Here is a 456,893-nt window from a genome sequence, read left to right on the forward strand (position 1 = left end):
ACGGAATCAACTATAAGCAAGTAGAATTGGTTGACGATAAGCCTGACCTGGAGGGCATGGCCAGAGTGGTCCGGGAGGACCCCGCCGTGAAGGTGGTCATGATCCAGCGCTCCAAGGGCTACGCCACCCGGGCATCCCTGTCCGTGGCGGAAATCGGGGAGATGTGCCGTGTCATCAAGGCCGCTAACCCCAACGTGGACATCCTGGTCGACAACTGCTACGGCGAGTTCGTGGAAACCCTGGAGCCCACCCAGGTGGGAGCCGACCTGGTCGTAGGCTCCCTCATCAAGAATCCAGGCGGCGGTCTGGCCCCCACCGGTGGCTACATGGCCGGGCGGAAGGACCTCATCGAAAAGGCCTCCTACCGCATGACCATCCCCGGTATCGGTCGGGAGTGTGGCTCTACCCTGGGCAACAACCGCCTGCTCTATCAAGGCCTTTTCCTTGCCCCCCATACTACTGCTCAGGCGGTAAAGACGGCGGTCTTTGCCGCCCGAATCATGGAGCTGCTGGGCTATGAGGCCGAACCCTCCTCCCAAGCGGTCCGGCACGACATCATCCAGATGATCCATCTTGGCAACCCCGAAGCGGTGAAACGCTTCTGCCGCGGCATCCAGAAGGGTGCTCCGGTGGACTCCTACGTGACGCCGGAGCCCTGGGACATGCCCGGATACGACTCCCAGGTCATCATGGCCGCGGGCGCCTTCATTCAGGGGTCTTCCATCGAGCTATCCGCCGACGCTCCCATGCGGGAGCCTTACACCGTCTATCTTCAGGGCGGCCTAACCTATGAGAGCGGCAAGGCCGGCGTACTCCTGGCAGTAGAGGAGCTTTTGCAGGACTGATACGAGCCATGGCCCGCATAGAGTTGCCATAGGAGGTGACTGCTATGCGGGCTTGGCATGGTCGGCCATTTCGCTACCGCCGTCTCCGACGGAAGGGGAGAGACCTTTGGCTGGCCGGACTTTTCGGCGTCCTGCTGGCTATGGGATTCATTTTCAGCCTGGAACTGCGGCTCCGACCGGTGGTGGAGACTATGGCAAAGGCCAAGGTGAGCAATGCTGTTACTCAATTGCTGGATGGTGCCGTCACGGCTGAGATTCAGTCCAGGGAGATCAGCTACAGCGACCTCATCACTGTGGAAAAGGACGATACCGGCCGTATTACCGCCCTCACCAGTAATATGGCAGCGCTAAATGACCTGCGCACCAGCATTCTGAGTGACGCAGTGGCGGCGATCGGCCAGATCAATACCCAGAGTCTGTCCATCCCGGTAGGTAACCTGACAGGGATCAACTTTTTTTCCGGGCGGGGCTTTGAACTGCCCGTGGATGTGATGACTGTGGGTTCCGCCCACGCTGTGTTTCAGAGCCAGTTCTCCGACGCGGGTATCAACCAAACGCGGCATCAGATCCTGCTGGAGGTGACCGTCTCCGTGGATATCTTGCTCCCCGGAGGCGACCTGCCCGCTGAGATCAGCGCTCAGGTCCCCGTGGCCGAAACCATTATTGTGGGCAGTGTCCCGGATACCTATGTGGAGCTTCCGACCCTTCAGGATAGCGAGGGATCGTAAGTTTTTTTTAAAAAAGAGTCCTCTCCCATGTGTTAGAATGAGAAAAAACGTGGGAGGGAACAATGTGATGTGGTCTCTTTTGGAAGAAGCGGCAGGCGATGTACTCCGCTACGTGGTCCAGATGCTGCCCTGCGCTTTTGTGGGTGCTATCCTGTTTTTTGTTTTGTTTCCCATTCGCCGCCGCCATCTGGCGCAGATTGGCTTAAAGAGTCCAGCTCTGCGGGAGGGAACGCTTCTGATTTTTGTCCTCTTCTGCGCCGGGCTGGCTGCCTTGACTGTCTTTCCCTCCAATCTGTGGAGTTACGTGCTGGAACCCGACCGCTGGCCGGAGGGGACCACCTTCTGGAGTTTCTATCCCACTATGGAGGACCTAATGTCCCGACTCCAGCACCTTCCGGAGGAGCTGCCACGACTACTGACCCCTTTTCCCGGGGGCATCGCTTACCACTTTCACAGCTATTGGAGTGCCTTTCTTTTCCTGGGGAATGTTGGGATGTTCCTGCCCATCGGCTTTTTCACCGCCCTGCTCTGGCGGCGTGGGAATCTGTGGCGCTCCACACTGGTTGGCTTTCTGGCCTCTCTGAGCATCGAGACCATCCAACTGTTCATCGACCGGGGCACGGATCTGGATGACTTGATCCTCAACACGGTGGGCGCCGCTGTCGGCTACCTTCTGTACTGGCTTCTGCGTGCCGCCGTCCCCGGTTTTACCGCAAAATTCACTTGTGTAAAGGTGTGATCCTTTCGTGGATGAGATCCAAGAAATCCAGGACCTGCGCCGTGAGCTGGAGCAGGCCAACTATGAATACTACGTATTGGACAACCCCGCCATGAGCGATTACGACTTCGACCACAAACTCCGTCGTTTGGAGGAGCTGGAGGCCGCCCATCCAGAGCTGGCCAGTCCGGATTCTCCCACACAGCGGGTGGGAGGTACGGTGGCCGAGGGCTTTGACGAAGTGGTCCACCGGGTGCCTCTGGAGAGCCTTCAGGATGTCTTCTCCCTGGAGGAGTTGGGTGAATTCGACCAGCGGGTGCGGGAAGCCCTGCCCGACGGGGTAGAATACGACGTGGAACCCAAGGTGGACGGCCTGTCTGTGGCTCTGGAATATGAAAACGGCGTTTTTGTCCGTGGCGCTACCCGGGGCGATGGCCTTGTGGGAGAGGATGTGACAGAGAACCTCAAAACCATCCGTTCTATCCCTCTGCGCCTGCCGGAGACTCTGCCTTCGCTCATCGTGCGTGGCGAGGTCTTCATGCCCAAACAGGTCTTTGAAGACCTGAACGCTGAAGCGGAGCTTCAGGGGAAGCCGCTCTTTGCCAATCCACGGAACGCCGCTGCCGGTTCCCTGCGCCAGCACGATCCCAAGATTGCCGCACAGCGCCGGCTGGATATCCGGGTTTTTAATGTCCAATGGGCGGAAGGGCGCACCTTTACCACCCACAGTGAGTCCCTGGACTATCTGGTGAGCCAGCACTTCAAGGTTATTCCTCATGAGAGCTGTTCTGATATCGCTGGTGTGGGAGAACTCATTCGTCGTATGGGCGATGAGCGCGAGGGGTATCCTTTTGATATCGATGGAGCGGTCGTAAAGGTCAACAATCTTTCGGACCGTGAACGCTTGGGGTCCACCGCCAAATTCCCCCGGTGGGCCGCTGCTTTCAAATATCCTCCGGAGCAGAAGGAAAGCGTGGTGGAGGACATCGTGGTTCAGGTGGGCCGGACGGGTGTCCTTACGCCCAAGGCGGTTGTAAAGCCAGTCCGCCTTGCAGGTACCACCGTCACCAACGCCACACTCCACAACCAGGATTTCATCACGGAGAAGGATATCCGCATCGGTGATACGGTGCTGGTCCAAAAGGCGGGGGAGATCATTCCGGAGATCGTCTCTGTGATCAAAGAGAAGCGCCCAGATGGCACTGAGCCCTATTTCCTGCCTAAGACCTGTCCGGTCTGCGGCGCGCCGGTGGAACGGGATGAGGATGGCGCCCACATCCGCTGCACCGGTGCGGAGTGCCCCGCCCAGCGTCTGCGCCATTTGGTCCACTTCGCCAGCCGGGACGCCATGGATATCGAGCACCTAGGTCCTGCTGTGGTGGAGGCGCTAGTGGGGGCCGGTCTGGTGAAGGGTCCCGGCGACCTCTACCATCTGAAGGTGGAGGACGTGGAACAGCTGGAGCGCATGGGCAAGAAGAGCGCTGAGAATCTGATCGCCGCCATTGAAAAATCCAAATCCGCCGGCCTGGGACGCCTGCTTTTTGCTTTCGGCATCCGTCAGGTGGGGCAGAAGGCGGGAAAGGTGCTGGCCGCCCGGTTTGGCACTTTGGACGCCCTCATGGCCGCCGATGCTGAGACCCTCACCGCTGTGCCTGATATCGGTGTCATCACGGCCCAGAGTCTGCTGGAGTGGTTCCAGAGCCCCCAGAGCCGCCACCTCATCGAAACCCTCCGGGAGGCTGGTGTGTCTTTTGACAGCACCGAGGCGCCGGTAGGGGAGGCCCTGGCAGGCAAGACCTTTGTCCTCACTGGCACGCTGGAGCACCTGGGCCGGAAGGAGGCCACGGAGTTCATTGAGGCTCAGGGGGGAAAGGTGTCCGGCTCTGTGTCCAAGAAGACCAGCTACGTGGTGGCGGGCGAGGCCGCCGGCTCCAAGCTCCAAAAGGCCGCCGAGCTGGGCATTCCCGTGCTCACAGAGGCTGAACTTCTGAGCCTGCTGGAGGGGAACTCTACCTAACGCAGTCACAGCCCTATGGGGCGTGTCTCGGTTGAGACACGCCCCATGCATTTTTTCTATTTTGAACCAAAGGGGCGTTTTATATGATCGTGTTCCTGTGCGTGGACAAAAAGAATGGGATGGCCTTTCATCAGCGCCGGCAGAGCCTTGACCGGGTGGTGAGGGCGGATGTTTTGACCATGGCTGCCGGAAAACCGATCTGGATGACTCCCTATTCAGCCCGGCAGTTTGCCGAACAGGAGGCTGTACCCCGGGTGTCCGAGGCCCCCCTGCGTGAGGCCGAGGAGGGAGCCCTCTGTTTTGTGGAGTTTCCACCTCTGGTCCCCAGCCTGGAACGAATCGAGAAGCTAGTGCTCTACCGGTGGGACAGGGTCTATCCCGCCGACCAATGGCTGGATCTGGACCTGGACTCAGCATTCCGGCTGGTTTCCAGCTGCGATTTCTCCGGCCACTCCCATGAAAAAATCACGAAAGAGGTTTACCAGCGATGAAACGAATCCAAGCCCTCCTGATAACAATAACACTGTTTTGTACATTACTGCTCAGTGGGTGTGAAGGAATATTACCTTCCAGTTCTTCGGCGTCTTACTCCCTGGATGACCTTCCCGCTTACAGCGGCGAACCCTACGTGACAATCAATGACAACGAGCCCTTCTTCACTCAGGAGGATATGACCACCAACTCCTATGAGACTTACAGCGATTTGGACGCACTGGGCCGCTGCGGTGTGGCCTGGGCCAATGTGGGGATCGACCTGATGCCCACGGAAGACCGAGGGAGCATCGGCCAGGTGAAGCCCTCCGGCTGGCAGACCGTCAAGTATGACGTTGTGGATGGGAAATACCTTTACAACCGTTGCCACCTCATTGGTTTCCAGCTCACCGGTGAGAACGCCAATGTAAAGAACCTCATTACCGGCACCCGCTATCTGAACGTGGACGGTATGCTGCCCTTCGAGAACCAGGTGGCCGACTACGTCAAGGAAACCGAAAACCATGTGCTCTATCGGGTGACCCCTATCTTTCAGGAGGATGAACTGGTGGCACGGGGCGTCCTCATGGAGGGCCTAAGTGTGGAGGACGGGGGCGAGGGCATCTGCTTCTGCGTCTACGCCTACAACGTTCAGCCTGGGATTGTCATCGATTACGCCACCGGTGACAGCTGGCTGGAGGAGGATGACCAGCCTCAGGAGACCACGAACGCAAGTGTGGGCACTGCCTATGTCATCAATACCAACTCCGGAAAGTTCCATTTGCCCACCTGCTCCAGCGTGGAGGATATATCCCCCAGTAATCGTCAGGACTATGTTGGAGACCGGCAGGAGCTTCTGGATCAGGGATACACTCCCTGTGGCATTTGCAAGCCCTAAGGGATTGTAATTGGGAGGAAGTTTATGAGAGATATTGTAACGTCATTTGGAGCCTGGGTACAGGAGACTTGTGAGGAGGACCCTGATAAGGCAAGGCGCTGGCTGGCCAGGGGTTACCGGGCCAAAGAGCTGCAGATCCGCCATGATCCCCGACTGAAAGACAGCCCCGCCGCTCGGATGGTGGCGGCTCAGACCATGCGGGCCATGGCGCTGCCTTTGGTTCACTCGGAGCGCTCCGCTATGGCCAGCCTGTTCCTGCCCTGCGAGCCCTTGCAGGTCATGGGGCTCTATCCATACTCCTGTGAGGGCTTGGGCTGCTTTCTGTCTGGCACCCAGGCCGAGCAGTCCTTTTTGCAGTACGCCGAGAGCCAGGGCCTGCCGGACACCTTCTGCTCCTACCACCGGATCTTCATCGGTGCAGCGGAGAAGGGGCTCATGCCAAAGCCCCGGTTCATTTTGAATACCACCCTGGCCTGCGATGCCAACATGCTTACCTTCCGTCGTCTGGCGGAGTACTTCCAGGTCCCACAGTTCGTGGTGGACGTGCCCTACGAGACCGACGAACAGGCAGTGGACTATGTAGCGGACCAGCTCCGGGAGATGGTCCGCTTCATGGAGAAGGAGACAGGCCAGCATCTGAAGGAAGAGGAGCTTCGGGCCGCCGTGGCCCGGAGCCAGCGGAGCATGGAGCAGTTTGACCGCTACATGACCCTCCGTGCGGACAAGCTGCTGATTGGAGAGCTCACCGGCGAGATGTTTTCTGCCTTTGCCCTCCACACTCTGCTGGGTACCCCGGAGACTGAGGCCTATACTCGCCGGTGCATCCAGGAGGCGGAGAAGGCGCCTTCTGCGGAAGGGGTACGGCTGGTGTGGATGCACACCACTCCCTTCTGGGTACAGCCCCTGCGCCAAGTCACCGACTACAACCGTCAGGTTCAGGTGGTAGCTTGTGACATGTGCTTTGAAGGCCTGCTGAGGGGGCCCATGGACGACGATCCCTACCGGGCCATGGCTCAACGTGTGGTCTATTCCGCCTTCAATGGCCCTGTGGAGCGGCGCATCCAGCGGGGCATCAATGCCGCTCGTCAGGTAAAGGCGGATGGTGCCGTATGGTTCTGTCACTGGGGCTGTAAGCACACCCTGGGCGGTGCTCAGCTGGCCAAACGGCGCTTTGAGGACGCCGGCATCCCTTGCCTGGTACTGGACGGAGATGGCTGTGACCGCAGCCACGGCGGCGAGGGGCAGCTTGCCACTCGTATGGAGGCCTTTGTTGAGATGTTCAAAGCAGGGGGGAGGTCTAAGGAATGAGCACCACATATTATATCTGTAAATATACCCCGGTGGAGCTGCTGGAGGCTTTGGGAGGCACCTGTCAGGTTTTGGATGAGATGCCGGACAATTTTTCTCTCAGTGACCAGATGGGACATCCCAACCTGTGCGGCTTCGGCAAGTCGGTGCTGGAGGCCTGCCTCTCCGGGCAGGTGAAGGAGCTGGTGCTGGTCAACTGCTGTGACACCATCCGCAGCGTCTACGACATTCTGGCAGCCAGGGGCGAGATGGACTTCCTGTTCCTGCTGGACATGCTCCATACCAGCGGCTCCAGAGCCGTCGCTCGCACAAAAGCAGAGTTGCTGCGGCTGGCAGAGACCTATGCTGCTTACAAAGGGACGACCTTTGATCCCAACCGTTTCCTGGCCGCCTTCCACCCGTCGGAGCGACCGGAGGGTCCTTATCTCAGTGTCATGGGCGGCAGGGTAGGGGACAAGCTTTTTCAGACCATGACGGAGTCCATGCCTCTGCCGGTGTGCAACGACACCTGTGTCCATGACCGCTTTGTGCCGCCGCCAGAGGGGGATGAAACGGATCTGGAGGCGCTCATGGAGCCCTATGCCCAGGCTCTGCTGGAACAGGTCCCCTGCATGCGTATGACCGATGTGACCGGTCGGGAGAGTTTGCGGCGGTCATCCGATCTACATGGCATCATCTATCACACGGTGAAGTTTTGTGATTACTACGGGTTCGAGTACTCCAAGCTCCGCAAAGACTGCGGCGTTCCGCTGCTGAAGCTGGAGTCTGACTATACCGTACAGAGCAGTGGGCAGCTTCGCACCCGGCTGGAGGCCTTTGCAGAAAGCCTGTCACCGGAGACCACACTGACCAGGAAGGGGAGAGGACAAGTGAAGAAGGGATATTTTGCGGGGATCGACAGCGGGTCCACCAGTACGGATGTGGCCATTCTAGACCAGGACAAGCACCTGGTGGCCCAGGTCATCCTGCCCACCGGCGCCGGCGCCGCGGCGGGCGCAGAGCGGGCCATGGAGGCAGCCCTGGCCCAGGCCGTACTGAAGCCGGAGGACATCACTGCCACCGTCACCACCGGCTACGGTCGTTCGGCCATCCAGCTGGGCGACAAGTCCATCACCGAGATCACCTGTCATGCCAAGGGGGCCTTCTTCCTGGACCCCACGGTGCGCACCATCATCGATATCGGCGGTCAGGACAGCAAGGTCATCCGGGTGGACGAGACCGGCAATGTGGTGAATTTCATCATGAATGACAAGTGTGCTGCCGGAACGGGTCGTTTTCTGGAACTCATGGCTCGAACTCTGGAGCTCTCACTGGATGAGATGAGCACTGCTGGCCTGAGCTGGAAAGAGGACATCGCCATCTCCAGCATGTGCACCGTCTTCGCTGAGTCTGAGGTAGTCTCCCTCATCGCCCAGAACAAGAGTACTGCCGACATCATCCACGGTCTCAACGAGGCGGTGGCGGCCAAGACCTGTGCCCTGTGCAAGCGGCTGGGCGGGGAGCCCACCTATATGATGACGGGAGGCGTCTCCAAAAACAAGGGTGTGGCGGAGGCCATCCAGCGCCGTTTAGGAGCGCCGCTGCACATTTCCGATGAGGCTCAGCTCAACGGCGCTCTGGGCGCAGCACTGTTTGCTTTGGAACTGGCATAACAACATAAAGCAGGCGGCGCGGAGTATTTCCGCGCCGCCTGTGATATTTTTCAGCGATCGAAGGCGGGATTGGTAAAATAGACGTTCTTCTGATCCATTTTCTCCTTGGCCAGGCGGACCGCCTCGCCGAAGCGTACAAGATGGACATAAATTTCCCTTAGATTCTCCATTCGATTTTGATGGAATCACTGGTGGCGTAGATGACTCGGATGAGCTGATCCACGGTCTGGCGCTTGTCATCGAAGCTCAGCTCTTCCCACATGGTCAGGTGGTTGCAGATCTCAGTGTAGTCAGCTTCTTTATGAAGCTTCAGCTCAGAGATACGTTTCATCAGTTCCTGCTTCTTGCCATCCAGTTCTCGCACCCGTTCGCTGATGTAGCGGAAGAGGACATCATCGGCTCCGGCTATACGGTTCATCAGAGAGGAGATCTCGTCGTCAACCTGTGCCAACTCCACATTCAGTGTGGTCAATTCAGGGTTAAGGATATTCCCTTTACGCTTCCTCAGTGCCTTGAACTGCGCCAGCTTCTTGAGCATCTCATCATAGATAAGCTGTTCGAATTCATCCGAGTAGATCGTGCCAGGACCTTCGCAGGCTCTGGAGTTCAGCTTGTTAGAGCAGAGGAAGTATCTGGAGCGTGTAGTAGAGTAGTGTTTGTCTACCAGCGCATAACCACAGACACCGCATTTGATCTTTCCAGCCAGCCATGTGTTCTTGGCTTTCTGGTAGGGTTTGATTTGTTTTGCTTCCAGACACTTTGCCCTGCACTTTAGCCATAAGTCAGAAGGGATGATACCCTCGTGAGGTGCCAACACCAGATGGTTGCCCTCCAGATTCATCTGCTTGCGGCCAGTGGAGTCCTGCCCCTTATAGTAATAGCAGCCGTTTGTTCCGATGAAGTCGCTGGGGGCGTTTGCCATGATCGCGCCCTGGTCACGATAGAACTCGTAGACTGAAAGGTCTGCTCGAACATAGATGGGGTTTCTAAGCACATCTGCCAGCCGTGTGCGCCCCCACGGTTTACCGTTCTTCAGGATACCGTGTTCCTGAAAATACCGGATGATATCGCCGTAAGAACATTCGGGCTTGGAGTAGAGTTCGTAAATCAGTTTGACCTGTTCAGCTTCATCGGGTTTGATTTCATACATGGATGTTTTGATACCCTCGATAGTCGTAGGCACCAACTGAAATCCATACGGCACTCTGCCGCCCATATAGAAGCTCTTTTGACTGCGGGAGAAATATGCGTCTGTGACTCGCTTCTGAATCGTTTCGCGTTCCAGCTGTGCGAACACAATGCAGATGTTGAGCATGGCTCGGCCCATAGGGGAGGAGGTATCAAATTTTTCGGTGGTGGATACGAACTCAACTTTGTACTTTTCAAAGCGCTCCATCATCGTGGAGAAGTCCAGAATCGAGCGGCTGATGCGGTCCAGCTTATAGACAACTACTTTGCTGATGATTCCATTTTCGATATCATTCATCATTTCCGCAAAGGCAGGGCGGTCTGTGTTTTTGCCGCTGTAGCCCCTGTCGGTATATACTTTGTATGCTTCACCTCGCATCTCATATTTGCAGAACTCAATTTGGCTTTCGATAGAAATACTGTCGGCTCTGTCAACGGATTGTCTCGTGTAGATTGCGTTCATTTGGTAGCTCCTTTCACATAGAAAAGAGCTGCTGACAGGTACATCATACCGCAGCAGCTCCTAAATAGCTATTACTTTCATGTTGATTTGCATATTTAATAAAAACCTCAAACAGCCCTTCCTCGATGCACCGCCGCTGTTCAATGCGTTCCTCATCAGAAAGCTGCGGGGAGAGGTTTTCGATGGTGATGGTGCTTTTTCTGCCGGAAACAATATGTGCGTCACTGTCGTAAGTGAAGGGTCGGACAATAATAGCTATCACCTCCAAGGTTATTACATTCTATTTTTGAAAAACCTGTCCTATGCAAAACAGGCGAGCCGACACGTATCGGCTCGCCTGTTCATCGTTACGTCAGAGTTTGTTGCCAAGTCTGTTCCTCTTCATGGTCATCAGCTTTATGACCGAGGGCGATTTTCTTTTCATGCTCTTTGCGGAGCGCTTTGCTGTCTGCATGGTGGCGCATGGTAGTGCTGTCCATTACCGGTTCAGCATGCGGATCACGTTCCAGAGAGGTAACCGTCAAATCTCCCTGCGCATAAAAAGGCCGCCATCTCAGTGCCTGTGCATTGAGATGGCGGCCTGCAGTTCTATTATGATTTAGGACTTCTGCATTCCTGGGGTGCGTTCACCGGGAGGAAAGATTCGGCCCAGGCTTCATCCGTCTGGCTCATGTCAGGCGCGTTGTGCAGGAGCCAAACCAGATAGCGGTAGGGATCCAGGTCGTTCTCCTTTGCGGTCTCAATCAGGCTGTAGATCACAGCGCTGGACTGGGCGCCGGCCGGGGTGTTGGAAAAGAGCCAGTTCTTCCGGCCCATGACGAATGGCTTAATGCTGCGCTCGGCACGGTTGTTGGAGAGTTCCAGCCTGCCGTCCTCCAGATAGCGCACCAGGTAGGGCCACTGCTCCCGCAGATAGTGCAGTGCCTTGCCCAAGGCGGACTTGGGCGCCGTCTTGGCGCTGGTCTCATTTGCCCATGCCAACAGAGCGTCCAGAACCGGTTTCTCCAGTTCCAGCCGCTTGGTATAGCGCTCTTCCGGCGTCAGTTCCACGAGAGCCTGCTCCAACTGAAACAGCCTGGTGCAGTAACACTCGCCGGTGGCCGCCAGAGATTCCTGCCGTTTCTCTTTGGGCAGCGTTTGCAGCGCCTCGTCAAATTTTCGCCTAGCATGAGCCCAGCAGCCAACCACCCGGATGTTCTCGGGCAGCTTGTGGTAGCCCTGGTAGCCGTCCGCGTGCAGCCAGCCGGAAAAGTCCTTGAGGAAGGCCGCCGCGTGCTCCGCCTTCCGGCTGGTCTGGTACTCATACAGGACAATGGGATACTCGGCGCAGCCGCTGGTCCGGTAGACCCACATGTAGGACTTGCTTGTAGAAGTCCTGCCCGGTTCCTTCAGCACCTGCAGCGTGGTCTCATCCCCGTGCAGCACGGTTTCCCGGCACAGCTTCCGGTGCAGGGCGTCATACACCGGCCGCAGCCAGGTGTCCGAGGCCTGCAGGATCCAGTTGGCCATCGTCTGCCGGGACAGCTTCAGCCCCTGCCGCTGGAACTCCTGCTCCAGACGGTACAGCGGCGCGTACATGACGAATTTCTGCGTCATGATATGGGCTACCGCCTCTGGTGAGGCGAAGCTGCCTGGGCAGAGCGTCGGCTGTTTGGGTGTTTTCCGGAGATTGCCTTCGCCTGTTTCCGCCTCGCACTGCTTGCAGGCGTAGGTGTAGTACACATCCTCCCGGATCCAGAACCGGGCCGGCTCCATCTTCAGGCTCCGGTGCACCTCTTTCCCAATCTCCTCCATCACGGCACCGCAGGTATCACAGGTGCGCTCTTCTTCGCAAAGGCGGTGCTCCACCACTTCCGTAGGGGTTCCCTCCGGCACGATATCCAGTACATTGCCGCTGTGCCGCTTGCGGGCATGGGCCTTCACCGCCACCTGTTCCGCTGTGGCATTTTTCGTCCCATAGGCGTAGGCCTCCGCCTCATTTGCCATGAGAGACAGTTGGTCCATTAGGCCCTCCTGGAGCCGCTCTGAGGATGTGCCAAACTGCCGTTTTTTTGCAAGACCAAGCTGCTCCAGAAGCCATTGGTTCTGGAGCTTCAATTCTTCATATTCCGCCCGTGAGATGGTCACCATTTCCGGGGTGCTTGCGGCAGTGTTCTTCTCGTTTTCCATGAGAAAATGATACCATAAAACAGGTTAAAAAGCCAGCATTTTCAATGCTTTCCGGTATCAGATCACGCTCAGGCCGCTCACTGCTTTGTTTGCCTTCGGCTGCTCTGTCTTCAGCCCCTCCATCAGCCAGCGGTACTGTTGAGGTGTTAAGGCCTGCACTTCCTTCGTACTCCGAGGCCATTGGAAACTGCCGCTCTCCAGACGCTTATACAGCAGCAGAAAGCCGTCTCCTTCCCAGTAAAGCGCCTTGAGCCGGTCCCGCCGCCGCCCGCAGAAGAGAAACAGCGCCCGCTGAAACGGGTCCATCTGGAACTGGCTCTTTACCAGGTTTGCCAGCCCGTCAATGCCCCGCCGCAGGTCTGTGTATCCGCAGGCGATGTACACCGGACAGCTGCAACTAAAATCGTTCAGCATATGTGCAGCATCTCAACCAATATTTTCAGCTGCTCCATCCCACACGACGGATAGATATCCATTCTCACATTCCCGACATACAGCGTAGCGGAATGTTCTGCTTCGTTGCGGCATTCCTGCCTTGGAATCGGCACTTTTGCAAAGGCAACCCTGTCCTGTCCTTCCTGCTGTGCCATGCTGCCAGCAACAGACAGTACTTCTCGCTCCCAGCGATAATATGTAGTTGGTGTGATTCCCTGTTGCCTGCACCATTCCCGAACCGATCGCCCGCTGCTCCGGCATTCCTTGATTGCTGAAGCCCATTCCTGTAACTGTGCCTGGTGTTTCAACTCGATAGATGTCACTGCAAGACCCCCCGTACAAAATAGTGCTGGAACGTTCCGCTACGTTCCAGCACTATTATCTCATACATGTCTATCCGCCCGCTCCTTTGACGGTTACCTACAAGCTCCGGGACCTGGGCCAGGCCCTGGGCTTCAATGTGGGCTGGTCTGCGGAGAAGGGCGTGTATATCGAGACGAAATAACTCCGCCGCGGCTGACTGGCCCATCAGATACTTTATTTATAAAATATGGGCTCCTGATATAAAGAAACGGGGTATTTTGCCGATCATATAAACAGAGAGGGGGGATTGGACCATGCCGGAGACAGACAGAGAGGACCGGAGGGTGCAGGAGGTCATGGAGCTGACCAGCGCCATGATGAATCGCTACTATCATAGCAACGATGTGGAGTTTGTGATCGCCCAGATGGACGAGGATATCGTTTGGCTGGGGACGGCAGAGCATGAGTTCGCAGTGGGGAGAGAGATCGTGTCCGGTATTTTCCGGCGATTTGCGGGTCAGGTCCCCAAGTGCAATATCTCGGAGGAGGAGTACCACGTGCTCCGTATGGGGCCGGATGCCTACCTGTGCAGCGGCCGTATGTGGATCGTAACCGACGCCTCCACCGGGATTAGGCCTTGTTTGAAAAATAAAAGTTGCACAAGAAACCAAGTTATGCGAAGCTATGAGCATGAAACGATATGAATTAACAAAAGAACAATGGGAACGAATCAAGCCGCTGCTGCCACCGGAAGAAACGGGAAAGCGGGGTCGTCCCCGGAAGGATAACCGGATCATGCTCAACGGAATGCTCTGGATCGTCCGGAGCGGTGCGCAGTGGCGTGAGCTGCCGGAGACCTATGGTCCTTGGCAGTCTATATACGCAAGATTCGCCAAATGGCGGAATGAGGGCACTCTGGAAGCGGTATTCCACACACTGTCTGCGGACGCGGATATGGAGAACCTGAGCATGGACTCCACTTGCGTAAAGGTGCATGAAAGCGCAAATGGCGGGGAAAAAAACGGCGGATAAGGCGGTTGGCCGTACCAAAGGCGGGTGGAACACAAAGCTCCACGCTGTCGTAGACGGTCTGGGAAACCCGGTGGAGTTCCTTCTCTCCGCTGGAAATGACCACGATTCGGTTCACGCTGTTGAACTGCTGAAAAAGGTCAGAATCGGCGGGAGTGCCGTGCTGGCAGACCGGGCCTATGGTGCCCGGACGATTCGGGAATATATCTCAGCGCACGGGGCCAGCTATGTGATCCCGCCGCAAAGCAACGTTTCCGATCCCTGGCCGGTTGACTGGCATCTGTATAAAGAACGCCATCTGGTGGAGTGTTTTTTCCAGAAAATCAAGTGGTTTCGCAGAATCGCCACCAGATATGACAAGTCGGATGCTTCCTTCCTAGCCTTTGTGTATGGAGGGATGCCAGTGCGCTGTAAACCAATCAAACTGCAAATAAAAAAAGGCATATCGAATCTCATCGTTTTTACGACAAAATTCGATATGCCTAACACAAACGGATTCCCCGGGGCCGGGTCTGTCAAATAGCAAAAGAAAAGAGGATTTTCTTTTCCGTTTCAGCGGACGGTCTAGAAAATCCTCTTTTCTATGCCACGGGTTATACAGTTGTTTTGATTCAAAAAGAATTGCGCACCGAGATCACTCTTTCTATAAAACTTTTAATATATCATATAGTTGAAGTCGAAAGAATGATAACACAGTCGGAAGGTCGAAATTTGCTGACAAATGGAAAGAAAACAGTGCTTTTACTGAAATTGGGTTTAATTCATATTGCGTTTCCTACGTTCCTACGCTAAAATGATGGTAGGCAGAACAACAGGAGGAGGTTTGAGCGACATGAAATATCTTCTGTACCGATCCCCTGGAAGCATAGAGAAGGATGTGACAAAACACGAACTGGTGGCTGTGGAATTTGGTACAGACATCTATGAAGTCACGGAGGCTCTGGTCGAAGCAGCGGCTCAAGATCTGTCTGGCATGCCGGAATACGAGGGGTGCCAGACTGCTGCCTATGCTCCAGAACTGTTAAAGCCGTTCCGCAAGGTGAAACGCTACGACTACGAGATGACGGGTATTGTCTATCCCGCACACGGGGATGAAAATATCTTGATTGACTATGGAATTGTAGAAAAAGCAGAATAAAACACAAAAAGGGAAACCCGGATTTGGTCCAGGTTTCCCTTTGCTCATTGTGTCATAAACGTAACCGTCAAAAGAGCAGGCGGATAGACATGTATGAGATAATAGTGCTGGAACGTAGCGGAACGTTCCAGCACTATTTTGTACGGGGGGTCTTGCAGTGACATCTATCGAGTTGAAACACCAGGCACAGTTACAGGAATGGGCTTCAGCAATCAAGGAATGCCGGAGCAGCGGGCGATCGGTTCGGGAATGGTGCAGGCAACAGGGAATCACACCAACTACATATTATCGCTGGGAGCGAGAAGTACTGTCTGTTGCTGGCAGCATGGCACAGCAGGAAGGACAGGACAGGGTTGCCTTTGCAAAAGTGCCGATTCCAAGGCAGGAATGCCGCAACGAAGCAGAACATTCCGCTACGCTGTATGTCGGGAATGTGAGAATGGATATCTATCCGTCGTGTGGGATGGAGCAGCTGAAAATATTGGTTGAGATGCTGCACATATGCTGAACGATTTTAGTTGCAGCTGTCCGGTGTACATCGCCTGCGGATACACAGACCTGCGGCGGGGCATTGATGGACTGGCCACTCTGGTAAAGAGCCAGTTCCAGATGGACCCGTTTCAGCGGGCGCTGTTTCTCTTCTGCGGGCGGCGGCGGGACCGGCTCAAGGCGCTGTACTGGGAGGGAGACGGCTTTCTGCTGCTGTATAAGCGCCTGGAGAGCGGCAGTTTTCAATGGCCTCGGAGCACGGAGGAAGTGCAGGCCTTAACACCTCAACAGTACCGCTGGCTGATGGAGGGGCTGAAGACAGAGCAGCCGAAGGCAAACAAAGCAGTGAGCGGCCTGAGCGCAATATAATACCGGAAAGCATTGAAAATGCTGGCTTTTTAACCTGTTTTATGGTATCATTTTCTCATGGAAAACAAGAAGAACACTGCCGCAAGCACCCCGGAAATGGTGACCATCTCACGGGCGGAATATGAAGAATTGAAGCTCCAGAACCAATGGCTTCTGGAGCAGCTTGGTCTTGCAAAAAAACGGCAGTTTGGCACATCCTCAGAGCGGCTCCAGGAGGGCCTAATGGACCAACTGTCTCTCATGGCAAATGAGGCGGAGGCCTACGCCTATGGGACGAAAAATGCCACAGCGGAACAGGTGGCGGTGAAGGCCCATGCCCGCAAGCGGCACAGCGGCAATGTACTGGATATCGTGCCGGAGGGAACCCCCACGGAAGTGGTGGAGCACCGTCTTTGCGAAGAAGAGCACACCTGTGATACCTGCGGTGCCGTGATGGAGGAGATTGGGAAAGAGGTGCACCGGAGCCTGAAGATGGAGCCGGCCCGGTTCTGGATCCGGGAGGATGTGTACTACACCTACGCCTGCAAGCAGTGCGAGGCGGAAACAGGCGAAGGCAATCTCCGGAAAACACCCAAACAGCCGACGCTCTGCCCAGGCAGCTTCGCCTCACCAGAGGCGGTAGCCCATATCATGACGCAGAAATTCGTCATGTACGCGCCGCTGTACCGTCTGGAGCAGGAGTTCCAGCGGCAGGGGCTGAAGCTGTCCCGGCAGACGATGGCCAACTGGATCCTGCAGGCCTCGGACACCTGGCTGCGGCCGGTGTATGACGCCCTGCACCGGAAGCTGTGCCGGGAAACCGTGCTGCACGGGGATGAGACCACGCTGCAGGTGCTGAAGGAGCCGGGCAGGACTTCTACAAGCAAGTCCTATATGTGGGTCTACCGGACCAGCGGCTGCGCCGAGTATCCCATTGTCCTGTATGAGTACCAGACCAGCCGGAAGGCGGAGCACGCGGCGGCCTTCCTCAAGGACTTTTCCGGCTGGCTGCACGCGGACGGCTACCAGGGCTACCACAAGCTGCCGGAGAACATCCGGGTGGTGGGCTGCTGGGCTCATGCCAGGCGAAAATTTGACGAGGCGCTGCAAACGCTGCCCAAAGAGAAACGGCAGGAATCTCTGGCGGCCACCGGCGAGTGTTACTGCACCAGGCTGTTTCAGTTGGAGCAGGCTCTCGTGGAACTGACGCCGGAAGAGCGCTATACCAAGCGGCTGGAACTGGAGAAACCGGTTCTGGACGCTCTGTTGGCATGGGCAAATGAGACCAGCGCCAAGACGGCGCCCAAGTCCGCCTTGGGCAAGGCGCTGCACTATCTGCGGGAGCAGTGGCCCTATCTGGTACGCTATCTGGAGGACGGCAGGCTGGAACTCTCCAACAACCGTGCCGAGCGCAGCATTAAGCCATTCGTCATGGGCCGGAAGAACTGGCTCTTTTCCAACACCCCGGCCGGCGCCCAGTCCAGCGCTGTGATCTACAGCCTGATTGAGACCGCAAAGGAGAACGACCTGGATCCCTACCGCTACCTGGTTTGGCTCCTTAACCATGCACCTGGCCTGAGCCGGACGGATGAAGTCTGGGCGGAATCTTTCCTCCCGGTGAACGCACCCCAGGAATGCAGAAGTCCTAAATCATAATAGAACTGCAGGCCGCCATCTCAATGCACAGGCACTGAGATGGCGGCCTTTTTATGCGCAGGGAGATTTGACGGTTACTGAACCCCGTCGGAATACTCCAACGGGGTTCGTTTCGCACTATCTGGCAGAATTTTCAGTCATTACAGAATCAATTGAAGAATCTGCTCCATATTCTTTTTCCCGAATGAAATTTTATCGTCATTTATCACCAGACAAGGGACACTCATAACATTATAGCGCTCTTTCAAGTTTTCAAAATGACGAATGTCGTATACATGAGCGGTGATATGCGGATTTTCCGCGGCAATGTGCTGAGCTGCCACCACCAGATCCGGACACATGGTACACGACAGTGTAACAAGGAGCTTCATGTTCACGGTGCTTGTGATCGAAGCGATTTGGCGCTTTGTATCGCTGTCGATTGCCTGCCCGGGACCTGCGGCATTATACAGGCCAAGCACAAAAGAAGTAAACTCGTGCCCACTTGGGACCCCGTGGAAGGCCAGACCCATTTCTGTTCCATCGGCTCTGCACACGGTAACACATGGAGCATTGTCGCTGGATGCGCTGCGTTCCGCAACAGAAGCCGTAAGTTTGTCGGACAACTCTGCCAAGGCAGTGATGAACTGTTCCAGTTCTTGCGACACCGTGCGGTCATCCAGATACAGCTTCAGCAGCAGGGGGCTTTCCATCCGGTCAAAAACCGTATCCAGCTGCTGACGCATCTCAGCGGTGAAAAGCTCCCCGGATCCATCTGCTTCCTGTGTGTCAACTGTGACAGCTGTTTCGCTTTGCTTTGACGCTGGTACGTTGGCGCGTAGGCCGGTCTTGCGCTGCATGGCTGCCACATATTTTTCCAACTCCGTTGCGGCCAAAGCGCCGTCACTGGTAGCCGTGACCACCTGCCGCAGTGGCTTAATGCACACGTCCCCGGCTGCGTATACGCCGTCCACACTGGTTTTCTGGGCGGCATCGGTCACGATATAGCTCTGTTCGTTCAGTTCCACCGTACCTTTCAGCATTTCGGTGTCAGGCGCATATCCGGCCAAGACGAAAACGCCAAAGGTCTCGCCGGCGGGGCTTTTCACTTCCGTCACTTCTCCGGTGGCGGTATTTTTATACCGGGCATAGTGAAGCCCGTTTTTACCGGCCACTTCCTCCAGAACCGTGTTGGTCAGAACGGTGATTTTTTCGTGATTTTTTGCCTGATCCGCAACAGACGCGGCGCAAGAAAAGTCATTTTTGCGGATGAGTATCGTTACATGACGTGCAAATTTGGTCAGAAAAACACTTTCTTCTGCTGCGGCATAGCCGCCGCCCACCACATAGATGTCCTTTCCGGTAAAGAACTCGCCGTCACAGGTGGCACAGTAGGCAACGCCCCGGCCTTTGAGTTCCTCTTCCCCCTTGAACCCAACCGTTCTGGGATGGGCACCGGTGGCCAGCAGTACCCCGAAACAGCGGTAGTCGCCCCGGTTGGTGTGCACCGTCTTGATGTCCCCGGAAAGGTCAAAGACGGTCGCTTCCGCCAGCATAAACTCTGCGCCAAATGCTGCTGCCTGCTTCTGCATCGTATCCGTAAGTGCCTGGCCGCTGGTCCGCTCAATGCCGGGATAATTGACTACCTCGTTGGTAATGGAGATCTGGCCGCCAAACTGCAGCTTTTCCAAAACAAGCACCCGGTATTTCGCCCGGGCAAGGTAAAGGGCGGCAGTTAAACCCGCAGGGCCGCCGCCGACCACGATCACATCATATAAGTTTTCCATCAAAGCTGACCGACTAGATCGAGACTGGGCTTCAGGGTTTCCGCGCCGGGCGTCCAGTTGGCAGGACAGACCTGATCGCCATGGGCGTGGACGAACTGACAGGCCTGAACCTTTCGCAGCAGTTCTTCGGCGTTTCTGCCCACGTTACCGGCCGTTACCTCGTAGCCCACGATTTTGCCCTCGGGGTTGATGATAAAGGTGCCCCGCTCGGCCAGACCATCGGACTCAATCAGCACCTCGAAGTCTCTGGAGATACTGTGGGTGGGGTCAGCCAGCATGGGGTAATTGATCTTCTTGATCCGATCGGACGCATCGTGCCATGCTTTGTGGACAAAATGGGTGTCTGTGGACACGGAGTAAACCTCACAGCCGATGGCCCGGAACTGCTCGTACTTGTCCGCCAGGTCCTCCAGCTCTGTAGGGCAGACGAAGGTGAAGTCAGCGGGATAGAAGAAAAATACGCTCCACTTGCCGAGAATATCTTCCTTAGATACAAATTTAAAATCGTTCTCGTGGAACGCGTAGGTGCGAAAATCGGATATTTCCTTGTTGATCATAGACATAGCTTAATTCCTCCAAAGATCGTGTTGGTTGCAGAATGCGTAGACCGCCCGGACTTCATCGCCCTCACAGAGGGCAAACTTTGCTTTGGGCTTGTCATCCGGATCCAGATGGGCATACTGAATACCATGTTCGGATTCCAGACAGATCCACTCGATATAGTGTTCCCGGATCATGGGATGCTCCACCGCCCCCACTGTGACATGAACGGTATTACCGTCCATCTCGTAAACAGGGATATGCTTCTCACCGGAAGCTTCCGTTGTGCCGGGTATCATTTCATGCATTTTTTCACCACAACACATAATTGGAACGCCGACATCCCGTATCATGGCAACGATATTGCCGCAATGCTTGCAGATATAAAATGTTTGCTTCATGTCATTTCCTCCTTCTAAAGAAAGTATGTCCGGAAAAACGCAAATAATGTACTCACATCAGGGCATACTACCGTAAAAGGAGTGAAAAAATGGAGCAAAGCAACGCATACAAAAAGGGGTTCATTCCATACGCATTGGCTGCTTTCTTGATTGGTATCGTGGGCGGTTTTTCTACGGTACTTGGTCCGTCCTTTGTGCAGGATATTGGAATTGCCTACAATAACACCACATGGACAGCACTGGCTCAGGCCATGTCCACCGCCGCCTGCGCTCCTATTTTGGGAAAGGTGGGAGATGTTATCGGGCGCAAGACCACACTTCTTGCTGGGATCGCTGTGTTTACATTGGGAAATATTCTGTCGGCACTGTCAAACTCCCTTGTATTTATGATGGTGGCCCGGTTCGTGGTTGGCATCGGCACTGCCGCCATGACGCCCGTGATCATGGCTTATATTGTCACAGAGTTTCCGCAAAATCAGGCAGCGAAGGGGTTTTCCTTGTATATGCTGATCTCCAGCGCGTCCGTTATTCTTGGGCCGACACTGGGCGGTCTTATTATCGCTGCCTATGGCTGGCGTGCTATGCTGTGGGTATGTGTGGCCATCTGCACCATCACTTTTATCGCCTGTGCATTGACGATCGGGAAGCAGGACTCCCAGAGACGGCCATTGCAAAACTTTGATGGGGGCGGTGCAGTGCTGGTACTGATCTTCTTTAGTCTGGTACTGTGCATTCCGCCCTTCGGACAGAACTTTGGCTGGATATCAAAAGCATTCTTGGGTGTGCTGATTGCTGCCATCATCAGCTTGGCGGGTTTGATCACAGCCGAAAGAAAAGCAAAGAATCCCATCCTGCCCGGCAGATTTATGTTACGAAGCGCTTTTGTGCTCAGCGTCCTTGCGCTGTTTCTGACACAGGGACTGATGCAGGCAAACATGACCAACACCATCGTTTTCGTAAATTATACGCAGCCGGACAACACCGCGGTCTCCGGCTATGCCATCTCTGTGATGTATGTGGGAATGTCGCTGGGTGCCGTGCTTTTGGGGCCGCTGGCAGACCGGTTTGAACCAAAGCGCGTACTGATCGGCTCACTGCTACTGACAGGCATCGGCTGCGGGATCTTATTTTTCTTCTCGGAAGCAACCTCCATCCTGCTGCTGATGGCATCTTTGGGTATTCTCGGTTTTGGCCTGGGTGGAAACGGAACGATATTCATGAAAGTAGCACTGTCCGGGCTGTCTCCACAGGAAGCCGGTGCAGGCACCGGAACCTACGGGCTGTTCCGGGATCTGGCTGCGCCCTTTGGCGTGGCGGTATTCGTCCCGTTGTTTACCAATCAGATCACCGGTCTGATCGCAGGCGGGGCAACCGGGGCGGATGCCGCCGTCCAATCCATTCACTCCTTGGCAATTGCGGAGCTGATATGCATCGCTTCCGGCATCGCTGCCGTATTCTTTTTGCCTAAGATTCGTAGCAGAGGAGAAACGATATGAGATTAAAAAACAAGATCGTATTAGTCACCGCATCCACCCGGGGTATCGGCCTTGCCTGTGCGAAGGCCTGCGCAAAGGAAGGTGCCATTGTTTATATGGCGGCCAGAAATCTGGAACGGGCACAAAAAATCGCAGATGATCTGAACGCGCAAGGCTGCAATGTGCAATGCGTATTCAACAATGCGATGCAACCGGAAACCTTTCTTTCTATGGTGGAAGATGTGGTGAACGATGCGGGCGGTATCGACGTGCTGGTCAACAATTTCGGCACCTCCAACCCCGGTAAGGATCTGGATTTTTCAAATACCGAACCTTCTGCATTTTTGGATACCATCAACCTGAACCTGCGAAGCGTCTTTATGGCCAGTCAGGCTGCGGCAAAGCATATGGCAGCAAAGCAAGGCGGCAGCATTATCAACATTTCCTCAGTAGGCGGCATCGTCCCGGACATTTCTCAGGTGGCTTACGGAACCAGCAAGGCGGCGATCAACTATCTGACCAAGCTGATCGCAGTCCATGAAGCAAAAAATAAAATTCGTTGTAATGCGGTGTTGCCGGGAATGACTGCAACAGAAGCAGTGGAGAAAAACCTGACAGAGGAATTCCGGAGCCTGTTTTTGCGGCATATTCCCCTTGGCCGGATGGGACTGCCGAAGGAAATCGCGGCGGCGGTAGTGTATCTGGCAAGTGACGAAGCCGCCTATATCACCGGCCAGATCCTGACCGTGTCCGGCGGCTTCGGTCTGGCGACCCCGGTGTATGGGGACCTGTCCGACAAAAAGCTCCGGCGGTAAATCAGACAGCTGTTGCCGTGGTTTATTCTTTGATTAGGCATAGCACCGCCTGCGGTGCCCTTGCGAAGAAACAGTTGACGAACAGGCCGAACAGAGTTACCATTGACCCACAGATACCACTCGAGCCTCGCCGGGCGTTCCGGCGAGGCTCGCTGCATGACCACAACACCCACCACAGACGCTTCCGGGATACGCGGAACATTGTGGTTAGGAGAGGTCTAAAGATGAAATGAAAGTGAGAAAAAACCACTTAAAATAGTTAAAAACCAGTATAAATCACACGCTCTGGCTCGTTCGCGTCCGAGAGGTCGTGGGTTCGAATCCCAGTAACCGTCAAATCTCCCTGCGCATAAAAAGGCCGCCATCTCAGTACCTGTGCATTGAGATGGCGGCCTGCAGTTCTAATATGATTTAGGACTTCTGCATTCCTGGGGCGCGTTCACCGGGAGGAAAGATTCCGCCCAGACTTCATCCGTCCGGCTCAGGCCAGGTGCATGGTTAAGGAGCCAAACCAGGTAGCGGTAGGGATCCAGGTCGTTCTCCTTTGCGGTCTCAATCAGGCTGTAGATCACAGCGCTGGACTGGGCGCCGGCCGGGGTGTTGGAAAAGAGCCAGTTCTTCCGGCCCATGACGAATGGCTTAATGCTGCGCTCGGCACGGTTGTTGGAGAGTTCCAGCCTGCCGTCCTCCAGATAGCGTACCAGATAGGGCCACTGCTCCCGCAGATAGTGCAGCGCCTTGCCCAAGGCGGACTTGGGCGCCGTCTTGGCGCTGGTCTCATTTGCCCATGCCAACAGAGCGTCCAGAACCGGTTTCTCCAGTTCCAGCCGCTTGGTATAGCGCTCTTCCGGCGTCAGTTCCACGAGAGCCTGCTCCAACTGAAACAGCCTGGTGCAGTAACACTCGCCGGTGGCCGCCAGAGATTCCTGCCGTTTCTCTTTGGGCAGCGTTTGCAGCGCCTCGTCAAATTTTCGCCTGGCATGAGCCCAGCAGCCCACCACCCGGATGTTCTCCGGCAGCTTGTGGTAGCCCTGGTAGCCGTCCGCGTGCAGCCAGCCGGAAAAGTCCTTGAGGAAGGCCGCCGCGTGCTCCGCCTTCCGGCTGGTCTGGTACTCATACAGGACAATGGGATACTCGGCGCAGCCGCTGGTCCGGTAGACCCACATATAGGACTTGCTTGTAGAAGTCCTGCCCGGTTCCTTCAGCACCTGCAGCGTGGTCTCATCCCCGTGCAGCACGGTTTCCCGGCACAGCTGCCGGTGCAGGGCGTCATACACCGGCCGCAGCCAGGTGTCCGAGGCCTGCAGGATCCAGTTGGCCATCGTCTGCCGGGACAGCTTCAGCCCCTGCCGCTGGAACTCCTGCTCCAGACGGTACAGTGGCGCGTACATGACAAACTTCTGCGTCATGATATGGGCTACCGCCTCTGGTGAGGCGAAGCTGCCTGGGCAGAGCGTCGGCTGTTTGGGTGTTTTCCGGAGATTGCCTTCGCCTGTTTCCGCCTCGCACTGCTTGCAGGCGTAGGTGTAGTACACATCCTCCCGGATCCAGAACCGGGCCGGCTCCATCTTCAGGCTCCGGTGCACCTCTTTCCCAATCTCCTCCATCACGGCACCGCAGGTATCACAGGTGCGCTCTTCTTCGCAAAGGCGGTGCTCCACCACTTCCGTAGGGGTTCCCTCCGGCACGATATCCAGTACATTGCCGCTGTGCCGCTTGCGGGCATGGGCCTTCACCGCCACCTGTTCCGCTGTGGCATTTTTCGTCCCATAGGCGTAGGCCTCCGCCTCATTTGCCATGAGAGACAGTTGGTCCATTAGGCCCTCCTGGAGCCGCTCTGAGGATGTGCCAAACTGCCGTTTTTTTGCAAGACCAAGCTGCTCCAGAAGCCATTGGTTCTGGAGCTTCAATTCTTCATATTCCGCCCGTGAGATGGTCACCATTTCCGGGGTGCTTGCGGCAGTCTTCTTCTCGTTTTCCATGAGAAAATGATACCACAAAACGGGACAAAAAACCAGTGTTTTCAATGCTTTCCGGTATTATATTGCGCTCAGACCGCTCACTGCTTTGTTTGCCTTCGGCTGCTCTGTCTTCAGCCCCTCCATCAGCCAGCGGTACTGTTGAGGTGTTAAGGCCTGCACTTCCTCCGTGCTCCGAGGCCATTGAAAACTGCCGCTCTCCAGGCGCTTATACAGCAGTAAAAAGCCGTCTCCCTCCCAGTACAGCGCCTTGAGCCGGTCCCGCCGCCGCCCGCAGAAGAGAAACAGCGCCCGCTGAAACGGGTCCATCTGGAACTGGCTCTTTACCAGAGTGGCCAGTCCATCAATGCCCCGCCGCAGGTCTGTGTATCCGCAGGCGATGTACACCGGACAGCTGCAACTAAAATCGTTCAGCATGACTTTGCTGCCCGGAGGATCGCCAGCAGTGTGGCCTCATCCGCTCCCCCATAGACCTGGATCCGCACACCGCTTACCTCCATAGCGGCTACGATATGCCCGGAGAGCTGGGAACGCTCCATGATTGGCGCCTCTGCAAAGGTTACCTCCTGGACTTCTTTCAGGGCCTGGAACACCTTCCTCTGCCAGGAGAAATAGGTGGATACCGCGATTCCATTCTCCTGGCACCATTGGCCTACCGACAGCCCACTGCTCCGGCAGGCCTCCACACGCCGGCTCCATTCCACCAACCGCTGTTGTTGATTGGCTCTCTGTAAACTTGCTGCCTTCTCCATGTCTGCACCTCACTATCTTGGAGTCTGGGACACTCTCTGGTACTACTTGGTACTACCATGCACTTCCTCAGACTCTTATAGTTTGGCAGAGGCATTTTACCCTGACAAGCCGCCGACTGTTTTTACGCTTACCCAGAGAGTGTCCAAGCTGTACCACATCGTCCACAAGACAAACAGCACCACGGGGATCAACAGCAGAGCCGGAGACAGGCGCGGAAACTCCAGACTGGGCAGGCTGATCCTGGGCAGAGAAAAACGCTTCTCTTTCTGCTTCCCAGCCTGTTCGGCCATCTGCTCCAGATGCTTCACCGCTTTCAGCAGTTCGTCCATCTGTGCCTTTGTCGGGAGCTGCGCCAGCAACTCGCTGGCCTTCTTCATCAGCCCAGTCTGCTTCTCCGCATGGTACCCCAGTGTGTAGAGATAGTCTATCAGTTCCTCCCATTCCTCTTTCGTGGGATGCACTTCGGGAGGAGTCCGCTCGTGCATCGTCGGCTGCGGTGTGCTCTGCACAGTCTGCGCGGGACGGTTCTTCTCTAACAGCTCGTCCATGGATAATCTCTTGTCTGATCCTGAATTCATATTCCATATTCTCCTTCAGATATTTGTCACCGAACAGCAGGCGGTCACGGCACTGCCAGCCGCTGGGTGTAGTGTAGGTGATGTTCCGCCGGGACTTCTCCCAGCGTATTTTGTAGCCCTCGCTCTCCATCAGTGCAATGAATTCATCACGGTTGGAGGCGTGGCGCATGCAGTCATTGATGACATTCATGAGATGCAGCTTCTTGCTCCGACCACGAGCCGCCGTGTGATATTCCCCGACGGTCATAGTCTTTGATTTCCGCTTCTGCTCCCTGGGTTGAAACACAGGGAGATGATCGCCATAGTCACCACTGCTTTCGTTCCAGGATCAACCGGACTGCTGCGCAGAGTTCAGAGAACGTCTGACGCACACTTTCCAGATCGATCACGGTCACTCGTCCCATATGCGCCAGGGTGACGAGATGGTTCAGATTTCTGCCGATGGACTTCAGATCCTTCAGCACATCTTTCAGTCCATCAATGACCACGACTTGCTTACCCGAACAGCAGGCGGTCACATAATCACTCATGGACATACCGGACTGCTTCGCCAGTTCTTTGATGGCCTCCCGGTCTTCAGATGCCATGCGTGTGCTGAATTTGGTATCCTTTTTCATATTGTTTCCTCCAGTCTTTTGTAAAAATGGGGTGTGGGGCAACGCCCCACAAACAGGCGGAAGGCAGGGCAGCGGCGTTGTCGCAGACCAGACAAACGCGATGCTGGCCGTCGTCGGCACAAGCTGCATATCACTCGTTTCCGCCGCCGACGGCGAAAACTCGCTCATTCCGCTGCGCCTCCTCTTCATTCGCAACCCACTTTGTTGGGCTTGCGAATGATTTTACGGGAGTTTTCTTGAGGGGTGATGTCTCCGCCGAACCCCTGCGTTTTGCACTTCGGACACAAGCGGCCCAAAACGGCGTTTCTTTTCTCCTTCGGGAGTTCACTCGCCATGGCTGGAAGCCTCCAGCAAATCGCCGCACAGCGCCCCGACAGGGTCAACAGGGTCGACCGCTGGGGCAGCCTGTGCATCGTCACTATCGGCACGGTGCAGCTCGATAAGCCGCTTTCCGTTGCTGCGGCGCACCACACCGGAAATGCCGATTTTGCTTAGTGCGTCAAGGTTTTGCAGGATCAGCCGGGATACTTTCTTGGGAGTGATGCGCTCCATGCCAGCAGGGTCGATCTTCTCAGACAGCTCCGTGGGAGTTCCGATAAATTCTGTGCGGCCGCGCATCAGTTCAGAGATGAGATAGACGATGCGGTCGCCCAGCAGCTCCGGCTGTGTTCTGCTGTCTGCTACCATCTCCCACACGTTTTCGCCGTTGCGCTCCAGTGTAAGTTCCCGGTACTCAATGTCACGACCGATGCAGGATAGCTTCGCCTTGCCGCTGCCGCGCCGTTCCTCCACCAGTGTAAAACTGGAATCCACCGCACCGCTGATGTCCGTGGTACCGGAGATGCGGCTGAACACATCGTCAGCAGTCTCCTTACGCAGGTGGTGGATGAGCAGGATGGCGATGCCGTGAGCATCTGCGATCCGTTTCAGCGCAGAGAGGTCACAGTAGTCATTGGCGTAGGTGTTGTCGTAGTTGGTACCACGGATCATCTGCAGCGTGTCGATGATGACCAGTACCGTGTCGGGGTGTTCGGTGAGGAAGGTGCAGAGCTGCTCCTCCAGTCCCTTACCCAGGATGTCACTCTGGGTAGTGAAGTGGACATTGGCGGGAGCGTCCTCCGTGATCTCAAACAGGCGGTTCTGGATGCGGAGGGTAGAATCTTCCAGACAGAGGTAGAGGGTAGTGCCCTGCTTCACCGGCATCCCCCAGACGGGTTCGTCCTTCGCCACCATGACGGAGAGCCACAGCGCCAGCCAGGACTTGCCCACCTTGGGAGAACCCGCGAGGATGTGCAGTCCCTGTGACAGCAGCGTGTCCACCACGAAGTTCAGCGGCTTGAGCGGAAGGCTCATCAGGCTCTCGCCGTCGATGGTTTGCAGCGGTGTTGGTTTGTTCATAAACGAAACCTCCTTTTCAAATTTTGAATACAAAAGCTCCTGCATCAAAAAAGGTGGGAGCAGTATTCATTTTGCATTTGAAAAGGTTTGTGATATACTCAAAACGGACGGAGGTGTGTATGCTGATGGTAAAATATACGATCTATGAACTCTCGGCCAGAGCGGTCATGAGTTATGCCGGAGAGGAAAATAGAATTTATACGTTTCGGTTGAATCGCACTGCTACCGAGCACTGCAAGGTGACCGGAGCAAAGCACGAGCAGGACGACTGCGCGATGTTTTTTCAGCTCATGTGTCAAATCCACGGAGACCGTTACCGGTTGCCGACGGATGCGCATATTACCGACTTTACGGACGTTATTTTTTACATGGACTTCTCCGGCATTTTTGATCGCCGAGGTACGAATCAGACACAAAAAACCCGCCGCGAGAAAGCCAGAGATATGTTTCGACCCGAAGGAGTTACGCTGGATTTTGGCAGCGGGCCTCACCGTTATGTCAGCTTTGAGCGTTCCGCCAGCATGAGCAGAAGCTCAAGGCTCTCGTTTATCCGGGCAGATCTGTATGAGCCCATGCGCCGACGCATCATGCTGGATATGACCATGGAGCGCTGCCAGCTCAGTAAGCTCTATGCCTACAACGGCCTGCTATTTTCCGGCGGAACACGGGTGGACAGCATTCATATCGACAAGCCCCACCGTGTCATTGTGATCGATAATCCGACGAAGATCATGGAAAGAGTTCCCGTCATCACGGTTCGGGAAGGGAACAAGCCTGGAAAATATCACAGAGTAGAAACACTGGAGGATGTGAAGGTTACTTGCTTTGACGGCGTCGGACTGATCTCGAAGGAGTACGCTGAGACAGTGGACAAGGCCTGCTGCGGCAGGCACAGCCATACGTCGTTTCAGATCCGTATGCCCTACATCAAAGGGATGCTGCATCAGGTAGACTTCAAGGATTTTTTGAGGCGCTCCGGTACACAGATCATTCAGGATATATGGGGTGTAAATCACGCAGTCAAGGATGTGGACATCATCCTTACCCGCAGTCAGTTCAAAGCTTATGATTGGCTGCGGGAAAACGGTATGACCTGGAAAGACTACTGGAAGACATTCCGGAAATATCGTCATGCCCTGTATATCACCAATGTGAGCAAGGAAGAGCCTGGGAAGCTCATTGAATTGAACTATCAATTTCTGTCTACGGTTTCTATTCAGCCGGAGGAGTTCCGGCCTGCGGATCTTCCTGATGGCTGGAGTTTCAGCCCAGAGGAGGATGAGCGGAAGTGGCTGACCAAGGCAACCGAGAGGGCTTACTATGATTTCTGCGCCAACGAGGCTTTCCGTCGTGAGTATTTTCTGAAAGGCGTTGATCAGCCGCGCAGGAGCCGAGCACATATGCTTGCCCGGGTACTGCGCAAAAATCCGCTGTTTATTCATGAACCGATTTATGCCGACGCTTTGGACGCGCAAGCGAAAAAGATTTTAAAAGGCTACGCTGTGGGGCATCTTCTGGTTCCGGGAGATAACCGTTTTCTGTCTGGAGATCTGCTGGAACTTCTGCGGCAGCTTATGGTTCCGCGTGTGTTTCAGATGCCGTCTGAGCGTGCTTTCTGTGATGCTGTCAACGCTGATATGTTTGCGGAGGACAGCTTCTATGCTCCCGGCGCTGTCTATGAATGTGACGAAAGCTGCACTCTGCTTCGCAATCCTCACATCGCACGTAATGAGGAGCTTCAGCTTTCCGTGTACCCAACAGATGACGAGCTCCGCGCTCACTACCTCGGTCATCTGACGGATGTTGTTATGGTGTCCGCAGACACGCTGTCGGCAGAGCGTCTGGGAGGAGCTGACTATGACGGTGATCTGATCAAAACCATTGCTGATCCGATTCTGAACCGATGTGTTAAGCGGAACTACGAGTATGACGCATACCAGAAGCTTTCCAACAATACCAATTTGCCGCTGCTGAAGATCCCGTCCCTGTCAGCGCCGCAGTCCAATGCTGGAGACTGGAGGGCGAGATTCTGCACCGTAGAGAACACCTTCGCCGCCCGCATTGGTCAAATCTGCAACGCCGCTATGGACCGCAGTGTCATTGCATACAGTGAGAGCGCCGCCCCGGAAGAACGGAAGAAGTACCGCCGGGAAATCGAAACGCTGGCTATTCTCAGTGGGCTGGAGATCAATGCCTCTAAAAGCGGTATTCGGCCTGATCTGGATGCGTATATTGGCGGAAAGCGGGTAAAGCGCAGTGCGTTCCTCCAGTATAAATATCTGGCAGAACAGTTTGAGGAGACTCGGCGGGCCTGGTATGAACCGAGCCACAAGGAAAAACTGGACGCTTTCTTTGAAAAGACGGACTGGAGTAAGGTGGATTCGCATATTGAGCGGTTACCGTATTTGGCACGGCAGCTGGAGCAGAACACACCGAGAATCAAGGCTAAGCCTGCAAAGGACAGTGAGTTGTTTCGCTTTGCACAGGAACGCGGCTGGAAAAATCAGCTGGATAAGCAAGTCCTTTCTTCTGTTTCTGAGCTGCTGAAGGACTATGAACACTGTTTATCCCGCATTCGGGCCTGCCGTATCCCAGTGAAAGACAAGCAGAGAAAGATTGACATTGACCGCATTCTCTATGCCAGAGGACAGGAGGAGCTGTATGATTCCGACGAGCTGTACGCTATTTTCCAGCAGCTGCCACCGGAGCACATAGCTGTACTGCGGGAGGCCATCTCTGCCTGCCAGTGGTATTTCATGACACCTGATGAGAGGGAGGCATTTTTGATAGAGCATCTCCCGGAGGCAGTTGACTACTATGACCTGATGACGGATTTCCGGCACAGTGGTTTTCGTATTTTGGGTGATCTGGTCTGCGATGTGGATGATGAAAATAGAGGAAGAGAGCGAAAGAAGCTGATTCGAAAGGAAGACTCGCCATATTTTACAGCCATGATGGAAGCATATATGAAAAATCCATTTTCAGGAGACGAACGCGCGGTGGTTTCCAAAGTGTGCCGAAAATATTTGGACAGGCTTGTTCGCCCCGGCATTGCCGTGCGGTATGTAGTGGCACTTTGCAAGCGAAAGCTGCTCTGGGACCTACTGCCGGACCACATTGAAGAGAATATACTGGAGGTGCCCTATGCTGAATGAGTGGAAGGAGTTTTCAGATTATACCGGTACGGTTCGCTATACTGCTGCCAACAAGCAGGATAGCACCTATCTGGGCCGGTTCACTTTTGACACGCTGATGGATTTTGAGGGCTTGACCCGGGTACTGACCATCCTTTCCAGAGGATTCCTATTCCATGAACCGGATGGAAGTTTAGCAACAGAGCCACGTGGGCGGATCGAATATGCGCACCGGGGTCTATGTGCCTGGTGCAGTGTTCCGGACAAAGAAAAAGCCACGCCTAAAGCGGCGTGGCAGTTCAAAACAGATTTCAGAGATCTTCACGGAGAGTTTCCTCTGTTGGTGGATGAAGAAGGCAGCGGCTGGTTTCACCGCCATGTACATGGGGTGATCGCCTTTGTGAAAGACAACCCCGGAGCCGTATACAGCGGAACTCCACAGAAGTGCGCCAAACTGGAGAGGGGATTTGACGATGCCTGGCGGGATAAGGTCACGCAAATGCAGATGCCGGTGTTCTCGCCCACGACAAAAGGGCAGTGGGGTCTGCGATTTAAAGATATTCTTGCCAATGCGTTGGAACAGGGTCCTCTGTGCTGTACAGACGTGGAACTTCCGGACGAGCTGATAGACCGCCTCCGTGCAGCAACGCCAAAGGAGGTTCCCTTGCATATGGTCGTCACCGTGGTAGCTTATTATCTGGCCAACAAGCCGGATGATTCCGAATGGGTGGTTCTGCCGGTGGCAAACTTTGATGCCTATTTTGGGACAACCAGTTTCGGGCGTAAGATTCTAAAGAAGATTCCGCCGGAGATCATGGAACGCTCAGATACGGGGTTTGGTATATGCCGTTATCGTATTGCGAATGCGTTCAGATAAAATCACCATGGTGATTTTATCATTTTGCTTGCATGAGAGCACATGGCATACTATGATTTTATGGTTTATTGAATATATATGGAGAACTGGCGGTGATGCGCACAGGGACTTGTCAGAGGTGTGGGAGAATGTTTCAGAAAGAGACCGTGCTGAGAAAACTTCAAAAAATTCTGTCTGGAAAGGGCAATAAGCTGTTTGACAATCAGGTTTTCTTTTATAACGCGATTTTCGGCATGACCAATTCGGAGGCATTCCCGGAGGAACTGATCGCGTACATGGAGACGGCGGAGCGAGATGGACCGAGAGAGCGCGGAAGACAGGATATCGAGGCGTTTTTCAAGGGCGGACTGGATAACAGCTCCAGTAATATCGGCAAGCATATCAATGACGATCCCGGCATGGGCATCCCCAAATTCCACTGTGTTCATTACGCCCAGGCAGAGCATAAACGGGAGATCTGCAAGCGCCTTGCGGCAGTGCTCCGGTACAGTGCGAACCGCCATGGGACTGATCTGGGCGAGCTGTTTCTCCGCCTAAAGGGGGAGCTCTCCTGCGCGTCGGGAATTTTAGCTCAGGCTGAAACGGCGGACGGCATGCTGTTGGCCACCATCCTGTATGAGATCGTGCAGACCTATTTGGGGGAGCGGCGCAGTCCCGAGGAGTCCGTGGAGGAGACGGCGTTTGGAAAGGTCAACATGAAGCGGCAGGTGGAGGAGTATTACCTGACCTGCGACTGCTATGAGGCCACCAGTATTGATTTCTTCTTCGCCCTGCGGCGGATGGCCGGGCAGAATGTGATCGCCTCCAGCAATCTGGCGGGCTTCTATTATGTGGGCATGGAATTCGTGGTAAAAAACGAAGCCGGCGGCCCAAATGGAACGTATGTAGTGGAGCGCAATCTGGAACAGGCGGCCCATTACTTCAAGCGGGCGGCGTCCAGTCAGCCGCCTTATGCCCCTGCCCTGTATTCCTATGGTTATATGCTCCTGCACGACGAGACAGGGGAGCTGTCCGCGGAACAGCGGATGGAGGAGTCTGAGCGGTATTACCGGTTGGCGGCGGCGCAGAAGTTCCACCACGCGGTGAGCGGCTTGGGTGACCTGGCGCTGCTGCGGGCGGACCGGCTGCGGAAACAGCCCGGGGCGGAAGCGCGTTCCGAAGAGATCGTGACGGAACTTGCCGCCGCCATCAGCTACTTTGACCAGGCGGAGCGGATGGGTTCCTTTTGGGGCCCCATCAAAGCGGCGCAGTTTCTGGATAACCCTGCCTACGAGCCGTACCGGGAGCAGGCTCTGGCAAAGGCCGGCCTGACCGGAGAGCAGACGGCCCGGACCAGGTGGAAGCAGGCGGTAGCCATGGGCAATGTGTTTGCCATGGATGAACTTGCCATGCTGGACCTGCGGCTGGGGTACATAGAGGAGGCCCGGGAGATGCTGGAGCAGGCGGCAGGGATGAATTATCCCAACGCGTCCTACCATCTGGCCCGGCATTTCTATGGAGCGGACGGAATCCGTCCGGACGATCAGAAATACCGCCGTTATCTGGAAAAGGCCTCCCATGACGGGAGCGCCAGGGCAAGTCTCGTCCTGGGTAAGCTGGCACTGGCGGCGCATGGCGCGGCGAAAACAACGGAGGAAAAGCTCAATCAGCAAAAGCTGGCCTCCGCCTGGTTCCAAAAGGCGGAGGAACAAAATTTTGCCTGTTTTGAGAAGGATGTCTATGAACAATTGCGGCAGTACAAATAAACGGGAGCTTTTCCGGCTGGTGATGCGGCTCTCGCTTCCTTCCATGTGGGCCCAGGTCTCCTCGGTGGTCATGCAGTACATCGACGCGGCCATGCTGGGACATCTGAATGCCGATGCCGCGGCTGCCGCTGGCGTTGTGGCGAGTGTGACTTGGCTGTTTGGTGGACTGTGCGCCACTCTGACCACAGGCTTCACCGTACAGGCTGCCCAGGCCAGCGGTGGAGGAGAACAGGCGCGCACCAGAGGCATTATGCGTCACGGCCTTTGGGTAGCCTTCTGTGTTGGGATGTGTATGGCTTTGCTGGGCTTGTGGCTCAGCATCCGCCTTCCTGTCTGGCTGGGGGCGGAGGCGTCCATTCACGGGTCTGCCGCCCGGTATTTCCAGATCTATACCATCTCCATGCCCTTTGTTCAGCTGAACGGTTACGCGGCAGGGATGCTGCAAAGCAGCGGGAATATGCGTGTGCCGGGGATGCTGACTGCCGGGATGTACGGGATGGATGTTCTGTTCAACTTTCTGCTGATTTTCCCTACCAGACGGCTGGAATTGTTCCACTTACCGTTGACCGTTCCCGGCGCGGGACTGGGCGTGGAGGGCGCCGCGTTGGGAACAGCCTTGTCCGAGATCCTGACCGGGCTGCTGATGCTGTATATGCTCCTGGCCCGGGAACCCGGCATGAAGCTGCGCCGGGGCGAGCCCTTTTTTGCCCCTGGGTTTCGGGAGGTCCTGGGCCGGGCCTTTCGGCTTGGCTCTCCTATCGCGTTGGAACAGGTGGTCATGCGCTTTGCCCAGACAACGGTGGTTGGGATGATCGCCCCTCTTGGAAATGTGGCCATGGCGGCCCATTCTCTGGCCATCACAGCGGAGAGCTTCTGTTATATGCCCGCCTATGGCATCGGCCTTGCCCAGGTTGCGATCACCGGGCGGGAGATTGGCGCGGGCGATAAAAAAAGGGCCAGACAAATGGGTTGGGCTGGGATCGGCTTTGCAGCCATGGTAACCATCGCTCTGTCCGTGGTACTGTTCTTGTTCGCCCCACAGCTCATGCGGACGCTGACGCCGGATTCGGAACTGATCCTGTTGGGCACGAAGATCCTCCGGATCGAGGCCTTTGCAGAACTGATGTACGGCACCCAGCTGGTGTGCGCCGGTATCCTGCAAGGCAGGGGAGACACCCTTGTTTCCAGCACACTGATGCTGGGGAGCCTGTGGCTGGTACGGGTGCCCCTGTCCATGCTGCTTATCCGCCCGCTGGGACTGGTTGGAGCCTGGCTGGCCATGAGCATTGAGCTGAACGTACGAGGCATCTTGTTTCTGCTCCGTTTCCAGTTTTCCAAACGCTGATTTCACCATGGTAAGATGAGCCGCGGCCCGCCAAGGCTCACAGGAGATATGGTAGACTATCCATATTATGGGTAGTCTACTTTTTTGTTTGCCAGATCAACTGAGAACGGAGAGACAGATATGAGCTTGAAATTTTTGGATGTCATCAACTATGAGGGAGGAAACGACGTTCTGGTGTGGAAGCACCCCTGTGAGGACTTCAACACCGGTTCCCACCTGATCGTACATGAGTCCCAGGAGGCTCTCTTTATGTGCAACGGCCAGGTACTGGATACCTTCGGCCCGGGCCGGCACGACCTGAAAACGGAGAATATCCCCCTGCTGCGCCGCCTGCTGAATATCCCCACCGGGGGTGTGTCGCCCTTTCACTGCGAAGTCTACTACATCAACAAGTCCATCCCCATGGATCTGAAGTGGGGGACGCCCGACCAGGTCATCGCCATGGACCCCCAGTTCCATATCCTGATCCACGCCGGCGCCAACGGCGGCATGGGCGTCCAGATCGGGGACAGCAAGCAATTCCTGGTGAGCTTTAACGGCACCAACCGGGAATTTACCACGGAATCCCTGACCAGCTACTTCCGGGAGATGATCGTCACCCGGGTCAAATCACAATTGACCACGCTGCTCAGCCAGGTGAGTTTTACCATCGCCAATGCCCACCTGAATGAGATCTCCGCCGCCATGCAGGAGGTGCTTGGGGAGGAGATGGCTGAATTCGGCGTGAAGCTGGTGAAATTCTTCGTCTCCGGCATCCGTCTGGCTGATGAAGACTATCAGAAGATCCAGTCCGCCCTGTCCGACGCCAGCGCTCTGGGCATTTCCTCCATGGCGGAAAAGCAGCGCATGGATCTGCTGGGCTATAACTGGACAGATGAAAGAATGGCGGAGATCGCCAAGGAGTACGCCCAAAACCCCGGCAGCGCCAATAATGTGGGCGGCATGATGGCTCAGATGCCCCTGGCTTTCGGATTTGGCCAGATGCTCCGGGGAGCCGCCAAGCCTCTGATGGATCAGGCGTTCTCCCAGCCGCCCAAAGCCTTCGGTGGCCAGCAGAGCGCCCCGGCGGCGCCCGCATCCCCCTTCACGCCGCCGCCCTATCCCTTCGGTGCGGCCCCCAGCCCGCTGAAAGCCAAGGCGGCGGAGCCTGCTCCCGCCCCTGCGGCGACCGCCACCCCTGCCCAGGAGGACCCGGTAGCCGTGCTGCAAAAATTAAAGACCATGCTGGACGCGGGACTGATCCCTCAGGAGGTCTACGACAAGAAAATTCAGGAAGTGCTCAGCCGGATGTGAGGAAGGAGCGAGATATGGGATATAAGATCGGATTTTCCATCGGGTATGGGATCGTATTTCTGGCCTACGAGGCCATTGTGTTTTTGCTGACAGGCTTCACTCGGCCGGGGGCCTGGCTGGGCCTTGCATGCACGGTTCTGGTGCTGGGACTGTCTCTCGCCGCTGTCTGGAAGGACGCCTTCCAGGCCGGGATCGCCCATCTGCCAATGGCCCTGGGTGTGGTATTGACCATCTTTTTTGTGCTTCAGCTGGCGGCGGGCGTCATCGTCACCTTCCTGCCGCTCAAATGGGGCGCTATTGTGGAGATCGTGCTGGTGGCGGCCTGTCTGCTCTGCGGCGGCGGGACGGTGCTGGGCGGCAGAATGATTGCGGAACGGGAGCGGGAAAACCGCGCCAAGAGAGCCGCGCGAAATGAGGAGGAAGAAAGATGAAGTGTAAAGCCTGCGGATACGAGGGGGAGACCTTTCCCCATACCCCCATGGGAAAATACTGCTGCCCCCAGTGCGGGGCAGAGCAGACAGGAGCTGCGCTGCCAATGGAGGATGACTATGCGGAGCAGCTCCGAAAGGTCCGGCAGGCGGCCGTTGCCGAGCAGGAGCGACAGGCGCAGGAGGTGCGGATGAAGGCGGAAAAAGCGTCGCAGGATCGCCGGGAAGCGGAGGCGCTGCGCCGCCAGAAAGAGCAGAAGGTGAGGAAGCGTATCCGCAGGGAAAGACTTCTCGCCTGCATCGTGCCGGTGGCCATCATCATTTTTACCATTGTGCTTCTGCGGGATCCAGCGGCAAAAGGAGCCGGTTTTCTCGGTTTTGTAGTCATCATCGCCTGCATCAGTGCGATCATCGGAGCCTTGACGAGAAAGAAATAAACGAAAGGATGCGAAGTATGGAAAAATTACAATGCAGTGTGTGCGGCGGCGCTCTGGTGATGAGCGACGACGGAGAAAAGGCGGTCTGCGAAAGCTGCGGCATGAGCTTCAAGAAGGAAACCGTCAAGAAAATGATCATGGAGCTGTCCGGCCCGGTAAAGGTGGAGGGCATCCAGAACAGCGACTCTCTGGCCGACCGGGCGGAGACCTTCCTGCGGCTGGGAGAGACGGAAAAGGCTCATGCTGCTTTCCGGCAGATGACCGATGAGTATCCTGCCGACTACCGGGGCTGGTGGGGCCTGACCCGGCTGATGGACTGGGAAAAGTACTTCTATGACAGCGGCACAGGCAAGGCTGACATGCCGCTGGTGTGCAAGCGGGCACTGGAGTTCGCGCTGGAGGAGGCAAAAAAGGAGATCCAGGACTATTTTTCTGAAAAAGTCTCCACGGTAAAAACCCAGACCGATCAGCGTCATCGTGATGAGCAGGCGGCTGCGGAAGAAAAGCGTCGCAATGAGCAGGCGGCCGAAGAAGAATATCAGAAAAAACTCAGGACCTACGAAAACGCGCTGGAAGAGGTCCGCAGTGCCTTTGACAAGGCGCATGACCAGTTCCGTGCAGAGGAAGAAGTGACAAAGGCTCACCGCCGAGAACTTGATGCGTATTTGGAGAACATATCTCCCGGCGTCGCGCATCCGATCCGAAAGGGAAATCTGATTGCTCTGGTGATCGGCTGTGTCTTCGCAGGGATCGCTTTGTTTGGCGTTGGCGTCACCTCGGGGATGGAGCTTCTTATGACGATCTCTTTTGTAGCGCTCCCTCTTGGTCTGCTGATCTTCCGCATCTGTCGGTGCAGCAGGACTTCAAATCGCATCGATGCGTTGAAACAGGCTATCGCACAGAGCGAGCAAAAGCAGGACACATTCAGAGCGCAGAGAGACAAGGCGGGCGTCGAATTGGAGGCCCTGCGCCGCAACGCGCCTGTCCGCTGAAAAACAATGTGAGGTGTCGGTCCTTATCCGGTTCCCGAAAATGAAAGGAGAGTAAGATCATGAGCGATTTCAGATGCCCTTATTATTACTACGAGAACGGTGAGTGGAAATGTCTCCACTGCTCCGGCAATTCCACGCTGCATGATTTCGACACATACTGCACAAGCGAAAGTCGTTGTCGTGAATGCCCCTACTACAATCGTTAAAAAAGAGAGGTGCGAAGCATATGACATTGGAAGAAGCCATTCATCTGGCAAATAATGGCGATCAGGAGGCCATGTTCCAGCTGGGCCAGTATTACTGGAAACAGGAAAAACAGTATCAGGAAGCTCAAAACTGGTATCTGAAGGGTGCGGAAGCCGGAGATGTCCGCTGTATGGCTCTGGCAGCCCTGAGCGGCAACGTTCTGGCCCATGCCCTGCGGAAAACAGTGGGCGCGCCTGCCGCGGCGGAGTGTGTGCGGGATCTGGAGACCTGCCTGTCCTGGGCGGCGCAGGCTCGTGCCAACGGCGGAAAATGTGACTCCGCCAGTATCGAGACTGAACTGGGTGTGTGCTGTTTTTTGGCTGCACTGAATGAGGAGAATGAGGAGCGTTCCACCGCGTATCTGCTGCGGGCAAGAGAACTGCTGCGGGCCAACCATCCCGCGCAGGACCCCGAGGCCCGCCTCTATCTGGCGTTTGCACTGGACAGGTGCTCCCGATTGGACGGCGGCATGCGTGACTTGGATTCACGACTGTATGTGGATCTGCTGACCGACATCTGTGAGAACCACCGCACAGAGGTAAAGGACGGCGCCGTGGCCTGCTATTATTTGGGCGCGGCGTACCTGATGGGCAACGGCTGCAAAAAGGACGATAACAAGGCCTATCAGTGGATGGCCACAGCCCAGCAGATGGGCTTTGACTGTCAGGAAATGCTCAGAGGCTTTAAGAAAAAGCTGATGGGCGGTTATGTATACAAAGGATAACAGGGAACGGCCCGACATATCGGCGGGCCGTTTCAAAATCATAAGAAGAAAAGAGTAAGGAGGCGGCGGTATGCCCCTGTTTCAAGGAACCGAGCTGGAGGATGGCCGCTATCTGGGCCTGACCGTCCGGGAGGTGACGGCCCTGCCCCATATGGATGTGTTCGGCCCGGACTCCGGGCGGATGGGACAGGTCTTTGAGGGTCTGCTGGGAGACCTGGCCCGGCTGTGCGGGGAGTCTGCGGCGCTGGAGCTTCTCTGGCTGTCCCAGCCGGTGAGCGGACAGAAGTTTCCCGCCCGGGTACGGCTGTTCCTGCTGCTGCGGAAGCTGTCCGTCACGGCAGCGCAGGCAGAGCGGGAGATGGACGCCTTCCTGTCCGCCATGGAGGCGGTGCTCACCCAGAAGGGCTGCTCCCTGTCCGGGGGAGAGCCGTTGACGGGCCTGCTGGTACAGTCGGAGGGGCAGCTCCACGCTCTTGTGCGGCAGGAGAAGGTTCCCATGAGCTTATTCGCACAATTTCCCTATTACCACTATGACACCCTGCAGGGCTGCGCGTTGGACTTCGCATCCCTTCTGACGGTCCTGTGCGGCGCGCCGGGTGCGGCGCTGTCCGTGCAGGTCATCCCTGCGGCCCTGTCCCCGGAGGAACAGTTCGCCACCGAGCAGATGCGCCAGATGCTTTCTCAGGCGGTCAGCGGAATGCCCGGGCAAACCCCCGTCATGGGGGACGACACCGCCCGCAGGCCGCTGGAAACCTACACCTATTACGCCCAGGACAGCGGCCCCCGCTTTCTGATGAACCTGCTGGTAGGCGGGCAGCCCGCCGCCTGTGCCACCCTGCTGGCCCGGGTCCAGAGCGCCCTGCGGGGGGTGTCCCTGGCAGACACCGACCTGACGGGAGCCTTCTCCCTGGGGCGGGACCTGCTGTTCTCCCCATGGAACATCAGCAGCGCCCTTATCTACCAGTACCGGGACGGGGCGCTGTGGCAGAATTTGCAGGGCATGGAGGCCCTCATGCGGCTGCCGTATCTCTACACGGAGGGGGAGACGGCGAAGCTGATACAGATCCCCGTGGACGACGGCAGCCTGCCCGGCATCGTCAGTAACCGGGTGGATCTGTCCGGGGCGCTGTTTGACACGGCGGTGCTGGCGGTGGACAATATCGTCTTCGGTCACCTGGCGGGAGATGAGCGGGTGCGCATCGGCGCGCCGCTGAAAGCCTTCACCCGCCACGGCCTTATCGTGGGCACCCCCGGCACCGGCAAGACCACCTTCTCCGTGGATATGCTTTTGCAGTTCTATGAGAAGGGCATCCCCTTCCTGGCCATTGAGCCCACGAAAACCGAATACCGGGCAATGATCGATACCATCCCGGATCTGCAGATCTTCACCCCCGGCAACAGCGGTGTATCCCCCTACCTCTGCAATCCCTTCCAGCCGCCCCGGAACATCACGGTAGAGAAGTACATCCCCAGTTTGGTCAGCGCCTTTCAGGCGGCGTTTTCCATGCCTTCGCCCCTGGATATGATTTTCCTGTCCGCTGTCCGGGCGGCCTATACGAAATACGGCTGGAAGAACAGCAGCAGGGCAGGAGACCCGGATGTGCAGCCCTTCGGCCTGTATGAGTTCATCCTCTGCTTCAAGGAGCTGGTGGCCAACTCCGGATACAGCGGCGAGGTTCGCAGTAATTTGCAGTCCGGTGGTACGCTGCGGCTGATGAATCTGCTGGAACAGAACGCCAGTATTTATGATACCATTCACACCATTCCGCTGGATGATCTGCTGTCCAAGCCAACCGTGCTGGAGCTGAATGCCATTGAAAACCAGGAGCAGAAAGCACTGATTATGGCACTTATGCTGATCTCCATCTGCACCCACACCAAGCAGAACCAAAAGGGCGACGGAGAGCTGAAAAACATCATCCTCATTGACGAGGCCCATGTACTGCTGGGGGGCAAGTCCCGGTCCGACGGTGCGGGCGGGCAGGACACCACAGTGCGTGCCCTGCAAAACATGATTGCGGAGATCCGCTCCTACGGCACGGGCATCCTCATTGCCGACCAGTCGCCCACGGCGGTCAGCCGGCCTATCGTGGCCAATACGGATATCAAAGTGTCCTTCCGTCTGGTGCAGGGGGAGGAGAAGGCGGCTCTGGCGGACAGTACCGGCATGGAGGAGACCCAGCGGCAGCATCTGGGCCGTCTGGGCGTGGGAGAGGCCTTCGTCTATTACAGCCGCCTGGACACGCCCCAGTTAGTGAAGACCACCGACAGCCGGGCGGCCAAAGGTATCCGCCTGTCTGTCCCAGACGAGGAGATTGCCGGACGCATGACCTATTGGACCCATTATGGGGATCAGCTCAAGCCCTACCGGGAATGCGAACTCTGTCCCCAGTGCGCCGGCGGCTGCGATCTTGTGCTTCGGGACCGGGCGGACTACTACGCCGCTCGGGTCCTGCAGGAAAACGGCGTCAAAATGAAGGACCGCAGCACCGCGGCACAGTATGCAATCCTGTTGCACAAACCCCTGGCCCTCTGGGAGGGGACGCCGGAGCTGGACTTTGAACGGCTGTGCTTCTGCGCCCGCTTACGGCTTCTGCGGAAGACAGCGTTGGAAAAAGGCTTTGTATTTACCCCGCGGGAAATGGAGACTATTCTGCTTCCCCGGGAGAAGGGAGAATAACATATGTGCGATGAATTCGGAAGCAGCATGGATGTCTCCGGCGATTTGAGTACAGATAATGATGTTTCCTGCGAGGAGAGCGGCATCGATTTTGAATCGGAGGGCATCTTCGACGCGCCCCAGGAAGATATACAGACGGATATCTCCGACGGAGCTGGGGATGACGTGTATGAGGCCAGCAGTCTGGATGAGATCGAGATCCTGGAGGAGAGCGGCGACACCCACACCATTGCGGAGCGGATGGAGGAGCTGTACGGAGAGAACCCTGTGGAGGAGCTGACTCCCGCCCAGGAGGGCCTGAGGGAGTTTGAGGAGAGCGCATCCGAACGGCTGGATGAGATCCAAGAGCATAAAGAGGCTCTGGAGGACCTGAAGTCTGCCTTGCTGGCGGGCGACGCAACCGCTCTGGAGATGTTTGGACTGGAAACGCCGGATACCTCCGAAGAGGAGGGGCACCAGAAGGTGCTGACCCGGTAAGCAGATATATTCAAAAAAAGGGTTCTGAGCTTTGCGCGTTGCAAAGCTCAGAACCCTTTTCATATGTCAGCAGCTCTTGCTTGTCCCGTTCCATCTTGTACGCTTTGTTTCGCCGAAGCGTTGGAAATGGACGATCTCCCGCTCACGAAGGAAACGGATGACATCGTTGACATCGGGGTCGTCGCTGAGGCGCAGGATATTATCGTAAGTGACCCGGGCCTTCTGCTCGGCAGCCATGTTTTCAGTGAGATCGGCGATGACATCGCCCTTCACGCCGATACTGGCAGCATTCCAGGGGGCACCGGAGGCAGCAGTGGGGTAGATGCCCGTGGTATGGTCTACGAAATAGGGGGCGAAGGAGGGGCATTTCCTGACCTCCTCGTCGGTGAGCTCACGAGTGAGCTGATGGACAATGGCGCCGATCATCTCCAGATGGCCCAGCTCCTCAGTGCCGATATCGGTGAGGAGGGCTTTGAGTTCCGGATAGGGCATGGCGTAGCGCTGACTCAGGTAGCGCAGGGAAGCCCCCAGTTCTCCATCCGGACCACCGTACTGGCTGATGATAAAGGAGGCCAGCTTAGGATTTGGATTTTTGATATGCACAGGATATTGCAGCTTTTTTTCATAGGAAAACATGTCAGCCTCTCCCTTCGTCCGAATTCCAAGGCCACGGATCCTTTGGCCAGGTGTAGGTCTTGCTGGCTGCGGCATCGCTCCGCATCACAGGACCGTTGGCGGCGGCGTAAGCGGCACGGGCCTCCTGCTCCATAGCGGTATACTTTTGGAAGAGAGCAAAGGCTTCCCCATCAGAGGGATGGGTATCCAGATAAAGGGCCAGCTCCTGGACCACAAACTCCAGAGCCTGGAGCTGGGTGAGAGGGCTCTCGGCTACGGCGGCAGCGGTCTTTTTTGCCCGGAAGGGAAGGTCCAGACCGGGGTAGAGGGTGCCGCTGCTCAGAGCTTCCATCTGCTCATAACGCTTGGCACCGGTCTGCTGGAACGGCACATAGGGTACTGCCAGGGGCGCACAGGACGGCAGAATGCCGCAGGCATCCCCGCAGGGGATGGGTTCAGTTCCATGTTCAGGATACACGGGATGTTCCTCCTAACTGGATTTTGGCGGCTCCCGCTTTGACGGGAAAACCAGCCATCCCATCCTATGCGCCGGAGATGCACTTGGCCCCTGTTTACTTTTTCAGACCGCCTATGGTATAATGGGGGCCGCTGAATCAGGCGATATAAAAAACCACTTAGGAGAGAGAGATTTGAAGCGTGAAAATGACCTGGGCAGAGACCCCATTCGTTCCCTGGTGCTTCGGGTGGCCCTGCCCTCTATGCTGGCCCAGTTCGTCAGCGTCTTTTACAGCATCGTGGATCGAATGTACATCGGAAATATCCCGGAGATCGGCGACACTGCATTAGCCGGCGTGGGCATCTGTGGCCCTATTGTCACACTGATCGGCGCCTTTGCCTTCCTGGTAGGAGTGGGAGGTGCTCCCCTCATGAGCATCAAGCTGGGTGAAGGTGATCGGGATGCCGCAGAGCGGATCCTGGCCAACTGCTTCCTGATGCTCCTGATTCTCTCGGTAGTACTCACCGGTGTTTCCTTGCTCATTCGGGAAAAACTGTTGATGTGGTTCGGTGCCAGCACTATCACCTTTCCCTATGCAGACGCCTATATTACCATCTATCTCATGGGGACGGTCTTTGCCCTCATGTCCTCAGGACTCAACCAGTTCATTGTCTGCCAGGGTTTTGCCAATGCAGGAATGCGCTCTGTCCTGCTGGGCGCTGTACTCAACATCATTCTGGACCCCATCTTCATCTTCCTGTTGGATATGGGGGTCAGTGGAGCCGCTCTGGCCACAGTGCTTTCCCAAATGGCCTCATGCATTTATGTACTTCTTTTCCTCTTCGGCCACCGTCCGCCGGTACGTATTACGTTCGGTGGATACCGCTTCAAGACAGTCCGGTCTGTCCTGACCGTTGGTCTGACCTCCTTTATCATTATTGCTATGGATAATGTGATGATCATTGCCATGAACACCCTGCTCCAACGCTATGGAGGAGCAGGTGAGGGGGATATGCTGGTCACCTGCGCCACCATCATGCAGAGTTTTATGCTGATGATCACGATGCCTTTGAGCGGTATCACCGGAGGAACGCAGAGTATTTTGGGGTTTAACTATGGCGCAAACCGTCCTGACCGGGTATTAGGGGCACAAAAGTATATTGCCTTGCTTTGCGTCACCTTTACTACAATCTTCTTTTTGGTCGCCCAACTGATCCCGCAGTCCTTTGTCCTCATTTTTACCCGAGATCCCGACTACGTGGCCACCGCGTCTCAAGCCATCCGTATCTTTACCCTGGGTATCATTCCTATGGGACTCCAGTACACCATTGTGGACGGTTTCACTGGCATGGGCGTGGTGCGTGCCTCGCTGCCTCTGTCTTTCTGGCGGAAGGGAATCTACTTTGTGAGCCTTTTCGTGCTGCCCGCCCTCTTCGGTGCCCAGGCCGTCTTTTTCTCCGGACCTATCGCCGACTTTGGCGGTGCTGCTGTCTCAGTACTGGTGTACCTGCTGACCATCAAACGCATTCTGGGCCAGCGCGCCGCTGCCGTCGCCGTGAAGCCCGCCTGACGCATGCCTTCACTCTTCCAGGCATAAACTGCCGGGAGGGGGTGACCTTTTATGAGGACCGGAAATAAAAGCCCGTGCAAATGGAAGAAAAGCGTAGCCATCGGCGTAGTGGCGCTTTTGGTGGTCGGTACCAGTTTGTGCCTTCTGTGGCGGACACCATCCGTCATACCCACGCTGGCCGGTCCGTCCCAGCTCCAGGGTGCCACAGTGGTCATCGATGCCGGACACGGCGGAGAAGATGGAGGTGCCGTTTCACCTTCCGGCACTGTGGAGAGTGGCATCAACCTGGAGATCGCCCTGCGGTTGGATGCTGTTCTGGGGCTTTACGGCACAGACACTGTGTTGTTGCGCACCGAGGACGTATCCCTCCACGATCCGGATGCCCAGACCCTGCGGGAGAAAAAGGCCTCTGATCTGCGCAATCGAACAGAGCGGGTGGAGGCTATCCCCAATGCTCTGCTGGTGAGTATCCACCAAAATACCTATACCGGCAGCGGCCGCTATCATGGTGCACAGGTCTTTTATGCCGATGCGGAAAGCAGTGAGGCCCTGGCCCGACATGCCCAGGAGATCCTGCGCCAAGCCCTGGACCCTCAAAATACCAGACAGGCCGCCAAACTTCCAGGTGCTGTCTACCTGATGGACCATATCACCTGTCCCGCTATTCTGGTGGAATGTGGATTTTTGTCCAATCCTGAGGAAGACGCGCTGCTGCGCACCGCTGGATACCAGACCAAGCTGGCCGCTGCTCTGGCCAGTGCTCTTTTGTCACCCATCCCTGAGGAGGGGACATAGAAAGGGAAGTGGACCAATTTTGAAGTCGAAAACCGTTTTTTACTGTACGGAATGTGGAAATGAGACCCCAAAATGGGTAGGGAAGTGTCCTGCCTGCGGTAGTTGGAACACCGTGGTGGAGCAGCCCGCAGAGCCAAAGAAGCGCTCCGCTTCGGCCCAGGCCAGAAGTGTCGTCCGGGGTGTGCCGCTGAACCGCCCAAAGCCCATCCGGGAGGTGGAGACCACCGACGAGCTCCGGTTCCAGACCGGCCTGAGCGAGCTGGACCGGGTGCTGGGCGGGGGAGCGGTCCAGGGCTCTCTGGTGCTGGTGGGCGGCGCTCCCGGCATCGGCAAGTCCACCCTGATGCTCCAGATCTGCCAGAGTCTGTGCCAGAGCTCCAAGGTGCTCTACGTTTCCGGCGAGGAGTCGGAGCGGCAAATCAAGCTCCGGGCCGATCGCCTGGGCGTGGAAAGCGACGAACTCTACCTGCTGGCCGAGACCGACCTGGAGGATATCATGGAATCGGTGGCTGAGCTGCGGCCCGATGTGCTCATCGTGGACTCCATCCAGACCATGTACCACGGGGAGAACACCAGCGCCCCGGGCAGTGTTGCCCAGGTGAAGGAGTGTACCATGGCCCTCATGCAGCTGGCAAAAGGGCAGGGGATCACCGTTTTCGTCATTGGACATGTGAACAAAGAGGGCTCTATCGCCGGTCCCAAGGTGCTCGAGCACATGGTGGACTGCGTGCTCTACTTCGAAGGGGAGCCCCACATGTCCTACCGTATCCTGCGGGCGGCAAAAAATCGTTTTGGTGCTACCAATGAGATTGGCGTCTTTGAGATGGCTGACAGCGGTCTCACACAGGTTCCTAACCCGTCGGAGACTCTGCTGGCTGGGCGGCCACTGGACACCCCGGGGACGTGTGTCACTTGCGTCATGGAGGGCGTACGGCCTATTCTGGCCGAGGTCCAGGCTCTGCTGGCGCCCAGCGGCTACGGCAACGCCCGTCGGACCAGCAACGGCTTTGACTACAACCGAGCCATGCTGCTCCTGGCAGTATTGGAAAAGCGGGGCGGACTCATGATCAGTGGCTGTGACGCCTATATCAACGTCATCGGCGGCCTGAGTCTGGACGAGCCCGCCGCCGATCTGGCGGCCATCATCGCCATGGCGTCCAGCTTCCGGGACAAGAGTGTGCCGGGCAGTCTGGCGGCCATTGGTGAGGTGGGTTTGACCGGCGAGCTACGATCTGTGAGCGCTCTGGGTCAGCGGCTCAGCGAAGTACGCCGACTGGGATTCACGCAATGTCTGATCCCGGCCAGGAACAGCGCACGGTTCCAAGAGCCGGACGGTCTGCAGCTCATCCGGGTAAAAAACATCCGGGAAGCTCTGGCAGCTGTTTTGGCCTGAGACAAGCGTCAAAATGTATTTAATATAATTTATATAGTTGTAACGTACGAAACAACCAATTACAAAATCGCAGTATCAGGCCCAGGAGGCCGAAAAGTCTCCTGGGCCATTTAACGAAAGGGGGGTCTATTCTCTACTCAACAAAATAAAAATTTTGTTGAGTTGGAGGGAGGCTATGGACCGAAATGACGATAAATTGGATGCGCCCAAGCTGCTGCGGGACTTTCTGGTCTACCATGAGACCATCCAGGGACATTCCAAGAAAACTGCGGATGAATACTACCTGGACCTGCGCAATTTCTTCCGCTACATCAAACTGGAGCGCGGCTTGGCGCCCCGGACCGCCGAGCTGGACCAGATCTCCATCGACGACCTGGATCTGGACCTGGCTCGCTCTGTGACCCTCAGCGACGTGTACAGCTATATGAGCTACCTCAGCCGTGACCGGGTCAAGCACGCCAATAGCCCCTCCTCCGGTTACGGTCTGGAGCCATCCGCCCGGGCTCGGAAGATCGCCGCCATCCGCTCCTTTTATAAATATCTTTCCAGCAAGGCCAAGCTCATCAGCGAAAATCCCATGCAGGACCTGGATGCTCCCAGGCTGAAGAAATCCTTGCCTCGCTACCTGACTCTGGACGAGAGTATCCAGCTTCTGGAAGCCGTGGACGAGCCCAACCGGGCTCGGGATTATTGTATCTTGACGCTGTTTCTCAACTGCGGCCTGCGGATCTCAGAGCTGGTGGGGCTCAACCTCACCGACGTGCGTGAAGAGCAGCTGCGGGTGCTGGGCAAAGGCAATAAGGAGCGGATGATCTTCCTCAATGGCGCCTGTCGGGCAGCTCTGGACGATTGGCTGGCCGAGCGCAGCCAGAGTGCTGCAGTGGATCGGAATGCTCTCTTCCTGACCCGCCGCCACACCCGTATGACTACCGATGCCGTTCACTACATGGTCAAGCAGCGACTGAAAAAAGCCGGACTGGACGCGTCCCTTTACTCAAGCCACAAGCTCCGCCACACGGCGGCCACTCTGATGCTTCAAAACGGCGTGGATGTGCGTACCCTCCAGGAGGTCCTTGGCCACGAGAACCTGAACACAACCCAGATCTATACCCACGTGGACAACGCTGAACTGCGCATGGCGGCCAGCGCCACACCACTGTCCAAGGTTCGGAGGAAAAAACAGAATCAGTCTGGCGGTCAGGGCATGAGCGAGCCAGGTGGAGGCGCAAACTCTGGCGGATAGGCGCCTAAAATGTGGAGATACCGGATTTCTTCAAAAAAATAGGTGCTCAGCGGTCGGAAGTCGGCATCATAGCTGTGAGCGGCCACCAGGATGTTCTCCAAAGTGGGTGGATTACCCACCTCCACTACCACCGGAGTGTGGCCGAAAGTGGTACCTCGAAAGCGCAGCTGGACAAAATCTGCAGGCTCGATGCCGTCGATCGTGGTCTCCACCCCGAAGGGTCCCCTGCTCTCCTCCTGCCGGGTAATGAAATTGTAGAAATAAGGGACACCTGTCCAGGATGGCGATTTCTGGTTGGCATCGATGTAGTACCACCCATAGGTGGGCGTGAGATTCATAATGCCGGTACCGGCATACAGGCACTGGGAGGCAAAGTTGGTACAATCTCCTCCCAGATTTTCATAATCATAATAGGCCGGGTTCCGGCTGTACGCCCAACGGTGGGCATATCTGAGGGCGGCCTCCCGATCGTATGGGAGTACAGGCAGAGGCATGACATCTCACCCTTTCAAATTGCTGCACCATCCTATGCGCCTTCTAATGTTTAGGCCACAACAAAGGAGAATGAGAACATGATGCGCTATGAAGCAGTGATATTTGACCTGGACGGTACCCTGCTGGACACCTTGGGCGATCTGGCAGCCAGTACCAATCGGGCCCTGGACCACTTCGGTCTGCCCCAGCGCTCCCTGGAGGAGGTCCGGCAGTTTGTTGGCAACGGCGTGGAAAAGCTCATCCGTCGTGCGGTCCCGACAGGCACCAGTGAAACACGAATTCTGGATTGCCTGGACTGGTTCAAGAAGGACTACATGTTACATATGAGGGATCAAACCGCCCCCTATGTTGGCATCCTTTCGTTGCTCAGAGCCCTGCGGGACAATGGCTGTAAAGTAGCAGTGGTATCCAATAAATTTGACGGTGCGGTGAAGGAGCTCTGTCTGGAGCATTTTGGGGACCTCCTCCCTGTCGCCATCGGTGAACGTCCCGGTGCACAGAAAAAACCCGCCCGGGACCTGGTGGACCTGTGCATCGCTGAGTTGGACGTCAGTCCAGACCAGTGCGTCTATGTGGGAGACTCTGACGTGGACATCCAGACGGCAGCCAATGCTGGTCTCCCCTGCCTGTCGGTGTCTTGGGGTTTCCGGAGTCGGGATTTCCTGCTGGAAAACGGCGCTACCGTCATCGTGGACACTCCGGAAGCGCTGTTCGACCAGCTACATACCTCACCCACAAGAAAGAGCGAAGAAAGTCTCGCCTGTCTTTTTTCCGTGCCCCTGTCGTTCTCGACGCACCTGACTAAGTGGGAGGATAGCCAGCTTCCAGATAAATATGACCACAATGCCTTCAAATATGTGGGGCAGCCTTCGGTGGAGGAATTCCAAAAAGCCATGACATACCAGAGAGAAAAGGGAGCAAACTTTGTAAAATTAGAGGGCCGTCTCCCCCTGGAGAATCCCTTTGGGATGGAGGAGGACGTCTCTCTGACCATGGTGCTCAGTGCCGAGACTGACCACCACGCCTGGAAAACGGCTCCCGATGTAGTGCTGAGGGCTCCCGACACCCCTCAATTGGAATCGCTGGAGCGAAAGCATTACGGCGCGTTGTACGGCGAAAGTTTTACAGTACGGAATGTCCGACGGCTACACGAACGGGTGTGCTACCATGGTGCATACCTGGATGGTGCGCTGGTGGGTGTCTGCTTCACTTATTCTACAGATGGATATACGTGTATCGACGGTCTCCTCGTAGACCGAGAGCACCGGCACCGGTTTATTGCGACCACCCTGCTCCAGGACGTTGTGGAAACCGCCCGCAAGCGCGGCAACCAGGTCTTTCTCCATGCAGATGCCTATGATACACCCAAAGATATGTATGCAGCTATGGGCTTCGCAGTGGAAGACAGACTATACGAATACCTTTATCATTTCTGATATAGGATCCCGCGTATAAAAAACGGGCAGCAGATATCATCTGCTGCCCGTTTTTTCTTGATTCTTCATCGAACGAGACGCCGGATCTCCTCCTCCGGCATGCTCCAGGAAAGGAATTCCATCAGAGTCTCCTTGGGATGTGCTTCCTCCGGCTGAGATGCGGAAGCATCCTCCCGGGCCTCCGCCGTCCCATAGCGGTAGGTGGACCAGTTGGGATTGAGCCAATGGCCGTTGCCGACGGCAGTGATATAGAGCTCCTCCAAAAGGAAATCCATGGCTGTGAGGAGGGTCCGTTGATCCATCTGAGCAAGCTCCCGCAATTCGCCGGTCTCCAGTCCGCCTGGAACGCCCTGCAGAAGTCCATAGAGACGTTCCGCCGGCTCCGGCATCGGCCTCTGGTATCTGCACTGCTTGAGCAGGTGGTAGACCCTGGGCGATAGATAGACCGTGCGCTTCCGGTAGACCTTGCTCAGAAAGAGCTCCTTCTTCTCGATCAGCTCCACGGCGTCGGCCCAGGAACAGCCGATATCCTCCAGGCAGCGCAGATTGGCATCGGTGTTGCAGGCCAAAATGCCTGTAGCGTCCAGATATGCTTTCAGTTGGGCCGCGCTCATGGCGTCCTCCTCCTTGTTCGGTAGTAAAGAAAGGGGGAGGCGCAGCGCGCCTCCCTCCTTTTACGTTTGAAAGATGGATCAGGCCTTGCCGTCACAGCCCAGCACGTCCACGATCTTGTGGGCCACCAGAGCCTTGATGTTGGCACGGGCGGGCTTGAGGTACTCACGGGGATCGAACTTGTCGGGATGCTCGTTGAAGAACTGACGGATGGTACCAGTCATGGCCAGGCGCAGATCGGAGTCGATGTTGATCTTACACACGGACATGGAGGCAGCCTTGCGGAGCTGCTCCTCAGGGATACCGACGGCATCAGGCATCTTGCCGCCATTCTCGTTGATCATCTTCACATAGTCCTGAGGCACGCTGGAAGAGCCATGGAGCACGATGGGGAAGCCAGGCAGACGCTTGGAAACCTCCTCCAGCACATCGAAGCGCAGCGGAGGGGGAACCAGAACGCCCTTCTCATTGCGGGTGCACTGGTCAGCGGTGAACTTGTAGGCGCCGTGGCTGGTGCCGATGGCGATGGCCAGGGAGTCGCAGCCGGTCTTGGAGACGAACTCCTCGACCTCCTCGGGGCGGGTATAGGAAGCAGCGTGGGCAGCCACCTTGACCTCGTCCTCTATGCCGGCCAGGGTGCCCAGCTCGGCCTCCACAACCACGCCGTGATCGTGGGCGTACTCGACCACCTTCTTGGTGATCTCGATGTTCTCCTCAAAGGGCTTGGAGGAGGCATCGATCATAACAGAGGTGAAACCACCATCGATGCAGGACTTACAGGTCTCGAAGTCGGGACCGTGGTCCAGGTGGAGCACGATGGGGATATTGGGGCACTCGATCACGGCGGCCTCCACCAGCTTCACCAGATAGGTGTGGTTGGCGTAGGCACGGGCGCCCTTGGAAACCTGGAGGATCAGGGGGGCGTTCAGGTCGCGGGCGGCCTCAGTGATGCCCTGCACGATCTCCATGTTGTTAACGTTGAACGCGCCGATGGCATAACCACCGTTGTAGGCCTTCTCGAACATTTCCTTAGAAGTGACCAGAGGCATACGTCTCATCTCCTTAAATTATTCTTCAGGGAAAGAGGAAGCACTCCCCTTCTCTTTTCATCATTGATTTTACCAGCAATAGTTGATAAATGCAAGAGGGTATGATATGATATTCGAGCAGAGATCGCTTTCACATGAAAGTTTTTTCAAGAAAGCAGATAAAATTCATGATTGGAGGACCAAACATGAGCGAACTTAGAGGAGCATGTATCATCGGTCAGTCCGGCGGTCCCACGTCGGTCATCAACGCCAGCGCCCAGGGTGCCATCCAGGCTGCCCTGAAGGCAGACTGCATCACCCGGGTGCTGGGCGCCGCCCACGGCATCAAGGGTGTTTTGGATGACAAGCTTTACGACATGGGTCAGGAGGATCCCGCTGAGCTGGAGCTGCTCCAGAACACCCCCTCCTCCGCCCTGGGTTCCTGCCGCTATAAGCTGGCTGACCCCGACAAGGACGACACCGACTATCAGCGCATCCTGGAGATCTTTAAAAAGTACGACGTCCGCTACTTCTTCTACAACGGCGGCAATGACTCCATGGACACCTGCAACAAGATCTCCAAGTATATGCAGAAGGTTGGCTATGAGTGCCGCATCATGGGCATTCCCAAGACCATCGACAACGACCTCAACGGCACCGACCACTGCCCCGGCTTTGCCAGCGCCGCCAAGTATATCGCTACCTCCTGCGCCGAGGTGTGGCAGGACGCCCACGTCTATGACACCGGCATGGTGACCGTGATCGAGATCATGGGCCGTCACGCTGGCTGGCTGGCTGGCTCTGCCGCTCTGGCCTCTCTCACCGGCTGTGGTCCTGACCTCCTCTACCTGCCCGAGGTGGACTTTGACATGGACCAGTTTGTCAAGGATGTCACCGATATCTACAACAAGACCGGTAAATGCCTGGTGGCTGTGTCCGAGGGCATTCACTATGCCGACGGCCGCTTCGTTTCTGAGGCCGAGACCTCTGCCACTGACGGCTTTGGCCACGCCCAGCTGGGCGGCCTGGCTGTGAAGCTGGCCGACATCATCAAGCAGAAGACCGGTGCCAAGGTCCGCGGCATCGAGCTCTCCCTCCTCCAGCGGTGCGGTGCTCACCTGGCTTCCCACGTGGATGTGGAAGAGGCCAAGATGGCCGGCCGTGTGGCCGTGGAGTCCGCTGTTGCCGGCAACACCGACAAGATGGTGGCCTTCTCCTGCACCCGTGAGGGCGGCAAGTACACCTGTGAGCCTGTCCTCCAGCCTCTGGACATCGTGGCCAACTTCGAGAAGAAGGTGCCCCGCGAGTGGATTAACGCAGCCGGCAACGGTGTGGAGCAGCCCTTCATCGACTACGCTCTGCCCCTCATTCAGGGTGAGCCTGACCGTCCCAAGGAGAACGCTCTCCCCCGTTTTGCCCGCCTGAAGAAGGTCCTTACCACTGATATGTAATCGGAATTGGAAAATGGCGCTCTGCATGATGCAGAGCGCCATTTTTATTTTTTATAAGTTTGCATCGTCACACCAGAGAAGCCGGTATTTCCCTGCTGCTTGAACCTCGTAGAGGGCCTCGGCATCGGTGTCCAGAAGCTCCCTGTGGTCTACCTCTCCCTCATAGCCAACACATGTGCCACATGAGGAACTCAGCACCCGAGGAACGGGCATCATCTGTGCCTCACATCCGGCCTTTCGGAGTCGCTTCCAGCTCACCTGCGCACTGAGGTGGGTGTAAAAGGTTGCTATATAGGTATTCATGATTTCCGCGTGAGCACCAGGGTATATTCGTCGTCATCAGCCGGCCGGACCTCTACCTCATAACCATTGTTACCGGCGAACCGGGTGACGTTCTCCACAGAACAGGGGTTATCCAACAGCACTTCCAGTTCCTGAGGAGCACCATCTTTCACCGCCTTCTGAACCATGACCACCGGCATAGGGCAGGCATACCCTCTGGCATCGATCATACTTTCTCCTCCTTATGCAGATTGACAAACGAAATGACTCCCAGCAGCACCAGACAAACCACCACACCGATGCGTCCGGCCGTTCCGACCCCGCCGGTGACAAGTACGTTGTCAGCCATAGCATCAGCATTGCCGGCCATTCCGAAGTTGTGAGACAGAGCAGCGCCCACTATCATTCCCAGGACGGTGACGGCGCTGTCGCCGTTGCCCTCCCCTGCCAGAATGAGCTGCCTCAGAGGGCAGCCGCCCAACAGGATAGAGCCCCAGCCGGCGGCCGTCATGCCCAGAAAGCTCCAGAGATAGTCGTGATGGGCCACTGGTTGAACCGCTAGCCCCGGCTGGAAGGCACCCCGCAGGAGATTCCCCACTAACACCACCAAAAAAATGGCGACAAAGCCACTGAGCAGGTGGAAATCCCGGAAAAGCACCATGTCACGGATGCCGCCGGCCATACACAGGCGGCTCTTCTGTGCCAGAGCGCCACAGACCAGTCCAGCACACAGGGCGATAGCCCAAAAGGCGTGACTTGCACCAGGGCCCTCCTGAGAGAACTTCAGCAGTCCAGGGGCAATCAGCAGCAGGAGCAGCAGACCAACCATAAAGCCGGGCAGAACAAAGCCCTCCGCTTTCTTAACTTTATAGGCCCGTCCCAGAGAGAAGCCTTTTTTCAGGCAGACAACACCGACCAGAATGCCGGCCACAAAGCCAATGAGACCCGCGATGGCGGTCACATCACCGCCACCCAGCCGCAGAACCATCCGTAAAGGGCATCCTAGAAAAGCCAACGCGCCCACCATGACAATACCGCCCAGCAAAAAACGCAGGGCGGGCGTGGAACCAGCCCTGGCCTTGAATTCGCCGCCGGCCAAGGCCATGATGGTGGCTCCCATCACCAGACCAATGATCTCGGGACGAATGTACTGGACCTTTGCCGCACTGTGGAGTCCCAATGCACCGGAGATGTCCCGGAGAAAGCAGGCAATACAGAAGCCCATGTTACCTGGATTGCCCAGCATGGTCAGCACCAGAGCCGCCAGACCCACCACAGCGCCGGTGCAGATCACCAGCCAGTTGATTTTTTTCATACGTTCCTCACTCTCTTCGCAATTCTTTTTTGAGAATAACGCTAAATTCATTATAACGACTGTATTTGAAAATAGCCAATCGTTTTTTATGCGAAGAAGTGGTATTTTCATCGTTAAAATCGATTATTTCAGACGCTCCCAAGCTCCTTCCCGAATGAAGCGGCAAAAGCGCTCTTCCAGATCCGTAAGAATATGATCCTGGCAGATCACCAGATACAGATTGCGGCAGCAGCTCTCTTCCTCCAGTTCAAAGGAGAGTAGACTCCCCTGCTCCAGCCGAGCCCGCGCTGCCAGCGCAGAGCAGACCGATACACCGAGACCATCGGCCACAGCGCCCAAAATGGCATCCGGCTGATCGATCTGTGCCACCACATAGAGGGACCCCAGGTCCATCCCGATCTGCTCCAGATAGGCGTCAAAGCGTTGTTGGGTACCAGAACCGGCTTCCCGGCACAGTATGGGTTCCCCCAGCAATTCTCTTCCAAGCACTCCTTGCTCCTGCATGGTGCGAAATCGAGGCGTATTTGCGGTAATGAGTACCAGTTTGTCCTGGAGCACCGGCTCGTAGAGAAAATGCTCCGGGTCCAGAGCCGCACCGGCAAAACCAAGACCCACACTTCCCTCTTCCAGCAGCCTGTGGACCTGGTCACTGTCCCCTTTCCGGAGTCGGAATCTGCATCCCGGATGTTGCCTAGAAAAGTCTGCCATCAGTCCGGGAAGCAGGCACTGGGCTGGTACCGTTGAAGCCGCCATGTGAAGAGTCTCCCCATCTGCACGAGGCCGGACAATTCCCTCCAGGGTACGGCAGCGGTTCAGGATTTCACGTGCAACTGGAAGTGCCGCCTCTCCCTGCCATGTGAGACAGACCTGGCGACGGGAACTGCGCTGGAAAAGTGGTCCTCCCAAGGTGCGCTCCAATGCCTGGATATGAGCACTGACGGTAGATTGGGTCAGGTAAAGCACCTGAGCGGCCCGGGTGAAGCTGCCCAGTCTGGCCACAGTGACAAAGACCTCAAGCTGCTTGAGACTGAACTCCAACATGGCAACCATCTCTCCTTCCAAACAAAAAACGGCGGATAGGACCTGTCCGGTCCCATCCGCCGCCGTGTCATCCGATGTTGTCTCGGTCCCGGAAGCTCACTCTACCCCAGTGAGTGTACGCATGACGGTATAGGTCTGCTCATCCAGTCCCTTTTTCATCTTTAGGGCTTCGGTGATATCATAATCGACATAAGTATCGCCCTGGACACAGACAACACGGTTGGTCTTGCCCTCGGCCAGCAGGCGGACAGCCTCATAGCCCATGTAGGTGGCCGCTACCCGGTCCCGGGCAGTGGGCGCACCGCCACGCTGCACGTGGCCCAGCACCGTCACCCTGGTATCCAGCGCTGTGGCCTCGGTGATTTTCTTGGCCACATCATAGGCACTGCCCACACCCTCAGCCACGATGACCATAAAATGGGTCCGACCGCCCAGCCGGGCAGTGCGGATAGGTTCGATGACATCCCGCTCAAAGTCGATCTCACGCTCCGGTACCAGCACACAGGTAGCCCCACAAGCCACACCTACATACATGGCAAGGTGTCCGGCATGGCGGCCCATAACCTCCACCACCGAGCACCGCTCATGGGACTGCATGGTGTCCCGGAGCTTATCGATGGAGTCCAATGCAGTATTGCAGGCGGTGTCAAAGCCGATGGTGTAGGTAGAGCAGGCAATGTCATTGTCGATGGTGCCGGGCACACCCACCACGGCCACGCCACGGCGGGAGAGCTCCAGAAGTCCACGGAAGGTACCGTCGCCGCCGATACCTACGACACCTTCCAGGCCAAGGAGTTTGCAGGTAGCCACAGCCTTTTCCTGACCTGCCTCTCCACGGAAGTCCTCGCTGCGGGCCGAGTAGAGCATGGTGCCGCCCCGGCGGCTCAGACCACTGACGCTCTCGAAATCCAGGGGTACGAAATCTCCATGGACCAGGCCGTTATAGCCCCGGCGAATGCCGATGCACTCGATGCCCATATGGATAGAGGTACGGACTACGGAACGGATGACGGCGTTCATGCCGGGGGCATCGCCGCCACTGGTGAAGACGCCGATCCGGCGCACTGCATTAGCCATAAGAGTATTCCCCTTTCTAATCAAACCTTCAATTCCACATCACTGCCCTGAAGCGCTTCTGGATACTTGGCCAGAACAGGAGCGATTTCCTGCTGAAGGAACTCCGTCACCTGCTCCGGGCACCGTCCAATGTAGCGCTCCGGCTCCAGGTGGGCGGTGAGCTCCTCACGGCTCATGTTGAAGAGGGGATCCTCCGCAATGAGGTCAATGAGGTTATTGGTAAGGCCAAGATCCTTTACATTCTTTCCGGCCTCCTGAGAGAGGACACGGATACGCTCATGGAGCTGCTGGCGGTCACCGCCGCGCTTCACCGCATCCATCATGATGTTCTCGCTGGCCATAAAGGGCAGCTCTTCCATGATGTGCCGGCGGATCACCTTCTCGTGGACCACCAGTCCGGCACAGACATTTTCATAGATATTGAGAATGGCATCCACCGCAAGGAAAGCCTCCGGGATGGAGATGCGCTTGTTGGCGGAATCGTCCAGGGTACGCTCGAACCACTGGGTGGCAGAAGTGATAGCAGGGTTCTGGGCGTCCACCATCACATATCTGGCCAGGGAGCAGATCCGCTCACAGCGCATGGGATTGCGCTTGTAGGGCATGGCGGAAGAGCCGATCTGGTTCTTCTCAAAGGGCTCCTCCACCTCCTTGAGGTGGCACAGCAGTCGCATGTCGGTGGCGAACTTGCTTGCAGACTGGGCAATACCGGAGAGGGTGGCCAGCACATTGGCGTCCATCTTCCGGGAATAGGTCTGTCCACTCACGGGCGCAACAGCTGTAAAGCCCATTTCCTTTGCAATCTTTTCCTCCAGCAGCTTGACCTTCTCGTGGTCGCCGTCAAAAAGCTCCAGAAAACTGGCCTGGGTGCCGGTGGTGCCCTTGGAGCCCAAAAGCTTCAGGGTGGAGATGCGATACTCTACCTCTTCCAGATCCATGAGCAGGTCATTCATCCACAGAGAGGCCCGCTTCCCTACCGTCACCAGCTGCGCCGGCTGAAAGTGTGTAAATCCAAGTGTAGGCAATGCTTTATACTTGTCAGCAAAAGCGGACAGAGTGTGAAGGACCCGCACCAGTTTGTTCCGGATGAGGAGGAGTCCCTCACGCATAAGGATGACATCAGTGTTGTCTCCCACATAGCAGCTGGTGGCACCAAGGTGGATAATAGGCATGGCCTTGGGACACTGGGCACCGTAGGCATGGACATGTGCCATGACATCGTGACGGAGCTTCTTCTCCTCGACAGCAGCCACATCATAGTTGATGTCGTTGATATGGCTCTCCAGTTCGGCCACCTGCCCCGCTGTCACAGGCAGCCCCAGTTCCATTTCGGCCCGGGCAAGCGCCACCCAGAGACGGCGCCAAGTGGTGAATTTCTTGTCGGCGGAGAAAAGGTAAAGCATTTCATCACTGGCATAGCGGGAAGAAAGGGGACTTTCGTAGCGATTTGTCTGGCCCATGGGCCATCCCTCCGATCGTAATTCTCGTTTGTGTGCCCATCAGGGGCGGAATACTGGTGTCACTCTGCCAGGAATTTTTCCAGCCGATCCAATCCAGCGTCGATATTCTCCATCGAGGTGGCATAGGACCAGCGAACAAAGTCAGGCGCACCGAAGCCGGTACAGGGCACTGTGGCAACCAGACCGTACTTGAGGAAGGCGTCGGCAAAGTCGTCGGCATCGTGGATGGTCACGCCATGAATGGTCTTGCCAAGAAGTTCCTTCAGATTCATCATCACATAGAAGGCACCCTCCGGCTTGAGACAGCTCACACCGGGAATGGCATTCATGCGCTCTACCAAGTGGTTTCGGCGCTGTTCAAAGGCCTTGCGCATCTCCTCCACTTTCTCCTGAGGGCCACCCAGAGCCACAGCGGCCGCCTTCTGGGCGATGGAACAAGGAGCGCCGGTAGAATGGCTGAGGTAGTTGGACATGACCTTGGAAATGTGATCGGGAGCCGCGGCGTAGCCGACACGCCAGCCAGTCATGGCGTAGGACTTAGAGACGCCATTGATGATGATGGTCCGCTCCTTTACATCCTCTCCCAAAGCGGCAATGCTGGTAAAAGTTTGTCCATCGTACACAAGGCGATAGTAGATTTCATCGGCGACAATGTAAAGGTCCTTTTCCACACACACGTCAGCCAGAGCGCGAAGCTCCTCCCTGCTGTACACCATGCCGGTGGGATTGGAGGGGTTATTGAGGATGATTGCTTTGGTCTTCGGGGTGACGGCAGCCGCAAGCTGCTCCGGCGTGATTTTGAAACCAGCGGACTCCTCTGCGGTAATGATGACGGGGACCGCACCCAGCATGCGAACCATCTCAAAATAGGTCACCCAGAAGGGCGCCGGGATGATGACCTCGTCGCCCGGATCCACCAGCGCATGGAGCGCACCGTAGAGAGCATGCTTAGCGCCGCTGGCCATCACGATCTGAGCCGGGACATAATCCAGGCCGCAGTCTTCTTTCAAACGGATGCAGGCCGCCTTGCGCAGCTCAAGGATACCGGCAGTGGGAGTATAACAGGTGAAATTGTCCCGAATGGCGGCGTAACCCGCCTCTTTGATGTTATCCGGCGTGTGGAAATCGGGCTCTCCAGCGCCGAATCCAATCACATCGATACCGTCGGCCTTCATCTGTTTGAACATGGCATCGATGGCCAGTGTAGTGGAGGCCCGTACGGTAGATGCGATCTGTGACAATTCTTTCATGACTGACTCCTCCCAATCCAGTTGCATCTCAACTGGAAACATTATAAAGTGACCGCTTTGGAATTGCAAGGGCTCTGGGAAAAAAGGCCACACATGGCGCAGGCGCCCGCCGTCCGAAAAGCGGACGTGGGCGCCATAATGGGTACGTTTTAGGAACGCCGACGCCCCTCGGTATTCTTCCGATAGATGAGATAAAGACCCTGGAGAAGTAAGTCGGCGTTATATGTAATGGAGTGTTTACAGTAACGGAGTATCTCCGGCGCACTGTCACCAGTGGCCACCACGGTGGCAGCGGGCTGTCCATGCTCCTCGATGCGGGCGATCATCCCATCGATCATACTGGCGTTGCCGTAGATTACTCCGGAGCGCATGGCATCCACAGTATTGTGTCCGAAAATGGACGCAGGGGGCTCCACTGAGATGTGCGGCAGAGCTGCTGCCCGCTCGGAGAGGGCATCCAAAGCCACCAGCACTCCGGGAAAGATCATGCAGCCCTCATAGGTACGATCATGGAGATAGGACATGGTCACTGCCGTGCCCATATCGATAATGATGATAGGGGTTGGGTATTGGTCAATGGCAGCTACAGAGCAGGCCACAATGTCGGAACCCAACTGGTTGTGGAGATCCGATTTGATATTGAGCCCCGTTTTGATGCCAGGCCCCATAAGCATAGGTGCCTTTCCGGTGAGCAGCTCCACCGCACCGGACATATGAGCCGTCACAGACGGCACTACGCTGGAAATGACTGCCCCGGAAACCTCTTTCAAATCGGCGTGGTAGAGTGTAAAGAGGTTCATCAAACTGATGGCGCACTGGTCCCGGGTGGGATTACGGCTGGTGGTAAGGCCAGAGCGAAAACAAAGCTTTCCATTCTGATTAAAAAGCCCCACGTTGGTGGTAGAGTTATCAATATCAATGGTAAGTACCACAGCAGCCACTTCCCTTCTCCGTGATTACTCAGAATTCTAGCAGAAATGCGGGTGAGATGCAAGGAAATTTACTGCAAGGCCAGTTCCACAGAACGTCTGGCACGGATTATGGTGGTACCAAGAAGCGGGATTTGGGGCATGAGTCCGATGGTCTTCATGGCATTTCCTCCTTCATGGGAAACGGCGGGACGCTAATCTGCGCCCCGCCGTCAGATATTCAGATGTGTTCCCGGATGAGTCGGCCCATCTCTTTGGTGCCAATGGGCGTTACGCCGGGTTCCGCAATATCGGGGGTTCGCCAGCCCTCGGCCAGCACCGCGTCTACCGCCGCCTCGATGGCATTGGCCTCCTCGGCACGCTGGAAAGAGTAGCGGAACATCATGGCCACGGACAGGATGGTGGCAATAGGGTTGGCCTTGTCCTGACCGGCGATGTCGGGGGCGGAGCCGTGGATGGGCTCATAGAGGCCGGGAGCAGTGTCGCCAATAGAGGCGGAGGGCAGCAGGCCGATGGAGCCGGTCACCATGCTGGCCTCGTCGGAGAGGATGTCACCGAACATGTTCTCGGTGACCACCACATCGAACTGGCCGGGGTCCCGGACCAGCTGCATGGCGCAGTTGTCCACCAGTACGTCCTCATACTGGACGTCGGAGTACTCATCCGCCAGGCGGTGCATGACGCTCCGCCACAGACGGCTGGTCTCCAACACGTTGGCCTTGTCCACGCTGGAGACCTTCTTCCGGCGCAGGCGGGCCAATTCGAAGGCACGACGGCCGATGCGCTCGATCTCCTTCTCGGAGTAGGCCATGAGATCGGTGGCCTCCAGGCCCCGGTCCTCGGTCTGGTACTTGTCCCGCTTGCCGAAGTAGATGCCGCCGGTGAGCTCGCGGACCATCATGAGGTCGATCCCCTTCTCAGCGGTCTCCTTCTTCAGAGGGCAGGCATCGGCCATAGCGGGCCGGAGGGCGGCGGGACGCAGATTGGCGTAGAGGCCTAGATCCTTCCGGATGGCCAGCAGGGCGGTCTCGGGCCGCTGCTCGGCGGGCTTGTCAGAGCCCCACTTGGGGCCGCCCACGGCACCCAGCAGCACGGCGTCACAGGCTTTGCACTTCTCGGCGGTGCCGTCGGGGTAGCTCTTCCCCACCGCGTCGGTGGCGCAGCCGCCCAGGAGCACGTCCACAAACTCAAAGGTGTGGCCGAACTTCTTGCCCACGGCCTCCATGACGCCCACAGCCTCATTCACGACTTCGGGGCCGATGCCATCGCCCTTGATGAGTGCGATCTTATAATTCATTTCGCCACACCTCTCACCTTCAGAGAATTGAGGAGGCCACCGGCCTCAATAATACCATCCACGAAAGCCGGGAAGGGCGCGGCCTGGAAGGTCTTGCCCTGGGTCTCATCGGAGATGACACCAGTCTTGAAGTCCACAGTGACGGCGTCGCCGGGCTGGATGGACTCAGCGGCCTCGGGGCACTCCAGTATGGGGAAGCCGATGTTGATGGAGTTGCGGTAGAAGATGCGGGCAAAGCTCTTGGCGATGACGCACTTCACACCGCAGGACTTCAGGGCCAGGGGGGCGTGCTCCCGGGAGGAGCCGCAGCCGAAGTTGGCGCCGGCCACCACGATGTCACCGGGCTCCACGGTGGAGGCAAACTTCTCGTCGATGTCCTCCATGCAGTGGGAGGCCAGGGCTTTGGGATCGGGGTTATTGAGGTGACGGGCGGGAATGATAACGTCGGTATCCACGTTGTCACCGTATTTATAGATCTTCATTGCCTTTCTCCTCCCTTACAGCTTTTCCGGGTCGGCGATGCAGCCGGCCACAGCGGAGGCCGCCGCCACGGCGGGGCTGGCCAAAATAATTTCGGAGTCGGTGGGCCCCATACGTCCCACGAAGTTGCGGTTGGTAGTGGACACCGCCCGCTCGCCGTTGGAGAGGACACCCATGTGGCCGCCCAGGCAGGGACCGCAGGTGGGAGTGGAGACGGCGCAGCCGGCCTCGATGAAGGTCTGAATGAGGCCCTGGGCCATGGCGTCCATCATGATCTGCTGGGTGGCCGGCAGGACGATGCAGCGTACGCCCTTGGCCACCTCCCGCCCCTTGAGGATGTCGGCGGCCTCCTGGAGGTCCTTGAGCCGGCCGTTGGTGCAGGAGCCGATTACCACCTGCTGGATGGGCAGGCCGGCTACTTCATCCACCGTCCGGGTGTTGGAGGGCAAGTGCGGCAGGGCCACAGTAGGACGCAGGGTAGAGAGGTCGATGACCACCTCCTGGTCGTAGACGGCGTCGGCGTCGGGTTCCACCGCCTCCCAGGGGCGGTCCACCCGGCCCTTGAGGTACTCCCGGGTCTGGTCGTCCACGGGGAAGATGCCGTTCTTGGCGCCGGCCTCGATGGCCATGTTGGCAATGGTGAAGCGGTCGTCCATGGTGAGCTCCGCTACCCCCTCCCCGGCAAACTCCAGGGACTTATAGAGGGCGCCGTCCACGCCGATCTGACCGATAAGGTGGAGGATCACGTCCTTACCGCTTACATAGGGGGCAAATTTTCCGGTGAGTGTGACCTTGATGGCGGAGGGTACCTTGAACCAGGCGAGGCCGGTAGCCATACCGGCGGCCATGTCGGTGGAACCCACGCCGGTGGAGAAGGCGCCGAGGGCGCCATAAGTACAGGTGTGGGAGTCGGCACCGATGATGGCCTCACCGGGGGCAGCCAGTCCCTTCTCCGGGATGAGGGCGTGCTCCACACCCATCTGTCCCACATCGTAAAAGTGGGTGATGTCGAACCGCTGGGCGAAGGCTCTGGCCTTGGCACAAAGCTGAGCGGACTTGATGTCCTTACAGGGGACGGAGTGGTCCAGGACAATGGCGATCTTGTCCTTGTCAAAGACCTGAGTGAGTCCCGCCTTGTCAAACTCGGTAATAGCTACCGGAGTGGTGATATCGTTGCCCAGCACCAGATCCAGCTTAGCCTCAATGAGCTGTCCGGCCTCCACGGACGCAAGGCCCGCGTGTTTTGCCAGGATCTTCTGGGTCATGGTCATACCCATGTTTGGTCCCTCCTGTTTGTTTGATTGGCTTTATTATGGCAGAGGGCTTGCAGAAAGAATGCAAACCATGATACAATGCTGTTAAAAGGCAGGAAGGCGGGACGTCATATGACAGAGCAGCGGGAAAACACTCCTTGGGCGTCTTTGGCTCAGGGACAGCCTCCCAGGATCTATGCCCCGGGACAGCTCATCTACCTTCAGGGCACCGAGGCGGATACCTTTTATTATCTTCTCTCCGGCAGCGCCCGGAGCTATATCAGCTCAGAGACGGGAGATGAGCGGGTGCTCACCACCCATCGCTCGGGGGATCTGATGGGCGAGGCCGCTTTTTTCGATGGCTGTCCCCGTGTGTCCTCCGCCGTGGCCGTGACTGAATGCAAGGTAGTTTCCATCGACCGTGAGCGATTGGACCAGGTTCTCCGGAGCCACCCGGAGCTTGCTCTCCCCATGCTCCAGTACCTTGCCCGGACGGTGCGCCTCCTCTCCGACCACGTGGACGGCATGTCCTTCCGTCCAGCGGATCAGCGTGTGGCCCGGTATCTCCTCTCCATCCCGCCGGAGGCCGGTGGGGCTCTGCGCTGCACGCATGAGGAGATCGGCGCCGCCGTGGGGGTAAGTCGGGTAACCGTGAGCCGGGTACTGGGGGAGTTTACCCGGAAGGGGTGGCTCAAGACCGGGTATCGGGCCCTCTACGTTACCGACGATGACGCCCTCAGGGCCTTTGCCTTTCGCGATTGACGGGCGTTTTCCTCTTGACAATCGGCCATTCTTGTTTTAATCTGTATAGAGGAAAAGCTGTGCTCTGCACAGAACAGACTGAAACGATTGGAGACTTGGACCATGAATAGAATCAAGACCATCGAGACCCGCGACCTCTGCAAGAGCGTGACCACTGGCGGCTGCGGCGAGTGCCAGACTTCTTGCCAGTCCGCCTGCAAGACCAGCTGCGGCGTGGCCAACCAGCCCTGCGAGAACAACGAGCAGTAAGCAGACGTCAAACCTGAGTGCCGCCTTGCAGTGAGGCGGCACTTTTTTTGCCATGGTCCGGTCTGAGGCTCCGTTTCAAAGAGACAATCATCCTGTGGAGGGATCAAGATTTATGGTACATCAATACAAGCTGGACGGCTACAACATCGTCCTGGACACCTGCAGCGGTTCGGTCCATCTGGTGGACGAGGTGGCGTATGACATCATCGCCCTCTACCCCGACCACACCCCCGACGAGATCTGCCAGCGTATCCTGGCCGACTACCCCGACCGTCCCGACGTCACCGAGGAGGAGGTCCGCGCCTGCATCGATGACGTGACGGCACTGAAGGAGGAGCACAAGCTCTTCACCCCTGACACCTACGCCCCCATGGCCGCCGACTACAAGAACCACTCCAACGTCATCAAGGCTCTGTGCCTCCATGTGGCCCACACCTGCAACCTGAGCTGCTCCTACTGCTTCGCCAGCCAGGGCAAATACCAGGGCGAGCGGGCCCTCATGTCCTTTGAGGTGGGCAAGCAGGCTCTGGATTTCCTGGTGGCTCACTCCGGCACTCGCCGGAACCTGGAGGTGGATTTCTTCGGCGGCGAACCCCTGATGAACTGGCAGGTTGTGAAGGATTTGGTGGCCTACGCCCGGAGCCTAGAGCCCATCCACAACAAGAACTTCCGGTTCACTCTCACCACCAACGGCGTGCTCCTGAACGACGAGGTCATCGACTTCTGCAACAAGGAGATGCACAACGTGGTCCTCTCCCTGGACGGGCGCAAAGAGGTCCACGACCGATTCCGGAAGGACTATGCCGGCAACGGCAGCTACGACACCATCGTGCCCAAGTTCCAGCATTTCGTGGAGCGCCGGGGTGACAAGAGCTACTACATCCGGGGTACCTACACCCACCACAACACCGATTTCGTAAATGACATCCTCCACATGGCCGACCTGGGCTTCACTGAGCTGAGCATGGAGCCGGTGGTGTGCTCCCCCGACGATCCCTGCGCCCTCACCCAGGAGGACCTGCCCGTGCTCTTTGAGCAGTATGAAACTCTGGCCCGGGAGATGCTCCGCCGCCAGCGCGAGGGCCGTCCTTTCACCTTCTACCACTACATTCTGGACCTCAAGCACGGTCCCTGCATCTACAAGCGCATCTCCGGCTGCGGCAGCGGCACTGAGTACATGGCTGTCACCCCCTGGGGTGAGCTCTTCCCCTGCCACCAGTTCGTAGGCGACCCAAAGTACTCCCTGGGCAATATCTGGGACGGAGTGACCAACACCGCCGTTCAGGACGAGTTCCGCAACTGCAACGCCTACGCCCGGCCCGAGTGCGCTGACTGCTGGGCCCGGCTCTACTGCTCCGGCGGCTGCGCCGCCAACAGCTATCACGCCTCCGGCAGCATCCGGGGCATCTACCCCTACGGCTGTGAGCTCTTCAAAAAGCGGATGGAGTGCGCCATCATGCTCCAGGTGGCCCAGAGCCAGGATGGTCAGCCATGAACACCCCCATCTGTGACTTCGTGCGCGGCTACGCCTCTGCCCACCCTGCCCGGCTCCACATGCCCGGGCACAAGGGAAAGGGACCTCTGGGCTGCGAGGCTCTGGACATCACCGAGGTGGCTGGTGCCGACGACCTCTCCCATCCGGAGGGCGTTATCCTGGAGAGTGAGAACAACGCCTCCGCCCTCTTTGGGACCCGCCACACCTTTTACAGCGCCGGCGGCTCCTCCCAGTGCGTGAAGGCCATGCTCCACTTGGCCCTCCTCCACCGGGCGTCCAATGCTTCTCGGACAGTGCTGGCTGGTCGGAACGCCCACAAGGCCTTTCTCCACGGCTGCGCCCTCCTGGATCTGGAGCCAGAATGGCTCCTCCCTGAGGGTGAGAGTCCCCTATGCGCCTGTCCCCTCTCCCCAGCCGGCCTGGACCGAGCGCTGGCGGAGCAGCCCGCACCCCCTCTGGCGGTTTACGTCACCTCCCCCGACTACCTGGGCGGCATGCTGGACATCGCCGGTCTGGCCGAGGTCTGTCACCGACACGGCGTCCCCCTGTTAGTGGACAATGCCCACGGGGCCTATCTCCGGTTCCTCTCCCCCTCCCGCCACCCCATGGACCTGGGCGCCGACCTGTGCTGCGACTCCGCCCACAAGACCTTGCCGGTGCTCACCGGCGGCGCCTACCTCCATGTCTCTCCCACCGCCCTGGCGCCTTACGAGCACGAGGCCCGACAGGCCATGGCCCTCTTCGGCTCCTCCAGCCCCTCCTATCTCATCCTCCAGTCCCTGGACGCCTGCAATCGCCGTCTGGCTGACGACTATGGTGCTCAGATGGAGCGGGTGGTCCTCCATCTGGATGCGCTGAAGGCCAAACTCTCCGCCCAGGGTGTCCCGGTACGCCCCGGAGAACCCCTGAAGCTGGTGGTGGACGGCTGGGTGACGGGGCTCTCCGGCTACGAGCTGGCAGACCTGCTGCGTCGGAGCGGTGTGGAACCGGAGTACTCCGACCCGGATGAGGTGGTGCTCATGTACTCTGCCGACGCTGTTGAATCCGATTTTCAGCGGGTAGAGACAGCTTTTTCAGGTATCCGTCCCGGTCTCAGGCGGTCCCCTGCCGCTCTCCCTGACCCTGGCGAGCGGGTTCTCTCGCCAAGAGCAGCCATGTTGTCGCCCTGGGAAGAGATCCCCGTACGGGAAGCCGCAGGCCGGATCTGTGCCGGAGCGGCGGTGTCCTGTCCCCCGGCCATCCCCATCGCCGTCAGCGGTGAGCGTATTACGGCAGAGGCTGCTGCCCTCATGACAGAGTTGGATTTTGAGACAGTCTCTGTGGTACGAGAAGCTGTTTAATATGAAAAAATGCCGCGGACCAGCCGGTCCGCGGCATTTTTTATAGGATGATGCAGATGAGCCCACCGGAGCCCTCGTTGATGATGCGCTGGAGAGTCTCCTGGAGCTTGCTCCTGGCATCCTCCGGCATTCGTTTGAGCTTGGTGTTCAGATCCTCGCTGACCAGTTCGTGGAAGGAGCGTCCAAAGATGTTGGACTGCCAGATGGCCTTGGTATCCCCTTCGAACTCCTGGAGCAGGTAGTGGACCATCTCCTCCGACTGTTTCTCATTCCCAACGATGGGAGAGACCTCCGTCTCGATGTCAGCCCGAATCATATGGATGGAGGGGGCGGAGGCCTTGAGGCGGACTCCATAGCGCCCGCCCTGCCGGACGATCTCCGGCTCCTCCAGTTTCAGCTCATCGGTGGTCGGCACCACAATGCCGTAGCCGGTCTCCCTGACCTCCCGGAGGGCGTCAGCCACCTTATCATAGGACCGTTTGACTTCTGAGAGCTGGGTGAGCAGGCCAATGAGGTCACCGTCATCCTGGATGGAGAAGCCGGACTGGGCGGACAGGGTCTCATAAAAGAGGCTGCGGGGCAGCTCCAGGTCGGCGGCGGCCAGACCGGTGCCAAGCTCTACCGAGGTGACCTGGGCCCGGCTCACCCCTTCGCTGCTGCCGATGGCCGAGATCACACCGTCCACATCCCGGATACGCCGCAGCCCGCCGGCCTGCTCCCGGATGGCGGCGTAAAGACCGCTCTTGATGGGGTGATCTCCTGGCAGGGCGTCCACCCAGGCAGGGAGGTTCAGGTCCAGCTCTCGGAGCGGGAACTCGAAGAGCACCGCTCTGATAATGTTCGTCACGTCGTCCTGGCTCAGTTCGAGGCAGTTCACTGCCATACATGTCACGTCGTACCGGCCCGCGATGTCGTTCCGGATCGCCTTGGCACGCTCAGAGTTGGGAAAAGCCGAGTTGAGGAGGACCAGGAAAGGTTTTCCCAGCTCTTTGAGCTCGGTGATGACCCGCTCCTCTGCTTCCAGATAGTCCTCACGCTGAATATCTGTCACACTGCCGTCAGTGGTCACCACCACGGCGATGGTGGAGTGCTCCGAGATCACCTTTCGGGTCCCGATCTCCGCCGCCTCCGTCATGGGGATGGGGTGGTCGAACCAAGGGGTGGTCACCATCCGGGGCTGGTCATCCTCGGTCTGACCCACAGCGCCGGGCACCATATAGCCCACGCAGTCCACCAGCCGCACCGACATTCGGGTACCGCCCTCCATGGTGAGCTCCACAGCTTCCTCTGGGACAAACTTGGGTTCGGCGGTCATCACAGTCCGGCCGGAGCCACTCTGGGGCAACTCATCCCGGGCACGCTCCTTGCGGTAGACGTTTTCGATGTTGGGCAGCACCAACGTCTCCATAAACCGTTTGATGAAGGTCGACTTGCCCGTCCGCACCGGACCCACTACGCCGATGTAAATGTCGCCCTCGGTGCGCCGGGCGATGTCCTCATAGATATTCCGATCTTCCAATGGAGACGCCTCCTTTTACCGCTTCTTGGGGATGAGCAGGACCCGCCCCGCCGTGAGGGTATCCTCCCCCAGGCTATTGGCCTGAACGATATCCTCCATGGTGGTGCCGTAAGCTTTGGCGATATCCCAGAGCCGTTCACCCTCCTCCACGGCCCTCAGCACGATAGAGGGACGGGCAGACGGGTCTCTGGGCGCATCCTCGTCCAGGCGGACCTGGGCTACACCAGTGATCTGTCTGGGCAGTAGGGACAAATACCGGAACTCCAGAGGACAGCGCAGCTCAACACCACCCCCCGCCGGTGCTGCCGCGCCTTCACCCGAACAGACACAGCGGCAGCTGCACATCGCGCCAGCTGAAAGCTCCATCGGACACATGGCAGTTATGGTACGCGTGACCGCTTCCAGCATTCCCTCCTCGGAGAGATAAACCACTGTGGCCGATAGCTCCGCTTTCAGCCGCCCCTGCTCTCCATCACGTTCCGCCTCCACCTGCCCCACATGAATATGGACGTCACAGACCTCCCGCACCGGGGATGTCGTCTCCAACAGCTCACGGGCGGTGATCCGCCGTTCCCCGTGCTCCAGCGGCCGGGCCAATGCATAGCCCCGTCGCTGGACCGACAGGTCGTAGGCCGTACTGTAAATGTCGGACAAAAGAGTTACCTGGCGCTCCTCACGGACGACCGCCTGGGCCAGCATACCAAGGGATACCGACATCATTCTTCCCTCGTTTCCGTCGAGGGTACAATCGATCCCGGTAAGTACTACCGACAATGTACAGTCGGCCTCCTCCCCCGCACCACTTACCTCCATGATCTGAGAAAATGGCAGGGTAAAGTCAGCGCCGCACAGCCCGCCGCCCGGCTCCCGGTACACCAGCCGTAAGCCGGCTTCTCCTTTAAAAATAAGCTTGTTGCCGATGAGCTTAGATTCTCCGCACACCAAATCTACCCGGCTCTTTAGTATTTCCGCTGCCGGTGGACGCGTCGCTGACAAGCTCAGGTCGTCCGAAAATGTGAAGGATTTCTCCTCTACACCTATGATAAAGCATGCGGTTTGAGCCTCTTCCAAAGTCTGAATCCCATTTTGCTCCTGACCGTCCACACCGTCGCAGAAGCTAGGGGTCTGTGGGACGTAAGCCTGCACCGCTATAGCCAGACTCACACGTACCAGAACCTTTCTGGGGTTAAGGCTTCGGGCATCCGCCCACATCACCCGAGGCTCGGCCGACAATCGACACTGTCGGGTGAGCCCCGGTGCCTCGGCGGTGCAGGTGAAGGGGATGCTGACGGTGATCCGCCGCACCCCCTCACCGCTCTCCGCCTCATAGAGAACGGCGCACCGGGCTGTCCCGGTCACCTCCGCTTTGCCATCCTGGGCCTCCTTGGTCCCCAGACACACCGCCGCCTCCGTGTCCACGATGCGCAGGATATCCGGACAGGCGTCTGGGACAATGCTCTCCAGTGTCTCCTCCTGGAAGAGCGTGGTATCCAATACGGTATCGTAGCAGTTGAGTTGGGTGGTCTTCAGTTCCAGCTCCATAGCGTTCCTCTCCTTGTAACGTTTCTACAAGGAGCATATGTACAAGGGTCTGGAGCTATGCCATTTTTTAGCGCAGGCCGAAAAGAGCCTTCAACACACCCCTGAGGTACTTGGGAGACCTAACCACGACGATCTTCATAAAAAACGCCTCCTTCCACGTAAACTGGCATCGCTGTTACCAGTATACGCAGAAGGAGGCGTAATGTGTATCTCAGCCTTTTCCGTGCTTTTCCAGCTCCCACTCCCGCAGATCCTTGACCTGCTCCCACAGCCTGACATAGCTGGCATGTCGACTGGGTACAATCTTCCCTTCATTAAGGGCTGCAAGAACTGCACAGCCTTTTTCCTTTACATGGGAGCACCCCACAAACTGACACTCACCCAGGTAGGGGCGAAATTCCCGAAATGCCCGTTCCAGCTCCTCCCTCCGCAGCAGCTCCATGCGTTCCGTGTCAAAGGATGAGAAGCCGGGGGTATCGGCCACCACAGCATCCGGACCAAGGCGGTACAGCTCCACGTGCCGGGTGGTATGGCGGCCACGTCCCAGCTTTTCACTGACCTCTCCTACCTGAAGCTGAAAGCCGGGTGAGAGAGCATTCAGGATGCTGGACTTGCCCACGCCAGAATTTCCTGTAAAGGCAGATACCTTACCAGATATTGCAGCTCTAAGCTCCTCGATACCTTCCCCTGTCTCAGCACTGACTCGGAGCGTAGGGAAACCAGCGGCAGTGTATATCTCATAGAGCTCTTCAGCGGGCTCAAGGTCGCACTTGTTGATGCAAATGAGACAACCACAGCCTTCCTTGCTGTCAGCAATGGCAGCTACCCGGTCGATGAGGAATGGATCCGTGACTGGGATAGCTCCTGAGGCAATGATGACCAGTTGATCAATGTTGGCCACAGCAGGCCGTTGAAATTCATTTTTCCGGGGTAGTATCTCGTCCAGTGCACCGGTACCCTCGGGAAGACGGGTAAACTTCACCCGGTCACCTACCAGAGGGGTGATTTTCTGATGGCGGAACTTGCCTCTTGCCCGACAGGAGATCAGCTCTCCGCTGCCGTCATCCACATAGTAGAAACCGCTGAGGGCCTTGCGGATCAGTCCGGTTCCTTCACTCATCCCAGTTTCACATCCCCGGTATCAAAGTCAACCTCAATGCTGTAATCCCTCTCACCGTTTATATAAATGTCAAACTTCTGTTTTCCTTTTCCGGTGATATTGAAGACAACACTTTGGACCACCAATGGGACCTGCTTGCTCTGGTCATAGCCGGAGCCACGAACCTGCACTGTCACGATCTCATCCGGATCACCATCAGGCAGCGTGACCGAGTGCTGTACTGTTTTCACATCGGGGTCGGAACTGGGAGCTGGCGATTCACTGGGCACAGGAGTCTCCGTAGCTGGACTCTCGGTATTGTTCTCACCGCTGGAAGTGCTGGAGCCACTGCTCACCTGGAGGGTAACTGTCTCTCCCTCATTCACCTGGGTACCAGTGGGAATGCTTTGAATGAGTACCGTATCCTTAGGCTCATCACTATCAATATAGACGGCTTTTACCACCAGTCCCAGGCCATTCTCCCCTTCCAGGAGCTCCCTTGCCTTATCGAGAGTCATACCATCAACCGAAAGCATGGTACGCTGGACCACCTTGGGCCCCTGGCTGACGATAATCTCAACCACGGTATCAGGCTGAATGGCGCTATCGGCCAAAGGCACCGTACGAATGACATAGTTTTCAGTGATCTCATCAGAAGTCTCATATGTCATGGTGATGTTGGCCTTGGAGATTCCCAGATCCAAAAGGGCCTGCTGCGCCTCCAGATAATCCTTATTCACCAAGTCAGGCATATAGATGGGCTCTTCACCGGCACTGGTCGTTACAGTGATAGTAAGGTCCTCTCCAGTGACCTGCTGCTTCGCTTCGGGATCCTGAGAGACAATCTTTCCCGGCTCCAGGCTGCTGGACACAGAGCCACCTTCCACAATCTCAAATATCCCCTGGACTTTGGGATCAGCCATAGCCTCCTCCACCGTCATACCGTAAAGATTGGGTACAGTGTGCCGGTCATCAGACTGGAAGCTGTTGCTGAAGAACACTACCCACAGCAATACGCCGATTCCAATAATGAAGACCAGGATAGAGGCCACAGCCAGGGGGACCGACATGTTGGCTTTCTGCCGGTTTCTTGGGCGTTCGGAAGAAGATACCCGTTCCCCGCGCTCTGCCTCTTCCCGACTTCGCCGGCGCATGGAGCCAGTGTCACTGCTCCTGCGTCGACTCCCCGTTCCAATCACCTGGGTGGGCTCATCAGCTACATCCGGTGTGGCAAAGAGCTTGGCTGGGTCATACTCCAAATCGATGCTCGGATCCTTCCGGAACTCTTCCAGATCATAGAGCATATCATCGGCGTTGCGATAGCGGTTCTCCACCTTGGGCGCCATAGCCTTCATGGTGATGGCCTCCAGGGCCTCCGGGATGTCAGGATTGAGCTCCCGCGGCGCCAGAGGGATCGAGTTGATATGCTGGATGGCCACCGATACCGGGGTATCCCCTTCAAAAGGCAACCGGCCGGTCAGCATCTCATAGAGCACCACACCAGCAGAGTAGATATCACTGCGACCGTCGATACGGCTCCCTCTGGCCTGCTCTGGAGAAATATAATGGACGGAACCCAGGGCCTCCTGCGTCAAGGTGCTCTGAGCGGCAGAGGCCAGCCGGGCGATGCCAAAATCGGTGACCTTGATGCTCCCATCGCGGAGAACCATAATATTCTGTGGTTTGATATCCCGGTGAATGATGCCACGTCCGTGGGCATGGGAGAGCGCCTTCATGATCTGGGTGATGAAGTGGAGGGACTCCTTCCAGCTCAGAGGGCCCCCTTTTCGCTGCATATACTGCTTGAGGGTAATGCCGTCAATGAGTTCCATGACGATGTATTCTACCTGCTCAGAACGGCTTACATCGTACACCGCCATAATGTTGGGGTGAGAGAGCATGGCTACGGCCTGGGACTCATCGTGGAACCGGCGGCGGAACTCCGCGTCCTTTGCCAGATCATCCTTGAGGATCTTAATCGCCACCAGCCGGTTGAGTCGGTGGTCACGACCCTTAAACACCACCGCCATACCGCCGGTACCGATCCGCTCCAGGATCTCATATCGGTTATCCAGCAATTTCCCTATGTATTGATCCATAATGGGGGTATCCTCCTTGTTACATCTGAAGCAGGACCGCAGTCACATTGTCCGGTGCGCCTCTGGACAATGCAATGTCCAGCAGTCTCCGGCAGCAGTCCTCCGCAGGGCCGCCGTGGAGGACCTCATAGAGAAGTTCCTGATCGGAGACCATGTTGCTCAAGCCGTCGGAGCAGAGGAGCAGAGCGTCACCCGGCTCCATCGGCTGGCGGAAGAGATCGGCACGAAGCTTAGATTCTGCACCCAGAGCCCTGGTAATGAGGTTCTTCTGGGGATGTTGCCTGGCCTGTTCCGGGGTGATCTGCCCCCGGGCCACCAGATCCTCCACCACTGAGTGATCGCGGGTCACCTTGGTGATCCCATCCGGCTGCACCAGGTAGCACCGGCTGTCGCCAATGTTCAGGATGTAAGCCTGACTGCCGATGACCAGCGCGGCCACCATGGTGGTGCCCATGCCACGGCAGTCGGCATCCACGCTGGCCCGGAAATGAACGGCGCCATTGGCCTGTTCCGCCGCGAAATGGAGGAGGGCCTCAGGCTCGTTCCGCCATTGCTCAGGTGGCTGGGCCTTGGCGGTCTCCAAAAAGGTCTCCACCGCCAGCTGGCTGGCCACATTACCAGCCTTGGCACCGCCCATGCCATCACAGACGATGCCAAGTGCCATATCCTCTGCCAGGAGCTCAATGTGGTAGTCGTCCTGGTTTTGATGCCGGACCACGCCCACATCTGTGATGCCCCATATGTTCATATCGAATCAGTCCTTTCGCCCATCCGGCCGGACCTTGTCCGCCGGCGACTCAGATCCCTCGCCCATAGCCTTCCGCCGCAGCTGGCCGCAGGAGGCATCGATGTCGCCCCCCAGCTTTCTGCGCACCGTTACGGTAATCCCCTGACGCTCCAAACGGCGCTGGAACTCCGCCACACGGCGACTGGGCTTCAGGGGGCTCTCCTTCACCTCGTTGAGAGGAATGAGATTCACATGTCCCGGCGTTCCCTTCAGGTGCTGCGCCAAAAAATCAGCCTGCGCATCGCTATCGTTGACCCCGTCGATCATAGCGTACTCATAAGAGATACGCCGACCGGTGGTCTCGAAATACCGGCGGCAGGTGTCGAAGAGCTTTTCTACTCCAATGCCCCGGTTCACCGGCATAATCTTGCTCCGGGTCTCGTCGTCCGGTGCGTGAAGAGAAACCGATAGAGTTAATTGTAACCGATGCTCCGCCAGTTTGTCAATTTTCTCCGTAAGGCCACAGGTGGACAGAGAGATATGGCGCATACCGATGTTGAGCCCATCCGGGTGATTCACCAGTTCCAGGAAGCGCAGTACGGTATCAAAATTGTCCAGCGGCTCGCCGATGCCCATGAGGACGATATTGGAAATGGAAACACCCGCGTCAAGCTGGGTGAACAGGACCTGATCAATCATCTCAGACGGTGTTAAGTCTCTTACCTTGCCCCCTAGTGTAGAAGCACAGAAGGCACAGCCCATCCGACAGCCTACCTGAGAGGAGATACATACAGTATTCCCGTGGTGGTAGCGCATCAAAACCGTCTCGATGCAATTTCCATCCAAGAGCCGCCAGAGGTATTTGATGGTACCGTCCTGGGCGGAGACTTGTTTGCGGGCCACTTCCGGATGAGTGATGACACACTGGGCACTCAGCCGCTCTCGCAAAGGCTTGGAGAGATTGGTCATCTCTTCAAAGGAAGTCGCCCCCCGGTGGAGCCAGGTAAAGATCTGCTTGGCCCGGAAACCGGGCTCCCCCTGCTCCTTGAGCCAGACACCCAGTTCCTCCTGAGTCATGGATTTGATGTCGATCATGTTATGCTCCCCCGCCGCCCTTTCGGCGGCATCAGTCCATATTTTGAGGTGGTCAGACGTTATCCGCCCTTCTCCTCAGCTTCGCGAAGAAAAATCCATCGGTGCCATGCCGCTGGGGCCACAGAGTGACCATGCCATCCGGTATCTCTCCCACTGGTCCCGGGAGGGTAAAGTTCTCCAGAGTGTACTCCGGATGGCGGTCCAGGAAGGCGGTCACAATGTTCTCATTCTCCGATATCTGTAAAGTACATGTGCAGTACAGTAATACGCCCCCAGGCTTTACATAGGTGGAGACGTTCTCTAAAATGGCTGCCTGCACGGCGGGGAGCCCGGCCAGGGGCGCCGGGTCCTTATAACGGATATCCGGCTTCTTCCGAATGATACCCAATCCGGAGCAGGGCACATCGGCCATCACCAGGTCAAAGGCCTCCTCCCACTCGACCCGGTGGGCCTTGCCGTCCTGGACAGCAGAAATAAGGCAGGTAATTCCCAGCCGTCTGGCACCGGCATCAATAAGACTCTTTTTGTGGGCATGGATGTCGCAGGAGATCAGTTTGCCCTGATTCCCCATCGCAATGGCGGCGGCAAAGGATTTACCGCCGGGAGCGGCACAGGCGTCAAGCACCGACATTCCGGGCTTGGGGTCCGCCGCCAATACCGCCAGCCGGGCACCGGCGTCCTGAATGTAAATGCGGCCCTCCCGGAAAGCTGTGAGGTTCTCCAGATCGCCGCCACCGGTGAGGGTCAGACAGTCGGGCAGCCAGGGATGGGGCTCTACTTGGGCGCCCTCCTCCCGCAGAGAGACCAGTACCTCCTCAGAAGTTCCCCGGAGACGGTTGACCTGGGCCACCGTAGGCGGCTCGCCGTTGTCCAGGGCCAGGAGACGCTCCGTCTCCACCGGACCCAACGCCTCCAAAAAGGCTTTTACCAACCACTCAGGGTGGCTGTAACGCACGGAGAGATAGGAGACCGGGTCCTCCTCCGGAATAGTGGGGAGACGATCGATGTTACGGGCCATGGAGCGGAGGATGCCGTTCACCAGGCCCGGGCTCCTGGAGTTCTTGCTGTGCCGCTTCACCAGGTCCACCGACTCGTTGACGGCGGCGCTTACCGGCACCCGGGTGAGGAAGGCCATCTGATAGGCCCCCAGCCGCAGGGCGTTAAGGACTTTGTTTTCCATTCGCTCTGGCTTCACTGTAGAAAACTTCCCGATATAGAAGTCCAACAGCAGCCGGTTCTGGAGCACGCCAAAGCACAGCCGGGTGGCCAGTGCGGCATCCCGGCTGTCCAAGCCGGCGGCCCGAATATTCTTTTTCAGCGACAGATCCGACCAGGCGCCCTGCCGATTACAGGCGGACAGGGTCAGCAGCGCCACCTCCCGGGCATTGCCGGCCATAGGATCACACCCTCTCTCCTACTCTACTTACAGCTTTTCTCCCACTGTCAGGGGATGGCCGCGGAGAAAATCCGCTGCCGCCATCCGCTTCTTCCCATCGGGCTGAAGCTCCTTGATCCGCAGCAAGGTCCCGTTTCCGCAGGCCATAACGATACCTGTATTCCCCGCCTCTGCAACTGTACCGGGAGTTAGATTCGTTGTATCGTCAATAATGTCAGTTGAAAATACTTTACATCTAATCCCACCAAATTCCGCCGTGGCACACGGCCAGGGCAACAGCCCTCGGACCTGGTCATGGAGCGCCTGCGCTCCCTTGGACCAGTCCATAGGGGAAAGCTCTCGGCTGAGCATGGGGGCGTAGGTGGAGACCGCAGCATCCTGCGGTGTCCGGGGTGCCTGCCCACTGGCCAGCAGGTCCACAGCCTCCACCAGCAACTTGCCTCCCAGTTCCGCTAAGCGGCCAAAGAGCTCGGGGGCCGTCTCATTGGGGCCAATGGCGGTCTCTCCCTGAAGAATCATATCGCCGGCATCCAGCTCCGGCGCCATATGCATAATGGTGACACCGGTGGTCTTCTCCCCATTCAGGATGGCCCAGTTGATGGGTGCCGCTCCGCGGTATTTGGGCAGCAGTGAGGAGTGGACATTGATGCAGCCATAGGCGGGATAGTCCAAAATGTCAGAGGGCAGGATGCGACCGTAGGCCGCTACCACGATGAGCTCCGGAGCAAGGTCCCGGATATAGCCCATAGCCTCCCCATCCTTCATCTTTAGGGGCTGGAATACCGGGATATCATGTGCAATGGCATATTCCTTTACAGGGCTTGCCTGGAGCTTCATTCCCCGGTTTTTAGGCTTGTCGGGCTGGGTGAAGACACCGCACACCTCATGATCGGCCTCCAGGAGGGCGGCCAGTGAGGCCACGGCAAAATCAGGGGTGCCCATGAAGAGGATGCGCACGGTCAGTCCTCCTCCTCGTACATCTCGTCCAGTTCCTTCTGGGTATAGAGCCGGTCGGTGAGCTCGGTGAAAATGTGGCCTTCCAGATGGTCCAGCTCATGGCAGAAGCAGCGGGCCACGATGGCCTCCCCCTCTGCCTCAAACCAGTTGCCGTTCCGATCCTGGGCCTTGACCCGGACCCTCATGGGCCGCTCCACGGTCCCCCACTTGCCGGGAACGCTGAGGCAACCCTCCCAACCATCCTGGATCTCCTCGGAACGCCAGATGATCTCCGGGTTCACCAGTTCCAGCATCTGCTCCTGAGCATCCACCACGATAACGCACCGGCGAAGGATGCCCACCTGCGGGGCGGCCAGACCAGCGCCGCCAGCATCATCCAGGGTCTCTTTGAGGTCATCCAGCAGGTCCCAAAGCCGCTGGTCAAAGTTGGTGACCGGACGGCAGACCTTGTGGAGTGCGGGGTCCTTGTCGGTCAGTATCTTTCTCAGTGCCATAGTCGTATCCTCCTAATCATATGGGTTCACATCGGCAAACACCGAAACACCTCGGATCTCACGGTCATCGGCGGCGGCCTGGAGCAGGCCGGCAATGAGCTGGCGGACCTCCTTGGTATTTTGGCAGAGCAGGGTCAGCCGATAACGGTAACGGTTGTTTACCTTGGCCACCGCCGCCGGAGCAGGCCCCAGCAGGCGTGGCCGCGTATCATAGTCACTCCAGGCCGCTGCCCAGCTCTCCAGGCTGCGGCGGAGCCTTTGGCATTTTCTGAGCACGGCGGACTCGTCGGCACCCGAAGCGGTGAGGACAAAGACATCCCGGAAGGGCGGGTAGTCCATGAGCCGCCGCAGGTCGATTTCCTGAGCGTAGAAGCGGTCGTAGTCCTGTACAGCGGCGCAGCGAATCACGTCGTTGTCGGGCGTGTAGGTCTGGATCACCGCCCGGCCGGTCTTTTCTCCCCGGCCCGCCCGGCCCACTACCTGGGTGAGAAGGGAAAAGGTCCGCTCTGAGGCCCGAAAGCTTTCCACATACAGGGCCAAGTCTGCAGCCACCACCCCCACCAGGGTCACATTCTCGAAGTCCAGGCCCTTGGCCACCATCTGAGTGCCCACCAGAATGGGCACCTTTTTTCGCTGAAAGCGGTCCAGTAGTTTCTGGTGTCCATCGGCAGCCGACACAGTATCAGCGTCCATCCGTAGGATCTCCACCCCAGGAAAAAGCTCCTCCAGTTCGCTCTGTACCTTCTGGGTCCCGGCGCCGATAAAGTTCAGGGCGCCGCCGCACACCGGACAGGCCTCAGGCAGGGGCTCGGAGTGGCCACAGTAGTGGCACATGAGCCGGTGGTTTGCCGAGTGGTAGGTAAGATGGACCGAACACCGGGGACATACCGGCACTTCGCCACACTCTCCGCAGGACACCATACGGCTGGCTCCACGGCGGTTGAGAAACAGAATGGACTGTTCCCCCCGCTCCAGGTTGGCCTCCAGCTCACGGCGCAGCAGAGTGCCAATGCTGGTACCATTGCCTGAGCGGAGCTCCTCTTTCATATCGGAAATATAAACGGCAGGCAAAGCCCGCTCATTGTAGCGTTTGGTCAGAGTTACCAGGTGGTAGACCCCGGTCTTTGCCAGATACATGGTCTCCACCGATGGGGTGGCCGATCCCAGCACCAGCAGTCCACCCACCTTGGCACAGCGGTATTTGGCGATTTCACGGGCGTGATACCGGGGGGTGTTTTCCGATTTATAGCTGCCCTCCTGCTCCTCATCCAGAATAATGAGGCCCAGGTTCTCCAAAGGGGCAAATACAGCGGAGCGGGTGCCTAGGGCCACCCGGGCCAGTCCGGAGCGCAGACGCTTCCACTCGTCATAACGCTCCCCAGCCCGGAGAGAGCTGTGGAGCACGGCCACATCGCTGCCGAAATGGGCAGTAAAGATTCGCAGGAGCTGCGGGGTGAGCGCAATCTCAGGGACTAGGACCATAGCAGTCTGGCCCCGATCCAGAGCTGCCCGGATGAGGCGGAGATAAACCTGGGTCTTTCCACTGCCCGTCACACCATAGAGAAGGGCAACAGCGGGCTTTGGTGACCGGCACAGGCCGTCCAGTGTCTGGAAGGCCATCTCCTGCTCCTCGTTGAGCACCGGTGGAGGCGCTGTAGGACCATCTGCCTCTTCGTGTCCTCCACGAAAGACCTCCCGCTCCTCCAGCGTGACCAGTCCGCTCTTGACCAGAGACTTGATGGTAGGTGTGGAGGCGCCGGTGAAATAGCAGATCTCCTTGACGCTGGCGCTGCCCACGGTGCTCAGAAGCTCCACCACAGCGTACCGTAGCGGGGCGCTCCGTCGCCTGGGAGTCACATGGGCTAGGGCCTCCTCTGCCGGCACAGCCAGAGAGGCCACCTTTTCCCGTTTGTCTCCCACCCCCCTCTGGGCGCTGGTCTCCAGGGTGAGCGCACCCTGCTCGGTGAGCAGTTTCAGCGCAGGAGCAGGGTCTGCCGCACCTAGGGCGGCGTGGATCTGCCCCACCTCAGCGGAGCCACCGCAAGCCCAGATAAGATCCAGGATCTGCACGGCCCGGCGGGAGCGCCCCGCTGCGGTATAAGATGCCTCACGGTCCACGCCGGAGGCAATGTGATAGCTATCGCGGATGGAGAACCACAGCCCCGCCGGCAGCATGGCCCGGGCGGCATCGTACACAGTACAGAAATACCGCTCCCGCATCCACAGGCACAGCTTCAGGCCCTGTCCGTCTAGGACGGGGGCATCATCCAGAACGGAAAACACCTCTTTGAGACGCTTTCCCTCCTGCAGTTCGCCAGACAGGGCCAGTACGATGCCCTCGGTGCGCTTATTTCCACGACCGAAGGGTACCAGTACCCGGACGCCGGGAACCGCCCGGCCTTCCAGCTCTGCCGGGACCAGATAGTCGTAGGGCCTGTCGATGGCATAGGCGGCCGCCGCCAGGGCTATTTTCGAGATGACCGCCCCATCCACCGCTGCTCTCTCCTTCCGTCACAGAAAAGGCAAGCGCCGGGGGCTGTTCGCCCGTCCGGCACTTCCGTCACGTCTGGGGATGCGTCCGGCACCCCCGGACACAGATCAAACCTGGGGCTGAGTGGGCAGGCTCAGATCCACCTTGCCCTCAGCGATCTCACGGATCGCGATGCTCACAGGCTTATCGTTGAGCGGGTAGCCACCCTCTTCGGCATCGGCGGCGATCTGACGGGCCCGGTGGGCCACCACATTCACCAGTTGATAGCGGCTGGGCACCTGCGCGAGCAGGTCCTTCATAGCAGGATAAAGCATCATAACAGATCCAACTCCTTCGTTTACTGCATAGAATATCCGGAACGGTGTCCGGTATGGACACTGGGCAAGAGATCCTCAGATCCCCTCCACCAGGTGCATGCGATTTCGGGTCCGGCAGTCCTCCGCCATCAGGATGGCGATGATCTCGGCAGCGGCTTCAGAGACCTTGTCATTGACCACCAGATAGTCATAATTGGGGATTTGGGCGTATTCCTCCCGGGCCTTGGTGAGGCGACCGGCGATGACCTCTTCGCTGTCGGTGTTGCGTCCCCGCAGACGGCGGGAGAGCTCCTCAAAGGAGGGGGGGATAATAAAGATGAGCACCGCCTCAGGGCATTTTGCCCGAACCTTGGCCGCGCCCTGGACCTCAATGTCGAGCAGCACGTCGATCCCAGCGTCCAGCTTCTCCTGGATGACCTTCATGGAAGTGCCATAATAGTTGCCCACGTACTCCGCGTGTTCCAGCAGTTCACCTCGGGCGATCATGCCCTCGAACTCTGCCCGGTCCACGAAGTTATAGTTGACACCGTCTGCCTCTCCCACCCGGGGCTTACGGGTGGTGAAGGAGACGGAAAAATAGATATCCTGCCGCTGACCCAACAGTTCGGCGATCACCGTGCTCTTTCCCACACCAGAGGGCCCGGAGAGAACGATCAGTTCGCCGCGTGCCTTTTTCTTGAGTGCCATCAGTCCTCTGCCTCCTCTTCCTCATCCTCCGCCGCCGGCTCACCGCCGGCGAAGCGCCCAGCCACCTTCTCTGGCTGAATGGCCGAGAGTACGATGTGGTCGCTGTCCATGACCAGCACAGCCCGGGTCCGCCGGCCAAAGGTGGCGTCAATGAGGACACCTCGCTCTCTGGCCTCCTGAACCATGCGCTTGATGGGTGCGGACTCCGGACTCACCACCGCGATGAGTCGGCCCGCCGAAACCATATTGCCAAAGCCAATATTGATGAGCTTCATGCTGCCGCTTCCTCTCACTCGATGTTCTGGACCTGCTCCCGGATCTTTTCGATCTCCGCCTTGATGTCGATGACATGGCGGGCAATCTCCAGATCGTTGCACTTGGAGCCAATGGTGTTGGCTTCCCGGTTGAACTCCTGGATGAGGAAGTCCAGCTTCCGGCCAATGGGACCGCCCTGGCTCAGCATGGTCCGGAGCTGGGAGAGGTGGCTGCGCAGGCGGACGGTCTCCTCATCCACCGCTACCTTGTCGGCAAAAATGGCCGCCTCAGTGAGGATGCGGCTCTCGTCCAGCTGCTGATTTTGAAGGACTTCTCGCATTTTGGCCTCCAGACGGGCCCGGTATTCGGCTACCGTCTTGGGGCTTTGCACCTCCACCTGTCCGGTGAGGGTCTCAATGGTATCGGCCCGGGAGAGGATATCGGCGGAGAGCCGTTCCCCTTCCCGTTCCCGCATAACAGCAAAGTCGGCCAGTGCCTGGTCCAGCACCGCACAGATGTCGGCGGCAGCCTCCTCCACATTCTCCGGTGCTTTCTCCGTCTGGAGCACATCGGGGAACCGGGCCATCAGCGCCAAGTCGGGCAGCCCCAAGAGTTGATAGGTGTCTTTAAGCTCCTTCAAAGCGGCTGCATAGCCAGCCGCCACCGGATGGTTCACCTTGACGGTGACCACATCAGCACCCGCGCTGTCCATGGTAACAAAGACGTCTACCTTTCCCCGGGAAATGGCGTCCTGGACGCGGCTTTTCATGGCGTCCTCGGCAAAGATATAGGCTCTGGGCATCTTGATGTTGCAGTCCAAATATCGGTTGTTCACCGAACGGACTTCCACAACGATGGAACGGCCGTGGAGCACGGCTTCCCCCCTGCCATAGCCAGTCATACTGCGGACCAAGGGTGGTCTCCCCTTTCTTCTCTCTTACTAATTCCAATCAGATGCCCTGGCCCCGGCGCATGGGACGGTCTACCCGGGCAACGTAAAAAGCAATAAGTTTGCTGAAACCATAATCATAAACCAGGAACACCACGTTCCCGATGGGATAGAGGAGCCAGCCAAGCTCTTCCGCCTGAGGTATGCCCCACAGGAAGATGCCCCGAAGTCCAAACCACAGCACGGTGAGGGCAACGTTGAAAAAGGCAAGCTTCACCACCAACTCCAAGGGCAGCTTCCACAAGCGCTCAGCAGCCCATTTTACCAGTGGATAGAGTCCGAAAAAGATCAGGTAAAGCAACCCACAGCCCTTACTGGGCAACAGGATCAGGGCCAGCACTGAGGTGCCTGCCCAACACAGCCCTCCCGCTGCTGGTCCGGCGGAGATGACGGCAGCGGCGGGCATCAGTCCAGCTACGGCCACCAGGCCAATTCGTCCCCAGGGCGCCATGGCGGCCGCCCAAAGCACTACCAGGGAGAGGGCCGTCAGCATGGCCGCCAGGGCCAGCTTTCCGGCATACGGTGTCCGTCCTCTCATCTCAGTTTCCACACCCGCCACACAGGCAGTTGAGACACAGGAGGGTGGTACAACAGTCGCAGGAATCCATACCGCCTGAGGTGTAACCGTAAGGCCGGTAGGCCTGTCCGCCCTGACGCATCATGTTGTAGGCCTGCCGGTACTCCAGATTACCCGGGTCCATGTTGCAGGCCATCTGATACTGCTGCATGGCCTCGTCCAGCCACCCCTTCCGGTAGGCAATAGAGCCCATGAGGAAGTGCCACTCGGCATCCTGTCCCGGCACCGACTGAAGCAGCTGCTCCGCCTGAGCCAAGTTACCCAGATTGATGGCTTGACGGGCCCGGGCATACACCGAGGAGCCGCCGGACTGGCTCTGCCGCTGGTAGCCGCCCTGCTGCTGATAGGCGCCCTGGTACCCGCCGCTGCTCCGGCCGGAGCGCTGCTTGGTAATTGCGTCATAGGCCTCGTTGATGGCTTTCATCTTCTCCTCGGCCAGATCGGCCAGCGGGTTGTTCTGATAGTTATCCGGATGATACTTCCGGGCCAACTCCCGGTAGGCCCGCTTGATCTCTTCGTCGCTGGCATCCGGGCTGACGCCCAGAACGCTGTATGGATCATTCATAGCTTGTTCTCCCTGTTTTCTTTCTTGCGCCGTCTCCACTGTCCGGTGAAGACAGCCTCCTCTACCATGGGCAACCCCAGGCACAGAATATTCATGATGACGCCGTTCCACGGGCCGACGTCCGTGAAGTGATAGGCAGATACCGCCAAATTCAGCGAATGCCGCAAGGTAAGCCGCACTTCCTCCTGATGTGCCTCCGGCCCATCCGGGAAACGCAGGAGCAGCGGATTATAGCTTCCCGATTTTCGATCTTCATCCAAATCATCCCAGGCATCTACAAGATAGATCCAGCGTCCTACATGGTAGAGCATCTGGCCCAGAGCCCGATCCCGAACTTCCTCGCCAGTAGTCGGAGCAGCTCCCGCCAAAATACGGGCAAAGGTGTCCGCTGTCCGATCCAGGGAAGGCGTCTTATCTTTCTCAAGCGCGTGAAGCTCCTCCAAGCAGGCCACCGTCTGCCGGTCAAAATCCGGTCGCCGCAGAGCGGCCTTCCGATAGGCCCGACGAAGCAGCAGGCTCAACAGCCGGGCAGGTAATCCCCGAAAAATGCCCCGGTCAGCTACACTGTCACGCAGCTTCCAGTAAGTGAGGATGATACTCTCATCGGCCGCCGTATCCAGTCCTGGCCGAGACGGGCAGACCTGTTTCCCTCTAAATGGACAGGCTACACACCGCCGACGCTCCAACCCCACTTTTTCCCCTGGCTGGGCCAACACCATAGCCAGGAAGGCGAAGTCATAGTTGAGAAGCAGTCTTGGGAAAAAGCCGTACCTCCGTCCCAGGGTGTGACACAGGCCGCAGTAAATACCTTGGTAGGCATCCAGCTCCCGGACCTTCAACTCCCCCCTGAGGGGGACCACATAGCCAAACATCAGCCCTCTTTGTGAGCCACAATGCGGAACTGGATTGATTTGCGGCGTTTGACCCGGCGGTCCAGTGCCACGATGAGCAGCACACTGACAGCAAAGGCGGCAGCACCGGCAAGAATACACCATCCCTGGGTGAGACCAAATGCCTGTGCCAGCAGGTAACCGGCCACCAGCAGGACCATAGGCACCAGGTAGACAAAGGCAATGATCCCCATAAGTTGGGCGTTCTCCGTCTCCACCACTACCAATTCACCTGTACGCGCTCCGACGGTATTTTCAGCCAAAGCGGTGACAGTGGGCTGAGCCGCAGTCATACAGCCACCGCACTCGGCGCAATTATGGGCGCAGGCACCCTGCCGGACCACTGCTACCACAGCGGTTCCGTTCGGAAATGTTTGTTTTATTTGTGCAGTTTGTCTCATGGTAAAAGATTCTCCTATTGTGACTGGATATTGACCACGACGATGTACCCATTGCTGCCGGGGCTGATGACGCCACAGCGGCTGTCACCGTCTAAATAAATTTTGGGTGTAAATGGGAATTGGGCTTGCCGCAGATTCTGGCCCTCCAGATCCACCACAACCCGGATCTGATAGCCCTCCACGGTCTCCAGCGCATCAGCGGGCCCCCGCACCTTCACCTGCAGAGACTGTGTGACCGCATCGGCTGTAAAGCCATCCGGGGTATTGATGATATCGATATTGGAGGTCTCAACCGTTTTCGTCTCTAAGCCTTTGATCGTAACAGTCACAGTGGCCTGCGTAATGCCGCTGTCGTTGCTCAGCTCAGTAGACAGCTCAATGGGGAACACAAAGACCTGCTCCTCCTGGACGACCTGGGACAGGTCGATCTTACCCACTGTGATGGTTTTGCCCTCCAGGTAGGAGACGTCGGCCTCATCGCCGGAGACCTGAATGGTGGCGGGCTGAATATCCACTGTCACATAGCGTTCAAAATTGTCTTCCGTAATGCCTCCACCATAGACGTACTCCACACTTAAGGGAACCTCCATGGTCTTGACCACCGGCATGACTACGCTCACTGTGTTCACATTGGTGGTGAGATCGTCGTCGTCCACCACCTCGCCATCGGCGGTCATGAGCTGGAAGCCCAACTCACCGGTATAGGTCTTGGTCAGGTTGTCGCCTGTGATGGTGACCTGAGCATACTCTACCTGGTTCACCAAAGTCTCAGGCCCCTGGACCTTGATGGTGCCCGGCGTGACCTCCACCGGGTTGGCGCGGTAGTTGTTGTCCTCGTCCACGGTGCCCTTGAAAACGCCACGGACCTCAACCGTCTTGGACATAAGTCTGGTAACCGTGACCTGGATGGTTTTACCCTCCTGGTCCATCACCCGCACACCGGTAGAAGTCAGAGAAGTGAACTCCGGTGTGATCGTACAATTTAGGTCATAGGTACCGGGCTCGGTAATCTCCGCCACATTGATGGTGGCGCTGAAATATTCACTTGGATTGGAGGCCATGCTCACCAACAGGCTTCGATTCCCGCTGACTCTGGCATTTACGGTGAGCTTGGTATTGGGATCGATCATCAGGCCCTTGGCGTTTAAGGCCTCCTCACCCACCACCGTAACAGGGATGTTGCGCACGGTGGACTCACCCACGTCGGTCACGCTGGCCGTCACATAGGCCCACAGGCCAAGGGCGATGAGGATGGACAGGATGATATTGAAGATTTTACTTTCCGTGAACTTCTTCCCCATCGTTTTTGTCACCTTTTTTCGACTTGAATAGGGCGGAGAGCTTGTTGGAAGAGCCGGTGGTCTCCTCCTTGGGCAGCAGTTCGTTGCGCAGCAGACGCTCCAGGGTTTCCGGGGCCAGGTGCCGCTTGAGCATGCCGTTGACTGCCACAGAGATGGAGCCGGTCTCTTCCGAAACGATGGCCACCACAGCATCGGAGTTCTCACTCATGCCGATGCCGGCCCGGTGGCGCATGCCCAGGTCCCGGGACAGGTTGATGTTCCCGGACAAAGGAAGCACACAGCCCGCCCCTACGATATGTCCGTTCCGGACGATAACAGCGCCGTCATGCAGGGGTGCCTTATTCCAGAACAGGTTCTTGAGCAGCTCTGCTGCCACAGTAGAGTCCAGGGCGGTACCCGTTTTGATGATGTCATCCAGAGGCACCTTCCGCTCAAAGACCATCAGGGCGCCTACCTTGTCCCGAGAGAGAGAGGCATAGGCCTGGACAGTCTGGGAAATGGCCTCTTCCACTTCAGGAGGCGCCTCCTCCCTGCTGAACATATCACCCAGAGTGGTACTGCCCAGCTGTTCCAGGAACCGGCGGATCTCCGGCTGAAACACTACAATGAGGGCCAACATTCCCATCTCCACCATATGGGAGAGGAAGAAGTGAATGACCCGCAGATTGAGCACAGAGGACGATGACAGCACCAGAGCAGCCAGCAGCAGTAAGATAGCCTTCGCCACTTGCGCTGCACGGCTCCGCCGAACCAACATAAGGAGCCGGTAAATGACTACCGCGATGATGGTCACATCCACGATATCGAATATGGAAATGTTAAAGGTCAGGATGTACTGATACATCCTCTGTAAAATATCTGCCATTTCCATTATCTCCCACATCAAAATATGGCCCTGGGGCGGACGCAACAGCCTCCCGCCCATTTCAAGTATTATACTGTATTCACTGTCAAATGGCAAGGACCACGCCCATTAAATTTCCCTGAACTTCCCTCAAAAATGGACGAAAAAAAGCGTGCGAGGGCGCGCGGCGGAGAAACCGCGGTCCTCGCACGGTGGGTACGCTCAAAACACCCGGAGACGGCCCACGGCCCGTACCAGGGCGGAGACCTCTCCAGGCGTATTGAAGGCGGAGAAACTGGCCCGCACGGTCCCGGTCTCCAGGGTACCGGCAGTGCGGTGGGCCAGAGGTGCGCAGTGGAGACCGGACCGGACCGCGATCCCCTGTTTGGCAAGCCGGGCCCCCACCTCTTCGCAATCCATGCCCTCCACCCGGAAGGAGACCACGCCAGCCTGATTCGACAGCCGTGGCGCGGCGTAGACAGTGACGCCCTCCAAACGGCTCAGTGCATGGGCACATTGGGCAGCCAGACCACGCTCATGCGCCAGAATGTGCACCGGACCCTTGCGCGCTACAAAACGCAATCCCTCCAGCAGCCCGGCGGCACCTGGGACGTTGTGGGTTCCGGGCTCCAGCCGGTCGGGCAGGAAATCAGGCATCTCCTGAAGCATGGAGAGAGACCCTGTTCCCCCTTCCATCAAAGGTCTCGCCGACTGTGCGCACAGCAGAAGACCAGTCCCCTGTGGGCCGTAGAGGCCCTTATGCCCCGGCATGGCGATAAAGGCGGCTCCAGACTCCTCCAACGAAACGGGAAGTGTGCCGGCAGACTGGGAGGCGTCCAGAATGAGCGGAATTCCCCGCTCACGGCACAGAGCGGCGATCGTTTCCACCGGCAGCACATATCCAAAGACATTGGAGACATGGGTACAGAGGACGCAGGATACCTCCGGAGTCAGCAGCGACTGGAATCGCTCAACCATAGCATCTGGCTGGAACAGTGGAGCATCTGCCACCTTCACCGTCACATTTGGGATGGCAGCCAGTGGGCGTGTGACAGCATTGTGCTCATATCCGGAGATGAGCACCGTATCTCCTGGGGCAACCAAAGTCTTAATGGCCAGGTTGAGGCCATGGGTGGCGTTCATGGTGAGCACCACTTGGTCCGGTTCTGGTACGTAAAAAAGCCGGGCGGCGGTCTCCCGGCAAGTGAAAATGGTATCGGCCGCCGCCATGGCAGCGGGATAGCCGCCCCGACCGGGACTGGCCATGTGGCTCATGGCATTTGCCGCCGCTCTGGCCACCGCCGGCGGCTTTTGAAGGGTGGTGGCAGCGGAATCCAGGTAGATCATGGCCCCACCTGGCGGTAACTGCCATCCGATTCCGCGATATAGACTCCCTTGGGCCGCAGCTCTGCCCGGTTGAGCAGCACCAGTGCCTGGGCCAGCCGGCGCTCTGATACCTTCACCGCATAACCGCAGCCCTCTCCTACAATGGATTTGGGCGCCCGAAGGACCACGCCAGTGATCCCTCCCCGCTCCAGCACGGCCGCCGTCCGCTGGGCGTAGGTCAGCGAGCGGCAGACGATGAGATAATAGACCATAGGCATTACGCTCCTCTCTGGAGCATTCTATGTCTGTCAGCTCACAGAGGACACTATACAAAAAGGGCCGGAGCCTCCTGTCATAAGGCTCCGGTCCCTTGTCTTTGTTTATACCCGCTCCAGCAGGGTCACGGCGTGGGCTGCCATGCCCTGACCGGTGCCAGTGAAGCCCAATCCCTCCTCAGTGGTGGCCTTCACGTTTACTCGCTCCTGGGGAACCCCAAGATGGAGGGCAAGGTTTTGACGCATCTGGGGGATATGTCCGGCCAGCTTGGGTCGCTGGGCCACAATGGTGACGTCCACGTTACACACCTGCCAGCCCTCCTCCCGCAATCGGCCGCACACCCGGTCCAGCAGTACCAGACTGGAGATCCCGGCAAATGCCGGGTCATTGTCAGGGAAGAGCTTTCCGATGTCCCCCAGTCCGGCCGCACCCAACAGGGCGTCCATCACTGCGTGAGTGAGGACATCGGCGTCAGAGTGACCTAACAGCCCTTCCTCCCACGGGATGTCTACTCCGCCCAGAATGAGCCTGCGTCCCGCTGTCAGTCGGTGGACATCATAGCCGTGCCCAATCCGCAGCTCTGCCACTACACTTCTCCCCTTCCCATCAAAATACCCAACCCCAGGTCCAAGTCCGTAGGGGTAGTCAGCTTTAAATTGGCCCGGTCTCCCTTGGTGAGGGAGATTCGCATGCCCAGGCGCTCCACAGCGGCGCAGTCGTCAGTGAGAGTGACACCGTCTTCTGCCGCCTTTTGGAGCGCCGCCTTTAAAAGAGATGCCTCAAAGACCTGGGGCGTTTGAATCGCAAAGAGGATCTCTCGGTCCAGGGTCTCCTCCACCACACCGTCTTTCGCGCGCTTGACTGTATCGGTCACCGGCACCGCCGGCGCCGCCGCGCCGCACTCTGCCGCCTTCCGGACGACTTCCTCCAGAAGCTCCTGGGTGACAAAAGGCCGGGCACCGTCATGGACAGCGATGAGCTCGGCCTCCGGGCTGGCCGACCGGATACCGGCGAGCACCGACAAAGTGCGGGTAGCGCCTCCGGTCACCACCTTGGTAACCTTCTCCAGACCAAAATCCCGGCACAAACGGCTTACCGGTACCACCAGGTCCTCACGGGTCACCACCACGATCTCATGGATCAGGTTACAGGCCTCCAGCGCCTGGAGGGTCCGAACCAGCACCGGCCGGTCCCCCAGCTCCAAAAGCATTTTGTCCTGGCCCTCCATGCGGGTGGAGGAACCGGCGGCAGGTACCACAGCGGTACAGAACGGCGCAGCCGGACGTCGCTTCCTCAGTGCGCCAAAGATTGGCATGATGGGAACACTCCTTTCCAATGGGGCGATGGGTCTCCTTCCACCGCAAAAAGGAGCCTTTCGGCTCCTTTTTAATCTGTCGGGCAGTCAGCTAAGCGCGGTGTTGATGCGCTTCTCCACGTCCTCATAACTGGCATCTTGTGAGAGAACCAACTCAGATATCAGGATCTGCTTGGCGGAGTGGAGCATCTTCCGTTCCCCTGTAGAGAGTCCCCGATCCTCGTCCCGAAGCATCAGGCCCTTCACCACCCGGGCCACCTCCAGCAGGTCTCCGCTCTTGATCCGAAGCATGTTCTCCCGATAGCGGCGATTCCAGTTCTGGGTCATGTCCACCTCAATGTTTGGCATGGCCGCAAGAATACGGTCGGCTGCGTCCCGATCCACTACGGGCCGCACCCCAATCTCCTCCGTGTGCTCGGTGGGTATCATGACCAGCATGCCCCCCACTGGCAGCTTGAGGATGTAGTAGTCCCGCACCACGCCGTTGACCTTTTTGCTGACGATGCTGTCGATCACGCCGGCACCATGCATCGGATGGACGATCTTATCTCCTATCTGAAACATGATAACCACCTCCTTGACTTGAGAAAAATAACTTGACAAACCTACAAATCAAGTTTATTATAAACCATTTATCACTGTTTCGCAAGTAAAAAGCACCGTATCTTCCGCAAAACAGGCGTCAAATCTCAGTCAAAGATGTGAAAAGCGGCAAAAAAGGACCTGTCTCTTCTGGAGACAGGTCCTTTTTTCATCTTGATGAGTAAACAGAGGATTACTCCTCGTCCTCCACGGGAGCAGAATCCTCCAGCAGGGCACGGATGGACAGGGAGACCTTCTTGTTCTCCATGTCGATATCGGTGATCTTCACATCCACCATATCACCCTCGGCCAGCACGTCGCCGGGCTTGTCGATGCGGTGATCAGCGATCTGGGAAATGTGGATCAGGCCGTCCACGCCAGGAACGATCTCGGCAAAGGCGCCGAAGGTCATCAGCTTGACCACCTTCACGTTGGCCACGTCACCCACGCTGTACTTGTCGGTGAACACAGTCCAGGGATCCTGGCTCCGATCCTTCATGCCCAGGGAGATCTTCTTCTTCTCGGGGTCAAAGGAAATGACATACACGTCCACAGGGTCGCCCACGCTGACGACCTCGGAGGGGTGCTTGATGCGGCTCCAGGAGAGCTCGGAGATGTGGACCATGCCGTCCACGCCGCCGATGTCCACAAAAGCGCCGTAAGAGGTCAGAGACTTCACAACGCCGTTGTAGTGCTTGCCGTTCTCAATCTCAGCCCAGACCTTGGCGGCCTTCTCGGCGCGCTCAGCCTGCTCCACGGCACGGATGGAACCCACCACGCGGCGGCGGGCACGGTTGACCTCGGTGATCTTCATGCGGACCTTCTGCTTCAGCAGAGCGGTCATGGCAGCGTCACGGGGCAGACCGGTCTGAGAGGCGGGGATGAACACGCGCACGCCCTTGACAGAAGCCACAACGCCGCCCTTGTTCTCCTCGGTGATGACGCCTTCCACCACGGTGCCGGCCTCGCGGGCGGCCTCCACGTCATCCCAGCTCTTCACGGTGTCCAGACGCTTCTTGGACAGGGTGACCACGCCCTCAGCGTCGTTGACGCGCATGACGTAGGTCTCAATCTCATCGCCCACCTTGACCATGTCCTCCACCTTCACGGTGGGATCGTCGGTCAGCTCGGATACAGGAATGTAGCCAGCGTGCTTGGTGCCCAGATCCACATAGATCTCAGTGGGCGTGATCTCAGTGACGACACCGGTGACCTTCTCTCCTGTATTTAAAGTTTTGATCGATTTCTCCAGCAGATCAGCGAAGGATTCCTCGATCTCCATGATTTCGTCGCTCATTTTGTCATAGACCTCCTTTATAATCCACCCGGGCGTTGATGCTCCCGCGGTGATGCCGATCGAAGCCGCCCCTGCGAAAGAGGCCGGTTCCAATTCCTCCGCCCCCTCAATGGCGACCACCCGGGGGCAAAGAGCGCGACACAGCTCCGAAAGCCGCTTTGTATTGGAGCTTTTGCGGTCTCCGATGATGATCATCGCATCGCAACGGGCTGCCAATTCCTGGGCTTCCGTCTGCCGTATATACGTAGCGTTACATATTGTATCAAAAATTTCAGCGTTTGTACACTCTTTTTTTGCTGTTTCTATGGCTTGATCCCAAATTTTACGGGTCGATGTGGTCTGAGAGACCAATGTGAGCGGCATTTCCCGCCGTTCCGGGCACTCAGCGAGCCATGCAGACAGGGCCTCACCATCGGGCAGCACCACCGGATGACGGCACCAGCCGGCAATCGCCACGATCTCGGGGTGATCGGGAGTGCCGATGATGACCGGCTGTCGTCCCGCCGCCTCGGCCTCAGCCACCAGACGATGGATGCGCTGAACATTGGGGCAGGCAGTATCTATGATCCGGCATCCCTTCTGCTCCAGCGCGTCATGGACCCACTTGGCCTCGCCGTGAGAGCGAAGAATGACCGACGTTCCGTCAGGAACCTCCTCCACCGCGCGAACCAAGACAGCGCCCTCCTGCTCCAGTTTCGACACCACATGGTCGTTGTGGATCACCGGACCCAGCAGCACAGCGCCTCCTGCCCGAGTGGTCTGCTCTGCCATCTCAACCGCACGCTTTACGCCATAGCAGAAGCCGGCGGACTTGGCCAGTTCGATCCTCATACCGCCCGCTCCCCCAGCTTGTGGATACGCTCCATGAGGTCAGCAGTGATGGCGTCATACTCCTCCGCCGTCCCCTTCCGGCTGGATACCTGGGGCATATAGGGCTCCCCAATGACCACGGTGGTCTTTCGGAACCAGGGCTTGCGCTCCGGCACGTATACGGGAAGGATGGGCACACCGCACCGGACGGCCAGCATAGCGGCACCATTTTTGGCCTCGCCCTGCTCTCCCCTGCTCTCGTGGATCCGATGTCCCTCCGGGTAGAGGAGCACCTTCTCCCCTTCCTTTAAATACTTCATGGCCTGTTTGATGGCACCCACGTCGGACTTCCCCCGCTCTACGCCGAAAACTCCAACATGGCGGAGAATCCAACCAATGAAGGGAACTCGCAGCAGCTCTGCCTTCGCCATGGGGCGCAGCTGGTTCTTATGCCGGAAGGCAAAGGCCAGAAACAAGGGGTCGGACATGGCAGTGTGGTTTCCGCACACAAGCACGCCTCCCTCAGGGATGTTCTCCCGACCAATGGCGCGGCCCGGATGCGCCAGATTGAAAAACGGAAAGACGATCATGTAAATCACATTGTAAAATGTTCTCATGCGTTAAGCTCCCCTCTGACGGCGTCCAGCAGTGCCTGAAGGCTCTCCGCCAGATCAAGCTCGGTGGTATCCACCAAGACGGCATCCTCTGCCTGACGGAGGGGCGCCGCCGCCCGGGTGGTGTCACGCCGGTCCCGCTCCACGATCTCCGCCAGGACGGTCTCCAGGTCCTGAGGTGTCCCCCGCTGGGCAAGCTCGTCACAGCGGCGGCGGGCCCGTGCCTCAGGAGAGGCAGTGAGGAAAATCTTGACATCGGCCTGGGGCAGCACCACAGTCCCGATATCCCGGCCATCCATGATGACGTCGTGCTGCCGTGCCAGCTCTCGCTGGGTCTCCATGAGGAAGTCGCGCACCGCCTGGATGGCCGATACAGATGATGCCGCCCGCGAGACCTCAGGGCGGCGAATATCCTCGGTCACGTCCCGGCCGCACAGGTACATGTGCTGAAGGCCGTCGCTGCTGTTATACGCCAGACGGATGTCGGCCTGGGGCAGCAGTGCCTGCACCGCTGCCGGGTCTGCCGGGTCCACCCCCCGTTCCAGAGCCAGCAACGCTAGGGTCCGGTAAATGGCGCCGGTGTCTACGTAAAGAAAGCCAAGGGCTTTGGCCGCCTGCCGGGCCAGGGTGCTTTTCCCCGCTCCGGAGGGGCCATCAATGGCTACGCTCTTATGTCCCATGTCTCTGCCTCCTAATTTTCGGCTCCGTCATTGGAACCCCTCCACCGCCGCCTGCCCGGCCGCACGGCCGGTGCACCAGGCGATCTGAAGGTTAAAGCCGCCGGTATAGGCGTCCACGTCCAGCAGCTCACCAGCAAGGTAAAGCCCTTGCACCAGCTTGGAACCCATAGTTTTGGGATCTACCTCGGATACTTTGACACCGCCGCTGGTAACAATGGCATCCTCCACCGGTCGGGGTCCCGCCACCGGGAAGGACAATCCCTTTAGCGTCTCCAACAGACGACGGCGCTGAACCTTAGTAACGGCGTTGGCAGGCAAATTCGAAGGGATATCCGCCCGCTTGGCCAGCACCGGAATCAGCAGTCGGGGCGCCAGGGTCTCCAGCACATTGTGAAAAGCCCGGTTGGGCTGTCCGGTGAGCTCCCGCACCAGACGGTCATCCAGAGCGACTTCATCCAGGGCGGGCTTCAGATCGATGATCACCGTATACTGGTCCTTTTCAAAGTCTCTCATATGGGCACTGGCACTGAGAATCAGGGGGCCAGAGAGGCCAAAGTGGGTGAAAAGCATTTCCCCTTGCTCCCTAAAAATCACCTTGCCCTTTTTGTTTTTGACCTTCACCACCACATTTCGCAGGGAGAGACCCTGCATGCTGGGGCACTCCTCCCCCTCCACCACCAATGGAATCAGGGACGCCTTGGGAGGAAGGATGGTGTGACCCAAGGCGGCTGCCATGGTATAACCGTCCCCCGTGGAACCGGTAAGCGGATAGGATGCTCCGCCAGTGGCCAAAATCACGGCACCGCCGGCATAGCTGCCCCGCTCCCCCTTTACTCCACTGACTGCCCCATGATCGGTGAGGATCTCCCGTGCCCGGTCCTGAATCAAATCCACGCCGGACCGGCGCAGGGCGAAAAAGAGAGCATCCACCACGTCGGCAGCCTTGTCAGACACCGGGAAGACGCGATTGCCCCGCTCGGTTTTCAACGGCACCCCAAGGTCGGTGAAGAAGGCCTTGACCTCAGCGGGCGGAAATCGGGTAACGGCGCTGGTGAGGAACTTCCCATTCCGGGGCACGTTGGAGAGCACTTCCGCTGGAGTGCAATCGTTGGTCAAGTTGCACCGGCCTTTGCCGGTGATATAGAGCTTCCGCCCCACCTTCTGGTTGCGCTCCAGCAGCGTAACGGACGCACCCATCCGGGCAGCAGTCAGCGCCGCGAGCATGCCCGCGGCGCCGCCCCCTATCACAATGATACGCTTTTCTTTCTGCGTCAAATCAGTTCTCTTCCTCTACTTGTTCATATACGCCATACTCTGACCAGATCTGCTCCAGAGTGGCGAAGGTCTGGGCTACATCAGCATTTTTCCGCCGCCCCACCGCCACAATGAGGGCGTTGATCAGGCTCAGCGGCGCCACCAGAGAGTCCACGAAGGAGGCCATATCGCTCTTGGCCAGGAGCGTAGCAGTCGCCATCTCCGCCAGAGGCGAGGTCTCCGAATCGGTGAGCGCTACCACGTTGGCCCCACGGTCCCGGGCGAAGCGCATGGCCTGCACCGTCCGGCTGGAGTACCTAGGAAAACTGATACCGATGACCACGTCCTCCCGGCTGACCCTCAGCAGCTGCTCAAAGGTCTCGCTCACCGATGTGGTCCGAATCAGAACGACATCGTCAAAAATCAGATTGAAATAAAAGCCTAGGAAATCCGCCAGGGCCGCTGCCGAACGGGCGCCAACGATATAAATCCGTCGGGCGTCCAGGATGGCGTCCACCGCCCGGTTAAAGCCGGTCCTGTCCGCCTCTTCCAGAGTGAGTCTGATCTTTTCAATATCCGACTGCATCACGGTAGAGAGAATATCGTGGTCCCCAATGCGGTCGTTGGCCACCTCAATTCGTTGGATGGAAGTGAGCTTGCTGCGGATCATCTCCTGCAGGGCCTTTTGCATACTGGGGTAGCCGTCGTAGCCCAATTCAGCGGCAAAGCGTACAACGGTGGACTCACTGACATTGACCGTCTTACCCAGACGGCTGGCCGTCATAAAAGCGGCCTTGTCATAGGAGTCCAATATAAAACGGGCAATGAGCTTTTGCCCTTTTGAAAAGCTCGGCATCCGATTCTGGATGGCGGTCAGAACATCCCTTGACATATAGGGGTACCCTCACATTTCCTCCCCGGTTTGCTCCGGGCTACTGTTCGGACCTATGCGGTCCGGCACTGCGGGTGTACGCCGTCTTCCGGCAAAGACCCAACAGATATTATCATAACGGGAAACGGGAGGAAAATCAAGCATGATCTGCAAGATGTGACCTTTTCTCCTGCATGCTCACAGAGACTTGAGAATGGCGACCTCTTCATCGGTGAGATAGCGCCACTTCCCCAGCTTGAGTCCGCCTAGCTGGACCTGGCCTTCCCGGACCCTCCGAAGCGCCTTCACGGTCAGTCCTACCTGCTGACACATCCGGCGGATCTGCCGATTTTTTCCCTCATGAATCTGGAAGGAGAGCAGATTGGGACCCAACCGGTCCACCTTGGCCGGCGCCAGAGCCACACCGTCTAATTCCATGGGACCGTTGAGCACCGGCAGCGCAGCCTCAATATCCCCAGTGACCATCACTAAGTACTGCTTGTCCACCTCATGGCTGGGGTGGATGAGCCTGTGGGTGAGCGCCCCGTCGTTGGTGAGGAGGAGCAGTCCCTCCGAATCCAGGTCCAACCGGCCCACCGGCCACACCCGGACCCCGCAGTCGGTCACAAGCTGGGCCACCGTGGGACGTCCCTCCTCGTCGGAGAGGGTAGTCACATAGCCTCTTGGCTTGTTGAGCATGAGATAAACCGGCTCCGCTGCCGGACCTACCTCCACCCCGTCCAGGGCCACCCGGTCCCGGGTCAGATCGGCTTTGTCACCCAGCTTGGCGGTCTGGCCGTTGACGGTGACCCGCCCGGCCTCGATATAGTCTTCCGCTGTCCGCCGGGAGCAGAGTCCGGCGGCGGAGAGCAGCTTTTGCAGGCGTTCCTCCATGAGGGCACCTCTTTCTTCAGATGTACGGGCGGGCTACCCCGCCCAGGGAAACAGTGACCACAGCCGCTCCAGAGGACCGGCCTCAGGTGCCTGATCGGAATGGACTCCGGCGGCACACACCAGAGAGGTCTCCCCAATGATCGCCCCGTCCAGAGTAAATACCAGGGCACCCACCGGCACATCGTCGGCCACCGGTGTCTGGAGACCATCGGGCAGCTTCAGCTCAGCCTGGACCTGCTCGGACTCCGTCAGCGGATACCACACCTCCTCCGACGTTTGCACCGGGACTGCTGGCACCAGGGACCCGGAGGTCTTCACCAGTCCCACCGTTTTACCAGCACTGGCCAGTAAGCACCGGGGATAGGTCTCAAAGCCATACTCAAAGAGGGCAGCGTGATCCTCCCAGTCGTTTGGGTCGTTGAGCGTGACGCACAGCAGCAACTGGCCGTCCCGCCGGGCGGCTGACACCAGCGTACGCCCAGAGGATCGGGTATACCCTGTCTTCATGCCCACGCATTCAGGATAGAGACTCAGCAGCTTGTTATGGTTGACAAAGGTTCGTGTTCCTATGGTGGCCGACTTGGTGGAGACTATTTTGGCCACCAGCTCGTTGTCCATGCAGGCCGCCGCCAAAACAGCCATGTCGGCAGCCGTGGAATAATGATTCTCGTCATCTAAACCATTGGGATTGGCAAACCGGGTGTCCGCCATCCCAAGAGCCTGGGTCTTTTCGTTCATCCGGGCCACGAAGGGCTCCACATTCCCGGCGCAGTACCGCGCCAAGGCCAGAGCGGCGTCGTTTCCCGACTGGAGCAACAGGCCATAGAAGAGAGCCTCCACCGTGACGTTCTCCCCTACCTTCAGATACATGGAGGAGCCCTCCGTGAGGGTGTCCTCCCGCAGGATCTCCACCTTGGCGCTCAGGTCGGTAACCGACTCCGCCGCCACCAGAGCCGTCATGAGCTTGGTGGTACTGGCAATGCCCCGGCGGGTATGGGCGTCTTTTTCATAAAGGACCCGGCCGCTCTCGGCATCCACCAGAATGGCGGAGGACGCCGATGTGACCGGCTCCGCCGCCTGGGCGGCGGGACAGAGCAGCAAAAAAGCCAGCAAAAGGGCGGCAAAGCGCTTCAAGGGGCATCACCTCAACAGATAGATGCCGTTAGTATGCCTGCCGCGCCCCTGGATTATCCCGCTCCCCGTTCCGGTCAGTCACAGACGTGAGGACTGGTTACTCTGCGAATTCCTTCTTTTCTTTGTCCTGCTTCTCGATGAAGCCTGTGACCTTGTCGAACATCTCCGGCACCAGCTCCACCACCCGGTCCACTGCGTTGCCGGCGGGAGGTGCCACAGGCAGCAGCTTCACAGAGTCCCCTTTGATAATCAGGAAGGCTACCGGAGCAATGTTGACACCGGCGCCGCTGCCGCCGCCGAAGGAGTTATCAGCGTCGGGCTTCTGGTTTTTAGTGGTGAAATCGCTGCCGCCGGAGGCAAAGCCGAAGGACAGCCGGGACACCGGGATGAGGGTCACGCCGTCGTCGGTGTGGATGGGAGTGCCCACGATGGTGTTGACATCCACCATCTCCCGGATCTTCTGCATAGTGGTGGACATAAGTTCACTGATGGGATGGTTCTTTTCCATACGGTACCGCCCTTTCTGTTGTGTGTTTGGCCGTTTTTTCCGTCTCATTCTGCCGCCGCCAGCGGAGTAGCACACCCAGCGCCTGCCACCCGAAGCGCAGCGCGAAGGTCACACCCTGCCCCACGGTCAGGGACAGGGCCACCTTGGCCTGCACCTCTGAGTGGGCCCGCTGAAAGTCTGCCGCCGTTCGGATGTCGCGCTGGCGGATATGGAAATTCTGCTCCAAAAGGGGTAGGACCATACCGATGATGGCATTGGCGCTGCCAAAGGCCACCGCCACAGAGGCCGGATCGCTGCCGGCCAACAGGATGTGGGCCTCCAGCAGGTCCACAGAGATCTTTCGCCGAAGGCTGCCTGCCGCCCGCAGGGCCACTGGCATCAGCTCCCAGAGGAGGGACAGCTTCTCACCGGTGTCCGGTTCCGGCTCCTCCTGCTTCTTCTGCGGCTTTTGCTTTGCAGGCTTTTTCTCCTTCTTTTTCCTCTGTTTCAAAGGATAGACCTGCAACGCTGCCGGGCCCGTCCGTAGGCGGACTGTGAGCTGCCGGTCATCATATTCCGCCCTCACTCCGACCCGGATCAGGGACACCAGGAACAAGGCGACCAAGATGCATGCCAGGACCACCCAGATCACACGGCCTCAGCCTCCCTCCCCGGCACCCATCTCAACCCGGGCCAGGGTCTCAGCGGCCGAGCGCAGCTCCTCCTCGGTGGGTTCCTCGCCCTCTTCACGAAGATCACGCAGCTTTTCCAGCGCCGCCTGCATATCCATACTCAGCTGACCCTCCTCCGGCGCGGCGGCGGGGAGCTCCGGGAGCTCGTCCAGGCTGCTCAGGCCAAAGGAGCGCAGAAAGGTGGGCGTGGTGCGGTAGAGGATGGGCCGGCCGGGCACAGCCAAGCGGCCACACTCTTCGATGAGTTCCCTGTCCAACAGCAGACCAACGGTGTAGGCGCTGTCCACACCCCGGACCTGGTCTACGTAGGCACGGGTGGTGGGCTGGTAGTATGCGATGATGGCCAGTACCTCCAGGGCGGGGGGGGACAGCTTGGGCGGGCGCCGACTCTCAAAGGTCTTTCGAATGAGGTCGGCATGCTCCGGCGCCGAACAGAGCTGATAGCTGGTGTCCAGACGCACCAGCCGGATACCCCGCCGGTGGTAGCTGTAATCATCCATAAGTTTCTGGGCCACTGCGTCCGCCGTGGCCCGGTCGATCTCCAGAGCAAGGCATAACCGCTCCACACCCACCGGCTCACCGGCTGCGAATAGGATTCCCTCCATGGCCGATTCGATCTCTTTCAAATCTGTCAAAGGCTCCTCCTCCTTCCGTGCGTCAGTAGGCATCGGTGGAGAACTCCATCTGGGTCTCCCCTTCCCCGGTACAGGTCACTGTGCAATCGGTGTCGGTACCTGCCAGACGAATACGCCGTGCCTTGCACAGCTCCAGCACGGCGATAAAGGTGGCCACCACCTCCGAGCGGCTTCGGTTACCCTGGAACAGGGCACGGAACCGGGTAACACCAAAGCGAACCAGCCGCTGGATCAGTTCGGCGGCCTTGTCCGACACCGGATAGGGCTCCCGCCCCACAATGCCGTCAAAAGCGCTCACCGGAGGCGGCAGCAAAGTGCCCATCCGCTCCCGCACCGCCAGCATGGCCCGGCGCAGATCGTCCTTATCGTGGACATAGCAATAGGTACGGTCAGTGGGCATAGCCTCCGGCCCCTTGGTGATGTAGTCCCTGCCCAGCTCGAACCGGTCGGAGAGCTCCGGTACCACCGCCTTGATTTTTAGATAGTCCTCGTGGCGTTGGTGGGCTTCCAGAGAGCCGATGAGCTGTTCCATCTCAGAGAGGGCCTCCTCATCGTGGATGGAGAGAAGCATCCGGGACTTGATGAAAACCAGCTGGGCCGCCATGGTGACGAACTCACTGGCCACCTCCAGGTCCAGCTCCTTCCGCCGGTCCATCCAGGCCAGATACTGATCCAGGATCACGGAGATCTGGATATCCTTAATCTCCATCTTGTTCTTGCTCAGCAGAGCCAGGATGAGGTCCAGCGGTCCGGTGAAGTCCTCCAGGTCCTCCGCCTTGGCCTTCACCACTTTTTCCAGATGATAGATGGGTCCGTCCAACGGCGTCTTCTTCCTTTCGTCTTATGTGAGCAGATAGTAGGGCCAGGCCGCTCCCTGGAGCAGCAGGTCCAGTACCCAGGTCCGCGCGGCACTCAGAGGAGCGCTGAACACCCCCAGCCAGAGCAAGACCATAAGGAGGAGCATCCCCCACCGCTCATAGCGCATGAGCTGATAGTAGGCCCGGTCGGGCAAAAAGGCGCCCAACACTTTGGAGCCGTCCAGCGGTGGGAACGGGATCAGGTTGAAAATGCCCAGGCCCACATTGAGCACGGCCAGCGTCTCGCAGAAGCCGATGATCCCCTCCAGAAGGACGGAACCGGGATGATAAAAGGCCAGCAATACCGCCCGGAGCAGCAATGCCAGATAGGCCATGACCAGATTGGATACCGGTCCCGCCAGTGCGGTGATGGCCATGCCCAGCTTTGGCTTTCGGAAATACCGCGGGTCCACCGGCACCGGCTTGGCCCAGCCGAACCCAGCCACCAGCATCATGAGGGCGCCGAAGGGGTCGATGTGCCGCAAGGGATTCAGGGAAAGCCGGTGGAGCCGCTTGGCGGTGGGGTCCCCCAAAGCACAGGCCGCCAGGCCGTGGCAGGTCTCGTGGACGGTGAGGCACAGCAGGATAGCCGCCACCGACAGCAGTAGGTCTATGAGTCCGGCCCAGTCCATATGTTGCGCAAAATCGGAAAAGTTACCCAAACTCCGGGCCTCCTTTTGTGTGGTCCGGGGGCAGGAGCTTTCCCCGCAGTGCGGTGAGCTCTTCCTCCGTCAAGCCGATCGCCTGGAGATAGCCTGAGACAGAGCCATACTTCTCCTCCAGCAGATCCAGGCAGTCGCTCAGATATTCCGCCTTGGATGCGCCGGCAAAGGCAGAGAGTGTGGGGACTTTGGTCTTGATCTGCCGAATGATGTCAGCCAGATAGGTCTCTGACACCTGGTAGTCGGCCAGCAGATCGGCCCGCTCCACACCGGCAAGACCCAGCAGCAAGGCGGCCATCAGGCCGGTGCGATCCTTTCCCGCCGTGCAGTGGAAAAGGACACCGGCTGGAGCGCAAGCCACGGTCCGCAGAGCCCTGGCCACCAGGTCAGAGCCGTCCAGCATCCGAAAATAGCCCTGCCCCACATCCGTCTCCAGATTGGGCATACCATCTCCCTCTGACAGGAGCGGACAGTGGAAGTAGTAAAAGCCAGGCTGGGAAGCAAGCTGGTCGGGCTTGCGCCTGGTCTCCGCCTCGCTGCGCAGGTCCACCACCGTTGTGATGTCCCGGTCCAGAAGCCACCGGAGATCCTCCTCTGTCAGGTGCTCTGGGTTATCCCCCCGAAGGAGCTTCTCCCAGAGCGTCTCCCCGCCCCCGGAGACGGGATAGCCACCCAGGTCCCGCAGGTTGTACATTCGTCCAAGCGGAATGTGCCGCAGCATATCTCCGCCCCCTTTCGTACGTTCGACATTATATCAGTTTGTGCCCAAAAGCACAAGGCGCAGCTGGTCACACCACCCGGCTGCGCAGGGTACCAATGCCCTGGATCTCCACCTCTACGGTGTCACCGGGCACCATGGGACCGATGCCGGCTGGCGTGCCGGTAGCCACCAGATCACCAGGCTCCAGAGTCATGGAGGCAGTGATAAAGGCCAGCATCTCGGGGATCTTGGTCATAAACAGAGACGTCCGGGACGACTGGACTGTTTTGCCGTTGAGGCGGGTCTCCAGCAGCAGGTTGGTGGGGTCCACCTCGTCGGTAACCACCGGCCCAACCGGCGCAAAGCCATCCATGCACTTACCTCGGGTCCACTGGCCGTCTCCCTTCTGGATATCCCGAGCGGTGACATCATTCAGGCAGGTGAAACCCAGAATGTAATTCCACACCTCATTGGGCTTTAAGTTCTTGGCCTCTTTCTTGATCATAATGGCAAGCTCGCCCTCATAGTCCAGACGAGTGACAAAATCCGGGGCGTGGACCTCTCCCTCTGGGTCATTGACGCAGTTGGGGGTCTTGATAAAGAGGATGGGCTGCTCGGGCACACCCTCCCCCATCTCCTCAGCGTGGTCCTTGTAGTTCTTGCCCACACACACAATCTTCCCCGGCTCACAGGGCGCCAGGAGCCGACATTTCTCCAGCTCCCAGGTCTTGCCGTCATAGTACTCAGTATCCCCGGCATACGGGGGGCATTTCAGGGTGTGGACCGTCTCTCCGTCCAGCACCCCCCAGCGGACCTTGCCCAGCCGCTCCACGCGGACATATCTCATCGGAATCCCTCCCCAATGTGTTCGGCCAGCTCACCCAGCAGAGCGTCCCGGCCTTCCCCCTTCTCAGCTGAGAAGGGAATTACCTTTACAGATTCGTCCAGCTCCAGTGTGTCACGGATCCGCTGGAGATTGGGCTCAATCTCGCTTTTCTTCAGCTTGTCCAGCTTGTTGGCCACCACCACAAAGGGACGGCCGGTCTCTTTGAACCAGTTGCCCATGGTGCAGTCGTCCGCCGTTGGCTTGTGCCGGGCATCCACCAGCATGCACCCCAGGGTCATGAGGCTGGGATCATCAAACCAGGCCTGGATGAGCCGACCCCACCGTGCCTTCTCCGCCTGGGAGACCTTGGCATAGCCGTAGCCTGGCAGGTCTACAAGGTAGAATTTCCCATCGATCTTAAAATAGTTGATGTGGGTGGTCTTCCCCGGCGCACTGCCCACCCGGGCAAAGTTCTTGCGGCCCAGGAGGCGGTTGATTACCGAGGATTTGCCCACATTGGAGCGGCCGGAAAAGACGATCTGAGGCAGCCCGTCCCGGGGAAAGTCCTCTTTTTTCGCCGCGGAGCGGACAAATTCCGCCATTTGTAAATTGATCATGGCTCCTCCCCCATTACTGCTTCAAATCCAGGGAGCGCACCGTCCCCTGGGCGGGCTCAGATACGGCCTCCAGATTGGGCAGGGCCTGGGTCCCGTCCGTCTCCAGCACCACCGAGAGCACCTGGTCCACCTGCTCCACCGGTATGAACTTCAGCGCTGCCCGAACGGTCTGGTCGATCTCCTCCAGGTCACCCACATTGTCGGCGGGGATGAGCACCGTCTTCATGCCGTTGCGCAGGGCGGCCATGGTTTTCTCCCGCAGGCCGCCAATAGGCAGTACTCTGCCTCGTAAAGTAACTTCACCTGTCATTGCTACATCCTGCCGCACCGGCGTATTGGTGAGGGCGGAGACCATAGCGGTGGTGATGGTAATGCCCGCCGAGGGCCCATCCTTTGGCACAGCTCCTTCCGGGAAGTGGACATGGATGTCTTTGGTCTTGTAGAAATCCTCGTCAATGCCCAGGCACTGGGCCCTGCTGCGGATATAGCTCAGGGCCGCCTTGGCGGACTCCTTCATCACATCGCCCAGATTGCCGGTGAGCTCCACCTTACCCGTACCTGGCACCACATTGACCTCTACCTGGAGCATTTCGCCGCCCACCTGAGTCCAGGCCAAACCGTTGACCACACCCACCAGGCTTTCGGTCTCCCGGCGGTCCGGATGGTAGGGCTTTGGGCCCAAAAATCCTTCCAGATCAGAGGCTGTCAAGGAGATTTGCTTCGCATCTCCGGAGACGATCTCCATGGCGGCTTTCCGACAAAGAGCACCGATCCGCCGCTCCAGAACCCGGACGCCGGACTCTCTGGTGTAACCAGTGATGAGGGCCCGGATGGCGTCGTCGGTGAGCTTAAGCTGGGACTTCTTCAGACCGTGGCGCTTGCGCTCCTTGGGCAGCAAATGCTCCTTGGCGATCTGGAGCTTCTCCTCATCGGTATAGCTGGAGAGCTCAATGACCTCCATCCGGTCCAGCAGCGGCCTGGGGATGGTATCGGTGGTGTTGGCGGTGGTGATGAAGAATACCTCAGAGAGATCGAAGGGCACCTCCAGGAAGTTGTCCCGGAATGTACTGTTCTGCTCCCCGTCCAGCACCTCCAACAGAGCAGAGGCCGGATCGCCGTGGATATCAGAGGCCAACTTGTCAATCTCATCCAGCAGCAGCAGTGGGTTACAGCTCCCCGCCCGGCGGATACCATCGATGATGCGGCCAGGCATAGCGCCCACATAGGTCTTCCGGTGACCCCGGATCTCGGCCTCATCGTGGACACCGCCCAGAGAGATCCGCGTCAGCTTCCGGCCGGTGGCACGGGCCACCGACATAGCGATGGAGGTCTTTCCCACACCCGGCGGTCCCACCAGGCAAATCACCTGTCCTTTGAGCTCAGGTGCCAGCTGCCGCACGGCCAGAAACTCCAGGATGCGCTCCTTCACCTTCTGAAGACCATAGTGGTCGGCGTCCAGCGCCTTCCGGGCCGCTGCCACATCGGTGCGCTCCCTGGTATGCTTGTTCCAGGGCAGGTCCAATAGCACATCCAGATAGTTCCGGATGACGGTGGCCTCGGCGGAGCCAAAGGGCTGTTTGGCCAGCCGTGAGAGTTCCTTCTCCGCCTTTTTGGCCGCCTCCTCCGGAAGGTGGGCTTTCTCAATGCGGGCACGGTACTCGTCCTGCTCGCTGTCGCCGTCCTCGCTCTCCCCCAGCTCTTGCCGGAGGACCTTGAGTTGCTCACGCAGGACATAGTCTCGCTGATTGTCGGACAACTGCTCCCGGACCTTGGACTGAACCTCCTGCTCCAACTCCAGGATAGAGACCTCCCGGCTCAGGGCATGGGCCAGCTTGGTAAGTCGCCGCACAGGCTGGAGCTCCTCCAGGATGGCCTGCTTATCTGAAGCCCGCATGGCGATGTTCTGGGCGATATAATCGGCGATATAGCCGGGGTCCTCACTGGAGAGCACGCTGATGAGCACATCCCCGGTCATGCGGGGAGAGAGCTCGGCGTAGCGTTCAAAGAGCTCGTAAGTACTGCGGATGAGAGCCTCGGTCTTGGGAGTGTTACGGGTGTGCTCAGGCGCTGGAAGCACCTCCACCTCTCCCTGGAGGAAGGGTGTTGTCTTGCCCAGACTCACCAGCCGCCCCCGGGAGGAGCCCTCCACCATGACGCGCACGTTGTCTCCCGGCAGACGGAGAATCTGCTTGACGTTAGAGACGGTGCCAACGGTATAAAGGTCCTTCTCCCCCGGCTCCTCCACAGTAAGGTCACGCTGGGCCACCAGAAAGATGGGCAGGCCCTCAGTCATGGCCTCATCCAGGGCCTTGATGGAGGCACCCCGACCCACATCAAAGTGGAGAAGCATATTGGGGAAAATGGTCAGGCCCCGGAGCGCCAGCACCGGCATGGTGGTAATGGTATTGGGTTCAATGGTCATCATGGATCACTTCCTAAAAACAAGCAGGACGGGAGACTTGCCCCCGTCCTGCTCTTTCGCTTTTTTAAGATACGTTGCTCTGGGTCCTCAGACCTCCGTGCTCAGCCCGGAGAGCCGCGCCGCCCAGACGGGGACGGGCGGGCCGGTCCGGATCTCGGATCAGCTCCGGCTGCGCCCGGTCAGTGACACAGGCCGGGGTGATGATTACTTTGGCGATGGTGCTGTCGGAAGGCACGTCGTACATGACCTGAGTCATAACCTCCTCCAGCACTGCCCGGAGCCCTCGGGCACCGATACCACGCTCGATGGCCTTCTCGGCCACGGCGGTAAGGGCCTCCGGCTGGAACTCCAGCTCCACCTCGTCATACTCCAGCAGCTTCTTATACTGCTTCACAAGAGCGTTCTTGGGCTCAGTGAGAATACGCACCAGCTGCTCCTTCCCCAGGGATTGGAGGGCAGTAATGACGGGCAGACGTCCCACCAGCTCGGGGATGATGCCGAATTTCAGAAGATCATGGGGCTGGATCTCCCGCAGAAGCGCCGAGATATCCCGCTCCTTCTTGCTCTCGATCTCGGCACCAAAGCCAATGGACTTCTTGTCCAGGCGCTGCTCGATGATCTTATCGATGCCGTCAAAGGCACCGCCGCAGATGAAGAGGATATTTTTGGTGTCGATCTGGATGAACTCCTGATGGGGGTGTTTACGGCCGCCCTGAGGGGGCACGTTGGCCACGGTACCTTCCAAGATCTTCAGCAGAGCCTGCTGGACACCCTCGCCAGATACGTCCCGGGTGATGGAGGTATTCTCGCTCTTCCGGGCGATCTTGTCAATCTCATCCACGTAGATGATGCCCCGCTGAGCCAGCTCAATGTCGTAGTCAGCGGCCTGGACCAGACGAAGAAGAATATTCTCCACGTCGTCGCCTACATAGCCAGCCTCGGTAAGGGTGGTGGCATCGGCAATGGCAAAGGGCACCTTCAGGATCCGGGCCAGAGTCTGGGCAAAGAGGGTCTTGCCGCAGCCTGTGGGACCCATGAGGAGGATATTGCTCTTCTGGAGCTCCACATCGTCCCCACCGCCAAAATAGATGCGCTTATAGTGGTTGTAGACCGCCACGGAAAGCGCTACCTTGGCCGCCTCCTGACCGATGATATACTCGTCCAGCACATCCCGGATCTCACGGGGCGTGGGGATCACATCCGGGATGTCGGCCCGATCCTCGATCGGCTCGTCGCCCGCTTCGTCCAGAATGCTCATGCACAGCTGGACACACTCATTGCAGATATAAGCCCCAGGTCCGGCGATGATCCGGGCCACCTGCTCCTGGTGCTTCCCGCAGAAGGAGCAACGGACCGACCGTTTGTCGTCGTTTTTAGGCATGGGTTTCACCTCTTTGTTTGGGCCCAATGGCCCAGGGTCAGGCATGGCGGCGCCATGCCCCGAAACGCGGTCAAGAGGAGCGAAGGCCTCGGTCTCCGCTCCCCTTTCCACTCCGTCCTGGTCCGGCAAGGCCGTCCGGGACAGTATTCATCACTTTCTGGTGATGACCTTGTCGATAAGGCCGTAAGACACGGCCTCGTCGGCGGACATAAAGTTGTCGCGCTCACAATCGGCGGTGACCACCTCGATGGGCTTGCCGGTGTTCTCGGACAGGATGTGGTTCATCCGCTTCTTGATAATCTCCAGCCGTTTGAGGTGGATGGCCATGTCCGTGATCTGGCCCTGGGTGCCAGCCGAAGGCTGGTGGATCATAATCTCCGCGTTGGGCAGGGCAAAGCGCTTGCCCTTGGCGCCGGAGGAGAGCAGGAAGGCACCCATGCTGGCGGCCATGCCGATACAGATGGTGGACACATCGCACTTGACGTACTGCATGGTGTCATAGATGGCCATGCCGTCGGTAACGGAACCGCCGGGGCTGTTGATGTAGAACTGGATATCCTTGTCCGGGTCCTGTGCCTCCAGGTAGAGGAGCTGGGCCACAACCAGGCTGGCGGTGGTGGCATTAACCTCCTCACCCAGGAAGACGATCCGGTCGTTGAGCAGCCGGGAGAAGATGTCGTAGGAACGCTCTCCCCGGTTGGTCTGCTCCACCACGTAGGGTACAAGGCTGGATTGGAACATAGCGATAAAATCTCCTTTTTCCGCTGGCCCTTTCCGGGCCGAAAACAGTGTACGCTGGAAAGTATGCCCAAATAGAGGGTGGTTATTCCTTACTCGGCAGACTCCTCGGTCTTGTCAGGGGTACCCTTCTTGGCACGGGGGGCACGCTTCTTGGGAGCGGCCTCACCCTCAGCGGCAGGCTCCTCCTCCTTGGCGGCCTTCTTCTTGGTGGTCTTCTGGGGCTTCTCAGCCTTAGCCTCGGCCTTCACCAGCTCCATAGCCTTCCGGCGCAGGAGGGTAGCCTTCACGTCCTCAGCGTCGGCAGCGGCCTTGACCTGGTCCACCTCCATGCCGTACTGCTCGGCCAGAGCCTTATACTCGGCCTCCAGCTCCTCATCAGTGACGGTCATGTTCTCGGCAGCGGCCACGGCATCCAGCGCCATCTCGATCTTAATCTGATGCTCGGCTGCAGCCTTGGCCTGCTCACGCATGGCGTCCAGAGTCTGGCCGGTCATCTGCAGGTACTGCTGGAAGGGCAGGCCCTGGCGCTCAAAGCGGTCGGCGTACTCCTGGAGCACCTGATCGCCGCGGAAGTCAATCATGGCCTGGGGCAGCTCAACCTTCAGCTCGCCAATCAGGGCGTCGGTGACGGCATCCTCGAAAGCGTGCTGAGCGGCGTGCTCACGGCGCTCACGCAGCTTGTTTTCCAGGTCCTTCTTGAACTCCTCCAGGGTGTCGAACTCGGACACGTCCTTGGCGAACTCATCGTCCACCACGGGAGCCTGGGGCTCCTTCACCTCGTGGACCTTCACCTTGAAGACCACGGCCTTGCCGGCCAGCTCGGGAGTGTACTCCTCGGGGAAGGTGACGTCCAGGTCCTTCTCGTCGCCGGGCTTCATGCCCACAACGCCCTCTTCAAAGCCGGGGATGAAGGAGTGGGAGCCCAGCTCCAGGGCATGGTTCTCACCCTTGCCGCCCTCGAAGGGCACGCCGTCCTTGAAACCCTCGAAGTCAATGAGGACGGTGTCGCCCTCCTTGGCCTCGCGCTCCACGTTCACCAGACGGGTGGCCCGCTGGATGTAGGGCTTGAGCTCGTTCTCCACGTCCTCGGCGGTGATCTCCACCTCTTCCTTGGAAGCGGTCAGGCCCTTGTAGTTGCCGATCTCAAAGGGAGGACGGACAGTGACCAGAGCCTTAAAGGTGAAGCCATCCTTGCCAACCTCCAGGACCTCCACCTTGGGATAGGCCACGGGGTCCAGGCCCTCCTGCTCCACAGCCTGAGCATAAGCGGTAGGATAGAGCTCGTCGATGGCGTCCTGGTAGAACACGCCGGAGCCATACATGCCCTCAATGATCTTCCGGGGGGCATGGCCCTTCCGGAAGCCGGGGACAGCAATGCTCTTCCGGTTCTTGCGATAGACCTTGTCCACCGCGGCCTCAAACTCCTCGGCGCCCACCTCGATGACCAGCTCGACGGCGCTGTTCTCCTGATTTTCTTTACTCTTGACGTTCATCTACTTACTTCCTCCTGAATGTGTAATATCAGAATCCTATCTATAGTACCAAATCTTTTTGGACTTTTCCACTCTTTTTTTCAAAATCGGAAAAATTCTTCTCTGCTCCTTTACGGAAGCACCAGTTTGGGCACGAAGCGCAGGTAGTCAGCGGCCACCAAACGGTAGTCCACTCCATTGCGTTCTCCTTCAATGGCCAGCCGGTGACTTCCGCCGTGAAGGTGGCCGTAAAAGCATCGCTCCACTCCGTAACGCTCCAGCAGTGCCAGAATCTCAGGGCAGGTATAGCCCTGGTAGAGGGGCGGATAATGGAGAAAACACAGCTTGGGTCTCTCCCCCGCTGCCTTCAGCGATGCCTCCAGGCGGATCAACTCCCGATTAAAGACCTTCTCATTGTGCCCCTGCTGGTCCTCCTCATAGAACCATCCGCGGGTACCGCACAGGGCAACGTTCCCGTAGAAGTGACAGTTATTGTGAAGGATGTCCAGGGTCTGAAAACCGTTTTCGGCAAAAAACTTCTTCATCTTTGAGGCGGTGGTCCACCAGTAGTCATGATTACCCTTCAGCAGAAGCTTTCGCCGGCCTGGCAGGGCGTCCAGCCATGCAAAGTCTGGTTTGGCCTGCTCCAGGCTCATCCCCCAGGAGATGTCCCCGCACAGGACCACCGTGTCCTCCTCTCCTACCACACCGAAGCCGGCGGAGAGCTTTTCTACATATCCCTCCCAGGTGCCGCCAAAGACGTCCATAGGCTTGTTTGCCCCCAGAGAGAGATGGGGGTCGCCCAAGGCGAATAGGGCCATGGGGCCACCTCCTTCTTTCTTACTGGAGCATCTCCAGCACGCGGTCGGACATATTCTCCTTCTCGGTGACCTGCTGGAACCGAATTTCCTTCCCTTTCAGGTTTGCAAGAGGGGCGGGAACCGGCTCGCCGGTAACCTTGGAGAGCTGGTCCAGGATATCAGTGCCGGCGGCCAGATCAGTGACCCCAAGAGCACCCAGCACATTGTCACAGAACTTGAAGGGGCTGGCGGTGGAGACCACCACGGTGGGCGTATCATCCCCGGTCTCCCGCCGGTACTCCTCCAGCACATGGAAGGCCACAGCCGTGTGGGTATCGATGAGGTAGTTCTTTTCCTTCCATATTTTGGCGATCATGGCCTGGGTCTCAGCGTCGCCGCAGCACCCGGCGGCAAAGTTCTTGTCCAACTGCTTTTTCACCTTCTCGCTGACCTCGTAGCGGCCTTCGGTGGCCAGCGCGGACATGTACTCCTTCACAGCAACGTCATCCCGCTCCGTAAACTCGAAGAGCATCCGCTCCAGATTGGAAGAGATCAGGATGTCCATGGAGGGAGACATGGTATTGTAGAAGGGCCGGTTCCGGTCATACACGCCGGTCTTGATGAAGTCCGTGAGAACGTTGTTCTGGTTGGAGGCACAGATGAGCTTGTGGATGGGCACCCCCATCTGCTTGGCGTAGTAGGCCGAGAGGATGTTGCCGAAATTGCCCGTGGGCACACAGACGTTGATAGGATCGCCCTTCTGGACCTTGCCCTCCTTGAGGAGATCACAATAGGCCGAGATGTAATAGACGATCTGCGGCAGAATGCGTCCCCAGTTGATGGAGTTGGCCGAGGAGAAGAAATAGCCGCGGCCAGCCAGGGTATCCCGAAGCGCTGCATCAGAGAAGAGCCGTTTCACGCCGGTCTGAGCATCGTCAAAGTTGCCCACCACGGCGCACACGCCTACATTCTCGCCCTCCTGGGTCTGCATCTGGAGCTGCTGGATGTCAGAGACACCGTCCTTGGGATAGAACACCAGAATACGGGTCCGGTCCACATCCTTGAAGCCCTCCAGAGCGGCCTTACCAGTATCTCCCGAAGTGGCCACCAGGATACACACGGTCTTCTGCTCCTCATTCTTGCTCAGAGAAGCCGAGAGCAGGTGAGGTAGCATCTGAAGTGCCATATCCTTAAAGGCACAGGTGGGCCCGTGCCAGAGCTCCAGGCAGTAAGTCTTGTCATCCAACTGCCGCACCGGCGCCACCGCTTTGGTGTCGAACTTATCGGGACCGTAGGCCCGGGTGGCGTAAGCGGAGAGTTCGGAGGCCGTGAAATCGTCCAGATAAGAACCCATCACAAAGACCGCACGTTGCTGATAGGACATGTCGGTCATAGTTTTGAGCCCGTTTGGCGAGAGCTTGGGCAGCACTTCCGGTGTCAGCAGACCGCCGTCCAGGGCAAGCCCCTGGGCAATCGCCTGGGCCGCGCTGCATTTCTGATTTTTGTTTCTTGTGCTTACATACTGCATACTTCGTTCACGACCCTCATCAAATTAGAATAAAAAACCTTCTCCAGCAAGGTTTCACTGTAATTGCGCCGAAGTAGGTGCTCATAGAGCTTTTCCATATCCTGAATGCCATTCATGCCCTGGGGCATGCTGGTGATTCCGTCCCAGTCACCACCCATAGACACGTTGTTCTCCCCGCCAAGGGCAAGGAAGTGCTCCAGGTGAGAGACCACCGTGTCAAAATCCGGGCCGTCTCCCAGGAAGCCGGTGTACATATTGAGGCCGGCCACTCCATTGGTGTTTATTATGGCAGTAAATTGCTCATCGGTCAAGTTCCTCGGATGAGGAAATACGGCCCGAGAATTGGAATGGGTGGCCACCACCGGCCGGTGGGTGATCTCCATCACGTCCCGGAAACCTGGATCGGACAGATGGGACACGTCCACCAGCATCCCCAGCTCCCCCATAGTCTTCACAAAGGCCCTCCCCTGCTCAGACAGGCCCCGGTCCGGCTCCTCGGCATTGGTACCAGAGAGCGCGTTGGGGTGATTCCAGGTGATGTTTACAATACGGACGCCCATCCGATGGGCCATTCGAAGCTTCTCCAGATCACAATCCAGTAGCTCCGCGCCTTCCGCAGACAAAAATGCTGCCGTCTTCCCGGCTGCAAAGGCTGCCTCGGCCTCCGCCCCGGTCCGACAGAAGGTCACCAAATCGGCATTGGCATCTATCTCACTCCGGAAGAGGGCGTATTCCTCCAAAAAGACCTCCCACAGGGACCGGCCAGGCATGTCCTCCGGTGAGCCAAAGGTGGCAAAGAACTGGGCCCAGCGGCCCTTGCCCCGCCGACGCTCCAGGTCCAGGTGACCGGTCTGGCGGCGAAGTCCGCCGCCCTCCAGGTAACATTTTAATATGGTATCACAGTGTCCGTCAAACAGATCCATGGCTAAAACGCATCCTCTATGTAATTGATCTCCGGCTTCCTGGTAGCCATTCCCTCCGGGGCGTAGACCTCCGCCACATCGAACCGGGGCTGGAGTTCCGTTGGGTGCTCCAGCAAATAAAGCTGAGCCGCCGTCCGCACCCGTTCCTGTTTTCCGCGGTCCACGAAGGCCCTGGCCGGTGCAAACACAGCGTTTTTGCGAAGCTTCACTTCTGTAAAGGCAACATACTTGTCATTTACTGCAATCAGGTCGATCTCACCGAACCGGCACTGCCAACCGGCAGCAACCACCCGCCATCCCCGAGCACGCAGCCATTCCGCCGTCTGGGTCTCTCCCCAGCGGCCCAGCAGCCGCCGGTCTCCCCCCATCACGGTGTCTCACCGCTGGCATAGAACTTTTTGAGAAAGCTCTTCCGGTGGATGGGGCAGGGACCATACTGCCGCAGCAGTTCATAGTGGCGCTTGGTGGGATAGCCCTTGTGGCGTTCAAACTCGTATTCCGGGTACACCTTGGCCATCTCCTCCATATACCGGTCCCGGCTTACCTTGGCCAGGACAGAGGCCGCCGCAATGTTGGCGCTAAGGCTGTCTCCCTTAATAACAGTGCGGTGTGGATAGGAGATTCCCTTGTCACGATTTCCGTCGATGAGGGCGAAATCAGCCGCCGGGTCCAGAGCCCGGATGGCCCGGTCCATAGCCAGTAGGCGGGCGGATAAGATGTTGATCTCGTCGATGGTGGTTGCATCCACAGAGGTCACCGCCCAGGCCACCGCCCTCTCGCGGATCTCGTCGAAGAGCCGGTCCCGCTGCTTGGGGGTCAGCTTTTTGGAGTCGTTGAGGCCCTCCGGGACCCAGCCCCAGGGCAGAATTACCGCTGCAGCGTATACATCTCCGGCCAGAGGGCCGGCCCCTGCCTCGTCGGCGCCGCAGATCATCAGGGCACCGTCCAGACGGCACTGGCTTTCAATTGCCCAGAGGTCACTCTGCTCCATCTGCTTCATTTGCTCCGACTCCTTCCGGCGCCTCAAGTGTAAAGCGTCCAAGCTTGCCGCCGCGGAACTCATCCAGCAGCACTCTCGCCATACGGTTGAGGTCTACCTCGCCCCCGGAAATGAGGAACCCGCGCTTCCGGCCGGCTGCCTCTAGCAGCTCCCAGCCAGGCGTACCCGGCTCCGGCGTCAGCTTATAGCGGTCGCTCAGGGCCTGAGGGTACCGGGCGGCCAGCTCCTCCATCAGGGTGAAGCCTAGCTCCTCCACATCCATGATGTCGTCTTTGATGGCGCCGGTGTAGGCCAGACGGCGTCCTACCTCCTGGTCTTCAAACTTGGGCCAGAGGATGCCGGGGGTATCCAGCAGGTCCAGACCGGCATCCACCGCCACCCACTGTTTGCCCCGAGTGACACCGGGCCGGTCCTGCGCCTTGGCCGACTTGCGCTTGGCTACCTTATTGATAAAGGTGGACTTGCCCACATTTGGCACTCCCACCACCATCACTCGGACGGGACGGCCTACCTGGCCCTTCTCACGCCACCGGGCGATCTGTTCCTTCAGGGCCTCCTTGGCTACGTTGGAGAACTGATCTACGCCCTTCCCCGTCTTGCTGTCGGTCTCCAGCACAGCACAGCCTCGGTCCCGGAACCATTTGCCCCAGGCTTTGTTCAAAACCGGGTCGGCCTGATCCGCCCGGTTGAGGACGATGAGTCTCGGCTTGCTCCCCACCAGCTCATCGATATCCGGGTTCCGGCTGGACCGGGGAATACGGGCGTCAATGACCTCAGCCACCAGGTCCACCAGCTTCAGATCCGCCTCGATCATCCGGCGGGTCTTGGTCATATGGCCGGGATACCATTGGATGTTCACGCCCTCCCACTCCTTTCCTCCGTGGTCTTGCGCTTTCGCGCCATATTAGTATTCATTATACAACACTTATGGGTGAAATGAAAAGAGTCCTGTCACCTTTTTGAAAAAGGATACAAAAAAGGAGCGGCGAACCGCTCCTTTTCCGTAAGGATTTTCTTACAGCTTCTCCTTGATCTTGGCGCTCTTGCCCACGCGGTCACGCAGGTAGTAGAGCTTGGCCCGGCGCACCTTACCGGTACGGACGGTCTCGATCTTCTCAATGACGGGAGAGTGGAGGGGGAAGACCTTCTCCACGCCAACGCCGTAGGAGACACGGCGAACGGTAAAGGTCTCGGCGATGCCACCGTGCTTTTTGGCGATCACAGTGCCCTCGAAGACCTGGATACGCTCACGGTTGCCTTCCTTAACCTTGATGTGCACCCGGACGGTGTCGCCCACTTCCACCTTGGGGGGCTCGGCCTTCAGGTACTTCTCATTGAAATTCTGCATGAGATCCATTTTTACTTCCTCCTGTTTATAGGCGTTCGTACCGGTTTCACGCCGCTCCTTCCTCTGGAGCGACACCGCAGAGGACCACCCTTTATTAAAGCCAAAATATGATACCACGGAATATAGAAAAATGCAAGCCTATTTTCCCATTTTTCTTTCTCTGAACTGGCAGAGCAGCAGCCAGCATCCCATAATGGCCAATGTGGCACCTCCACCCTGTGTCAGAAGGCTGATCCCTCCTGCCAGCAGTCCGGCACCCAGGGCCAGTGAACAGGCCCTCACTCCTGCCGCCGCAGTATCGTGAGGCAGGAACCCCGCCAAAATCAGCAGCAGCGCCCGTCCGCCGTCCAGAGGCCACACCGGCAGCAGATTGAACCAGCCCAGGCACAGACTTAGGCCAGCCAGGAGCCACCCCTCCTCCCGACCTTCTCCCAGCTGCAGTGCCGCCAGGGCCAGCAGCAAACTGGCGCCCGGACCAGCTAGGATGGACAACAGTTCCCCGGAATAGGTCAGCGGATATCGCCGGTCCAAATCCATCTCTCCCCCAGAGATTGTCAGCCGTAATTCCTTTACAGCGCCTCCCTGGAGACGGACAGCGGTGTAATGCCCCAACTCGTGAACAGCGGCGGCCAAGGCCGCCCATGGGAGCACACTCTCCCCGTCCAGAAAAGCCAGGGCCGCTGCCAGCAGCAGAAAACCGGGGCTCAATCTGACATGCCTTACCACTTCCACGGCCTACTCCGTCTCAATATAATCTGACGGGTCCACCAGCTCTCCGTTCACCTTCACCTCGAAGTGGAGGTGGGCGCCGGTGACCTCCCCGGTATCTCCCACCTCAGCCACCTTCTCCCCCGCCGCCACCTGCTGTCCCGGCTGGACACACAGGCGGCTGCAGTGGGCATAGAAGCTGGTAACACCGTTTGCGTGCTGGATCTGAAGGTACAGCCCATAGGCCGGACTCTCGCCGATGTAATCCACTACTCCAGCGGCAAAGGCCTTGATATCCGTCCCGTAGTTGGCGGCCAGGTCCAGGCCGTTGTGGAATTTCTCGCCCCCCTCAATGGGATGCTCCCGCAGCCCAAAACCAGAGGAGACCGGCGCCATTACCGGCGCGACGGTCTCCCCCACTCCCAACGGATCTGCTGGCTGGGTCTCCGCCTCCTCCGGGGCGGGCGTTTCCTCGACTTGGACGGGCTGCGCAGTCTCTTGGAGAGGCGGCGGCGTCTCTGCTTCTATCGGCCAGCGCAGCGTACCGGCACTCTCAGCCAGCCGCTCCGCCTCACGGACATAAAGAGGATTGTCACGTCTGGTGAAGGTGTAGGGACTCCACCCCTCCTCCATACCAAGCATCGACTTCCACACCTGAGCCACCACCTCGCTGCTGCTCTCCCCCCGGTCCACCGCGCGGCCCAGGTCGGCAAACACGGCCTTGAAGTCAGTGTCAGCCTGTATGATCTGGAGGAGCTCGCTTCGTACCTCCTCCATGCCGCCGGGAACAGCATCCCGGCCCAGGAAGACCGCCAGAAAGAGTACCGCACATACACACAGCTGAAATAGCCGCCGCTTTTCGCGGGGTGCCAGGGACACGCTTCGTCTGTCCCGCCGTCCGCTGCCTGTACTCCGCCGCCGTCCAGCCGTCCGCCGGGCTGTGGTCTCCCAACGCCGTGCGCTCTCCATACCTGACGCCCCCCATCCTCACGGTTTCATCCCATCCTATTCGGACGGGCTGTGAGATATGACGGGCGCCGGTCCTCAGCGCTTCTTTTTCTCTATGGCTCTGTCCATGGCATGGCGCACCGGCGCTGACCGTTCCCGACGGTTGTTTTTGGCCAGCACGGCAGCGATCTGCCCACTCACCTGCTCCATCTCCTGGCGGAACACCGTGGCCGACAGCCGTAGGGCACCGTGACCCAGGATGATGAGCTGTTCCGCGCCGTCCGAGGTGGCCACTCGGACCCTGTGACGCTTACCCAGTTCAAAGGTGGTTTTCTCGATATAGGCGTCCGCCGTTTCGGCCTCTTTGGTGTAGACTACATAAATATTGTGGTAACGGGTGACTTCTCCCAGGTTCCCCGGCACCTTGTAGGCGTCAAAGACCAGGATGACCTCACACTTGCGGAATCCCTGGTAGTTGCTCAAAAGGTCCATGAGCATTTTTCGGGCGGCGTCCAGGTTGTCCTTGGCCACCTCTTTGAGCTCTTCCCAGGCAAAAATGATATTGTAGCCATCCACCAACAGATATTCCGGTCCCCGGTTTTGTTCCATGAGTCGGTATTTTTCCCCGTCCAGACTGGTACGGGCAGGCTTAGGCGCAGGCCGAAATGCCTCCCGCTCTACCTTGCCGTAGGTCCGCTCATAGATGGCCTGGAGCTCCTTGTCCTCCTCCAGTGAGCCCGCCCAGCTCCGCCGGCTCCCGCCGGCAGGCGTAGGGTCCGGCGCCACCTCCTCCGCCGGTGCAAGATCGATCCCACTGCTTACGTGGGCCATCTCGGGTACCTTGTCCCACTTTACCACATACCCCGCACCGTGGGAACAGAATACCGAGTCAGCGGGATTCTCCAGATCCCGGTCCGGGTCGTAGCCCAGCGCCTCCACCACGCTGTCCTGATTCCGGCAGGGCTCATAGCCCCGGAAGACGCAGTTCAGTCTGCCCTGGCCCCTGGTGTAAGCCGTCACCTCCCTGGCATAGTCCCCCAGCTCGGCCACCGGAGCAGTTCCAGTAAGCACCGTTTCGGTTCCCAGGGTCTCAGGCGGGTCTACCCGTCCCCCCATACGCTGGAGGTCGGACATAGCCCGGCCCACATATTCCCCAGGAATTTCAAGGCGGAAGTCATACCAAGGCTCCAGGAGGACACTCTGGGCCTCCATGAGTCCCTGGCGTACTGCCCGGTAAGTGGCCTGCCGGAAGTCGCCTCCCTCGGTGTGCTTCTCGTGAGCACGGCCCGCCGTCAGGATGATGCTCATGTCAGTGATGGGCGAGCCGGTGAGCACGCCCAGGTGGGCCTTCTCCTCCAGATGGGTGAGGATCAGCCGCTGCCAGCGCCCCTCCAGTACGTCCTCTGGGCAGGCGGTGCCAAACCGCAGGCCGCTCCCAGGCGGCAGCGGTTCCAGAAGTAAGTGGACCTCAGCATAGTGGCGCAAGGGTTCATAGTGCCCCACCCCCTCCACCGGGGCAGCAATGGTCTCCCGGTAGACGATACTCCCCGGCCCGAAGGAGACCTCCAGGCCAAACCGCTCCAGAGCCAGCCGCCGGAGGACCTCCAGCTGGATCTGGCCCATAAGCTGGATGTGAATCTCCCGAAGCTGCTCATTCCACACCAGGTGGAGCTGAGGGTCCTCCTCTTCTAGCTGTCGCAGCTTCATCATGGCAGTATAAGGGTCCTGGCCCTCGGGCAGCAATACCTGACACGAGAGGACTGGTTCCAGGGCTGGGTCCTCCCCCGGCGGCTCAAATCCCAGGCCCTCGCCTGGCTTTGTCTGGCTCAGACCGGTGACTGCACACACCGTTCCCGGCTCTGCCCGCTCCACCGTCTGGAACTTCTCCCCGGAGTAAATGCGGATCTGATCCGCCTTCTCCTCCCAAACCTTTTCGTCCGGCAGGCCAGGACGGCGGTTGGTCAGCAGGTCCTTTACCTTCAGCGTCCCACCAGTAACCTTTAAATAGGTCAGCCGGTTTCCTTGAGTGTCCCGGGCAATTTTAAAAATTCGCGCTCCGAATTCAGCCGGTGCCGGCTTCTGACGGGTATAACGGTCCAGACAGTCCAGCAGCCGGTCCACCCCCTCCAGCTTCAGGGCTGAGCCGAAGCAGCAGGGAAAGAGCTTGCGTTCCGCTACTAGGCTGGCCAGTACGTCATCAGACAGAGTCCCGCTCTCCAAATAGGCCTCCATGACGGACTCATCACACATGGCGGCTTCCTCCAGCCAGTCCGTATCGATGCCATCTCCTACATCAACACACCCGTCATCCAGTTTGCCCTTCAGATCACGGATGAGTGCAGTCCGGTCCGCTCCTGCCAGGTCCATCTTGTTCACGAAGAGGAAAACCGGTACATTGTAGCGCTTCAGGAGCCTCCACAATGTCATGGTATGGCCCTGGACCCCGTCTGTACCGCTGATGACCAGGATGGCGTAGTCCAGTACCCTCATGGTCCGCTCCGCTTCGCTGGAGAAGTCTACGTGCCCCGGCGTATCCAATAGTGTGATGGTAGTCTCCCCCAGCGGCAGGATGGCCTGCTTGGAAAAGATGGTGATGCCCCGCTCCCGCTCGATGGGGTCGGTGTCCAGAAAAGCGTCCTGGTGATCCACCCGGCCCAAACGACGGAGCGACCCGCTCCGGTAGAGCAAGCCTTCCGACAGGGTGGTTTTGCCTGCATCCACATGGGCCAGAATGCCGACGGCCAGTTTTTTCATAAGCACTTCTTCCTCTTTATCTGCCAGTTTCCCTTCTGAATATAAAGAGAGGGCGCCGGAGCCGATGTCCGGTCTCCGCCGCCCCCATTCAGCTTTTCTTAGTGTACCACGCTCCGAACCTGGAATCAACCCGAAGCCCTTTCCCCTCCCTCCAGCGCCGCTTTCAGCTTCTCCAAAGCCTTCTTTTCGATGCGGGATACATAGGACCGTGAGATTCCGCTTTCCACAGCGATCTCTCTCTGCGTCCTTGGAGCATGACCGTTCAGACCATATCGCTGGATAATAATGCTCTTTTCCCGTTCTGTGAGGCATTGCTCAACGCACCGACGCACCTGGGCCTGGGCATCCCGGTTATCCAGCTCTTCCAACATATCGTCATCCACACTAAGCACGTCCATTAGGGAGAGGGACCCGCCATCACCATCCCCCTCCAGGCTGTCCGACAGTGATACCTCACCCTGGAGCTTCCTCTGAGCCCTGAAATGCATGAGGATCTCATTCGCTATCCTCTCCCAACGGATACATAGGTTGGTCAATGGGCGGCAAATCCGCCTCTCCATCCTCCGCAAAGAGGTAAACATAGGCGTTTTTGCCGTCCCAGACCACCTTTTTGACGATGGTCCGCAGCAGGCGTCGCTTTTCTTCCAGCGTTGCCGAATCCACCGCATTGGCGAACGACTCTATCATTTCCTGATGGAAGGCAAACTCCTGATGCAGCATCCGGCTCTGCTCGGTGAGGGCTTCCAGCTCGGCAAGGCGCAGCTGCTGGGTCTCGCTCTCGCGATGGAGCTCGTCGATCTGCTCCATGACATATTTGGCTGAGGTCTCGCTGGCAACGGACAGGGATTCCACCAGCCGCTTGATGCGGTCTTCCGTTTCTGCGTGCTTTTCTTTCAACAGCGCCAGCTCTGCGTCGTAGCCCTCCTTGCTGCCGCTGATGACTTTTTTCGTCTGCGCCAGCAAATTGGCAAGGGTTTCCTTGTCGGCGGACAGCTTGCGGATCTCCTCGATGATCTTGGCGTCCAGCGTGTTGCCGTTGCAGTTTTTCATGCCGCAGACCGTACCGTGGCTGCGCTCCTTGGTGGAGCACATATAGGTGTAGATCAGCTCGTCCTCTGCATTCCTGCGGTTGGTCAGCTTTGGGCGCATATAGTCGCCGCATTCGCTGCACCGCAGCAGGCCGGACAGCAGCGCCACGTTGCTGCGTGGTCTGCGGTAGCTCTTGGATTTGTTGACGTCCAGCATGGCCTGCACCTGCACCCAATCGCTGCCTGCGATAATGCCGGGATGCTTCCCCACCGCCACGATCCATTCCCCCATGGGACGGATCTGGTTTGCCTTGCCGGGGCGCTGGAGCGTGCGGTTGTACGCCATGACTCCGTGCTCGCCGTCGAACTCCGAGCGCTCGGCAAACAGGTCAACATTGTTTTCTTTCAGATACTGATACGCCGTCTCGTCGGCAATCATGTAGACCGGGTTTGTGAGAATGCCCCGGATGGCAAAGCGGGTGAACTGCTTGCCGCGTTTCGTGACGCAACGGTGCTCCAGCAGATACTGGTCGGTCTTGCTGAGGGAGCCGGTCTCCATGAAAACCGAGAAAATCGTCTTGACCAGCTGGATTTCCTCCGGAATAGGTTTGAGCTTGCAGGCTTTCTTCACCTTGCCGTCCACCGTCACGCTGGACAGGCTCTCCGAGGCGTAGCCCGTGGGCGTTGTGCCGCCCAGCCAGCGCCCGGTCTTGGACAGCTCGTGCATATTGTCCCGGATGCGCTCGGCAATGGTCTCCCGCTCCAGCTGGGAGAACACGGACGCAATGTACATCATCGCCCGGCCCATTGGAGAGGACGTGTCGAACTGCTCCCGGATGGAGATGAAGTCAATGTGCCGGTCGCCCAGATCCTCGATGAGCTTGGCAAAATCGCCGATGTTGCGGCTGATGCGGTCGAGGCGGTAGACCACGATGGCGGCAAATTCAATCTTCTGCGAGTCCTTCATCATCTTCTTGAACTGCGGGCGCTCCAGATTGCCGCCGGAAAAGCCCTCGTCCTCGTAGACCAGCACATTTTCTGCCGCTTCCTCGCCAAAGTGCATGGCGATGTACTGGCGGCACAGCTCGATCTGGTTCTCGATGCTCTCGCCCTTGCCGGTGAATTTGGACTTGCGGGAGTAGATGACATATTGCTTCGGCGTATCTTTCGTTTTCATGGCAGCACCTCGCGCTATTCGTTAGGTTGGTAGATATATTATAACGGATTGGAATCCGTTTGAAAAGGTACCCAAGGGAAGAATCTGAAAATTTCTGCGGGAGGCAGAGGTTTTCGCGCGCTGATCGTGCCAGTTCGGAGTGCATCGCTCATGTGCATCGAGAAAATGATTGATGGAATGAGCGATGGGTGCTATTTAGAACATTATTGTTTTCGTCATCGACTGCATTCGTACAGTCGCGCCGCACGATTTTTGCGCATTGCTACTTGTCATACGTCAAGTCAATTCCGGCGAACTTGTTTATAGCATATCGGATAAACAAGTTGCGATTCAATAAGTAAAAGGCAGCCTCCGGTTGGTTTCAATCAGAGGCTGCCTGAGTTTTTATTGAACTGTTGTTATGCAAGGCTTCGCAGATATTCTTCCACGTTCTGATACTGAATGCCCTCAACCACTTGGCTTTCCCCGCGATAGAGGACGAACTTTCCGGTGATCGGGCCGTAGCGGTGCTTGGTCTGGGCGCATTTTTGCTCGTCGATCAGATGGCGGTACTGCTGCGGAACAGCTTCCTCGCTGTGCTTGATCTCGAAAATCCGGCAGGAGCCTGCCTCCGGGTCAAACACCACCATGTCAAATTCTCCCACAGGAAATTGCAGGACAAATACCTGCTTCTTGGGGTTCGCCAGCTTGGTTTCCAGCAGGACGATGTCTTCCAGCATCCGCCCTTTGATCTCGGTCAGGATGCGCTGCTGCACGGCGGTGCGCTCCGCCAAAGACAGGGCACTGAACGTTTCATCCAACAGCAAACTGCGGATCAGCGCGTCCGCCTGCGCATAGCGGAGACCCGGCTGCGCGATCACCGTGCGGCTGGATTTCATGCTGACATCCGGCAGGTGCAGCACATCGATCTCCCGCGTTAAGTCCAGCAAGTCCAGATACTCCTTGATCTCCGCTGCGTGAACATCGTCCAGCGCCACGGTCTGCTCTGCCCTGTTGCGGATCTCCAGCAGCTTCCGCAGGCTGTCGGTGACAAGCGCAAGGTCGATGCGGTCGAGGATGTCCGTCGGGTTCTTCCGATCCCGGCGCAGGTTGCTGGCGGAAATGCCAAGGTCGTGGGACTTCCAATCCTGCGACAGCACCTCCAGCGTGAAGCGGTGGTTGATGTCCTCCACGACCCGGTTGATGGCGCTGGTCAGCTCGCCCTTCTCGTATAAATCCCGCAGATGGCGGAAGTGCCCCTCGTACTGATAGCAGCGCAGGGAGTGCTGGATGTTGCGGGCGATGGCGGTGTCCACATATTCGTCGGTGCTTTCCTTGCTGGCAAAGGTGGAGGTCTCGTTGTAGTGGACGCCGCCGAGACTCATGGTGCCGCCGTAGCGGATATACTCGTCGATGCCGCGAACACCGAGGACAGATTCAAACTCGCGGTAAGGGATGAATGTGGTGTGCAGCAGGATGCAGCGGTCATAGAGCTGCTCGTCCTCGGTAAAGAGAAAGCCCAGCGAGTCCGTGCCGGAGAGCACGATTTTCATGCCGCAGGCCGCAAACACATCAGAAAACAGCGCTGCGCCCTCGATGAAATCCTCCATCAGCGTCACCTCGTCGAGGAACACATAGCGAAAGCTCTGCGCTTCCAACTGCTTGAGGTCGCGGTTTACATCTGCCAGCGTGTCTTTTGCAGTGATCTGAATGAACGCTGCCTTGGCAAGCTCTGCCTCGTTCATCTCCGCAAAAATCTGGCGGATCATGGTGGTTTTCCCCGTCCGGCGCAGGCCGTAGAGGATGAATACCTTATCCTGCGGCTTTCCGTAGACAAAGTCGTGCAGCTGCCGGAAACACTCGCGCCTGCGATAGCCGCGAACAGACGCCGCGAAGGAACGCAGCGCCTCGCCGGTACGGACATTGGTGGTAAACGCGGAAGGGTTTGCAGATTTCGCCTTGGGCAGCTGCTTTTTCAGCGCTTTCAGCTCCTGTTCCAGCGCCTTCCGCCGCTCGATTTGGGCGCGGAAATTCTCCAATTCGTCAGCAGGAATATACTTCTCCCGCCGCTTCTTGTTCTCTGTCCAACGGTGGTAAAAATACTCCTTGCCGTTGACAGTCTTCTTCGTAACAGAGCCAGCAGGCAAAGTTGCAATCTGCTGTTCCAGCTCCGCCACGCGGGTTTGCATCTCAGATAAGTCCATAGCGCACCTCCTGTGAGATACTATTCTATGCAGAATTATACCCCATTATACCCTCGAAATCAAGGGTATAATGGGGTATAATTCTGTATATTTACTCAGATGCTTTTTTCTATCTTAACATTAGACGCGGATGACTTATTATCATTTCGAGCATCAATCAAAATAATATCATCATTTTCTGAAAGACCCAAATCATTCAAAATTGAGATAACTTTTAGCTCTTCTTCAGCGCTAAAATACATAATAACTTTGATTGCACGTTTGCTATCTGAGGCTACTTTATAGATTTCAACCTGCTTCGCCAAATTATTCTTCAATTTGCTGTTTGATGCTAGCTTGAACTCAACGAGCGTAGAGTTATTTGCCCCGTACGAAACTTTATAATCTACCGGGCCTCTTCCATTGTTAACTTCTCGATTGACATCTAAAGGTGTTCCAAACCAAACAAGACGGTAAATTACTTGAAGGTCGGCTTCACGTTTTATAGGCTTTCCATCACTGTAAAACAGTCGATAACCATCCTGATCTTCTATTACATGCTTCAGAAAGTGAACACGTTTCTTCGCTTCATCATGCGCATCAGGAATAGTATTGTAGAAATCTGTGCTCTTATTTAACAAGGATATCAGTTGCGCTACTTGCTCATTAAACAGGATCTCCACCTCGCGCACTTTTTCTTTACTGACTGAGGTTGCCTGTGATTCATTCTCTTCTTTGAAGCGAATGTAGTAGTCGATCAACTCCGGATGCAGTCGAACGAGTTCTTCTGCTTTGTGATTTTTTTCTGTTTGGCTCAATTCTTTTTTCTTTTTTGATAAAGTATCTGTAAAATATGTATTGAGTTCAAAGCGAAGAGCTTCATCAGAAATAGATGGAGCTATCTGCTGCAAATTGCGTATCATATCGCTTCTATTAATAAACGTGTCATCGCGGGTCAGCATCGCCTTTGGTGTCAGCAACACATAGTCTCCATTAAAATTGGGAAGATAATATGATTTAGATGCCCAGCTTGTCGTCTTCCAATTGAAATACACTTTTTGAACAGAAAATTCTGCGCATTGACTTTCTTTCAGGTAGGTCTTGGCGAAAGCTTCTGTATATTCAAGTAAATACTGCTTTGCAAAATTTGCTGTAAAATCGCTAATCTTGTCACGGCCAACTCTCGGACTGATGAGACACAGCTTCTCCATATGGAGTCCTTTAGTTACAGTCCGACATCCGAAGCCTTTGAATATTGAACCAAGTCCCGCATGTAGCCCAACGGCAAAGTCGTTTCCCATTCCACATCCGGAATTGCCAGATAGGCTGAAGCCCAACCATGTTTGTTTAACTTCTGAAAATGAAAACCACGCCTTGCGCATACCAGCCGTTAGCACAGCGGACTTCTCAGTTTGCACCTGCAAAAACAGCAAATAACTAATCATCTCTTGATGAATTCTCTGAAATTCGATGCGTTCACTGTTAAACAGAAGAAAAGGGTCAATGAATAGCGGAAGATCATTAATCAAAGATATATTTACTGCGCCATAGCTTTCGATGATATCTTCGTCAATATCAAAGAAATCCGAAAAGTATACTCCAACATTACTCAACACGATCCCTCCCCCGTTTATTCATCGGTAGTCTTTTTGCGAATAGTATTTCGCTTTGTAATTATTGTAGCCCAAATTCCTCCCTCAGAAGATTTACCAAAAATTCTGCGGTCGCTCTATCAAATTGGAATGATTGGCTAGGCCTTGTTTGAAAAATAAAAGTTACACAAGAAACCAAGTTATGCGAAGTTATGAGCATGAAACGATATGAATTAACAAAAGAACAATGGGAACGAATCAAGCCGCTGCTGCCACCGGAAGAAACGGGAAAGCGGGGTCGTCCCCGGAAGGATAACCGGATCATGCTCAACGGAATGCTCTGGATCGTCCGGAGCGGTGCGCAGTGGCGTGAGCTGCCGGCGACCTATGGTCCTTGGCAGTCTATATACGCAAGATTCGCCAAATGGCGGAATGAGGGCACTCTGGAAGCGGTATTCCACACACTGTCTGCGGACGCGGATATGGAGAACCTGAGCATGGACTCCACTTGCGTAAAGGTGCATGAAAGCGCAAATGGCGGGGAAAAAAACGGCGGATAAGGCGGTTGGCCGTACCAAAGGCGGGTGGAACACAAAGCTCCACGCTGTCGTAGACGGTCTGGGAAACCCGGTGGAGTTCCTTCTCTCCGCTGGAAATGACCACGATTCGGTTCACGCTGTTGAACTGCTGAAAAAGGTCAGAATCGGCGGGAGTGCCGTGCTGGCAGACAGGGCCTATGGTGCCCGGACGATTCGGAAATATATCTCAGCGCACGGGGCCAGCTATGTGATCCCGCCGCAAAGCAACGTTTCCGATCCCTGGCCGGTTGACTGGCATCTGTATAAAGAACGCCATCTGGTGGAGTGTTTTTTCCAGAAAATCAAGTGGTTTCGCAGAATCGCCACCAGATATGACAAGTCGGATGCTTCCTTCCTAGCCTTTGTGTATCTTGCCTCCATCGCTATTTTGTTGCTTTAGCACAATCTCCGCCTTTTTTCAAACAAGCCCTAATCTTCTCTGGATTCTCACGACCAATGCGGCCATAAGTGTCGATCTGCACATATTTTTCACCATCCGCTTCAAAAGTCGTATAAGTCGTGTAGACTTTATCGTGAATTGTGTTGCGGTATTTTTCGATTCTCTTAATACTATCCAAACTAATCTGTGCCATACTTAAAATCCTCCACTCTAACTTTTAATTTCAGCAGCTAACTTTGACAGTCGGTTTTCTCGAACTTTCTTTTTTAACTCGCATTCCCAGACAGTGATTACCTTCCAGCCCAGAGCTTCTAATTCTTTGCGGTTTTGATTGTCCCGTTCAACATTTCTAAGAATTTTGGGTCTCCAGTAATCCTGATTGGACGAGGGCCAAACAAATCGAGGACAATCATGCTTATGCCAGAAGCAACCGTTCACAAAGATTACAGTTTTATATTTGGGGAGAACTATATCAGGACATCCCGGCAGCTTCTTCACATTCTTACGATAACGGAATCCCTCTGCAAAAAGATACTTTCGTACAATTTCTTCAGGTTTCGAATTCGTACTGCGGATGTGAGACATGTTCATACTTCGGGCTTCCTTACTATGGTTATCCGCCATTCTGTTCACCTTCCGGTAAATTGTCTTTCAAAACTTTGGCCAACTTCTTGGCAATCGACTTAGCCATAATCGGCGGAACCGCATTGCCTACCTGCTGATACTGTTTGTCCTTTGAGCCGCAGAATACAAAACTATCTGGGAAAGTTTGCAGACGCGCTGCTTCTCTAACACTGATAGCTCGATCCTGTGTCGGATGTATCCACATAGATTTGCGGACATTCACCACTGTCCCACTGGGTTCGTCGTAGTTTAATCTAAGATAAATCGTATTCTGAGTCCGCGATGCGTCCGTATATGTATTGGTTTTCATCGAATCATCTAAAGCGTGGAAATTTTCTCCCTGTTTGAGCGCCTTAAAACGCTGCATCGCTGTATCGGTTGTTTTTGTAACCATATGGTTTTTTAGTATTTTGGAATCTCGAAGTGAAGAAGCCAATTCACCCAGGTTCTCTTTTGGCTGCAGAACAATACCATCTTTGTCGTCTTCAAGCTCAACGACCGGCTTGACATCTTCCAGATCGCTGATGGCATCGCGCACGGTTCGATATTCATCTGCATCAAAACGTCCTTTAGGAAGGGCTATTTTAGAGGAAATACGGCGTTTAATGCCTATCACAACAAAGCGCATTCGTTTCTGAGGCGCGCCGTAATCTGCAGCGCAAAGGACATCTTTATCCAAAACATAGTCATTTTCAGGTGCCTGCAATACGCTCTCCAGATAATCGTAAACAGCAAAAGAGCGAATCACGGCTGCGATTCCATCTTCGACAGAGTAGGCATCCACAACTATGTGATTTTCGTGTATCTCCTGTGCCTTGCTGAGCATACGTTGGATCAGAATCGCTGGTTCAATCCTGCTTTTGAGCGCAGACGCATCCAACTCACCAGAATAGTATTCTGAGATCGCTTGAAATGCTTCCGCAGAGACACTGGCGATATGATTACTATCATGCAATTTCGCATAGTCAGCAGCCGCAGCACAAAGCTTCTTTTTGTGCTTTTCAAGTGCAGATTTCATTTTTTCAAGATTCTTCGCGGCCTTATAGATAACGTTCAGCTCAAAGTAATGCTGTTCCGGCCAAAGATACTGCTGAATCTTCTGCTGATCTTTAACAATCTCCAGTGCGCCGTCAAATACATACGCCTGATCCAGCAAGTGAAGATATGTGGATTTAACAGGAATCTTGTATTTTGCGACAGTTTCAACATCACTCTCTTCCATATAAAATCGGTGAACATCAGATTTCAGCATGCTGACATTTTCCATAACGAATGCTTTTGGTTTGAGTTCGAGAACAGCCCTGATATACTGTTTTACCAGCATATTATTCTGACTGATAGCATGGTTCTTTTGGCGATTCGCATTAGAAAAGCCTTGACAGGGCGGGCCGCCGATGACCACGTCTATATCCCCATATTTTTCCTTAATCTCGTCATAATTTGCAGCGCAGACATCTCCATGTACTTCAACGCCGGGATGATTCAGGCGATATGTTTCCTGCATATAAGGACTGTTCTCAAACGCTACCTTGATATCATATTTTCTCGTCTGCATAAAGCCGAGGCTCAGGCCTCCTGCTCCTGCAAACAAGTCCACAACTTTGTACACAACACATTCCTCTTTCTCTTGTTAAAGGTTAAAACCCTCGGATAATGCTCGATCAAGGAGCGCAAGGAGTCGTTGACTCTGGTATCCACTCGGCATTTTGTTAGGGATTTGGCATGCATATTTCAGCGCCACATTTTCATCGGGCGATGCCATGCGTTTCTGCATCGCAAACGCAGACAGCTTTTTCCATTGATCTGCAGAATATTGAAGTACTTTAACCTGTGCCTCCGTTTCGGAAAGCACTTTTTGGTCTTTCCTCGCTTCTTTTTCTGCTGCCCTCACTTCAGTTTTTCCAATCAATACACTAGAAAATTCTGCTGGCAGAATTAGATTAATTTCTTGAACACTGTTCCAGCATCCCTCGCGCTTGCACCACTGCGTGACATTGATTGTAGGTCTATTTGGATCAGTTATCCTATAGAAGACCTGCTCAGCTATCTGTTCCAAAGCTTTTGTAACGCTTTCTGGAACGCTTTGGCGCTGCCAAATACTCTGCAAATCCAACTCCATATTTTTGAACTGCTTCCGAATTAACTGATGAAGCAGTGCCAATGAATAAGTAACGATGTTCGCTCGGTAGCCTTGTTCATACCACTCCTGCCTCGGTATCAACGCTTCGAGATGCTTAAATAAGATAACCAGCGCCACACTTTCTGTAAAGTATCGCTCATTAAACTGCGAATCGTTGGCCGTCCAAGCTTCATCAATCAACTCAGCAAACTTCATAAAGTTTGTCTGAGCACCCTTGCTGACGATGTGGGGCATTTCACTCCACGTGTTGCGTACTTTAGCCAAATCCGTTTTAGTGATGACTTTGCTCTTGGGATTTTGCAGCAGGAATTGCCGCTTCTTGGCCGGTGTAAGGCGCATCTGAGCCTGCAGAAATTGGCCCTTGGCACGCTCATAAAACCATTTTGTTTCATACTGCGCACCAGATTCTGCAGGAGCAAAAATTCTCCGGGAATGCTGCTCCATGCGTATGTGGAATGGATGAGTAGAGAAGAAATCTGCATCTGTAACTTTGTTTTGGCTATTTGAAGACCGAGATATATTTCGCACCAACTCTGTTGAACGGTCCATGTCGCTTTCATCAATCTCAGTCAGTTTCATCTGTACGTAGATGCCTTCTAAATCAGCTTTATCCTTATGACGGGTATTAGAAAGGGATGCTGTCGTCTGGCCGCCGTTAATAATCTGAAAGTCTCTTGCCCCGACAATGTGTGTTCCACCTGCTGTGCGCTCAAGCTGGACATCCATTGCGGTTGCAGATACGCCATTGTTATACGCAAAAAACATTGAGGGGCATTTCAAAATAGTTTCCCTGATTTTTTTATTTACGGCGACCTTTGTAGAAAGAAATGACCGAACATTGCCCTCCAACAATTGACTGCCATACTTATCATAAATATCTGCAAGAACCTTTCCCGGAATAATGCAAAGATAGCTGTTATATTCTGCCGTCGCAGCGCTGCTGGCCTCCAGGCAAGGGATGCCTTCGGGGATATATTCTCGAAAATCAATCTCAATATTTTGACGCCCCAGATCAGAGCAGCATACACGAAACACACGGTCGATGTCCCAGATTTGACATTCAGCAGGAATGCCTCCAATATCGAGATTGTCAAGATTCTTCAGCGTATCGCTGACATCTGCATCTGTGAAAATGAGAAGTCTGTATTTTCGAATTCTCTCTTTTTCCAACCGAAGCAGATCTACCAAATCTGCACATGGAGTACTCATCTCGATCTCTCTATACAAATTCGTGTTTAGGGCCTGATCCACAAACACGGCTAAGCGTTGAAAATTCGTTGAAGATACAACCTTACCCATCGTCCGTTCTTCCACGCCGTCATAATCCGCAATGATTAAATTCATCGTATAGTCGAATTCGTCAAAAACGTACCCATCTACACGATAGATTTTTCTCTTGGATGTTGTACTTGTATAGAAAGCAGGAGTGAAGTCCGGTAAGACTTCCGCTTCAACAAGATACTGCGCCATAGAGTCAACAAAGGCTGCGCAGGAACCCTCACCAGTGGCAGCAGCCTCTGCTTTTACATTTTCGAGAAAATCCTTTCTGAATTCCTGCGCATCCATGTTAACCCTCCACCCGCCAGTCTTCAATACTGGCCAGACTAATTGAATATTGTACCTCGATAATCTGCGGAACGACATTATCTGATGTCAGCCTTGGGAAATCCGCGTCTACGCGGAAATGCATTTCCCCCGAGCATACATATTTTTGCTCCCTATACTCAGGAAGATCGATAAAGCCATAGCGCATCAGCTTGCTTTCCAAAAGGGAATAGGCGTCATCGTTTTCATGCACCCGTCTGAAAGTGTGATCTACCTGCTCTCCAAGTGACACTGCGCCGCTGTGTTCTGGTGCACACTTATCAATAAGCATCACAACCAATTCTCCAGGATCGGTATTTGCAAGCTGCTCCAAAGAAGAAATTTTCACAGAATCTGCAGATACACCCACAGATTTCACCTCATGCCAGTTGTCTGCGTACACAAAGTCTTGATCAGCACCATCCGGGCCGACCCATCCTTGAACCGCCGGCAGAATTGGATATCCGGCATCAATCACTTCGCACAGATAGATAAGCTCGCCAAGCAATCCTTTGCGGTTACTCTCATCCATCAGGCTTTTTCTTTGATGCTCAAGCAGTTTGTTCCATTGCTTAAAGCGCCGCACTGTTAAATTCAAAGCAGAAATCTCATTATCTGCTGTTTGAGAATAAGAGATCAAATCCGCGCACAGCAATTCAAAAACGCTGTCCTGTTCATTGCGCATAAGCACAAAGGAAAGAGTCCATCGTCCGTCTGTGCGGCGGCCCTTGGTTACAACAATTGATTTGGAAGACGGCAGAAGTTCCGGCTCATTCTGTGAAATAATCACCAAGGCTTTCTGGTCAATCTCCTTGTAGCCAACGTGCCATTCAAGGGCGTGTTTCACCTCAATCTGTATGTATCCTCCGTCATAGTAGTTGAAGGCATTCCACTTCTCATGAAGATATTCAGCAGTAATTTTCATTCGTCTTCTTCCTCGTCAGGATCCATCCAGTTTTTCAGTTCAACCATGTTCACCATGTAATTCGCAGTACGGATACCGGCACCAGTATCAGGGAAACCAACGCCAAGCGCAAATAAATAGGGAGGAACTTCTCTGTTGGTAGATTCGACTTTATCCAAATCTGTTTCAATGATGTGCAGCATCAGCAACGGGCTTCGCTCTCGAATCAAATAGGCACTGTCAGACATATGCTTGTCCCCATTTTGTTCTTTGAAGCGTTTCCTTGCTGTTTCGATCTGTTCTTTGGTTAATCCAACTCTTGTGCAGCCGCCGGAACCCACCTTTACTTTAGTTCCGCTGATTCGAATCATTTTGTCGTCAGCTATCACAGAACGGCGCTCAGTTGCCTTAATCGGGAGTACTTCGCTGCCGCATTTGAGACCAGGCCCATATTCCGAACCTTCACCGTCTGTAATAAGGGCAACATCCCAAGTCTCATTGTCCATTTTTTCATCGATATACTCAGCAAGTGCTCTGCCTTGGAAGGCCAGGTGCCACGGGTGCGTTTCAAAGTCAAGAAGCAGCTGTACAACCAACTCTTTGTTTACGCCGCGCCAATAATATGGCTTCACAGAGAAGTCACGGGTCCCGGCGCTGCCTAAATGATCCACAAATTCTTTGAATGCAGCTTCATTCGCTTTCAGTATTTCAGGATTGGCCTTGAGCTTGGGCGTTTCAAGCAGCTTTCCCGATACAGTTACCGGGCGGCTTACCTGTGTTGCCGAGCGCATTTTGTTGCGAGCTGTTGCAATAAGTGAGTTCGGATCCTGACGCACTTTCAGGCCAAACTCCATCGGTGTTTGGTTGGCGAGCTTCATCTTTGCAATTTCATCTTTAAGCTCATTGGCCGCTCTGGTGATGTACCCATACCAGTCAATAGCTTCTTCTGCCATCCAAATTCTGAAAAGGTCCTCGTAGTTTGGACGATAACCAAACCAGCGTCCCATCTGCAGCAGCGTATCATACATTTGAGATTTGCGATAGAAATAGCTGACTCCCAGCCCCTCCAGTGTCAGGCCTCTGGACAAGCTGTTGCCGCCAACTGCAATAACGCGCAGGCCATCTTCTTTGTGGTTGAAATAATCCAGACTTGTTGCCCCAGTTCTTTGGTTAACTGCGCGCACTGCAATAGGGGCGATAGCGCGGTTTAAGTAATTGGAGCAAATGTCATCCCAATTTGTCTTGCTAATCTTTTCTAATTGGTGTTTCATCCACACTTTATGCAGATAACGCAGAGATGCAATTTGCTCGCGCTTTTCATCATCCAAAGCAGCATAATTCTGCACATCGGACTTTACTTGAACAAGCCATTCATTTACAGCTTCTGCAATTCGGTTCTGCACATCTGTAAAACGACTGACATGAATCATCATGGAGCGGTGCTCGGTATAATCGCCGCGCAGATCACGAATTGCATTAAACAGCAGAAAGTATGCAATTGCTTCATACATGCTGGGCGGCAGCGCATCCACTTCCAATGTCTTTTTGTGTGTAAAAGGGAAAAATAGATCCATTTCTTCGCGCCGCAACGGAATCAATACATCAGAAAACTTCTCTGTTGCGTCTCCGAAGATCTTATCAGCTCCAATGTAGTTCGTAGGCGGTGCCAGCGAGTAGATAAAATCTCTGGGAAATAGGTCATCGCCAATCATCTCATCTTCTGTTTCAGGGTTGATAAAAATATTGGCAAAGGGTGTCGCAGTAATTCCCAGATAGGAAGCCTGATTAAACTCGTGCAGTAGCTGGCGAATGCAGGCATTGATAGCGGCTGGGCTGTCATCCTCACTCTTTGTATTAACAGATGCATTATCTGCCTCGTCATCAATCAAGAGCATGGGCAGCATTATTTTCCCTGTGGTGTTATCACGACTATTGGAGAGCCATTTAATCAAATTGTTCAATATCCGCTTGTTTTTCTTTACGACTAAGACAATCGGATCTGAAACGCTTTGAAGGTTCAAATCATTGCTTTTCAGCACATTGATGTCAAAATCCTTAGTCACAGAGGTAAAGGCTGCGATACGCTTCTGTACGCCGTACCTGCCTACACCAACAGGCTGGTTTTTGATTCCCTGTTCAGCCTTTGGATCCAGATAATACTCACTCTTCCGGCCAGAGAACTCTGCATCCAAGCGAGACTGAGTCTGCTGGCGCAGATTTTCCATCATTCCTGCAAGAACAATAATAATTCTGTATCCAGTATCAGCAGCTTTGTTGCTGATTGCGGTGTAATTTGCGGTTTTGCCGGATTGGACATCGCCTAACACCAATCCGCGGCGCTGAAAAGGTTCTTTACTTTGCGGATCTCCGAGCAGATCGACGATCTCGTCAGAAACCTTATCCAGCGTTGCGGTAACCCTTGGATTCCAATGTTTAATTTCCTCCAGATATTTTTTATATCGATTCCAGAAGAAAAAGTCCAAATCTGCTCTTCTGGAAGGAAGCCATGATTTATGAGGTGTATTTCGATCATTGATGTACACGCCGACATCCATCTGTATAACAATCGACGCACGCAGACGGACAAGAATTTCTGCAAATTCCTCGTCCGTTACTGGAAGTGTGCTCAGCGTTGCACGCATGCTTTGTGCAAGCGTAAGAAATTCTTCCTCTGTAGGCGGAACTTCCTTGTACCGAGTACTAACCGCTGCGGAAATGAGATTTTCCAGCATTTCAATATTAGGGTTTAACATTGCCGTCCTCCTTTGCTTTTAGAGCGCGAATCACATCCGGATATCCGCAGAAAGGATCAGTATGCTCTATCTTTTCAAGCATTTCACGCCGCATAATGCTGCTGGGCAGAACGGACAGCATCTGTTCCAGCGTTTTGAACATCTCCTGCTCGCCCATATCCGCATCATTCTCAATCTTTTCGTCATTATTAAGATCAATGTAAAGTTGATTCAGAGGGATTCCTCGTTCTATGTATTTCAGTAATGTTTCAAGTTTGCCTCGAATTTCCGGAGCTTCGGCAACGATCTGATCTACCAACACATGGTCTCGGTTGATTTCATATACGATGCCGTTTTCCGGCGTTTTTAATCGGGTCCACATATGCTCAACCGAATCCGAAGTTTCCTTTTTCCCTCTGAACGTCCATGTCCGCTTACTTTTATCTGCAATACGATCAATTACAGTCTGAAGGCTATTCCTCACCTCGGCAGGTGGAATTGCATGAGATTTCTTAATATCCAGAGTCCACAAATCGTCCAAGTCATTTGGAATATCGACCATAACACGAGCCAGCTTTGAAAGATCACCCTGCCGCATCATACGGAACCACGTTCCCCAAATTAGAAGCCGCTTGTTTCGATATACATAAAAGCCCTGCCGTTTGCGAATTCCATCTTTGCCGCCAAGTTGGTTCTTTTCCTCTTCAGTCATTTTAGAAATATGAGGCAGAATATATGGCGTTACTAGAATGCGTTTCCCTCGAATCACCAGCGTTTCTGTGTCCATGGCTTGCGTGCTCTTCTTTATCAAAAACGGATCTGCCGCTTTAAGCTTTACTCCATTGAAAAGTATTTCTAGCTTTTTTATTCCGGATTCCCCGGATAAGTACCTGTGAAATACCAGTTCAAGGTGCTGCCTTACCTCGTCCATTTTTCGGCCAAGCGATTTTTCATAATCTACTTCACCCATCAGCAAACGGTCGAGGTTCTGCCATACAACCAATGTACCGCTATCCTGCTCATACAAATCAGAAATATGAGGAACTGAGGCAAAGTCTTCTTTATCAAGGATCAACAGTGACCATGCACCTGTTTTAATAACGTAATCAAGATCCCAGCGCCGTCCAATTACCTGATCTCCCTGTTTGCTGATTACGGTCAAAACACGGCACTGAGACAAAGAGGCAGTCTTCAGGCCTAAGCCATATCGTCCCAAGTCAGACGAGTCTCGTGTCTCAGTCGGACTCTTACTCCCATACTGCATAGCGATATTCATTTGAGCATCATCCATACCGGTACCATTATCCAGAATTGAGACATATGCATCGCCTACCGGAAAGAATGACAGCTGAGCTTTCCCAGCTTTTGCAGCAATACTGTTGTCAATAATATCTGCAATTGCAGCTTCTAAGCTATAGCCAATTGCTCGTGTTGATTCCATTAAAACAGGGGCAAACGGAGGCGTCTCTCTTACCTGCATATCGTCCTTCCTCTCTGCAATCACATTAACGGCGGCGAAATACTCCTATATAACAATTATCGCATGCAGTGTGTCCTAAAAACCGGACTCAGTCTTTCAAATTGGCTTCCGGCATAAATTCCATAATATCTCCTATATCCACATTCAAAGTAGAGCAAATCTTACTAAGCACGGACAGTGTGACTTCCTCATCCCGCCGCAGCCGGGTCATGGTGTTTGGCGCGATGCCTGCCGCTTTGCGCAGATCGGCTTTGCTCATCTTCTTATCGACGAGCAGCTTCCAAAGTTTGTTATACGAAATAGCCATTCCTGTTCGACCTCCGGCTACAAATATTGCTTTTATTATACATCCTTCTCGATCACAAGGCAAGAGAGCTTCGCATCGTGCTGCGAAACTCTCTAATTTCAAAAACAGCTTGCGTGCAAGACTCTCACACATAGATTGTTCGTATATCTTGGCAGCACTTTCGCTTCTTATTTTCCGCTCAAAGTCAGCATCATAAGGGCTTGGGATTATCCCAAAATTGCCGCGTGTCCGGACAGCGGCTGTGCTTGCTATTCTCTCAAATCCCAATTCTCTCCGTCCCAACGCCGCTCTTTCTCTCCGCCGAAATCTGTGCTATACTGTAAGAAAATCAGCGGAAGGAGGGCTTCCTTATGGCACTCAAACGGGTATTTGCCGGGTTTTACAAGCGATACGACGGAAAGCCCATCTTCGTTGTCCGGGTGCTCAAGGACATCGATACCGGCGAGTCCATCGTGTTCTGCAAGGATGCCAGCTTTGCCAAAGAAGACAACGAGCATTACTACCTCATACGGTACACCTCCTTCTGCGAGCAGGTCGAAGTCGATGGTGTGCTGCGGGATAAATACGTCCGCCAGACCCGGCGCGAGATCGACGAAGGCACCGTCCGCGAAGTGTATGAGGACGGCTTTCCGGAGCCCAAAAGCAAGCCATTCACTTATGTTGATGACGAGTACGTGGAGCACGCCATCCGTTGCAGCAGAACCTACTATGAATACGCCAAGGACATCTGTGAAAACTACCGGATGGATCTGCGGCGGTACAAGCTGATCCGGGAGCGCAAGCAGTATATCGGCGTGGCTGGCCGCAAGGAATACCGGGCCATGTGCGAAGATTTGGCCTTTATCCAGCAATCCCTTAAAACGGTGCTCAACAACTACGCCGATCTCTTCCGGAAACGTTTTTCCGAGGGGCTGTCCATCCGCAAAGCAGCAGATGCCATGCAGCAAAATCGCGGCGTGATCGAGCGGCGGCAGGCCGCACTCTATCGGGCGTTTGCCCAGCTTTTGCAGCAGCGGGACGAGGCAGACGGTGTCTGTCGGCTGATGCAAAAAACTGAATACGATCAAAGGGATAAAGAGGATTTGCTCGAATAATTGATGCAAATCCAAGCGCTTGTCGTAGTGGCAGGCGCTTCTTTTTTGCCTCCGTTATGACAAAATCGTGACACTCCGATTCATTCTGTCCGTTGAATAGTGAAAGGACATTTTGGAGCAAAAGCGCAGACCTCGCTCCTTCGACCTAAAAAATTTTTCGGACAAAACCGGAAAATGTGTCCGTTGGTTATATGGAGAGCCTTCTGCGTGACCAAAAAAATTTTCAAGTCACCTGACAAACGGCCAAGAATTGTCCGTGGGATGATGAAAGGAAAACCAATCCATCCAAGCCGCCCTTCAAACAAAGATTTCAAAATTGAAAGGAGAACCACTATGATCACTTACTACAACCACACCCACATGACCGCTGTACCCACCCGCCTCCTGCTGGATACGAACCTATCCGCAGAAGCCAAGCTCACCGGCGCGCTCTTGTACACCTTCGAGGACGGCGGTCTGAGTGCTCAGGAACTTGCAGATGCTCTGACCCTTCCGCCCGAAAAAGTTGCTCCGGTTTTTGCTGAACTTACCGGCAATGGCTATCTGGAAATTCTGGAAGAAAACGGTGCCTTCGGGCTGCACCTGAAGGGGTGATTCTCATGCCGGACCGCGCACGACCCATCCGCAAGGAAATCTGCCTGAACGAGCAGGAGTTAAATCTCGTACAGCACAAGATGCGCCAGTTGGGAACACACAACTTCGGCGCGTATGCCCGCAAGATGCTCATCGACGGATACATCATCAAGGTAGACTACACCGAGCAGAAAAAGCTGGCTGCTGCCGTCAGCAGAGTCGCCACGAACATCAACCAGATTTGCCGCCGCATCAACAGCACCGGGCGCTGCTATGAAGACGATGTTGCCGAGCTGAAAGCACGGCAGGCCGAAATCTGGGAACTGTTGAAGATACGGCAAAAGGATGAGCTTTGACCACAACGGGATTTTCCATACGTGGGTTTTCCGTCACCGGTTTTTCGGACGGTGGACAAGCTGACGCTCCGGAGCGTACCGCAACCGGATTTCAGGACGACGGTTTTCGTGCCGTTCATCGGGACTGAAATTCATCCTCTAACTAATAAGAAATAAATCAAGATACAAAAAATCATCCATCAATCAATCAACACAAAAATGGATGGATTGATGGATGGGATAGGAGGTCAGATGAAAACTTTTTGCAAGCTCACGGCGCAGAGCCCAGCAGCGTCCTATGTTCCGCTTCCGAGGTTCCTTCTCCAAGACGAAGCTCTGCGGGACATCAGCAACGACGCGAAGGTGCTCTATGCGCTGCTGCTGGATAGAGCCAGCATTTCCCGGCAGAACGGCTACGTCGAGCCGGACGGCACGATCCGGCTGTACTTCACCTTGGAGCAGGCGCAGACCAAACTCCACCGCAGCCGCCAGAGCGCCACGCGGATCTTCCGGGAACTGGAGTACAGTGGTTTGATTGTTCGGCGCAAGCAGGGTTTGGGCAAGCCCGCCCTCATTACGCTAAACTACCCAGCGGACGCAAAGCTCATCGCAAAGGAGGGTGAAGATGCACAAGCTTGACCCCATCGAGCGCCTGCCAGATGGCACGCTCTTCCGCCTGACGCCGGGGCAGCTTCGCAGCGTGCGCGGCCTTACAAAGCGCTGCTGCAACTTCTTGGATGGCGACTGCCTGCTGCTGGACGGTGTCTGCCCGCAGTTTATCTCCCGCAGCCTGATCTGCCGGTGGTTTCGCCGCGCCGTGCTGCCTCAGCAGCCGAAGTTGGAACAGGCCATTCTCAGCCCCAAAAAACTCCGCCGCTGCGAAGTCTGCGGCACGGGTATTCTCGCCCGCTCCGGCAGGACAAAATACTGCCTCGCCTGCGCCAAGGAGGTTCACCGCCAGCAGAAGGCAAAATCCGCCCGCAAACGGCGGTCCGGTGTAGACAATTTGGGGGCGAAAAGCCCTTGAATTACAAGCCTTCCCGCACCGCCAAAGCCGCGCGGCAATACGATTTCCCTCGCAGCCACGAAATCGAGTTCTATTTGTCTACATAGCAGCCGGAACACACGCATAGATTGAAGCAGAAAACGCTCTGGAAAGGAGGGCAGCCATGGAAGTATTTCTGATCTTCCCGAAATCAAAGCAGGCGCAGCGGGAGCTTGGGCAGGAGCTGGCGAAGTTCCAGTCCGAGCAAGCGCTGAAATCCATCCAGAAGCTGCCCTGTTCCACGGAGCAGAAGCTGGAACTGGTAGACGCAGCGGTAAAGCATCTGAAAGCGCAGCAATAATACATAGCAAACGAGCAGGCCAGCCTCAACAGCCGGTCTGCCCGTTTTTCATATGCTTCTCGCTGAATTTGGCCCCACAAGGTTTATATAGAGCCGCGCGATGACTTCAAGCTCCCGCTGAGCGCAAGGTCAGTCACGCTGATAGATTGCCTCCAACCGTTTTCTGGATTCCACCAGTGTGTAGGCAGGTGCGCCGGAAAGCCGAGCGGTCTCTGCTGCCTCCAGTTTTGCGCGCAGCTTCAAGGTTTCCTCACGCTGTTCGGCTTTTTCATTTGCCAGATCAGAGATCATGCTGTAGTCGTTGCACAGTGCAGTCGAAGATTTGATAATCATGGATCTGTATCTCCTGAATGATTCTGTAATAATTCTATCGGAATTATTCACAGCTTTCAAGACCCTGCTTGAAATACTTCTCCCATGTGGATTTGAAAATCTGCACGCTTCCCTGTTCCCATCGCTTGAACTTTTGCAGCGGGACGCCAAGCTGCGCTGCATATGCCTTCTGCGTCAAGCCGAGCCGCTGACGTATGGCTTTGATTTGCTCCCCCTGTCCCCGCAGCAGAAACAGGTTATAGTCATCCAGCAAATCCTCCAGCGGCACTTCAAACAGCTCCGCCAGCTTCTCCATATGCTCCTTCGGATAAAAGTCCCGCCCTGCCTCTTCGTAATGGATGTAGGTACTGCGGTCGATGCCCGCATAGTCCGCCGCGTCACGCTGACGAAGTCCTTTTTGATAGCGATACCACCGCAGCTTGTCCGCAATTTCCGTGATCTCAGATGCGTCCGAAAACCGCAGATTGAACTTCTCGGCATCCAAAAACTTATGTGGAAGGACGACCGGGAACTTGAGAATTTGAAGCGGCGCAACTTTTAACGTACCTGCAACATTCGCAGCCAATACATAGCTTCGGACTTTCAGGCGGCAGAACATAGACCATTTTGCCCCAAAAGGTTCATGGTTTTCTACCTCAACTGCCGATTGTTCCGCTGCGATAGTATAGCATTCTCGATACACCGGCTGGCATAGGTGGCCAGTCGGACATTCTTATCCGGCTTAAAAGTCGTTACCCCTTTAATAAGACCAATGGTTCCGATAGAAATAAGGTCATCCTGGTTTCCAGCCTGGGTATAGTATTTTTTGACGATATGTGCCACCAAGCGCAGATTATGTTCAATGAGCTTATTTCTGGCCTCCAGGTCACCTTCCGCATACTCGGCCAGATATCGTCGCTCCTCTTCCGCCTTTAACGGCTTGGGAAATGATCCTCCTCCCTCTGACAGCCGCAGTGAGAAGAACGTACCGTTGAGCATAAGCAGCATCCATGCCATAAACATACTGCCGCCCTCCTTTCCCTGTTCTGTCTATCATTCTATTCTTTCTTTGGCACGTCCTAGCAGAAACAGCAGAAAATCATTCAAACCCAAAAAGTTTTACATGCAGAAAAAGCCTGGAGCACCTCACAGTGCTCCAGGCTTTTTCAAAACGATTTTTTACTTCTATTTTAGAAAAGCCGTTTTCCAGCGGCATATTTGGCAAAGGGCCGGCCATCAGAGAGATAGACCACCCGCTCTAGCCGCTCGGCAAGCGTACACACACGAGTCGTAGGCAGACCAGCGTCATCCATCACGATGGTGTCGAACTCATATCCCGGTTCAAAGCTGCCTACCTTACCGAAGAAGGCCCCACCACCCTTGGTCGCCAGATACAGCGCCTCGGCCATAGTCAGAGCAGGATCACCCTGATCCACCAGCCGCCAGCGCAGCTTGGAGCATTGGATGGCGTCGGTCATAGCCCGGAAGATGGACAAATGCGCTCCGCCGGCCACATCGCTGCCCATGCCTACCCGTTGTCCTTCCCGAAGGAAGGTTCGCACCGGTGCAATGCCCGACGAGACATTCATGTTGGACTGGGGACAGTGGGCAATGAAGACGCCGTTGTTCTTCATCAGTCTCCGCTCCTCTTCCCCACTCCAGACACAGTGGGCCATTACTGTGGGACACCCCTCACCAAAGAGACCGAATCGGGAGTAGGACTCGCCGTAGAAGTGGGTGTCGGGGCATAGCTCGGACACCCACTGGATCTCTGAGCGGTTCTCCGAGAGGTGGGACTGCATGGCCACACCAAACTCTCTCTGCAGAACACCCAGCCCGTCCATGAGTTCATCGGTGCAGCTGGGTGTGAACCGGGGGGTGAGGATGGGCCGTACCATATGAAAATCGCTGCTTTCCTCCAACCAGCGGCGGGTCTCGGAGAGAGACTCCTCCGTGGTTTCACAAAGGGTATCCGGGCTGTTGCGGTCCATATTCACTTTGCCCACAAAGCAGGGCAATCCGGCCTGCTCCAACTGCTCCATCAGCATCAGCGTGGCCGGGCGGTGGATGGTAGCGAAGATGCAGGCTCGTGTGGTGGCGCTGTACTTCAACTGCTCCGTAAAGATCTCATAGGCCCGGCGGGCATAATCCGGATCAGCAAAATGGCTCTCCTCCGGGAATGCATTATGTTCCAGCCAGTCCAAAAGCTCCATATCCATGCCCAGTCCCCGATAGGCGTATTGGCTGGCGTGAACATGCAGGTCGATGAGACCAGGCAGGATGAGTTTTTCTCCAAAATCCTCTACGGGAATGTCCTGATAGCGCTCCGGCAGGGCATCAAAGATTCCGGCTACCACACCTTCCTCACACACCAAATAGCTCCCTGGCCGCAGCTCCAGCTGTCCGCAGACAGGGGTATAGATCACGTTGCCCTTCAAAGCAAAGGTTCGTTCCATGATTCGCTCCTTATTCCGTTTGGGTTTCCTCTGGACACCCTCAGTGTACCACAAACCTTTCTTTTCAGCAATGCGAAAACACTGGCTTTCCGCACAAAGACCCGGCACCATAGTCTGGCGCCGGGTCTTTGCGGCTTTGGTCGATCAGGCTGGCTCTTCAGCAAAATTGCCGGTATAGAGCTGATAATACTTACCCTTTTTCTCGATCAGTTCATCGTGGGTGCCGCGCTTGATGATGCGTCCCTGGTCCATGACCATGATGCAGTCGGCATTGCGGACGGTGGAAAGCCGGTGGGCAATGACGAAGGTGGTCCGCCCGGTCATCAGGGCATCCATGCCGTCCTGGACCAGCTTCTCGGTACGGGTATCGATGGAGGAGGTTGCCTCATCCAGGATGAGTACCGGCGGATCGGCCACGGCGGCCCGGGCAATGGCCAGCAGCTGCCGCTGGCCCTGGCTCAGGTTGGCGCCGTCTCCGGTGAGCATAGTGTTATAGCCGTCAGGCAGGCGGCGGATAAATCCGTCGGCATTGGCCAGGGTAGCAGCGGCCATACACTCCTCATCAGTGGCGTCCAGCCGACCGTAGCGGCGGAAGACTTCGTTGAAAATCTTCATGGTCACCACCATAATGGCCCCCAGCACCACGATCAGGAAGACCACCGCGATGAGGAAGGTGAGGCTCAGCTTGGGGCTGATGATGAGGCACATGATGTAGCTGAAGATCAGCATCAGAGGAGAACGCACCGCGATGCGGATGACCATCATAAAGGCGTTCTGCACGTTGGTGATGTCGGTGGTCATACGGGTGACCAGACCGGGTACGCTGAACTTGTCGATGTTGGAGAAGGAAAAGGTCTGAATTCTGAATATTGTTGTAAATGGCTTCCCGCAGATTGGCGGCAAGGCCGGAAGAGGCGCTGGCCGCCAATTTTCCGGCCGCAGCGCCGAAGGCCAGGCTCAGTAGGGCCATGGCCACCATCAGGATGCCGTAGCGGTATACCACAGGCAGGTTGGCCTGTTCCAGGCCCTTGTCAATGATAAGACCTGCTAAGTATTGTCAAGAAGAAAAAGCAAACATTGTAAGTAGTTGAAAATCGGTGCACCTAGGGGGCGTTCAGAGACGCATTCACAATGCCAAAACTCCGCTACGAAATCCACCCACTTCTCACTTCCGTCTGCACGGGCAGGGCTGTTAAACAGACGATTTGCATTTGGAAAGGTCATATCCAACAAGGAAATCAGATTGTTCTTCAACACAGTCTGCACCTTGGAATACTGTCGGTACTGGCGATAGCAGTTCTTCAGCAACAGCCGAGTATTTTCCTCCGGGATATATCTCGGCAAGGTAAGCCAGCGATCAAGGCCATAGTTCGCCAGCTTTATAGCATCCTTCCGGTCGGTCTTGACACGCCTCAAATCATTGTTCCCGTAGCCATGCACCAGCTTTGCATTGACAACGGAAACATATAACCCTGCGTCGTGAAGCAGCTTTGCCACCGGCGCATGGTAGTTCCCTGTGGCCTCCATGACCACACGAGTCTCACCGTTCAGGCTTTTGAGCCGCCTTGCCAGCTCGCTCAGTTCACTGTCGGTGTGACGCACTTCAAAGGGTGAGATGACAACCTCTCCAAAGGGACGCATGACGGCAATCGTGCTCCTGCCTTTGGAGATGTCAATACCTACAGAGTTCATGTATCTGCCTCCCATACGAATTTGCAACCGGAATCCATCTTTTTTCTCATTGCCGATTCAATCTATTGGGTGACGCGAACTCTATGGCTCAACCTGCTCAAAGCGAACACTGCAATAAGAGGGATGGCTGACAGTCTTATCAACGGACATCTAAGCCCAAGGAGGTGATGGTCAGCCAGTTGCTCCCCTTATTGTAGCTTAGGCATGAGACGGAAAGAAGCCCAGCCGGATGCTGGGCTTCCAACCAATAATTATTGTAATAGGAAGGTGATAAAGGGCAGCAGGATCTCCATGATGACTTCCAAGGTGCACAGCCCGATACACAGGAAGGTATCCCGCTTAAAACGCCCAAGTTGATGCAGTACAGTCCTCACGATTGCGTTGTCTCCTTTCGTCTTTCTTCCGTAAGCGTGGACAAATGCCGCAGCAGCTTTTGCTGCATACCGTCCAGGGTCCGCAGTTCCTCCTCAGAAAAGCAGCCATACAGCTGCCGCTCCGATAGCCGGACGGCCCGTTCCAGCCCTTCTCTGTCCCGCTGGCTCTTTTCCGTGCCGAAAAGGAGCTTCCGCCTGTCATCGTCAGCACAGTGCTCCACTCGGAGATACCCCTTTTCTCTCAGCCGCTTGAGCATGCCCGAAAGGGTTGCCATAGAGTATCCGAAGGTCCGGTGTATGGTCGTCAGAGAAGTTCCCTCCTCCCCGTGGTCCAGAATGTAGAACAGAAGATGCGCCTGTATTGCTGTGATGCCCAACGGCGCTAAGGCACGATTTGTGCACTGTTCCATTTGGATGCAGATCCATCGGTTGTTCCGCAGCAGCTGGCTCTGATCTACCTTCATCATACGTTCACCTTGTTCCAGTTTGTTTGGACGGTAATTATTTGCCACTTACTGTTTTATAGCATAAAGGACCTTGCTTGTTAAATTCAAATATGCTATATTCTATAAAAAAATTTTATTGATTACATCTATCGCACAAAAGGCGGCAGCGCTGTCGGGGAGGTCTTGATGAATACTACACAACTGGAGTGTTTTATGGAGGTGGCCAACTGCCTGAATTTCTCCCGGGCGGCCCAGCGGCTCAACATTACCCAGCCCGCTGTCAGCCACCAGATCAACACCTTGGAAAATGAGTTGGGTGTCAAGCTCTTCCAGCGCACCAGCAAAAGCGTCCGACTGACTCAGGAGGGCTATCTCTTCATCCAATATGCCGGCGAGATTCTGAAGCTTTCCCAAAGCTCGATGGCCCGGATGAAAGAATCCAGCCAGGACGCCCCGCACCGTATGGTCATCGGCTGCCGGAATGTCGCTGAACTGCGCCTTCTCCTCCCCGCTCTGGAACGACTGCGCGTCACTCAGCCTGAAGTGCTGCCCGTGCTGCGCCTTATCCCCTTTGATGCCATGGAAAATCTGCTGGAGGAGGGCACCATTCAGCTCATGTTCTCTTTTCGGAATTCTGCTATGGCAAAAGCGCACTATGTAGAGCTCTGCCACTGCCCCATCAAGTGCATCTGCGCCCCCTCCCATCCGCTGGCCGCCTATGAGAGCGTCACCATCGAACAGCTGCGCTCCTCCGGGCGCATCGCAGTGTGCCGCCCTCCCAGCTGTCCCCCTGATCTCTTCGCCATCCAGACCCAAGCCGTGGGCGGCAGAGCCACCAGCCAGATCCTCTTCTGTGACAATCATGAGGCCATCTTCCCTCTGGTGGCCGCCGGTTACGGCTTCGCTCTCGTCCCGGACTACCCCCACACCCGTATGCCCGAATTGCGCTACCTCACCATTGAGCAGGTGGAACCGCTTTCCTTCGGCGCTGTCTGCTTCCCCCAAAAGAGCGGAACGATCATCCGGCGGTTTCTGGAACTGTTAAAGGCCTGTGCCCGGGAACACGATTTAAATTCTGAGCAGCAAAAAAGGGACTGACCCATAGGTCAGTCCCTTCAGGTTGTCGAAAAAGGGCATATACGTCAGATTTTGTGCAAGAGCCTCGCAGAGTTCCGTCATCCGCAGACGACGGAATCAAGTACAGTCTGTTTTTTCCGGGGACATGTGCCTCGGAAAAAACACTGCTCAGGCCGCAAACGTGCGAGCGAAGCGAGTGCGATGCAGCGGCCTGCATCTTTTCGAAAAAATGCCTGCATTTTTGAGAGAGCCTGTCGACTTTGTCGACAGGCTCAAGGGACTGACCCATAGGTCAGTCCCTTTCCTTACGCTTGTGTTCATATCAGAAGGTCACTTTGCCGGTCTCACTGCCGTTGATGACGTAATAGACAGCTCCATCCTCAGGCTTCACATAGAGCTCCAGAGTCTTGATGGTCTCGCCGGTCCAGGCGGCCTTCACAGCCTCCACGGCCTCCTCCTGGGAGATCTGCTTTCCCTGATACTGGACATACAGCTTCACTTCGGGAGCGGCAGTCTTCCGGGCACCTACAGTACGCTTGCGGACAGTCGTTTTCTCAGCCTTAGCCTTGGCAGCGGCGGCAGCCTTCTCAGCCTTGGCCTTGGCAGCAGCGGCAGCCTTCTCAGCCTTGGCGGCGGCAACGGCGGCGGCCTTCTCCGTCTTCGCAGACGCTGCGGACTTTTCCGCCTTAGGCTCAGCGGCCTTGGATACCTCTACGGGTTTTTCCGCCTTGGAAGCGGTCTTCTGCTCAACCGCAGCCTGGGCAGCCAGAGGCTCAGGCTTCTTGGTGTTACTCAGCATGTCTCTTTTCTCCTCGTTCCGCGGCCTCACGGCCGCTTTTTTATCAATTCCATTTTATCAGATATTTTCCTGTTTTCCATCGGGTGATTCCACTATTTTTCTTGAAATATCTTGGAATTCTCTGTCACTTTGCCCGTATTGCGGGAATTTCATACTCACCCCAGTCCCAGCAAGCGTGCTGCCGAAGCCACGATCAGGCACAACAGTCCTCCCAGCCCAGTGGGTATCAACGCTGCCGCCACGGCCCACCGGACCTTTCCTGTCTCCCGCCATACCGTAAGGCAGGTGGTGGTGCAGGGCCAGTGAAAGAGTGTAAACAGGAGGACACACACCGCCGTCAGCCCAGTCCAGCCGCTGTCTGTCAGGAGCTGCCCCAGCGCCGTCAGGTCCTCAGGCTCTGCCAGCACCCCGGTGGAGAGATAGCCCATGAGGAGCAGCGGTAAAAAGAGCTCGTTGGCCGGGCAACTCAGCAGGAATGCGGTGAGGATCACGCCATCCATACCCAGCAGCTCCCCCACTCCGTCCAGGGCAGCAGCGCACCGGGCCAGCAGGGATATACCCCCAGGAGCCCAGTTGGCACACAGCCAAATGAGCAGTCCCGCAGGCGCAGCCACCGCCGCCGCCCTGCCCAGCACGAAACAGGTCCGATCCAACACTGAGCGCACCACCACCTGCCCCAGCCGCGGTCGGCGATAAGGAGGCAGTTCCATGGCGAAGGCCGAAGGCGTTCCCCTCAGGAGGGTTGCCGACAGCAGTCGGGATACCACCAACGTCCCCGCCACTCCCAGCACCACCAGGCCGGCCAGAGCGCCGCCGGCCACCAGCCCTCCCCCGGCGCAGAACAGGGTCAGGATCGTAATCAAGGTTGGAAAACGCCCATTGCAGGGAACAAGACTGTTGGTGAGAATGGCGATGAGCCGCTCCCGTGGAGAGTCCACGATCCTGCACCCCACCACCCCAGCGGCGTTGCATCCCAGTCCCATGCACATGAAGCCGCCCTTCTGGGATGCATCTCTCTGAACTGTATTATTGCTTTACAGTTCTTTCCCCTCAACAGCATTCGGCGCAGGTACAGCACCGCCATTCCCATTGAGAGAAAGCACCTTCCATGTATTGTGATCCATGGGACCGGTACGTTCCAAAAGCTCCGCCCACTCCGGAACGGGAAAGGCAAAATTGATCTGCAACGGCAGTGTCCCGTCCTCTTCCCGCCCCCCCACTTCTACCGACGCGACCAGTGAAAACAGGAGCCTTTGATCCTCTGCGGGCGCGGACAAGATCTGGTCCAGGATCCGCTCCAACTCTGCCCGAAGGGCAATCAGGTCGATTTCCTCCTCTTGCGGGCAAGCCTCTATTTTCCGGGCAGCCTCCTGCCGGAGGACACGAGTCCGATTCAGCAGCATCCGGAATCGTGTCTCCTCCAATTCCCCCATCAGATGGCTGTCCCATAGCTCCCCCTCCAGCCTGTCCAGACGCCTGAGCTCTGCCTCCAGGGCCGCTTTCCGCTCTCCTCCATGCTCCGGTGCTGCCCGACAGACCAATTTGTCCAGGATCTCCGCACGTGCTTGCGCAGTGAGGGTCACCGATTTCCTCAGAGTCCGGCTCAGCAGGTCTTCCAACACGGGATAATGCATGGCATGACTGCCGCAGGCGGAAGGCCCCTTCCGCTTATAGCGGGGACACACCAGCACGGCGGGCGAGTCCTTCCGCCGGGTACCCGCGGACACCATGGCCCCGCCGCAGGTCCCGCACCGGATCAGCCCCGCCAGCCGGTTCTGAAATCTCCCTGTTCCGGTCCGTCCCTTGCTCCGTCTGGCCGCCAACAGGAATGTCTCCCGGTCCACCAGGGCAGGATGAGTGCCCTCCACCACCGTCCACCTCTCTCGTGGGACTGCCTCCCGAATCTTGGCCTTAAAGGAGGGCTTGCGCGTGCGGCCCTGGGCAGTACAGCCCAGATAGGTTGGATTCCGCAGCAGCTTGGACACTGTGGAGGCCGTCCACACCGGCCCATCCGGCCTGGGACGCTCTCCGGAACGGTGGAGAGCGGGGCAGGCTACTCCCCGGGAGTTGAGCTTATGGGCGATCTCCCCCGGCCTCACCCCCGCCGCCGCCTGGGCAAAGATCTCCCCCACCACCGCCGCCGCCGGCGGGTCGGGCAGGAGCTTGTTTTTGTCCGCCGGGTCTTTCCGGTAGCCGTAAGGCGCCAGGCTCCCCACATACCGCCCCTGGCTCCGGCGGACAGCCAAGGCGGAGCGGATCTTTTTGCTGGCGTCCCGGGCGTACATCTCATTGACCACGTGCTGAAAAGGAGCCAGGCCGTTGTCCGGTCCCTGCGTATCGAATCCATCGTTGACGGCGATATAGCGCACATGCCGGGAGGGAAAGTAGACCTCCGCCAGCTCTCCGGTACGGATATAGTCCCGTCCCAGGCGGCTCAGGTCTTTGGTGAGGATCAGGTCCACCCGCCCTGCCTCCACGTCCTCCAGCAGCCGCTGAAGCCCCGGTCTCCGGAAACTGGTGCCGGAAAAACCGTCGTCTACGTACTCTCCTGCCACTGTCCAGCCGTGGTCAGCGGCATAGGTGCGGAGCAGGGCCCTCTGTCCGCCGATGCTGACGCTCTCCCCCGCCCCGGCATCGTCTCGGGACAGCCGCAGGTAGAGGGCCGCCCGGAGACTCACTGGCCCGCCCGGTACCGCCGCCATACCGCCTCCGTCAACGCTGCGCGCAGGCTGTTCTTCCCGGTACTTCGAACGGTGATCCGGTACCGCTCAACCCCTCTTTTTCCCATCTCGGTCACCTCCTTCCAACACTCTATGCCAGTCGGCCTGTCCCCCTTGCCCCGGTTGACATGTTCCCTTTTGATAGCGTATAATGAGAGCAACCAAATTCATCACCGTGGAGGGACGTGAGCCCATGAGCGACACCAATGATAAGATCCGAATTGTACAGGAGACAGTAGCTGGCAAGGAAATCACCTTTGCACATGTGATCGGCGGACCCGCCCCCATCATCTATCAGAAACTGGGACTCAATCCCTCCATTGACTACGGCTCCGCCGCCATCGGCCTCATGAACCTGACCCCGCCGGAGTCCGCGGTCATTGCCGCCGACATCGCTGTCAAGAGCGGTGACGTCTATCTGGGCTTTGCCGACCGCTTTACCGGCACCGTCATCATCACCGGCGAACTGGCCGACGTCACTACCGCCCTCACCGAGATCGTGGACTACTTCCGGGACACTCTGGGCTACGTGGTCTGCAAGATCACCAAGCGCTGAGGCACGCCATGGGACAGCGAATGACAACGGAGGAGTTCCTGGAAAGGGTCTTCTCCCGCAGCTATGAGGAGCTCAAAGGCAGTGATCTCCGTCTGGTCCGTGTGAAGGTGGTGGGCCGCGAGATTTCTTTGGCCCAGCTCATCGGCGTGTCCGACCGGCGTATCTACGAAAATCTGGGGCTCCACATCGGCACGCACTTGGGAGAGGACCACACCGGTGAGTCCATCGGCCTCCTCCACATCACCCCCTGGGAGGCCACCGTGGCTGCCGCCGACATCGCCATGAAGAGCGGTGACGTAGAGCTGGGCTTCCTGGACCGGTTCAGCGGCGCCGTGATTCTGCTGGGAAACCGTGAAGAGGTCAAAACTGCCCTGCAGAATGTTCTGGACTTCTTCCGGGACGAACTGGGGTTCCCCGTGTGCGAACTGACGGAGCGATAGGAGGTCATCGCCATGAAAAAGCTGTTTCTCATGGGCCGGAGCGAGGCTGGCAAGACCTCCCTCACTCAAATCCTCCACGGCGAGGAGCTCCACTACCATAAGACCCAGTACACCAATACCGACGACGATATCATTGACTCCCCCGGCGAGTATTCCGAAACCAAGCGGTGCGGTTTGGGGCTGGCCTGTTTTTCCTTTGAAGCGGATGTACTTGCCCTCCTGATTGCCGCCGACGAACCCTTCAGTGTTTTTGAGGCCAACTGCCAGTGTTTCACCAACCGACCGCTCATCGGCATCATCACAAAGATCGACTCCCCCTACGCCAATGTGCCCATGGTGCGGAACTGGATGATCAATTCCGGCTGTGAGCGCATCTTTGAGGTGAGCAGTCTCACCAGAGAGGGTATTCAGGATCTCATTGACTATCTGAAGGACGACCCGGTAAAGCTGACTCTGGAAGAGGCCAAAGACAGGCAGAGTCACGGTATCCCCGAGTGGATAGATCCCGCCGAGTGGAAGCGGGAGATGGCCGCCCTCCCCCGCCGGGCTTGACAGGCCATATTGAAATCTGGTACAATAGGCGAGATTTAAGCGGTCAGAAGGCTGCTTCTGGACCCAGAAGGGTCTTTTCCCCGCATTGATCCAGCATCTTCCTATCATATTGTTACCCGCGCAGCGAGAACGCTGCGTTGCGGCCAGAAGGCACGCCAGCTTTGGCGTGCCCTTTTTTGTATTTTCCCGATGAGGAGGACGTCCCCATGACCTTAGCCGAATACTTCAGCACCCATCCCAGAGCCGCCCTGGCCTTCTCCGGCGGTGTGGATTCCGCCTATCTGCTGTGGGCGGGCAAGCACTACGGCTGCGACCTCACAGCCTACTATGTCCACACCGCCTTCCAACCGGAGTTCGAGTTCCGGGACGCCCAACGGCTTGCCCAAGAGGTTGGTGTGCCCATGGTGGTGGTGGAGACCGATATCCTGGCGGTACCCCTAGCCGCCGCCAACGGCCCAGACCGCTGTTACCACTGTAAAAAGGCTCTTTTCACAAAGCTCTGGGAGACTGCCCGCCGGGACGGCCACACCCTGCTGCTGGACGGCACCAACGCCTCCGATGATGCCGGGGACCGCCCCGGCATGAAAGCCCTCCGGGAGCTGGCGGTGGAGTCCCCCTTGCGGCTGTGCGGCCTCACCAAGGCCGATGTCCGGGCGGCCTCCAAAGAGGCCGGTCTCTTTACCTGGGACAAGCCGGCCTATGCCTGCCTGGCCACCCGGGTGCCCACCGGGCAAGCCATCACGAAGGAGGACCTGGCGCGGGTGGAGAAGGCGGAGGACGCCCTCTTTGCCCTGGGATTCACCGACTTCCGGGTGCGGCTCCTAGCCGACGCCGCCCGCATCCAGCTGCCGGAGGACCAGTGGGACAGGGCCGCCGGACAAAGGAAGAAAATTCTGGCCGCCCTGAAGCCCTGGTTTTCCGCGGTCACTCTGGACCTGGAGACACGCTGAGGAGGAGAAGCTAAGATGGACAACAAGCATGAGATCCTAGAGCTCTTACGGGCCGTAGCGGCCGGAAAGACCGCCCCGGAGGACGCCCTGCTGGAGCTGAAAACGGAGCCCTTTGCCGATCTGGGCTACGCCAAGGTGGACTTCCACCGTGGGGTCCGGCAGGGTGCTGCCGAGGTCATCTACGGGGCCTCCAAGACGGCGGAGCAGATTCTGGGCATCGTGCAGGCCATGGGGGCGCGGAGCTGCCGCAACATCCTCATCACCCGTATGGACCAGGGGAAGGCAGATGTCCTCACCCAGGCCGGTGTGGACCTGGAATACCACGCCGACGCCCGGCTGGGCATTGCCCTGCCCGGTCCCCGGCCCGCCCTAGGCTCCATCGTTGTGTGCACCGGCGGCACCAGCGACCAGCCAGTGGCCGAGGAGGCCGCCCTCACCGCCGAGGCCATGGGCAACAAGGTCACCCGGCTTTACGATGTGGGCGTGGCCGGCCTCCACCGGCTGCTCTCCAATCTGGAGCCCCTCATGTCTGCCCGGTGCGTCATCGCCGTGGCCGGCATGGAGGGGGCGCTGGCCTCGGTGGTGGGCGGACTGGTGGACTGTCCCGTGGTGGCCGTCCCCACCAGCGTGGGCTACGGCGCCAGCTTCGGCGGTCTATCCGCCCTGCTTGCCATGCTCAACTCCTGTGCCTCCGGGTGCAGCGTGGTCAACATCGATAATGGCTTCGGCGCTGGCTATCTGGCCAGCATGATCAATCAAATGGAAGGACTGGAGAAGAAGTAACGTGAAAACCCTTTACATCGAATGTGCCATGGGATGCGCTGGCGACATGCTTACCGCTGCCCTCTTTGAGCTTCTGAGCGAGGAGCAGAAGGCCGCCTTCCTGGAGAAGATGAACGGCCTGGGTCTCCCTGGCGTCCACGTGGCGGCGGAGCCGGCGGTGACCTGTGGCATCGCGGGCACCCACATGGCGGTGACCGTCCATGGCCAGGAGGAGGGGGACCACGACGACCACCACCATGACCACGATCATCACGACCACAGCGATCATCACCATGATCACCATGAACACGATCATGGGCATGAGCACACCGTCCCCCATCTCCACGTACATGACCACATCCATGACCATGAGCATGACCACGTACACGATCACGACCATGGTCATGACCACCCTCACGAGCACGAACATGGCCATGAACACCACCATCATCACGCCTCTCCGGACCATATTCGGGGCCTCATCGACGGCATGGATCTGCCGGAGGAAGTTAAGGTCCGTGCCCGGGGCGTATACGACGCCATCGCCCAGGCTGAGGCCAAGGCCCACGGCTGTCCCGTAGGGGAAGTCCACTACCACGAGGTGGGCGCCCTGGACGCCGTGGCTGACGTGGTGGGGGCCTGCTACGCCCTGTGGCTCCTCTCCCCCGACCGGATCGTCGCCTCCCCCGTCCATGTGGGCAGCGGCACCGTCCGCTGCGCCCACGGCGTGATGCCGGTGCCTGCCCCCGCCACCGCCAACCTGCTCACCGGCGTGCCCACCTACGGCGGCGAGGTCTTTGGGGAGCTGTGCACCCCCACCGGCGCCGCCCTGCTGGTCACCTTTGCCCAGTCCTTCGGCCCCATACTCGCCCTGGTGGCGGACAAGGTGGGCTGCGGCGTGGGCCGCAAGGTCTTTGACCGGCCCAACTGCGTCCGGGCCTTCCTGGGCGAGAGTGGTGACGGCGCCAACGGCGCCATCAGCGAGCTGGTGTGCAACATCGACGACATGACCCCCGAGGCCCTGGCCTACGCCTGCGAAAAGCTGCTCTCCGAGGGCGCTCTGGACGTCTACACCCTGCCCGGCACCATGAAGAAGGGCCGCTCCGGCCACCTGCTGACGGTGCTGTGCGACCCATCCCACGAGGCCCGGATGGCCCGGGCCGTCCTCACCCACACCACCACCATCGGCCTGCGGGTCCGCCGGTGTGAGAAGTACTTCCTCACCCCCGGCGCCGCAACCGTCTCCACCCCCTACGGGGAGATCGATGTCAAGACGGCGGAGGGTTTCGGACTCTCTAAGGTCAAGCCGGAACACGCCTCGGTGGCCGCCGCCGCCCAGGCTCACGGCGTGCCCTATCAGACCGTCTGGCAGGCCGCATTGGACAAGTAAATTCAGGAGGTCATTATGAAACGACTTCTCCCCTGCCTGCTCTCTCTCACCCTCATCGCCGGCTGTACCTCCGGCGGCACGGCCACCACCACGCCTGCGGCGGAGCATCCCGCCGACGAGGTGGTGGTGGTCATGGGCCCCACCTCAGAGCCTGAGGCCGGCTTCGACCCCGCCTTCGGCTGGGGTGCCGGCGAGCACGTCCACGAGCCCCTCATCCAGTCCACCCTCACCGTCACCAACGCCGACCTCACCATCGGCTACGACCTGGCCACCGATATGTCCGTCAGCGACGACGGCCTCACCTGGACCGTCACCATCCGGGATGACGTCTCCTTCACCGACGGCGAGGCCCTGACGGCGGAGGACGTGGCCTTTACCTACAACACCGTCAAGGCAACCTCCTCGGTCAATGACTTCACCATGCTGGACTCCGCCGAGGCGGTGGACGACACCACGGTGCTCTTTCACATGACCACCCCATACTCCATCTGGCCCTACACCATGGCCATCGTGGGCATCGTCCCCGAACACGCCTACGACAGCGCCACCTACGGCTCCAACCCCATCGGCTCCGGCCGGTACACCCTGGTCCAGTGGGACCGTGGGGAGCAGATCATCCTGGAGGCCAACCCGGACTACTACGGCGAGACACCCAAGATGAAGAAGGTCACCATTCTCTTTATGGAGGAGGACGCCGCCTTCCTGGCGGTCCAGGCGGGCCAGGCCGACCTTGCCTACACCTCCGCCGTCTACGCCGACCAGAGCCCGGCTGGGTACTCCCTCCTCTCCTGCGAGAGCGTAGACAACCGGGGCATCAACCTGCCCACCGAGGGCAACCCCGTCACCGCCGACCTGGCCGTCCGCCGGGCCATCAACATCGGTGTGGACCGGGAGGAGATGATCCAGAACGTCCTGAGCGGCTACGGTACCCCGGCCTACAGCGTCTGCGACAAGATGCCCTGGTACAATCCCGCATCCGAGGTAGCCTATGACCCTGAGGAGGCCGTGCGTCTGCTGGAGGAGGCGGGCTGGGTTCTGGGGGACGACGGCGTCCGGGTGAAGGACGGCGTCCGTGCCGAACTCAACATCCTCTACTCCACCGGCGACTCGGTGCGTCAGGCCCTGGCCGCCGACCTCTCCAATCAGCTCGCCGAGCTGGGCATCGCCTGCACCACCGAGGGCGTGGGCTGGGACACTGCCTACGATCGGGCCCTCACCACCCCCCTGGTGTGGGGCTGGGGCGCCCATACCCCCATGGAGCTCTACAACATCTACCACACCATGCCCGACACCGGCACCGCCCTCTACTCCCCCTACTCCAACCCCACTGTGGACAGCTATATGGATCAGGCCCTCCAGTGCTCCGACCTGGAGGAGTCCTATGAGCTGTGGCAGAAGGCCCAGTGGGATGGCACCACTGGCGTCACCCAGGACGGCGACATTCCCTGGGTGTGGCTGGTGAACGTCAACCACCTCTACTGGGTCCGGGACGGGCTCCAGGTGGCCGAGCAGAAGATCCACCCCCACGGCCACGGCTGGTCCATCGTCAACAACGTGGACCAGTGGTCCTACTTTTCTTGAAAGAAAAGTAGGCAAAAGAACTTTGATCTTTTCCTCTGTTTGTGACAGACAGCAAACTTGAAGCCCTCCCCTCTTCAGGGGAGGGCGATTCATCCACTCTGATCGAAAGGAGGTCTCCGCCCATGGCCCACCGTCTGGGTTTCGCCGGCAAAAAGCTCCTGTGCATGGTACTGCTCCTGCTGGGGGTGAGCCTGGCGGCCTTTCTCCTCATGTCGGCCTCCCCCCTGGACCCCCTCCAGACCAATGTGGGTCAGGCCGCCCTGGGTACCATGAGCCAGGAACAGATCGCCCAGCTGGAGGACTACTGGGGGGTCAACGACCCGCCCTTGGAGCGGTACCTGGGCTGGCTCACCGACGTCCTCCACGGGGATCTGGGGACCTCCCTCCTCTACCGGGTGCCCGTCACCCAGGTCCTGGCTGAGCGGCTCAAGAACTCTTTATGGCTCATGGCCGCCGCCTGGGTCCTCTCCGGGGCTTTGGGCCTGCTGCTGGGCACCGTGGCCGCCGCCTGCCGGGGCCGCTGGCCCGACAGGCTCATCCGGGGCTGGTGTCTTCTCATCTCCAGCACCCCCACCTTCTGGCTGGCCATCCTCCTCCTTATGGTCTTTTCCGTGTGGCTGGGCTGGCTGCCCATCGGCCTCTCTGTGCCCATCGGCGCTGAAACCAGTGCCGTTACCCTGGCCGACCGGCTCCGCCACGCTATTTTGCCCGCCCTCACCCTCAGCGTCACCGGCCTTGCCAACATGACCCTCCACACCCGGGAAAAGCTCTGTGACGTGCTGGAGTCGGACTACGTCCTCTTTGCCCGGGCACGGGGGGAGTCCACCCTCTCCATCCTCTGGCGCCACGGCCTTCGGAACATGGCCCTCCCCGCCATCACCCTCCAGTTCGGGTCCATCAGCGAGATATTCGGCGGCTCAGTGCTGGTGGAGCAGGTCTTCTCCTACCAGGGGCTGGGCCAGTGTGCCGTGACAGCGGGACTGGGCAGCGACCTTCCCCTGCTGCTGGGGGTCACCGTGGTGAGTGCCGCCCTGGTCTTTGGCGGCAACCTCGTGGCCGACCTGCTCTACGGCGTGGTGGACCCCAAGATCCGGGCCAGGGTCCGGGCCCACAGCCGGAAAGGAGGCGCATAGCATGGGTCGTCTTCTCAATCAGCGGCAGCGTGCTCTGCTCCTCTCCGCCTTCGCCGCCCTGGTCCTGCTGGCCGTGACGGTGGCCGGTCTTCTCCTCGCCGACGCCGCCGTGGTCACCGACTTCTCCCGCAAGAACCTGGCGCCCTGCCTCGCCTATCCCTTCGGCACCGACTGGATGGGCCGGGACATGCTCGCCCGGACCCTCACCGGCCTCTCCCTGAGCATCCGCATCGGGGTGCTGACGGCGGCGGTGAGCGCCGTGGTGGCCCTGGCAGTGGGCACCGCCGCCGCCACTTTGGGCCGCCGGGTGGACGCTGTCCTATCCTGGTGCATCGACCTGGTCATGGGTATCCCCCACATTCTGCTGGTCATGCTCATCTCCCTGGCCTTCGGCAAAGGCTTTGTGGGCGTGGTGGCCGGCGTATCCCTGAGCCACTGGACCTCCCTGGCCCGGCTCCTCCGGGGCGAGGTCCTCCAGCTTCGGGGTGCACCCTACGTATTGACGGCGGAAAAGCTGGGCCGCACCAAGCTTCAGGTGGCCCGGGACCACCTGCTCCCCCACCTGCTTCCCCAGTTCCTCACCGGCCTCATCCTCCTCTTCCCCCACGCCATCCTTCACGAGGCCAGCGTCACCTTTTTAGGCTTCGGCCTCTCCTCGGAGCAGCCCGCCATCGGCGTCATCCTCTCCGAGAGCATGAGCTACCTCACCACCGGCAAGTGGTGGCTGGCCTTCTTCCCCGGACTGGCCCTGGTGGCCACGGTGGCCCTCTTCGCCCTGCTGGGCGACCGGCTCCGCCGCATTCTGGACCCGGCCACCATCCATCAATGAACAAGGAGGCTTGCCCATGTCCCCCCTCTTATCCGTGGAGCACCTCTCCATCTCCTTTATCCAATATGACCGTGGCACCCGCCGCCGCATCCTCCCCGCCATCCGTGACCTGGACCTCACCATTGACCGTGGACAGGTAGCGGCGGTGGTTGGTTCCAGCGGCTCGGGCAAAAGTTTGCTGGCACATGGTATCCTGGGCATCCTCCCCTACAACGCTCACATGGAGGGGAGCATCACCTACGACGGCGCCCCTCTCACTCCAAAACGGGCCGCCGCCCTCCGTGGGCGAGAGATCGTACTGGTGCCCCAGTCGGTGGGGTATCTGGACCCACTCATGAAGGTGGGACCTCAGGTGGGGCGGGACAAAAAAGCCGTCCGGGCCGTGCTGAACCGGTACGGCCTTGGGCCGGAGACAGAGGACCTCTATCCCTTCCAGCTCTCCGGCGGCATGGCCCGGCGGGTTCTTATCTCCACTGCCGTGGCCGCCTCCCCCGCCCTGGTCATCGCCGACGAGCCTACCCCCGGCCTGGATGCCCGGGCGGCGGGCCGTATTCTGGGCCACTTCCGGGAGCTGGCCGACGCCGGAGCCGGTGTGCTCCTCATCACCCACGATCTGGAGCTGGCCCTCACCATCGCCGACAAGGTGGCCGTGTTCTATGCTGGGGAGACGGTGGAGGAGGCTCCCGCCGGGGACTTTGACCGGCTGGAGGACCTGCGCCATCCCTATACCCGAGCCCTGTGGCAGGCCCTCCCCCAGCACGGCTTTCATCCCATCCCCGGCACACAGCCCTACCCCGGCGCCCTGCCGAAGGGCTGTCCCTTTGCCCCACGCTGTCCCAAGCGTACGTCAGAGTGTGGCGGTGAGGTGCCCTACCGTCCTCTGGACGGCGGTTTCGTCCGCTGCCTCCACCCAGAGAGGGGGAATGCCTCATGACTTTGGAAGCCAGAGATCTCACCTTCCACTACCACCCCAAGGGCCCCGCCATCATCGAGCATCTGGACCTCGTCCTCCAAAGCGAAGAGCGGTTGGGACTCACCGGTCCCTCCGGCCGAGGTAAGACTACCCTGTGCCGGCTGCTGGCGGGCTACGACCGACCTGACGCCGGTGAAGTGCTTTTGGACGGCAAGCCTCTCTCCACTTACCGGGGCTACTGCCCGGTGCAGATGGTGTGGCAGCACCCCGAGCTGGTAGTGGACCCCCTGCGCACCCTGGGCACCACCCTGTCCGAGGGCTGGGCGGTGGAGGAGCGGGTCCTCACCGGGCTGCACATCGAGCCGGGCTGGCTCACCCGCTACCCCTCTGAGCTCTCCGGCGGTGAGCTCCAGCGGTTCTGCGTAGCCCGTGCCCTGGGACCCGCCACCCGGTTTCTCCTGTGCGACGAGCTCTCCGCCATGCTGGACCTCATCACCCAGGCCCAGATCTGGTCCTTCCTGCTGGAGGAGGCGGAGCGCCGGGACCTGGGGCTTCTCATCGTTAGCCACAGTTCTCCTCTGTTGGAGCGGCTGTGCACCCGCACCCAGACCCTTTGACAAAGGAGCGCCCCGGACCGTTTGCGGTCCGGGGCGCTCCTTTCGTTTTCGCATCCCACCGGGGCGTCTTCACATGGTGAGGGCCTGTTTGCCGCAAGAACCCGCCTTCTGGAAGGCGTGGTCCAGCAGAAAGGCCACCCGGGGCAGGTAGCCCAAATCCTCCAGCAGCGTGAAGAGGGGGAAGAAGATGGCCATAGGGGGCAGCATCACCGCCGTCACCCAGGCCAGGGTGCGGTAGGCCCCCAGCACCAGGGCGTCGTGGAGCCAGTCGGGAGCGCCCAGATACACAAAGAGGTCGGTGAGCCGGTCCTGGACCCAAAAGAGGGCCTCCGACAGCAGGTCGGAGGGCACCTGGGCACCTGCAATGGTAATCCAAAACACCAGAGCCAGCAGCGCCAGCATAGCTGGAACACTGGTGAACCGCCCTGTGAGGAGGCGGTCCAGCCGCTCCCCCCACCCCGGCCTGCCGCTCCCTCGCACCGTCTCCCGGGCAAGCTCCGCCCCCCGGCGGATCTGGGCGGCGGCCACCGCCTCCTGGAAGGCGGGACCGGTGAGCTCTGCCCGCTCCAATCCCTGACCGGCCTCAGTCAGCGCGGCAGTCACCGCGTTCTCCGCCCGCAGGTCTCGGCCGAGAGCTGCCTTCAGGCTGTCCATCAGTCCGGGATCTCCCTCCAGCAGGGAGAGGGCCACCCATTTGCCGGGAAGGCCCGTCTCACCCACCGCTCCCTCCACCAGAGCGGCGGCGGTCTCCACCGCCTCCGGATACTCCGCCGACGCTGGGTGAAGCTCCACCCGTCCCTCAATGACGGCCTCCACTGCCGCCATGAGTGGCTCCAGACCCTCCCGCCGCCCGGCAGAGGTCCCTACCACCGGCACTCCCAGTCTAGCTGAGAGACCGTCCAGGTCCACCTCCAAACCGTTTTTCCGGGCCTCGTCCATGAGGTTGACGCAAACCACGGTTTTGGGCTGGACCTCCAGCACCTGGAGCACCAGTCCCAGGCTCCGCTCCAGGGCCCCGGCGTCGCACACCACCACCGCGGCATCCGCCCCACCGAAGCACAGCAGGTCTCGGGCGGCAGCCTCCTCCGGGGATTTGGCCAGGAGGGAGTAGGTCCCGGGCAGGTCGGCCAATAAGTAGTCCTGACCGTGACGGACGTGACGGCCGGTGGCCCCCGTCACGGTCTTTCCTGGCCAGTTGCCGGTGTGCTGCCGGAGGCCGGTGAGGGCATTGAAGAGGGTGGATTTGCCCACGTTGGGACTGCCCGTCAGGGCCACCACCCGCTCCCCCGACCGCCGCTCCAGCCAGAATGCCCCGCCGGTCACAACGCGCCCTCCGGCTTCAGTGCCACGGCGGAGGCGTCCTTGGCACGAAGAGCCACCACACAACCCCGGAAGGCGTAGGCTCCGGGGTCACCGGCGGGTGCACGGCCACGGCAGGTCACCCAGGTACCGGGGATGAGCCCCAGATCCAGGAGACGCCGCCGCATGGCGCCCTCTCCGCCCACCTCCACCACCTGGGCCCGGATGCCCTCGGGCAGATGATCCATCGAAAGCTGTTTTCCCATGCTCACAGCTCCATTCCACAAAGATGATCGGCGAGGGACCGGACGGTCCCCGCCGTCCTATCCTATGCGGCAGAGGCCCACGCCGTCTCTTTCTGAGACAGCGGGGGCCTCTGTTTCACTTCAGTTGACACGGGCACGCAGCTTAGCATTAAGTTTTGCGTAAATCCGCTCCCGGAACCAGGGCTCTGAGGAGGCCGCTACCGCCTCAGCCAGCCCGAACCAGCCCACGGCGCTGTTCTCATCCGGCTTGACTGCCAACGGCTCAGCGTCGTCGGCCTCCAGCAGATAGGTGACATTGAGATGGAGGTGGGAGGGCACATACCGCCCTCGCTTCTCATGGCCGTCCACCGTCAGGATCTCCAGGGAAAAGAGATTCTCCGACACCGGACGCACCGATGTAAGACCGCTCTCTTCCCCTACCTCACGGAGAGCCACCACCAAGAGGTCCCGATCTCCGTCGGCGTGTCCCCCCAGCCAGGACCAGGAGTCATAGATGTTGTGATAGCACATGAGGACTTTGGTCCGAGTGGGGTCGGTGACCCAAGCCGAGGCGGTGAAGTGGGCCGTTTCGTTCTCCCGGGTCCACAGATCCTGGCCAGATTTGAGCATGCTCAGTAGCACCACCCGGTCCCGCTCCTCCTGTTCGTTCCAGGGCGTATAGCCCTCCAACTGTTCCAGCAGATTTCTCATACACCCACCTCAATCCAATACCGGTCCGTGAACCCGTCTCCCTCGGGGACCCGGTTTTCCAGCACGCCGCCATTGGCCCGGATGGTCCGGGCGGAGGCCTCGTTTTCGCTGTCACAGGTCACCAAAGCACGGTATAGTTTTAATCCTTTACATTTATTCAGTGCCAGCCTCAGCGCCTCTTTGGCATAGCCTTTTCGGCGTTCGCCGGGCCGGACGCTGTGTCCGATATGGCCGCCGAACTGAAAGAGGTAGTCATTGAGGGTATGGCGGATATTGACCATGCCCACCAGCCTACGGTCCGACCGACAAACGGCCAGGAAGGTGTCTGCGGGCACCCGCCCGGGCCGCACTGTATCTGGACTGCCATCCGCCCGGAGATCGGCCAACCAGCCGGCAAAGTCGGCAGCTACGCCCAGGTCAGCGGTACCCGCCAATACATCTCCGACTGCCTCAAATTCGGCCTTGTAGTCCCAGACCGCCGCCGCCCAGCTCTCGTCCGGTGGAACCAGCTCCAGGCAGTCGCTCTGCCCTGTGCTCACAGCTTCTCCAGCTCCTCTCCGGCCCTGACCAGGTCCTCCCGAATGGAGAGGCTCTGGGGACATTTCTCCTCACAGGCACCACAGCCAACACAGTTCTTGGGGCGTTCTTCCTCGTCCATATCCCTCCACTTGAACCTGGCCCGATCCCGGTTCTGGTACATGGCCCAGTCGTTCCACAGCCGGAAGGTACCCGGGATATCCACCCCTGCCGGGCAGGGCATACAGTACCGGCAGCCGGTGCAGCCATTGCGGACCTTTTGACGGAAAAGGGCTGCCGCCTGCTCCACCGCCGCCTGCTCTGCCTCACTCAGGGGCTGGAAAGCATTGAAGGTGGCCAGGTTGTCCTCCACCTGACCCATGGTGGACATGCCGGAGAGGACAGTCATAACATTGGGTAGGCTGGCCACCCACCGGAGGGCCCAGGAGGAGGCCGACGACTGGGGACGGAGGGCAGTAAAGACGTCCATCACATCGGCAGGTGGAGCCGCCAGAGAGCCGCCTTTCACCGGTTCCATGATGATGACGGGGACCCCCACCTCCTCGGTGAGACGATAGCCCTTCAGACCGGCCTGCTCCTCCGTGTCCATATAGTTGAGCTGGATCTGACAGCAATCCCAGCTTCGGGCAGTAAGGATCTCGCGAAACTCCTCATAGCTGCCATGGAAGGAAAACCCGAAGTGCCTAAAATCCCCCGCAGCCTGCCGCTCCAGACACCAGTCCACCACGCCGGTGTCCAGCATCTCGTGCCACCGGGCACCGTTAAGGTTGTGGAGGAGGTAGAAGTCCAGATAGTCCTTCTGCAGCCGCTCCCACTGCTCGGCGTAGATCCGCTTTGCATCCTCCAGGGAGTGGACCAGGGTGGTGGGCAGTTTAGAGGTGAGATAGTAGCTCTCTCTGGGGTAGCGCGCCAGGGCTCGGCCCATAAACGCCTCACTCTTGCCGTTGTGGTAGAAATAGGCGGTATCAAAGTAGTTGACTCCGCTCTGATAGGCCCGGTCCAGCATGGCCATGGCCTGCTCCTCGTCGATGGCACCGCCTTCCAAGGTGGGGAACCGCATGCAGCCAAAACCCAGCAGGGACGGCTCTACGCCCAGCTTTTTCTGCGCTCTTCGTTCCATATGGCAAACCTCCTGTACTCTCTGGGCGTTCTGCTCCAGTATTTATCAGTTTATTTTACCACATGCCCTGGTTGGCGTCTACATATCTTAAAGGAGAGGAAAGAGAGGTGGAGCGAATGGGGTGCTGCCGAGGTGGAGGTTCCGGAAAGGGCGGAGAGGAATTGGCCCTGCTGGCTGTGACAGCAGTCATCCGCCTTGCTCAGGGGCGGAGCACCGATGAATTGGGCGTGATGGCCGCTTTCTTTACCGTTTTGGGCGATCAGTTAGGACTCATTGCCGTATGTCGTGACCTGGGTAGTGAGGGAGGGACATGCGGCGATGTAAAATCTTCGTAATCACGTTGCGCCAGTGGAAGAAAACGAGTACAATATGCGGTAAGAATCTCAAGAAAGCGGGGATCCCTATGCTTTGCGGTATTGTAGACCTCGGCTCCAACACCATCCGTCTATCCATCTACCACTGTGATCAAGGACAGTTCCGCCTCCTCATGCACAAGAAGACCATGGCGGGGCTGGCCGGCTATGTCCAGGAGGGGGTCCTCTCCGACAGCGGCATTTTGGTGGCCTGCCGGACCTTGGCGGGCTACCGCGCCCTGCTGGACAACTTCAGCGTCTCCCACATGCACGTTTTCGCCACCGCTTCCCTCCGGAACATCTTTAACACCGCTGAGGCCGTGGAGACCATCCGGGACGTCACCGGCATCCAGGTGGAGGTCCTCTCCGGTGACGAGGAGGCCGCTCTCTCCTTCCGTGGCGCCGTTCTCCCCGGCGGTGTGAGCACCGGCGTACTGGCCGACATCGGCGGCGGCTCCTTTGAGCTGGTGAGCTATGAGGATATGTCCATCTCCTCGGCCTGTTCTCTGCCGGTGGGCTCTCTCTCCCTCTATACCCGGTTCACCTCCGGTCTCTTTCCCACCGCTGACGAGTGCCGTGAGATGCGCCGCTTTGTCAATGAGCAGCTGGAGAAGGCGGGCGCCGCCCAGATCCGGCGCAAGCACCTGTGCGGCGTAGGCGGTACCGTCCGGGCCGTGGCCAAGCTGTGCAACGACGTCTACGGGCGTGACCCGGAGCTGCGGACTATGTCGGCCCAGGAGCTCAAGGACCTCTACAAGCTGCTGAAAAAGGGCGGCAGAGACACCCTGCGTCAGCTGCTCCGCTCCGCCCCTGACCGCGTCCACACCCTGCTTCCCGGTCTCATCATCCTCAACGCCATCGTCAAAACCTGTGGTGTGGAGACGGTAGAGGCCTCCTCTGCCGGTGTCCGTGAGGGCTACCTAATGGACCGCGTCCTAAAAATCTGAGAGGAACTGGAACATGTCTGAACAATATTACGACTACAGCTTCACCCAGGAGCGCGAGCTCTCCTGGCTGCGCTTCAACGAGCGGGTCATGGAGGAGGCCAGGGACGAGTCCGTCCCCCTCTTTGAACGGCTCAAATTTGCCGCCATCTTTACCAGCAATCTGGATGAATTCTTTATGATCCGGGTGGGCTCCATCTATGACCTCACTCTGGTGAAAAAGACCCATGTGGACTCCAAGAGCGGCCTCACCCCCGCTCAGCAGCTCTCCGCCATCTTCGAGGCGGTGGGTCCCCTCTACAAGCAGCGGGACAAGCTCATGGCCCAGCTGGAGACCCGGCTGCGGACCTGTAATATCTGCTCTCTCGCCCTCTCCGAGCTGGACGTAAAGGAGCGGAAGCAGTGCGACCGCTATTTTCGGGACTATATCTTGCCCATCCTCTCCCCCCAGGTGGTGGACACCCTTCACCCCTTCCCCCACCTGCCCAGCAAATCCCTCAATATTGCCGTGGAGCTGCGCCGGGGCGGAGAGACCTCCTTCGGCGTAGTGCCCATTCCCCGGAGCCTTCCCCCTTACCTGCGCCTGAGCGAGCGTGGGGTGCGCTATATCCTCACCGAGCAGATCGTCCAGGCCCACGTGGAGGAGCTCTTTGACCAGTACCAGGTGGTGAGCCGGGCGGTGATCTCCGTGACCCGCAACGCCGACATCTCGCCCGAGGACGAAGATTACGATGTCAACGACGACTACCGCCAGCACATGCGTAAAGTGCTCAAAAAGCGCTCCCGGCTGGCCCCGGTGCGGCTGGAGATTCAGGGAGCGGCAAGCGACGCCCTTGTGGAATATCTGTGTCAGCGGCTGGAGCTCACCCCCGCCCAGGTCTTCCACTCCAAGTCTCCCCTGGTCCTCAGCTACGTCTACGCTCTGGAGGGGCTGCTGCCCGAGGAGAGCAAAGCCGCTCTGTGCTATCCTCCCTTCTCCCCCAAGGCACCCGCCGGTTTGATTCGTGGAGAGAAGATCATCCCCCAGCTTCTCCGCCACGATGTTCTCCTCTTCTATCCCTTCCACTCCATGGACCCCTTCCTGCGCCTGGTGAAGGAAGCCGCCAATGACCCCGCCGTCCTCTCCATCAAAATCACCATCTACCGTCTGGCCTCCAAGGCCAAGCTTATCGAGTATCTGGCCGCCGCCGCTGAGAATGGCAAGGATGTGACCGTGCTCATGGAGCTGCGGGCCCGATTCGACGAACAGAACAACATCCAGTGGGCGGAACGGCTGGAAGAGGCGGGCTGCACCGTCATCTACGGGTTTGAGGGCTTCAAGGTCCACTCCAAGATCTGTCTCATCACCCGTCGGGAGCGGGGGCACATCCAGCAGATCACCCAAGTGGGTACCGGCAACTACAATGAGAAAACGGCCAAGCTCTATACCGACCTCTCCCTGATGACGGCCAATCCTGCCATCGGCGCCGATGCCGCCGCCTTCTTCCAAAATATCTCCACCGCCAATCTGGACGGAGAGTACCGCCTCCTGCTGGTGGCACCCCACAGCCTCAAGTCCCGACTTATGGCTCTTATGGACGGTGAGATCGCCAAGGCAAAGGCCGGTCAGAAGGCCCGTATCTTCATCAAGTGCAACTCGGTCACAGACCGGGAACTCATCGATAAGCTCTCCGAGGCCAGCCAGGCCGGGGTGGATATCACCATGAACATTCGGGGTATCTGTTGTCTCCGCCCCGGCGTTCCCGGCAAGACCGACCGCATCAAGGTATTTTCCATCGTCGGCCGTTTCCTGGAGCACCCCCGAATCTTCGTCTTCGGTACCGGTGACGACGCCAAGGTTTACATCGGTTCCGCTGACTTCATGACCCGGAACACAGAGCATCGGGTGGAGATCGCCTGTCCCATTCTGGACCGTTCCATCCGGGATCAGATCCGTCACTACGTGGAGATTCTCTGCTCCGACAATGTGAAGGCCCGTATCATGGGCTCCGACGGCCACTACTTCCATGTCCCCGACCACGGGGAACCGCCGGTGGATGCCCAAGCCGTCTTTATGGCCGAGGCCATCGCCAAGGAGCCACCGGAGGGAACCTCTGCTCCCACCCCTGCTGCCCGTAAAGGCATCCTCTCTGCCCTGGCCCAGAGACTGCGCCGGCGATAATTGCAAAAAGGCCGCCGTTTTGATGAACCGCCCCAAATTGTGCGGACAGCACAAAAAGGCCTCAATGTAGGGAAATATGAAGTTTTAAGCGGAGTGGCGCAGCGTGAGCGGCGCCACTCCAGTTTTTAGCTGGATGCGCTCGTGGTTGTAAAAATTGATATAGCGGTCAATCATCTCATTGGCCTCACAGAATGAGGCCGGTTTATGGCGGTAGATACACTCTGTCTTGAGGATGGAAAAGAAATTTTCCGCCATAGCGTTGTCGTAACAGTTTCCGCGTCTTGACATGGAAGGCGTAATGCCATAAGATTTTGTCAGGTCGAAGTATGCTTGCGAGGTGTACTGGAACCCCTGGTCGCTGTGGAGCTGCAACTCCGCAGCGGCCCTCTTTTTCTCCTTGCGCATGGCCAGGCGAATGGTGTCCAGCACCAGGTTGACTGTCTGCTTTGTGCCGGTCTTGTAGGCAACAATGCTGTTGTCGTAAAGGTCCCGGATCATGGACAGGTACAATACGCCCTGCTTGGTGTGGATGTAGGAGATGTCCGTCACCCATTTGCTGTTGGGCCTGTTCGCATAAAACTCCCTATTCAGCAGATTCTTGTACTTGTGGACTTGCTGCCCCATCTGCTGCCATTTTCTGCGTCTCCGGATCTCCGCAAGCAAACCATATTGCTCCATGATACGCAGGATGGTCTTGGGATTACGGTGGATGCCTCGCTTCTTCAGCACCAGCCACATTCTGCGGTAGCCATACGTACGAAAGCTGCGCTCTCGCTGTTCCGCGATGATTTCTGCAAGGGCCGCGTCTTTCTCCGGCCTGCCCAAACGATGGACGAAATCATAGTATCCGCTGCGGGATACCTGAAAGAAGCGACACATAACGGTTACCGGATATTCGTTTCTGTGCCGGTAGATTACTGCGTATTTTGCCCTTGGCCTCACTTCCTCGTATAATAAGATTTGCAGACAGTTTAAAGTGTATCTGCTTAGTTCACTTTTAACGATCAGCAGGCTTTGGGATACCCGTGATACAATGGCTGTAGGACAGCAGGGTCAAGTTCTATCACTTCCAGTTGAACCGCAAGGCTGCTTCAAGGAAAGTCCGTTCCCCTGAACCGGAAGTTAGCTGCAAACTCATTGGCTGTTTGCCGGAGCAAGACCGCCCTTTCAGCAGTGAGGGCTATCGCATTGGTCTTCTCTGGAATGATTCTGATACGCGAGGTTGCGGATGCTCCGGTTATCATGGGTATCTCAAAGCCTGCTGGCCTGAAATTTCCATGCGGGGAGGTGAAAATGATGAACCCACTTTTTGTAGGCATTGATGTGGGCAGCAGGAACAATGTGGCCTACCTGATGAAGCCGGACGGCAGCAAGCACTCCAGCTTTTCCGTGCAGAATAATCTCGGCGGTGCTAAACTGTTATCAGAGAGGATCGTGTCGGCACTCGGTTCCATGCAGCTCAGCGATGTGATAATCGGCCTGGAGGCCACCTCCATCTACGGAGACAGCCTTGTCTACGCTCTCCGAGAAGATGGCAGCCTTGGCCGCTTTCAGAGAAAGATCCATGTCCTCAATCCCAAGCAGGTACGGAAATTCAAGGATGCTTATCCCGACCTGCCGAAGAACGATTGGGTGGACGCCTTTGTGATTGCCGACCATCTCCGTTTTGGCAGGATCGCCAAGGAGGTCTATATGGACGACTATCGCTACCAGGCGCTTAGAACGCTTACCAGAGCCAGATTTGACGTGATTCAAAACCTAACCCGTGAGAAACAGCGGTTTGCCAACTACTTATTCCTCAAATGCTCCGGCATGGCCCAGGACAAGGATATTCAGAATACCAGCGCCACTACGATCGCCCTTATGGAACGGTTTGAAACTGTGGATGACCTGGCGAATGCTGATTTGGAGGAACTGACTGCCTTCGTCACTGAAACGGGCCGCGGCAGGTTTGCAGATCCAGCGGCCACAGCGAAAGCGGTACAGGCGGCAGCCAGAGGCTCCTACCGTCTCCCTAAGACAGTGAACGATACTGTAAACCAGGCGATGTCCGTTTCGATTGCTTCCATGCGTGCCTTGAAAGAACAAATTAAGGTTTTAGAAAAGGCCATTGAACAGCAGTTTGAGATTATCCCCAATACCCTGACCTCTATTCCCGGCATTGGGAAGGTCTACTCCGCCGGTATCATCGCTGAGATTGGCGATATCCACCGTTTCAACTCTCAAGCCTCTGTCGCCAAGTTTGCCGGTCTTGTCTGGCACAAGAACCAGTCCGGTGAATTTGAAGCCGAACACTCCCAAATGATTAAATCCGGCAACCGCTATCTTCGGTACTACCTGCTGGAAGCCGCCAACTCCGTGAGAAGATGCGACTCCGAGTTCCGGCGCTACTATGACCTCAAATACCATGAGGTCAACAAGTACCAGCATAAACGCGCACTCGCTTTAACTGCCAGAAAACTGGTCCGGTTGGTCTTTCGGCTGCTGAAGGACAACCGCCTGTATATCCCGCCGGAGAGCTGAGTACACCACTCGCAGCTCTGGCGCTCCCGCCCTGTTTCAAAAAATCTTAGGGGGCAGGGCTTAGGTTGGTGTTGCCTTTTTTCTGCTTACGCAACTGTTTTCCTGCATTTATTCTCGATTTTTCCTGCCATCACCCTCTTGACTTCATACCATTAGACTTCCTGTGGAGCGCAGAAAATCCCGCAACAGCTCGTTTTCCATCTTTAGCCGTTTGTTCTCATACTTGTACTCCGCCAGTGTTTTTGCGGGTTTACGCCCCCGCGCTTTTGGAAGGACAGGCTCCTTTAGCCAGCACTGAATAGCCCACCGGCTGATCCCATACTCCCGACATAAAGCACGCTGGCTTTCTCCTCCACGGATTCGTGACACCACTTCTTCTCGTATCCCTACCGGATACTTTTTCATCCCTTTTTTTCCGGACATAGCAAGACCCCCTAATGTAGCTTTATTTTCCTACATTAGGGGGCCTTTTGTCTATTGTCCGGTTTTACTGGAGCTGTTCAAAAAACGGCGGCCTTTCCATCCTTTATTTCTCCTACGCCATGGTGACAACCGCATCCAGCGGGACAACGTTTACATAGGTTTGTCCCCGGCCCAGAACCAGTGGGACACCGTCTTGGGTGGTATAGGTCATGGGACTCTCCCGGTCCGGTTTGCTCCATCGAATAGGGATTCCTACTCCGCCGCAGGCGAACCATCCGTCTCCCTCGCCTACCACGTCCACATCCATATGACCCAGGCTGTCCCCAGTATAGCGGCACCGGGTCTGAACGACGATGACGTTGGTCACCGCCACCTGCTCTCCCGTGTTGCCGTCCACATAGGGCGCACCGTACTCCTCCACCAGGTAAGCGCTCCGCGTCTCATCGTAGACGAAGCGTCCGGTCTTATAGTTGGAGAAGGGTACCGTTACCACCGATGCCGGGCTTCCCCCGGCCGGAGTGCCATCATCCGCAAAGGTCAGGCCGGTATCATAACCCTCCTCATGCTCCAGACGCAGATCCTTGGGGAGGTAGGCCAGGATGGAGGCGCCGGTGGCCACAACGCTGTGCTCGTAACCATTTTCCTTTCGGCGGTCGGCATCCCGCCACATCATATTGCTCTCTGGGCTTTTCCCCAGGTAGGGGCCGCGGACTGCATCAAAGTGATCCACGTCCCAATTCCTCAGGTCGCTGTATGCCTGCTCGCTGCCGCCGGCATGGATAAAAAGGGCGTCATGGCCCAGGGCCAGTTCGATGTAATAGGGCCTGGCAGAGCGGATAGAGCCGATCATACCCACATCCTCCACCGACTGGTACACCCCCAGCATTCTGGTAATACCGCCCTCAGCCACCACCTCATAGATGATGTCCGCCTGGGACTGGCCCAACTGGGGCAGGGCCTGCTCCAAGTTATTGAGCATGACAGCCACCGGCCGCCGGGCAACTGTTTCGGCATCGCTGGGCATTCCGCTGAGGGGATTGACTGGACCGTTGTACGGAGTTGGCGTTGGCGTTACACTGGCCATGGGTGGCGGCGAGGTCTGCGCCGGCGCAGGTGTGGGAGTGGGCTCACCCGCTCCGGCACCACAGGCGGTGAGACACAGCAGAGCAATCAGGTACAGAGCTGGCAGGACAGGTCCTCTCATATCGTCGCCTCCATCCAGTATGATAGTTTCATCTTACCCCGGCCCCTTCTGCCTGTCAACCATCGTCTCGACAGCCTTCGGGCAAAATTCACTCTTGTTCCGGTCTTTCTTTTTCGGTATAATATATTTTTAGGGTGGGTCATTTCGGCCCGCTCTTCACCCGGACACCCGGAGCACCGCTCCGGCCAAGCAAGGAGGTACGCCATGGCTCGCGTCGGATTCATCCACGATAAGCTGGACATCAAATTCCTGGTGCTTTACATTATGTCCCGTGTGGTGTCACCCATCGACATGCCCACCCTGACCGACCTCACCATGTGCGACGAGGGAGTGGACTATTTCGCCTTCGCCGAGGCCGTCCACGAATTGGTGGACACCGAACATCTGGTGCTGAAGGACGATCTTTATTCCATCACAGAAAAGGGTCGAAAAAACGGTGCCATCTGTGAGAGCAGCCTCCCCTACTCTATCCGGGTCAAATGTGATAAGAATGTGGCCAAGCTCAACAGCAGACTGCGCCGGGATGCTCAGGTCCGCTCTGAGCGCATCCCCCGTGGGGACGGTACCTTCACCCTGGTGATGGCTCTGGATGATGAGCACGGCAATCTCCTTACCATTGAGATGTTGTCCGCCACCGAGCAGCAGTGCGACCGATTGGCCGAACAGTTCAAATCCCACCCTGAGCAGATCTACAATGGCGTGCTGGATGTGCTGCTCACCGACTTTGACGGAAAGGAGCAGAGTTGATTGGAGGTACCCACACTGATGGGTCAGCCTGTGACCCTGCTGTTCCTCTACTTCGTTTTTTACTCCTTCTGCGGTTGGCTCTGGGAGACCTGCTACTGCTCTGTTAAGGAGCGGCACTATGTCCCCCGCGGCTTTCTGTATGGACCGATCTGCCCCATCTACGGGGTGGGCTTCTTGCTGATGGTCCTCTTCTTCGCCCCCTTCAAGGATAACCTGGTGGTCTTCTACTTCGTGGCTGTGATCGTCATGACCGCTTGGGAATACTTTGTGGGCTGGTTTCTGGAGGCCACCACCCACATCAAGTACTGGGATTACAGCGACCGCCGATTCAACATCAAGGGCCGGGTATGCCTGGAAGTGAGCCTTTTCTGGGGCATCATGTCCTATGTGGCAGTCTTCCTGATCCACCCCCCAGTGGCCCGTCTTTTTGCCCGGATGCCCGACTGGCTCCAGTATACCGCCTGCGGCGCCTGTCTGTCCCTGCTGATCGTGGATGCCGTCACTACCATCCGGAAGCTGGCTCTGGTCACCAAGGCCATGAATCGCCTCCAGACTGCCGGCGACGAGCTGCGCCTCCAGATGGCCCTGGCTCGAGCCGATTTGGGCGACAACCTGGAAGTGGTCGGCGGAGAACTGCGTGCCCGGCTGGATGACGTTCGCGAGAATCTCTCCCCCGCCAATGTCCAGCGGCTGGACCGGCTGATGTCGGATTATGATGAACTTCTGGAGCGTGCTGAACGCATGAGCCGTCGGTTCCGCAACCGCTATCGCCACATGACCTCCCGCCGCTACGCCCTGGACGACGTCCGGGCTTACGGCCGTCAGTGGCGGGCCTCCATCCAGGCCGCTAAAGCGGCACGTAAAGCGGAGAAGGCCGCCAAGAAGGCCAGCAAGGCCTGAGCATCTGATACATACAGGATAAAAAAATGCTGTTCCCCATCTGGGGAACAGCATTTTTTTATTTACATCAGCGGCGCGAAGACCCGCAGGACAGCCCGGTAGGCCTTCCGCCACCAGGGGAGCGCCCGGCGCTGCTCCAGGGTGATGGGTTGGCACTTCTCAAGCGTAGCCAGAAAGTCGGCCTTGATATCCCGCACTGTGGGGTCACCGCACAGCCACACACCATTTTCAAAGTGGAGGAACAGACTGCGGTAGTCCATATTTACCGTACCTACGGTGCCGTATTTGTCGTCCACGGCGAAGTTCTTAGCGTGGACAAAACCGGGTGTATACTCGTAGATTTTTACTCCGGCCTCCAGCAGCGGGCCATAGTGGGCCCTTGTGACCTCAAAGACCACTTTTTTGTCCGGGATATGAGGGGTCATGATGCGCACATCCACCCCGGACTTGGCAGCGATACACAGCGCGGTATTCATGCTGTCGTCCACGATGAGGTAAGGCGTGGTGATATAGATATAACGTCTGGCCCTGTTGATGAGGTTGAGGTAGACCGTCTGGCCCACTGCCTCACCGTCCAGGGGGTTGTCGGTATAGGGCTGCACATAGCCTGTTCCCTTGGGCGGTGTCTCCCACTTCGGACGGAAGGCGTTATAGTCCTCCATGAAGGTCTCCCGTGTATAATCCCACAGAGTGAGGAACATCACCGTCATGCTCCAGGCCGCCTCTCCGCGGACCAGAATGGCACTGTCCTTCCAGTGGCCGAAACGGACCTTTTTGTTGATATACTCATCGGCCAGGTTGATGCCGCCGGTAAAGGCCACCTTTCCGTCGATGACCAGGATTTTTCGGTGGTCCCGGTTGTTGAGCCGCAGGGACAGGATGGGGACAAAGGGATTAAAGACACAGCACCGGATGCCTGTACGCTTCTCCAGCTCGGAGGCGTACTCCCGGGGAAGGGTGAACATAGAGCCAATGTCGTCGTACATCACCCGTACGTCCACCCCCTCCTTCACCTTTTCGGTGAGGATGTCCAGGATGGTGTCCCACATGATTCCGTCTTCAATGATGAAATACTCCAGGAAAATATACCGCTGCGCCTTTTTGAGCTCCTCCACCATCCGGGCAAAGCAGTCCTCCCCCAGGGGAAAATACTCTGTTTCCGTGCCGCCATACACCGGGCAGTGGGCCATGTGCTCCAGATACCGGGCCTGATGCACAGCATCCTCGCCGAAGGTAATGAGACTGTCCGCCTTAAAATCCTGATGCAGTACCTCCAGCATCTTCTGGTCCATCCCCTCCATCTTGCGGCGGGTCCGCTTGCTCAGCTTGTTCCCGCCAAAGAGGAGATAGAAGAGCCCGCCAAAGATGGGGAAGATCAGAATGGGGACAATCCACGCGATCTTATAGGCTGGTTCACTGCTCCGGTTCACGATCCAGAAAACTGCTGCGATACTCAACGCCACGCAGATCCCGTAAAAGGGCAGGAAAAATTCGTTGAACCGCAGGAGCATGAGCACCAGCACGGCGATTTGGATGATGAGGAAGACCCCCATCAGCACCGCCCGGTGGAACAGCAGAGAAACCAGTTTCTTCATATATGCCTCACAGTGACAAGTGTTTTTACTTCGCAGCTGTTTCCCTCATCAGCCGGCCGACTTGGGCGGGCGCAGGACTACGTTTTCCGGGCCCAACAGCTCCTCCAGCTCCCGGATCAGAGCCGGATGCTGGAGGCAAAGTCCCCGGCGTTTCCTGCCGTTTTCGGCAAAATAGAAGATCACCTTCTCGGTACCGGGAAACATGAGGAAAATTTTCTGGACCCGCTCCCAGATGGTGCCATTCTCTTCCTCCAGCCTAATGTAAAGGATATTTGCTTTCGTAGTTGTTACAGCTTCTTCCCCGTTTCCCGCCTCCATTCCCAGAGGATGGACCTCGTCCACCAACAGCTGGGGAGCCTTCTCGTCCCGGACGGAGAGACGGCCGGTGACCCAGACCGGAGTGTTCTCCTGAAGCAGAGCGCCGCTGGCGCTGAGGGTACGGGCAAAGACCAGCAGCTCCATAGAGCCGGTGTCGTCCTCCAGCGTGACATAGCACATGAGGGTGTTATTCCGGGTGGTTTTGGTCTTGGCCGCTGCCACTACACCGGCCAAGGTAACCTTCTGCTCATCCCGATAGGTGTCGGGGCCGCTCTCCTTTGCAAAGTCGGCCAGAATAGCCCCCATGGGGGCGGCGTGCACCGCTTTGGCGGCCTGCCGGTACTCGTCCATGGGGTGGCCAGTGAGGTAGAGGCCGGTGGTCTCCTTCTCCATGGCCATCCGCTCCTGACGGGTGAACTCGGGCAGGTTGGGCATGGGCGGGTCGGTGACGGCGGAGGGCTCCTCTCCCCCGCCGCCGAAGAGATCGAACTGCCCCTCCAGGTTCTTCTTCCGCTGCTGGGCCACTCCGTCCAGCACCTGGCCGTACACGGCCAGCAGTTGGGAGCGGCGGTAACCCAGGCTGTCGAAGGCGCCGCACTTGATGAGGCTCTCGGCCACACGGCGATTGAGGTCGGCACCCCCCAGACGCTGGCAGAAGTCGGCGAAGGAGGTGAAATGTCCCCCCCGCTCCCGCTCGGCAAGCAGGTCCAGAATGACGCCACGGCCCACGCCCTTTACTGCCACCAGGCCGAAGCGGAGGGTGTCCCCCTCCACGGTGAAGTCGGCGCCAGAGGCGTTGATGTCGGGGGGCAGCAGATCAATACCGCTCTCCCGGCACTCCCCGATGTACTCGGCCACCTTGGCCTGGGAGTCCAGCACCGAGGTCAGAAGAGCGGCCATATACTCCCTGGGATAGTGGTACTTGAACCAGGCCGTCTGGTAGCAGACGATGGCGTAGCTCACAGCGTGGGCTTTGTTGAAGGCGTAATTGGCAAAATCGTAGATCTCGTCGTAGATATCCTGGCCGGTCTGCTCCGGGATGCCCAGGGCGATACAGCCGGGGATGTCCCGCTCCTGATCGCCATAGATGAAGGCCTGACGTTCTTTCTCGATCTGTGCCTTCTTCTTCTTGGAGATGGCCCGGCGCACCATGTCGGCCTGGCCCAGGGAATAGCCGCCCAGCTTGCGGAAGATCTCGATGACCTGCTCCTGGTACACGATGCAGCCGTAGGTCACCGACAGGATGGGTTCCAGGGCCGGATGCTTGTACCGGATGAGCTTGGGATCGTGCTTGCAGGCAATGAACCGTGGAATGGACTCCATGGGTCCGGGTCGGTAGAGTGCGATGATAGCCGTGATGTCCTCGATGTCCTTGGGCTTGAGGCCTACACACACACCCGTCATACCGGGAGACTCCATCTGGAACACACCGGAGGTCTTGCCCTCGGAGAGCATCTGAAAGACCGCCGGGTCGTTGTCCGGAATGTTGTGGATATCAAAGTCGGGCTCCTTCCGGCGGACCAGCTGGACGGCGTCGTCCAAAACCGTCAGGTTCCGCAGGCCCAGGAAGTCCATTTTGAGGAGTCCCAGCTCCTCCAGCGTGGTCATGGTGTACTGGGTGACCACCGACTCGTCGTTCTTGGCCAGGGGGACATAGTCATCCACGGGGAGCCGGGTGATGACCACACCGGCGGCATGGGTGGAGGCGTGGCGTGGCATGCCCTCGATGCTGCGGGCGGTGTCGATGAGGGTCTTGACCCGCTCGTCCCCCTCGTAGAGGTCGCGGAGGGGTTTGGAAAGCTTCAGGGCCTCGTCCAGGGTGATATGGAGGGCACCCGGACCGCTGGGCACCTGCTTGGCGATGTTGTCCACCTCGGCATAGGGGAAGTTGAGGGCACGGCCCACATCCCGGATGGCCCCCCGGGCAGCCATGGTGCCGAAGGTAACGATCTGGGCCACATGGTCGGCGCCGTACTTGCGGCAGACGTAGTCGATGACCTCCTGCCGGCGGCGGATACAGAAATCGATGTCGATATCGGGCATGGTGACCCGCTCCGGGTTGAGGAAGCGCTCGAAGTAGAGGCCGTACTTGGTGGGGTCCACATCGGTGATGTGGAGGCAGTAGGACACCATGCTGCCGGCGGCGGAGCCACGGCCGGGGCCCACGGGGATATTGTGCCGTTTGGCGTAGCCAATGAAATCGGAGACAATGAGGAAGTAGTCCACAAAGCCCATCTTACGGATCATGTCCATCTCATAGGCGAGCTGCTTCCGATAGTCCTCCGGGGCGTCGGGGTAACGCTGGGCGAAGCCGTCCAGGCAAAGCTTTTCAAAATAGGCGTCCCCGTCGGTCCAGCCATCGGGGAGCTTGAACTCAGGCAGGTGATAGGTGCCGAACTGGAACTCCACATTGCAGAGGTCGGCGATCTTCTGGGTGTTCTCCAGGGCCTCCGGGCAGTTCTGGAAGAGCTGGGCCATCTCGTCTTCGCTCTTCACATAGAACTCCTCGGTCTCAAACTTCATTCGGCCCGGCTCGTCCACCGTCTTGCCCATCTGGATGCACATGAGCACATCCTGGGTCCGGGCATCCTCCCGGGTCAGGTAGTGGGCGTCGTTGGTGGCCACCAGAGGGATGCCCGTCTCCTCGTGAAGGCGCAGCAGGCCCTGGATGATGGCCGGGTCCTCCGGCAGGCTGTGGTCCTGGAGTTCCAGGTAGTAGCCGTCCTCCCCAAAGAGGTCCCGCATGGCCAAGGCTTCCTTCTTGGCGTCCTCATACTGGCCGTTGCGGAGCAGCCGGGGCAGCTCCCCCGCCAGGCAGGCGGAGAGGGCGATGAGTCCGCCGGCGTGCTGCCGCAGCAGTTCCTTGTCGATGCGGGGCTTGACGTAAAAGCCCTCGGTGAAGCTGCTGGAGACCATGTGGCACAGATTGCGGTAGCCCTCCTCATTCCGGCAGAGCAGGATGAGGTGGCGGGGGGAGGAATCGAACTCATGCTCCTTCTGGAACCGGGTCCGGGGCGCCACATAGACCTCGCAGCCGATGATGGGCTTGACTCCCTCGGCCTTGCAGGCCTTGTAGAAGTCCACCGCCCCGTACATGACGCCGTGGTCGGTGATGGCCACGGCGTTCTGCCCCAGCTCCTTCACCCGCTTCACCAGCCCCGGGATACGGCAGCAGCCGTCCAGGAGGCTGAATTCGGTATGAACATGCAGATGGACGAAGGACATAGGGGGCCTCCTTAATTTAATGGTATCAATGGGATGAATGGTCTTGGACACGCGCCCGGAGCTCCCGCTCCACTTCCGGCAGCAGGGCCGTCAGGGTCCGCCACTGCCAGAGGGAAAAAAGCGGCAGCCAGACATAGCATAGAGTGCGCGCTGCGAAACCGTCGGCCCAGATGAGCAGGGCCAGTGTCAGCCAGAAGATGCCGTGGAGAAGAAAAAAGCCAGCCGGCAATCGCACAATCATTTCGATTTGTGTTCCGCCTTCCGATGCCGTCAGAACGGCGTCCACCTGGACATGGCCGCCGATGGGGCCGGTCCGAACGAGGCGCAGTTTATCCGGCCGAGCCCGGGCAAACCAGGTATTCCGTGCGGTCCACCGGTCCAGACGAGACCAGGGCCGGGCACCGCGGCACAAGGCTTTCTCTGTCTCCTGAGGTGTGAGCACCGTTTCCAGTATGCACCGACGTGCCATGCTCACCCCTCCCCTGCCATCTCCATCAACTTGCGGAGCCGGTGGTTGAGACAGGATTTTGTCACCGGCGGATCGCTGAGGGCGGCCAGCTGGGAGAGGGTGAGCTCCGGGTGGCTGAGGCGCAGTTCCGCCGTTGCCCGGAGCTTGTCCGGCAGGGAATCCAGCCCACGGCTGTGGGCATATCGCTCAATGGCCTCCACCTGCTCCAGGGCGGCGTCCACCGCCTTGTCCAGGTTGGCCGAGTCGCAGTTCACCCGGCGGTTGACACTCCCCCGCAGGTGCTTCTCCAGCTTGGCGTTCATGATCTCCATGGCCGACACCGGCGCCCCCAGGGCGGTGAGGAAATCGGCGATGGTCTCGCTGGGTTTGAAATAGGTGATGTAATTGGATTTCCGGGTGGTCTGCTTGGGCTCGAAGCCCGCCTCCCGCAGCAGGGCAGCCAGTTCCCGGCTCACATTGAAGTGGGTGGTACACAGCTCCAGGTGGTAGCTCTTGGACGGGTCGCTCACCGAGCCTCCCGCCAGAAAGGCCCCCCGCAGAAAGGCAGACCGGCAATGGTCCTCCTCCACCATGGCGAAATTGATGTGGTGGGCCAGAGAGGCCTCCGGCTCGTAGCCAAAGGCCTCCCGGACGGCGGTAAGCTTGGCAGGCGCGGTGAGCAGAAAGGTCTGCTTCCCCGCTGCAGAAGTCGTCACGGCGTCAAATTCCACCTTAAAGGCCCGGCGGAAGAGTTCCGGCAGGCGTTTGGCAAAGGCAGGTGAAGCGGTGACCACCTTCACCTTCTCCCGGGTGAAGCTGCGGCAGAAGAGCAGGGCGCCGTAGGCTTCCGCCCGGGCACAGCACCGCCGTGATAGCTCCCCACGGCACAGCTCTGTTTTAACTTGGTTGGAAAAGGACATAAGCGCTCCTTTTTCTCTGATGGTCATAGGCCCGGTCACTCCTCCAGCCGGAACGGGGTCTCCTCAGCGCCCAGCTCGTGGGCGATGCGGATGGACCGCTCGGCCAGCAGCTCCATGACGGCGGCTGACAGCCGGGCCACTGAGTGGCGGGCATAATCGGAGGTCTCGGAGGCCAAAGGCCGCTCTACCAGCTCCACCCCCAGAGCCTCCACCCGTTCCCGGTCGATGACGATGGGGGCGGCGTCCTCCTCCCGGTAGCGCTCCACCAGGCCGGGCCGCACCTGGGCCGAGTTGGCCAGACACAGGTCCACCAGACCAGGCCCGCCACCATGGGACAGGAGGGCGGCCACATGGTCGGCCACCGTGTAGCCCTCGGTCTCCCCGTCCTGGGTCATGATGTTGCAGATATAGACCTTCAGGGCGTCGGAGCTGCGGATGGCCTCTCCCACGCCGTCCACCAGCAGATTGGGGATGACACTGGTGTAGAGGCTCCCCGGCCCCAGCAAAATGAGGTCGGCCTCCTGAATGGCCCGAAGCGTCTCGGGGAGCGCCGGGGGCCGCTCCGGCAGCAACCGCACCCGTACGATGCGGCAGTCCTGCTCCTTCTTGAAGGCGCAGATCTTGGACTCCCCCACCACGCTCTTCCCGTTCTCAAAGGTAGCCTCCAGCTGCACGTTCTCGTTGGTCACCGGCAGCACCCGGCCCGTGATGGCCAGGACCTCGCTCATCCGGGCCACCGCCTGGTCAAAGGAACCGGTGATGCCGTTGAGGGCCGCCAGAATCAGGTTTCCAAAGGACTGGCCCGTAAGGCTCCCCGATCCGCCGGGAAAACGGTAGGTCAAAAGCTGGTTCATGATGGGCTCGGCATTGGCCAGGGCCTCCATACAGTGGCGGATATCCCCCGGCGGCGGCATACCCAGATCCTGCCGGAGCATGCCGGAGCCGCCGCCGTCGTCGGCCACGGTGACGATGGCGGTCAGGTTGCGGGTATACTGCTTCAAACCGCGGAGCATGGTGGAAAGGCCGGTACCGCCGCCGATGGCGGCGATTTTGGGTCCGTGCTCCCAGCGCTGGTCGCTGCGGCTGTACTGCTCGCTCATACTTTAGTCCCTCGTCATGTCACGGTGGCTCTCAGAGGCGTTGTACCCCTTCTGCCTGATGAAATCGGCCAAGGCCCGGGTCACCGCCACCGACCGGTGGTGACCTCCGGTACAGCCCACGGCGATGACCAATGCCGTCTTACCTTCCTCCACATAGAGGGGCAGAAGGAAGCTCAGCAGGCTCTCCAGGTGGGCCATCAGGTCCCGGGTCTGCTGGTAGCCGAAAACGAAATCCCGCACTCCGGCGTCCAGCCCCGTCTGGTGCCGGAGCTCGGCGATATAGTAGGGGTTGGGCAGGCACCGCACGTCAAAGACCAGATCTGCCTCCAGTGGGATGCCGTTTTTGAAGCCGAAGGAGATCACAGACACGCTCATGGCCGGCTTACCATCCCCCTCGCCGAAGAGACGGAGCATCTCCCCCCGCAGCTTGGCGGTGGAGAGGGCTGAGGTGTCCAAAATATACTCCGAACGCTTTCGCACCGGCTCCAACGCCGACCGCTCCAGGGCCACCGCCTCCTCCAGAGAGCGGCCGGCCTTGGCCAGGGGATGGCTCCGCCGGGTCTCCTTGTACCGCTTGATGATGGTCTCCAGGCTGGCCTCCACAAAGAGGATCTTGTAGTCGCAGCCCATGTCCTTAAGCTGGGCCAGGGCGTCAAAGAGGGCGTCAAAGGTCTGGCCGCCCCGGATATCGGTGACCAGAGCCACCTTGTCGTAGCGTCCCTGGCCCGCCATGCACAGCTCAGCAAACTTGGGAATGAGGGCAGCTGGCAGATTGTCCACCACATAGTAGCCCATGTCCTCCAGGAAGGAGGCGGACTTGCTCTTTCCGGCCCCGGAGAGGCCGGAGATCAGGATGAATCTCATGGTGCTCACCTCGCGGACCGCTTACACGCCTAAGGTGCGCACTTCCAGCTCCAGCTCCACGCCGGTCTCTCTGAGCACGGTCTCCCGCACCTGGTCGGCCAGGGTGAGCACATCCGAGCACGTGGCGTTCCCCAGATTGACGATAAAGCCGGCGTGCTTCTTGGAGACCTGAGCACCGCCCACGGTGAGTCCCTTGAGCTTGCACTCGTCGATGAGGGAAGCGGCGAAGTATCCTGCCGGCCGTTTGAAGACGCTTCCGGCACTGGGCAGGTCCAGAGGCTGCTTGTGACGGCGGCGATTGCCGAAGTCGTCCATCAGGGCCTTGATGTCCCCGCTGTCTCCAGGTCTGAGCTCCATCTCCGCCGAGAGAATGAGGCGGCTCTCATCCTGGAAGGCACTGTGGCGGTAAGAGAAATCCAGGTCATCCCCCGTCACGGTCTGCTCCTCGCCCTCGGCGGTGAGACAGCGCACCGTGCGGACCACCGCTTTCATCTCCCCGTCGTAGGCACCGGCGTTCATGGTGACAGCACCACCCACAGAGCCGGGGATACCATGGGCAAACTCCAGGCCGGAGAGGCCCTTGTCCATGGCAAAGCTGGACAGGCGGGAGAGAAGCACACCGCTGCCAGCGGTGATCATGTTGTCATGGTGCTCCAGGTTGCCCAGGCCGTCCACCGCTTTGATGATAAAGCCCTCATAGCCCTGGTCGGACACCAGCAGATCGCTGCCGTTGCCCATGTAGAAGGGGTGGATGTCGTGCTGCAGAGCGGTACGCACCGCCTTCTTGGCATCCTCCTCGGTCCGGGGCAGGGCCATAAGCCGTACCGGCCCGCCAATGCGGAAGGTGGTGTGACGGCTCATGGGCTCCTCCGCCCTCAACTCCAAATTGGGACAGGTCCGGGACAACTCCCGGAACAAAGACGCATATCGGTCCATACTCTCTTTTCCTCCTATCAATATCAACGACGCCGACGGCCGCGCCGCCCGGCGGTATGCTCAACTATGGGACAGCCAAAAGGCTATATGCTCCCAATATGAATATTATAACAGAACCAGCTCGCAAATAGAATAGTTCCGGCAAAAAAGGCCGTCCTCAGCCCGGTCCAAACAGGGCCTGGAACTCCTCCCGGCTCCCTTTGAACACGTTGAGGTCAATGCGCTCCTCTCCCCCGCTGTATCCCTCCAGCTGTGCGCTGTGGGAATACTGCCAAAATGTCCAGGGCCTCCAGAAGGGGGCCACCACCGGGCTGGAGAACCAGAAGAGGTACTCCTCATACCCATCCTTCAGATAGAGGTCATAGGAGCGGTAGGTCACGTAGAGAATGGGCTTGACCCCATAGTGCTCCTCCAACCGCTCCAGCAGTGGATCAAGCACAGCCTTCACATGGTCTTTGTCCGGCGGGTTTTTGAGGTTGTCACCGTAGAATTCAATGTCTACCACCGGAGGCAGAGCCCCCTGCGTGACGGGAACAGCGGAAATGAAATTATCGGCCTGGGTCTCACCGGGGCTGTCGTAGCTGAAGAAATGGTAGGCTCCCACCCTGACCCCGGCGGCCTGGGCATTGGCCCAGTTTTGGGCAAAACGGACATCCTGGAGAGAGCTGCCCTCGGTGGCCTTCAAGAAGGCAAAGTCCACCCCCTGAGCCGCCAGGGCAGTCCAGTCCACCTCCCCCTGGTACACCGAGGCGTCCACTCCAAAGATCTCCCACTGATTTGGGTCAGCCTCCTGGGAGAAGAGGATCAGACCACGCCAGCGGCAGAACTGAAAGGCTCCGTAGGCAAGCAGGACCAACACGGCCCCCAGCACCACCAGCCGAAACAACAGGCGCAAAACGCGGATAAGGAACTTCACAAAAAATCACCGTAATATATGATACGGCACTTTCGGTGCAAAGGCAACCGTCTTTTCTCCGTCAAGGAACTGAGCGACAAAAACAGACGGACCACCTGTGGGTGGTCCGTCTGTCATACATTTCTCTTTATTCCAGAGCGGTATAGCCCATGAGGTACTCGTCCACCTCCCGGGCGGCCTCCCGGCCCTCCCGGATGGCCCACACCACCAGGGACTGGCCCCGGTGCATGTCGCCGGCGGTGAACACCTTCCGGTCCCCGCCGCAGGCGGCGTAGCCGCCCTCCTCGGTCCTGACACAGGAGCGGGGGGTGCGCTCCAGCCCAAAGGCCTCGGGCACATAGTCCTCCGGCCCCAAGAAGCCGGCGGCGATGAGGAGGAGCTGACAGGGCAGCTTTTCCTCAGTGCCGGCCACGGGCTTGAGCTTCTCGTCCAGCTGCACCGTCTCCACGGCGGTGAGACGGCCCTCCCCGTCCCGGACCAGTCCGGTGACAGTGGTCTGGAAAATGCGGGGGTCATGGCCGAAGACAGCGGCGGCCTCCTGCTGGCCGTAGTCGGTCTTGCATATCTTGGGCCACTCCGGCCAGGGGCAGGCGTCCGTACGGTGGTCGGGGGCCTTAGGCATCATCTCCAACTGGGTGACGCTCTTGCAGCCCTGCCGCAGGGCGGTGCCCACGCAGTCGTTGCCGGTGTCGCCGCCGCCCACGATGACCACGTCCAGCCCCTTGGCAGAGACGGTGGTGGCCGCCGGGTCGCCGGCCAGAAGGGCCATGGTGGCCGCCTTCAGGTAGTCCACGGCGAAGAAGACGCTCTCCCCCTCCCGGCCCGGCACCGCCAGGTCCCGGGGGTGTGCGGCACCGCAGCAGAGGACCACGGCGTCATACTCCTCCAGCAGGGTCTGGGCGGTGATGTCCCAGCCCACGTCCACGCCGGTGCGGAAGGTGACCCCCTCCTTGGTCATAAGGTCGATGCGCCGCTGGACCACGGTCTTCTCCAGCTTCATGTTGGGGATGCCATACATCAGCAGCCCGCCGGGCCGGTCGGCCCGCTCAAAGACGGTAACGGTGTGGCCGCGATGGTTGAGCCGGTCGGCACAGGCCAGGCCGGAGGGACCGGAGCCCACCACCGCTACCGTTTTCCCGGTTCGGACACGGGGCGGACGGGGCTGGACCAGACCCTTCTCCCAGGCCTCCTCGATGATGCCCAGCTCGTTCTCCCGGACGGTGACCGGATCGCCATGGAGGCCGCAGGTGCATGCCGCCTCACAGAGAGCGGGACACACCCGGCCGGTGAACTCCGGAAAGCTGTTGGTCTTCAGCAGCCGGCGCAGGGCGTGGTCGAAGCTGCCGGTATAGATAAGGTCGTTCCACTCGGGGATCAGGTTGTGGAGGGGGCAGCCGGACACCATGCCCCCCAGCATCGCGCCCGACTGACAGAAGGGCACGCCGCAGGCCATGCAGCGGCCTCCCTGCCGCCGGCGCTCCTCCCGGCCGAGCCGGGGGTGGAACTCATTGAAGTGACGGATTCGCTCCAGGGGCGGCTGGGCGGGCTCTCCCTGCCGCGCATACTCCATAAATCCGGTAGGCTTTCCCATTACCGCTTCCCTCCTCTGGTGTTGAGATAGAAGGCCTCCACCTCGGCCTGCTCCTTGTCCATGCCCCGGCACTCCAGCGCCGCGGTGGTGCGCAGCATCCGGTCGTAGTCCATGGGCAGGATCTTCTTGAAGAGGGGCAGCCAGTAGTCCAGGTCCTCCAGAATGGCCTTGGCCCGGACGGAGCCCGTAGCCTCGGCGTGGGCCTGCAGGATCTTCTCCAAACGCTTGGCGTCCTCCCCGTCTGTGACCGGCTCCATGGAAACCAGGGTCTTGTTAAGGCGGAGGTATAGGTCCCGCTTCTCGTCCAGGACGTAGGCCACGCCGCCGGACATGCCTGCGGCGAAGTTCCGGCCTGTGGGGCCCAGAATGACCGCGCAGCCGCCGGTCATATACTCGCAGCCGTGGTCGCCCACACCCTCGGCCACCGCCGTGGCGCCGGAATTCCGGACGCAGAACCGCTCCCCCGCGATGCCGGCGATATAGGCCTCACCGGAGGTGGCGCCGTAGAGGGCGGCGTTGCCCACGATCACGTTCTCATCGGCCACGAAGGTGCTTTCCTTCGGGGGATACAGGGCCAGACGGCCGCCGGAGAGACCCTTGCCAAAGGAGTCGTTGGCGTCGCCCTCCAGCTCCAGGGACACTCCCTTGGGCAGGAAGGCGCCGAAGGACTGTCCGCCGCCGCCGGTGCACTTGATGGTGATGGTCCCCGTCGGAAGAGCATCGCCGTGGAGACGGGTGACGTCGGAGCCCAGGATGGTGCCCAGGGCCCGGTCAGTGGAGGAGACGTTCAGCTCCACATGGCCGGGGACCCCCTGTTCCAGGGACTCTTTTAGCTGTGGCTCCAGCTCCCGCAGGTCCACCGTCTGCTCCAGCTTAAAGTCATAGACGTCTGCGGGGTCGAAGTGCCGCTTAGCGCCGGCCTTCCCCCAAGGGTCAGCCAGCAGGCCGGAGAGGTCCACGCCCACCTTGTTCTCCCGAAGGGAGAGCAGGTCGGTGCGGCCCACCAGCTCGTCCACGGTGCGTACACCCAGCTTGGCCATATGCTCACGCAGCTCCTGGGCGATAAAGGTCATGAAGTTGACCACGTGCTCCGGTTTGCCCTGGAAGCGCTTGCGCAGCTCCGGGTCCTGGGTGGCCACGCCCACGGGGCAGGTGTCCAGGTTGCACACCCGCATCATGACGCAGCCCATGGAGACCAGGGGGGCGGTGGCAAAGCCGAACTCCTCGGCGCCCAGCATGCAGGCGATGGCCACGTCACGGCCGGACATGAGCTTACCGTCGGCCTCCACCGCCACGCGGGAGCGCAGGCCGTTGGCCATGAGGGTCTGGTGGGTCTCTGCCACACCCAGCTCCCAGGGGAGGCCGGCTCCGTGGATGGAGGTGCGGGGAGCCGCGCCGGTGCCGCCGTCGCTGCCCGAGATGAGGACCACCTGGGCGCCCGCCTTAGCCACACCGGCGGCGATGGTGCCCACTCCCGCCTCACTGACCAGCTTCACCGAGATCCGGGCCCGGCGGTTGGCGCACTTGAGGTCGTAGATGAGCTGGGCCAGGTCCTCGATGGAGTAGATGTCGTGGTGGGGCGGCGGAGAGATCAGAGTGACACCGGGTGTGGAGTGGCGGCACTTGGCGATCCAGGGGTACACCTTCCCGCCGGGCAGGTGCCCGCCCTCGCCGGGCTTGGCGCCCTGGGCCAGCTTAATCTGGATCTCGTTGGCGCTGACCAGGTAGGCGCTGGTGACGCCGAAGCGGCCGGAGGCCACCTGTTTGATGGCGGAGTTGCGGTCGGTCCCCAGGCGCTCGGGCTCCTCGCCGCCCTCGCCGGAGTTGGAGCGTCCGCCCAGCATGTTCATGGCCTTGGCCAGACACTCGTGGGCCTCCCGGGAGATGGAGCCGTAGCTCATGGCCCCCGTCTTGAAGCGCCTGACGATGGAGGACACCGGCTCCACCTCATCCATGGGGATGGGCTCCTTGGCGTAGTTGAGCTCCAGGAGCCCCCGGAGGGTCCGGGGCTTGGTCTGGTCATCCACCAGGGCGGTATACTGCCGGAAGAGGCCATAGTCCCCACGGCGCACCGCCTCCTGGAGGAGGTGGATGGTCTGCGGGGTGTAGAGGTGTTCCTCTCCCTCGGCCCGGGCCTTATGACAGCCCAAGGAGTCCAGCTCCAGGTCCACCTCCAGGCCCAGGGGGTCAAAGGCCTTGGAGTGAGCACGCTCCACCGCCGCGCCGATCTCCTTGAGTCCGATACCGCCCACACGGGAGACGGTGTTGGTGAAATAGCGGTCGATGACCTTCTTGGAGATGCCCACCGCCTCAAAGATCTGGGCGGACTGGTAGGACTGGATGGAGGAGATGCCCATCTTGGAGGCCACCTTCACGATGCCGTGGAGGACGGCGTTGTCGTAGTCGGCCACGGCGGCGTGGAAGTCCTTGTCCAACTGGCCGTCCTCGATGAGGGAGACGATGGTCTCCTGGGCCAGGTAGGGGTTCACCGCCCGGGCGCCATAGCCCAGCAGGGCGGCGAAGTGGTGGACGTTCCGGGTCTCGGCGGACTCCAGGATGATGGACACTGCCGTGCGCTTCTTGGTGCGGATCAAATGCTGTTCCATGGCGGACACCGCCAGCAGGGACGGGATGGCCATGTGGTTCTCATCCACCCCCCGGTCGGAGAGGATGACCACGTTGGCCCCGCGGCGGTAGGCACGGTCCACGTCCAGGAAGAGGCGATCCAGGGCCTCCTCCAGGGAGGAGCCCTTGTAGTACAGGATGGACACCGTCTCCACCTGGAAGCCGGGCCGTTTCATGGCCTTGATCTTGATGAGGTCGGTGGAGCTCAGGATGGGGTTGCGGATCTGGAGGACCCGGCAGTTCTCCGCCTTCTCCTCCAGCAGGTTGCCGTCATCGCCCACATAGACGGCGGTGTCGGTGACCAGCTCCTCCCGGATGGCGTCGATGGGGGGATTGGTGACCTGAGCGAAGAGCTGACGGAAGTAGTCGAAGAGGGGCCGGTCCTGCCGGTCCAGCACCGCCAGCGGGATGTCGGCACCCATGGATGCGGTGGGCTCGGAGCCGTCCCGGGCCATGGGCAGTATGGTGTCCCGCACGTCCTCATAGGTGTAGCCAAAGGCCTTCTGGAGCCGCTGAAGCTCCTCCCGGCTCCGGGACTCCACCCGGCGGTTGGGCAGGGACAGGTCGGCCAGGCCCACCAGCTCCCGGTCCAACCACTCGCCGTAGGGCGCCTTGGCGGCCTGGGTCTCCTTGAGCTCCCAGTCCCGGATGACCCGCCCGGCCTTGGTGTCGGCCAGGATCATCCGGCCCGGGCCCAGCCGGCCTTTCTCGGCCACCAGCTCCGGGGGCAGGTCCAACACGCCCACCTCGGAGGCCAGGATGAGCCGCTGATCGGTGGTGATATAGTACCGGGCGGGACGCAGACCGTTACGGTCCAGCACCGCGCCCAGAAGATCACCGTCGGAGAAAAGGACCGCCGCCGGGCCGTCCCAGGGCTCCATGAGGGTGGCATAGTAGCGGTACATATCCCGCCGGGCACGGGACATGGTCTTGTCCTCCTGCCAGGGCTCCGGGATGGCCGCCATGACGGCCAGAGGCAGCTCCATACCGGACATCATCAGGAATTCCAGGGTGTTGTCCAGCATGGCCGAGTCAGAGCCCTCCACGTTGATGACGGGATAGATCTTGTCCCGCTCTCCGTCCAGCAGCGGCGAGAACATGGTCTCCTCACGGGCCAGCATACGGTCGGCGTTGCCCCGGATGGTGTTGATCTCGCCATTGTGGGCCAGCAGCCGGTTGGGGTGGGCCCGCTCCCAGGAGGGATTGGTGTTGGTGGAGAACCGGGAGTGGACGATGGCGATGGCAGAACGGCAGTCCTCGTCCTGGAGGTCCAGATAGAAGGCCCGCAGCTGGTTCACCAAAAACATACCCTTGTAGACGATGGTCCGGCTGGAGAGGGAACAGACATAGGTGTCCTTATCGGTGTGCTCAAAGGCCCGGCGGGCCACGTACAGCTTCCGGTCAAAGAGGAGCCCCTGCTCCACTTCCTCCGGCCGCTTCAGGAAGGCCTGCATGATACAGGGCATTTTGGCCAGGGCCCGCTCCCCCAGTACGGAGGGGTCCACGGGCACCTCACGCCAGCCCAGCAGCTCCAGGCCTTCGGCCGCCGCTGCCCGCTCAAAGCTCTTCTGGGCCCGGCCCCGGAGCAGCACGTCCTGGGGCAGGAAGAACATGCCTACGCCGTAGTCACGCTCCCCGCCCAGGGCAAAGGGCACCGTCTTCGCAAAAAAGTCATGGGGGATCTGGAGCAGAATGCCCACGCCGTCACCGGTCTTGCCCTCGGCGTCCTTACCGGCACGGTGCTCCAGCTTCTCCACGATCTTCAGGGCATCATCCACCGTCTGGCGGGTCTTCCGGCCCTGGATGTCCACCACGGCACCGATGCCGCAGGCGTCGTGCTCCAGCGCCGGGTTGTAGAGCCCGGACCGCTGAAAGCCCTCACTTCTGGTCTTTTTCATCTCCGCATCCCCTTTCCGGGTGTGTCCGGCGGCCAGGGCCGTCCGGCATTTTTGCATTTTTTACCATCTAATGGTTGTAAAAAAGGGCGCGCCGCCGCCGCGCCGGACGTCGCGGTCCGGCACGGCGGCACGCACCCCATTGTACGCGCCAACAATATCAGAGAATCTTTCGGATACGCTCCACCGCCTGCTTTGTGGCTTCAGCACCACCGAAGCCGGTGAGGCGGATATACCCCTCCCCGCTGGGACCAAAACCGGCACCAGGGGTAGTGACCACATTGGCCTCCCGCAGGAGGGTGTCGAAGAAGCTCCAGGAGTCCACCCCATCCGGGGTCTTTACCCACACGTAGGGGGAGTCCACACCGCCGGAGACGGTGAGTCCGGCGGCTGCCAGCCCCTCCCGGATCGTCCCGGCGTTCCGGAGGTAGTAGGCGATGTTCTCCATGACCTGCTTCCGCCCCTCTTCGGTATAGGTGGCCTCGGCGCCACGCTGGACGATATAGGGCGCGCCGTTGAACTTGGTACACTGGCGGCGGTTCCACATGTCACGGAGACTCATACCGTCCCGGACCAGCTCCTTGGGGATGATGGTTGCAGCGCACCGGGTACCGGTGAAGCCGGCGGTCTTAGAGAAGGACCGGAACTCAATGGCACAGGTCTTGGCACCGGGGATCTCAAAGATGGAGTGGGGGATCTCCGGCTGGGTGATAAAGGCCTCATAGGCGGCGTCAAAGAGGATAATCGCCCCGCAGTCGTTGGCGTAGTCCACCCAGGCCTGGAGGACCTCCCGTCCGGCCACCCCGCCGGTGGGGTTATTGGGGAAGCACAGGTAGATGAGGTCTGCCTTCTCCTTGGGAATCCGGGGCGAAAAACCATTTTCCGCCGTGCAGGGCATGTAGAGCAGCCCCGTCCACCGTCCGGTGTCGGCGTCATAATCCCCCGCACGACCGGCCATGGCGTTGGAGTCCACGTATACCGGATACACCGGGTCACACACCGCCACCTTGTTGCCGCTCTGGAAGAGGTCTACAATGTTGCCGCAGTCGCTTTTGGCACCGTCGCTGATGAAGATCTCCTCGGGGACGATGTCCACTCCCCGGGCCTGGAAATCGTACTTGGCCATGGCCTCCCGGAGGAAGGGCCAGCCCTGCTCGGGACCATAGCCCCGGAAGGTCTCGGCCTTCCCCTGCTCGTCTACCGCCTTGTGCATGGCCTCCAACACCGCCGGTGCCAGCGGCAGGGTCACGTCACCAATGCCCAGACGAATGAGGTCGGCCTCGGGGTGTTCCCCGCTGTAAGCCGCCACCCGGCGGGCGATCTCAGAAAAGAGATAGCTGCCGGGCAATTTTGCGAAATTCTCGTTGATGTGCACGTTGTTACCTCCTTATGATCCCCCCGGCCAATCACCTTCAAACACGGTGAACGCGGGGCCTTCCAGAAAAATGGGTCCATCCGGGTCCGGCCAGTCCAGGGAGAGGACGCCGCCGGGCAGCTCCACCCTCCCCCGCCGTGCCGTCAGTCCGGAGGCCGCCGCTGCGGCAAAGGCGGCGCAGGCACCGGTACCGCAGGCCAGAGTCTCTCCACAGCCCCGCTCCCACACCCGCATCCGCAGCAGGTCCGGGGCTGTGACCTCCACCAGCTCCACATTGGCCCGGTCCGGGAAGGCCCTGTGGTGCTCCAGCTCCGGCCCCACCTGTTCCAGCGGAGCCCAGTCCAGGCGGGGCACAAAGATGACAGCGTGAGGGTTGCCCATGGACACGGGCCGCACCCGCCAAGGCCTTCCCCCAGCCTCCAGGGCCAGAGATTCCCCCAGCACCGGCCGTCCCATCTCCACCCGGATACCGTCTGCGGCGGCGGTGAGGGTACGGAGCCCGGCGTCGGTCTCCACGGTGAGCGGTCTTCCCTCCTCCGCCAAGCCGTGGGACCAGGCGTAGGCGGCCAGGCACCGGATACCGTTGCCGCACATAGCGGCCCGGGACCCGTCGGCGTTGTAAAGGGCCATACGCAGCCGGCCATCACTGCCCGGGAGAACACATAACAGTCCATCACCTCCCACCCCAAAATGGCGGTCGGTGAGGGCACGGGCCAGTCGGGAAAGCTCCTCTCCCGGTTGTTTGAGGGTAAGGTCTAGGCAAACATAGTCGTTGCCCAGAGCCTGCATTTTGGTGAAGCGCATCGTCAGACCTCCTGTCCGGCGCTCTCCCCCCTGTATAGCGCAAGGGCGGCAGTCCAGCATCGCGTTCCGAACTGCCGCCCCGGGCGGAGAGACATCCTCGTCTGACGATATGTATGCGCCTGGGACCGATCCTAGGCCATCTTCGGCCCTCTGATCTTCCGGCGGCGTTTTTTCGGGACAGCGTCAGCCTATACCCAGCACCAGCCGGGCGGTCTGGACCATCTTAACCCCGGAATCCATACTCTTTTTCTGCAAAAACCGATGTGCCTGCTCTTCTGTCATACCGTTGCGGTCCATGAGCAGCTCCTTGGCCGACCGAATGAGGTTCTCCTCCTCCTGACTGCGCTGGGGACGGACGAACTTCTCCAGCCGGTGCCCCATCTGGAGCAGCAGGCGCACCGACGCCACCAGATCACCCCGGCGTACCGGGGACGCCAGACGGAAGATGTCGTCGTTCTGGCACAGGTCCAGCATGCCCTGGACCGCCACCATCAGCATGGAACAGGTGGGGGGCAGATCCTCGAAGAGGGCCTCGGCGGGCTCATCCGGCAGCTTGAAGCCGCAGATCACGGTGCTCACCCGCTGCTTGCTCACGATCCGCTTGACCTCGGCGGCGGAATGACACAGGATGCAGGTGGCGGTACCGCTGGTCTCCAGGATGTCCCGGATCCGCTCACAGCTGCGGTCGCTCTCAAAGGCCACGATGACACTTTCCATCTCCAACGTTTCTCAACTCCTTCTGGCAGGAGTAGCATAGCCGGCTCCAGGCCGACATGCCTGCGGGGATATGGGTCGCTGTTTGATTAGTAGTTGATGATATACTTGTCCCGCTCCCAGGAACTCACGCGGGTACGGTACTCATCCCACTCCTTCATCTTACCCTCGATGAAGTTGGTGGCCACGTGCTCGCCCAGGGTATCCAGGATGAGCTGGTCGGCCTTCAGGGCGTGGATGGCCTCCTCCAGGGAGCCGGGCAGGGACTCGATGCCGTTGGCTTCACGAGTGGCCTGATCCATGGCGAAGATGTTCTCGGTGACCTCCTCGGGAGGCGTCATGCCCTTCTCGATGCCGTCCAGGCCGGCGGCCAGACACACGGCAAAGGCCAGGTAGGGGTTGCAGGCCGGATCGGGGGAGCGCAGCTCCACGCGGGTAGACTGACCTCTGGAAGCAGGGATCCGGATGAGGGCGGAGCGGTTGGAGGCAGACCAGGCCAGGTAGCAGGGGGCCTCGTAGCCGGGCACCAGTCGCTTGTAGGAGTTCACCAGGGGGTTGGTGATGGCGGCAAAGCCCTTCACATGGTGCAGCAGGCCGGCGATGAAGCTGTACGCCTCCTTGGAGAGCCCGCGGGGATCGCTGGGATCGTAAAAGACGTTCTTGCCGTTCCGGAAGAGGGACATGTTGGTGTGCATACCGGAGCCATTGATGCCAAAGATGGGCTTGGGCATAAAGGTGGCGTGGAGACCGTTCTTCTGAGCCAGGGTCTTGACCGCCAGCTTGAAGGTCATGATGTTGTCGGCAGCGTGGAGGGCCTCCTCATACTTAAAGTCGATCTCGTGCTGGCCCTCGGCCACCTCGTGGTGGCTGGCTTCGATCTCAAACTTCATGGCCTCCAGAGCCATACAGATCTCCCGACGGGTGGACTCACCGTGGTCCAGAGGGCCCAGGTCGAAGTAGCCGGCCTCGTCGTTGGTCTTGGTGGTGGGCTTGCCCTCGTCATCGGTCTGGAAGAGGAAGAACTCCGCCTCGGGACCCACGTTGAAAGCATCATAGCCCATGTCGTGGGCCTTCTGGATGGCACGCTTCAGGACGTACCGGGGGTCACCCTCAAAGTGGGAGCCGTCCGGGTTGTGGACGTCACAGATAAGGCGGGCCACCTTACCATGGCTGGGCCGCCAGGGGAAGACCCGGAAGGACTTCAGATCGGGATAGAGATACTGGTCTGACTCGTCGATGCGGACAAAGCCCTCGATGGAGGAGCCGTCGAACATGCACTGGTTGTTGACTGCCTTTTCGATCTGGGAGGCGGTGATGGCCACGTTCTTGAGCTGGCCGAAAATGTCGGTGAACTGCAGGCGGATGAACTCGATGTCCTCCTCCTTGACCATGCGTATAATGTCTTCCTTGGTGTGCGCCATTGTTGGTGTCCCCTTCCTCTATTGGATTCGCCATCGGCGGTGCGGATGACCTTGGATAGCAGAGAAGGCGCTCCGCCCTCATCGGGTGGAACGCCTTCGTTCTCAACTGATGCGCTAAGTATACCGGTTCCCCCATTCCCTGTCAAGACCCAGATTCCACTTTAACGCTTTTTTGTGGCAAGTGGCGGGAGGACTTCTCCTTCCCGCCCATCCCTTTATGCACTTTTTCAGTATGAGTTCATTTGCCCCAGAATGCCCGTATCTCCTCACTGCGGGCCATTCCCTGGTCATAACCATCCTTCCACAAAGCCCGGATCTTGTCCAGATTCCGCTCCACCCTGGAAAAGCCCTGAGTACTCTCCGGGGCAATGAGTAGGACCTTTCCCTCCTTCTCCAGCCGGAAGAGTTCCTCCCGGCAGGCGTTGTACCGTTCGGCACGGGTGCGCATGGTTTCGCAGAAGTTGGGATAGCGGCGATAGCGCAGGTCAATGAGCCGCTGGAATTTCTCTGGGCCACGGCGGTAGCTCCGCTCCCGTGTCAGAACTACCACCACCCGGTCACAGCCCATATCGAAGGCCCGCTGCCAGGGGATACCATCAGCAGAGCCGCCGTCCAGGCAGGGCATGCCATCCAGCTTGAAGATGGGAAAGAGCAGCGGCATGGCACAGGTAGCCTGGAGCAGCAGGAATTTGTCATCCCGCCGGGGGACCGGCAGATACTCCGCCTGCCCCGTCTTTAGATTGGTCACCACTGCCTCGACTTCCCCGGGAAAAGCAGCGAAGGTATCGTAGTCAAAAGGCACCAGCTCGTTTGGAATGGTCTCATAGGTAAAGCGCAGGCCAAAATAACAGCGGTTGGAGGGAACCGCCAGGTTCCGCAGCCCCATATAACGCTTGTCGTTGGCGTACTTGGTCACGATCTCCAGATTGCGTCCCTTCTGGCGGGAGACATAGCTCACGCCGTAGGCAATGCCCGCCGAAACGCCAATGACATAGTCAGGCAGAAGGTCCGTCTCCAGCAGGGCGTCACAGACACCGCTGGAAAAAATGGTCCGGAGGGCGCCGCCCTCCAGCACGATGCCGGTCTTCATGGTATCACTTCCTCGTATAATAAGATTTGCAGACAGTTTAAAGTGTATCTGCTTAGTTCACTTTTAACGATCAGCAGGCTTCGGGATACCCGTGATACAATGGCTGTAGGACAGCAGGGTCAAGTTCTATCACTTCCAGTTGAACCGCAAGGCTGCTTCAAGGAAAGTCCGTTCCCCTGAACCGGAAGTTAGCTGCAAACTCATTGGCTGTTTGCCGGAGCAAGACCGCCCTTTCAGCAGTGAGGGCTATCGCATTGGTCTTCTCTGGAATGATTCTGATACGCGAGGTTGCGGATGCTCCGGTTATCATGGGTATCTCAAAGCCTGCTGGCCTGAAATTTCCATGCGGGGAGGTGAAAATGATGAACTCACTTTTTGTAGGCATTGATGTGGGCAGCAGGAACAATGTGGCCTACCTGATGAAGCCGGACGGCAGCAAGCACTCCAGCTTTTCCGTGCAGAATAATCTCGGCGGTGCTAAACTGTTATCAGAGAGGATCGTGTCGGCACTCGGTTCCATGCAGCTCAGCGATGTGATAATCGGCCTGGAGGCCACCTCCATCTACGGAGACAGCCTTGTCTACGCTCTCCGAGAAGATGGCAGCCTTGGCCGCTTTCAGAGAAAGATCCATGTCCTCAATCCCAAGCAGGTACGGAAATTCAAGGATGCTTATCCCGACCTGCCGAAGAACGATTGGGTGGACGCCTTTGTGATTGCCGACCATCTCCGTTTTGGCAGGATCGCCAAGGAGGTCTATATGGACGACTATCGCTACCAGGCGCTTAGAACGCTTACCAGAGCCAGATTTGACGTGATTCAAAACCTAACCCGTGAGAAACAGCGGTTTGCCAACTACTTATTCCTCAAATGCTCCGGCATGGCCCAGGACAAGGATATTCAGAATACCAGCGCCACTACGATCGCCCTTATGGAACGGTTTGAAACTGTGGATGACCTGGCGAATGCTGATTTGGAGGAACTGACTGCCTTCGTCACTGAAACGGGCCGCGGCAGGTTTGCAGATCCAGCGGCCACAGCGAAAGCGGTACAGGCGGCAGCCAGAGGCTCCTACCGTCTCCCTAAGACAGTGAACGATACTGTAAACCAGGCGATGTCCGTTTCGATTGCTTCCATGCGTGCCTTGAAAGAACAAATTAAGGTTTTAGAAAAGGCCATTGAACAGCAGTTTGAGATTATCCCCAATACCCTGACCTCTATTCCCGGCATTGGGAAGGTCTACTCCGCCGGTATCATCGCTGAGATTGGCGATATCCACCGTTTCAACTCTCAAGCCTCTGTCGCTAAGTTTGCCGGTCTTGTCTGGCACAAGAACCAGTCCGGTGAATTTGAAGCCGAACACTCCCAAATGATTAAATCCGGCAACCGCTATCTTCGGTACTACCTGCTGGAAGCCGCCAACTCCGTGAGAAGATGCGACTCCGAGTTCCGGCGCTACTATGACCTCAAATACCATGAGGTCAACAAGTACCAGCATAAACGCGCACTCGCTTTAACTGCCAGAAAACTGGTCCGGTTGGTCTTTCGACTGCTGAAAGACAACCGCCTGTATATCCCGCCGGAGGGCTAAGCATATCGCTTGCCGTTCTGACGTTTAGGCCCTGTTTCAAAAAACTCCGGGGCAGGGCTTTGGTTGGTGTTGCCTTTTTGCTGCCCACTTAGCTGTTTCCATACTGTTTTACTCAAATTTTTCTTGTGTCTCCCTCTTGACTTATTACCATTGGACTTATTGTTTTATTATACGCCCCTTCTCTCCAAAATGTAAAGCCGCCCGCCGCCCTTGCACCAGCCGCCCCCTTTGATTTATAATAAGAGAGAAACCATCCCGCTCGGGACAGCTCTTCCCCGCGGGTCCACGAAATGGAGGCACATGCATGCTGAAAGGACGTTCCAGCGGACTGCTCCTGCCCATCTTCTCTCTGCCCGGTGATTACGGTATCGGGACCATGGGCAGCGGCGCCCGCCAGTTCATTGATTTCCTCGCCCAGGCCAGGCAGCACACCTGGCAGATTCTCCCCCTGGTGCCGCCTGGGAGCGGCGATTCCCCCTACATGTCCCCTTCCGCCTTTGCCGGCAGCCCCTGGCTGCTGGACCTGGAGGAATTCGTCCAGCTGGGGCTCCTCACCCGTGAGGAATTGGACACCGCCCGTTACCCTGATCCCGACCGTGTGGACTATAACTGGCTCCGGGAGAACCGCCCCCCCCTTCTCCGCGCCGCCTGGCGCCGGGACACTGACACCGCCGCCCGAGCCGCCTTTCTAAAGGAACAGGCCGACTGGCTCCCCGACCACGCCCTCTTCTCCGCCATCCACGAGAAGCTGAATCTCCCCCTGGATCAGTGGCCCGACGACATCCGCCGTCGGGAGCCGGAGGCCATGGCTCGCTGGAGCCAGGACCTGGCCGATGAGGTGGACTACCAGGTCTTCCTTCAGTACCATTTCTTCCGCCAGTGGAAGAATCTGAAGGCCTACGCCAATCAGAAGGGCATCGCCATTATGGGCGACCTGCCCATCTACGTCTCCGCCGACAGCGTGGAGGTGTGGGCTCAGCCCCAGCTCTTCCAGATGGATGAGGACTTCGTGCCCTCCGCTGTGGCCGGTGTCCCCCCCGATGCCTTTTCCTCCGTTGGGCAGTATTGGGGCAACCCCCTCTACGACTGGGCCGGTCACAGGGCCGAGCTCTTCGACTGGTGGACCCGGCGGCTCCGGAACGCAGCCCTCCTCTACGACCGGCTGCGCATCGACCACTTCCGAGGCTTCCACACCTACTGGGCCATCCCAGCCTCCTCCACTGTGGCCAAGGATGGCAAATGGGAGAAGGGGCCCGGCCAGGCCCTGCTGGACCACTTCGCCAGGGAGGTCCCCCAGCTGGAGCTCATCGCCGAGGACCTGGGGGTCCTGGACGACGACGTGTGGCAGTTCATCCACAACTCCGGCATCCCTGGCATGAAGATTCTGGTCTTCGCCTTCGACCCCAACGGGGAGAGCTCCTACCTCCCCCACAACTGCCCCAGGGAATCGGTGGTCTACACCGGCACCCACGACACCCCCACCTTCGTACAGTGGCTCTTTGACGAGGCTCCCCCCGCCGAGCGTGACTTCGCCTCCGACTACCTGCGGCTCCGGGCCGACGAGGGCTTCGGCTGGGGGGCTATCTGCGGTGCCTGGATGTGCCCAAGCGCCCTGGCCATCGCCCCCCTCCAGGATGTGCTGGGCCTGGGCGCAGACGCCCGGGTCAACTTCCCCGGTACCGCCGGCCCTCTCAACTGGTCCTGGCGGGTCCGTGCCGCCGCCCTCAACCCGGACGTCTCCGGCAAGCTGGCTCATATCACCCGGACCTACCGCCGGGGCTAAGGATACATTCATTCATAAAAACGAGGCGCTCCCCGCAAGGGAAAGCGCCTCGTTTTCTTACAAATAGCAGCCCTCAGAGCCCGTTGATGAAATCCGCCGCCGCCCGGTAATCCGCCTGGAACGCACCGGTGATGTGGACCGTGGTCCCGTCGGAGAGGTCGAGGCGTACATGGGCCTCATCCGCTCCGCCAGTCACAAAGGTGACGGTATGAGCCGTTCCTCCGACAGACGCCAGCTGGACCGCGGCCTCAAAGCCCGGGGCACTGTTTGCCCGGCTGGTCTTTTCCTCCGCCGCTCCAGTGAAGGAGAACTGGTCTAGCAGTTCCTTTAACTCCGCCGCCTGTGGCTCCTCCAATGTCAGCGTCTGGCCATCCTGCCGGGTAATCCGGACCGTCTCATACCCGTCCAGGTCCCCCACATAGTCAGCTAGGGCGGGCCGGGCTTCCACCGGTCGGCCCCACCAGAGCAAGGCAGCTGCAAGAAAGAGCGCAGCTATTATCCCTGCCAGCAGCCACAGCGCCTTTTTCCCATTCCGGAATGCCTTCGTCACCGTCCGCACCGCCCTTCATGGATCTGGTAACACCAGTATAGCCCATTTGGTGCTGTTGTTCAACATGCTCTATGCCTACTACATCACGGAGTCCCGCCGCCGGAGGAGCCACACAACCGTCCGGTAGCACAGGAATACACCCCCGGCGAAGAGAGCCAGCATCAAAAAACCAAAGAGAGAGGACACCGCACCGCCTGCCATATAGTGGAGCCCCCAGCTCAGTCCGTGGACAAAGAGCCCGGCAAAGCCCACCACCGAGGCCACTGCTCCCGCTCCCACGCTCAGTACCCCGGCCACTCCGGCGCCAGCGATGAGCGTCAAAAGACACAGCAGGAGGCCTCCAATGAGGGCAACCCCACCCACCGCCAGAGGGATGGCGATGGGCGCCCCGCACAGAGCCAGCACGATGAGCCACACCGGCCACCGCCGGCTCTGGGGCACCGGCTCCTCCCGTACCTGCCACGGCCCACTCTCCATTCTTCCATCTGTGATCGCACGCATAGCCATTCTTCCTTTCTCCGTTTCTGAGACCATTGTAGCTCCACTTTCTTAAACCCCGACAAGGCGGAGATTAAGATTTCTTAAAATTTCCCCTTTTTTCACCCAAAGTGGCAGCACCGTTTTTTCCGTCAAAATACCATTGAAATCCACTAGGTTTTATGGTATTTTCTTTACAGATTTATCAGTTGTAAAATCTGTCGATTTGTTATAGTATATAGGGTACGAAAAAATACGCCCCCGGTGGGTTCCGGGGCTATGAGGTGAACCTATGAGCCTTCGCATCGGCATCGACATCGGCTCCACCACCGTCAAGGTCGTGGTGCTGGATGAGGACAACAAGCTCCTGTTCCGCTCTTATGAGCGGCACTACTCCAAGGCCCGTGAGCGGGCCTGCGAGACCCTTCACTCCATCCAGGACAAACTGGCCGGAAAGGACGTGAAGCTGGTCATCACCGGCTCCGCCGGACTGGGCGTGGCCAAGGCCGCCGGCATCGACTTCGTCCAGGAGGTCTACGCCACTGCCGCAGCCGTCAACACGTACATCCCCGGCACTGACGCCGTCATCGAGCTGGGCGGCGAGGACGCCAAGATCATCTTCTTCGGCGGTGCTCTGGAGGAGCGCATGAACGGCTCCTGCGCCGGCGGCACCGGCGCCTTCATCGACCAGATGGCCTCCCTGCTCAACGTCACCATCGACGAGCTGGACGCCCTTTCCCTCAAGCATGAGAAGATCTATCCCATCGCCTCCCGCTGCGGCGTCTTCGCCAAGAGCGACATCCAGCCCATCCTCAACCAGGGCGGGCGGAAGGAGGACGTGGCCGCCTCCATCTTCCAGGCTGTGGTGGATCAGACCGTGGCCGGCCTCACCCAGGGTCGTGAGCTTAAGGGCAAGATCGTCTTCCTGGGCGGTCCCCTCCACTTCCTCATGGGCCTGCGGCAGCGGTTCGTGGAAACCCTGAAGCTGGATGAGGAGCACGCCATCTTCCCTGCCGACGGCGACTGCTTTGCCGCCATGGGCGCCGCCCTGTGCTCCACCGACTACGTGGAGCGGCCTTTTGACGATGCCCTTAAGCTGCTGGAGGAGTCCGTAGAGGCCAAAAACACCATGGACACCCTCCTCCCCCTCTTTGACGGCCCTGAGCAGTATGAGGACTTCACCGTCCGACACAACGCCAACCACCCCCCTGAGGTAGATGCCAGCACCTACACCGGCGACGCCTGGCTGGGCATCGACGCCGGCTCCACCACCACCAAGATGTGCCTCATCGCCCCAGACGGCGGCCTCCTCTACACCTACTACCACTCCAACCTGGGCAACCCTGTAGCGGTGGTACTGGAGCAGCTCAAGGAGATCTACAATCTCTGCGGCGACCGCATCACCATCAAAGGCGCCGCTGTTACCGGTTATGGTGAGGATCTGGTCAAGAACGCCTTTGGCTGCGACCTGGGCCTTGTAGAGACGGTGGCCCACTATAACGCCGCCGCCCACTTCAACCCCGACGTGGATTTCATCATCGACATCGGCGGCCAGGACATGAAGTGCTTCAAGATCCGCAACGGTGCCGTGGACTCCATCATGCTCAACGAGGCCTGCTCCTCCGGCTGCGGCTCCTTCATCGAGACCTTTGCCAAGGCCCTTGGCTACAATATCGCCGATTTCTCCAAGCTGGGACTCTTCGCCCGGCATCCGGTGAACCTGGGTTCCCGCTGCACCGTGTTCATGAACTCCTCGGTGAAGCAGGCCCAGAAAGACGGCGCCAGTGTGGAGGACATCTCCGCCGGTCTCTCCATCTCCATCGTGAAGAACGCCGTCTACAAGGTCATTCGGGCCGCCTCCGCCGACGATCTGGGCAAGCACATCGTGGTTCAGGGCGGTACCTTCCTCAACGACGCCGTCCTCCGGGCCTTTGAGCTGGAGCTGGGCCGCAACGTCACTCGGCCCACCATCGCCGGCCTCATGGGCGCCTTTGGCGCCGCCCTGGCCGCCCGGGACCTCCATCTGGAGAAGAGCTCTCTGTTAAGTGAAAATGCTTTGCAGTCCTTCACCCACACCGCAAAGCCGGTGACCTGCAACCTGTGCACCAACCACTGCTCCCTCACCGTCAACAGCTTTGACGGCGGACGGAAATTTATCTCAGGCAACCGCTGCTCCCGTCCTCTGGGCAAGGAGAAGGTGTCCATGCCCGACCTCATGATCTACAAGTACAACAAGCTCCGGGCCATGGAGGGCAAAGGGGACGGCGACGGCTCCCGGGGCCGGATCGGAATTCCCTTCGGCCTGAACATGTACGAAAACCTGCCCTTCTGGTACACCTTCTTCACCAAGCTGAATTTTGAGGTGGTCCTCTCCCCCGAGTCCTCCCGGAAGCTCTATCTGAAAGGCCAGCACACCATCCCCTCTGACACGGTGTGCTACCCCGCCAAGCTGCTCCACGGCCACGTGGAGGCCCTGGTGGAGGAGGGCGTGGACGCCATCTGGTACCCCTGCATGTCCTACAACAACGACGAGGGCATCGGCGACAACCACTACAACTGCCCGGTGGTGGCCTACTACCCCGAGCTGCTGGCCGCCAACGTGCCCATGCTCAAGCAGACCAAGTACCTGGACCCCTACGTGGGCCTCTGGCGGCACAAGGATTTTGAAAAGCGCATCGCCAAGCTCATGGAGGAGGAGTTCGGCGTTCCCAAAAAGGAGTCGGTCCGGGCTGCCAAGGCGGCCTACGATGCCTACGACGCCTATGTCCACGATGTGCGTGAGACCGGTGCCAAGTACATCGCCCAGGCCCGGGCTGAGGGCCGGAACATCATCGTGGTGTGCGGACGGCCCTACCACATCGACCCGGAGATTAACCACGGCATCAACGACCTCATCACCTCCTTCGGCTTCGTGCTGGTCACCGAGGACGCCCTCTCCTATCTGGAGGGCTACGCCCCCCGGAAGGTCCTCAACCAGTGGACCTTCCAGAGCCGGATGTACAACGCCGCCCGGTACGTCTGTACCCAGCCCGATATGCAGGTGGTACAGCTGGTTTCCTTCGGCTGCGGCACAGACGCCATCACCACCGACGAGATGCGCGATATTCTGGAGAAGGGCGGCAAGCTCTACACCCAGCTGAAAATCGACGATATCAATAACCTTGGCGCTGTGCGGATCCGCATTCGCTCCCTTATGGCCGCCATGGACGCCCGGAAAGGTCAGGAGCCCGCCACTGAAGAGGCTACCGCCTGAGGCCCAGCGCCTGTCAGGTAAAAATACATGACAGCGTCGACCCGATCCGGGCGCGCCCCATCGCTGAAAGGAACTACTGTTATGGCAGAATTGGTATACGACAAGACGGGCCGTCTCCTCTTCACCAAGGAGATGAAGGAGGAGTACACCCTCCTGGTACCCCAGATGCTCCCTGACCACTTTGCTTTGCTGGTCCGCATCATGCAGAACGAGGGCTACAAAGTTGAGATGCTGGGCAACACCGGCAAGCCGGTCATTGATGCCGGTCAGAAATACGTCCACAACGACGCCTGCTACCCCGCTATTCTGGTCATCGGCCAGCTCATCAACGCGGTACAGTGCGGCAAATACGACCCCCACAAGGTGGCTCTGGTCATCACTCAGACCGGCGGCGGCTGCCGGGCCTCCAACTACATCCATATGCTCCGCAAGGCCCTGGAGAAGGCCGGCCTCTCTTACATTCCCGTCATCTCGGTGAACCTGTCCGGTCTGGAGCACAACCCCGGCTTTAAGCTCACTCTGGGCTTCATCCGCAAGGCCATCTTTGCCGTCATGTACGGCGACCTCATCATGAACGTGGGCAACCAGGTCCGCCCTTATGAGGTCACCGCCGGCGAGACCGACCGGGTGGCCGCCGAGTGCGTGGACTTTCTTCTGGCTGACATGGCCCAGGGCAAAGTTCTCTCCTACAAGAGCATGGTGAAGAATTTTGACCGCATCATTGACCGCTTCAAGGCCATCCCTGTTACCGGCGAGGAAAAGGTCCGTGTGGGTGTGGTGGGCGAGATCTATGTCAAGTACGCCCCCCTGGGCAACAACAACCTCAACCAGTTCCTCCTCTCCGAGGGGGCGGAGCCGGTGGTTCCCGGCCTGGTGGACTTTGTCATCTTCAAAATCTACAACCGGGACGTGGACGTGGACCTCTATGGCGGCAAGTGGATCAAGCAGAAGGTTTGCCAGCTCTTCGCCGCCTATGTGAAAAAATACCAGCACGCCCTCATCGACGCCCTCAAACGCTCCAATCGTTTCCGGGCTCCCGGTGACTTCGACGAGCTCCACAGCTACATCAAGGGCTACCTGGGCGACGGCAACAAGATGGGTGAAGGCTGGCTTCTCACCGCTGAGATGCTGGAGCTCATCCACACCGGCGTGCCCAACATCGTCTGCACCCAGCCCTTCGGCTGCCTCCCTAACCACATCGTGGGCAAGGGTATGATCCGTAAGCTCAAGGACGACTACCCCTGGAGCAATATTGTGGCCATCGACTACGATCCTGGCGCCACCAAGATCAACCAGGAAAACCGTATCAAGCTCATGCTGGCCAATGCCCGCGGCCTCGCCAAGCAGCACGCTGAAGAGGAGGCCCGTGCCGCTGCCCAGGCGGAAATCCAGGCCGAACCTGTTCGCGTGTAACCTCTCCTCCCCGGTCTCCCAGTTTGGGAGACCGGGGATTCCCCTATGGTGGGAAAACGCTCAAAACTGGAGGAATACCAAATGGAACAGCTGCACTTTGTGGATGCCTGTACCGATGAACACTTTCGCGCCATGTCTCTCATTCACGCCATGGGCTGGCGGGACACCTACGTGGATGCAGTACCGGCGGAATACATGGCCCGGGAGATCACCGATGAGCGTTGGGTCCCCTTTTTCCGGGATGACTACCGTCTCAAGCGTTGTCATGGTCTTTTGCTTTACAGAGATGACACTCCAGTGGCCTGTATCAATTACGGACCCGCCCGGACTGAGAACTACAATGCCGGCACCAAGGAGGGCTCCGACTTCCCTAACGCCGCCTACGCCGGATGGGGAGAACTCATCTCCTTCTACACCCATCCCGCCGAACGGGGCAAGGGCTACGGCGGCCTCCTCATCGAGGAAGCCATAGACCGCCTGCGCCGGGAGGGTTACAAGAACTGCTTTGTCTTTGTCCTCCGGGAAAATGAGACGGCCCGCCGGTTCTATGCGTCCCACGGCTTTGCCTGGGACGGCACCCATGCCGACATTCCCTTTCCCCCTGACGCCGTCTGTGTGGATTTACGCTACACGAGGGAGTTGTGATGATGAGAAAGCAGATTCTGATTACCCTGCTGTGCACCCTGGCCCTTTTACCCGCCTGCGGCAAGGAGGAGCCCCTCAACTGGACACCCTCCTCTGCCACCCCCCAGCCAACCGCCATTGCCACAGCCGATGAGGATGCTCTCTGGTCTTCCCTTACGGTGGACGATCTGCCCACCACCCTGGCCGACCCCAATGATCTCTTTTCTGAGGACAGTCCGCAGGTCTATCTCTTGGGCTGCAGGCTCGGTGAAGAACTTTACCTTTACGGTTTAAATGATGGCTACGGCGGCGGCATTCTCCTTCGCCAGGGCGAGAGTCTCGCCCATTTCGACCAAGAGTTCGCCTCTCCACAGTCGCCTGCCCTGCCGGAGCTTTATCTCACTGACACAGACGGCGATGGCCAGGCGGAGCTGGCCGTCCGCTACCTCATGGCAGCCCAAGGGGACAGAATCGCCTATGACCTCCACATCTATCGCTGGACAGAAGACACCTGTTCCGACTTGGCTGTCACTCATGAGGTCTGTGCCGAAAAAGCTCTGGCTGAGGTGACGACCGACTATGATTCCGGTACAGGAAAGTTTACCCTGTCCTACGGAGCCACCAGCGCCGTCTACCAGGTGCCAGGTCAGTACCAATCCGATCCTGGCCAACTGATATTGGACACCTGTTTCTTCCGGGAGCAAGACGGGGTCTTCACCGTGGTGCTGGGCGCCCGGCTGGATACCACTGACGTTCTCTTTGCCAACGTCCTTGCCACCATAGACTGCGAAGAGGACGGCTTTACCCTGCGGGACATTCGGGTGGAACCCACCACGGTGGTCTGAATTTCATTGGGAAAGGGGGAGCACATATGGATGATACCCGTATGGGCACCATGCCGGTGCGCCCGCTGCTGCTGAGGATGGCCTGGCCCATGATGCTCTCCATGCTCATCCAGGCTCTATACAACCTGGTGGACTCCATGTTCGTCTCCCGGCTCAGCGGAGAGGCCTTCCAGGCCCTGTCCCTGGCTTATCCGGTGCAGATGTTCATGGTGGCGGTCTGCGTGGGCGCTGGCGTGGGGCTCAACGCCCTCCTCTCCAAACGCCTGGGCCAGGGGGAACGGACAGAAGCCAAGGCAGTAGCCCTTAATGGCATCTTTCTCTATCTGCTGTGCTATCTTCTCTTTCTCTTCTTCGCCCTGTTCCTCGCCCGGCCATTTATGGCCTTTTTCACCGCCGACTCTGCTATTCTGTCAGCAGGGCGGACCTATCTCACCATTGTCACCGGTGTCTCGGTTGGTATGACCATGCAGTTTGCCACCGAACGCATCCTCCTGGCCTGCGGAGATCCGGTTGGGCCTATGGTGATCCAGGGCGTGGGCGCTGTGGTCAATCTGATTATGGACCCGATCCTCATTTTTGGCTTGGGCCCCTTCCCTGCCCTGGGGGTTGCCGGCGCCGCCATTGCTACCGTGATGGGCCAATGGACCGGTATGGCCGTAGGTTTTCTCCTCCTCCGGCGGCTCCGCCGCTTCCCCCTCTCCCCCAAAGGCTTCCGCCCCAGAGTAGACATTCTGGCTGAGCTGTGCCGAATCGGCATTCCTGCCGCCGCCATGCAGTCGCTCTCCTCCGTCATGACCCTGGGGCTCAATAAAATCATGGCCCTCTACGACCCCAATGCTGTCTTTATCCTGGGTGCCTACTTCAAACTCCAGACCTTCCTTATCATGCCGGTTTCGGGGCTCACCAACGGCCTTACCCCTCTGGTGTCTTACAACTACGGTGCCAGGAGCCGGGAGCGCATTTTGGCTCTGACCAGGTTCGCTCTGGCTCTGGGCGCCGCTATTATGGCAGTTGGCACCATTCTGCTACTGCTCATCCCCGGCCCTCTGCTGGGTCTCTTTGGTGCCGATCAGGCCGTTCTGGACTCCGGTATCCCGGCCCTGCGATGGATCGCCGCCGGTCTCATCTTCAGCGGGCTCTCTATGGTGCTCTGCGCCGTCTTCCAGGCCCTGGGCGCCGCTATGACCAGCCTGGTCATCTCCCTGCTGCGGCAGGTGGTCCTCATCCTCCCCGCCGCTTATCTCCTCGGCCTTGTCCAAGTTCGGCTCATATGGGCTTCTTTCCCCCTGGCTGAGGTCCTCGCCTGCCTGGCCGAATTGGTCCTTTTCCGTCGCATCCAGAGGGAAAGGCTGTCGGAATTGTGAGCTGGTGGCAGCTTTGGAACCAATCGTTACTTATTATTCATAACTTTATGGTTGTTTTCTTTCGTCAGAGAGGGTATAATCTACGGACGAACCATTTTTTACGCTCCAAGATATGGAAGGGAGGGCCTTCCCTTTGAAAAAGCTCATTACGCTGTGTACCGCCTGCCTGCTGGCCCTGTCCGGCTGCAACGGTGAGACCTCGACCACGCCGTCTCCGGAACTTTCGGAGGCACCCGTCACCACCGCTCTCACTGTGGAGACGCCAGCCCCTACCACTGAGGCTCCTGACGATACGCCTCTGCCTACCGACACCATGTCCCTCGAGGTTCCGCCCACGGAGACACTTCCGCTTCCCACCAATACGCCATTCCTGTGGGACGGTGATCCGGACAGTCTAACGCTCAACGACTTCCCCACCCAGCTCTCCAGCGGCGAACAAGTGTTGGAGGCCGTCACAGCGCTTGGCCCTGATGACGCCGGGCTTTATCTGGTGTGCCAGATCCCGGACCAGGATACCTGGCTCTATGCCGCTTATGGGCCGGGGGACAAACAGGGGCTCATTCTCCGGGTGGGCACAGAGTGGCGCTACTACAGCATTCCCTTCCTCTCCGAGCAAGCACATATGCCGGCTATGGCCTATGGCGACTTCGACGGTGACCAGAATCAGGAGTTGGCTGTGGTACCCTATCTGGGCGGCAGCACAGGCACCAACACCTGGGGGCTCTATATGGTGGACTTCTACACCGGCGGCTGGGAGGTCCAGCAGTTCACCCCCGGTGACTATGAGGCGATTTTGTCTTTGTCTGTATCCAGCAGCTATGATGCGAATGCCAACACCATCACCATCACTGCCGGTGACTCCCAGCTCACTTTGGATGTAACCGAATTGGGGTTCCCTGAGCCTGGCGGTGAAGTGGTAGCCTCCCCCGGCAGTCTTGCCCTCTTTACCACTGAGGGTGACGACCTCTACGCCACCTTCTCTCTGGATCTGAGTGCGCCTGCCATTCCAGAGGGCAGCTTGGACCAGGCCGTCCTCCTCCAGACGGAAGTGGTTTACACCGGCTCTGCCTTTGGCCTCAACGCCCCCTCCCTATCTTTGCCTGAATTTTAAAACGACATATCTGCCCCCTCCCCACCGTACATTGTGAGGAGGGGGTATTTTTATGTCTTTTTCTTCTCTGGCGGACACACTGCTTGTCCCCGGCCTGTTACCTGTTGCCCTCCTTACACTGGGCGTCATTCTGGTCAACGGCTGGACCGACGCCCCCAACGCCATCGCCACCGCCGTGGCCTCCAAAGCCCTTTCCTTTTCCGCTGCCGCTACGCTCGCGGCGGCGTGTAATCTGCTGGGTGCTCTTCTCTCCGCCATTTACTTTCCCGCTGTCACCCGGACTGTCCTGGAGCTGGCTCAGTTCGGCGGCGACCGCCAAACCGCTTTATGGACCCTGTGTGCCGCCATGGCATCCATTGTCATCTGGTCCACAGCAGCCTGGCTGTTCGGCATCCCCACCAGCGAGAGCCATGGATTGCTGGCCGGGCTGACAGGCGCCTCCCTCGCTCTGGGCAGGAACATCACCAACGTGGGGCTGTGGGCTTGGAGCAGAGTCTTACTGTCCCTTCCTCTTTCAGTGGGGTTGGGCTGGCTCCTGGCGAAGGCTTTTGCCGCCTGTCCGTTCCGGGGCCGGAATGCCACCTTTTATCGCTGTGCCCAGCGGGCAGGTGCGGCATCCATGGCCTTTCTCCATGGCGCCCAGGATGGGCAGAAATTTTTGAGCATCTTTTTGCTGGGCCTCGCTCTGGCTACCGGCCAGAATAGCACTGCCGGACCCGCTCCCTTTTGGCTCACCGCTTTGTGTGCCGGGACCATGGCCCTCGGCACCGCCTTGGGAGGCCGTCGGATCATCGACACTGTAGGGCGTGACATGGTAGCTCTGGATCTTCGCCGGGGACTGGCCGCCGACCTGGCAGGGGCAAGTACACTCCTCCTCTGCACCCTTCTGGGCCTCCCTGTCTCCACCACTCACACCAAAACTGCCGCCATTCTGGGAGCAGGACGTCATCCGAACTGGAAAGTAGCCCAATCTGTCATCCTGGCCTGGTTACTCACCTTCCCGGCCTGCGGCTTTCTGGGCTTTCTCTGCAGCAAACTCCTCTTGTTTTTTCTATGAAATCCCTTTTCATCTGACAGGAAAGGGTATATAATAGTAATGTATGTGCAGCGGCGGGTCGTCCGGGACGGCAGGCGCCGCAATCAGATCAACGGAGGAAAAACCATGGAAAGATTAGTCGGCACCGTATCCAGAGGCATCCGGGCTCCCATCATCCGGGAAGGAGACGACATCGCTCAGATCGTGGTGGACAGTGTTCTGGCCGCTTCTGAGAGTGCGGGCTTCCAGATGGATGACCGGGACGTGGTGGCTGTGACCGAGGCCGTGGTGGCTCGTGCCCAGGGCAACTACGCCACCGTGGACCAGATTGCCGCCGACGTTCGCGGCAAGTTTGGTGACCACACTGTGGGCGTAGTCTTCCCCATCCTCAGCCGGAACCGCTTCGCTATCTGCCTCAAGGGCATCGCCACCGGTGCCAAGAAGATCGTCCTCATGCTCAGCTATCCCTCTGACGAGGTGGGGAACCACCTCATCGACATGGATCTGGTGGATGAAAAGGGCGTGGACCCCTACAAGGATGTGCTCTCCGAGGCAAAGTACCGGGAGCTTTTCGGCTACCACAAGCACGTCTTTACCGGCGTGGACTACATCGAATACTACAAGGACCTCATCACCAGCTGCGGCTGTGAGGTGGAGGTGGTGCTGGCCAATGACTGCCGCGCTATCCTGGATTACACCAAGTATATCCTCTGCTGCGACATCCACACCCGTGAGCGTTCCAAGCGGCTGCTGAAGAAGGCCGGCGCCGAGCTGGTCCTGGGCCTGGACGACCTGATGACCGCCCCTGTGGATGGCAGCGGCTGCAATGAGAACTACGGCCTGCTGGGCAGCAACAAGGCCACCGAGGACAAGGTGAAGCTCTTCCCCCGGAATTGCCAGCCCGTGGTGGACCGCATCCAGAAGTCTCTGGAGGAAAAGACCGGCAAGCACATCGAGGTTATGATTTACGGCGACGGCGCCTTCAAGGACCCCGTGGGCAAGATCTGGGAGCTGGCCGATCCGGTGGTCTCCCCCGCCTACACCGCCGGCCTGGAGGGCCAGCCCAACGAAGTCAAGCTGAAGTACCTGGCCGACAACGACTTCGCTGACCTGTCCGGCGACGCCCTCAAGGAGGCCATCTCCGACTACATCCGCCACAAGGACGCCGACCTGAAGGGTAAGATGGTCTCCCAGGGTACCACCCCCCGTCGGCTCACCGATCTCATCGGTTCCCTGTGCGATCTGACCTCCGGCAGCGGCGACAAGGGTACCCCCATCATCCTGGTCCAGGGTTATTTTGACAACTACACCAAGTAAGGACCTCTCTCCTATGCCCCCGGCGCAGAGCGCCGGGGGCATTTTTTGCTCTTTTCACAAATTTTCTTCTGTTGGTGGAACCTTCCCTCTCCACTTTCGTCTAATACTTTGGTAAAATAAAGAAGTCCAATGCTTACCAAGGATGGAGGTCATACCATGAAGAAGCTGCTCGCTCTGCTCCTCAGCACCGCCCTGCTCTGTGGGACGGCTCTCCCAGCCCTGGCCGAATCGGGAAATGCCGATGCCAGGCTCACCCAGGTGACCCAGGCCGTCAAATCCACTCTGGACCTGGACACCACCACCTACACCGATTTCCACGGTGACAGCACCGAGGACGCTCTGGCCCCGGTATGGTATCTCACCTGGACCGGAGACACCGGCTCCCTCACCATCGAGGCTCTGGAGGACGGCACGGTAATCTATTACTCCATATCGGAATACACCGAGACGCCGGAGCCCCTCGCCAACAGTACCCTGCCCGCCTTCCCGGCGGTGGACAACGATGCCGCCACAGCCGCTGCCCAGGCATTTCTGGACAAGGTGCTGGACAAGGGTGTTGAGTCGGCAGAGCTGAAGCTCGTCAGCTCCCCCGACCTGAATGGCGGAGACTACCGCTTTTTGGCTGATATCCTCTTAAATGGCCTGCCCTCTCCCCTGTCCCTCTCCATCACCGTCCGGGCAGAGAACATGGAGGTAATTCACTTCAACCGGGATGTACTGGCCAATTCCTGCCTGGGGAACATCCCCTCGTCCACCCCCAGCACCACCCAGGCCCAGGCTACTGCCCTTTTGCGGGATACTCTGGACCTGCGCCTGGAATACGTTTCTTCCGAGGATAGGCTACGCCGCCCTGGCCCAGGGTCTTGGCCTGGTGGAGGGCACCTACGCTGGCAACCGCACCGCTACCCGGGCCGAGGCCGCCATCCTTCTCTACCGGCTCATGGAGAGCTGACCATCACAACAACCAAAGACCGCCGTCCGGCATAGCCGTACGGCGGTCTTTTCTCTCTTCTCTCTTTCGCGGTGATTCAGCGCAGGTCCTTGACGGCCTTGACGATGTTCTGGGCGGTAAGGCCGTAGTGCTCCAGCACCTTGGCAGCGGGGCCGGAGCAGCCGAAGGTGTCCTGGACGCCCACACGGCGCACAGGGGTGGGCAGCTTCTCACTGAGGAGGGCACAGACCGCCTCTCCCAGGCCGCCGATGACACTGTGCTCTTCGCAGGTAACGATACGACCGCAGGCCTTGGCGCAGTCCAGCACCAGCTCCTCGTCCAGGGGCTTCACGGTAGCCAGGTTGACCACCCGGGCGGAGATGCCCTCGGCGGCCAGCAGCTCGGCGGCGTTCAGGGCCTCGGCCACCATGAGGCCGTTTGCCAGGATGGCGGCATCGGAACCCTCCCGAAGGACCTCGCCCTTGCCGATCTGGAATTTAAATGTGGCCTCGTCGTGGATAACGGGCACGGCGGACCGGCCGAAGCGCATATAGACGGGGCCCTTGTGCTCATAAGCGGCCTGGACCATGGCCCGGGCCTCCACGTCGTCGGCGGGAGACATGACCACCATGCCGGGAATGGAGCGCATGAGGGCAAAGTCCTCGCAGCACTGATGGGAGGCACCGTCCTCGCCCACAGACAGGCCGCTGTGGGTGGCGCCGATCTTCACGTTCAGATGGGGGTAGCCCACGGAGTTACGGGCCTGCTCGAAGGCACGGCCGGCGGCGAACATAGCGAAGCTGGACACGAAGGGCACCAGCCCCATGGCGGCGGCACCGGCGGCGGCAGCCATCATGTTGCCCTCGGCGATGCCGCAATCAAAGTGGCGCTCCGGGAAAGCCTTTTTAAAGGTGCCCGTCTTGGTGGCGCCGGCCAGGTCGGCGTCAAAGACCACCAGGTCATCATGGATCGCGCCAAGCTCCTTCAGGGCGTTTCCGTAGCTGTCCCGGGTGGCGATTTTTTTCACATCGGCCATCTTACATCGCCTCCACTTCTGCCAGCCGGGCCTTCAGCTCGGTCATGGCCTGCTCATATTCCTCGTCGTTGGGCGCCTTGCCGTGCCAGCCGGCCTGGTTCTCCATGTAGGAGACTTCCTTGCCCTTGGTGGTCTTCATCACGATGGCAAAGGGGACGCCCTTGGTCTCCCGGGCCAGGGTGAAGGCGGCCTCCATGGCGTCGAAGTCGTGGCCGTCGATCTCGGCCATGGCGAAACCAAAAGCCCGCAGCTTCTCCGGGATTGGATAGGGACTCATGACATCGGCAATGTTGCCGTCGATCTGGAGTCCGTTGTTGTCGATGACCACACACAGGTTGTCCAGCTTGTAGTGGTGGGCAAACATCATGGCCTCCCAGACCTCGCCCTCCTGGATCTCACCGTCGCCCAGCAGGGTGTAGACCCGGCAGGACTTGCCCATGTGCTTGGCGGCCAGAGCCATGCCGGCGGCGGCGGAGATGCCCTGGCCCAGGGAGCCAGTGGACATATCCACACCGGGGGTCTCGTTCATGTTGGGATGGCCCTGGAGGCGGCTGCCCATCTGGCGCAGGGTCTTGAGCTCCTCCCAGGGGAAGAAGCCCCGGAGGGCCAGGGCGGCATACAGGCCGGGGGCAGTGTGCCCCTTGGAGAGGACAAAGCGGTCCCGGTCGGCCCACTGGGGGTTCTCAGGATCGATGTTCATCTCTTTGAAGTACAGATAGGTAAAGAGGTCGGCGGCGGACAGGCTGCCGCCGGGGTGCCCCGCCTTGGCGGCGTGGGTGCCCTCGATGACGCCCATGCGCACCTGGCAGGCCAGGGCCATGAGGCGTTTTCTTTCATCAGCGGTCATAGCACGGCTCCTTTCCATATGGTCTCCGGCGGCCCCTCAGGGGCGAAGGCCGAAGCGGTAGACAGTGGTCTGGTGGTACTCCTCCCCTTTGACCAGCAACGCCGAGGGGAACTGTGGCTTGTTGGGGGCGTCGGGAAAGGTCTGGGTCTCCAGGCAGAAGGCCCAACGCTTGGCATAGGGCGCCCCGCCCTTTCCGGTGGGACAGCCATCCAGGTAGTTGCCCGAGTAGAACTGGATGCCCGGCTGAGTGGTGAGCACCTCCATGGTGATGCCGGTGTCCGGGGACCAGGCCCGGGCGGCCGGACGGAGCACCCCGGCGGGGCCGTCCACCACATAGTTGTGGTCGTAGCCCCCTGCCATGGTGAGCTGGTCAAAGTCATCGTCCACCCGCTCCCCTATGGCCCGGCCAAAACGCAGGTCCATGGGGGTGCCCTCCACCGGCGCGATCTCACCGGTGGGGATGGACCCGGCATCGGTGGGGGTGTAGCTCTGGGCGTAGACCTGAATGCCCTGGGCTGTCACCGGTCCGCTCTGGTGACCGGAGAGGTTGAAATAGGCGTGGTTGGTCAGGTTACAGAGGGTATCGGCACTGCTCCTGGCTCTGTAATCCAGCACGATGCTGTCCTCGGTGAGTCGGTAGGTCACCGAAACATCCAGGTCGCCGGGGTATCCCTCCTGGCCGTCAGGGCTGTGGAGGGTGAGGGTGGCAAAGTCGGCGCCCCCCTCCGACACGGTCCACACCTGCTTGTCGAAGCCCACCGGTCCGCCGTGCAGATGGTTCTTCCCGTCGTTGGCCCGAAGAGGGTATGCTTTGCCATTCAGGGTGAACCGGCTGTCGCCGATGCGGTTGGCGTACCGGCCGATGAGGGCCCCCAAGAACTTGTCCTGGCGGAGATAGTCCTCCAGGGTAGGCAGGCCCAGAAGCACATCCACCTCCCCGCCCTGCCGGTCGGGGACGATGAGGGAACGCAGGGCGCCGCCGTAGGTGAGAAGCTCACAGGAGAGCCGTCCCTTCCGCAGGGTGATGAGCGATACCGGCTGCCCATCGGGCAGAGTGCCGAAGGGTCGAAGATCGAAATGGTCCATGTTTCCCTTTCCTCCCGTCGGTCAGCCCTAACCGTAGTAGGCGCCGGGGCCGTGCTTACGCAGATAGTGCTTATCCAGCAGCTCCTGCTGCATGGGGGGCAGGCCGGGGGTGAGGGCCATAGCGTGGAAGGCCATGAAGGCCACCTCCTCCAGCACCACGGCGTTGTGGACGGCGTTGAAGGGATCGGTGCCCCAGGTGAAGGGGCCGTGGCTATGGACCAGCGCGGCGGGGACCTGTTCGGGGTCAATCTTCCCCTTCTGGAAGGTCTCGATGATGACGTTACCCGTCTCCAGCTCGTACTCGCCGCCGATCTCGGCGGGGGTCATTTTCCGGGTACAGGGGATCTCACCGTAGAAGTAGTCCCCCTGGGTGGTGCCGAAGGCGGGAATACCCCGCCCGGCCTGGGCAAAGGAGGTGGCCCAGCGGCTGTGGGTGTGGACCACACCGCCCAGCCCCTGGAAGGCCCGATAGAGGGCCAGATGGGTGGGGGTGTCGCTGGAGGGCTTGTACCGACCCTCCACCCGCTCACCGGTCTTTAAGTCCACCACCACCATGTCGTCGGGTCCCATCTCGTCATACTCCACGCCGGATGGCTTGATGACGATGAGGCCCTGCTCCCGGTCAATGCCGGAGACGTTGCCCCAGGTGAAGGTGACCAGTCCGTGCTTGGGCAGCAGGAGGTTGGCCTTGCAGACCTGCTCCTTGAGTGCTTCCAACATATGCGTCTTCCTTTCCTCCGCAAAAGTTCCGCCGGGCAGGGACGGAGCCTCTGCCCGGCGGCGGGACCGCCCGTGCCCAGAACTTCTTCAGCTTCCAGGCGATGTCGTTGTAGAAGAGCTCCTTCTCCAGAGCCTCCACGGTGGTATCCTTGGTGATGTGGACGAACTCGATGCCCATCATAGTGGCCCAGTCCTTCATCTGCTCGGCGGTAACGTCGTAGCTGAGGACGGTGTGATGGGCACCGCCGGCGGTGATCCAGCACTCCACGCCAGTGGTAAGGTTAGGCATGGCCTGCCACATGACACGGGCCACAGGCAGGTTGGGCATGGGCATGATAGGCTTCACACAGTGGATATCCTGGCAGATCAGACGCAGCCGACCGCCCATATCGATGAGGGAGACCACGATGGCGTCGCCCTCCTTGCCCTCGAACACCAGACGGGCGGGGTCCTCCCGATCGCCGATGCCCAGGGGGTGGACCTCAATGCGGGGCTTGGCGGCAGCCACGGAGGGACAGACCTCCAGCATGTGGGCGCCCAGGCTGTACTCCTGGCCCTTCACCAAATGATAGGTATAGTCCTCCATGAAGGCGGAGGCGCCGTTGCCGTTCTCACCCATGGCCTTCATGATGGCCGTCATGGCGGAGACCTTCCAGTCACCCTCGCCGCCGTAGCCGTAACCCTGGGCCATCAGGTGCTGACTGGCCAGGCCGGGCAGCTGCTTCATGCCGTAGAGGTCCTGGAAGGTGTTGGAGAAGGCCTTGCAGCCCTCGGCGTCCATCATCTTCTTCATGGCGATCTCTTCCCGGGCCTGATAGCGGACGGTCTCCATATCGTCGGTGGCAAAATCGTAGCTGGCCTTGTAGACGTCCATGAGGGCATCGAGCTCCTCCTCAGTGACGGCGTCCATGGTCTCCACCAGCTTGCCCACCGGCCAGGTGTTGACCTGCCAGCCCAGCTTGGCCTGGACCTCCACCTTATCGCCCTCGGTGACGGCCACCTCACGCATGTTGTCGCCGAAACGCATGACCTTCAGCTCTTTGCTGACGGCCACGCCGATGGCGGCGCGCATCCAGGCGCCCAGCCGCTTCTGGACATCCTCGCCCTGCCAGTAGCCGGCGATGACCTTCCGGGGCATCCGCAGCCGGGCGGCGATAAAGCCGTGCTCCCGGTCGCCATGGGCGGCCTGGTTCAGGTTCATGAAATCCATGTCGATCTCCTCGTTGGGGATCTCACGGTTGTACTGGGTGGCGAAGTGGCAGTAAGGCTTCTGGAGATTCACAAAGCCGTTGATCCACATTTTGGAGGGAGAGAAGGTGTGGCACCAGGTGATGATGCCCAGGCAGTTGTCGTCGTGGTTGGCCTCCTTGACCACATCGGCGATCTCCTTGTTGGTCTTGGCGGTAACCTTATACACCAGCTTGCAGGGCAGGTTACCGGAAGCATTGAGCTTATCGGCCATCTCGGCGGCCCGGGCGGCTACGGTCTCCAGCACCTCGGGGCCGTACAGGAACTGACTGCCTACCACAAACCAGAATTCTTTGTTATCCATGTTTATGACCTCCAATTTGTCAAAACATTGTCCTTATTTCAAATGTTCCACAGCGGCGCGTTCCACCGCCAGGCCGGGCAGGTACCGGGCCATAAAGGCCTCAAAGCCGGACTAATCCTCCGCCCGCGGCGGCAGCGTGACCACCTTCTGACCTGCAAAGACCTGATGATCCAGATAGTCCTCCAGGCTCTGACCCGGCTGGTGCCGGACCAGATAGGCCGCCAGCAGGGCCATGCCCCAGGGGCCGCCCTCGCCGGCGGTCTCCATGACGGACACCGGCGCCCCGGCGGCGGCGGCCATGAGCCGCTGACCCGCCTCGGGGGTCTTGAAGAATCCGCCGTGGCCCAGGAGCCGGTCCACAGCCACATGCTCCTTAGCCAGGATGTCCAGGCCCATTTTCAAAGTGGCCAGGGCTGCACACAGCTGGGCCCGCATCAGGTTGGGGAAGGTGAGCCGGGCCTCGGGCGTACGGGCCAGCAGAGGCCGCCCCTCCTCCAGGTCAGCAATGGGCTCACCGGAGAGGTAGTTGCACAGCAGCAGCCCACCGCCGTCGGCCTCCCCCCTGAAGCGCAGAGGTGAACATGGCGGTAAAGACCTGGTTCATGTCCGGGGTCTGGCCCAATGCGGTAAGGAAGCCCTTAAAAACCTCCGCCCAGGCGTTGATCTCATTGGTGCAGTTGTTGCAGTGGACCATAGCCACCGGCTTGCCGGTGGGGGTGGTCACCATGTCGATCTCGGGATAGACCTTAGCCACGTTGTCCTCAGCGGCGAACCAAGACTCAGTGACATAGATCTCCTTCTCGGGGGTCTCGCCAGCCTCGATCTGCTTAATGATCTCGTCAACAGTGGGGGCAGCCATGGGGTTGCACTCAAAGTTGGCGTTGATCTTGCCGTCCATGACCATCTGGACATAGGGCTTGTTGGCGTCGAAGGAAACCAGGATCACGTCGCCGCCCACGCCGTAGGTAACACCAGCGTTGTCCATGGCGGTCATGGCACCAGCGGCCTCGTTATCGTTCTGGCAGATGACCACGTTGAACTGGCCAGCGTAGCTCTGGCAGTAGGACTCCATGACCTCCTGGCCGCCGGCCTCGGTGAAGTCACCGGACTGAGAGTCGAGGATGGTCCAGCCCTCGCGGTCAGCGATCTCCTTGAAGCCGTCGGTACGGCCGATGGTGGCGGAGGCGCCGGTGGAACCCTCGATGACCAGAGCGTTGATCTCGGTGATGCCCTTGTCGGCAGCATAGGCCTTCAGCCACTCGCCGCAGGCCAGGCCCTCAACCTTAAAGTCAGAGCCGACCCAGGACACATACTTGTCGGAGTCGTCGATGGTACGGTCGATGACGATGACGGGGATGCCGGCATCCTCACACTCGGTCAGAACGGCGTCCCAGCCGGTGGCCACGATGGGATCAATGATGGTGTATAGTCAACGCCCTGCTGGATGAAGTTACGGACAGCGGACAGCTGAGCGGCGGAGTCGTTGTCGCAGTCCACGAAGGACAGCTCATAGCCGTTCTCCTCAGAGAACACGTCCTGAGCGGACTTGGTGGAGGCGGTACGCCAATCGGACTCGTGGCCCACCTGAGCAAAACCAACGGTGATCAGGTCGCCGGTGCTGCCGGTCTCAGCGGGGGTAGTAGCTTCCACTTCGCCGGTCTCGGCGGGAGCAGGGGTGGAGGCGCTGCCGCCGCCGCAGGCGGCCAGAGAAAGACCCATTGCAAGAGCGAGCGTCATGGCGAGGAACTTTCTTTTCATTATTGATCTCTCCATTTCTTCGATTTTTGCCGTCGGCCCCCTGGAACTGGCCTCCGGACTTTGTACCTGCAGTATACTCCCGTTGGAAAACCATATAAATAATTCATCCGTATAAATGTATTTTTGTTTCATTAAACAATATAAATCTTGTTCTTTTTGCATCAAAAAGAAGTACAAATAAAAATTAATGTTCAAAATATTTTATATTTTCAATTTTATTTCAAGTTTTAAATGGTAATTCACAAAATAAGTTTTCATATATGAAATATATAATTTCCGCTTATTGTCCTGCATTTTTCACAAAATCCGCTTATTCTCCCCGTTAGTTTTTGTCTTGCTCAAAATTCTTCACAATTTATAGCACCAATTTCAGCGGTCACATTGTGTCAGTATGACAGGGCTCCCTTTCTGTCCCTGTTCCCTTTTTTCTTGTTCCTTTTCTTGTCATGCGTATAACTTTTTAATGATCGATGTATTTCTCTTGCAAACAAAATACAAATATGATATGATGATTGATGCCGATCCGGTATCCTTTTCCACGGTGGATCGATCATGTCCGCCGGCGTTGCCCGGCCGGAAGGAGGAGCGATGATGGCGCCAAAATATCAAATGGTGGCAGACGCACTGCGCAGCGGTATCCTGGAGGGCGCCTATGAAAAGCGCAGGCTTCTGCCCACGGAGCATGCCCTTTGTGAGCAATTTCAGGTGAGCCGCCAGACGGTACGGCAGGCGCTCTCTCTCCTGGCTTCCGAAGGGCTGATCGACCGCCGTCAGGGCAGCGGCTCCCATGTGCTTGAGCGCGCTCCGGCTGCGCCCGCCCCCCGCCGCTCCATTGCCATCGTCACCACTTATATCAGTGACTACATCTTCCCCAGCATCCTTCGTGAGGTTGAGACCGTCCTGGCCGCCAACAACAGCGCCCCTCTCCTCTTCGCCACTCAAAACCAGGTGGCCAACGAGCGCAAGGTCCTCCAGACTTTGCTGGATCTGGAGCCTCTGGACGGCGTGTTGGTGGAGGGCACCAAGACCGGCCTGCCCAACCCCAATCTAGACCTCTATGAGCAACTGATGCAGCGCAACATCCCACTGGTATTTATGAACGGCTACTATCCTCAGCTGGAAGGTCCTTTGGCCGTGCTGGATGACAACTATGCCGGAGGACGGGTGCTGGTGGAATACCTCTATGAAAAAGGGCACCGGGACATTGCAGGCATTTTCAAGGGAGACGACATCCAGGGGCCGCAGCGCTACTCCGGCTATATCGAGGCCCTCCGGGACCTGAACCTGCCCATGGATGACCGCCGCATCTTCTGGTATAACACCGAGCAGAAGGAATCTCTCCTCTCCGGCGCTCACCTGGACCCCCTTTTACGCAGCATGGAAGGCTGCACCGCTGTGGTCTGTTATAACGACGAGATCGCCAGCCGTTTGGTGGCTTACCTCATTAAACAGGGCGTCCGTGTCCCCCAGGATCTGGCTGTGGTCAGCTTTGACAACAGTCAATACAGTGAGCTGGCCCATCCTCGGATCACCTCCCTCTCTCACGGCAGTGAGAATGTGGGCAGTACTGCCGCTCAGCTTCTCATCCGCCTTCTTCAAGGCGAGTCCTGCCAATCTCAGCTGGTCCCATGGGTACTGATGGAAAAGGAGAGCAGCTGAGGGCTTTCAAATGCAAGACGCAGACAGAAAAACTCCTGCCATACGCCGGAGGCTCTCACAGGCTCCCATGTCCCTGACCGCCACCGACTACCGCCTTATCATCGTTTTCAACAGCGCCCTCATCACGCTAGGCAACGTTGGAATCCTTAATACGAACATAACTGAACAGCTCCAGTAAAACCGGACAATAGACAAAAGGCCCCCTAATGTAGGAAAATAAAGCTACATTAGGGGGTCTTGCTATGTCCGGAAAAAAAGGGATGAAAAAGTATCCGGTAGGGATACGAGAAGAAGTGGTGTCACGAATCCGCGGAGGAGAAAGCCAGCGTGCTTTATGTCGGGAGTATGGGATCAGCCGGTGGGCTATTCAGTGCTGGCTAAAGGAGCCTGTCCTTCCAAAAGCGCGGGGGCGTAAACCCGCAAAAACACTGGCGGAGTACAAGTATGAGAACAAACGGCTAAAGATGGAAAACGAGCTGTTGCGGGATTTTCTGCGCTCCACAGGAAGGAAGTGAGGCCAAGGGCAAAATACGCAGTAATCTACCGGCACAGAAACGAATATCCGGTAACCGTTATGTGTCGCTTCTTTCAGGTATCCCGCAGCGGATACTATGATTTCGTCCATCGTTTGGGCAGGCCGGAGAAAGACGCGGCCCTTGCAGAAATCATCGCGGAACAGCGAGAGCGCAGCTTTCGTACGTATGGCTACCGCAGAATGTGGCTGGTGCTGAAGAAGCGAGGCATCCACCGTAATCCCAAGACCATCCTGCGTATCATGGAGAAATATGGTTTGCTTGCGGAGATCCGGAGACGCAGAAAATGGCAGCAGATGGGGCAGCAAGTCCACAAGTACAAGAATCTGCTGAATAGGGAGTTTTATGCGAACAGGCCCAACAGCAAATGGGTGACGGACATCTCCTACATCCACACCAAGCAGGGCGTATTGTACCTGTCCATGATCCGGGACCTTTACGACAACAGCATTGTTGCCTACAAGACCGGCACAAAGCAGACAGTCAACCTGGTGCTGGACACCATTCGCCTGGCCATGCGCAAGGAGAAAAAGAGGGCCGCTGCGGAGTTGCAGCTCCACAGCGACCAGGGGTTCCAGTACACCTCGCAAGCATACTTCGACCTGACAAAATCTTATGGCATTACGCCTTCCATGTCAAGATGCGGAAACTGTTACGACAACGCTATGGCGGAAAATTTCTTTTCCATCCTCAAGACAGAGTGTATCTACCGCCATAAACCGGCCTCATTCTGTGAGGCCAATGAGATGATTGACCGCTATATCAATTTTTACAACCACGAGCGCATCCAGCTAAAAACTGGAGTGGCGCCGCTCACGCTGCGCCACTCCGCTTAAAACTTCATATTTCCCTACATTGAGGCCTTTTTGTGCTGTCCGCACAATTTGGGGCGGTTCACCCATAGGTGGGAAGGGCGGCTCTCTCTTTTTTCATGACCCGTTGGTCATGCTGCCGGCACATAGGGTTCTTCGCTCGTCGTTGGTGAATTGACGGGCCCCTGTGTTGATTCCGGAGTCTCTGTGGGCTCCGGCGACACCGACTCACTGGGAGACGGCGTCTGCTGTCCAGAGGAACCGTTCACGTTCTCCGGCCAGGTGGACTCGTCAAAGGGGTTGAATTTGTTGTAATCCTCCAGCCGGTCGTAGTCCTCCGGACCCGGCCATGTGCTGGGGTCGGTGGGGTCAATTTTCGGCTTTTCTGTGGGCTCCGGCGCCTGGGCGGTGGTGTGGACATCACAGTAGGCGGCGTCGCCCAAAGCGTTGATGTGTCCTGTGGTAAACTGATTATCCCGCACCGACACGGCAGCGGCAGCACCCTCGCGGGTGATATCCAGAATGCTCACTGTCCGGCGGCTCTCCGCGGGACAGTACTCCCCTGCCAGGTGATACATGCCGTTGGGATTGCCGTCAGCGTCCAGGAAGGGGGAATCCAGACAGATCTCCACATCCTTATGGACATCACAGACCGTGGTGGGCTCATCACCCTTGACGAAGGTCATGGAGATGATACGTGCCCCTTCGCCTACACGGGCGTCGTGGTAGCAGGCCTCATTGGGCAGCAGGCCGCTGTCGGCACACACCTGGACGGTGACAGTGCCCGCAGAGGGAGTTGGGAAGCTCTTGTCCTCCAGGCCCTCATGGATGGAACTCATCACTTTTTTCCAAGTGACGGCCGACTGCTGCTGGAGACTGGAGCTCATACGTTCGGGCTGATCATAGCCGCTCCAGACGGCAGCGGTGTAATAGGCACTGTAACCCACGAAATAGAGGTCACGGCGGGAGGTGGTGGTACCCGTCTTACCAGCAATGGTCATTCCGCTGAAGTTAGCGGAGGTACCAGTGCCGTTCTTGATGACGTTCTGGAGCATGGTATTGATATACCATGCGGTGGAGTCCTTCATGGCAGTGTGATACTCTGCCTGGTTATCCAGCAGGACGGTCACCTCACCGGTATCGGGGTCCACCCGCTCCACCTTGGTATAGGTCCGGGGCTCGATATACAGCCCGCCCCTGGGGAAGGTGGAGTAGGCAGCCGCCATCTCCAGGGTAGTGACACCATCGGTGAGACCGCCCAGAGCCATCTGAGCCAGACCAATGTCGGAGTAGACGGTGCCGTTGCGCTCCTCCTGGACCACCAGGTGGTCGGTGCTGAAGCCCAGGTTCTTTACCAGGAAGTCATAGGCCACCTGGGGACTGGTGTACTGGCCCAGGATCTTGACAGCCAAGGTGTTCACCGACTTCTGAAGACCGGTATACACGTTGGTGAGACCGCTATAATAGCCATAAGAGTTTACCGGCCAGGGAGAGCCGCCGTCGCCGTCAAAGCTGTAGGGAGAGTCATCGATGACGGTGGCGGGGGTGATGACACCCAGGTCCAAGGCGGGAGCGTACACCGCCAGGGGCTTGATGGCGGAACCGGGCTGCCGCAGGGACTGTGTGGCACGGTTGGTCAGCAGGCTGGCCGTCTTCTCGCCCACGCCGCCTGCCAGAGCCACCACGTTGCCGGTCTCATTGTCAATGACCGTGATGCCCGACTGGAGCTGCTGACCGGAGGAGGAGGTGCCACTGAAGTTGCTCAGGTCCTCATACACCGCGTCCACCTTGGCCTGGACCTCCGGGTCCTGGGTGCAGTAAATGGACAGGCCGCCATTGTAGACCATCTGGCTGGCCAGCTGGTCGGAGAGGTCATAGGTCTCCTTCAGGTCGGCGATGACGTCCCGGATGAGCTGATCCTCAAAATAGGAGTAGGCGGTTGTAGAGGTAGTCCCCTGCCCGCGGCCCACAAAGACCAATTCCTCCGCCACGGCGGCATCATGCTCGGCCTGCGTGATATAGCCCTGCTCGAGCATCTCGTTGAGGATGATCTCCTGGCGCTGCTTGTTCTGCTCCTTGGTGTAGTCAGAGATATAGGGGTCATACCGGGAGGGGTTGTTGGTGATACCGATGAGGCTGGCACACTCGGCCAGATCCAGCTCGGACACCGACTTTCCAAAGTAAGCCAGTGAGGCGGTACCCACACCGTAGCAGTTCTCGCCCAGGTAGATGTAGTTGAGGTACATCTCCAGGATCTCTTCCTTGCTGTAGTTGCGCTCAAACTCCAGGGCGCGGAAGATCTCCAGGATCTTACGTTTTACCGTTACATCATCGTTCTGAGTCATGTTCTTGATGAGCTGCTGGGTGATGGTGGAGCCGCCGTAGGTGTCCTTCATCCCCAAAAACATATTGAGGAAGGCACCGCCGGTACGACGCCAGTCCACGCCGTGATGGTTCCAGAACCGCTGATCCTCAATGGCCACAAGGGCATTGATCAGATTTTCCGGGATCTCCTCATAGTCCACCTTCACACGGTTCTCCTCACCGTGAAGGGTACGCAGCTCCTTGGTCTCGCCAGTGCTGGAGTCGGTGTAGTAAATGGTGGAGGACAGGTTCATGGAGTAGGCGCTGGCGTCCACATAGTCCTGCGGGATGATGACGGTCTTGATATACGTCGCGGCAAAGCAGGCCAGGATCGCGCCGGTGGTGCATCCGATGAGGAACAATGTGCCGATCACTTTCAATATTGTGACGGCAACCGAACCGCCTTTGCTCTTCCGCCGGGGACGCCTGGGGGGCTCCCCGTTCTGGTTGGTGGTGCGTCTTGTCTCTGCCAAGTGAAATACCTCCGTTCCCGGCCCAAAGGCCGCACGGTCCCATATACATTCGTAACATGCCCCTGACCGGTCCGCCTCTCCCTCCGGTCATAGAAAGGCTTTTATATTATAGTGGAAAAGCCTCTGTTTGTCTACCCTATCACTTCCCATTTACCCCAGATATATCCTTGATGTAAAATTTGGCTCGTCCGACTCTTGCATTTTTCCGGCACACAGGGTACAATATGTGCAGAAACAAGAAGGGCGGTGCCAGCCACCATGAGTGACGAGTACGGCGGTAATTTTGTCAGCCTCACCGACGAGGACGGCAACGAGATCGAGCTGGAGCATCTGGATACCATTGAATACAACGGCGCGGTCTATATGGCTTTTTTCCCCGTGGAGGAGGCCGATGAAGAGGGCCAGCCCCCAAAAGAAGAGGACGAAGAGGCCGGGCTCATCATCCTGAAGGTCGTGGAGATCGACGGTGAGGAGCAGTTGGCCACCCTGGATGACGAAGAGGAGCTGGAGGCTGTCTACCAGCAGTTCATGGAAGCCCTTTTCGAAGAAGAGGAATAAGATTCTCCTGCTCGGTACGTGATGGTTTCTTTTTAAACCCACATCTCTGAAACGGGACGCCCACCTCGCGCCGTGGCTTGCAGGCCTCCCGGCCCCCTTCGGGAGCGTTGGAAGTTGGAAGCAGTAAAGCGGTGCGGAGGCGACCCACCTGCCATCTTCGTGCAGGTTTGATCAGGGCCACACGGCCAGAGCGGGAGATCTTTTTTGCCGTTCCACCGTCCCAGCAAGGCGCTGGGGCGGTTTTTTTATCCCCTTCCCTTCCAGTATGCAACCATGAACTTTCTGTAAAATGCGTCCCTTCCCGCCCGAATATAGGCAGATTGAGACTTGCAAGCCGTCCCGGTTTCCTGTATAATGCAACATTGAGTCACCAAAGCACAGAAAAAGCACAATATTTGAGAGGACTGAGCAAGAGTAATGAGTGCTTCCCGTGAAAAGAAACAGCGCATCTCCGCTGCCGCCAATGGCCCCACCGAAAAGGAGCGCCGTCAGGCGGAGGCTGCCCGCAAGGAGCGGAGCAAGACCATCCTTTATACCGTGGTGGGCGTCATCCTGGCCGTTCTGGTCATTGCCCTGCTGGTGTGGCACAGCGGCACCTTCACCAAGGGCAAGGTAGTTGCCACCGTCAATGGTAAGGATTACACCGTGGCCGAGATGGGTTACTACTACTATCCCACCGCCAATATGTACAGCCAGTATGGTCTGACCATGGATGAGGAGACCCTGCGCCAGAGCGCCGTGGATTCCCTCCAGCAGTACGCCTCTCTGGCCGCCGCTGCCGAGGCCGACGGCTTCACCCTCTCTGAAGAGGGCGCTCAGAGCGTCGAGGACACCATCCAGGAGCTGAAGAGCTACGCCGCCCAGTACGGCACCTCCTTCAAGTCCTATATCCGCAACGTGTATGGTCCTTATATGACCGAGAGTCTTCTGCGTGAGTGCCTGACCCGGGACACCCTGGCTCAGGAGTACTATACTGCTCACGCCGATACCCTGACCTACACCGACGACGATCTCACCGCTTACTACAATGAGCACACCGATGACCTGGATACCTTCACCTACTCCTCCGTGTTCATCGATGGCTCCGCTCCCTCCACCACCGATGCCGACGGCAATACCGTGGAGGCTAGCGACGCCGAGAAGGCCACTGCCATGGCTACCGCCAAGGCCACTGCTGACAAGCTGCTCCAGGATCTGGAGGACGGCGGTGACTTCGACACTCTGGCTGCCGCCGCTACCCAGGCCGACTCCGAGGACAGCGAGGACGAGGCCACCAGCTACGAGACCACCGTGGTGGGCGCCAGCCTGGCCAATGGCTTCTCCTCCGGCAGCGAGGACTGCGTGTCCTGGCTCACCAATGAGGGCCGTCAGGAGGGTGATCTCACTGTCATCGAGGTGGCCGACAGCGGCTACTGGGTCCTGCGCTTCACCAGCCGCGCCCTGGACACCGAGAGCTACGGCTCCGCCGATGTGCGCCACATCCTGGTGAAGGCCGAGCTCACCCAGGAGGATGACCCCAGCACCGAGGACGTGGACGAGAGCAAGGTTCCCACTCAGGAGGCTCTGGACGCCGCCAAGGCCAAGGCCCAGGAGATCCTGGACGAGTACAACGCCGGTGACAAGACCGCCGACAGCTTCGGCGCCCTGGCCCAGCAGTATTCCGAGGATCCCGGCTCCGCCGAGAACGGCGGCCTCTACGAGGGCATTACCCCCTCCACCAGCTTCCTGCCCGCCTTCATCGACTGGACCTTCGCTGACGGCCGTCAGCCCGGCGACACCGGCCTGGTGGAAAACGACCAGGAGGGCCAGTACGGCTGGCACGTCATGTATCTCCAGGATCACACCCTGACCTGGAAGTACACCGCCGAGAGCTCCCTCAAGAGCGACGCGCTCTCCACCTGGACCACCGAGATCGAGGAGACCTCCCCCGTCACCACCAACGACACCAACCTGGCTCTGCTGGGCTAAGACACACATCATCCCCCGGAGGCTTCCTCCGGGGGATTTTTTCAAGGAGGTAACCAAATGGATGAGCGTTTTCTCCGCACCCGTATGCTCCTGGGCAGCGATGCCATGGACCGGCTGGCTCAGGCACACGTGTGTGTGCTGGGCCTGGGCGGGGTAGGCAGCTGGTGCGCCGAGGCTCTGGCACGCTCCAGCGTGGGCGAGCTGACCCTTATGGACCAGGACACCGTAGATCTTAGCAACCTCAACCGCCAGGCCGAGGCCTTGGAGTCCACCCTGGGGCTCCCCAAGGCGGAGGCTATGGCCCAGCGGGTGCTGGCCGTCAACCCCAGCTGCCGGGTCCACCCCATCCAGGGCCGCTATGAGGCCGACACCCGTGAGGACTTTTTTGCCGCGAATTACGATTATATTGTGGACGCCATCGATCTGGTGAGCTGCAAGCTGGACCTCATCGAGACCGCCCTGAACCACAAGGTGCCCATCATCTCCGCTCTCGGCACCGGCAACAAGCTGGACGCCTCCCTGCTGCGGGTATCTGATATCTCCAAGACGGAGGGCTGCCCTCTGGCCCGGGTGGTGCGGAAGGAGCTGCGCAATCGCGGCATTCTCCACCACAAGGTGGTGTGGTCTCCGGAAGCCGCCCATGAGGCCGACCAGCCCGAGACCCCGCCCCCGGGACGCCGCAGCGTCCCCGCCAGCGTGGTGTGGGTCCCTGCTACCGCCGGTCTGATGCTGGCCGGTGAGGTGGTCATGGATCTGACCGGCGTGCGATAAGCGGCACATAGCCAATTTTTCTATGCTTTTGCATAGCAAAATCCCTCCCCTGGCAAACTAGTGCCAAGGGAGGGATTTTTTATGAGTCAAAAGCGGGATTGGCTGCGCCCGGCGGTATCTGGCGCCCTGGCCGGCGCGGTGAACGGCTTCTTCGGCGGAGGGGGCGGCATGGTGCTGGTACCGCTCCTGGCCGGGTGGTGCGGCCTGGGAGAGCGGAAGGCATTCGCCACCTCGGTAGCCGTCATTCTACCCCTGTGCGTCCTCTCCGCCGGGATCTACCTCTTCCGGGGCGGACTGGACCTCACCGCAGCCCTCCCATACTTGCTGGGCGGGCTGCTGGGGGGCTGGCTGGGGGGTAAGCTTTTCAAAAACATCTCCATGGACTGGCTCCGCCGGGGCTTTGGCCTGCTCCTCCTCTACGGCGGCATCCGGTCTCTCTTTGCCCTATGAACGTCCTGATCTCCCTCCTGGCCGGTGCCGCCACTGGGGTCCTCTCCGGCTTCGGGGTGGGGGGCGGCACTCTGCTCCTCCTCTACCTCACCGCTTTTGCAGGAGTGGAGCAGCACCTGGCCCAGGGCATCAATCTGGTCTACTTCCTGCCGGCGGCAGCGGCGGCTCTCCCCAGCCACATCAAAAACGGCTATGTAGACCGGTCCGCCGCCCTCCCCGCCATACTGGCTGGGCTGGCCACCGCCGGGCTATGTGCCTGGGTTGCCTCCGGTCTGGACACGGGACTCCTCCGCCGGTGCTTCGGCGGCTTCCTGCTTGTCGTCGGCCTCCAGGAGCTCTTTCGCAAGAGCCCCCCTACCGCTCGGTGACCCGGGTATACCGCCGCAGGGGATAGTCTCCATCGTGGGCGTCGCCGCAGGTGGTGCGGCTCATGTCCCCCGGCCCGGTGACCCGAACCACGCCCGCTCTCAAAAGGACCATGGCCAGCTCCTCCCGCTCCTCCGGGGCACAAATCAAACCCGCCGTCTGGAGAACCCCCTTGTGCCGCCGCAGCATGGCGGGCAGCCGTGCCCGGGGCAGGGCCTTCACCAGGGGATTGCCGAACTGGAGGGAGAGCTCCAGCTCCCCATCCTCCCCCACCGTGAGAGAACAACTCTTCCCATAAAAGATCTCCGGGCCGGGCGCGGTGATGGACTCCAGCCGCTGCTCATACTGGGCCAGGGTCACCTGAGCCGCCGAGCCGTCGTCCAACGGCGCTCCCGCCGCCATGGCTCCCTCCAGCACTGGCAGGAACCGGCGGCAGAAATACCGGACCTCCTCCCGCTTCTCGGTGTCAAGGAAAATCGCCTGACAGGAGCTGCACAGCAGCTGACGGGTGTCGGCGATGTGGGCGGCCAGAGCGTAGAGGGCCTCCGGGGTCTCCCCCTTGGGCGTAACATAGGCGAAGCTCAGCTTATGGCCCCACTCGATGAGTCGGCAGCTGGTGGGGGCCAGCCCCCGGACGGCTGAGACCGCCCCCTCCCCGCCCCACACCACGATGCCATCGGCCATGGCCGCCATCTTCTGCATGGCGGGCAGGTCGTCGGAGGGGGTGTCGAACACATAGAGGTAGTCGGCCAGCTCCGGGGCGGCCTGGGTGAGGGCGTGGAGCAGCAGCACCGACAGCCCCCCATCGGCCTGGGGCAGCTTCAGGATATTCACATTGCCGGTGAGGAGGCCCTCCACGGCGCTGTAAGCCGGTAGACCGTCCACGTTTCCGGCGGCGATGTGAAAGAGCACCCCCAGGGGCAGGACCTCCTTGGTGAGAGTGAGGCCGGAATGAGGCGGCGTCACCGCTTTCGGTCCTGCCCAGTCCGGCCCCAGCTCCAGATTCAGCTTGAACTCCAGGCTGTCCCGGCGGAGCATATTGGCGGCGGCCGCCGCCTGAGCCAGGGTGAAGCGTTTGTCCAGGCCCAGGGCGGCGATAATGCCGTCGAACTCCCCGCTGAGCACCCGCCGGGCCAGGCCGTCACAGGCAGCGATCACCGTCTCTGCGGCTGGCGCGGGCCGCTGGAGCACCTGGGTGATGGTCTCCTCCAGGCCGTCCAGGAGCCTGTTCTGCTCCTTTGTATCATGGATCTCTCCACGGTATAGGATCACAGGCCCGCCCCCTTTCTCAGGTCGTCAGCGCCTGCGGCGCAGGTCTTGATGTCAGCCATGCCCACCCGGCCGATGATCTCCAGCCAGGGGGATTTTACCCCGCAGGGGCAGGTATCCCCATCGTGGAGGATACCCAGGTCGTCGGTCATGATGCTCAGGACGGGGACGGCGTTGAGCATAGGGGTAAGGAGATTCACCAGCCCCATGGTGCCGTTGGGCACCGGCTCCAGGGTCCGCACGTCCCGGATGATGACCCGGCTGTATACCGGTACGTGAAAGTAGTGATACTTGCAATCAGCATAGTAAATAGGGTGCTCTACCGCCCCGAAGGACTCGTAGACGTGCTCCTCCGAGATGGCGAACCGGTCCCAAGCCTTGGCATAGAAGGTCTCTTTGTCCACCTTCTCCCGGTAGAACTGCTTCCAGCCGCCCCCCAGGAAGATCTTGGAGTTTTTTGGCAGCGGATAGCGGAGCCCCCGCCGCTCCAGCTCCTCCATGAGGAAGTAGGTGTAGGCGGGAAAGCCCATGAACCGGGTAGGGAACCGGGACCTGCTGTACCTCTCCAGGGTCTTGATGAGACCGTCGAAGTCCACCTGGTAGCCGCCTTCCTTATATTTGAGGGCGTACTCCCGGTGGATGGCGGGCGTGATGTAGGTGTAGCCCGTGGCCGTCTTGGCTACGGCGGTCTGGTTGCTCTTGTGGGGCTGGTAGCCCAGGATGAGATAGTTGGTGGGCACCGGGGAAAGAAAGTGATGGTAGCGCAGAATGCGCCACACCATATGAAAGCCGCTCCACAGTCCCCCCAGCTCAAAGCCGATGACGCTCTTCTTCCCTCTCGTTCCCGAGGAGGTGGCCTTGATGAGCATGCGGCTTTCCGGTACGGAGAAGAGCTTGTGGGATTTGAAATATAATGTGGGCAGCACCGGCAGACGGGCCAGGTCCGCCGTGGTCCGCAGCATGTCCGGCCTGAAATCGAAGTGGTCCAGGATGGCCCGGTACTCCGGGCAGTGGGCATAGTGGAAGGCGCAGTTGTCCCGCATGGCGGCCACGAAGAGCGCCTCCGTCCCCTCTATGTCATAGGGGTCCTTCCAGGTGAAAAGTCTAAAGCGATCTCCCATGTTCCTCCCCCCTTCTTCTCTTGTAGAGCCGTTTTTAGCCCTGTGTCCGCTTCCGGGTGAGATAACCATCCAAAATCAAAGTAGCGGCCACGGCATCCACCGTCTTTTTATGGTTCTTCATCTTCTTTCCGCTGGCGTGGAGGATGTCGTGGGCCTCAATGGTGGTCCGCCGCTCATCCCACAGCACCGGTGTGAGCCCCGTGGCTCCCTCCACCTCTCCGGCAAAGGCCCGGTAGAGCTCTGCCCGGGGACCCTCGGTGCCGTCCATGTTCCTGGGAAAGCCCATCACCAGCTCCTCTACCTTATATTGTTCCACCAGCTCGGCAAGGCGGGCACACACCTGCTCCCCCTTCCGGCTGTGGATGACCTCCGTATACCCCGCCAGCAATCCCGTGGGGTCCGAGATGGCCACGCCCGTCCGGGCGTCGCCGTAGTCGATGGCCATGATACGCATGGTCCTCCCTCCTTTCCCCTCCACTATATCGGTCCCACGGAAGACTTGTCAAGACTGTAAAAATATGCTTGACTTTCTCACTCACTTGTGATAGGCTATTAGCACCTATGAAAAAGGGCTTTATTTTTGTGCGCATTTTTACGGTGTGATGGGCACAAACCCTTTCCCTCCACGTGAGGACATAGGGAGGCAGATCATGCCGAACCTACCGTGTTTTGACTGGGGACGGGCTTTGCCCGTGCCTTTCTCGAACGTGCTGGGATTCGGTATAGCCGGACCCGGCATTTTTTGTTGGGTCCGAACCATTGAAGGAGGTGCCGAAACATGGCAAAAGCCGGTGCGCGGGTGAAGATCACCCTGAGATGCTCCGAGTGCAAACAGCGCAACTACGTCACCAACAAGAACAAAAAGAACACTCCCGACCGTCTGGAGAGAAACAAGTACTGCCCCTTCTGCAGAAAGCACACGCTCCACACCGAGACCAAGTGATGATGCTTGCGGAAGTGTCACAAGAAAGAAGGGTGAAACCGAATGTCTGACAACGAGAAGATCGAAAAGACCGGTGCTGACGCCCAGGCCGCTGCCAAGCCCGCGAAGGCTGAGAAGAAGTCCAAGAAGGACGAAAAGCCCGGCTTTTTCCAGCGTGTCGCCCGTTGGTTCCGCGAGATGAAGAGCGAGCTCAAGAAGGTCGTGTGGCCCACTCCCAAGCAGACCATTAACAACACGGTGATCGTGATCGTCTGCGTTATCGTGGTCGGCATCTTCATCTGGGTCTTCGACGCTCTTGCCAGCAGCATCATCGCCGCCCTCATCGACCTCTTTAAGGGTTAAGGGGTAGCGGTATGTCTGATAGTGCAAAGTGGTATGTGGTCCATACCTATTCCGGGTATGAGAACACAGTCAAGGCTACCATCGAAAAGCACGTGGAAAACCGCAATATGCATGACCTCATCCACGAGGTCAAGATCCCGCTGGAGACTGTCACTGAGATCACCGACAACGGCCCCAAGGTCGTAGAGCGGAAGGTCTTCCCCGGCTACGTGCTGGTCAAGATGGTGATGACCGATGAGACATGGCACCTGGTCCGCAACGTGCGCGGCGCTACCGGGTTCGTGGGCTCCGGCAACAAAGCGATTCCCCTCACCGATGATGAGATTGCTGCCCTCGGCGTGGAAAAGCGCGAGGTCGTGGTCTCCTATCAGGTGGGCGACACCGTAAAGATCACCGACGGCGCTCTAGAGTCCTTCTTGGGCACCGTGGAGGAGATCGACCTGGACCGCAGCAAGGTCCGCGTGGTCGTGTCCATGTTCGGCCGGGAGACCCCGGTGGAGCTGGAGCTGGACCAGGTGGAGCTGGTACAGGATTAAGTACCCTGGGCGGCATGGCCGCCCGCCGTCCAAGGCACAAGTGGGAGGGATGCTTCAGGCATCCCGTTCCAACCACATTCATTCGTAGGAGGTGCTCATTGTGGCACAGAAAGTAACTGGTTACGTCAAACTGCAGATCCCGGCCGGCAAGGCGACTCCCGCTCCTCCCGTCGGCCCTGCTCTGGGTCAGCACGGCGTCAACATCGCCGCCTTCACCAAGGAATTCAACGAGCGCACCAAGAACGACGTGGGTCTGATCATCCCCGTGATCATCACCGTCTACGCCGACCGCTCCTTCACCTTCGTTACCAAGACCCCTCCCGCTGCCGTTCTCATTAAGAAGGCCTGCGGCATCGAGTCCGGCTCCGGCGTGCCCAACAAGACCAAGGTCGCCCAGCTGAAGAAGGACGATCTGCGCAAGATCGCCGAGACCAAGATGCCCGACCTGAACGCTGCCTCCATCGAGGCCGCCATGAGCATGGTCGCCGGTACCGCCCGCTCCATGGGCGTCACCGTGGAAGAGTAAGGGAAGGAGGTAGTAACGATGTTCAGAGGAAAGAAATATACCGACTCTGCCAAGCAGATCGACAAGTCCACTCTCTATGATACCGCCGACGCTATGGCTCTGGTGGTGAAGACCGCCCCCGCCAAGTTCGACGAGACCGTGGAGCTCCATGTGAAGCTGGGCGTTGACTCCCGTCACGCCGATCAGCAGGTCCGCGGCGCCATCGTTCTGCCCCACGGCACCGGTAAGACCCAGCGCGTGCTGGTCTTCGCCAAGGGCGACAAGGCCGAGGCCGCCAAGGCCGCCGGCGCTGACTTCGTGGGCGAGATGGACATGGTCCAGAAGATCCAGTCCGAGAACTGGTTTGATTATGACGTGGTCGTCGCCACTCCCGACATGATGGGCGTGGTTGGCCGTCTGGGTAAGGTCCTGGGCCCCAAGGGCCTGATGCCCTCCCCCAAGGCCGGCACCGTCACCCCCGACGTGGCCAAGGCTGTCACCGAGATCAAGGCCGGTAAGGTGGAGTACCGTCTGGACAAGACCAACATCATCCACTGCCCCATCGGCAAGGTCTCCTTCGGCGCTGAGAAGCTCACCGAGAACTTCAACGCTCTCATGGGCGCCATCGTCAAGGCTAAGCCCGCCGCTGCCAAGGGCCAGTATATCAAGAGCTGCGTGGTGGCTTCCACCATGGGCCCCGGCGTCAAGGTCAACGGCGCTAAGCTGGTCTAATCGTATTACAAAATATATCATTTCCGGACAGGTTTTGCTTGACAAAGCCTGTCCGGACTGATATACTATCAGTCGTGTTCAAAGACAGCAGGCGGCGCAAGCCATAAGTCCTGCCGAGAATGCAGCCACAACGGAATGAATTTCTTTGTGCTGTTTTCGCTGCTTTGAATGCGAAAACAGCTTTTTTGTTGCGTGACTGCATCGGAAAAGTTGAACTCAAATTCAACGGAGGTGAATTCCAAATGCCTAACGCAAAGGTCCTCAGTGAGAAGCAGGCCATCGTGGCCGAGCTGACTGAGAAGCTCAAGAGTGCTTCCAGCGGCGTGCTGGTGGATTACAAGGGCATCACCGTGGCCGAGGATACCGCTCTGCGCGCCGAGTGCCGCAAGAACGAGCTGGACTACGCCGTGGTGAAGAACACTCTGGTCCGCTTCGCCATCAACAACGTGGGTCTGGAGGAAATGGATTCCGTTCTCAACGGCACCACTTCCATGGCCATCTCTCACGGCGATCCCATCGCTCCCATGCGTGTCATCGCCAAGTTCGCCAAGCAGTTCAACGGCGCCAAGTTCACCATCAAGTCCGGCTTCATGGACGGCAAGGTCCTGTCCCTGGACGAGATCAACGCTCTGGCTGAGCTGCCCAGCAAGGAAGTCCTCCAGGCTCAGGTCCTGGGTACCATGCTGGCCCCCATCTCCAGCCTGGCCATCGTCATCAAGGCCATCTGCGAGCAGAAGGGCGGCTCTGTCGACGCCGCCGAGGCTCCCGCTGCCGAGTAATCGGCTCCCCATTGATCTATTTTTGATTGAAATCACAATTTTAGGAGGTAACATATCATGGCTTCTGAGAAAATCACTGCCCTCATTGAGGAAGTTAAGGGTCTGACTGTTCTGGAGCTCTCCGAGCTGGTTCACGCTCTGGAGGAGGAGTTCGGCGTGTCCGCCGCCGCTATGGCTGCTCCCGCTGCCGCCGGCGCTGCTGCTCCCGCTGCTGAGGAGAAGACCGAGTTCGACGTGGTGCTGGCTGATGTCGGCGCCGAGAAGATCAAGGTCATCAAGGCTGTTCGTGAGATCACCGGTCTGGGTCTGGCTGAGGCCAAGGCTCTGGTCGAGGCTGCCCCCAAGGCCGTCAAGGAGGGTGTCTCCAAGGACGACGCCGAGGAGCTGAAGAAGAAGCTGGAGGAAGTCGGCGCCAAGGTCGAGCTGAAGTAAGCTTCTTTCCCCATTACGCAAAAGGGCCCATGGCATCATGCCATGGGCCCTTTTCACACAACAAATAAGGAGGCGCTGATCATGGAGATACGCCATTCCACCCCGAGTGACCTGGACCGCATGGCGGCGCTCTACGTCCAGGCCCGACAGTTCATGAAGGAGACCGGCAACCCCAACCAGTGGGGACCCACCAACTGGCCCCCAACAGATCTGCTCCGGGAGGACATCGCCGCTGGCCGAAGCTATGTCTGCGTCCACGACGGCAAGGTAGTCGGGACCTTCTGCTTCCTCCAGGGCGAGGATATTGAGCCCACCTACCGGGACATCCAGGAGGGAGGCTGGCACTATGACGGTCCTTACGGCGTGGTCCACCGTCTGGCGGGAGATGGCTCGGTGAAGGGCATCGGCCGAGCCTGCCTGGATTGGGCCTTCCAGCAGTGCGGCCACCTGCGGGTGGACACCCACGGGGACAACCGTGTTATGCAGAACCTGCTGAAAAACAGCGGCTTTGCCTACTGTGGGATCATCCACGTGCTGGAGGACAACTATCCCAGGCTGGCCTTTGACAAGCACATTTAAAAAGGACGGGGTCTTCCCCGTCCTTTTTGTCTTATTCCGACTCCCGGACATACTCCCTGCCGTCCCAGCCAAAGCTGACGTGGAGCCAATTTGGCTCCCCTTCCACGGTGTAGAGGTAGGCGGTGGAACCGTCGTCAAAGCGGACCCGGCCCAATCGCTCCCCCACATGCCAATCAGAGAGTCCGGCCTCCCGGTAGACGGCACCCTCATAGGTGAGGAAAACCCCCTCCACCTCCCCCACAATCCGCCGGTCCCAGACCAGGATCTTCAGGAGCAGGGCCGCCAGAAGCACCAGGAGGAGTGAGCGGAGCAGTGTAATCACCCGCTTCATGGCCGGTCTCCCAGACCTGCCAGCGCAGGCAGGATGAAGTCCTGTAGGTTCTCCCCTACCTCCCGGCAGTAGGGCTCCCCGGTAAGCTCGTTGTTTGAAATGATGCGCATCCCCAGGCAGGGCACGGCGAACCGCCGGCACACCCGGTAGGCTGCCAGGCTCTCCATGTCCTCGCAGTCCTCCCCCGCCTGTGCCCGCAGCCACAAAATACGGTCATGCTCCCGGTTGAAAACATCACCCGTTCCCAGACGGCCGGAGACCACCCGTCCCCCGGCATAGGGGGCGGCCTCGAACCGCTCCGCCCATCGGGCATCCCCCTCAAGAAACACCGGAGGCGTATCAGCGTCAAAGTCCCACAGGGTCCAGGCAGCAGGGTCCATTCCCTCCCCTGCCCCACGTTTTGGCACGAGGACACTTTGGATGTCCACGCAGGTGCGTCCCACCACGATGTCCCCCACATGCAGATCGGAACGGTGGGCGCCAGCGGTTCCCTGATTGAGTACCAGGCTGGGTGTAAAGCGCTGGATGCCCAGAATGGTGGCCGCGGCGGCGGACACCATCCCCACCTCGGTGCGGCTCACCACCAGGTCCAGACCGGCATACCGGCCATACCAGAACCGGAACCCGGCGATGATCTCCTCCTGGCAATTTTCCAGCCGTCCCACCGCCCGGTCGGTCTCTACATCCATGGCACCCTGGATCAGGATGGGTCCTGTCATGCCTTCCGCCCCCTCCATACGTTTTCGGCCTTCCGCTGGACGGTCCAGGCCAGCAGGGCGCAAAGGCAGCCCACGACACAGCCGGCGATGACATCACTGGGGAAATGGACACCCACATACAGCCTGGAGAAGCCCATAAGGACGGCCAGGATCAGGCACAGGACCTTCACCCACCGCCTGGCGGCAAAGCGGGCCCAGGTGACACAACAGGCAAAGGCGGCGCAGGTGTGGCCCGATGGGAAGGAGTTGGGGTCGTGCTCATCCACCAGGGCCGTGAGTCCCTCCACCACCAGCCAGGGCCTGGTACGGGCCACCAGATGCTTGAGAAGCACATTGGTGAAGAGCAGGCCGAAGAGCATAGCAATCAGCGCCCAAAAGCCCGCCTTACGGGTCTTCGGGTACAGAAGCAGAAGCACCGACAGGACAATCCAGACCAGCCCGGCGTTGCCCAGCTGGGTATAGAAGGAGAAGAAAGCGTTCAAAATGGGGGTGCGCAGGTCCTGGAGCCAGAGCAGAAAGCCTCCGTCCAGGGTCAAAAGGGTATCCAGCATGGCTGGCTTCCTCCGATCATCTTGATTTGGGACAAAAAGGGGACGAGGCCGCTGCCCCGTCCCCTTTTCTCTCTCGTTGGGAACTCAGCCCTCTGTCCAAGGCTCCGCCTCGCAGGTGGTGATAATGCCATTGCTGAGCTCAAAATGGACTGTCTTGACAATGTGGGTCTTGCCGATGCGGACCTCCTGAGTGCCCACCTCATTGGTGACGGCGTTGACCACATTGGCCTGGATGGTAAAGGTGAGGTCCAGAGTATCCTCCTCCACCGGGAAGGTGAGGGTGGTACCGTTGACATCGGTCATGGTGATCCCGCCCTCGTGAGGGGTGGCGGTAACGCTGGTGACATAGGCATCCACCATCTCGCCGTTGGCCATAAGCTGATCGCCGATGCCGCTCTCACCGGGCACATAGGCCTTGATGCCTTCGTAGACCTCCTTGTCCACGCCCTCTACCTCTACCGTATAGGTGAGAATGGTACGGCTGGCGTTGGACGCGCCATCCTTGCGGGTGACCTTCCAGCCGATCAGGGCCACAGCCACGATCAGCAATAAAATGACCAGCAGGTCAATGATATTGAGCTTTCCAAACAGTTTTCCTCGTTCGTCCACCAGTTTCATGTCATGCCTCCGTATATCTCATTTCTCGGCGGATGCCCGGCATTTCCGTTGACCGGACTACCCAAGCATTGTATAATATTTTCCGTGAAGATACAAGGGTAGATTTAAAATTTAAGAAACCCTTATGACATTGGAGGCAGTTATGAAAGTCATCCATCTCATCAGCGGCGGCGACAGCGGTGGGGCAAAGACCCACGTTCTCTCCCTGCTTCAAAACCTCTCCAAGAGCATCGACGTGACCATGGTGTGCTTTATGGAGGGGCCCTTTGCCCAGGAGGCCCGGGAGCTGGGCATCCGTACCGAGGTCTACCCCAGCCGGAACGTCCTCAAGACTCTGGCCATCCTCAAGCGGAAGATCCGCACCGAGGGCTGCGACCTTCTCCACTGCCACGGCGCCCGGGGCAACATGATGGGGGCCCTTCTCCGTTGCTCCACCGGTGTGCCGGTGGTCACCACCGTCCACTCCGACTACCGGCTGGACTATCTGGGTCGGCCTTTCTCCCGCCTCACCTACGGTACCATCAACACCATCGCCCTGCGAACGCTGGACTACCGCATTGGCGTATCCGACGCCATGGTGGATCTGCTCATCTCCCGCGGCTTTGACCCGGACAAGCTCTTCCCTATCTACAACGGCATTGACTTCACCCTGCCGCCTCCCGCCATGTCCCGGGCAGAATACTTCCGCTCGGTGGGCCTGAAGGCCGATGAGGATTCGGTGGTGGTGGGTATCGCCGCCCGGCTCAACCCGGTAAAGGACATCTCCACCCTCATCAAGGGCTTTGCCAAGGCCCATGAGACCTGTCCCCAGCTGCGGCTCCTCATCGCCGGCGACGGCGAGGAGCGCTCCATGCTGGAGAATCTGGCCCGTGAGCTGGGTGTGGCCGACACCGTGTGCTTCGCCGGCTGGATCAGCGACACCAATACCTTCTACCAGTCCATCGACATCAACACCCTCACCTCTCTCTCCGAGACCTTCCCCTACGCCCTCACCGAGGGCGCCCGGGCCTCCCTGCCCACGGTCAGCTCCCGGGTAGGCGGCGTTCCCTATCTGATCGACCACGGCGTCAACGGTCTCCTCTTCGAGCCCGGCGACGCCGAGGGCCTGACCCACCATCTTATTACCCTGGCCCAGGACCCGGTCCAGCGGAAGCACCTGGGAGAGCGGCTGCGTCAAAAGGGCGTGGAGGAGTACTCTCTGGAGTCCACCATTGAACGCCAGCTGAATATCTACCGCACCATCCTCCGGCGCCAGGAGCGCTCCCGCACCATCGGCCGCCGGGACGGCGCCCTGGTCTGCGGCGCCTATGGCCGTGGCAACGCCGGCGACGACGCCATCCTGGAGGCCATTGTCCGGGAACTGCGGCAGATCGATCCCGACCTCCCCGTGTGGGTTCTCTCCCGCCGCCCGGAAGAGACCCGGCTCACCTACCGTGTCAATGCCATCTACACCTTCGCCTTCCCCAAGTTTTTGGCCCGGATGCGCAAGACCCGGCTCTATATCAACGGCGGCGGCTCCCTCATGCAAGACGTCACCTCCCGCCGGTCCCTGTGGTTCTATCTCTTTACCATCTCCGCCGGCAAGAAGTTGGGGAACAAGGTCCTCATGTACGGCTGCGGCATCGGCCCCATCCAGTACCCCTCCAACCGGAAGCTATGCGCCAGGGTCCTCCAGAGCAACGTGGACATGATCACCCTCCGGGACACCCACTCCCTCACCGAGCTGGAGGACATGGGCATCCACAACCCCGAGATCGTCCTCTCCTCCGACCCAACCGTCATCCTCCCCGCCGCTGAGCCGGAGGTGGTAGACGGCATGCTGGAGAGTCGCGGCCTGGACCCCCACGGCCGGTATATCGGCTTCACCCTGCGGCCCTGGCCGGGCTACGACGAGGAAAAGGCAAAGATCTTTGGACAGGCCGCCGATTACGCCTGGGAGAAGTACGGCCTCACCCCCATCTTCATCCCCATCGAAAAGCGGCTGGACGTAGGTGCCTGCAAGCGGGCCGCCTCCTATATGAAAGCCCCCCACTATATCTTTACCGACACCGGCGCCTCCGACCACACCATCGGCCTCTTTGCCCGGATGCAGGTAGTGGTCTCCATGCGTCTCCACGCCCTGGTCTTCTCCGCCGGGCAGGGGGTCCCCCTGGTGGGTGTGGTCTACGACCAGAAGATCAGCTCCTTCCTGCGCTATATCGGCCAGGACCTCTTCACCGATCTGAAGGACGTGAGCTATGAGCGGCTGTGCGCCCACATCGACGCCGCCGTGGGCCGCATCGGGGACACCGAATTCCTCTCCGGCGGTGTGGACCGGCTCCGCCAGGTGGAGCAGCGCAACAGCGAGGCCGCCGCAAAGCTCCTGGGCCGGTGAGCCCTACCCCCTTCTCATGAGGTGACCTCCTTGAAGCAATATATCATCGTCTCCTACACCCCCTGGCGGACCACCCCCTCCCGGACCCAGCAGCTCGCCGCCCGGCTGCGGGATGGGGAAGTCCTATTTTTCCAGCCCAGCCGCCCGGGCCATAGCCACAAAGACCCGGGCCGTCAGGTGCGCCCCAACGTCACCGTGTACACCCTGCCGCCGGTGCGCCCTCTGCCGGAGAATGCGGAGCTCCTGCTGCGCCACGCCGGAAAACGGCTGGCCGCCTTCATCCGCCGGACCGCTCTCCGCCACGGCTTCCGGGACGTGGTCCTGTGGACCACCCAGCCCCAGCACGTCTACCTGCTGGACCACCTGAACCACCGGGGGCTGGTCTACGACTGCGACACCGACTGGTCCGACCTGCCCCCCCAGTGGGAGGGAGATCTGGCCGCCGCCGCCGATGTGGTCTTCACCGCCTCCCCCGGCCTGCTGGACCGGCTCTCCCCATGCAACGCCAACATCGCCCTCATCCCTAACGGCGTCAACTATCCCATGTTCTCCCGCCCCAGTTTGGAGGTCCCCCCCGCCCTTCGGGACATCCGGGGACCGGTGATGGGCTGGGTGGGCCGCATCGACGCCGGATTGGACCTCTCCCCCGTGGAGTACACCGCCCTGGAGCACCCCGAGTGGACCTTCGTCCTCTTGGGCAAGGTGGGAGAGCATCCCCGGCTTCCCCGCCTGGAGCGGCTGGCAAACGTCCGCCTCCTGGGCCGGAAGCCCGCGGTGGAAGTACCCGACTACGTCTCCCGGTTCGACGTGTGCCTGGACCTGCGCCGCCGGGAACAGGATTTTAACGATGTCCTCCCCCGGCGAATCTACGAATACCTCTCCACCGGCAAGCCCATCGTCACCCTCCTGGCGCCTGACCAGGTGGAGGAGTTCCCCGACGTCATCTACGGCGCCCACTCCCCCGCCGACTACTGCCGGCTGTGTGAGCGGGCGCTGGCCGAGGACCCCACCTGGGTCTCTCCCCGCCGCCGGGACTACGGCGCCGCTGCGGCCTGGTCCCGCCGGGCCCAGACCGTCCAGCGCATTCTGGGCGCCATCGGTCTGTGAGGGGCGGACACAGGACCCAAAACGATTTTTACGATTTCCCTCCCACTTTTTTACGCCCCGTTGTGTAAGCATACGAAATTCACCCCGCGCCCTTGCAATCAACGTCGATTTTAGATATATTTTAGATAGAATCGTTTGGACGGAGGTGCGGCAATGGCGGGTTCCATCGGAATGTGGGTCCCCTTCCATGGCCGCAATGCGTCCTCTTCAAGATCATAAGCCCCGTCAGGCCATCCGCACATCGGATGGCCTGATTCTTTTTTTGTTTCTCTAAAAAATTTTCAATCACAGGAGGCCCCACATGAGTAAGAAAGTCGCCGTGGTCATGGGTTCCGACAGCGATCTGGAGACCATGAAGCCCTGCATCGCCCGCCTCCAGTCCTTTGGCATCCCCGCCGAGGTCCGGGTCATCTCCGCCCACCGCACCCCCGCTGCCGCCGAGCAGTTCGCCTCCGGCGCCAGGGAGAACGGCTTCGGCGTCATCATCGCCGCCGCTGGCAAGGCCGCCCACCTGGCCGGCGTGCTGGCCGCCTACACCACCCTCCCCGTCATCGGCGTGCCCATCAAGACCTCCATGATGGGCGGCCTGGACTCCCTCCTCTCCATGGTTCAGATGCCCAAGGGTATCCCCGTGGCCTGCGTGGCTGTGGATGGCGCCGACAACGCCGCCATTCTGGCCGCCCAGATGCTGGCCCTCTCCTATGAGGCCCTGGCCAGTCAACTCGCCGACTTCAAGGCTAAAATGGCCGAGGAAGTGGCCGAGAAGGACCGCCGCATCGGTGAGAAACTGTAAGATCGAGATCTATTCAAAAAATATAGATAGAAGGAGCAAGAGAAACATGGCTTACGAGAAGAAAGAGCAGCTGTACGAGGGCAAGGCCAAAAAGGTTTACGCCACCAACGACCCCGAGGTGGTCATCGTCTCCTACAAGGACGACGCCACTGCCTTCAACGGCCTGAAGAAGGGCACCATCGCCGGCAAGGGCGCCATCAACAACCGCATGACCAACAACCTCATGCGCCGCCTGGAGGCCAAGGGCGTGCCCACCCACTACGTGGAGGAGCTCAATGATCGTGAGACCGCCGTGAAGAAGGTGTCCATCGTCCCCCTGGAGGTCATTGTCCGCAACATTTCCGCCGGCTCCTTTGCCAAGCGCTACGGCGTGGAGGAGGGCATCGTTTTTGACGAGCCTACCTTCGAGTTCTCCTACAAGAACGACGATCTGGGCGACCCCCTGCTCAATACCTCCCATGCCCTGGCCCTGAAGCTGGCCACCAAGGAGGAGATCGCCCTCATCCGCAAGTACACCATGATGGTCAACGACCTCCTCAAGGGCTTTATGAAGGAGATCGGTATCGACCTGGTGGACTTCAAGCTGGAGTTCGGCAAAACCAGCGACGGCACCATCGTCCTGGCCGACGAGATCAGCCCCGACACCTGCCGTCTGTGGGACGAAAAGACCCACGAGAAGCTGGACAAGGACCGTTTCCGCCGGGATCTGGGCGGCGCTGAGGAGGCCTATGAGGAGGTCATGCGCCGTCTGATGGGGGATAACTGAGTATGGGCGGCTTCTTCGGCGCCGTCTCCCGGCAGGACTGCGTACTGGACCTCTTCTTCGGCACCGACTACCACTCCCACCTGGGCACCAAGCGGGGCGGTATGGCGGTCTACGACGAGACCGACGGCTTCCAGCGACAAATCCACAATATTGAAAATACCCCCTTCCGCACCAAGTTCGAAAAGGACCTCCACGAGTTTCACGGCCACGCCGGCATCGGCTGCATCAGCGACACCGACCCCCAGCCCCTGCTGGTGCGCTCCCACCTGGGCCTCTATGCCATCACCACCGTGGGCATCATCAACAACGCCGATACACTGGTGGAGAAGTACTTCTCCGACCACGGCCATCAGTTCATGGCTATGAGTTCCGGCAAGGTCAACGCCACCGAACTCACCGCCGCCCTCATCAACCAGTGCGACGACCTGGTCTCCGGTATTCGCCACGCCCAGGAGGAAATTTACGGTTCCTGTACCATCCTTATCCTGGACAAGGATGGCATCATCGCCGCCCGGGACAAGCTGGGCCGCCTGCCCGTGCTGGTGGGACAGGGCGAGAAGGGCTGCTGTGTTTCCTTTGAGTCCTTTGCCTATCACAAGCTGGGCTACACTGACGCCTATGAGCTGGGTCCCCGGGAGATCGTCCGCATCACCGCCGACGGCTGGGAGACCCTCTCCCCCGCCGGAGAGGAGATGCGCATCTGCGCCTTTCTCTGGACCTACTACGGCTACCCCAACTCCAACTACGAGGGAGTCAACGTGGAGGTCATGCGCTACCGCAACGGTGAGATCATGGCTCGGGACGAGGTCCAGAAGGGCAAACTCCCCAAGGTGGACTATGTGGCCGGCGTCCCCGACTCCGGTGTCCCCCACGCCATCGGCTTTGCCAACCGCAGCGGTAAGCCCTTTGCACGCCCCTTCGTCAAATACACCCCCACTTGGCCCCGTTCCTTCATGCCAGCCAGCCAGGAGGTCCGCAACCAGGTGGCCAAAATGAAGCAGATTCCTGTCCCCGAGCTCATTGAGGGCAAAAAGCTCCTCTTCGTGGACGACTCCATCGTCCGGGGCACCCAGCTCCGTGAGACCGTGGAATTCCTCTACGAGTCGGGCGCCGCCGAGGTCCACATGCGCTCGGCCTGCCCCCCCATCATGTACGGCTGCAAATATTTGAACTTCTCCCGCAGCAACTCCGACATGGAGCTGCTGGCCCGTAAGACCATCCAGGAGCTGGAGGGCGACGAGGGCCAGAACCACCTGGAGGAGTACGCCGACGCCTCCACTGAGCGGGGTGGCTGTATGCTCAAGGCCATCTGCGAGAAGATGGGCTTCGACTCCCTGGGCTATCAGTCTCTGGACGGCCTGCTTGAGGCCATTGGCCTTGACCGCAGCAAGATCTGCACCTATTGTTGGACTGGAAAGGAGTAATACGCACCTGCACCCACGTCCTATCCCATTGAAAAAGGAAGTACCGATATGTCTACCCTTCACGAAGAATGCGGTGTTTTCGGCCTGTGCGTAGACGGCATGGAGCATGCCGCCGGCTGCGTCTACAACGCCCTTTACGCCCTTCAGCAGCGGGGCCAGGAGAGCGCCGGTATCGCCATCAATGACGGTGGCGTCATCACCAGCCACAAGGACGTGGGACTGGTCAGCGAGGTATTCACCCCTGAAGTTTTGGAGCACCTGGGCAACGGCAGCATGGCCGTGGGCCACGTGCGTTACGCCACCACCGGCCGGAAGAGCCGCTCCAACGCCCAGCCCATGGTCATCAACCATGTGAAGGGCACCATGGCCTTGTACCACAACGGCAACCTCACCAACGCCGCCGAGCTCCGGGAGAAGCTGGAGCTCTCCGGCGCCATCTTCCACACCACCAGCGACACCGAGGTCATCGCCTACACCATCACCGGCGCCCGGCTGAAGACCCCCTCCATCGAAGCCGCTGTCTCCGCCGCCATGGACATCATCCAGGGCGCCTACTCCCTGGTGCTCCTCTCCCCCCGGAAGCTCATCGCCGCCCGGGACCCCAACGGCTTCCGCCCCCTGTGCATCGGCACTCTGGAAGGCGGGTATGTCTTTGCCTCCGAGAGCTGCGCCCTGGACGCCATCGGCGCCCGTTTCCTCCGGGACGTGGAGCCCGGCGAGATCGTGGTGGCCGACAAGGACGGCCTCCGGAGCATCAAGGACCACTGCGGCAAGGCCAAGAGCAGCCTGTGCGTCTTTGAATTCATCTACTTCGCCCGACCCGACTCGGTCATCGACGGCGCCGGTGTCCACGAGGCCCGTCTCCGGGCCGGTGCCTTCCTGGCCCTGGAGCACCCCGTCCAGGCCGACATCGTCATCGGTGTCCCCGACTCCGGCATTGACGCCGCCATCGGCTATGCCCGGCAGTCGGGCATCCTCTACGGCACCGGCTTCATCAAAAATAAGTATATCGCCCGCACCTTCATCGCCCCCGGCCAGAAGAACCGTGAGGACAAGGTGCGCATCAAGCTCAACCCCATCTCCTCTGTGGTCCGGGGCAAACGGGTGGTCATCGTGGACGACTCCATCGTCCGGGGCACCACCTCGGCCCGGATCGTGAGTCTCCTGCGGGAGGCCGGTGCCACCGAGGTCCACATGCGGATCTCCGCGCCCCCCTTCCTCCACCCCTGCTATTTCGGCACCGACATCGACTCCCGTGACCACCTCATCGCCTGTAACCACTCGGTGGAGGAGATCACAAAAATCATCGGCGCCGATTCCCTGGGCTACCTCAGCGTGGAGAACGTCCACAAGCTGGCCAACGGCTGCCGCTGCACCTTCTGTGACGGCTGCTTCACCGGCCACTACCCCGTTCCCGTGCCAGAGGCCCGGGAAAAGTTCCGCTTCGAGCGCAAGCTCAGCCAAACCTGACATCGAGGAGGTCCCTACATGAAAAACTCCCATTCCGAATCCTACGCCGCCGCCGGCGTGGACGTGACCGCCGGCTATGAGTCCGTGGAGCGCATTAAGCCTATGGTGGAATCCACCTACATCCCCGGCGTGATGGGTACCCTGGGCGGCTTCGGCGGTCTGTTTGCCCCCGATGTGTCCGGCATGAAAAAGCCGGTGCTGGTTTCCGGCACCGACGGCGTGGGTACCAAGCTGCGTCTGGCTCAGCTCATGAACAAGCACGACACCATCGGCATCGACTGCGTGGCCATGTGCGTCAACGACATCATCTGCGGAGGCGCTGCCCCTCTCTTCTTCCTGGACTACATCGCCTGCGGCAAGAACGACCCCGCTCGTATCGCCGACATCGTCGCCGGCATCACCGAGGGCTGCCGCCAGGCCGGCTGTGCTCTGGTGGGCGGCGAGACTGCCGAGCACCCCGGCCTCATGGTGGAGGACGACTACGACGTGGCCGGCTTCTCCGTGGGCATCGTGGATGAGGAGAAAATCATCGACGGCAAGGATCTCACCGCCGGAGATGTGCTTATCGGCCTGGGTTCCTCCGGCGTCCACTCCAATGGCTTCTCTCTGGTCCGCAAGGTCTTTGACGTGGAGCACGCCGACCTCCATGCCCCCATGGACGAGCTGGGCGGCAAGAGCCTGGGCGAGACCCTCCTCACCCCCACCCGCATCTATGTCAAGTCTGTCCAGTGCCTGCTGAAGAACGGCATCCATGTCAAGGCCATCAGCCACATCACCGGCGGCGGACTCTATGAAAACGTACCCCGGATGATGAAGGAGGGACTCACCGCCCGGATTGAGACCGCCTCCTTCCCCGTCCCCCCCATCTTCGATCTCATCGCCAAGAAGGGCGACATCCCCCTGCGGGACATGTACAACACCTTCAACATGGGCGTGGGCCTCATCCTGGCCATCCCCAAAGAGGAGGTGGGCCAGGCCAAGGAGATCCTCTGCCGCTCCGGCGAGCGGGCCTACATCATCGGCTCCGTGGTCAGCGGCGACGCCGGGGTGGAACTGGTATGAGCACGAAGCGCATCGCCGTGCTGGTCTCCGGCGGCGGCACCAACCTCCAGGCTCTCATCGACGCCCAACAGGCCGGAAAGCTGCAGGGCGGCGAGATCGTGGCCGTCCTCTCCTCCAAGGCCGGTGCCTACGCCCTGGAGCGGGCGGCCAAGGCCGGTATCCCAGGCTACGTGGTTGCCCGGAAGGACTTTGACTCCAACCAGGCCATGACGGTGGCCCTGGTGGAGAAACTGAAGGCGCTCTCCATCGACCTGGTGGTGCTGGCCGGCTTTATGCACATCCTCACAAGCGAGATGGTGGCCGCCTACCCCAACGCCATCCTCAACGTCCACCCCGCCCTCATCCCCTCCTTCTGCGGCAAAGGCGCCTATGGCCTCCATGTCCATGAGCAGGCTCTGGCCTACGGCGTCAAAGTCACCGGCGCCACCGTCCACTTCGTCAACGAGGAGCCCGACGGCGGCCCCATCGTCCTCCAGAAGGCGGTGGCCGTCCAGGAGGGGGACACCCCCGAGATCCTCCAGCGCCGGGTCATGGAGGAGGCCGAGTGGCTCATCCTGCCCCAGGCCGTCTCCCTCTTCTGCCAGGACCGCCTGAGCGTGGAGGGGCGTATCGTTCATATCAAGGAGGTTTGACCATGATCGATCTCAAGGCATATCTGAGCCAGAATCCCTATCCCGGCCGCGGCATCCTGCTGGGCCGGTCTGCCGACAACACCAAGGCGGTCATCGCCTACTTCATCATGGGCCGCAGCGAGAACAGCCGCAACCGTATCTTTGAGACCACCGACGACGGCATCCGCACCAAGGCCTTTGACGAGTCCAAGATGGTGGACCCCTCCCTCATCATCTACCACCCCGTCCGGGTGGTGGAGGGCACCACCATCGTCACCAACGGCGACCAGACCGACACGGTGGCCGACGCCTTCCGGGACGGCACCGGCTGGGTCCGGGCCCTGCGCACCCGTGAGTTCGAGCCCGACGGCCCCAACTACACCCCCCGTATCTCCGGCATGGTCCGCCCCGACGGCTCCTACCGGCTGTCCATCCTCAAGTCCGCCGACGGCGACCCCGCCTGCTGCCAGCGTTTTTTCTTTGAATATGATACCCCCATCGCCGGTCAGGGCCACTTTATTAGCACCTACGAGACCGACGGCAATCCCCTGCCCTCCTTCCAGGGCGCGCCCAAGACCGTGGCCGTGGGCGGCGAGAGCCTGAAGGACTTCGGCGACGGTCTGTGGGAGAGCCTCAATGCCGACAACAAGGTCTCCCTCTTCGTGCGGTATATTGACCTGAAGAGCGGCGAGACCGAATCTCTCATCTACAACAAGCACGTTTGAGTATGCGGAGGTCAGAAACATGACGGAACTGGAACTGAAATACGGCTGCAACCCCAACCAGAAGCCCGCCCGCATCTTTATGGAGAGCGGTGAGCTGCCCATCAAGGTCCTCAACGGAAAGCCCGGCTACATCAACTTCCTGGATGCCCTCAACTCCTGGCAGCTGGTGAAGGAGCTCAAGGCCGCCACCGGCCTGCCCTCTGCCGCCTCCTTCAAGCACGTCTCCCCCGCCGGCGCCGCCGTGGCCAAGGAGCTCACCGATGTGGAGAAGCACATCTACTTCGCCCAGGACATGGAGCTCACCCCCCTGGCCTCCGCCTACGTCCGGGCCCGGGGTGCCGACCGGCTGTGCTCCTACGGTGACTGGGCCGCCCTCTCCGACGTCTGCGACGCCGCCACCGCCCTGTTCCTGGCCCTGGAGGTCTCCGACGGCGTCATCGCCCCCGGCTACACCGACGAGGCCCTGGCCATCCTCAAGACCAAGCGCAAGGGCGGCTACAACGTGGTGGAGATCGACCCCGATTATGTCCCAAAGCCCATCGAGCACAAGGATGTGTTCGGCATCACCTTCGAGCAGGGCCGCAACAACTTTGAGATCAACGACACCCTGCTGAACAACATCGTCACTGTCAACAAGGACCTGCCCGAGGCCGCCCGCCGGGACATGCTCCTCTCCCTCATCACCCTCAAGTACACCCAGTCCAACTCCGTGTGCTATGTGAAGGATGGCATGACCATCGGCGTGGGCGCCGGTCAGCAGAGCCGCATCCACTGCACCCGCCTGGCCGGCAACAAGGCCGACATCTGGTGGCTGCGCCAGCACCCCAAGGTCCTGGGCCTCCAGTTTGTGGACGGCATCCGCCGCCCCGACCGGGACAACGCCATTGACATCTACATCTCCGACGAGCACGACGATGTTCTGGCCGAGGGCGTGTGGCAGAACACCTTCAAAGTGAAGCCCGAGGTCCTCACCGAGGAGGAGAAAAAGGCCTGGGTGGCCCAGCTCAGCGGCGTCACCGTGGGCTCCGACGCCTTCTTCCCCTTCGGCGACAACGTGGAGCGGGCCCGGAAGTCCGGCGTCCAGTACATCGCCCAGCCCGGCGGCTCCATCCGGGACGACCACGTCATCGCCACCTGCGACAAGTACGGCATCGTCATGGCCTTTACCGGCATGCGGCTGTTCCACCATTGATATGACGGCTTCCTGCGGCCTTACCGCCACGCAGCTCAAATACTTCGCCGCCGTCTTTATGGTCATCGACCACATCGGCATGCTGTTTACCCCCATGGCCCCCTTCTTCCCGGCGGACTCCCTGTGGTTCTACGCCTTCCGCTACCTGGGGCGGCTGGCCTTCCCCATCTTTGCCTATTTCGCCGCCCAGGGTTGCCGCCTGACCTCAAACTACCGGCGGTACCTGCTGCGGCTGGGGCTCTTCGGGGCGGTTACCCACGCAGTGGCCTACATTGCCACCGGAGGCACCGGGGGCAGCATCATCGCCACCTTCTTCCTCTCCGCCGCCGCCATCGGCGCCTGCCGGGTGCTGAGGGCCAGAGGTCATGGATGGCTGGGCGTGCCCGTGACCATCGCCCTGCTGGTCCTTGCCCAGCTGCTGCGGGTGGACTACGGCTGGATCGGCGTACTCACGGTGCTGGCGGTGTACGCCGCCGGGACCAACCGCAGGCGGCAGCTACTGGCCCTGGCGGGCTGTCTCCTCCTCTACTATCTTGCAGGCGGACTGTGGGCCTACTTCGGTCCCGCCGCCCTGGGGCTGCTGGAAAGCCGGGACTGGGCCGGGCTCCTCACCCAGCTGGGGACTTATCTCCCCTCCTTCCGGCGCTTCTACCTGCCCTATTCCCTCCTCATGGCGGGCTTTGCCTGCCTGGCCCTCCTCCCCCTCTCCCGGTACAACGGGCAGCGTGGGAACGGGAGCCGCTGGTTCTTCTACTGGTTCTACCCCGGCCACCTGGTGGTGCTCTACGCCTTGAGCATGCTCATCGGGTGAACCCGGAATCTCGATATGGGAGGTTCTTACGATGAAAGTCCTCGTTGTGGGCGGCGGCGGCCGTGAACACGCCATCGTCCGTACCCTGGCCAAGAGCCCCAAGATTGACGCTCTCTACTGCGCTCCCGGCAACGGCGGTATCGCTGAGCAGGCCCAGTGCGTACCCATCAAGGCCACCGACGTGGAGGCCATGGTGGCCTGGGCCAAGGAGCACGCCATGGACTTCGTGGTGGTCGCCCCTGACGACCCCCTGGCCCTTGGCATGGTGGACGCTCTGGAGGCGGCGGGCATTCCCGCCTTCGGCCCCCGGGCCAACGCCGCCGTCATTGAGGCCAGCAAGGTCTTCTCCAAGGGCCTGATGGCCAAATACCACATCCCCACCGCCAAATACCGCTCCTTCACCGATCTGGAGGAGGCCTTGGCCTATATCCGTCAGGAGGGCGCTCCCATCGTGGTGAAGGCCGACGGCCTGGCCCTGGGCAAGGGCGTGGTGGTGGCCCAGACCGTGGCTGAGGCCGAGGAGGCCGCCCGAAGCATGATGGCCGACGGCAAGTTCGGTGCCGCCGGTTCCCAGGTGGTCATCGAGGAGTGCATGACCGGCCCCGAGGTCACCGTGCTGTGCTTCGTGGACGGGGAGCACCTCTCCCCCATGCCCCCCTCCCGGGACCACAAGCGGGCCTTCGACGGGGATAAGGGTCCCAACACCGGCGGCATGGGCGCCATCTCCCCCGCCCCCGGCTACACCCCCGAGATCGCCGACCGCTGCATGGAGGAGATCTTCCTCCCCACTGTGGCCGCCCTGAAGGCGGAGGGCCGCCCCTTCCACGGGGTACTCTACTTCGGCCTCATGCTCACCCCCGACGGCCCCAAGGTGGTGGAGTACAACGCCCGCTTCGGCGACCCGGAGTGCCAGGCCGTCCTCTCCCTTCTGGAGACCGACCTCATGGACATCTTCCAGGCCTGCCGGGAGGGCACCCTGGACCGGCTGGACATCCGCTGGAAGCACGCCGCCGCCTGCTGTCTGGTGCTGGCCTCCGGCGGCTACCCCGCAAGCTATGAAAAGGGATATCCCATTACAGGCCTCGCTGAGGCGGAGCAGACTGCCGTGGTCTTCCACGCCGGCACCAGCCGGGATGAGGACGGCACCATCCGCACCGCCGGCGGCCGGGTGCTGGGGGTCACCGCCGTGGGCGAGACCCTGGACGCCGCCATTGACGGGGCTTACGCCGCCGCCAAGCACATCTCCTTCCAGGACATGCACTTCCGCACCGACATCGGGCGCACGTTCTGATACGCTTTTTTCTGCGGATCCGGTCCCCCGGAGCCGCTATCCTTATCTACGGAGGTCTTCCTATGAAACGGATCACCCCCCTGGAGGTGGCCACCGTCTTTACCGGGAGTTTTTTAGGCGCCGGCTTTCTCTCCGGCCAGGAGCTGCTCCAGTTCTTCGGTGTCTTCGGCGGCTACGGCATCGCCGGTATGGTGCTGGCCATCGCCGCCTTTGTCCTTTTCAGCCTGCTGGTCCTGGACATCGCCAAGAAGACGGGCCGGACGGAGTTTGACCGGGTCATCCTCCATCCAAACCTGCCCTGGCTCCGGGCCTTCCTCAGCGGCGTTTTTCTCTTTTTTCTCTTCGACGTGATGGTGGCCATGATCGCCGGGGCTGGGGCTCTGCTGGAGCAGGTCTTTGGTCTGCCTGCCATTGCAGGCAACGGCCTCACCACCATCCTGGTGCTGGCGGTGGCTCTGGCAGGCGCCGCCGGGCTGCTGGCCTCCTTCAACATCGTGGTCCCCCTGCTGGTGATCGCCGCCCTGGTCATCGCCCTGGCCGCCCCTTTCCGCCTGCCTGTAGAAGCGGTGACTGCCATCCCCTTCTCCAATGGCAATCCCCTGCTGGGTAACTGGCTGTGCTCCGCCCTCTCCTTCATCTCTTACAACATGATGGCGGCAGTGTCTATTCTGGTGCCCCTCTCCACCGGTATGGAGGGCAAGACCGTCCGTCGGGGACTGTTGCTGGGCACCGGGCTTCTCACCCTGATCTTTGCCGGCATCCTCCTGCCCATGATCCTCTTCCAGAGCGCGGTGGGGGCGGCGGAGCTCCCCATGCTGGAGCTGGCCTACCGGGTGGCCCCGGTGCTGGGCCTCATCTACGCCGTCCTCCTCCTGGCTGGCATGTTCACCGCTGCCCTCTCCAGCCTCTTCGCCATCACCTCCCGGCTCCAGCTCTGGGCCGGAGGACGGCTGGCCACACGGCGGACCACGGTGGCGCTGTGCGTCCTCTCCTTCCTGGGCAGCATCTTCGGCTTCAAAAATGTGGTGAGCTTTGTCTACCCCATCTGCGGCTATATCGGCTTCCTGGCCCTGGCTGGCATCCTCCACCACGCTCTGGTGCTGCGGAAAGCAGTCTCCCCCAAGACATAAAAAACGGCTGTGTACCTGAGGTACACAGCCATTTTTTATTCCCCGGTGACGTCCACCGAGATGCCGTTCACCGACACCTCCCCGTCGGCGGGGATGAGGATGTACTTCCGGCCGCCGATGATCCTGGTCTCCACCAGAGCGCTGTGCTCCGGATCGATGTTGAGGACCACCTCGTCGGTCTTGACCTCGAAGCGGCGGCTGTCGATGAGGTTGGCCGGTGCCAGCGCCGCCCCCTCACCGAAGCGCTCGCCGCACTTGGCCAGGAAGGCCTTGGACTCCTGTTCGTCGGCGCCGCAGTCGCTGAGGATACGCCCCAGCTCTCCCGCCGTCAGGGCCAGAGGTTCCGGGTCGTGGCTCTCCTTGTGCTCCTGGATTCTGGCCCGCAACTCCTGGTGGACCGCCTGGACCAGCTCCAGGCTACACTTCTCCCCCAGGGACTCGGTGAGGGCTCCCTCGAAGGCCTCCTTCTGCTCTGCCGCCGACATGGGCGGCTCAGTACGGAAAACGGCGTCGATAAACTCCTGGTGGAGCTGCTCCGGCTTACGGGCGTAGAAGAGGGCGTTGTAGATGTTTGCAGCGCGGTCGTCGAAAGCGGGAAACAGGAAGCCCAGCTCCGGCTGAGAGACGATCTGCCCCGGCGTGCAGCTGTGGAACTCGTTCTCTCCGGGGAAATAACCCAGGGCGGGCTTACCGGCCTTTACCGGGCAAACACAGCAGACGAAGTAGGAAAAGACCTGGTCACCGGCGTCGGCCTGGTCCTCGTCGTCCTTGCCCCGGTAGGGCACGTCGTAGACGTCGTGGCCCAGGAGGATGAGGTAGTTGCTCCCCTCCAGGTCCAGAGCGTGGATGACCTTGTCGTAAAAGGCCTCACGCAGAGCGCTGTCGGCCAGGCTGGAATCCCGAAGGCCCATGAGGAGTCGGTGCTCCTCGCTGTCGGCCACCTGCTGGGTGGAGAAGACGATATCGATGAGGTTCTTTCCCAGAGTGCCGGAGAGGGATTTCTTCAGCAGCCCCAGATATTTTTCCGACTCCTCCTGGGGCATGGCCCCCAGAGAGCTGTCAATATAGGAGATGATCTCTCCGCTTCCGTTCACATAGCAGCCGTACACCCGGCTGATGGCGCTCCGGTCGGCGCGGAACCGCCGGCGCAGTTCATTGAGTTCCTTCTGGTTCATGGTCTGTACCTCGCTTTTCCCGTGTATGCTCCCGCCGGTCACGCCGGCAGAACGCGCAGTTTCTATTGTACTGTCTTTCGCTTCGAAATGCAATCGTACCTTGTCTGATCCGACATTTCATGGAAAAAGGCCCCCGGCGCGGTCGAAAACTGAACCGCCCCAAATTGTGCGGACAGCACAAAAAGGCCTCAATGTAGGGAAATATGAAGTTTTAAGCGGAGTGGCGCAGCGTGAGCGGCGCCACTCCAGTTTTTAGCTGGATGCGCTCGTGGTTGTAAAAATTGATATAGCGGTCAATCATCTCATTGGCCTCACAGAATGAGGCCGGTTTATGGCGGTAGATACACTCTGTCTTGAGGATGGAAAAGAAATTTTCCGCCATAGCGTTGTCGTAACAGTTTCCGCGTCTTGACATGGAAGGCGTAATGCCATAAGATTTTGTCAGGTCGAAGTATGCTTGCGAGGTGTACTGGAACCCCTGGTCGCTGTGGAGCTGCAACTCCGCAGCGGCCCTCTTTTTCTCCTTGCGCATGGCCAGGCGAATGGTGTCCAGCACCAGGTTGACTGTCTGCTTTGTGCCGGTCTTGTAGGCAACAATGCTGTTGTCGTAAAGGTCCCGGATCATGGACAGGTACAATACGCCCTGCTTGGTGTGGATGTAGGAGATGTCCGTCACCCATTTGCTGTTGGGCCTGTTCGCATAAAACTCCCTATTCAGCAGATTCTTGTACTTGTGGACTTGCTGCCCCATCTGCTGCCATTTTCTGCGTCTCCGGATCTCCGCAAGCAAACCATATTTCTCCATGATACGCAGGATGGTCTTGGGATTACGGTGGATGCCTCGCTTCTTCAGCACCAGCCACATTCTGCGGTAGCCATACGTACGAAAGCTGCGCTCTCGCTGTTCCGCGATGATTTCTGCAAGGGCCGCGTCTTTCTCCGGCCTGCCCAAACGATGGACGAAATCATAGTATCCGCTGCGGGATACCTGAAAGAAGCGACACATAACGGTTACCGGATATTCGTTTCTGTGCCGGTAGATTACTGCGTATTTTGCCCTTGGCCTCACTTCCTTCCTGTGGAGCGCAGAAAATCCCGCAACAGCTCGTTTTCCATCTTTAGCCGTTTGTTCTCATACTTGTACTCCGCCAGTGTTTTTGCGGGTTTACGCCCCCGCGCTTTTGGAAGGACAGGCTCCTTTAGCCAGCACTGAATAGCCCACCGGCTGATCCCATACTCCCGACATAAAGCACGCTGGCTTTCTCCTCCACGGATTCGTGACACCACTTCTTCTCGTATCCCTACCGGATACTTTTTCATCCCTTTTTTTCCGGACATAGCAAGACCCCCTAATGTAGCTTTATTTTCCTACATTAGGGGGCCTTTTGTCTATTGTCCGGTTTTACTGGAGCTGTTCAAACCGCAACGGGGGCCTTTCCTATAACCGCATATCTGTAATCTAATATTGCTTTACTTAAAATAATCAGGATATTGTGCACGCAATTCCCCAACATCGATCTTATAGCGATTCAAATGCTCTTCTGTCAAGGCTCTTGCCTTTGCAGTGTCGCGGGCGGCGATGGCATTGGTGATGTCTTCGTGATCCTGGACAATCTTTCCGTTTTTCACGCTGCTCAGTGCCAAATTCCGGACCCGGTCGAAGTGGATGGCGATGTTGTCCATCAGGGTATAGACCTGGGGCTTCTCCGCAATTTCAAAGAGGGTTTTATGAAACTGGTTGTCCAGCTCCATAAGGGTCTCAGAGAAGTAGTTCTCCAGATAGAATTTCTGGAGCCGCACATTCTCCTGGAGCCGCCGCAGCCCCTCCGGCGTAATCATCTCACAGTCCAGCTCCACTACCGCGCACTCCAGCACCTTTCGCATGAAGCGAGATTCCTCCACCAGGCTGACGTCGATGAGGGAAACGGCACTTCCCTTCTGCGGATAGATCTCCACGATTTTGGCCTTGGACAATTCAATGAGGGCCTCCCGCACCGGTGTCCGGGAAAGTCCCATCTCCGCCGCCAGCTCATTCTCGCTGACCATACTGCCCGGCGCCAGCTCCAGATGAATGATATTATCCCGAATGGTACGCAGGGCATAGTCTCGCCCTGTCTCTCTGGGCAGTCGTTCTGTCAGCCGCATGCTTTCTTCTCCTCTCTCCGCTTGCCGATTCCGCGCCGCAGAGAACCCTCCCTGGACGCAGCCACTAGTATACCAGCTTTTCAAGTCTCTGTCAAAGACCCCGGTTTTCCGTCGTTTCTCCGACAAAATACACAAAATTTGTCCACCATTTTTTATCATTCAGACACTTGTTTTCTAGTATACAAGTATTATAATGATAACTACAAACACGGGCGCTGCACTGGCAGGCCCAACCATCCAGGGAGCAGTTTTAGGAGGAACGCCACATGGACGAAATTCTGCAGAGAATCTATGAAATTGGTATCATCCCCGTCATCGCCATCGATGACGCCGAACAGGCCGTGCCTCTGGCCCGGGCGCTTGTGGCCGGTGGCCTGCCCGCCGCCGAGGTGATCTTCCGCACCGCTGCCGGTGAGGAAGCCATTCGCCGCATTTCCACTGAGGTGCCCGAGATGCTGGTGGGCGCCGGCACCGTCCTCACCAAGGACCAGGCCGACCGCGCCATCGCCGCCGGATCCAAGTTCATCGTCAGCCCCGGCTTCAACCCCGAGATCACCCGCTACGTCATCGACAAGGGCGTCCTCATGATGCCCGGTACCGCCACCCCCGGCGAGATGGAGCAGGCCATGAGCATGGGCCTGAACGTGCTCAAGTTCTTCCCCGCCGAGCAGCACGGTGGCGTGGCCAAGCTGAAGGCTCTGGCCGGCCCCTACACCAATCTTCGCTGGATGCCCACCGGCGGTGTGAACACCAAGAACATGATGGACTACCTGAACTTCGACCGCATCGTGGCCTGCGGCGGCACCTGGATGGTGAAGAAGGACCTCATCGACGGCCAGAAGTGGGACGAGATCACCGCCATCTGCAAGGATGCGGTCCAGACCATGCTGGGCTTCTCCCTCCACCACGTGGGTATTCCCTGCGGCGACGCCGACAAGGCCGCCAGCACCGCCAAGACCATCTGCGCCCTCTTCGGCTTCCCCTATAAGGCCGGCAACTCCTCCGACTTCGCCGGTCCCGTGGAGTGCTGCAAGGTGGAGTTCCCCGGTGAGCGGGGCCACATCGCCATCGGCGTCAACAATATCGACCGCGCCATCTTCCACCTGGGTCTCCAGGGCGTCACCTTCGACGAGTCCACCCGGAAGATCGACGAAAAGGGCAAGACCAAGGCCATCTATGTCCAGGGCGACTTCGGCGGCTTCGCCATCCATCTTGTGCGGAAGTAAAGAAAGGGGTAAAATAATATGTCTAAGATCGTGACCTTCGGTGAGCTGATGATCCGGCTCCAGCCTTATAACTATGAGCGTTTCGTCCAGGCCGATCACCTGGAGTTCTCCTTCGGCGGCGGCGAGGCCAACGTGGCCATGTCCCTGGCCAACTACGGCATGGATGCCGCCTACGTCACCAAGCTGCCCGCTCACGCCATCGGCCAGGCCGCTGTCAACTCCCTGCGCCGCTACGGCGTAGACACCTCCATGATCGTCCGGGGCGGCGACCGCGTGGGCATCTACTTCAATGAGAAGGGCGCCTCTCAGCGCGGCTCCGTGTGCATCTACGACCGGGCCCACTCCGCCATCCAGGAGGCCACTACCGCCGACTTCGTCTGGAACAAGATTTTCGAGGGCGTGGATTGGTTCCACTTCACCGGCATCACCCCCGCTCTGGGCCCCAATGTGGTGGAGATCTGCAAGGAGGCCTGCAAGGCCGCCAAGGCCAAGGGCGTGAAGATCTCCTGCGACCTCAACTACCGCGGCAAGCTGTGGACCCGTGAGCAGGCCCGTGAAGCCATGACCGAGCTGTGCCAGTATGTGGACGTGTGCATCTCCAATGAGGAGGACGCCAAGGACGTGTTCGTCATCGAGGCTGAGGCCACCGATATCTACGCCGGCGAAATCAATCGGGAGGGCTACAAGTCCGTGGCCAAGCAGCTGGCCGACAAGTTCGGCTTCGAGAAGGTGGCCATCACTCTCCGTGAGTCCCACTCCGCCTTCGACAACGGCTGGAGCGCCATGCTCTACGATGTGTCCTCCGACGAGTACTGCTTCTCCAAGAAGTACGAGCTCCACATCATCGACCGTGTGGGCGGCGGCGACAGCTTCGGCGGCGGCCTCATCTATGCCCTGCTCAACGGCAAGTCCACTCAGGACGCCGTGGAGTTCGCCGTGGCTGCTTCTGCCCTCAAGCACTCCATCGAGGGCGACTACAACATGGTCACCGTCTCCGAGGTGGAGAAGCTGGCCGGCGGCGACGGCTCCGGCCGCATACAGCGGTAACACTATCTCAGACAGACGGCGCCTCCCCTGCGGAGTGCGCCGTCTTCTGGCTATCTTTTTGAAAAGGAGGTTCGCGGCGGCGTCCCCATCGCCATGAAAGCATTTATGGACAAGGATTTCCTGTTGGAGACCGAAACCGCAAAGCACCTCTTCCACGACTACGCTGAGTCCCTCCCCCTGGTGGACTACCACTGCCACATTCCCCCTCAGGAGATCTACGAGGACCGCCGGTTCGACGACCTGGCCCAGGTGTGGCTTGGCGGCGAGAATCCAGACGGCACTTACTTTGGTGACCACTACAAGTGGCGGCTCATGCGCTCCAATGGCGTCAGCGAGGACTACGTCACCGGCTCCAAGCCCGGCCTGGAGCGGCTGGAAAAGTTCGCCGAGGCCGTGGAGTTGGCCATCGGCAACCCTATGTACCACTGGTGCAACCTGGAGCTGCGGAAGTTCTTCGGCTATGAGGGCTACCTCTCCCCCAAGTCCGTGAAAGAGATCTGGGACGTGACCGGCGAGAAGCTGCGCCACGACCCCGACCTCACCGTCCGCGGCCTCATCCGCAAGGCCAACGTGGCCTTCATCGGCACCACCGACGACCCCATCGACTCCCTGGAGTGGCATGAGAAGATCGCCAACGACCCCACCATCACCTTCCAGGTCTGCCCCTCCTTCCGCCCCGACAAGGCCGTCAACATCAACAAGGCCGGCTTTGCTGAGTATATGGGCAAGCTGGCCACCAGCGTGGGTAAGGAGGCTCTCACCTCCGCCCAGGAAGTCTGCGATGCCCTGGTGGAGCGGCTGGAGTTCTTCGCGAAGATGGGCTGCCGGGCCAGCGACCACGGCCTGGACTATGTGCCCTTCCGCACCTGCACCATGGAAGAGGCCGACGCCGCCTTCCGGAAGGCCATGGCTGGTGAGGAGCTGACTCTGGCCGAGATCGAGGGCTATCAGACCACCCTCCTGCTTCACCTGGGCCGCGCCTATCACCGTCTGGGCATCGTCATGCAGCTCCACTACTCCTGCCTCCGCAACAACAATGAGCGGATGTTCCGGCGTATGGGAGCCGACACCGGCTTTGATATGATCGCCCAGAACACCTGCGGCGGCAGCATCGCCCAGCTCCTCTCCGCCCTGGACCTGACCGAGGAGTGCCCCAAGACCATTCTCTACTCCCTTAACCCAGCCGACAATGCTCAGCTGGGCACCCTGCTGGGCTGCTTCCAGTCTGACGAGATTCCCGGCAAGATCCAGCACGGTTCCGCCTGGTGGTTCAACGACACCAAGACCGGTATGGAGGAGCAGATGAAGTCCCTGGCCAGCCTGGGCCTGCTGGGCAACTTCGTGGGCATGCTCACTGACTCCCGCTCCTTCCTCTCCTACGCCCGGCACGATTACTTCCGCCGCATCCTGTGCAACCTCATCGGCCACTGGGTGGAAAACGGCGAGTACCCCAACGACGAGGAGGCCCTGAAGAAGATCGTAGAGGGCATCTGCTACAACAACGCTACCCGTTATTTCAACCTGTAACACATACTGTCAAGAAACCAAAAAAGCTCCGTTGGAATGGTCCATTCCAACGGAGCTTCTTTCATTCTGTAATTTGGGCTGCCGGACAGGCTCGCTTCCATCGCCCGCGCAGGTAGACGGTACCGCTGATGATAATGCCGATGGCCCAGCCGATGGGATACGCCCAGTAAAGGGCCTCCTTGCCATAGAAGTGGGCCAGCAGGTAGGCCGCCGGTACCCGGGCCACCCACAGGGCCACGATATTGGACACCATGGGGGTCACCACGGCGCCAGCGCCACGGAGAGCGTTGTTGAGGGGATACATGACCGCCAGCAGCACCATGGTAGAGAGGACCCGCTCCAGATAGGCCCGTCCCGCCTGGATCACCGCCGGGTCGGAGCTGAAAATGGAGAGGAAAAAGTCGGAGTTGGGCACCACTAGGGCCGACATGACGGCGCACACCACAATACAAAGCACCAGGGCCTTCCGTACGCCGGTCTTGACCCGGTCCAGTCTGCCCGCCCCCACGTTCTGGCCTACATAGGTGGTCACCGCCAGGGCGAAGCTGTCGATGGGCATGAAGGCAAAGGTGTCGATCTTATTGGCGGCGGAGAAACCTGCGGCAAACTGCTCCCCAAAGCTGTTGATGAGGGCCTGGAGTACCAGTACAGCCACTGCCAGCTGACACTGCTGGATGCCCGATGGCACCCCCAAACGCAGCACCCGGCGGAGGAGGGGCTTCTCTATTGCCAGCCGGAAGGGTCGAATGGAAAAATAGCTGTACTTCCGGTTTACATAGAAGATGCCGAAGAGCCAGGAACTGATCTGGGCGATGATAGTGGCCAGAGCCACGCCAAAGACGTCCCAGTGGAAAACCAGCACAAAGACCAGGTCCAGCACAATGTTGATGACGCAGGCCACTGCCAGAAAAAGCAGCGGCGTCCGGCTGTCCCCCAGACCCTGAAGGATACCGGCGTTGATGTTATAGCCCAGACTGCCAATGATGCCGGCAAAGACCACCAGCAAATAGATATGTGCCTGATCATAGGTACTCTCCGGCACATGGATGAGCCGCAGCACAGGCCCGGCGATGGCCAGTCCAAAGACGGTGAGCGGAATGATGCTGACCATAAAGGCACCGTACACCGTGTTCACGCTGCGGCGGACGGCGTCCCTGTCCTCGGAGCCGATGAACTGGGCGATCATGACACTGGCGCCGATGGACAGGCCGATGAACAGCGATGAGAGCAGGAAGACCACCGGGAAGGCGATCCCCACCGCCGCCAGTGCGGTGGTGCCCACAAACTGACCCACCACCCAGCTGTCCACCATGTTGTAGAGCTGCTGAAAGGCATTGCCCACCAAAAGGGGCAGGGAAAACCGCACGATGAGGCCCAGAGGCTCTCCCCGGGTCATGTCGATGGTCTTCTCGCGTCCCACGGACACGTCCTCCCTCCTCTCTTACGTACGCTCCCGCAGGTACTTCTGATACAAAAGCCGTAGACCGTCGGGGATGAGCTGACTGTCCACCACATCAATGAGGTCAGTGCCGGCGGCGATGACCGGCGCCAGACCGCCAGTGGCCACCACGGTGGCTTTCGGTTCGTTGATCTCCTCCCGAGCCTGGGTGATGAGGCGCTCCATAGCCCCGATGTAACCCAGCACCGCTCCAGCCTGGATCTGACCCACGGCGGTGCCGCTGAGGACCCGCTCCGGCAGCGCCAGATTGACCTGAGGCAGCAGGGCGGTCTTCTGGAAGAGGGCCTCAATGGAGATCCTTGCGCCGGCGGTGATGCATCCGCCCATATAGACCCCATCCCGGCTGATGGCATCCACCGTGGTAGCAGTGCCCATATCGGCCAGGATGAGAGGGGCGCCGTACTTGTGGATGGCGGCCACACAGGCCACCGACCGGTCGGTGCCCAGATGTTCGTTGCTCACCACTCCATAGGGGAGCCCCGGGTCCACATCCACGTCGACCACGATGGGCGTCTTACCCAGATAGCGGATTAGAGCGTCCGTGAGCGCCGCCATCACCGGCGGCACCACCGAGCTGATGATCGCATCCGCCAGATCCTCCGGCTTGATCCCCAGCCGGGAGAGCTGGTTCCAGATGTCCATGCCCAGCTCGTCAGAGGTCCGGCCAGCCACTGTGGTCAGCCGAAAGCTCCCCTTCAAGACTTCCCCGTTGAATACGCTGAATACCATATTGGTGTTGCCCACATCGATGGTCAACAACATATCCGTCACTTCCTTCCGCCGGTCACACGCCGGCTCTGTTCTCTTCGATACGGAAGAGAGGTTCCCCCTCCCCCAGCTCGATCACGCCATAGGTTCCCCGGCTGCCTCGACAGGAGCCGGGGTTCATCAGGTGTAGCCCCATAAGGTCCCGGTCCAGTGCGATATGGGTATGGCCACAGAGCAGAATATCCGCTTCGGCCTCCCGGGCCGCCCACATGGCCCTGGAATACCCCAGCTTCACCTCATACCGGTGGCCGTGCATCATGAGGATGCGTTTCCCCTCTACCAGCAGCACCCGCTGGTCGGGTACCTCGGTAAAGCCGTCACAGTTGCCGCAGACGTTCTGCATGGCCTGCGTTATGGGCAGACGCCGCTGGAGTTCGTCAAAATCCCTGCACAGATCCCCCAGGTGGAGAATCAGGTCGGGCCGCTCCCGGGCCACCGCCCGCTCCATAGCGTCCACATCCCCATGCGAGTCGGACAGAACCAATACCTTCTTCATTTCGGTCACCTCTGGGAAAAAGTCACATATAATACCATGAGTCCGGTCATATCTTAGATGGAGGGATCCCACATGGCAAACAAATCACAGCCCGGCAGCATCCTGCACACACCCCAGGCGGAAAAGCTCCTCAAGGACAAGGCGGCCCTGGAACGGCTCCTCCGCTCTCCGGACACCAAAGCCCTGATGGAAATGCTGCAGCGACAGGGCGGGCTTCAGGCAGCGACCGACGCCGCCATGCGCGGGGACCCTACACAGCTTCAGAACCTGGTGGGACGGGTCATGGACGACCCAACCGGCGCCGGTGTGGTGGAGCGTATCAAACGGAACGCACCTAAGCCATAAAATCTGCCTGGCTGTCGGGCGCAGAGAGGGGGCATGGCCATGTCGGACGGCTTTTCAGAAAAACTCAATGCCATATTGGCAGACCCCGACGCCATGGGCAAGATCATGTCCCTGGCCCAGAGCCTGGATGGCGAAGCAGCTCCCAACGATCAGGACACCCCAGAGGAACCGCCCGTCCCGTCTGGATACCAAGCGGACACGCCGCCCGACCTGAGCGGCCTGCTGAGTGCCTTCACCGGCGGCAGCGGCGGCGAAGGGCTGGACCCCAAGCTGCTGCAGTTGGCTGGCCGGCTGCTCTCCGAGTGGAACCGGCCCGACGACCACAAGACCGCTTTGTTGGCCGCTCTGCGGCCCTACGTGAAGCCGGAGCGCTATGCCAAAGTGGACCGGGCCATCCAGATCGCCAAGTTTTCCCGGCTCATCCGAGTGGCTCTGGCCGCTCTGCGGGAGGGACGAGAGGATGTATAACCGCTATATTCCCCGCTCCGGAGGCTATGAACGGGTCGCAGTAGAGGAAAGCCAGGACCGGTACAGCGGCAGCGAACACCATCAGGACCGGAGACCGCCGCCCGCCGGAGGGCCGGCAGGCGGCGGTCATGGCGCCTGGCTCACAGGACTTCTCAAGAGCCTGGGGCTGGAGGAGCTGGACCGGGGAGACATTCTCCTCCTGCTGATTCTGCTCCTGCTGCTCACCGACGGTGACGACCTGGAACCGGTCATCACCCTGGGACTCCTGCTCCTCTTCGGTCTGGGCTGCCGGGAGAGCAGAGACAAATCATGAATTATGGCGTGGTCTGTTCGTACAGCACAGTGCCGTCGGGCAGGGTAAAGCGGTCCTTCTCCGCCGCCTGGAGCACTTCTGCATCGGTGGAGCGCATCCGCATGATTACCACGTCATCCTTGACCGTCTCCGAGGCGATCAGCAGGCCGTTGCCGGTGGAGACCCAATAGCGCTCCAGGTAACCCAACTCGTCTACAGAGGTCTCCACATAGATACAGGGTACCCCATCACGGGTCACATAGTTGGCATCCACGATCATTTCTTTGTCCAGCGCCAGCACGTCCTCATAGGTAGGGATATGCTGGGCCAGGTCGGCTCCGTTCTTCCCCACCGGCCAGGACTTGACCTCCTTGCTGCCGGCGTACCAGCGGTAGAGGGTCCCCTCTCCACTCTCAGGATCCGTATAGACAATGGTGTACTGGGTCCCCATTGGCTGGAAGCTCTGAGTCAGCTCAATGCTGGTCCAGGCGCCGTCTACCAGAACGTTCGCGGTAAAGTTTCCAGCCTGACCCGCTCCGGTGGCCATCTCCACCGTGACCATGCGGGCATAGTTCTCCGGCCGGGTCAAGGTGGCAATGATGTTCTGCACTGTCTCCGGCGTCGTACGGACTGGCAGCACCTGACCGCCGCCCTCCAGACCCTCATCTTCGCCGGAGGATGTGGCAGCCGGTGTGGGCAGGACAATCTCCGCCCCTTTACCGGCAAAAATATTGAGGCCGAAGCTGGAGATCAATGCCACCGTCATCACCAGGACGATGAGCAGGAAGAGCACCAGTTTGTTTTTTCGTTCCATCCTGCTCCCTCCTGTCCCAACTGCGAATCAGGTCCGGAACTCCTCCGGCGCCTCTTCCCGCAGGCCGAATTTCCACTCAATGGCGTCAGCGATGCGCCGGCAGGCCTGCCCGTCTCCGTAAGGATTGACGGCGTGGGCCATCTGGGCGTAAACCGCCTGGTCCTCCAGCAGTAGGCTGCCCAGGCGGTAGACCTCGGCCTCCTCCGTCCCCGCCAGCCGGACCGTACCGGCGGTGATGGCCTCCGGCCGCTCGGTCTCCCGGCGGAGGACAAGCACCGGCTTACCCATGGCGGGCGCCTCCTCCTGGAGGCCGCCGGAGTCCGTCATCACCAGATGGCACCGGGCCATCAGATTGTGCATCTCCTCCACGTCCAGAGGATCGATGAGGTGGATGCGGTCGTGGCCGGAGAGGTACTTGGCCGCCGCCTCCCGGACCACCGGGGAGAGATGAACGGGATAGACCAGCTCCACCTGGGGATGGTCCTCCACAATGCGCCGCAGGGCGGTCATGATATGGGCCATGGGTTCACCGTAGTTTTCCCGGCGGTGGCAGGTCACCAGCACCACCTGACGCCGGTTGTAGTCCAGCTCGTTGAGGAGCTGGGTGGAGAACTTAAAGTCGGACCGGACGGTGGTGGACATGGCGTCGATGACCGTGTTGCCCGTGATAAAGACACCTTTGGTGATGCCCTCCCGTGCCAGATTCTCCCGGTTTGCAGGGGTGGGACAGAAGTGGAGGTCGGCGATGTCCCCCACCAGAGTGCGGTTCATCTCCTCCGGGAAGGGAGAATATTTGTCATAGGTGCGCAGCCCCGCCTCCACGTGACCCACCATGACCTGCTGATAGTAGGCCGCCAGGGCGGCGGAGAAGGTGGTGGAGGTGTCACCGTGGACCAGCACCAGGTCGGGCTTGGCCTGGGTCAGCACCCCTTCCACACCGGTGAGGCACTTGCAGGTAATGGTGGAGAGGGTCTGCCGGGGTTCCATAATGTTGAGGTCATAGTCCGGCGTCAGGCCGAAGATATAGAGCACCGAGTCCAGCATCTCACGGTGCTGGGCGGTGACACAGCACAGGCTCTCCACACTCTCCCGGCGGGAGAGCTCCCGGACCAGAGGCGCCATCTTGATGGCCTCCGGCCGGGTACCGAATATGGTCATGACACGGATGGTCTTCACGGCTGATCCTCCTTATGTTCGGCTTCCTCGTTTTTCTTCTTCTCATTGTTGCTCAAAAAGATCCGGGCGGACACGGCACCGGCAGCGCACAGGGCCAGCATCAATAGCATGGCCTTGAGCTCACCGCTGGTGGTGAGCACCACGGCGCACAGACCCAGAATGGCGCTGATGATGTAGAGCACCGCCACCGCCTGCTTCTGGTTGAAGCCCATATCGATGAGCCGGTGGTGGACATGGCTCCGGTCGGGGTGCATGGGACTCTGGCCGTGGGCAATGCGCCGGATGAAGGCAAAGCAGGTATCAAAGATGGGAAGGCCCAGCATCAGGAAGGGCACGGCAAAAGAGATGATGGTATAGAACTTGAAAAGGCCCTGGATGGACATGACGGCCAGGATAAAGCCCAGGAAGGTGGAGCCGGTGTCCCCCATAAAGATCTTGGCGGGATTGAGGTTATAGGGCAGGAAGCCAATGCAGGCACCGGCCAGGGCAGCCATGACAATGGCTACCGGAGCGTCTGCCACCGCCAGAGAGATGACCAGCATGGTAAGGGCGCTGATGGTGGACACACCGCAGGCCAGACCATCCAGGCCATCAATGAGGTTGACGGCGTTGGTGATGGCCACGATCCACAGCACGGTGGCGGGATAGGAGAGCCACCCAAGGTCCCACCAGGGGTTGGGCGAGAGGACGTTAGGGTTGGAGATAATCTCGATGACATTGCCGGACAGTACCGCCACCAGAGCGGCAATGATCTGGATGACCAGCTTGAACTTGGCACCCAGGGCATAGATGTCGTCAAAGATGCCCAGCACCACGATGATGACGCCGCCCAGCAGCATGCCCCGGAACTGAGGGGTCATCTCCACATAGAGCAGAGCGCTGAGGATGAAACCGAAGAAGATGGCCAGGCCGCCCATCCGGGGGATGGGGTGGTCATGCATCCGGCGGTTGTCCTTGGGCACGTCCACGGCGCCCACCTTGAAGGCCAGATTTTTTACCACCGGCGTGGTGATGAGGGAAACCACCATGGCGGTGACCAGAGCGGCGGCCACCCAGCCCATGGTCTGCAAATCACTATTCATTGACAAAAATGCTCCTTTTTCAGACAAGACCGGGCCGTTACCGGGCCACGAAGCCCACCTTTTTGTAGACCTTGCGCAGGGTCTTGTTGGCCACATAGCTGGCCTTTTCGGCGCCGGCACGATAGACCGACTCCAGATAGGCCTTATCGGCCAGGAGCCGCTGGGCCTCCTCCCGGATGGGACGCAGGCACTCGATCACCGCGTCGCCCACGGCGGGCTTGAACTTGCCATAGCCCTGGCCGTCAAACTCAGCCTCGATCTCCTCCATGGCCTTGCCGGTAACCGCGGAGTAGATACTCATGAGGTTGGACACGCCGGGCTTGTTCTCCGGGTCAAAACGGACACAGCGCTCGGTGTCGGAGTCAGTGATGGCCCGCTTGAACTTGCGCTGGATATCCTCCGGCTTCTCCATGAGGAAGACGCAGCCCTCGGGGATGGACTTGCTCATCTTGCTGGAGGGTTCGTTAAGAGACATGATCCGGGCTCCGGTCTTGGGGATGTAGGGCTCCGGGATCTTGAACACGTCGCCGTAGATGTTGTTGAAGCGCTGGGCCACATTCCGGGTGAGCTCCACATGCTGCTTCTGATCGTTGCCCACGGGGACATAGTCGGGCTGGTAGAGCAGGATGTCGGCCGCCATGAGGGCAGGGTAGGTAAAGAGGCCGCCGTTGATGTTGTCGGCATGCTTGGCAGACTTGTCCTTGAACTGGGTCATGCGGCTGAGCTCGCCGAACATGGTGTAGCAGTTGAGGACCCAGCCCAGCTCGGCGTGAGCGGGGATGTGGGACTGGATGAAGAGGGTGTTCTTCTCCGGGTCCAGGCCGCAGGCGATGTAGGCCGCCAGCTGCTCCAGGGTCCGCCGGCGCAGGTCAGCGGGGTTCTGACGGACGGTGATGGTGTGCATGTCGGCCATAAAATAGTAGCAGTCAAACTCCTCGGCCCGGGCGCCCCAGTTCTTGATGGCACCCAGATAGTTGCCCAGATGCAGGTCACCGCTGGGCTGGATACCGGAGAGCATTACTTTTTTCTGCATTTCTTGTTCCATATCATTGCACCTCGAAACAGGATCCTATCGATCTTTCTTACGGAATCGGCGGTCCGCCTCGGGAATCACACCCAAAAGCAGTCCCACAGAGCCTATACAGCGGATAATATCATACCACATTACCCTCAAAATGACAAGGCCGGGGGACGCGTGCACGTCTCCCGGCCCTGTCATTTTTTCAGTTTTCAGCACCCGTGCCGACGGGCGGCCTCCAGGGTGTTCACCATCAGCATGGCCCGGGTCATAGGGCCCACGCCTCCGGGCACCGGAGTGATGAGAGAGGCCTTCTCGGCCACGGCTGGGTAGTCCACGTCGCCGCAGAGCTTGCCGGCCTCATTGCGGTTCATGGCCACGTCGATGACCACCGCGCCCTCCTTCACCATGTCGGCGGTGATGATGTTCCGCTTTCCAACCGCCGCCACCAGGATATCAGCCCGGCGGCAAACCTCGCCCAGGTCTTTTGTCCGGGAATGGCAGATGGTGACGGTGCCGTGGGCGGCCAGGAGCAGCATGCCCATGGGCTTGCCCACGATGTTGGACCGGCCCACCACCACGCACTCCTTCCCCTTGGGGTCCACCCCGTACTCCTTGAGCATCTCCATGACGCCGGCGGGGGTGCAGGGGGCGAAGCAGGGCTGGCCGGTGGACAGCCGCCCCACGTTGATGGGGTGGAAGCCGTCCACGTCCTTGTCCGGGTCGATGGCCAGCAGGACCGCCTCCTCGTCATAGCCCTCGGGCAGGGGAAGCTGACAGAGGATGCCGTCGATGTCCGGGCGGCCGTTGAGGCTCTCAATGATCTCCATGAGGGCGGCCTGGCCTGCGTCCGCGGGAAGAGCATACTCCTCGCTGTAAATGCCGCACTCGTCGCAGTCCTTCCGCTTGCTGTTGATGTATGTACGGGAGGCCTGGTTGTCTCCCACAATGATGACCGCCAGACCAGGCCGCCGGGACAGGCTTTCCACCTCCTTGGCCACCCTGGCCTTGCACTTGGCCGCCAGGGCCTTGCCGTCAATGACCGTCGCCGCCATGCTCGTCCTCCTCCTTTTCGTTGTGTTCCGCCCGGCGGGCCTCTTTGGCCGCCCGGAGCCGATTGACGTAAAGTTCTTCCGGCTTATGACGCCGTACAAAAAGATGATAGATCAAAAAGCCCGCCGCCACCAAAGCCGAGGCAAAGCCCAGCACCTGGGACACACGGATGGGGGTATGGAAGAAATAGAGGCTGTCGGTGCGCAGGCCCTCAATGATTCCCCGCCCGAATCCATACCACAGAAAATAGCTCCACATGATTTGACCGTCGAAGCGGCGTTTCCCTTTGAGCACCACCACGAGCAGCAGCAGGAAGCCCAGCAGGTTCCACAGCGACTCGTAGAGGAAGGTGGGGTGGACCTCCATGTACTGCCAGGCGCCGTTCACATAGGCGTCGATGCCCATGCGCCAGGGCAGGTCGGTGGGTCCGCCGTAGGCCTCCACATTCATGAAGTTGCCCCAGCGGCCCACGCACTGGCCGATGAGGAGGCCGAAGACCCCCACGTCGGCAAAGGCAAAGAAGTTAATCTTTTTCACCCGGCAGAAGACGATAAGGGTGAGGACTGCCGCGATAACGCCGCCGTAGATGGCCAGGCCTCCGTCCCGGATGTCCAGCATCTCCAGGAAGTTGAAGCTCCCGTCCTCATTCCGGTAGAGATCCAGGTAGAAGATGACATAGTAGAGCCGGGCTCCGATGATGGCTAGGGGCACGGCGAAAAACAGCAGGTCAATGATATCGTCGGGTTTGATGCCGAACCGAGGCGCCATTTTATAGCAGAAGACCACCGCCAGCAAAAAACCGCAGGCAATGATGACGCCATACCAATAGATGGGCAGGCCAAAGAGCTCGAAGGCCACCCGGTTGAGGTGGAACTCCAGACCCAGGCCGGGAAAAAGGACGGTCCTGGTCATGCCTGCTCCTCCTTGGGGAGGACGATGGACAGTCCGGTGCGCTCCGGGGTCATCCACCGCCGGACCACATCCTCCACATCGGCCTTTCCGATGGCCTCAAAGACCTCCGGGAACCGGAAATACTCCTCACCGGCGAAGTGGCTCTGGGCCAGGCCGATGCAGATATTTTCAAAAGAGTTGAGGCCACGGACCTTGGCACCGTAAACACCCTTCTTGATGCGTCCAAAGAGGGCAGGGTCCAGTCCCTCCCGGCCGATGCGCTCCACCTCGTCGGCAATGGCCTGGCGCACCGCCCTGGGGTCCCGGCTCTCGCCGCCCACGGTGAGCATGGCGCACTGGGGATAGGCCTCGTAGCCGTAGCTGAAGCTCTGGTTCACTAGGCCCTGACTGTACAGCCGGGCGTAAAGGGGCGTGGAGGTGCCGAAGACAGCCTCGCAGGCCAGCTCGCTCAGGAACTGCTGACGCATGTGGGCCTCGCCTTTGGGGGCGGGGTCGGCCTTCCAGCCCAGCTGGAAGATGGGGGTGGACACCGCCATGGACTGGACGGTCTCCGGCCGGAAAGCGCCCTCGGACTCGGGCTTGCCGTAGTCCCGGGGAATGTCGGTGATGCCCTCCTTGGGCAGGATCTCCAGCGCAATCTCCCGCACCCGCTCGGGGTCCACGTTGCCGCAGACGCATAGGGTCATATTCCCCGGATTATAGAAGGCGGCGTGGCAGGCGTACAGAGTATCAGAGGTGATCTCGGCAATGGACTCCACCGTGCCGGCGATGCTCACCCGGACGGGGTTGTGGGCGTAGAGGGCCTCCAGCATGCCGTAAAAGACCTGGTTCTGGGGGTCATCCTCCACCATGCGGATCTCCTGGCCGATGATGCCCTGCTCCTTGTCCACGCTCTCGGGGGTGAACCAGGGTACAGAGACAAAGGAGAGGAGTATCTTCAGATTCTCCTCAAACTTCTCCGTGCTCTCAAAGTAGTAGCCGGTGATGTCGGTGGAGGTGAAGGCATTGGGGCTGGCCCCGTTGGCGGCCAGGTCCTGGAGGGCGTTGCCGTCCTTGGTGTCAAACATCTTGTGCTCCAGGAAGTGGGCCACTCCGGCGGGGGTGTCGTGCCAGGCGCCGTTCAACTGGAAGCGCATATCCATGCCGCCGTAGTTGGTGGCAAAAAAGGCAAAGCTCTTGGAAAACTCCGGCTTCACATCCACGTAGATGTGGAGGCCGTTGTTCAGCTGGGTATGGTAGAGCTTCTCTCCGATGCGGGTATATTCCTTGGTCTCCATGGTATCAGTCCTCCTTGCCCTTGAGGAAATAGATGGTGTCCAGTTCCATTTTCTTGGCCACCGCCACCACCTGCTCCCGGGTGACAGCCTCCACCCGGTCCACCAGGTCCTGGGGAGACTCCTCCAGGCCGGCCACCGCCTGGCCCATCCAATAATCCTCCAGCCGGCCCTGGGCGTCCATAGTGGCACGCAGAGCGCTGACCACGGCCCGCCGGGCACCTTCCAGCTCCCAGTCCTCAAAGGCTCCGGTGCGGCAGTTGTCCAGCTGGGCCAGGATCTCGGCCTTGGCCTTCTCATAGTTTCCAAACTCGATGCCCGAGGAGACCACCATGACCCCCTTGAACTTTTCCAGCATGGAGCTGGCAAAGTAGCACAGGGAGAGCTTCTCCCGGACGTTGAGGAAGAGCTTGGAGGTGGGAGTGCCGCCGTAGAGGGCGTTGAACACCAGCAGAGCCGGGTAGTCCTCCTCCCACACGCAGGCGCCGCCCGTGCGGAAGCCCAGCGCCAGCTTGCCCTGGGTCACATCCAGAGACTCGGTGACCAGCCGGGGCTGGTCCTGGGTGGCGTTATCCTGAACACTGTGGTCGGGCTCCTCCAGCTCCCCCGCCCGGGGCAGGCCGTCCAGGGCGGCGGTGAGGGCGGCGGCCACCCGGTCGGCGTCGGCGCTGCCGCAGTAGTAGAGCTCCACCGGGGCGTGGGCCAGGAGGGCCTGGTAGCGCTCCCACAGTCCCTCTGCCGTGATGGCGGCAGCACTCTTCTCATCGCCCAGCCGGTCCACACCGTAGGGCTCCCCGGCGCACATCTCCTGGGTGAGGCGCAGGAGGGAGTAGGAGCGCTTCTCGTTTACCTGGGCCTGGATGCGGTCCACCAGGTTGCTCCGCTCCCCCTCCACATACTCCTTTTTAAAACCGCCGTTCTCGGTGGCGGGGCGCAGCAGCACCTCCCCCATCAGGCTGGCGGCCTGCTCCAGGATGTGGGCATCGTCCAGAGCGTAGGCGTCGTCCAGGAAGCTGCCCACGAAGCCGATGCCCTGGGCCTCTCCCTTCTTACGGACGGCAGGCTCAATGGAACCGCCGTAGAGCTCATCCAGGGCGGCGGAGAGGGACTCCATGTCGGGATGCTCCCGTGTGCCCCGGCGGAGAACATAGGGCAGGAGGGCGTTGGCCGACGCGGTCTTGGCATCCAACGGCGCCATGAGGGTAACGGAGAGCAGATTGCTCTTGAATTTATTGGTCTGCACCGCCGTCAAACGGACGCCGGGCAGCAATTCCCTGTGGGTCACTTGGGTCATATCTGACCTTCCTTTCCTTGGTAGGGTTTCTTCACGCAGGTCTCATTATACTATATTTTTCCCGCTTTGACACCCTTAAAACAAAAATCTCCCCGCTCGTCCCTTCCGTCCTTTGCTGAATCCCTTTGGAAGCCCGTCGCACAGCTTCCTTTTCCGGCATAGAATGGGTTTGTAAGGAAGTGATCCCAATATCCATGCGCTCCTGTTTTGCCGCGCTGCGGGCCGGACTGGCCAGGATCCATCCTGTGGACAAGAGTCTGCTGCTGTTCATGGTGCTTCTGCTTCTCCAGTCCGCTTACAGTATTTTCTTTCCCTCTGAAGCCGATCCGGCGGTCGGCGACATCGACGTCATCATACGTACCTCTTCCGCCGCCATTTTCGGCTATTTCCTCAGTGCCAACTTTGTCAATCGCTCCTCCGTCCAGACAGAGATGGTATCGGCTCCGGCTGCGCTGACAACTGCTGCCCAGGCGGGGACTGAGGTCAGCACTCCCAAGAGCCAGATCGGCTTTACATCTGAGGATACCGCTCTGGAAAGCGGCGGTACCCAATCCATCCCCTCCCCTTCTCTTCCGGCCTGGCTCCCGGATACCAACTGTCTCCAGGTGGCCACAGCCACAGTCATCGGCCTTTTCTGTCTGCTGGTCCTGCTGATTCTCCGGAACATGGGGGCTTCGGGCAGTCAGCTTCTGGCCTCCGACTCTGTCAGTGCCACGGTGGTCCAGTTCCGTGACTTTGTCTCAGGCTGCGTGGGTTTTCTCATCGGCTTTCCCACCCATGACAACAATCGAACTTCCGCTTGAAAAGAACGCGGCGCGCCTGGGGAACACCCCGGACGCGCCGCGTTTTGGTTGTGATGATTGGCCCACACTCAGGAGCGGTAAAAGGCCTCGGCCTCGTCGTAGGCGGGCACAGCGTCTGCGGCGCCCTCCCTGGTCACGGCCAGCGCGCTGGCGGCAGCTGCCAGGCCCAGGGACTCCTCCAAGCTCCGTTCGTCCAGAACGCCCCGGAGGAAGTAGCCGGTGAAGGTGTCTCCCGCGGCGGTGGTGTCCACCGCTTTTACCGTCCGGGCCGGCATCCGGACCCGCATCTCCCCCATGGCCGCCAGAGAGCCCTGTGTCCCCAGGGTCAGGACCAGCATGGTCTGGGGATAGCGGGCGGTCAGCACCCGGGCGATCTCCTCCGGGTCCTCGGTCCCGGCCAGGAAGGCGCCCTCCACCTCGTTGACCAGCAGCCAGCTGAGCTTCTCCAGAGGAAGACCGTTCAGCTTCTCATTGGCCGGAGCGGCGTTGAGTGCAATGCGCATGCCCCGCTCCGCCGCACGGTCCATGATGTAACCCACACAGCTGGTCTCATTCTGGAGCAGCACCACGTCTCCGGGGCCAAAGTGCTCCAACACTTCGTCCACAAAGGGCTCGGTGATGAGGCTGTTAGCTCCGTCGTAGAGGAGGATGCTGTTCTGACCCGACCGGTCCACCTGGATGATGGCGTGGCCGGTGCTCCCCTCCACCTGACGGACAAACGTCGTGTTCACTCCGGCGGAGATGAGCTTATCCCGCAGAAATTCCCCCTCAAGGCCGATGCAGCCGGCGTGCCAGACTTCCACTCCGGCCCGGGCAAGGGCCACCGATTGATTCAGGCCCTTTCCGCCGCAGTTGACCTGAAGGGACAGAGAACTCATGGTCTCCCCGGGCTGGACGAAGTGGTCTACCTGGTAGACGTAGTCGATGTTCAGCGAGCCGAAGTTCAGTACGCGCATCTCTGACCTCTCCTTTCCGCCTTTAATCCATGAAGGTGGTGAGCAGTTCTTCCACGGCCTTCCGACCGTCCACATCCACACAGATGTTCAGATACTGGGCATCCATGGGGTGCTCCCGCAGGTCGGTGACCACCATGCCGCGGCAGAAATTTCCGCCACATTCCACACGGGCAGGCATCCGGCGCGTGGTGACCAGGGCGGAATCTACAACAGTCAGCATGGCCATGGGGTCGTGAACCGGGCAGTGGTCCAGACAGTTGTTCTGCTGGCGGTTAAACCGGAAGTAGAGCGGCATGGCCTGCTTGAGGTAGTCCACGATGGGACGGTTCTCCGGCGCGGCGTATTTATCCAGCTTCTCGATGTGCTCCGCAGTCAGGCGGACCTTCTGGGTCACGTCCAGGCCTACCATGGTGATATCGAAGCCGGCCTGGAGCACCTGGTCGGCGGCCTCCGGGTCGCCGGCAATGTTGGCCTCCGCCACCGGTGTCACGTTGCCGGGAGCGTGGTAGGTGCCGCCCATAAAGACCACGTTTTTCACCAGCCGGGGCAGCTCCGGCTCCTTCTGGAGGGCCAGAGCCAGATTGGTCATCCGGCCCAGGGTCACCAGGGTCAGCTTTCCCTCGTACTCCTTCGCCATACGGATGATGAAGTCACAGGCCGCCTCCTCCAGAGGCTGCTGAGACGAGGCAGGGATCTGGGCATCGCCGATGCCGTTGTGGCCGTGGATGTGAGGGACAGGGCCCTCCCACTCCCCCACCAGCGGACCGGTAGCGCCTACCGCCACAGGGACCTCATAGTCCACACCGGAGAGCTGGATGAGCCGCAGGCTGTTGTCGGCCGCCTGCCGGGCGTTGGTGTTGCCGAAGCCGGTGGTGATGCCCACCACACGCACATCCTTCCGCTTGAGGGCAAACAGGATGGCAATGGAGTCATCGATCCCGGTGTCGGCGTCGATCAAAATATACTTCATGCTTCAAAACACTCCTTGTTTTCTGCTGGAAACAGCTCAATGCCGGCTCTGGTCGATCCGGTAGATGGCCTCCAGGACCACCTTGATCTCGTCCTCCCAGCCCTGAGCCAGACCGGTGTTTTCCTTCTCGTAGATCACATCGGAGCGAACCAGGTTGCCGGACACCGCCGAGATCATGGCACCCTTCACCCCTCTGCGGTGGCAGACAGTGTAGAGCGCGGAACTCTCCATCTCCACGTTCAGGCAGCCCAGGTCGTGGAGCTTCTGGATCCACTCCGGCGTCTCGCCGTAGAAGGCGTCGTCGCTGGCATTGATGCCGTAGTAGACGCCGCAGCCCAGGCTGGGCTGCATCTCCCGGGCGGTGTCGATGAGAACCCTGGTGAAGTCGAAGTCGGGCACTGCCGGGAAGCAGTCGGGTACATAGAATCGGGAGGTGCCCTCGTTCTTCATGGATCCGGTGGAGATCACCAGATCGCCGATCTTCAGCTCGGGCTGGAGGGCGGCGGTGCTGCCGATGCGCACCAGATACTTGGCGCCGATGTTGATGAGCTCCTCGGCGGCGATGGCGGTGGAGGGGCAGCCCATACCGGTTGAGGTCACGGAGACCTTCACGCCCTTATAGTAGCCGGTGAAGGTGCGGTGCTCCCGGTTGTTGCCCGCCAGATAGACGTCATCCAGATAGGCCGCCACCCGGTCACTGCGGGCGGGGTCACCGGGCAGGAGTACATACTCTCCGATATCGCCGGGCTGGAGGTGGATGTGGTACTGACGTTTGCCCAGGGTCATCTCGTCCTTGTTGAGCATATCCATGTCTTTTTCCTCATTTCCTGATGTTATACTGCCAGACGCCGCTTGGCCTTTCTGGCACGCTGGATGGAGTAAGCGGTGAGGCCGCCGATGGTGGCCAGATAGGGCAGCATGTCAATAAACTGGGAGGGCAGCGCCAGCAGCTGAAGGGTGTTGGACATGCCGTCAAAGAAGGCAAACAGCATGGAGGACAGGAACACACCGATGGGGGTGGACTGTCCCATAGCGGCGGCGGCCAGGGCGATGAATCCACGGCCGGCCACCATCTCCTGGGTGAACATACCCAGGTAGCCCATGGACATATACATGCCGCCCAGGCCAGTAAGGGCACCGCAGAGGAGGATGGCAATATAGCGGGTGCGGCGGACGTTGACGCCCACGGAGGAGGCGGCGTCGGGGTTCACACCCACAGAACGAATCCGCAGGCCAAGCGGCATTTTGTAGAGCAGGAACCAAACCACCAAAACAGCCAGCAGGGCCACATAGGTCATGAGGTTATGCCCGGAGAGGATCTTGCCGATGACAGGGATATCCTCGATCAGAGGGATGTTGACGGTAGGAAAGGAAAAGCTCTTCAGGGAGGCGCTGGTACCCTTCTCACCGGTGATGGTGAAGAGGAGCAGCACCGTAAAGCCGGAGGCAAAGGTGTTGATGGCGGTACCGCAGATGGTGGCATTGGCCTTCAGGTTCAGGTGGAAGTAGGCAAAGACCAGGCTTACTACCAGAGCTGTGCCCAGTCCGGCCGCCAGTCCGGCCAGCAGATTTCCGCCAAAAGCGCTTCCCAGCACGCCGGCCAGGGCGGAGAGGAGCATAATGCCCTCCAGGCCCAGATTGACCACGCCGGCCCGATTGCAGATGGCGCCACCCAGGGCGGGCAGCAGAATGGGGGTCACCACACGGATCCACATGTAGACAAATTCCGTGCTGAAAATGTTTTGTAAAATGATAGACATACCAGCACCCCCTTACGCCTTGACCTGCTCAGCGGCAGCAGCGGCCTGCTCCTGCTCGGCAGCCTTGTCGATGAGCTTCTGACGCCAGCGCTGCAGCAGGGCACCGGCGGCGATGAGGAGCATGATGACACCCTGGATGATCTGAGCCATCTCGCTGCTCACATCGCTGTTCATGGCCATGATGTTGGCTCCAGTGTTGATATAGGCGATGAAGGCAGCGGCCAAAGGCACCAGCAGTGGGTTGTCCTTGGCCAGCAGGGCCACCACGATGCCGGTCCAGCCATAGCCGGGAGTCTCGGTCCACTTGAAGCGGGTATACATACCCAGCAGCTCAATGCTGCCGCCCATACCGGCGATGGCACCGGCGATCACCTGGGCGCCCACCATAACACCGGTCTCCTTCAGGCCCACATAGTGGGCGAAGGAGGGGTTGCATCCAGTGATGCGCAGCTGATAGCCAAACCGGGACCGGTAAATCAGGAACCAGCAGAACACGCACATGACGACGGCGATCACCACGCCCAGATGCACGTTGGTGCCGGGCAGAATGCCGGGCAGCAGGCTGGTCTCGGCCAGCTTCAGAGAGGCCAGAGAGGAGGACTGCATCTCACGGAAGTGGTAAGTCACCAGATAGATGGCAAAGTATTGGACCACATAGTTGAGCATGATGGAGGTCACCACTTCGCTGACACTCCACAGTTTCTTCAGGAAAGCGGGAACGGAGGCCACCAGGGCGCCGCTGGCGGCGGCACAGAGGATACAAACCAGGGTGTGGACCCCAGTGGGCATGGGCACGGCGATGGAGACCGCCATAGCGATGGCAGCGCCCATAAAGAAGGAACCCTCAGAGATCATGGAAAACTGACCGGCCCGGAAGATGATCATAACGGCCAGCGCCGTAAAGATCAGGGGACAGGCTCCCTCAATGATATTGCCCACCCGCCGCAGGGAGAGGAATGGTCCCACGAAGAAGTTATAGAGGGCGTTGGACGGTTCCGAACTGACGGCAAAGACGATCCCCGTCACCAGCACCAGTGCCACCACGATCACCAGCAGCATCTTGACGCTGTCCACCAGGAGGTTGGCTTTTTTCAGTGTCATTTTGTCACCTCCGCGGTCTCCTGCTCACTCTGCCGGTCCAGGCCCAGCATGTACTGGCCCACGTCATCCTCCGTGATGGCGGTGGTATCCGGGAAGTAGGCCGTGATCTTGCCGCCGCACAGCACGATGAGCCGGTCGGCCAGCCCGAGCAGCTCATTCAGGTCGGAGGACACCAGGAATACGCATTTCCCCTCGTCCCGGAGCTGCAGCAGCTCCTTCCGGATAAACTCCGTGGCGCCCACGTCCACCCCTCGGGTGGGCTGATCGGCAATGATGACCTCGGGATCGCTGGAGAGCTCCCGGGCCAGCACCACCTTCTGGATGTTGCCGCCGGACAGGCTGGAGATCGCCACATCCGGGTCCTTACAGAAGATGTGATAGCGCTCCACCATCTTCTGGCCGTACGCCTTGATGTTCTTCTTCCGCAGCAGGGTTCCCTTGCCGCAGAACTCCGGATCGTAGGACTTATCCGCCATGGCATTTTCGGTGATGGAGAGGGCTCCGGCAATGCCGGTGGTCATACGGTCCTCCGGAATATGGCTCACCTTCTGGGCCCGGAGCTGGCGGATGCTCATGCCGCTGATGTCCTTGCCCAGGATGCGGATGCTGCCGCCATGGAAGTCCATGTTGCGGCTGAGGGCCTCCACCAGTTCGGTCTGGCCATTGCCCTCCACACCGGCCACACCGAAAACCTCGCCCCGCTTGGCCCGGAAGGAGATGCCATCCAGCTTCTTCTGGCCGATCACATTGCGCACCGTGAGGCCCTCCACCTCGATGGCGGTCTCACCCTGCTGGGCGGGCTTTTTCTCCAGTCGGAGTGCCACGTCACGGCCCACCATCAGATGGGAGATCTCCTCCTCATCCACGTCTTTCACGTCGTAGACACCCATGGTCTGGCCCCGGCGGATGATGGTGATGCGGTCACACAGCTCCCGCACCTCGTTGAGCTTGTGGGAGATGAAGATAATGGTATAGCCGCTGTCCCGAAGGATCTTCAGCTCGTGGAAGAGCTCCCGGGTCTCCTGGGGGGTCAGCACGGCGGTGGGCTCATCCAGAATCATGATTTTGGCGCCGTGGAGCAGCGCCTTGAGGATCTCCACCTTCTGCTTCTGACCCACCGTCAGGTCCTGGACCTTGGCGTGGGGCGGCACGATGAGGTTGTACTTTTCCGAGATCTCGGCCACCTGACGCTCCGCCAGCTTCTGGTCGATGATGAGTCCCTTCCTGGGCTCCATACCCAGGATCATGTTCTCGATCACCGTCAGAGACGGGACCAGCATGAAGTGCTGGTGCACCATACCGATCCCCATTCGGATGGCGGCGGTTGGCGAGGTGATCACCGTCTTCTCTCCGTTGATGTAAATATCTCCCCGTGTGGGCTGCTCCTCGCCGAACAGCATCTTCATCAGCGTGGTCTTACCCGCGCCGTTTTCTCCGGAGAGGGCGTGGATCTCACCGTGGTTGACTGCGAACGTGATGTCGCTGTTGGCCACGACACCGTTGGAATACACCTTGCGGATGTGTTCCATGCGCAGGATCTCCGTCCCAGGCACAGCCATTCCTCCTTGCATTGCTTTTTCAGACTTCCGGTGCTGTAAAACAGGAGCAGCGGCGGCGGAATCCCGCCGCCGCTGCAGGTCACGATGCTGTTAGGGCTTCATCTCGTTGCGCATGGTCTCGATAGCAGCAGTGTCCATGGTATAGGCGCTGCTGACCTCGATCTCGCCATTGGCCACCTTGGTGGCAATCTCATCCAGCTGGGTGCGGATCTCTTCGCTGACCAGAGTCTGGAAGTTGTCGTTGTCAGCCAGACCCACGGTGCCCTCAGCCAGACCCAGGGAGTAGTTCTCGCCCAGGCTCATGGAGCCGTCCCACAGGCTGGTGGAGGCGATCACCACAGCGTCGCCCATCTTCTTCAGAGAGGAGGAGAGCACGTTGCGGACCAGGTTGGGATCGGTCTCAACCATCTCGCTGTACAGGTCGGTGTCGCAGCCGATGATGTACTTGTCACAGTCGCTGGAAGCGGTCACAGCGCCCACGATGCTCTGGGAGGCAGGGGCGTAGACGATCTGAGCACCCTGGTTGTAGAGCTGAGTGGTCATCTCCAGGCAGGTAGCCACGTCCTCGAAGGAGCCCACGTAGGAGGTGATGACCTTGATGGAGTCGTCGATGTACTTGATACCGTCGATGTAGCCCACCAGGAAGTCATTGATGTTGGTGGCATCCATGGAGCCCACAAAGCCCACGATCTTCTGGTTGGGGTCGATCTTCTCGTCGCCGGCGTTCAGCTTCAGAGCAGCCAGGCAGCCAGCCATGAAGCCGGCCTCATTGGAGGGGAAGGTGATGCCGATCATGTTGTCGGAGCTCACCTCGCCGTCGAGGAACAGGTAGTTGTTGTCGGGATAGTCAGCGGCGACCTCCTCAAAGACCTCCTGGACGGACCAGGTGGCAGCCACGATCAGATCCCAGTCCTGCTCGGACACGTCGCGGAAGTAGGTCTCGTAAGCGGTCTCGTCACGGCCCATCTCGATGGTCTTTACCTCGCAGCCGTACTCGCTGCCCAGGCGCTCAATGCCCTCCTGGCAGGAGTCGAAGAAGCCCTTGTCGCCCAGGCTGCCGTTGACCATGAAGACGACCTTCTTGGGCTCGTCGCCAGCGGCGTCGGCGCTGCCGGTGCCGGTGGGCTGAGTGCTCTCGGTGGTCTTCGAGGAGCCGCAGCCGGCCAGCAGGCTCACGCTCATGCCCAGTGCTAAGAGAAGTGCAAGTTGTTTTTTCATTTCCTTTTCCTCCGTTGTTTTTGTTGTCTGGGTTTACGGATTCTATATCACCCGCCCTCAGTCGGACGGATCATATACATGACTCAACGATATCTATCTGGGGCCTACCCTGCGCCCCAGGTAGAGCTGGTAGCAATCGCTGCGCAGGTAGTTTTTAAAATGCCCCACCGCCTGGTCCTCAGCGGCATAGGCGATCTCGCTGACGGAAAAGTAAGGGATCTCCCCCGACCGGGTGATCTCCGGAATGGCCTGGGTCTGAATCCGCAGTTCAGCTCTGGCCTTGACCACCATCTGAGGGACCCGCTCCACGGCAAAGTGCTCCATCTCCTCCCGGCTGTCGGGGTCTACCGAACACCGCTCCAGCCAGACGACCGGTACCAGCCGCTGGGAGAGGGCGATGGATTCCTCTCCGCTGAAATAGACAATGTCGTAGTTCACCATCAAAGCACCTTTGGAGAGCTGCAGCTGTTCGCTCAACCAGCTGCCAGACCCGCCGATGGTCCAGGTGACCTTGGTTTCGGTGATGGGCATGGTGCAGAACGTCCGGCAGATGTCACTGTAATTCTGCAATCCGCCATTTTGACGGCTTCGGTCCGCAATCTCCGAGCCGCGCCCCTGGTGCCGGATCAGCAGTCCGTCCTCCTCCAGGTACTGGACGGCCTGACGGATGGTGCCCCGGCTGACACCGAAGTGGGTGGCCAGAGCATTTTCGCCGGGAATCAGGTCTCCCGGCTTTCCGACACCGCTGCGAATCAGGGCATAGAGTACATCGTACACCTGCACGTAGAGCTGAATATCTGTGCGCAAAGGGGTGGGGAGCTGCGGGATCTGTTCCAGGGGAAGCACCCCTGCACGCCCTTTCACTGCTCTCCCCGCGCCGCCCGGTCCTGCCGGATCAGCTCCCGCAGGCCCTCCACGGCCATCTCGCATACCAGGGCTTCGCATTCCTCCGGCCAGTCAGCCCAGTCGTCGGAGTAGGCGCCCCGCTCGCAGGTCACGGCCATCATCGCTCCCGCCCGGACGCCCATGGAGCTGGCCGCCACAAACAGCGGAGCACATCCCATATCTGCGCTCAGCGCACCGCCGGCCTCGTAAGCCTCCCAGCGCTTGGTCAGCTCATAGCCCATGGGCCGTCCGGCAGCAGCAAACTGGGTGGAAAAACAGGCCTTCGTGACGTTTACTCCAACGTGATAACGCTGTCCTCTGGCCCTGACAGCTGCTTCCAGAGCGGCAAGCACGTCCATATCCGGTACAGCGGGATATTCCAGAGGGGCATAGTGGTTGGCCACTCCCTCCATCCGCACCGCACCATTGGGGAGCACCAGGTCCCCCTTGTGGACCTTGGGCGAAGTGGACTGGCAGGTGCCCACCCGGATCATCGTGTGGGCGCCGCACTCGTGAAGCTCCTCCACAGCAATGGCCATAGAGGGCCCACCCATGCCGGTGGAAGTAATGGATACCCGCTCCCCCTCCAGGAGGCCGGTGAAGGTCTGATATTCCCGGAAATAGGCCATCTGCTGCGCGTTTTCCAGATAGGCGGACAGCCGAACCGCCCGCTCGGGACTGCCCGGCATGAGCACATAGCCGCCCACCTCTCCGGGGCAGAGACTCACATGCATCATTCGTTTCGCCATGTCGTCCCTCCTTACCGCTCCGCCCTGGCCAGATCGTCACGGATGATGGACCGCAGTCCGCTCACCGCTACCTCGATGGCCCGGCGCTCCCAGTCCCTGGGATAGTCCTTACTGTCGTTGGAATAGGCGTTGTAATTGGTGGCACAGATCATAATGGAGGCTGTCCGCAGCCCAAGAGCCTCCCCCATGAGGAAGAGCGGCGCACACTCCATACTGGTGTTGGTGGCACCCGCCTTCTCATAAGCCTTCCACTTATAGAGAAGCTCCTCACACACCGGCTTGGTCTCCGGGGAGGACTCGGTATAGAAGGAATCCTTGGTGATGGTGACACCGGTGTTGTAGGGGTAGCCGCTCTCTTTGGCTGCCCGCTCCAGGTGCCGGAAGATCCCGTAATCGGGCACGGCCGGGAACTCGATGGGCATGAAATGTTCTCCCATGCCCTCCATCCGGGCGGCTCCGCTGGGAATGATGACATCGCCGATCTTGGATTTGGGTGAGGCCGAGGCACAGGACCCCACTCGAATGAAGGTATCCGCCCCGCAGGCGTGAAGCTCCTCCACCGTAATGGCCATGGACGGCCCTCCAATGCCGGTGGAGGTCACGGCTACCGGCTCTCCCTCCAGCGTTCCGACATAGGTAAGATACTCCCGGTTGTGACAGAGGAGCCGGGGCTCATCAAAATACTCGGAGATAAGTCTGGCCCGCTCCACGCTGCCAGGGATGAAAACATAGCGTCCGATCTCTCCCTGGGCCACGCCTGTGTACAGCATCCGCTTTCCCATCGCGCTTCCTGTCTCCTCTTCTTTTTTCGCAGTATTTGTCGTTCCCGACCTTCTTCTACCAAATACCAGTACTTTTACCTAAGTATAATCCTCCCTCTTCTCCATTGTCAATGCGCCATACTGAACATGTATATACATGTTATTTTGTCTACTTTCCACAACCTGCACAACGCGTCCCTTTGGCTTTTCGGCGCCGTCCACAAATGGCCCCACCTGTTTTTCTTTAAAAATAATATCAAAAAGCTCCACTATTCAACATTTTTCTATTATTTTTTCAGTATTTTATTTCCATTGGCCCTTTTACATGGAAACCAGCTGATCCACTGTTCAGACGCAGGCCATCGCGAGAATACACTGCCCGTCCTGTATAGACAGGTTTCTTTTCCTATGAATGTTTCATATTAGGCTCTCCAATCAGAGCCAGATACTCCGGCACCGCACGGCGGTCAATCAGGATTTTCCCCCGGCCAGCCCAATGGCGGTTGCTTTCCGCTTTTTTGAGCCCGGAGATCCAGTATTCATCCCCGTTTTCTATATCGACATACCAAACAAAAGCAGGCATAAAGCGCCGCAGCTTCGCAAGGTTTATGGACTGCAAAAATACAGACCTCTGGACAGATAAAATCATAGACTTTGCAATCGCACACGTCGGTTCCAGAACGTCATTCGACGATAGGCTGTCCGCCCGTGTGTGTGAGCTGTGCGGAAAAACCAATGTACCGCTGGAAATACACCATGTAAATAAAGTGAAGAACCTCAAAGGAAAACAGCTGTGGGAACTTGCGATGATAAACACGCGGAGACAATTCTCGGAAATATGGACGGCGTGGTATTCCTGGGAGGCCGTGAGGCCAGCACCATCAAGGAAATATCGGAAAACTGGCTGGGGAAAGCCACCATCTCCATGCAGACCGACAGCCGCTCCCGTGGGCAGTCGGAAAGCTATAGTCAAAATAACCAGCGGCTGGGCCGTGAGCTGATGACACCCAGCGAGCTGGCTACCATGCCCGGGGACAAGTGCATTTTACAGCTTCGGGGCCTGCCCCCGTTCTACTCCCCGAAGTATGATCTGAAAAAGCACCCGAATTATAAATACACGGCTGAAGCCGACAAACAGAAAAACGCTTTTGACCTCGACAAGCTCATACAGAGCGGTTGATCTGTGAAATCCTGATGGCGTTGGAACAGAACGCCGTCAACATGGGTATGGAGTACGACGATTTCCAGAAGGCTATGGGCGGTGATCTTTCCAAGGCCGCCAAAAAGGAATGGTATTTGCGGCACAAGGACAGGGGCATGGAACCATAACCAATGTGCGGCACAAGAGAAAAACAGAAAAAGTTGATACCCGTCGATAAAAGTCGCTTGAAAAAGTTTGCAGTTCACATCAAAACTCCCTTGAAAAAGTTGCCGTTTTCGGATATACTGGAATAGAACAGAATAAGGGAGGCGAAACTGTCATGCTGAAAAGGAAAATTGAGCAGAAACTGATCGACTGGAAAAACACAGAAAATCGCAAGCCATTGATTATCAAGGGCTGCCGGCAGTGCGGCAAGACATTTTCTGTCCTTGACTTTGCAAAGAAAAACTATAAAAATGTTGTGTACCTGAATTTTTTTGAAAATCCATACTATGCCTCTGTATTTGCTGGGTCTCTGGAAGTGGACACAATCGTGATGATGCTGTCCGCCCTGCTGGGCAGCGAGGCGGTGTTTGAAAGCGGAAGTACAGTCTTGATCCTGGACGAGATTCAGGAGTGCCCGGAGGCCCGGACCGCCCTGAAATTTTTCCGAATTGATGGACGCTATGATGTGATAGGCACCGGCTCTCTGCTGGGTGTGAAGGGGTATGGAAAAGAACCGAAATCTGTTCCAGTCGGATCGGAAACGGTGATTGATATGTACCCTCTGGATTTTGAAGAATTTCTGTGGGCCAATGGGATTGCTGACCCTGTAATTGATATGTTAAAGAAGTGCTTGCAGAAAGAGACGCCTGTCCCGGAGGCCCTGCACAACCGTATGAAGCAGCTGCTCCTGCAATATGTGGTTGTCGGAGGTATGCCGGATGCCGTACAGACCTTTGTAGATACGAAGCAGATGGGTGAGGTGCTGCAAATCCAGCGCGATATTGTCCGCTCCTATGAGGACGATATGGTGAAGTACGCCGAGAAGAAGGATAAATCACGAATCAAGGAGTGTTTTCAGTCTATCCCGAAGCAGCTCAGTAAAGAAAACAAGAAATTTCAATACTCCGTTGTCAAAAAAGGTTCAACCGCATCAAAATATGCCGGGAGCCTCCAATGGATCGAGGATGCCGGTATCATTGTCCGCTGCTATAATCTGAGCATTACGGAACTGCCCTTGGATGGGAACGCCGAGGAAGATATATTCAAGGTGTATATGCGGGACTGCGGCCTTTTTGTCAGTATGCTGGAGGATGGCACACAGTACGACATCCTGCAAGGAAATCTTTACGGCTATAAAGGCGCGATTTTTGAAAATCTGATTGCGGATGTTTTCGGTAAGATGGGACGAAAACTCTACTATTTCCACAAAGACAGCGGTTTGGAAGTGGACTTTGTGATCCGTTATAAAGGACAATGCACATTGGTGGAGGTCAAAGCGTCCACAGGGAATACGAAAAGCACCAGAACGATTCTGCGCCATCCTGAAAAGTACCATGTCAGCCAGGCAATCAAGCTGGGGGACTACAATGTAGGACGCACCGAACAGCTTCTCACACTCCCGCTGTATATGGCGTTCCTGCTGAAAGAACTGTGAGCGGATAGCTCAAACCTGAATATGTCCAATGCGAAAGGCAGTCCATTGAGGACTGCCTTTTTTGCTGCCCTGCGGCATCAAACAAATCAAACAACCGGCCGCCCGGTTTGAGAAAGGATATTGGATGAACACAGTAACAACGAGTTATAAGCACAACGGGGTGCCGGTGTCTATCCCCAGAGGTTCCTATGGCGTGACCCGCCTGACGGCCCGGCTGTATGAGTACCCCAAAGGGCATCCCTGCCGGGGGTGCCCTTTTACTTTACGGACTTCCGTTCCGTCCTGTATGTTCCCCAGCCGAAAGGACGGCGGGTGCCTCTGGTACGATCTGAAGCGGAAGAAGCGCCCGCCCCTGCCGCACACCTATCCCCAGAATCAGGCGGCGGCGGAACGGATTTTTGATTTCATTGAAGTTCTCAAAAAGGTGATGAAACAAAAAGGTTACTCGTAAAAAAGGAGGATTGCCGGTTGCGGAGTAAAACAGATTTTTACCGGCTGTTCTTTGAACAGCTCGCCCGAAAGGGCTTTGATGTAAAGCGGTCCCAATCTTCGGATTATATTGCGGACATCTACTATAAAAATCAGCTTGTGGCCTACTTCTCCAAGGCGGATACGGTGATCCAGAACCCGTTTGTCGCTGTAAAGGATATCAGCACATTCTGCGCCTTGTGGGGTGTGTTCCAACTCATTGTCGGTCCCAGACATAACGGGGTGATTGTCCTTATTCTGGCGTTCCTGATTTCTCCCTATGGCCTGCCAATGGCCGCCATCTGGCTGCTGGGCAAAGTGCAGGATTTGAAATTTGCGATTCAAGATAAAATTTATGGGTAAAGTATGCCGCCGGTGCTATTTTACTTTCCCCTAAAAATAGGATATACTAATAAAGGAATATGCTCTGCCGCCATGTGCGGACAGTTTTTAGAGAAGGAGGGCGTGTATGGAAAATCAATTAACTCCAAACAGCTCCATCATTCTGGAAATCCGGGAACTGCTGGAGAACGCCAGAAAAAATGTGGCACAGCAGGTCAATACACAGCTTTTGACAACCTACTGGAACATTGGCCGGATTATCGTGGAGTATGAACAGCAAAATCAGATTCGCGCAGATTATGGAAAACAAACCTTAAGGGAACTTTCCAAAGAGCTGACACGGGAATTTGGAAAAGGTTTTTCTCGTTCTAATTTGCAAAATATGCGGGCATTTTATCTTGCTTATGAAAAATGCCAGACAGTGTCTGGCAAATTGTCCTGGTCCCATTACTGTGAACTTTTGAGTATTACGGATGAGAACAAACGCAGCTTTTACGAGAAAGAATCTATCAATTCGGGCTGGTCAGTTCGGGAGCTGAAACGGCAGATTGACAGCTCGCTGTATGAACGGCTGCTACTTTCCAGCGGAGATGTGAATAAAGAAAAGGTCCTCTCTCTGGCGCAGAAAGGAATTGAAATCAATCAGCCAGCTGACATCATCCGTGATCCCTATGTGTTCGAGTTTTTGGGTGTGCCGGAGAACAAACCCATATTGGAAAGCGATTTGGAAAAAGCTCTTGTCGTACAGATTGAAAAGTTTCTTTTGGAACTTGGGCGAGGCTTCATGTTTGTTGGAACCCAGCAGCGCGTGACCCTGAACAATACCCACTACTATGTGGACATGGTATTTTACAACAAAATTCTCCGTGCTTATGTACTGATTGAACTGAAAACGAAAAAACTGACACCAGAGGCTGCCGGTCAGCTCAATATGTACTTAAACTACTATGCGGCAGAAGTCAACGACCCTGACGATAACCCGCCTATCGGTATTATCCTCTGTACGGAAAAAGACAGCATCGCGGCGGAATATGCCTTGGGCGGTCTGTCCAACAATATCTTCGCATCCCGGTATGTTCTCTATATGCCGGACAAAGAACAGCTGATTGCTCAGGTAGAGGCTGTCTTGAAAAACTGGCACGAAAAGAAAGATAACTGCCATGACTGAAAAAGAACTGATTGGAAAAGTACATTCAGCGGTCTATCATCAATGCCAGCGCCGTGGTTATGCGACTCCGGTAGATGTACTGATGGAGGTCGGTGTCCTGCCAAAACAGAAATATGAGGACTGGCGGTTTGGGCGGATTGATTATCTGGAACGGGTATGTACTGTCAATCTGCGCAAACTCTCATTCATCATGCACCAGATGCGGGTGTACGCACAGAAAACTGGCTTAAAACCCTCCTTCTGTTACTACAAGCAGTGGGGTGTAAAAAAGAAAAATGGGCAGAGACACAAGCCAGTGATTCCGCTGCGGTTCAGCAAAAGCGGAAATCTGGAAATTGAGAAATGGTATGCAACTCATTTTGTGGATACCAAACGGATTGCACTCTTAAAAGCACAGCAGCCTGTTGAAAATTTAGATTAGGGCTTGTTTGAAAAAAGGCGGAGATTGTGCTAAAGCAACAAAATAGCGATGGAGGCAAGATACACAAAGGCTAGGAAGGAAGCATCCGACTTGTCATATCTGGTGGCGATTCTGCGAAACCACTTGATTTTCTGGAAAAAACACTCCACCAGATGGCGTTCTTTATACAGATGCCAGTCAACCGGCCAGGGATCGGAAACGTTGCTTTGCGGCGGGATCACATAGCTGGCCCCGTGCGCTGAGATATATTCCCGAATCGTCCGGGCACCATAGGCCCGGTCTGCCAGCACGGCACTCCCGCCGATTCTGACCTTTTTCAGCAGTTCAACAGCGTGAACCGAATCGTGGTCATTTCCAGCGGAGAGAAGGAACTCCACCGGGTTTCCCAGACCGTCTACGACAGCGTGGAGCTTTGTGTTCCACCCGCCTTTGGTACGGCCAACCGCCTTATCCGCCGTTTTTTCCCCGCCATTTGCGCTTTCATGCACCTTTACGCAAGTGGAGTCCATGCTCAGGTTCTCCATATCCGCGTCCGCAGACAGTGTGTGGAATACCGCTTCCAGAGTGCCCTCATTCCGCCATTTGGCGAATCTTGCGTATATAGACTGCCAAGGACCATAGGTCGCCGGCAGCTCACGCCACTGCGCACCGCTCCGGACGATCCAGAGCATTCCGTTGAGCATGATCCCGTTATCCTTCCGGGGACGACCCCGCTTTCCCGTTTCTTCCGGTGGCAGCAGCGGCTTGATTCGTTCCCATTGTTCTTTTGTTAATTCATATCGTTTCATGCTCATAGCTTCGCATAACTTGGTTTCTTGTGCAACTTTTATTTTTCAAACAAGGCCTAACCAAAGGACAGCTCACACAGCTGTCCTTTTCTTTTGGAAAGGAGGCTTCCCCTATGGCAACCACACGCATCATGCCTCTGCATATCGGCAAGGGCCGCACCGAAAGTCAGGCAATCAGCGACATCATTGATTATGTGGCAAATCCGCAAAAGACTGACAACGGGAAATTGATTACCGGCTATGGCTGTGACAGCCGAACCGCCGATGCCGAGTTTCTGCTGGCGAAGCGGCAGTATATCGCCGCCACCGGGCGGGTGCGCGGAATGGATGATGTGATCGCTTACCATGTGCGCCAATCGTTCAAACCCGGTGAGATTACACCGGAGGAAGCCAACCGCCTGGGCGTGGAATTTGCCAAGCGGTTCACCAAGGGCAATCACGCCTTTGTGGTCTGCACTCACATAGACAAATCGCACGTTCATAATCACATCATCTGGTCGGCGGTCAATACGGATTGTGACCGAAAATTCCGCAACTTTTGGGGCAGCACCAGAGCCGTCCGACGCTTGAGCGATACCATCTGTATCGAGAACGGATTGTCCATTGTGGAGGACCCGAAACCCCACGGAAAAAGCTACAACAAGTGGCTGGGCGAACAGGCCAAGCCATCCCATCGGGAGCAGCTGCGGGTGATGATTGACCGTGCGCTGGAACAGAAACCGGCAGACTTTGATGCGCTGCTGAAGCTGCTTTCGGAAATGGGCTGTGAAGTATCCCGGCGCGGGAAAGTCATCCGGCTTAAAGCGCCCGGCTGGAAGAATGTAGCCCGCATGGATAACAAGCTGGGGGCCGGGTACAGTGAAGCGGAAATTCGTGCGGTGTTGGCCGGAGAAAAACAGCACACGCCCCGCAAAAAATCCACCGTGCAGCCGGAGCCACCCAAGGTCAATCTGCTGGTGGATATTCAGGCAAAATTACAGGCTGGGAAAGGCGCTGGGTATGCGCGCTGGGCCAAGGTTTTTAACCTGAAACAGATGGCGCAGACTGTAAATTTTCTTACCGAACATCAGCTGCTGGACTATGCGGAGCTGGCAGAAAAAGCGGCGGCAGCCACCGCCCACCACAACGAACTGTCGGCACAGATCAAGGCGGCGGAGAAACGCATGGCGGAGATCGCCGTCCTGCGAACTCATATCATCAACTATGCCAAGACCCGTGAGACCTATGTAGCCTACCGCAAGGCCGGTTATTCCCGAAAATTCCGGGAGGAACATGAGCAGGAAATCCTGCTCCATCAGGCAGCCAAAAATGCCTTTGACGAGATGGGTGTGAAGAAGTTGCCCAAGGTTAAGGACTTGCAAGCTGAGTATGCCAAACTGCTGGAGGAAAAGAAGAAAACCTACGCCGAGTACCGGCGTTCCCGTGAAGAAATGCGGGAGCTTTTGACGGCCAAAGCGAATGTGGACCGGCTGCTGAAAATGGACGAGGAACAGAAAAAGGAACAGGAAAAAGACCACGGCCAGCGGTGAGCCGGTCATGGTCCAAAGCGTTCGCAGAACGCGCAGCCACAGAATGAATTTCTGTGTTCAAAGGGGTTTGGGGGCGCTGCCCTCAACAAGCAAAGCGGAGGGGAAAATCACGGCAGGATTTTTCCCTCTGCGGGCCGAGTGTATTAACACCGGCATTGCTTGCCGCTTTCTTGGGGATACAAAAACAGCCAGCGAGAGAAACTTCCAAGTTTCACTCACTGGCCTATTCTTTTTCAAGTTTCTTAGAAAAATCACTCAGTTCTTCCGCCACTCCGCGTGTGTGATGCAACAGAGTTTCCCGCATTTCAGGTGGGCAGTTCAGATAGAGCATTTTCATCTCAGCTGCTTTCTCATCTTCTTCCGTTATATCCGGCACCAGCAGAGAGTCCAAGGAAAGCGGAAGAACTTTCGCGATTGCCTTCAAAATGAGATATGACGGGTTCATTTTACCTCTCTCAATGTTTGCAATCTGCTTTGTGGAAACATGGCAGATGTCGGCAAGCCCCTGTTGCGTCAATCCCTTGCCTTTACGGGCTGCTTTTACTTTCAACCCCAGTTCTTTTAATTCGTCAATCGGCATAATCGTTCATCTCAATAATATTTTATCCTGCCGATTTATGACAAGGAATAACCTTATTGTTCCTGCGAACAGGCTTGATTATGCCTGTTTTTGATAGAAAGTCAGTTTCACATACTTGTTGCGGGCAGAAGGATAAGGTATGATAAAGTGGTAAGTATCTTATGTGAGAACAAAATGAAAAACTTTTTTGATTCTTAGGACATTTCTGCAACATTTCAGTTTTAAGATAAGTGACACAGACAAAAAAGAGAGTCTAATGGTATGAAGTCAAGAGGGTGATGGCAGGAAAAATCGAGAATAAATGCAGGAAAACAGTTGCGTAAGCAGAAAAAAGGCAACACCAACCTAAGCCCTGCCCCCTAAGATTTTTTGAAACAGGGCGGGAGCGCCAGAGCTGCGAGTGGTGTACTCAGCTCTCCGGCGGGATATACAGGCGGTTGTCCTTCAGCAGCCGAAAGACCAACCGGACCAGTTTTCTGGCAGTTAAAGCGAGTGCGCGTTTATGCTGGTACTTGTTGACCTCATGGTATTTGAGGTCATAGTAGCGCCGGAACTCGGAGTCGCATCTTCTCACGGAGTTGGCGGCTTCCAGCAGGTAGTACCGAAGATAGCGGTTGCCGGATTTAATCATTTGGGAGTGTTCGGCTTCAAATTCACCGGACTGGTTCTTGTGCCAGACAAGACCGGCAAACTTGGCGACAGAGGCTTGAGAGTTGAAACGGTGGATATCGCCAATCTCAGCGATGATACCGGCGGAGTAGACCTTCCCAATGCCGGGAATAGAGGTCAGGGTATTGGGGATAATCTCAAACTGCTGTTCAATGGCCTTTTCTAAAACCTTAATTTGTTCTTTCAAGGCACGCATGGAAGCAATCGAAACGGACATCGCCTGGTTTACAGTATCGTTCACTGTCTTAGGGAGACGGTAGGAGCCTCTGGCTGCCGCCTGTACCGCTTTCGCTGTGGCCGCTGGATCTGCAAACCTGCCGCGGCCCGTTTCAGTGACGAAGGCAGTCAGTTCCTCCAAATCAGCATTCGCCAGGTCATCCACAGTTTCAAACCGTTCCATAAGGGCGATCGTAGTGGCGCTGGTATTCTGAATATCCTTGTCCTGGGCCATGCCGGAGCATTTGAGGAATAAGTAGTTGGCAAACCGCTGTTTCTCACGGGTTAGGTTTTGAATCACGTCAAATCTGGCTCTGGTAAGCGTTCTAAGCGCCTGGTAGCGATAGTCGTCCATATAGACCTCCTTGGCGATCCTGCCAAAACGGAGATGGTCGGCAATCACAAAGGCGTCCACCCAATCGTTCTTCGGCAGGTCGGGATAAGCATCCTTGAATTTCCGTACCTGCTTGGGATTGAGGACATGGATCTTTCTCTGAAAGCGGCCAAGGCTGCCATCTTCTCGGAGAGCGTAGACAAGGCTGTCTCCGTAGATGGAGGTGGCCTCCAGGCCGATTATCACATCGCTGAGCTGCATGGAACCGAGTGCCGACACGATCCTCTCTGATAACAGTTTAGCACCGCCGAGATTATTCTGCACGGAAAAGCTGGAGTGCTTGCTGCCGTCCGGCTTCATCAGGTAGGCCACATTGTTCCTGCTGCCCACATCAATGCCTACAAAAAGTGGGTTCATCATTTTCACCTCCCCGCATGGAAATTTCAGGCCAGCAGGCTTTGAGATACCCATGATAACCGGAGCATCCGCAACCTCGCGTATCAGAATCATTCCAGAGAAGACCAATGCGATAGCCCTCACTGCTGAAAGGGCGGTCTTGCTCCGGCAAACAGCCAATGAGTTTGCAGCTAACTTCCGGTTCAGGGGAACGGACTTTCCTTGAAGCAGCCTTGCGGTTCAACTGGAAGTGATAGAACTTGACCCTGCTGTCCTACAGCCATTGTATCACGGGTATCCCAAAGCCTGCTGATCGTTAAAAGTGAACTAAGCAGATACACTTTAAACTGTCTGCAAATCTTATTATACGAGGAAGTGAGTACATGGGAAAGATACTGATTGTGGAGGACGATACCCTCCTGAACCGGACTCTGGAATATAACCTGGCATCTGATGGATATGAAATCACAGCAGCCTATAACCACAAGGATGCTGTTTCCCATTTGAAAGAAACCGAGTTTGATGTTGCGCTACTGGACATCAATCTGCCGGATGGTAGTGGGCTTGACCTTTGCGAAGAAATCCGAGGGCGCGGCCAGCACACCTATATCATTTTCATTACAGCCAACGACAAAGAAAGTGATATGCTAAAAGGCTATGAAGCGGGCGGTGCAGACTATGTGACAAAGCCCTTTTCGGTGACGGTTCTGTGCAGGAAGGTGGCGGCGGTCTTTTCCAATCTGGAACTGCGTACCCCACGGCACGATCTGTTTGACGATGGCTTTCTGAAAATCGACTTTTCTGAGCAAAGGGCATCCCTTGCCGGGGAACCGCTGGACTTCACCCCAAAGGAATACCGCACCTTGTTCCTATTCGTGAAAAATCCCCGGATTAACAGAGCCAATGGAGCAGCATCAGATGGCTGGAACAAAGGGATATGTTCTGGTTCTGCCGGATGAAGTGGCTTCCCGGCTGTCCGGGGAGAAAATCCGTCTGGTGATGAAACTTGAGGATAGCGGATACCCGGAACTGAAAAGCGAGCTGAAGCAATTCCTGAACAGCGGCGAGTGGCAACCGGACATCCAGCCCGGACAGGAATTGCCGGAACGGGTGACGATGGGGGTAACAGTAAAAGCGTGGGGGGTTGCCAACTCGCTCACCGGATTCACAACGCTTTCTTTCTGTGGCCTATATCTGAGCATTATTTTTATCATTCTTTCCTGTTCGGTGCTGGCCTTTGAGCAGCTTTCCGCTATTGACCGGAACCGGAAAAATTATGCGGTGATTGACCGGCTGGGCGTATCGGGTAGCAGGCAGGCATCCCTCATCCGTAAGGAACTGTCCACCGTGTTCCTAATCCCTCTGTTTTTCCCTATCGTCCTTACGATTCTGTTGATTATGGGAACGCAGTTTATTTTCGGGGAAGCAATTTTGCAGGAAGGGCTTGTGCTGTTCTACAAGGACAAAACCATGATCCAGAAGCCGGAAACGGAATGGATTTGCCACGAAGATGCCCACGAAGCAATCGTTGACCGGGAAGTGTGGGAAGCTGTTCAGGAAAAGAACCGGGCAGTCAAACAACAGGTTGCAAACCATGCCGCCCCGCTGCCCGCCCTGTTCACCGGCAAGCTGGTCTGTGCCGACTGCGGGCATCCCCTGGCAGCTACCCGTGAGACCCAGCGCAGAAAAAACGGAACATCCAAGCGATATGTTTCCTATATCTGCTCCCACTTTTCCACCACCGGACACAGCGCCTGTTTTTGGCATCGGATTTATGAAATCTCGCTGAAAACGCTGGTGCTGAATGAAATCAGGGCGCACAGCCAGGCGGTGGCGCAGGATGAAAACGCGGTGCTGGACAAGATGAAACAGCAGATACTTTCCGAAAGCGCGGCGAAGCAGGAGGATTCTAAGCTGGAAATCAGCCGACTGCGGCGGCGTATCGGAGAGCTGGAACACATGACCGCTAAACTATATGAAGATAAGGTCAGCGGCATAATCAATAACGACACATTTGCTGTCCTGATTCAGAAAAGCGAACAGGAACGCATCCAAAAGGCGGAGCGTTTGGAGGTTCTTCTGGCAGAGGAACGGAAAGCCCAGCAGGAGGTTGAAAATATCCGGCAGTGGGCCGGTATCGTCCGCCGCTATCTGGATGTGCAGGAGCTTGACCGGGAAATCGTTGAGGAACTGATTGACCACATCGAGATCGGGGAACGCTCCATCATAGACGGTCAGCGTCACCAGGACATTAAAATCTTTTACCGCTTTGTTGGTGTGGTATAATAGAAAAAAGAAAAGACCCGGCTGCATTGAACAGATCCAGTAAAAACGGACAGTGACAAAAGCCCCCCTGATGTAGGAAAATAGACTACATCAGGGGGTTTTGTCATGAAGAAACGAAATTACACACACGTTCAAATGCTTTTACCAGAGATCAAGGCCATGTTGGCAGAGGGGAAAACACAGCGGGAAGTCGCAGAATACTATGGCTTCCGGAATAAGCAGGTGGTAAAAAGACTACTTGAGCGTGAGCGCCGTAAAGAACGAAAACTGGAAGCCGGAATCCGCCCACGACCGAAAGGACGGCCGAGAAAAGATGCTGCGCCAGGAGACGTTGTGGCAGAGCAGGCCTGTGAGATCCAACGGCTTCGCATGGAAAATAAACTACTGCGGGATTTTCTGCGCTTCACAGAAAGGAAGTGAGAGCAAAGGTAAAGTATCATATCATCTATCGTCACAGGACAGAGTATCCAGTGGCAGTCATGTGCAAATTCTTTGGAGTGTCCAGAAGCGGCTACTATGCTTTTGTCCATCGCCTAGGCAAGCCAGAAAAGGATGCGGCTCTTGCGGGGCTCATCGCACAGCAGCGGGAACGCAGCTTCCGCACCTACGGCTACCGGCGGATGTGGCTGTGGCTGAAAAGCCGGAATATCTTCTGCAATCCCAAAACTGTGCTGCGAATCATGAAGAAATATGATCTGCTCTCGGAGATCCGCCGCCGCAGGAAATGGCAGCAGATGGGGCGGCAGGCACACAAATACAGGAATCTGCTGAACAGGGAGTTCCATGCGGACAAACCTAACAGCAAATGGGTAACAGACATCTCCTACATCCACACCAGGCAGGGTGTGCTGTACCTTTCCATAATCCGGGACCTCTATGACAACAGCATCATCGCCTACAAGACTGGAACCCAGCAGACAGTGAATTTGGTTCTGGATACCGTTCATCTGGCAATGAAACAGGAGAAAAAGAGGGTCGCTGCGGAGTTGCAGCTCCACAGCGACCAAGGATTTCAGTACACCTCTGCAGCATACTTCAATCTGACTCAAGCATACGGAATCACACCATCCATGTCAAGGAAAGGAAACCCGTACGACAACGCCATGGCGGAAAATTTCTTCTCTATCCTCAAAACAGAATGTATTTACCGCCACAAACCGGCGACCTTTTCCGAAGCCAATGAGATGATTGACCGCTATATTTACTTCTATAACCATGAGCGCATCCAGTTAAAAACTGGAGAGGCGCCGCTGGCGCGACGCCTCTCCGCTTAAAACTTAATCTTTCCTACTAAGGGCTCTTTTTTGTACTGTCCGCACAATCTGGGGCAGTTCACAGTTCAGATGCAGCCGGGTCTTTTCTTTTTCCCATTATACCACACCAACGAAGCGGTAAAAGATTTTAATGTCCTGGTGACGCTGACCGTCTATGATGGAGCGTTCCCCGATCTCGATGTGGTCAATCAGTTCCTCAACGATTTCCCGGTCAAGCTCCTGCACATCCAGATAGCGGCGGACGATGCCTGCCCACTGCCGGATATTTTCAACCTCCTGCTGGGCTTTTCGTTCCTCTGCCAGAAGAACCTCCAGACGCTCTGCCTTTTGGATGCGTTCCTGTTCACTTTTCTGAATCAGGACAGCAAAGGTATCGCCATTGATGGCACCGCTGACTTTATCCTCATAGAGCTTGGCGGTCATGTGTTCCAGCTCTCCGATACGCCGCCGCAGTCGGCTGATTTCCAGCTTGGAATCCTCCTGCTTCGCCGCGCTTTCGGAAAGTATCTGCTGTTTCAGCTTGTCCAGCACCGCGTTTTCATCCTGCGCCACCGCCTGGTTGTGCGCCCTGATTTCATTCAGCACCAGCGTTTTCAGCGAGATTTCATAAATCCGATGCCAAGAACAGGCGCTGTGTCCGGTGGTGGAAAAGTGGGAGCAGATATAGGAAACATATCGCTTGGCTGTCCCGTTTTTTCTGCGCCGGGTCTCGCGGGTGGCTACCAAAGGATGCCCGCAATCGGCACAGACCAGCTTGCCGGTGAACAGGGCGGGCAGCGGGGCGGCATGGTTTGCCACCTGTTGTTTGACTGCCCGGTTCTTTTCCTGAACAGCTTCCCACACTTCCCGGTCAACGATTGCTTCGTGGGCATCTTCGTGGCAAATCCATTCCGTTTCCGGCTTCTGTATCATGGTCTTGTCCTTGTATACAAATCCTCCAGAATGGGCATATTCTCCGGGCGCGGGTCGTTGAGATAGTCCTGATAGACCAGCCGCACACAACGGTCGATGATGGTTTTCTGCACCGGCTGCAATCCCTCCTTGCCGCCCACGATCAGCTCACACAGCGACAAGATAAAGTCCGATTTGAGGGACAGCGGGCTTTCATCGTCCGAGTAGTCCAGGTTCAAGTCCATTGGGTTAAGATAGTTGGTGGAGGTGGGCGAAATTTTGATAACCTGCCCATGCAGACGCTCCACCAGTGGGGCATATTCCGCTTCCGGGTCCAGGATTTCCACCTCGTCGGAAGTCAGCAGGAAACAGTTGGCGATCTCGCGCTTGGCGCTGAAAGATTTACCGGAACCCGGCGTACCGAGAATCAGGCCATTGGGGTTTTTCAGCAGCTTGCGGTCCACCATGATAAGGTTGTTGGACAGGGCGTTGATGCCGTAGTACAGCGCCTCCTTACCGTTCTGGAATAATTCCTGTGTGGTGAACGGCACAAAGATCGCCGTGGAACTGGTGGTCAGCCCCCGCTGAATCTCGATCTGATTCAGACCCAAAGGCAGGCAGCTCATCAGCCCTTCTTCCTGCTGGAAGTCCAGCCTTGTCAGCTGGCAGTTGTACTTCTGTGCGATGGAGCTGGCCTGGAACACATTGTTGTCCAGCTGGCGGGGATTATCTGCGGTGTTCAGTACCAGGAAGGTCACAAGGAACATTCGCTCGTTGCGGCTCTGCAAATCCTGCAAGAGCTTTTTGGCCTCGACACCATAAGTGGCAAGGTCGGAAGGGATGATGTCCATGTCATATCCGGCACGGACAGCCTTTTTCTGTTCCTCGATTTTGCTGCGGTCCAGATCGGTGATTTTTCGCTTGACCGTCTTGATGGCCTTGATCTGATCCACCGACTGGATGTGCAGGCTGACAATCAGGTTGGATTCCATATCCAGAAAATCGGCCAGCATCCGGTCATTCAGCTCTGGAGCCAAAATTTGTACGAAGCTGACGGCTCCGTACTTCTTACCCATGCGGAACTGCTTACCGGTGCGGAACTCAAAGGAGCTGGGGGCGATAAAGTCCTTGGTGGACAGGCCGCTGGTGGGGAGCCAGTCCCACTCAAACCGGAACGGCAGCTGCTCGTCCATGTGGAAGATACCATGCAGCTGGGCAAGCCGCGCTTTGCCGTCCAGCGTTTCCGCCGCCACGCCCAGCCGCTTGAAGTTGTTGAGAATATCGGTCTCAATGCGCTCCAAACGGGGCTTGGCCGCCTTGATGCTGTCTGCGTCAATACCAAAGGTGAGATACTTGGTTTTAATCAGGCCGTTGTTGCCCTTTGCCAGCTGGTTTTGCAGCATGGTCATGTACTCGATACGGATGCTGTCAAAATCGTCCCCCTGGAGAGGGATGTTGATGGCGCGGGCAAAGGTTTCCTCCGATGCTGCAAGGTTCAAAAAAGACAGCTCAAACTGAATCGAGCTGTCGAAGTAGTTGAGGAAATCGCACCAGCCCTCGAAAATCGCGGTTTTACAGGAAAATGGCGTTGACGAAAGTATCAATCAACATCTTCCTGTGGGACTTCTGGCGCACATCTAACTTGCGGAAGCGGTGGAGCCAAAAGGTCATAAACTCGGCGCTGACCTTGGGCTTTGCCAGCTTCTCACAGGCAATTTTGGTTTCCAGTTCCTCTTTCGTGGCTTCCAGTTCTTCCAGACGGCCTTTCGTTGACTTGGTTAAAATCCCCTGCTGGATAGCGTTCAGCAGGTTTTGAATGGCCGTGTCCGCTTCCTTTAACTGCTGTTCATACAAGGGCAGGTTGACATTCTCCCTGTCCTGCAAGTCCATCAGCATGGACATAATGGCCTCCATCACCACTTTCATGGTTTCGTTTACCACTAAATCCTCAATCCATTCCTTCTTGACAGACTTCTTGTGGCACTCCGTCCGCTTCTTTTTCACGGACACACACTTGTAGTAATGGTGAACATTCCCTGTGTGGCTGGTGCCGCTCTCGCCGCAGAGATAGGCCCCGCAGAACAGCTTGGTCGTCAGCAGGTAATCGTCCTCGGCCTTGTGGCGGGCCGGGGCTTTCTTATTCTTCGCCAGCTTCTCCTGCACCCGGTCAAAGAGGTCTTGGGGGACGATGGCGGGAATACCGTCTGGCACCACAATGTCCCGGTAGGTGTACTCCCCGATATAGCGTCGGTTGTTCAGAAGGTGCTGGACGCTGTTATAGGTCATTTTCTGGCCCCGTGTGTTCTTCACGCCCTGCTCGTTGAGCCAATCCCGGATAGCCGTCATGGTGGCCCCCTCGTCGTAACGCTGGAACGCCTCACGAACAAAGGGGGCGGTGAGTGGGTCAAGCTGGAAGCACTGGTCGCTGTCGATCTGATAGCCGATGGGCAGGGTACCGCCGTTGTACTTGGATTTTAGGGCGTTCTCCGTCATGCCCCGGACAACCTTCTCGGACAGGTCGGCGGAGTAGTATTCGGCGTAGCCCTCCAACACGCTTTCCAAAATGATACCCTCGGCCCCGTCGGAAATGACCTCGGTGGCGGACACCACCTTGACCCCGTTCTTTTTCAGGGTGGCCTTGTAGCGGGCGCTGTCGTAGCGGTTGCGGGCAAACCTGTCCAGTTTCCAGACGATAATCATATCGAACAGGTGCTTGCCGCTGTCCTTAATCATGTTCTGAAATTCTGGGCGGTTGTCGGTCTTGGCGGAAAAGGCCCGATCTATGTAGTGGCGCAGAATGGTGATACCGTTCTTCTTGGCAAAGGCAGTACACTCCCGGATTTGGCCCTCGATACTTTCTTCCCGCTGATTATCGGAGGAATAGCGGGCATAGATAACAGCTTTCATTGTTATTCCCCCTCAAAGTATTCAAACCCTGCCAAACTCTCCATATCTTTAATAAGTTTAAGGAAAGATTCTTCTCCTTCAAGATAGAGGTCGTTATAATAGATTGGCTTTCCAAATAAAACCTTGGCGGCGCTCTTAATCCTGCCCCAAAGAGTATTGTAATTGTGATCGTATCTGGAATCTTGAACCGAAATGTTATAATTGATGTCGCCATCTTCCCAAACAGTCTTTTCAATGACGAGCATACAACATTTGCAGTCACAGGGTAATACAAGCATGTTGCTTTTTTCTTTCATGCCTCGCCCTCCATCATGCGGAACAGGGTTTCTTTCAGCTTCTCATTCATGGGTGACTGCGGGTCAAAGCACATTTCTATGAAGCGGCGCATTTCCTCACGCTCCGGGGCGACCTTGGGCTTAAACTCGTATGTCACCCCTTGAGGCTTGTCCGTCCGGGCAAAGATATAATCCAGCGACACATCAAAATAGTCGGCGTAGCGGCGGAACAACTCCACGGGCGGAGTGGACTGACCGTTTTCGTAGCGGTTGATGCTGGACTGTGTGGAACCGATGGCCTCCGCCATTTTCACCTGTGAAATGCCGATACTCTCCCGTAGGGCTTTCAGCCGTTTACCCACTTCTTTCACATTACAACCTCCTATTCGGGTTGATTTTATTATAACCCAGTTTGTCGAAAATTGCAACCCGAAAACGTAACCGTCAAATCTCCCTGCGCATAAAAAGGCCGCCATCTCAGTGCCTGTGCATTGAGATGGCGGCCTGCAGTTCTATTATGATTTAGGACTTCTGCATTCCTGGGGTGCGTTCACCGGGAGGAAAGATTCCGCCCAGACTTCATCCGTCCGGCTCAGGCCAGGTGCATGGTTAAGGAGCCAAACCAGGTAGCGGTAGGGATCCAGGTCGTTCTCCTTTGCGGTCTCAATCAGGCTGTAGATCACAGCGCTGGACTGGGCGCCGGCCGGGGTGTTGGAAAAGAGCCAGTTCTTCCGGCCTATGACAAAGGGCTTAATGCTGCGCTCGGCACGGTTGTTGGAGAGTTCCAGCCTGCCGTCCTCCAGATAGCGTACCAGATAGGGCCACTGCTCCCGCAGATAGTGCAGTGCCTTGCCCAAGGCGGACTTGGGCGCCGTCTTGGCGCTGGTCTCATTTGCCCATGCCAACAGAGCGTCCAGAACCGGTTTCTCCAGTTCCAGCCGCTTGGTATAGCGCTCTTCCGGCGTCAGTTCCACGAGAGCCTGCTCCAACTGAAACAGCCTGGTGCAGTAACACTCGCCGGTGGCCGCCAGAGATTCCTGCCGTTTCTCTTTGGGCAGCGTTTGCAGCGCCTCGTCAAATTTTCGCCTGGCATGAGCCCAGCAGCCCACCACCCGGATATTCTCGGGCAGCTTGTGGTAGCCCTGGTAGCCGTCTGCGTGCAGCCAGCCGGAGAAGTTCTTGAGGAAGGCCGCCGCGTGCTCCGCCTTCCGGCTGGGCTGGTACTCGTACAGGACAATGGGATACTCGGCGCAGCCGCTGGTCCGGTAGAGCCACATGTAGGACTTGCTTGTAGAAGTCCTGCCCGGTTCCTTCAGCACCTGCAGCGTGGTCTCATCCCCGTGCAGCACGGTTTCCCGGCACAGCTTCCGGTGCAGGGCGTCATACACCGGCCGCAGCCAGGTGTCCGAGGCCTGCAGGATCCAGTTGGCCATCGTCTGCCGGGACAGCTTCAGCCCCTGCCGCTGGAACTCCTGCTCCAGACGGTACAGCGGCGCGTACATGACGAATTTCTGCGTCATGATATGGGCTACCGCCTCTGGTGAGGCGAAGCTGCCTGGGCAGAGCGTCGGCTGTTTGGGTGTTTTCCGGAGATTGCCTTCGCCTGTTTCCGCCTCGCACTGCTTGNCCCACATATAGGACTTGCTTGTAGAAGTCCTGCCCGGTTCCTTCAGCACCTGCAGCGTGGTCTCATCCCCGTGCAGCACGGTTTCCCGGCACAGCTGCCGGTGCAGGGCGTCATACACCGGCCGCAGCCAGGTGTCCGAGGCCTGCAGGATCCAGTTGGCCATCGTCTGCCGGGACAGCTTCAGCCCCTGCCGCTGGAACTCCTGCTCCAGACGGTACAGCGGCGCGTACATGACGANGCAACCAATATTTTCAGCTGCTCCATCCCACACGACGGATAGATATCCATTCTCACATTCCCGACATACAGCGTAGCGGAATGTTCTGCTTCGTTGCGGCATTCCTGCCTTGGAATCGGCACTTTTGCAAAGGCAACCCTGTCCTGTCCTTCCTGCTGTGCCATGCTGCCAGCAACAGACAGTACTTCTCGCTCCCAGCGATAATATGTAGTTGGTGTGATTCCCTGTTGCCTGCACCATTCCCGAACCGATCGCCCGCTGCTCCGGCATTCCTTGATTGCTGAAGCCCATTCCTGTAACTGTGCCTGGTGTTTCAACTCGATAGATGTCACTGCAAGACCCCCCGTACAAAATAGTGCTGGAACGTTCCGCTACGTTCCAGCACTATTATCTCATACATGTCTATCCGCCTGCTCCTTTGACGGTTACATTCGAAATGTAGTAGAGGAGATTTTGCATACGGAATTGATTTACGCATAAAATCGGGTTATAAAGCATTAAGAGGGGAAAGGTATAAACGCTTTCCCCTCTTAATGCTTGAATAATTATATCAGCAATGGTAAGTATCCTAATACTTACAACTAAAGCGATATCAATTTTTGATCATTTTTAGAAAATATTCGTGAATTGCCAAGTTGTCCGTCAGCTCCGGGTGAAAAGCGGTAACCAACATACTGCCCTGTTTGGCTGCGACAATTTGCCCGTCTACCACGGCTAACGCTTGGGCTTGTGAACCAACCGACCGTATATATGGAGCGCGGATAAAGGTCATTGGCACCCTGCCTAAACCATGAAATTCTGCTTCGGTATAAAAGCTTCCCAGCTGACGGCCATATGCGTTGCGTTTGACAGAAATGTCCATGCAGCCGAAGCAGGAAACGCCGCCTTCCACCTCACGCGCCAATAAAATCAAGCCTGCGCAAGTACCGAAAACAGGCAAACCATTTTCTATTTTTTCCGCCAGAGGCTCCAAAAGTTCCAAATCCCGTAACAGCTTACTGATGACAGTGCTTTCTCCTCCGGGAAGAATCAAGGCGTCAAAGGATCTCTCTATATCCTGCCTTTGCCGAATTTCAAAATGCTCGATTCCCAGATGGTCCAACACAGTCCCATGTTCTGCGAAAGCCCCTTGGAGAGCCAATATCCCGATGTTCATTATTTTCCCCTCTCCGCCATGAGCACAGCGATTTCGCTTTCATTGATCCCCACCATAGCTTCTCCCAGTCCGGCAGACAACTGGGCTATCAGTTTTGCATCCTTGTAGTTGGTCACAGCTTGGACAATGGCGGCAGCACGTTTGGCAGGGTCACCAGATTTGAATATGCCGGAGCCTACGAATACTCCCTCAGCGCCAAGCTGCATCATCAAGGCTGCATCAGCAGGCGTAGCCACCCCTCCAGCTGCAAAGTTGACCACCGGCAAACGACCATTCTCATAAACATAGCGGAGCAAATCAAGCGGAACCTGGAGCTGTTTGGCAGCCTCAAAGAGCTCGTCTTCACGCAGGTTCTGAACCCGGCGTATTTCTGCGTTCATGGCTCGCATATGCCGTACCGCCTGAACAATATCACCGGTACCCGGTTCTCCTTTTGTCCGGATCATAGACGCACCCTCGGAAATACGGCGAAGGGCTTCCCCTAAGTCACGGGCTCCGCATACGAACGGAACCTTGAACTTGGTTTTGTCGATGTGATATACATCGTCTGCGGGAGTCAGAACCTCACTCTCGTCAATATAGTCGATTTCAATCGCCTCTAAAATCTGCGCCTCCACGAAATGACCGATGCGGCATTTGGCCATAACAGGAATGGATACGGCCTCCTGGATACCTTTAATCATTTGAGGGTCGCTCATTCGGGATACACCGCCGGCAGCTCGAATGTCCGCAGGAATACGCTCCAGGGCCATAACAGCACAGGCTCCCGCTTCCTGTGCAATTTTTGCCTGCTCCGGCGTAGTAACATCCATAATGACTCCGCCTTTCAGCATCTGAGCCAGTTCCTTATTCAAGTCATATCTTGTTCTTTCCATAAAAAGTGCTCCTTTACAAATTGATACGGGCAGTATATAATGAATCTGGATATTAGAAAATAGTCAAAATTGAGGTATTTTATATAATCAGATGAATAAGAAAATTGATAGCAAACAATACATCTATCGAAAACTATATGAGATGTTAAAAAAGGAGATCGTCATCGGTGCCTACCAATATGGCAGCCGTCTTCCCTCTAAGCGCACCTTGGCGGAGAAAATGGGGAGCAGTGTTATTCCTGTAGAACATGCTTATGAACTTCTGTGTGAAGAGGGCTATGCGGAAGCACGGGCACGCAGCGGTTACTTCGTCATTTACCAGGAAGACGATTTTATTTCTAACCGGAGTGAATGGGATATCGGACCACTTCCTTTGAATCGAACACACGAAGCAAAGAGCGATTTTCCATACACCGTTCTTGCCAAAACCATGCGCAGGGTGCTTTTGGATTATCAAGAAAAAATTATGATAAAATCTCCGAATCACGGTTGCCCAGAACTGCGGCAAGCTCTTTCTCGCTATCTGGCTCGGAGCTGCGGAATTGAAGTACGACCGGAGCAGATCATTATAGGCTCCGGTGCGGAGTATTTGTATGGGCTTGTCGTGCAGTTATTCGGTAATGACCGGCTGTTCGGGATAGAAAACCCCTCCTATGAAAAAATCCGCAGAGTATATCAGGCTCACGGTATACAGTGTGACCTTCTGAAATTAGGATCTGATGGAATCCAATCGGTGGAACTGGAGCAAACGAAAGCCGCAGTACTTCACGTTACACCGTTTCACAGCTTTCCCAGTGGCATTACGGCAAGCGCGTCGAAGCGGATGGAATATTTGCGATGGGCAGAGAAGCATGGTGGTTTTATCGTTGAGGATAACTACGACGCAGAGTTAACCGTATCCAGAAAGAATGAAGATACGCTCTTTTCCCTTTCTCAAAATGGATCTGTGATTTATCTGAATACATTCACCAGGACAATCGCTCCCTCCATCCGTGTGGGTTACATGGTACTGCCAGAACGGTTATTGGCGGATTTTGAGCGGAAGCTGAGCTTTTATTCCTGTACGGTTCCCGTTTTTGAGCAATACGTCTTGGCAGAACTGCTCCAGAACGGTGACTTTGAGCGACACATTAACCGTGTTCGCCGGAGAAGAAGGCGAAAAGGCGGAGCGGACTGCTTATAGGTCATTGGTGAAATAATAGAAGACCGCTCCGACTTCAGACAAGAAATCAAAGCGGTTTTTATCCTGAAATCGTCAGCCAACAGTTGACTAAGTTTATGCGTTCCTTAGGCCTTGTTTGAAAAATAAAAGTTGCACAAGAAACCAAGTTATGCGAAGCTATGAGCATGAAACGATATGAATTAACAAAAGAACAATGGGAACGAATCAAGCCGCTGCTGCCACCGGAAGAAACGGGAAAGCGGGGTCGTCCCCGGAAGGATAACGGGATCATGCTCAACGGAATGCTCTGGATCGTCCGGAGCGGTGCGCAGTGGCGTGAGCTGCCGGCGACCTATGGTCCTTGGCAGTCTATATACGCAAGATTCGCCAAATGGCGGAATGAGGGCACTCTGGAAGCGGTATTCCACACACTGTCTGCGGACGCGGATATGGAGAACCTGAGCATGGACTCCACTTGCGTAAAGGTGCATGAAAGCGCAAATGGCGGGGAAAAAACGGCGGATAAGGCGGTTGGCCGTACCAAAGGCGGGTGGAACACAAAGCTCCACGCTGTCGTAGACGGTCTGGGAAACCCGGTGGAGTTCCTTCTCTCCGCTGGAAATGACCACGATTCGGTTCACGCTGTTGAACTGCTGAAAAAGGTCAGAATCGGCGGGAGTGCCGTGCTGGCAGACCGGGCCTATGGTGCCCGGACGATTCGGGAATATATCTCAGCGCACGGGGCCAGCTATGTGATCCCGCCGCAAAGCAACGTTTCCGATCCCTGGCCGGTTGACTGGCATCTGTATAAAGAACGCCATCTGGTGGAGTGTTTTTTCCAGAAAATCAAGTGGTTTCGCAGAATCGCCACCAGATATGACAAGTCGGATGCTTCCTTCCTAGCCTTTGTGTATGTAGAGAACCTGACCATCCTGTGGAGCGAGACCGTCAGCGACGAGACGACAAACGGTCTGATGACGGCGGCCCACAGCCAGCTGAAGGCGGCCCGCCTGCTGGCGGAGGACACCGATGGTGACAAAAACGTAGACAGTTTCTGTCTGACGGCTCCCCAGGTGGTGGCGGAACTACCGGCCAACACCCTGCTGGACCACTTCGACGCCTATGTGGGGGAGTCGCATGCTGACAACAGCGTGCATTCCGTGAAAGCGGTCATCCAGGCCACCTACTATGACCAAGAGCACCAGGAGCACATCTACGACAAAGAGACTGACACCACCGTCACCCTCCCCGGCGAAAAGACCATGCTCTACACCGCCTCCCAAAACTTTGAGCCCTACAGGCTGGAAGTGGAGACCATTGGGGTGGACTACGCCAACCTGATGGCAAACAGCCTGACCCCCATCCAGTTTACCGTCCGCAACACTGGTGTCAACGAGGTGACGGGGCTGACCATCACCCTGGCACAGGATGAGACTGCCACCCTGAGCGAGTCCCTTGCTCCCAATGAGAGCGCAACCCTGACGGTGTACCATAAGGTTGGCGAGACCGTGGCCAACGTGGAGTACACCATCACCGACACCGATTCCAACATCACCAAGACCGGCACCGTCTATCTGGACTACCCCGACATCGGCATCTCCCAGATGAAGGTGCTGGAGGAGAAGGAAGGCCAGCGTACCATCGCCGTGACCCTCTACAACGCCTCCGACGCTCCTCTGGCCGACAGCGGCCGCACGGTCAATCTGGCCTTCTACACTGACAATCTGCTGACCGAGAAAGCCAATGTGACCTGCAGCACCGCCGGTGTTTCCGGCAGCGGCGGCAGCACCCTCACGATTTCCGATGCGGATGCCCTGAAACTCATTGATGCGGGCAGCTTTACCCTGGTGCTGACCTACGATGTGGGCACCTATGTTGAGGCACAGGGCCTCCGGGAGATCCCCGACAGCGGCGTATATCTGTACGCCGACGCCTGGGCGGAGGGGACCATCGGGACTCAGAGCGGTGCAAAGCGTCTGCCTGAGTGCTACAGTTCCGACAACCAGAGTGCCGTCCTCCTCACCGGCGCATACGCCCGTACCGGCGAAAAGACCACCCTGAACGTGACCCAGACCAACAGCAACGGTGCAACAACAGCCGTGGTGGAACTGAAAAACAACTCGCTCCAGGATCAGACCACCGCTACCCTGGTGGCCTCCCTGCTGGACGAAAACGACCAAGTACCGGAGACAAAGACCACCGGCATCGAGGGAGCACTGAATGGCGAGAACGCCCAGACCAGCACCATCCAGTTCAGCCAGCTGGGCAGCCGGGTGGTGGTACACGCCGCCGCAGCCGGAGAGGACAAACTGTTCTTTGAAGGACTGCCTGTCTCCATAGATGATTTCACCGCAGATGAAAGCGGCGCGCTCACCTGTTCCATCTCCGGCATCTCCGCCGACAGCACCCTGGTCACTGCCATCTCCGGCAATAAGGAAAAGGTTACCATCAACGGTCAGGAGTTTACCTCCGGCAGCGGCAGCCTCTCTGTCCCCATTGGCACGGGTGAGACGGTCATTACCGTGAACATCGGCAGCACCGCCTATACCCTGCATATTACCAGCACCCACACCAGCGGCGGCGGAGGAGGCGGAAGCGGAACAACCGCCAGCTACCGCGTCACCGTGGAATCCGCTGAAAACGGCGTAGTCAAATCCAGCCACAACAGCGCCGGCGCGGGCACTACCGTTAAGCTGACAGTGACTCCGGATGACGGTTACCGACTGAGCAGTCTGACCGTTACCAACAAAAACGGTAAGGCTCTCACGCTGAACGACAAGAACGATGGAACCTACACCTTCACCATGCCGGCCAGTGACGTCACCGTAAAGGCCGCCTTTATCGAAGTCGACGCTGAGGAATTTCCCTTTGTGGATGTGCCTCTGGACAGCTGGTACTACGACGGTGTGTCCTATGTCTACGAAAACGGCCTGATGACCGGCACCAGCGCCACCACCTTTGCGCCTGATATGACCACCACCCGCAGCATGGTCGCCACCATCCTGTGGCGGCTGGAGGGCAGCCCTGTGGTGGACTATGCCATGACCTTTACGGATGTGGATTCCTCCACCTGGTACACCGAGGCGGTCCGCTGGGCAGCCAGTGAAGGCATCATTACCGGTTACGGCAACGGAAACTTCGGACCGAATGATTCCATTACCCGAGAGCAGATGGCCACCATGCTCTATCGTTACGCACAGTACAAGGGCTATGATGTGAGCGTGGGCGAGAACACCAACATTCTCTCCTATACAGACTTTGCAGAGCTGGGCGAGTATGCGGTTGCCGCCATGCAGTGGGCCGTGGGAGCAGGTATCATCAACGGTACCAGCGCCAGCACCCTCAGTCCCCGCGGCAACGCGACCCGAGCTGAAGTAGCTGTCATTCTGATTCGGTACTGCAAGAGCGTGGACAAGTAACAAAGTACCACCTGCATGACTCACGCCGCAAAAGACACAATTGTACAAAGACTCCGTCATTCCGAGAAAAATGGCCGCCCCAGGGCGGCCATTTTTCGTGTGTATTCGCCTCCGACCCCACCAAGCAGGCAGAAAGTTAACCATGCCCAAGTCATCCGGCAGTTGTGTTTTCCAGTTCCAGAAAAGGCTTGATCTCCTGACCGTACCGTTGTCGAAAGGGTCTGGACTATGCCGAGCGGCCCGTGGAAGCGCTTGAATGGCATTCAAGAGGCTAACAGTTTGATGCCGCTTGTCTCCACCATCAAAAGAGAGTGAAGCAAAAAACTCGTTTCCTTTCGGAAACGAGTTTTTTGTTTTGTCTGTGAAGTTTCTGAAAAATTTAGAATTTCTCTCCACTGTGTTTACAATCCCGGATTAGTATAATAAAGTAGTATTATATCGGACGCAGAATGGAGGACTGGCGATGAAGCGGCGGATCTTTTTTTACAACGCCGTAGTGGTCATGGTCGCCCTCACCGCCCTGCTCATCGTCAGCGGCGCGGTGATTGGGAGCGTGAACGACCACTATATGGAGCGGCCTCCGGTGGTGGACGACAACGCCCCCAAGGTCCAGAACCTTTTGACCCAGTGGGTAGAGGACCCCAGCTCCTGGGAAGACCTGAACCAGCAGCTCAAGGACCTGGGCTACTCCCTCTATGTCTCTCTGAGCGGCACGGAGGTCTATTCCTCCATGGCGCCCATCCAGACCGACCTGCTTCGCCAACTTCCTCCCATCAACAGCTGGCCCGCCGGCGAGCCCACGACACTGTGGATGGGCGGCGCCCTGGTGATCGGGATGCGCTCCGGGCCTTATACCATCCTGACCATGGGCGAGCCCAACATGCCTAAGGTCTTTGGCCGGCAGCGGCTGCAGACCGAAGCGGTGCTGCTGTCGATCCTCATCATCGGCGCCAGCGCCATTGTGGTCATCGTCCTTTTGTCCATGGTATCCACCCACTTTCAGCTCAAGCACATTCTCCGCCCCGTCAACGCCCTCACCGACGCCGCCCAACGCATCGAGGCAGGGGATTACTCTCAGCCCGTAGGCTATGACGGTCAGGACGAGTTCACGGCGGTGTGTGCCGCCTTTGAGCACATGCAGCAGCACCTTCTCCAGGAACGGGAGAAGAACGCCGCCTATGAGCGTGCCCGCACCGATCTGGTAGCGGGGATCTCCCACGACCTGCGCACCCCCCTCACTTCGGTGAAGGGTTACATCAAGGGGCTGCGGGATGGGGTGGCCAATACCCCTGCCAAGCAGGCCCAGTATCTGGACATCGCCTACCGCAAGGCCTGCGATATGGACGTGCTACTGCAGCGGCTCTTCTATTTCTCCAAGCTTGAGACCGGGAACCTGCCTCTCTTCCCTGTCCGGGCCGATTTGGGGGAATTCGTCCGCGGCTTTGTCCGGGATACCGCCGGGGACCTGGAGCAGCGGGGCGGGAAGTTCCTGGTCAAGGGTGCCCCGGCCCCCCACCCGGTGCGCATTGACACTGAGCAGATGTACCGGGTTCTTACCAACCTTACCGACAACGCCGTCCGCTACACCGGAGCGGAGTCCCTGGTCCTCACCCTGACCCTCTGGCGGGAGCGCGACATGGAGCACCTGCGCTTCGCCGACAATGGCTGCGGCGTACCTGAGGGGTCCCTCCCCCACCTCTTTGAACAGTTCTGGCGCGGGGATCAGTCCCGGGGCGGAGAATCCGGAGAGGGCAGCGGTCTGGGGCTCTATATCGTCAAATACATCATCGAGGCCCACGGCGGGACCATCTCCGCCCGAAATGACGGCGGTCTGGTCTTCGACATTGCCCTGCCCTGCGAAGAGGAGGAAATCACCCATGCCTAACATATTGATCGTGGAAGACGATCTGGAGATCGCCATGCTGGAACAGGACTATCTGGAGATCGAAGGGTTCCAGACCCAAACCGTCTCCGACGGCGAGGGGGCGGTGTCCGCCGCCCTCACCCGGACCTTTGACCTGATCCTGCTGGACCTGATGCTTCCGGGCTGCAACGGCTACGACGTGTGCCGCCGCATCCGGGACCAGGTGGATGTACCCATTCTCATGGTCACCGCCCGCACAGACTCGGTGGACAAGATCCGGGGGTTGGGCCTGTGGGCGGACGACTACATCGCCAAGCCCTTCGACCTCGCCGAGCTGGTGGCCCGGGTGAAGGCCCATCTCAACCGCTACGCACGTCTCACCGGTGGAGCCGGAAAAAAGGCGGACGATGACGCGCTCACCGTAGGGGATCTCCAGATCTTCCCCCGCAGCTGGAAGGTCTACAAGGCCGGCCGCGAGCTCAAAATGCCCAATCGGGAATTTATGCTCCTCAAATTCCTGGCGGAGAATCCCAACATCGTCTTCTCCAAGGAGCATCTCTTCGAGACCATCTGGGGCTATGACTATGTGGGGGACAGCGCCACCGTCACCGTCCACATCGGGCGCATCCGGGAGAAAATCGAGGATGATCCCACCCACCCCAAAATCATCGAGACGGTCTGGGGGGCGGGATACCGGCTCAACGCATGATAAAAAGCTCCGTCCGTCATTCCTGACGGACGGAGCTTTTTATTTTTTATCAACGCTTCCTTTGGGTCAATGCAAGGCCCACTACCATGCCCACCAGGGCCGGCAGAAGCCACCCCAGGCCCTGTTCAGCCAGGGGCAGGGCTCCCAATAGATCAGACAGGGCGGCTGGCAGGACCTTCAGATCACGCAGGGTATAGAGGACGCTGGCCACACCGGTGAAAAGGACGGTGACCGGATAGACCAGGGGCCGCCGTCCCACCCACTGTTGGAGCAGCGCCAGGGCGATCAGAGCGATGGCCACCGGGTAGATGATGCTCAATACCGGGACGGACAGGCTGAGGATGAGATCCAGCCCGGCGTTGGCGATGAGCATGCTCACGGCAGCGAAGAGGATGGCCCAGGTCCGATAGGAGAGCTTGGGACAGATCATGTTGAAGTACTCGGCGCAGGAGCTGATGAGCCCTACGCACACATTGAAGCAGGCGATCACAAAGATGGCGGCCAGCAGGACGCTCCCCGGCGTGCCGAACAGGGCGGGGACCAGGTTGGTCAGCACCTCCGCGCCGTTGGTGGCACCAGGGAAGGCGCCGCCGGACAGGGCTCCGATGTGGGCCAGCATGGCGTACACCACCAGCAGCAGCACCCCGGCCATCCAGCCGGCCCGCACGGTGTAGCGCACCACGTCGCTGTCCTCCTCCACGCCCCTGGCCCGGATGTTCAGCGCGATGATGATGCCAAAGACCAGAGCGGCAATGGTATCCATGGTCTGATAGCCGTCCAGGAAGCCCCGGGCCACCGGAGCGGCGGCGTACAGCTCACTCTGGGGCGCGCCGTAGCCCTCCAGGGGGTCCACCAGGCTGCCGATGAAGGTGACTACGATTAGGAGGAGCAGGATGGGACACATGATCTTTCCCAGGCGGTCGGTGAGCTTCTCCGGCCGCAGCGCCACCACCAGGGCCAGGGCGAAAAACACCAGGGAGTAAAGGATCTGCAGCATCCCGATGGGGGCGTCCGCCCCCACAAAGGGAGGCACCGCCATCTCAAAGGAGGTGCTGGCCGTTCTGGGGATGGCCAGACAGGGGCCGATAGCCAGATAGGCCACAATGGTGAATACCCTGGAAAAGAGGGGATGGACCCGGTCACCCAGGGTATCCAGGCCGCCGGAGAGGGCCACCGCCACCACCCCCAGTACGGGGAGACCCACGGCGCTCACCGCCATGCCCGCCATGGCCAGCCAGGTGAGGTTCCCCGCCTGGGCACCTACGCCTGGGGGAAAAATCAGATTGCCTGCACCGAAAAACATGGAAAACAGGGTGAAACCCAGCAGCAGCTGGACCCGCTTGCTCAATTTCTTCATAGATCCTCCTTCAGACCCCATCGGGTCCCTCTCATCCCAAAAACGCCTCCGGCAGCCGCCACCGCTCCGCCAGCTCCGCTGCTTCAGCAGGGGTGAGCAGGTGACAAGCGTCCTCGGTAAACTCCGGCGTCACCACGCAGGTGACCAGTGTATAGTCCTCCCCCGGCCCCTCTGCCGGCAGCGCTCCGAAGATCATATCCCCCGGCGCCAGGAGCTGAGGCTGTTCTCCGTTCTCCACATTTGGTCCCAGGCGGCGGACGGTGACGCCCTCCTCCCCTACAAACCAGAGGTCCAGACTCCGGCCGCTGTGCCAGCACCAGAGCTCGTCCCGCCCCACCCGGTGGAGTCGGGAACGCTCCTCCGCACCCAGCAGATAGTAGATGGCCGAGGCGCTCCGGGTCCCGTCCGGCAGATGTACCCCGCTCTCATACACCCTGCGGTAGTACCCTCCCTCCACATGGGGCTCCAGGCCCATATGTCTGATCAACATCTCGCGCTCCATCGCCCTACGCCTCCCTTTTTCGGCAATTCGCTGTGCTTCCATGCTACTATACCCGCTCGTCTTTGTCAATTTCCGTCCGGTGTTTCCCCCGGTTTTTTTGCTTTGCCTGTGCGTATATTGCACTTTCTCAGGTAGAACACCCATTTTTTCTCAGAAAGCAGCGCGCAGCCTGCATGATGTGGAAAAATTAGGACTTCCTTTTTTCTCTTCTCTGCTACAATGAAGGTTGTCTGCGGCATGCTCAGCCGTGGAATTACAGAGAAGAAAAGAGGAAACACTATGAGACGTTTGGGAACCATTCTTGTTTTGGGTGCGCTGAGCCTGTCCCTGCTCACCGGCTGCGGTGACAAAACCGGCTACGCCAAGGACGGCTTCGCGGAGGGGCGTCTGGGCGACACCATGCACACCTACTTCTTTGACTTCACCGTCAACAGCGCCTACCTTTGCGATACTTACGAGGGCTACACCCCCATTATGGAGGGCTATCAGCTTCTGGTGGCCGATGTGACCGTCAAGAATACCAACCGGGAGAGCATCCCCATGTACGACACCGACTTTCAGGTTCAGTGGAGCGATGACAGCGAGGACGCCTATGACGTCCCCATTACCTACTATACCGACGCCGTCTCCGACCAGCAGCTGCCCACCGAGTACGAGCTGGCGGTGGACGAGGAGCGCACCGGCCTGCTGGTCTTTGAGGTGCCCGCCGGGGAGACCGACTTCTCCATCTCCTACCTGGAGCTCTTTGACGACGGCACCGAGGAGGGTGAGGAGGGAGACACCTTCTTCGTCTACTTCACTGCCGAGGCCCAGGCGTAAGCCTATTTTTCTCCCGCATAGGGCGTATCTTTCGGCATATACTATGCCCGGGTGAATTGTTATGGGTGAACGAAAGAACGTCCTGCTCACAGACATCATCGGCATCCTGATCGCGGAGGGTGTGGGCGCCCTCTCCGGCTGGCTGTCCAGGGACGGCCTCAAAACGTACAGTACCACCATTGTGCAGCCGCCCCTCTCGCCGCCGCCCGTAGTCTTTCCCGTAGTCTGGAGCATCCTCTTCGCCCTGATGGGAATTGGCGCCGCCCGGGTGTGGCGCTCGCCGCCCTCCGGGGCACGGACCCGAGGTCTGGCCCTGTTCGGCGTCCAGCTGGCCTTCAACTTCTGTTGGAGCCTCCTCTTCTTCAACCTCCAGGCCTTCGGCTTCGCCCTGCTGTGGCTGCTTGTCCTGTGGGTGCTGATCCTGTGGATGCTCCACACCTTCCTCCTGGCGGACAAATGGGCCGCCTGGCTTCAGATCCCCTACCTCCTGTGGGTGACCTTTGCCGCCTACCTGAACCTGGGAGTCTGGCTGCTGAACTGACTGCGTTTCATTTGCATGAAAATGCCCGCGGGCCCTGTTGTCAGGGCCCGCGGGCATTTTCGTTCTCTTATTTTCCACCAGATGTGCGCCTGTATACTCAGCGCCGGGTCTTCAGCCGGGCCATGGCCCGGGCCAACGCGGCCTTGCAGTGGTAGTACTCGTGGATACTCTGCTTCTGACGCAGGCGCTCCTCGGCCCGCTCCTTGGCAGCTTCCGCCCGCTTGCGGTCGATCTCCTCGGGGTGCTCGGCAAAGCCCACCAGCAGGATCACATAGTCCGGCTTGATCTCGGCGAAGCCGGCGCCCACGGCGGCAGGCTCCCACTTGCCCTCGGCCTTGTAGCGCAGCTCTCCCGGCTCCACGGCGGTGACCGCCGGCTCATGGCCGGGGTAGATCCCCATCTGGCCGTCCACCGCCGGGAGCACCAGGGCCTCGGCGGGGCCGATGTAGAACTGCCGCTCTGGGGTGATGATCTCCAGGTAGAAGGTGTTCTCCCCGGCCATTCAGACCGCCCCCATCTTCTTGGCCTTGGCGATGACCTCGTCCACATTGCCTACATTGCTGAAGGCGGCCTCGGGGTACTTGTCCAGCTCGCCGCCCAGGATGGTCTCAAAGGAGCGGAGGGTGTCCTCCAGCTTTACGTAGCGGCCCTCCAGGCCGGTAAACTGCTCGGCCACCGAGAAGGGCTGGGAGAAGAACTGCTGGATGCGGCGGGACCGCTCCACGGTGCGGCGGTCCTCCTCGCTGAGCTCCTCCATGCCCAGGATGGCGATGATATCCTGGAGCTCCCGGTAGCGCTGGAGCAGCTCCTGGGTACCCCGGGCGATCTTGTAGTGCCGCTCTCCCACCACGTCGGGCTCCAGGATGCGGGAGGTGGACTCCAGAGGGTCCACGGCGGGGTAGATGCCCTGCTCCACGATTTTACGGGAGAGGACGGTGGTGGCGTCCAGGTGGGCAAAGGTGGTGGCGGGGGCGGGGTCGGTGAGGTCGTCGGCGGGGACGTACACGGCCTGCACCGAGGTGATGGACCCGTCCTTGGTAGAGGTGATGCGCTCCTGGAGGGCGCCCATCTCGTTGGCCAGGGTGGGCTGGTAGCCCACGGCGGAGGGCATCCGGCCCATGAGGGCAGAGACCTCGGAACCGGCCTGGACATAACGGAAGATATTGTCGATGAAGAGCAGCACGTCCTGCTTCTCTCGGTCCCGGAAGTACTCTGCCATGGTGAGGCCGGTGAGGGCCACACGCATACGGGCTCCTGGGGGCTCATTCATCTGGCCAAAAACCAGGGCGGTCTTTTCAATGACACCGGACTCGGTCATCTCCCGCCACAGGTCGTTGCCCTCGCGGGTGCGCTCGCCCACGCCGGTGAAGATGGAGTAGCCGCCGTGCTCGGTGGCGATGTTGTGAATGAGCTCCTGGATGAGCACCGTCTTGCCCACGCCGGCGCCGCCGAAGAGGCCGATCTTGCCGCCCTTGGCGTAAGGAGCCAGCAGGTCGATGACCTTGATTCCGGTCTCGAAGATGTCCACCACGGGGCGCTGGTTCTCAAAGGCGGGGGGCTGGCGGTGGATGGACCAGGTCTCCTTGTTTTTCAACGGACCCTTTTCGTCGATGGCGTCGCCCAGGACGTTGAACATGCGCCCCAGCACGCCCTCGCCCACGGGCACGGAGATGGGGGCGCCGGTGGCGGTGACCTCCATGCCCCGGCCCAGGCCCTCACTGGGGGAGAGCATGATGCAGCGGACGGTGTCGCCGCCTGTGTGCTGGGCCACCTCCATCACCTGGCGCTTGCCGTCCAGCTCCACCTCCAGGGCCTCCTTGATCTCGGGCAGGACGCCGCTGGGAAAGGCCACGTCTACCACAGGGCCCATGACCTGTACGATTGTCCCTTTGTTTTGACTCATATGGTAATCCCCTTTCGGGCAGTTGATGTTGGAATGGGGCGTGCGCCGACCCTTATAGCGCTGCCTGGGCGCCGCCCACCACCTCGGTGATCTCCTGGGTGATGGCAGCCTGACGTGCCCGGTTATAGGCCAGGTTCAGACTTTGCAGCATGGCCCGGGCGTTGTCGCTGGAGGACTTCATGGCGGTCATCCGGGCGTTCTGCTCCGAGCAGTAGGACTCCACCAGAGCGCCGAAGATGTCCCCCTTGATGTAGCCGGGGACCAGGAGGTCCATGACCGCCTTCACCGAGGGGATGTAGACCACATCCCGGTTGTAGCAGTCCCGGTTTTTGTCATAGACCGGGAAGGAATCCCGGTCCAGAGGCAGCAGCCGGTGGACGGTGGGTTCCATGCGGAAGGTATTGATCATCTTGGTAAAGAGGATGTATACCTCGTCCAGCTGACCCTCCAGGTAGAGGTCTATCATCAGCTCGGCGATGTCCCGTGCCCGGCCCACGTTGGGGTCCTGGGCGGTGTAGAGGAACTCCACATCGATGGGGATGCCGTGTTCCTGGAAGTAGGAACGGCCCGCCTGTCCCACCACAAAGAGGCTGGTGTTGGCAGTGCCCGCCATCTTCTCCTCCGCCAGCTTCAGGATGTTGTGGTTATAGGCACCGGCCAGCCCCTTGTCGCCGGCCACCACGATATAGCCCACCTTCCGCTTCTCCGGCGGGATCTCCGGGCGCTTGTCGAAAAAGCGGTGGTTGATCTCCTCGGAGTGGTGAAGGATATCGGAGAGGGTGGACTCGATCTTCTGAAAATAGGGCTCCACGTCACTCAGCTGCTTCCGGGCCTTGCGCAGGTTGGAGGAGGAGATGAGATACATGGCGTTGGTGATTTTTAACGTCTGCTCCACGCTCTTGATGTGGGTCCGGATCTCCTTTATGCTTGCCATGTGGCGCTCACCCGCTTCTTGGCGTCCTCCAGCACAGAGCGGATGGTATCAATGGCAGGTCCGCTCAGATTACCGGTGGACTGGATCTCTTCCACCACGTCGGCGTGCTCGTTTTCCATCTCCTGGGCAAAGTCCAGCACGAAGGAGCGCACCTTGTCCAGGGGCACATCGTCCACCAGGCCGTTGGTGGCCACATAGAGGATGATGGCCTGACGGCTCACCGGCATGGGGTGGTAGAGGGGCTGCTTCAAGAGCTCCAGCAGGCGGCGGCCGTGGTCCAGGGTCTGCTGGGTGGCGCTGTCCAGGTCGGAGGCAAACTGAGTGAACACCTCCAGCTCCCGGAACCGGGCCAGGTCGATGCGCAGGGTACCGGCGGTCTTCTTGATGGCCCGGGTCTGGGCGGAGCCGCCCACGCGGGACACGGAGAGGCCCACGTTGATGGCGGGCCGCTGACCGGCAAAGAAGAGGTCGTTCTCCAGATAGATCTGGCCGTCAGTGATGGAGATGACGTTGGTGGGGATGTAGGCCGATACGTCGCCGGCCTGGGTCTCGATGATGGGCAGGGCGGTCATGGAACCGCCGCCATACTCCTTGGTCAGGCGGCAGGCCCGCTCCAGCAGTCGGGAGTGCAGGTAGAACACGTCGCCGGGGTAGGCCTCACGGCCGGGGGACCGCTTGAGGAGCAGGGACAGGGTACGGTAGGCCACGGCGTGCTTGGAGAGGTCGTCATAGACGATGAGCACATCCTTGCCCTTGCTCATGAAGTACTCGCCCATGGCGGCGCCGGAGTAGGGGGCGATGTACTGGAGGGGTGCGGAGTCGCTTGCGGTGGCGGAGACGATGATGGAGTAGTCCATGGCCCCGTGCTTCTTCAGGGTGTCCTGGATGCGGGCCACGGTGGAGGCCTTCTGGCCGATGGCCACATAGATGCAGATGACATCCTGGCCCTTCTGGTTCAGGATGGCGTCCACGGCGATGGCCGTCTTGCCGGTCTGACGGTCGCCGATGATGAGCTCACGCTGGCCCCGGCCGATGGGCACCATGGCGTCGATGGCCAGGATGCCGGTCTGAAGGGGCACGTTCACCGGCTCACGGCTCACCACGCCGCTGGCCTCATGCTCGATGGGCCGGGTCTCGGTGGTCTTGATGGGGCCCAGGCCGTCGATGGGCTGGCCCAGCACGTCCACCACCCGGCCGATGAGGCCATCCCCCACGGGGACGTCGGCGGCCCGGCCGGTGCGCTTGACCACGGTGCCCTCCTTCACGCCGGCGTCGCTGCCCAGCAGCACCACGCCCACGCTGTCCCGGGCCAGGTTCATCACCATGCCCTTGACGCCGGTGTCCAGCTCCACCAGCTCGCCGTACACCGCCTTGTCCAGGCCGTAGACGGTGGCGATGCCGTCGCCCACCTCCAGCACGGTGCCGGTCTCGTCCCGGCGGACCCGGGTATCATATCCCTCAATCTCCTCCCGCAGGATGGAGACGATCTCTTCGGGTTTGGTATTCATGCCATTCGCCTCTCTTCCAGTTGCCGTTTCAGGCCGGAGAGCGCCCCGCGGACGCTCTTGTCATAGGTCACGCCCTCCAGCTCCAGGGTAAAGCCGCCCACCAGGGACGGGTCGATCTGGATGTCAAAGACGATGTCCTTCTTCTTGTGGAGCTTGCACAGCGCTTTCCTGAGCTTTTCCAGCTCTTCTTCTCCCGGCCGGCGGACGCAGGTCAGACGGCAGCGGACCGCTCCGCGCTGGGACAGGGCCCGGTCCCGGAAGGCCTCCAGGATGTCGGGCAGCAGGACCATACGCCCCTTCTCCGCCAGCAGGCGGTAAAAATTCAGCAGCAGGCCGCGGCCGTCCAGAGCCGGCAGCCGGGACAGCACCCGGGCCTTCTCCCAGGGCTGCACGGCGGGGGAACACAGACATTCCCACAGCGCCCCGTCCGCCATCAAAGTCTGGGCCGTGGCACGCAGGGACTCCTCATCGGGGGCCACCTCGTAGAGGGCCTCCGCATAGCGGCGGGCGAGCTCGCTCATGTCTGCTCACCCACTTCCGTCAAAAATTCGTCCACCATGGCCTGATCGCCGGCTTCGTCCACGGCTCTCTCCGCCACCTTGGCGGCGGCCAGCAGCGCCAGAGAAGCCACCTCATTCCGGGCGTCCCGCAGCATGGCCATCCGCTCGGCGGCGATCTGGGCCTCCGCCTGGGTGCGCACCTGCTTGGCGTCGGACTCCGCCTGGGCCAGCTTGCCCTCATAGGCCCGCTGGGCCCGGTTCTGGGCGTCGGCCATCAGCTTGGCCGCCTCCTGACGGGCGTCGGTGAGCTTGGCCTCATACTGGGTCTTCAGCTCTACGGCCTGACGGTTGTTCTCCTCAGCGGAGGAGATCTGCTCCTTCACCAGGGCAGCCCGGGCCTCCAGCACGGCGTTGACCCGTCCAAAGAGGAACTTGCGCAGAAAGGCATACAGGACGAGCAGATTGATGATGGTGAACAAAATGTTGGAAAGATGGAACTCCAGCATCGGGGGCGCCCCCTTAACCCACGAAGATGATGAGCAGGGCGGTGATGAAGCCGAAGATGGCGGTGCCTTCCGCCAGGGCACAGCCCAGCAGCAGGGCGCTGTTGATCTTGCCGGAGGCCTCGGGCTGACGGGCGATGGCCTCGCTGGCCTTGCCAGTGGCGAAACCGATGCCGATACCGGCGCCGATGCCGGTGAAAACTGCGATGGCAGCAGCAATGATACCAATAGACATGATGATTTCCTCCTATGAATTGAAATTTGTCTGATTTTCGGTCTTATTCTTCCTCTTTGATGCCCTCGCCGGTGAACAGGGTGGTGAGGAATACAAAGACGACGGTCTGGATCACTCCGTCAAAGAGATCGAAGTAGATGCTGAAAATGGCGGGCAGGATCACCGGCACCACGAATTTGAGCATCTCCATGATGATAAAGGCGCCCAGGATGTTGCCGAAGAGCCGCATACACAGGGCCAGGGGCCGGATGGCGACCTCCATCAGGTTGATGGGCAGCAGCAGTGGCATGGGCTCGGCGAACTTTTTGAGTCCTCCCAGCAGACCGTTGTACCGGAACTGGGCACCGTAGATGAGCACCATGCTCATGAGGGCCAGCGCTGCGGTCACGTTGATGTCCTTTGTGGGGGGCGTCAGGCCGAAGATGCCGATGAGATTGGACAGGGCAATGTACAGTGCCACCGTCCCTAGATAGGGGGCGAAGGGACGCCAGTGCCTGCCGATGTTGGTCTTGACAAAGCCGTTGAGGAACTCCACGGCGCTCTCCAGCGCCACCTGCACCTTGCCGGGACTTCGCACGCTGAGCCGCCGGGTCAGGAGCAGCGTGGCGATCATCAGCGCCGCAATGATGATCCATGACACCACCACCGACTCCGCCACCGGAATTCCTCCCAGCAGCGGAATGGTGAACACGGTGCGTGTCCCCAGCTCCTCCACCAGGGCTTCCTTGAATGCATCCAAACACATCACCTCGTTTTCGCGTGGGCCATCATACTCCATTGCCGGCTTTTTTGTAACCCTTTCGAAAGTAAAAAAAGTATCGAAAACATGGCTCCCCTCCGGACCACCCGGTTTGACAGGGCCGAGGATTTTTCCTATACTGGTGAAAAAGGAGGCGGAACCCATGCACACACAGGCAAAGCCGTCCATCCGCGCCCAACTGATCCATCTGAGCTTTGTGATTGTGGTGGTGTCCATCGCCCTCTCCCTGGTGGGCACGCTCTACTTCTCCCTGCGCAGTGAGCAGGCCGCTCTGGACAACAACCTCCTCAACTCGGCCTCCATTCTCTCCCAAGTACCCATGCTCCAGGAGGCCCTTCAGGGAGAGCTGTCCATTGACGAGCTGGCCGATTACCTGGATGACACCATTCTCCACACCTCGGACATCGATCTGATCCTGGTGGGCGACACCAGCTCCACCCTTTTCTATGTGCCTGACCGGTCCCTCATCGGTACCCCCTACTCCGGCACGGCGCAGGGGGAAGCCCTGGCTGGGGCTTCCCCCTACACCTCCAACGAGACCGGGCCCATGGGCTCTGACCACTCGGCCTACGCCCCCGTCCGTGACGAGGCTGGCAGCGTGATCGGCTTTGTTATTGTGGGGGTCTACTTCCGCAGCATGGCGGTGGTGGCTCTGCACACCGCGCTGCGTCTCATCGCCGTGGGCGTGGTGGCGGCCGCGCTGGGCTCCCTGCTGGCCCAGCGTCTCTCCCGCCGCATCAAGGAATCCCTGCTGGGCTACGAGCCCGACGCCTTTGCCCGCCAGTTCCTCCAGCGGGAGGACATCCTGGACGCCCTGGAGGAGGGCATCCTGGCCATCGACAGCGACCAGACGGTCATCTTTCTCAATGACTCGGCGGCGGAGATGCTCTCCCTGGACCGCACGGCCACCCTGGGCCGTCCCCTCCACCAGGTCTACCCCCGCTCCACCCTGGACCGCATCCTGCGGACCGGCCAGCCGGAATACAATGTGAGTATGAGCTCCCTCAAGGAGATCCGGGTGCTGGCCGACCGCCTGCCCCTCTATGAAAACGGCAGACTGGCCGGGGCGGTGAGCATCTTCCGGAACCGGACCGAGCTCACCCGTATGGCCGATGACCTCACCGGCGTACGCCACATGGTGGAGGCCATGCGGGCCTATACCCATGAATTTCTCAACAAGCTCCATGTGATCTTGGGACTTTTGCAGATCGGTGAGCCGGAAAAGGCCCAGCAGTACATCATGGACACCTCCCAGACCCACCGGGAGGCGGTGGGACGCATTATGAGTCAGATCCGCCAGCCCTCGGTGGCGGCCCTGCTGGTGGGCAAGACCAGCCGGGCCAACGAGCTGGGCATCCGCCTGGTGCTGGACCGGGAGAGCGCCCTCAGCGAGGACAGCCCCTGGCTGCCGCCGGATGCCTATGTGACCATTCTGGGCAACCTCATCGAAAACGCCATCGAGGTCCTCAACCAGTCCAGAAGCAGCACCAAGGAGATCTCGGTGAGCATCCGGGAGAGCGACGAGAGCCTCCTGCTGTGCGTGGAGGACACCGGTCCCGGCGTCTCTCCGGCCCTGCGCAGCACCATGTTCCAGCGGGGCGCCACCTCCAAGGGCAAGGGCCGGGGCACCGGCCTGTCCCTGGTCCAGGAGGTGGTGGAGGCCTATCACGGGGAGATCCGGGTGGAATCGGAGAGCGGCGTGGGCACGTCGTTCTTCCTCAGCTTCTGCCGGGAAGACCCGCCGGAGAACAAGGAGTGAACAGATGATATATCGTGTCGTGATCGTGGAGGACGATCCCATGGTGTCCCTCCTGGACCGCACCTTCACCGAAAAGGATACCCGGTTCCGGGTGGTCCAAACCTTCCAGGACGGTCAGGCCGCCCTGGACTGGCTGGCTCAGAACCCCGCCGACCTAGTGGTGCTGGACGTCTACATGCCCATCTTCACCGGTCTGGAGCTTCTCCAGGCCCTGCGCCGCCGGGACATTCCGGTGGACGCCATCATGGTCACCGCCGCCAATGACACGGCCACAGTGGACCAGCTGCTGAAGCTGGGGGTGGTGGACTACCTGGTCAAGCCCTTCACCTTTGAGCGCTTCCAGCAGGCTTTGGACACCTTCTGCCGCCATCGGGAGGCCGTGGCGGGGGGCGAGGTCACCCAGGGCGCCCTGGATAAGCTCTTCTCCCCCGCCGGTCCGGCTGCTCACAGCGCCCCCAAGGGCCTTCAGGAGAGCACGCTGGAGCTAATCCGCCAGTGCCTTCGGGACGCGCCGCCCCAGGGTCTGCCCAGTGAGGCCATTGCCCGGCAGACCAGTCTGTCGGTGGTGACGGTGCGCCGCTACGTCAACTATCTGGTGGAGCGGGGCGAGGCCGCCAGCACCGTCAATTACGACACCGGCGGCCGGCCCTGCCACCTCTACCGTCCCCAGCACTGATATAAAAAAAGACCGCCTAAAGGCGGTCTTTTTCTGTCTGGAAATGGAACTCAGTACGGCGGCTCAGACGCCCTCACCGAAGAACAGCTTCATGTCGTCCTCCACGGTGCCGATGCCGGCAATGCCGAAGTTCTCCACCAGCACCTTGGCCACGTTGGGGCTCAGGAAGGCGGGGAGGGTGGGGCCCAGGTGGATGTTCTTCACCCCCAGGTACAGCAGGGCCAGCAGCACGATGACCGCCTTCTGCTCATACCAGGCAATGTTGTAGATGATGGGCAAGTCGTTGATGTCCTCCAGCCCAAAGACCTCCTTGAGCTTCAGGGCGATGACGGCCAGGGAGTAGGAGTCGTTGCACTGGCCGGCGTCCAGCACACGGGGGATGCCGCCGATGTCGCCCAGCGGCAGCTTGTTGTACTTGTACTTGGCGCAGCCGGCGGTGAGGATCACGGCGTCCTTGGGCAGCGCCTTGGCGAACTCGGTGTAGTAATCCCGGCTCTTGGCGCGTCCGTCGCAGCCGGCCATGACCACAAACTTTCTGATGGTGCCGCTCTTCACCGCATCCACGATCTGGTCGGCCAGAGCCAGCACCTGGGCGTGGGCGAAGCCGCCCACGATCTCGCCCCGCTCCAGCTCCTGGGGCGGCGCGCAGCGCTTGGCCTGCTCGATGATGACGGAGAAATCCTTCTCCTCGCCGATTCCGCCGGGGATATGCTGGCAGCCGGGATAGCCCGCGGCGCCGGTGGTGTAGAGACGGTAGCGATAGCTGTCCTTGGGGGGCACGATACAGTTGGTGGTCATCAGGATGGGACCGTGGAAGGCCTCAAACTCCTCCTTCTGCTTCCACCAGGCGTTGCCGTAGTTGCCCACAAAGTTGGGATACTTCTGGAAGGCGGGATAGTAGTGGGCGGGGAGCATCTCGGAGTGGGTATAGACGTCCACACCGGTGCCCTGGGTCTGCTCCAGCAGCATCTCCAGGTCCCGGAGGTCGTGGCCGGACACCAGGATGCCGGGGTTCTTCCTCACGCCGATGTTCACCTTCGTGATCCTGGGGTCACCGTAGGTCTGGGTGTTGGCGCTGTCCAGCAGCGCCATGCCCTTCACGCCATAGCTGCCCGTCTCCAGTGTGAGGGCCACCAGGTCGTCGGCGGTAAGGCTGTCGTCCAGGGTGGCGGCCAGGGCCCGCTGGAGGAAGGCGTCCACCTCGCCGTCGTCCCGGAGCAGGGCGTTGGCGTGCTTGGAGTAGGCGGACAGACCCTTCAGGCCGTAGGTGATGAGCTCCCGGAGGGAGCGGATGTCCTCGTTCTCGGTGGAGAGGACACCCACCTGAGCGGCCTTCTCCGCCCAGCCGTCGGCCTCGTCCCAGAGGGCGGCCTGGGGCAGGCGCTCCTGCTCCCGCACCTTGGGCAGCAGTTCCCGCTTCACCTCCAGGGTGGCGGCAATCCGCGTCTCGATGGCCTCCTTGTCAAAGTTGGCATTGGTGATGGTGGTGAAGAGGTTCAGGGTGATGAGGTGGTTCACCTCCGCTGAAACCTCCTCGCCCTGGGCACGCAGGACGGTGGTCACGGCGGAGAGCCCCTTGGTCACATAGACCAGCAAATCCTGCATGGCCGCCACATCGGGCGTCTTTCCGCACACGCCCACTCTGGTGCAGCCGGTGCAGCCGGCGGTCTCCTGACATTGATAGCAAAACATATTGTGTTCCATTTGTGCTGTCCTCCTGGTCATAGCTGCGGCCGGGGCTCTCCCCAGCGCGGTGTATATCCTACTTGCTCAGTATACAATCTCACCTCAGCTATGTATGTTGTAATTCCAACAAAGCGCAAGTTTCTTCTCCGGCCAAAGAGGACAAAAACAGCGGCGTGGAGTCAGACTCCACGCCGCCATCGTCAAATGGGATCTCTCCGATCACTGATGCCCAGAATATAATCGGTACTGGTTTTATAAAATGCAGCCAGCTTGATCAGAACCTGAGTGGGAATATCATTTTCACCAGTTTCATACTTTGAATATCCGGTTTGGGACATTCCAAGAAATTGTGCCACCTGAGTCTGGTTCAAATCCGCGTCTTCTCGCAAATCCCGCAATCTGTTCATGGTCTTCACCTCGAACAGAGTATGGCATAACCTAAAACAGGTTATTTATTTTTAACCTGTTTTAGGTTATAGTCGCCGTTCTTCCAGTTGTCTGAGGCGATCTGCTGCGCCTCCTCGCGGCTCTCCGCTTCCACCGCGATGGTCATTTCCAGCGTTTCGGTGATGGTCACTTCATACTCTCTCATCGTTCATGCTCCTTTCCGTTGCTGCACCGAATGGGAATCCCAAGCCGGTGACAAAGGGTGTCATTCACGTCCTTGCCGGTGGGCGGCGGGCGGTTTTTGACCTCGTATTCTTTGGAAATGACCGCCATGATTGCCTTCGTTGCCAGCCTGCCGGGGCCATCGTTGTCCAGATGCAGATAGATGGTTTTCACGGACGGATGATCCTCCAGAAACCGGGTGAGGGCAACGGGCAGCTTGCTCTCCGCCAGCACCTTTTTCGGCTGATAGATCCCCGCCAGGGACAGCAGATTGTGACGCCGCCAGTCGATGCCGTCCAGCTTGCAGAGGGTCGCATAGGACATGACATCAATGGCGGATTCACACAGGTGTACCGCTGGATTATCCACGCAGGCGGGCAGGGCAAAGGAATAGTGTTTATCGCTACCGCTCAAGTCACCGTGGAAACGCCCTTCACCGATCCCGCGCAGACAGCCGAACCGTGCTTTTCCGTCCTTGTCAAAGCCTACGAAAACGACATTGCTGTGGCCCTTGTTCCGGCTTTCATAAAGCCTTCCAGTCTGGATGCAGTAGTCGATCACCCCTGGGTCGATTCCTCTTTTTTTGAGGTAGTCCACCATAGCCCGGTTATCGGGTGCGGCCTGCGGGAGAAGCAGATGCTTTGGCTTTTCCTCTTTAGGAGCAGGCACAAAAGAAGGCGGCTTGATTGCCGCCCTTCCGGTGATGGTTTCCATCGCGTCCATAAACGAATAGCCATTGACCTTAATGAGATAGTCCAGGGCGCTGTATCCGCCGATTCCACGGGAGAACCAGCACCACTTGCCGTTGGAAATCCGCAGGCTGTCATGGGTCTTGGTGCAGTAGACTTCGCCGGACACATGGACAAGTTCTTGCGGTTCGCAGGTTTGCAGGTAGGTGAGCAAGTCCACCTGCCGCGCTCGTTCAATCGTTTCCGAGTCGTAATAAGGCATGAAAAATAGCCCCCTTTCCATAGCCGTAGATTTGCCGTCCGATTGGGATAGCTGACTATGTAAAAAGGGGCTTGTATGAAAAAAGCCGAGAGGTAACCGTCAAAGGAGCAGGCGGATAGACATGTATGAGATAATAGTGCTGGAACGTAGCGGAACGTTCCAGCACTATTTTGTACGGGGGGTCTTGCAGTGACATCTATCGAGTTGAAACACCAGGCACAGTTACAGGAATGGGCTTCAGCAATCAAGGCCTGCCGGAGCAGTGGGCTGTCGGTAGGCCAATGGTGCCAGGAGAATGGAATCGCGGTATCCACCTATTTCTCCTGGCAGAGGAAGGTGTTCCAGGCCCTGAAAGAAGTCCAGGAGGTAACCTTTGCAGAGGCGCCAATCATGGAGCGTTCCCAGCTCTCCGGGCATATCGTAGCCGCTATGGAGGTAAGCGGTGTGCGGATCCAGGTCTATGGGGGAGCGGATGAGGCCACACTGCTGGCGATCCTCCGGGCAGCAAAGTCATGCTGAACGATTTTAGTTGCAGCTGTCCGGTGTACATCGCCTGCGGATACACAGACCTGCGGCGGGGCATTGACGGGCTGGCAAACCTGGTAAAGAGCCAGTTCCAGATGGACCCGTTTCAGCGGGCGCTGTTTCTCTTCTGCGGGCGGCGGCGGGACCGGCTCAAGGCGCTGTACTGGGAGGGAGACGGCTTTTTACTGCTGTATAAGCGCCTGGNCCCTCCCGGTGAACGCACCCCAGGAATGCAGAAGTCCTAAATCATAATAGAACTGCAGGCCGCCATCTCAATGCACAGGCACTGAGATGGCGGCCTTTTTATGCGCAGGGAGATTTGACGGTTACGCCGAGAGGCCTTCAAAACCTCTCGGCTACGTATTAAATTGTCTATCCTATAATGATACGTGGATTATAAGATTGTAAATACCAAGTCCCTTCACGACATTCAAAATACAAGCCGACAATATTAGCAATTTTAGAAAAAGGCAAGTCTTTTGTGGATTCAACTTTCTCGCAAAAGTATCCATCGCTTGAAAGTAAATAGTATTGGTTTTTCTGCTCTCTCAAATACAATCTATCCGGCAAATCATCTCTATTCCATGTAAAGCTTGGGAAAGATACTCGTTTAGGTGATTGCGATTTTGCTGTATTTGAGAAAAGGTCAATCCATACTTGTGCTATATTTGAAATGTTTTCCTTTGATACTTCAACACTAGTAAGAATTCGTTTGATTTCGGGCACACTTTTTCCATTAAAAATGTCAATTGAAGCAAGTTCCAAAGCGGCACTTCTTGAGCGAACTCCTGCCATATATATGTTTGAGCTTGTAATGTTCGGTAAGCCCAATTCAACAAACATGGCAATTGAAGAATATGTTTGGACAATGGTTTCTTCCCATACTGGATCAAACAATTGAGAAATGCCATGGATAATCCACGGTAATGTAAACCCATAGTAATCTTTTGTGATTTTTTCTGCCGTCGGCTCATTTTTTATTATCTCCGAAAGTGGCATACCGCTAATCCAATCATGACGTATAAGATCCAGGCACTCCTGTTCAGGTATATCTCCCACCAAATATTTTGCATTCAAATTGCTCCATATTTCAATTTCCCTAACAATACGGTCAATTTGAGCTATGTACTCATCAGATGTTGATTGAGATGCAAACGATAGAGCCAGTGCCCTAAAGTCTTCAATACTATCCAACATCCTTTGTGATACAGAGAGAGGAATTCCAGAAGCAATTATCTTTTGCCTTGACCTTTTATCTGGTACTTTTTTTAAGAGAGCTTTTGTGCGTGCTTGCAATAATCTTATATATTCATTTTCACGCGATGAATCAGCCTGAATGATCGCTAATGATTTTCTAAAGACCCCATCAACCCATGTTACATCATTTTCATCCAAGCAAAAATTCTCGTGCATTGCAAGAAGTTCGTCATCTAAATAATCAAAAAGTCTATTTATCCACTCTGCAAACTTTTCATTGATATCTGAATAAAGAAAATCATTGGCAATAGCTTCAACAAGCGAATTGAAATCCGTATTGGTTTTCATAGCATTTTCATAAATAGCCTTTAGAGCTATAAGTAAACCACTTTGGACTCTTTCCATCTGTCGGTTATCAAAATAATTTCGTGCAAGATTACGATTTTTGCTGACCTTCCATGCCTCTTCTGTAGTATCAATCGCGTATAAAATTTTACCTTCTACATCCGAAAAGGCACGACCTGCACGACCGCAAATATTCCAGAAATCCCGATTGCTAATACAGTTTTGATCATAATATGGCGTTGAAACTATAATTGAAGAAATTCCTACATTTACACCTTGCCCCAATGTAGATGAAGCGATAATAATAAGCGGTGGTTTTGAACGCATCAACCTTTCCATAGCAATACGGACGAGAGTGGGCAAACGATTATTATGGCAAATTACCCCCTTTCTGGCAGCAATCAAAATAATATCATTCTCGCTAAGTTCTTCTTTACAAACACTTTCAAATACATTCCAGAGCGAACAATCCCATAAAAAATTCTCTGGGTGTTCCCCCAATGCTAAAAGTACACTTTCAGCTAATCCCTCAATAGAATTTGCTCGCGCTGAATAAATCATGACCGTTCCCGTTTTTGCCAGACGAACCGCTGTTGCAGCAATAGCTTCTTTTTTATTATTGGGGAACATATTTCTTCTTCTTCCGAACCCCAAAGGTGCTTTTTGAACAAAATTAGGATTAAATGGTTTCCCTTCGCTTTCCCACTCTAGCCTAACACGCTTTCCATCCCACAATAATAGTCCTAACCTCTCTAAAGCAGGTTTCCACTCTGACTTTGCGACTAAGCTGGTATCTGCAGCAACCCAATCAGCCAATTCATTTGCGTTAGGTAAAACAGCAGACAACAGCAACATTTTTATTTGATTTCGAGAGGCAAATTCATTTACATGTGTAAGAAAGATTTCATTTTTTATATATCTTTCTTCTGCACCTAAAAGATGTCCTTCATCAATAACAATCAGCTTGAGTTCGGTCTCAAGCCCTGATCCACATCGGATAAGAGCTTTTGCCTTTTCAGGCGTTGCAACGATAACTTGAGATTGCTTGATAAGCTCAAAGTCTGTTACATTGGCGGTAGAACCTCCATAAAGCTGAGAAACAGTAATTCCAAGAGGAGCAAATGTTTTACTAAGGCTTTGTTCGACTTCAAAAGCTAATGACCGAAAAGGGGCGAGATATAAAGTTTTTGACACAATGTGCTTAGACAAGGTGTTTAGGATAGCAATCTCTGCAACTCTCGTTTTTCCACCGCTTGTGCGAAGATTAATAACACCTCCGCTATTTTCTCCAACTGCAAGCGGAATGGCCATTGTTTGTGATGGCCATAGCTCCGTAATGGCAGGCTTGAATCCACTAAGCAGCCGAATGTAATTCTCGGTTATATGTTGAGCAGGCAGCAAAGGCGGCAAAATTGTCCAAAGAGAAGCCTCTTGAAAAGTCGAAAGAATAATTTTTAACAGTCTTACTATTAACCAATAGGATATTAAATTGCTTTCAGTGGCAATCGATAGCAACTTATCAAATATATTATCTATTGAAACAAAGTTACTTTGATTTCCTGTTTGAACAAAATCAACAACCATTAAGAAGATTCGTGCAATTTCGTGAGAAATAACCCATTCATCTAAGCTTTGTATGTCAGATAACTCATTGGGCGGCTCAAAAAAAACTTGGTTTACATTTTGCAACAAAGAATTAAAATCTTTTTTTATAAATTGAATAACTATTTGCCCAACAACAAAATCGAGATTTACGTTATTTAGTACAATAAAGGCACGCGAATATTGTTTAGCAGCATATAATGCCATCCCAGAAATCAGCAAATTGTAGTCTTTCCCGTCGAATTCATCATCATTATACTTATAAATATCCGATAATAATTTACCGGCCTTTTCTAATATTGATAAACTTTCTGTGGCGGTAAAATTGCTGTTTGATTTTTCCATCAAGGAACAACCGCAAGAGAGCAATGCATAAGCAATGTGCGTTGCTTTTTCAGTAAGCAATGGGTCAAAATCTGGATAGTTTTCTGGAATTTCTTTTACCTCTTGAAGAATTCTCCTCGCGTCTGCTTGCGTAATAAGATTGTCTAGGCGACCTTGCGACAATTCATTTAGTAGATCGGAAATATAATCTGTTGGAATACTCATAATCTACTCTCCAATTCTTCAAAAGCTTTCTTAACCATAGTTTCGGGGTTTTGTATTCCCAGCGAAATCATCAACAAATTGTGAAGATTATCTGTAGTATGTCTGTTCACATGATTTTTTGCATTTTGATTGCTCATGAGAAATCCGACATAGTCAATATGTAGTTTATTGGTGGCAAACAGTATGGCACAGTTTTGAACTTTTCGGCCAAGTTCAGGCTTGTTTTCTTGGAACAATCTTTCAGCCACAAACATAAGAGAGATTGGCAGCCCAGCCTTATATGAACGTACAAGCCCATCAACAATATCGATTACAGACTGCTTATCTGGTATACCTCTGAATTTTGATTCACCAACAATAATACGTACAGGATCTGAATCCAAATCAAACAACAGGACGTCATCGCCTTTCATAGACTGATCTGGATTAGTATTATATCTCAGCCTATATATGGGAAGCTCCATATCGGTTGTAGAAACCAAATATTCCGCCAAGAAAACTTCAGCAAAATTTCCTTTCTGGGTTGTTGAAGTCTGTGGGTAAGGGGATCGAAGGATTGGGAGATTTTCTATTTTTAATGTTGCAATCAAATCCATATGGCGTTGTAATGCCTCCGGACTAATATGATGCCTTTGTAAAGCATCTTCCATATACCGAAGCAGAATATCACTATGTCCATTGTCTTCTAAAACTCTATGCTCTATGCCGCTTGTAGTCGTGCAATCAGTTGATAGAAGACATGTAGCAAAAGGCTCTTTTTCATCTGAAAGTTGATTTATAAGGGACATAGTCTATCCGCTCCTTTCACGTCATAATTTGTTATTTAGTATTCATGACTCAACAAAAAATCCGCCAAGTGTACGATTTTTACACCATTGACATTTCCTGCGGCCAATTCGTCCAACGTCACAACGTATTTAGGGTAGTGATCCTTGATTTCAAGGAGATTGGCGATTTCCCGATCAGATTCCTCCGGCAACCTACGACATACCTGAACGTAGATACGCTCGTCGCGCTGCACTGCCACAAAGTCAATTTCTTTCGTTTCGTTTTTTCCGATATAGACCTCATAGCCTCGACGCCGCAGCTCAAAATATACGATGTTCTCCAGCATAGCTGCGATTGACTTTGGATTAAATCCCATGATGCAGTATTTTAGGGACGCATCTGCCAGATAGAATTTTTCCTGGGTTTTCAGTACAGATTTTCCCTGCAAATCATACCGCTGGCAGCGATAGATTACAAACGCCTTTTCCAGCCAGTTTAGATAGTTATAAACCGCCTCCACCGACAGGGAACGCCCCTCGCTTTTTAGAAACTTCGCAATGGCATTGGCCGAAAAGGTCTTGCCCACATTTTCCACGATATACTTTACAACACGGTTAAATAAATCAAAGTTCGTGATGTTGTGCCGTTTTGTAATATCGTTCGTAATAACAGAGTTATAGATGCCCTCCACGATCTGATAGGCGGAGCGTTCGTCAAAGTTGCTCAGCGCCACAATGGGGAACCCGCCCAATCGCAGGTATTCGTTTAACAATTCCTTTGGAGAACGGGAATCTGATTTTTTGAATTCCAAATACTCAGCAAAAGATAACGTATAAACCGGAATGGAAATGTAGCGCCCCGTCAAGTAGGTGGATATTTCGCTGGACATCAGCTTGGAATTGGAGCCGGTCACATAAATATCGGTGTTGGCACTCTCCAACAGACTATTGACCGCTTTTTCCCAACCTTCGATTTCCTGTACTTCATCCAGCAAAAGGTAGTAGCGCCCTTCATCGGTCATTTGCCCCTTTATACCGGTATACATATCTTTGTTGGTCATACCATCATCAAAATCCTCCGATGTATATCGCATACTGATAATATGGTCTGCGGCAATCCCACTTTCCAGCAGATCATCCCGCAGCATATCTAAAATTGTGGATTTGCCACAGCGCCGGATTCCCGCTAATATCTTCACAAGCGGAACATCCCGATAGGTTTTCAGCGTATTCATATAGTTTGACCGGATAATCATATCGCTCGCCTCCTTATTCCTTACTCATAGTATACCGAAAAAGCTCTGAAATATCAACAGTTTTTACGTTTAATGCGTAAAAACTTATTATATGTCAAGACTTTTTCGTGTTGGATGGTTTGGATATGTAAAAGCGGCGTAGAAATTCTACGCCGCTTCCATAAATTATTCTTTTTTGAATGCCCCAATTTTCTCAAGATAGGAGAAACAATCCGTGTGGCCTCGGAAGTAGATGTGCTTGCGCTCCATGTTGTCGGCCCGCAAATACAGCCGGAAATACTGATTTAAGATTTCATGTTCCTGAGCGGTAAGCTGTACCTCGCCATCCTCCTCCAGCAGCTTTTCGATGAAAGGATGCTGGTGTTTCAGTTCGCTCATCTGCTGTTTAAGGTCAGCGTATTCCTGATCGGTGGCAGCCAGCTCAAGAACCATATTGCTGTCGCTCTCATCGTATTCTTCTGAGATGCGCTCTATCATCGGAGTATATTGATCGCTCATTCGAGTTCACCTCGTTTCCATTTTTATTATACTATACCCACCCACAAAAATAATATCAAATATGCGATTTTATCCTTTTGGGGCAAGGTTTAGAACCGGCTTCCCCATGCGAAAAGCATATTTTACGGTATCAAAGGCACCTCCGAAATCACGGTAAATATAAGCCAGTATTTTGTCTGCTTGATCACCATCCAGCGATTCCTTTTCTTAATGGCGGCCTTGTAATGGATTCCAATAAGCTCTGACGGAATGACAATATCATCATAACTGGCTTCATAGTATTCCTTGTCACGGTTTAACTGATGGGTCATATAAGGAATCACCAGTACAAGGCGAATATTCAAACCGGGATACTTTCTTTTCATCCCCCGCACAGCGGACTCACACTTTTTATCGAAATCGCCCATTCCGCCAGAATAAAATACAAACGCTTATCTGTTTGCATGATCTCCGATAAAGCACTCTCTATATCTGCTTCTATTGCAGATGAATACACCTCCCGATGACCGGCAAAAGTACATACGGTCATGAAAATCACCTATTTCCATAATTACTTGGCTTATATCCGTATATCACGGATATAGATTATTATAATGCGTTCTCTCCGTGGTTACAATATCATTGTGTAAATTATTGAAGCGAAGGGGGCGCGATATGGAACTTGATTATAAAGCAATCGGCAAACGAATCAAGATTGCCCGTATCAAGGCAGATTTAACGCAGGAGCGCCTTGCCGAACTCATTGACATCTCTCCGACACATCTGAGTAACATTGAAACCGGCACCACCCGCGTTAGCCTGAACACGATTATCAGTATTGCAAATGCACTGTCTGTCACCGGTGATGATCTTCTCTGTGACAATATCATTATGGCAAAAGTGCAGTTTGAAAAGGATATTGCGCTGTTGCTGGAAGATTGCGACGAGTATGAAATCCGTATCATCAAAGATATGATCGGTTCTTTGAAAGATACCCTGCGCCGGGATGCAAACCTCCGCACAGCGGACAGAAACACGCACTAAAGCAACAACGGCATCATAAAACATCCTCCTTATATAGCCAAAGATTGTTCCTGTGGGAACCGGCTATGTAAGGGGGCTTTTTTTATGTATGCACCGATTGGAGCAATTCCAATCGGTGCTGGGAGAACTTATCGCTCCAGGCCCACAACCTTTCTTACGGGCGGTTCCTCGCCCTCATCGGGAGCTTCGTCGATCAGTGTTTTGTCCTTCTCATCCATATTAAGCAGGATGTTCAGTTCTTTCAAACGTGCGGTTTTCTCGGCCAGCTCCTCCTCACGGGCAAACGGTGTGGCCAGTTCGGTGCGGGCATTTTCAAGCTGCACTTTGGCTTCCTCCAGTTTGGCCCGTTCCGCGTCAAGGCTTCCTGCCAGATTCTCCAGCGCATTGTCCAGACGGGTGATGTTGCCAAACACATCCGCACCCAGCGTCACCGTGTGGGACAGGGTGCCTTTCAGCGTGATGCGGTACTCGTTGCTCATCCCGTCATAGGCCAGCACCATAGAGAAGCCCCGGTACTGCCCCAGAAGGACAGCATCGGAGCCGGTCATCTTCGTGCAGACGTCGATGATCGCCTTGCCTGCATCCTCTTTTTCAACATAGTGTTTGCCCTCCACTTCCATGCCGCAGAAACCCTCCTGCGCTTTCGGATGGACTTTCGCCAGTTCCACATCTTTTTCATAGCCCGCAATTCTCTCTGTCAATCGGGTGATCTCTGCCGGATATTTGCGGTGTACCAGCTCCTCCAAAGCATACACCTGATTCAAGTGGCTGGCCTTGAGCATATTCAGCCTTGCCACTTCCATATCCAGATTGCACTTTTCGATGATAAGGGGATTGCCGGTGGCCAGCGCCTTGATCTCGGAATAGCTCAGGGCGGTTTCATCCACATCATCCGCAACGCGGACAGGGGCTTTGCTGGTCATGATTTGAGCGATAAATTTTTGCTTGTTCTCTACAAGCTGGTATAGATAAGCGTCAAATGTTCCTTCGGTTACATAGCGGAAGATCTCCACCTCCTCATTTTCGTTGCCTTGACGGACAATTCTTCCAAGCCGCTGCTGAAGGTCGCTGGGCCTCCAGGGGCAATCCAGATCGTGCAGGGCAATCAGCCTGTCCTGGACATTGGTTCCAGCCCCCATTTTCTGTGTGCTGCCCATAAGAACGCGCACCTGACCGGCGCGCACCTTTGCGAACAGCTCTTTCTTTTTGGCCTCCGAGTCCGCTGTGTGGATAAAGGCAATCTCGTCCTCCGGGATACCTGCGTCCAACAGCTTCTTTTTTAGGTCGTCGTAAACGCTGAACGAGCCGTCCGTGGTAGGTGTAGACAGGTCGCAGAACACAAGCTGGGTGGAGCGTTTTTCTTTCGTCTGTTCCCAGATGCGATAGACATTGCGGGCGCAGACAGCTACCTTGCCGTCCGGGTCATCCGGGGCAAGGGGTTGGATGAGCCGCATATCCAGAGCCAGCTTTCTGCCGTCATTGGTGATGCGGAGCATATTGTCCACATGGGGATCGACGCCGCCAGCACAGATTTTTTCCGCCCGTTCCGCCAGCCCTTTTATCATCTCCTGTTGGATTTCCGAAGGCTTGATAACCTCGGTGTGGAAGTTGGCTTTTGGTACGGGAAGGTGCAGCATATCCGCTGTCTGAATATCGGCTACCTGTTTGAATACGCTCATAAGTTCCGGTAGGTTGTAAAACTTTGCGAACCGGGTCTTGGCACGGTAGCCGCTGCCCTCCGGCGACAGCTCGATGGCGGTGACAGTTTCTCCGAAGTTGGACGCCCAATCATCAAAGTGAATCAGGCCCATTTCCTGCAAAGTGCGGTACTGCAAATACCGCTGGATGGTGTAAAGCTCCACCATGCTGTTGGAGATGGGGGTGCCGGTGGCAAAGATCACGCCGCGCCCGCCGGTCAGCTCGTCCAGATATTGACACTTCATAAAGAGGTCAGAACTTTTCTGCGCTTCGGTCTGGGCGATGCCGCCTACATTCCGCATTTTCGTCATCAAAAAGAATGGTGATAGGTAATCCTTTGAAGCTATCTCTGGATTTTCCCCCACCTCACGCCGGGCGTGCACCTTTCAGCGCACCCGGCCTACCATCAAACTGATTTACTTTCTTCCTTCAGATTTCAATACCACTGCACCCTCACAGGTACAGCGTACTCACAAATTTCACGGTTTGAGTTTTTCACGGTATTTCATAATTTTGCGCACCGCCTTTGCGTCCAGCTCAGGCGGTATTGGGCTATTATGAACCATGCGGTGGCACGATTCACACAGCCATGCCAGATTGGGAACTTTATTGATTCTTTCGATTGGAAGCTGGTTGTCGATGTGGTGACAGTGTTTTGGAACTGCTATGGAAAATGGTTTCCCGCAGCATTTGCACTTTCCCTTATCCCGGTTGTAGGCGTATTCCCGGTTCATGAAGTATTCAAAGTTTGCTTTCCAGCCCTTTCCGTTTGCATAGCAGGCAAGGGCAATATCCTCTGGGGTGTTAATGGATGGCCGGTCACAGGGCAGTGGTTTGTGCTTGTTCCGGTAATTGACGTACCGCCTGCGGCCCTCTGCTGTGTAAGGGGTCATCTTCTGGTCAAACGGCTTGCTCTCATACCGGCTGTGCGTGATAAACGCATAGGTGATTCCAAACCATTTTCCCTCGATGGGAATTGCAAAGGTTTTACTCTCATATCCTTCGTGCCTGTGCGGAAGATTGCAGAGCATTTTCAGCGGAACCTGCATTTGGTTATACTGTTTCGGGAACAGCTTTTTCCAAACGGCCAGTGCCGCATTGTTTACCCTGCGGTCGATTGCATGATAGGCGTGCGAACAGATGGATGGCTGGTAATATTGCGCAAGCCCCAGAATGATGGAATTTATATACTGTATCTGAGCGGCCTGCGTGTTGGGCTTTGAAAATAGTTCGATGCGGTGTACTTGCTCCAGCAAATTCCCAATTTTCTTAGACAGCCGTTCCATATCCGGCAGTGGTTTCCCCACCAGATGTTCTGTCCACGTTGCAGGGTCAGGTGTTTTGCGCTTTCGCTCCGCCTTGACGATGTAACCGAGAAAATGTATCCCTCCCTTCCGTAAATCGGTTACATAGGTCTTTTCCTGCGACAGTTCCAATTTTAGTTTTTGCCTAAAGTATTTTGTCAGCTCACGCTTCATACGGAACGCTTCCTTTTCCGTAGAAGTCAGCACCACCCAGTCATCGGCATAACGGAAGTTATACTTTGGAGTGGTTCCTGCCCATTTCAGCCTTCGGGTATCGTTGCATTTGTGTTTGCATTTACGATGCGGCTCCATGTAGGTTCGCCCCACATACCAGTCAAAATCATTCAGATAGATATTCGACAGCAGAGGGGAAAGGATTCCGCCCTGCGGTGTGCCGGTTTCCGTTTTGTGGTACAAATCCCGTTCGATATACCCGGCTTTCAGCATCTGGCTGATGATTTTCAGCACCCGTTTGTCATGGATACCCATTCGCCATACTTTTTGAAGCAGTATCCGGTGGCTGATGTTGTCAAAACACCCTTGAATGTCACCTTCCACTGCCCATACAGCCTGGTCGGGAGATTTACACCCGGCGTTGATTACATTGATAATGTCCCGGATTGCGTGCTTTTGTGCCCGGTAAGGGCGGAAGCCGTAGCTGTGCGGATAAAATCTCGCTTCGCATATTGGCTCTATGATTAGCCGCACACATTCCTGTATGATTCTGTCCAGTACCGTAGGGATTCCCAGTGGCCGCATTTTGCCGTTGCTTTTTGGAATATATTCACGGCGGGCTGGTTTGGGCTGGTATTTGCGAAAACACGATTGAATCAATAAAATCAGTTCATTTTTTGGCATTTGCAGATATTTGTCCATTTTCATCTTGTCCACTCCGGCAGTTTTACTGCCTTTGTTGGACTTGATGTTATGGATGGCGGTCACAATGGTGACTTCGTGCGCCATTGCTTCCACCAGTCCAGTGAACGAAACCCCTTGCCCGGATTTCTCATAGAGCATATCCTGAATGGCTTTCAGTTCCGTTTCCGTTGAAAATCTGACGTTCAAATGCACAAGGCTTTCACCTCGCAGTTCGTCACCCATCTTTCAGGGAGTTATTGGATTTTCGTTTTGTGAAATTTGTGAATCAGTTTGACTCGTACCCTTCGCCGTGGGACATTTCAGCCCCGTGTAGCTGGCGTTACCCAGCCGCAGACTACTATGGTACGGCTGACTTCCTGTATTCTTCATTGTGCTGTAACACTCCAAATACAGGCTCTCAAACGTTCCTGAATCTCTATCCTTGCGGTCATTGCTGACCATTGAAACCCTTAGGCCGCTACCTTACACCGGGAAAATCTAACCATGCTTTGAACCACAGTTTTTGCATGATTCCGTGTGGATATTTCATTCCACAGGGCATGTGCGGAAAAACCAGCCACACACGCTTTTTCCAATTTTCACCCTTTCGGATGCCGCTAACTCTTATGATGCTGCATAGCTTTCACTACTGGATAGCCATAGGTTTCGGAAGCCCGCACCATTATTCTCCATGCCCCCTTGCAGGGGTTTAGGTTTTCAGGTTACGACTTCACCACGCTTTGTACCCTGCACATTTACAGATGTGCAGCGCACAGTGGAGTATTAGCTCTCGTACTGCCTGCGGTTTGACAGACCGCTATGGGATTATTCTCCACCGCCTGAGCATCGTCCTCTCCGTAGCCCATACGGGAGCCGTCAAATTCCCCCATGAGGCGCAGCACCTGGGCGGCCAATACAGGGTAGAAGCTGCCAAAGGGCAGGTCGGTAGCACAAGTGGCCTGACCGTTCTCACCCACAGAAACGATTTCCAGAAGCCCGTCTGCCGGAATAACGGAACCATCCGCTGCGGGAATATCCTCCTGTGCGTACAGGCCAAAGGTGACGGCGGACATCTCGCCATTCATACCGATGCCGAAGGCTTCATCCTGCTCCAGCAGCTTATTCAGAGTGACCTGTACTTTCTGGCGCTGGTTGTAGAAGCTGGCGGAAGTTTCGGTGATCTCTACCTCCTGGCCTGCGTACACCAGCTCCACGTTGGTGACATTCTCGCCGGTATCCACCATGCCGTAGGGGAACTCGATTTCCTTGACCTGGAACTTGCCCAGATAGAGGGGCTGGCTCTGGGCTGTGCCATCCTCGCCGGTGGTGATTGTGTCAACTACCTCGCCCGCAGAATAACCTGCTCGGTCACATCATTGGCGGTGTCGTTCAGCTCGATCTCATACAGTTCCGGCTCCGCACCTACCTTGTGGATGATGGAATCCAGCAGATAGCCCTCACTGGGGTTGATTTCACGAATCGTCCAGTCGGAATCACAGATATAATAATCCGTGGTAAACTGACCGTTCTCATCGGTGGTATAGCTGTCGATGAGGGTGTCGCCCTTATAAATCCCATAGGTGGCTCCGGCAAGAGAACCGTCGCCCTGGGGCGCGCCGGTTTCCACATCGCTCTTAGTTACTGTGACACGGAACTTTTTCAGCACATTGTTCACGCTCTTGTGGGTGACTTCGTTCCAGGCAATCGTGGCGCTCTGAGCCTCCGGCACCACATAGCGGATTGGCGTATCAACCTCCTCCAGCACGAAGTCGGAGCCGATGAGGACGTTTTCAAACCTTGCCACACCGCTGGAATCCGTCACAGCGTATTCATCCACCGGCAGGCCGGAAAGAGAAGTTCCATAGAGATGGAAGGTCATTCCCTCCACCAGACCGTCCTCGCTGGTCTTTGTGACCTCCAGACTGCCGCGTTTCAGCACGTTGTTAAAGTTCACGGTGGCCGTCTGGCCGCTGACGATGGTCACGCGCTGAGTAGCCTGGGGTTCGTATTTGTCAATGGACTGCTCGGTCACGGTATAAACACCGGGATTGAGGTCGGTGATGTCGATTTCGCCTGCCGAATTGGTTGTCTTGGTGGCGCTGTATCCCTCACCGGTGATCGTGAAGGAGATGCCCTCTACCTTGCCGTCCTCGGAAGTCTTAATCAGCTTCATGTTGCCGGTTTTTACTTCCAGATTGAGATAGCCCACCATCTGATCGGAAACGGTAGCTCCATAGGTGGCGAAGTCCTGCGTACCACCACCGGATACGCCGTCCGTCCAAACCACAACGCCGCTGCGCTGGGCGGTGATCTTCTCCGCTTTCACCGTCACAGAACCTTTAATAGCCTGATTGGATGTGATGGTGAGCTGGTTGCCGTTCACCGAAAAGTTCAGCCCGGTGGAGCTACTGGTAAAGGTGTAATCGCCCAGCACATTGTTGGTGTCTGTCAGGGTGACAGAATACTTTTCGCCGTCCCATTTCAGTTCATAAGCTCCGGCATCCGGGGAGCCGCTGAAAAAGCTGGGCAGCATGGTGTGCCGCTTCACGGCGCTCTCAATTGCGGAATACTGGCTGAAAATCTGGCTGCGCAGCGGATGACTGGCGCTGATATATTCCGCCACGTTATTTTTTCCCTGTGCATTGGCATCTACATGGTTAAACTGGCTATCACGCTCACCGACAACCGTTTCCCAAACAAGAAGCTGAGTAGCGATATAGCCCGCCATCTCATTGGCATCATCGGGATTGTTGCTGTTCCACGAAGTATCGGCGTTGCCCTGCCAGCCGTAGGTCATGATCCGCCCGATATATTCCTTGATGGTGCTGGGCGGAATAGTGGGGTTCAGATTGGACGGGTAGTTGTCCCAGAAATCCTCGCCCCGGCCCGTGTACTGGTCGCCGGACTCCACACCGATACCAGGCTCAATGCAATAGATGGCTTTTCCGGTGAAGGAATCCTGTGTGTGAACAGTGAAGTTGTCATTGCCCTGCGTAGACCATCCGCCCAAGAAATTAAGGGCAGTATGGCCCCATCCGGCCTTGTTGGGATCGCTGGCGCGGGGAATATCCACCATATAGGTGGTCATGGTTTCGCCTGCGGCAAAGGCCGTAACACCTGTCCCAGCAAATACCCCAAAGCACATCAGGAGCGCCATGAGCAGGGACAAAGGCTTTTTCAATGCTTTCATCTTGTTACCTCCTGAAAATTGGCCGAAAAAAACAGCACATCGTTTCTTGATGTGCTGTCGTTCGGCTGATGATTATTGGTTACTGTCTAAAAAGAGTGATGCGCCGCTTTTTCTCCATGTCAGCCTTTTACAAATACGGCCTGTATCTATTTGAAACAGGCTGCCCCAATATCTTCTTTTTTGGGTTGTTTAGGCTGTTTGTAGGGGGTGAGGTGTGGAGAGGGGGGAGGAAAATTCGTTCCCCGGCAAATGGGCGCACTTTTCCCTTGTGAGTGGGATTATCGTTCTAAACTGCGTTGACGTCTGCGGTAAAGTTCCAGAGCCTGAACGATGGTATCCTCGATCTTCTGCGCGGGCGTCCCCGGCGCAAAATACTTGCTGATTCGCTCTTTCGGAATTTTGATTTGTTCTTTTTGATTTGGCTTTTCCTCCTTCATAATGGCGACAAGGGCATCTTTGGCAAGCCGCTCATCGCCGGTCTTGGCTTCGGACATCTGCCGCATTTTGATTGCCTGGGCATGGGATGGAGTGCAGTCCATTTCCTCCATGATAGCAAACAGGTCTGCCTGTTCTCCTTTTCGCAGGTAGGACAGTTCCACCGCAGGACGCATGGCGATTTGCAGCACTTCCGGCTCTCGCAAAACGGAATTATCCACCAGTTCCAGAATATCCGGGATAAGGTGAGTAAGGCGGATATATCGTCTAACCTGTGTTTGACTATCCCCACCTTCCTTTCCAACAATACCCGCAGATTCTTTCCCGTTTAACTTCCAACCCACTGGGTCGGAAGTTAAATCTGTCCGCTGGCCCTGACGTTTCATCGCGTCCAACTTCATTTTGTAGGCAAACGCTTTTTCCGAGGGCAAAATCTGCTCCCGTTGCAAGTTAGAATCTACCATGATGATTGTGGCTTCATCATCGGTGAGATTTCGTACAATACAGGGGATTTCCGGGAGCTGCGCCAGCTCCGCCGCCATTTTCCTGCGGTGTCCGGCTACCATTTCATAGCCGCCGCCCTGCTTGGGGCGCACCAGCGCAGGAACCAACACGCCGTACTGCTTGACGCTCTCCGCCATTTCCTGCATGGCCGCGTCCATTCGTACCTTGAACGGGTGATTCGGGAAATCGCTGATCTCCGAGGGGTTCAGGTTGACGACTTTCTCCAATCTGGCCTCTGTGCGGCTTTCCTCGGTGGAAAATAGGTCATCGACTGAGGGCAGATTGAAGTTTAGCGCGTTGTTTTTCGCCATCCGCCTGCACCTCCTTTGAAAATTCCGCATAAGCCTGAGCTACCTTGCTGCCGTTGTCATAGGCATAGATACTCTGGCCAGCGGCGCTGATTTCTGCGGCTTTGATGGCAACGGGAATCTCGGAACGATAGATTTTCAAGACGCTCCCATAGCTCTGCCGCAAGGTTTCGGCTGTCTGCTTGGCAAGGTTGGTGCGCCCATCCACAAGGGTCAGCAGCACACCGTCCACTTTGAGGGACGGGTTGATCTGCCGCTTGACCTTGCCGATGGTTCGCATCAGTTGGGTCATGCCTTTGGCCGGGAGATAGTGGGCCTGTACCGGGATAATCACGCTGTCTGCCGCCGCCAATGCGTTAATGGTAATCATGCCGAGGGACGGCATACAGTCGATCAGAACCGTGTCATAGTTCTTCTTGACTTCATTGACATAGGTGCGCAGGGTGAACTCCCGGCTCATGGCATTTACCAAAGTCATTTCCATCGCTGACAGTTCGATGTTGGCAGGCATAAGGTCTACGCCTTCTTTGTGGTGCAGGATGCCCTCATCCACAGAAAACGGCTCGTCGCGGATCACCTTCTCCATGATGGTGGCAAGGGTGATCTGCAAGCTGTCCTGATCCTGCCAGCCCAGGCAAGTGGTGAGGTCGCCCTGGGGGTCTGCATCAATAAGCAGAACCTTTTGCCCCAGGCGGGCCAAACCAATGCCCAGATTCACCGTTGTGGTGGTTTTGCCTGTTCCGCCTTTCTGATTGGCCAATGCGATGACACGGCCATCCTTCGGGTGGTTTCTTTGTTCCGGCATTTTCATGTCCCCCTTCTTGATAGATTTAGCTGCCCGCCCACCGACAGACAGCTATGTACGCAGTAAAATGGACATGAAAAAAAGCCGTCTATTCTATAAGGAGAATAAACGGCTTGATTTAAGTCGGCGCAATATGTAGTTTTCAAATTTTCTTGACAGGGGCGCACATGACTTTGAGCAGTAGATCGTCTACGCAGCCGGTGTCACGGTTTTCCCGCAGCAGGGTATTCCGCAGACGATTCAGGCTTTGGATGACGATGGTGTTTTCATCAGTGGTAAGGATGATCTTATATTTTTGTTTCCTCATAGCGCAGTCCTCCTTTTCACCTTCATTGTATCTGCTTAAAGACCTGTGGCGCAAATGTGCGAGTATTCACCAGCTTTAAGGGTATTGGATGCTATGAGGAAGAAAAGATAAACCGGATTCGGTTTGGTAAAATCCTGACAAATCAGGCCAGCCCTTTCAAAAGTAAAAACCATAAAGAAAGGCTCATAAATGACGGGCAAACACAGGGGTAAAGACACCCCGAAAATGGCTCGATATTGGTCTCCGATTATCCTATTTTTTACCGAAAACGGGGTTCAAAACACCCAATTATCCTATTTTTACCGAGAAGAAACAGGGTCAGAACAGTTCAAATCCTGCCAGAATCAGACAAGCTGCAACAGAAGATGTGAAATAGAAAAACCCCGAAAAACCGCAGTTTTTCGGGGTTTTTGAGCATCTTTGAACCAGTTTGAAGTGCTGATTAGCGCTTGCTGAACTGGGGAGCGCGACGTGCAGCCTTGAGGCCGTATTTCTTACGCTCCTTCATACGAGGATCGCGGGTGAGGTAACCGGCGCTCTTGAGGGCGGGACGGTACTCCTCGTTCATCTTCAGCAGGGCACGGGCCACGCCGTGACGGATGGCGCCGGCCTGGCCGGTGACGCCGCCGCCGGTGACGGTGGCAACGATATCCACCTTGCCCATGTTCTCGGTGGCAGCCAGGGGCTGACGCACGATGAGCTTCAGGGTCTCAAGGCCGAAGTAATCGTCGATGTCGCGGCCGTTGATGGTGATGGCGCCGGTGCCGTTGGGGAAGAGGTGGACGCGGGCCACGGAGGACTTCCGGCGGCCAGTACCGTAGTGGTAAGGCTTCTTGCTCTTATACATCTTCGAAATTCCTCCTTATTCCTGGGTCCAGGCCTCGGGCTTCTGAGCAGCGTGGATGTGCTCAGCGCCGCGGTAGATCTTCAGACGGGACAGAGAGTCCTTGGTAATGATGTTGCGGGGCATCATGCCGCGGATGGCCAGCTTCATGGCCAGCTCGGGCTTGTCCTGCATCAGCAGACGGTACTTGGTCTCGTGCAGGCCGCCGGGATAGCCGCTGTGGGTGCGGTAGAACTTCTGCTCCAGCTTCTTGCCGGTCAGAACGGCCTTCTCGGCGTTGATGATGATGACGAAATCGCCGCAGTCAGCGTGCGGGGTGTACTCGGGCTTATGCTTGCCGCGCAGCAGAGTGGCAGCGGTGGCAGCGGTCTTACCGAGGGGCTTGCCAGCCGCGTCCAGAATGTACCACTTGCGGACGATGTTGCCCTTGTTGGCCATAAAAGTGGACATGGTCTAACCTCCAATTTGTACTTATATGGGATAAATTTGGTCTAAACATGATCAACGCCCCACTCTTCCGGAGTGGAGCGTTTTGTATTATAACCCAAGTGCCCGGCGGTGTCAACCGATTTCCGGCACTTTTTTCATTTATATTTTCTAATCTCTCGTTTTCTCTCTTATCCTTACTTATTCTTCTGTTTCCTCATTTTCGTTTTTTCTTTTTTCTTCCTCGGCCTCGGCCAGACAGTGCTCGATCATGCTGATAACCACATTGTTGAAGCTGGTCTCGTTCTCCTTGGCCATCTGCTCCACCCGCTCTGCCAACTGCTCATTGATATAAAGAGACTTATATACACTGGGTACCTTTTTTCTGGTCGGCTTCATCTGAAATCCCATGGGCCATCCCTCCTGTTGGCCCTATTTTATGAGTAAAACATATTTTATAATAAATGAGATATTTCTGATGTATTTTCTATGAGAATATGTTAGACTGGATTCGACAAATTTCTCCACCTGAGGTTGATACATTTAAAATGCAAGGAGGCGAATTTATGATCAAAAGCCGGCTGCTCCGCATGCTCCGTATCCTGGCCATCGGCGGCGGCGCCTATTGGTTTGTGAGCACGGACTTCTTCTGCTATGTCTACACCCTGGCGGGTCAGCTCGTCTTCCAGGCTTTTATCTTTTGCGTCACCCTGGGCTTCGCCATCTCCGTCTGGCATTCCGACTCGTGATGTGATACAATATCGGCAATGCTTTCAAGACAGAGAGGATCACCCGCATGTTGAACCGAATTTTGAGCTACACCCGCCGCTGTGTGGAGGACTACGACATGATCCAGGAAGGTGACCGGATCGCCGTGGGGGTCTCCGGCGGCAAGGACTCCCTCACCCTCCTGGCCGCCCTGGCCAAGCTGGCGGACTTTTACCCCAAACACTTCACCGTGGAGGCCTTCACCCTGGACATGGGCCACGTGGACGGCGGAGAGGGCATGGACTTCGCCCCTGTGGCGGCCTACTGCGAAAAGCTGGGCGTCCCCTACACCCTCCTCCCCTCCGAGATCCACCACATCATTTTTGACCTGCGCAAGGAGAAGAACCCCTGCTCCATGTGCGCCAAGATGCGCCGGGGCGCCCTCCACAACGCCATCCGGGAACGGGGCATCACCAAGATCGCCCTGGGTCACCACTTCGACGACGCCATCGAGACCTTTTTCCTCTCCCTCTTTTACGAGGGGCGCATCTCTTGTTTCCAGCCGGTGACCTACCTGGACCGCATGGGTATCACCCAGATCCGCCCCCTCCTCTACTGCTCGGAGTGGATGCTTCGGAAGGCCGCCGAGGTGGAGGAGCTGCCGGTGGTCTTCAACCCCTGTCCCGCCGACGGCTACACCAAGCGCCAGGAGGTCAAGGAACTCATCCGCACCCTCTCCAAGGACTACCCGGACCTGCGGGAAAAGGTCTTTTCCGCCATGCAGCGCCTCCCCCTCCCCGCCTGGGAGCCTCAGGACCACCGCCGCCGTCCTCTGGCCGAGGACCAATCCCTCTGAAACGCAAAACCGCCGCTGGCCTATGGCCAGCGGCGGTTTTCTTTTTCAGATTCAGGCCCGGACACCCGCATGCACACCCAGCTTTCGGAGCACATAGGCGGAATCGGTAACAACATTCACCGGCTTGGTGAAGTCCAGAGTGAACAGTCCCAGAGAAGACCGGGCATCCACCATAATGGAACCATCCGGGGAGTGAACATACACAGGCTCATCCACCTTGCAGGCCAGCTGCTGCAGCTTATAGAGTTCCTGAATAGAATCAATTCGAATGGGTACGATCATGGTCAAAACCTCCTAACAAAAGGATGTGGAACAATACCGCCGCCGTTCTGCTCTATGGGACCAAACCTTTCCGGGTCAGCCACGCCGACGCGTCAAAGGGAGGCGCTTGATTGGTCCACTTCCCTTTTGACAGCCAGAGTATACCACGGTCTATATTCTAGCGCAATCGTCAGGATAACTAAAATTAGAAGTCTATTTTACTTTCGTTTGAATCTATTTCTATTTGCGTTAGTCAGTTTTTACGAATTTTAATTGGTAGTACCATTTCTTTTGTGCAGGTTACAAAAAGACGCGGCGGGAGCTTTTCCCGCCGCGTCTTACATCTTTTCACTGGATTTACTTCATCAGGGAGCAGACCAGCTCAGTATACTTGGCCGGGTCCTCCAGCGGGAAGCCGACAATGAGCAGAGCCTGCTGGTAGAGGAGCTCTGCGTAGGTCTTGGCCTTTTCCTTATCCTCTGTCAGAGCAGAGCGGAGGGCGGCAAAAGCGCCGGAGTCGGGGTTGAGTTCCAGGACCCGTGCGGCCTTCATCTCCTTGGCGGCGTTGGGGTCCACTTTCTGGAAGTACTTCTCCATCTCCAGGGAGACGGGGCCGTCGGCGGTCATGCACACCGGGGCCGTCTTGAGGATCTTGGAGATACGGACGTTCTTGACCCGCTCGCCCAGGGTCTCCTTCACAAAGTCCAGCACGTCCTTATTCTCCTCGGCCTTCTTTTCGGTCTCGGCCTTCTCCTCGTCGGACTGGGGCAGGGCGTCGTCGTCGTTGACGTTCTTCAGGGCCTTGCCGTCCACCTCGCCCAGGGTGTTCATAACGAACTCGTCCACCTCCTCGGTGAGGTAGAGGATCTCGTAGCCCTTGTCCAGGATGCGCTCGGCCTGGGGCAGCTTGGCCGCCTGCTCCACGCTCTCAGATTGGAGGAAGTAGATATACTGCTGGTCCTCGCTCATCCGCTCTTTGTAGGCGGCCAGAGAGGTGTTCTTGCCCTCCTTGGAGGACCAGAACAGCAGCAGGTCCTTCAGCAGCTCCTTGTGGGCGCCGTAGTCGGAGACCACGCCGTACTTCACCTGGCGGCCGAAGGCGGACCAGAACTTCTCATACTTCTCAGTATCGTCCTTCTGGAGCTTGAGGAGCTCGGCCTTCACCTTCTTCTCCAGGTTGGTGGAGATGACCTTCAGCACCCGGGTGTGCTGGAGCATTTCACGGGAAATGTTCAGGGACAGGTCGGGGGAATCCACCACGCCGCGGATGAAGGAGAAGTGGTCGGGCACCAGATCGGCGCACTTGTCCATGATGAGGACACCGGAGGAGTAGAGCTGGAGGCCCTTCTCGTAGTCACGGCTATAGTAGTTGAAGGGGGCGTGGGCGGGGATAAAGAGCAGAGCGGTGTATTCCACGGCGCCCTCGGCCTTCACGTGGATGACGGCCAGGGGGTCCTCCCAGTCACCGAACTTCTCCTTATAAAACTCGTTGTACTCCTCGGGCTTGACCTCGTTCTTGGGCCGCTGCCAGATGGGCACCATGGAGTTCAGGGTCTCCCACTCCTTGTGGGTCTCGTACTCCGTCTTGTAGTCCTCCCCGGCGTCCTCCGGCTTGGGCTTCATATGGGTGTGCTCCATCTCCATGACGATAGGGTAGTGGATGTAGTCGGAGTACTTCTTCACCAGGTCGTCCAGGCGGTACTGCTGGAGGTACTGGTCATAGTCCTCGTCCTCGGTGTTGGCCTTGATGTGAAGGATAACGTCGGTACCCACCATCTCCTTCTCGCACTCGGTGATGGTGTAGCCGTCGGCGCCGGAGGACTCCCACTTCCAGGCGGTGTCCTCACCGTAGGCCTTGGAGATCACGGTGACCTGGTCGGCCACCATGAAGGCGGAGTAGAAGCCCACGCCAAACTGGCCGATGATGTCGGCCACGTTCTGGTCCTCGCTGCCCTCCTTGGCGGCCATCTCCTGCTTGAACTGGAGGGAGCCACTGCGGGCGATGGTGCCCAGGTTGGACTCCATCTCCTCCTTGGTCATGCCGATGCCGTTGTCGCTGATGGTGAGGGTGCGCCCCTCCTTGTCGGGGATCAGCCGGATCTTGAAGTCGGAGCGGTTCAGGCCTACCTGGTCATCGGTTAGGGCCTTGTAGGCCAGCTTGTCCACCGCGTCGCTGGCGTTGGAGATGAGCTCCCGGAGAAAGATCTCCTTGTGGGTGTAGATTGAGTTGATCATCAGGTCCAACAGCCGCTTGGACTCCGCCTTGAATTGTTTCTTCGCCATGGTACATGCCTCCATATATGTGAATCTTCTTAAAAAACGATAGGTTAGCACTCTCCACTTTTGAGTGCTAACCTATCATAGTCCTTCGTACGCGATTTTTCAAGAGGGTTCAAGAAATGTTTACAAATTATCCGGCGGCAGAGATATTCATGGCGGCCTGAAGGTCCTCCAGGTGCACCTCCTTTCCCCAGCTGGCCTCGATAAACTCGATGACACTCTCCCCGAAGGAGAGACCCACCGGTTCATCGTCCAGGGTCACCAGGTAGACGTTCTGCCAGTCCAGGCCGTGGACCCGGAGGGCACTGTCCACATAGGCCCCGCCGGCCAGCACATGAGGAGCCAGCTCCGGTGGGTCCGTGACAAAGACCGCCCCCATTCGGAAGGCCACGGCCCCCTTGCCCGATTCCTTCGTGGTGCCCAGCACCCCCAAAAACTCAGTGAGCTCCCAGGCGGTGTAGCCCGCGTCCCGGACCTCTTCCAGACGGTCGTCGTAATAGCCGTCCACCAGGTCCCGGTATTTTTCATAATAGTACTCGTTGATAAAACCCTCCCGGTCACAGCTGGTGCGCAGGAGCTGGTAGAGGGCCGCGTCCTCCAGGTGGACCCTGCCGTCGGGCAGGTTTTCTCCGCCAAAGATCTCCACTACATTCTCCTCCAAACCGGCCTGGAGGTGGAGGGCATCCTCCCCGGAGTATACCCCCTGGTTTTTGGGGGCGATGTAGCAGTCCAGAGACCACACCACATCGGTGTCCGAGCCGTTGAGGGTGAGGTCGGCATGGTCGATGGGGTGGGCCGCTGCCTCGTTCAGCATGGCCGCCAGGGTGGTGTTGTCCGGTGGCTCGTTGGGCCCATATTGACTCACCTCGCCGATGTCCTCCTCTGTCAGACCAGCGAGCAGGTCCAGCAGGCTGGTTTCCGCCGTGGCGGTCTCTGTGGGCGCCGTTCCCTCCGCCGCGGGCCCGCAGGCACAGAGGACGAGCAGCAGCGCCCCGGACAGCATCAGGGGCAAGGTTCTTTTTTTCATGCCAATCCCGCCTTTCCCCCTCAGATTACCATAGGTCGAGGAAAAATGGGTGACAAAAAGGTATCATTCGGCGGCAACGGAAATGGAGAAGTGCTGGGAGTAGGACTGCTCCGCCCCCTCCTCCGGCAGGAGGAAGCCGCCCACCGGGCGATATCCGCTGTATGCCACCTCATTGGTGACGGTAAGCCCTGCCAGGGTAAATTGATAGTCCTCATAACTGTTGCCTATTTGATCTCCGGCCTGGTCCACCAGGGACAGCCAGTTAAAAAGGCCCGCCTCCGGCTGGGCGGCCAGCATGGCCAGAAGGGCAACTGTCTGCTCGGTTTCCGCCCCGTCCCAGAAATAATCCGGTTCTCTCTCATAGGTGAAGGAGACTCCGGTGAGTATGCCATCCTCGGTGGTCTCATAGTGAAAAATTGGGGGCGGATTACCCAGACTGGCGGTCCCCTGGAGCACCACCCAGTTACCGGTCATATCCAATGTAAGTCCATTGAGGTCATACTGCCGGAGCACATCATTATAGTTTTCCGCAAAGGTGCCGATCATCAGCGGACGCCGTACCGGAGGCATGATCAGCTGCAGCCCCAAAAGGAAGATCAGCCCAAACTCCAGTACCATCGCCCCCGCCCAGGCCAGGCCCCGGAGACCGCTCTCGTCACGGATGGTGTAGGAGAGCCCTTCGTCCCAGGGAAGGATCTCCCCATCGTCGCAGGCCCGGTAGCTCTTGTAGTTGCGATAGAGCTGATAACCGGGGAGGCACCAGCCCTCGCCGTACCCGAAAAGGGCAGACAGGCGGGCGGCAGCCTCCCGGAAGGTGAGCTTTCCCCCGTGGGCGTTGCGGACTTTGAGGCCAAAGATCCACTTGCCTGGGGTGGTGCCCCAAGTAGAGAGAAAATGGGGCTCCAGCAGGAACTGGACGCCCCAGGCCAGGTAGCTCTGGACCAGGGTGATCAGAAGCCCCTCCCCGAAGGTGAAGCGCAGCGTAAACACCAGGAGGGCATCCAGCAGCAGGACGCACAGGCTGTGGTCCAGCAGCCGGGCCAGGTACCGCCGCCAGGGGTGGCGGACCACGGGCAGGCTGTCGGCGGCGGGCGGCGCTAGGGTGACCCCCGTCTCCCCCAGCTTGTCCAGCTCTTCTAGATAGCGCCCGGCATCCAGGGCGGCGTACTCCGCCCCCTCCAGCTCCATGGTCCGGCACAGGGTCCGGGCGGCCTCCCGCTCGGCGGCCTCCCGGCGCAGCCGCTCCTCCTGGGCCCGGAGGGCGTCGCTCAACCGCAGCTCCCCCGCCTGGAGGGCCTTGATGTCCTCCAGGGGAAGGCCCAGGGCCCGGAGCAGCTTGATCCGCCGCAGAGTCTCCAGATCGGCCTCCGAGTAGTCCCGGTAGCCGTTGGCCAGCCGTTCCGGCGAGAGCAGCCCCTCCTTTTCGTAAAAGCGGATGCTGGCCCGAGGCAGATCCAGGGCCGCCTCCAGCTGGGATACGTTCATGACATAGCCTCCCTTCCAAGGCCAGTATAAGGGGTAAAGCTGGTTTACAGTCAAGACTTTTCCCAAAAAAGGATGTAAAATAGTGAAAAAGGTCCGTCGCGGAACACGCAGCGGACCTTTTTCTCTTTACACTCGCACCGGGGGCAGAGCGGCGATCACGGCCTCCGCCATCAGGCGGTGGCCCTCCTTGTCGGGATGGAGACCATCCAGATAGTGGGCGTGCCCCTCCGGTGGCAGCAGGCCGGGGACGGTGAAGTCCACCGTTTTGAACCCAAAGGTACCGGCGAACCGTACCAGCCAATCCCGGTAGGCAGCAAAGATGGGCAGAAGGCTTTGATAGTCAGTGACCGAAAGCCAGGGCTCCGGGATCCCCTCGGCGTACACCGGCGTGGGCAGGCCGATCATGGGGCGGATGCGGTTGGCCACCGCCTGGTTGGCCATGGCGGTCAGGTTGAGCCGGGCCGGGGCGTCGCTGCCGCCAAAAATGATGTCGTTGGCGCCCCCCATCAGGAGGACCCGGTCCGGCTGTTCGCCGAGCACATCCCCGCCGAACCGGGCAAGCATGCCGCCGGTGGTGTCTCCGTTGATGCCCCGGTTCACCAGGGTATGGCCGGTGGCCTCCGCCGCCAGGCTCACCCAGCAGTCCCTGCGGGGGACGCCGTAGCCGTAGGTCAGGCTATCCCCCAGGCAGACGATCTTCACTTCTTCAGCGCCAGAGCGGCCTTGACCTTGGCCACGATGCCATCGGCGGTGAGGCCGTAGGCGGCCAGAACCTCAGAGGCCTTGCCGGAGCGGCCGAAGACGTCCTCCACTCCGTGGCGGACCACCGGCACCGGGCAGATACCGGAGAGGTACTCGGCCACTGCGGAGCCCAGCCCGCCCACGATGTTGTGCTCCTCGGTGGTGACGATACACCCGGTCTCTTTGGCGGCCTTGAGGACCAGCTCCTCGTCCAGGGGCTTCACGGTGTGCATGTCGATGACCCGGGCCTGGATGCCCTCGGCGGCCAGGGTCTCGGCGGCCTTCATGGCCTCCTGGACCATGAGGCCCACGGCGATGATGGTAACGTCGCCGCCATCCCGGAGGGTGACGCCCTTGCCCAGCTGGAAGGCATAGCCGGGCAGGTCTCCGGTCAGGTCCTCCACGGCGGAGCGGCCCAGGCGCAGGTAGGCGGGGCCGTCATAGTCCATGAGGGCCTTGACGGCGGCCTTCATCTCGGTGCCGTCGCAGGGGCAGCACACCACCATGCCGGGGATGGCCCGCATGACGGCCATATCCTCACAGGCCTGGTGGGTGGCGCCGTCCTCGCCCACGGAGAGGCCGCCGTGGGAGCCCACCACCGTCACGTTGAGGTGGGGGTAGGCGATGGAGTTGCGGACCTGCTCAAAGGCACGGCCGGAGGCAAAGATGGCAAAGCTGTTGGCAAAGGCCTTCTTGCCGGCGGCGGCCAGACCGGCGGCCACGGTCATCATATTGCCCTCGGCGATGCCCATGTTGAAGAACCGGTCGGGGTAGGCCTTGGCAAAGCCCTTGGTCATGGTGGAGCCGGAGAGGTCGGCGTCCAGAACCACCAGGTCGGGGTACTGTCCGCCCAGCTCTACGAGCGCGTCGCCGTAGGCGGCGCGGGTGGCGATCTTCTCTCCCATCTTACTTCCCCTCCAATTCCGCCAGACCGGCATTGAGCTCGGCCATGGCCTTTTCAAACTGCTCGTCGTTGGGCGCCTTGCCGTGCCAGCCGGGATCATTCTCCATGAAGGAGACACCCTTGCCCTTGACGGTACGGGCCAGGATCACGGTGGGCTTGCCCTTGCAGGCCGCAGCCTGCTCCAGGGCGTCGGCAATGGCGGCATGGTCATGGCCGTCCACCTTGAGCACGTTCCAGTTGAAGGCGGCGAATTTGGCATCCAGGGGCTCGGAGGGCATGACGTCGGCGGTCTTACCGTCGATCTGGAGGCCGTTGATGTCCACGAAGGCGCACAGGTTGTCCAGGTGGTACTTGGCGGCGGCCATGGCGGCCTCCCACACCTGGCCCTCCTCCACCTCACCGTCGCCCAGGACGGTATAGACCCGCCAGTCGGCCTTGTCCAGCTTGCCGGCCAGAGCCATGCCCACGGCGGCGGAGATTCCCTGGCCCAGGGAGCCGGTGGACATGTCCACACCGGGGACGTGGCGCATATCGGGGTGGCCGGACATGTGGCCCTTGATGGAACGGAAGAGCTTGCAGTCCTCCACGGGGAAGTAGCCCCGGAGGGCCAGCATGGCGTAGAGGGCGGGGGTGCAGTGGCCCTTGGAGAGGACGAAGCGGTCCCGTCCGGGGTCGGCCGGCTGCTTGGGATCTATCCGCATGGTATGGAAATAGAGGGTGGTCAGCAGGTCCATCACGGACAGCGAACCGCCGATGTGGCCGGAGCCCGCGGTGTGTACCATGTCCATGGCCAGGATGCGGGCGCGCTGCGCGGTCACGGCCAGCTCATGAGCGCGGGTCTGTTCCATTGGGATCATCCTTTCTTTCGGCGCCGCCGGATACGGCCGCCGTTCTTTCTGTCCCTAGTATAATCCATGCTCAGCCCCGGCGCAAGGCCCATTCCTGAGCACAAAACCCTTGCGTCCGCCGAATCCCCGTGGTATAGTGTGGGTACCCTATCCATACAGGAGGTAATAAAAATGACCCGCTTTTCTCACCGTGTCCTGGCTACGGCCACCGCGCTGACGGTGCTGAGCACCGGCGCTTCCGCCTTTGCCGCGGAGTCCGCCGAGACCACTGCCGCCCCCGAGGCCGCCGAGAGCGCCATTGCCGTGCAGCTGGACGGCAAGGACCTGACCTTCACCGACGCCGTTCCCCAGGTGAAGGACGAGCGCACCTTCCTCCCCTTCCGGGCCGTCTTTGAGGCCATGGGCGCTGAGGTGAGCTATGACGCCGCCGCCAACCAGGTCTCCGCCACCCGTGACGGCACCACCGTCACCATGACCCTGGACTCCACCGAGGCCACCGTCACCACCGGCGACGTGACCACCACCCTGGCCATGGACGTAGCCCCCTATGCCGCCCAGAACCGCACCTACGTCCCCGTCCGCTTCGCCGCCCAGGCCTTCGGCTGCGCCGTGGGCTGGGACCAGGACGACAGCACCGTCATCCTGGTGGACACCCAGAAGCTCCTGGAGGACGCCAAGGCCGACAACACCTATACTTATCTGGACAAGTACCTGGCCTACAATGAGCAGTTCATGACCGGCAACTGGGAGATGAAGGCCGACTTTGACGCCTCCGCCACCGTGCTGGGCATGGGCCCCGCCACCCTGGAGGGCACCATGAGCGGTATTTCCGCCGGCTCCACCCAGGTGGAGGCCGCCATGACCATGAAGATGGACCTGAAGGCCCTCATCGACGGCTTTAACGGCCTGGTGTCCGCCGGCACTGAGACCGAGGGCACCGTGGACGCCGAGGCTCAGGCCAAGACCGACGCCCTGCTGAAGGCCCTGAAGGAGGACGGCATCTCCATGGAGCTCCGGGGCGACCTGGGTACCGGCATGCTCTACTTCACCCTGTCCGGCGACATCCTGGCCGACGCCGGCATCCCTGCAGACAGCTGGATCTCCATGGACATGGGCGCTCTGTACGGCGCCATGGGTATGGACTACACCGCCCTGATCGACGCCTCCAAGACCCTGGACCCCAACGCCCTGCTCCAGACCTCCCTGAGCGGCATGACCCTCACCGACAAGGATGCCGACTACGCCGCCGTCTCCGCCCTGGTGGAGGGCGTGGCCAAGTTCCTGGCCGATGACTCCTTCGTGAAGGACGGCAGCAACTACACCACCACCTACACCCTGAATCAGGCCGGCTCCGACGTCACCATCGCCTTCACCCTGCTGATGAAGGACGACGCTGTGGTGGGCTATGACCTGACCATGAAAGCCACTTCCGGCGGCGACGACGAGACCGGCATCCCCGCCATGGCCATGGACATGAAGGCCGGCATGGACGCCGACAACAACATGACTGTCTCCATGACTCTGGACTCCAACAACATGCTGGACCTGAGCCTGGAGATGACCGGCAGCTATGCCACCACCGACAAGGCTCCCGAGCTCACTCCCCCCGCTGACGCCACCGTGATCCCCTACGAGCAGCTGCTCACCGGCACTGCCGAGCAGGCGTAAGCACCACCTCTGAAAGCAGAAGGCAGCCCTCCCCATGATGGGGAGGGCTGCCGTTTTTTATGCCGCTCTGGGCCGGGGCACAGGACGGAACTGAGGCGCCTGCTGGCTCTGGAAGGCGGCTGGGTCGGGGTACAAACGGAGAAGCTCCGCCACGGCACACACCTTGTCCACACAGCTCACAACCAGAGACTCCAGGTAGCGGTAGGGCCGGAGCGTCAGCGGCCACATATGCTTGACGATGATGTCCCGCTCCTTCTCACTGAGGGAAAAGAAGGTCTCGGCATTTTTCAGCGCCGTTTTGGGATGCTCGGTGCCGTGCCACTTGCCGTTGGGCGCCCTCTGGCCGGTCCAGTCATAGAGGTAGAGGTCGTGGAGCAGTCCGCCCCGGGCGGCGGCGCAGGCGTCCAGCCCCATCCGCAGGCACACCCGCCAGCTCCAGTAGGACACCCACACACTGTGGTGAAAGCAGCTAAAGCCCTTGGTGTGCTGGGGCAGCCGCTCCATGGCCCGGACGGCCAGATGGTCCATGAGATCAGCCACTGCGGTCAGGTACGTCTCATATTCAAAAAAGGTCCACATATGCGGTTCCTCCTTTTTTCGTTTTCCATAGCATACCCCATCTTCTTTGAAAAACCTTTTTCCCTGGATTAAGAATTCCTTACGGGACACGCAAAAAAGAGAGAACCTAGTTTTAGCACTCTCAAATCAAGAGTGCTAATATTTACAATTTAGACATAATTATATGTATATTTGTTCACAGACCTGAGCGTATACTAGGTCCAGAAACAAAGAGAAAGGGTTGGTTCCCAAGGGAATGTGACCCTGGAAAGAGGATGGTTTTCATGGCAGATGCAAGATTCTAGCAATTCATCCGATAGACTGCTAACGCAACCTGATCTTTGAAAGGAGCCTTTGATATGTTTGGTATGATCCCCTTTGAGCGCAGTGACGACAACTTTTTCGACCTGTTTGATAATTTCGAGCGTAAGTTCTTCGGCAACAGCAACGCCGCCATTCCCGATTTCCGCACCGATATCCGCGACGCCGGCGACCGTTTTGTTTTAGAAGCAGAGCTGCCCGGCTTCAACAAGGAGGACATCAAGCTGGATGTGAAGGACGGCATCCTCACCATCTCTGCCCAGCACACTGAGAACAAGGACGAGAAGGACGACAAGGGCAGCTACATCCGCCGTGAGCGCCGCTATGGTTCTTTCACCCGTTCCTTTGACATCACCGGCGTGGATGACGAGCACATCACCGCCTCCTACAACAACGGTGTGCTGGAGCTGAACCTGCCCAAGGCTGTGCCTGTGGTACCTGAGGCCAAGCGCATCGCCATCGAGTAAAGACCTGGCGAAGGAGCCGGTCGGCAGGGCCGACCGGCTCCTCAGGTTGTCGAAAAAGGGCATATACGTCAGATTTTGTGCAAGAGCCTCGCAGAGTTCCGTCGTCCGCAGACGACGGAATCAAGTACAGTCTGTTTTTTCAGGGGACATGTGCCTCGGAAAAAACACTGCTCAGGCCGCAAACGTGCGAGCGAAGCGAGTGCGATGCAGCGGCCTGCATCTTTTCGAAAAAATGCCTGCATTTTTGAGAGAGCCTGTCGACTTTGTCGACAGGCTCAGGAGCCGGTCGGCAGGGCCGACCGGCTCCTTTTCGGTGTGGAGGTGTCAGGCGTGCCCCCCCTGCAGTGGAAGATCATGGTTTTTCCCTTGCCTTCCAGTGGGGACAGGTCTGATCCGGGCTGGGGTGCTTCCCACACCGGGGCACATGACAGTGCCCATACCACAGAGGCCAGAATTTTCCGCACTCCACCATCACATAGTGCTGCCGGTAATGGGCGCATGTGCCGCAGACCTCTTTTTCCACAATGTACTTGGCGTTTGATTTCATGGTTTCTTTCACCTCGCTACAATACTATCATAAAGAAAAGGACACACTTGATTTTACCAATATTACTATTAAGATATAGTAAATTACACCCGAAAGGATGTGACTTCTCATGAACATGAATCAGTTTACCCAGAAATCTCTGGAGGCGGTGCAGTCGGCCCAGGCCATCGCCCAGGAATACGGAAACCAGCAGATCGAGCAGGCCCACTTCCTCTACGCCCTGCTGGAGCAGGAGAACGGCCTTATTCCCCAGCTGTTGGGCAATATGGGCATCACCTTCCCCAGCTTTGAGGCCGCCGCCCGCAAGCAGGTGGAGGACCTGCCCCGGGTGACCGTGAGCGGCGGCCGGGAGGCCGGCAAGGTCTACATCGCCCCCGATGTGGACAAGGTCATGAACGGCGCCGAGTCCATCGCCAAGAGCATGAAGGACGAGTATATCTCGGTGGAGCACCTCTTCCTTGCCCTCATCAAGCACGCCAACTCCGGCCTCAAGGACCTCTTCCGCACCTACAACATCACCAAGGAGGGCGTGCTCAAGGCTCTCTCCGCCGTCCGGGGCAACCAGCGGGTGACCTCCGACAACCCGGAGGAGACCTACGACGCCCTGAAGAAGTACGGCTCCGACCTGGTGGAGCGGGCCCGTCAGAACAAGCTGGACCCCGTCATCGGCCGTGACGACGAGATCCGCAACGTCATCCGTATCCTCAGCCGCAAGAGCAAGAACAACCCCGTCCTCATCGGCGAGCCCGGCGTGGGCAAGACCGCCATCGCCGAGGGCCTGGCCCAGCGGATCGTGAAGGGCGATGTGCCCGGCTCCCTAAAGGACAAGACCATCTTCGCTCTGGACATGGGCTCCCTCATCGCCGGCGCCAAGTACCGCGGCGAGTTCGAGGAGCGGCTGAAGGCCGTCCTCACCGAGGTCAAGAAGTCCGATGGCCGCATCATCCTCTTCATCGATGAGCTCCACACCATCGTGGGCGCCGGCAAGACCGAGGGCGCCATGGACGCCGGCAACCTCTTAAAGCCCATGCTGGCCCGGGGCGAGCTCCACTGCATCGGCGCCACCACCCTCAACGAGTACCGCCAGTATATCGAGAAGGACGCCGCCCTGGAGCGCCGGTTCCAGCCCGTCATGGTGAACGAGCCCTCCGTGGAGGACACCATCGCCATCCTCCGTGGCCTGAAGGAGCGCTATGAGGTGTTCCACGGCGTGAAGATCACCGACGGCGCCATCATTGCCGCCGCCACCCTCTCCAACCGCTATATCACCGACCGTTTCCTCCCCGACAAAGCCATCGACCTGGTGGATGAGGCCTGCGCCATGATCCGCACCGAGATCGACTCCATGCCCACCGAGCTGGACGTCATTCAGCGCAAGATCATCCAGCATCAGATCGAGGAGGCCGCTCTGAAGAAGGAGGACGACCCCCTGTCCAAGGAGCACCTGGCCGAGATCCAAAAGGAACTGGCCGAGATGCGGGACGAGTTCAACGCCAAGAAGGCCCAGTGGGAGAATGAGAAGAACGCCATCGGCAAGGTCCAGAAGCTCCGCGAGGACCTGGAAGCCGCCAACGCCCAGCTGGAGAAGGCCCAACGGGAGTACGACCTCAACAAGGCCGCCGAGCTCCAGTACGGCAAGATCCCCGAGCTGAAAAAGCAGCTGGAGATCGAGGAGGGCTATGCCCAGCAGTCCAAGGAGGACTCCCTCCTGCGGGATAAGGTCACCGAGGAGGAGATCGCCCGCATCATCCAGCGGTGGACCGGCATCCCCGTCAGCAAGCTCATGGAGGGCGAGCGCGAAAAGCTCCTCCACCTGGAGGACATCCTCCACCAGCGGGTGGTGGGCCAGGACGAGGCCGTGCGCCTGGTGTCCGAGGCCATTCTGAGAAGCCGCGCCGGCATCGCCGACCCCAACAAGCCCATTGGCTCCTTCCTCTTCCTGGGCCCCACCGGCGTGGGCAAGACGGAGCTGGCCAAGACCTTGGCTGAGGCCCTGTTCGACTCTGAGAAGAATATGGTGCGGATCGATATGTCCGAGTACATGGAGAAATTCTCCGTGTCCCGTCTCATCGGCGCCCCTCCGGGATACGTGGGCTATGAGGAGGGCGGCCAGCTCACCGAGGCCGTCCGCCGTCAGCCCTATTCCGTGGTCCTCTTCGATGAGGTGGAGAAGGCCCACCCCGACGTCTTCAACATCCTCCTGCAGGTGCTGGACGACGGCCGGATCACCGACAGCCAGGGCCGCACCGTGGACTTCAAGAACACCATTATCATCCTGACCTCCAACCTGGGCTCTCAGTTCCTGCTGGATGGCATCGATGAAAACGGTGAGATCAGCCAGAGCGCTAAGGACCAGGTCAACGACCTTCTGAAGCACTCCTTCCGGCCCGAGTTCCTCAACCGGCTGGACGAGATCGTCTTCTACAAGCCCCTCACCAAGGACAACATCACCCACATCATCGACCTCATGGTGGACGGCATCAACCGCCGCCTGGAGGACAAACAGCTCAAGGTGCAGCTCACCGCCGCCGCCAAGGACTTCATCATCGACAGCGCCTACGACCCCATCTACGGCGCCCGTCCTCTGCGCCGCTACCTGCAGCACAGCGTGGAGACCCTCATCAGCCGGAAGATCATTGCCGGCGAGGTGGAGTCCGGCGACACCCTCGTCGTGGACTGCAAGAATGGCGAACTTACTGTCTCCGCCTCCCAGGTCCTCACCGGCGAGGTGGTGGACGGCTAATTCCCTTTCTGCCCGTACAGATCAGCAGGACCTTCCGGTTTGGCCGGAGGGTCCTGTTTTTATATTTTTTCGCTCGAAATTTTCCACACCTTCTCTTGAAAGTCCGGTTCTGTCCGTCTATTGTGGACTTTTGTCCACTTTAACAAAGCAGGGCGAAAAAGTCCCTCCGCGGCTGTGCGTTCTGACAAGTTTTGCATCAACAGAAGAAACAGATTGCAAATTCAACCTTTTCGGCGTATAATCATACACAGCTATAATCGGTCGTGAAACGCCGGCAAGGGTTGTCTGGCGGCGGGGCAGGCGGTTTTTCGCCCGCCCTTTTTTTCGCAACACGACCCACCTTTGAATGAAAGGAAGGGACCCCGAAGTGTCAGAATGCAAGTTCCAGAAGGTCCTGGCTGCAAACCGTGGAGAGATCGCCATCCGCATCTTCCGCGCCTGTTACGACCTGGGCCTGCGCACCGTGGCCATGTACTCCAACGAGGATACCTTCGCCCTGTTCCGCACCCGGGCCGACGAGGCCTACCGCATCGGTGAGAGCAAATCCCCCCTGGGAGCCTACCTGGATATCCCGGGCATCATCGACCTGGCCAAGCGCCGGCACGTGGACGCCATCCACCCCGGTTATGGGTTCCTCTCCGAGAACGCCGAGTTCGCCAAGGCCTGTGAGGATGCCGGTATCACCTTCATCGGCCCCAGCTCCAAGATCCTGGCCCAGATGGGCGACAAGCTGGCGGCCAAGGCCACGGCCCTGGCCTGCGGCGTGCCCACCATCCCCGGCTCCACCGAGCCCCTGAAGAGCGCCGACGAAGCCCTGGAGAAGGCCATCTCCTACGGCTTCCCCATCATCCTCAAGGCGGCCGCCGGCGGCGGCGGCCGGGGCATGCGCCGCTGTGACACCCCGGAGGAGGTCAAACCCGCCTTCGAGCTGGTCCAGGGCGAGGCCCGTAAGGCCTTCGGCAACGACGACATCTTTATTGAAAAGTACCTGGTGGAGCCCAAGCACATCGAGGTCCAGATCCTGGGCGACCAGTACGGCAATGTGGTCCACCTGGGAGAGCGCGACTGCTCCCTCCAGCGCCGCTACCAGAAGGTGGTGGAGTTCGCCCCCGCCTGGAGCGTCCCCAAGGACACCCTGGAGAAGCTCCACACCGACGCCGTGAAGATCGCCAAGTACGTGGGCTACGTCAACGCCGGTACCGTGGAGTTCCTGGTGGACCGGGATGGAAACCACTATTTTATCGAGATGAACCCCCGCATCCAGGTGGAGCACACCGTCACCGAGCAGGTCACCGGTGTGGACCTGGTCCGGGCCCAGATCCTCATCGCCGAGGGCCACCCCCTCTCCCACCCCTACATCGGCATGGGCAAGCAGTCCGACCTGCGGATGAACGGCTACGCCATCCAGTGCCGGGTGACCACCGAGGACCCCGCCAACAACTTCGCCCCCGACACCGGCAAGATCACCGCCTACCGCTCCGGCGGCGGCTGCGGCGTCCGCCTGGACGGCGGCAACGCCTACACCGGCGCCATCATCTCCCCCTACTACGACTCCCTGCTGGTCAAGGTCACCACCTGGGACAACACCTTTGAGGGCGCCTGCCGCCGTGCCGCCCGTGCCGTCCGTGAGGAGCACATCCGGGGCGTCAAGACCAACATCCCCTTCATCAGCAACATCCTCGGTCACCCCACTTTTTTGGCCGGCAAGTGCCACACCAAATTCATCGACGAGACCCCTGAGCTCTTTGAGATGCAGTACGGCAAGGACCGCGCCACCAAGGTCCTCAAATACATCGCTCAGCGCCAGATCGAAAATCCCTCCGCGGAGCGGCCTCAGTTCGACATTCCCCGGTTCCCCACCGTCACCGGAGAGCGGGGCGCCGGTCTCAAGTCTCTGCTGGATGAAAAGGGCCCTGAAGCCCTCCGGGACTGGGTAAAGGCTCAGAAGAAGCTGCTCATCACCGACACCACCATGCGGGACGCCCACCAGTCCCTCCTCTCCACCCGTGTGCGTACCCGGGACCTGCTGCTGGGTGCCGACGGCACCTCCGAGATCCTCTCCGACGCCTTCTCCCTGGAAATGTGGGGCGGCGCCACCTTCGACGTGGCCTACCGTTTCCTCCACGAGTCCCCCTGGGAGCGGCTGGACCTCCTGCGGAAGAAGATCCCCAACATCCCCTTCCAGATGCTCCTCCGGGGCGCCAACGCCGTGGGCTACACCAACTATCCCGACAACCTCATCCGGGCCTTCGTCCAGGAGGCGGCCAAGAGCGGTATCGACATCTTCCGCATCTTCGACTCCCTCAACTGGATCCCCGGTATGGAGGTAGCCATGGACGAGGTGCTCAAGCAGGGCAAAGTCTGCGAGGCCACCATGTGCTACACCGGCAACATTCTGGACCCCAAGCGGGACCGCTATACCATTGAATACTACGTCAACATGGCCAAGGAGCTGGAGAAGCGGGGCGCCCATATCCTGTGCATCAAGGACATGTCCGGCCTGCTGAAGCCCTATGCCGCCAAGAAGCTGGTCAAGGCCCTGAAGGAAGAAGTGGGCCTGCCCATCCACCTCCACACCCACGACACCTCCGGCAACCAGGTGGCCACCTACCTCATGGCCGCCGAAGCCGGCGTGGACATCGTGGACTGCGCCATCGACTCCATGTCCTCCATGACCAGCCAGCCCTCCCTCAACGCCGTGGTCACCGCCCTCCAGGGACAGGAGCGGGACACCGGCCTGGACCCGGTCCGGCTTCAGGAGCTCTCCGACTACTGGTCCGACGTGCGCCTGCGGTACGCCTCCTTCGAGACCGGCATGAAGAACCCCTCCACCGATATCTACCGCTACGAGATGCCTGGCGGCCAGTACTCCAACCTGAAGTCCCAGGTGGAGAGCCTGGGCCTGGGCGGCCAGTTCGACGATGTAAAGAACATGTACACCCAGGTCAACCACATGCTGGGCGACATTGTCAAGGTGACCCCCTCCTCCAAGATGGTGGGCGACCTGGCCATCTTCATGGTCCAGCACGATCTGACCCCCGAAAACATTGTGGAAAAGGGCGAGGCCCTCACCTTCCCCGACTCGGTGGTGAGCTACTTCAAGGGCATGATGGGCCAGCCCGCATGGGGCTTCCCGGAGGACCTCCAGAAGGTGGTCCTCAAGGGCGAGGAACCCATCACCTGCCGTCCCGGCGAGCTGCTGGAGCCCATCGACTTTGAGGCCGTTCGGGAAAAGCTCCAGAACATGACCAAGGACCCCATCAACATGCGTGCCATCCTCTCTTACTGCCTCTATCCCAAGGTCTATGAGGAGTACCGCAGCCACCGTCAGGAGTACGGCTACATCATGCGCATGGGCAGCCACGTCTTCTTCAACGGCATGGCGCTGGGCGAGACCAACCTCATCAGCATTGAGGACGGCAAGACCCTGGTCATCAAGTACCTGGGCCTGGGCGACCTCAACGAGGACGGTACCCGGAATGTCCACTTCGACCTCAACGGCATGGGCCGCACCGTGGCCGTCCCCGACCCCAACGCCCAGGTCCAGGTCCACCCCGTGGTCATGGCCGACCCTGAGGACAAGGGCCAGGTGGGTGCCTCTATCCCCGGCATGGTCTCCAAGATCAGCGTCAAGCCCGGCGACCAGGTGGAGGAGAACCAGGTGGTGGCCGTCATCGAGGCCATGAAGATGGAGACCAGCGTGGTCTCCCGTATCTCCGGAACCGTGGACCAGCTCCTCGCCTCTGCCGGCGCCTCCGTCAAATCCGGCGAGCTTCTCCTCACCATCCTGCCCAACTAAGTCCCTCTTTTCTTTTCTGCTTTACTGTGCTATAATGCACACAATATCCCATTTTGTGGAGGAGCTGAGAAAACGTGATCCGTCATATGATCTTCTGGGATCTGGCCGACCCGAGCATGGACCGTTCGGAGCTGGCGGCCTTCCTGAAATCCACCTTCGATCCCATGGTGGGGGCTGTCCCCGGCCTGCGCTGCGCTCACATTGGCTTTGACCAGGGCATGGGCACCCACGACGTGGGCCTGTGCTGCGATCTGGACAGTCTGGAGGCCCTGGCCGCCTATCAGGACTATCCCCCCCATGTGGCCTTCAAGGGTTGGGCCAAGGAACACTTCAAAGAGCGCTGCTGCGTGGATCTGGAGGTGTCTGAATGAGCAATCTGCCTGAAAATATGGTACAGCTGGGCAGCCGCCGGAACATCATGCGTGAGATCCGGGAGTACGGTCTGATCCGTGCCCGGGAGGTGGGTGCCGAGAACGTGCTGGACTTCTCCTTGGGCAACCCCAGCGTCCCCCCACCGCCCCAGGTCAACGACACCATCCGGGCCATTCTGGACTCCCCCCAGGGGGACTCCATCCACGCCTACACCACCGCCCAGGGCGACCTGGCCGTCCGGGAGTCCCTGGCCGCCTCCCTGACCCGCCGCTTCGGCATGCACTACGGCCCCGACGACCTCTACATCACCGTGGGCGCCGCCGCCGGCCTGTGCTGCTGCTTCCGGGCTCTGGCCTGCCCCGGGGATGAGTTCGTCCTCATGGCCCCCTACTTCACCGAGTACGACATCTTCGTCCGCGGCAACGGCGGCATCCCCGTGGTGGTCCCCCCGGACTACGACACCTTCCAGCCCGACATGAAGGCCCTGGAGGCTGCCATCGGTCCCAAGACCAAGGCCCTGGTGGTCAACTCCCCCAACAACCCCTCCGGCGCCATCTACTCCGCCGAGACCCTCACCGCCATGGCCGACCTGCTGCGCCGGAAGGCCGCTGAGTACGGTCACCCCATCTACCTCATCTCCGACGAGCCCTACCGGGAGATCGTCTTCCAGGGCTTCACCGTGCCCTGGATTCCCAACTTCTACGACGACACCCTGGTGTGCTACTCTTACAGCAAATCCATCTCCCTCCCCGGCGAGCGTATTGGCTACGTGCTGGTGGGCGAGAAGGTGGCCGAGCACAAGGCCGTCTACGCCGCCATCTGCGGTGCCGGGCGGGTGCTGGGCTACGTCAACGCCCCCAGCCTTTTCCAGCGAGTGGCCGCCGCCTGTGACGGTCTGACCTCCGACCTGAGCATCTACCAGACCAACCGGGACCTGCTCTACAACGGTCTTACCTCCATGGGCTACACCTGCGTGGAGCCCGGCGGCACCTTCTATCTGCTGCTCAAGTCCCCGGTGCCCGACGCCAACGAGTTCTGCAAGCGTGCTCAGGCATACGACCTTCTCTTCCCGCCCACCGACGACTTCGCCTGCCCCGGCTGGTGCCGCATCGCCTTCTGCACCACCACCGAGCAGGTGCAAAAGGCCCTCCCCATCTTCAAGAAGCTAGCCGAGGAATACGGCCTCTAACAGCATAGAAAAAGACCGGAGCGACATGTGGCAGCATGTCGCTCCGGTCTTTTTTGGTATCCTTACGCCATCTTCAGGCGCAGGCCGCTGCGCTTGAGGGCGGAGCGGATGGCCAGCGCCAGGGGAGGGGCCGCGATGATGGCCACTCCGCCGTTGAAGAGGGAGGCGGGGATCAGGGCCAGCAGGGTCACCGCCGCGGCCTGAGGCTGAAGGCCACCCAGCAGCATCCCGTTGTAGAAGAAATCCTTCAGGTAGTAGAGCACATAGTAGCTCAGGCACCCCACCACTGCCGCCGTCAGATAGCGGCCATAGGTGGCGGGCTTGACCCCCTCACCCCGGCGGCCCGCTGTGACGGCCACACCAGCCATGAGGCCCATGGCACCCTTGGTCAGGAAGGTGATCCAGCACTCCGCCGCCCACAGGGGGTTGGTGAGGTCATAGAGGGCGGAACCCAGGCCGGAGGCCAGTCCCCCTACCGGCCCCAGCAGGAGCCCTGAGAGGACACACAGGATGTTGGCCAGGGTGAAGGAGGGCACCCCGCCCACCGGCACCGGCATGATGATACGGGCGTAGTTGCCGGCAAAAACCAGGGCGGTCATCATCCCCAGAAAGGCCAGCCGCTGGGTAGACATGTTCTGTTTCATGGAAACCACTTCCTCTGTCTGTTCTGCCGCCATTATACCCCCTATCTGGTATTATTTCAAATCTCAGTTTTTGTTTATTTAATAAGGTCAGATTTTTACTCACCGGAGAGCCCACAGCCATCGGAAGGCCAGTCGCTTCCACCAGGGCAGAGCGGCATCCACCCGGTCCCGCTCGCCCTCCACGGCCTTTACGGTCAGTTTCCGCTCTGTCTCGGTGAGGGTGTGTTGGCTGAACCGGGCCTTCAGGGCCAGCTCCTCCACCTCCGGGTGCTCCCTGCCTCCCCAGGGCAGGAGCCGCTTCTGGAGCCGGTAGGCCCAGAGGGCGGCGGCGTTGGTGCCGCTTCCCCACAACCGCCGTCGCCAGATGAGAGCCATGACCCGCCGCCGGGCAAAGAGTAACAGACACAGAATGGGCACCACGGCGAGCCAGGCGAGCGCACTCAGATCCGCTTTCTCGTCTCCGCCCATGTCCCCTTCATCTTGGCCGCCCGCCGGGGCCGTAGTGGGGGTGGACGTGGGGGCGGCGGAGGTCTGAGGAGTCGGCGTCGGGGTGGGTGTTGGCGTTGGGGTAGGCGTTGGCTCCGGCTCGGTGGTTTCCTCAGACCCTACCTCCTCCCCACCGTAGGTGGGAGTCACCTCCACCGGATACCAGCCGTAGCCGTCCAGGTAGATCTCCACCCAGGCGTGGGCTGCCGACTCGGGCACATCCACCTGACCGGAATCGGGCACCATCACCGTGTAGCCGCTGACATACCGGGCAGGCGTCCCGATCATCCGGAAAAACAGGGCGGCGGTGGTGGCGTAGTGCATGCAGTAGCCCCGCTCGCTCTGGTTGAGGAAGTAGTCCACAAAGTCCGCACCCTCCGGCATGGCGGGGACGGTGGTGTCGTAGGTGGTGGTGGCAGCCAGCGCGTAGCCGATCAGCCAGGCCGTCTCCATTTCAGACCAGTAATTCCGGAGCACCGACTTCCGGTAGCTGTCATCCACCTGGAAGTGCAGTCCGTTCACCCGCTCCGCCCAGGTATAGAGCGCCTGTGCCGCCTCCTCCGGCACCTCCAGATAGTGCTCATAGACGAAATCACGGTAGGCCTCCTCCGCCTGAGCGGCAGCTCCCTCCAGGGGGCGCATGGCATTGTCCGGCCCTGCCTCTGGCCGGTAATAGACGGTGTAGCTTCCGACACCGAAGCTCTTTTGGATGTGGGAGTCGTCCACAAAGCTGCCCCCCACCAGCTCATCGGCGTCGGTAAGGAGAGAATAGGGCACATAGAGGCAGTTCCCAGGTGCGCCGGCGAGCTCCACCGTCACCGCGTGCCAGTCCTGACCCGCGGCGGTGAGGGCGGGAAAGTTCAGGGGCTCATCGCCCCCCAGGTCCCCCAGCTCCTCATAGGCGGCAGCCTCCAGGGGCTCTCAGGATGTCCTGGTATACACCCCGGCGGACCGCCCCCGGAGGTAGATCCGCCCGGTCACATCGGTCTCCACCCGGAGCATGGTGCGGCTTGAGAGGGACAGAGGGCCTGCTCCGGCCAGGTCCACCCGACTGGAAGAGCCCCCCACCTGTATGCCGTTGGCCACAAAGTCGGGCAGTGAGAAGGACAGGTCCCCGGAGAGGAGGACTCCCTTGGCCTCCCCTGCCCACTGTGGGTAGACATAGCGCTCCTGAGGTATTGCCAGGGTCAGGAGCGCTAGGACGCAGCCGACGGCAGGCAGCGCAGCCAGGGTGAGCCTGGCCCGTGCGGCGCGTTTTTTTCTGGACAGGATGCTGGTGAGGAACATGGCGCACCAGCAGGTGAGGAGAAGTAGAAAGTCGGGCCACCGGGGCAGATGGTCGTCCAGGAAGGCGGGGCGCAGCAGCGGATAGGTCATGTCCACCACGGCGCAGGCCGAGCGCAGCCACAATGCTGCCCAGCCCAGGGGCAGGGCCAGCAGGGCCAGGGCGGCACACAGGAAGAGGATACAGTCTGCCGCCGGGAAGGGATCGGGCAGGGTGCCGCTGCCCCCCAGGACCAGCCCGATATAGGCCATGGTGGCCGTTCCCCCAAGGAGCAGCCGGTCCCACAGCAGCCAGGTGAACAGGGCATAGCCCTCAGTCACCAGCAGCAGGGAGAGGAAAAGAGCATCGACACAGAGCGGGAGCAGCCAGCCGTCCTTACGGGCCTCCGCAGTTTTTTCTCGTCCCCGTCTCATACCGCCACCTCCCCGTTGGGCAGGAGGTGGAACTGCCGTTCTTTTCCGCCCGCTTTCTCCGCCCGTATGGACCGGCCGTTGGACGGCGTAGGGTCGGAGAGGATGGCGGACAGGCACCGGCTCTGGGTGCGCCGGTCGGCCACCAGGAATCGCCGGAGCTCCCCCGTCACAGGGTGGAGCCAGGCCACAGTGTGGCTCCGGCCTTCCTCCAGAAGGGCGGTGGACCAGGTCAGCAGCCGGTCCAGTACCCCGTCCACCTCATCCCAGGCCCCGAAGTGGTCAAATGTGAGCACGATCCCCTCCTGCCGGGGCTCCAGAGTCTCCCGGACCACCAGCTCATCCCGTTTGGAGGAGAGCTTCCAGTGGATGGTGGTCACCGGGTCCCCCGCCCGGTAGGGCCGCAGGTCGTAGTCCTCACCTGGGCCGCCGCCCGGCCGGGGCTTCAGCGGCCCCGCTGCCTCCGTCTCTCCCCGCAGGAGCGGGGGCAGGGGCAGGTCCAGCAGCCTGGGCAGCGCTAGGGCAGCGCAGGCCTGGGGCCGCGGAATGGGCAATACAAAGAGCCCCAGGCCATCCACCACCCGGAGTCGTTCGATCTCACACCGGACCCGACCGCAATGGTCGGCATTCCACGCCGTCCATTTATGCAGTCCGCCCCCTCTGCCCGACACGCCTGAAAGGGTCACCTGGTGAAACAGTTCCTCCCCCGTCATCTCATTGGTGATCCGCAGGCGCATACGCGCCATGGGCAGGGGCAGAAAGCCCCGGTACCGGACCTCCGCCCGGAACCGGAGTTCCTTTCCCCGCTCCAGTCCGGCGGCGGCGGTGAGTCCTCCCCGGCACCGGAATACCAGAGGCAGGGTCAGAAGAAGGGAGACCACCGGCAGGGCCAGGACGGTCCACAGCAGGAAGTGAGCCAGGTAGCCCACGTCCAGGATCTGAAAGAGGAGGGCGGCGGCCAGGGCCAGGCCGTAGCCTACACGCCGGGCGGCCACGGCGGTCACTTCAGCCGGGGGGCACGCACCGAAGCGAGCACGTCCCCCACCGGATCGCCGGTTTCCCTCCCGTCCGTAAGGATGAGACGGTGGGCCACCGTATCCCGAAACAGCTCGGTCACGTCGTCGGGGAGGACGTAGTCCCGGCCCCGGATAAAAGCGGCGGCCCGGCTCACCGCCGCCACCGCCAGAGTGGCCCGGGGACTACCCCCCTGGGCGATGGCTGGGTGGCGGCGGGTGACACCCACCAGACGGACGATGTAGTCCAAAACCTCGTCAGAGATGTGGACGGCCTCCACCGCCTGCCGCAGTCGCTCCAGCCCCGCCCGGTCGGTGACCTGACTCACCCGCTCCACCACCGGCCCGGCGCTCCGACGGCGCAACAGTTCCAGCTCATCCTGAGGCGACGGATACCCCATGGACAGACGCATCATGAAGCGGTCCAGCTGAGAGTCGGGCAGCAGTTGGGTCCCTGCCGCCCCGCCGGGTTCTGTGTGGCAATGACCAGGAAGGGCTACGGGACCGGGTGGCTCACCCCGTCCACCGTGACCTGGCCCTCCTCCATGGCCTCCAGCAGGGCCGACTGGGTGCGGCTGGTGGCACGGTTGAGCTCGTCGGCCAGGAAGAGGTTGCACAGCACCGCTCCGGGCTGGTACTCCTTCTCCCCGGTGGCCTTGTTGTAAATGGAGAATCCGGTGAGGTCGGAGGGCATCACGTCGGGGGTGAACTGGACCCGGTGGCAGGTGAGCCCCAGCGCCCGGGAAAAGGACAGGGCCAGGGTGGTCTTGCCCACTCCGGGGATATCCTCCAGCAGCACGTGGCCACGGGCCAGGATGGCCAGCAGCAGCTTTACTACCACTTCGTCCTTGCCCACTACTGCCTTCTTTACCTCAGCCACCACCTGGGCGCACAGCCTGCGGTCGTCCATGGTCTCCTCACCCTTCCCCGTCGGTTGTCATAATCCGGTATTTGGTCCATTATATCACGGTCCTTTCAGGAGGGGCAAGATTTTTGCACCGAAACGGACAGAAAAAGGAGCCATCTGATCAGATGGCTCCTTTTTGGGAAACATAGAACTGCTCAGTCGTTCATCAGCTTAGCCCTGTCCAGCAGGAAGAAGATGAGGCTGATGATGACGGCGGTGACGGCGGCCAGGGTCATGCCGGTGATGGACACCGCGCCGATGGTGATGGTGAGGCCGGAGAGGCCGGCCACAAAGACCACAGAGGTGAGGATCAGATTGCGGTTCTTGCCGTAGTCCACCTTTTTATCAACCAGGATGCGGAGGCCGGAGGTACCTATCATGCCGTAGAGGAGGAAGGTGATGCCGCCGATGACGTCGCCGGGGATGGTGGAGATGAAGGCGGCCAGGGGGCCCACGAAGGCCATGAGGAGAGAGATGACGGCGGCGCCGGCGATGACCTGGACGGAGTAGACGCCGGTGACGGCCATGACGCCGATGTTCTCGCCGTAAGTGGTGGTGGGCACCGAGCCCACGAAGCCGGAGATGGCGGTGGACAGGTTGTCGCCCAGCAGAGAGCGGTGGAGGCCCGGGTCCTTGATGAGGTCCCGGCCCACGATCTTGCCGGTGACCACCTGGTGGCCAATGTGCTCGGTGGCGATGACCAGGATGACGGGGGCGATGGTGAGGATGGCATTGAGGTCAAACTTGGCCAGGTGGAACTGAGGCAGGGTGAAGAGCTTTGCCTCCGCCAGGGGGGTGAAGTCCACCAGGCCCAGGGCCACGGCGGTGAGATAGCCGCAGATCATGGCAATGAGGAGGGGAATGACGGCGAAGAACTTGCGGAAGAGGACGGAACCAAAGACGGCCACACCCAGGGTGACAGCAAAGACAGCGATGTGGGGACCGGAGGTGAGGTCAGCGCCGGTCTTGCCGGGGGTGATGGTATTGCCGGCCAGCTCCAGGCCGATGAGGGCTACCACGGGCCCCATGGCGGCGGGGGGCAGGATGACGTCGATCCATTCAGTGCCGAATTTCCAGACGATGAAGGCCAGCAGGCAGCCCAGCAGGCCCACCACCACGAAGCCGCCCTGGGCGTACTCAAAGCCCTGGGCCGCAATAACGCCACCGGCGGGCGCTAAAAAAGCAAAGCTGGAGCCGAGATAGGCCGGTGCTTTGCCTTTGGTGAGGAAGATGAAGAGCAGGGTGCCGAAGCCGTTCATGAAGAGGACGATGCCGGGGTCGATCTGGAACAGGATGGGGACCAGCACCGACGCGCCAAACATGGCAAAGACGTGCTGGACGCTCAGGGGCAGGAGCATGGGAAGGGGGACTTTCTCATCCACCTGGATGATGCGCTTTTTGTCCATGGGATACCTCTCCTCTCAATTACATTTCGGGCAAGTATACCACTTCTGCCACATTGGGTCCACTGTTTTACGAATTTTTTGTCTTTTTTGTCACATCCAACGGAAACAGGCGGAAGGAGGCCCCCAATTCCTCTTTTGCGCCGATTGACAAAAATACCATTTCTTTTATAAGATAGAATTGATTTTTTATAGAAAGCGGGTGTTTTCCCATGTCCAACAAGAGGCCCTTTGTGACCAAGGCCCAGCTGGAGTCCATCGTTCGGCAGTATCCCACTCCCTTCCATCTCTACGACGAGAAGGGGATCCGTGAAAACGCCCGAAAACTCAAGCAGGCCTTTGCCTGGAACCCTGGCTTCAAGGAGTATTTCGCCGTCAAGGCCACCCCCACCCCCGCCATCCTCAAGATCCTGCATGAGGAGGGCTGCGGTACCGACTGCTCCTCCCTCACCGAGCTGATGCTGGCCGACCGCTGCGGCTTCCACGGCAGCGAGATCATGTTCTCCTCCAACGACACTCCGGCGGAGGAGTTCCAGCTGGCCGCCCGTCTGGACGCCACCATCAATCTGGACGATTTTACCCACATCGACTTCCTGAAGGAGACCATCGGGACCATCCCCGAGACCATCTCCTGCCGCTTCAACCCCGGCGGCACCTTCTCCATCGGCGCAAGCAACGAGGGCTTCCAGGTCATGGACAACCCCGGCGAGGCCAAGTACGGCTTCACCCGCCCCCAGCTCACCGAGGGCTTCAAAAAGCTGAAGGCCATGGGGGCCAAGCACTTCGGCATCCACGCCTTTCTGGCCTCCAACACCCTCTCCAACGCCTACTACCCCACCCTGGCGGGCATCCTCTTCCAGACCGCTGTGGAGCTCAAAGAGGAGACCGGCTGCCACATCGCCTTCATCAATCTTTCCGGCGGCGTGGGCATCCCCTACCGCCCCGAGCAGCCCGCCAACGACATTTTGGCCATCGGCGAGGGTGTGCGGCAGAAGTACGAGGAGATCCTGGTCCCGGCGGGTATGGGTGATGTGGCTATCTTTACCGAGCTGGGCCGCTTTATGCTGGGGCCCTACGGCTGTCTGGTGACCACGGCCACCCACTTCAAGCACACCTATAAGGAGTACGTGGGAGTGGACGCCTGCGCCGCCAACCTGATGCGCCCAGCCATGTACGGCGCCTACCACCACATCACCGTCATGGGCAAGGAGGACGCCCCCTGCGACCACAAGTACGACGTCACCGGCGCCCTCTGCGAGAACAACGACAAGTTCGCCGTGGACCGGATGCTGCCTGAGATTGAGCGGGGCGACCTGTTGGTCATCCACGACACCGGCGCCCACGGCTTCTCCATGGGCTATAACTACAACGGCCGCCTCCGCTCGGCGGAAGTCCTCCTCCAGGAGGACGGCTCCACCCTGCTCATCCGCCGGGCCGAGACCCCCGACGACTATTTTTCCACCATGTACTTTTTCTTGTAAGAAAAAGTACCAAAAAGAACTTTTGGTCTCGCTCTGGAACTGATCAGAGAACAGAGACACCGGTGCCCGGTAACCAGCGCGACACCAAATCGAAGCGTTTTCAGACGAACAGCGCCCGTCCCTCCTTACGAGGGACGGGCGCTGTCTGTTATGTTTCTGGCCCCATCAGCCGGACCATATCCTCCGGCAGAGAGCAGGTAAAGGTGAGCGTCTCCCCGGTGACGGGCTGGCGGACGGTGAGCTCCGATGAGTGGAGGGCAGGACGGGGGATGAGGTCCTTATCCTCCGTGCCGTAGAGAAAGTCCCCCGCCAAGGGACAGCCCAGATGGGCCATGTGGACCCGGATCTGGTGGGTCCGTCCCGACTCCAGCTCCAACCGCACCAGGGCACGGTCCCCCCGCCGCTCCAGGACCCGGTAGTGTGTCCGTGCAGGCAGGCCGTCCGACCGCACCGCCCGGGCCACGATGGAACCCTCCGCCATGCCAATGGGGGCGTCCACGGTCCCACGCTCCTCCGCCGGTCCACCCAGGCACACCGCCAGATAGATTCGCCGGAATTCCGACGTGTGAAGCTGGTTCTTCAGCACCTCTTGGGCGTGAGGGTGCTTGGCCACCACCATGAGCCCGGACGTCCCCTTGTCCAGCCGGTGAACCGGGTGGAAGTCGGCCTCCACCCCGGTCCGATCGTAATAATCCAACAGAAAATTACCGATTGTATCGGCAAAGTGGCCGGCGCCGGGGTGGACCAACACCCCAGGGGCCTTGTTGAGGACCAGCATGTCCCCGTCCTCGTAGACGATGTCCAGAGGTCCCGGCGCAGGGACCACCCCGCTGCGCCGCTCGGGGTCGGAGAGCCGCACGGTGAGCACCTGCCCCGGCTCCACCCGCCGGCTGGTGAAGACCCGCTCGCCGTCCAGCAGGATGCCGTCCTCCAGCCACTTGATCCGCCGGATCACCGTGCCCGAGAGGCCCAGCTCCTTCCGCAGCAGAGTGTCCACCTTCTGCCCTGCCCGCTCCGGCGGTACGGTGAGGCTCACCCGCCGGATCTGCTTTTCCACACCCATGGCCTCACATCCTTCTGGACCAGCGGGCCATGTTGACCAGCAGGAAGGCGTTGTGCAGAACAATGACTCCGGCGGTAAGAGCGATGAACAGGCTCTCCCCTGTCACCAGCGACGCCACAAAGGGCACCCACAGCAGCCACCCTGTCCAGTACCAGCTGTCCTGGGCCGCCTTTTCTCGGATGGCCACGTTCCGCTCGTCGGTCTCGGCCAGGATCACCTCCGCACGCTCCTTGGGGGACAGGCACCTGGTGATCCAGCCCACAGCCAGACCGGAGCCCCCCGCCCCCAGCGCGGCGCCGCCGAAGCCGCACAGCAGCCCGTTGACCCAGTTGGGGACGCTCTCATCCAGCCAGATGGCGGCGGCCAGCAGGACGATACCCCCCAGAAAGGCCGTCCAGGACCACAGTTTTTTCATACGTTCTCTCATGTCTCATCCTCCTCAAACAAAAAGAGCTCCTCGATGGTCAGGTCAAAGTAGCGGGCAATCTTATGGGCCAGCAGCAGCGATGCGTTGTAGCGGCCGTTCTCCAAAGAGATGATGGTCTGCCGGGTGACCCCTACCGCCGCCCCCAGCTCCTCCTGGGTGATCCGCCGCTCCCGCCGCAGCTCGGCGATCCGGTTGCGCATGGCCTCCCCTCCTCTCCGTTATGTATAGTTTACTTTACGTTTTTAGCATAGCATACTTTACATATTTGTCAAGCCTATTTTACATTCTCCGGGAAATTACCCGTCCTTCATTGCCATTGGACCAAAATCGCGGTATAATGAATAAAATAAACCGATTCCATAATAAGGTGGGACCGCCATGGGAAAGCAGCTGGGCCTCTACATCCACATACCGTTTTGCAAAAGCAAGTGCGACTACTGTGACTTCTACTCCCTGTCCGGCCGCACCGAGCGCATGGATGACTACCAGAAGGCTCTGCTAACCCACATCAAGGAGACCGCCCCCCAGGCCAAGGGCTATCTGGTGGACACCATCTACTTCGGCGGCGGCACCCCCAGCTGCTACGGGGAAAAGCGTATCCGGGAGCTGCTCTCCGTGATCCGGCGGAAGTTCGAGGTGGCCGGCAATGCCGAGATCACCATGGAGGCCAATCCCGAGAGCGTCGACAAGAAGAGCATGGTGCGGCTCCGCAGGGCAGGGATCAATCGCGTCTCCCTAGGGATGCAGTCCGCCCACGACGATGAGCTCGCATCCATCCACCGCCCCCACACCTTCCAGCAGGTCCAGGAGGCGGTGGCAGCCATTCGTGAGGCCAAGATCAAAAACCTGACCCTGGACCTGATGTACGGCCTGCCCGGTCAAGACATGGCCCGGTGGCAGGACTCGGTGGAGAAGGCCATCGCCCTTCAGCCCCAGCACATCTCCGGCTACGGCCTGAAGGTGGAGGAGGGCACCCCGCTGTGCGCCCGGGTGTCCCGTGGTGAGACGCTCCCTGATGACGACATGCAGGCTGATATGTACCTGTGGATGGTGGCCCGGCTGGAGCACGCCGGCTACCACCAATATGAGATCTCCAACTTCGCTCAGTCCGGTTTCCAGTCCCGGCACAACCTGAAATACTGGCTCACCCGGCCCTACCTGGGTTTCGGCCCCGGTGCCCACTCCGACTTCGGCGGCCGGCGCTTCTCCTTCCTCCGGGACCTGGACGGCTACATTGACGGCGTGCTGGGCGGCAAGCCCATCATCGACTCCGACGACCTAATCCCCAAACGGGAGCGCTCCGGAGAGTACCTCATGCTCCGTCTGCGGACCACCCGCGGCATCGAGGAGTGGGAGTATCGCCGGGAATATTTTATGAACTTCGACCCCATCGAGGCCAAGCTGGCCGAGTACGAGCACAACGGCTGGGCAGCCCGGGACGGGCACCGCTGGCGGCTCACTCCCATCGGCTTTCTCATCTCCAACCAACTCATTGGCGAGCTGCTGGAGCGGCAGGAGAGCGCCACGCTGGAAACGACCCTTCCCAAGATACGCAAATCCCCTCCGCCGCCCCCTCCCCCTGAGCAATCCACCCCCTGATTCCAATGCTCTGCATACCGTCCCGGCAGGCCGTCATGACCCGGCCTGCCGGGCTTTTCATTTGCAGCGCCGACATTCTAACTTTTTCCTAACATTGGTCTCTCCAGCCGCAAAACGACAGCTTTTCCCAACCTCTGCCGTTTACAAAAAAGGGGGGGTGTGTTAGGATTATACCTATCATGGATGGGCCGCCCAGCGGCCAGTCCCGTTCCCTTACACCCTGCACTGATTTTTGGAGGCAACAGCATGAAACGATTTGGCATCCGGGCCACTGCGCTGGCCTTGGCTGTTCTGGTGGGTCTCTCCCCCACCGCGTCCGCGTCCATCGCTCTGGGGGACGAGCTCCACGGAGGAACCGTCTCCCTGGCACCTGGCTCCGAGCTGGTGGAGCAGGTCTTCTGGAGCAACTCCAAGTCCGACCTGCGCACCGAGCGGTACATCTCCTACTCCCCTGCCGACGGCGTCTACCCCGTAGTGGTTTACGGGGACAAGCTCATGTCCCGGCAGGATCTGTCCGCCATGGCCAAGTCCCTGGAGGCCCAGGGGCTCCGGGTAGTGGGCGGCGTCAACGGTGACTTCTTCGACCTGTCCACCGGCAACGCCCTGGGCGTCATCATCAGCGACGGCGTTCTGCGCACAACCTCCGGCGGCTACTATGCCGTGGGTTTCCTGCCCGACGGTACTGCCTTCATCGGCAAGCCCGACCTGGCTGTCACCGCCACCTTCAATGGCTCCACCATGCGGGTCACCGATGTGAACAAGACCCGCACCGCCGCCGACGGCACCCATGAGGGCGGTCTGTACCTCTATACCGACGAGTTCAGTACCACCACCCAGCATACCAGTCCCGGCTACGACGTGATCCTCACCCCTGTCACCACCAATGTGGGCCAGACCGTGGATGTGGATCTGGACGTTACCGACACCGACGGTACTGCTTCGGAGGGTACCGCAGAGGCCTCCGAAGAGACACAGGACACAAATACGGAGGCCGCGTCCTCTGACGATATTGCCGCCGACTCCCAGGACGCGGAGGCCGCTCTCCCCGCCGAGGGCACCCGCGAGGTGGACGAGGTCACCGGCTCTCTGCTCCTCTCCGACGAGCTCACTGTGGGCGGACGTCTGGTGTGCACCGTCGACCAGGTGCTGGAGTCCACCACCTCCATCCAGATCCCGGAGGGCAAGCTGGTCCTCACCGTCAACAAGCAGAACAACGCGTGGCTCCTGGGCCAGGTATCCTCCCTGAAGCCCGGCGACCAGGTGAGCATTGATGTTACCGCCGCCGACAGCCGGTGGAACGATGTGGTCACCGCCATCGGCGGCTACTACAAGATCGTCACCAACGGCCAGGTGGGACCCCAGACCGACTCCACCGCCAACCCCCGTACCGCCATCGGCATCAAGGCCGACGGCAGTGTGATTTTCTACGCCATTGACGGCCGGCAGTCCGGTTACAGCGTAGGCGCCACCCTCACCCAGGTGGCCCAGCGTCTCATAGAGCTTGGATGCGTGGAGGCCGTGGCCCTGGACGGCGGCGGCTCCACCACCATCGGCGCCACCATGCCAGGCAGTTCCTCCATGGAGATCCTCAACTCTCCCTCCGACGGCAGCCTGCGCACCGTCAGCAATGGCATCTTCCTGGTCTCCGAACTGGAGCCCAACGGGGTATTGGATCACTATTACGTCACCCCCTATGACTCGGTGGTCCTCTCCGGCGCCCAGGCGGAGCTCAAGGCCACTCCTGTGGACGAAAACGGCTACACCTTCTCGGACAACACCACCGTCTCCTGGTCCATCCGCAACGGCGACGGCATCGTGGATGTAAACGGCGTCTTCACCGCCGGCAGTGAGAGCGGCACCACCCAGGTCACCGCCTCCTCGGGCCGGGCCGAGGGCAGCGCCTCTATCACCGTGGTCAAGACCCCCGACTCCATCTCGGTGACCAACCAGACCACCGGCGCTCCAGTCACCGCGCTGGCCCTGGACCCCCAGGAGAGTGTGGACCTCACTGCCAGCGCTGTGTGGAAGAAGATCTCACTCACCAGTCAGGACACCTGTTACACCTGGTCGGTAGACCCCGCCGTGGGCACCGTGGATGAAAACGGCGTCTTTACTGCCGGGACCAAGAGCGCCACCGGAAATCTCACCGTCAGCGCCGGCGGCACCTACATCACCATTCCCATCACCGTGGCAGGCCACATCCGTACCCTGGATGACTTCGAGACCGATGAGGGTCTGTCCGCCCTCACCAGTTCCTCCAACGCGGTGATCAACCGGGAATCCTCCGCCGATCTGGTCCGCTACGGCAAGCAGAGTGCCCGGGTGGATTACAGCGCCGGTGAGACCGGCTCCGCCTCTCTGGGCGCTTCCCTGGCCATCCCCACCGGCGACCGTTACCTGAGCATGTGGGTCTACGGTGACGGCTCCGGCAACACCCTCACCGCCACCATCGCCGACAGCACCGGCAACACCAGCGACGTGGTTCTCTCCGCTCTGGACTTCACCGGCTGGAAGCACCTGACTGCCGCCCTGCCTGAGAATGCCGTTTCCCTCCAGGGACTCACCGTGGTCTATGGCGGCGGCGAAAAGGCCATCGGCACCATCTATCTGGATCAGTTCACCACCGCGACAGAGGACCTAACCGATGAGACCGTCCCCACCGTCACTGTCACTGCCGAGAACGGCAAGCTCACTGGTTACGTCTCCGACAACATTGACAAGGACTTTGCCAAGTCGGCCATCACCCTGACCCTGGACGGCAAGAGCGTGGACTTCACCTGGAACGAGTCCACCGGCACCCTGACCTACACCCTCCCCACCAGCGACGGCAAGCTCCACCGGCTCACCGTCACCGCTGTGGACCAGAGCGGCAATGTGGGCCGCGGCTCCTACAACATCCTTCCCACCACCAACGAAGATGGCTCTACCACCTCTCAGAGCCCCTTCGTGGATATGACCGCCCACTGGGCCGATCTCTACACCACCTACCTTTATGACATGGGTGTTGTTCAGGGTGTGGAGTCCAGCGCCGGTCTCCTCTTCCAGCCTGACAAGAATATCACCCGGGGCGAGTTCTCCCTGATGGTGGCCCGCTGGCTGGGGCTGGACCTCACCGCCTATTCCGATGTCACCCTCCCCTTCGCCGATCTGGACACCACACCCTCCTGGTGTGTGGACGCCATGAAGGCCATGTACGCTGAGGGCATCATCAAGGGCAGCCTGGACAACGGCGTCCTCATGGGCCGGGCTACCGCCTCTATCAGCCGGGCCGAAGCCATGACCATCCTAGGCCGCATCCAGGGCAAGGGCTATGTGAGCCAGCCCCTCACCGACTTTACCGATGCCGCCTCCGTCCCCGCCTGGTCCCTCTCCTACGTGGAGTCCCTGGTGGGTCAGGGCATCATCTCCGGCTACAACGGCCTCCTCCGACCCAACGACTCCGTCACCCGGGCCGAGGTTTGCAAAATGCTCTTCTACCTCCTGTGACCCTTTTCCTTCCAGACCCCGTCGTCCCATGGACGGCGGGGTCTTTTTTCCACCTTTTGGCCCAGATGGTGGAAAAAGCCCCCCTTGACAGAGACTCAAAAAGCCGGTATCATGATGTTAGCCGGCAGGATCTTCCACCGGCACAGTTGAATATCTCTGGTACGCAGGTGCGCCAATGGCGCTTTACAAGGGAAGTCGGGTGAGAATCCCGCACAAAGCCGTTGCTGTGTTGGCGGAGGGGCCCTCAGATGTCACTGGAGTTAAATGCTCCGGGAAGGCGGGGACCGCGCTGGACGCCGAAGTCAGAATACCTGCCTGCGTATGACGCACACAAAAACCTCTCCGAGCCTGAGAGGGTGCCGCGCTCCCGCCCTGTCCGGCGGGAGGCTATTGCTGCACGCTGCTTGGGCCGTGCAGCTTTTTTGCTGCCCGGAGACCGCCATGATGGAAAGGAGTCCGCCATGAGTGAACGTGACCGCGCCGGTGCAGGCGCCCCCAACTGGAAAGGCAAAGCCTTTTCCTTCTTCTCCCATCGTCAGTGCGAGTACTTCCCCTGCCATCCCACCAACGACCCGGACAACTTCAACTGCCTCTTCTGCTACTGCCCCCTTTACGCACTTGGTCCCGACTGCGGCGGTAACTTCCGCTACACGGAAAAGGGAATCAAGGACTGCAGCCGCTGTACTCTGCCCCACCAGCGGGACAACTACGGCTATGTCACTGCCAAGTTTCAGGAAATCGCCCGCCGGATGGCGGAGGAACGGGAGCGGAACCGCTGAGCACGCCCCTTTTACGGGAAGGGGGACATATCACATCCTGCCATTCCTGTTTGTAGGATACGCGAAAAGGGCCCCGGACACCATGTCCGGGGCCCTTTTTGTCCAGGCGGCGCGCCGTCTCCGCCCCAAAAAACAGGTCCCATTTTGCGGGTTTCCGGTTGCGCCCCGGGCCAAAGCTGGTATAATAGTGGCCAGATGATTTTGGGGAGCCTTTGCTCCCTTTCACCAAAGATTGGGAGGGAACCACCTATGTGCATGGAGATCCGAGACAACACCCTTTATTTTGACGGCTGTGACACCACTGCCCTGGCCAAGACCTACGGCACCCCGCTGTACGCCTACTCCCAGACCGCTTTGGAGGACCGTTTCCGGGCCCTTCACACCGAGTTTCTGGACAAGTGGGAGAACACCCGGGCGGCCTATGCCGCCAAGGCCTTCTGCACCCCCGCCCTGCTGCGGCTGGTCAAAGATGCAGGACTGTGCGTGGATGTGGTCTCCGGCGGTGAGCTCACCTGCGCCCTCTCTGCTGATTTCCCTGCCGAGCGCATTGAGTTCAACGGCAACAACAAGCTGCCCGCCGAGCTGGAGCTGGCGGTGGAGAGCGGCGTGGGCCGCATTATCATCGATGGTCTCCAGGAGCTCTCCCTGCTGGAGTCCATCTGCGCCCGGAAGGGCAAGAAAATGAAGGTCCTCTACCGGGTCACCCCCGGCGTCAAGGCCGACACCCACGACTATATCATCACTGGCAAGAAGGATTCCAAGTTCGGCATTCCCCTGGACGAGGATATCATTTACCCCGCCATCAAAGCCGCCATTGACTCCCCGTGGGTGGACCTGCTGGGCCTCCACTTCCACGTGGGCTCCCAGCTCTTTGAGGTTCGCCCTTACCTGGAGGCTCTGGAGGTGGTGCTGGGCCTGGTGAAGGAGACCTGGACGCGCTATCACTTCGCCATGACCGAGCTCAATGTGGGCGGCGGCTTCGGCATCTGCTACACCGATGAGGTGCCCAAGGGCTACGGCTGGTACCTGGACCCCCTCATGGAGCGCATCGATACCTTCTTCCGGGATCTGGGGCTCCCCCGTCCGGCGGTGGTCACCGAGCCCGGGCGCAGTGTGGTCGGCGAGGCCGGCATTACCCTCTATACCGTGGGGTCCATCAAGGACATCCCTGGGGTGCGGAAGTACGTGTCCGTGGACGGCGGCATGACCGACAACATCCGCCCCGCCCTCTACCAGGCCAAGTACCGGGCCATCGCCGCCAACAAGGCGGAGGCCCCCGCCACAGAGACGGTGACGGTGTGTGGCAAGTGCTGCGAGTCGGGGGACGTCCTCCTCCGTGACGCCGCCCTCCCCACCCTGGAGGCAGGAGACACCCTGGCCGTCTTCTCCACCGGCGCCTACGGCTATTCCATGGCCAGCAACTATAACTCCAACCCCATCCCAGCTGTGGCTCTGGTGAAGGAGGGCCGCTCCGGGCTCATGGTCCGGCGGCAGACCTGGGAGGATCTCCTCGCCACCAGCTGCAATCCCGGCCTGTAAACCAGCGGGAACCCATCCCCTCCGGCCGTTGCCGGAGGGGATGGACCTGCTACTTTGCTGCATACACGCCGTTTTCTGGGAAAATCGCACAGCCTGCCGGTCCCGTATTTGTGCATTCTCATATTTTTTTTGCAGACCTGAATTTTCATCTGTTCTTTTCCTATGAGATGTGCTAAACTAAATAGCGTGAAATTGATTTGGCAACGGCTGTAACGAAGTGCTTGCGCGCACGGGCTGGTTACGGCGGTTGCTTTTCTTTTTTCCCAGCCCATCATTGACTAAGGGAGGAGCACATCATGTACCGTATCGTGGAAAAAACACCCCTGAACCCCACTGTCACCAAGATGGTGGTGGAAGCCCCCCTCATCGCCAAGAAGGCCCTGCCCGGCCAGTTTGTCATTCTGCGGGCGGGTGCCGACTCCGAGCGCATTCCCCTCACCGTGGCCGACTATGACCGTGAAAAGGGCACCGTTACCGTCATCTTCCAGGTGGTGGGTGGCGGCACCATGGAGCTCAACGCTCTGAAGGAGGGCGAGTCTCTCCATGACTTCGTAGGCCCTCTGGGCCGGGCCAGCGAGCTGGACGGTCTCAAGAAGGTCTGCGTGGTTGGCGGCGGCGTGGGCTGTGCCATCGCTCTGCCGGTGGCCAAGGCCCTCCACGAGAAGGGCGCCGAGGTCCACAGCGTGGTGGGCTTCCGGAACCAGGACCTGGTCATTCTGGAGGACGAGTTCCGCGCCTGCAGCGACAAGTTCGTTCTCATGAGCGATGACGGCAGCTGCGGCCGCAAGGGTCTGGTCACCGCCGCCCTGGAGGAGCTCATCCAGGCCGGTGAGAACTACGACGAGGTCATCGCCATCGGTCCCCTGGTGATGATGAAGTTCGTGGTGGCCGTCACCAAGAAGTACAACGTGAAGACGGTGGTCTCCATGAACCCCATCATGATCGACGGCACCGGCATGTGCGGCGGCTGCCGGCTCACTGTGGGCGGCAAGACCCGGTTCGCCTGCGTGGACGGACCGGAATTCGACGGCTTTGAGGTGGACTTTGACGAGGCCATCCACCGTGGCGCCATGTACAAGGACTTCGAGGCCCACGCCCGGGAAGAGGCCTGCAATCTTTTGAACCAGGAGGTACGCTGACCATGGCCAATATGAGTTTGACAAAATGCCCCATGCCCAGCCAGGACCCTGAGGTCCGCAGCCACAACTTTGACGAGGTGGCCCTGGGCTATACCGCTGAGATGGCCGTGGAGGAGGCCAAGCGCTGCCTCAACTGCCCAAAGAAGCCCTGCCACAGCGGCTGTCCCGTGGGCATTGATATCCCCGCCTTCATCGGCAAGGTGGCCGAGGAGGACTTCGCCGGGGCCTATGAGGTTCTGTCCCAGTCCACCACTCTGGCCGCTGTCTGCGGTCGGGTCTGCCCCCAGGAGAGCCAGTGCGAGGGCAAGTGCGTCCGGGGCGTCAAGGGTGAGCCGGTGGCCATTGGCCGACTGGAGCGCTTCGTGGCCGACTGGCACCGTGAGCATGCTCACGAGGAGCCGGTGAAGGCCGCCCCCAACGTCCACAAGGTGGCGGTGGTGGGCTCCGGCCCCAGCGGCCTCACCTGCGCCGGCGACCTGGCCAAGCTGGGCTACGCCGTCACCGTCTTTGAGGCCCTCCACACCCCCGGCGGCGTGCTGGTTTACGGCATCCCCGAGTTCCGTCTCCCCAAGGAGCTGGTCCGCAAGGAGATCGCCACCCTGGAGGCCATGGGCGTGGAATTCCAGACCAACATGGTCATCGGCAAGGTGCTCACCGTGGACGAGCTGATGGAAGATATGGGCTACGAGTGCGTCTACCTGGCCTCCGGCGCCGGTCTCCCCTCCTTTATGGGCATCCCCGGCGAGACCCTCAACGGGGTCTACTCCGCCAACGAGTACCTCACCCGGGTGAACCTGATGAAGGCCTACCGCCCCGACAGCCACACCCCCATCGCCAAGAGCAAATCCGTGGCCGTGGTGGGCGGCGGCAACGTGGCCATGGACGCCGCCCGCTGCGCCAAGCGCCTGGGCGCCGAAAACGTCTACATCGTCTACCGCCGCAGCATGGACGAGCTCCCCGCCCGTAAGGAGGAGGTGGAGCACGCCGAGGAGGAGGGTATCATCTTCCGCCTGCTCACCAACCCCGTGGAGGTCCTGGGTGACGAGACCGGCCATGTCAAGGGCATGAAGTGCATCCGGATGGAGCTGGGCGAGCCTGACGCCTCCGGCCGCCGCCGCCCCGTGCCCGTCCCCGACAGCGAGTTCGTGCTGGATGTGGACACCATGATCATGTCCATCGGCACCTCCCCCAACCCCCTCATCCGCTCCACCACCCCCGGTCTGGAGACCAACAAGCACGGCTGCATCGTCACCAACGGCGAGGACGGCCTCACCAGCCGCACCGGCGTCTACGCCGGCGGTGACGCCGTCACCGGCGCCGCCACCGTCATCCTGGCCATGGGCGCCGGCAAGCAGGCCGCAGCCGCCATCCACAAGTACATCCAGGAGAAGTAAGCTCTTTTCCTCCGCAGATGTGACAAGGGCGTGCCCTTCTCCCTCCTCTCCCCTTGTGGAACCTGCCGTTTTTTCAAATCGGCAAAAAAACACTTACAAGGCCGGAGAAAATGGGCTAGAATAGGGGCATAACAGTAGTCGCAGTGAAGAAGAAGGTCGCGAGACGAGGGTTTCGCGGCCTTCTTTTTTTGCCTTGCGGCTCACATCTCATTCTGGAAAGGAGCCCCCTCCCATTCCTCAAACCAAATTTCAAAACGTGGTCTTCACCATCATCATGGCAATCATCATGGTCTACGGAATGATCGTCTACAATGTGGCCCTCAACACCGGCGGCGTCACCAACCAGACCTTCCTGATAGCCCTCCATGAGCTGCCCATCATGGCCCCCATCGCCTTTGTGCTGGAATTCTTCGTGGTGGAGAAGCTGGCCACCCGTCTGGCCTTTACCTTCATGCGCCCCACTGACCGGCCCCAGCTCATCACCTACGCCATCTCCACCATGATCGTGTGCATCATGTGCCCCACCATGAGTCTCATCGCCACCCTCCTCTTTAAGGAGCCCAGCTTCGGCACCTGGGTACACACCTGGGGCTGCAACATGCCTATGGCCCTCATCTGGCATCTTCTCTACTGCGGTCCCCTCTGCCGCCTCATCTTCCGGATTCTGTTCCGGGTACCCGCCGCCCAGCCCGCTGAGGCCCATTGATTCCGTCCACCGGATGTGGAAAAGCCCTGCCGTTCGCAACGAACGGCAGGGCTTTGTTCTTTTCGTATCAGCATCCGCACAGGCGGTCTGTGCAGTTGGCACAGCGCAGGGCCTGATTGCTCCCCTCCCAGAAGCGCTCCGGGTGGCGGCGCCAAAGGACTTCCCACACAGCCACCACCACTACGGCCAGTCCCAGCAAGGTCCAGCCATAAAAGCCTGGGACGAAGAGAAAGGGGACAAACATCATCATATGGTCCCAGTTGAAGATCCGGCAGGTGGTACAGCACCGGTTCTTCATGAGAAAGGTACGGAAGGGACACCATACCACCACGCAGATCAGATCACACACATAAAAGAATACGGAAGTCAGCAGGAGCTCCTCCGGTCCAAAAACCTCAGTGCTTCGCAGCACCCCAAGGATGATGGTCACGGCCACCCAGGACACCAGGACCTTGTTCGCTCCCCGGTCGCTCCTTCGGATATAGGCCGCCAGTTCCTCCTCCCGCCAGCCGGCGGCGGGCCGGTACCAGAATCCGAACTGCTTCTGAGAACCCAGAGCCATGACCTGCCGGGTGGGGATGAGCTGGAGGACCATATCCCCCATCCAGATGACCCAAAGCAGATGGAGTGGGGACGGCTTCTGCCAAAAGCCCCAGCCCGTGAGCACCTGGAAGGCGGTGCGGTCAGAAAGGAGCACCCACACGGTGGCCACAGCCGTCAGCACCCGGAAGGCCAGCCGCAGCCGATACTTCCGCAGCATGACGGAAAGTCCCTTTGTCTCCTTTTTCGCCGCTGTATTTTCCAACTTCTCCACCGTCCAAATGAGCGAGCCCTCCGGCTCTTCTTTCGTCTCCTACATTTTAATGGAAAGGCTCAGCCGGGTCAACCCCATGAAACAGTTCAGCCGCCGGTCAAAGGGGAGATTTCCCCTTTGACCGGCGGCTTTTCTGCTGTTACTGCTGGATGAGGGTACCCGTCTTGCCCTCGATGCCGTCCTTGGCCTTCTCCAGGAGGGTGATGAGAGCGGTACGGCCCTCCTTGGACTGGGCAAACTGGACAGCAGCCTGGACCTTGGGCAGCATGGAGCCGGGAGCGAACTCCCCGTCGTCCATGTACTTCTCGGCCTGGGCCGGGGTCAGGGTGGAGAGCCACTGCACGTCGGGCTTGCCGAAGTGGATGGCCACCTTCTCCACGGCGGTGAGGATGATGAGGCAGTCGGCGTCCAGCTGCTGGGCCAGGGTGCAGGCGGCGAAGTCCTTGTCGATGACGGCGGCCGCGCCCTTCAGGTGGTGACCCTCCGTCTTGAAGACGGGGATACCGCCGCCGCCGCAGGCCACCACCACCAGGCCGGCCTCAACCATATCCCGGATGGACTGGATCTCCACGATGGACACGGGCTTGGGAGAAGCCACCACACGGCGGTAGCCCCGTCCGGCGTCCTCGATGACGTCGTAGCCGCGCTCGGCCACCATCTTGTCGGCCTCTTCCTTGGTCATGAAGGCGCCGATGGGCTTGGTGGGGTGGGAGAAGGCGGGATCGTTGGGGTCCACCTCCACCTGGGTGAGGACGGTGGCCACGCCCTTGACGATGCCCCGGTCCAGCAGCTCCTCCCGGAGGGCGTTCTGGAGGTCATAGCCGATGTAGCCCTGGCTCATGGCCACGCACACCGACAGGGGGCAGGGGATGTACTTCTCGGGATCGGAGCGGGTGAGCTCCGTCATGGCCTTCTGGATCATGCCCACCTGAGGGCCGTTGCCGTGAGCAATGACCACCTCATGGCCCTCCTGGATGAGGTCAGCAATGGCCTTGGCCGTCTGCTTCACGGCGATCATCTGCTCGGGGAGATTGTCGCCCAGAGCATTGCCGCCCAGGGCGATGACGATACGTTTACCCATGATATTGCACCTCGTTTTTTCAAACCTGTTGGGATTTGGGGCGGCAATGCGCGCCGCGCCTTTTGGCTCGCTCAAGCGGTCTGCCTCGGGCAGGCCCTTGGCGCAGGCGGAATTCACTTCCGCCGAGCATGAGAAGTCTTTTTTGGGGCTCCAGAACAGCAAAGCTGTCCTCGGAAAAAATAGTAGGACCCACCCGCACAGAAAGTTCAGTTCCATCAGGCGGGTGGGTCCACGGGGTCAGGAGGGTCAGAAATGGATGGGTGGAATCAGGCGGACGGGTGGGAAGGGACCCGCCGCCAGGAAAGCAATCTTACTTCTGGAACCAGCGGGCGATCCCACGCTCCTCCAGGGCCTTCAGGGTAGCCTGGGGATCCTTCACCTTGGCCAGGAAGATCATGGCGGCGATGATGTAGGGCTTGAAGGAAGCCTCCTTGTAGAGGGGATCACGGTAGCGGTCGAACACAGAGGCCTCGACCTCGCCGTCCTTGCAGGAGACGTCGTTGATATCGGCGGGCAGGCAGTGCATGTAGAGGGCCTTGCCGTCCTTGGTGGTCTTCATGAGCTCCTCGGTGCAGCACCAATCCTTGTGCTCGGCGTTCTGAGCCAGCAGCTCCTTCTCCAGAGCCTTGATGCCGTCGGTGTCGCCCTCAGCGTACAGGTTGGTGCGCTTCTCCATGGCGGCGAAGGGAGCCCAGCTCTTGGGATACACGATGTCGGCGTCCTTGAAGGCCTCAGCCATGCTGTTGGTCTTGGTGAAGGTACCGCCGGACTTCTCGGCGTTCTTCTTGGCGACCGCCTCCACCTCGGGCATGACCTCGTAGCCCTCGGGATGGGCCAGGACCACGTCCATGCCGAAGCGGGTCATCAGGCCGATGACGCCCTGGGGCACGGAGAGGGGCTTGCCGTAGGAGGGAGAGTAGGCCCAGGTCATGGCCACCTTCTTGCCCTTCAGGTTCTCCACACCGCCGAACTCATGGATGATGTGCAGCATGTCGGCCATGCACTGGGTGGGGTGGTCGATGTCGCACTGCAGGTTCACCAGGGTGGGCTTCTGCTCCAGCACGCCGTCCTTGTTGCCGGCGGTGACAGCGTCCACCACCTCGTGCATGTACTTGTTGCCCTTGCCGATGTACATGTCATCACGGATACCGATGACGTCGGCCATGAAGGAGATCATGTTGGCGGTCTCACGGACGGTTTCGCCGTGGGCGATCTGGCTCTTGCCCTCGTCCAGGTCCTGGACTTCCAGGCCCAGCAGGTTGCAGGCGGAGGCGAAGGAGAACCGGGTACGGGTGGAGTTGTCGCGGAACAGGGAGATGCCCAGGCCGGACTCGAAGATCTTGGTGGAGATGTTGTTCTCACGCATGTAGCGCAGGGCGTCGGCCACGGTGAAGACGGCCTCGATCTCGTCGTCGGTCTTCTCCCAGGTCAGGAAGAAGTCACCGTTGTACATGTCCTTGAAGTTGAGCTTGTTGAGCTTGTCAATATAAGCCTGCAGCTTGGCGTCCATCTGGATCGTCTCCTTTTCAAATTCAAAAATATGTTTTGTGGTTAAAAAACGGGGAAGCGCTCCTCACTTGATGTCATTATTGGTCTTGCCGGCGCGGAACTGGGTCACGTCGTCGGTCTTGTTCTCCTCCTTGTAGAGGCCGGGCACGGCGGCATACAGGGCGGCGCAGCGGACCAGGTCGTCCTTCCAGGTGATCTCGTTGGGGGCGTGAGCCTGGCTCTCGGCACCGGGGCCGAAGCCCACGCAGGGGATGCCGTAGCGGCCCTGGATAGCAACACCGTTGGTGGAGAAGGTCCACTTGTCGGTGAGGGGGCGGCCCTCACGCAGATGCATGGCGTCCCGCTTGATGTCGGCGTCGGTGTAGCCCAGGCGCTTGTCGCCGAAGAGGGCGTGGTGGGCGTCCACCAGAGCCTGGACGTGGGCGGCGGACTCCTTGTTGATCCAGGTGGGGAAGTAGGCCTCGGTCTCGTACACCTCGCCGGTCCAGGAGGGACGGTCGTACATGTACATGGAGACCTTTACGTCGTCGCCGTACTTCTTTACGCTGGGCAGGTCCCGGATCTCCTGGAGGCAGGAATCCCAGGTCTCACCGGCGGTCATGCGGCGATCGATGGAGATGGAGCAGGAATCAGCCACAGCGCAGCGGCTGGGAGAGGTGTAGAAGATCTGGCTAGTGGTGCAGGTGCCGCGGCCCAGGAAACGGGCGTCCTCGTAGTGCTCGGGGTTGTACTTGGGATTGAGCATCTTCACGAGGCCCTTGATCTCGGTGGTGTCGGCGTCGTCGTTCTCGTTAAGGGCGCGGACCTCCTGGAGGATGTCGGCCATCTTGTAAATGGCGTTGTCGCCGCGCTCGGGGGCGGAGCCGTGGCAGGAGACACCCTTCACATCCACGCGGATCTCCATACGGCCGCGGTGGCCGCGGTAGATGCCGCCGTCGGTGGGCTCAGTGGAGATGACGAACTCCACCTGCTCCTTCTTGATGCCGTTGGCGGGGAAGAACTTGTTGACGATGTACTGCCAGCACATGCCGTCGCAGTCCTCCTCCTGCACGGAGCCCACGACCATGATCTTGTAGCCGGCGGGGATAAGGCCCAGATCCTTCATGATCTTGGCACCGTAAGTAGCGGAGGCCATGCCGCCCTCCTGGTCGGAACCGCCGCGGCCGAAGATCACGGCGTCGTCCTCATAGCCCTTGTAGGGGTCGGCCTCCCAGTTGTTGATGTTGCCGATGCCCACAGTGTCGATGTGGGAGTCGATGGCGATGATCTTATCGCCCTCGCCCATCCATCCGATGACGTTGCCCAGGCCGTCGACCTCAACCTTGTCGTAGCCCAGCTTCTCCATCTCGGTCTTGATGCAGGCCACGACTTCCTTCTCCTCACAGCTCTCGCTGGGGTGGGAGATCATGTCCCGGAGAAAACGGGTCATGTCGGCGCGGTAGTCCTCGGCGGCTTTCTTGATCTGCTCAAAATCCATGTCAGTGCCCTCCATTATCAGTCATTTGATCCGTTCATCAAAACATGCTCTTAACTTAGTAGGCGTGCTGGGGGGAGTCGGTGGTGGGATACTCGCCGTCCCAAATCACTCGGCGGAACTTCAGCGGGTCGGTGTTGCCCTCGGTGGAGAACATGAGCACCTGACTGAAGCGGTTCAGCTCCAGCTTCTCCCGGAGCTCCTTGTAGGTGTCGTCACACATGATGGCGTCCAGGCAGCCCATGCCCACAGCGCCGGACTCGCCGGAGATGACCACGGGGTCGCCCTTCACGGGCACGCCCAGCATCCGCATGCCCTTGGCGCTCACCCAGTCGGGGCAGGAGACAAAGGCGCTCACGTGGTTGCGGAGGATGTCCCAGGAGAGGGTGTTGGGCTCGCCGCAGGCCAGACCGGCCATGATGGTCTGGAGGTCGCCGGTAACAATGCGGGGCTTGCCGTCCCCGGCCACAGCGCCCTGGTAGAGGCAGTCGGCGGCACGGGCCTCCATGACCACGAACTTGGGGGGATCGTTGGGATAGAGGTTGGTGAAGTAACCCACCACGGCGCCGGCCAGAGAACCCACGCCGGCCTGCACGAACACATGGGTGGGCCGGTTCACGCCGATCTGCCGGAGCTGGTCGGCGGCCTCATTGGCCATGGTGCCGTAGCCCTGCATGATCCAGGAGGGGATCTCCTCATAGCCGTCCCACGCGGTGTCCTGGACGATGACGCCGTGCTCGGTCTGCTCTGCCTCAGCGGCCGCCATGCGGACGCAGTCATCGTAGTTGACCTCCTCGATGGTGACCTGGGCGCCCTCTTTGGCGATGTTGTCATACCGGGACTGGCTAGAGCCCTTGGGCATGTGTACAACAGCCTTCTGGCCCAGCTTGTTGGCGGCCCACGCCACACCCCGGCCGTGGTTGCCGTCGGTGGCGGTGAAGAAGGTGGCCTGGCCAAACTCCTTGCGGAAGGCATCGCTGGTCAGGTAATCATAAGTCATCTCGGAGACGTCCCGGCCCATCTCGCCGGCAATGTACCGGGCCATGGCGAAGGAGCCGCCCAGCACCTTAAAGGCGTTGAGACCGAACCGGTAGGACTCATCCTTCACATAGACCCCGCCCAGCCCCAGGTACTTGGCCATGCCGTCCAGCCGGGCCAGAGGGGTGATGGAGTACTGGGGGAAACTGCTGTGGAAAAACCGCGCCTTGGCCACATTGCTCAGCGCCATGATGGACAGCTCTTTGTCCTCGCTCTTGGGCATGTGGTTCTCTGTCCACTTGATGGGGTCTTTCATCCCGTTTTCGCCTCCAAAATGTTTTAAAGCTTTCCATACTTTTTGTCTGATTCTGAGTACATCATACCACGTATCCAGACAATGTCAAGGGGTGAAAACAAAATATTTTTCAAGTTTCCTGAAAATTTGTTAGGTCACCTTTCAAGCCCTTGGAAAGTCAGGTTTTTGGCCCGCTGAACCGGAGTAAAAACACCCCCGCTGCGCCGGGGCGGAGCGGGGGTGTCGGGTCACTTTTTCGACGGCTTATAGAAGGTGTTCTCCATAGGCAGTTTGGTGCGCAGCACATGGTCCATGGCGTAGTAGGCTCCCTGCACGGCGGGGGCGGTGGGAATGGTGGCGATCTCACCGATGCCCTTGGCGCCATAGGCGAAGGGGAGGAGCTCCTCCTTCTCCACATAGATGGCGTGGATGTCGGGGATCTGATGGGCGCGCATGAGACCCAGAGTTCCGAACTTGGCCTGGGGGACGCAGTCCTTTAGGGGGAAGTCCTCGGTGAGGGCGTAGCCCAGGCCCATGAGGACGCCGCCCTCGATCTGGCCCTGGATGGAGGTGGGATTGACCACCTTGCCCGAGTCATGGGCGGCCCAGACCTCTTTGACCTTGCCGTCATCGTCCAGGATGACCACGTGGGTGGCGAAGCCGTAGGCCACGTGGCTCTTGGGGTTGGGCTTGTCGGAGCCCAGCTTGTCGGTGGGGTCGAAGAACTCGGCAAAGTACTCCTTCCCTTCCAGGGCGCGGAGGTCTCCCCCGGCGGCGTCCAGGTCCTTCTTTAGGTCAGCAGCGGCCATGCGCACGGCCTCGCCGGTGAGGAGGGTCTGGCGGGAACCGGAGGTAGTGCCGGAGTCAGGGGCCACCTCGGAGTTGGCACCCATGTTGCGCATCTGCTCCCGGCCCAGGCCCAGGGTCTCACCCAGCACCTGGAGGAACACGGTGGCACAGCCCTGGCCGATGTCTGAGGCAGCGGAGTAGAGCTCCACCACCCCGTCCTTCACCACCAGCTTGCACCGGCCCTTGTCGGGGAGGCCCACACCCACGCCGGTGTTCTTCATGGCGCAGGCAATGCCCGCCCGGCCGGGATGGGCGTCATAGGCCTCCTTGACGGCCAGCAGGGTCTCCTTCAGGGCGGTGGAGCAGTCGGCGATCTGGCCGTTGGGCAGCGCCTTCCCCGGCTCAATGGCGTTGCGGTAGCGGATCTCCCAGGGGGAGATGCCCACCTTCTCGGCCAGCAGGTTGATGTTGGACTCCAGGGCGAACTCGCTCTGGCACACGCCGAAGCCACGGAAGGCACCGGCGGGCGGATTGTTGGTGTAGTAGCCATAGCCCCGGATGTCGGTGTTCTGGTAGCAGTAGGGACCCACCGAGTGGGTGCAGGCCCGCTCCAGCACCGGGCCGCACAGGGAGGCGTAGGCGCCGGTGTCGAAATAGATCTCGCAGTCCAGGCCGGTGAAGATGCCGTTCTCGTCGCAGCCCAGAGTGAAGGTACCCTCCATATAGTGGCGCTTTGGGTGGAAGTTGATGGACTCCTGCCGGGAGAACTTCACCTTCACGGGCCGGTTCACCTTCAGGGCCGCCAGCACGGCGATATGCTGGGCGGACACATCCTCCTTGCCGCCGAAGCCGCCGCCCACCAGCTTGTTCTCCACCACGATGCGGTCCGGGTCCCAGCCCAGCATGATGGAGATCTCCTTCCGGGTGTCGTAGACGCCCTGGTCGGAGGTGTACACCTTCACGCCGTCCTTGTAGGGGAAGGCCAGGGCGCACTCCGGCTCCAGGAAGGCGTGCTCGGTGAAGGGGGTGCAGTAGCTCTGGGTGACCACGTACTTGGACTTGGCCAGGGCGGCCTTGGCGTCGCCCCGGGTCACGTGCCGGGACTGGCACAGATTGCCGTTGGGGTGGAGCTTTGGGGCATTCTCGGCCATGGCCTCGTGGATGTTCCGCACCGGCTCCAGGGGCTCGTAGTCGATCTTGACCAGCTTCTTGGCCTCTTTGAGGATCTCCTCGGTCTCGGCCACCACCAGGCAGATGGCGTCGCCCACGCAGCGGGTGACGTCCCCCTTGGCGATCATCACGTCCCAGTCCTGCTGGATGTGGCCCACCTTGTTGTTAGGCACATCGTCGGCGGTGAGGACGGCCAGCACGCCGGGCAGGGCCAGGGCGGCGCTGGCGTCGATGTCCAGCACCCGGGCACGGGGATACTGGGAGCGGACGGCGGAGGCGTGGACCATACCCTCCATGTGGACGTCGTCCACGTACTCGCCCTTGCCCAGAACCTTGTCCCGGACGTCGGTGCGGAAGGCCCGGTCGCCCACGCCGTAGGTGTCGCCCTTCTCCAGCTCGGGGTCGACGGACGCCTCCCCCCGGAGGATGGCTCCGGCCAGGGTGATGCCCTCGATGATCTTCTTGTAGCCGGTGCAGCGGCACACGTTGCCCCGGATGGCCTGCTTGATCTGCTCCTCAGTGGGGTCGGGGACCTGGTCCAGCAGGGCCTTGCCCGAGAGGACCATGCCGGGGATGCAGAAACCGCACTGGACGGCGCCCACCTTACCGAAGGCATAGACGAAGGCCTCCTGCTCGGCCTCGGTGAGGCCCTCCACAGTGAGGATATTCTTCCCCACCGCCTTCTTGGTGGTGAGGATGCAGGAGCGCACCGCCTTGCCGTCCACGATGATGGTGCAGGTGCCGCAGGCACCTTCGCTGCACCCGTCCTTCACCGAGGTGAGACCCAGGTCATCCCGAAGGTAGCGCAGGAGGGGCTTTTCCTCCTCTGTCTCCCGCAGGACGCCGTTGACCGTAAAGCTATATGTCTCAGCCATGATAGTTTCCTCCTGTCGCAGGGTGGTTCATTGGACGGCCCCGCCGCCCGCCCGCCGGGCAGCAGAGCGCTTGATGCAGCGGGAATAGAGCTTTACCAGCTGGCCCACCGCCAGGGCGGACACCAGGGTGCCGATGCCCACGCCGTTGAGCCGGCCGAAGGTAATGAAAGCGATGACCGACGCGATGGCGGTGAGGGTGCAAACGAAGGCCACCTTCACGTTGCCGAACTCCCAGCCGCCCTTGGCGGCCAGGGTCTTGACGATACCCTCGCCGGGCAGGATGGTCACGTTGGCCAGCACCTCCAGGGTGATGCCCAGGGCCATGATGGGGCAGCCCAGGACGAGGTAGAGCACTTTGAGAGAAATGGGGCCGTTTAGCTGGGTGGGGATGACGGCCAGCCACAGGTCGATACACAGGCTGAACACAAAGGTGGCCGGGATCTGAAGCCACTGCATCCAGCCGAACCGCCGGGTCAGGATCACATCCACCGCCAGGAAAAACATGTTGCAGGCGAAGGTGTAGAGCCCGGCGGAGACGCCGGTGGACAGGTAGAGCACAAAGGACACGCTGGAGAGGGGCGATGTGCCCAGAGCCGAGCGTGAGAGAAAGGCGATCCCCATCGCGCAGATCAATACACCCATCAGAAAGATCCCATACCGTTTGAGGGTCGCCTTCTCCTGCATTTCCCATTCCTCTTTTCTTATTTCACCAGATAGCTGTAGTCGCTCCGCACCGTCTGGATGAGGACCCGGATGTCCTCGGGCAGGCCGCAGCCGGCGTCGGCGGTGTCGTACTCCGCCGTCTGGCCGTCCAGACGGACCAGGCTCTTGCTGCCCTCCAGGGGCAGGAAGCCCTCGTTCTCACTGTTGTCAAAATCCTCTTTGCTCCAGAAGAGGGTGAATTTGTCCTTGTAGGGCCGGCTGTCGTAGGGGCAGAAGGTGCCGCAGTTGCCGCACTCGTTGCACATGCCGTCCACGTGGACGATCTGCCGCTGCCGCTTGCCGGGCACCGCCACGGTCACGTTCGACCGGTTGGGACAGACGTCGGCGCACACCTCGCACACCGTGGGGCAGCCCAGGCAGCGGGTGTCGGCACAGGTGTCGCAGTCGGCGCACAGGTCGCCCTTTTTGCTCAACGGTTTGTTATAGTCTGCATTGATATTCCGCTGGGTATACTTATCAAGTTCCAATTCCACAATGGCCTGGGCGGCCTTGGCGGCGTCGGCGATGGCCTCCACCACGGTGGCAGGGCCTCTCCGGGCGTCGCCCACGGCGTAGACACCCTCCACACCGGTAGCCATGGCCTCGTCCACCACGGGGCGTTCCTTCTTGTCCAGGGCTACGCCGCTATTGGTGAAGGGGGCCTCCTCCACGTGCTCGCCTACGGCGGTGATGACGGCGGTGGCGGGGATCTGAGTGGTCTTGCCGGTGTCCACAGGAGAGCGGCGGCCAGAGGCATCGGGGGCGCCCAGCTCCATGACGGAGCAGGTGAGGACGCCGTCCTTCACGCCCACGGGGGCCAGCAGCTCCATGAACTCCACGCCGTCAGCGATGGCCAGGGCCAGCTCCTCCTCGTCGGCGGGCATGTACCGCTTGGTGCGGCGGTAGACCAGCCGGACGTGCTCCACGCCGGGGATGCGCTTGGCGGCCCGGGCGGCGTCCATGGCGGTGTTGCCGCCGCCGATGACCACCACGTCGGTGCCCAGCTTCAGGCTCTCGGGACTCTTCTTGGCCTGCTCCAGGAAGGAGATGACGTTGACCTCCTCGCCGTAGTCCAGGCCGGCGGCGCCGGGCTTCCAGGCGCCGGTGGCAAAGATGACATGGGTGAAGCCCTTGGCCTTGAGCTCCTCGGCAGACTTCACGTCCACGCCCAGCTCGAACTTGGCGCCGTAGGCCTTGCAGAGGGCCACATCCTTGTCGATGGCCTCCTTGCCGACACGGAACTCGGGGATGACGTGGCGGACGATGCCGCCCAGGTCGTCCTTGCGCTCAAAGACGGTGACGTCCACCCCGGCACGGGAGAGGAAGAAGGCGGCGGAGAGACCGGCGGGGCCGCCGCCCACCACGGCCACCTTTTTGCCTGCCACGGGGGCCTCGGCCTTCAGGGTGGGCAGCAGGGCATCGTAGCCGCCCTGGGCGGCCTGGAGCTTCACGTTCCGGATGCGGACGGACTCCTCATAGTAGTTGCGCATACACTTGTCGGCGCAGTGGTGGGGGCAGATAGTGCCGGTGATGAAGGGCAGGGCGTTGCGGCGGGTGATGATCTCCAGGGCCTCTTGGTACTTGCCCTGGCTGGTGGCCATCAGGTAGGCGGGGATGTCCTGCTCGATGGGGCAGCCGTTGCGGCAGGGGGCGGAGAAGCAGTCGATGAGGGGGACCTTCTTGTTCATCTTCCGCTGGGGCAGGGGCTTGATGGGCTTGCGGTAGAGCTCGGTCTTCTCCACACCGTCGGCCAGGGCGGCCACGGCGGAGACGTCGATACCGGCGAAGGGGGCGCTGCCGCAGTCCATGAGGAGCTCGCCCATCTGGCTCATGCGCTGGTAGCCGCCGGGCTTGAGGATGGTGGTGGCCATGGTGATGGGCCAGATGCCGGCGTTAAAGAGGTCCTTGATGTTGTGGAGGTCGGCGCCGCCGGAGTAGGAGATGCGCAGCTTGCCGTCAAACTCCTCGGCCACCTTCCGGGCCAGGGAGATGGTCAGGGGGAAGAGGGACCGGCCGGACATATACATCTCCTGGCTGGGCAGCTCCCCGGCGGCCACGTCCACGGGGAAGGTGTTGGTGAGCTTCACGCCGAACTCCAGGCCGCGCTCGGCGCACAGGGCCATCAGGCGGCGGAACATGGGCACGGCGTCGGCCCACTGGAGGTCCTCCAGGAAGTGGCGGTCGTCAAAGACGATGTAGTCAAAGCCCAGGGAGTCCAGCCGCTGCCAGGCGAACTCGTAGCCCAGGAGGGTGGGGTTGCACTTGACGTAGGTGTTGAGACCCTTCTCGGTGATGAGGTAGGTGGCGATGCGCTCGATCTCGTCGGGGGGGCAGCCGTGGAGGGTGGACTCGGTGATGGAGGCGGAGACCTTGGGGCTGACAGCCTTCACGTAGGCCTCGTCCACCTTCTGGAACTTGCCCAGGTTGGCCAGGGCCCAGTCCATGCACTCGCTCCACACAGCGGAGCCGGAGGCGTCCTTCATGCCCTCGATGTATTTGTCCACCTTTTCGCTCTTGATGCCGGCCAGGTCGTAGCCCACCGACATGTTGAACACGAAGCCGTCGGGATCGCCCAGGCCCAGCTCCTTGGAGAGGAGCTTGCAGGCGAACCAGGCCTTCACATACTCGTCGTAGGCCTGGGGCACGGTGAGCTCGGTGGACCACTCGCAGTTATAGCACTCGTCACCGGCGGTGATACAGGGCTTGGCCACACACTTGGAAAGCTCCTCGCCGTCCATGATCTGCACCGTCTTGAGCTCGAAGAACCGGGCGCCGGCGGCGTAGGAGGCGATGATGTTCTGGGCCAGCTGGGTGTTGGGGCCGGCGGCGGGGCCGTAGGGGGACTCGATCTTCTCGGCAAAGATGGGCAGGGCCTGGCCGTTTTCGTGGCGGACCAGCTTGCTCACACCGAAGATGCTGCCGCGCTCCTGGTACTCGGTGAGGACCCAGTCCATCAGCTGGGCAAAGGGAATGGGGCGCATGATATCACTCATAGGAATGACCTCCAACAATTATTTCAGGGCTCCGGCCTTTTAATAGGTCCGGTGGTTCAGCTCGCCCCACAGCTTCTTGCTCTGCTCTATGGTCCAGGCGTTGATCTTCTCTTCATCGATGCCGACAAACTCACGATCCTGGTAGAGGACCTTGCCGTTGATGATGGTGGTGCGGCAGTTCTTGCCCATCATACCGAAGAGCATGTGGCCGTCGATGTTCTCCTCCGAGAAGGGGGTGAAGGGCTTGTAGTCCATGACGATGACGTCGGCGGCGGCGCCGGGCTTCAGGATGCCCAGGGGCTTCTCAAAGTACTTGGCGGCGATGGCGGCGTTGTTCTTGAAGAGCATATCCATGCACTCGCACCAGGCCACGTTGGGCAGGGCGGCGTTGTGACGCTGGATGATGAGGAAGACCTTCAGGCTCTCCAGCATGTCGTGGGTGTAGGCGTCGGTGCCCATGCCCACGGTGATGCCCTTCTGGAACATCTGGAGGACAGGAGAGCAGCCCACGGCGTTTCCCATGTTGGACTCGGGGTTGTTGACCACCATGGTCCCCGTCTCTTTAATAATGTCCATCTCGGCGGGAGAGATGTGGATGCAGTGGCCCAGCAGGGTCTTGTCACCCAAGATGCCGTTGTAGAGGAGGCGGTTCACCGGGCGGCAGCCGTAATTCCGGAGGGAGTCGTAGACGTCGTTCATACCCTCGGCCACGTGGATGTGGAAGCCGGTCATGCCGTTGTTGGCCTCCACCATCTTCTCAAAGGCCTTGTCCGAGATGGTGAAGAGGGCGTGACCGCCGAACATGGCCTTGATCATGTCGTCATTGGCGTCCTTGGCCCACTTGGCAAAGTCGGCGTTCTCCTGAATGGACTGGAGGGTCTTCTCCTCCCCGTCCCGCTCGCTGACCTCGTAGCACAGGCAGGCGCGCATGCCCAGCTCCTGGCACACGTCCTTGATGGCGAAGAGGGAGCCGGGGATCTCGCAGAAGGAGGCGTGGTGGTCGAAGATGGTGGTGACGCCGTCCCGGATGCAGTCCAGCACGGTGGCGTAGGCGCTGGCGCGGGTGCCGTCCAGGGTCAGGTGGCGGTCGATGTTCCACCAGGTCCCCTCCAGCACCTCCAGGAAGTTGGTGGGATTGTTGCCCTCGATGGCCAGGCCGCGGGCCAGGCCGGAGTAGATGTGGGTGTGGGCGTTGATGAGGCCGGGCATGATGACACCGCCCTTGGCGTCCACAAACTGGGCGTCGGGGTACTTGGCCTTCAGGTCGGCCAGGGTACCCACTTCCTTGATGACCTCTCCCTCCACCGCCACGGCGCCGTCCGCCAGGTAGGGCAGGGCGGGATCTCTGGTGATGAGCCTTCCGTTTCCGATCAGAAGCATGTGCCTCTCCTCCTATCCGATTTCCGGGTCTTTCCCCCGGTTAACATTTTCCATTTAAAACAAAAGGTGCCCATTCTTTTCAGAATGAACACCAGCCCGTGCGCGCAGCACTTCGTTACAGCTTGAATTGTCAGTTGTGCACAAGGCTTTCCCTTCTGCCGTATTCACTTTATCACATTTTCACCTGCAGCGCAAGAGAAAAATCAAAAATAATTTGGGTCCCTGACTTTTTGTTGAAATCCTTTCTTGGAACGGATATAATAGGAACAGAAATGATTTTGCGGGAAAGGTGGTTCGCTATGCAAGCGTCCAATCTGGAATTCTGTCTCCAGCTGGCCAAGGGCATCGCCCGGCAGTTCGGCCCAAACTGTGAGGTGGTGGTCCACGACCTGGCCTCCAACGACCCGGAGACCTCCATCGTGGCCATTGAGAACGGTCATGTCTCCGGCCGCCGGGTGGGAGACGGTCCCTCTCATGTGGTGCTGGAGGCCCTGCGGGACGGGGGCGCGGTACCGGAGGACCGGCTGAGCTACCTCACCAAGTCGGAGGACGGCAAGATCCTCAAGTCCAGCACCATCTACCTCCGGGACGATGACGGCAAGGCCATCGGCATTTTCGCCATCAACTACGACATCACCCTCATGCTGGCCATGGAGGACGTGCTGAAGAGCTTCACCGCCACCGACCTCCCCCAGGAGGAGCCGGAGCACATCTCCCGGAACGTGGCCGACCTGCTGGACGAGCTCATTGAGCAGAGCGTCAAGCTGGTGGGCAAGCCGGTGGCCCTCATGAACAAGGAGGACAAGGTGAAGGCCATCCAGTTCCTCAACGACACCGGCGCCTTCCTCATCACCAAGTCGGGCTACAAGGTGTGTAAGTACTTCGGCATCTCCAAGTACACCTTATATAGCTACATCGATGAGGCCAAATCGGCCTCGGAAAAGTAAGGACTCAGAAGGAACCCGGCGGCTACAGCCGCCGGGTTCTTTTTGCTCACTTCTTGGTTTCGGGCTCCTTGGGAAGGATCAGATTGAGGAGGATGGCCATAATGGTGGCCACCACCACGGAGGAGGAGCCGAACACGGTGGACACCCAGCCGGGGAAATGGCTGCCGGCCAGGCAGCCATTTCCCCGGCTGGGTGATACCAACGCCCAGGGCCACGGAGAGACCCACCACGGAGCTCTTCCGGGGGGTGAAGCCGCCCTCGGTGATCATGCGGATACCGGTCATGGTAATGGTGGCAAAGACCGAGATGGTGGCGCCGCCGATGACACACTGGGGAATGGTGGTGAGGATGGAGGCAAACTTTGGCACCAGTCCGGCCACCAGCAGCACACCGGCAACCAGGGTGAAGACAGCCCGGTTGATGACCCGGTTCACCGTGACGATGCCCACGTTCTGGCTGTAAGAGGCGGTGGGCAGGCCGCCGAAGAAGGCGCCCACAATGCTCATGACGCCCTGGCCGATGATGCCGCCGGAGAGCTCCTTGTCGGTGGGCAGACGGTCCATGCCGCCCATGGTGGTGGAGCTCAGGTCGCCGATGGTCTGCACCGCGTTGACCACATACACGATGGCCAGGGAGACGCAGGCAGAGGGGACAAACTTGATCTCAAAGGGCATGAACTGGGGCAGGGCAAACCAGGCCGCGCCGCTCACTCCAGAGAGGTCCACGATGCCCAGGAAGTAGGCGATGACATAGCCCACCACCATGCCGATGAGGATGGAGGCCAGCTTCAGGATGCCCTTGGTGAAGTTGTTGAGGAAAACCACCACAGCCAGGGTGATGAGGGCCACCGCCCAGCTCCGGGGGTTGCCGAACCACTCACTGGTGGCGTTGCCGCCGGCCATGTACCGCACGGCGGTGGGATAAAGGGACAGGCCGATGGTGAAGATCACCGTACCGGTGACCAGGGGCGGGAAGAGGGGACGGATCCATTTGACAAAGATGCCGAAGAGGATGGCCACGCAGCCGCCCACGATCTCAGCGCCCAAAATGGTAGCCAGGTCAAATTCTCCACCGATGGCCTGGAGGGTGGGGATGTAGGCGAAGCTGATGCCCATGATCACGGGCAGCCGGGAGCCGATGCGTCCAAAGATGGGAAAAAGCTGCAAAAGGGTGGCCACCGCCGTCAGAATCAGGGAAACCTGAATCATCAGGGTCCGCTCCTCGGCAGTCAGGCCGCAGGTATCCGCAATGAGGATGGCCGGGGTAATGATGCCCACCACGGCGGCTACCATGTGCTGGAAACCAAGGGGAATCATCTGACCAGCGGAAGGGACACCTTCAAAGCTGAATACACTGCCGGTCCCTGCCTGTTGCTTCATCATGGTTCTCCGCCTCACAAAAAGTTTTTATTGCTTAAATTTATTTATTGCAAGCACATCATACTACCCGCCTCCCAAAAATGCAAGCCGTTTTTCCCAGTCGGCTCCCAATTTTAAGGACCATTTTTTGTGGATAATCACCATACTCTGTGTTGTGTTTTCCCACATTCTGCCGCTGTCCCTCTCTCCGTCTCTGCTCATGATTCCAATTTTCATTTAAATATGTCCTAATATGATCTGTTTTGCAATTTTCTCCGCCATTTTCTCTCAAAATATTTTTATCTTCTGCAAGTATTATAAATTCGATAATATCGAACAAATATTTTTTATAGTCGAACGCTCTACTTGTCAGCCTTCCGCAAATTTGCTACACTCATTTCAAACTAGAATTTTTGTTTGCGTGGTGCCTGCCAATGGAACAACACAGCAAGACCCTCAGCCCCTCCCGGCAGAACGCCGCCGGGAAACTGGCCGCCTTGGGCGCTCTGCTTCTGGCGGTCTTCCTCCTCTCCTTCTGCCTGGGCCGGTACGGCGTCCCTCTGGGGCAGGTGGTGCGGATCCTCCTCTACCGTCTGGGTGCCGCTCTGGGCGGACTGCTGGACCGGCTCCCCGGCGTGGACGTCGGCCCCCTCTTTCCTCTTGAGGTGACTTGGACGGGGCAGATGGAGACGGTGGTCATGCAGATTCGGCTGCCCCGAATCATCATGGCCTGTCTGGTGGGCTGCTGCCTGGCGGCGGCGGGGAGCACCTACCAGGGCATTTTTCAAAATCCCATGGCCTCCCCCGACATTTTGGGGGCCTCCTCCGGCGCCGCCTTCGGCGCCGCCCTGGCCATTCTCCTGGGTGGACACAGCCAGGCCATCACCGGCTCCGCCTTCTTCTTCTCCATCCTCACCGTGGCCCTGGTCTACCTGCTGGCCGCCCGTGCCCCGGGCAAACGGGTGCTCAACCTGGTCCTGGCCGGCATCATGGTGAGCTCCCTCTTCACCTCCGCCACCTCTTACATTAAATTGGTGGCCGATCCCACCAACCAGCTGCCTGAGATCACCTACTGGCTCATGGGCTCCCTCTCCGCCACCAAGACGGCCGACGTGGCCTACGTGATTTTCTCCATGGCGCTGGGGCTCGTCCCCCTCTTTCTCCTGCGCTGGCGGATCAACCTGCTCACCCTGGGGGACGAGGAGGCCAAGACCATGGGCATCCACACCAACCGGCTGCGCCTCATTCTGGCCCTGTGCGCCACCCTGGTCACCGCCGCCTCTATCTCGGTCTCCGGCATGATCGGCTGGGTGGGGCTTGTGGTCCCCCACCTTGGCCGTCGGCTGGTGGGCAATGACTACCGCGCCCTCATGCCCGCCTCCATGCTCTTCGGCGCCGTCTTTCTCCTGGCAGTGGACAACGTGTCCCGGAACCTCCTGGCCACCGAGATCCCCATCGGTATCCTTACCGCCTTCATCGGCGCCCCCTTCTTCCTCTATCTCATGATGCGGAAAGGAGGGTTCCGCTGATGCTGGACATCCGTGATCTGCGCTTTTCCTATGGAGACCGCCCCATCCTCCAGGGGGTCTCCCTCCACCTGGGTGTGGGAGAACTGGTCTTTCTCCTGGGTGCCAACGGGGCAGGCAAGTCCACCCTGTTCCGCTGCGTGCTGGGGCTGCTGCCCGGCTATGAGGGGACCATTGCCCTCAAAAGCGGGGACACCCGGCGCCTCTCCGCCCGAGCTCTGGCCCGTGAGATCGCCTACATCCCCCAAAACCACCACCCCACCTTCTCCTATCCGGTGCTGGACATGGTGCTCATGGGCACCAACCACCGGCTCTCCCCCTTCACAAACCCCGGCCCCAGGGAGGAGGCTATCGCCCTGGATGCTCTGGAACAGGTAGGCATCCGTGATCTGGCCCAGCGGGATTTCCAGCGGCTCTCCGGCGGCGAGCAGCAGCTGGTGCTCATCGCCCGGGCCCTGGCCCAGCAGGCCAAGATCCTCCTCATGGACGAGCCCACCTCCAGCCTGGACTTCGGCAACCGGGTCCGGGTACTGGACAAGACGGCGGAGCTGGCCCGGCGTGGCTACACCATTCTCCTCTCCTGCCATGATCCCCAATTGGCCCTTCTCTACGCCGACCGGGTGGTGGCCCTCCACCAGGGCCGCATCCTGGCCGATGGAGCCCCGGAGGAGGTCCTGAACGAGTCCCTCCTCCACACTCTCTACCAGGTCCCCGTCCGCTTCACCCGCACCGAACACGGCACTCTTCTCTCCCCCGTCCGCCGGCACATGTACCACTGGACGGAGGAGATGGTGGCCTATATGGAGACGGCGGCAGAGCGCTCCGACTTCTACGAACAGATCGCCCGGACAACGGCCGAAGTGATCCCGGCCGACGCCGTCATTTGCGACGCCGGCTGCGGCCTGGGCTTTGCCAGTCTGGCTCTGGCCCCACATTTCCGAAAGGTAGTGGCCGTCGACCGCTCTGCTGAGGCTTTATCCGTGCTCCGTCGAAAAAATACCTTTTCCAACCTGGAGATCCGGGAGGGGGACCTCTTCACCCAGCCCCCGGAGGAGCCCTACGACGCCATGCTCTTCTGCTTCTTCGGCTCCCCGGAGGAGATCCTCCGCTGCGCCCGGCAGCAGTGCCGGGGCAAGGCGGTGGTGGTGAAGCCGGTGTGGACCCACCACCGCTTCTCCCGGGAAAAGATCCCCGACCGCCGCCACGGCGGCGCCGAACTGGAACGCCGCCTCACCGAGCTGGGCATCCCCTTTATCCGCCGGGAGCTAGCTCTTCGACTGGACCAGCCGTTGAAGAGTGTGGACGACGGCCTGCGGTTCTTCCGGCTTTACAGCAAGGACACCGATCCCGGCGACATCACCGAGGACTTTGTCCGCGCCCGGCTGGAGCCTCAGGATGACCCCCAATTTCCCTACCGCCTGCCGGTGGATCGAACGGTATCGGTCCTGATCTTTGACGCCAAGGATATTCCCCGGGAAACTGAAAGGAGTTTGGAACGATGAAAAAAAAGCCTCTTGCTTTCCTGCTGGCCCTGTCTCTGACCCTCTCCCTGTGCGCCTGCGGCGGCGGCACCGCAGCCACCCCAACCCCCAACGCCTCCGCCCCGGTGGAGACACAGAGTGCCGGGACCGACGCCACCTCCGAGACCCGAATCTTTACCGACTCTGTGGGCCGTGAGGTGGAGCTTCCCGCCCAGATCGACAAGGTGGCCGTCTCCGGCCCCCTGGCCCAGATCGTCCTCTTCGCCCTGTGCCCCGACAAGCTGGTGGGCATCGCCAACGAGTGGGACGTGAGTGCCGAGGCCTATCTGGACACTGCGTACTACAACCTGCCCCTGCTGGGCCAGCTTTACGGCGGCAAGGGGGAGCTGAATCTGGAGACCCTGCTCTCCTCCGGTGCCCAGGTGGTCATCGATGTGGGCGAGCCCAAGGACACCATCGTGGAGGACCTGGACGCCCTTCAGGAGCAGACCGGTGTGCCCTTTGTCCACATCACAGCCACCACCCAGACCACCGGAGACGCCTACCGCCTGCTGGGCGAGCTGGTGGGCATGGAGGAGGAGACCGAGACCCTGGCCTCCTACTGCGAGGAGATCTATGACCGCACCGCCGCCATCGCCGACAGCGTGGAGAAGGTGGATCTTCTCTACATCACCGGCCCCGACGGCCAGAACGTCATCGCCCAGAACTCCTACCACTCCGAAATCATTGACCTGCTCTCCAACAATCTGGCGGTGGTGGAGTCCCCCTCCTCCAAGGGTACCGGCAATGAGGTGGGACTGGAGCAGATCCTGCTGTGGGACCCCGACTACATCATCTTTGCCCCCGACAGCGCCTACGATGCCGTGGCCGGTGACCCCACCTGGCAGCAGCTCACCGCCATCTCCAGCGGAAACTACTATGAGACCCCCCAGGGCCCCTACAACTGGATGGGCTTCCCCCCCTCTGTCCAGCGCTATCTGGGCATGATGTGGATGGCCAAGCTCCTCTATCCCGACGCCGCCGACTACGATCTCTATGAGGAGGTGGCCCGGTACTATGATCTCTTCTACCACTGTGAACTGACCCAAGAGCAGTACGACGCCCTGGTGGCCAACTCCATCGGCAAGCAGGCCCAGTGAGGTGAGCGGAATGAAAGCACTCTTCGAAGCCCTGCGCGACGCCCTTCTCAACAGTGAAAAGGCCGTCCTCTGCACCATCGTGGCCAGCTCCGGCTCCTCCCCCCGGGGAGAGGGCGCAAAAATGGCGGTCTTTGCCGACGGCACCGCCACCGGCACCATCGGCGGCGGCGCCGTGGAGCGCAAGAGCCAGGAATACGCCCGGGAGCTCCTCCGCTCCGGCGGCGCCTCCCTGGTCCACGCCTTCCGCCTCTCCCCCAACGAGGTCCAGGACATCGGCATGATCTGCGGCGGCAACGTGACGGTGGCCTTCCAGGTTCTGGACGCCGCCGCCCTCCCCGTGCTGGACGCCATTGTGGAGGCCCTGACCCGCTGTGACGAGGACGTGTGGCTCATCACCCCCGTCCAGGAGGGCTTACCCTGGTCCCTGGGGCTTTATGACGCCTCCCACGGTCTTCGCTTCGCCGATGCCCTCCATATGGAGGACCTGCGCCCCATGCTCCTGAGCCGGGGCGTCCTCCGGAAGGAGGACCCCTCCTTCTATGTGGAGCCCCTGGTCCAGGCCGGTGTGGTCTACCTCTTCGGTGGCGGCCACGTGGGGAAGGCCCTCTGCCCCGTTCTCTCCCAGGTTGGGTTCCGGGTGGTCCTCTACGACGACCGCCCCCAGGCCGCCGTACCGGAGCAGTTCCCCCAGGCCGTCCGCATCGTGCTGGGGGACTACCGGCACATCTTCGACCACATCACCATCACCGACCGGGACTATGTGGTCATCATGACCCCCGGCCACCAGAGCGACTTCGAGCTTCTCGCCCAGGTCCTCACCACCCCCGCCTCCTACGTGGGCTGCATCGGCAGCAAACACAAGGTGGCCGCTACCCGGGAAAAGCTGGCCAGGCTGGGCTTTTCCGAGGCGGATATGGACCGGGTCCACTCTCCCATCGGTCTGCCCATCGGCGGGGAGACACCGGAGGAAATCGCCATCTCCATCGCCGCCGAGATGATCGCCCATCGATCCGGCAAGCTCTGAGGAGGCGTGCCCATGGAGGGAGGAAAAAAGATCCGCTCGGTGGACAAGGCCATGGTGCTGCTGGAGCTGCTGGGGGCAGGCCGATCGCCGCTCACCCTCTCCGAACTGGAGCAGCGCTCCGGGCTGCCCAAGAGCACCATCCACGGCCTCCTCTCCACCATGCGGGAGCACCACATGGTCTCCCAGCAGGCCGACGGCCGATACTGTCTGGGGCTGCGGCTCTTTGAGCTGGGCTGCGCCGTCAGCGCCTCCTGGGATGTCACCGGTGTGGCCGCCCCCTATCTTGCCAAGCTGTCGGCGGTCACCGGCGCCACCGCCTTCCTGGCCGTCCGCAGCGGCGGTGAGGCGGTGACTCTAGACCAGTCCAGTGAGGGCAGCGGCCTGCGCATCGTCTCAGAGGTGGGCTGCCGTCTCCCCCTCTGCTGCACCTCACAGGGCAAACTCTTCCTGGCCTACTGCTCCTCCGAGGCCGAGCAGGCCCGGCTCATCCGGGCCTATCCGCCGGTTCCCCACACACCCCACACCATCACCGACCCGGAGCAGCTCGCCGAGGAGCTCCGCAAGATTCGTGCCCAGGGCTACGCCGTGGAGGACGGTGAGTTCCGCATCGGGCTCCGGTCGGTGTCCGCCCCCATCTTCGGCCTAGGCGGCACCCTCCAGTACGCCCTGGGGGTGGTGGGACTCTTCCGGCGCACCACCGCCCCGGAGTTCACCCTGGCCATCCATCTGGCCATCGAGTACGCCGCCCAGATCTCTGAGGAACTGGGCCGGCGTCCATAATGTACTAAAAAATCCCCCCTTGGGGCAGCCTGATAACAGGTGCTCCAAGGGGGGATTTTATGCCCAGCGGGATCGGCTCACGCCGGACCCAGCAGCAGCGGCTGGAGCTGCCGCCCCTGGATGGCGGCGTCCACCGTGTCGTTGATCTTTGTAAAGTCGGCCACCAAGGAGGTGGGCTTCCCCACCGGGTCGTCCTGGCGGTAGGGGACGAAAAAGACGTGCTTTTTATCCAGCAGGGCGGCGATGTTTTTGGCCGAACCGGCCAGGCCATCGTTGGTGGAGACCGCCACCACCACCGGCCGCCCGTTGCGCCACATGGCCTTGGCCGCCATGGTCACCGACGTGTCGCTCATGCCGTTGGCCAGCCGGGACAGGGTGCTCCCGGTGCACGGGGCGATGATCAGCACATCCAGGAGTTTTTTGGGGCCGATGGGCTCGGCCTTGGGGATGGTGTCGATGACCCGCTTGTCGCAGATGCGCTCCATCTCCCGGATGAACTCGTGGGCCGGACCGAAGCGGCTGTCGGTCTCGGCGCTTTTCTCCGAGATGATGGGGGTCACATCCCCATACCTGGCCTTGGCCCGCTCCAGGGCCGGCATCACCTGGTCGTATGTACAAAAGGACCCGCAGAAGGCGAATCCCACCCGCACTTGTTCCATGTTCAGACTCCTAACTCACAGAGAATATGACAGATGGTATCCCGGAGGATCTTGCCCGCCGTGACGGGGGCCACCTTGCCGGGCAGGGAGAGGGCCCAGATCACCCGCACGCCCAGCTCCGACGCCGCCTCCATGTCCACCCCGCCGGGGCGGGAGGCCAGGTCGATGACCAGGCAGTCGGGCTCCAGCTGGGCCAGCCGGGCGGCGTCCAGCACCCGGGCGGGGGCGGTGTTCACCACCAGATCGTAGGCGCACAGGCACTCGTCCAAGCCCTCCAGGTGCTCCGGGGCATAGCCGTAGGCCTCCGCCCAGGCAAGGTCTTCCCACTTCCGGGCGGCCACGCTGACCCGCGCCCCCAGGGCCCAGAACCGGTGGGCGGTGAGCTTCCCCACCCGGCCAAAGCCCACCACCAGCACCCGGGCACCGTGTAGGGTGATGGGCAGCTCCTCCATGGCCAGCTGCACCGCTCCCTCAGCGGTGGGGACGGCGTTGGCCACGGCTAGCTCCTCCCGGCGGAAGTAGTCGAAGAGCCGCAGCTGCCGCTTTTCCGCCAGGGCCAGAAGCTCCGGCGACGCCCGGCCGGCGCACACCACCTGCCCCGGCCGCAGGGCGTCCAGCACCGTCGCCAGCTCCGGCTTTTGGGCGGAGAAGGGAGCATTGAGCCGTCCGTCCTCCCCCGCTGCCGGCAGCGGCAGCACCACGCAGTCGGCCAGCCGCGCCCCGGTGAGATCGGCCGCCGGCTCCGGCACCCCCTCCGCCTCCTCCAGTGCCCAGGTATGTACCGTGTGTCCCTCCTCGCACAGGAGCTGGGCCAGCCGGACCTGCCGGAGATCACCGCCCACCACCCAGATGTTCCACTCGTTCCTCATGTTTCTCCCCTCCATGTTCCGTCTGGACCATCCTATTCCGACTCTCTGCAAAGGGTGACGGGTCATTGACAGACCGTGATGCAGCATTTACAATAAAGAGGAAAAGCCTCCGCCGGTTGGAGGCATTTGGGAAGGAGCAAACACTATGCTGTTTTCAGAGTATCAGCGCTATCAATATGCCCGCAGCCCCCTCATCGAGGTCATCTGCCAGCTGCGGTTCCCCACTATCCTCACCATCAACAATGGCGAGCCCGCCGATTTCCAGGAGGCCATCCGTGAGGACTTCCCCCGGTACGCCGTGCGGAAAGAGCAGGCCCCTCCCAAGATCGTCGGGGCCGGCGGTCCCAATCCCAAGGTGGAACCTCAGCCCCCCATTTCCAACCACAACTTCATCTCCACCGACGGGCTGTGGAAGATCAACCTCACCAAGGATTTTATCGCCCTGTCCACCCTGCGCTACACCAACTGGGAGGACTTCGCCCTGAAGCTGGACAAGCCCCTGGCCCAGTTCATCCAGGTCTACAAGCCCGCCTTCTTCCAGCGGGTGGGCCTGCGCTACCTCAACGCCATCTCCAAAAAGCGGCTGGGCCTCACGGATCTGCTCTGGGATGACCTGATCCGCTCTCCCTACCTGGGTATCCTGGGCGAACCAGACGTGGACGAGACCAAGGTGGGCCGTTCCTCCCTGGACACCGAGATTTCCCTGGAGGAGGGCGTGCGCCTGAAGATCCACGCCGGCCCCGGCCTCATCAACGGCGGCAAGCAGGACCCGGAGGTCAAATTCATCCTGGACGGGGATCTCTCCCGCACCGGAAACCTGACCGCCGACAAGGTGCCCGGCACCCTGGAGGAGCTCCACCGCTATGCCGAGCGCTTCTTCCACGGCGCCATCCTGCCCGAGCTCCACGAGGCCATGGGGCCCACCCCTATGGCGGAGTAACGGAATGATCCCATACCCGTGCTGCTGAACGCGGCACATGGCCAATTTTGCTGTGTAAACGCACAGTAAAAAGACGACCGGAAAGGTAGCGTCCCTTTTCCGGTCGTCTTTAGTGTCCCGCTTTATTTCTCCTTTGTGAGGACCTTTTCGAAGCAGATGAGCGTCTCCCGGCGGAAGCCTTCGAAGAAGAACTCCGTCTCTCCCGCCAGCCGGTAGCCCAGCTTGGGGTAGAAGGCTGCGGCGGGGGCATTCCCCTCGTAGGTGTCCAGCCGCATGGCCCGGCACCCCTTGCCAACCGCCAGTCCCTCGGCATAGGCCACGAACCGCCGCCCCAGCCCGCCGCCGGCGGCGTCCGGGTGGATGCACAGGGTGTGGATGACCAGCACCTCTTTGGGTTTGGCCGCCACCGTCCAGGGGATCTTGGCGTACTCCGGCGGCTGGACGTGGTTGAGGTTGGCACAGCCCAGGACGTTGCCTCCTGTCTCCGCCACATAGAGCGTTTTTTCCTTCAGAGCCTTCTCCGCCGTGGCCCGGCAGGGGTACACCCCCCGCTCCCAGTTGGTCCAGCGGCAGCCGGTGGCCTCCTCCCGATCCAGCACCGCCTCGTAGATGGCGGCCACAGCATCCAGATCGGCGGCAGTTGCTTTTCGAATCATTGGCGTCTCCTCCCTCCGCCGGCAGGCGGATACACGATTTTTCCACATTATAACCCCCGCCGGCGGCACAGGCAAGTCCGGCGGGCCATTGGAAAGGAGCGTGGTCCCCATGGCAGTGACCTATGAGGACATCAAGCAGTCCCAGGAGATTCGAACCTATATCACCCAGGCGGACGCCTCTCTGCTGGCCCTGGGCTTCACCGAGCACAGCTACGCCCATGTGGGCCGGTGCGCCGCCATCGCCGGCGACCTGCTGCGGGATCTGGGCTACGACGAGCACACCATCGAGCTCTGCCGCATTGCCGCCTTCATGCACGACATCGGCAACGTGGTCAACCGCAACGACCACGCCCAGACCGGTGCGGTGATGGCCTTCCGCATTCTGGACAAAATGGGCATGCCCCCCGCCGACGTGGCCGCCGTCATCACCGCCATTGGCCACCACGATGACTCCACCGCCTACCCGGTGAACGCCGTGGCCGCCGCCCTGATCCTGGCCGACAAGACAGACGTGCGCCGGAGCCGGGTACGGAACAAGGATCTTGCCAGCTTCGACATCCACGACCGGGTGAACTACGCCGTGGAGCAGTCGGTGACCCGCCTGGACCGGGAGTCGGGCACCTTCACCCTGACCCTCTCCATCAACACCCAGGTCTGTCCCGTCATGGACTACTTTGAGATCTTCCTCCATCGGATGATCCTCTGCCGGAAGGCAGCGGAGTTCTTCCAGCTCACCTTCCATCTTGACATCAACGGCCAGAACCTGTTATAGTTGCCTTGCCCCATCTGACGTTCCGTTCGGATGGGGTCCTTTTCCCTCCTTCTTCGGACTTTTTGTAAGGAAGGTGCGCTGCTGTGCAGAACCAGATCACGGAAGGGTCCATCCTCAAGCCTCTGCTCTCCTTTTTCTTTCCCATTCTGCTGGGCACCTTTTTCCAGCAGCTCTACAACACGGTAGACGCCATCATCGTGGGCAACTTCGTGGGCACCGCCGCCCTTGGAGCCGTAGGCGGACCCACAGCGGTCATCATCAACTTTCTGGTGAACCTCTTCGTGGGTCTTTCCTCCGGTGCCACGGTGGTCATCGCCCAGTACTATGGCGCCCGTCAGGGCGAGGAGCTGCGGGAAGCCGTCCACACCGGCATCGCCCTGGCCCTGGCCGCCGGTGTGGTGGTCACGGTCGTCGGCCTGCTGGTATCGGCCCCGGTGCTGGGCCTGATGGGCACTCCTGAGGACGTGATGGGCTACGCCCTCACCTATCTGCGGGTCTACTTCTGTGGCTCCATCGCCTCCTTCATCTACAATATGGGCGCCAGCATCCTCCGGGCCATCGGCGACACACGCCGCCCCCTCTACTTCCTCATGGCCGCCTGTCTCACCAACATCGTGCTGGACCTCTTCTTCGTGGTAGTCCTCCACCTGGACGTGCTGGGCGTGGGCCTGGCCACCGTCATGTCCCAGGTGGTGAGCGCCGTGCTGGTGGCCGTCTCCCTGCTGCGGCCCGGCACCGTCTACGCCGTGGTGCCCCGGGAGATCCGCTTCCACCCCGACAAGCTCCGGGCCATCGTTCGTATCGGACTGCCCGCCGGCGTCCAGTCCAACATGTACACCATCTCCAACATGGTCCTCCAGTCCTGCATCAACTCCTTCGGTACCGTCACCGTGGCCGCCTGGACCGCCTTCGGCAAGGTGGACTCCTTCTACTGGCTGGTGAGCGGCGCCTTCGGCGTGTCCATCACCACCTTTGTGAGCCAAAACTTCGGCGCACGGAAGTACGACCGTGTGAAGAAGGGCGTACTGGTCTGCCTAGCCGTCACCTTCTCGGTCACCGCCGTCATCAGCCTTCTCTTCTGCGGCGCCGCTCCCGCTCTGCTGCGGCTCTTCACCAACGACGCCGCCGTCATCGAGCTGGGTCACAAGGTCATGTGGTTCACCGCCCCTTTCTATGCCACCTTCGTGTGCATCGAGATCTTCTCCGGCGCCGTCCGGGGCACCGGAGACTCCCTCAAGCCCATGCTCCTCACCTGCAGCGGCGTGTGTGTGCTGCGTGTGCTGTGGGTGCTGCTGGTCCTCCCCCACTTCCGCATGCTGGAGACTGTCCTGGTGAGCTACCCCATCAGTTGGACCGTCACCTCCATCCTCTACATCATCTACTATGCCAGGGGCAACTGGCTCCGGCGTGGCATTGCCCGGGCCGGCCTTTCCTCTGAGGACGCCGCCCTTTCTTCTAAATCCTGATACCGTTCAAATCGAACGCCGTCCCTCCAAACACGGAGGGACGGCGCTTTTCATTTTGTCACCACACTGTAACTTGACTCTCATCCACTTCAAATGTAGTATATGGATAGAACCACTACATTTGAAGTAGAAAGGAGTCCCCACATGAAACGACTGCCCGATACCGAGCTGGAGGTCATGAAGGCCCTGTGGGCCCAGGAGGGGGGCGCCGCCCGGGCCGATCTGGAACACGCCCTGAAGGATAAGGGCTGGGCCTCCAATACCATCAACACCTACCTTTCCCGACTGTGTGAAAAGGGTTTTGTCTCCTGTGAGAAGCGGGGGAAGGCCAACTGGTACGCCCCCCTGGTGTCCCAGGCCGACTACCTTTCCTTCGAGAGCAGCGCCGTGCTGGACAAGGTTTTCGGCAAGTCTCTGAAACGCTTCGTGGCCTCTCTGGCCCGGGGCGGCGATCTGGATGACGCCGAAGTGGACGAGCTCCAGCGCTATCTGGACGAGCTGAAGGAGGGGAGGAAATGAAAGCCCCACACACCGTCTTCTCCACCGAGCTCCGGGGTGGGAAGGGCCTGCTGAAGGCCCGGCTGGGCGACCTGTTCGCCCACGCAAAAGGCCGGGGCGGCGGACTGCTGATCCTGGCCCTGTGTCTCACCGCCTGCCTGGGGGCTCTGGTGTCCTGCCAACAAGACGCTGCGCAGCCTGACCCCGACTCCCTAGCCGAGACAGCTCTGGACCAGGTCCTGGAATACCGGGACGAGCGGGAGTCCTGGACGCTGCTGTGGGAGACCACATCGGACGGAGACACAGTCTGCGCCTTCTCCTACGACGGCGGTCCCCACGCCGCCGGTCTTGGGAATCTCCTGCTCCTGGCCGCCGACGGGACCACCGGGGAGCTGACCGGAACGCCGGTCTTTCTCTCCGGCGACCAGTGCGACGCCTTCTCCTGGTCCGCTGACGACGGTCTCCACGTACTGTGCACCACCGTCACTACCTATCAGGGCGTGGACACCTGCGGCGGCGGCGAAGTGGCGTACACTGACGGAACGTGGACCTGGACCTGGCCTGCAGCCCCCGGAAGCCCGGATTACGAGAACTACTGGGCCGACCGGAAGGGCGTCATCACCCTGGGGAACCTGGACCTCTATATCCGGGGCGACTGGGACCCCGCCACCACCCTGGGGACGGAGCCCCAGTGGATCTACGCGGACACCAAGCTCTTCCAGGAGGAAAATTCGGCGGCGGGTATGGCCCGTGCTTACGTGTCTCAGGTGCTCCCGGCAGAGGTAGCCGGCAACGCCGACTTCCAGATCACCGACCTCACCCTGACCGGCGCCTACGACTACTCCGACACCGGCCGCACCGTGGAGGCCTGGACCCTGACCTACACCTATGAGGACTGGGACAGCGGCAGTCAGGCGGAGAGCCCGGAGGGGCTCCACATCTTCCTGTGCTACCCCACCGGCGATCCGGACCCCACCCGCACCTTCCTGCTGGGGAGCTCCACCGACGCCGACACCGAGCGGGCGGCCTGGCGGCTGAACCACCGGCGCTACTACCCCCTGGAGGAGGAGCCCCTCCCCGACACCGACCTTCCCTTCTGGGGCTTTGAGCTGGAGGACATACTGGCGGCCCTTCGGGACGCCATGAACGATTTTGCCTGGGATTTTACCCGCTTCCCCCACAAGATCTGGTTTGACCCGGTGGACTCCGGCCAGCGCCGGGAGGAATATCTCCTTTCGACCGGCTATGAGGCGGCCCGGGAGGACGTGATGCCCCTCTTCTGCGACTGGACCCCTCAGGACATACCGACCTCCGAGGCACTGTATCACGACTGGCCCATCCTCCTGCTGCGGCAGGGGGAGACCTGGACGGTGGTGGACTGGGGCGACCAACCGCTGGAGCCCCAGTCCTCCCCGGCGGCAGACTGAATATCCTTCCGACTTGCAAAGGAGGGCTGACATGAACGTCCCCAAAACCTATTTCTCCACAAAGCTCCACACCGGCCATCGGGTCCTCCGCCGCCGGCTGGAGGACCTCTTTGCCGCCCCCCGCCGTCGGGGCGTGTTTCCCCTGGTGTGCGCCCTGCTGCTGGTGAGCATGCTCGGCTCCCTGGTGGCCTGTGACACCGCTCCCGCTCCATCCCCATCCGCTCCAACAGCGGTGACAGAACTCCAGACCGCCCCGCTGACGGAAGAAAATCAGGACGTTCGCGCTCTCTACGCCCAGGTACTCAAAACTCTGCTGGACGAAAACCGTCTGCCGGACGACCTCAACGACCCTGGGGATTACATCGGCACCGTGGCAGAGCGGGAGGCCATGGCGGAGAACCAGTTCGCCGTCTGCGACGTGGACGGCGATGGCCGTGAGGAGCTGGTCATCCAATACCTCACTGCCAACATGGTAGCGGGCATGCGTGCCCTCATCTATGACACCGACGAGAATGGCGGCCTGCGCCTCCAGTTCTCCGAGTTTCCCAACCTGACCTTCTACGACAACGGCGCCATCCAGGCGGGCTGGTCCCACAACCAGGGCCTGGCCGGGGACTTTTGGCCCTATACCCTCTACGTCTACAATCCGGAAAGCGACCTGTACAGAGACGTGGGGTCCGTGGACGCCTGGAGCCGGGACTTCCAGCCCCAGAACTACCCGGCGGACACCGACACCAGCGGCACCGGCTTCGTCTACTATGTCTACCGGGACATGGGCACGGAATACGGCGTGATCCCCCCGGTGGACGAGAGTGAATACCTCCAGTGGCGGGAGGAGTACCTCGCCGGCGCGGCAGAGCTGGAGCTGCCCTGGCAGAGCCTGACGGCGGAGCACATCCAGACCCTCACCGCCGCCGGTTAAGAGGGAAATGGGCCGAAGCTGTCACATTTGCCACCGCTCCGGCGATATACAGGTAGAAGAACATCTCTTGCCCCTTTGGAAAGGAGGAGCTGACATGAAAGCGCCTAAGACCTATTTCTCCACGGAACTGCGTACGGGCCGACGTGCCCTCCGCCGCCGGCTCAGCGATCTCTTCGCCGCCCCCCGCCGTGTGGGCGTTCTCCCCCTGGTGTGCATCCTGCTGCTGGTGAGCATGCTCGGCTCTCTGGTGGCCTGTAACACCGCTCCCACGTCTGCCAGCCCCGTCCCCGGCCCTACGGAGTCGGCCAGTCCTGCCGGCCAGGTCTGGGAGGGCGTGGACGTCCCCGACGCCGTCCTCACCGCCGCGGAGTCCTACGTCTGGGACCAGTACCGCTACTGGTCGGAGAACTCCGGGGCAGTGGGCATGGTGGACGGCAAGATGGAGATGCTCGGCCAACCCGCCCAGTACGACGACTGGCGCATTGAGTCCATGGAGCTCACCTACCACTATGACGGCCTGGAGGGGGTCACTCTGGACGTCTACCGTCTGGGCTGGCGGCTCCACACCACCACCCCGGACCAGGTGCTCTTGGCCGGCGGCATGGAGATGGACGAGGAGGGCTGGGTGCTGGCCACCTACCCCAACTCCACCTATCTGATCTTCGACGTAAGCACCGCGGAGGAGCCGGTCTACCTCTTCTCCTCCATGATCAACGACTGTGAGCCGGGCAGCGAGCTCTTCACCGAGACCATCCGCTGCCCCCTCCAGTGGGCCCTCCTCCAGGACGAGGCTGAGGCCGCCGCTCGGGCCTATCTGAGCACGCAGTATCCGGAGCAGCAGGTCCAGCTCACCGCCCTCACCTTCCAGCAGGAGGCCACCGCCCCTGCCGGGACAGCCTGCGGCGTCTATGAGACGGAGTACCTGCTGGACGTGGACGGGAAATGGGTGTCCATGCCCCTGGACCTGGCCGACGGCGAGCACTACTACCTGGTGCTCGCCTCCACCAGCGAGGGCTGCACGATTCTGGGCGGCTTCAATGCCCGGCCCGGCACCTACAGTCGCCAGGCGGAGGCCCTGTCCTGGGGCCTGTCCGATACCGACTTCGCCCTGCTGTGGCAGGGCGGCGGCTGGTACGGCCTGGGCGGCAGCGCCAGCTACCTCATCCATGTCCTGGGTGAGCCGGAGATCACCAACATCTCCGACGGCGCGGTGAGCTACCAGCCCGGCGACCGCTGGGAGCGGTGGTCCTGGCCCGACCTCACCCTGGAGTGCTACGTCTCCCCGGAGGGGGCGACCTCCATCTGGACCATGGAGACCAGCCATTCCGGCTTCCGCACCAACCGGGGCATCCTCATCGGCACCTCCACCCGGGAGGATGTGCTCCGGGCCTACCCCACCGCCAGCGACCAGCCCAACTGGGACATCGAGGGCGACTTTCTCTGGTTCGGCCCGGAGGACGGCGGCTTCGGCCACTATCTCACCTTCTACTTTGACGGCGGCGACACCGTAACGCGCGTCCAGCTCACCGACTACTTTGACTAAAGGGAGGGCCCCAGCCCATGTCCGATTTTCTCATCACTCTGGCCGAGATCACCCTGACCATGTCGGCGGTGATCCTGCTGCTCCTGCTGCTGGGGCCCATCCTTGCCTGGCGCTATGCCATCCGCTGGCGGTACTGGGCCTGGCTGGCGGTGGCGGTGCGGCTGCTCATCCCCATCAACTTCTCCCTGCCGGAGGCCCCGGTGCAGCTGGAGACGCCGCCGGACCGGGTGGTCTACACCGCGCCCCCCACCGTCAGCACCCCCGCCCCCGTCCAGCCTGACGTCTCCCAGCCGGAGGTCACCGTCCCCGCCCCGCAGCCGGCGGTCCGGTCCCTCACCCTGTCCCAGGTCCTCTTCTGGGTGTGGCTGGCCGGAGCCGTCCTCCTGCTGCTGTGGCACCTCGTGGGCTACCTGCGGTTCCAGGGCTACCTGCGCCGGTGGGCAAAGCCCATGGAGCCGCCCCATTTCCTCCCCGATCTCACCCGGGAGCTGGGCCTTGCCCAGCCGGTGCGGCTCCTCACCTGTCCCGGGGTGAAGGGCCCCATGATGACCGGTCTCTTTGCCCCCACCGTCATTCTGCCGGAGGACCTGCCTCCCAAGGAGGACCTGTGGTTCATCCTCCGCCACGAGCTCACCCATTTCAAGCGCCGGGACATTCTCTACAAGACCCTGCTGCTGTGCGCCAATCTGGTCCACTGGTTCAACCCCCTCACCTGGGTACTGCTTCGGGCCGCCGAGGGCGATCTGGAGCGGTGCTGCGACGACGACGTGGTGAAGGGCCTCCCTGCCGATGACCGGGCCCGGTACGGCCAGGTCATTCTGGACGCCGTCCGCTCCGGCCGCTGAAGCGCCGAGAAAGGAGCCTTCTATGAACTGTCCCCACACCTGGTTCTCCACCGAACTGAAAGGCGGAAAACGCCTGCTGCGCCACCGCCTCCGGGACGTGCTGCGCCCCGCCCCCAAAAGAGGCCGGACCCTGGCTGCTCTGGCGGCTGCCCTGGCCCTCTGCGCCGGAGCCCTGGTGGCCTGCCGGTCCGGAGCCGACACCTCCACCGCCTACATCGTCATGGATACCCAGTACTACGATGACCGGGGCAACGTGCTGGAGATCCCCCAGATCGCCGGTGACGACAGCCCCGGCGCCCAGGCCATCAACGCCGCCCTGCTGGAGCGGAAGGCGGCATACCAGAGCTACATGGACGACCCCTACCAGAGCGGCACCTGGTGCGAGGTGGCTGCCTTCCCCGTCACCACGGAGCGCTACCTGAACCTGGCTCTGCTGGAGAACGTCTACCCCTGCTACGGCACCGACGGCGACCTGTACGCCTGGGTCTATGACCGGCAGGAGGGCCGCTCGGTCACCGTGGAGGAGGCCCTGGACCTGGCCGGCACCACCGAGGACACCCTCCGGGACGCGGTGGCCGAGCATCTTGCCTCCGGGGAGCTGTCCCTTCCCCTGGACGAGGCCAGCTTCTCCATCCGGGGCTTCCGCATCGGGTGGGAGGGCGATGTGACCTTCTACCTCCAGGGAGCCAATGTGGACGGTGCCGAGGGCATGGACCCCTGGCTGGGGCTCTACACCTGGAACCAGGGGACGCTCCACCGTTATCAGGAGACCTATTCCACCAACGTGGACACCTTCGTCCCCGCCAAAGCGGTGGACGTCATGGACCCGCCCCTGTGGTGCCAGTGGCGGACCATGGGCGCGCCGGCGGACGGCTTCGTCTCCACCCGCCCCCTGGCCCTGTGGGCCCCTACCGCCGCCTATCTGGGCCTGGACCCCGATTCCCTGGAGGGCGTCCTCTACGACGCCGCCCTGAATCTGCGCACATCGGAGCCCGGCAGCGCCGACATCTGCCTGCCCGGGTCACGGTGGTGGGCGGCTATACCGAGGGGAACACCACCCACTACCTCTGCACCCTCCACCGGACCTACTACTACGACTTTCTCCTCCTGCGGGGAGCCAACCAGGGGGGCGGCGCTGATTACGCCGTCTTCACTGTGGAGGACACGGTGGACGGCTTTGCCGTCACCGACGCCGTGGACGGGGGCGACGACATGAGCCCCGGCGCCTTCTACCAAAGCCAGGGCGCCCCGGCGGACCTGTGCGAGCAGCTAGACGCCGCCTATGAGGCCGAGGGCATGCCCGTCCTGCTCCGCGCCCTCCCCGCCGACGAGCTGCTCCCCCTCTACCTGAGCCGCTGCTTCTCCACCCCGGTGACGGCGGAAAACCAGAACATGGAGGCCGCCGCCCAGACCTTTGTGGACGGCCTTCCCGGGACTGCGCCCGGCGAGACCCTAGTGGCTGCCTTTGGGGACGACGTGTGGGAGCGGCTGACGCTCTCCTTTACCCAGACCCGGACCGCCTCCCTCCGCACCGCCAACCTGGACCCGGACACCGGGGAGGAATCCCCTGACGGCACTCCCGTCTGCGTCACCGACGGGGACGAGTGGCGGGTGGACCTCACCGTGGACGGCACCCAAGCAGGTCATTTCTCCGTCACCAACGCCACCGGCCCCTGGACGCTGTCCCGTGGACTGGTGCTGGACATCTGAGCAAGGAGGCTCCCTTCCATGAACTGTCCCCACACCTGGTTCTCCACCGAGCTGAAGGGCGGCAAGCGCCTGCTGCGTACCCGTCTCCGGGATCTGCTCCGCCCCGCTCCGAAACGTGGCCGGGCTCTGGCCGTCCTGGCGGCGGTCCTGGCTCTCTGCGCCGGGACTCTGGTAGCCTGCCGCACCACTCCAACAGAGGAATCCACCGCCCCTGTCCTGGTGGAGGATGAGATCGCCGAGACCGTTCTCCGCCTGGCCCCCGCCGCCCTGGGGCTGGAGGAGGGGAGCCTCACCCTCTCCGAGCCCTTTTCCGTAGAACTCAACGGCACAGAAGTCTGGTACTATGACCTCTTCCAGGGGGAGGAGACGGTGGCCGAGGTCAGCGCTGACCTGTCCTCCGGCGCAGTGCGCCTCCGCCCCACCGCCACCAGCCTCACCATTTCCCTGGTGGAGCCCGATCTGCCCGAGGGCGCTCTGGCCTTCCGGGACGCCCTCCCCGCTCTGGTGGAGCGGTACGCCGACCTGGCCCCGGAGGGGGACCTCACTCTCTTCTACCTGGGGGACTATCTCACCGAGGCCTTTCCCCCTGTATGGGGCTTCCGGGCGTCGCAGCGCACCGGCAATGGCTGGACGGTGCTGGACGACTGGTACCAGGAGCAGGAGAGCCATCAGGTCTACAGCGTGAGCTTCTCCCTGGACGCTCTTCTTTCCATCGTCCCAGGCACCTTCCGTTTCCCGGAGACCGTCTCCGATCCCGCCAGCACTTTCTATCCCGAACTGGACCAGTATGCCCTGTCCCTGGCAGGAGGGTGGGACTACACCTACGGCGATATGACCCTGGCCGCCGCCCACTACTACGCCCCGGAGGACCCGGCCAGCCACGGCTTCGACGGCATTGCCGCCTACCACTGCCCTGTCACTCTCTCCGGCCAGCCCGGCTGGACGGACCCCGCTCCCTACTCAGTCTACCTCCATACCACGGACCGCTATGTGTATCTGGGCCGTTACAGCGCGGACGAGGCGGGGAGCGAGGAGGCCCTGGTCGCCCTGGCGGAGGACTACTTCCAGCTCATGGACGCGCCTACCTGGGACCGCTATCTCCCCACCCTCACCGACGGGAACTACTTCGACCCGGAAGCGGGCGTCTTTACCAGCGACGCCCTCCACTTCTCCTGGCAGCTGCCCAGCACCGACGGCTATTACGCCAACCGTCTCATCTTCCGCCCCGTGGAGGGCGGCCTGGCCGTCTACCACCGGTACGCCTATGAACGGTACGTCTCCCAGCACGGCGGTGTGGAGCCAGACGGCATCGAACCCGGCTCCGGCTGTCTCGTCCAGATCCTGGCCGGGCCGGAGGACCCCCTGCCCACTCTACCCGAGGGCCGGGAGGTCAACCTGCTGGGCCGGTCCGCCGTCCCCGGCGTCCCCGGCGGCAACGGCTGGTACTACCTCCCCGTCACCGACTTCACCTGGCACCCCAGCTCCGAGTTCTGGGACGATTACAGCGACACCCTCGCATGGCTCACCTCCAGGGCCGTGTTCACCCTGTACTGACTCCGAAAGGAGGGCTCTGTATGCACGCGCCCCACACCTGGTTCTCTACGGAATTTCACACCGGCGGGCGATTCCTCCGCGTCCGGCTCCGGGACCTGCTGGCCGGTCCGAAGCAGAAAGGTGTCCTCCCTGTCCTGCTCACGCTCCTGTGTGTGGCCACCTTTGGGACCATGGTGGCCTGCGACCAGGCGGGCGCCCCGGAGACGCCCGCTGCCACCGCCGAGGTCATCCCCACCGCCGTCTCCGACTACGCCCAAGACCTGGCCGGAGAGGAGGGCGTATGTCAGTTTCTCTCCTCCGCCGGGTCCTATGACCATGTTCTGAAGGAGGGCACCCTGGAGCTCTACCGGGCCCAGCTGGGCACCAGAGACTTTGACCCGGACACCACCACTCTGGCCGGGGGCATGTCCATCGACGAGAACGGCTACCTCTTTGACGGTTGGACCACCCTATTTCTCTTCCAGCACATCGGGGAGGACTATGTCCCCCTGACCACCGCCAGCTATGTGGACTGCACGGCGGTCCAGGCAGCCGTGGACGCTCTGCTGGCCCATTCCGACCCCGCCCTGGCGGCGGCCGGTCAAAAGTTCCTCTGCCGGTCCCTCCTGGAGGAGGCAGACGTCGCCTTCGCCCCCCTCATCGCCGCCGCCACCATCGAAGGAGATCCATGGGTGGACGGCAATGGGGTGACCCGGCTCCGGCTCGCCGGTTACCAGCAGTGGGACGAACAGCTCCGGATGGACGATCAGGTCTTCAGCGGCCTCCTCTACCGGTTCGGCCGGGAGACCGCCACCGAGCTCTTCCAGACCTATGTCTACGTCCCCGATCCCCTCTTTCTGGAATGGGGAGGCGGGCTGTGGGTCCGGGCCGATGCGGCGGAGGTCCTGGACTGGGACTACACCGCCGACGTGAGCACCCTGTTCCTCACCGAGGCGAGCGATACCCGCTATACCTTCACCCTGGAGGGCACCGACCACGGCCAGCCCTGCACCTGGACCTTCCAGGTCCAGCGGTCCTCTCCCCAGGAGAGCGACTGGATCTTCACCAAATACTACCGGCTGGACACGCCTTATTCTCCCCCCAGCGCCGCCGACGGCAAGCCCGCTGCCCTGGTGTCCGCCGTGGAGACCGAGATGGACCGAAAGGCCGGGGAGCTGGAGGCTACTCTGGGCGTGACCATCACCGGCAGGGTGATCACCGAACTGGAGATGGCCGGCGGCACCGGAGGCACACTGGGCGGGCTGGTGCGGACCCTGGCCGACGGCTACGTGCTGGAGGCCTGGCGCTTTGACTATCGGCTCCGGACCGCCCCCGGCACCCCCCCTGGCGGACGACTCAGGCTGGCTCGCCGTCCTCAGCGGTCAGGGCCAACCGGCCCTTCTGGCCCTCCGGGACGACCTGTGGCACTACACCCCCATCGCCATCGTCCCGCTGAGCGATCTGGAGGGGAACGCCCTTCTCCCCGGCACCGCCCAGGCCATCGCCGACGGGGCGGCGGCCCAGGGCTTTACCCTCACAGGGTCGGCCTGGGGGCAGCTGCTGCCCGGGCTCCTCTCCGCCGCCCAGGGCCTGGACACCGTCCCCGACAGCGTGAACTTCACCGTCACCGCCGCCGCCCTGGACCGGGTGGACTTCACCTATCAGGGCGAGGGCCTGTCCTTTGTCTTTGACGGCCAGACCTGGACCCTCTCAGAATAGGAGGCGCACCATGAACCGCTGTCCCCGCACCTGGTTTTCCACCGAACTTCACACCGGCAAATGGCTGCTCAGAGCACGGCTCAACGATCTGCTGGCCGCCCCCAGGCGTCGTGGGACCGCCCCACTGGTGCTGGCTCTGTTCCTCACCCTCACCGCCGGCAGTCTGGCCGCCTGTACCCCGGAACAGCTTCCCGCTGCGATCACACCGGAGCCTGTCCAAACCGGAACGTCGGAGGACAGCGCATTGACCGTCTCCTTCCCTCTCTCCGACCTGGAACCCTATGTCCCCGCCTCCACCTGGACCCCCGACACCGTCCCCGCCGACGCCATAGGTGAGGTGTTGGCGGAGACGGAGCTCATGGATGGCCAGCAGGTGGTGTGCTATCGGGAGCCAGGCAGCGATACCGTCAAGTACTGGGCTGTCCGTCAGGGAGACAAGCTACTCCGCTTCGCCGTGGAGGACAGCGCCTACACCGGCGGCTACAGCGTGGGGGAGTTCTCCTCCCTGTTGGGCCAGAGCGGCTTTGTCATTGAGGCCCCCCGGGGCGCCGCCTACACCGCCCGGGACTACTATGTATTCGATGAAGAGGGCGTCCCCCGGCTGCTGGCCGACTGCGCCCAGCCCACCTATGCCCCCGACCTAGATGGGGACGGCTACCCCGACCCCCTGTGGCTCTACCACGGCGGCCGGGAGGCCTATTGCTACCTGGTGTGGGAGGACGCCGTCTACCAGGTGGACCTGCTGGATTGCGTCCAAAAGGCCCTGCCGGACTGGCGCGGGCCCGATGGCTGGGAGTCTCCCACCTTTTCTACCCAGGGCCTCTTCTATGACGAAGCCACCGGCCTGGCCTTCCTTGGGGTGGCGGACGGCGTCACTCGCTTTGGCTACCTCCGGTTCTATCCCGGCAGGGTGGAGGTGACCGCTCTTCCGGCAGGGACGCAGCCGGACTGGCAGGTGGAAAACCAAGTGAGCCGAGCTGGGTTCCTCACAGTGGGTGAACAGACCTGGGTACTTACCGAAAATGAGGACGGTGTCCACCTGACAGAGGTTCTGTATGGCCTGAGTGAGGCCACACTCCAGCCCTTCACGGACATTCTGGGCACCGACGGCTATACGCTGGACTATGTCCAGAGCCCCGCCGGAAACTACCGCAGCTACTACGGTGTCGACGGCACCCCTCTGGCCCTGAGCTTCGGCTGGGATCGGTCGGACACCCCTGTAGACCTGGACGGGGATGGGGTGCGGGAGCTGGTGTGCAGCGTCACCTACATGTCCGACGGAGTGCCCGCCGTGCTGGTCTACCGCCTTGTCGATGGGGAGATCCGGCAGGCCGAGGCCAGCGCCGTGCCGGTGGACATCTACCAAAACGACCCGCCCCCCAGCGGTCCGGCCTGGACCACCTACGACCCAGAGACCAACACCGTCACCACCTCCCTCCAGTTCCCCGGCGAGGAGGAGCGGCGGAGCTGGACCGCGACGCTGACCCTGGAGGACCTGGATTTCTACCCCTACCAGTATCAATATCTGCCCTGAGGGTCATCCCTCAGGGCACATTTCTTTTTTCTCCTTCGTGCCGTCGCAGCGGCGGACCGCCGGAAGGGCCAGGCAGAGGACACCGCACAGGGCGGTGAGGACCCCTGAGAGGGCGAACCACCGGGCAAGACCCACCTTCTCGGCAAAGAGGGCGGTGGCGGCCAGGCCGATGGGCCCGGCCAGAGTCATAACAGCGGAAGTGAGACCCAGCACTCGTCCCAGATAGCCGCCCTCCACCTTCTCCTGGATGAGGGCGGTGAACATGCTGTTGAAGAAGGGGGAGGAAAGCCCCATGCCCATGGCCAGGCCGGTGAAGGCCACGAAGGCAGCCGGGCTCAGTCCCCCCACTGCCAGCAGGCAGCCTCCCATACAGAAAAGGGCAGCGGTCATGGCGGTCATCTTGTTTCGGGTGCCGCCCCACAGCCCCAGCAGCAGGGACCCTGCCAGCATCCCCAGAGAGTAGGCGGTCTCCACCACCGAGGCCGACACCGCCGTGCCGCCGAAGTAGCTCATGCACATGAGGGGAAAGAGGGAGGACACCGGTACCACAGCCACTGAGAAGATGCCGCAGATGAGGCAGAGCTGCCACAGCCAGCCCTGGCTGCGCAGCAGGGCGCAGCCCGCCCGGCAGTCGTCCAGGAGGTGGAATGGGGTCTCATCGCCCACCGTCCGCAGCTCAGGCAGTCGGGCCAGGAAGAGAAAGCCGATGGCGAAGGCGGCCCCCAGGGCGTCCAGTGTGATGATGAGGGAGAGGGGCACGGCGGCGAAGAGAACAGCGGCCAAAGCCGGGCTCAGGAGCAGAGAGAGGGTCTGCACACCCTGGGACAAGCCGGCGCATTTGGAGAGCTTCTCCCGCGGGACGATGAGGGGCGTCACCGCCTGAAGGCAGGGGGAGTGGAAGGCGGAGCCCACGCTCCGCAGGGCCAGGGTGGCCATGATGACGGGGATGGGCAGCTCCCCCAGCAGGAACCAGCCCGCCACCAGGGCCAGGGAGACCAATCCGATGGCGCCGTCGGCCAGGGCCATGATCTTCCGGCGGTCGAAGCGGTCGGCCACCGCTCCGGTGAAGAGAGAGAAGACCCCCTGGGGCAGCAGAGCCGCCATGGAGGCCAGAGAGAGCACAGCGGCGGAGCCGGTGCGGGCGGTCAGGTCCCAGATGAGGGCATATTGAGAGATGGAGCTGGTCAGGATCGATACGGCCTGCCCCAGCCAGAGCACGGCGAACTGCCGTTTCCATGTGACGGTCATGGTATGTATTCCTCCTATGGTCCATGCCCGGCGAGCCGGGCGGAACGGCGTATTACCGCTCTATCCTATGCCCGGGGCCCGGAGACGGTCCCTGAAAAGACGAAGCCCCTCCCGGCTTTTGGCCGGGAGGGGTTTTGCGCTTTTGTTCGGTTCAGGACTGTTCCGGCAGGTAGCTGAGGGGGTCCACGCTCTCCCCGTCCTTCCGCATCTCCAGATGGAGATGCGGTGCCCGGGCGCTCTCGGCGGCGGCAGTGGTGCCGGTGGCGCCGATGATGTCGCCCACCTGGACCTGGTCCCCCGCCTCCACGGTGGGGACAGCCGCCAGGTTGGCATAAATGCTCTCTACACCGTCGGCGTGGGCAATGGTCACGGTTGTGCCCATGAGATCATCCTGCTCCACACTGGCCACTGTACCATTGGCCACCGCCATCACCTCCGTCCCAACGGGGGCGGAGATATCGATGCCGGAGTGGGTGCGCCAGTCCCCCATGGTCTCGTCATAGGCCAGCACCTCCAGAGACCAGTCGGCCACCACCTGACCCCGCAGGGGCCAGATGAAGAAATCTGCCGCCTGGGCGGGTGCCGTGGTCTCCTCCGCCGGCGTCTGCGCAGGCGCAGGTGTTGCAGAGGGCGCCGCGGAGGGTGCCTCCGAGGGCGTCGGTGTGGGCGTGGCGGAGGGGGTGGGCGACGCCGTCACCGTAGGTTTGACAGCCTCCACCGTGGGAGAGACCGCCACCACCACCTGAGTGGGGGCGGATACGGCGGTTTCCTCGCCGCCCGTCTGCAAAGAGGAAAAAAGATAATAGCCCGAGATCCCTATGGCGGCGACGCACAGGGTGAGGACTATGTAGAATCCTCTGCCCTCCATGAAGTCGCCGACCCGCTCTAAGATCGGTTTCCGTTTCATCATAAACCTCCAACAATTCAGCATCAGAGCACGTCCCGGGGCCCCGGGGGAGCTCTCAGAGCCTATTGTGGCCCATCTTCCCCCTTCTTATACCTGTTCTTCCAGTTTCTTTTTGTGATCTTCCCTTGACAGGCGCCTCTCATCTGTTTATACTATATATATTTCATATATACAGTATAAACAACAATAAAAAATAAGACGCGGGGAGGCGGAAAAAAAGACTTTAAGAAAACTTTAATCTTTTCTTTCCTGTTCCATATATCTTTTGGTGCTATGCTCAGAATACGCGGACAGCCACCGCCGTGGGCCACGGAAATTGTGAACGAATTTGAAACTCCCCGTCGAAACGATTGACACATGACAGGCTGTCATATATCATGTATGACAGCCTGTCATGTACGGGAATTCCCTGGTACCCGGCAGGACACTGAAAGGAGAGCTGGCCGTGCCCACCGATACCTTCTTCCGTCTGCCGGAGTCCAAACGGGAGACCCTTCTGCGCTGTGCCAAGCAGGAATTTGCCAGAGTTCCTTATCCCGACGCCTCTATCAACCGCATCATCCACTCCGCCGGTATTCCGCGGGGCAGCTTCTACATGTACTTTGAGGACAAATCCGACCTCTTCCTCTATTTGATGGACCAATTTGTGGATGCCTTCATTGAGACCGTGTGCCAGCTGCTGGAGGAGGAGAACGGAGATCTGTTCCTGGCTTTTCAGGGGCTGTTCGACCGTCTCTGGGTCCGGTGCAGCAACAGCTGCCGGGAGGGGCACGCGGCAGAGGTCATCACCATCCTGCGCAGAAATGCCGGCATGCCCCACACAATGGCCATGGGACAGAGCTATGGCCGGCGTTTTCTCTCCCAGATCCTTCCCCGCCTGGACCGCTCCATCCTGGCACTTGAGGGGGACGAGGAGCTGGAAAATGGCCTGCGCATCCTCCTCTCCGTCACCCTCCCGCTGCTGTGCGAGGGCGTTCTGGCAGAGGACTCCGGCCCGATACGGGCCCGTTATCTCAGCTATCTGACCATCCTAAAGCGCGGTATGCTCCGGTGACGGAGGCCGCCGACAGTCCATGGAAAAGGAGTCAATGATATGGAAAGCACCGATCTCAAGCAGTCTTCCCCCGACGCCGCCGCCCCGGCGACCCAGGCGCCCCCCAAGCCAGTCAAGGTCCCCATGCCCCGGAAAAAGAAAAAATGGATCAAACGCGTCATTGTCCTGGTGGTCCTCATCGCCGTGGTGGTCTTTCTCCTGCGCAGCTGCTCCGGCGGCAGCACCGCCCTGACCTCCGGCATCTACCTGCCCAGCACCGCCTCCACCCAGGATCTGGTGGTGTCGGTGTCCGGCACCGGTGCCATTGAGCCCCTCCACTCCTACAAGGTCACCACCCTGGTCAAGGGCGAGGTGCTGGAGGCCCCCTTTGAGGAGGGACAGACGGTACATAAGGGCGACCTTCTCTTCCGCATCGACTCCACTGATGTGGAGACCTCCATTGAGCAGGCTCAGCTCTCTCTGGAGAGCGCCCGTCTCAACTACCAGCAGCTTCTCAAGAATCAGGATGACAGCCACAAGAACGCCACCGTGGAGGCCAATGCCACCGGCGTCATCACCAAGCTCTATGTGGACGTGGGGGATATGGTCTCCGCCGGCGCCCCCATCGCCGACATTCTGGACCGGGACAACATGAAGCTGAAGGTCCCCTTCCACTCCGCCGACGCTGCCGGCTTCTATGTGGGCCAGAGCGCCACCGTCACCGTGGACGGTACCATGGAGACCCTCCCCGGCACCATTGACACCATTGCCGCCACCGACTCCGTGGGACCCGGCGGCACGCTGGTCCGGGACATCACCATTGTGGTCCGCAACCCCGGCGCCCTCACCGACACCTCCATGGGCACTGCCTCCATCGGCACCGCCTCCAGCGCCTCCAGCGGCACCTTCGCCTACGGTGAGAGCAAGCAGGTGGTAGCCAAGACCTCCGGCGAGTTCACCAGCCTCACCGTGAAGGAGGGTGACCGGGTCATGGAGGACCAGGTCATGGGCGGCTTTGATGAGACCGACATGGAGACCCAGATCGAAAACGCCGCCATCCAGGTCCAGAACGCCGAACTCACCCTGAAAAATGCCCAGGACCGGCTGGAGGACTACTCCATCACCTCCACCATCGACGGCACCGTCATCGAGAAGAACTACGACGTGGGTGACACCCTGGACACCTCCAACGCCAGCACCACCGGCATCGCCTATCCCGCCGTGATCTACGACATGTCCGCCCTCACCTTTGACATCAGAGTCAACGAGCTGGACATCAACAAGATCCAGGTTGGCCAAAAGGTGGAGATCACCGCCGACGCCGTGGAGGGCGAGACCTTTACCGGCGTGGTGGATAAGGTGAACATCAACGGCACCACCACCAACGGCTCCACCAACTACCCCGTCACCGTTCTGGTGGACGGCACCCCGGAGGAGCTCAAGCCCGGTATGAACGTCTCCGCCAAGATCATCGTGGAGGACGCGGGCAGCGTGCTCTGCGTACCCGTGGAGGCCGTGAGCCGCGGCGCCGACGGCACCAGCCTGGTCAAGGTGGCCGGTGAGGGCGCTCTGGACGAGAACGGCAACGTGGTGGACCCTTCCAAGCTGGAGGACCGGGTGGTCACCCTTGGCCGCAGCGACGATACCTACATCGAGATCCTCTCCGGCCTGGAGGACGGTGAGACGGTCTACATCTACCAGGCCGCCGGTACCAACTTTATGGCCACGATGATGGGGTGATCAGATGGAACACCTCATTGAATTCAAGGACGTCTACAAGATCTACCAGATGGGCGATGAGAGCGTCCACGCCCTGGACGGCGTAAGCCTCACCGTGGACCGCGGAGAGTTTGTCGCCATCGTGGGCTCCTCCGGCTCCGGCAAATCCACCGCCATGAACATCATCGGCTGTCTGGATGTCCCCACCTCCGGTACCTACCACCTGGGAGGCGTGGATGTATCCACCATGGACGACGACCAGCAGGCCGAGATCCGCAATAAGATGCTGGGCTTCATCTTCCAGCAGTACAACCTAATCCCCAAGCTCAATGTTCAGGAGAACGTGGAGCTGCCCCTTCTCTACGCCGGTGTGGGCGCCGAGGAGCGGCATCAGCGGGCCATCCGCGCCCTGGAGCGGGTTGGGCTGGCTGAAAAGCGCAAGAACCTGCCCAGCCAGCTCTCCGGCGGTCAGCAGCAGCGTGTGTCCATCGCCCGGGCCCTGGCCGGCGACCCCTCCGTGATCCTGGCCGACGAGCCCACCGGCGCTCTGGACTCCCGTACCGGCCGGGAGGTGCTGGCCTTCCTCCAAAAACTCAACGCCGAGGGGGACACCGTGGTCCTCATTACCCACGACAACTCCATCGCCGTCAAGGCCAAGCGTATCATCCGTCTCCAGGACGGCAGGATCATCTACGACGGCGACGCCCACGACCCCCGCGCCGTGGTCCAGCCCGAGGAGGACACCGAGGACATCGACGGCTTTGACGATCCCGCCCCCGCCGGAGAGGAGGCCAGGTCATGAATTTCACCCAATCCTTCCGCCTGGCCATCAAGTCCCTTCTCACCAGCAAGATGCGTGCCCTCCTCACCATGCTGGGCATCATCATCGGCGTGGCCGCCGTCATCATCATCACCAGCCTGGGCAACGGCATGCAGAACTACATGAACGCCCAGTTCGACCAGCTGGGCGCCAACCTGATCCAGGTCCAGATCTGGGGCTTGGGCGGCGGCATGAGCTCCCGCTCGGTGGACCCCGACGACATGTATGAGCTGGTGGACAAATATCCCCAGTACCTGGCGGGCGTCAGCCCCTACGTCATGGTCCAGCAGGGCCTGGTGCGCCACGGCTCCGACGAGTACAAGCGCACCAGCATCTACGGCGTCAGCGAGTTTTTCTATGACGCTCAGCGCAACCAAGTCCTCAGCGGCTCCAAGCTGGGAGAGGGCCGGTTCCTGAGCTACGTGGACGTGGAACGCTACCAAAACGTGTGCGTCATCGGCTCCTATCTGGCCCAGGACGCCTTCGGCGGCGACGCTCTGGGCAAGTCCATCACCATCAACGGCACCCCCTTCACCATCATCGGCGTCATGTCCGAGTACGCCGACAGCACGGAGGGCAGCGGCGATGACGTGATCTTCATCCCCTACGGCAACGCCATGCGCATCAATGGCACCGGCTGGGTAAACCTCTACCTCTTCAACAGCGCCGACAAGGACACCTCCAACCTGGCCAAGGGTATCATTGAGAGCCGGCTCTACAAGACCTTCCAGACCGACGACGCCTATTACATCATGTCCAGCGCCGAGATGATGGACGCCATGGACTCCATGCTCAACACCCTCATGATGATCCTCATCCTCATCGCCGCCATCTCCCTGCTGGTGGGCGGCATCGGCATCATGAACATCATGCTGGTCTCCGTCACCGAGCGCACCCGGGAGATCGGCATCCGCAAGTCCCTGGGCGCCAAGGGCAAGGATATCCGCAGCCAGTTCATCATCGAGGCCGGCACCACCTCCGCCATCGGCGGCGTCATCGGTATCGTGGTGGGCGTCATTATGGCCAACGTGCTCACCGCCGTCATCGCCGTGGTGCTGGGCACCGGCAACGACGGCTTCGTGGCCGTCCCCACTCTGGGCGGCATCGCCGTGTCCTTCGGCGTGTCGGTGGGCGTGGGCATCCTCTTCGGCTACCTGCCCGCCAACAAGGCCGCCCGGCTCAACCCCATCGACGCCCTGCGCTACGATTGATCCATCCGTGATAAAGGAGCGAACAAAGATGAAGAAACGAGTCCTCTCCGCCCTGCTGGCGGCGGCGCTCACCCTGTCCCTGGTCACCCCCGCCCTGGCCGTCACCAGCCAGGACGATGCCGCCCAGGCCCTGGCCGCCCTGGACATCATGACCGGCGACGAAAGCGGAAACCTGAACCTCTCCGCCCCGGTGACCCGGGCGGAATTTGTCAAGATGCTCATGGCCGCCTCCCCCATCAGCGTGGGGGATGTGACCTACGTCTCCCCCTACCCCGACGTGCCCGCCTCTCACTGGGCCGCCCCCTATGTGGAGGCCGCTGTCACCGCCGGCTACGTCACCGGCTACCTGGACGGCACCTTCCGTCCCTCCAACACCATCACCCTGGCTGAGGGCGTGGTCATGGCCCTGCGTCTGCTGGGCTACACCAACGAGGACTTTTCCGGCTCCTTCCCCGCCGGGCAGATGGCCATGTACAGGACCCTGGACCTGGATGAGGGCATCACCATTGGCCAGAACGACACCATGACCCGGCAGGACGCCATGTACCTCTTCTACAACCTGCTCACCGCCCCCAGCAAGACCACCGGGCAGCCCTACCTCTCCTCCGTGCTGGGCTACAGCCTCACTGCCGACGGCGATGTGGACACCCTGGCTCTCCTCAACGGCACAATGGATGGCCCCGTGGTGGTGGGCGAGGTCGGCTGGCGGGACAAGATTCCCTTTGACATCTCCAAGGCCAGCGTGACCCGGAACGGCGTGGTCACCACCTCCGCCGCCCTGACCGACAATGACGTGGTCTACTGGTCCAAGCACCTCAACGCCCTGTGGGTCTACACCAACAAGATCACCGGCCCCATCCAGGCCATCACCCCCGCCTCCGCCCCCACTTCTGTGACGGTCTCCGGCAAGAGCTATGAAATCGAGACCTCCACCGCCGCCTACGCCCTCAGCGATCTGGGCACCTTTGAGGTGGGCGACTCCGTCACCCTCCTCCTGGGCCGGGACGGCAAGGTGGCCGCCGTCGCAGCCCCCGGCCAGACCTCCGGCGGCAGCGTGTGCGGCCTGGTGGTCTCCAACGTGCCCCAGCAGTATACCGACAAGAACGGCAACGACTACACCGCCGCCTCCGTCACCATACTGGCCACCGACGGCAACACCTACACCTATTCCACCGAGCGCACCAGCGTCCGCACCGGTACCCTGGTCCAGGCGGTGCCCACCGAAAACGGCATGGAGGTGAAAAATCTCTCCTCCGCCTCCCTCTCCGGCAAGGTCAATGCCGACGGCACCAAGCTGGGCGGCCGTTCCTTCGCCTCCAACGTGGAGATTTTGGACACCTATGGCGATCACGGCGTCCGTGTCTACCCCGAGCGTCTGGCAGGCATGGAGATCACCGAGAGCATGGTCCGCTACTACCTGCTGGACGGCAACGGCGACATCAGCCGCCTCATCCTCAAGGACGCCACCGGCGACATGCACACCTACGGTGTCATCACCTCCGTGAGTGAGGTCAACAGCTCCGCCTCCATGACCACCGCCGGCACCTACGTCTACGACACGGCGGGTACCACCAAGACCATCAGCGGCAGCACCGTCTACAACGTCAAGACCGGTCCCTTCATGATGAAGACCGACGGTGAAGAGATCGACCGTCTCACCAACCTCACCGAGGTCAAGATCACCTCCGTGGAGGGCACCACCGCCTACGCCGGCAACCGCCAGTACGCCATCTGGGACGATGCCCTGGTCTATGAGGTCCGGGACGGCAAATACTATCTCACCTCCCTGGCCCTGGTCACCGGCGGGGACTACACCCTCACCGGCTGGTACGACAAAGACCAGACCGATGGCGGCCGCATCCGCGTCATCCTGGCCAAATGATCCACACATAAGCGCAAAAAAGTGGACGGAACCTCGGTTCCGTCCACTTTTTCGTCTTGTAAAGGGAAAAGTCCACCGGCTTTGTCCACAGTTTTACACACCGGTGAGATCAAGTGGGGGGATATAATCTGCGTCGGCGGCGCTCCCCTCCTGAGTGAAGCCCTCCAACCCCAAAGCCTCCATGTAGGCCTGGGCGTTTCTGGCCTCCGAGCCCCGCAGCCGCCGGTCGATCTCCGGGAGCTCCGCCGCCCGGCCCTGGGGCACATACTGGCTCATGAGGGAGAAGAGGACCGTCCCGGTTGGAAATTCCTCCAAAATAAAGTCCATCACCCGCTTGGCCTCGGCAAGGCGGCCGGGAAGGACCAGGTGCCGGATGACGGTGCCCCGCTTCAGAAGGCCGTCCTCCACCACGCAGGGGCCCGTCTGGCGCACCATCTCCCGGATGGCAGCCGTTGCTACCTCCGGGTAGTCCGCCGCCCCTGAGTACCGCTCCGAGAGCTCCGGCGTCAGGTACTTGAGGTCGGGGAGGTAGATGTCCACCTTGCCCTCCATCACCCGCAGGGTCTCTACCCGGTCATAGCCCCCGGAGTTCCACACCACCGGCACGGAGAGAGGCTCTTCCAGCAGCCGGGCGATTACGTGGGCGTAGTGGGTAGGGTTCACAAAGTTGATGTTGTGGGCCCTCTGGGCGATGAGCTCCATGCAGATCTCCCGCAGCCGCTCCACCGTCACCGCTTTTCCGAAGTCCTGGTGGCTGATGCTGTCATTCTGGCAGAAGACACAGTCCAGACTGCACCCGGAGAAAAAGATGGTGCCGGAGCCATTTTTGCCGGAGATGGGCGGCTCCTCCCACATATGGAGGGCGGCCCGGGCCAGCACCGGCGCTTCCGGCATCCGGCAGTGACCCTTCCCCACCGTCTCGGTACGCTCCGCCCCGCACAGCCGGGGACACAGATTACAGATCATAGCTGATGGACCTCCCGGTCCTCCGTCCGGCCCATGAGCCAGTCCACGGAGACCCCATAAAAGTTTGCCAGATTCAAAAGGCTGTCATAGTGGGGCTTGGCCTCTTCATTTTCCAGACGCTGGTAAGCCCGAATGGTCATCTTTCCCGCCTCTGCCGCCTGTGTCTGGGTTATTTTCTTTTCCTTCCGAAGGATCTTGATGCGTTCATTAAAAACCATGCTCGTTCTCCCTTGACATGTAGTTTCTAGCATATTATAATCAGCATGCTAGAAACTTCATATTGGAGGTGGTCCATATGTCCCTTCTGATGGACGAACTCTATCACGCCATGATCGGCGATCCCAACCCTGACCAATGGCCGGAGTACTTGGCGGAAAACCCGGTCCAGGCCCACGGGATGTACTGTTTCCGTGATGGCATCCGCCTGGGCCTTCTCCTGGCCGTGGAGTCCTTCTCTCCCGAGGTAGGGGAGTAAGGCACCGTGGTTTGGCGCGCCGGGGTCGTTGCGCCCCATGGCCGTCAAAACCTTCCCCCCTCAGGGGGGAAGGTGCTCCAGTGCGCACACTGGAGCGGACGAGGGGGTGCCGGATCATTGGACAAAGCCACCGTCGAAGCGCACCCTCATCCGTCGGCTGCGCCGCCACCTTCCCCCTTCCAGGGGGAAGGTTTTTGGGATAAGCCCTTTACGGGCGGAAGTCAGGCCCCAGGTTACCCTCCCGCCAGTGCTTGCGGCACAGGCCGATGTACTGGTCATTGGCCCCCAGCACCACCTGCTCCCCCTCCCGGAGGACCTTGCCGTCCTTGTCAAAGCGGGCGTTGCAGGTGGCCTTCTTGCCGCACCAGCAGATGGTCTTGACCTCCTCGATGATGTCGGCGGTGGCCAGCAGCTCCTGGGAGCCGGGGAAAAGCTGCCCGGAGAAGTCGGCCCGGAGGCCGTAGCAGATCACCGGCACGTTCCAGTCGTCCACGATGTGGACCAAAAACTGGACCTCCTCCCGGCTGAGGAACTGGGCCTCGTCCACGATAACGCATGCGTACTTTTTGAGCTCCTCCTCGGGCATGGCGCGCATCTCGGAAAAGTAGATGCAGGGGTGGCTCAGGCCCATCCGGGAGGCCACGAACTTGGCCCCGTCCCGCTGGTCGATCTCCGGCTTCACCAGCAGGGCCTCCTGGCCCCGCTCCTCGTAGTTGTAGCGCACCATCAGGGCGTTGGCCGTCTTGCTGGAGCCCATCACTCCGTATCGAAAATACAGCTTTGCCATCTCTTTCTCCCTCTTCTTTTGTATTAGCGCACCCGTTCTTCCACCAGGTGTTGAAAGCTCTGAAAGGCGTTGGGCACGGCGTAGTCCCGCCGCAGCGCCTCCTGCCCCGCCCACACCCAGCCCTCCGGCAAGGTTTCACCGGCGGTCTCCATGACCCGGCAGGTCATGCGCCACTCGATGTGGGTAAAAATGTGCTTGCCTGTGCCGCCGTCGGTGAGGTCCAGGGGTTCGATCCCCCAGTCCTCCAGGCAGTCCCAGGCCGGGGCGGGCTCGTTTGGATACTCCCACAGCCCCCCCAGCAGCCCCTTCTTTGGCCGCTGCCGCAGGGCCACCTTGCCGTCGTGGAAGAGCAGAAAGACCACCCGGTCCTCCACCCGCCGGGCCTTTTTCGGCGGCTTGTAGGGGAGCTCCCCGGTGCGGCCCTCCAGCCGAGCCCGGCAAAAATCCGCCGCCGGGCACTTCTCACACAGCGGCGCCCCGTTGGGGAGGCACACCGTGGCCCCCAGGTCCATCATGGCCTGGTTGAAGTCCCCCGGCGCACGGACCGGGATGACTGCCTTCAGGTCACACCACATCCGCTTTTTGGTTTCCGGTTTGGTGATGTCGCTGCCGTCCCCGGTAAGCCGTGATACCACCCGCAGCACATTGCCGTCCACGGCGGGTACCGGTTGACCGAAGGCGATGGAGGCGATGGCCCCGGCGGTGTACTCCCCCACGCCGGAGAGGCCCAGGAGCGTCTCATAGTCGCCGGGGAAGGTCCCGCCGAACTCCTCCACCACCTGCCGGGCGGCCTTTTGCAGGTTCCGGGCCCGGTTGTAGTAGCCCAGGCCCTGCCACAGCTTCAGGAGCTTGTCCTCCTCCACCGCCGCCAGGTCGGCCACGGTGGGCAGGGCCTCCATGAGGCGGCGGTAATACTCCAGCACCGCCGCCACCCGGGTCTGCTGGAGCATGATCTCCGACACCCACACGTGGTAGGGGGTGGGGTCGCTCCGCCAGGGGAGGGTACGGGCATTTTCGTGGTACCACTGTAAAAGCGGAATGGGGAGCCGGGTCAGTTCATCCAAGGGTCTTGTCCTCCAAAATGGGCCGCGCCGGAGCGGCCCCGTATTCAGGAGCCATTATACAATAAAATTTTTCTCTCCGCAATCAAAAGCGCCGCCCCATTCATCTAATGGTCAGAAAGGAGGGACGCCCATGACACAGCAGGAATACGCCGTCCGGGCCGACGCCCTGAAGGGCAAGCTCTACGGCATGGCCTTCCTGTATCTGGGGAGCCAGTCCCTGGCCGTGGACGCCGTGGACGAGGCGGTGTACCTGGGTCTGCGCTCCTGCCACAAGCTGCGGGAGGAGGCCTTTTTCGACACCTGGCTCACCCGCATCCTCATCAACGCCTGCAACGCCGAGCTGCGGCGGCACAAGCGTGAGGTGGCCATGGCGGAGCTGCCCGAGACCGCCCAGGAGTCCTTTGACGCCCTCCCCCTCCGGGACGCGGTGGGGCGACTCCCCCGGGAGCTGAAAGATGTGATCATTCTACGGTATTTTACCGGCCTCACCCTGGCGGAGACCGCCCGGACCCTGGATATCCCCCAGGGCACCGTGGTCACCCGTCAGCGGAAGGCCCTCCGGCTGCTGCGGCTGGAGCTCACCGACGGAGAGGAGGCGGCCAATTCATGAACCGAAACGAGGAATATTGGGCCTTGGTGGCCCAGCTGAGCGACACGCCGCCGGAGCTGGAGGGCACGGTGGAGCGGGCCAAGGCCCGGGCCCGGAAGCGTACCCTCAAGCGGTGGCTGGGCATCCCTGTGGCCTCCCTGGGGGGCGTGGCGGCGGCCTTCGTGCTGCTGGTGAACTGCTGCGTTCCCTTCGCCCAGGCCTGCGGGCGCATCCCCGGCCTCCGGGACCTGGCGGCGGCAGTGGCCCTCTCCCCCAGCCTAAAGGCGGCGGTGGAGAACGACTTTGTCCAGGTGGTGGACCAGGAGCAGACGGAAAACGGCATTACCTTCCGGCTGGAATATCTGATCCTGGACACCATGCAGATCAACTTCTTCTACTCCGTCTCCGGCGGAGACCATAACCGCTACCACGTCTACCCCAGCATCACTGGCTCCGACGGTGAGGAACTGGAGGGTTACTCCATCGTCAGCAGCGAGACCACTGCCGGCGATTTGGGTGACTTCAACGTCAACTACGCCGATGACCTCCAGGTGCCGGAGGCCCTGCGCCTCACCTGCGCGGTGACCGCCCAGAAAGAGGCGGGAGACGGCTCTGCCGTCGCCCCCGCTGACTCCAGCATCTGGGATGAGCCGGAACCTGCCCAGGAACCGGAGGTGGTGGCCACCTTTACCTTTGACCTGGAGCTGGACGACCGCTTCACCGTCCCAGGGGAGACCATTCCCCTGGACCAGTGGGTGGAGGTGGACGGCCAGCGGCTCCTCCTCCGGGAGCTGGTGGTGAACCCCACCCACGCCCGGCTGGCGGTGTCCTCCGACCCGGACAACACCGCCTGGCTGGACGGCCTGGACTTCTACCTGGAGGACGAGAAGGGGAACCGCTACGAGGCCGGCTCCCGTTCCAGCGGCAGCGGCCGTCTGGTGTCCAGCGGCGAGGACGGCACCAACGACGTCATTCACTATTATTTAGAGAGCAGCTTCTTCCGCTCGCCCAAGCACCTCACCCTCTACATCACCGGAGCCCGGTGGCTGGACAAGGACAAGGAATGGGTCACGGTGGACCTGAACACCGGCGAGGCCGGCTGGCTCCCGGAGGGAGTGGAGTTCCTCTCCGCCGACCGGCAGGGTGAGGACGTCCACTGCGTGGTGCTCGCCCCCGGCATCCAGCAGTTCATCTCCTGGAACTACCGGGACCCGGAGGGCGGCGAACACTCCTTTGACTCCATGGGAACCACCGCACACGCCTCCGAGCCCGGGCAGGAAAACCTGGAGGAGGGGCTCCACGAAATCTCCTTCTCCCTGCGGGACTACCCCTGGGACACTGTGGAGCTGAAGCTGAATTTCACCCGCGAGACGGCGTTCTCCCCGGCCATCGCCGTGGAGCTCCAGTGACCGACACGAAATGGGGGCTGTTTTTCGGAACAGCCCCCATTTTTTGCTTCTTTTTCTCTAAAAACCCCTTGACAAATGTCAGATTTCATATATAATAATGTAGCTTGTCTGGAATCTGGCAGGCAACATCCTTGCTCCTGCACGAGCAGGGGCCATATGTCCATAAGGAGGTGCAAGAAACATGGCAAAAGTCAATGGCAACTACGAGGTGGTCTACATCCTCGACCCCGCTATGGGTGAGGAGGCCATCGCCGCTATGGTCGCCAAGTTCAAGACCATGGCTGAGGCCCGGGGCACCGTGGCCGAGGTTGACGAGTGGGGCAAGCGCCGTCTGGCCTATCCCATCAACGACCTGAACGAGGGCTACTACGTTCTCATGACCTTTACGGCTGACGCCGCCTTCCCCGCCGAGCTGGACCGCGTGCTGCGGATCACCGACGGCGTGATGCGTTCCATGATCGTCTGCAAGGACGAGCAGTAAGGAGCGGCAGAAATGCTCAACAAGATCTTCCTTCAGGGCCGCCTGGTGGCGGACCCTGAGATGCGGCACACCCCCTCCGGGGTGGCCGTAGCCACCCTCCGTCTGGCGGTGGACCGGGATTTCAAGGACAGAGAGACCGGTGAAAAGAAGGCCGACTTCGTCAATGTGGTCGCCTGGCGTGCCACCGCCGAGTTCGTCTCCCGGTACTTCACCAAGGGCCGCATGGCCATCGTGGAGGGCCGTCTCCAGATGCGGGATTGGACCGATAAGGACGGCAACAAGCGCACCACCGCTGAGGTGGTGGCCGACAACGTCTACTTCGGCGATTCCAAGCGGGACGGCGAGGGCGGCGGCAGCTACGGCGGCTCTTATGGCGGCGGTTATTCCGCCCCGGCCCCCAGCGCCCCCGTGCCTCCCCCGGCTTACACCGCCCCCATGGGCGGCGGCAACCAGTTTGCCGAGCTGGACGACGACGACGGAGAACTGCCGTTCTGAAAGAACGGCACCTGATAAAAACATCATTTCTGAATAAGGAGGGTATATACCATGCCTATGGATAGAGAGCGTCCCCGCGGCCGCAAGCGCCGCAAGGTTTGCAGCTTCTGCGTGGACAAGGTCGAGCACATCGACTACAAGGACGCCGCCAAGCTGCGTCGGTTCCTCTCCGAGCGTTCCAAGATCCTGCCCCGCCGGACCACCGGCACCTGCGCCATGCATCAGCGTCAGCTGACCCAGGCCATCAAGCAGGCTCGTCAGATCGCTCTGCTGCCTTTCGTCACCGACTAATTGGCAACACGAAGCCGGACATGCAAACGCATGTCCGGCTTTTTTGTTTTCATCAGGCGCAGAATCGGTGGCTGCCAATGACTTTGATGAGTGGGCGGGACCAGATCCAGGCGCTGGTGGCCGTATCGGGGTTAAAATAGTAGATGGCGCCGCCGCTGGGGTCGGCACCGTTGAGGGCGTCACGGGCGGCCCGGACGGCGGAGTCGGCCACCGGCTGGTCGATTTGTCCGTCCACCATACAGGTAAAGGCTCCGGGTTGGTACACCACGCCCGCGATGGTGTTGGGGAAGGAGGGGTGGCTCACCCGGTTGAGGATGACCGCTCCCACCGCCACCTGGCCGCTATACGGCTCTCCTCTGGCCTCCGCCGAGATGACCTTGGCCAGCAGGGCCACCTCGCTGTCCGCTGCCGAGGAAGAGGTGCTCCACTCCGACATACCCAGCGCTTTCAGAGTGGCGGGACCCACCACACCGTCGGCGGTGAGGCCGTTCTTCTTCTGAAAGAGCTTTACCGCCGCCTCGGTTTTGCTGCCATAGATCCCATCCTCCGTCCCGTCCAGGTAGCCCCAGCGGATCAGCTTCTCCTGGATGGTGCGCACCGTCTGCCCCGAGGAACCCCGACGATAGGTGGCCGCCTGGGCGGTCTGCACCATGGTGATGATGAGTATATTCAACAGAAAGATCAGGGCCAGGGATAAAATGAGCCGTTTTCTCTGTTCCCGCACGTTCCCGCCTCCCACAAAAGTCTCGCCCTTAGTGTACGGTCCCGGCGTCTTTCTTATGAGCGGTGAATCATGGAAGAAAAATTGGGCCATACTGTTAGGGAAACTTTTCTTTCCCATAAAGGAGCGGCATCATCATGGTCAAAGGCATCAACAAACAGGTCATCGTGGTCAAATCCCCTGACCCCCGCCTCTTCGAGGAGGCCATCTTTATTCTGAAGGAGGGCGCCCTTTCCGAGGGTGCCAGCCCGGAGCAGGTCCTGCGTGAGGCCCAGCAGGCAGCGAAAAACTATGTCTCCCGTAGCACTGTCCCCGGGAAATGGTTCCAGTCTATCCCGGCCCCGGCCTACGCCGCCGCCGGTGCCCTGGCCGCCACCGCCGCCTGGAGCCTGGCTCTTTTCTTCTGACGGGCATTGTGCCTGTCCCCTCCTTGTGATACAATGGCCCTGCATCAGGCTACCCGGCTGAACACGGCCGCATTGTCTTGAGAGCACTTGTATGAAGGAGCGTCTTTATGTATCAGGTTTCCAATTTCATGGACAACGATGACGTCAAAATCCTCTCCCAGCTTGGGCCGTTCTCCGTCATCGAGTACCAGCGCGACCTAAGCGTTACCCCTTCATCCGCCATTACCGCTTATTATAGTGCCCAGATGAACGTCAGAAAGCGCCAGCTGGTGTGTGATCTGAGCAAGGCTCAGGTCACCATCCAGGCCGGCGCCATGCAGTGGATGCTGGGCAATGTAAACGCCACCACCGGCATCAAGGGTGTGGGCGATCTCTTCAGCAAGGCCGTCCGGGGCAAGGCCTCCGGTGAGTCGACCATCAAGCCGGAGTACACCGGCGACGGTCTGCTGGTGCTGGAGCCCACCTACCGCCACCTCATCCTCATGGACGCCGCAGAATGGGGCGGCTCCGTGGTGCTGGACGACGGGCTGTTCCTGGCCTGCGACTCCCGGCTTCAGCACAAGGCCGTCATGCGCTCCAACCTCTCCTCCGCCGTGGCCGGCGGCGAAGGTCTCTTCAACCTGAGCCTCAACGGCAGCGGGACCTTCTGCATCGAGTCTGAGTGTCCCCGTGAGGAGCTGGTGGAGATCACCCTGCAAAATGACGTGCTGAAGATCGACGGCAACTACGCCATCGCCTGGAGCTCCAGCCTGGAGTTCACCGTGGAGCGTTCCGGCAAGAGTCTCATCGGCTCCGCCGCCTCCGGTGAGGGTCTGGTCAACGTCTACCGGGGCACCGGCAAGGTCCTCATGATGCCCACCGCAAAAATGCCCAATCTGTAAGTTGTCCATATAAAAAGCGTCCCCAGGAGGATACTGAACAGATCCAGTAAAAACGGACAGTGACAAAAGCCCCCCTGATGTAGGAAAATAGACTACATCAGGGGGTTTTGTCATGAAGAAACGAAATTACACACACGTTCAAATGCTTTTACCAGAGATCAAGGCCATGTTGGCAGAGGGGAAAACACAGCGGGAAGTCGCAGAATACTATGGCTTCCGGAATAAGCAGGTGGTAAAAAGACTACTTGAGCGTGAGCGCCGTAAAGAACGAAAACTGGAAGCCGGAATCCGCCCACGACCGAAAGGACGGCCGAGAAAAGATGCTGCGCCAGGAGACGTTGTGGCAGAGCAGGCCTGTGAGATCCAACGGCTTCGCATGGAAAATAAACTACTGCGGGATTTTCTGCGCTTCACAGAAAGGAAGTGAGAGCAAAGGTAAAGTATCATATCATCTATCGTCACAGGACAGAGTATCCAGTGGCAGTCATGTGCAAATTCTTTGGAGTGTCCAGAAGCGGCTACTATGCTTTTGTCCATCGCCTAGGCAAGCCAGAAAAGGATGCGGCTCTTGCGGGGCTCATCGCACAGCAGCGGGAACGCAGCTTCCGCACCTACGGCTACCGGCGGATGTGGCTGTGGCTGAAAAGCCGGAATATCTTCTGCAATCCCAAAACTGTGCTGCGAATCATGAAGAAATATGATCTGCTCTCGGAGATCCGCCGCCGCAGGAAATGGCAGCAGATGGGGCGGCAGGCACACAAATACAGGAATCTGCTGAACAGGGAGTTCCATGCGGACAAACCTAACAGCAAATGGGTAACAGACATCTCCTACATCCACACCAGGCAGGGTGTGCTGTACCTTTCCATAATCCGGGACCTCTATGACAACAGCATCATCGCCTACAAGACTGGAACCCAGCAGACAGTGAATTTGGTTCTGGATACCGTTCATCTGGCAATGAAACAGGAGAAAAAGAGGGTCGCTGCGGAGTTGCAGCTCCACAGCGACCAAGGATTTCAGTACACCTCTGCAGCATACTTCAATCTGACTCAAGCATACGGAATCACACCATCCATGTCAAGGAAAGGAAACCCGTACGACAACGCCATGGCGGAAAATTTCTTCTCTATCCTCAAAACAGAATGTATTTACCGCCACAAACCGGCGACCTTTTCCGAAGCCAATGAGATGATTGACCGCTATATTTACTTCTATAACCATGAGCGCATCCAGTTAAAAACTGGAGAGGCGCCGCTGGCGCGACGCCTCTCCGCTTAAAACTTAATCTTTCCTACTAAGGGCTCTTTTTTGTACTGTCCGCACAATCTGGGGCAGTTCAATACCCTCCTGGGGACGCTTTGTCATTTCTATGGATGCGGCGCTCAGAGCTGCCCGGCCTTCTCCTTCAGGAAACCCTTGAGCCACTCACCCGTCTCCGGGTGTGCCAGGGAGAAGTCGATGGTGGCCTCCAGGAAGCCCTTCAGGTTGCCGGTATCATACCGCTTCCCCTCAAAATCCACCGCCACCATCTTGTCCCGCTTGCACAGCTCCTTCAGGCCGTCGGTAAGCTGGATCTCCCCGCCGTAGCCCGGCTTCAGGTTTTCCAGAATGTCGAAGATGCCGGGCTGGAGCACATACCGGCCCAGAATGGCGTAGTTGGAGAAGATCTCCTCGGGACGGGGCTTCTCCACCATGTCGCTGACCTGGAAGATCCGCTCCTCCAGGGGCGCCACCTTTACGGAGGAGTACTTGGAGATGGCTTCGGTGCTCACCTGCTGCACCCCCACGCAGGAGGCGCCGTACTTCTCGGCACCGGCAATGAGCTGTCCGATGACCGGAGTCTGGGAGCGCATGATGTCGTCGCCCAGGAGGACGGCGAAGGGCTCGTCCCCCACGAAGCGTTTGGCCCGCCAGATGGCGTGGCCCAGACCCTTGGTCTCCTTCTGGCGGACATAGAAGATGTTGGCCAGATCAGCGGCCCGGCGGACCTCCGCCAGCTCCCGCTCCTTGCCCGCCCGGGCCAGGCGCTCCTCCAGCTCAGGATAGTAGTCAAAATAGTCGTCCATGGCGGATTTGGCCCGGTTGGTCACCACCAGGATATCCTCGATCCCGGCGGCCACAGCCTCCTCGATGATATACTGGATCACCGGCTTGTCCACCAGGGGGAGCATTTCCTTGGGCACCGTTTTGGTGGCGGGCAGCATCCGGGTCCCCAGCCCGGCTGCCGGGATGACGGCTTTCCGTACTTTCATCTGATCTCCTCCATTGGCAGAGGGCAGGCCTCACGCGTGGGTGAGACGTCCCTCCGGGATAAGGTCGTGGAAAAACTTGATCTGGGGCATGGCCCGCAGCAGGATGGTACCCAGCACCAGGCACACGCCCAACTCGCCGATGCCCACGGTGACACCGTTGTAGATCCAGGCGGCGGGCAGGGCGGCAGTGATGCCCACCTCGGCAAAGCCGATGGTGAAGCCAACCAGCACCATGTTGCACAGCACCGGCGGCAGCCAGGCCATCCACCAGTGGCGGACCTTGCTGGTCCACACCGCGGCGATGAGGGTGGCCAGGGAGCCCACCACGATGTCCATGGCGCCGTAGGGCGAGAGCAGGTTGGCGATGAGGCAGCCCACAAAGAGCCCCGGCGCGGTGGCCGGGAACAGGAAGGGCAGGACGCACAGGGCCTCGGAGAACCGGAACTGGATGGGTCCGTAGGCCAGTCCAAAAATGTTGCTGAAGTAGCTCAGCACGGCGTACAGGGCGGCCACCATGGCCGCCAGGGTCAGATCGCGGACAGGACTTTTGCGCATGAAAAAGAACCTCCATTTTTTGTTTAGAGTACGTGTGCCGCGTACAGCGGCGCGGGTCCCTTTCCCCGGACGCAGGGCACATGGCGTCCGGACGGCTTTCTCCGCGCCGGTTGGACTGGGTGGGGAACCAGTCGTGATCATTATATCATGCTTTTTTCTCTCTGTACAGTCATTTTATCACCTTTACAGCGGAGGTTTTCCCCCGTATAATGTCAAAGAGAAGTCTTACCGGTCTTTTGACGGACCGGATCAAACCACCAAGGAAGGATCTGATCCCATGCGCATCCTCATCATCGACGGCCAGGGCGGCGGCATCGGCGCCCGGCTGGTGAGCCTGCTCCGGCCTCGTCTGCCGGAGGGCTGTGAGCTCCTGTGCGCCGGCACCAACTCCCTGGCCACCAGCGCCATGCTCAAGGCGGGCGCCGCCCGTGGCGCCACCGGCGAGAACGCCCTGTGCTACAACGCCCAGCGGGCCGACCTTATCCTGGGGCCCATCGGCGTCATTCTGGCCAACGGCATTATGGGAGAGGTCTCCCCGGCGGTGGCCTCCGCCGTCTCCGGCGCCGAGTGCGTCAAGATCTTCATCCCCTCCCCCACCTGCGGCACCCTCATTGCCGGCACCGAGGACTGCCGTCTGGAGGAGTACCTTCGCCGGGCGGTAGAGCTGGCCCTCCAGGAGCTGCCCAAGCACGGCTTTGCCTCAGTCTGACTCATGCCACCTCGCAAAAAAGGTCCCCCTTCCGAATGAACAGATCCAGTAAAAACGGACAGTGACAAAAGCCCCCCTGATGTAGGAAAATAGACTACATCAGGGGGTTTTGTCATGAAGAAACGAAATTACACACACGTTCAAATGCTTTTACCAGAGATCAAGGCCATGTTGGCAGAGGGGAAAACACAGCGGGAAGTCGCAGAATACTATGGCTTCCGGAATAAGCAGGTGGTAAAAAGACTACTTGAGCGTGAGCGCCGTAAAGAACGAAAACTGGAAGCCGGAATCCGCCCACGACCGAAAGGACGGCCGAGAAAAGATGCTGCGCCAGGAGACGTTGTGGCAGAGCAGGCCTGTGAGATCCAACGGCTTCGCATGGAAAATAAACTACTGCGGGATTTTCTGCGCTTCACAGAAAGGAAGTGAGAGCAAAGGTAAAGTATCATATCATCTATCGTCACAGGACAGAGTATCCAGTGGCAGTCATGTGCAAATTCTTTGGAGTGTCCAGAAGCGGCTACTATGCTTTTGTCCATCGCCTAGGCAAGCCAGAAAAGGATGCGGCTCTTGCGGGGCTCATCGCACAGCAGCGGGAACGCAGCTTCCGCACCTACGGCTACCGGCGGATGTGGCTGTGGCTGAAAAGCCGGAATATCTTCTGCAATCCCAAAACTGTGCTGCGAATCATGAAGAAATATGATCTGCTCTCGGAGATCCGCCGCCGCAGGAAATGGCAGCAGATGGGGCGGCAGGCACACAAATACAGGAATCTGCTGAACAGGGAGTTCCATGCGGACAAACCTAACAGCAAATGGGTAACAGACATCTCCTACATCCACACCAGGCAGGGTGTGCTGTACCTTTCCATAATCCGGGACCTCTATGACAACAGCATCATCGCCTACAAGACTGGAACCCAGCAGACAGTGAATTTGGTTCTGGATACCGTTCATCTGGCAATGAAACAGGAGAAAAAGAGGGTCGCTGCGGAGTTGCAGCTCCACAGCGACCAAGGATTTCAGTACACCTCTGCAGCATACTTCAATCTGACTCAAGCATACGGAATCACACCATCCATGTCAAGGAAAGGAAACCCGTACGACAACGCCATGGCGGAAAATTTCTTCTCTATCCTCAAAACAGAATGTATTTACCGCCACAAACCGGCGACCTTTTCCGAAGCCAATGAGATGATTGACCGCTATATTTACTTCTATAACCATGAGCGCATCCAGTTAAAAACTGGAGAGGCGCCGCTGGCGCGACGCCTCTCCGCTTAAAACTTAATCTTTCCTACTAAGGGCTCTTTTTTGTACTGTCCGCACAATCTGGGGCAGTTCAGAATGGAAGGGGGACCTTTTCCTATCTTGGATGGATGCTCTGACGCTTACTCGGCGTCCTGCATAGCCTTGGCGGCTTCAATTGCCTTCTCCTGGGCGGCAGGAGGGGCACTTCCCATTTGAGCCACGGCTCAAATGGGGGCCCTTTCAGAACTTCACATGCTCGGCGGAAGTGAATTCCGCCTGCGCCAAGGTTCTGGCCCTTCGGTCCAAGACGCTTGTGCGGCGCAGACGCGCCGCCCCGGCTCCGCTGGGGTCCCGAGGAAGCCCCCAGGAAACGCGGATCTATTACTCGGCGTCCTGCATGGCCTTGGCCGCCTCGATGGCCTTCTCCTGAGCCGCAGGAGGGGCACTTCCCATTTGAGCCACGGCTCAAATGGGGGCCCTTTCAGAACTTCACATGCTCGGCGGAAGTGAATTCCGCCTGCGCCAAGGTTCTGGCCCTTCGGTCCAAGACGCTTGTGCGGCGCAGACGCGCCGCCCCGGCTCCGCTGGGGTCCCGAGGAAGCCCCCAGGAAACGCGGATCTATTACTCGGCGTCCTGCATGGCCTTGGCCGCCTCGATGGCCTTCTCCTGAGCCGCAGGAGGGGCACTTCCCATTTGAGCCGTGGCTCAAATGGGGTCCCTTTCAGGACTTCACTTGCTCGGCGGAAGTGAAGTCCGCCTGCACCAAGGTCTTGGCCCTCCGGTCCAAGACGCTTGTGCGGCGCGGACGCGCCGCCCCAGCGGAGCTGGGGCCCCCGAGGAAGCCCCTCCGGGAAACGTGGGAAATTTACTCGGCGTCCTGCATAGCCTTAGCCGCCTCGATGGCCTTCTCCTGAGCGGCAGGAGGGGCTTCCTCGTAGCGGACGAAGTGATAGGTGAAGGAGCCTCTGGACTGGGTGATGGACCGCAGGTCGATGGCGTAGGAGGTCATCTCGCCCATGGGCACCTCGGCCTCCACGATCTGGTTGCCGTCGTGGTCGGGGTTCATGCCCATGATACGGCCGCGGCGCTTGTTGAGGTCGCCGATGACATCGCCCATATAGCTGTCGGGAATGGTGACCTTCAGCTCACCGATGGGCTCCAGCAGCACGGGGTTGGCCTGGGCCAGAGCGGCCTTGTAGGCCAGCTGGGCGGCCGTCTTAAAGGCCATTTCGGAGGAGTCCACGGGATGATAGGAGCCATCGTACAGGGTGGCCTTCAGGTACACCACGGGGTAACCGGCCAGCACACCGTGCTGCACAGCCTCCCGCAGGCCCTTCTCCACGGCGGGGAAGTAGTTCTTGGGCACAGCGCCGCCCACGACTTCCTCGCAGAACTCCATCTCTTCCTGGTCGCTGGGCTCGAAGCGGATCCACACGTCGCCGAACTGACCGTGACCGCCGGTCTGCTTCTTGTGGCGGCCCTGGACCTCCACCTTCTTGCGGATCTTCTCCCGGTAGGGAACACGAGGCGTGGAGAGCTCGGCGTCCACGCCGAAGCGGCTCTTCAGACGGGACACCAGCACATCCAGCTGGATGTCGCCGGTGCCGGACACCACCACCTGGCGGGTCTCGGCGTTGTTGACCACGGTAAAGGTCTGGTCCTCTTCACCCAGGCGGGCAAGGCCGGCGGCAATCTTGTCGTCCTGACCCTTGGTCTTGGGGGAGATGGCCATGGAGTACACCGGCTCGGGGAAGCTGATGGGCTCCAGCTTGATGACATTACGGGCGTCGCACAGGGTGTCGCCGGTCTTCAGCTTATCCATCTTGCCGATGGCGCCGATGTCGCCGCAGGAGAGCTTCTTGACCTCCTCGGTCTTCTTGCCCTTCACCTGATAGAGGCGGCCCAGCTTCTCAGTGAGGCCGGTGCGGGCATTGACCATGGGCATATCCGACTCGATGGTGCCGGAGAGGACCTTCACATAGGAGTACTTGCCGTACTGGTCGGAGACGGTCTTCCACACGAAGGCCACGGGCACGGCGCCGGGGGAGACGGCGAACTCCACCACGTCGCCGTGGTCGTCCTCGCCGGTCTCAGACTTGCCCTCCAGGGGAGAGGGCAGGAGGTTGACGATGTTGTCCAGGAGCATCTGGGTGCCCAGGCCGGTGAGGGCGGAGCCGCACACCACCGGGAAGAGGGACAGATCCTTCACGCCGGCGTGGAGGCCCTGGATCATCTCGGCGTAGGTGAACTCCTCGCCGTTGAAATAGCGGTCCATAAACTCCTCGCTGGTCTCGGCCACGGACTCCACCAGAGCGTTGTAGAGCTCGTCCAGGACCTCCTGCTTGTTCTCGGGCACGGGGATCTCGTGGCGCTTGCCGTTTTCGATGTCGTAAGCGCGCTTGTTGAGCACATCGATGATACCGATGACCTTCTTGTTCTCATCCCAGATGGGAGCCACCACGGGGGCTACGTTCTTGCCGAAGCGCTCCCGGAGGGTCTCGAAGGCAGCGTTGTAATCGGCGTTGTCCTCGTCGGTCTTGGAGATGTAGAGGATGCGGGGCATCTTCCGCTCCTCGCAGTACTTCCAGGCCTTCTCGGCGCCCACGCTCATGCCGCTCTTGGCAGAGCAGACGATGATGGCGGCATCGGCCACACGGAGGGCCTCCATGACCTCACCGGAGAAATCAAAGTAGCCGGGGGTGTCCAGAATGTTGATCTTGCATCCCTTATATTCCACGGGCGCCACGGCGGTGGAGATGGAAAACTGACGGCGGACCTCTTCTGCGTCGTAGTCACAGGTGGTATTTCCGTCGGTCACCTTGCCGAGACGGTCAATGGCGCCGGTCTGAAACAGCATGCTCTCAGCCAGGGAAGTCTTTCCGTTTCCACCATGGCCCAGCAGGCATACGTTGCGAATATTTTGTACGGAATAGCTCATATCTTGTTTCCTCTCCTTACATTTGGGATCTCACGAAAGCGCCGCCCGTTTCTATGCGCCACTGTCTTAGTCATTATATCTCAATACACGGCGATTGACAACTCATTTTTTATAAAAAATGTAGTCTCCATACAAATTCCTTCCAAGCCGCCCCCTCTTTTCTTTGACAACAGGGACCAGAACCGGTATGATTGCGGAAGAAAATACGATTTGTCTGCCACGAAAGGAGAATTTTTCATGGCCCCGAATCACCCGAAAATGGTGCTCTTTGACTACGGCCAGACCCTCATCGACGAGCCCTATTTCAACAAGGAGCTGGGCATGGAGGCGGTGCTGGCTCACGCCGACGCCAACCCCCTGGGCCGTACGGCCCGGGAGCTGGCCGATTACATCGACGCCCTGGAGGCCGAGATGGAGCGCTTCCGCACTGCCGACGGCCACATCCCCCTCTACGAGACCCACAACCTTCCCTTCCAGCGGTACGTCTTTGCCTCCCAGCGCCTCTCCTTCTCCCTGCCGGAGGAGAAACTGGAGACCCTCTACTGGGATGCTGCCGCCCCGGGCCGCCCCACCGAGGGCATCCACACCCTGCTGGACCTTCTGGCGGCGCGGGGCATCCGCACCGGCGTCATCAGCAATCTCTCCTTTTCCGGCGCCGCCCTCCGGGCCCGGCTGGACCGCCTGCTGCCCAACCACCGCTTCGAATTCATTCTGGCCACCAGTGAGTACGTCTTCCGCAAGCCCAGCCCCCGGATCTTCCGGCTGGCCCTCACCATGGCGGAGCTGGAGCCCCACGAGGTGTGGTACTGCGGCGACAACCCCGCCTGTGACATCGCCGGCGCCGCCGCCTGCGGCATCCAGCCGGTATGGTACACCGGCGCCCTCTCCCCCCTCTGGTCCTCCCAGAATACTCCCCCCGCCGACCACCTCACCCTGGCGCACTGGGCAGATTTTCCGGCTCTTCTGGACCGTGTTTCGGCTCCGTGCTCAGTTTAAGAACACGAAAAAAGCGCGTGCTCACGTATTATCGTGAGCACGCGCTCTTTTCTTATCACGCAATAGGCAGATAGCCCAGAACGGCCAGGGTCTCGCTGTCACACAGGAGAACCGCGTAGTCGTGGCCAGTGGTATCTCCCAGGGTCACAGCCCAGTCGGCAGCATCCAGCCGGTATGGTACACCGGCGCCCTCTCCCCCCTCTGGTCCTCCCAGAATACTCCTGCCGCCGACCACCTCACCCTGGTGCACTGGGCAGATTTTCCGGCTCTTCTGGACCGTGTTTCGGCTCCGTGCTCAGCTTAAGAACACGAAAAAAGCGCGTGATCACGTTTTATCGTGAGCACGCGCTCTTTTCTTATCACGCAATAGGCAGATAGCCCAGAACGGCCAGGGTCTCGCTGTCACACAGGAGAACCGCGTAGTCGTGGCCAGTGGTATCTCCCAGGGTCACAGCCCAGTCGGCAGCATCCAGCAGCGCGGCGCTTTCGTCATCACAGACCGCCGCCGCCAGGTCCCCCTCTGTGACCTGGGCAACAGAGACCAGGGTGGTATCCACCCGGTCCTTCTGGTCAAAGGTGGAATCCGCCAGCCAGGCGGTGCAGTTGGCCCGCAGGGTCTCAGTGGTGTCCGCGTCAGGTTGGGCAGCTCCGTCGTTGGTGGCCGCCTCCGCCGGCATGACGCTGAACGTGATCGCCTGGTTGGCCCTCTCCTGGCTGCTCCCGCTGTCTTCCGCCGCCGGAGTGGGAGCCGGTGTGGGCTGGGCAGACGCGGGCGGACTCATCCGCAGGGCGGCACCGCCGCTGCTGTTCTCCTCTGCGTCATCCTGGACGAGCACAGGCACGCTCTCCGCAGGCTGGGCCTCCTCATGGTTGGAGACGGCGTTCTCTTTGGACTTGCCGTCTGTCTCGGGCTGTTCGGCGCCACCGCTGACGCCTTCGCCCACAGCGGCATCCGCCGTATCCTGGGTGGCCTCCGCCGTGGTCACGCTCGCCGCCGCCGGGGCGGTTGCGGTGGAGCCGCCGCTCTGTAGGGTCTTCAGGGTGCCCGCGCCCAGCAGGATCACCGCAAAGACCGCCGCCAGAGAGGCCCAGCGTTGGATGTGGGACTTTTTGCTCACCCTGGAGAGGGGAACTACCTTTTCCGCTCCGACCCTGTCCATGATGGCCTGGTGGAGTCCGTCGGGCACCTCCTCCTCCAGCTCCGGCAGGATGGTGTGGAGCTGCCGCAGCTCCTCCGCCGCCCCGCGGCATTCCTCACAGGCAGCCAGATGAGCCTCCAGCTCACCTTTCTCCTCTGGGGTCAGTTCACCGTCCAGCTCCAGGCTCAAAAGCTCCAGAGCGCGGTCGCAGTCGCACATGGCAGGTCACCTCCTCTCCTTTGTTTCATCACTTTCTAGACGAAAGCTCGCCAAAAAAGTTCCCCCGCTCCGTCAAAACTTTTCGCAGGGCATTTCTGGCCCGGGCGATGCGGGACTTCACCGTCCCCTCCTCCAATCCCAGGACCGCACCGATCTCGGCGTAGCTCAAACCGTTGATCTCCCGCATGACCAGCACCTGACGGTGCTCCGGGGTGAGCCTTTCCAGCCCCGCCGCCACCGCCTGCCGAACCTCTGTACGCTCCAGCTCCCGCTCGGGGGCATACCGCTCGTCGGGGAGCTCCACCTGCCGCGCCTCTTCCTCGTCATCCAGGGAGACCGTCATGGAGAGATTCTGCCGCCGCTTCTCCTTTCGCAGGAAGTCAATGCAGGCGTTGGAGGCCAGCCGGTAAAGCCAGGTGGAGAAGCTGCTCTCCCCCTGGAAGCGGCTCAGCCCCCGCCAGGCATTGAGGAATGCCTCTTGGGTCAGCTCAGCGGCGTCCTCTGGGTTGCCGGTGAGCCGCCGGCAGAGATTGTAGATGCGCTTTTCATTGTCGGTGACCAGGACCTCAAAGGCGGCCTCCTCCCCCTTTTTGGCCCGTTCCACCAGCTCCTGTTCCGTCAAGGCGACCCTTCACCCGCCTTTCCTTCCTCATCAAATCATTTCAGATCCCGCTGGATGCCAGCCGTGATCCGCCGCAGGTCCTCCATGGTCTCCACGTGACAGATCTGCTCCTTCCAGTAGCCCGCGTGGGGTACCCCCTTCAGGTACCAGCAGTACTGCTTCCGGGCCTCCAGGCAGGCGATCTTCTCCCCCTTGTGGGCAGCGTTGATCTCAAACTGCCGCATGGCAGTGGCACACCGCTCCGCCAGAGGGGGCAGGAGCGGGATCTCCCTGCCCTCCAGAGCGGCCTGGGCCTGCTGGAAGAGCCAGGGATCGCCGAAGCAGCCGCGGCCGATCATCACGGCGTCAGCGCCGGTCCATCGGAGGATACGCACGGCATCCTTTCCCGCAAAAACATCACCGTTGGCCATGACCGGGATGTGCAGGGCCTCCTTCACCTCCCGGATGTAGTCCCAGTTGGCGGTACCGGCATACTGCTGGCTGCGGGTGCGGCCATGGACGGCCACGGCGGCCACTCCTGCCTCCTCCATAGCCTTGGCCAGCTCCACGCAGTTGATGGAGCCCTTGTCCCAGCCCAGACGCATCTTCACGGTGACAGGGCGGCTCCCCGCCCCCTTCACCACCGCCTCGGCCACCCGGACGGCCAGGTCCGGGGTACGCATGAGCCCCGAGCCGTCCCCGGAATTGGCCACCTTGGGCACGGGGCAGCCCATGTTTATGTCGATGATGTCCGCCCCGGACACCTCCCCGGCGATGGCGGCAGCCTCCTCCATGCACGCCGGGTCGGAGCCGAAGATCTGGGCGGCGGCGGGGTGCTCCCCCTCCCCCAGCTTCAGCAGCGGGATGGACTTTTTATCCTGGTAGCACAGGGCCTTGGCGCTCACCATCTCGGTGACGGTGTAGCCCGCCCCCAGTTCCCGGCAAATGGTGCGGAATCCTAGGTCGGTGACCCCCGCCATGGGGGCCAGCACCAGCTGGGAGTCGATCTCCACGTTTCCTATCTTCACGGTCTTCCTCCGGTTCTATTGGATTCTTTTTATCATACCATAAACCGCCATTGGGGGCAAGGGCCGCCGCCCTCCGCCCCGATTTTGCCCGCCAATGCCCGGAAAATCCGCCCAAGACGCCAGGATGCCGCAGAAAATCGCAGAAAGAGCGTCTCCCCTTCCGACGCTATATTTCCAAATCATGGATTATACTGTCTCTACTACCCGATACACAGGAGGAGATCGTCCATGGCGGCGAAGGTTGGATGGAAGTCAAAGGCAGCCCAGGCCCGGGAGGAGATGGCCCGGACGGGCAGGCTGGTGCTTCGGGCGCCGGCCCTGGTGCGGGGGGCGGAGTATGTCATCCGCTTCACCCTCTCGGCGGTACTGGCGGGGGCGGAGATCCTGAACGGCTGCGCCCCATTCGGGCTGTCCATGGTGGGCTGCTCCGGCTCCGGGCTGGGCGGCTTTGCCGCCCTGCTGGGCGCCTGCTTCGGCTATCTCGCCTTCCGGGGACTGGCCGAGGGACTGCGGTACGTAGCGGCGGCCATCCTCATTTTCTCGGTGGCCTTCGCCTTTTTCGATATCAAGCTGTACCAGCGCAGCTGGTTCATGCCGACGGTGACGGCGGCGCTCTCCGGCGCCACCGGCTTCGTCTACCTGGGAGAGGGGGGCTGGGAGATCTCCACTGTGATCTTTTTTCTCACCGAGCTGCTGCTCTCGGGTGCCTGCGTCTACTTCTACCGCACCGCCTTCTCCCCCTGGCTGGACAAGCGGGATGAGGGGGAGCTCTCTACCCGGCAGTTGGCCAGCCTTTTCATTCTGGGCAGCACCGTTCTCATCTCCCTGGCGCAGCTCACCCTGGTGGGGGACATCATCTCCGCCGGCCGTGTCCTCGCCGCCCTGGCGGTGATGGTCTTTTCCTCCCAGGGAGGGCTGGGCGTCGGCGCTGCCGCCGGCGTGGCCGCCGGGCTGAGCATGGACCTGGCCCGGGGCGGCGGGGACTGGTCCTGCACCGTGTGCTACGGCTGTGCCGGCCTGGTCACTGGCGTCTTTCAGGGCCGGTCCCGGACAGGCTGCGCCGTGGCCTACGTCCTCACCAACGCTGTGGTGGTGCTGTGGGCCTGGGAGGGCGGCGCCGAGCTGCCCCTTCTCTATGAGGTCTTTACCGCCTCCGTCCTCTTCCTCCTGCTGCCGGAGCAGCTGCTCCGCAAGGTCCGGGCCCGGCTGAGCCGGGAGCGCTCCCCCGGCACCGCCGACCGGGCCGCCGCCTACGTCCGGGAGCGGCTGACTCAAACCGCCGAGGCCTTCCGCACCCTCTACGAGTCCATGCGGGGGAGCTTTCGAGGCAGCGCCCCCAACGACGGCGACCTCTCCACCGTCTTTGACCGGGCGGCGGACAAGGTGTGCCGCCGGTGCGCCCTCCGGGACGCCTGCTGGCAGCGAAACTACAACACCACCTTCAACGCCCTCAACGACGCCCTGCCCGCCATGGCAGAGCGGGGCCATGGCGAGGCCGGAGACTTCCCCCAACACTTCACCACCCGCTGTCTCCACTTTCCGCAGTTTCTGGCCGCGGCCAATGAGGCCCTCACCGCCGTTCTCTGCCGCCGGCAGTACCAGAACCGGCTCCAGGAGAACCGGGCCGCCGTCTTCCGGCAGTACGGCACCCTCTCCTCCCTGCTGGGCCAGGCGGCCGCCGAGCTCTCTGGGGAACTGACTCCCGACCCGGCGCGTGAAAAGCGGCTGCGCCGCCATCTCACTGCCCTGGGGCTGGAGGGAGACGCCTGGGTCTACTACGACCAGGCCGGCCACCTGCGCTGTGAGGTAGCCGGACCCGACCTGTCTCCCCTTCGGAAGGAGGACGAGCGCGCCACCCTCTCCTCCCTGCTGGGGGTCTCCCTCCACGCGGCGGAGGAGGAATCCCCCATTGGTACAAGAGAGCATCTGGTCTTCACGCAGGCCGAACCCCTCCAGGCTGTCATGGGGGCTGCCGCCCGGCAGAAGGGGGGCGAGACGGTGAGCGGGGACGCCGGTGGTCTCCTGCGCACCCCGGAAGGCCTTCTTTATGTCATGCTGTGCGACGGCATGGGCAGCGGCTCCGCCGCCAGCCGGGAGAGCAAGCTGGCCGTCCGCCTGCTGGAGCAGTTTTTACGGGCGGGCGTTCAGGCCGAGACGGCCCTCAAAACCCTCAATGCCGCCCTGGCGCTTCGCAGCGAAGAGGAGGGTGGCTTCACCACCGTGGACCTGCTGGAGCTGGACCTCTTCACCGGTGCCGCCGCCCTCTATAAATTCGGCGCCGCCCCCACCTACCTGCGCCGTGGGCCCTCCGTGAGCCGCATCACCGGCGCCGCCCTCCCCGCCGGGCTCACCGATGGGGAGCGGATCGCCCCCGACATCACCCGGCTCCAGCTGGAGAGTGGGGATGTGGTAGTGATGGTCAGCGATGGCGTGGCGGACCAGCGTGAGGACCAATGGCTCCGGGACGCTCTGGCAGCCTTTGACGGTGAGAGCCCCAAGGACCTGGCCCGGGCTCTGGTCTCGGCCAATGTGGACGAGCACGGCCCTCTGGATGACCGCACCGCCCTGGTGGTCCGGCTCTCCGCCCGCAGCTAAAAAATGTGCCGTTTCCCGCAGCATCAGTGGGAAACGGCACATTTTCTTATTCTTGATCTGATTTTTGCTCTTCCTGCTTTTCCTTGATGACAGGGAACGGTTTCCCCTC

439 protein-coding genes, 1 other RNA gene, 15 pseudogenes, 1 riboswitch and 1 other annotated feature (2 of these 457 running past the window's edge) are annotated in these 456,893 nt (G+C 59.1%); of the genes and pseudogenes, 190 read left to right on the plus strand and 265 right to left on the minus strand.

The features are described 5' to 3' along the window. From E0E29_RS11850 to E0E29_RS11885, 8 genes are all read left to right on the plus strand, one after another. Positions 1–845, plus strand: the 3' portion of a protein-coding gene (locus tag E0E29_RS11850) for a methionine gamma-lyase family protein (protein ID WP_130850008.1). The gene continues 406 nt to the left of window position 1, outside the view; 845 of the gene's 1,251 nt are visible here — the last part of the coding sequence; its start codon lies beyond the left edge, outside the window; it ends in the stop codon at positions 843–845. A 44-nt stretch (positions 846–889) separates the two neighbouring features. Further along, entirely contained in the window at positions 890–1,573 is a 684-nt protein-coding gene (yunB, locus tag E0E29_RS11855) for a sporulation protein YunB (RefSeq protein WP_130850009.1), read from the plus strand. Positions 1,574–1,640: 67 nt separating this feature from the next. After that, complete coding sequence (locus E0E29_RS11860) at positions 1,641–2,312, plus strand: VanZ family protein (protein WP_242622550.1); 672 nt, start codon at positions 1,641–1,643, stop codon at positions 2,310–2,312. Between the two features lie 7 nt (positions 2,313–2,319). Beyond that, positions 2,320–4,308 carry an NAD-dependent DNA ligase LigA gene (ligA, locus tag E0E29_RS11865; protein WP_130850011.1) on the plus strand — a complete coding sequence of 663 codons (1,989 nt, stop codon included), beginning with the start codon at positions 2,320–2,322 and terminating at the stop codon, positions 4,306–4,308. Positions 4,309–4,391: 83 nt separating this feature from the next. Beyond that, on the plus strand, positions 4,392–4,799 hold the full coding sequence (locus E0E29_RS11870) for a ribonuclease Z (protein ID WP_130850012.1): 408 nt from the start codon (positions 4,392–4,394) through the stop codon (positions 4,797–4,799). Further along, positions 4,796–5,677, plus strand: a complete 882-nt coding sequence (locus E0E29_RS11875) for a DNA/RNA non-specific endonuclease (RefSeq protein WP_130850013.1) — start codon at positions 4,796–4,798, stop codon at positions 5,675–5,677. The genes E0E29_RS11870 and E0E29_RS11875 overlap by 4 nt, the downstream gene beginning before the upstream one ends. Positions 5,678–5,701: 24 nt before the next feature. After that, entirely contained in the window at positions 5,702–6,985 is a 1,284-nt protein-coding gene (locus E0E29_RS11880) for a 2-hydroxyacyl-CoA dehydratase subunit D (protein WP_242622485.1), read from the plus strand. Further along, positions 6,982–8,637: an acyl-CoA dehydratase activase gene (locus tag E0E29_RS11885; protein WP_130850014.1), complete on the plus strand. Its 1,656-nt coding sequence runs from the start codon at positions 6,982–6,984 to the stop codon at positions 8,635–8,637. Before E0E29_RS11880 ends, E0E29_RS11885 begins: the two co-directional genes overlap by 4 nt. Positions 8,638–8,794: 157 nt before the next feature. Here E0E29_RS11885 and E0E29_RS11890 read toward each other — a convergent pair whose 3' ends face one another. The 6 genes from E0E29_RS11890 to tnpA (E0E29_RS11910) form a co-directional block, all read right to left on the minus strand. Then, entirely contained in the window at positions 8,795–10,288 is a 1,494-nt protein-coding gene (locus E0E29_RS11890) for a recombinase family protein (RefSeq protein WP_130850015.1), read from the minus strand. Positions 10,289–10,331: 43 nt separating this feature from the next. Continuing rightward, positions 10,332–10,556 (minus strand): hypothetical protein, encoded by a 225-nt coding sequence (locus E0E29_RS11895; protein ID WP_130850016.1) that lies wholly within the window; start codon positions 10,554–10,556, stop codon positions 10,332–10,334. 79 nt (positions 10,557–10,635) lie between these two features. Continuing rightward, positions 10,636–10,812, minus strand: a complete 177-nt coding sequence (locus E0E29_RS18235; RefSeq protein ID WP_165449805.1) for a hypothetical protein — start codon at positions 10,810–10,812, stop codon at positions 10,636–10,638. 67 nt (positions 10,813–10,879) lie between these two features. Then, positions 10,880–12,457 (minus strand): IS66 family transposase, encoded by a 1,578-nt coding sequence (tnpC, locus tag E0E29_RS11900; RefSeq protein ID WP_207303601.1) that lies wholly within the window; start codon positions 12,455–12,457, stop codon positions 10,880–10,882. Between the two features lie 57 nt (positions 12,458–12,514). Further along, positions 12,515–12,871, minus strand: a complete 357-nt coding sequence (tnpB, locus tag E0E29_RS11905) for an IS66 family insertion sequence element accessory protein TnpB (protein WP_130850017.1) — start codon at positions 12,869–12,871, stop codon at positions 12,515–12,517. After that, on the minus strand, positions 12,865–13,215 hold the full coding sequence (gene tnpA / locus E0E29_RS11910; RefSeq protein WP_130849972.1) for an IS66 family insertion sequence element accessory protein TnpA: 351 nt from the start codon (positions 13,213–13,215) through the stop codon (positions 12,865–12,867). Before tnpA (E0E29_RS11910) ends, tnpB (E0E29_RS11905) begins: the two co-directional genes overlap by 7 nt. Before the next feature lie 294 nt (positions 13,216–13,509). Here tnpA (E0E29_RS11910) and E0E29_RS11915 point away from each other — a divergent pair, with 294 nt between their 5' ends. From E0E29_RS11915 to tnpC (E0E29_RS11940), 6 genes and pseudogenes are all read left to right on the plus strand, one after another. After that, the gene (locus E0E29_RS11915) at positions 13,510–13,899 is read left to right on the plus strand and encodes a nuclear transport factor 2 family protein (RefSeq protein WP_130850018.1); all 390 of its coding nucleotides are present in this window, start codon (positions 13,510–13,512) and stop codon (positions 13,897–13,899) included. Next, positions 13,880–14,615, plus strand: a pseudogene (locus E0E29_RS11920) (IS5 family transposase); the annotation flags it as partial. The gene E0E29_RS11915 and the pseudogene E0E29_RS11920, both read left to right, overlap by 20 nt. A 441-nt stretch (positions 14,616–15,056) precedes the next feature. Then, positions 15,057–15,362: a carboxylate--amine ligase gene (locus E0E29_RS11925; RefSeq protein WP_130850019.1), complete on the plus strand. Its 306-nt coding sequence runs from the start codon at positions 15,057–15,059 to the stop codon at positions 15,360–15,362. A 157-nt stretch (positions 15,363–15,519) separates the two neighbouring features. After that, positions 15,520–15,870: an IS66 family insertion sequence element accessory protein TnpA gene (gene tnpA, locus E0E29_RS11930; RefSeq protein ID WP_130849972.1), complete on the plus strand. Its 351-nt coding sequence runs from the start codon at positions 15,520–15,522 to the stop codon at positions 15,868–15,870. Beyond that, positions 15,864–16,220: an IS66 family insertion sequence element accessory protein TnpB gene (gene tnpB, locus E0E29_RS11935; protein ID WP_130848408.1), complete on the plus strand. Its 357-nt coding sequence runs from the start codon at positions 15,864–15,866 to the stop codon at positions 16,218–16,220. Before tnpA (E0E29_RS11930) ends, tnpB (E0E29_RS11935) begins: the two co-directional genes overlap by 7 nt. Positions 16,221–16,277: 57 nt before the next feature. Then, on the plus strand, positions 16,278–17,855 hold the full coding sequence (gene tnpC / locus E0E29_RS11940; protein ID WP_207303602.1) for an IS66 family transposase: 1,578 nt from the start codon (positions 16,278–16,280) through the stop codon (positions 17,853–17,855). Between the two features lie 140 nt (positions 17,856–17,995). Here the strand turns inward: tnpC (E0E29_RS11940) and E0E29_RS11945 are convergent, their stop codons facing one another. The 3 genes from E0E29_RS11945 to E0E29_RS18465 are packed head-to-tail and all read right to left on the minus strand — an operon-like array spanning position 17,996 to position 20,562. Then, entirely contained in the window at positions 17,996–19,621 is a 1,626-nt protein-coding gene (locus E0E29_RS11945) for an FAD-dependent oxidoreductase (protein WP_130850020.1), read from the minus strand. Beyond that, positions 19,621–20,184 (minus strand): alkyl hydroperoxide reductase subunit C, encoded by a 564-nt coding sequence (gene ahpC / locus E0E29_RS18460; RefSeq protein ID WP_207303603.1) that lies wholly within the window; start codon positions 20,182–20,184, stop codon positions 19,621–19,623. The genes E0E29_RS11945 and ahpC overlap by 1 nt, the downstream gene beginning before the upstream one ends. Positions 20,185–20,187: 3 nt before the next feature. Continuing rightward, positions 20,188–20,562 carry a desulfoferrodoxin family protein gene (locus E0E29_RS18465; RefSeq protein ID WP_207303604.1) on the minus strand — a complete coding sequence of 125 codons (375 nt, stop codon included), beginning with the start codon at positions 20,560–20,562 and terminating at the stop codon, positions 20,188–20,190. 89 nt (positions 20,563–20,651) lie between these two features. Here E0E29_RS18465 and E0E29_RS11955 point away from each other — a divergent pair, with 89 nt between their 5' ends. Both E0E29_RS11955 and hdhA read left to right on the plus strand, forming a co-directional pair. Continuing rightward, positions 20,652–22,058: an MFS transporter gene (locus tag E0E29_RS11955; RefSeq protein WP_130850021.1), complete on the plus strand. Its 1,407-nt coding sequence runs from the start codon at positions 20,652–20,654 to the stop codon at positions 22,056–22,058. Then, a complete protein-coding gene (hdhA, locus tag E0E29_RS11960; RefSeq protein ID WP_130850022.1) occupies positions 22,055–22,852 on the plus strand; it encodes a 7alpha-hydroxysteroid dehydrogenase in 798 nt (265 codons plus the stop codon). The genes E0E29_RS11955 and hdhA overlap by 4 nt, the downstream gene beginning before the upstream one ends. A 401-nt stretch (positions 22,853–23,253) precedes the next feature. Here hdhA and tnpC (E0E29_RS11965) read toward each other — a convergent pair whose 3' ends face one another. From tnpC (E0E29_RS11965) to E0E29_RS18240, 4 genes are all read right to left on the minus strand, one after another. Beyond that, a complete protein-coding gene (tnpC, locus tag E0E29_RS11965; protein WP_207303605.1) occupies positions 23,254–24,834 on the minus strand; it encodes an IS66 family transposase in 1,581 nt (526 codons plus the stop codon). Between the two features lie 57 nt (positions 24,835–24,891). Next, on the minus strand, positions 24,892–25,248 hold the full coding sequence (tnpB, locus tag E0E29_RS11970; protein ID WP_130848408.1) for an IS66 family insertion sequence element accessory protein TnpB: 357 nt from the start codon (positions 25,246–25,248) through the stop codon (positions 24,892–24,894). Then, positions 25,242–25,583: an IS66 family insertion sequence element accessory protein TnpA gene (tnpA, locus tag E0E29_RS11975; protein WP_130849207.1), complete on the minus strand. Its 342-nt coding sequence runs from the start codon at positions 25,581–25,583 to the stop codon at positions 25,242–25,244. The genes tnpB (E0E29_RS11970) and tnpA (E0E29_RS11975) overlap by 7 nt, the downstream gene beginning before the upstream one ends. 96 nt (positions 25,584–25,679) lie before the next feature. Further along, the gene (locus E0E29_RS18240) at positions 25,680–26,132 is read right to left on the minus strand and encodes a hypothetical protein (protein ID WP_165449890.1); all 453 of its coding nucleotides are present in this window, start codon (positions 26,130–26,132) and stop codon (positions 25,680–25,682) included. On the opposite strand from E0E29_RS18240, the gene E0E29_RS18245 reads away from it, so the two are divergent. Next, positions 26,131–26,418 carry a hypothetical protein gene (locus E0E29_RS18245; protein WP_165449891.1) on the plus strand — a complete coding sequence of 96 codons (288 nt, stop codon included), beginning with the start codon at positions 26,131–26,133 and terminating at the stop codon, positions 26,416–26,418. The two genes, E0E29_RS18240 and E0E29_RS18245, sit on opposite strands and share 2 nt — an antisense overlap. 49 nt (positions 26,419–26,467) lie before the next feature. Here E0E29_RS18245 and E0E29_RS11985 read toward each other — a convergent pair whose 3' ends face one another. Genes E0E29_RS11985 through E0E29_RS11990 form a run of 3 tightly spaced genes read right to left on the minus strand, consistent with a single transcriptional unit; the run spans position 26,468 to position 28,177 of the window. Next, positions 26,468–26,947, minus strand: coding sequence for a plasmid mobilization protein (locus E0E29_RS11985; protein ID WP_242622486.1), 480 nt, complete (start codon positions 26,945–26,947; stop codon positions 26,468–26,470). A gap of 17 nt (positions 26,948–26,964) precedes the next feature. Next, the gene (locus E0E29_RS18470; RefSeq protein ID WP_207303606.1) at positions 26,965–27,114 is read right to left on the minus strand and encodes a hypothetical protein; all 150 of its coding nucleotides are present in this window, start codon (positions 27,112–27,114) and stop codon (positions 26,965–26,967) included. Continuing rightward, positions 27,104–28,177 (minus strand): AAA family ATPase, encoded by a 1,074-nt coding sequence (locus E0E29_RS11990; RefSeq protein ID WP_130850023.1) that lies wholly within the window; start codon positions 28,175–28,177, stop codon positions 27,104–27,106. Before E0E29_RS11990 ends, E0E29_RS18470 begins: the two co-directional genes overlap by 11 nt. Positions 28,178–28,296: 119 nt before the next feature. On the opposite strand from E0E29_RS11990, the gene E0E29_RS11995 reads away from it, so the two are divergent. From E0E29_RS11995 to E0E29_RS12040, 11 genes are all read left to right on the plus strand, one after another. Next, positions 28,297–31,332, plus strand: coding sequence for an RNA dependent RNA polymerase (locus E0E29_RS11995; RefSeq protein WP_242622487.1), 3,036 nt, complete (start codon positions 28,297–28,299; stop codon positions 31,330–31,332). Then, positions 31,322–32,188, plus strand: coding sequence for a hypothetical protein (locus tag E0E29_RS12000; RefSeq protein WP_130850024.1), 867 nt, complete (start codon positions 31,322–31,324; stop codon positions 32,186–32,188). The genes E0E29_RS11995 and E0E29_RS12000 overlap by 11 nt, the downstream gene beginning before the upstream one ends. A 128-nt stretch (positions 32,189–32,316) precedes the next feature. After that, entirely contained in the window at positions 32,317–33,933 is a 1,617-nt protein-coding gene (locus tag E0E29_RS18250; RefSeq protein WP_165449892.1) for a tetratricopeptide repeat protein, read from the plus strand. Then, complete coding sequence (locus E0E29_RS12005; RefSeq protein WP_165449893.1) at positions 33,908–35,278, plus strand: MATE family efflux transporter; 1,371 nt, start codon at positions 33,908–33,910, stop codon at positions 35,276–35,278. Before E0E29_RS18250 ends, E0E29_RS12005 begins: the two co-directional genes overlap by 26 nt. Before the next feature lie 120 nt (positions 35,279–35,398). Beyond that, complete coding sequence (locus tag E0E29_RS12010; RefSeq protein ID WP_130850026.1) at positions 35,399–36,571, plus strand: SPFH domain-containing protein; 1,173 nt, start codon at positions 35,399–35,401, stop codon at positions 36,569–36,571. Positions 36,572–36,585: 14 nt separating this feature from the next. Then, positions 36,586–37,002, plus strand: coding sequence for a hypothetical protein (locus E0E29_RS12015; protein ID WP_130850027.1), 417 nt, complete (start codon positions 36,586–36,588; stop codon positions 37,000–37,002). Continuing rightward, positions 36,999–37,436: a hypothetical protein gene (locus E0E29_RS12020; RefSeq protein WP_130850028.1), complete on the plus strand. Its 438-nt coding sequence runs from the start codon at positions 36,999–37,001 to the stop codon at positions 37,434–37,436. The genes E0E29_RS12015 and E0E29_RS12020 overlap by 4 nt, the downstream gene beginning before the upstream one ends. A 101-nt stretch (positions 37,437–37,537) precedes the next feature. Next, the gene (locus E0E29_RS12025) at positions 37,538–38,428 is read left to right on the plus strand and encodes an AAA family ATPase (protein WP_130850029.1); all 891 of its coding nucleotides are present in this window, start codon (positions 37,538–37,540) and stop codon (positions 38,426–38,428) included. Between the two features lie 226 nt (positions 38,429–38,654). Further along, positions 38,655–39,398 carry an SEL1-like repeat protein gene (locus E0E29_RS12030; protein ID WP_165449894.1) on the plus strand — a complete coding sequence of 248 codons (744 nt, stop codon included), beginning with the start codon at positions 38,655–38,657 and terminating at the stop codon, positions 39,396–39,398. Between the two features lie 70 nt (positions 39,399–39,468). After that, positions 39,469–42,078 (plus strand): ATP-binding protein, encoded by a 2,610-nt coding sequence (locus E0E29_RS12035; protein ID WP_130850031.1) that lies wholly within the window; start codon positions 39,469–39,471, stop codon positions 42,076–42,078. Between the two features lie 3 nt (positions 42,079–42,081). Further along, positions 42,082–42,555 carry a hypothetical protein gene (locus tag E0E29_RS12040; protein ID WP_130850032.1) on the plus strand — a complete coding sequence of 158 codons (474 nt, stop codon included), beginning with the start codon at positions 42,082–42,084 and terminating at the stop codon, positions 42,553–42,555. A gap of 66 nt (positions 42,556–42,621) precedes the next feature. Here E0E29_RS12040 and E0E29_RS12045 read toward each other — a convergent pair whose 3' ends face one another. Continuing rightward, positions 42,622–43,191, minus strand: coding sequence for a manganese catalase family protein (locus tag E0E29_RS12045; RefSeq protein ID WP_130850033.1), 570 nt, complete (start codon positions 43,189–43,191; stop codon positions 42,622–42,624). Position 43,192: 1 nt separating this feature from the next. Beyond that, positions 43,193–43,648: a spore coat protein CotJB gene (locus tag E0E29_RS12050; protein WP_242622488.1), complete on the minus strand. Its 456-nt coding sequence runs from the start codon at positions 43,646–43,648 to the stop codon at positions 43,193–43,195. A gap of 172 nt (positions 43,649–43,820) precedes the next feature. Here E0E29_RS12050 and E0E29_RS12055 point away from each other — a divergent pair, with 172 nt between their 5' ends. From E0E29_RS12055 to E0E29_RS12070, 4 genes are all read left to right on the plus strand, one after another. Continuing rightward, complete coding sequence (locus E0E29_RS12055; protein ID WP_130850034.1) at positions 43,821–45,197, plus strand: MATE family efflux transporter; 1,377 nt, start codon at positions 43,821–43,823, stop codon at positions 45,195–45,197. A gap of 51 nt (positions 45,198–45,248) precedes the next feature. Beyond that, on the plus strand, positions 45,249–45,992 hold the full coding sequence (locus E0E29_RS12060; RefSeq protein ID WP_130850035.1) for an N-acetylmuramoyl-L-alanine amidase: 744 nt from the start codon (positions 45,249–45,251) through the stop codon (positions 45,990–45,992). Positions 45,993–46,011: 19 nt separating this feature from the next. Further along, positions 46,012–47,385, plus strand: a complete 1,374-nt coding sequence (radA, locus tag E0E29_RS12065; RefSeq protein WP_130850036.1) for a DNA repair protein RadA — start codon at positions 46,012–46,014, stop codon at positions 47,383–47,385. A 175-nt stretch (positions 47,386–47,560) separates the two neighbouring features. Next, a complete protein-coding gene (locus E0E29_RS12070; protein WP_130850037.1) occupies positions 47,561–48,628 on the plus strand; it encodes a tyrosine recombinase XerC in 1,068 nt (355 codons plus the stop codon). On the opposite strand, the gene E0E29_RS12075 is transcribed toward E0E29_RS12070, so the two are convergent. Beyond that, positions 48,583–49,122 (minus strand): amidase domain-containing protein, encoded by a 540-nt coding sequence (locus E0E29_RS12075; protein WP_130850038.1) that lies wholly within the window; start codon positions 49,120–49,122, stop codon positions 48,583–48,585. The genes E0E29_RS12070 and E0E29_RS12075 overlap by 46 nt on opposite strands. Positions 49,123–49,200: 78 nt before the next feature. Between E0E29_RS12075 and E0E29_RS19110 the strand changes: the two genes are divergently transcribed. Continuing rightward, a complete protein-coding gene (locus tag E0E29_RS19110; RefSeq protein ID WP_341273107.1) occupies positions 49,201–50,559 on the plus strand; it encodes an HAD-IA family hydrolase in 1,359 nt (452 codons plus the stop codon). A 65-nt stretch (positions 50,560–50,624) separates the two neighbouring features. Here E0E29_RS19110 and E0E29_RS12090 read toward each other — a convergent pair whose 3' ends face one another. Both E0E29_RS12090 and fba read right to left on the minus strand, forming a co-directional pair. Continuing rightward, positions 50,625–51,173 (minus strand): hypothetical protein, encoded by a 549-nt coding sequence (locus tag E0E29_RS12090; protein ID WP_130850039.1) that lies wholly within the window; start codon positions 51,171–51,173, stop codon positions 50,625–50,627. Between the two features lie 78 nt (positions 51,174–51,251). After that, positions 51,252–52,220 (minus strand): class II fructose-1,6-bisphosphate aldolase, encoded by a 969-nt coding sequence (gene fba, locus E0E29_RS12095; RefSeq protein WP_130850040.1) that lies wholly within the window; start codon positions 52,218–52,220, stop codon positions 51,252–51,254. 185 nt (positions 52,221–52,405) lie between these two features. Between fba and E0E29_RS12100 the strand changes: the two genes are divergently transcribed. Then, complete coding sequence (locus E0E29_RS12100) at positions 52,406–53,650, plus strand: 6-phosphofructokinase (RefSeq protein WP_130850041.1); 1,245 nt, start codon at positions 52,406–52,408, stop codon at positions 53,648–53,650. A 51-nt stretch (positions 53,651–53,701) separates the two neighbouring features. Here E0E29_RS12100 and E0E29_RS19285 read toward each other — a convergent pair whose 3' ends face one another. The 11 genes from E0E29_RS19285 to leuC all read right to left on the minus strand — a co-directional run bounded on the left by E0E29_RS19285 (position 53,702) and on the right by leuC (position 64,058). After that, positions 53,702–53,953, minus strand: coding sequence for a putative Se/S carrier-like protein (locus tag E0E29_RS19285; RefSeq protein WP_130850042.1), 252 nt, complete (start codon positions 53,951–53,953; stop codon positions 53,702–53,704). After that, positions 53,950–54,162, minus strand: a complete 213-nt coding sequence (locus E0E29_RS12110) for a sulfurtransferase TusA family protein (protein ID WP_130850043.1) — start codon at positions 54,160–54,162, stop codon at positions 53,950–53,952. The genes E0E29_RS19285 and E0E29_RS12110 overlap by 4 nt, the downstream gene beginning before the upstream one ends. Further along, positions 54,159–55,247, minus strand: coding sequence for a YedE family putative selenium transporter (gene yedE, locus E0E29_RS12115; protein ID WP_130850044.1), 1,089 nt, complete (start codon positions 55,245–55,247; stop codon positions 54,159–54,161). Before yedE ends, E0E29_RS12110 begins: the two co-directional genes overlap by 4 nt. A gap of 123 nt (positions 55,248–55,370) precedes the next feature. After that, complete coding sequence (locus tag E0E29_RS12120) at positions 55,371–56,288, minus strand: selenium metabolism-associated LysR family transcriptional regulator (RefSeq protein WP_165449895.1); 918 nt, start codon at positions 56,286–56,288, stop codon at positions 55,371–55,373. Positions 56,289–56,384: 96 nt separating this feature from the next. Beyond that, complete coding sequence (locus E0E29_RS12125; RefSeq protein ID WP_130850046.1) at positions 56,385–57,365, minus strand: ATP-dependent 6-phosphofructokinase; 981 nt, start codon at positions 57,363–57,365, stop codon at positions 56,385–56,387. A gap of 20 nt (positions 57,366–57,385) precedes the next feature. Continuing rightward, entirely contained in the window at positions 57,386–58,825 is a 1,440-nt protein-coding gene (gene purB / locus E0E29_RS12130; RefSeq protein ID WP_130850047.1) for an adenylosuccinate lyase, read from the minus strand. 59 nt (positions 58,826–58,884) lie between these two features. Continuing rightward, positions 58,885–60,075, minus strand: coding sequence for a pyridoxal phosphate-dependent aminotransferase (locus tag E0E29_RS12135; RefSeq protein WP_130850048.1), 1,191 nt, complete (start codon positions 60,073–60,075; stop codon positions 58,885–58,887). A 149-nt stretch (positions 60,076–60,224) separates the two neighbouring features. Further along, positions 60,225–61,007 carry a type III pantothenate kinase gene (locus tag E0E29_RS12140; protein WP_130850049.1) on the minus strand — a complete coding sequence of 261 codons (783 nt, stop codon included), beginning with the start codon at positions 61,005–61,007 and terminating at the stop codon, positions 60,225–60,227. Between the two features lie 217 nt (positions 61,008–61,224). Then, positions 61,225–62,301 (minus strand): 3-isopropylmalate dehydrogenase, encoded by a 1,077-nt coding sequence (gene leuB, locus E0E29_RS12145; RefSeq protein ID WP_130850050.1) that lies wholly within the window; start codon positions 62,299–62,301, stop codon positions 61,225–61,227. Next, positions 62,298–62,783: a 3-isopropylmalate dehydratase small subunit gene (locus tag E0E29_RS12150; protein ID WP_130850051.1), complete on the minus strand. Its 486-nt coding sequence runs from the start codon at positions 62,781–62,783 to the stop codon at positions 62,298–62,300. The genes leuB and E0E29_RS12150 overlap by 4 nt, the downstream gene beginning before the upstream one ends. A 15-nt stretch (positions 62,784–62,798) precedes the next feature. Beyond that, complete coding sequence (gene leuC, locus E0E29_RS12155; protein WP_130850052.1) at positions 62,799–64,058, minus strand: 3-isopropylmalate dehydratase large subunit; 1,260 nt, start codon at positions 64,056–64,058, stop codon at positions 62,799–62,801. A 108-nt stretch (positions 64,059–64,166) separates the two neighbouring features. On the opposite strand from leuC, the gene E0E29_RS12160 reads away from it, so the two are divergent. The 4 genes from E0E29_RS12160 to E0E29_RS12175 all read left to right on the plus strand — a co-directional run bounded on the left by E0E29_RS12160 (position 64,167) and on the right by E0E29_RS12175 (position 67,880). Further along, a complete protein-coding gene (locus E0E29_RS12160; protein WP_130850053.1) occupies positions 64,167–64,796 on the plus strand; it encodes a Crp/Fnr family transcriptional regulator in 630 nt (209 codons plus the stop codon). Positions 64,797–64,898: 102 nt separating this feature from the next. After that, the gene (scfA, locus tag E0E29_RS12165) at positions 64,899–65,045 is read left to right on the plus strand and encodes a six-cysteine ranthipeptide SCIFF (RefSeq protein ID WP_130850054.1); all 147 of its coding nucleotides are present in this window, start codon (positions 64,899–64,901) and stop codon (positions 65,043–65,045) included. A 112-nt stretch (positions 65,046–65,157) separates the two neighbouring features. Beyond that, complete coding sequence (scfB, locus tag E0E29_RS12170) at positions 65,158–66,540, plus strand: thioether cross-link-forming SCIFF peptide maturase (protein WP_130850055.1); 1,383 nt, start codon at positions 65,158–65,160, stop codon at positions 66,538–66,540. Continuing rightward, on the plus strand, positions 66,537–67,880 hold the full coding sequence (locus E0E29_RS12175) for an aminotransferase class I/II-fold pyridoxal phosphate-dependent enzyme (protein WP_130850056.1): 1,344 nt from the start codon (positions 66,537–66,539) through the stop codon (positions 67,878–67,880). The genes scfB and E0E29_RS12175 overlap by 4 nt, the downstream gene beginning before the upstream one ends. A 40-nt stretch (positions 67,881–67,920) precedes the next feature. On the opposite strand, the gene spoIVA is transcribed toward E0E29_RS12175, so the two are convergent. The 58 genes from spoIVA to E0E29_RS12465 form a co-directional block, all read right to left on the minus strand. Next, complete coding sequence (spoIVA, locus tag E0E29_RS12180; RefSeq protein ID WP_130850057.1) at positions 67,921–69,399, minus strand: stage IV sporulation protein A; 1,479 nt, start codon at positions 69,397–69,399, stop codon at positions 67,921–67,923. Between the two features lie 15 nt (positions 69,400–69,414). Further along, positions 69,415–70,941, minus strand: a complete 1,527-nt coding sequence (locus E0E29_RS12185) for a DUF3794 and LysM peptidoglycan-binding domain-containing protein (RefSeq protein WP_130850058.1) — start codon at positions 70,939–70,941, stop codon at positions 69,415–69,417. Positions 70,942–71,152: 211 nt separating this feature from the next. Continuing rightward, on the minus strand, positions 71,153–72,061 hold the full coding sequence (gene rsgA, locus E0E29_RS12190; protein WP_130850059.1) for a ribosome small subunit-dependent GTPase A: 909 nt from the start codon (positions 72,059–72,061) through the stop codon (positions 71,153–71,155). Next, complete coding sequence (gene pknB, locus E0E29_RS12195; RefSeq protein ID WP_130850060.1) at positions 72,058–74,139, minus strand: Stk1 family PASTA domain-containing Ser/Thr kinase; 2,082 nt, start codon at positions 74,137–74,139, stop codon at positions 72,058–72,060. The genes rsgA and pknB overlap by 4 nt, the downstream gene beginning before the upstream one ends. Positions 74,140–74,158: 19 nt before the next feature. Next, on the minus strand, positions 74,159–74,887 hold the full coding sequence (locus E0E29_RS12200; protein ID WP_130850061.1) for a Stp1/IreP family PP2C-type Ser/Thr phosphatase: 729 nt from the start codon (positions 74,885–74,887) through the stop codon (positions 74,159–74,161). A gap of 6 nt (positions 74,888–74,893) precedes the next feature. Next, positions 74,894–75,961 (minus strand): dual-specificity RNA methyltransferase RlmN, encoded by a 1,068-nt coding sequence (gene rlmN / locus E0E29_RS12205; protein WP_130850062.1) that lies wholly within the window; start codon positions 75,959–75,961, stop codon positions 74,894–74,896. A gap of 52 nt (positions 75,962–76,013) precedes the next feature. Beyond that, a complete protein-coding gene (rsmB, locus tag E0E29_RS12210; protein ID WP_130850063.1) occupies positions 76,014–77,357 on the minus strand; it encodes a 16S rRNA (cytosine(967)-C(5))-methyltransferase RsmB in 1,344 nt (447 codons plus the stop codon). A gap of 27 nt (positions 77,358–77,384) precedes the next feature. Further along, positions 77,385–78,314 carry a methionyl-tRNA formyltransferase gene (gene fmt / locus E0E29_RS12215; RefSeq protein ID WP_130850064.1) on the minus strand — a complete coding sequence of 310 codons (930 nt, stop codon included), beginning with the start codon at positions 78,312–78,314 and terminating at the stop codon, positions 77,385–77,387. Between the two features lie 2 nt (positions 78,315–78,316). After that, a complete protein-coding gene (gene def, locus E0E29_RS12220; RefSeq protein ID WP_130850065.1) occupies positions 78,317–78,808 on the minus strand; it encodes a peptide deformylase in 492 nt (163 codons plus the stop codon). Between the two features lie 12 nt (positions 78,809–78,820). Then, complete coding sequence (gene priA / locus E0E29_RS12225; RefSeq protein WP_130850066.1) at positions 78,821–81,301, minus strand: replication restart helicase PriA; 2,481 nt, start codon at positions 81,299–81,301, stop codon at positions 78,821–78,823. Positions 81,302–81,406: 105 nt separating this feature from the next. After that, positions 81,407–81,616 carry a DNA-directed RNA polymerase subunit omega gene (rpoZ, locus tag E0E29_RS12230; protein WP_130850067.1) on the minus strand — a complete coding sequence of 70 codons (210 nt, stop codon included), beginning with the start codon at positions 81,614–81,616 and terminating at the stop codon, positions 81,407–81,409. Positions 81,617–81,691: 75 nt separating this feature from the next. After that, positions 81,692–82,303, minus strand: a complete 612-nt coding sequence (gmk, locus tag E0E29_RS12235; protein WP_130850068.1) for a guanylate kinase — start codon at positions 82,301–82,303, stop codon at positions 81,692–81,694. Continuing rightward, positions 82,303–82,578 (minus strand): extracellular matrix/biofilm regulator RemA, encoded by a 276-nt coding sequence (gene remA, locus E0E29_RS12240; protein WP_130850069.1) that lies wholly within the window; start codon positions 82,576–82,578, stop codon positions 82,303–82,305. The genes gmk and remA overlap by 1 nt, the downstream gene beginning before the upstream one ends. A 14-nt stretch (positions 82,579–82,592) precedes the next feature. Further along, a complete protein-coding gene (locus tag E0E29_RS12245) occupies positions 82,593–83,471 on the minus strand; it encodes a YicC/YloC family endoribonuclease (protein WP_130850070.1) in 879 nt (292 codons plus the stop codon). Between the two features lie 37 nt (positions 83,472–83,508). Next, positions 83,509–84,045, minus strand: a complete 537-nt coding sequence (locus tag E0E29_RS12250; RefSeq protein WP_130850071.1) for a hypothetical protein — start codon at positions 84,043–84,045, stop codon at positions 83,509–83,511. A 1-nt stretch (position 84,046) separates the two neighbouring features. Then, positions 84,047–84,649: a J domain-containing protein gene (locus E0E29_RS12255; RefSeq protein ID WP_130850072.1), complete on the minus strand. Its 603-nt coding sequence runs from the start codon at positions 84,647–84,649 to the stop codon at positions 84,047–84,049. Further along, a complete protein-coding gene (locus E0E29_RS12260; RefSeq protein ID WP_130850073.1) occupies positions 84,646–85,521 on the minus strand; it encodes a DUF5685 family protein in 876 nt (291 codons plus the stop codon). The genes E0E29_RS12255 and E0E29_RS12260 overlap by 4 nt, the downstream gene beginning before the upstream one ends. Beyond that, on the minus strand, positions 85,521–85,940 hold the full coding sequence (locus E0E29_RS12265; RefSeq protein ID WP_130850074.1) for a SoxR reducing system RseC family protein: 420 nt from the start codon (positions 85,938–85,940) through the stop codon (positions 85,521–85,523). Before E0E29_RS12265 ends, E0E29_RS12260 begins: the two co-directional genes overlap by 1 nt. A 14-nt stretch (positions 85,941–85,954) precedes the next feature. Next, entirely contained in the window at positions 85,955–87,241 is a 1,287-nt protein-coding gene (locus E0E29_RS12270; RefSeq protein WP_130850075.1) for a CdaR family protein, read from the minus strand. Continuing rightward, positions 87,216–88,106 carry a diadenylate cyclase CdaA gene (cdaA, locus tag E0E29_RS12275; protein ID WP_227602839.1) on the minus strand — a complete coding sequence of 297 codons (891 nt, stop codon included), beginning with the start codon at positions 88,104–88,106 and terminating at the stop codon, positions 87,216–87,218. The genes E0E29_RS12270 and cdaA overlap by 26 nt, the downstream gene beginning before the upstream one ends. Positions 88,107–88,307: 201 nt before the next feature. Then, entirely contained in the window at positions 88,308–89,432 is a 1,125-nt protein-coding gene (locus E0E29_RS12280; RefSeq protein ID WP_130850077.1) for an aminotransferase class V-fold PLP-dependent enzyme, read from the minus strand. After that, a complete protein-coding gene (locus E0E29_RS12285; protein WP_130850078.1) occupies positions 89,429–89,683 on the minus strand; it encodes a putative Se/S carrier protein in 255 nt (84 codons plus the stop codon). Before E0E29_RS12285 ends, E0E29_RS12280 begins: the two co-directional genes overlap by 4 nt. Positions 89,684–89,791: 108 nt before the next feature. Next, the gene (gene ispF, locus E0E29_RS12290; protein WP_423202446.1) at positions 89,792–90,274 is read right to left on the minus strand and encodes a 2-C-methyl-D-erythritol 2,4-cyclodiphosphate synthase; all 483 of its coding nucleotides are present in this window, start codon (positions 90,272–90,274) and stop codon (positions 89,792–89,794) included. Next, positions 90,274–91,002 (minus strand): 2-C-methyl-D-erythritol 4-phosphate cytidylyltransferase, encoded by a 729-nt coding sequence (ispD, locus tag E0E29_RS12295; protein ID WP_130850079.1) that lies wholly within the window; start codon positions 91,000–91,002, stop codon positions 90,274–90,276. Before ispD ends, ispF begins: the two co-directional genes overlap by 1 nt. Before the next feature lie 87 nt (positions 91,003–91,089). Continuing rightward, a complete protein-coding gene (locus E0E29_RS12300) occupies positions 91,090–91,566 on the minus strand; it encodes a CarD family transcriptional regulator (RefSeq protein ID WP_130850080.1) in 477 nt (158 codons plus the stop codon). Positions 91,567–91,777: 211 nt separating this feature from the next. Then, entirely contained in the window at positions 91,778–93,712 is a 1,935-nt protein-coding gene (locus E0E29_RS12305; RefSeq protein ID WP_130850081.1) for a bifunctional 4-hydroxy-3-methylbut-2-enyl diphosphate reductase/30S ribosomal protein S1, read from the minus strand. Further along, complete coding sequence (locus E0E29_RS12310; protein WP_130850082.1) at positions 93,709–94,308, minus strand: lysophospholipid acyltransferase family protein; 600 nt, start codon at positions 94,306–94,308, stop codon at positions 93,709–93,711. Before E0E29_RS12310 ends, E0E29_RS12305 begins: the two co-directional genes overlap by 4 nt. Further along, a complete protein-coding gene (cmk, locus tag E0E29_RS12315) occupies positions 94,305–94,985 on the minus strand; it encodes a (d)CMP kinase (protein ID WP_130850083.1) in 681 nt (226 codons plus the stop codon). Before cmk ends, E0E29_RS12310 begins: the two co-directional genes overlap by 4 nt. A 27-nt stretch (positions 94,986–95,012) precedes the next feature. Further along, entirely contained in the window at positions 95,013–96,260 is a 1,248-nt protein-coding gene (locus E0E29_RS12320) for a BaiN/RdsA family NAD(P)/FAD-dependent oxidoreductase (RefSeq protein WP_130850084.1), read from the minus strand. A 1-nt stretch (position 96,261) separates the two neighbouring features. After that, positions 96,262–97,131 (minus strand): MurR/RpiR family transcriptional regulator, encoded by an 870-nt coding sequence (locus tag E0E29_RS12325; RefSeq protein WP_130850085.1) that lies wholly within the window; start codon positions 97,129–97,131, stop codon positions 96,262–96,264. A gap of 177 nt (positions 97,132–97,308) precedes the next feature. Continuing rightward, positions 97,309–98,004, minus strand: a complete 696-nt coding sequence (locus E0E29_RS12330) for a pseudouridine synthase (RefSeq protein ID WP_130850086.1) — start codon at positions 98,002–98,004, stop codon at positions 97,309–97,311. A 33-nt stretch (positions 98,005–98,037) separates the two neighbouring features. Next, the gene (locus tag E0E29_RS12335) at positions 98,038–99,138 is read right to left on the minus strand and encodes a D-alanyl-D-alanine carboxypeptidase family protein (RefSeq protein WP_130850087.1); all 1,101 of its coding nucleotides are present in this window, start codon (positions 99,136–99,138) and stop codon (positions 98,038–98,040) included. Positions 99,139–99,235: 97 nt separating this feature from the next. Beyond that, the gene (gene ytfJ, locus E0E29_RS12340; RefSeq protein WP_130850088.1) at positions 99,236–99,646 is read right to left on the minus strand and encodes a GerW family sporulation protein; all 411 of its coding nucleotides are present in this window, start codon (positions 99,644–99,646) and stop codon (positions 99,236–99,238) included. Then, positions 99,621–100,136 (minus strand): DUF2953 domain-containing protein, encoded by a 516-nt coding sequence (locus E0E29_RS12345; RefSeq protein WP_130850089.1) that lies wholly within the window; start codon positions 100,134–100,136, stop codon positions 99,621–99,623. Before E0E29_RS12345 ends, ytfJ begins: the two co-directional genes overlap by 26 nt. A 147-nt stretch (positions 100,137–100,283) precedes the next feature. Next, the gene (gene scpB, locus E0E29_RS12350; protein WP_417093717.1) at positions 100,284–100,922 is read right to left on the minus strand and encodes an SMC-Scp complex subunit ScpB; all 639 of its coding nucleotides are present in this window, start codon (positions 100,920–100,922) and stop codon (positions 100,284–100,286) included. 52 nt (positions 100,923–100,974) lie between these two features. Then, on the minus strand, positions 100,975–101,772 hold the full coding sequence (locus tag E0E29_RS12355) for a segregation and condensation protein A (protein WP_242622489.1): 798 nt from the start codon (positions 101,770–101,772) through the stop codon (positions 100,975–100,977). 21 nt (positions 101,773–101,793) lie between these two features. Beyond that, entirely contained in the window at positions 101,794–102,471 is a 678-nt protein-coding gene (locus E0E29_RS12360; RefSeq protein ID WP_227602826.1) for a site-2 protease family protein, read from the minus strand. Next, a complete protein-coding gene (locus tag E0E29_RS12365) occupies positions 102,464–103,192 on the minus strand; it encodes a tyrosine-protein phosphatase (protein ID WP_130850091.1) in 729 nt (242 codons plus the stop codon). Before E0E29_RS12365 ends, E0E29_RS12360 begins: the two co-directional genes overlap by 8 nt. A 67-nt stretch (positions 103,193–103,259) precedes the next feature. Continuing rightward, positions 103,260–104,018 carry a fumarylacetoacetate hydrolase family protein gene (locus E0E29_RS12370; RefSeq protein WP_130850092.1) on the minus strand — a complete coding sequence of 253 codons (759 nt, stop codon included), beginning with the start codon at positions 104,016–104,018 and terminating at the stop codon, positions 103,260–103,262. Next, positions 104,015–104,614 carry a ribosome biogenesis GTP-binding protein YihA/YsxC gene (yihA, locus tag E0E29_RS12375; RefSeq protein ID WP_130850093.1) on the minus strand — a complete coding sequence of 200 codons (600 nt, stop codon included), beginning with the start codon at positions 104,612–104,614 and terminating at the stop codon, positions 104,015–104,017. Before yihA ends, E0E29_RS12370 begins: the two co-directional genes overlap by 4 nt. A 13-nt stretch (positions 104,615–104,627) precedes the next feature. Then, positions 104,628–107,036, minus strand: coding sequence for an endopeptidase La (gene lon, locus E0E29_RS12380; RefSeq protein WP_130850878.1), 2,409 nt, complete (start codon positions 107,034–107,036; stop codon positions 104,628–104,630). 64 nt (positions 107,037–107,100) lie between these two features. Continuing rightward, positions 107,101–108,417: an ATP-dependent Clp protease ATP-binding subunit ClpX gene (gene clpX / locus E0E29_RS12385; RefSeq protein ID WP_130850094.1), complete on the minus strand. Its 1,317-nt coding sequence runs from the start codon at positions 108,415–108,417 to the stop codon at positions 107,101–107,103. A gap of 150 nt (positions 108,418–108,567) precedes the next feature. After that, on the minus strand, positions 108,568–109,158 hold the full coding sequence (gene clpP, locus E0E29_RS12390; RefSeq protein ID WP_130850095.1) for an ATP-dependent Clp endopeptidase proteolytic subunit ClpP: 591 nt from the start codon (positions 109,156–109,158) through the stop codon (positions 108,568–108,570). 89 nt (positions 109,159–109,247) lie between these two features. Further along, positions 109,248–110,651: a trigger factor gene (gene tig, locus E0E29_RS12395; protein WP_130850096.1), complete on the minus strand. Its 1,404-nt coding sequence runs from the start codon at positions 110,649–110,651 to the stop codon at positions 109,248–109,250. Between the two features lie 110 nt (positions 110,652–110,761). Then, positions 110,762–111,451 carry a metallophosphoesterase gene (locus E0E29_RS12400; protein ID WP_130850097.1) on the minus strand — a complete coding sequence of 230 codons (690 nt, stop codon included), beginning with the start codon at positions 111,449–111,451 and terminating at the stop codon, positions 110,762–110,764. A gap of 19 nt (positions 111,452–111,470) precedes the next feature. Continuing rightward, positions 111,471–112,958 (minus strand): threonine synthase, encoded by a 1,488-nt coding sequence (gene thrC / locus E0E29_RS12405; RefSeq protein WP_130850098.1) that lies wholly within the window; start codon positions 112,956–112,958, stop codon positions 111,471–111,473. After that, positions 112,946–113,881, minus strand: coding sequence for a dipeptidase (locus tag E0E29_RS12410; RefSeq protein WP_130850099.1), 936 nt, complete (start codon positions 113,879–113,881; stop codon positions 112,946–112,948). Before E0E29_RS12410 ends, thrC begins: the two co-directional genes overlap by 13 nt. Positions 113,882–113,883: 2 nt before the next feature. Further along, positions 113,884–114,249, minus strand: coding sequence for a YraN family protein (locus tag E0E29_RS12415; protein ID WP_242622553.1), 366 nt, complete (start codon positions 114,247–114,249; stop codon positions 113,884–113,886). Further along, positions 114,249–114,872: a ribonuclease HII gene (locus E0E29_RS12420; protein ID WP_242622554.1), complete on the minus strand. Its 624-nt coding sequence runs from the start codon at positions 114,870–114,872 to the stop codon at positions 114,249–114,251. Before E0E29_RS12420 ends, E0E29_RS12415 begins: the two co-directional genes overlap by 1 nt. Beyond that, positions 114,859–115,740, minus strand: a complete 882-nt coding sequence (gene ylqF, locus E0E29_RS12425; protein ID WP_130850102.1) for a ribosome biogenesis GTPase YlqF — start codon at positions 115,738–115,740, stop codon at positions 114,859–114,861. Before ylqF ends, E0E29_RS12420 begins: the two co-directional genes overlap by 14 nt. 156 nt (positions 115,741–115,896) lie before the next feature. Continuing rightward, positions 115,897–116,238 carry a 50S ribosomal protein L19 gene (gene rplS / locus E0E29_RS12430; RefSeq protein ID WP_130850103.1) on the minus strand — a complete coding sequence of 114 codons (342 nt, stop codon included), beginning with the start codon at positions 116,236–116,238 and terminating at the stop codon, positions 115,897–115,899. 129 nt (positions 116,239–116,367) lie between these two features. Then, positions 116,368–116,937: a site-2 protease family protein gene (locus tag E0E29_RS12435; RefSeq protein WP_165449896.1), complete on the minus strand. Its 570-nt coding sequence runs from the start codon at positions 116,935–116,937 to the stop codon at positions 116,368–116,370. 27 nt (positions 116,938–116,964) lie between these two features. Further along, positions 116,965–117,906: a M23 family metallopeptidase gene (locus tag E0E29_RS12440; RefSeq protein WP_130850105.1), complete on the minus strand. Its 942-nt coding sequence runs from the start codon at positions 117,904–117,906 to the stop codon at positions 116,965–116,967. Positions 117,907–117,981: 75 nt separating this feature from the next. Beyond that, positions 117,982–120,639, minus strand: coding sequence for a translation factor GTPase family protein (locus E0E29_RS12445; protein WP_130850106.1), 2,658 nt, complete (start codon positions 120,637–120,639; stop codon positions 117,982–117,984). 125 nt (positions 120,640–120,764) lie between these two features. Continuing rightward, positions 120,765–121,127: a sigma factor-like helix-turn-helix DNA-binding protein gene (locus tag E0E29_RS12450; RefSeq protein ID WP_242622491.1), complete on the minus strand. Its 363-nt coding sequence runs from the start codon at positions 121,125–121,127 to the stop codon at positions 120,765–120,767. 7 nt (positions 121,128–121,134) lie between these two features. Next, positions 121,135–122,844, minus strand: coding sequence for a recombinase family protein (locus E0E29_RS12455; protein ID WP_242622492.1), 1,710 nt, complete (start codon positions 122,842–122,844; stop codon positions 121,135–121,137). 398 nt (positions 122,845–123,242) lie between these two features. Then, a complete protein-coding gene (locus E0E29_RS12460; protein WP_130850108.1) occupies positions 123,243–125,027 on the minus strand; it encodes a DUF6788 family protein in 1,785 nt (594 codons plus the stop codon). 95 nt (positions 125,028–125,122) lie between these two features. After that, complete coding sequence (locus E0E29_RS12465; protein ID WP_130850109.1) at positions 125,123–126,619, minus strand: hypothetical protein; 1,497 nt, start codon at positions 126,617–126,619, stop codon at positions 125,123–125,125. A 191-nt stretch (positions 126,620–126,810) separates the two neighbouring features. On the opposite strand from E0E29_RS12465, the pseudogene E0E29_RS12470 reads away from it, so the two are divergent. Beyond that, a pseudogene (locus E0E29_RS12470) lies at positions 126,811–127,576 on the plus strand (IS5 family transposase). Here the strand turns inward: E0E29_RS12470 and E0E29_RS12475 are convergent. The 8 genes from E0E29_RS12475 to E0E29_RS12510 form a co-directional block, all read right to left on the minus strand. After that, positions 127,560–127,769 (minus strand): methionyl-tRNA formyltransferase, encoded by a 210-nt coding sequence (locus E0E29_RS12475; RefSeq protein WP_130850110.1) that lies wholly within the window; start codon positions 127,767–127,769, stop codon positions 127,560–127,562. The pseudogene E0E29_RS12470 and the gene E0E29_RS12475 overlap by 17 nt on opposite strands. Positions 127,770–127,786: 17 nt before the next feature. After that, the gene (locus tag E0E29_RS12480) at positions 127,787–128,167 is read right to left on the minus strand and encodes a very short patch repair endonuclease (protein WP_341273108.1); all 381 of its coding nucleotides are present in this window, start codon (positions 128,165–128,167) and stop codon (positions 127,787–127,789) included. 22 nt (positions 128,168–128,189) lie between these two features. Beyond that, complete coding sequence (locus E0E29_RS12485) at positions 128,190–129,809, minus strand: DNA cytosine methyltransferase (RefSeq protein WP_130850112.1); 1,620 nt, start codon at positions 129,807–129,809, stop codon at positions 128,190–128,192. Positions 129,810–129,830: 21 nt separating this feature from the next. Then, complete coding sequence (locus tag E0E29_RS12490) at positions 129,831–131,906, minus strand: AIPR family protein (RefSeq protein WP_130850113.1); 2,076 nt, start codon at positions 131,904–131,906, stop codon at positions 129,831–129,833. A 1-nt stretch (position 131,907) separates the two neighbouring features. Beyond that, positions 131,908–132,849, minus strand: a complete 942-nt coding sequence (locus tag E0E29_RS12495; protein WP_130850114.1) for a PD-(D/E)XK motif protein — start codon at positions 132,847–132,849, stop codon at positions 131,908–131,910. Continuing rightward, positions 132,846–135,581 carry a Z1 domain-containing protein gene (locus E0E29_RS12500; RefSeq protein ID WP_130850115.1) on the minus strand — a complete coding sequence of 912 codons (2,736 nt, stop codon included), beginning with the start codon at positions 135,579–135,581 and terminating at the stop codon, positions 132,846–132,848. The genes E0E29_RS12495 and E0E29_RS12500 overlap by 4 nt, the downstream gene beginning before the upstream one ends. After that, entirely contained in the window at positions 135,568–137,040 is a 1,473-nt protein-coding gene (locus tag E0E29_RS12505) for an ATP-binding protein (protein WP_130850116.1), read from the minus strand. Before E0E29_RS12505 ends, E0E29_RS12500 begins: the two co-directional genes overlap by 14 nt. Before the next feature lie 88 nt (positions 137,041–137,128). Continuing rightward, entirely contained in the window at positions 137,129–137,347 is a 219-nt protein-coding gene (locus E0E29_RS12510; protein WP_130850117.1) for a helix-turn-helix domain-containing protein, read from the minus strand. A 350-nt stretch (positions 137,348–137,697) separates the two neighbouring features. Between E0E29_RS12510 and E0E29_RS12515 the strand changes: the two genes are divergently transcribed. From E0E29_RS12515 to E0E29_RS18255, 6 genes are all read left to right on the plus strand, one after another. Next, on the plus strand, positions 137,698–138,441 hold the full coding sequence (locus E0E29_RS12515) for a hypothetical protein (RefSeq protein WP_130850118.1): 744 nt from the start codon (positions 137,698–137,700) through the stop codon (positions 138,439–138,441). 333 nt (positions 138,442–138,774) lie between these two features. Then, on the plus strand, positions 138,775–139,035 hold the full coding sequence (locus tag E0E29_RS12520; RefSeq protein WP_130850119.1) for a hypothetical protein: 261 nt from the start codon (positions 138,775–138,777) through the stop codon (positions 139,033–139,035). 5 nt (positions 139,036–139,040) lie between these two features. Continuing rightward, entirely contained in the window at positions 139,041–139,370 is a 330-nt protein-coding gene (locus tag E0E29_RS12525) for a plasmid mobilization protein (protein WP_130850120.1), read from the plus strand. Positions 139,371–139,601: 231 nt separating this feature from the next. Continuing rightward, positions 139,602–139,988, plus strand: coding sequence for a replication initiator protein A (locus E0E29_RS12530; RefSeq protein WP_118601879.1), 387 nt, complete (start codon positions 139,602–139,604; stop codon positions 139,986–139,988). After that, entirely contained in the window at positions 139,975–140,376 is a 402-nt protein-coding gene (locus tag E0E29_RS12535) for a cysteine-rich VLP protein (RefSeq protein ID WP_130850121.1), read from the plus strand. The genes E0E29_RS12530 and E0E29_RS12535 overlap by 14 nt, the downstream gene beginning before the upstream one ends. Positions 140,377–140,518: 142 nt before the next feature. Then, positions 140,519–140,695: a hypothetical protein gene (locus E0E29_RS18255; RefSeq protein ID WP_165449897.1), complete on the plus strand. Its 177-nt coding sequence runs from the start codon at positions 140,519–140,521 to the stop codon at positions 140,693–140,695. A 129-nt stretch (positions 140,696–140,824) separates the two neighbouring features. Here the strand turns inward: E0E29_RS18255 and E0E29_RS12540 are convergent, their stop codons facing one another. The 9 genes and pseudogenes from E0E29_RS12540 to E0E29_RS12570 all read right to left on the minus strand — a co-directional run bounded on the left by E0E29_RS12540 (position 140,825) and on the right by E0E29_RS12570 (position 145,993). Then, positions 140,825–141,028 carry a type II toxin-antitoxin system Phd/YefM family antitoxin gene (locus E0E29_RS12540; protein WP_130850122.1) on the minus strand — a complete coding sequence of 68 codons (204 nt, stop codon included), beginning with the start codon at positions 141,026–141,028 and terminating at the stop codon, positions 140,825–140,827. A gap of 43 nt (positions 141,029–141,071) precedes the next feature. Then, positions 141,072–141,626 carry a helix-turn-helix domain-containing protein gene (locus E0E29_RS12545; RefSeq protein WP_130850123.1) on the minus strand — a complete coding sequence of 185 codons (555 nt, stop codon included), beginning with the start codon at positions 141,624–141,626 and terminating at the stop codon, positions 141,072–141,074. A gap of 47 nt (positions 141,627–141,673) precedes the next feature. Further along, a pseudogene (locus E0E29_RS12550) lies at positions 141,674–142,030 on the minus strand (sigma-70 family RNA polymerase sigma factor); the annotation flags it as partial. Positions 142,031–142,197: 167 nt separating this feature from the next. Continuing rightward, the gene (locus E0E29_RS12555) at positions 142,198–143,463 is read right to left on the minus strand and encodes an amidohydrolase family protein (RefSeq protein ID WP_130850124.1); all 1,266 of its coding nucleotides are present in this window, start codon (positions 143,461–143,463) and stop codon (positions 142,198–142,200) included. 144 nt (positions 143,464–143,607) lie between these two features. Then, positions 143,608–144,051: pseudogene (locus tag E0E29_RS18780) on the minus strand (ATP-binding cassette domain-containing protein); the annotation flags it as partial. 45 nt (positions 144,052–144,096) lie between these two features. Beyond that, positions 144,097–144,366: pseudogene (locus E0E29_RS18785) on the minus strand (ABC transporter transmembrane domain-containing protein); the annotation flags it as partial. A 207-nt stretch (positions 144,367–144,573) separates the two neighbouring features. Then, a pseudogene (locus E0E29_RS12565) lies at positions 144,574–145,155 on the minus strand (IS110 family transposase); the annotation flags it as partial. A gap of 251 nt (positions 145,156–145,406) precedes the next feature. Next, a complete protein-coding gene (locus E0E29_RS19030; protein ID WP_278045155.1) occupies positions 145,407–145,529 on the minus strand; it encodes a hypothetical protein in 123 nt (40 codons plus the stop codon). Continuing rightward, entirely contained in the window at positions 145,526–145,993 is a 468-nt protein-coding gene (locus E0E29_RS12570) for a MarR family winged helix-turn-helix transcriptional regulator (RefSeq protein WP_242622493.1), read from the minus strand. The genes E0E29_RS19030 and E0E29_RS12570 overlap by 4 nt, the downstream gene beginning before the upstream one ends. A 168-nt stretch (positions 145,994–146,161) precedes the next feature. Between E0E29_RS12570 and E0E29_RS12575 the strand changes: the two genes are divergently transcribed. Next, the gene (locus E0E29_RS12575) at positions 146,162–147,073 is read left to right on the plus strand and encodes a LysR family transcriptional regulator (protein WP_130850126.1); all 912 of its coding nucleotides are present in this window, start codon (positions 146,162–146,164) and stop codon (positions 147,071–147,073) included. 301 nt (positions 147,074–147,374) lie between these two features. Here the strand turns inward: E0E29_RS12575 and E0E29_RS12580 are convergent, their stop codons facing one another. The 3 genes from E0E29_RS12580 to E0E29_RS12590 form a co-directional block, all read right to left on the minus strand. Further along, positions 147,375–147,851 (minus strand): DUF6465 family protein, encoded by a 477-nt coding sequence (locus E0E29_RS12580; RefSeq protein WP_130850127.1) that lies wholly within the window; start codon positions 147,849–147,851, stop codon positions 147,375–147,377. Between the two features lie 155 nt (positions 147,852–148,006). After that, positions 148,007–148,840, minus strand: coding sequence for a nucleoside recognition domain-containing protein (locus tag E0E29_RS12585; RefSeq protein ID WP_130850128.1), 834 nt, complete (start codon positions 148,838–148,840; stop codon positions 148,007–148,009). A gap of 45 nt (positions 148,841–148,885) precedes the next feature. Beyond that, positions 148,886–150,553 (minus strand): recombinase family protein, encoded by a 1,668-nt coding sequence (locus E0E29_RS12590; protein WP_130850129.1) that lies wholly within the window; start codon positions 150,551–150,553, stop codon positions 148,886–148,888. 169 nt (positions 150,554–150,722) lie between these two features. On the opposite strand from E0E29_RS12590, the gene E0E29_RS12595 reads away from it, so the two are divergent. The 11 genes from E0E29_RS12595 to E0E29_RS12645 all read left to right on the plus strand — a co-directional run bounded on the left by E0E29_RS12595 (position 150,723) and on the right by E0E29_RS12645 (position 160,294). Next, positions 150,723–151,127 (plus strand): BMC domain-containing protein, encoded by a 405-nt coding sequence (locus tag E0E29_RS12595; RefSeq protein ID WP_423202447.1) that lies wholly within the window; start codon positions 150,723–150,725, stop codon positions 151,125–151,127. Positions 151,128–151,135: 8 nt separating this feature from the next. Further along, positions 151,136–151,567, plus strand: a complete 432-nt coding sequence (locus E0E29_RS12600; RefSeq protein ID WP_130850130.1) for a BMC domain-containing protein — start codon at positions 151,136–151,138, stop codon at positions 151,565–151,567. Between the two features lie 12 nt (positions 151,568–151,579). Then, a complete protein-coding gene (locus E0E29_RS12605; RefSeq protein ID WP_130850131.1) occupies positions 151,580–152,119 on the plus strand; it encodes a EutP/PduV family microcompartment system protein in 540 nt (179 codons plus the stop codon). 206 nt (positions 152,120–152,325) lie between these two features. After that, positions 152,326–153,069 carry an ATP-dependent sacrificial sulfur transferase LarE gene (gene larE, locus E0E29_RS12610; protein ID WP_130850132.1) on the plus strand — a complete coding sequence of 248 codons (744 nt, stop codon included), beginning with the start codon at positions 152,326–152,328 and terminating at the stop codon, positions 153,067–153,069. 15 nt (positions 153,070–153,084) lie between these two features. Further along, positions 153,085–153,852 carry a nickel pincer cofactor biosynthesis protein LarB gene (larB, locus tag E0E29_RS12615; RefSeq protein WP_130850133.1) on the plus strand — a complete coding sequence of 256 codons (768 nt, stop codon included), beginning with the start codon at positions 153,085–153,087 and terminating at the stop codon, positions 153,850–153,852. A 46-nt stretch (positions 153,853–153,898) separates the two neighbouring features. Next, the gene (larC, locus tag E0E29_RS12620) at positions 153,899–155,221 is read left to right on the plus strand and encodes a nickel pincer cofactor biosynthesis protein LarC (RefSeq protein ID WP_242622555.1); all 1,323 of its coding nucleotides are present in this window, start codon (positions 153,899–153,901) and stop codon (positions 155,219–155,221) included. Between the two features lie 15 nt (positions 155,222–155,236). Continuing rightward, the gene (locus E0E29_RS12625; protein ID WP_130850135.1) at positions 155,237–156,802 is read left to right on the plus strand and encodes an ABC transporter substrate-binding protein; all 1,566 of its coding nucleotides are present in this window, start codon (positions 155,237–155,239) and stop codon (positions 156,800–156,802) included. A gap of 122 nt (positions 156,803–156,924) precedes the next feature. Next, positions 156,925–157,935, plus strand: coding sequence for an ABC transporter permease (locus tag E0E29_RS12630; RefSeq protein WP_130850136.1), 1,011 nt, complete (start codon positions 156,925–156,927; stop codon positions 157,933–157,935). 1 nt (position 157,936) lies between these two features. Then, on the plus strand, positions 157,937–158,764 hold the full coding sequence (locus tag E0E29_RS12635; protein ID WP_130850137.1) for an ABC transporter permease: 828 nt from the start codon (positions 157,937–157,939) through the stop codon (positions 158,762–158,764). A 16-nt stretch (positions 158,765–158,780) separates the two neighbouring features. Further along, complete coding sequence (locus E0E29_RS12640) at positions 158,781–159,698, plus strand: ABC transporter ATP-binding protein (RefSeq protein ID WP_130850138.1); 918 nt, start codon at positions 158,781–158,783, stop codon at positions 159,696–159,698. Continuing rightward, the gene (locus tag E0E29_RS12645) at positions 159,695–160,294 is read left to right on the plus strand and encodes an ABC transporter ATP-binding protein (RefSeq protein WP_130850139.1); all 600 of its coding nucleotides are present in this window, start codon (positions 159,695–159,697) and stop codon (positions 160,292–160,294) included. The genes E0E29_RS12640 and E0E29_RS12645 overlap by 4 nt, the downstream gene beginning before the upstream one ends. A 69-nt stretch (positions 160,295–160,363) precedes the next feature. Here the strand turns inward: E0E29_RS12645 and E0E29_RS12650 are convergent, their stop codons facing one another. The 5 genes from E0E29_RS12650 to E0E29_RS12670 form a co-directional block, all read right to left on the minus strand. Beyond that, positions 160,364–161,617, minus strand: coding sequence for a FeoB small GTPase domain-containing protein (locus E0E29_RS12650; RefSeq protein WP_165449899.1), 1,254 nt, complete (start codon positions 161,615–161,617; stop codon positions 160,364–160,366). Next, on the minus strand, positions 161,614–161,859 hold the full coding sequence (locus E0E29_RS12655) for a FeoA family protein (RefSeq protein ID WP_130850141.1): 246 nt from the start codon (positions 161,857–161,859) through the stop codon (positions 161,614–161,616). The genes E0E29_RS12650 and E0E29_RS12655 overlap by 4 nt, the downstream gene beginning before the upstream one ends. A 120-nt stretch (positions 161,860–161,979) precedes the next feature. Continuing rightward, positions 161,980–162,549 carry an NUDIX hydrolase gene (locus tag E0E29_RS12660; protein WP_130850142.1) on the minus strand — a complete coding sequence of 190 codons (570 nt, stop codon included), beginning with the start codon at positions 162,547–162,549 and terminating at the stop codon, positions 161,980–161,982. Beyond that, positions 162,546–163,088 carry a GNAT family N-acetyltransferase gene (locus E0E29_RS12665; protein ID WP_242622494.1) on the minus strand — a complete coding sequence of 181 codons (543 nt, stop codon included), beginning with the start codon at positions 163,086–163,088 and terminating at the stop codon, positions 162,546–162,548. The genes E0E29_RS12660 and E0E29_RS12665 overlap by 4 nt, the downstream gene beginning before the upstream one ends. Beyond that, positions 163,085–164,206 carry an aldo/keto reductase gene (locus tag E0E29_RS12670; protein WP_130850144.1) on the minus strand — a complete coding sequence of 374 codons (1,122 nt, stop codon included), beginning with the start codon at positions 164,204–164,206 and terminating at the stop codon, positions 163,085–163,087. The genes E0E29_RS12665 and E0E29_RS12670 overlap by 4 nt, the downstream gene beginning before the upstream one ends. Before the next feature lie 116 nt (positions 164,207–164,322). Here E0E29_RS12670 and E0E29_RS19290 point away from each other — a divergent pair, with 116 nt between their 5' ends. The 3 genes from E0E29_RS19290 (at position 164,323) to ppk1 (ending at position 167,664) form a co-directional block, all read left to right on the plus strand. Continuing rightward, positions 164,323–164,541 (plus strand): DUF6774 domain-containing protein, encoded by a 219-nt coding sequence (locus tag E0E29_RS19290; RefSeq protein WP_423202455.1) that lies wholly within the window; start codon positions 164,323–164,325, stop codon positions 164,539–164,541. 68 nt (positions 164,542–164,609) lie between these two features. After that, positions 164,610–165,506: a Ppx/GppA phosphatase family protein gene (locus E0E29_RS12675; protein WP_165449900.1), complete on the plus strand. Its 897-nt coding sequence runs from the start codon at positions 164,610–164,612 to the stop codon at positions 165,504–165,506. Between the two features lie 13 nt (positions 165,507–165,519). Beyond that, positions 165,520–167,664: a polyphosphate kinase 1 gene (ppk1, locus tag E0E29_RS12680; RefSeq protein WP_130850146.1), complete on the plus strand. Its 2,145-nt coding sequence runs from the start codon at positions 165,520–165,522 to the stop codon at positions 167,662–167,664. 84 nt (positions 167,665–167,748) lie between these two features. On the opposite strand, the gene E0E29_RS12685 is transcribed toward ppk1, so the two are convergent. Beyond that, positions 167,749–168,606: an IS3 family transposase gene (locus E0E29_RS12685; RefSeq protein ID WP_130848222.1), complete on the minus strand. Its 858-nt coding sequence runs from the start codon at positions 168,604–168,606 to the stop codon at positions 167,749–167,751. Between the two features lie 354 nt (positions 168,607–168,960). On the opposite strand from E0E29_RS12685, the gene E0E29_RS12690 reads away from it, so the two are divergent. Further along, complete coding sequence (locus tag E0E29_RS12690) at positions 168,961–170,187, plus strand: IS110 family RNA-guided transposase (RefSeq protein WP_130850147.1); 1,227 nt, start codon at positions 168,961–168,963, stop codon at positions 170,185–170,187. A 144-nt stretch (positions 170,188–170,331) separates the two neighbouring features. Here E0E29_RS12690 and E0E29_RS12695 read toward each other — a convergent pair whose 3' ends face one another. After that, positions 170,332–170,610, minus strand: a complete 279-nt coding sequence (locus E0E29_RS12695) for a hypothetical protein (RefSeq protein ID WP_130850148.1) — start codon at positions 170,608–170,610, stop codon at positions 170,332–170,334. Between the two features lie 112 nt (positions 170,611–170,722). Then, a complete protein-coding gene (locus E0E29_RS12700; protein WP_130850149.1) occupies positions 170,723–171,814 on the minus strand; it encodes a DUF3048 domain-containing protein in 1,092 nt (363 codons plus the stop codon). Between the two features lie 204 nt (positions 171,815–172,018). Here E0E29_RS12700 and E0E29_RS12705 point away from each other — a divergent pair, with 204 nt between their 5' ends. Both E0E29_RS12705 and E0E29_RS12710 read left to right on the plus strand, forming a co-directional pair. Beyond that, on the plus strand, positions 172,019–172,561 hold the full coding sequence (locus tag E0E29_RS12705; protein WP_130850150.1) for a DUF4364 family protein: 543 nt from the start codon (positions 172,019–172,021) through the stop codon (positions 172,559–172,561). Beyond that, a complete protein-coding gene (locus tag E0E29_RS12710) occupies positions 172,562–173,461 on the plus strand; it encodes a putative ABC transporter permease (RefSeq protein WP_130850151.1) in 900 nt (299 codons plus the stop codon). Positions 173,462–173,523: 62 nt separating this feature from the next. Here E0E29_RS12710 and cls read toward each other — a convergent pair whose 3' ends face one another. From cls to E0E29_RS12785, 15 genes are all read right to left on the minus strand, one after another. After that, the gene (gene cls / locus E0E29_RS12715; RefSeq protein WP_130850152.1) at positions 173,524–175,056 is read right to left on the minus strand and encodes a cardiolipin synthase; all 1,533 of its coding nucleotides are present in this window, start codon (positions 175,054–175,056) and stop codon (positions 173,524–173,526) included. Between the two features lie 48 nt (positions 175,057–175,104). Beyond that, complete coding sequence (locus tag E0E29_RS12720) at positions 175,105–178,599, minus strand: DNA polymerase III subunit alpha (RefSeq protein ID WP_130850153.1); 3,495 nt, start codon at positions 178,597–178,599, stop codon at positions 175,105–175,107. Positions 178,600–178,624: 25 nt separating this feature from the next. Then, on the minus strand, positions 178,625–179,068 hold the full coding sequence (locus E0E29_RS12725; RefSeq protein WP_130850154.1) for a hypothetical protein: 444 nt from the start codon (positions 179,066–179,068) through the stop codon (positions 178,625–178,627). A gap of 2 nt (positions 179,069–179,070) precedes the next feature. Next, on the minus strand, positions 179,071–179,994 hold the full coding sequence (whiA, locus tag E0E29_RS12730; protein ID WP_242622495.1) for a DNA-binding protein WhiA: 924 nt from the start codon (positions 179,992–179,994) through the stop codon (positions 179,071–179,073). Between the two features lie 8 nt (positions 179,995–180,002). Continuing rightward, complete coding sequence (locus tag E0E29_RS12735; RefSeq protein WP_130850155.1) at positions 180,003–181,067, minus strand: gluconeogenesis factor YvcK family protein; 1,065 nt, start codon at positions 181,065–181,067, stop codon at positions 180,003–180,005. Between the two features lie 3 nt (positions 181,068–181,070). After that, positions 181,071–181,931, minus strand: coding sequence for an RNase adapter RapZ (rapZ, locus tag E0E29_RS12740; protein ID WP_130850156.1), 861 nt, complete (start codon positions 181,929–181,931; stop codon positions 181,071–181,073). Between the two features lie 21 nt (positions 181,932–181,952). Then, positions 181,953–182,867 carry a UDP-N-acetylmuramate dehydrogenase gene (gene murB, locus E0E29_RS12745; protein WP_130850157.1) on the minus strand — a complete coding sequence of 305 codons (915 nt, stop codon included), beginning with the start codon at positions 182,865–182,867 and terminating at the stop codon, positions 181,953–181,955. A gap of 157 nt (positions 182,868–183,024) precedes the next feature. Continuing rightward, a complete protein-coding gene (locus E0E29_RS12750) occupies positions 183,025–183,783 on the minus strand; it encodes a GH25 family lysozyme (protein ID WP_130850158.1) in 759 nt (252 codons plus the stop codon). A gap of 127 nt (positions 183,784–183,910) precedes the next feature. Beyond that, on the minus strand, positions 183,911–185,374 hold the full coding sequence (locus E0E29_RS12755; protein WP_130850159.1) for a glutamate synthase subunit beta: 1,464 nt from the start codon (positions 185,372–185,374) through the stop codon (positions 183,911–183,913). Beyond that, positions 185,374–189,897, minus strand: coding sequence for a glutamate synthase large subunit (gene gltB, locus E0E29_RS12760; RefSeq protein WP_130850160.1), 4,524 nt, complete (start codon positions 189,895–189,897; stop codon positions 185,374–185,376). Before gltB ends, E0E29_RS12755 begins: the two co-directional genes overlap by 1 nt. A gap of 157 nt (positions 189,898–190,054) precedes the next feature. After that, a complete protein-coding gene (locus tag E0E29_RS12765; protein WP_130850161.1) occupies positions 190,055–191,269 on the minus strand; it encodes an LL-diaminopimelate aminotransferase in 1,215 nt (404 codons plus the stop codon). Positions 191,270–191,281: 12 nt separating this feature from the next. Next, positions 191,282–192,073 (minus strand): diaminopimelate epimerase, encoded by a 792-nt coding sequence (gene dapF / locus E0E29_RS12770; RefSeq protein WP_130850162.1) that lies wholly within the window; start codon positions 192,071–192,073, stop codon positions 191,282–191,284. Between the two features lie 183 nt (positions 192,074–192,256). Then, positions 192,257–192,790, minus strand: a complete 534-nt coding sequence (locus E0E29_RS12775; RefSeq protein WP_130850881.1) for an ANTAR domain-containing response regulator — start codon at positions 192,788–192,790, stop codon at positions 192,257–192,259. Between the two features lie 86 nt (positions 192,791–192,876). Further along, positions 192,877–194,208, minus strand: coding sequence for a type I glutamate--ammonia ligase (gene glnA / locus E0E29_RS12780; protein ID WP_130850163.1), 1,332 nt, complete (start codon positions 194,206–194,208; stop codon positions 192,877–192,879). Positions 194,209–194,446: 238 nt separating this feature from the next. Next, positions 194,447–195,298: a patatin-like phospholipase family protein gene (locus E0E29_RS12785; protein WP_130850164.1), complete on the minus strand. Its 852-nt coding sequence runs from the start codon at positions 195,296–195,298 to the stop codon at positions 194,447–194,449. Positions 195,299–195,660: 362 nt separating this feature from the next. On the opposite strand from E0E29_RS12785, the gene E0E29_RS12790 reads away from it, so the two are divergent. Both E0E29_RS12790 and malQ read left to right on the plus strand, forming a co-directional pair. Beyond that, positions 195,661–196,887, plus strand: coding sequence for an IS110 family RNA-guided transposase (locus E0E29_RS12790; protein ID WP_130850165.1), 1,227 nt, complete (start codon positions 195,661–195,663; stop codon positions 196,885–196,887). 304 nt (positions 196,888–197,191) lie between these two features. Beyond that, complete coding sequence (gene malQ, locus E0E29_RS12795) at positions 197,192–198,670, plus strand: 4-alpha-glucanotransferase (RefSeq protein WP_242622496.1); 1,479 nt, start codon at positions 197,192–197,194, stop codon at positions 198,668–198,670. Positions 198,671–198,743: 73 nt separating this feature from the next. On the opposite strand, the gene E0E29_RS12800 is transcribed toward malQ, so the two are convergent. After that, positions 198,744–199,220, minus strand: coding sequence for a hypothetical protein (locus tag E0E29_RS12800; RefSeq protein ID WP_130850166.1), 477 nt, complete (start codon positions 199,218–199,220; stop codon positions 198,744–198,746). Positions 199,221–199,298: 78 nt separating this feature from the next. Next, on the minus strand, positions 199,299–199,721 hold the full coding sequence (locus E0E29_RS12805) for a hypothetical protein (protein ID WP_130850167.1): 423 nt from the start codon (positions 199,719–199,721) through the stop codon (positions 199,299–199,301). Between the two features lie 268 nt (positions 199,722–199,989). On the opposite strand from E0E29_RS12805, the gene E0E29_RS12810 reads away from it, so the two are divergent. The 9 genes from E0E29_RS12810 to E0E29_RS12850 all read left to right on the plus strand — a co-directional run bounded on the left by E0E29_RS12810 (position 199,990) and on the right by E0E29_RS12850 (position 211,647). Continuing rightward, on the plus strand, positions 199,990–202,950 hold the full coding sequence (locus E0E29_RS12810; protein ID WP_130850168.1) for an acyl-CoA dehydratase activase: 2,961 nt from the start codon (positions 199,990–199,992) through the stop codon (positions 202,948–202,950). Positions 202,951–203,031: 81 nt separating this feature from the next. Next, the gene (locus tag E0E29_RS12815) at positions 203,032–204,363 is read left to right on the plus strand and encodes a 2-hydroxyacyl-CoA dehydratase (protein WP_130850169.1); all 1,332 of its coding nucleotides are present in this window, start codon (positions 203,032–203,034) and stop codon (positions 204,361–204,363) included. A gap of 81 nt (positions 204,364–204,444) precedes the next feature. Beyond that, positions 204,445–205,008 carry a GNAT family N-acetyltransferase gene (locus tag E0E29_RS12820; protein WP_130850170.1) on the plus strand — a complete coding sequence of 188 codons (564 nt, stop codon included), beginning with the start codon at positions 204,445–204,447 and terminating at the stop codon, positions 205,006–205,008. A gap of 2 nt (positions 205,009–205,010) precedes the next feature. Next, complete coding sequence (locus tag E0E29_RS12825) at positions 205,011–205,832, plus strand: hypothetical protein (protein ID WP_130850171.1); 822 nt, start codon at positions 205,011–205,013, stop codon at positions 205,830–205,832. Between the two features lie 26 nt (positions 205,833–205,858). Further along, positions 205,859–207,196 carry an MATE family efflux transporter gene (locus tag E0E29_RS12830; RefSeq protein ID WP_130850172.1) on the plus strand — a complete coding sequence of 446 codons (1,338 nt, stop codon included), beginning with the start codon at positions 205,859–205,861 and terminating at the stop codon, positions 207,194–207,196. 133 nt (positions 207,197–207,329) lie between these two features. Next, a complete protein-coding gene (locus tag E0E29_RS12835; RefSeq protein WP_130850173.1) occupies positions 207,330–208,307 on the plus strand; it encodes a hypothetical protein in 978 nt (325 codons plus the stop codon). 52 nt (positions 208,308–208,359) lie between these two features. After that, positions 208,360–209,364 (plus strand): inorganic phosphate transporter, encoded by a 1,005-nt coding sequence (locus E0E29_RS12840; RefSeq protein WP_130850174.1) that lies wholly within the window; start codon positions 208,360–208,362, stop codon positions 209,362–209,364. A 105-nt stretch (positions 209,365–209,469) separates the two neighbouring features. Next, complete coding sequence (locus tag E0E29_RS12845) at positions 209,470–210,660, plus strand: coenzyme F420-0:L-glutamate ligase (RefSeq protein ID WP_130850175.1); 1,191 nt, start codon at positions 209,470–209,472, stop codon at positions 210,658–210,660. A gap of 156 nt (positions 210,661–210,816) precedes the next feature. Beyond that, positions 210,817–211,647: a hypothetical protein gene (locus E0E29_RS12850; protein ID WP_130850176.1), complete on the plus strand. Its 831-nt coding sequence runs from the start codon at positions 210,817–210,819 to the stop codon at positions 211,645–211,647. 41 nt (positions 211,648–211,688) lie between these two features. On the opposite strand, the gene E0E29_RS12855 is transcribed toward E0E29_RS12850, so the two are convergent. The 8 genes from E0E29_RS12855 to E0E29_RS19120 all read right to left on the minus strand — a co-directional run bounded on the left by E0E29_RS12855 (position 211,689) and on the right by E0E29_RS19120 (position 218,590). After that, complete coding sequence (locus E0E29_RS12855) at positions 211,689–212,627, minus strand: transketolase family protein (RefSeq protein ID WP_130850177.1); 939 nt, start codon at positions 212,625–212,627, stop codon at positions 211,689–211,691. 1 nt (position 212,628) lies between these two features. Continuing rightward, the gene (locus E0E29_RS12860) at positions 212,629–213,474 is read right to left on the minus strand and encodes a transketolase (protein ID WP_130850178.1); all 846 of its coding nucleotides are present in this window, start codon (positions 213,472–213,474) and stop codon (positions 212,629–212,631) included. A 36-nt stretch (positions 213,475–213,510) separates the two neighbouring features. Further along, positions 213,511–214,560: an aldose epimerase family protein gene (locus E0E29_RS12865; protein ID WP_130850179.1), complete on the minus strand. Its 1,050-nt coding sequence runs from the start codon at positions 214,558–214,560 to the stop codon at positions 213,511–213,513. A 27-nt stretch (positions 214,561–214,587) separates the two neighbouring features. Beyond that, positions 214,588–215,280 carry an L-ribulose-5-phosphate 4-epimerase gene (gene araD, locus E0E29_RS12870; protein ID WP_130850180.1) on the minus strand — a complete coding sequence of 231 codons (693 nt, stop codon included), beginning with the start codon at positions 215,278–215,280 and terminating at the stop codon, positions 214,588–214,590. Then, positions 215,183–216,832, minus strand: a complete 1,650-nt coding sequence (gene araA / locus E0E29_RS12875) for an L-arabinose isomerase (RefSeq protein ID WP_242622497.1) — start codon at positions 216,830–216,832, stop codon at positions 215,183–215,185. The genes araD and araA overlap by 98 nt, the downstream gene beginning before the upstream one ends. Positions 216,833–216,943: 111 nt before the next feature. After that, entirely contained in the window at positions 216,944–217,405 is a 462-nt protein-coding gene (locus E0E29_RS18265) for an FGGY-family carbohydrate kinase (protein WP_341273120.1), read from the minus strand. Then, positions 217,344–218,237 carry a substrate-binding domain-containing protein gene (locus tag E0E29_RS19115; RefSeq protein WP_341273109.1) on the minus strand — a complete coding sequence of 298 codons (894 nt, stop codon included), beginning with the start codon at positions 218,235–218,237 and terminating at the stop codon, positions 217,344–217,346. The genes E0E29_RS18265 and E0E29_RS19115 overlap by 62 nt, the downstream gene beginning before the upstream one ends. Then, the gene (locus tag E0E29_RS19120) at positions 218,210–218,590 is read right to left on the minus strand and encodes a type 1 periplasmic-binding domain-containing protein (RefSeq protein ID WP_341273110.1); all 381 of its coding nucleotides are present in this window, start codon (positions 218,588–218,590) and stop codon (positions 218,210–218,212) included. The genes E0E29_RS19115 and E0E29_RS19120 overlap by 28 nt, the downstream gene beginning before the upstream one ends. A gap of 591 nt (positions 218,591–219,181) precedes the next feature. Between E0E29_RS19120 and E0E29_RS12885 the strand changes: the two genes are divergently transcribed. The 3 genes from E0E29_RS12885 to E0E29_RS12895 all read left to right on the plus strand — a co-directional run bounded on the left by E0E29_RS12885 (position 219,182) and on the right by E0E29_RS12895 (position 221,618). Next, positions 219,182–220,249 (plus strand): GntR family transcriptional regulator, encoded by a 1,068-nt coding sequence (locus E0E29_RS12885; RefSeq protein ID WP_130850181.1) that lies wholly within the window; start codon positions 219,182–219,184, stop codon positions 220,247–220,249. Between the two features lie 242 nt (positions 220,250–220,491). Further along, on the plus strand, positions 220,492–220,764 hold the full coding sequence (locus E0E29_RS12890; protein ID WP_080907005.1) for a hypothetical protein: 273 nt from the start codon (positions 220,492–220,494) through the stop codon (positions 220,762–220,764). Then, positions 220,761–221,618 (plus strand): IS3 family transposase, encoded by an 858-nt coding sequence (locus tag E0E29_RS12895; RefSeq protein ID WP_130850182.1) that lies wholly within the window; start codon positions 220,761–220,763, stop codon positions 221,616–221,618. The genes E0E29_RS12890 and E0E29_RS12895 overlap by 4 nt, the downstream gene beginning before the upstream one ends. Before the next feature lie 107 nt (positions 221,619–221,725). Here E0E29_RS12895 and E0E29_RS12900 read toward each other — a convergent pair whose 3' ends face one another. Further along, entirely contained in the window at positions 221,726–224,431 is a 2,706-nt protein-coding gene (locus tag E0E29_RS12900; RefSeq protein ID WP_130850183.1) for a transglycosylase domain-containing protein, read from the minus strand. A 258-nt stretch (positions 224,432–224,689) separates the two neighbouring features. Here E0E29_RS12900 and E0E29_RS12905 point away from each other — a divergent pair, with 258 nt between their 5' ends. The 6 genes from E0E29_RS12905 to E0E29_RS12930 all read left to right on the plus strand — a co-directional run bounded on the left by E0E29_RS12905 (position 224,690) and on the right by E0E29_RS12930 (position 228,546). Continuing rightward, complete coding sequence (locus E0E29_RS12905) at positions 224,690–224,989, plus strand: DUF1292 domain-containing protein (protein WP_130850184.1); 300 nt, start codon at positions 224,690–224,692, stop codon at positions 224,987–224,989. A 1-nt stretch (position 224,990) separates the two neighbouring features. Next, a non-coding RNA gene (ssrS, locus tag E0E29_RS12910) (6S RNA) lies at positions 224,991–225,190 on the plus strand. A gap of 216 nt (positions 225,191–225,406) precedes the next feature. Next, positions 225,407–226,957, plus strand: coding sequence for a peptidylprolyl isomerase (locus tag E0E29_RS12915; protein ID WP_130850185.1), 1,551 nt, complete (start codon positions 225,407–225,409; stop codon positions 226,955–226,957). Positions 226,958–227,014: 57 nt separating this feature from the next. Beyond that, positions 227,015–227,728, plus strand: coding sequence for a tRNA threonylcarbamoyladenosine dehydratase (locus E0E29_RS12920; RefSeq protein WP_130850186.1), 714 nt, complete (start codon positions 227,015–227,017; stop codon positions 227,726–227,728). A gap of 81 nt (positions 227,729–227,809) precedes the next feature. Further along, positions 227,810–228,178, plus strand: a complete 369-nt coding sequence (locus E0E29_RS12925) for a TSUP family transporter (protein WP_130850187.1) — start codon at positions 227,810–227,812, stop codon at positions 228,176–228,178. Next, a complete protein-coding gene (locus tag E0E29_RS12930) occupies positions 228,175–228,546 on the plus strand; it encodes a TSUP family transporter (protein ID WP_130850188.1) in 372 nt (123 codons plus the stop codon). The genes E0E29_RS12925 and E0E29_RS12930 overlap by 4 nt, the downstream gene beginning before the upstream one ends. Here E0E29_RS12930 and E0E29_RS12935 read toward each other — a convergent pair. The 3 genes from E0E29_RS12935 to ruvX are packed head-to-tail and all read right to left on the minus strand — an operon-like array spanning position 228,533 to position 231,388. Next, complete coding sequence (locus E0E29_RS12935) at positions 228,533–229,816, minus strand: acyl-CoA reductase (RefSeq protein WP_130850189.1); 1,284 nt, start codon at positions 229,814–229,816, stop codon at positions 228,533–228,535. The genes E0E29_RS12930 and E0E29_RS12935 overlap by 14 nt on opposite strands. Beyond that, positions 229,813–230,934, minus strand: a complete 1,122-nt coding sequence (locus E0E29_RS12940) for a LuxE/PaaK family acyltransferase (RefSeq protein WP_130850190.1) — start codon at positions 230,932–230,934, stop codon at positions 229,813–229,815. Before E0E29_RS12940 ends, E0E29_RS12935 begins: the two co-directional genes overlap by 4 nt. A 34-nt stretch (positions 230,935–230,968) precedes the next feature. Beyond that, on the minus strand, positions 230,969–231,388 hold the full coding sequence (gene ruvX, locus E0E29_RS12945) for a Holliday junction resolvase RuvX (protein WP_130850191.1): 420 nt from the start codon (positions 231,386–231,388) through the stop codon (positions 230,969–230,971). Between the two features lie 324 nt (positions 231,389–231,712). On the opposite strand from ruvX, the gene rpmG reads away from it, so the two are divergent. The 8 genes from rpmG to E0E29_RS12985 all read left to right on the plus strand — a co-directional run bounded on the left by rpmG (position 231,713) and on the right by E0E29_RS12985 (position 235,782). Next, positions 231,713–231,877, plus strand: a complete 165-nt coding sequence (gene rpmG / locus E0E29_RS12950; RefSeq protein WP_033119311.1) for a 50S ribosomal protein L33 — start codon at positions 231,713–231,715, stop codon at positions 231,875–231,877. Between the two features lie 42 nt (positions 231,878–231,919). After that, positions 231,920–232,219 carry a preprotein translocase subunit SecE gene (gene secE, locus E0E29_RS12955; RefSeq protein WP_130850192.1) on the plus strand — a complete coding sequence of 100 codons (300 nt, stop codon included), beginning with the start codon at positions 231,920–231,922 and terminating at the stop codon, positions 232,217–232,219. Between the two features lie 11 nt (positions 232,220–232,230). Then, positions 232,231–232,755, plus strand: a complete 525-nt coding sequence (gene nusG, locus E0E29_RS12960) for a transcription termination/antitermination protein NusG (protein WP_130850193.1) — start codon at positions 232,231–232,233, stop codon at positions 232,753–232,755. 100 nt (positions 232,756–232,855) lie between these two features. Further along, positions 232,856–233,281 carry a 50S ribosomal protein L11 gene (gene rplK, locus E0E29_RS12965; RefSeq protein ID WP_130850194.1) on the plus strand — a complete coding sequence of 142 codons (426 nt, stop codon included), beginning with the start codon at positions 232,856–232,858 and terminating at the stop codon, positions 233,279–233,281. 18 nt (positions 233,282–233,299) lie between these two features. After that, positions 233,300–233,992: a 50S ribosomal protein L1 gene (gene rplA, locus E0E29_RS12970; protein WP_130850195.1), complete on the plus strand. Its 693-nt coding sequence runs from the start codon at positions 233,300–233,302 to the stop codon at positions 233,990–233,992. Positions 233,993–234,052: 60 nt separating this feature from the next. Continuing rightward, positions 234,053–234,188: a sequence feature (ribosomal protein L10 leader region), on the plus strand. A gap of 46 nt (positions 234,189–234,234) precedes the next feature. Further along, entirely contained in the window at positions 234,235–234,771 is a 537-nt protein-coding gene (gene rplJ / locus E0E29_RS12975) for a 50S ribosomal protein L10 (protein WP_130850196.1), read from the plus strand. Between the two features lie 57 nt (positions 234,772–234,828). Then, complete coding sequence (gene rplL / locus E0E29_RS12980) at positions 234,829–235,203, plus strand: 50S ribosomal protein L7/L12 (protein WP_130850197.1); 375 nt, start codon at positions 234,829–234,831, stop codon at positions 235,201–235,203. An 81-nt stretch (positions 235,204–235,284) separates the two neighbouring features. Continuing rightward, on the plus strand, positions 235,285–235,782 hold the full coding sequence (locus E0E29_RS12985) for a GNAT family N-acetyltransferase (protein WP_130850198.1): 498 nt from the start codon (positions 235,285–235,287) through the stop codon (positions 235,780–235,782). A 31-nt stretch (positions 235,783–235,813) separates the two neighbouring features. Here the strand turns inward: E0E29_RS12985 and E0E29_RS12990 are convergent, their stop codons facing one another. The 4 genes from E0E29_RS12990 to E0E29_RS13005 all read right to left on the minus strand — a co-directional run bounded on the left by E0E29_RS12990 (position 235,814) and on the right by E0E29_RS13005 (position 238,001). Next, positions 235,814–236,113 (minus strand): hypothetical protein, encoded by a 300-nt coding sequence (locus E0E29_RS12990; RefSeq protein WP_130850199.1) that lies wholly within the window; start codon positions 236,111–236,113, stop codon positions 235,814–235,816. After that, positions 236,110–236,832 carry a 5'-methylthioadenosine/S-adenosylhomocysteine nucleosidase gene (locus tag E0E29_RS12995; protein WP_165449901.1) on the minus strand — a complete coding sequence of 241 codons (723 nt, stop codon included), beginning with the start codon at positions 236,830–236,832 and terminating at the stop codon, positions 236,110–236,112. Before E0E29_RS12995 ends, E0E29_RS12990 begins: the two co-directional genes overlap by 4 nt. After that, on the minus strand, positions 236,829–237,383 hold the full coding sequence (locus tag E0E29_RS13000) for a phosphatase PAP2 family protein (RefSeq protein WP_130850201.1): 555 nt from the start codon (positions 237,381–237,383) through the stop codon (positions 236,829–236,831). Before E0E29_RS13000 ends, E0E29_RS12995 begins: the two co-directional genes overlap by 4 nt. Positions 237,384–237,467: 84 nt before the next feature. Next, positions 237,468–238,001, minus strand: coding sequence for a DUF4330 family protein (locus E0E29_RS13005; protein WP_227603149.1), 534 nt, complete (start codon positions 237,999–238,001; stop codon positions 237,468–237,470). Positions 238,002–238,143: 142 nt separating this feature from the next. Here E0E29_RS13005 and csaB point away from each other — a divergent pair, with 142 nt between their 5' ends. The 13 genes and pseudogenes from csaB (at position 238,144) to E0E29_RS13070 (ending at position 252,757) form a co-directional block, all read left to right on the plus strand. Next, the gene (gene csaB, locus E0E29_RS13010; protein WP_130850202.1) at positions 238,144–240,375 is read left to right on the plus strand and encodes a polysaccharide pyruvyl transferase CsaB; all 2,232 of its coding nucleotides are present in this window, start codon (positions 238,144–238,146) and stop codon (positions 240,373–240,375) included. 21 nt (positions 240,376–240,396) lie between these two features. Next, complete coding sequence (locus E0E29_RS13015) at positions 240,397–241,482, plus strand: glycosyltransferase family protein (protein ID WP_130850203.1); 1,086 nt, start codon at positions 240,397–240,399, stop codon at positions 241,480–241,482. Positions 241,483–241,783: 301 nt separating this feature from the next. Then, complete coding sequence (gene purE / locus E0E29_RS13020) at positions 241,784–242,275, plus strand: 5-(carboxyamino)imidazole ribonucleotide mutase (RefSeq protein WP_130850204.1); 492 nt, start codon at positions 241,784–241,786, stop codon at positions 242,273–242,275. A gap of 46 nt (positions 242,276–242,321) precedes the next feature. Beyond that, positions 242,322–243,041: a phosphoribosylaminoimidazolesuccinocarboxamide synthase gene (gene purC / locus E0E29_RS13025; protein WP_130850205.1), complete on the plus strand. Its 720-nt coding sequence runs from the start codon at positions 242,322–242,324 to the stop codon at positions 243,039–243,041. 2 nt (positions 243,042–243,043) lie between these two features. Further along, a complete protein-coding gene (locus E0E29_RS13030) occupies positions 243,044–244,465 on the plus strand; it encodes an amidophosphoribosyltransferase (RefSeq protein WP_130850206.1) in 1,422 nt (473 codons plus the stop codon). A gap of 48 nt (positions 244,466–244,513) precedes the next feature. Beyond that, positions 244,514–245,935 carry an amidophosphoribosyltransferase gene (gene purF, locus E0E29_RS13035; protein WP_130850207.1) on the plus strand — a complete coding sequence of 474 codons (1,422 nt, stop codon included), beginning with the start codon at positions 244,514–244,516 and terminating at the stop codon, positions 245,933–245,935. An 18-nt stretch (positions 245,936–245,953) separates the two neighbouring features. Continuing rightward, positions 245,954–246,997, plus strand: coding sequence for a phosphoribosylformylglycinamidine cyclo-ligase (gene purM / locus E0E29_RS13040; protein WP_130850208.1), 1,044 nt, complete (start codon positions 245,954–245,956; stop codon positions 246,995–246,997). Further along, positions 246,994–247,629: a phosphoribosylglycinamide formyltransferase gene (gene purN / locus E0E29_RS13045; RefSeq protein WP_130850209.1), complete on the plus strand. Its 636-nt coding sequence runs from the start codon at positions 246,994–246,996 to the stop codon at positions 247,627–247,629. The genes purM and purN overlap by 4 nt, the downstream gene beginning before the upstream one ends. Continuing rightward, on the plus strand, positions 247,626–248,333 hold the full coding sequence (locus tag E0E29_RS13050) for an IMP cyclohydrolase (protein WP_130850210.1): 708 nt from the start codon (positions 247,626–247,628) through the stop codon (positions 248,331–248,333). The genes purN and E0E29_RS13050 overlap by 4 nt, the downstream gene beginning before the upstream one ends. Before the next feature lie 16 nt (positions 248,334–248,349). After that, positions 248,350–249,525, plus strand: a pseudogene (locus E0E29_RS13055) (phosphoribosylaminoimidazolecarboxamide formyltransferase); the annotation flags it as partial. A gap of 1 nt (position 249,526) precedes the next feature. Further along, the gene (locus E0E29_RS13060; RefSeq protein WP_130850212.1) at positions 249,527–250,336 is read left to right on the plus strand and encodes a TraX family protein; all 810 of its coding nucleotides are present in this window, start codon (positions 249,527–249,529) and stop codon (positions 250,334–250,336) included. Positions 250,337–250,367: 31 nt separating this feature from the next. Then, on the plus strand, positions 250,368–251,627 hold the full coding sequence (gene purD / locus E0E29_RS13065) for a phosphoribosylamine--glycine ligase (RefSeq protein WP_130850213.1): 1,260 nt from the start codon (positions 250,368–250,370) through the stop codon (positions 251,625–251,627). Positions 251,628–251,689: 62 nt separating this feature from the next. Next, positions 251,690–252,757 carry a YkvI family membrane protein gene (locus tag E0E29_RS13070; RefSeq protein ID WP_130850214.1) on the plus strand — a complete coding sequence of 356 codons (1,068 nt, stop codon included), beginning with the start codon at positions 251,690–251,692 and terminating at the stop codon, positions 252,755–252,757. A 35-nt stretch (positions 252,758–252,792) separates the two neighbouring features. On the opposite strand, the gene E0E29_RS13075 is transcribed toward E0E29_RS13070, so the two are convergent. The 4 genes from E0E29_RS13075 to E0E29_RS13090 form a co-directional block, all read right to left on the minus strand. Further along, complete coding sequence (locus tag E0E29_RS13075) at positions 252,793–253,932, minus strand: DUF4317 domain-containing protein (protein WP_130850215.1); 1,140 nt, start codon at positions 253,930–253,932, stop codon at positions 252,793–252,795. A 211-nt stretch (positions 253,933–254,143) separates the two neighbouring features. Beyond that, on the minus strand, positions 254,144–255,001 hold the full coding sequence (locus E0E29_RS13080; RefSeq protein WP_130848714.1) for an IS3 family transposase: 858 nt from the start codon (positions 254,999–255,001) through the stop codon (positions 254,144–254,146). After that, on the minus strand, positions 254,998–255,270 hold the full coding sequence (locus E0E29_RS13085) for a hypothetical protein (RefSeq protein ID WP_080907005.1): 273 nt from the start codon (positions 255,268–255,270) through the stop codon (positions 254,998–255,000). Before E0E29_RS13085 ends, E0E29_RS13080 begins: the two co-directional genes overlap by 4 nt. A 132-nt stretch (positions 255,271–255,402) precedes the next feature. Beyond that, positions 255,403–256,077, minus strand: a complete 675-nt coding sequence (locus tag E0E29_RS13090) for a GntR family transcriptional regulator (protein WP_130850216.1) — start codon at positions 256,075–256,077, stop codon at positions 255,403–255,405. A 266-nt stretch (positions 256,078–256,343) separates the two neighbouring features. Between E0E29_RS13090 and E0E29_RS13095 the strand changes: the two genes are divergently transcribed. The 3 genes from E0E29_RS13095 (at position 256,344) to uxaC (ending at position 259,877) form a co-directional block, all read left to right on the plus strand. Then, positions 256,344–257,303 (plus strand): bifunctional 4-hydroxy-2-oxoglutarate aldolase/2-dehydro-3-deoxy-phosphogluconate aldolase, encoded by a 960-nt coding sequence (locus E0E29_RS13095; RefSeq protein WP_130850217.1) that lies wholly within the window; start codon positions 256,344–256,346, stop codon positions 257,301–257,303. A gap of 18 nt (positions 257,304–257,321) precedes the next feature. Continuing rightward, positions 257,322–258,350: a sugar kinase gene (locus tag E0E29_RS13100; RefSeq protein WP_130850218.1), complete on the plus strand. Its 1,029-nt coding sequence runs from the start codon at positions 257,322–257,324 to the stop codon at positions 258,348–258,350. Between the two features lie 93 nt (positions 258,351–258,443). Further along, the gene (gene uxaC / locus E0E29_RS13105; protein WP_130850219.1) at positions 258,444–259,877 is read left to right on the plus strand and encodes a glucuronate isomerase; all 1,434 of its coding nucleotides are present in this window, start codon (positions 258,444–258,446) and stop codon (positions 259,875–259,877) included. A 61-nt stretch (positions 259,878–259,938) separates the two neighbouring features. Here uxaC and E0E29_RS13110 read toward each other — a convergent pair whose 3' ends face one another. The 3 genes from E0E29_RS13110 to E0E29_RS13120 are packed head-to-tail and all read right to left on the minus strand — an operon-like array spanning position 259,939 to position 262,600. Beyond that, positions 259,939–261,297 (minus strand): MATE family efflux transporter, encoded by a 1,359-nt coding sequence (locus tag E0E29_RS13110; protein WP_242622498.1) that lies wholly within the window; start codon positions 261,295–261,297, stop codon positions 259,939–259,941. A 21-nt stretch (positions 261,298–261,318) separates the two neighbouring features. Then, complete coding sequence (locus E0E29_RS13115) at positions 261,319–262,098, minus strand: type III pantothenate kinase (RefSeq protein WP_130850220.1); 780 nt, start codon at positions 262,096–262,098, stop codon at positions 261,319–261,321. Between the two features lie 22 nt (positions 262,099–262,120). Then, complete coding sequence (locus tag E0E29_RS13120; RefSeq protein ID WP_130850221.1) at positions 262,121–262,600, minus strand: metallophosphoesterase; 480 nt, start codon at positions 262,598–262,600, stop codon at positions 262,121–262,123. Between the two features lie 72 nt (positions 262,601–262,672). Here E0E29_RS13120 and E0E29_RS13125 point away from each other — a divergent pair, with 72 nt between their 5' ends. Genes E0E29_RS13125 through E0E29_RS13135 form a run of 3 tightly spaced genes read left to right on the plus strand, consistent with a single transcriptional unit; the run spans position 262,673 to position 263,726 of the window. Then, the gene (locus E0E29_RS13125) at positions 262,673–262,945 is read left to right on the plus strand and encodes a hypothetical protein (RefSeq protein ID WP_130850222.1); all 273 of its coding nucleotides are present in this window, start codon (positions 262,673–262,675) and stop codon (positions 262,943–262,945) included. Positions 262,946–262,984: 39 nt separating this feature from the next. Further along, positions 262,985–263,413 carry a hypothetical protein gene (locus E0E29_RS13130; RefSeq protein WP_130850223.1) on the plus strand — a complete coding sequence of 143 codons (429 nt, stop codon included), beginning with the start codon at positions 262,985–262,987 and terminating at the stop codon, positions 263,411–263,413. Next, positions 263,406–263,726 carry a hypothetical protein gene (locus tag E0E29_RS13135; protein ID WP_130850224.1) on the plus strand — a complete coding sequence of 107 codons (321 nt, stop codon included), beginning with the start codon at positions 263,406–263,408 and terminating at the stop codon, positions 263,724–263,726. Before E0E29_RS13130 ends, E0E29_RS13135 begins: the two co-directional genes overlap by 8 nt. Position 263,727: 1 nt before the next feature. Here E0E29_RS13135 and E0E29_RS13140 read toward each other — a convergent pair whose 3' ends face one another. The 8 genes from E0E29_RS13140 to yfmF form a co-directional block, all read right to left on the minus strand. Next, positions 263,728–264,519 carry a hypothetical protein gene (locus E0E29_RS13140; RefSeq protein WP_130850225.1) on the minus strand — a complete coding sequence of 264 codons (792 nt, stop codon included), beginning with the start codon at positions 264,517–264,519 and terminating at the stop codon, positions 263,728–263,730. A 27-nt stretch (positions 264,520–264,546) separates the two neighbouring features. Further along, on the minus strand, positions 264,547–265,695 hold the full coding sequence (wecB, locus tag E0E29_RS13145) for a non-hydrolyzing UDP-N-acetylglucosamine 2-epimerase (protein WP_130850226.1): 1,149 nt from the start codon (positions 265,693–265,695) through the stop codon (positions 264,547–264,549). Next, entirely contained in the window at positions 265,692–266,777 is a 1,086-nt protein-coding gene (locus E0E29_RS13150; RefSeq protein WP_207303607.1) for an MraY family glycosyltransferase, read from the minus strand. The genes wecB and E0E29_RS13150 overlap by 4 nt, the downstream gene beginning before the upstream one ends. Positions 266,778–266,814: 37 nt before the next feature. Continuing rightward, positions 266,815–267,822, minus strand: a complete 1,008-nt coding sequence (trpS, locus tag E0E29_RS13155) for a tryptophan--tRNA ligase (protein ID WP_165449902.1) — start codon at positions 267,820–267,822, stop codon at positions 266,815–266,817. A gap of 185 nt (positions 267,823–268,007) precedes the next feature. After that, the gene (gene folD / locus E0E29_RS13160; RefSeq protein ID WP_130850228.1) at positions 268,008–268,850 is read right to left on the minus strand and encodes a bifunctional methylenetetrahydrofolate dehydrogenase/methenyltetrahydrofolate cyclohydrolase FolD; all 843 of its coding nucleotides are present in this window, start codon (positions 268,848–268,850) and stop codon (positions 268,008–268,010) included. Next, positions 268,831–269,760 (minus strand): prolipoprotein diacylglyceryl transferase, encoded by a 930-nt coding sequence (gene lgt / locus E0E29_RS13165; RefSeq protein ID WP_130850229.1) that lies wholly within the window; start codon positions 269,758–269,760, stop codon positions 268,831–268,833. Before lgt ends, folD begins: the two co-directional genes overlap by 20 nt. Beyond that, positions 269,757–271,037, minus strand: coding sequence for an EF-P 5-aminopentanol modification-associated protein YfmH (yfmH, locus tag E0E29_RS13170; RefSeq protein WP_130850230.1), 1,281 nt, complete (start codon positions 271,035–271,037; stop codon positions 269,757–269,759). Before yfmH ends, lgt begins: the two co-directional genes overlap by 4 nt. Before the next feature lie 4 nt (positions 271,038–271,041). Beyond that, on the minus strand, positions 271,042–272,328 hold the full coding sequence (gene yfmF, locus E0E29_RS13175; RefSeq protein ID WP_130850231.1) for an EF-P 5-aminopentanol modification-associated protein YfmF: 1,287 nt from the start codon (positions 272,326–272,328) through the stop codon (positions 271,042–271,044). Positions 272,329–272,522: 194 nt separating this feature from the next. Between yfmF and E0E29_RS13180 the strand changes: the two genes are divergently transcribed. Then, the gene (locus tag E0E29_RS13180) at positions 272,523–273,131 is read left to right on the plus strand and encodes a hypothetical protein (RefSeq protein WP_130850232.1); all 609 of its coding nucleotides are present in this window, start codon (positions 272,523–272,525) and stop codon (positions 273,129–273,131) included. Positions 273,132–273,199: 68 nt separating this feature from the next. Here the strand turns inward: E0E29_RS13180 and E0E29_RS13185 are convergent, their stop codons facing one another. The 11 genes from E0E29_RS13185 to E0E29_RS18790 form a co-directional block, all read right to left on the minus strand. Next, positions 273,200–274,087, minus strand: a complete 888-nt coding sequence (locus E0E29_RS13185; protein ID WP_130850233.1) for a ribokinase — start codon at positions 274,085–274,087, stop codon at positions 273,200–273,202. A 22-nt stretch (positions 274,088–274,109) separates the two neighbouring features. Then, on the minus strand, positions 274,110–275,057 hold the full coding sequence (locus tag E0E29_RS13190; RefSeq protein WP_130850234.1) for a nucleoside hydrolase: 948 nt from the start codon (positions 275,055–275,057) through the stop codon (positions 274,110–274,112). A 36-nt stretch (positions 275,058–275,093) separates the two neighbouring features. Continuing rightward, complete coding sequence (locus E0E29_RS13195; RefSeq protein ID WP_130850235.1) at positions 275,094–275,867, minus strand: nucleoside phosphorylase; 774 nt, start codon at positions 275,865–275,867, stop codon at positions 275,094–275,096. A 23-nt stretch (positions 275,868–275,890) separates the two neighbouring features. Next, complete coding sequence (locus tag E0E29_RS13200; protein ID WP_130850236.1) at positions 275,891–276,817, minus strand: ABC transporter permease; 927 nt, start codon at positions 276,815–276,817, stop codon at positions 275,891–275,893. 12 nt (positions 276,818–276,829) lie between these two features. Continuing rightward, entirely contained in the window at positions 276,830–277,918 is a 1,089-nt protein-coding gene (locus tag E0E29_RS13205; RefSeq protein ID WP_130850237.1) for an ABC transporter permease, read from the minus strand. Beyond that, positions 277,915–279,471, minus strand: coding sequence for an ABC transporter ATP-binding protein (locus E0E29_RS13210; protein ID WP_341273111.1), 1,557 nt, complete (start codon positions 279,469–279,471; stop codon positions 277,915–277,917). The genes E0E29_RS13205 and E0E29_RS13210 overlap by 4 nt, the downstream gene beginning before the upstream one ends. A 96-nt stretch (positions 279,472–279,567) precedes the next feature. Continuing rightward, a complete protein-coding gene (locus tag E0E29_RS13215) occupies positions 279,568–280,695 on the minus strand; it encodes a BMP family lipoprotein (protein ID WP_130850239.1) in 1,128 nt (375 codons plus the stop codon). Positions 280,696–280,788: 93 nt separating this feature from the next. After that, on the minus strand, positions 280,789–281,559 hold the full coding sequence (locus tag E0E29_RS13220) for a GntR family transcriptional regulator (protein WP_165449903.1): 771 nt from the start codon (positions 281,557–281,559) through the stop codon (positions 280,789–280,791). Then, positions 281,556–282,329 carry a nucleoside phosphorylase gene (locus tag E0E29_RS13225; RefSeq protein ID WP_130850241.1) on the minus strand — a complete coding sequence of 258 codons (774 nt, stop codon included), beginning with the start codon at positions 282,327–282,329 and terminating at the stop codon, positions 281,556–281,558. Before E0E29_RS13225 ends, E0E29_RS13220 begins: the two co-directional genes overlap by 4 nt. Before the next feature lie 11 nt (positions 282,330–282,340). After that, positions 282,341–283,111 (minus strand): nucleoside phosphorylase, encoded by a 771-nt coding sequence (locus E0E29_RS13230; RefSeq protein ID WP_130850242.1) that lies wholly within the window; start codon positions 283,109–283,111, stop codon positions 282,341–282,343. A 385-nt stretch (positions 283,112–283,496) separates the two neighbouring features. Next, positions 283,497–283,709, minus strand: a complete 213-nt coding sequence (locus tag E0E29_RS18790; RefSeq protein WP_242622499.1) for a hypothetical protein — start codon at positions 283,707–283,709, stop codon at positions 283,497–283,499. Between E0E29_RS18790 and E0E29_RS19125 the strand changes: the two are divergent. The 7 genes and pseudogenes from E0E29_RS19125 to E0E29_RS13265 all read left to right on the plus strand — a co-directional run. Continuing rightward, positions 283,654–283,917 (plus strand): annotated as a pseudogene (locus E0E29_RS19125) (HNH endonuclease); the annotation flags it as partial. The gene E0E29_RS18790 and the pseudogene E0E29_RS19125 sit on opposite strands and share 56 nt — an antisense overlap. Continuing rightward, positions 283,899–284,258 (plus strand): annotated as a pseudogene (locus tag E0E29_RS13245) (TraM recognition domain-containing protein); the annotation flags it as partial. The pseudogenes E0E29_RS19125 and E0E29_RS13245, both read left to right, overlap by 19 nt. 8 nt (positions 284,259–284,266) lie before the next feature. Further along, positions 284,267–284,419: a hypothetical protein gene (locus E0E29_RS18270; RefSeq protein ID WP_165449904.1), complete on the plus strand. Its 153-nt coding sequence runs from the start codon at positions 284,267–284,269 to the stop codon at positions 284,417–284,419. A 152-nt stretch (positions 284,420–284,571) separates the two neighbouring features. Next, on the plus strand, positions 284,572–285,891 hold the full coding sequence (locus E0E29_RS13250; protein ID WP_130850243.1) for an ATP-binding protein: 1,320 nt from the start codon (positions 284,572–284,574) through the stop codon (positions 285,889–285,891). Positions 285,892–286,479: 588 nt separating this feature from the next. Next, the gene (locus E0E29_RS19130) at positions 286,480–286,722 is read left to right on the plus strand and encodes a CD1845 family protein (RefSeq protein ID WP_341273121.1); all 243 of its coding nucleotides are present in this window, start codon (positions 286,480–286,482) and stop codon (positions 286,720–286,722) included. Positions 286,723–286,828: 106 nt separating this feature from the next. Further along, complete coding sequence (locus E0E29_RS13260; protein WP_130850245.1) at positions 286,829–287,869, plus strand: PDDEXK nuclease domain-containing protein; 1,041 nt, start codon at positions 286,829–286,831, stop codon at positions 287,867–287,869. Continuing rightward, on the plus strand, positions 287,862–288,290 hold the full coding sequence (locus tag E0E29_RS13265) for a hypothetical protein (RefSeq protein ID WP_130850246.1): 429 nt from the start codon (positions 287,862–287,864) through the stop codon (positions 288,288–288,290). Before E0E29_RS13260 ends, E0E29_RS13265 begins: the two co-directional genes overlap by 8 nt. Positions 288,291–288,319: 29 nt before the next feature. Here the strand turns inward: E0E29_RS13265 and E0E29_RS13270 are convergent, their stop codons facing one another. Continuing rightward, the gene (locus E0E29_RS13270) at positions 288,320–289,084 is read right to left on the minus strand and encodes an IS5 family transposase (protein WP_130848644.1); all 765 of its coding nucleotides are present in this window, start codon (positions 289,082–289,084) and stop codon (positions 288,320–288,322) included. Positions 289,085–289,191: 107 nt separating this feature from the next. Here E0E29_RS13270 and E0E29_RS13275 point away from each other — a divergent pair, with 107 nt between their 5' ends. Then, positions 289,192–290,607 carry a relaxase/mobilization nuclease domain-containing protein gene (locus E0E29_RS13275; RefSeq protein ID WP_130850247.1) on the plus strand — a complete coding sequence of 472 codons (1,416 nt, stop codon included), beginning with the start codon at positions 289,192–289,194 and terminating at the stop codon, positions 290,605–290,607. A gap of 223 nt (positions 290,608–290,830) precedes the next feature. Here the strand turns inward: E0E29_RS13275 and E0E29_RS13285 are convergent, their stop codons facing one another. Together E0E29_RS13285 and E0E29_RS13290 are read right to left on the minus strand one after the other, a co-directional pair. Further along, the gene (locus E0E29_RS13285) at positions 290,831–291,187 is read right to left on the minus strand and encodes a helix-turn-helix domain-containing protein (protein WP_130850248.1); all 357 of its coding nucleotides are present in this window, start codon (positions 291,185–291,187) and stop codon (positions 290,831–290,833) included. 409 nt (positions 291,188–291,596) lie between these two features. Beyond that, positions 291,597–292,823, minus strand: coding sequence for an IS110 family RNA-guided transposase (locus E0E29_RS13290; RefSeq protein WP_130850147.1), 1,227 nt, complete (start codon positions 292,821–292,823; stop codon positions 291,597–291,599). Positions 292,824–293,185: 362 nt separating this feature from the next. Here E0E29_RS13290 and E0E29_RS13295 point away from each other — a divergent pair, with 362 nt between their 5' ends. The 4 genes from E0E29_RS13295 to E0E29_RS13315 all read left to right on the plus strand — a co-directional run bounded on the left by E0E29_RS13295 (position 293,186) and on the right by E0E29_RS13315 (position 296,362). After that, entirely contained in the window at positions 293,186–293,761 is a 576-nt protein-coding gene (locus E0E29_RS13295; protein ID WP_242622500.1) for a response regulator transcription factor, read from the plus strand. Further along, positions 293,721–295,088, plus strand: a complete 1,368-nt coding sequence (locus tag E0E29_RS18795) for a DUF4368 domain-containing protein (RefSeq protein ID WP_242622501.1) — start codon at positions 293,721–293,723, stop codon at positions 295,086–295,088. Before E0E29_RS13295 ends, E0E29_RS18795 begins: the two co-directional genes overlap by 41 nt. Positions 295,089–295,193: 105 nt before the next feature. Then, a complete protein-coding gene (locus E0E29_RS13310) occupies positions 295,194–295,508 on the plus strand; it encodes an imidazolonepropionase (protein ID WP_130848458.1) in 315 nt (104 codons plus the stop codon). 50 nt (positions 295,509–295,558) lie between these two features. Continuing rightward, positions 295,559–296,362, plus strand: a complete 804-nt coding sequence (locus E0E29_RS13315) for an IS3 family transposase (RefSeq protein ID WP_242622339.1) — start codon at positions 295,559–295,561, stop codon at positions 296,360–296,362. 96 nt (positions 296,363–296,458) lie between these two features. Here E0E29_RS13315 and E0E29_RS13320 read toward each other — a convergent pair. From E0E29_RS13320 to pdxS, 10 genes and pseudogenes are all read right to left on the minus strand, one after another. Then, a pseudogene (locus tag E0E29_RS13320) lies at positions 296,459–297,304 on the minus strand (DUF4368 domain-containing protein); the annotation flags it as partial. Continuing rightward, positions 297,277–298,827, minus strand: a pseudogene (locus E0E29_RS13325) (VirB4-like conjugal transfer ATPase, CD1110 family); the annotation flags it as partial. The pseudogenes E0E29_RS13325 and E0E29_RS13320, both read right to left, overlap by 28 nt. Then, entirely contained in the window at positions 298,826–300,160 is a 1,335-nt protein-coding gene (locus E0E29_RS13330; RefSeq protein ID WP_242622503.1) for a recombinase family protein, read from the minus strand. The gene E0E29_RS13330 and the pseudogene E0E29_RS13325, both read right to left, overlap by 2 nt. Before the next feature lie 2 nt (positions 300,161–300,162). Further along, positions 300,163–300,456, minus strand: a complete 294-nt coding sequence (locus E0E29_RS13335; RefSeq protein ID WP_130850249.1) for a hypothetical protein — start codon at positions 300,454–300,456, stop codon at positions 300,163–300,165. After that, a complete protein-coding gene (locus E0E29_RS13340; RefSeq protein ID WP_130850250.1) occupies positions 300,453–300,806 on the minus strand; it encodes a helix-turn-helix domain-containing protein in 354 nt (117 codons plus the stop codon). The genes E0E29_RS13335 and E0E29_RS13340 overlap by 4 nt, the downstream gene beginning before the upstream one ends. Before the next feature lie 144 nt (positions 300,807–300,950). Further along, positions 300,951–302,069: an IS66 family transposase gene (gene tnpC / locus E0E29_RS13345; RefSeq protein WP_242622558.1), complete on the minus strand. Its 1,119-nt coding sequence runs from the start codon at positions 302,067–302,069 to the stop codon at positions 300,951–300,953. Continuing rightward, positions 302,061–302,285, minus strand: a pseudogene (locus tag E0E29_RS18800) (IS66 family transposase); the annotation flags it as partial. The gene tnpC (E0E29_RS13345) and the pseudogene E0E29_RS18800, both read right to left, overlap by 9 nt. Next, positions 302,243–302,632: an IS66 family insertion sequence element accessory protein TnpA gene (gene tnpA, locus E0E29_RS19295; protein ID WP_165449906.1), complete on the minus strand. Its 390-nt coding sequence runs from the start codon at positions 302,630–302,632 to the stop codon at positions 302,243–302,245. The pseudogene E0E29_RS18800 and the gene tnpA (E0E29_RS19295), both read right to left, overlap by 43 nt. Positions 302,633–302,892: 260 nt before the next feature. After that, positions 302,893–303,456, minus strand: a complete 564-nt coding sequence (pdxT, locus tag E0E29_RS13350) for a pyridoxal 5'-phosphate synthase glutaminase subunit PdxT (protein WP_130850252.1) — start codon at positions 303,454–303,456, stop codon at positions 302,893–302,895. Then, positions 303,456–304,331 carry a pyridoxal 5'-phosphate synthase lyase subunit PdxS gene (gene pdxS / locus E0E29_RS13355; RefSeq protein WP_130850253.1) on the minus strand — a complete coding sequence of 292 codons (876 nt, stop codon included), beginning with the start codon at positions 304,329–304,331 and terminating at the stop codon, positions 303,456–303,458. The genes pdxT and pdxS overlap by 1 nt, the downstream gene beginning before the upstream one ends. Before the next feature lie 91 nt (positions 304,332–304,422). Here pdxS and pdxR point away from each other — a divergent pair, with 91 nt between their 5' ends. The 5 genes and pseudogenes from pdxR to E0E29_RS13380 all read left to right on the plus strand — a co-directional run bounded on the left by pdxR (position 304,423) and on the right by E0E29_RS13380 (position 311,485). After that, the gene (gene pdxR / locus E0E29_RS13360) at positions 304,423–305,514 is read left to right on the plus strand and encodes a MocR-like pyridoxine biosynthesis transcription factor PdxR (RefSeq protein WP_130850254.1); all 1,092 of its coding nucleotides are present in this window, start codon (positions 304,423–304,425) and stop codon (positions 305,512–305,514) included. 158 nt (positions 305,515–305,672) lie between these two features. Next, a pseudogene (locus tag E0E29_RS18805) lies at positions 305,673–306,428 on the plus strand (IS5 family transposase); the annotation flags it as partial. A 669-nt stretch (positions 306,429–307,097) separates the two neighbouring features. After that, the gene (locus E0E29_RS18810) at positions 307,098–308,912 is read left to right on the plus strand and encodes an S-layer homology domain-containing protein (protein WP_242622559.1); all 1,815 of its coding nucleotides are present in this window, start codon (positions 307,098–307,100) and stop codon (positions 308,910–308,912) included. A gap of 463 nt (positions 308,913–309,375) precedes the next feature. Next, positions 309,376–310,797 carry a HAMP domain-containing sensor histidine kinase gene (locus E0E29_RS13375; RefSeq protein ID WP_130850255.1) on the plus strand — a complete coding sequence of 474 codons (1,422 nt, stop codon included), beginning with the start codon at positions 309,376–309,378 and terminating at the stop codon, positions 310,795–310,797. Further along, entirely contained in the window at positions 310,790–311,485 is a 696-nt protein-coding gene (locus E0E29_RS13380) for a response regulator transcription factor (RefSeq protein WP_130850256.1), read from the plus strand. Before E0E29_RS13375 ends, E0E29_RS13380 begins: the two co-directional genes overlap by 8 nt. Before the next feature lie 49 nt (positions 311,486–311,534). Here E0E29_RS13380 and brnQ read toward each other — a convergent pair whose 3' ends face one another. After that, positions 311,535–312,842 carry a branched-chain amino acid transport system II carrier protein gene (gene brnQ / locus E0E29_RS13385; protein WP_130850257.1) on the minus strand — a complete coding sequence of 436 codons (1,308 nt, stop codon included), beginning with the start codon at positions 312,840–312,842 and terminating at the stop codon, positions 311,535–311,537. 31 nt (positions 312,843–312,873) lie between these two features. Beyond that, on the minus strand, positions 312,874–313,332 hold the full coding sequence (locus E0E29_RS13390; RefSeq protein WP_165449908.1) for a cupin domain-containing protein: 459 nt from the start codon (positions 313,330–313,332) through the stop codon (positions 312,874–312,876). Positions 313,333–313,623: 291 nt separating this feature from the next. On the opposite strand from E0E29_RS13390, the gene E0E29_RS13395 reads away from it, so the two are divergent. Both E0E29_RS13395 and E0E29_RS13400 read left to right on the plus strand, forming a co-directional pair. Then, a complete protein-coding gene (locus E0E29_RS13395) occupies positions 313,624–314,163 on the plus strand; it encodes a DUF4352 domain-containing protein (RefSeq protein ID WP_165449909.1) in 540 nt (179 codons plus the stop codon). A 61-nt stretch (positions 314,164–314,224) separates the two neighbouring features. Further along, the gene (locus E0E29_RS13400; RefSeq protein ID WP_130850260.1) at positions 314,225–314,704 is read left to right on the plus strand and encodes a TspO/MBR family protein; all 480 of its coding nucleotides are present in this window, start codon (positions 314,225–314,227) and stop codon (positions 314,702–314,704) included. Positions 314,705–314,801: 97 nt separating this feature from the next. Here the strand turns inward: E0E29_RS13400 and atpC are convergent, their stop codons facing one another. From atpC to E0E29_RS13440, 8 genes are read right to left on the minus strand one after another with little or no spacing between them, the layout of a single operon-like run. Next, a complete protein-coding gene (gene atpC / locus E0E29_RS13405) occupies positions 314,802–315,206 on the minus strand; it encodes an ATP synthase F1 subunit epsilon (protein WP_130850261.1) in 405 nt (134 codons plus the stop codon). Further along, positions 315,207–316,607: a F0F1 ATP synthase subunit beta gene (atpD, locus tag E0E29_RS13410; protein WP_130850262.1), complete on the minus strand. Its 1,401-nt coding sequence runs from the start codon at positions 316,605–316,607 to the stop codon at positions 315,207–315,209. Between the two features lie 52 nt (positions 316,608–316,659). Then, positions 316,660–317,541 carry an ATP synthase F1 subunit gamma gene (gene atpG / locus E0E29_RS13415; RefSeq protein WP_130850263.1) on the minus strand — a complete coding sequence of 294 codons (882 nt, stop codon included), beginning with the start codon at positions 317,539–317,541 and terminating at the stop codon, positions 316,660–316,662. Further along, a complete protein-coding gene (gene atpA / locus E0E29_RS13420) occupies positions 317,529–319,049 on the minus strand; it encodes a F0F1 ATP synthase subunit alpha (RefSeq protein ID WP_130850264.1) in 1,521 nt (506 codons plus the stop codon). Before atpA ends, atpG begins: the two co-directional genes overlap by 13 nt. Continuing rightward, positions 319,046–319,570: an ATP synthase F1 subunit delta gene (gene atpH / locus E0E29_RS13425; RefSeq protein ID WP_130850265.1), complete on the minus strand. Its 525-nt coding sequence runs from the start codon at positions 319,568–319,570 to the stop codon at positions 319,046–319,048. The genes atpA and atpH overlap by 4 nt, the downstream gene beginning before the upstream one ends. After that, complete coding sequence (gene atpF, locus E0E29_RS13430) at positions 319,567–320,055, minus strand: F0F1 ATP synthase subunit B (protein ID WP_130850266.1); 489 nt, start codon at positions 320,053–320,055, stop codon at positions 319,567–319,569. The genes atpH and atpF overlap by 4 nt, the downstream gene beginning before the upstream one ends. A gap of 13 nt (positions 320,056–320,068) precedes the next feature. Then, entirely contained in the window at positions 320,069–320,287 is a 219-nt protein-coding gene (atpE, locus tag E0E29_RS13435; RefSeq protein WP_204740016.1) for an ATP synthase F0 subunit C, read from the minus strand. Positions 320,288–320,330: 43 nt separating this feature from the next. Then, positions 320,331–321,032 carry a F0F1 ATP synthase subunit A gene (locus tag E0E29_RS13440; protein WP_130850268.1) on the minus strand — a complete coding sequence of 234 codons (702 nt, stop codon included), beginning with the start codon at positions 321,030–321,032 and terminating at the stop codon, positions 320,331–320,333. A gap of 157 nt (positions 321,033–321,189) precedes the next feature. Between E0E29_RS13440 and E0E29_RS13445 the strand changes: the two genes are divergently transcribed. Further along, positions 321,190–322,806: an ATP-binding protein gene (locus E0E29_RS13445; protein ID WP_130850269.1), complete on the plus strand. Its 1,617-nt coding sequence runs from the start codon at positions 321,190–321,192 to the stop codon at positions 322,804–322,806. 4 nt (positions 322,807–322,810) lie between these two features. Next, complete coding sequence (locus E0E29_RS13450; RefSeq protein WP_242622504.1) at positions 322,811–323,482, plus strand: response regulator; 672 nt, start codon at positions 322,811–322,813, stop codon at positions 323,480–323,482. Positions 323,483–323,545: 63 nt separating this feature from the next. On the opposite strand, the gene hcp is transcribed toward E0E29_RS13450, so the two are convergent. The 4 genes from hcp to E0E29_RS13470 form a co-directional block, all read right to left on the minus strand. After that, the gene (gene hcp, locus E0E29_RS13455) at positions 323,546–325,186 is read right to left on the minus strand and encodes a hydroxylamine reductase (protein ID WP_130850270.1); all 1,641 of its coding nucleotides are present in this window, start codon (positions 325,184–325,186) and stop codon (positions 323,546–323,548) included. 182 nt (positions 325,187–325,368) lie between these two features. Next, the gene (locus E0E29_RS13460) at positions 325,369–325,575 is read right to left on the minus strand and encodes a helix-turn-helix domain-containing protein (RefSeq protein ID WP_130850271.1); all 207 of its coding nucleotides are present in this window, start codon (positions 325,573–325,575) and stop codon (positions 325,369–325,371) included. A 41-nt stretch (positions 325,576–325,616) separates the two neighbouring features. Further along, entirely contained in the window at positions 325,617–325,760 is a 144-nt protein-coding gene (locus E0E29_RS13465; protein ID WP_130850272.1) for a DpnD/PcfM family protein, read from the minus strand. Further along, positions 325,757–326,728, minus strand: a complete 972-nt coding sequence (locus E0E29_RS13470; protein WP_130850273.1) for a DUF3991 and TOPRIM domain-containing protein — start codon at positions 326,726–326,728, stop codon at positions 325,757–325,759. The genes E0E29_RS13465 and E0E29_RS13470 overlap by 4 nt, the downstream gene beginning before the upstream one ends. A gap of 189 nt (positions 326,729–326,917) precedes the next feature. Between E0E29_RS13470 and tnpA (E0E29_RS13475) the strand changes: the two genes are divergently transcribed. Both tnpA (E0E29_RS13475) and tnpB (E0E29_RS13480) read left to right on the plus strand, forming a co-directional pair. Beyond that, the gene (gene tnpA / locus E0E29_RS13475) at positions 326,918–327,247 is read left to right on the plus strand and encodes an IS66 family insertion sequence element accessory protein TnpA (RefSeq protein ID WP_130849755.1); all 330 of its coding nucleotides are present in this window, start codon (positions 326,918–326,920) and stop codon (positions 327,245–327,247) included. After that, entirely contained in the window at positions 327,241–327,498 is a 258-nt protein-coding gene (gene tnpB / locus E0E29_RS13480) for an IS66 family insertion sequence element accessory protein TnpB (RefSeq protein ID WP_130850274.1), read from the plus strand. The genes tnpA (E0E29_RS13475) and tnpB (E0E29_RS13480) overlap by 7 nt, the downstream gene beginning before the upstream one ends. Positions 327,499–327,625: 127 nt before the next feature. Here the strand turns inward: tnpB (E0E29_RS13480) and E0E29_RS13485 are convergent, their stop codons facing one another. The 5 genes from E0E29_RS13485 to E0E29_RS18485 form a co-directional block, all read right to left on the minus strand. After that, positions 327,626–330,946 carry a DEAD/DEAH box helicase gene (locus E0E29_RS13485; protein ID WP_130850275.1) on the minus strand — a complete coding sequence of 1,107 codons (3,321 nt, stop codon included), beginning with the start codon at positions 330,944–330,946 and terminating at the stop codon, positions 327,626–327,628. Continuing rightward, positions 330,943–331,734, minus strand: a complete 792-nt coding sequence (locus E0E29_RS13490) for a Hachiman antiphage defense system protein HamA (protein WP_130850276.1) — start codon at positions 331,732–331,734, stop codon at positions 330,943–330,945. Before E0E29_RS13490 ends, E0E29_RS13485 begins: the two co-directional genes overlap by 4 nt. A 35-nt stretch (positions 331,735–331,769) precedes the next feature. Next, positions 331,770–332,969: an ATP-binding protein gene (locus E0E29_RS13495; protein WP_130850277.1), complete on the minus strand. Its 1,200-nt coding sequence runs from the start codon at positions 332,967–332,969 to the stop codon at positions 331,770–331,772. A 165-nt stretch (positions 332,970–333,134) separates the two neighbouring features. Beyond that, the gene (locus tag E0E29_RS13500) at positions 333,135–333,467 is read right to left on the minus strand and encodes a DUF6664 family protein (protein WP_130850278.1); all 333 of its coding nucleotides are present in this window, start codon (positions 333,465–333,467) and stop codon (positions 333,135–333,137) included. A gap of 122 nt (positions 333,468–333,589) precedes the next feature. Continuing rightward, positions 333,590–333,874 carry a carbon-nitrogen hydrolase family protein gene (locus E0E29_RS18485; RefSeq protein WP_207303608.1) on the minus strand — a complete coding sequence of 95 codons (285 nt, stop codon included), beginning with the start codon at positions 333,872–333,874 and terminating at the stop codon, positions 333,590–333,592. A 247-nt stretch (positions 333,875–334,121) separates the two neighbouring features. Between E0E29_RS18485 and E0E29_RS13510 the strand changes: the two genes are divergently transcribed. Next, positions 334,122–334,490 (plus strand): helix-turn-helix domain-containing protein, encoded by a 369-nt coding sequence (locus E0E29_RS13510; RefSeq protein ID WP_130850279.1) that lies wholly within the window; start codon positions 334,122–334,124, stop codon positions 334,488–334,490. A gap of 128 nt (positions 334,491–334,618) precedes the next feature. On the opposite strand, the gene E0E29_RS13515 is transcribed toward E0E29_RS13510, so the two are convergent. The 10 genes and pseudogenes from E0E29_RS13515 to E0E29_RS13550 form a co-directional block, all read right to left on the minus strand. After that, positions 334,619–336,433 carry a helicase-related protein gene (locus E0E29_RS13515; protein ID WP_242622560.1) on the minus strand — a complete coding sequence of 605 codons (1,815 nt, stop codon included), beginning with the start codon at positions 336,431–336,433 and terminating at the stop codon, positions 334,619–334,621. Positions 336,434–336,667: 234 nt separating this feature from the next. Then, positions 336,668–338,563 carry a group II intron reverse transcriptase/maturase gene (ltrA, locus tag E0E29_RS13520; protein WP_130850280.1) on the minus strand — a complete coding sequence of 632 codons (1,896 nt, stop codon included), beginning with the start codon at positions 338,561–338,563 and terminating at the stop codon, positions 336,668–336,670. Between the two features lie 707 nt (positions 338,564–339,270). Beyond that, positions 339,271–340,817, minus strand: a pseudogene (locus E0E29_RS19420) (MSCRAMM family protein); the annotation flags it as partial. A gap of 177 nt (positions 340,818–340,994) precedes the next feature. Continuing rightward, a pseudogene (locus tag E0E29_RS19425) lies at positions 340,995–341,540 on the minus strand (thioester domain-containing protein); the annotation flags it as partial. 278 nt (positions 341,541–341,818) lie between these two features. Continuing rightward, positions 341,819–342,790, minus strand: a complete 972-nt coding sequence (locus E0E29_RS13530) for a ParB/RepB/Spo0J family partition protein (protein WP_130850281.1) — start codon at positions 342,788–342,790, stop codon at positions 341,819–341,821. Then, positions 342,744–343,592 (minus strand): ParA family protein, encoded by an 849-nt coding sequence (locus E0E29_RS13535; protein ID WP_130850887.1) that lies wholly within the window; start codon positions 343,590–343,592, stop codon positions 342,744–342,746. Before E0E29_RS13535 ends, E0E29_RS13530 begins: the two co-directional genes overlap by 47 nt. A 142-nt stretch (positions 343,593–343,734) precedes the next feature. Next, positions 343,735–343,899, minus strand: coding sequence for a hypothetical protein (locus E0E29_RS18285; protein WP_165449910.1), 165 nt, complete (start codon positions 343,897–343,899; stop codon positions 343,735–343,737). Positions 343,900–344,341: 442 nt separating this feature from the next. Further along, positions 344,342–344,746: a 30S ribosomal protein S9 gene (rpsI, locus tag E0E29_RS13540; protein WP_130850282.1), complete on the minus strand. Its 405-nt coding sequence runs from the start codon at positions 344,744–344,746 to the stop codon at positions 344,342–344,344. Between the two features lie 15 nt (positions 344,747–344,761). Continuing rightward, a complete protein-coding gene (rplM, locus tag E0E29_RS13545; RefSeq protein ID WP_130850283.1) occupies positions 344,762–345,193 on the minus strand; it encodes a 50S ribosomal protein L13 in 432 nt (143 codons plus the stop codon). A gap of 177 nt (positions 345,194–345,370) precedes the next feature. Next, positions 345,371–345,580: a hypothetical protein gene (locus E0E29_RS13550; RefSeq protein WP_130850284.1), complete on the minus strand. Its 210-nt coding sequence runs from the start codon at positions 345,578–345,580 to the stop codon at positions 345,371–345,373. Positions 345,581–345,735: 155 nt separating this feature from the next. Between E0E29_RS13550 and E0E29_RS13555 the strand changes: the two genes are divergently transcribed. Then, on the plus strand, positions 345,736–345,918 hold the full coding sequence (locus tag E0E29_RS13555) for a hypothetical protein (protein WP_130850285.1): 183 nt from the start codon (positions 345,736–345,738) through the stop codon (positions 345,916–345,918). Between the two features lie 47 nt (positions 345,919–345,965). Continuing rightward, complete coding sequence (locus tag E0E29_RS13560; protein WP_130850286.1) at positions 345,966–346,733, plus strand: tRNA lysidine(34) synthetase; 768 nt, start codon at positions 345,966–345,968, stop codon at positions 346,731–346,733. Between the two features lie 51 nt (positions 346,734–346,784). Here the strand turns inward: E0E29_RS13560 and E0E29_RS13565 are convergent, their stop codons facing one another. The 7 genes from E0E29_RS13565 to E0E29_RS13595 form a co-directional block, all read right to left on the minus strand. Beyond that, entirely contained in the window at positions 346,785–347,015 is a 231-nt protein-coding gene (locus E0E29_RS13565) for a hypothetical protein (protein WP_130850287.1), read from the minus strand. Between the two features lie 336 nt (positions 347,016–347,351). Further along, positions 347,352–349,277, minus strand: a complete 1,926-nt coding sequence (gene htpG, locus E0E29_RS13570; protein WP_130850288.1) for a molecular chaperone HtpG — start codon at positions 349,275–349,277, stop codon at positions 347,352–347,354. Between the two features lie 127 nt (positions 349,278–349,404). Then, positions 349,405–350,301 carry a hypothetical protein gene (locus E0E29_RS13575; RefSeq protein ID WP_130850289.1) on the minus strand — a complete coding sequence of 299 codons (897 nt, stop codon included), beginning with the start codon at positions 350,299–350,301 and terminating at the stop codon, positions 349,405–349,407. Between the two features lie 63 nt (positions 350,302–350,364). Beyond that, entirely contained in the window at positions 350,365–351,786 is a 1,422-nt protein-coding gene (locus E0E29_RS13580; RefSeq protein ID WP_130850290.1) for a MerR family transcriptional regulator, read from the minus strand. Positions 351,787–351,912: 126 nt separating this feature from the next. Next, entirely contained in the window at positions 351,913–352,488 is a 576-nt protein-coding gene (locus E0E29_RS13585) for a GDSL-type esterase/lipase family protein (RefSeq protein WP_130850291.1), read from the minus strand. Continuing rightward, positions 352,485–353,432 (minus strand): transketolase family protein, encoded by a 948-nt coding sequence (locus E0E29_RS13590; RefSeq protein ID WP_130850292.1) that lies wholly within the window; start codon positions 353,430–353,432, stop codon positions 352,485–352,487. The genes E0E29_RS13585 and E0E29_RS13590 overlap by 4 nt, the downstream gene beginning before the upstream one ends. Position 353,433: 1 nt before the next feature. Continuing rightward, a complete protein-coding gene (locus E0E29_RS13595; RefSeq protein WP_130850293.1) occupies positions 353,434–354,279 on the minus strand; it encodes a transketolase in 846 nt (281 codons plus the stop codon). 171 nt (positions 354,280–354,450) lie between these two features. On the opposite strand from E0E29_RS13595, the gene E0E29_RS13600 reads away from it, so the two are divergent. Then, positions 354,451–355,947 carry a copper amine oxidase N-terminal domain-containing protein gene (locus tag E0E29_RS13600; protein WP_130850294.1) on the plus strand — a complete coding sequence of 499 codons (1,497 nt, stop codon included), beginning with the start codon at positions 354,451–354,453 and terminating at the stop codon, positions 355,945–355,947. Between the two features lie 57 nt (positions 355,948–356,004). Here the strand turns inward: E0E29_RS13600 and E0E29_RS13605 are convergent, their stop codons facing one another. Then, positions 356,005–356,526, minus strand: coding sequence for an HD domain-containing protein (locus tag E0E29_RS13605; RefSeq protein ID WP_207303609.1), 522 nt, complete (start codon positions 356,524–356,526; stop codon positions 356,005–356,007). 338 nt (positions 356,527–356,864) lie between these two features. On the opposite strand from E0E29_RS13605, the gene E0E29_RS13610 reads away from it, so the two are divergent. The 5 genes from E0E29_RS13610 to E0E29_RS13635 all read left to right on the plus strand — a co-directional run bounded on the left by E0E29_RS13610 (position 356,865) and on the right by E0E29_RS13635 (position 365,943). Next, positions 356,865–357,293, plus strand: a complete 429-nt coding sequence (locus E0E29_RS13610; protein ID WP_130850295.1) for an Hsp20/alpha crystallin family protein — start codon at positions 356,865–356,867, stop codon at positions 357,291–357,293. Between the two features lie 656 nt (positions 357,294–357,949). Next, positions 357,950–360,583, plus strand: coding sequence for an ATP-dependent chaperone ClpB (clpB, locus tag E0E29_RS13620; protein WP_130850297.1), 2,634 nt, complete (start codon positions 357,950–357,952; stop codon positions 360,581–360,583). Between the two features lie 346 nt (positions 360,584–360,929). Further along, positions 360,930–364,382 (plus strand): pyruvate carboxylase, encoded by a 3,453-nt coding sequence (locus E0E29_RS13625; RefSeq protein WP_207303610.1) that lies wholly within the window; start codon positions 360,930–360,932, stop codon positions 364,380–364,382. Positions 364,383–364,456: 74 nt separating this feature from the next. After that, complete coding sequence (locus E0E29_RS13630) at positions 364,457–364,753, plus strand: Dabb family protein (protein ID WP_130850299.1); 297 nt, start codon at positions 364,457–364,459, stop codon at positions 364,751–364,753. Next, the gene (locus tag E0E29_RS13635) at positions 364,750–365,943 is read left to right on the plus strand and encodes a pyridoxal phosphate-dependent aminotransferase (protein WP_130850300.1); all 1,194 of its coding nucleotides are present in this window, start codon (positions 364,750–364,752) and stop codon (positions 365,941–365,943) included. The genes E0E29_RS13630 and E0E29_RS13635 overlap by 4 nt, the downstream gene beginning before the upstream one ends. Before the next feature lie 62 nt (positions 365,944–366,005). Here the strand turns inward: E0E29_RS13635 and E0E29_RS13640 are convergent, their stop codons facing one another. From E0E29_RS13640 to uraA, 7 genes are all read right to left on the minus strand, one after another. Next, a complete protein-coding gene (locus E0E29_RS13640) occupies positions 366,006–366,587 on the minus strand; it encodes an ECF transporter S component (RefSeq protein ID WP_130850301.1) in 582 nt (193 codons plus the stop codon). A gap of 99 nt (positions 366,588–366,686) precedes the next feature. Beyond that, positions 366,687–367,892: a transglutaminase-like domain-containing protein gene (locus E0E29_RS18290; RefSeq protein ID WP_165449911.1), complete on the minus strand. Its 1,206-nt coding sequence runs from the start codon at positions 367,890–367,892 to the stop codon at positions 366,687–366,689. Positions 367,893–367,994: 102 nt separating this feature from the next. After that, positions 367,995–368,771 (minus strand): hypothetical protein, encoded by a 777-nt coding sequence (locus tag E0E29_RS13650; protein ID WP_130850302.1) that lies wholly within the window; start codon positions 368,769–368,771, stop codon positions 367,995–367,997. Beyond that, positions 368,768–369,763: a DUF58 domain-containing protein gene (locus E0E29_RS13655; RefSeq protein WP_130850303.1), complete on the minus strand. Its 996-nt coding sequence runs from the start codon at positions 369,761–369,763 to the stop codon at positions 368,768–368,770. The genes E0E29_RS13650 and E0E29_RS13655 overlap by 4 nt, the downstream gene beginning before the upstream one ends. Before the next feature lie 5 nt (positions 369,764–369,768). Further along, entirely contained in the window at positions 369,769–370,197 is a 429-nt protein-coding gene (locus E0E29_RS18820) for an AAA family ATPase (RefSeq protein ID WP_242622507.1), read from the minus strand. A gap of 80 nt (positions 370,198–370,277) precedes the next feature. Beyond that, complete coding sequence (locus tag E0E29_RS18825; protein WP_242622508.1) at positions 370,278–370,691, minus strand: AAA family ATPase; 414 nt, start codon at positions 370,689–370,691, stop codon at positions 370,278–370,280. Between the two features lie 152 nt (positions 370,692–370,843). Further along, entirely contained in the window at positions 370,844–372,094 is a 1,251-nt protein-coding gene (uraA, locus tag E0E29_RS13665; protein WP_130850304.1) for a uracil permease, read from the minus strand. A 209-nt stretch (positions 372,095–372,303) separates the two neighbouring features. Here uraA and E0E29_RS13670 point away from each other — a divergent pair, with 209 nt between their 5' ends. Further along, positions 372,304–373,572 (plus strand): diaminopimelate decarboxylase, encoded by a 1,269-nt coding sequence (locus tag E0E29_RS13670; protein WP_130850305.1) that lies wholly within the window; start codon positions 372,304–372,306, stop codon positions 373,570–373,572. Positions 373,573–373,720: 148 nt separating this feature from the next. Here E0E29_RS13670 and E0E29_RS13675 read toward each other — a convergent pair whose 3' ends face one another. The 3 genes from E0E29_RS13675 to E0E29_RS13685 are packed head-to-tail and all read right to left on the minus strand — an operon-like array spanning position 373,721 to position 375,262. After that, positions 373,721–374,635, minus strand: a complete 915-nt coding sequence (locus tag E0E29_RS13675) for an RluA family pseudouridine synthase (protein ID WP_130850306.1) — start codon at positions 374,633–374,635, stop codon at positions 373,721–373,723. A 4-nt stretch (positions 374,636–374,639) separates the two neighbouring features. Next, positions 374,640–375,062 (minus strand): hypothetical protein, encoded by a 423-nt coding sequence (locus E0E29_RS13680; RefSeq protein WP_130850307.1) that lies wholly within the window; start codon positions 375,060–375,062, stop codon positions 374,640–374,642. Then, positions 375,059–375,262, minus strand: coding sequence for a helix-turn-helix transcriptional regulator (locus E0E29_RS13685; protein WP_130850308.1), 204 nt, complete (start codon positions 375,260–375,262; stop codon positions 375,059–375,061). The genes E0E29_RS13680 and E0E29_RS13685 overlap by 4 nt, the downstream gene beginning before the upstream one ends. A gap of 178 nt (positions 375,263–375,440) precedes the next feature. On the opposite strand from E0E29_RS13685, the gene hemW reads away from it, so the two are divergent. From hemW to E0E29_RS13720, 7 genes are all read left to right on the plus strand, one after another. Continuing rightward, complete coding sequence (gene hemW, locus E0E29_RS13690) at positions 375,441–376,661, plus strand: radical SAM family heme chaperone HemW (protein WP_130850309.1); 1,221 nt, start codon at positions 375,441–375,443, stop codon at positions 376,659–376,661. A 246-nt stretch (positions 376,662–376,907) separates the two neighbouring features. Then, entirely contained in the window at positions 376,908–380,147 is a 3,240-nt protein-coding gene (locus tag E0E29_RS13695) for a phosphodiester glycosidase family protein (RefSeq protein ID WP_130850310.1), read from the plus strand. 148 nt (positions 380,148–380,295) lie between these two features. Further along, positions 380,296–380,480: riboswitch (cobalamin riboswitch) on the plus strand. A 128-nt stretch (positions 380,481–380,608) separates the two neighbouring features. Further along, on the plus strand, positions 380,609–380,926 hold the full coding sequence (locus E0E29_RS13700) for a cysteine-rich small domain-containing protein (protein WP_130850311.1): 318 nt from the start codon (positions 380,609–380,611) through the stop codon (positions 380,924–380,926). Positions 380,927–381,175: 249 nt separating this feature from the next. Next, the gene (lysA, locus tag E0E29_RS13705; RefSeq protein WP_130850312.1) at positions 381,176–382,465 is read left to right on the plus strand and encodes a diaminopimelate decarboxylase; all 1,290 of its coding nucleotides are present in this window, start codon (positions 381,176–381,178) and stop codon (positions 382,463–382,465) included. Between the two features lie 296 nt (positions 382,466–382,761). After that, positions 382,762–383,604, plus strand: a complete 843-nt coding sequence (locus E0E29_RS13710; protein WP_130850313.1) for a sulfide/dihydroorotate dehydrogenase-like FAD/NAD-binding protein — start codon at positions 382,762–382,764, stop codon at positions 383,602–383,604. 2 nt (positions 383,605–383,606) lie between these two features. Then, entirely contained in the window at positions 383,607–384,998 is a 1,392-nt protein-coding gene (gene gltA, locus E0E29_RS13715; protein ID WP_130850314.1) for an NADPH-dependent glutamate synthase, read from the plus strand. Positions 384,999–385,230: 232 nt separating this feature from the next. After that, positions 385,231–385,704, plus strand: a complete 474-nt coding sequence (locus E0E29_RS13720; protein ID WP_130850888.1) for a DUF2798 domain-containing protein — start codon at positions 385,231–385,233, stop codon at positions 385,702–385,704. 67 nt (positions 385,705–385,771) lie between these two features. Here the strand turns inward: E0E29_RS13720 and E0E29_RS13725 are convergent, their stop codons facing one another. The 9 genes from E0E29_RS13725 to ssnA all read right to left on the minus strand — a co-directional run bounded on the left by E0E29_RS13725 (position 385,772) and on the right by ssnA (position 399,764). Then, complete coding sequence (locus E0E29_RS13725) at positions 385,772–386,464, minus strand: hypothetical protein (protein ID WP_130850315.1); 693 nt, start codon at positions 386,462–386,464, stop codon at positions 385,772–385,774. A 193-nt stretch (positions 386,465–386,657) separates the two neighbouring features. Then, a complete protein-coding gene (gene arcC / locus E0E29_RS13730; RefSeq protein WP_130850316.1) occupies positions 386,658–387,599 on the minus strand; it encodes a carbamate kinase in 942 nt (313 codons plus the stop codon). Between the two features lie 310 nt (positions 387,600–387,909). Further along, positions 387,910–389,109 carry a knotted carbamoyltransferase YgeW gene (gene ygeW, locus E0E29_RS13735; protein ID WP_130850317.1) on the minus strand — a complete coding sequence of 400 codons (1,200 nt, stop codon included), beginning with the start codon at positions 389,107–389,109 and terminating at the stop codon, positions 387,910–387,912. A 63-nt stretch (positions 389,110–389,172) separates the two neighbouring features. Continuing rightward, the gene (locus E0E29_RS13740) at positions 389,173–390,585 is read right to left on the minus strand and encodes a YgeY family selenium metabolism-linked hydrolase (protein ID WP_130850318.1); all 1,413 of its coding nucleotides are present in this window, start codon (positions 390,583–390,585) and stop codon (positions 389,173–389,175) included. A 55-nt stretch (positions 390,586–390,640) separates the two neighbouring features. Then, complete coding sequence (dpaL, locus tag E0E29_RS13745; protein ID WP_130850319.1) at positions 390,641–391,876, minus strand: diaminopropionate ammonia-lyase; 1,236 nt, start codon at positions 391,874–391,876, stop codon at positions 390,641–390,643. A gap of 227 nt (positions 391,877–392,103) precedes the next feature. Further along, on the minus strand, positions 392,104–394,689 hold the full coding sequence (xdh, locus tag E0E29_RS13750) for a selenium-dependent xanthine dehydrogenase (RefSeq protein ID WP_130850320.1): 2,586 nt from the start codon (positions 394,687–394,689) through the stop codon (positions 392,104–392,106). A gap of 27 nt (positions 394,690–394,716) precedes the next feature. Beyond that, positions 394,717–395,373, minus strand: coding sequence for a YczE/YyaS/YitT family protein (locus E0E29_RS13755; protein ID WP_242622509.1), 657 nt, complete (start codon positions 395,371–395,373; stop codon positions 394,717–394,719). A gap of 17 nt (positions 395,374–395,390) precedes the next feature. Then, positions 395,391–398,384, minus strand: a complete 2,994-nt coding sequence (gene ygfK, locus E0E29_RS13760; protein ID WP_130850322.1) for a putative selenate reductase subunit YgfK — start codon at positions 398,382–398,384, stop codon at positions 395,391–395,393. Between the two features lie 39 nt (positions 398,385–398,423). Further along, a complete protein-coding gene (gene ssnA, locus E0E29_RS13765; RefSeq protein WP_130850323.1) occupies positions 398,424–399,764 on the minus strand; it encodes a putative aminohydrolase SsnA in 1,341 nt (446 codons plus the stop codon). Positions 399,765–400,063: 299 nt separating this feature from the next. On the opposite strand from ssnA, the gene E0E29_RS13770 reads away from it, so the two are divergent. Continuing rightward, complete coding sequence (locus tag E0E29_RS13770; protein WP_130850324.1) at positions 400,064–400,711, plus strand: helix-turn-helix transcriptional regulator; 648 nt, start codon at positions 400,064–400,066, stop codon at positions 400,709–400,711. Here E0E29_RS13770 and E0E29_RS13775 read toward each other — a convergent pair. After that, a complete protein-coding gene (locus tag E0E29_RS13775) occupies positions 400,675–402,093 on the minus strand; it encodes a uracil-xanthine permease family protein (RefSeq protein WP_423202449.1) in 1,419 nt (472 codons plus the stop codon). The two genes, E0E29_RS13770 and E0E29_RS13775, sit on opposite strands and share 37 nt — an antisense overlap. Positions 402,094–402,503: 410 nt before the next feature. Here E0E29_RS13775 and E0E29_RS13780 point away from each other — a divergent pair, with 410 nt between their 5' ends. The 5 genes from E0E29_RS13780 to E0E29_RS13800 are packed head-to-tail and all read left to right on the plus strand — an operon-like array spanning position 402,504 to position 408,019. Further along, the gene (locus tag E0E29_RS13780) at positions 402,504–403,598 is read left to right on the plus strand and encodes a FecCD family ABC transporter permease (protein ID WP_130850325.1); all 1,095 of its coding nucleotides are present in this window, start codon (positions 402,504–402,506) and stop codon (positions 403,596–403,598) included. Next, positions 403,598–405,097 (plus strand): ATP-binding cassette domain-containing protein, encoded by a 1,500-nt coding sequence (locus E0E29_RS13785; RefSeq protein WP_130850326.1) that lies wholly within the window; start codon positions 403,598–403,600, stop codon positions 405,095–405,097. The genes E0E29_RS13780 and E0E29_RS13785 overlap by 1 nt, the downstream gene beginning before the upstream one ends. Beyond that, positions 405,094–406,215, plus strand: coding sequence for an ABC transporter substrate-binding protein (locus E0E29_RS13790; protein ID WP_130850327.1), 1,122 nt, complete (start codon positions 405,094–405,096; stop codon positions 406,213–406,215). The genes E0E29_RS13785 and E0E29_RS13790 overlap by 4 nt, the downstream gene beginning before the upstream one ends. 10 nt (positions 406,216–406,225) lie before the next feature. Then, a complete protein-coding gene (xdhC, locus tag E0E29_RS13795; RefSeq protein ID WP_130850328.1) occupies positions 406,226–407,239 on the plus strand; it encodes a xanthine dehydrogenase accessory protein XdhC in 1,014 nt (337 codons plus the stop codon). A 12-nt stretch (positions 407,240–407,251) separates the two neighbouring features. Further along, on the plus strand, positions 407,252–408,019 hold the full coding sequence (locus tag E0E29_RS13800; protein ID WP_130850329.1) for an IclR family transcriptional regulator: 768 nt from the start codon (positions 407,252–407,254) through the stop codon (positions 408,017–408,019). Between the two features lie 77 nt (positions 408,020–408,096). On the opposite strand, the gene E0E29_RS13805 is transcribed toward E0E29_RS13800, so the two are convergent. Further along, positions 408,097–408,678, minus strand: a complete 582-nt coding sequence (locus tag E0E29_RS13805; RefSeq protein WP_130850330.1) for a dipicolinate synthase subunit B — start codon at positions 408,676–408,678, stop codon at positions 408,097–408,099. 2 nt (positions 408,679–408,680) lie between these two features. Next, entirely contained in the window at positions 408,681–409,547 is an 867-nt protein-coding gene (gene dpsA, locus E0E29_RS13810) for a dipicolinate synthase subunit DpsA (RefSeq protein ID WP_242622510.1), read from the minus strand. Positions 409,548–409,692: 145 nt separating this feature from the next. Here dpsA and E0E29_RS13815 point away from each other — a divergent pair, with 145 nt between their 5' ends. Continuing rightward, complete coding sequence (locus E0E29_RS13815) at positions 409,693–410,487, plus strand: TIGR04255 family protein (RefSeq protein ID WP_130850332.1); 795 nt, start codon at positions 409,693–409,695, stop codon at positions 410,485–410,487. A gap of 122 nt (positions 410,488–410,609) precedes the next feature. Here E0E29_RS13815 and E0E29_RS13820 read toward each other — a convergent pair whose 3' ends face one another. Further along, a complete protein-coding gene (locus E0E29_RS13820; RefSeq protein WP_165449912.1) occupies positions 410,610–411,143 on the minus strand; it encodes a GNAT family N-acetyltransferase in 534 nt (177 codons plus the stop codon). Positions 411,144–411,252: 109 nt separating this feature from the next. Here E0E29_RS13820 and E0E29_RS13825 point away from each other — a divergent pair, with 109 nt between their 5' ends. The 12 genes from E0E29_RS13825 to E0E29_RS13880 all read left to right on the plus strand — a co-directional run bounded on the left by E0E29_RS13825 (position 411,253) and on the right by E0E29_RS13880 (position 425,112). After that, complete coding sequence (locus E0E29_RS13825) at positions 411,253–411,915, plus strand: HD domain-containing protein (RefSeq protein ID WP_130850334.1); 663 nt, start codon at positions 411,253–411,255, stop codon at positions 411,913–411,915. Positions 411,916–411,998: 83 nt separating this feature from the next. Next, on the plus strand, positions 411,999–413,381 hold the full coding sequence (locus tag E0E29_RS13830) for an MATE family efflux transporter (protein WP_130850335.1): 1,383 nt from the start codon (positions 411,999–412,001) through the stop codon (positions 413,379–413,381). A 144-nt stretch (positions 413,382–413,525) separates the two neighbouring features. Further along, the gene (locus E0E29_RS13835) at positions 413,526–413,900 is read left to right on the plus strand and encodes a BlaI/MecI/CopY family transcriptional regulator (protein ID WP_130850336.1); all 375 of its coding nucleotides are present in this window, start codon (positions 413,526–413,528) and stop codon (positions 413,898–413,900) included. After that, positions 413,897–415,306: a hypothetical protein gene (locus E0E29_RS13840; protein WP_130850337.1), complete on the plus strand. Its 1,410-nt coding sequence runs from the start codon at positions 413,897–413,899 to the stop codon at positions 415,304–415,306. Before E0E29_RS13835 ends, E0E29_RS13840 begins: the two co-directional genes overlap by 4 nt. A gap of 31 nt (positions 415,307–415,337) precedes the next feature. Continuing rightward, the gene (locus E0E29_RS13845) at positions 415,338–416,228 is read left to right on the plus strand and encodes a hypothetical protein (RefSeq protein WP_130850338.1); all 891 of its coding nucleotides are present in this window, start codon (positions 415,338–415,340) and stop codon (positions 416,226–416,228) included. A gap of 94 nt (positions 416,229–416,322) precedes the next feature. Continuing rightward, entirely contained in the window at positions 416,323–417,771 is a 1,449-nt protein-coding gene (locus E0E29_RS13850) for a hypothetical protein (RefSeq protein WP_130850339.1), read from the plus strand. Between the two features lie 17 nt (positions 417,772–417,788). Continuing rightward, a complete protein-coding gene (locus E0E29_RS13855) occupies positions 417,789–418,616 on the plus strand; it encodes a M56 family metallopeptidase (protein WP_130850340.1) in 828 nt (275 codons plus the stop codon). A 22-nt stretch (positions 418,617–418,638) separates the two neighbouring features. Beyond that, positions 418,639–419,832, plus strand: a complete 1,194-nt coding sequence (locus tag E0E29_RS13860) for a hypothetical protein (protein ID WP_130850341.1) — start codon at positions 418,639–418,641, stop codon at positions 419,830–419,832. Further along, the gene (locus tag E0E29_RS13865; RefSeq protein ID WP_130850342.1) at positions 419,784–420,326 is read left to right on the plus strand and encodes a hypothetical protein; all 543 of its coding nucleotides are present in this window, start codon (positions 419,784–419,786) and stop codon (positions 420,324–420,326) included. The genes E0E29_RS13860 and E0E29_RS13865 overlap by 49 nt, the downstream gene beginning before the upstream one ends. A gap of 18 nt (positions 420,327–420,344) precedes the next feature. Beyond that, complete coding sequence (locus E0E29_RS13870; RefSeq protein WP_130850343.1) at positions 420,345–421,880, plus strand: hypothetical protein; 1,536 nt, start codon at positions 420,345–420,347, stop codon at positions 421,878–421,880. Positions 421,881–421,900: 20 nt separating this feature from the next. Further along, positions 421,901–423,550 (plus strand): hypothetical protein, encoded by a 1,650-nt coding sequence (locus tag E0E29_RS13875; RefSeq protein WP_130850344.1) that lies wholly within the window; start codon positions 421,901–421,903, stop codon positions 423,548–423,550. Between the two features lie 38 nt (positions 423,551–423,588). Next, positions 423,589–425,112: a hypothetical protein gene (locus E0E29_RS13880; protein ID WP_130850345.1), complete on the plus strand. Its 1,524-nt coding sequence runs from the start codon at positions 423,589–423,591 to the stop codon at positions 425,110–425,112. Between the two features lie 3 nt (positions 425,113–425,115). Here the strand turns inward: E0E29_RS13880 and E0E29_RS13885 are convergent, their stop codons facing one another. Together E0E29_RS13885 and E0E29_RS13890 are read right to left on the minus strand one after the other, a co-directional pair. Beyond that, entirely contained in the window at positions 425,116–426,360 is a 1,245-nt protein-coding gene (locus tag E0E29_RS13885; RefSeq protein ID WP_130850346.1) for an MFS transporter, read from the minus strand. Positions 426,361–426,511: 151 nt separating this feature from the next. Next, positions 426,512–427,267 carry a M23 family metallopeptidase gene (locus tag E0E29_RS13890; protein ID WP_130850347.1) on the minus strand — a complete coding sequence of 252 codons (756 nt, stop codon included), beginning with the start codon at positions 427,265–427,267 and terminating at the stop codon, positions 426,512–426,514. Between the two features lie 394 nt (positions 427,268–427,661). On the opposite strand from E0E29_RS13890, the gene E0E29_RS13895 reads away from it, so the two are divergent. From E0E29_RS13895 to E0E29_RS13915, 5 genes are read left to right on the plus strand one after another with little or no spacing between them, the layout of a single operon-like run. Beyond that, a complete protein-coding gene (locus tag E0E29_RS13895) occupies positions 427,662–428,321 on the plus strand; it encodes a TetR/AcrR family transcriptional regulator (RefSeq protein ID WP_130850348.1) in 660 nt (219 codons plus the stop codon). 39 nt (positions 428,322–428,360) lie between these two features. Next, positions 428,361–430,040 carry an efflux RND transporter periplasmic adaptor subunit gene (locus E0E29_RS13900; RefSeq protein ID WP_130850349.1) on the plus strand — a complete coding sequence of 560 codons (1,680 nt, stop codon included), beginning with the start codon at positions 428,361–428,363 and terminating at the stop codon, positions 430,038–430,040. Between the two features lie 4 nt (positions 430,041–430,044). After that, positions 430,045–430,821: an ABC transporter ATP-binding protein gene (locus E0E29_RS13905; RefSeq protein WP_130850350.1), complete on the plus strand. Its 777-nt coding sequence runs from the start codon at positions 430,045–430,047 to the stop codon at positions 430,819–430,821. Then, the gene (locus tag E0E29_RS13910; protein WP_130850351.1) at positions 430,818–432,050 is read left to right on the plus strand and encodes an ABC transporter permease; all 1,233 of its coding nucleotides are present in this window, start codon (positions 430,818–430,820) and stop codon (positions 432,048–432,050) included. The genes E0E29_RS13905 and E0E29_RS13910 overlap by 4 nt, the downstream gene beginning before the upstream one ends. A gap of 28 nt (positions 432,051–432,078) precedes the next feature. Beyond that, complete coding sequence (locus tag E0E29_RS13915; protein WP_130850352.1) at positions 432,079–433,932, plus strand: S-layer homology domain-containing protein; 1,854 nt, start codon at positions 432,079–432,081, stop codon at positions 433,930–433,932. Positions 433,933–434,025: 93 nt separating this feature from the next. Here the strand turns inward: E0E29_RS13915 and E0E29_RS13920 are convergent, their stop codons facing one another. Both E0E29_RS13920 and E0E29_RS13925 read right to left on the minus strand, forming a co-directional pair. Beyond that, positions 434,026–434,898, minus strand: a complete 873-nt coding sequence (locus tag E0E29_RS13920; protein ID WP_130850353.1) for a radical SAM protein — start codon at positions 434,896–434,898, stop codon at positions 434,026–434,028. After that, positions 434,895–435,116 carry a helix-turn-helix domain-containing protein gene (locus tag E0E29_RS13925; protein ID WP_165449913.1) on the minus strand — a complete coding sequence of 74 codons (222 nt, stop codon included), beginning with the start codon at positions 435,114–435,116 and terminating at the stop codon, positions 434,895–434,897. The genes E0E29_RS13920 and E0E29_RS13925 overlap by 4 nt, the downstream gene beginning before the upstream one ends. Positions 435,117–435,193: 77 nt before the next feature. Between E0E29_RS13925 and E0E29_RS13930 the strand changes: the two genes are divergently transcribed. After that, positions 435,194–435,373 carry a hypothetical protein gene (locus E0E29_RS13930; RefSeq protein WP_130850355.1) on the plus strand — a complete coding sequence of 60 codons (180 nt, stop codon included), beginning with the start codon at positions 435,194–435,196 and terminating at the stop codon, positions 435,371–435,373. 208 nt (positions 435,374–435,581) lie between these two features. Here the strand turns inward: E0E29_RS13930 and E0E29_RS13935 are convergent, their stop codons facing one another. Further along, a complete protein-coding gene (locus E0E29_RS13935; RefSeq protein WP_130850356.1) occupies positions 435,582–436,160 on the minus strand; it encodes a thymidine kinase in 579 nt (192 codons plus the stop codon). A 23-nt stretch (positions 436,161–436,183) separates the two neighbouring features. Further along, on the minus strand, positions 436,184–437,224 hold the full coding sequence (gene mutY, locus E0E29_RS13940; RefSeq protein ID WP_130850357.1) for an A/G-specific adenine glycosylase: 1,041 nt from the start codon (positions 437,222–437,224) through the stop codon (positions 436,184–436,186). Positions 437,225–437,354: 130 nt separating this feature from the next. Here mutY and E0E29_RS13945 point away from each other — a divergent pair, with 130 nt between their 5' ends. From E0E29_RS13945 to rpsR, 5 genes are all read left to right on the plus strand, one after another. Further along, entirely contained in the window at positions 437,355–437,834 is a 480-nt protein-coding gene (locus tag E0E29_RS13945) for a sigma-70 family RNA polymerase sigma factor (protein WP_130850358.1), read from the plus strand. After that, a complete protein-coding gene (locus E0E29_RS13950; protein WP_130850359.1) occupies positions 437,831–439,222 on the plus strand; it encodes a DUF4179 domain-containing protein in 1,392 nt (463 codons plus the stop codon). Before E0E29_RS13945 ends, E0E29_RS13950 begins: the two co-directional genes overlap by 4 nt. Before the next feature lie 181 nt (positions 439,223–439,403). After that, positions 439,404–439,703, plus strand: coding sequence for a 30S ribosomal protein S6 (gene rpsF, locus E0E29_RS13955; RefSeq protein ID WP_130850360.1), 300 nt, complete (start codon positions 439,404–439,406; stop codon positions 439,701–439,703). A 12-nt stretch (positions 439,704–439,715) separates the two neighbouring features. Then, positions 439,716–440,198: a single-stranded DNA-binding protein gene (locus tag E0E29_RS13960; RefSeq protein WP_130850361.1), complete on the plus strand. Its 483-nt coding sequence runs from the start codon at positions 439,716–439,718 to the stop codon at positions 440,196–440,198. A 51-nt stretch (positions 440,199–440,249) separates the two neighbouring features. Further along, positions 440,250–440,489 carry a 30S ribosomal protein S18 gene (gene rpsR / locus E0E29_RS13965; RefSeq protein ID WP_130850362.1) on the plus strand — a complete coding sequence of 80 codons (240 nt, stop codon included), beginning with the start codon at positions 440,250–440,252 and terminating at the stop codon, positions 440,487–440,489. 52 nt (positions 440,490–440,541) lie between these two features. On the opposite strand, the gene sleB is transcribed toward rpsR, so the two are convergent. Then, positions 440,542–441,213 (minus strand): spore cortex-lytic enzyme, encoded by a 672-nt coding sequence (gene sleB / locus E0E29_RS13970; protein ID WP_278045156.1) that lies wholly within the window; start codon positions 441,211–441,213, stop codon positions 440,542–440,544. A 134-nt stretch (positions 441,214–441,347) separates the two neighbouring features. Here sleB and E0E29_RS13975 point away from each other — a divergent pair, with 134 nt between their 5' ends. The 4 genes from E0E29_RS13975 to E0E29_RS13990 all read left to right on the plus strand — a co-directional run bounded on the left by E0E29_RS13975 (position 441,348) and on the right by E0E29_RS13990 (position 443,779). Then, a complete protein-coding gene (locus E0E29_RS13975; protein WP_130850363.1) occupies positions 441,348–441,617 on the plus strand; it encodes a translation initiation factor 2 in 270 nt (89 codons plus the stop codon). 107 nt (positions 441,618–441,724) lie between these two features. Continuing rightward, the gene (locus E0E29_RS13980) at positions 441,725–442,498 is read left to right on the plus strand and encodes an AIM24 family protein (RefSeq protein ID WP_130850364.1); all 774 of its coding nucleotides are present in this window, start codon (positions 441,725–441,727) and stop codon (positions 442,496–442,498) included. A gap of 112 nt (positions 442,499–442,610) precedes the next feature. Next, on the plus strand, positions 442,611–442,925 hold the full coding sequence (locus E0E29_RS13985) for an imidazolonepropionase (protein ID WP_130848458.1): 315 nt from the start codon (positions 442,611–442,613) through the stop codon (positions 442,923–442,925). Between the two features lie 50 nt (positions 442,926–442,975). Beyond that, positions 442,976–443,779, plus strand: a complete 804-nt coding sequence (locus E0E29_RS13990; RefSeq protein ID WP_242622339.1) for an IS3 family transposase — start codon at positions 442,976–442,978, stop codon at positions 443,777–443,779. A 104-nt stretch (positions 443,780–443,883) separates the two neighbouring features. Here E0E29_RS13990 and galU read toward each other — a convergent pair whose 3' ends face one another. Together galU and E0E29_RS14000 are read right to left on the minus strand one after the other, a co-directional pair. Beyond that, positions 443,884–444,753, minus strand: coding sequence for a UTP--glucose-1-phosphate uridylyltransferase GalU (gene galU / locus E0E29_RS13995; RefSeq protein WP_130850365.1), 870 nt, complete (start codon positions 444,751–444,753; stop codon positions 443,884–443,886). 30 nt (positions 444,754–444,783) lie between these two features. Further along, positions 444,784–445,308: a QueT transporter family protein gene (locus E0E29_RS14000; RefSeq protein WP_130850366.1), complete on the minus strand. Its 525-nt coding sequence runs from the start codon at positions 445,306–445,308 to the stop codon at positions 444,784–444,786. Between the two features lie 277 nt (positions 445,309–445,585). On the opposite strand from E0E29_RS14000, the gene E0E29_RS14005 reads away from it, so the two are divergent. The 3 genes from E0E29_RS14005 to E0E29_RS14015 all read left to right on the plus strand — a co-directional run bounded on the left by E0E29_RS14005 (position 445,586) and on the right by E0E29_RS14015 (position 447,300). Further along, positions 445,586–446,017, plus strand: a complete 432-nt coding sequence (locus E0E29_RS14005) for a DUF3842 family protein (protein ID WP_130850367.1) — start codon at positions 445,586–445,588, stop codon at positions 446,015–446,017. 114 nt (positions 446,018–446,131) lie between these two features. Then, on the plus strand, positions 446,132–446,446 hold the full coding sequence (locus E0E29_RS14010; protein ID WP_130848458.1) for an imidazolonepropionase: 315 nt from the start codon (positions 446,132–446,134) through the stop codon (positions 446,444–446,446). Between the two features lie 50 nt (positions 446,447–446,496). Next, positions 446,497–447,300 carry an IS3 family transposase gene (locus E0E29_RS14015; RefSeq protein ID WP_242622339.1) on the plus strand — a complete coding sequence of 268 codons (804 nt, stop codon included), beginning with the start codon at positions 446,497–446,499 and terminating at the stop codon, positions 447,298–447,300. 833 nt (positions 447,301–448,133) lie between these two features. Here the strand turns inward: E0E29_RS14015 and fusA are convergent. Next, positions 448,134–450,206 carry an elongation factor G gene (gene fusA / locus E0E29_RS14020; RefSeq protein WP_130850368.1) on the minus strand — a complete coding sequence of 691 codons (2,073 nt, stop codon included), beginning with the start codon at positions 450,204–450,206 and terminating at the stop codon, positions 448,134–448,136. 237 nt (positions 450,207–450,443) lie between these two features. On the opposite strand from fusA, the gene E0E29_RS14025 reads away from it, so the two are divergent. Beyond that, positions 450,444–451,202, plus strand: a complete 759-nt coding sequence (locus E0E29_RS14025) for an HAD family hydrolase (protein WP_165449914.1) — start codon at positions 450,444–450,446, stop codon at positions 451,200–451,202. A gap of 55 nt (positions 451,203–451,257) precedes the next feature. On the opposite strand, the gene E0E29_RS14030 is transcribed toward E0E29_RS14025, so the two are convergent. From E0E29_RS14030 to dusB, 4 genes are all read right to left on the minus strand, one after another. Further along, the gene (locus E0E29_RS14030; RefSeq protein WP_130850370.1) at positions 451,258–451,452 is read right to left on the minus strand and encodes a hypothetical protein; all 195 of its coding nucleotides are present in this window, start codon (positions 451,450–451,452) and stop codon (positions 451,258–451,260) included. 109 nt (positions 451,453–451,561) lie between these two features. After that, positions 451,562–452,560, minus strand: a complete 999-nt coding sequence (locus E0E29_RS14035; protein WP_130850371.1) for an anti-sigma factor family protein — start codon at positions 452,558–452,560, stop codon at positions 451,562–451,564. Between the two features lie 28 nt (positions 452,561–452,588). Continuing rightward, positions 452,589–453,182, minus strand: coding sequence for an RNA polymerase sigma factor (locus tag E0E29_RS14040; RefSeq protein WP_130850372.1), 594 nt, complete (start codon positions 453,180–453,182; stop codon positions 452,589–452,591). A 35-nt stretch (positions 453,183–453,217) separates the two neighbouring features. Continuing rightward, the gene (gene dusB / locus E0E29_RS14045) at positions 453,218–454,189 is read right to left on the minus strand and encodes a tRNA dihydrouridine synthase DusB (RefSeq protein WP_130850373.1); all 972 of its coding nucleotides are present in this window, start codon (positions 454,187–454,189) and stop codon (positions 453,218–453,220) included. A gap of 228 nt (positions 454,190–454,417) precedes the next feature. Here dusB and E0E29_RS14050 point away from each other — a divergent pair, with 228 nt between their 5' ends. Next, positions 454,418–456,784, plus strand: coding sequence for a SpoIIE family protein phosphatase (locus E0E29_RS14050; protein WP_130850374.1), 2,367 nt, complete (start codon positions 454,418–454,420; stop codon positions 456,782–456,784). Between the two features lie 46 nt (positions 456,785–456,830). On the opposite strand, the gene E0E29_RS14055 is transcribed toward E0E29_RS14050, so the two are convergent. After that, positions 456,831–456,893, minus strand: the 3' portion of a protein-coding gene (locus tag E0E29_RS14055; protein WP_130850375.1) for a DUF1576 domain-containing protein. It continues 1,329 nt past the right edge of the window; the window shows 63 of its 1,392 coding nt (coding positions 1,330–1,392); its start codon lies off the right edge, out of view; the stop codon is at positions 456,831–456,833.

Source organism: Intestinimonas timonensis (assembly GCF_900626145.1).
Lineage (GTDB): Bacteria > Bacillota > Clostridia > Oscillospirales > Oscillospiraceae > Intestinimonas > Intestinimonas aquisgranensis.

Coding starts and splice junctions, on each gene's coding strand:
- E0E29_RS12415 (WP_242622553.1), bottom strand. CDS start 114,249: ATGGGGGGAGACCGGCGGCTGCTGGGCCGCTGGGGAGAGACCCAGACG.
- E0E29_RS13790 (WP_130850327.1), top strand. CDS start 405,094: ATGAAAAAAAAGCCTCTTGCTTTCCTGCTGGCCCTGTCTCTGACCCTC.
- lgt (WP_130850229.1), bottom strand. CDS start 269,760: ATGACCAGGACCGTCCTTTTTCCCGGCCTGGGTCTGGAGTTCCACCTC.
- E0E29_RS14025 (WP_165449914.1), top strand. CDS start 450,444: ATGGCCCCGAATCACCCGAAAATGGTGCTCTTTGACTACGGCCAGACC.
- E0E29_RS12860 (WP_130850178.1), bottom strand. CDS start 213,474: ATGACCGCTGATGAAAGAAAACGCCTCATGGCCCTGGCCTGCCAGGTG.
- E0E29_RS12585 (WP_130850128.1), bottom strand. CDS start 148,840: ATGTGCATGGGACTGGGATGCAACGCCGCTGGGGTGGTGGGGTGCAGG.
- whiA (WP_242622495.1), bottom strand. CDS start 179,994: ATGACCATCAGAGAAAAAGGAGCGCTTATGTCCTTTTCCAACCAAGTT.
- E0E29_RS11870 (WP_130850012.1), top strand. CDS start 4,392: ATGATCGTGTTCCTGTGCGTGGACAAAAAGAATGGGATGGCCTTTCAT.
- E0E29_RS13460 (WP_130850271.1), bottom strand. CDS start 325,575: ATGAACAGATTGCGGGATTTGCGAGAAGACGCGGATTTGAACCAGACT.
- E0E29_RS12280 (WP_130850077.1), bottom strand. CDS start 89,432: ATGATCTACCTGGATTCCGCTGCCACCACCCTTCAAAAGCCGCCGGCG.
- E0E29_RS13530 (WP_130850281.1), bottom strand. CDS start 342,790: ATGGCGAAAAACAACGCGCTAAACTTCAATCTGCCCTCAGTCGATGAC.
- E0E29_RS13710 (WP_130850313.1), top strand. CDS start 382,762: ATGTACCGTATCGTGGAAAAAACACCCCTGAACCCCACTGTCACCAAG.
- E0E29_RS13495 (WP_130850277.1), bottom strand. CDS start 332,969: ATGATTATCCGGTCAAACTATATGAATACGCTGAAAACCTATCGGGAT.
- ssnA (WP_130850323.1), bottom strand. CDS start 399,764: ATGCTTCTGATCGGAAACGGAAGGCTCATCACCAGAGATCCCGCCCTG.
- E0E29_RS12185 (WP_130850058.1), bottom strand. CDS start 70,941: ATGGAGCTGGAACTGAAGACCACCCAACTCAACTGCTACGATACCGTA.
- E0E29_RS13855 (WP_130850340.1), top strand. CDS start 417,789: ATGTCCGATTTTCTCATCACTCTGGCCGAGATCACCCTGACCATGTCG.
- purF (WP_130850207.1), top strand. CDS start 244,514: ATGTCTACCCTTCACGAAGAATGCGGTGTTTTCGGCCTGTGCGTAGAC.
- E0E29_RS13575 (WP_130850289.1), bottom strand. CDS start 350,301: ATGAAAAAAAGAACCTTGCCCCTGATGCTGTCCGGGGCGCTGCTGCTC.
- fusA (WP_130850368.1), bottom strand. CDS start 450,206: ATGAGCTATTCCGTACAAAATATTCGCAACGTATGCCTGCTGGGCCAT.
- E0E29_RS14000 (WP_130850366.1), bottom strand. CDS start 445,308: ATGCGCAAAAGTCCTGTCCGCGATCTGACCCTGGCGGCCATGGTGGCC.
- E0E29_RS12325 (WP_130850085.1), bottom strand. CDS start 97,131: ATGTCAAGGGATGTTCTGACCGCCATCCAGAATCGGATGCCGAGCTTT.
- rpsR (WP_130850362.1), top strand. CDS start 440,250: ATGCCTATGGATAGAGAGCGTCCCCGCGGCCGCAAGCGCCGCAAGGTT.
- E0E29_RS12885 (WP_130850181.1), top strand. CDS start 219,182: ATGGCGCCAAAATATCAAATGGTGGCAGACGCACTGCGCAGCGGTATC.
- E0E29_RS12515 (WP_130850118.1), top strand. CDS start 137,698: ATGGCACTCAAACGGGTATTTGCCGGGTTTTACAAGCGATACGACGGA.
- E0E29_RS13580 (WP_130850290.1), bottom strand. CDS start 351,786: ATGAACGTATCCCAGCTGGAGGCGGCCCTGGATCTGCCTCGGGCCAGC.
- E0E29_RS13725 (WP_130850315.1), bottom strand. CDS start 386,464: ATGCTGCGGAAGTATCGGCTGCGGCTGGCCTTCCGGGTGCTGACGGCT.
- E0E29_RS18470 (WP_207303606.1), bottom strand. CDS start 27,114: ATGGCGAGTGAACTCCCGAAGGAGAAAAGAAACGCCGTTTTGGGCCGC.
- E0E29_RS13805 (WP_130850330.1), bottom strand. CDS start 408,678: ATGGAACAAGTGCGGGTGGGATTCGCCTTCTGCGGGTCCTTTTGTACA.
- E0E29_RS12890 (WP_080907005.1), top strand. CDS start 220,492: ATGTCCGGAAAAAAAGGGATGAAAAAGTATCCGGTAGGGATACGAGAA.
- folD (WP_130850228.1), bottom strand. CDS start 268,850: ATGGCGGCGACGGTCATTGACGGCAAGGCCCTGGCGGCCAAGTGCAAG.
- E0E29_RS12090 (WP_130850039.1), bottom strand. CDS start 51,173: ATGAGCGCGGCCCAACTGAAAGCATATCTGGACGCTACAGGCATTTTG.
- E0E29_RS14035 (WP_130850371.1), bottom strand. CDS start 452,560: ATGTGCGACTGCGACCGCGCTCTGGAGCTTTTGAGCCTGGAGCTGGAC.
- scfA (WP_130850054.1), top strand. CDS start 64,899: ATGAATAGAATCAAGACCATCGAGACCCGCGACCTCTGCAAGAGCGTG.
- E0E29_RS13275 (WP_130850247.1), top strand. CDS start 289,192: ATGGCAACCACACGCATCATGCCTCTGCATATCGGCAAGGGCCGCACC.
- E0E29_RS13270 (WP_130848644.1), bottom strand. CDS start 289,084: ATGAGCATGAAACGATATGAATTAACAAAAGAACAATGGGAACGAATC.
- E0E29_RS12735 (WP_130850155.1), bottom strand. CDS start 181,067: ATGAGCGAGCAGTACAGCCGCAGCGACCAGCGCTGGGAGCACGGACCC.
- atpG (WP_130850263.1), bottom strand. CDS start 317,541: ATGGCAAGCATAAAGGAGATCCGGACCCACATCAAGAGCGTGGAGCAG.
- E0E29_RS12045 (WP_130850033.1), bottom strand. CDS start 43,191: ATGTTTTCCTATGAAAAAAAGCTGCAATATCCTGTGCATATCAAAAAT.
- E0E29_RS13640 (WP_130850301.1), bottom strand. CDS start 366,587: ATGAAACAGAACATGTCTACCCAGCGGCTGGCCTTTCTGGGGATGATG.
- E0E29_RS12500 (WP_130850115.1), bottom strand. CDS start 135,581: ATGTTAAACCCTAATATTGAAATGCTGGAAAATCTCATTTCCGCAGCG.
- E0E29_RS18465 (WP_207303604.1), bottom strand. CDS start 20,562: ATGAAGCAAACATTTTATATCTGCAAGCATTGCGGCAATATCGTTGCC.
- E0E29_RS12640 (WP_130850138.1), top strand. CDS start 158,781: ATGTCCCCCCTCTTATCCGTGGAGCACCTCTCCATCTCCTTTATCCAA.
- lon (WP_130850878.1), bottom strand. CDS start 107,036: ATGACCATTGAACCCAATACCATTACCACCATGCCGGTGCTGGCGCTC.
- E0E29_RS12480 (WP_341273108.1), bottom strand. CDS start 128,167: ATGAACATGTCTCACATCCGCAGTACGAATTCGAAACCTGAAGAAATT.
- E0E29_RS18255 (WP_165449897.1), top strand. CDS start 140,519: ATGGAAGTATTTCTGATCTTCCCGAAATCAAAGCAGGCGCAGCGGGAG.
- E0E29_RS13680 (WP_130850307.1), bottom strand. CDS start 375,062: ATGAGAGAACGTATGAAAAAACTGTGGTCCTGGACGGCCTTTCTGGGG.
- E0E29_RS13850 (WP_130850339.1), top strand. CDS start 416,323: ATGAAAGCGCCTAAGACCTATTTCTCCACGGAACTGCGTACGGGCCGA.
- E0E29_RS12590 (WP_130850129.1), bottom strand. CDS start 150,553: ATGGCGGCGGTACCGGGCGGGCCAGTGAGTCTCCGGGCGGCCCTCTAC.
- E0E29_RS11990 (WP_130850023.1), bottom strand. CDS start 28,177: ATGAACAAACCAACACCGCTGCAAACCATCGACGGCGAGAGCCTGATG.
- E0E29_RS13985 (WP_130848458.1), top strand. CDS start 442,611: ATGAAGAAACGAAATTACACACACGTTCAAATGCTTTTACCAGAGATC.
- E0E29_RS12985 (WP_130850198.1), top strand. CDS start 235,285: ATGGAGATACGCCATTCCACCCCGAGTGACCTGGACCGCATGGCGGCG.
- E0E29_RS12075 (WP_130850038.1), bottom strand. CDS start 49,122: ATGCCTCTGCCTGTACTCCCATACGATCGGGAGGCCGCCCTCAGATAT.
- def (WP_130850065.1), bottom strand. CDS start 78,808: ATGGCACTGAGAAAGATACTGACCGACAAGGACCCCGCACTCCACAAG.
- E0E29_RS12010 (WP_130850026.1), top strand. CDS start 35,399: ATGAGCTTGAAATTTTTGGATGTCATCAACTATGAGGGAGGAAACGAC.
- E0E29_RS13150 (WP_207303607.1), bottom strand. CDS start 266,777: ATGAATAGTGATTTGCAGACCATGGGCTGGGTGGCCGCCGCTCTGGTC.
- rplJ (WP_130850196.1), top strand. CDS start 234,235: ATGCCTAACGCAAAGGTCCTCAGTGAGAAGCAGGCCATCGTGGCCGAG.
- rplL (WP_130850197.1), top strand. CDS start 234,829: ATGGCTTCTGAGAAAATCACTGCCCTCATTGAGGAAGTTAAGGGTCTG.
- E0E29_RS12365 (WP_130850091.1), bottom strand. CDS start 103,192: ATGCTGCGGCACATTCCGCTTGGACGAATGTACAACCTGCGGGACCTG.
- E0E29_RS12300 (WP_130850080.1), bottom strand. CDS start 91,566: ATGTTTCAGATAGGAGATAAGATCGTCCATCCGATGCATGGTGCCGGC.
- E0E29_RS13875 (WP_130850344.1), top strand. CDS start 421,901: ATGCACGCGCCCCACACCTGGTTCTCTACGGAATTTCACACCGGCGGG.
- uxaC (WP_130850219.1), top strand. CDS start 258,444: ATGAAAGCATTTATGGACAAGGATTTCCTGTTGGAGACCGAAACCGCA.
- E0E29_RS13950 (WP_130850359.1), top strand. CDS start 437,831: ATGAACCGAAACGAGGAATATTGGGCCTTGGTGGCCCAGCTGAGCGAC.
- E0E29_RS12925 (WP_130850187.1), top strand. CDS start 227,810: ATGAGTCAAAAGCGGGATTGGCTGCGCCCGGCGGTATCTGGCGCCCTG.
- scfB (WP_130850055.1), top strand. CDS start 65,158: ATGGTACATCAATACAAGCTGGACGGCTACAACATCGTCCTGGACACC.
- tnpB (WP_130848408.1), top strand. CDS start 15,864: ATGCTGAACGATTTTAGTTGCAGCTGTCCGGTGTACATCGCCTGCGGA.
- E0E29_RS13885 (WP_130850346.1), bottom strand. CDS start 426,360: ATGACCGTCACATGGAAACGGCAGTTCGCCGTGCTCTGGCTGGGGCAG.
- E0E29_RS13100 (WP_130850218.1), top strand. CDS start 257,322: ATGTCTAAGATCGTGACCTTCGGTGAGCTGATGATCCGGCTCCAGCCT.
- tnpC (WP_207303605.1), bottom strand. CDS start 24,834: ATGGAAAACGAGAAGAAGACTGCCGCAAGCACCCCGGAAATGGTGACC.
- E0E29_RS13555 (WP_130850285.1), top strand. CDS start 345,736: ATGATCAAAAGCCGGCTGCTCCGCATGCTCCGTATCCTGGCCATCGGC.
- clpP (WP_130850095.1), bottom strand. CDS start 109,158: ATGTTCCAATCCAGCCTTGTACCCTACGTGGTGGAGCAGACCAACCGG.
- atpA (WP_130850264.1), bottom strand. CDS start 319,049: ATGAATACCAAACCCGAAGAGATCGTCTCCATCCTGCGGGAGGAGATT.
- E0E29_RS13380 (WP_130850256.1), top strand. CDS start 310,790: ATGCCTAACATATTGATCGTGGAAGACGATCTGGAGATCGCCATGCTG.
- E0E29_RS12855 (WP_130850177.1), bottom strand. CDS start 212,627: ATGGCCGATGTGAAAAAAATCGCCACCCGGGACAGCTACGGAAACGCC.
- E0E29_RS13820 (WP_165449912.1), bottom strand. CDS start 411,143: ATGATTCGAAAAGCAACTGCCGCCGATCTGGATGCTGTGGCCGCCATC.
- E0E29_RS12000 (WP_130850024.1), top strand. CDS start 31,322: ATGCTGAATGAGTGGAAGGAGTTTTCAGATTATACCGGTACGGTTCGC.
- fba (WP_130850040.1), bottom strand. CDS start 52,220: ATGCCTCTGGTCACTTCTAAGGAAATGTTCGAGAAGGCCTACAACGGT.
- E0E29_RS13635 (WP_130850300.1), top strand. CDS start 364,750: ATGAGCAATCTGCCTGAAAATATGGTACAGCTGGGCAGCCGCCGGAAC.
- E0E29_RS12785 (WP_130850164.1), bottom strand. CDS start 195,298: ATGAAGACCGGCATCGTGCTGGAGGGCGGCGCCCTCCGGACCATTTTT.
- E0E29_RS12645 (WP_130850139.1), top strand. CDS start 159,695: ATGACTTTGGAAGCCAGAGATCTCACCTTCCACTACCACCCCAAGGGC.
- E0E29_RS12520 (WP_130850119.1), top strand. CDS start 138,775: ATGATCACTTACTACAACCACACCCACATGACCGCTGTACCCACCCGC.
- E0E29_RS13375 (WP_130850255.1), top strand. CDS start 309,376: ATGAAGCGGCGGATCTTTTTTTACAACGCCGTAGTGGTCATGGTCGCC.
- E0E29_RS12525 (WP_130850120.1), top strand. CDS start 139,041: ATGCCGGACCGCGCACGACCCATCCGCAAGGAAATCTGCCTGAACGAG.
- malQ (WP_242622496.1), top strand. CDS start 197,192: ATGCTGAAAGGACGTTCCAGCGGACTGCTCCTGCCCATCTTCTCTCTG.
- E0E29_RS12455 (WP_242622492.1), bottom strand. CDS start 122,844: ATGAAAACGAAAGATACGCCGAAGCAATATGTCATCTACTCCCGCAAG.
- E0E29_RS13470 (WP_130850273.1), bottom strand. CDS start 326,728: ATGCCTTATTACGACTCGGAAACGATTGAACGAGCGCGGCAGGTGGAC.
- htpG (WP_130850288.1), bottom strand. CDS start 349,277: ATGGCGAAGAAACAATTCAAGGCGGAGTCCAAGCGGCTGTTGGACCTG.
- E0E29_RS12815 (WP_130850169.1), top strand. CDS start 203,032: ATGGCAGAATTGGTATACGACAAGACGGGCCGTCTCCTCTTCACCAAG.
- E0E29_RS13075 (WP_130850215.1), bottom strand. CDS start 253,932: ATGAACCAGAAGGAACTCAATGAACTGCGCCGGCGGTTCCGCGCCGAC.
- E0E29_RS13595 (WP_130850293.1), bottom strand. CDS start 354,279: ATGGAACAGACCCGCGCTCATGAGCTGGCCGTGACCGCGCAGCGCGCC.
- pknB (WP_130850060.1), bottom strand. CDS start 74,139: ATGGATCAATACATAGGGAAATTGCTGGATAACCGATATGAGATCCTG.
- E0E29_RS11885 (WP_130850014.1), top strand. CDS start 6,982: ATGAGCACCACATATTATATCTGTAAATATACCCCGGTGGAGCTGCTG.
- rsmB (WP_130850063.1), bottom strand. CDS start 77,357: ATGGCCGGCAATGCCCGGGAGGTGGCGCTGCTGACCCTGTCCGCCTGT.
- E0E29_RS12790 (WP_130850165.1), top strand. CDS start 195,661: ATGAACTCACTTTTTGTAGGCATTGATGTGGGCAGCAGGAACAATGTG.
- yfmH (WP_130850230.1), bottom strand. CDS start 271,037: ATGGAGACCAAGGAATATACCCGCATCGGAGAGAAGCTCTACCATACC.
- E0E29_RS13800 (WP_130850329.1), top strand. CDS start 407,252: ATGGAGGGAGGAAAAAAGATCCGCTCGGTGGACAAGGCCATGGTGCTG.
- secE (WP_130850192.1), top strand. CDS start 231,920: ATGTCTGACAACGAGAAGATCGAAAAGACCGGTGCTGACGCCCAGGCC.
- E0E29_RS12990 (WP_130850199.1), bottom strand. CDS start 236,113: ATGAAGCGGGTGATTACACTGCTCCGCTCACTCCTCCTGGTGCTTCTG.
- E0E29_RS12720 (WP_130850153.1), bottom strand. CDS start 178,599: ATGTCCTTCGTCCATCTGCATGTTCATACCGAATTCAGCCTCCTGGAC.
- E0E29_RS12820 (WP_130850170.1), top strand. CDS start 204,445: ATGGAACAGCTGCACTTTGTGGATGCCTGTACCGATGAACACTTTCGC.
- csaB (WP_130850202.1), top strand. CDS start 238,144: ATGAAAGTCATCCATCTCATCAGCGGCGGCGACAGCGGTGGGGCAAAG.
- E0E29_RS13290 (WP_130850147.1), bottom strand. CDS start 292,823: ATGAACCCACTTTTTGTAGGCATTGATGTGGGCAGCAGGAACAATGTG.
- E0E29_RS11875 (WP_130850013.1), top strand. CDS start 4,796: ATGAAACGAATCCAAGCCCTCCTGATAACAATAACACTGTTTTGTACA.
- E0E29_RS12600 (WP_130850130.1), top strand. CDS start 151,136: ATGGGACAGCGAATGACAACGGAGGAGTTCCTGGAAAGGGTCTTCTCC.
- E0E29_RS12920 (WP_130850186.1), top strand. CDS start 227,015: ATGGATGAGCGTTTTCTCCGCACCCGTATGCTCCTGGGCAGCGATGCC.
- arcC (WP_130850316.1), bottom strand. CDS start 387,599: ATGGGTAAACGTATCGTCATCGCCCTGGGCGGCAATGCTCTGGGCGAC.
- E0E29_RS12175 (WP_130850056.1), top strand. CDS start 66,537: ATGAACACCCCCATCTGTGACTTCGTGCGCGGCTACGCCTCTGCCCAC.
- E0E29_RS13090 (WP_130850216.1), bottom strand. CDS start 256,077: ATGCGGCTGACAGAACGACTGCCCAGAGAGACAGGGCGAGACTATGCC.
- E0E29_RS13200 (WP_130850236.1), bottom strand. CDS start 276,817: ATGTCTATCATTTTACAAAACATTTTCAGCACGGAATTTGTCTACATG.
- E0E29_RS18240 (WP_165449890.1), bottom strand. CDS start 26,132: ATGGACGAGCTGTTAGAGAAGAACCGTCCCGCGCAGACTGTGCAGAGC.
- E0E29_RS12850 (WP_130850176.1), top strand. CDS start 210,817: ATGAAGAAGCTGCTCGCTCTGCTCCTCAGCACCGCCCTGCTCTGTGGG.
- ppk1 (WP_130850146.1), top strand. CDS start 165,520: ATGTCTGAACAATATTACGACTACAGCTTCACCCAGGAGCGCGAGCTC.
- E0E29_RS13825 (WP_130850334.1), top strand. CDS start 411,253: ATGGCAGTGACCTATGAGGACATCAAGCAGTCCCAGGAGATTCGAACC.
- E0E29_RS11945 (WP_130850020.1), bottom strand. CDS start 19,621: ATGGAAAACTTATATGATGTGATCGTGGTCGGCGGCGGCCCTGCGGGT.
- E0E29_RS13395 (WP_165449909.1), top strand. CDS start 313,624: ATGAGACGTTTGGGAACCATTCTTGTTTTGGGTGCGCTGAGCCTGTCC.
- E0E29_RS13605 (WP_207303609.1), bottom strand. CDS start 356,526: ATGTGGACCTTTTTTGAATATGAGACGTACCTGACCGCAGTGGCTGAT.
- E0E29_RS12690 (WP_130850147.1), top strand. CDS start 168,961: ATGAACCCACTTTTTGTAGGCATTGATGTGGGCAGCAGGAACAATGTG.
- E0E29_RS14050 (WP_130850374.1), top strand. CDS start 454,418: ATGGCGGCGAAGGTTGGATGGAAGTCAAAGGCAGCCCAGGCCCGGGAG.
- E0E29_RS12305 (WP_130850081.1), bottom strand. CDS start 93,712: ATGAGGATCGAACTGGCCAAGTCCGCCGGCTTCTGCTATGGCGTAAAG.
- E0E29_RS12630 (WP_130850136.1), top strand. CDS start 156,925: ATGGCCCACCGTCTGGGTTTCGCCGGCAAAAAGCTCCTGTGCATGGTA.
- E0E29_RS13125 (WP_130850222.1), top strand. CDS start 262,673: ATGGCAAACAAATCACAGCCCGGCAGCATCCTGCACACACCCCAGGCG.
- E0E29_RS13945 (WP_130850358.1), top strand. CDS start 437,355: ATGACACAGCAGGAATACGCCGTCCGGGCCGACGCCCTGAAGGGCAAG.
- araA (WP_242622497.1), bottom strand. CDS start 216,832: ATGGATAACAAAGAATTCTGGTTTGTGGTAGGCAGTCAGTTCCTGTAC.
- E0E29_RS12110 (WP_130850043.1), bottom strand. CDS start 54,162: ATGATCGATGCCAGAGGGTATGCCTGCCCTATGCCGGTGGTCATGGTT.
- hdhA (WP_130850022.1), top strand. CDS start 22,055: ATGAGATTAAAAAACAAGATCGTATTAGTCACCGCATCCACCCGGGGT.
- E0E29_RS11890 (WP_130850015.1), bottom strand. CDS start 10,288: ATGAACGCAATCTACACGAGACAATCCGTTGACAGAGCCGACAGTATT.
- E0E29_RS12805 (WP_130850167.1), bottom strand. CDS start 199,721: ATGCGTGCGATCACAGATGGAAGAATGGAGAGTGGGCCGTGGCAGGTA.
- E0E29_RS12830 (WP_130850172.1), top strand. CDS start 205,859: ATGGATGATACCCGTATGGGCACCATGCCGGTGCGCCCGCTGCTGCTG.
- E0E29_RS13550 (WP_130850284.1), bottom strand. CDS start 345,580: ATGGGATTTCAGATGAAGCCGACCAGAAAAAAGGTACCCAGTGTATAT.
- ahpC (WP_207303603.1), bottom strand. CDS start 20,184: ATGTCTATGATCAACAAGGAAATATCCGATTTTCGCACCTACGCGTTC.
- dpaL (WP_130850319.1), bottom strand. CDS start 391,876: ATGAAAGACCCCATCAAGTGGACAGAGAACCACATGCCCAAGAGCGAG.
- E0E29_RS12505 (WP_130850116.1), bottom strand. CDS start 137,040: ATGCAGGTAAGAGAGACGCCTCCGTTTGCCCCTGTTTTAATGGAATCA.
- tnpC (WP_207303602.1), top strand. CDS start 16,278: ATGGAAAACAAGAAGAACACTGCCGCAAGCACCCCGGAAATGGTGACC.
- E0E29_RS13925 (WP_165449913.1), bottom strand. CDS start 435,116: ATGGTTTTTAATGAACGCATCAAGATCCTTCGGAAGGAAAAGAAAATA.
- E0E29_RS12475 (WP_130850110.1), bottom strand. CDS start 127,769: ATGGCACAGATTAGTTTGGATAGTATTAAGAGAATCGAAAAATACCGC.
- ruvX (WP_130850191.1), bottom strand. CDS start 231,388: ATGCGTATCATGGCCATCGACTACGGCGACGCCCGGACGGGCGTGGCC.
- E0E29_RS13265 (WP_130850246.1), top strand. CDS start 287,862: ATGACTGAAAAAGAACTGATTGGAAAAGTACATTCAGCGGTCTATCAT.
- E0E29_RS12580 (WP_130850127.1), bottom strand. CDS start 147,851: ATGCTGAGTAACACCAAGAAGCCTGAGCCTCTGGCTGCCCAGGCTGCG.
- E0E29_RS12810 (WP_130850168.1), top strand. CDS start 199,990: ATGAGCCTTCGCATCGGCATCGACATCGGCTCCACCACCGTCAAGGTC.
- E0E29_RS12060 (WP_130850035.1), top strand. CDS start 45,249: ATGAGGACCGGAAATAAAAGCCCGTGCAAATGGAAGAAAAGCGTAGCC.
- E0E29_RS12660 (WP_130850142.1), bottom strand. CDS start 162,549: ATGAGAAATCTGCTGGAACAGTTGGAGGGCTATACGCCCTGGAACGAA.
- E0E29_RS12370 (WP_130850092.1), bottom strand. CDS start 104,018: ATGAGATATGTCCGCGTGGAGCGGCTGGGCAAGGTCCGCTGGGGGGTG.
- E0E29_RS12755 (WP_130850159.1), bottom strand. CDS start 185,374: ATGGGAAAGCCTACCGGATTTATGGAGTATGCGCGGCAGGGAGAGCCC.
- purB (WP_130850047.1), bottom strand. CDS start 58,825: ATGGGCCAGACAAATCGCTACGAAAGTCCCCTTTCTTCCCGCTATGCC.
- E0E29_RS13860 (WP_130850341.1), top strand. CDS start 418,639: ATGAACTGTCCCCACACCTGGTTCTCCACCGAACTGAAAGGCGGAAAA.
- E0E29_RS11880 (WP_242622485.1), top strand. CDS start 5,702: ATGAGAGATATTGTAACGTCATTTGGAGCCTGGGTACAGGAGACTTGT.
- tnpB (WP_130848408.1), bottom strand. CDS start 25,248: ATGCTGAACGATTTTAGTTGCAGCTGTCCGGTGTACATCGCCTGCGGA.
- E0E29_RS12595 (WP_423202447.1), top strand. CDS start 150,723: ATGAGAGCAACCAAATTCATCACCGTGGAGGGACGTGAGCCCATGAGC.
- rplA (WP_130850195.1), top strand. CDS start 233,300: ATGTTCAGAGGAAAGAAATATACCGACTCTGCCAAGCAGATCGACAAG.
- E0E29_RS13915 (WP_130850352.1), top strand. CDS start 432,079: ATGAAGAAACGAGTCCTCTCCGCCCTGCTGGCGGCGGCGCTCACCCTG.
- E0E29_RS19290 (WP_423202455.1), top strand. CDS start 164,323: ATGGGGTGCTGCCGAGGTGGAGGTTCCGGAAAGGGCGGAGAGGAATTG.
- rplM (WP_130850283.1), bottom strand. CDS start 345,193: ATGTCCACTTTTATGGCCAACAAGGGCAACATCGTCCGCAAGTGGTAC.
- E0E29_RS11925 (WP_130850019.1), top strand. CDS start 15,057: ATGAAATATCTTCTGTACCGATCCCCTGGAAGCATAGAGAAGGATGTG.
- rlmN (WP_130850062.1), bottom strand. CDS start 75,961: ATGATCGACATCAAATCCATGACTCAGGAGGAACTGGGTGTCTGGCTC.
- tnpC (WP_207303601.1), bottom strand. CDS start 12,457: ATGGAAAACGAGAAGAACACTGCCGCAAGCACCCCGGAAATGGTGACC.
- E0E29_RS18810 (WP_242622559.1), top strand. CDS start 307,098: ATGAAGGTGCTGGAGGAGAAGGAAGGCCAGCGTACCATCGCCGTGACC.
- E0E29_RS12440 (WP_130850105.1), bottom strand. CDS start 117,906: ATGGAGAGCGCACGGCGTTGGGAGACCACAGCCCGGCGGACGGCTGGA.
- E0E29_RS12845 (WP_130850175.1), top strand. CDS start 209,470: ATGGAAAGATTAGTCGGCACCGTATCCAGAGGCATCCGGGCTCCCATC.
- rpoZ (WP_130850067.1), bottom strand. CDS start 81,616: ATGATGCTTTATCCTGCTATGAAGGACCTGCTCGCGCAGGTGCCCAGC.
- E0E29_RS11995 (WP_242622487.1), top strand. CDS start 28,297: ATGCTGATGGTAAAATATACGATCTATGAACTCTCGGCCAGAGCGGTC.
- E0E29_RS12555 (WP_130850124.1), bottom strand. CDS start 143,463: ATGGAACGAACCTTTGCTTTGAAGGGCAACGTGATCTATACCCCTGTC.
- atpE (WP_204740016.1), bottom strand. CDS start 320,287: ATGTCTATTGGTATCATTGCTGCTGCCATCGCAGTTTTCACCGGCATC.
- E0E29_RS12825 (WP_130850171.1), top strand. CDS start 205,011: ATGAGAAAGCAGATTCTGATTACCCTGCTGTGCACCCTGGCCCTTTTA.
- E0E29_RS13600 (WP_130850294.1), top strand. CDS start 354,451: ATGACCCGCTTTTCTCACCGTGTCCTGGCTACGGCCACCGCGCTGACG.
- E0E29_RS13880 (WP_130850345.1), top strand. CDS start 423,589: ATGAACCGCTGTCCCCGCACCTGGTTTTCCACCGAACTTCACACCGGC.
- E0E29_RS11860 (WP_242622550.1), top strand. CDS start 1,641: ATGTGGTCTCTTTTGGAAGAAGCGGCAGGCGATGTACTCCGCTACGTG.
- E0E29_RS12035 (WP_130850031.1), top strand. CDS start 39,469: ATGCCCCTGTTTCAAGGAACCGAGCTGGAGGATGGCCGCTATCTGGGC.
- E0E29_RS18825 (WP_242622508.1), bottom strand. CDS start 370,691: ATGGACGACCGCAGGCTGTGCGCCCAGGTGGTGGCTGAGGTAAAGAAG.
- E0E29_RS13060 (WP_130850212.1), top strand. CDS start 249,527: ATGACGGCTTCCTGCGGCCTTACCGCCACGCAGCTCAAATACTTCGCC.
- purN (WP_130850209.1), top strand. CDS start 246,994: ATGAGCACGAAGCGCATCGCCGTGCTGGTCTCCGGCGGCGGCACCAAC.
- E0E29_RS13685 (WP_130850308.1), bottom strand. CDS start 375,262: ATGCGCAACCGGATCGCCGAGCTGCGGCGGGAGCGGCGGATCACCCAG.
- cmk (WP_130850083.1), bottom strand. CDS start 94,985: ATGGGACATAAGAGCGTAGCCATTGATGGCCCCTCCGGAGCGGGGAAA.
- E0E29_RS12940 (WP_130850190.1), bottom strand. CDS start 230,934: ATGGGAGATCGCTTTAGACTTTTCACCTGGAAGGACCCCTATGACATA.
- E0E29_RS13920 (WP_130850353.1), bottom strand. CDS start 434,898: ATGATCTGTAATCTGTGTCCCCGGCTGTGCGGGGCGGAGCGTACCGAG.
- scpB (WP_417093717.1), bottom strand. CDS start 100,922: ATGGAGGGAATCCTATTCGCAGCCGGTGAGCCGGTGGGTGTGGAGCGG.
- E0E29_RS13440 (WP_130850268.1), bottom strand. CDS start 321,032: ATGTGTTTGGATGCATTCAAGGAAGCCCTGGTGGAGGAGCTGGGGACA.
- leuB (WP_130850050.1), bottom strand. CDS start 62,301: ATGAATTATAAGATCGCACTCATCAAGGGCGATGGCATCGGCCCCGAA.
- E0E29_RS12125 (WP_130850046.1), bottom strand. CDS start 57,365: ATGGCTAATGCAGTGCGCCGGATCGGCGTCTTCACCAGTGGCGGCGAT.
- tig (WP_130850096.1), bottom strand. CDS start 110,651: ATGAACGTCAAGAGTAAAGAAAATCAGGAGAACAGCGCCGTCGAGCTG.
- rpsI (WP_130850282.1), bottom strand. CDS start 344,746: ATGTATAAGAGCAAGAAGCCTTACCACTACGGTACTGGCCGCCGGAAG.
- E0E29_RS12330 (WP_130850086.1), bottom strand. CDS start 98,004: ATGGAGGAACGCCTGCAAAAGCTGCTCTCCGCCGCCGGACTCTGCTCC.
- E0E29_RS12705 (WP_130850150.1), top strand. CDS start 172,019: ATGGCTCGCGTCGGATTCATCCACGATAAGCTGGACATCAAATTCCTG.
- uraA (WP_130850304.1), bottom strand. CDS start 372,094: ATGGACAAAAAGCGCATCATCCAGGTGGATGAGAAAGTCCCCCTTCCC.
- trpS (WP_165449902.1), bottom strand. CDS start 267,822: ATGGAACAAGAAATGCAGAAAAAAGTAATGCTCTCCGGTATCCAGCCC.
- E0E29_RS13450 (WP_242622504.1), top strand. CDS start 322,811: ATGATATATCGTGTCGTGATCGTGGAGGACGATCCCATGGTGTCCCTC.
- remA (WP_130850069.1), bottom strand. CDS start 82,578: ATGAAGCTCATCAATATTGGCTTTGGCAATATGGTTTCGGCGGGCCGA.
- rpmG (WP_033119311.1), top strand. CDS start 231,713: ATGGCAAAAGCCGGTGCGCGGGTGAAGATCACCCTGAGATGCTCCGAG.
- E0E29_RS11955 (WP_130850021.1), top strand. CDS start 20,652: ATGGAGCAAAGCAACGCATACAAAAAGGGGTTCATTCCATACGCATTG.
- E0E29_RS12150 (WP_130850051.1), bottom strand. CDS start 62,783: ATGAAGATCTATAAATACGGTGACAACGTGGATACCGACGTTATCATT.
- E0E29_RS13560 (WP_130850286.1), top strand. CDS start 345,966: ATGTTGAACCGAATTTTGAGCTACACCCGCCGCTGTGTGGAGGACTAC.
- brnQ (WP_130850257.1), bottom strand. CDS start 312,842: ATGAAGAAATTGAGCAAGCGGGTCCAGCTGCTGCTGGGTTTCACCCTG.
- E0E29_RS12995 (WP_165449901.1), bottom strand. CDS start 236,832: ATGACAGGACCCATCCTGATCCAGGGTGCCATGGATGTAGAGACCGAC.
- E0E29_RS18285 (WP_165449910.1), bottom strand. CDS start 343,899: ATGAGGAAACAAAAATATAAGATCATCCTTACCACTGATGAAAACACC.
- E0E29_RS13775 (WP_423202449.1), bottom strand. CDS start 402,093: ATGATGAAGCAACAGGCAGGGACCGGCAGTGTATTCAGCTTTGAAGGT.
- E0E29_RS12725 (WP_130850154.1), bottom strand. CDS start 179,068: ATGGCACGTCGGTGCATACTGGAAACGGTGCTCACACCTCAGGAGACA.
- E0E29_RS11985 (WP_242622486.1), bottom strand. CDS start 26,947: ATGAGCGAGTTTTCGCCGTCGGCGGCGGAAACGAGTGATATGCAGCTT.
- E0E29_RS11915 (WP_130850018.1), top strand. CDS start 13,510: ATGCCGGAGACAGACAGAGAGGACCGGAGGGTGCAGGAGGTCATGGAG.
- rsgA (WP_130850059.1), bottom strand. CDS start 72,061: ATGAGTGAAGGAACCGGACTGATCCGCAAGGCCCTCAGCGGTTTCTAC.
- E0E29_RS13115 (WP_130850220.1), bottom strand. CDS start 262,098: ATGTTGTTGACCATCGATGTGGGCAACACCAATATGGTATTCAGCGTA.
- gltB (WP_130850160.1), bottom strand. CDS start 189,897: ATGAAAAAGACCAGAAGTGAGGGCTTTCAGCGGTCCGGGCTCTACAAC.
- E0E29_RS18485 (WP_207303608.1), bottom strand. CDS start 333,874: ATGGGCGATTTCGATAAAAAGTGTGAGTCCGCTGTGCGGGGGATGAAA.
- E0E29_RS13260 (WP_130850245.1), top strand. CDS start 286,829: ATGGAAAATCAATTAACTCCAAACAGCTCCATCATTCTGGAAATCCGG.
- E0E29_RS12445 (WP_130850106.1), bottom strand. CDS start 120,639: ATGAAAAAACTGGCCGTCGGCATTCTGGCCCATGTGGATGCAGGCAAA.
- E0E29_RS13000 (WP_130850201.1), bottom strand. CDS start 237,383: ATGCTGGATACCCTTTTGACCCTGGACGGAGGCTTTCTGCTCTGGCTC.
- pdxT (WP_130850252.1), bottom strand. CDS start 303,456: ATGAACATCGGGATATTGGCTCTCCAAGGGGCTTTCGCAGAACATGGG.
- rpsF (WP_130850360.1), top strand. CDS start 439,404: ATGGCAAAAGTCAATGGCAACTACGAGGTGGTCTACATCCTCGACCCC.
- ygfK (WP_130850322.1), bottom strand. CDS start 398,384: ATGAGTGATATCATGCGCCCCATTCCCTTTGCCCAGCTGATGGACTGG.
- E0E29_RS12905 (WP_130850184.1), top strand. CDS start 224,690: ATGAGTGACGAGTACGGCGGTAATTTTGTCAGCCTCACCGACGAGGAC.
- E0E29_RS13085 (WP_080907005.1), bottom strand. CDS start 255,270: ATGTCCGGAAAAAAAGGGATGAAAAAGTATCCGGTAGGGATACGAGAA.
- yedE (WP_130850044.1), bottom strand. CDS start 55,247: ATGAAAAAAATCAACTGGCTGGTGATCTGCACCGGCGCTGTGGTGGGT.
- atpC (WP_130850261.1), bottom strand. CDS start 315,206: ATGGCCGGGGAGAACACCTTCTACCTGGAGATCATCACCCCAGAGCGG.
- E0E29_RS13180 (WP_130850232.1), top strand. CDS start 272,523: ATGCGCTCCTGTTTTGCCGCGCTGCGGGCCGGACTGGCCAGGATCCAT.
- E0E29_RS14005 (WP_130850367.1), top strand. CDS start 445,586: ATGCGCATCCTCATCATCGACGGCCAGGGCGGCGGCATCGGCGCCCGG.
- E0E29_RS12270 (WP_130850075.1), bottom strand. CDS start 87,241: ATGGGGAAGAAGTTCACGGAAAGTAAAATCTTCAATATCATCCTGTCC.
- E0E29_RS12535 (WP_130850121.1), top strand. CDS start 139,975: ATGCACAAGCTTGACCCCATCGAGCGCCTGCCAGATGGCACGCTCTTC.
- E0E29_RS13840 (WP_130850337.1), top strand. CDS start 413,897: ATGAAAGCCCCACACACCGTCTTCTCCACCGAGCTCCGGGGTGGGAAG.
- E0E29_RS13740 (WP_130850318.1), bottom strand. CDS start 390,585: ATGGATTTTGAGCAGATCAAGAAAGCCGCCGAGGACTACCGCGCCGAC.
- E0E29_RS13445 (WP_130850269.1), top strand. CDS start 321,190: ATGCACACACAGGCAAAGCCGTCCATCCGCGCCCAACTGATCCATCTG.
- E0E29_RS13485 (WP_130850275.1), bottom strand. CDS start 330,946: ATGAGTATTCCAACAGATTATATTTCCGATCTACTAAATGAATTGTCG.
- E0E29_RS13390 (WP_165449908.1), bottom strand. CDS start 313,332: ATGTTGATCAGACATATGGGCCTGGAGCCCCATGTGGAGGGAGGGTAC.
- E0E29_RS13770 (WP_130850324.1), top strand. CDS start 400,064: ATGCAAGCGTCCAATCTGGAATTCTGTCTCCAGCTGGCCAAGGGCATC.
- atpF (WP_130850266.1), bottom strand. CDS start 320,055: ATGCTGGAGTTCCATCTTTCCAACATTTTGTTCACCATCATCAATCTG.
- purE (WP_130850204.1), top strand. CDS start 241,784: ATGAGTAAGAAAGTCGCCGTGGTCATGGGTTCCGACAGCGATCTGGAG.
- E0E29_RS12005 (WP_165449893.1), top strand. CDS start 33,908: ATGAACAATTGCGGCAGTACAAATAAACGGGAGCTTTTCCGGCTGGTG.
- rplS (WP_130850103.1), bottom strand. CDS start 116,238: ATGGATCTCATGCAGAATTTCAATGAGAAGTACCTGAAGGCCGAGCCC.
- E0E29_RS13030 (WP_130850206.1), top strand. CDS start 243,044: ATGGGCGGCTTCTTCGGCGCCGTCTCCCGGCAGGACTGCGTACTGGAC.
- E0E29_RS13490 (WP_130850276.1), bottom strand. CDS start 331,734: ATGTCCCTTATAAATCAACTTTCAGATGAAAAAGAGCCTTTTGCTACA.
- E0E29_RS13930 (WP_130850355.1), top strand. CDS start 435,194: ATGTCCCTTCTGATGGACGAACTCTATCACGCCATGATCGGCGATCCC.
- E0E29_RS13250 (WP_130850243.1), top strand. CDS start 284,572: ATGCTGAAAAGGAAAATTGAGCAGAAACTGATCGACTGGAAAAACACA.
- E0E29_RS12775 (WP_130850881.1), bottom strand. CDS start 192,790: ATGGAAAGTGTCATCGTGGCCTTTGAGAGCGACCGCAGCTGTGAGCGG.
- cls (WP_130850152.1), bottom strand. CDS start 175,056: ATGAAGAAACTGGTTTCTCTGCTGTTCCACCGGGCGGTGCTGATGGGG.
- E0E29_RS12530 (WP_118601879.1), top strand. CDS start 139,602: ATGAAAACTTTTTGCAAGCTCACGGCGCAGAGCCCAGCAGCGTCCTAT.
- E0E29_RS12635 (WP_130850137.1), top strand. CDS start 157,937: ATGGGTCGTCTTCTCAATCAGCGGCAGCGTGCTCTGCTCCTCTCCGCC.
- E0E29_RS13005 (WP_227603149.1), bottom strand. CDS start 238,001: ATGAAACTGGTGGACGAACGAGGAAAACTGTTTGGAAAGCTCAATATC.
- E0E29_RS12840 (WP_130850174.1), top strand. CDS start 208,360: ATGTCTTTTTCTTCTCTGGCGGACACACTGCTTGTCCCCGGCCTGTTA.
- purD (WP_130850213.1), top strand. CDS start 250,368: ATGAAAGTCCTCGTTGTGGGCGGCGGCGGCCGTGAACACGCCATCGTC.
- glnA (WP_130850163.1), bottom strand. CDS start 194,208: ATGGCGCACACCAAGGAAGACATTATACGCATGGTCAAGGAGGAGGAC.
- E0E29_RS13565 (WP_130850287.1), bottom strand. CDS start 347,015: ATGATCGTACCCATTCGAATTGATTCTATTCAGGAACTCTATAAGCTG.
- larB (WP_130850133.1), top strand. CDS start 153,085: ATGGACAACAAGCATGAGATCCTAGAGCTCTTACGGGCCGTAGCGGCC.
- E0E29_RS12025 (WP_130850029.1), top strand. CDS start 37,538: ATGAGCTTCAAGAAGGAAACCGTCAAGAAAATGATCATGGAGCTGTCC.
- E0E29_RS13905 (WP_130850350.1), top strand. CDS start 430,045: ATGGAACACCTCATTGAATTCAAGGACGTCTACAAGATCTACCAGATG.
- E0E29_RS13230 (WP_130850242.1), bottom strand. CDS start 283,111: ATGGGAAAGCGGATGCTGTACACAGGCGTGGCCCAGGGAGAGATCGGA.
- yunB (WP_130850009.1), top strand. CDS start 890: ATGCGGGCTTGGCATGGTCGGCCATTTCGCTACCGCCGTCTCCGACGG.
- murB (WP_130850157.1), bottom strand. CDS start 182,867: ATGGACCGATATGCGTCTTTGTTCCGGGAGTTGTCCCGGACCTGTCCC.
- larC (WP_242622555.1), top strand. CDS start 153,899: ATGCTTACCGCTGCCCTCTTTGAGCTTCTGAGCGAGGAGCAGAAGGCC.
- E0E29_RS13590 (WP_130850292.1), bottom strand. CDS start 353,432: ATGGGAGAGAAGATCGCCACCCGCGCCGCCTACGGCGACGCGCTCGTA.
- E0E29_RS13225 (WP_130850241.1), bottom strand. CDS start 282,329: ATGGCGAAACGAATGATGCATGTGAGTCTCTGCCCCGGAGAGGTGGGC.
- xdh (WP_130850320.1), bottom strand. CDS start 394,689: ATGGCTGAGACATATAGCTTTACGGTCAACGGCGTCCTGCGGGAGACA.
- E0E29_RS13900 (WP_130850349.1), top strand. CDS start 428,361: ATGGAAAGCACCGATCTCAAGCAGTCTTCCCCCGACGCCGCCGCCCCG.
- E0E29_RS12510 (WP_130850117.1), bottom strand. CDS start 137,347: ATGGCTATTTCGTATAACAAACTTTGGAAGCTGCTCGTCGATAAGAAG.
- E0E29_RS12670 (WP_130850144.1), bottom strand. CDS start 164,206: ATGGAACGAAGAGCGCAGAAAAAGCTGGGCGTAGAGCCGTCCCTGCTG.
- E0E29_RS12700 (WP_130850149.1), bottom strand. CDS start 171,814: ATGAGAGGACCTGTCCTGCCAGCTCTGTACCTGATTGCTCTGCTGTGT.
- lysA (WP_130850312.1), top strand. CDS start 381,176: ATGTGCATGGAGATCCGAGACAACACCCTTTATTTTGACGGCTGTGAC.
- E0E29_RS13610 (WP_130850295.1), top strand. CDS start 356,865: ATGTTTGGTATGATCCCCTTTGAGCGCAGTGACGACAACTTTTTCGAC.
- larE (WP_130850132.1), top strand. CDS start 152,326: ATGACCTTAGCCGAATACTTCAGCACCCATCCCAGAGCCGCCCTGGCC.
- E0E29_RS12540 (WP_130850122.1), bottom strand. CDS start 141,028: ATGATTATCAAATCTTCGACTGCACTGTGCAACGACTACAGCATGATC.
- E0E29_RS19110 (WP_341273107.1), top strand. CDS start 49,201: ATGATGCGCTATGAAGCAGTGATATTTGACCTGGACGGTACCCTGCTG.
- E0E29_RS13205 (WP_130850237.1), bottom strand. CDS start 277,918: ATGACACTGAAAAAAGCCAACCTCCTGGTGGACAGCGTCAAGATGCTG.
- dpsA (WP_242622510.1), bottom strand. CDS start 409,547: ATGAGGAACGAGTGGAACATCTGGGTGGTGGGCGGTGATCTCCGGCAG.
- E0E29_RS13500 (WP_130850278.1), bottom strand. CDS start 333,467: ATGAGCGATCAATATACTCCGATGATAGAGCGCATCTCAGAAGAATAC.
- E0E29_RS13135 (WP_130850224.1), top strand. CDS start 263,406: ATGTATAACCGCTATATTCCCCGCTCCGGAGGCTATGAACGGGTCGCA.
- E0E29_RS13285 (WP_130850248.1), bottom strand. CDS start 291,187: ATGCCGATTGACGAATTAAAAGAACTGGGGTTGAAAGTAAAAGCAGCC.
- thrC (WP_130850098.1), bottom strand. CDS start 112,958: ATGCAGTATGTAAGCACAAGAAACAAAAATCAGAAATGCAGCGCGGCC.
- E0E29_RS13910 (WP_130850351.1), top strand. CDS start 430,818: ATGAATTTCACCCAATCCTTCCGCCTGGCCATCAAGTCCCTTCTCACC.
- E0E29_RS13975 (WP_130850363.1), top strand. CDS start 441,348: ATGGTCAAAGGCATCAACAAACAGGTCATCGTGGTCAAATCCCCTGAC.
- E0E29_RS12265 (WP_130850074.1), bottom strand. CDS start 85,940: ATGAGACAAACTGCACAAATAAAACAAACATTTCCGAACGGAACCGCT.
- E0E29_RS13400 (WP_130850260.1), top strand. CDS start 314,225: ATGGGTGAACGAAAGAACGTCCTGCTCACAGACATCATCGGCATCCTG.
- E0E29_RS12695 (WP_130850148.1), bottom strand. CDS start 170,610: ATGTCCGGAAAAAAAGGGATGAAAAAGTATCCGGTAGGGATACGAGAA.
- purM (WP_130850208.1), top strand. CDS start 245,954: ATGAAAAACTCCCATTCCGAATCCTACGCCGCCGCCGGCGTGGACGTG.
- E0E29_RS14010 (WP_130848458.1), top strand. CDS start 446,132: ATGAAGAAACGAAATTACACACACGTTCAAATGCTTTTACCAGAGATC.
- leuC (WP_130850052.1), bottom strand. CDS start 64,058: ATGGGTATGACCATGACCCAGAAGATCCTGGCAAAACACGCGGGCCTT.
- E0E29_RS12915 (WP_130850185.1), top strand. CDS start 225,407: ATGAGTGCTTCCCGTGAAAAGAAACAGCGCATCTCCGCTGCCGCCAAT.
- gmk (WP_130850068.1), bottom strand. CDS start 82,303: ATGGCACTCAAGAAAAAGGCACGCGGCGAACTGATCGTTCTCTCCGGG.
- araD (WP_130850180.1), bottom strand. CDS start 215,280: ATGTTGGAAGCACTCAAGGAGCAGGTCTGCAAGGCCAACCTCCTGCTG.
- E0E29_RS12250 (WP_130850071.1), bottom strand. CDS start 84,045: ATGAGAGGACGGACACCGTATGCCGGAAAGCTGGCCCTGGCGGCCATG.
- E0E29_RS13465 (WP_130850272.1), bottom strand. CDS start 325,760: ATGAGAGAGTATGAAGTGACCATCACCGAAACGCTGGAAATGACCATC.
- rapZ (WP_130850156.1), bottom strand. CDS start 181,931: ATGAGATTCATCCTGATCTCCGGCCTCTCCGGGGCCGGAAAGAGCAAG.
- E0E29_RS12930 (WP_130850188.1), top strand. CDS start 228,175: ATGAACGTCCTGATCTCCCTCCTGGCCGGTGCCGCCACTGGGGTCCTC.
- E0E29_RS12255 (WP_130850072.1), bottom strand. CDS start 84,649: ATGAATGATCCATACAGCGTTCTGGGCGTCAGCCCGGATGCCAGCGAC.
- E0E29_RS13330 (WP_242622503.1), bottom strand. CDS start 300,160: ATGAAAGCTGTTATCTATGCCCGCTATTCCTCCGATAATCAGCGGGAA.
- purC (WP_130850205.1), top strand. CDS start 242,322: ATGGCTTACGAGAAGAAAGAGCAGCTGTACGAGGGCAAGGCCAAAAAG.
- pdxS (WP_130850253.1), bottom strand. CDS start 304,331: ATGGAAAGAACAAGATATGACTTGAATAAGGAACTGGCTCAGATGCTG.
- E0E29_RS13295 (WP_242622500.1), top strand. CDS start 293,186: ATGGGAAAGATACTGATTGTGGAGGACGATACCCTCCTGAACCGGACT.
- E0E29_RS13310 (WP_130848458.1), top strand. CDS start 295,194: ATGAAGAAACGAAATTACACACACGTTCAAATGCTTTTACCAGAGATC.
- E0E29_RS13835 (WP_130850336.1), top strand. CDS start 413,526: ATGAAACGACTGCCCGATACCGAGCTGGAGGTCATGAAGGCCCTGTGG.
- E0E29_RS12490 (WP_130850113.1), bottom strand. CDS start 131,906: ATGGATGCGCAGGAATTCAGAAAGGATTTTCTCGAAAATGTAAAAGCA.
- E0E29_RS13335 (WP_130850249.1), bottom strand. CDS start 300,456: ATGAAAGAAAAAAGCAACATGCTTGTATTACCCTGTGACTGCAAATGT.
- E0E29_RS12605 (WP_130850131.1), top strand. CDS start 151,580: ATGAAAAAGCTGTTTCTCATGGGCCGGAGCGAGGCTGGCAAGACCTCC.
- E0E29_RS13695 (WP_130850310.1), top strand. CDS start 376,908: ATGAAACGATTTGGCATCCGGGCCACTGCGCTGGCCTTGGCTGTTCTG.
- E0E29_RS12545 (WP_130850123.1), bottom strand. CDS start 141,626: ATGTTCTGCCGCCTGAAAGTCCGAAGCTATGTATTGGCTGCGAATGTT.
- E0E29_RS13130 (WP_130850223.1), top strand. CDS start 262,985: ATGTCGGACGGCTTTTCAGAAAAACTCAATGCCATATTGGCAGACCCC.
- E0E29_RS13935 (WP_130850356.1), bottom strand. CDS start 436,160: ATGGCAAAGCTGTATTTTCGATACGGAGTGATGGGCTCCAGCAAGACG.
- E0E29_RS13845 (WP_130850338.1), top strand. CDS start 415,338: ATGAACGTCCCCAAAACCTATTTCTCCACAAAGCTCCACACCGGCCAT.
- E0E29_RS13070 (WP_130850214.1), top strand. CDS start 251,690: ATGAAACGGATCACCCCCCTGGAGGTGGCCACCGTCTTTACCGGGAGT.
- hcp (WP_130850270.1), bottom strand. CDS start 325,186: ATGGAACACAATATGTTTTGCTATCAATGTCAGGAGACCGCCGGCTGC.
- E0E29_RS12570 (WP_242622493.1), bottom strand. CDS start 145,993: ATGAAGGTAGATCAGAGCCAGCTGCTGCGGAACAACCGATGGATCTGC.
- E0E29_RS12310 (WP_130850082.1), bottom strand. CDS start 94,308: ATGAGAACATTTTACAATGTGATTTACATGATCGTCTTTCCGTTTTTC.
- E0E29_RS13140 (WP_130850225.1), bottom strand. CDS start 264,519: ATGGAACGAAAAAACAAACTGGTGCTCTTCCTGCTCATCGTCCTGGTG.
- E0E29_RS18795 (WP_242622501.1), top strand. CDS start 293,721: ATGGCTGGAACAAAGGGATATGTTCTGGTTCTGCCGGATGAAGTGGCT.
- E0E29_RS12865 (WP_130850179.1), bottom strand. CDS start 214,560: ATGGACCATTTCGATCTTCGACCCTTCGGCACTCTGCCCGATGGGCAG.
- E0E29_RS13215 (WP_130850239.1), bottom strand. CDS start 280,695: ATGAAAAAACAACTTGCACTTCTCTTAGCACTGGGCATGAGCGTGAGC.
- E0E29_RS18820 (WP_242622507.1), bottom strand. CDS start 370,197: ATGATGCGTCTGTCCATGGGGTATCCGTCGCCTCAGGATGAGCTGGAA.
- pdxR (WP_130850254.1), top strand. CDS start 304,423: ATGAATAAGAAAATTGATAGCAAACAATACATCTATCGAAAACTATAT.
- E0E29_RS13195 (WP_130850235.1), bottom strand. CDS start 275,867: ATGGATATGCTCAACAAGGACGAGATGACCCTGGGCAAACGTCAGTAC.
- E0E29_RS13185 (WP_130850233.1), bottom strand. CDS start 274,087: ATGCGCGTACTGAACTTCGGCTCGCTGAACATCGACTACGTCTACCAG.
- E0E29_RS13960 (WP_130850361.1), top strand. CDS start 439,716: ATGCTCAACAAGATCTTCCTTCAGGGCCGCCTGGTGGCGGACCCTGAG.
- E0E29_RS13650 (WP_130850302.1), bottom strand. CDS start 368,771: ATGAGACGGGGACGAGAAAAAACTGCGGAGGCCCGTAAGGACGGCTGG.
- E0E29_RS12100 (WP_130850041.1), top strand. CDS start 52,406: ATGAGCGAACTTAGAGGAGCATGTATCATCGGTCAGTCCGGCGGTCCC.
- galU (WP_130850365.1), bottom strand. CDS start 444,753: ATGAAAGTACGGAAAGCCGTCATCCCGGCAGCCGGGCTGGGGACCCGG.
- E0E29_RS13890 (WP_130850347.1), bottom strand. CDS start 427,267: ATGAAACGGAAACCGATCTTAGAGCGGGTCGGCGACTTCATGGAGGGC.
- nusG (WP_130850193.1), top strand. CDS start 232,231: ATGTCTGATAGTGCAAAGTGGTATGTGGTCCATACCTATTCCGGGTAT.
- E0E29_RS12120 (WP_165449895.1), bottom strand. CDS start 56,288: ATGTTGGAGTTCAGTCTCAAGCAGCTTGAGGTCTTTGTCACTGTGGCC.
- E0E29_RS13870 (WP_130850343.1), top strand. CDS start 420,345: ATGAACTGTCCCCACACCTGGTTCTCCACCGAGCTGAAGGGCGGCAAG.
- yihA (WP_130850093.1), bottom strand. CDS start 104,614: ATGATCAATTTACAAATGGCGGAATTTGTCCGCTCCGCGGCGAAAAAA.
- E0E29_RS13190 (WP_130850234.1), bottom strand. CDS start 275,057: ATGAAGTATATTTTGATCGACGCCGACACCGGGATCGATGACTCCATT.
- E0E29_RS12030 (WP_165449894.1), top strand. CDS start 38,655: ATGACATTGGAAGAAGCCATTCATCTGGCAAATAATGGCGATCAGGAG.
- E0E29_RS13120 (WP_130850221.1), bottom strand. CDS start 262,600: ATGAAGAAGGTATTGGTTCTGTCCGACTCGCATGGGGATGTGGACGCT.
- E0E29_RS12260 (WP_130850073.1), bottom strand. CDS start 85,521: ATGTTTGGCTATGTGGTCCCCCTCAGGGGGGAGTTGAAGGTCCGGGAG.
- xdhC (WP_130850328.1), top strand. CDS start 406,226: ATGAAAGCACTCTTCGAAGCCCTGCGCGACGCCCTTCTCAACAGTGAA.
- E0E29_RS13515 (WP_242622560.1), bottom strand. CDS start 336,433: ATGAAGTGTCAATATCTGGACGAGCTGACCGGCGGGCGCGGCGTGATC.
- E0E29_RS19120 (WP_341273110.1), bottom strand. CDS start 218,590: ATGAAAAGAAAGTTCCTCGCCATGACGCTCGCTCTTGCAATGGGTCTT.
- E0E29_RS13095 (WP_130850217.1), top strand. CDS start 256,344: ATGGACGAAATTCTGCAGAGAATCTATGAAATTGGTATCATCCCCGTC.
- E0E29_RS12450 (WP_242622491.1), bottom strand. CDS start 121,127: ATGCATTTCAGGGCTCAGAGGAAGCTCCAGGGTGAGGTATCACTGTCG.
- E0E29_RS13670 (WP_130850305.1), top strand. CDS start 372,304: ATGTCCAACAAGAGGCCCTTTGTGACCAAGGCCCAGCTGGAGTCCATC.
- E0E29_RS12015 (WP_130850027.1), top strand. CDS start 36,586: ATGGGATATAAGATCGGATTTTCCATCGGGTATGGGATCGTATTTCTG.
- cdaA (WP_227602839.1), bottom strand. CDS start 88,106: ATGGCAGATATTTTACAGAGGATGTATCAGTACATCCTGACCTTTAAC.
- atpD (WP_130850262.1), bottom strand. CDS start 316,607: ATGAGTCAAAACAAAGGGACAATCGTACAGGTCATGGGCCCTGTGGTA.
- hemW (WP_130850309.1), top strand. CDS start 375,441: ATGGGAAAGCAGCTGGGCCTCTACATCCACATACCGTTTTGCAAAAGC.
- E0E29_RS12135 (WP_130850048.1), bottom strand. CDS start 60,075: ATGAAAGAATTGTCACAGATCGCATCTACCGTACGGGCCTCCACTACA.
- E0E29_RS12400 (WP_130850097.1), bottom strand. CDS start 111,451: ATGGCCCTATTCGCCTTGGGCGACCCCCATCTCTCTCTGGGGGCAAAC.
- E0E29_RS13815 (WP_130850332.1), top strand. CDS start 409,693: ATGCTGTTTTCAGAGTATCAGCGCTATCAATATGCCCGCAGCCCCCTC.
- E0E29_RS18245 (WP_165449891.1), top strand. CDS start 26,131: ATGGATAATCTCTTGTCTGATCCTGAATTCATATTCCATATTCTCCTT.
- E0E29_RS12575 (WP_130850126.1), top strand. CDS start 146,162: ATGAATACTACACAACTGGAGTGTTTTATGGAGGTGGCCAACTGCCTG.
- E0E29_RS12410 (WP_130850099.1), bottom strand. CDS start 113,881: ATGGATCTGTTTGACGGACACTGTGATACCATATTAAAATGTTACCTG.
- ygeW (WP_130850317.1), bottom strand. CDS start 389,109: ATGGACGCCAAGCTGCAGGCTTATATTGACAAGCTCAACAAGCTCAAC.
- E0E29_RS12675 (WP_165449900.1), top strand. CDS start 164,610: ATGCTTTGCGGTATTGTAGACCTCGGCTCCAACACCATCCGTCTATCC.
- E0E29_RS19285 (WP_130850042.1), bottom strand. CDS start 53,953: ATGAATACCTATATAGCAACCTTTTACACCCACCTCAGTGCGCAGGTG.
- E0E29_RS12285 (WP_130850078.1), bottom strand. CDS start 89,683: ATGGTCTATTATCTCATCGTCTGCCGCTCGCTGACCTACGCCCAGCGG.
- E0E29_RS12420 (WP_242622554.1), bottom strand. CDS start 114,872: ATGGAGCAGAGTGACCTCTGGGCAATTGAAAGCCAGTGCCGTCTGGAC.
- atpH (WP_130850265.1), bottom strand. CDS start 319,570: ATGAGCGAGCTCGCCCGCCGCTATGCGGAGGCCCTCTACGAGGTGGCC.
- yfmF (WP_130850231.1), bottom strand. CDS start 272,328: ATGACCCAAGTGACCCACAGGGAATTGCTGCCCGGCGTCCGTTTGACG.
- clpB (WP_130850297.1), top strand. CDS start 357,950: ATGAACATGAATCAGTTTACCCAGAAATCTCTGGAGGCGGTGCAGTCG.
- E0E29_RS13780 (WP_130850325.1), top strand. CDS start 402,504: ATGGAACAACACAGCAAGACCCTCAGCCCCTCCCGGCAGAACGCCGCC.
- E0E29_RS12655 (WP_130850141.1), bottom strand. CDS start 161,859: ATGGGAAAACAGCTTTCGATGGATCATCTGCCCGAGGGCATCCGGGCC.
- E0E29_RS12625 (WP_130850135.1), top strand. CDS start 155,237: ATGAAACGACTTCTCCCCTGCCTGCTCTCTCTCACCCTCATCGCCGGC.
- ytfJ (WP_130850088.1), bottom strand. CDS start 99,646: ATGGAAAAGAACCATCCCATCAGTGAACTTATGTCCACCACTATGCAG.
- E0E29_RS13755 (WP_242622509.1), bottom strand. CDS start 395,373: ATGCAGGAGAAGGCGACCCTCAAACGGTATGGGATCTTTCTGATGGGT.
- E0E29_RS13535 (WP_130850887.1), bottom strand. CDS start 343,592: ATGCCGGAACAAAGAAACCACCCGAAGGATGGCCGTGTCATCGCATTG.
- E0E29_RS12020 (WP_130850028.1), top strand. CDS start 36,999: ATGAAGTGTAAAGCCTGCGGATACGAGGGGGAGACCTTTCCCCATACC.
- E0E29_RS13785 (WP_130850326.1), top strand. CDS start 403,598: ATGCTGGACATCCGTGATCTGCGCTTTTCCTATGGAGACCGCCCCATC.
- clpX (WP_130850094.1), bottom strand. CDS start 108,417: ATGCCTAAAAACGACGACAAACGGTCGGTCCGTTGCTCCTTCTGCGGG.
- E0E29_RS12040 (WP_130850032.1), top strand. CDS start 42,082: ATGTGCGATGAATTCGGAAGCAGCATGGATGTCTCCGGCGATTTGAGT.
- ispD (WP_130850079.1), bottom strand. CDS start 91,002: ATGCCAATCTTTGGCGCACTGAGGAAGCGACGTCCGGCTGCGCCGTTC.
- gltA (WP_130850314.1), top strand. CDS start 383,607: ATGGCCAATATGAGTTTGACAAAATGCCCCATGCCCAGCCAGGACCCT.
- tnpB (WP_130850017.1), bottom strand. CDS start 12,871: ATGCTGAACGATTTTAGTTGCAGCTGTCCGGTGTACATCGCCTGCGGA.
- E0E29_RS12495 (WP_130850114.1), bottom strand. CDS start 132,849: ATGAAAATTACTGCTGAATATCTTCATGAGAAGTGGAATGCCTTCAAC.
- E0E29_RS13675 (WP_130850306.1), bottom strand. CDS start 374,635: ATGGGTGTGGAAAAGCAGATCCGGCGGGTGAGCCTCACCGTACCGCCG.
- E0E29_RS18250 (WP_165449892.1), top strand. CDS start 32,317: ATGTTTCAGAAAGAGACCGTGCTGAGAAAACTTCAAAAAATTCTGTCT.
- E0E29_RS13510 (WP_130850279.1), top strand. CDS start 334,122: ATGGAACTTGATTATAAAGCAATCGGCAAACGAATCAAGATTGCCCGT.
- E0E29_RS12070 (WP_130850037.1), top strand. CDS start 47,561: ATGGACCGAAATGACGATAAATTGGATGCGCCCAAGCTGCTGCGGGAC.
- tnpA (WP_130849207.1), bottom strand. CDS start 25,583: ATGGAGAAGGCAGCAAGTTTACAGAGAGCCAATCAACAACAGCGGTTG.
- E0E29_RS13625 (WP_207303610.1), top strand. CDS start 360,930: ATGAAAGGAAGGGACCCCGAAGTGTCAGAATGCAAGTTCCAGAAGGTC.
- E0E29_RS12460 (WP_130850108.1), bottom strand. CDS start 125,027: ATGGACTTATCTGAGATGCAAACCCGCGTGGCGGAGCTGGAACAGCAG.
- E0E29_RS12160 (WP_130850053.1), top strand. CDS start 64,167: ATGACAGAGCAGCGGGAAAACACTCCTTGGGCGTCTTTGGCTCAGGGA.
- E0E29_RS13700 (WP_130850311.1), top strand. CDS start 380,609: ATGAGTGAACGTGACCGCGCCGGTGCAGGCGCCCCCAACTGGAAAGGC.
- E0E29_RS13980 (WP_130850364.1), top strand. CDS start 441,725: ATGTATCAGGTTTCCAATTTCATGGACAACGATGACGTCAAAATCCTC.
- dapF (WP_130850162.1), bottom strand. CDS start 192,073: ATGCGCTTCACCAAAATGCAGGCTCTGGGCAACGACTATGTTTGCCTA.
- E0E29_RS13895 (WP_130850348.1), top strand. CDS start 427,662: ATGTACGGGAATTCCCTGGTACCCGGCAGGACACTGAAAGGAGAGCTG.
- E0E29_RS12200 (WP_130850061.1), bottom strand. CDS start 74,887: ATGAACATATGGGGCATCACAGATGTGGGCGTGGTCCGGCATCAAAAC.